The sequence below is a fragment of the Halobaculum sp. MBLA0147 genome, from assembly GCF_041361345.1.
Taxonomy (GTDB): Archaea; Halobacteriota; Halobacteria; order Halobacteriales; family Haloferacaceae; genus JAHENP01.
In genome coordinates this window covers 1,437,169-1,898,541 of the sequence record NZ_JBGKAD010000001.1, presented here as the reverse complement: position 1 = coordinate 1,898,541, position 461,373 = coordinate 1,437,169, and the positions used below count along the sequence as shown (strand labels likewise).

Here is a 461,373-nt window from a genome sequence, read left to right as displayed (position 1 = left end):
TCTCGGGAACAGCCCCGACGACCGCAGTCAGTTGTCGAACCGCGCCTGGACGAACGGCTGAACGTCGTCGATGTCGCCGAGCCGGGAGTCCGACATGAGCACGGCCTCCGTCTCCTCGATCGGGACCGACAGCGAGATCTCCTTCGTGCGACCGTACCGCCCCTTGCTGACGACGACCGCGTTGACGATCCCGAGCATGTCCAACTCGGAGATCAGGTCCGTGACGCGCCGTTGGGTGAGTACGTCCGCGTCGATCTCCTCGCAGAGTCGCTTGTAGATGTTGAACACTTCGCCGGTGTTGATCGCCTCGACGCCGTTCTTCTCCAGCAAGGTGATCGAGAACAGGACGATCTTCGACTGTGTCGGGAGTGTGCGGACCACCTCCACGACGCGGTCGAGTTCGATCTTGTCCTGTGCCTGCCGGACGTGTGACTCCTCGACGCGGTTCGCCTGACTCCGCTCGGCGAGTTCACCCGCCGTCCGGAGCAGGTCCAGCGCGCGGCGGGCGTCACCGTGTTCCTGCGCCGCGAAGGCCGCACACAGCGGGATCACGTCCTCCGTGAGCGCGTCCGGCTCGAAGGCGACCTCCGCACGCGCCTGGAGGATGTCTCGCAGTTGGTTGGCGTCGTACGGCGGGAAGACGATCTCCTCCTCGCCGAGACTCGACTTGACGCGGGGGTCGAGGAAGTCGGTGAACTTCAGGTCGTTCGAGATGCCCATGATCGAGATCCGGGCGTTCTCCAGCTCCGAGTTCATCCGCGAGAGGTTGTACAGCGTGTCGTCGCCCGACTTCTCGACGAGTTTGTCCACCTCGTCGAGCATGATCACCACGACGCGTTCGTGGTGGTCGACGGCGTCGAAGAACGCCGAGTACACCCGGTCCGTCGGCCACCCGGTCATCGGCACCTCCTCCAACTCCTCGCGCTCCTCGGTCAACGACTCGACCCGGTCGTCCAACGCCGACAGGTCGGCGTACTCGGTCCCGGCGAGTGCGCTCTCGTCGTCGACCGCACGCGAGCGCAGCGTCCGGAGGTCCTCGAGTCGGTCGTCGATCACCGTCCGGTTCTTCTCGATGAACTTGTTGGCGAGCTGTGCGAGGACGCGGTACTGCGTGTCGGTCACCTCGCAGTTGATGTACTCGACCTCGCAGGGAACGTCGTACCGCTGGCTCGTCGACTCCAACTCCTGGGAGACGAACTTCGCGCTCGCCGTCTTCCCCGTCCCGGTCTTCCCGTAGATCAGGATGTTCGACGGCGTGTCCCCACGGAGCGCGGAGACGAGGATCGTCGCCATCTGGTTGATCTGGTCATTCCGGTGTGGGAGGTTCTGTGGCGTGTAGGAGGGCCGCAGCACCTCCTTGTTCTCGAAGATGGGTTCACCCGAGAGGAGGTCGTCGAACAGCCCCGTGTTGTCGCCGTCGTCGTCCCCGAGCACCTCGTCGACGTCGAGGTCGACCGCCGTGTCCGAACGCGACCGAGACGTGGACGTGAGATCCGTGTCGGTCGTGATCGGGTCCGTGTCCGTCGCGGTCGTGTCGGTGTCGGTCGCGACTGGATCGGTGTCCGTCACGGTCTCGTCTCCGTCGTCTCCGAGGGACCGCGTGTCGGTCACCGGCGAGCCTTCCGTCGGCGAGTCGGGAGCCGACGAGTCGGTGGTCTCGGGAGTACCGCCCATCTCACCCCCGTCGTCGGCCGTACTGCGGACGAGTTCGTCGACGGAGTCGATCCGGTCGTCCGACTGCGACTGCTCTCCGTCGGCCGGATCGCGGTCTATGGTCCCGTCGGCCGAGTGGTCTTCTGGGGTCCCGTCGATCGAGTCGTCTTCTGGGGTCCCGTCGGCCGAGTGGTCTTCTGGGGTCCCGTCGGCCGAGTGGTCTCCCCTGTCGACCGCAGTCGATCCTCGGGAGTCGTCCGGCGCTCCGGACCCGTCTGTACTCGGCCGTTCCTCCGTGGCGTCACCGTCACCGCCCGATTCTTCCTGCCGATCGTCTGCCGCTCCGTCGGTGTCGGTGTCGCCGTCGTCCGCCGAATCGTCTCGTGACATACGTCGTTGACCCCTCCGTTTCGAGTGGAGATCGCCGCTCGACGGACGAGAACACCGGATACACTACGTCAACGGTGTGTTCTCCCGACCAGCGACCCTGGCCCCGTTCCAATTGATGCAATCGAAGTAGACGAATAGGCGGGTAAAAAGCCTTTCCATCCAACGGGTCTGGTCCGGTAAATTCGGACGCACGGCGAGAGCGTGGCCGTGAACACGGAGAGACGGGGTCCCACTCCTCCGACGACTGGTCACTCGCTCCGCCGACCGGTACGTCTACGCCGTCGGGCCGAGCTCGGTGTGACACGTCTCTACTTCGGTCGAGGGGCTCGGTGTGACACGGCTCCGGTTCGGTCGGGGGACTCGGTGTGACACGGCTCCGGTTCGGTCGGGGGACTCGGTGTGACACGGCTCCGGTTCGGTCGAGGGACTCGGTACGACTCGGTCTGGTCGGAGTCCGGTCGCCGGTCGAGGGTGAGGACGTGATCACCGGGACGATCTCCCTACCGAGCGGTGTCTCTGTCGTCGAGGGTGACCCCCCCACCCCTTCGTTTCGTGTGGAACTCGGGAGAGGTGGGGGTGGGGGACCCCCTATCTACGAACCGGTGGTTTTACATCCACGGTGGATCAACCATACCCGCATGACACAGCAGGCCATTTGTTTAGCTGTCCTGTGCTGCTAGGTTGGCGTCGCCGGCCGCGGTGGTGGCCTCGTCGAGGGGGTCCTCCCCCCAACCCGTCTCACTCTCCACTAGAAACGGAGGGGTGGGGGGGTCGTCGACACACGTCGCTCTCCACACGAATGTCTCTATTTAGAACGTACTCTACGTACTCGTGGTGAGAATCAACTACCGAATATAGTAGTATATAGTAGCATATAGTGGCATATGGTAATGTACTGGTACGGGTAGCGAGGACTCTCTCCGTCGACCCTGTCCGTGGCCGTTCCGACGAGTACCGTCTCTCCTCGCTCCGTCTCGTCTCGCCCCATCTCGTCTCGTTCCGTCTCGTCTCGTTCCGTTTCGTCTGCGTCGCGGCATCCGCCACCACTCTACCGCCCACTCACCCCTGCAGTCTCTGGTGCCACTCTACCACCCACGAACTCCCCGTACACGACCGGAAACGAGGCCCTACACCCGCTACACCCCCGTCTGACGTAGTGTTTAAGTGACGGCACGGTCTCGTTCCCACAAGGCCCTCCACTGGGGAGGGGGAACGGAGGCAAGAATGGGTCTGCTCACGAATCTCAGAGACAGCATCTCACAGGTCACGGATCGGTTGTTCTCCGAGTCCGAGCCGAAACGGATCGGGATCTACGGACCGCCCAACGCCGGGAAGACGACGTTGGCGAACCGGATCGCCCGCGACTGGACTGGGGACGCGGTCGGACCGGAGAGCCACATCCCACACGAGACGCGCCGGGCGCGCCGCAAGGAGGACGTCACCATCGAGCGCAACGGGAAGACGGTCACCATCGACATCGTGGACACGCCGGGGGTCACGACGAAGGTGGACTACAAGGAGTTCCTGGACCACGACATGGCGAAAGACGACGCCGTCGAGCGATCCCGGGAGGCGACGGAGGGCGTCGCCGAGGCCATGCACTGGCTCCGAGAGGACGTCGACGGCGTCATCTACGTGCTCGACAGCACGGAGGACCCGTTCACGCAGGTCAACACGATGCTCGTCGGGATCATCGAGAGCCAGGAGCTCCCGGTGTTGATCTTCGCCAACAAGACGGACCTCGACGACTCGGAGGTCAAGCGCGTGTCGGACGCGTTCCCGCAACACGAGACGGTGCCGTTGTCGGCGCTGGAGGGTGACAACATGGACGAAGTGTACGAGAAGATCGCGGAGTACTTCGGGTGAGACAGATGGCAGAAGCGACCCCACACGACGGCGACGCAGACGGCGTCCGGATGGACCTGATCAGCGGCGCCCGGATGGACGGGCTCACGTCCATGGAGAAGATACGTCTCATCCTCGACTCGGTCCGCGACGGGGACATCGTCGTGCTCGAAGAGGGGTTGACACCCGACGAGGAGTCGCGACTGATCGAGGTGACGATGACGGAGATCAGCCCGGACGACTTCTCCGGGATCGAGATCGAGACGTACCCCCGGCCGAGCTCCTCGTCGAGCGGTCTCATCGGCCGGCTCACGGGTGCCGACGACGGCGGGAACAAGCTCACCGTCATCGGCCCGGCGAACCAGATCGAGACACTCGAGAAAGACGAGGACTTCATCAGTACACTCGTCTCTCGGAAGTAGATGCCACACCAGTGCACCAACTGCGGACGCACGTTCCCCGACGGCTCGAAGGAGATGCTCTCGGGGTGTCCGGAGTGTGGCGGCAAGAAGTTCCAGTTCGACCCCGCGAGTCGCGAGGCCGCCGAGGAGAGCGGTGTCTCGGAGCGTCGACAGGGAGGTGACGCGTCCGAGACACGTGACCCGTCTCCACGTGAAACGAGGGGACGAGAGACGAGTCCGGAACCCGACGACCCACTCGACCGGAGTTGGCCGGGTGAGTCGGCGGAGTCGGAGAAGCCGGAGGAGCCCGAAGAGCCGACCGGATTCGACTACGGCCAGACCGTCGACGCGGAGACTGACGAGGGGGTGACACCGGCCGACGACGCAGCCCGGGGAGCGACACGGGGAGAGCCACCCGAAGAGCAGTCGCCGACCGACGAGACGCCTCGCGAGCGATCACCGTCCGACGCGACGCCGCACGAACGGACGACGCCGGACGACCAACCGACGGTCGAAGAGTACGCCACTCGAGACGAGGGTGTCTCGGAGGCGGACGCCGACGCCGGACCCGAATCCGATCCCGACACGACGACCGACCGGCCTGGGGCACGCAGCGGGACGGACCCGCACGCGGACGTCGAGACGGAGACGGACGAGGAGGACGCTGCGCAGGCCGACGCCCGTTCGGAGGTCGTCTCCGGCTCCGAACTACCCCAGTACGGCTCCGCCGACCCGTCGGTCGACCCCGAGGCCGCCTCGACGACGACCGCGAGCGAGCGCACGGAACGCGGCACGCCCGAGGACCACACGGAACGCGGCACGTCCGAGGACGGCCCCGAGCACGCCGACACACGGTCGACGGGCGCGGAAGAGACGGCGGACCCGGACGCGATCGCACAGGACCCGAGCTACGAGCGGCTCCGCGAGGAACTCAACGAGCAGTTCGAGTCGATCCGGATCGTCCGCCCGGGTGAGTACGAGTTGAACCTGATGGAACTGTACGACCGCGAGGAGTTCATCATCTCGCTGCGTGAGGACGGACGGTACGTCATCGAGATGCCCGACGCCTGGGACTCCCCGGACGAGTGACTTCACCCCGGACGGCCCGTCGTCTGGAGTGACCGGAGACGGCTGGCCGGCCTTGCCGGTCCACCCGAACCACTGCCCTCTCTCTTCGCGTTCCACTCGAACCGGACCCGTTTCTCCGTCCGTTCCACCCGAACCGGACCCGTTCCTCTGTCCGTTCCACCCGAACCGGACCCGTTCCTCTGTCCGTTCCACTCGAACCGGACCCGTCACCGACACACACCGAGCGGTCGTCTGCCTCTCACTCCCCGCGACCACCTCCCAGAACCACACCACGACACCACTCTCCGCGACGACACCGCGACCCCACCGTTTCGATTCGAAAAGTCATTGACGACCGATCCGGTACACGGTGCCGTATGTCGTCGTCCCTCGCCGACAGGTTGCGTGGCGCGCTCCTCTGGTTCCCGGTGGCGCTCTCGAAGGTCGGGATCGTCGACCGCGAGAAGGGAAAGGAGGCGTTCGACCTCGCCGCACCGGCGATGGTCACCGGGGGAATGCGGACGCTACTGCGCGTCGCCGACTTCTTCATGGTCTCGGTGTACGCGGGCGGCGCGGCCGTCGCCGCACTCGAGTTGGGATTCCAGTACTACTTCGTCCCGTTCGGCCTCGCGTTGGCGCTCACCTCCGGGACGATCAGCGTCGTCTCCCGACTGAAGGGTGCCGACGACCACCGGGAGGCGAACTTCGCGATCAAACAGTCGCTGTGGCTCGCACTGGCGGTGTCCGTCCCCATCACGCTGTTCTCCTACTACTTCGCCGAGGAGATGATCGCAGTGTTGACGAACGACGCACGGACCATCGCACTCGGCGGAGAGTACCTCCGCGTGGTGATGTACTCCGTCGCGTTCCGGTTCTGGTCGATGATCGCGGCGCGGGCACTCGCCGGGAGCGGCGACACCCGAACGCCGATGTACGTCCGACTGCTCACGCTCCCGACCAACGTCGGTCTGAACGCCGCTCTGATCTTCGGACTCGGGCCGTTCCCGGAACTGGGCGTCGCCGGTGCCGCTTGGGGGACGACGGCGGCGAACACACTCGCCGGAGGCCTGTTCGCGGCCGCGCTGTTGTCGGGGCGGTACGACGTGCGACTCCGTCTCCGTGGCAAACAGTGGGACTGGAGCACCGCCGCGGAGTTGGTCCGGGTGAGTCTCCCCCTCGCCGGGACGCGGCTGTCGCGGACGTTCGGGCGGTTCCCGTTCCTGTTCGTGTTGGGTGTGCTCGGGACGGACGTGGTGGCGGCGTACGCCATCGGCCGCCGGGTGATGCTGCTCGCGTTGATGCCCGCGTGGGGGTACTCGACGGCCGCGTCGACGCTCGTCGGGCAGGCCATCGGTGCGGGCGACGAGGCGGAGGCGGACGACTACGGGTGGCAGACGCTCCGGATCGCGCTGGCGACACAGCTCCTGCTCGCGGCCGTGATCGTCGCGCTCGCCCGCCCGCTCGCGGCGGCGTTCGACGCCTCGAACGTCGCGCTGACGGCCGACTTTATCCGTCTCTTCGGCCCAGGTGTCGCCGCGTTCTCCGTCTCGCGGACGATGCGCGGGAGTCTCCGCGGTGCGGGCGACACGCGGTGGCCGTTCTACGGCGCCCTGCTGTCGACGTACGTGATCCGGCTGCCGATCGCGTTCCTCGCGCTCCCGGCGGCGTACGGCGTCACACTGTTCGCCGGCCCCGTCGGGAGTCTCCTCGGCGTGGGGGAACTGTCGTTCGCACTCCCCGGGATGGGACTCGGACTCACGGCGGTGTTCGTGGCGATCCTCGGAGACATGTACGGCCGCGCGGCGGTGAACCTGTTCCGCTACTGGAGTGACGCCTGGAAGCGAGTCGCCCGCGAGTCCGGCGTCGGCGCGAGCGCGGACTGACTCCGAGGCCCGTCGAGGGAGTCTTCTCGACCCGTCGGAGACGACGACTCGCCCGACAACGGCCAGATTGATACGCTCGCCCGCGTTACCGGGTGTACGATGGACGGGCCGACGTGGACGGAACGGTACGCCCCGGCGTTGGACGAGGTGCCACAGGCGAGTGTCCGCGAGCGACTCGAACGGGCCCTCGACGAACCGATGAACCTCGTCGTCCAGGGGCCGCCGGGTGTCGGGAAGACGGCTGCCGTGCGCGCGCTCGCACGCGAGACACACGACGACCCGGACAACGACCTCGTGGAACTCAACGTCGCGGACTTCTTCGACCGCACCAAGAAGGAGATCCGCGAGGACCCGCGGTTCCGGCCGTTCCTCGCCGGCCGCTCCCAGATGGCGAAACGCGACATGATCAACCACGTTCTGAAGGAGTCGGCCGCGAACGCGCCGGTGTCCGGCGAGTTCAAGACCGTCGTGTTGGACAACGCGGAGGCGATCCGCGAGGACTTTCAGCAGGCGCTCCGGCGGGTGATGGAACGGTTCCACCGCACGACGCAGTTCGTGATCGTCACGCGCCAGCCCTCAAAGCTGATCCCGCCGATCCGGTCGCGGTGTTTCCCCGTGCCGGTTCGCGCGCCGACGACCGACGAGATCATCGACGTGCTCGCGGGGATCTGCGAGGCCGAGGACGTGCCGACGGAACCCGAGGGACTCGAGTTCGTCGCGAGTGCGGCCGACGGGGACCTCCGAGAGGCGGTGTTGTCGGCACAGGCGACGGCGTCCGACCACGACGAGATCACGATGCAGGCCGCCTACGAGACGCTCGACGACGTGGGCGTCGACGACGAACTGCGGAGTGTGGTCTCGGACGCACGGGTCGGCGACGTGGGCGACGCCCGCGGGACGCTCGACGACCTGCTGTACGAACAGGGGTTCGACGGGGACACGCTCCTGCGGGAACTGCTCCGGGTGGCCCGGAGTAGCTCCGAGATCGGGAGTCACGACGTGACGCGCCTCCACGCGCTGGCCGGGGAGGTGGACCTGACGATGGTCGACGGCACGGACGACCGACTCCACCTCACCCACCTGCTCACTTCGTGGGCCGCCGGCCGGCGGTCCCTCGACCAACGGCTCGCGTCCGCGTCCGCCTGAGCGGTCCGGGCCCACACCGGGCACACCACCCTCTCGGTTCACACGCACGCCCCATCACGTCTACACCACCCGTCACCTCCACACGAACACCCTTTCGTCCCTACACCCATGGACACGACACTCACCACGCGGTTCGCACCCGCACTCCGGCGGTGGGCACTCCCGCTCGTCGGCGGTAGTCTCGCGTCGCTCGTCCTCCTCCCGCCGGCGACACCGCTGTTCGTCGGCCTCACGCTGTTCGTCGTCTGGTTCTTCCGCGATCCGGAGCGAGAGCCACCCGAGGAGGGTGTGCTCGCTCCGGCGGACGGCCACGTCTCCGTGATCCGGACGGACGGCGACCGGGTTCGCGTCGGCGTGTTCATGAGCCCGCTGGACGTACACGTCACGCGTGCGCCCACGCGCGGAACGGTCGAGCGACTCGACCACCGGCCCGGCGCACACCGGCCGGCGTTCTCGAAGGAGTCCGAGCGCAACGAGCGCGTCGAGTTCCGGATCGACGACGTGGACGGAGCCCTGATCGCCGGGTGGTTCGCGCGACGGATCAGTCCGTACGTCTCCGCGGGCCAGACGGTCGACCGCGGCGAACGGATCGGCCACATCGCGTTCGGGTCGCGCGCGGACGTGGTGCTCCCCGAGCGGTTCGACCGCGACGACGTACGTGTCGAGACGGGTGCGGCCGTGCGCGCGGGCGAGACGGTGCTCGCGTACACCGACGAAGACCGGGCCTCCGGTACGGAGGAGGTCCCGAACCACACGGACGAGGACTGATCCGACTGCACCGGTGACGACCGGTCTGGACCGCACACGACCAGTCCGGATTACACACGACCGCCCTCGACGGCACGGACGACCAACTGGACCGCACACGACCAGTCTGGATTGTACACGACCGGTCTGGACTGTACAGACGATCAGACCGACTCCCCGAGGACGGCGTTCCGTGCGGTGTGTCGATCACAGTCGGCGCGTGTGTGGCGCGAGTGGAACGAGCGCCTCGCACGCGAGGGACGAACGAGCGCAGCGAGTGAGGCGGCTGGGGAGGGTGAGGAGTGGTGCGGTGTGGTGCCGTCTGGGGCCCGCTTCACTGCCCGATCACGCCTGGTCGTCGTCGGCTCCGAGCGCTCTCGCCGGCACGCTCTGCTCGTCGGGCTCGGTGTCGAGGAGGTGGACGTGTCTCACCAGCGAGCGGTGGACGCGGCGCTCGAACACGCGTTCGACGTGCCACCCGGCCTCGCGCGCGGCGTCGGTCCACCGGCGGTCCGCGACGAGGACGCACCGCGGCGCGACGCGGCGGAACTCCCCGAGTGCCTCCCGGAGCAACTCGTCGAGCTCGTGGCCCGCGATCTTCGACTGCCGCCCGTACGGCGCGTCGACGACGACCCCGTCGACCGCACCGTCCGCGACCGGGAGCCGCGTCGCGTCTCCACGGACCACGTCGTAGCCGCCGTCGAGGTACGCCTCGAGGTTCTCGCGACTCCCGCGGACCATCTTCGACTGTGCGTCGACACCTACGACGCGACTCCCGGCGAGTCCCGCCTCGACGAGGAGTCCACCAGTCCCACACATCGGGTCGAGGACGGTCCGACCTGGGCCCGCTCCGGCGAGGTTCGCGTACGCACGTGCGTCGAGCGGATCCATACTCCCGGGCTGGAAGAACGGCCTGTCCGTCGGTTTCCGACTCCCGTAATCGCGGTTCGACTCGACCGCGAGCCACCCGAGGAGACAGGTGTCACCGGCGAACAACACCCGGAACTCGTGGTCGGGATCGTCGAGGTCGACCTCGAACCCGCGGTCGACGAGGACACCACCGACCGCGCGCTCCGCCTCGGTCGTCGAGACGCCCGCGGTCGCACGCACGTCTCTGGCTCGAACGGCGACGGATCCGGTCCGGTCACCGAGACTCGCGGTCGTCGCGGCCGCGCGCGCGCCCTCGACGCTCGCGTCCGTCTCCGCGAGGAGTCGACTCGCGGCGCGCGTGTACGCCACCCGTTCGAGCCGTTCCCGGTCGACCGACCGCGCGGTCGCGAGCCCCGGCGCGACTCGCTCGACGCCACCCGCCGCAGTCGACGCCTCTCGTGCCGCGAACGCGTCCTCCTCGCCGACCAGTTCCAACGCGTACACACTCGGAGTCCGTCCGACCGCGGCTTCAACCCCTCGCTCGTCCCCTCGAACGGCCGAGCCAGCAGTCCCCTGCCTCCGCCGCTCTCGGGTGTTCCACACCCGTCCGGACGCTAGACGAGCGACCATCGCGCGCTCGACACCCGAGAGTATATAAGTAACCGCAAGAGGGCGACGGCTTTCCCCCGGTATCTTTATGCCGCAGTGTGTGTTGGAATCACACGGAGGCGAGAACCATGGTACGTGACGACGGCAAGCGGAACTTCGCCCTGCGCGAGGGGGACGGTGACGAACAGAGTGTCTTCTCGGGTAACACACCGCGTCAGGCCGCGTTGAAGGCCGCTCGCCGGCTCGATCCGGCGGGGTCCGAAGACGCTGCAGACGAGACGGAGCTCAGGCTCCGCGAGAAGGGAACCGACAAGGTACACATATACGACGGGTGGGCCTGGGAAGAGACTGCCCCAGACAACAAACCCGACTGGATGCCCGACGAGATCACCGAGGCGAACGTCTCGAAGAAGGGTATCGAGCACCTCGACGAGTGAGGTCGGTCGCGATCGCGTTCTTTGACTCCCAGCCGCCGAGCGACAGCTTTGTCCCGAACGGCCCGTTGTCTCCCTGTGCGCGGTCTCACCCGGCGTGACCACACGTACGCGCGTGGGACGACCAGCCGGTCTCCAACCGCGCGACACTCTCGAGGACTGCGACGTGGCGGCGTGCCGATGGTTCCTGCTCTCGAGCGATCGGTGTCTCTCCCCTCTCCTCCGTAGTCGACCGGGCACCACCCCGTCTGCACCCGAAATAACCCTCTATACGACACGATCCTTCACCGGTCGAGTGGCGTGAAACCGCTTGACGTGGCGGGGTCGAAACAACGAGCTTATACATTCCCCTGCCTTCGGTTGGAATGCGAAGGTCGCGCCGGGACGTGCGGTACTCCCCCGGCGACGACGCGTTCCCGCTCGCGTTCGACGGGGTTAAACCCCGTCGGGCACTCAGGTGGGAATGCGAAGCAAATCCGTCCGACGGCGTCGGGGTCTCCCCCGACGCTCCGGACGCCACCCGAGGTTCGAAGGGCTTAAGCCCAAACGTCTCCTCGGTTGGGATACGCACGAGCCGCCGACCCCTCACGGGCTCGGTGGTCGGATCGAACGAAGTCCGAAGGGTTCAAGTCCCTTCCCGGACATGGTTCAGATCCGGAAGAGATGAGGATTCCGCCCCTGCGGTCCGCCGCAAGACGGTATCTGATGTGAGCTTCGACAGTTCGGTGCCACCCGATCGGTGTCACCGAACGGACCGATAGCGATTCCGCCACCCGCCTCCACACGGAGGCACATTCCGGTTGATCCTGCCGGAGGCCATTGCTATCGGGGTCCGATTTAGCCATGCTAGTTGTGCGGGTTCAGACCCGCAGCAAATAGCTCCGTAACACGTGGCCAAACTACCCTACGGAGAGGAATAACCTCGGGAAACTGAGGCTAACACCTCATACGGCTTCGGCGCTGGAACGCCTGAAGCCAGAAACGCTCCGGCGCCGTAGGATGTGGCTGCGGCCGATTAGGTAGACGGTGGGGTAACGGCCCACCGTGCCGATAATCGGTACGGGTTGTGAGAGCAAGAGCCCGGAGACGGAATCTGAGACAAGATTCCGGGCCCTACGGGGCGCAGCAGGCGCGAAACCTTTACACTGCACGACAGTGCGATAAGGGGACCCCGAGTGCGAGGGCATACAGCCCTCGCTTTTCTGAACGGTAAGGACGTTCAGGAACAAGTGCTGGGCAAGACCGGTGCCAGCCGCCGCGGTAATACCGGCAGCACGAGTGATGGCCGATCTTATTGGGCCTAAAGCGTCCGTAGCCGGCCGAGCAAGTTCGTCGGGAAATCCACCAGCTCAACTGGTGGGCGTCCGGCGAAAACTGTTCGGCTTGGGGCCGGAAGACCCAAGGGGTACGTCCGGGGTAGGAGTGAAATCCCGTAATCTCGGACGGACCGCCGATGGCGAAAGCACCTTGGGAAGACGGACCCGACGGTGAGGGACGAAAGCTGGGGTCTCGAACCGGATTAGATACCCGGGTAGTCCCAGCCGTAAACGATGCCTGCTAGGTGTGGCACTGGCTACGAGCCAGTGCTGTGCCGTAGGGAAGCCGTGAAGCAGGCCGCCTGGGAAGTACGTCTGCAAGGATGAAACTTAAAGGAATTGGCGGGGGAGCACTACAACCGGAGGAGCCTGCGGTTTAATTGGACTCAACGCCGGACATCTCACCAGCTCCGACAGTGGGAATGAAGACCAGTGTGATGAGCTTGTCAGACCCACTGAGAGGAGGTGCATGGCCGCCGTCAGCTCGTACCGTGAGGCGTCCTGTTAAGTCAGGCAACGAGCGAGACCCGCGTCCCTAATTGCCAGCAGTACCCTTGTGGTAGCTGGGTACATTAGGGAGACTGCCGCCGCTAAGGCGGAGGAAGGAACGGGCAACGGTAGGTCAGTATGCCCCGAATGAGCTGGGCTACACGCGGGCTACAATGGCCGGGACAATGGGTTCCGACACCGAGAGGTGGAGGTAATCTCCCAAACCCGGTCGTAGTTCGGATTGCGGGCTGAAACCCGCCCGCATGAAGCTGGATTCGGTAGTAATCGCGTGTCAGAAGCGCGCGGTGAACACGTCCCTGCTCCTTGCACACACCGCCCGTCAAAGCACCCGAGTGAGGTCCGGATGAGGCCGTCTTACGACGGTCGAATCTGGGCTTCGCAAGGGGGCTTAAGTCGTAACAAGGTAGCCGTAGGGGAATCTGCGGCTGGATCACCTCCTACTGATCGGGACCAGGGCGACGCCCTGGCCCACCTCGTTCGGTCCGTTCGACGACGCCGATCGGGCACCTACGAACTGTCGAAGCTCGCCATCCCGCAGGGGATGGGCCCATAGCTCAGTGGTAGAGTGCCTCCTTTGCAAGGAGGATGCCCTGGGTTCGAATCCCAGTGGGTCCACTCAGTGGGTGTTCGGGACGAACCGTGCCCCTTATACGGGGCAAGGCAGTACCCGGATATCCAGACAAGACCGATGCACCACTCCGTGCGAACGTGAGTGGGAAGGGTTGAACTCGCGCCCAGTAAAGTGCTGGGGCGTGTGATGAAACCGTGTGTACGTGCAATCCAGACGTCAACTGGGCCCGTTTTTACGGGCTACAGTGTCATCATTGCTGGCTACTGTGCCAGCTGGTGGATGGCTCGGCTCGGATGCCGACGAAGGACGTGCCAAGCTGCGATAAGCTCCAGGGAGCCGCACGGAGGCGAAGAACTGGAGATTTCCTAATGGGAATCCCCACAGCAATTGCCACGCGCAATGGGGAACGCCCCGGATTGAAACATCTTAGTAGGGGCAGGAAGAGAACGCAAACCGCGATGTCGTTACTAACCGCGAGTGAACGCGACGCAGCCCAAACCGAAGCCCTCACGGGCAATGTGGTGTTCGGGCTGGTATCAAGTGGATTCGATCTGTGAGAAGTCTCCTGGAACGGAGCGCGACACAGGGTGACAGCCCCGTATCACAGACCGGCTCTACGGACCAGTTCCCAGAGTAGCGGGGGTTGGATCTCCCTCGTGAACGTCCCAGGCATCGACTGGGAAGGCTAAACACTCTCCGAGACCGATAGCGAACAAGTAGCGCGAGCGAACGCTGAAAAGCACCCCGAGAAGGGAGGTGCAATAGGGCCTGAAATCAGTTGGCGATGGAGCGACGGGGCACGAAAGGTCCCGGAAAGAACGAACCACCTGCGAGGGTGCTGTAGGGATTCTGGGAAGCCGGTGTTCCGTCGTACGTTTTGAAAAACGAACCAGGGAGTGTACTCGTTTGGCGAGCCTAACTCGATCATCGAGGAAGGCGCAGGGAAACCGATACGGCCGCAGCGTTGCCAGGGCCACCGTGTTCAAGCGCGGGGAGTCGAACGGGTACTACCCGAAACCAGGTGATCTATGCGCGGACAGGGTGAAGCGCACCGAAAGGTGCGTGGAGGCCCGTTAGGGTTGGTGTCCTACAATACCCTCCCGTGATCTGCGTATAGGGGTGAAAGGCCCATCGAACCTGGAAACAGCTGGTTCCGACCGAAACATGTCGAAGCATGACCTCCGCCGAGGTAGTCCGTGCGGTAGAGCTACCGATTGGAAGCGCCTCCTCCGAGAGGAGTAGGCCTTCCTGTCGAACTCCGAACGTACGGACGCCGTGGACGTGGGGAGTCCGGTGTCCTGGGGTAAGCCTGGGCACCGTGAGGGGAACAACCCAGAGCTGGGTTAAGGACCCAAAGTGTGGACTAAGTGCGATTGAAGGTTGTCTCGAGCCATAGACAGCCGGGAGGTGAGCTTAGAAGCAGCTACCCTCTAAGAAAAGCGTAACAGCTTACCGGCCGAGGTTTGAGGCGCCCAAAATGATCGGGGCTCAAGTCCACCTCCGAGACCCAGCGGCGCGGGTAACACCGCGGTCCTGTAGGTCGGCGTTCTGTTCGGGTGGAAGCACGGGCGAGAGCTCGCGTGGACCGTACAGAAACGAAAATCCTGGTCACAGTAGCAGCGAAACTCGGGTGCGAACCCCGAGGGTCTGAAGAGCAAGGGTTCCTCGGCACTGTTGATCAGCCGAGGGTTAGCCGGTCCTAAGTCACGCCGTAATTCGAACGTGACAACTGGACAACTGGTTAATATTCCAGTGCCATCACGCAGTGAAACCCGACGCTTTGGGGTCGGTCGAGCCGGGTTGTCGCCCGGTCGAATCGTCAAAATCCGTGGAAGCCGTAACGGCACGAAGCGGACGAACGGCGAGATCGCGAAAGTCGGCTCAACCTAGAGCCCGTGAAAAGGGGAGCGTGGTGCCCGTACCGAGATCCGACACAGGTGCTCTGGCGGCGAAAGCCAAGACCTTCGGGACCAATCGGCGTTAGGGAATTCGGCAACTTAGTCCCGTACGTTCGCAATAAGGGATGCCTGCCCTCCACGGGGCAGGTCGCAGTGACTCGGACGCTCCGACTGTCTAGTAACAACACAGGTGACCGCAAATCCGCAAGGACTCGTACGGTCACTGAATCCTGCCCAGTGCGGGTATCTGAACACCTCGTACAAGAGGACGAAGGACCCGTCAACGGCGGGGGTAACTATGACCCTCTTAAGGTAGCGTAGTACCTTGCCGCTTCAGTAGCGGCTTGCATGAATGGATCAACGAGAGCGTCGCTGTCCCAACGCTGAGCCCGGTGAACTGTACGTTCCAGTGCGGAGTCTGGAGACCCCCAAGGGGAAGCGAAGACCCTATAGAGCTTTACTGCAGGCTGTCGCTGGGACATGGTCGCTGATGTGCAGGGTAGGTAGGAGACGTTACACAGGTACGTGCGCCAGCACGCCACCGAGTCACACATGAAACACTACCCGTCAGTGACTGTGACCCTCACTCCGGGAGGAGGACACCGGTAGCCGGGCAGTTTGACTGGGGCGGTACGCGCTTGAAAAGATATCGAGCGCGCCCCAAGATCACCTCACGCGGGTCGGGAACCCGCGGAAGAGCGCAAGAGCAAAAGGTGGTCTGACAGTGTTCTTCCCAACGAGGAACGCTGACGCGAAAGCGTGGTCTAGCGAACGGACCAGGCCTCTCAATGGGGCCGGTTTACGACAGAAAAGCTACCTTAGGGATAACAGAGTCGTCACAGGCAAGAGCACATATCGACCCTGTGGCTTGCTACCTCGATGTCGGTTCCCTCCATCCTGCCCGTGCAGAAGCGGGCAAGGGTGAGGTTGTTCGCCTATTAAAGGAGGTCGTGAGCTGGGTTTAGACCGTCGTAAGACAGGTCGGCTGCTATCTATTGGGGGTGTGAGGCACCTGACGGGAACGCTCGTATAGTACGAGAGGAACTACGAGCGGTCGCCACTGGTGTACCGGTTGTCCGGAAGGGCAGATGCCGGGAAGCTACGCGACACGGGGTAAGAGCTGAACGCATCTAAGCTCGAAACCCACCTGGAAAAGAGGTGCCGTAGAGACCACTCGTAGAAGACGAGTTCGATAGACTCGGGGTGTACGCGTCAAGGCAACGAGACGTTCAGCCCGCGAGCACTAACAGGTCGAGCCACACTCATGCACTGTACCCGTGAGAACGGGCCCAGGCGGTTTCTGGATTGCACGTACGCACGGTTTCCAACCGACGTTGGCACACATCGGATCGTTCCCGATGGTCGGCCTTCGGGCGGCCACAGCGGTGGGGCGACACCCGTACCCATTCCGAACACGGAAGTTAAGCCCACCAGCGTTCCGGCGAGTACTGGAGTACGAGAGTCTCTGGGAAATCCGGTTCGCCGCCTACCACTCATACAGAGCCCGGCAGAGGACACCTCCTCTGCCGGGCTTTTTGCGTGTGTAGCGGTCGTCGTGGACCGCTACGTTTAATCCACTCCCACGATCACTAGCAGACGCGCCACGGTGGCAGAGTTCGGTCAGACGCGACGGCCTGCAGAGCCGTTCTACGCCGGTTCAAATCCGGCCCGTGGCTTCTCTCGATCGACGACCCGCACAGCGCCGGGTCCAGAAGGCTCATCTCGTGACGTGCCCACCGACGAGTGTGACGAGTCGAATTCGAGCGGCGGACTACCACGAGCTGGCGAAACCGGGGAGTGTCGATCTCCACGACGAGGAGGAGCGGGTAGCGTTCACCCGTGTGCAGCCAGAAGACGACGAGCAGTACGAGTCGACGGTGTACGTGGCCGACCTTGACGACGGAGACACCCGGCGGTTCACGCTGGCGGAGGGGCGCGACGCCGAGCCACGGTGGTCACCGTCCGGCGACCGACTGGCGTTCACGTCGACGCGCGGGGCAGACGACGACAGACAACAGTTGTGGGTCCTCCCGAGTGATGGTGGCGAGGCGCGACAGGTGACCGAGGTGGTCGGTGGCGTCTCGTCGATCGCGTGGAGTCCGGATGGCACGCGAATCGCGTTCTGTCAGCGCGTCCACGAGGACGATCGCGCGGCCGAGAGAGACATCTCGGTCCCGGACGAGTACGACCCGGAGGAACCGGACCCACGAGTGATCGACCGGACGGTGTACCGGTCAGCGGAGCGGTACTTCGACGGCGCGTACACACAGGTGTACACCGTCGAAATCGAGACGGGTGACGTGACACGTGTCACCGAGGAACCGCACGAGCACGCGGCACCAGCGTGGGGCGACGGGACGACGCTGTACTTCACTGCGGAGAAGGTAGGCGTGGACCCCGACGACAGCGACGAGTACGACATCGTCGCGTACGACACCGACACGGAGGAGACGACAGACGTGTACCGGGGCGCCGGCTGGGGAGCGGCGCTCGCGGTGACGACGGACCACCGGATCGCACACCTGTACACCGAGCCGGGGCGGGCGTCCATCGAACAGACGGAGTTGCACGTGTACGACCGGGAGACGGCCACCTGCCACGAGGTGACGGCGGACCTCGATCGGACGCTCGGCTACGAGGCGGCGCCACAGTGGGGTCCCGACGAGGAGCGGGTGTACTTCACCACGCCCGACGAGGGGGCGACGAGTCTGTGGAGTGCGCCGGGTGACGCCAGCGAGGAACCGGAGCGAGAGTACCGCGGCGGTGCGGTGTCGGCGGCCTCGGTGGGCGAGGACGCGGTGGCGCTCGCGCGCAGCGAGTGGGACCACCCGGGAGACGTGTTCGTCGTCGCGGACGGCGAGGAGCGGCGGCTGACGGAGATGAACGAGGCGTACCTTGAGACCGTCGACGTGCAGGAACCGGAGTCGATCACGATCACCTCCGAGCAGGGGGAGGTGGACGGGTGGGTCCTGACACCGCCGGCGTTCGACGAGACGGAGACGTACCCGTTGGCGGTCGAGATCCACGGTGGGCCACACGCGATGTGGACCACGTCGGGAACGATGTGGCACGAGTTCCAGACGCTCGCGGCGCGGGGGTACGTCGTCTTCTGGTCGAACCCGCGTGGCTCGACCGGGTACGGGGAGGCGTACTCGCAGGCGATCGAGCGGAACTGGGGTGAGGTGACGGCGACGGACGTGATGGCCGGCGTCGAGGCGGTCGCGGAGCGGTCGTACGTCGACGAGTCGAGCGTGTTCCTCACGGGCGGCTCCTTCGGCGGGTACATGACCTCGTGGCTGGTGGGCCAGACGGATCGGTTCACGGCGGCCGTCTCCCAGCGCGGGGTGTACGACCTGACGGGGTTCTACGGGTCGACGGACGGCGCGTACAAGCTGGTTGAGGGGGACTACGACACGACGCCGTGGGAGGAGCCGGCGTTCCTGTGGGAGCAGTCGCCGGTGGCGCACGCGGACGCGGTGGACACGCCGACGTTGGTGGTCCACTCGGACGACGACTACCGGACGCCGGCGAACACGGCGGAGTTATTCCACCGGATCCTCCGGAAACACGGCGTGGACACGCGGTTGGTGCGGTACCCGCGCGAGGGCCACGAGCTGTCGCGGTCGGGCGAGCCGGCCCACGTCGTCGACCGGATCGAGCGGATCGTCCGGTGGTTCGACGGCTACTCGCCGTACCACGACGGCGAGCGCGCGCTGGACCGGCCGGACGAGGACGGACTGAGCGCGGGCGAGGACGAAGAGGAGGGAGAAGAGGACGACGGGCAGGGTGAGGGAGAGTAGGGCGGCGAAGCGCAGTGTTCCCGAGCGGGCGGTGCGACACCGGGTCGCCGAGCCGTGTGGTCGTGGCCCCGCGTGGGGCCTCGTCCTCCCCAACCGCCGCCGGGTCGCGCGACCGCGCGCGACCCGCCGGCCCTCGCGCGGCTCGCGGCTCGCTTCGCTCGCCGCTCGCAGTCGAGACGCTCGTTTCACTCGCGTCTCGCGCGCGCCGACGGCTCTCGTCTCCCTGGGGACCGCGACGGGGTGCGTGGTGTGCCGTCGCGACTCCGGAGGGGCCGCGTCGTCCGCGCAGGCGCGACGTGCGGAGCCGTCCGCGCGGGCGCGACGCGCAGAACCGACACGCTCGTGACGCGCGAGCGACGACCGAGACGCGAGGAGGAGACAGTGACCGACTGCACGTACTGCGGCTGTGACGTGACGAGACACGATCCGGTGTACGTCGCCGAGGGTGATCCCGAGGCGGCGACCGATGCGTACTGCAACTACGGCTGTCTCGCGGCGCACGTCGAGGAGGCCGGACTCGCGGTCGACACCGCCTGCCGGTTCGACCCGGACGGTGCGTGAGCGGCGGCGGTGTCGCGGTCGCCCGTCGAGTCCGCGTCCGACCGCGGCGGGACGCAGGTCAGTCGACGATGATGTCCTCGTCGCCGTCGATGGTGACGCCCTCGGTCGGCTTCATCTCCGTCTCGTAGCGTTCGATCCAGTCGGCGAAACACGACGGACAGCGGCGCTGTTCGTCGACGGTGGAGCCGTCGACGGACAGCCGCACGGTCCGTGCGAGCGCGTCCTCGACGGCGTCCCCACAGTCGTCGCAGGCGTCGGGCATACCTCGGCGTCACGGGGCCAGCGGCTTAGTGGTTCGCCCAGGGTCTCCGGCTGCCGCCGCCCGACGTTGCCGGCGAGAGCCTCCTCACCGACACGCGCCGCCGCCGAGTGGCGACACTGTGGCCGATATGCCACGCCGCCGGGTGGCGACACTGGAACCGACTCACACGCACCCCCGGACAGTTACGGTCTCCGGGGGCGAACCCCCCGGTGTGCGCCCAGGAGAGCGACACGACGAGCCGGGTGCGTCGTCGCTGCGGACCGTCGGGGTCCTCGGCGGGATGAGTCCGGCGTCGACGAGCCACTACTACGACGGGATCGTCGAGGGAGTCACCGAGGCCCGTGGCGGCCACACGAGCGCGCCGGTGATCGTGTACAGCGTGAACTTCGCCGAGGTGAAAGACCTGATCGACGCGGACCGGTGGGAGGCGGCCGGGGAGCTGCTGGCGAGTCGCGCCCAGCGACTCCAGGCGGCCGGCGCGGAGGTCGTGGTGCTGGCGACGAACACGATGCACCGGGTGGCCGACACGATCGCCTCGGGGCTCGCGGTGCCGTTCGTCCACATCGTCGACCCGACGGCGGCCGCGATCCACGAGGCGGGCCTCGACACGGTCGCCGTCCTCGGGACGGAGACGACGATGGCCGGTGAGTTCTACCACGAGCGGTTCGCCGCCCACGGGGTCGAGACGGTCGTCCCAGACGAGAGCGCCCGTGAGACGGTCGACCGCGTGATCTTCGAGGAGCTGGTCCACGGCGAGGTGCGCGAGGCCTCTCGACACAGACTCCTCGCGATCGTCGCGGACCTCCAGGAGGCGGGCGCGGAGGGGGTCGTCCTCGGCTGTACGGAACTGGCGATGCTGCTCGACCACGACGACACCGACCTGCCGGTGGTCGACACCACCAGCCGGCACGTCTCGCGTGCGGTCCAGTTGTGTCTCGGCGAGGCCCCACTGCCGGGGGAGTGATCGGTGTCGTACTCGGGAGTGTGCTCGGCGCCACTACCGAGATCGGATCGGTGTCGCGGGCCGCCGCGGACCGCCAAGCATACCTCCGGGAACGGGCTACGTCGGGCGAGAACCGATGTCCAACCGCGACGAGTACTACAACCGTGCGAAACAGGAGGGGTACCGTGCCCGCTCGGCGTACAAGCTCAAGCAGATCGACGCCGCCGAGGACGTACTCGGTCGCGGCGACACCGTGGTCGACCTGGGAGCCGCGCCCGGCGGGTGGCTCCAGGTCGCCAGCGAGGCGGTCGGTGACGCCGGACGTGTCGTCGGCGTCGACCGCCAGCAGATCGAGCCGCTGGACGCGGCCACCGTCGAGACGATCCGGGGCGACATGACGGACGAACGCACCCGCGACCGGCTCCGGGCCGCTCTCGGCGTCCCCGGCGCGGCACCGAACGACCGCCGAACCACGTCCAGTCTCGGTTCGTCGAGCGAACTCCGCGCGAGCGACGAGATCGAGACCGGAGCGGCAGCGGCGAGCGCCGCAGACGACGGGGAGGACGCAGTGGGGACGGGAGACGCCGATGCGGCCGACCGCGACGACGCGGACGCGACGGGGGCCACCGCCTCGGGTGGGGCGGACGGCCCGCGTGCACGCCCCGCGGACGTGGTCGTCTCCGACATGGCGCCGAACATGACCGGCGAGTACGCGCTGGACCACGCGCGGTCGATCCACCTGGCGCGACAGGCGTTCGAGACGGCGCTGACGGTGCTCGGGACGGGCGGCGACTTCGTGGTGAAGGTGTTCGACGGCCGCGACCTGACGGACTTCCAGGCGGAACTCGCGGAGTCGTTCGAGTACGTCCGCTCGCTGGACCCGGACGCCTCTCGGCAGGAGTCCTCCGAGCGGTTCCTGATCGGGAAGCAACGACTCGACGCGCCGGTGGAGACGGGCGAGCGCCGCGAGGTCGAGGTCACCGACACCGGCGAGGAGGGTGACGGAATCGCCGTCGTCGACGGCTACACCCTGTTCGTCCCCGACGCCGAACCGGGCGAGACGGTCGCCGTCGAGGTGACGGACGTGAAGGCGAACTTCGGGTTCGCGGAACGGCTGGAGTAGTTGGTCTCGCCTCGGCCACCCGGCGCAGACGGCCACACAGCGCCCGTGCAGAAGCCTTACCCACGCTCACCGCCAACTTCGACGTATGACGGACGACGAGCCGAGGGACCACGAGTTCTCCTCGGGACAGGGGTTCGACGAGGAGTACGACGCGTTCACACTCGAACCGGAGGCACTGCAGGGTGACCCGTCGTCGGTGGACCCGGTGGACACGCGGGTGATCACCGACGCACTCGACCAGCGGAACGTCGCCGCCGACCAGGTCGATGTCGAGGAGCTGATCGACGTGGGGCTGTCGTACATGCAGATCAACCGCTTCGAGGAGGCGACGGGCACCTTCGAGCGGGCCGCCCAGTTCGCCGAGGACGACTCCCTGGCGGAACAGGAGGCGTGGACGAACAAGGGGGCGGCCCACGCCGAGTTGGAGGAGTACGACGAGGCCATCGGCGCCTACCGCGAGGCACTGCGGATCGACGAGGAGTCGGAACACGCCGCGACGGCACTGACGAACCTCGCGTACGCGCTGTGGGAGTTCGGCGAGACGGAGGAGGCGTTGGAGAAGGCCGAACGCGCCGTCGAGATCGACCCGCGCTTCCCGCAGGCGTGGTACAATCGTGGGTTCTTCCTGCTGGAGCGCGGGCTCGCGGAGGAGGCGGTCAACGCCTTCGACAACGCGATCCGACTCGGCTTCCGGAACGCCGACGTGCTCGACGAGAAGGCACGCGCCCTCGAGGAGGCGGGTGACCACGAGCAGGCGGAGGAGGTGGCCCAGCAGGCCGAGGACCTCCGCGAGCAGGCCGAACAGGAGATGGTCGAGGAGTACGGGGACCGCTAGATGACCGTCGTGGTCACGGTCCGCGAGACGGCGGAGGGGACACTCGTCGCGGCCGCGGACGCGGACTGTCTCGGCGAGACGTACGAGGACGGCGCGGTGTCGCTCACCGTCGAGGCGTCCTTCTACGACGGCGAGGACGCCGAGCGCGTCCCCGCGGAGACGGCCGTCGAGCGACTCGCGGACGCGGACACCGCGAACCTCGTCGGCGAGGACTGCGTCACGGCGGCGCTGGAGGCCGGCCTCGTCGACGAGGGCGGCGTCCTCGAGGTCGACGGCACGCTCCACGCCCAAGTCGTTTGGATGTGACACCCGGGGCGGCGCCGACACCCGGGGCCACCTCGACTCGCGTCTTCCGTGCCGTCGACAGCCGGGGCCACCTCGACTCGCGTCTTCCGTGCCGCCGACCCACGGACGGCGCCGACTTGCGAACACGAAGTCGGAGCGGGCACAACTTTCACTCCGGTCTGGACACGCTTTTACCGGCGTCGCCCCTGCACACGAGTCGTGTGACGGCGACCGCCCCGCGAGGGGTCGTCGCCCCAGACGCACGAGGGAACCGGGACCGCCAGTGACGACACTACGAACACAAGTACAGTTGTATCTACCAAACCACACCGGAATCCCACCGCTTATACTGGTGGCACCGGTAACGAGACTCCGTTCGATTTCACCATGACAAGCGACACGCCGACGACCGAGACAGCCCCCGCACACGGGGAACACGGGGAGGACTGACAGTATGAGCCAGCCGGACGTGACCGCGGAGGAGTTGGAACTGCCGATCAAACGAACCGACGGGGACACACTCGAGGAGCGGCTGACGAGCAACGCCTACGACAACATCCTGCCGGCGCGGTACCTGCGGAAGGACGCCGACGGCAACGTCACCGAGGCACAGGAGGAGCTGTTCGAGCGCGTCGCACACAACATCGCGCTCGCGGAGGCCGTCTACGAGGCCGAGCGGCGCGACACCGAGGTGACGGTGACGCCCGACCAGGTGAAGCCGGACCACCCGCGACGCGACGAACTCGCCGAGGAGGTGTTCGGCGCGGGGACGACCGTGGAAGACGACGCCGAGACGACGCTGACGGAGGCGAACGTCAACAAGTTCGCCTACGAGACGGTCGTGCCGGAGCTGCCGGGCGAGATCGCCCAGCACGTCCAGGAGACGGCCGCGGAGTTCCGCGAGCTGATGGAGCGGCTCGCCTTCATGCCGAACAGTCCGACGCTGATGAACGCCGGCGACGAACTCCAGCAGTTGTCGGCGTGTTTCGTCGACAGCCCGGCCGACGACATCGACGACATTCATCAAACGGCAAAAGAGGCCGCTCAGGTCTTTCAGAGTGGGGGTGGGATGGGGTATGCATTTTGGAAATTAAGGCCGTACGGCGACTCCGTCGGCTCGACCGGCGGCATCGCCTCCGGGCCGATCACGTTCATGCGGACGTTCGACCAGATGTGTGAGACGATCGCGCAGGGTGGCGCCCGACGCGGCGCCCAGATGGGCGTGATGCGCGTCTCGCACCCGGACGTGATCCAGTTCGTCCACGCGAAGAACAAGGACGTGTCCCTGGCCCGCTCGCTGCGGCTCAACGACCCGGACGACTTCACGCACACCTCCTTCGCGGACGCACTGGAGGAGGCCCGCGAGCTGATCGACGACGACGGGAAGGTGCCGGAACACCTCCGGAACGCCGTCGAGGGGCACCTCTCGAACTTCAACATCTCCGTGGGGATCACGGACGACTTCATGGAGGCGGTGAAGAACGACGAGGAGTTCACCTTCACCAACCCGCGGACGGAGGAGCCCCACGTCGCCACCCACGAGACGAAGGAACTGTACGAGATGTTCGGCCTCGGCGAGCACGTCGCGGTCGGCGAGGAACTGTCGGTGCCGGCGACGGAGATCTGGGACCACATCGTCGAGGGCGCCCACGAGAACGGGGAGCCGGGCGTCGTCTACCTCGAACGGATCAACGACCTCCACTCGTTCGACGTCGAGGAGCACCCGGACCACCGGATCCTCGCGACGAACCCGTGTGGCGAGCAGCCGCTCGAAGAGTACGAGGCCTGTAACCTCGGGCACATCAACCTCTCGACGCTGGCGGCCCGGGACGCGCCGGACTGGCGCGTCTGGAGCGACGAACACGAGTTCGACACGCTGGAGGAGGGTGTCGAGCGGTTCCTCGCGGAGGCCGTCGACTTCGAGGAGTTCGACCACCGGATCGCGACCGGGACGCGGTTCCTGGAGAACGTCGTCACGATGTCGGACTTCCCGGTCGACGAGATCGCGGACACGGTCTCCTCGATGCGGAAGATCGGGCTGGGCATCATGGGGCTGGCCCAGTTGTACATCCAACTCGGCGTGAAGTACGGCGACGACGTGGCCAACGAGATCGCCGAGCAGTTGATGACCCACATCAACCACGAGTCGAAGACGGCGAGCCACGAACTGGCCGAGGAACGCGGCTCCTTCGACGAGTGGGACGACTCGAAGTACGCCGACCCGACGGCGTACCGCGAGTGGTTCGAGCACCACACCGGCGAGGACGCCGACGAGTGGGCAGACGGCTACCCGATCCGCAACCACAACACGACGACCATCGCACCGACCGGCACCACCAGTATGGTAGGGAATACCACGGGTGGTTGTGAGCCGATCTACAACGTCGCCTACTACAAGAACGTCTCCGACGACGTGCAGGGCGACGAGATGCTCGTCGAGTTCGACGACTACTTCCTCCGGACGCTGGAGGCCAACGACATCGACGTTGCGGCCGTCAAGGAGGAGGCCCAAGAGCAGATGGCGACCAACGAGTTCGACGGCGTCGACGGGTTGGAGACGGTGCCGGACGCCATCGGCGAGTTGTTCGTCGTCACCGGCGACCTCGACGCCAAGGACCACGCGGGTGTCCAGGTCGCGTGTCAGGCCGGCGTCGACTCGGCGATCAGCAAGTGCCTCGAAGAAGGGACGCTCGTTCAGACAGACTCGGGTGTCCGTCCGATCGAGTCGTTCGCGGACGAGACTCCGGAGGCAGGGGAGTTCACCGAAGTCGAGGAAGACGTGACAATCGACGGCGTCGCCGTCGAGTCGCAGTACTACGCCGGGGAGAAGGACGCGACGCGGGTCCGTGTCGACAACGGGTCGGAACTCGTCGGAGCCACGGACTCACACAAGGTACTGACACCGGACGGGTGGACGGTACTGGGTGATCTCGAAGAAGGCGACTACGTGATCGGTCGCCACACGGAGTCACACGGGGACGGCCAGACCGAAATCAGCTTCTCGCGTCGGGGGAGTGCCGTGGCCGACGGCGGTGCGACGGTCGCCGCCGGTGGCGTAGACCCGTCGGTGTACGAGAAGGAGGTCACACTCCCGTCGAAGATGTCACCGGCCCTCGCGCGGTTCCTCGGAATGTACGCCGCCGACGGAAGCGCCATCGACGAGCGCTACGCCGTCGAGATCAGTACGTCCTCGGAGCGCGTTCGGGAGGAGGCACGCGACCTGTTCGAGGAACTGTTCGGTCGTGAGCCGTCCGTCGAGGCGGACACCCGTGGTGGCGAGAGCCGCGACACGGTGTACGGTGTCCGGCTGAACTCCAAACCCGTCTGGGAGTTCGTGACGACACTGTGCGGGTCCGGGTCCTACGAGAAGGACGTTCCCCGCTCGGTGTTGCGTGGAAGTCCCGAGGAGAAGCTCGCGTTCGTCAACGGGGTGACGCTGGACGGATACGTCTCGTCGCAGTCACTCGTCGTGTACGGCGGGATGTCGAGAGACCTCGCCGACGGCGTCGCGTCACTCGTCCGAAGCTTCGGCGTCCCGAAAGTGTACGTGGGTCGCAAGTGGGTCGCCGAGTCGGAGGCGTACGCATATCAGGTTCACCTCACGAACGAGGCACAGGAACTGGTGACACCAATCGAGCCACACAAGCAGGTGAGTCGGTTCGATCAGCGGTATCGCGTGTACGTTCCCGAGGATCGTGTCGACAAAACTGACTACGATTCGCGCTCACAGGCGTACTACGCGGCCCGGAGCGTCGAGTATCGGGAACAGAACTACATGTTCGACACGACGGCCGAGAAACTCGGGATCGACGACGCACCACCACTGCACGAGGTGACCGAGGTCGAAGACGCCGGGACCCGGGAGATGTACGACATCGAACTTGCAGGTCCCCACGAGTACGTCGTCGGTGGCGTCGTGTCACACAACACCGTCAACGCCCCGAACGACTCCACACTCGAGGACGCCCGCGAGGTCTTCGAGTACATCTACGACCACGGCGGGAAGGGTGTCACCTACTACCGCGACGGCACCCGTTCGAAGCAGGTGCTCACCACGCGGGCGGACAACACGGAGTTCGCCGACGAGACGGAGGCCGCCGAGACGATCGTCGCCCAGATCGACGAGGTGTTCGGCGGCGTGGAGGCGTTCCTCGACAACGAGGACGTGCAGGCCGCCGTCGACGCGGAGATCGACGAACTGTTGGCCGCGACGGAGCGCCCGCAGGTCGACTACACGGAGAAGCGGCCGCGGCCGGACTCGCTGACGGGTGTCACCCAGCTCATCGAGACCGGCTACGGGAAGATGTACGTCACCATCAACGAGGACCCCCAGACCGGCGAGCCGTTCGAGCTGTTCGCCAACATCGGCCACTCTGGCGGGTTCACCAACTCCTTCACGGAGTCGCTGGCGAAGGTGATCTCGACGGCACTGCGGTCGGGCGTCGCCCCCGAGGAGATCGTCGACGAACTCCAGGGCACCCGGTCGCCGAAGGTCGCCTGGGACAAAGGCGAACAGATCCAGTCGATCCCGGACGCCATCGGCACGGCGATGCGCCGCTACCTCGAGGGCGAGATCGACCGCGCGCACCCCGAACAGCAGAACCTCGACGAGATCGAGGACGCGACGCCGTCGGAGACGGCCGCCGACGCCGCGGCCGACCCGCCGGCCGAGCCGACGCCGGAGTCCGACGGCGGCGTCGCCGCCACGGAGGCGACGAGCGACGCGGTCGAGGATCTCATCGCCAACGGCGAGTCGCCGGAGTGCCCGGAGTGTGGCAGCATGACGCTGTACTACTCCGAGGGCTGCAAAACCTGCGAGAGTTGTGGGTGGAGCGAGTGCTGAGTGGCGTCTGAGGGGCTGAGACGCCCGATTCGATCTCGGATCGACTCTTCTATCCTCTCCGAACTCTCCACCTCCTCCGTCTCACACTCTCCGCCTCACACTCCTCGCGACAGTGAGGTCCACAGCGGTGACGACGGCGACGACGCCGGTGTGCCACGTTCTCGGGAGGACCGACAGAGGAAAGCCCACACGGCCGGTAGCGTGGTGTATGAGCGATCTCGACGCCGACGTGCAGACGGCCGACGAGTACGGCGGGGAGGGGCCGCCGGTCGAGGAGAAGCCCTACAAGATCATCTTCGAGGCGAACGCCTGTTTCGGCGCGGGCAAGTGCGCGGAGGTCTCCGACACCTGGGAGATGGACATCACGACGGGGATGGCGAAGCCGGACACCTACTACATCGACGAGGAGGACCTGGAGCACAACGTCCGCGCGGCGGAGGTGTGTCCCGCGAAGAAGGGTGACGGCTGTATCCACGTCGTCGACCGCCGGACGGACGAGGAACTCGCCCCGGACCCACACGGCGACGGCACACTGAGCGTCGACTGGTGAGCACCGACCTTTTTCACTCCTCGGGTGGCCGCCGACGGCGGCCACCCGAGGAAAAAAGCTCGATCAAAAAGGGCCGCGAGCGCGCCTCCGGCGCGCTCGCGGTCGGTGTGCTGGCGGGTGACCGCAACCGCTCCCCGCAACCGCACCGCCCGCGACCGCTCTGAATTCCGGTCGTCTGCCCGCCTCGGGAGGGACCGTCTCGCTCCACCCGCCACACATCCGCGGTGGCACCCGGGTACGGACGCGAGCGAGGCCCGTCGGGCCGAGCGAGCGTGTTTTTGGTCGAGCTTTTTTCCTCGGGTGGCGCGCCTCGCGCGCCACCCGAGGAGTGAAAAAGGTCGTAGTGCGAGGGAAGGGATTCGAACCCTCGAACCTCTACAGGAGCGGATCTTAAGTCCGCCGCTTTTGGCCAAGCTCAGCCACCCTCGCGCACTCCGAGTGTCGAACGGTCGCGGGCTTGTCGGTTTCGGTCCCCCACTCGTCGTCGGCGGGTGACTCTCTCTGTCGACTCGTCGGCTCACTCGCCGCCGGCAGGTGCCCTTTTGTGGCGGGCCGCCCCACGAGCCGGTGTGAAGTCCACCGACGGCACGCAGGCGGCGAAGCGAGCGGCGGGCGAACAGGCGGCGGCGACGGTCGCCGACGGCGACACCGTCGGGCTGGGCACCGGCTCCACCGCGGCGGCGGCGATCCGGGCGCTGGGCGACCGGGTCGCGGAGGGGCTCGACGTGACGGCCGTCGTCACCTCCCACCAGTCGCGAGCAGTCGCCCGCGAGGCCGGCGTCCCGCTCGCGTCGTTGGCGGAGACCGACCGCCTCGACGTGGCGATCGACGGCGCGGACGAGGTTGCCGTGCCGGCGCCCGACCGCGTCGCGAACGTCGCCGCGCACCCGGACGTGTCACTCGACGCCAGTCCCCCGCTGGTGAAGGGTGGTGGCGCGGCCCACGCCCGCGAGAAGGTGGTCGCGGCGGCGGCCGACCGCTACCTCGTCGTCGTCGACGACACGAAACTCGCGACCCGGCTCTCGCACCCGGTGCCGGTCGAACTGCTCCCCGACGCGGAGGCGTCCGCGACGCGACACCTCCGCGACGCGGGCGGCGACCCGACGCTGCGGACCGCCGAGCGCAAGGACGGCCCCGTCGTCACCGACAACGGGAACCTGGTGGTCGACTGCGCGTTCGGGGAGATCGACTCACCCGAGGGGCTCGCGACCACGCTCGCCCGCGTCCCGGGTGTCGTCGAACACGGACTGTTCGTCGGGCAGGCCGACGCGCTCGTTGTCGGGACCGCCGAGGACGGCGCCGCACTGCGTCCCGTCGAGTGAGTCCACGGCAGCCGTGACGACGGCGCCGCCGCTGGCGCGTGTCGAGAACGGAGGACGGTCGCTCCGCAGGTCTCTCGTCTACAGGTCGCGCGGCTGGACCGTCTTCCGGTCGTTCTCCTCGGCACGCCGTGCGGCGTCGTCGAGGATCTCCGCGACCTCCTCGTCGAGCGCGCCGTAGAAGTCCGACGCGACGTTCTTCTCGTCCAGGTACTCCTTGACGGCTGCCTTGATAATGTGGTCTGCCATGCAGTCGCGTCTACCGCGTGAGCACTTGTAAACGTTCTCAAATTCTGGCGGCGCGGCGCCTCTCACGGTAGTTTAGCGACCGGAAAGTGTTGTTAACAGTCCACATACACGTTCGTCACAGTTCGTCGTCGGCGGGGGATCACGGCCGACCGCGAAACGGGTGGTCGTCGGGTGGGTGATCGCGGGCTGGACCGACGAGTACGTCACGCTGGCGCCCGTCGGTGGGCGTATGCGCGAGACGCTGGAGGCGGTGCTGGCGGGGGAGTTGACGCCGGCGGAGGCGGAGACGCGACTCCGCGGGTACACGACGATCACGGACGGGGACCGAGAGGCGCGGTTCGACGCGGCCAGAGAGACGCGACGGGGCGTCCCCGAGGGGATCCTCGCGGAGGGGAAGACGCCCGCGGAGGTCGTCGCCGTCACCGAGGAGGCGCTGTCGACGAGTGGCCGTGCGCTGGTGACGCGTGCCGACGCGGAGACGGCCGCCCGTGTCGAGAGTGCCGTCGCGGAGTCGCACCCGGAGGCGACCGTCCGCCGCGACGACCGGGCGGAGACGGTGGTCGCACACGCCCCCGACTTCGACCCCCCGGACGTACCGGCGACGGTCGCGGTCGTCTCGGCGGGGCTGGCGGACGCCCGTGCGGCCGGCGAGGCGGCGACGGTGGTCCGCGAGGCCGGTCCGAGCGTCGAGCGGTACGACGACGTGGGCGTCGCGAACCTCGATCGGACGCTGGACGTGGTGCCCGCGCTCCGCGAGGCGGACGCGGTGGTCGTCGCCGCCGGTCGCGAGGGGGCGCTCCCGACGGTGATCGCGGGCCGCCTCGACACCCCCGTCATCGGGCTGCCAGTGGCGGCCGGCTACGGCGCCGGCGGCGAGGGCCACGCGGCACTGCTCGGCTTACTCCAGTCGTGTACCGTCCTCTCGGTGGTGAACGTCGACGCCGGCTTCGTCGCCGGCACGCAGGCCGCGCTGATCGCACGCCAGGTCGCGTCGGCACGGACGGAGGAGCGCGACGACCCGACACACACAGAGACGACCGACGACTGATCGGTCTTCGGACGGCACCGTCGTCGGGGTGGGCGAGGAGGACTGGATCGGCGCAACACCGACCGAGACGGTCGACACCGGCGTCGGGTGTGAACGTCTACCGAGGGTATTAGTGCACTCGTCCCGTACGGAACGACGCCGGTGACGGTGGACGCCGGTCGACGCATGCCACGCTGTGATCACTGTGAATCGCACGTGTCCGACCGCTTCGCGCGGGTGTTCAGCGACGGACGGGGTCGGTTGAACGCCTGCCCGTCGTGTTCGGCCAACGCGGGGATCGCGGAAGTGGCACGGACGCGTGCTCGCTCGGACGACTGAATCGCCGACAGACACGGCCACGAGGCCGACGACGCACAGACACGGCCACGGGGCCGACGACGCACAGACACGGCCACCGGTCAATCGGACCCAGACACGACCGCGGGGTCGACCAGACCGCACGGTCGGCGGCGGGCGCCGCTCCCACGCTCGCGTCCGACCGTGTTTTCTCGCCGCGACCACTGCCTCCAGCCGTGAGCGACCACTACGTCTACGTCCTCTCGTGTGCGGACGACTCGCTGTACACCGGTTACACGACGGACGTGCCCCGCCGCGTGGCCGAACACGACGCCGGCGAGGGTGCCAAGTACACTCGCGGCCGGACACCCGTCGAGGTGGTCCACGTCGAACGGTTCGACTCCCAGTCGGCCGCGATGGCTCGCGAGTACGCGATCAAACAGCTCGCCGCAGACGAGAAACGCCGGCTCGTCCGCGACGACGACGCCGGGCTCGACCCCGACGCCTTCCGCCCCGAGCGATGAGGCAGTGTGCCAACGGCTCGAACGGACCCGACACGCTCTTGCCGAGGGCGACTGAAAGAGCACTTAAATGATCGGCAGACAGTTCCTCCGGGAGAACCCGGAGACGGTCCGCGAGGCGCTGGCGCGACGCGGGGACGACGAGGTGGACCTCGACCACGTGCTCGCCGTCGACGAGGAGTGGCGCGAGTTGAAGGCGGAGGGTGACGACCTCCGCCACGAGCGCAACGAGGTGTCGAGCGAGATCGGCCAACTGAAAGCCGAGGGTGACGACGAGGCCGCCGAGGCGGCGATCGAACGCTCGCAGGAACTGAAAGAGCGACTCCAGACCGTCGAGGATCGCGCGGACGAGTTGGAGGCGGAACTGGAAGATGTCCTCCTGCGACTCCCGCAGGTGCCGGACGAGGCGGTGCCGGACGGCGACGACGAGGCGGACAACGTCGAACGCCGTCGCGAGGGGTTCGACGACCTCCGCGAGGTGCCCGAGGACGTGGTGCCCCACTACGACCTCGGGGAGGAGCTCGACGTGCTCGACTTCCAGCGCGGCGCGAAGGTGACCGGCGGCGGGTTCTACTTCACGAAGGGAGAAGGTGCCCGCCTGGAACACGCGCTGGTGCAGTTCATGTTGGACGTGCACCGCGAACAGGGGTACACGGACCTGTTCCCGCCGATCCCGGTGAACAGCCGGTCGATGCGCGGGACGGGGCAGTTGCCGAAGTTCAACGAGGACGCCTACCGCGTCGGCGGCGGGGAACACGAGGTGTACGACGACGACGACCTCTGGCTGTGTCCGACCGCGGAGGTGCCGGTGACGAACATGTACGCCGACGAGATCCTGCTGGACGACGACCTCCCGGTCAAACACCAGGCGTACACGCCGAACTTCCGGCGCGAGGCGGGCGAACACGGCACGGAGACCCGCGGGATCGTCCGCGTCCACCAGTTCAACAAGGTGGAGTTGGTGAACTTCACCCGGCCGGAGGACAGCGACGAGCGGCTCTGGGAGCTGTTGGACGAGGCCGAGGAGGTGCTCCGTCGCCTGGCGTTGCCGTACCGCGTGCTCGACATCTGCACCGGCGACCTCGGGGACAAGGCCGCTCGCCAACTCGACCTGGAGGTGTGGGCGCCCGCGGACGACACGGAGGAGGGGCCGGACCGCGGCGGGCGGTGGCTGGAGGTGTCGTCGGTGTCGAACTTCCGCGACTACCAGGCGCGCCGCGCCGGGTTGCGCTACCGCCCGGAGCGTCACGAGTCGGCGGAGTACCTCCACACGCTGAACGGGTCGGGACTCGCCGTCCCGCGCGTGCTCGTGGCGATCATGGAGTACTACCAGAACGACGACGGGACGATCACCGTCCCCGAGGTGTTGCGCCCGTACCTCGGCGGCCTCGAACGGATCACCGGCTCAGAGAAGATCGGCGAGGCGGCCATCGGGGCCGGCGAGCGGGAGTAGCTACGAGTTGCCGGCGAGTTCCGTTCTGATCGCGGTGAGTCGCTCCCCGATCTCCGTCTCGATCTCCTCTAGTTCCTCGTCGATCTCGTTGGCCGTCTTCTTGATCGACGTGGTCTTTGACCTGATCGTGCTGAACTGCCCGATCTTGTCTTCGACCTGTCCGATGTTCGCCTGAATGACCTCGAGATCGGTCCCGGAGTCGGCACTAGCGTAGTTCTGCACGGCGCGTGTCTTCGCCCAGTTGAACGCAATTCTGAGGAACCCTGGTTCGACTTCGTCCTCCTCTTCGTCCTCGCTCAGTGTGACGACCAGACGGTCGGTCTCGAACTCGTGGAAGTAGCCGACCTTGTTCGGCACGTACTCTTCACACTCGAAGACGATGATCCCGTAGTCTGCGTCTCGGTTCTCGATCGCGCGGCCGAGTTCCTCCTGGATGTCCGGCTGAGTGTATCCCTTGTCGCTTTTCGCTTCGACGACGATCCGCTGGTCGGTCTCGTCGAGCGTGAGGACGAAGTCCCCGACCTTCTCGTTCGCTATCTCGCCGGTCGTCTCTCCCGTGTACTCGAGACTGTGGCTCGTTCCGTAGACGAGATCCGACAGTAGCTCCTCAACGGTGTCTTCGAAGTCGTCTCCCTTGAGCCGTGTCCGGCCACGAATCTCCTCTCGGGTCTCCTCCTCGGTGGTTACCTCCTCGATCTTATCACGGAGTTGACTGATGTCTTCGCGGAGTTGGCTCCGAAGTCGCTGGATAGGCGTTCCGTCCGTGTCAGGATCGAGTGCCGCCTGAATCCGTTCGCCGTCCTCTCCCAACTCGTCGTCTAGTCGGTCGACGAAGACGCCGTCTTCTCCGAACGCGTCGTCCAGTCGGCTCCGGAGCGTCCCGTCTTCGCCGAGGTGTTTCTCGAACACCGCCGGCACCTCACCGTCCGTCCCGAACTTCTCTTCGACCTCCTCCTCGACGCGTTCGATCTCGGCTTCGAAGTCCGACCGCATCTGTTCGAACTTCCGTTCGACGTACTCCTCCTCGCCGGTCGTGGCGGCGAGTCCCGCCGTCTCGACGCCGAGTCTGAGCACTCGTTCGAGTTCTTCGGCGCGGTCGCCGTCGTCGAACTCCGCGAAGTGTGACGCGACGCTGGCGTCCTCCAGTTCGAAGCCGTCGATCGACAGTGTCTCGTCGTCGGCGTCGATCTCCGGGGTAGTCTGTGTCGACATCTCAAGCGCTAGCCCGAAGAGAGCGATATTGAATGCTGTGGGGAGAACAGACAATAACAACCGAAACGAACACTCCTCCCACCACACCGCTCGCTGTAACCGCCACTCGGGACGCGCCGTTTTTCACCGCCCACCCCCGACGGTCGGTGTGGAGTTACACGTCCGGTACGAGGGGGACGACGACCCCGAGAAGTGTACGGCCCGGAAGCTCTCGCGTCACGACCAGGTGACGCTCCACCGCACGGACCGCGAGACGCCGTACGGTGTCGTCCTCAACCCGCACGCCGAACGGGCGTTGTCGCCCGCCGACGCACCCGACACGGGCGCCACGTCCGCGACGACGGACGACCACGAGGGCGCCGCCGACGCCAGTGGCGACGCGGGCACGCTCGTCGCGCTGGACTGCTCGTGGGAGTCGGCCGGAGAGGCACGCTTCTCGTTGCCTGGCGAGCACCGCGCGTTGCCGTACCTCGTCGCCGCGAACCCGGTGAACTTCGGCAACCCGTTCCAGTTGACGACCGTGGAGGCGCTGGCGGCCGGGCTGTGGATCCTCGGCGACCGCGACGGGGCCGAGGAGCTGCTCGCGACGTTCACGTGGGGGGAGACGTTCGCGGAACTCAACGAGGAACCGCTCACCCGGTACGCGAACTGCACGGACTCCGCGGAGGTCGTCACCGTCCAGCAGGCGTACCTGGACCGCGGCGAGTGAGTCGCTCCGGTCACCCTCTCGCCCGCCGCCCGCCGACGAGGAGCGCCACGACCAGCGCGATCACTGCCGTGATCGGCCCCACACCCGGAATCGGGGTCTCCGTCCGGGTGTCGCGTGGGTCCGGTCCGACCGTCTCGCTCGCGGACGGTGTGGCCGGCTGCGAGGTGATCCCCGTCGCTGTGCCAGTCGGCGTGTCGTTCTCGGCCGCAGTCGGTGGTGTCTCCGTCGCGGTCTCCCGTGCGACAGTCACGTCGCCCGTCGACACCGTCTCGGGACCGAACGGGGGCAGGGAGGTGTTCGGCGTCGCGAGTCCGCTCGTCGTACTCGCCACCCAGTCGCCGAACACCGTCACGTTCCGTTCGGTCGTCCCGTTCACGTAGCGCGGAGCGGCCGATCCGCCGACAGTGACCGGTCGGTCCCGGAACGGCCCGTCGAAGCGGAGGTCGTCGTCCGTGTCGCGGTGGGCGACGACGAACAGGTACCGGGGCGAACTGTCGGGGGGTAATTCGACTACGTCGTCGGTGGTCGACAGGACGCCGACGAGTTCGTACGTCCGCGTCGTCGGATCGACCGCGTACACCCCGATGGATCGGCCGTACCGGTCGATCTGTGTGTACGAGACGGTCACGTTGCGGTCGGGTCGCTCGTGACCGAACACGTCTATGTTCCACCAGACCGACGGTACGTCGCCGACTGCCACCGTCGTCTGGCGACCGGCGACGTGGACGACGTACGCGTTCGGCCGCGACACACCACTCACGCCGACCGCCGCGGTGACACACCCAGTCGCCGAGGTCTCTCCGGGACGGACCGTGACCGTCTCGACGCGGTCGACGCCGGAGTCGACGCGCGAGGAGAGGGTCACGTTCACGCGGGAGCCGGGGAGAAGGTTCACACGCCCCTGGACCGTCGCGACCACATCGGTTCGTCTTCCCAGTGATCCTCCGTGCTCGACCCGCACGTCGTCGAGGCGGACCCCTCTACTCGTGAACCGGAACGGCGCGTCGAACCGCTCGCGGTCGGTCGCGTCCGTGTCGAGCCACCCGCTCGCACCGAGCGACGCCGTCTGCGACCCCACGTCGTAGCCCGCGAGTCGCTCGGTGTCCAACAGGAGCGTGACGACGCCCGTCCGGTGGTCGACGACCGCACGGAGACTGTCCTGCCGGGCGCTCTCTGTCGGGTCGATGCCGCCACAGGGGCCAGACAGCCGGAACGTCGCCGGAGTCGCGCGGTCGCGCCACTCGTGGAGCGCGAGGACTCGCTCCGTGACGTTGGCTCCGGACTGGGCCGCGACGACGCCGAGCAGACTCGGCGCCTCGAAGCGGACGAGGAGCGTCTCGCCCCTGGTGACGTAGAAGAGCCGATCGCCACGCGCGTAGTCGTCGGGTGCCGAGCGGTTCGACACGAGGCCGCGTGCACTCGCGGCGCGCAGTTCCGTGGCGTTCGCGCCGAACAGTCGCGGCACGCCGCGGCGGAGCGTGACGTTCTCGACGGCCGCTGGCGTCACCGTCAGCCGGTTGGAGTCTACGCGCTCGCCGTCGCTGCGGACCACCACGGTGTAGTTCCCGGCGTCGAACGCGCCGGAGCCGTTCCCACCGACGACGACGAGTCGGTCCCTGCCGGCGACTGCGTAGGCGTCGGCGCGGACGCCCGTCCCCGTACCGTCGGACGCGGTCCCATCACCCGTCTCGCCGTCCCCGTCGTCGGTCTCGTCCGGTTCGATCCCGCCACCGGCGAGGTACGTGTTCACGACGAGTCGCACTCGTCCGTCGCCGTCGTCGACGACGCGCGAGCGGGCGGTGTAGTTCTCCCCGACCACCGAGACGGTCGCGTTCGCGCCCGCCGGCACGGACAGCGGCACGACCGCCAAGTCGCCGCGAGGGACGGTCGTGTCGCGCCTCTCGTCGGGGATCGGCGGGCCGTCGGTGTTCGCTCGCTCGCTCCGCTCGTCGGTAGTGGTGGAGACGTTCCCCGTGTCGTCTCCGTGTGGTCGGATCGGACACGATCGTGCGCTCGCCGCGGATCGTCTGTGCGTGGCGACGGACTCCGTGCTCGTCGCCGAGTCGCCGTCGGGCGCGGCGGCCGGTCTGGGAGTCGTGTCGACGCCACCCGCCGGGGCGTCAGGTGTGGCGTCCGTCACGCGCTGGTCGGCTGGCGGCGTGCCGAGTGCCGTCGCCGGCGCGACGACGGCGGCGAGCGTCGCAAGGAGGGCGAGCGAGAGGGCTCGCGTGGGGTGACTGGGGGCCACGTCTGGACCCGTCTACTCCGAGCCAATGTGTCTTGTGGGCTCTCGCGGTGTCTCTCCGACGGCAGTGACGATCTCGACACGCGAGACACGAGGCGTGTGAGACACTGGCCGTGGCTTTAGGACCGGAGACGTGTCGAGTCGCGAGTGTGCGACCCACACGACCCTACGCCGACGGCGCGGAGGTGGCCGATGCCGGGGACGAGTAGCGACTCGCCGGTCAGGACGGCCGTCGGTCTCGCCGTCTTCGCCGTCGCGGTGCTCGGCAGCGTCGTCCTCGGCTGGGGCTACGGCGACTTCGACGACCCGGTCGCGGTCGTGATCGGCGTCGCGGTCGTCGCCGGACTGCTCTACCGACAGTCCGGCTAACCGGCGTCACGGGTGTCGCAGTCGTCGTAGTCGTCACGGGCGTCGCAGTCGTCACGGGCGTCGCGGTCGTCGGCGCCCCCGTGCTCGTCGAGACGCGTGCTCAGTCCGCACCGACGGGACGCTCGCGGCCGTCACGCCGCCGGACCGCACCGACCGCGGCGTACACCAGCGGCGTGTCGACCGCCGCGATCAGCAGCTTCAGGACGTACTGGCCGACGATCAGCGACCCGATCACCGACAACGGCAGCGCGCGGCCGACGCCGACGGCGGGCGCGAGGAGGAACGCGACGACGGTGAACAGCACCGTGTCCAGCAGTTGACTCGTCGCCGTCGAGCCGACGTTGCGGAGCCACAGCGCGTCGCCGCCGGTCGCCGCCCGGATGCGGTGGAAGACGAGCACGTCCCAGTTCTGGCTGACGAGGTAGGCGACGAGCGAGCCGGCGACGACGTTCGTCGACAGCCCGAGGACGGTCGCGAACGCCCCGGGGTCGACGGAGCCGCGCGCCGCCGGGAGTTGGATCGTCGCCCACACGAGCGCCAGCAGCACGAAGTTCGCCCCGAAGGCGACGTTGACGACGCGCCGGGTGTACGTCTCGCCGTACAGTTCCGAGAGACAGTCCGAGGCGAAGAACGTCACCGCGTACGCCAACGTTCCGCCGGGGGCGCTGACGACGCCGAGCACCGGCAGTGTCACCGCGAGCAGCTTCGCGGAGATCACCTGCGAGGTCACCAACGCCGTCACGAACAGCGTCGCGAGCACCGTCGCCGCGACCGGCACGTCGAGGCGACGCGGTTCGCTCGGCTCCTCACGCGTCACCGTCGCCCTCCCCGGCGGGCTCGTGTTCGGCTGTCTCCGTCGTGTCGTCGTCACGCCCGGCGACGCGGTCTCTCGCGTCCGTCGCGGCGTGGGTGGTGGTGGTCGTCTTCCGGTCCTCCAGTCGGCCGTGTCGGGCGTCGATCTCGTCGAGCACGTCCAGCGTCTTCCGGATCGAGGCGCGCACCGCGTCGCTCCGGTTGACGAACTTCCCGTCCTCGCCGACGTGCTCGTCGAGGTCCTCCAGCAACTCGCCCGGGATCTCGACGCTGATCTTCGTCACGTTCGCCTCTGTTCGCGCGAGGGTGAAACGTCCTCGGGTCGCGGTGTGGGTCTGGGAGAGTACTTACGTCGGTGTGGGGCGGACAGGGAACCGAGACGTTCCAAACGAGTCGAGGTGTGTGTCGACTCGTCCACCACCGAACCGGAGGAGAGTGACGAGATGACGGACGAGAACACTCGATCCGACGACGAATCGGAAGGCGAGACCGAACCCGTTCCGAACGAACGCGAGTCGCCGAGTTTCGGACGCGACCGCGAGGAGCGACTGCGTCAGATCGACGCGTGGGCGGAGTACGTCCGCACCCACCCGGACGACGTGTGGGGGCCACAGGTCAACGCGGTGATCGAGTCACAACTCGAACACGCCCGTGCCAACCAGTTCGACCGCCCCGATCTGGCACACATGCGCGATCCGGCCGAAGAAGACAACGACATCCGTCGTCCACCCATCGCCCGCGACGACGAGTCTCCGCCTCCCGACGACGAGCCCTCGTCCGACGACGCCGGCGACGACGACCCGAGCGACGCGACCAGTGACGAGTGACCGGCCGACGGACAGAGTGGACGAGACCGTTCTCGGAGTGTGACAGATCCCGAGAGTCGACCCGCCGTCACCCCTCTACGACGGGGTCGTCGTCGTCGCCGGCGAACGTCGGCTCCGCGAGGTTCCGACGGCCGCCGAGAGTGACGAAGAACAACACGAGGAGGCCGACCCCGTACATCGCCATCAGTGGCACCGTCACGAGCATCATCGTGATGATGTCGGCGGGGGTGAACAGCGCGGCGACGACCATCAGCCCGACCGTCACCTCGCGCCACCGTTTGCGCATCGCCTGATACGAGACGCCCGCGGAGTTCAACAACAGCATCGCCACGGGCACGTCGACGAGGATGCCGATCCCGAACGTCGTGAACACGATCAGCCAGAAGAAGTTGCTGATCCGGTAGCTCACGACCATGTTCGCGGACAACACGTCGGCGACGAGCCACGAGATGATCGCCGGCGCGATCGTCGTGTACCCCAACACGAACCCGCCGACGAGCCCGACGAGGAGGGCGGCGACCCACCCGAAGATCACCTGTCTGCGGCCACGGACGAACCCGCGATCGCGCAACGCCGGCCAGGCGTAGTAGGCCGCCACCGGCAGCGCCGCCGCGACGCCGATCAACGTCGAGAACTTCACCTCGAAGATCAGCGCCTCGACCGGGTGGAGCACGATCACGCCGAAGTTCTCCGCACCCGGTCCCACGACCTCGGTCGGGAGCCGGTCGACGAAGTTCTGCCGGAGGTCGCCGATCCCGCCGGAGTAGAGCCACGCGAACGTCCCGACCATCACCAGTCCGAACACGGCGACGATCCGGAACAGCCCACCACGCATCGAGTCGAGGACGAACGCCAGATCGTCGTAGTAGCCGCCGATGTCGTCCTCGTCCTGCTCGCCGTCGGTCAGGTCCGAGAGGAACGCACCGCCGGCGCGACTCACCCGGTCGCCGGTGTCGTCGGCCACGCCCGGGAGGTCGCCCGCGTCGGGTGCGTCCGGCGCCGCCTCGCCGGACGCGACCGCCGCACGCGCCTCGTCTGCCCTGTCGAGCAACACCCGCGCACGTTCCCGGTCGGTCTCGGCGAGTTCGTCCGCGAGGTAGTTGACACGCCGCTCCGAGAGCGCGGCGAACGTCGCCGTCGGGGCGCGTTCCAACTCCGCGCGCGAGAGTGCGGTCACGTCGACCGCCGTCGGGTCGGTACCGGCGAGGTACGCCGCCGTCAGCGCGATCACGCCGCCGAACAGCCCGGCGACGACGAGTCCCGTCGCCGCGAAGGCCGCGAGGGTGGCCGTCGCCGACAGCCCCAGCAGGGCGGGCACGTCCGGTCGCGCGAGACCGACGACCGCCAACACCTCGCTCGACAGTTCGGGGCGTTCGACGAGGGCGTAGCCGACGCCGAACACCGCGACGGCGACGCCCAAGAGCACGTTCCACAGCGCACGGAGTCGCGAGCCCCAGTCGACGAACCCGGCACCGCGTCGGATCGCCCCCAGCGTCCCCACGTCGGCCGCGAACAGGTCGCGTGCGGGACCGCTCGTCGCCGCGGCACCTCCGCCCGTGCTCCCGCCGCCCGCGGCCGATCCAGTCGACCCAGTCCCGTCGCCCCCCGACGCCGTCCCCTCGGCCGACTCGTCGTCGGCCGCCGTCGCGGCGTCGTGGCGGTCGAGGATCGCCCGCGCCTTCGGTTTCGCGCCGGCCTCGATGGCGCGCTCGGCGGCTGCCAGCGCCGCCTCCTCGGAGAGGTCCGCGAACGCCTCCTCCGGGGCGGCTCTGACGCCCGCCTCGTCGAGTTCGTCGAGGTCGATGGCGGTCGGGTCGCCGAACGCCTGGCTCCCGGCGGCGTCGTCCAACTCGGCGTACAGCGCCGCCGCCAGCGCGACCACCGCGCCGGCCAGCGCGACGCCCCCGGTGACGGCGGCGAGTGGCACGCCGACGAACACCGGCAGTTGTGCGCTCGTGAGGTCGGTGCTCGCGAGGACACCGTTGACGGCACTCGCGCCGCCCTGTGCGAAGAAGAGGTACGTCGCGCCGCCGCCGAGGACCGCCGCGGCGGCGATCCGGTTCCACGCGCCGCGTGCGGTCGCCGGGACACTGACGGACTCGCCGCCGCGCCTGGCGGTGACGACGACCTTGGCGAGGTACAGCGAGGCACCGTAGAGGAAGATCAGCGGCAGCGCCCACATGATCTGGGTGAACGGGTCCGGGGGAGAGAAGAACGCGCCGAAGACGAAGATGAGCGCGACGGCGTGGCGCCACTTCTCGCGGAACGTCTCGTAGGGGACGATCTCGGCGTACGACAGCGCCGTGACGAGCAACGGCATCTGAGCGGCGAAGCCGAACGAGAAGGTGAGCAGCGCGATGAACTGCGCCCACTTCACGATGGAGTAGGTGGGCTGGATCCCCGCCGACAGCGCGTTGTTGGCGAGGAACGCGAACATGAACGGGAAGAACACGCTGTAGCCGTACACCACGCCGACGACGAACAGGCCCGCCGCCAGCAGGACGATCCCGGCGAGTTTCCACCGCGAGACCGGGGCGTCGGGCCACCACCCGCGGAGTCGGAGTGCCTCCCGCGAGAAGTACAACAGCGGCGGGACGGCGACGACGATCCCGACGACGAGGCCGATCTTCGCCTGGAGTAAGATCACGTCGAACGGAGTCTGGGCGATGATCTCGACTTCGCCCTCCGTCTGTGCGTCGAGTCGCGCCTTCGTGACGGCCTTGAGGAAGTCCCAGACGTACAGACGGAGTGCGTAGAACGTCCCCATGAACCCGACGACGAAGACGACGAACACCTTCTGGAGATCCTTCTGGGCCGACCGCAGCATCGCCCCGAGGGTCTCGCGACCCTGGGCGATAGAGGCCCGGGTGTCCTCGTCGAGGGCGCTGGACATACGCGAAGGGAGCCGAGTGGCGATTATCAACCTTCTGCTCCGCGGAACCGTCTCGGCCCACGTGGCCACCCGTGACTCGTTTCGGTCCCGACCGATCGGAAAAGGCCTATAATGCACCGGGGGTGTAACTCGCAGTATGACCGACGGCTCGGACGGGGACGACACCCGGCCGCACGGGGACGCGGCCACACCCGAGTCGAGTGCCGACGCCGGTGAGACGAGCGGTGCCGCCGAGGAGACGGACGGCGGCACCGACGAGGGGCCGAGCGGTGCTGCCGCCGAGACGGACAGCGCCGCGACCGACGCCGGTGACCCCGCCGAGACCGACGACTCTCGCGACGTAACCGGCGACGAGACGGACGGAGCAGACGAGAGCGGCGAGACGGTGACCGGTGACACGGACGAGGGAGACGGGACGGACGGAGCAGACGAGACCGCCGTGGACGACGACGAGACGGACGCAGGTGACGGAGGCGGAACCGGAGACGCGGGTGACGCGGACGGCGGGAGCCTGAAGCGGGTCGCCGACGACGAGTGGGACGGCAGCGACGCACGCGGCGGCCCCAGCGTCGACGACCACACGACGGTCGGTGGGCGCCGCGACTACGACCGGCCGGGACGTGACGAGGCGGTCGACACCGACGGGTCGGCCGCGAGCGACGACTCGGCCGGGACGGACGACACCGCGATCGAGGCCGACACCGCAGCCCCCGCCGCGAGCGACACCGACACCACGGACGACACCGCAGCCGACGCCGACGCGACGGGAGCGAGTGACCCGGAGCCGGGTCAGGCGGAGGCGGACGGCGGCGACGCGCCGCTGGCGGAGGAGGCGCTGACCGACACTCGGGCCGGCGACGGGCCGGTCGCGAACCCGGAACACGTCCCTACCGAGACGATCGACGAGGCCGACGAGGGGCTGTTCGGCGAGGGACCGGAGTCGGACGAGGAGATGCCGCTGACCGAACACATCGAGGAGATGATGCGCCGGCTCGGCTACGTGTTCGCGGTCGCCGGCACGGTGATCCTCGCGGTGCTCGTGATCGGCAACTACGTCCCGGCGGTGCCCGACGCCGAGGCGATCATCACCTTCCTGTGGGACACACACGTCGACTTCGACAACTACCGGCCGTACGTCTACGGCCCGCTGGAACTGCTCTTGACGAAGCTGAAGGTCGCGGGCCTGGCGGGGCTCGTCGTCGCCCTCCCGGTCTTCGTCTACCAGACGTACCGGTTCATGCGGCCGGGCTTGTACCCCCACGAGCGGCGGTACTACCTCGCGGCGGTGCCGACCAGTCTCGTGTTGGCGCTGGTCGGGGTCGCGTTCGCACACTTCGTCGTGCTCCCGGCGATCTTCCAGTACTTCATCAGCTACACGGAGGCCAGCGCGAGCCTCGCGTTCGGGCTGCGAGAGACGTTCAACCTGATCCTGCTGTTGATGGGGTACATGGCGATCGTCTTCCAGATCCCGCTGTTCATCCAGCTCGCGATCATGATGGGTGTCGTCACCCGCGAGTGGCTCGAACAGCGCCGGCTGCTGTTCTGGGGGTCGTTCCTCGGGCTCTCCTTCGTCGTCTCGCCGGACCCGACCGGGATGTCCCCGATCATCGTCGCCGCGACGATGGTCGTGTTGTTCGAGGGGACACTCGCGCTGTTGCGGTGGACCGGGAACTGAGGGAGCCGACCGCGGACTCGCCACACTCGCGGGCGCTCTAGACTGCTCGCGGTGGGGCGACTACGAAGCGCCCGACGCCGCTCTCGTCACACCACCGAATCCACCGCGTTTATCCGCGCCAGCCGCCAACGCCGACCGTGAGCGAGTCGCGCGAGTCACGGGAGTTCTGTCCGGAGTGTGGGGAGACGGTGCCGCCGCGGTCGGAGCCGCTGCCCGGGCAGCCACGCGACCGCGACCGCCTGCTGTGTGACGACTGTTACTTCGAGCGGTTCGACCTCGTCGACGCACCCGAGCGGGTCGAGGTCCGGGTCTGTGCCCAGTGTGGCGCGGTCCACCGCGGCAACGCCTGGGTGGACGTGGGCGCTCGCGACTACACCGACGTGGCGATCGAGGAGGTCACCCAGGCGTTGGGAGTCCACCTCGACGCCCGCGAGGTGTCGTGGGGTGTCGACCCCGAACAGGTCGACGAGACGACGATCCGGATGCACTGTTCGTTCTCGGGGATCGTCCGCGGGTCCGCGATCGAGACGGAGACGACCGTCCCGGTGAAGATCTCGCGGGAGACCTGCGAGCGGTGTGGCCGGATCGCCGGGGGGTCGTACGCCGCGACGGTGCAGGTGCGGGCCCACGACCGGCGCCCCTCCCAGACGGAACGCGACGAGGCGGTCGCGATCGCCCGCGAGGTCGTCGCCGAGCGGGAGGACGCGGGCGACCGCGAGGCGTTCCTGACGGAGGTGAACCGCACCGACGACGGGCCGGACGTGAAGCTCTCGACGACGAAACTCGGCGGCCGGATCGCGGACCGGATCGTCCGCGAACTCGGCGGGAGTGTCTCCGAGTCCGCGACGCTGGTGACCGAAGACGGCGACGGCAACGAGGTGTACCGCGTCACCTACTCCGTCAGGCTCCCACGGCACCGCCCGGGCGACGTGATCGACCCCGAGCCCGTCGGGTTGACCGCCGTCGAGGGTGACGGCCCGGTGCTCGTTCGCACCGTCGCCGACACGGTCACCGGCGTCCGGTTGACCGACGGCCGGCAGTTCCGCACCGACGCGGACCTCGCGGAGGCGACACGGTTGGGCCACGTCGACGACGCCGAGGCGGTGACGCTGGTGACCGTCGAGGACGACAACGCCGTGCAGGTGCTCGACCCCGAGACGTTCGAGGCCCGGTCCGTCCCGAACCCGGACTTCTTCGACGCCGACGACGTCGTCGAGGGCGAGACCGTGCCGGCGGTGAAGTTCGACGGCGAGGTGTACCTGCTGCCGCAAACAGATGTCGACGAAGTGTAGGCTACCGACTATCTATGCACGGTATGAGGCAAATTTATACCTCTTAGGGAAACAGTAGTCTGGTATGACGGTAGGCATCGCAGCAATTTCCGCACATAGAACAGACGACCCTGAGGTGGTTGTGTCGTCTGATCGTATGGTCACGACGCGACAGCAGTCGGCAATTGAGCACGAACATCCAGAGACGAAGCTGAACGAGATTGGAGGCTTCCTGGAATCGACGCATTTAGTCGGCGTGGTAGCTGGTGGTGTTGAGCTAGGGGAACAGTATTTGAAGCTGGTGAATCAAGTACTCAAACTGTTTGTACAGGATAAAGACGAAGAGCCATGGGTACGAACTGCTGCAGAGATCGCGGCGAGAGAGTACAGACAGCTCGTGCAAGACAAGATTGAGACTCACGCTCTCAAACCCTACGGACTCTCGCTCGATGATCTCAGTCGACAGCACCAGTTCAAAGACAACTTTTTAGAAGACATTCTTGCAGAGTCTGACCAAATACGCCGCCAAATAAACCGTAATCTCAACCTCTTGATCGGCGGTGTCGGTCCAGATGGAGTCGGTGTGTACCAGATCAATGGTGGAGACCATAGCCCGCAGAATGATCTCGGCTACGCAACAATTGGAAGTGGATCACAGCCTGCCGAATCTGAGTTTATCAAACAGGATTACGCAAAGGACAATTCGATATCCGATACGTTCGCTACAGTTGCTGCTGCTCACCACCAAGCTTCAAAAGCCAGTGGTGTTGGCGGGGAACTTGACGCTATGATTGTTTCGTCTAACGGTGTGAGAGAAGTCGATAGCGAAACCATTGAACAGCTAATGGATAGGCAGCAGGAGATCGCAGACGAACAGGAGAGGGTGAGGGAAAACATTCTAAATGATGACCCCGTAGACTGGGGTGAACAATGAGTTTGGACAGATTCCGGGACGAACGCACTGGTGGATCGTTCGGACGGCCGACAGTCCCGCGACTGTCCGATGAGCAACGGGACGAACTGTTGTCGGAACTGACTGGGTCCACGGAGCCAGACCCGGCACAGGGGACCCAGGATGTTGGTGAGGCCGAAACGCCTGAGTTCACACAACTCATAGTCACTGACACAGGCGACGAGTAACTACCCCCACACGTCCGACAGCGGGTGGTCAGCCAACTCGTCGTCCTCGTCGTCCGCCCCCGCCCTACCATCCGACCCGTCTCGGTCGCGACCGCCCGACGAACTACCACCCGCCGAGCCACCACCTCCCGATCCACCACTCGCCGTCGACCCGCCGCCACCCGCCCCCGTCGCACCCGCACTGCCGGCCCCGTCCACGTCCAGTCCACCACGCGGCACCCGCCCGGCGGCGGGTGTCGCAGACACACCCGACAGCGCGGCGTCGGGGTCGAACGCGGGCAGCGACGGTTCCGAGAGCCGGTCGATCTGGTCCTGGAACCACGGGGGCATGTCCGTCGCGGCGCGGTCGAACAACTCCAGCAGCGAGGCGTCCGCGAGGTACGTCGCGCCGTAGTCGTCGGGCGCACGCACTACCCGTCCACAGGCTTGGATCACCGTCCGGAGGGCCGTGCGGTAGTACCACCCCCACTGGTCGTCCTTGAGCCGCCGGGCGACCGTCGAGTCGCTCGTGTTGCGGTACGGCGCCTTACACAACACCTGCCACCGACAGCGGTCCCCCTTCAGGTCCAGCGCCTCCTCCATCTTGACGGAGACGAACACCTCCGGCTCGTCGGCGGCCTGCCACTGCGCCAGTTGCTCGTCGCGGTCGTGGCGGCCGTGAGTCCGTACCCGCGGTCCGACCCCGGCGTCGGCGAACCGACTCGCGAGTCGCCGGGCGATGTCGTACGAGTGGGCGTGGATCAACCCCTTCTCGTCCGGGTGGTGAGCCATCAGCCGGACACACAGCCGGGCGATCTCCGGGGCCGTCTCGTCCCGGTGGTCGTAGGTCATCTTCCCACAGGTGGTGTCGAACAACGGGCGGTTCTCGACCGGGAACGTGTGCCCCACCTCGACGAGCGCCACGTCCGCGGGGTCAAGGCCGACGCCGCGACAGAAGGACCGTTTGTCGAGGATCGTCGCCGACAGCAGCGCGAACTTGTTCCCGCGGTCCCAGACGGTGTGTCGGAGGTACCGCGCGGGGTCCAACGGCGTGATCGAGATTGCGCCACCCGCGCCGTCGGGCTGGTCGACGACCCACGTCGTCGGCGACTCCGGATCGCGGGCGTCTCTGACGAACCACGCGAGCTCCGACTTCCGTTCCGCGAGCCGGTCGCGACGGGCCGCCTCCTGCGGGGAGAGTTCCTGCTGTGTGCGGAGCTCCTCGACGGCTCGCTCGCAGACCCCGGCCAGCGACTCCGCGAACCGGACGGTGCGCTCGACGGTGTCGTCGGCGTCGGTCACGTCCGGGACGCGCACGTCGTCCCAGACCGGGACGGTTCGAGGCGAGATGTCGATCGTGGCGTACATCTCCGCCCACTCCGCGAGGCCGTGAGCCTCGTCGATCACGACCACGTCGCGTTTGCGGAACACGTCCGAGCCGGCGGTGCGCATGAAGTACGCCAGCGTCGTCGCCGCGATGGCCCGGTTCGACGCCACCGCCCGCGCGGCGTAGTACGGACACCGGTGTTGCACCGAACAGTCGTACCCCCGCTCGCGGGCACACGGCGCGCGGTCGACCGGTGTCGTCTCCTCGCCCGGCAGGATACAGGTGTAGTTGGACTTCCCGCGGATCACCTGGAGGTGCTCGAGCAACTCGTCTTCCGCCACGTCGTCGAGCTGTGACACCTGCGGCGTGGTGTAGTACGCCCCCGTCGCCTGTGCGGGCTCGGCCTCCTCGACGGTGCGGGCCGCGCCGGCGACGGCCCGCGCGAGCAGCGACTTCCCGCTGCCGGTCGGCGCCCGCACGAGCACCACGTCGTTGCCCGCCGCGAACGCGTCGCGGATGTCCCGCAGCGCCTGCCGCTGGTTGCCGCGGTGGCTGGGTGCGGGGAACGACTCGGGGATCCGTGCGGGCTCCACTGGTGTCGGTGAGACGGAGGCCCGCGGTCGTAAGCGTGTCGTCGCCCGTTCGTCGCGGTGCACCACGACTTCCCGGCAGTAAGCGTGTCGTCGCCCGTTCGTCGCGGTGCACCACCGACTCTCGGCCGTTCGCGTTCTGTCGCCTACTCGTCGACGAGCGCCTCCACCAGCGACGCCTCGGAGTAGCTCTGGAGCGGCCGCGTCGTGTCCCGCTCGCGGGCGACGACGAACGTGGAGTTCGTCCGGTCGACGTGGTCGAGTCGTTCGAAGTCGGAGATCAGCCGCTCGACGTCGTCGCTGTCCGGCAAGCGTGCGATCACGACGAAGTCCGTCTCCCCCATCGTGAAGAACACCTGCGTCACCCCCTCCACTTCGGCGATCTCCTCGCCCATCGCCGCGTGCCCGTCGTCGTAGCTCGTCAACACCTCCAACACGACCGTCACACCCAGTCCGAGTGCGTCCAGATCCAGGTCGTACAGATCGTTGTCGATCACGCCCTCCTCGCGGAGGTTGTTCAGCCGGTAGTGGATCGTCGACACCGGAATGCCGGTGTGCTCGCTCACGCGCTCGATGCTCCCCGTCTCGAGATCCGAGACCGCCTTCAGGATCTTCACGTCTCGTTCGTCCACACTCCCACGATGGACTCGATCCTTGTAGTTCGTTCCAACTCTAGCGGCTCGGCTCGGTACGACTCGGAGTCGCTCCGACTCGGCGACGATCCGCTCGGAGGGTTGCAGGTTAGAGGGATACCTTACGAACTGGCTCACTACTCGAATCTGATTCGAAGATGTGCCGAAAGTCACAGAGTTCCGTGGAAGCGTCGGTGCTGGTTCCGTTCGCGGTGTTGGCGCTCGCGTGGGGTGGGAGTTTCGTGGGGATCGAGATCGCGGTCGCACACGCGCCGCCGCTGTTGCTCGCCGGGCTGCGGTACGCCGTGGCGGCGGCGGTCGTGGTGCCGTACGCACTCGCGACCGAGTCACGACTGGTGCCGCGGTCGTGGGACGACCTCGGCGCGGCCGGTGCGGCGGCCGCGTTCACGATCGCCGGCTACCAGGCGTTCCTCTTCGTCGGGAGCCAGTACGTCCCGGGGAGTGTCGCGGCGGTCGTCGTCTCCACGTCGCCGGTCGTGACCGCGCTGCTGGCGGGCGTCCTGCTCCACGAGTCGAGCGACGCGGCCGACGGCGTCGGGTTCGTGCTCGGGTTGGCGGGTGTCGTCCTCGTCGCGCGACCGGATCCGGGTGCGCTCGGCGGGACGGCGGTCGGCGTCGGGCTGGTGTTCCTCGGGGCGGTGTCGTTCGCGCTCGGTGCGGTCGGGACGCGCTCGTTCGACCCGACGCTGCCGACGACGGCGATCCAGGCGTGGGCGACCGTCGGCGGCGCAGCGGCGCTGCTCGTCGGCTCCGTGCTCCGTGGGGAGTCCCCGCCGGCGCCGTCGACGGTCCCGCTGGAGGCGCTGGTCGCGTTCGCCTACGTGGCACTCGTCGCCGGCGCGGGCGGGTACCTGTTGTACTTCCGTCTGCTGGCGACCGTGGGGGCGACGGAGACGACGCTGATCTCGTACGCCGAGCCGGTGGTGGCGGCCGCCGTCGCGTTCCTCGTGCTCGGGCAGCCGATCACGGCACCGACGCTCGTCGGGTTCGGCGTCGTCGCCGTCGGGTTCGGGGTGGTGGAACGTGACCGACTGCGGCGTGCCGTCGACCGCCGACTCGCCGCCCGAATCGTCGGCCGTGCCGACCACTGACCGCGTGTTGCTGTCGCCGGGGGTCTGTCGTAGTCGTGGTGGTGGTCGCAGTCGCCGCGTGGTGATCGCCGTCGTCGAGTGGCTCGGACCCGATCGGAATTCTCTCGCCGCTGGAGAACCGCTACCCCTAACCGACGGCCGACGTAACCGGAGGCGATGACCGAGCAGTCAGCGGTGGACCGCGACCTCTACGAGCGGACGAAGGCACTCCTCGAGCCGGGCGAGATCGAACTGGTCGGCTGTATCGTCCACACCGACCTGGGCGGCGACGAGGACCTCGAGATGCAGGACCTCGTGGTCGAGATCAACGAGGTGATCGCCGAGGCCGCCGACGCCGGCGAGACGTACATCGAGGCGGGTAACGACGACACGGACTTCTCCTCGAACCAGTACCAGGGGCTCACCGTCGCCGACGAGGCGTTCGTCTGGGAGTCACAACACCTCCTCCGCGACGGCACGTTCGACCTGGTGTTCTACTACGAGGCCGACACCGACCAGACGGCGGTCGTCGACGGGGTCGAGTCACTCGGTCCGGACGTGACGCCCGTCCCCGACCCGGACGTGGAAGACCGGCTCGACGGCGACGAGTCGGCGTAGTCGGTCGGCACGTCCCTCGCTGTCCTGCCGCTCGCGACCGACGAGGCGTCGGCGTGACTCGTGTGCGTCCGCCGCGTCGTGGGACGGAGTCGCACGACGGGAGCGGGGAGAGCGCGACGCTTATGTCCGTCACGCACCGTGAACGAGTATGAACACGGCCGAGTCCGACGTGACGCTCTCGACGCTCGACCGGGCGATCGTCAACGCGTTCCAAGGGGGGTTCCCGGTCGTCGCCGACCCGTGGGAACCGGCCGCGGCGGCGCTGCGCGACCGCGGCGTCGACACGACCGCCGAAGAGCTGCTGGCGGCGGTCCGCGAGTTGGACGAGGCGGGTGTGCTCTCCCGGTTCGGCGCGCTGGTGAACGCCGAGGAGATCGGCGGCACGGCGACGCTCGTCGCCACCCACGCCCCCGAAGAGTCGTTCGAGGAGCACGTCGAGCTGATCAACGACCACCGCGAGGTGGCCCACAACTACGAGCGAGAACACCCGCACCTCAACGTCTGGTTCGTCCTCTCGGTGGCTGACGAGGAACGCGTCCCGGAGGTGCTCGCCGATATCGAGGCCGAGACGGGCCAGGAGACGTACAACATGCCCAAGCAGGAGGAGTTCCACGTCGGGGCGAAGTTCCTGCTCGACGGGCCGATTCCAGACGGGGACTTGGACTGTTCGGACGTCGGTCCCGCGGTGGAGCCGACGGACGCCCAGTCGTTGACACCGCGCGAGCGGGACCTCGTCGTCGAGGTGCAGGGTGGGCTGCCGATCACCGAGACGCCGTACGCGGACGTGGCGGACGCGATCGACCAGCCGACGGCGTGGGTCGTCGAGACGATCGAGCGGTTCGAGCGCGAGGGGAAGGTGCGCCGCGTGGGCGTGATCCCGAACCACTACGCGCTGGGGTACTCCGAGAACGGGATGACCGTCTGGGACGTACCCGACGACCGGCTCGCAGAAGTCGGACCGGCGGTCGCCGAGTTGGAGTTCGTCACCCACTGTTACCACCGGCCGCGCCACGAGGGTGTGTGGCCGTACAACTTCTTCGCGATGACACACGGCCGCGACGAGGCCGAGAGCCGGCGGCGGATCGAGCAGGTCCGCGACGTGATGGCCGACCACTGGGACGTGGGCGAGGACGACTGGGACACGCTGTTCTCGACACAGATCCTCAAGAAGACGGGGATCAGACTCGACGAACGCGCCGACGCCCACACCGACGAGTCGGGTGACGCCCGCCCCGACACGGCGCGTGACGAGGCGGACGAGGCGGGCGACGACACGGCCGACGAGGCGGACACGGCCGCGTCGGCTGACGACGACGCGACGGGCGCGGACGACGACGCGACGGGTGCGGACGACGACGACGAGACGAGTGAGCGCGACGACCACGCCGCGGAGACGACGAACTGAGAGCCGTGATCCCACTGCTCCACGACTTCGACGGCGAGCGCGTGCTGATCGTCGGCGGCGGTGCCGTCGGGGCACGGAAGGCCCGCACCTTCGCCCGCGAGGCGGAGACGGTCGTCGTCAGCCCCGCGTTCGCGGACGACGACTTCGCCGGCGCGAACCTGATCCGGGCGGCACCCGACCCCGATGACCTCGCGGCGTGGGTCGACCGCGTCGACCCGGCGCTGGTCGTCGCGGCGACGGACGACGAGACGGTCAACGAAGCCGCCGAGACAGCCGCTCGCGAGCACGGCGCCCTGGTGAACCGCGCGGACCACTCGGGAGAACGCGACCCCGGCAGCGTCGTCGTTCCGGCGACGATCCGCGACGACCCGGTGGTGGTGGCGCTGGCGACCGGCGGCACCGCCCCGGCGCTGTCGCGGTACCTCCGCGAGCGGCTCGACGACGAGATCGCGGGTGCTGGGGAGATGGCGACGGTACTGGGGACGGTTCGCGAGGAGCTGAAAGCCGACGAACCGGACCCAGAGACGCGGAGACGTGCGATTACCAGGATCTTGGAATCCCCGGACGTTTGGAAGGCTTTACGTACGGAACCCGCGAAGGCTCGCGGCGAGGCGAGACGGATCGTGGAGGAGGTCACAGGATGAACACCTCGGGAGTGATCGGCGGCGTCAGCGTCGCCCACGGTCGCGCGACCGTCGACCAGATCGAGGCGGCCGGGGCGGACACGGCCGCCGAGACGGTCGCACGACTGTCGCGAGCACCGGGTGTCGAGGAGGCGTTCGCGCTCTCGACGTGTAACCGCTCGGAGGCGTACGTCGCCGGTGAGGACGCCGCGGCGCTGCGGACGGCGCTGTCGGGGTTCGCCCCGACGGTGCCGGACGGCGCGATCCGGCGGTTGGACCACGAGGAGAGCATCCGCCACCTGATGCGCGTCGCCAGCGGGCTGGAGTCGCTCGTCGTCGGCGAGGACCAGATCATCGGCCAGGTGCGCGACGCCGCCGACGAGGCCCGAGAGGCCGGAGCGATGGGCGACCGGCTGGACGACGTGGTGACGAAGGCGATCCACGTCGGCGAGCGCGCACGGACGGAGACGGCGATCAACGAGGGGACGGTGTCGCTCGGGTCGGCGGCCGTCGAGTTGGCCGACGAGGCGGTCGGCGTCGCCGGCGAGACGGCGTTGGTCGTCGGGGCCGGCGAGATGGGGACGCTCGTCGCGCGGTCGCTGGCGGCCACGGCCGTCGACGAGGTGCTCGTCGCCAACCGGACGCTGTCGACGGCCGAACACGTCGCCGCCGAACTCGACGCGTCGGCGGAGGCGCTGCCGTTGTCGGCGACCGGGCGAGCCCTGGAACGAGCCGAGATCGTCGTGACAGCGACGAACGCGGACGACCACGTCCTCGAGGCGGCGGACTTCTCTCACCGCGACGTGGCGCTGTGTATCGACCTCGCGCAGCCACGCGACGTGGCGCCGGCCGCGGAGACGACCGTCGACCTCCGCGACATCGACGACCTGGAGGCGGTGACCGCGGCGGCGCGCGACCGGCGGCAGTCGGAGGTCCGCGAGGTGGAGGCACTGATCGACGAGGAGTTCGACCGCCTGCTCGACCGGTTCAAGCGCGACCGTGCGGACGACGCCGTCTCGGCGATGTACGAGGCCGCCGAGCGGACGAAACGCCGCGAGTTGGACGAGGCGCTGACGAAACTCGAGGCGCAAGGCGAGTTGACGGACGAGCAGCGCGAGACGGTCGCGTCGTTGGCCGACGCCCTCGTCGGGCAGTTGCTGGCGGCCCCGACGAAGAGTCTCCGCGAGGCGGCTGCCGAGGACGACTGGAACACGATCCACACCGCGATGCAGTTGTTCGACCCCGAGTTCGACGAGATATCGCCCGAGGACGTGCCCGCCGGACCGCCGGACGGGGTCCCGGCCGACGCCGAGATGCCCGACGACCTCCCGTTCGGGCCCGACGGAGACTGACGCGGTGACGGCGACTCGACTACGTCGTCACGAACTCTCTCCAGACGTAGTCCCCTCCAGCCGACGGCTCACTCGCCGCCGGGCAGCGGGGCGGTGGAACCGGACCGGCGGATGTAGTCGGCGCCGATCCCGGCGAGGCCGGAGTCGGTGGCGGCGGCGTACGCCTTCGCGGCGTCGAGGTAGCGGTCGGTGATCGCGACGACGCGTTCGACGGCGGCCGCCTCGTCGTCGGCCAACAGGTACTCGGCGGTGACGGGGGTGAGTTGTCCCTCCGCGGCGTCGGCGTGGTAGTCGTCCACGTCGTCGAGCCAGATCTGTGCGCCGACGATGGCGAAGACGATCGACCGCTCGAAGGCGGGCTCGATCTCGATCCCGGCCGCGCGGTACATCTCGATCATCCCGTGGTAGATGACGCCGACGCGTCCGTACTGGGTGCGTAGGTACGGGAACTCCAACTCCGTCTCGTCGAACAACTCCGGCGGGTCCTCGAACGTCGCGTCGCGGTACTCCTCGGCGACGGCGGTCAGCGCTGCCTCGTCGCCGGCCTCGGCTCGCTCCATCAACTCGCGGAAGTACGGGTCTCGGTTCTGGTGAGCCTCAGAGCGCGCGACCGCCTCGTCGTACCGCTCGCGGACGGCGTCGGGGAACTGCTCGAACAACTCCTCGACGCGGCGTTCCAGTGTCGTCTGTGCGACCTCGGCGACGCGGGCGCGCTCGGCGTCGTCGACCGCGAAGCCGACATCGAAGTCGCCGTACTCCTCGTCGTTGATGGCGTCGCGCATGTCCCCGTCCAGGAGTGCGACGACGACGAGGCGTGTCACCTCGCGGATCGTCGACAGCCGCTCGCGGGCGTCGACCAACGCCGCGCGGGTGACGCCGTCGTCGCCGCGGAGTCCGCGGAGGAGCCCGAGCGGGCCGAAGTCGAGACGGCCGGTGAGTGGATGGAGTCGCGGCGTCGTCTCCGCGCGCACCCGACCGAACAGGTGGCTGAGCGTGAGCTCCGCGGGGAGCGTGAGCTTGGTGTCGTAGGCGAACGCCACGTCCGCGCGGGGCACCTCGAACGCCTCGGCGAGGGCGGCCTCGACTGGGTCGAACGCCTCCTGCAACACGCGGTCGAGGAACGTGTCGACGTGGCGTTTCAACTCCAGCGAGTCGACCGCCAGGTCGCCGGTGTCGGCGTAGTAGCCGAGCACCGCCCGGACGGCAGTCGGCAGCGGCTCCGTCGCCGCGGCGCTGCCGGCGACGCGCCGCCGGAGGCGTGGCGATCCCTCGGTGGTCGGTCGTCGTGTCGCGTCCGACATTGTCGGTGGTGGGCCGATCGGCCCGTCTCGCCGTGATTTCCGCCACTCGCGTATTGAGTCTTGTCGTTGGATGGCGGGCGGTGTTCAGATAAGCTGGCTGTTGCGGGTGGCGCGCGAGAAACACGCGAGGGTCTCGCGAACGGAGTGAGTGAGACCTCGTCAGAGCGTGCTCTGACGTAGGAGGAGCGAGCGGAGCATGCGAGGCGCGGCGGAGCCGCGCCTCGCTGTAACTGTGGCGAGACCGAAGGTCTCGCTACGTGCCGGGCGGTTGCACCGCCCGGCACCGGCGGAGCCGGGCACAAGTGACGAGGCTGGGGAGGGTGAGGCGCTGTGCAGGACGGATCCGGGTGGGACTGGAGCGGGGCTTCTCGAGTAGTAGCCTCGTCCCGCTACTCACCCTTATCCGAACACCGCCGATTCGACGACCATACGATCGATCAGTGCGAGACACCACACGGTGAGGCTGACGATGGGATCTGGACTCTCACTCAAGATTCCAGAAGCGGACCGAACGGTGGAGACTGGGAGACGGTTCTACCAGTTCCACGTGGAGCGGTCACAGTACCACGACTCGCTCGACGACTACACACCGTACCGAAACTTCGTGCGCACCTTGGGCGAGTCGGACCTGTTCTTGATCTATCACGGCATCAACAACGACATCGTCGCCGCCGCACCCCCCGGGTTACGGGAGATGCTCGACGAGCACACCGAGAACGGCCACCGATTCACCGACCGCGAGGGGATGGAAGCGCTCTCGGCGTGGCTCGAAGACGCTCGTGCGTCGCTGGCCGCCGCCGACGAGTTGGACGAGGGTCTCGACAAGACCGTCTCCGTGTGTCGGCACATGATCGAGTTCGCACTGGAACACGACTACGACGTGGCCTACAGCTTCTGAGCCGTGACCGATTCGACCGACCCTCGCGTGCGAACGAAGCCGTCGACCCACTCGCTGTTTCGCCACGAAACTGACCCGTTCTCCGTGTCGTTCCGCCGTGAACTGTCGACACGGGCCGACGCGACCGCTCCGGGCCGCATAAGTACGCGGCCCGAGTCGGTGCGTGTATGTCTCTCCGCCGGTCACTGTACACGGCCGTCGAGGCCGCCGGGGTCGTCGGCCGACAGTTGTTCGGCGACGCGACGAATCCGGTGCCGGCCGACTGGACACACGTCACGAAGGTCGACCCCGAACCGGACAAGCGGCTGCCACTCCTCTTCCCAGCCTACCTCGCGGCGACGGACGCCGTCAGCGTCGGCGGTTCGCGCGGCGTCACCGCGGCCGACACCGCCGCGACGTTCGCGGCGCTCGACCCCGCCGACACACCGGCGATCCTCGAACCCAGCGCCGCCGAGCACATCACCCCCGAGACGCGCTCGGCGGCGCGACTGCTCGCGCTCCCCGAGGTGTTGAACGGCTCCGACGAGTCGCTCGTCGGGACCCTCGGCGAGGGTGTCGCCGGCCTCCACGACGAGATAGTCCCCGGCGTGCTCCGCGATGCGGTGCCGTCGTGGGCGCGACGACTCGCACCCGCGCGGCTCCGACGGTGGGCGGCGTCGACCGTCGGCGACCCGCTGGCGGACGTGCTCGTCTCGTGGCTGGTGACGCGTGCGGTCTCGGAGGCGTACGTCGTCCAGAACCCCGACAGTGCGGCGGCACGCGAGGCGAACGTCGCGCCCGAGGACGTGCTCTCTCCGGCGGCCGCCCGCGAGCGGGCGCTGGCGGCGGAACACCGCCTCGGCAGCGAGATCGTCTACCTGGAGTACTCCGGGACGTTCGGCGACGAGGCGGCGACGGAGACGCTCGCGGCACTCCAGGAGGCGACACAGTGGGCTCGCGTGTGGTACGGCGGGGGCGTGCGGTCGGCGGCGGCCGCCGACGCGGTGTTGTCGGCCGGCGCCGACGCCGTCGTCGTCGGCGACGCGTTCCACGACGTGGCCGACGAGGAGGCGGAGTTGGTCGCGCGCTACCTCGCCGACCGCGGGGTGACGACGCCCGCGAACCTCTCGGCGGCCGACGCCGAGCCGGCGACGATCGCGGCGTGGCTCGACGACGCGGTCGATCTCGCAGAGACGGCGGCGGCGGGGTACCTCTCGACGCAGCCGACGGTCGACGACCACGTGGGGCTCGCCCGGCGGTACCTCACCGCGACGGTCGCGACCTGGCTCTGGCTGGCGAGCGACCGGGCGGCGGCCGACGCCGACGACCGGACCGACGGGGTCCAGCCCCCGTGGACGACCGGCGCGTACGACGGCGTGTTCGCCGCGGGCGGCGAGGCGTTCGCCGAGACGCTCCGGACGGCGGTCGCGACCGCCGCCGACCACGAGGCATCGTCCGGTGACGAGACGACGGACGAGTCGGCGGAGCCGGCGTCGATCGCTCGCGTCGCCGCGGACCCGACGGAGCGAGCGACGGCACTGGCCGCCTCGCTCGGGGTCACGGCCGCTCGGTCTCCGTTCCCCGCCGAGCGATCCGACGACGAGGCAGTGCCGCCGCGACAGTGAGCGGCCGCTCGACGGCGGGGCGGCAGCTCACGGCGAGTTAGCGAGAGTCGGTGCTCGGGTGACGGAGTACGACCGGGTGCAGTGGTGGCTCGACGCTCGGGTGACGGAGTGGGACCGGACGCGGCGACGACTCGGCCGGCGTCAGGCGACGCGTGCGAGCCAGGCGTCCGGGTCGTCGAGTTCCTCGTCGGTCGGGAGGTGTTCGGCACGCTCCCACACCAGCGAGGCGGTCTCGATCCCGCGCGCCTCGGCGACCGCCGCGAAGAACGCCGCGCCGCGCTCGTACTGGCGCCGTTTCATCCCGAGCCCCAACACCCGCCGCAACAGGCGCGTCAGCGGGTCGCCGCCGCCGCGCCGCTCGTCGAGTTTCCGTCGCAGGTCGGCGTACTCCGCGTCGAACGCCTCGTCCATCAGCAGCTCCGCGTACCCCTCGACAGCCGTCATCGCGGTGTTCAACTCCGCGAACGCCTCGCGTTCGAAGGCGCCCTCCGCGAGGGCGGCGACGCCGCGTTCCATCCGCGTCTCCAGGTACTCCGAGAGCCACGGCGCGGCGCCGAACTCGGCCGCGTGGGCCACCTCGTGGAACGCGATCCAGCGCCTGAACCGCGGGTACTCCACGTCCAACTCCGCGGCCACCCGGCGGACGTTCGGACGGACGAAGTACAGCCCGTGGTCGTCGTCGTCGGCCATCAGCAGTGGGTCGTACTGGCCGAGGACGTTGCGCGCGAGGAACGCGAGCGTCACCGCCATCGTCCCGGTGTTCACCGACCGGGCGACGCCGGGGAGGAACCCGCCGGTCTGGTCGTCGAGCGGCGCCATCAGCCGGGCGAACGTCTCGACGTTGGCGTCGATCCAGTGGTGGCGGTTCTGGACCTCGATCCGGTCCGGCAGCGGGAACGCGACCCCGCTGGTCTCGCGCAGCCCGGTGCGAGCGGCACGCACGTCCTCCGCGAACGCGGCCCGCTCCGCCTCCGAGAGGGTGAACGCCCCGGCGTCGGTCGCTCCCTTCGCCGCCTCCGCGACCCCGTCCCAGTCGACGACGCCGCTCTCGGCGCCGGCGGCGTCCGCGACCGCCCGTACACTCCGGGCCAGATCCGTGCTCATAGCTACGCTGGGGCGTGAACGGTGATACGTCTTGTGCGCGGTCTCGCGAGTGGACGAGGCGTGTCTGCGCCCTCGTGGGTGTGCGGCGGGAGCGTCGTGGGTATCGCGGACGGTGCGACGGTATCTTCGACCGTCGCGGGTGCGGGACACTCCGGGACGTTTAATACCGACACACGGCGCGTGTGAAGCATGGACCGAGTGGACGTCGCGGTCGTCGGCGGTGGGCCGGCCGGCTCGTCGGCCGCCTACGAGGCCGCACGCCGTGGGGCCGACGCCCTGGTGTTGGAGAAGGGGGTCCCGCGGGCGGATCGGACGGAACTCGGCCCGGACTCGACGGACGCCGCGGGCATCCTCGACTACTGGGTCGACATCATGGGGATCCACCCCGACGAGTTCCCCGACGGGGTGGTGGAGACGACGCTGGACCGGGCGGAGTTCGTCGGCCCGACGGAGTCGGTGACGATGTACGGCACCGGGATCGAGTCGTCGTACGACCACTTCGGGTACACGATGCACCGCGCCCGGTTCGACGACTTCCTCCGGAGTCGCGCCGAGGACGCCGGCGCACGCTACCGGACGGGCGCGTCGGTGAAGGCGGTCGACACGGACCTCTCGGCCGGGGACGGGCCCCGCCACGTGCTCCACGTCGGCGGCGGCGAGGAGGTCGGCGCGGAGTCCCTGATCCTCGCGGACGGGCCACAACGCACCGTCACGAACGGCGTGTTGGACGCGTACCTCCCCGACGGCGAGTCCGCCAGCGAACGCCTCGCCTCCACGCGCACGAACCACATCGCCTACCAGGAGTACCGACGCTTCCCCGAGGAGGCCTACGAGGACGTGGCCGGCGCGATCCGGTTCTGGTGGGGCGTGATGCCCGGGCACACCGCGTACCCGTGGGTGTTCCCGAACCGCGACCGCGTCTGTCGCGTCGGGTTGACGATGCCGATCGGGCTGGATCTGGACACGGTGGAGGACCGCGAGGCGTACGCCCTGTTGGAGTCGGACGACGAGCGCGTCCCCAGCGGCGGGGAGTACGTCAGGCGACTGCTCGAACGGGAGTACGGCGACGAGTACGACGTGGAGTCCGACTTCCCCGTCGTCGAGGACGCCGGGAAGTCCGGCGGGACGGAGACGTACCCGATCTCCTCGACGCGACCCATCGAGTCACCGGTCGAGGCGGGCGTCGCCGTCGCCGGCGGCGCGATGGGGTCGACCTCGGCGTTCCACGAGGGCGGCGACCACACCGCCGTCCGTACCGGCGCGATCGCCGGAGAACTGGCCGCCGAGGGGGAGCTGACGGCGTACAACGACCGCTGGCAGGCGGCCATCGGCGAGGAGGTGCGCCGCAGCGTGACGATGGCGGAGATGGTCCGCGACTACGGGCCAGACGACTGGGACCGCGACTTCCGGACGGCCCAGAAGATGCTCGCCGACGGCGGCGAGGACGGCTACGACCTCTTCGAACGGAAACTCACCGGCGGACTGAGCGCCGCCAAGCTGTTCTTGGGGTACAAGTACCGCAAGTGGACGCTCCGCGACGGCGCCTACGTCCAACTGCGCGAAGACGAGTACGTGTACTAGCCGGGCGCTCCCAGTCTCTCGTCCGGCACGTGACGTGATTTCGGTACACGACGAGACCGCCGTGTGTGACGCGGTCGCCTCACACGGACGAACAGATCGGCCGTCTACGGCTCCAGCGCCGTCGTCCTCGACCGAGTGAGACAGATTTTTGTATCTCTATATACCACTATTGGGTCCTATGCAGTCGGTAGTGGCACAGAGCACGACGCTCGTCGACGCACCGCTGTCGGTGCCGGCGGTGCGGTTGGTGTTGGCGGCGGCGTTGGGGTTGTTCCTCGGGTTGGAGCGGGAGTGGTCGCGCCGGTCGGCGGGGATCAGGACGTTCTCGTTGGTCGCGCTGGTCGGGGCGGTGTTCACGCTGGTCGCGACGGAGACCGCGGTCGGGAACGTGCTCGTCGCGGTCGGCGCCGGCTTCGTCGTCGTCCAGGGGGTGTTGCTCGCCGTCCGAGGGTTGATCCCCTCTGCCGACCGCGACTCGCTGTCGCTGACGACCGGGGCGTCGCTGCTGGTCGCCTACGGCGTGGGCGTGCTCGTCGCCGCCGAGTACACGCTGGAGGGGGTCACCGTCGCGGTCGTCTCCTCGGGACTGCTCCTGTTGAAGCGGGAGCTCCACTCGTTCGCGGGGGAACTCTCGCGGGCGGAGTTGCGCTCGACGACGGAGTTCGCGGTCCTCGCGTTCGTCGTCTACCCGTTGCTGCCCGCGGGTCGCCAGACGGTGTACGGCGTCCCCATCGAGCCGCGCGTGGCGTGGCTGATGGTCGTCACCGTCGCCGGGATCGGCGGGCTGAACTACGTGTTGATCCAGCGGTACGACGGCCGCGGTGTGGCGGTGACGGGGTTCCTCGGCGGGTTGGTCTCTTCGACGGCCGTCGTCGGGACGATGTTGGACCACGTCCGAGACCGCGAGGCGTTGACGCCGGTCGCGGTGGCGGGCGTGCTGTTGGCCGACGCCGCGATGGCGCTGCGGAACCTCGGCGTCGTGCTCGCGTTCACCGTCGCCGCCGAGCGCCCACCGTTGGTCGGCGCGGTGCTCCCGTTGGGGGCGCTCGTCCTCGGAGCCGCCGCGGTGGCGCTGTGGACCGCGGACTGGAGCGAACCGCTGTCCGTCGAACTCTCCTCGCCGTTCTCCATCCGGAACGCGGTCGCGTTCGGCGGCGCGTTCCTGGTGGTCCTCGCCGCGACCGAACTCGCACGGACGCTGTTCGGGACGGCGGGACTGTACGCCTCGGCGGCACTGTCCGGGCTGGTCACCTCCGCCGGTGCGACCACGTCGGTGGTCCTCCTCTACCGCAGTGGTGCGGTCGCCGGCGAGACGGCCGTCACCGCCGTGTTGCTCGCGACCGGCGCGAGTGTCGTCGTGAAGGCGGGGCTCGCGACCGCCGGTCCGAGTCGATTCTCCCGGGGTGTCGCCGTCTACAGCGTGGCGACGCTGTTCGTCGCCGCCGTCGGCGCGGTCGCCGCGGTGGTGTGACCGGGGACGGCTCGCGTCGTCGCGACGACCGGCCGTCGGCTCCTCGCGTCGCCCGCTCGTCGCGGAGCCGCCGCCGGCGTCGGGGTGGCCGGCAACACTCGCACGAGCCGAAAGCGCTCTCACCGGATTTATCCCGAGGGCTGTCCTTCCGGTGGTATGGACCGACACCGTGCCGAACCACGGGTTACGGAGATGCCCGGCGAGCGGGCTCGCGAGTGGGCGGCGTACCACCGCGAGCGCGCCGCGACGAGCACCTACGTCTACGACTTCGTCTGGGACATCACCGACGAGGCCGAGGGGCCGTTCGTCACGGACGTGGACGGCAACGTCCTCCTGGACTTCACCTCCCACGTCGCCGCCGCGCCGCTCGGGTACAACAACCCGAAGATCACGGAGCCGATGAGCGAGTTCGACCTGCCGGACCCCTCGAAGATCGCCGGGCAGGACTTCTACCTCTCGGACGGCTCGACCCCCGGCGACTCCGAGCTGCCCGGCCCGACGGACCTGATGGCGGAGTTGACCGACACGACCGAGCAGTACGGCCTCGACACCGTCTTCCTCTCGAACTCCGGCGCCGAGGCGGTCGAGAACGCGATCAAGATCTGCTACGACGACACGGACGGCGGCCGGTACGGCGTGACGTTCCACGGCGCCTTCCACGGCCGGACACTCGGCGCACTGTCGTTGAACCGCTCGAAGTCGGTGTACCGCCGCGAGTTCCCGGAGATCTCGGGGATCCACGACGCGCCGTTCTGTGACGACCGGACGTGTACGCCGGAGACGTGTTCCTGCGGCTTCTTCACCGACGGCGGCGACACCTCGGTGTTGCGAGAGGCGCTCGACCCGAAGACCGGGTGGGTCGACCCCGACGAGGTGTCGTACGTGATCGTCGAGCCGATCCAGGGCGAGGGTGGCTACCGCTTCCCCTCGGACGCGTTCGTCGACGAACTCGCGGCGTTGACCGAGGACCACGACATCAACCTCGTCGCCGACGAGATCCAGTCCGGTGTGGGCCGGACGGGCGAGATGTGGGCCTCGAACCACTACCCGTACGAGCCGGACGTGATCACCTCCGCGAAGGCGCTGCGCGTCGGCGCGACCATCGCCAGCGAGGACACGTTCCCGGACGAGCGACTCCGGCTCTCCTCGACGTGGGGGGCCGGCGACGTGGTGTCGGCGATGCAGGGCGTGTTCACGCTCCGCGCGATCCACGAGTACGACCTGCTGGACAACGCCGTCGCTCGCGGCCGCCAGTTCCAGGAGACGCTGCGCGACGCCGACCCGGACGGCGTGACCGACGTGCGTGGGAAGGGACTGATGTTGGCGGTCGACTTCGAGAGTGCGGACCTCCGGAACCGCGTGAACGAGACCGCGATGCGTCGTGGGCTGCTCACGCTGTCGTGCGGGTCGACGGTGATCCGCGTGTTGCCGCCGCTGGACGTGACCGAACGCGAGATCGACATCGGCGCGCGGATGCTGATCGACGCGATCGACGACGAGACGTGAGTCGACCTGCTCACCGAGTCGGCTACGTCTAGCTGCGTTGACAGGCTCGTCGCGACTCGAAACGTTTTCTTTCGATCTTCTCCGACCGGGTTCCGTGTTGTTGGTCGTGACGTACTCGACGGCGGCACGGACGACACTCAGGAACGTCTGTCGGAGCCACGAGGAGACGGTCCGCAGGCGGCTGGGACGAGCGGCACTGTTCCGCGAGACGGCCTTCGCGGGCTTTCTCGCCTGTCGACTCCGCGCGAAACACGGCGACGCCGTCCAGGTCGAGCGCACGGAGCCGTTCAACGAGTTCCGCGCGCTCCGGCCGGCGGTTCGAGAGGCCGCGACGGCCTACGAGGCGCGCGAGGAGCCGAGCACACCCTACGACGCGTTCGCGGCCGGGACCGACCACCCGTCGCAGGCGGCGATGCGGGAGGAAGAGCTGTGAGCCGCTGCAGTGGCGATCCGCTGCCGTCGGGGCCTGGCGACGGCGGACGGGCGGACGACGGACGCCCCGACGCCGGACGAGGGACCGGGGAACGGACGGACGACGGACGGGGTGACGACCGGACCGGGACCGTTCGGCGCGTCGCGGCGGACCCGGCGGCGTTACGGCGACGACTCCCGCGGGACGCGACGTGGCGCTCCGATCCGGCGTTCGACGCCGAGACGGCGTTCGCGACGGTGACTCCCGACCCGCCGTCGGTCGTACGACTGTTGGCCGTCGCCGCGCGGACGCGAGGCGTGACGACACCGGCCGACGAGTCGCTGCGTGCGGTCGTCGGAGCGGAGCGTGACGAGGTCGCCGAGACACGGAGTGGTGGGGTGCCCGGAACTGCGAGCGACGAGGGTACCGAGACGCCGACGGCGGACTCGTCGGGACTCCGTGCCGCACGGGAGGCCGTGGCGGAGGCGGCCGCGACCGTCGACGAGCGGCGCGAGCGCGTCGCGAAGTTGCGCGGGCGACTCAAGGCGTGTCGCGAGGTGGACGGGAACACGGAGGCGGTCGGTGACGACCTCGAGGCCGCGATGCGGTCGTTGACCGAGGCCGAGACGGCACACCTCGCGGCGAGAGAACGTCTCGCCGCCGCACGGCGCCGGGCTCGCGAGACGCGCGACGCCTACGAGCGGTCGCTGTCGCGGCACGACGCTCGACGCAACCGCGCCCGCGAGGCGCGTCGCACGCTGGCCGCCAGCGTCGTCCCCCTCGTCGGCGAGGCGCTGGAGCGTGTGACCACACGCACCGGTCGTGGCCCCGCACGACTCGCGGGCGGACTCGACTCGACGACCGAGCACGCGTGTGGCGACGGCGCTGGTGTGGACACCGTGGACGCCACAGACATCGCGGACGCCACAGACGCCGTGGACGCCACAGACGCCGTGGACACCACAGACGCCGTGGACGCCGTCGCCGCGACGACCGCGCCTCGGAGTGCGGTGCCGTCCGTCGAGGGGGACCCCGTCGCGGTCCACCTCGCCGCGTTGGCCGTCGCCACCGTCGAGGAACCGCTGTTGGTGCTCGTCGACGACCTCGATCCGGCGGCGGTCGCCGACCTCGTCGACACGACTGTGGTCGTTCCAGAGCGGTGACGACGAGACGACGGTGACACGACGCAGTGGAGACCGCCCGCGACCGGCGGGACAGCCCGTCGACGGCACGGACGCTTATACCAGATCGGGTGACCACACTCCCAGTGACCGACCAGCGACGCGACACACTCGGCGGGGAGCGTACCGACGAGGAGACGGCGGCCGACGGGATCGGAGACGGTCGAGCCCCGCGGACCGCGAGCGGCACACGCAGCGACGAGTGCCACGAACTCCCCGGGCCCGGTGGTGCCGGTGAACGCGACCAGTCCGACGAACGCGAGCCGAGGGTCTCTCTCGAGACGGACGCGACCGTCCGCGACGGGGTCGCACTCGTCACCTGTCGGCTCGCGAACGAGACGAACGTGCCACGCGGTGTCCGGATCGTCGACCGGCTCGACGGTCCGACACTCCCGCCACGACGGGACGGCGTCCCAGAACACGGGTGGGACGACGACACGTACACCACGGTCGTCGGTCCGGGCGAGACGGTCGCCGTCGGGTACGCCTGTCCGGTGGGAGAGCGACCACTCGCCGACCCACCCGCAACGGTCGCGGCCGTCGGCGACCCCGAGGTCGTCGCACCCGACACCGGCGTCGACGCGACCGTCGCCGCCGCGAGACGCTCGCTCGACGGGTGGCAGCCGCCACGGGACGCGGTACCGACACCGGCGCAGTCCGTCGACGACGGCGACCAGACGGCCGGCGCGGCCGATCCGAGTGCGACGGCCGAGGGAACTGCGGGGATCGCTCCGGACGCGGTGACTGCAGAGACCGAGGCGAGCAGCTCGGGTGCGGCGGGTCGTCCGGAGCCGACCGCGACGGAGCCGTTCGCGGACGGCGTCCTCCCCGCTGGCGTGGCGGAGTACCTCGACGTGGCGGCGGACAGGGTCGCCCGTGCGGAGGGGACCGGCGACTCGGTCCCCGAGACGACGGCCGCACTCTGGGACACCCACCACACCCCGGTGACGTTGGAACAGGCGGTCGCGCGTGACGCCGCGGCACTCCGCCGACTCGCCGAGCGCGCCGAGGCACTCGCGACGCGGGCGGCCGCCGCAGACGTGCCGGTCGACACCCTCCGGAGAGTGGCGTGAGTCGCCTCGCCCCGGCTCCCGAGACTCTCCTCGGACCGGCCGCCGTGACGCGTCCCGGGTCGACTGTCGCGACGCGTCCCGAATCGACCGTCGTCGCACGCTCCGCGTTGACACTCGGCGGTGGACGGTGATTCTCGCCGTCTGCGGTGGTAACGGGGGGGTCGGCGTCTCGACGCTCGCGTACGAGGTGGCGGGTGCACTCGACGCCGTCGTGGTCGACGCGGACCTCGCCGTCGCCGACCTTCCCGTCGGCCGCGGGCCGGATCTCCACGACGTGTTGGCCGGACGCGCGGCGCCGCTGGAGGCGATCCGTGGCGGCCCGGTGGCGGTGCTCCAGTGCGGGCGCTCGCTGGCCGGTGCTCGCGGCGTCGACACGGGGCGGCTCGCGGACGCGATCCGAGCCGTCGCGAGCCACCACGACGCCGTCCTCGACTGTCCGACGGGCGTCGGGAGCGACACCGGGGTGCCGCTCGCGGTCGCGGACGCCTGCGTGGTCGTCGTCGCCACTCGTCGGTGGGCGGTGCCCGGAGCCGTCCGCGTCCGCGCACTCGCCGACGAGGTCGACACGCCGGTGGTCGCGGCCGCACTGTGTGGCGCCCGTGGTCGCGACGGATCGGTCCCGACGGGTGACGCGGAGCCGTCGACCGGCGACGGGGACGCCCCGGGGTCTGGTGCGCCCGCCGGAGGGCCCTCCGCCGGCGTCGGGCCAGCGACCGTCCGCGAGTTGTTGGGCGTCCCAGTCGTGCGGGTGCCGAGCACCCCGACGCTGTCCGACTCACTGCGGGGCGGCGAGCCAGTCACCGACCGCCGGCCGGAGAGTACGGCGGCGGAGGCAGTCGCGTCGCTCGCGGGCCGCGTCGAGCGCACACGGCACGCTCACGAGGCGGTCGACGAGCGAGTCCCGACACACTGGACCACCGCGAACGAGTAGCTGTCAGTCGAGTTCGGAGTAGGTGTTCCTGATCGTCACCGGCGTCACGTCGGCCACGTCGGCTGCCTCGCGCTGTGTACAGTGGGCGCCCACGTCTGCTGCGGCGGCGTAGACGCACGCTGCCGCGACACCGCCGGGGTTGCGCCCCGTGACGAGGTTCTCGTCGCGAGCCGCGTCGACGTACTCTCTCGCGCGGCGCTCGACGGCCGTCTCCAAGTCCAACTCGGAGACGAACCGTGGCACGTACTCTGCGGGGTCGACGGGGCCGACGGGGAGTCCCAACTCGCGGTTCATCGCGTCGAAGGCGGCGACCAGCTCGTCGCGGTCCGCCTTCGCCGTCGCGACCAACTCCGACCGCGTGCGTGCGACCCCCGCGACGCGACAGGCGGCGTAGACGACGGCGGCGGCGAACCCCTCCAGCGACCGTCCGCGCAACAGGTCCGCCTCCTGCGCCTGCTCGAACAACGAACAGGCGTGGTCGCGGACGCGCTCGCCCAGCGACTCCGCGGAGGTGATCCGTCTGATCTCCGTGAACGCGTACACCTGGTTGCGTTCTCGTTTCGTCGAGATGCGTGCTCGCGTGTGCTGGCGGCGCATCCGTGCCCACTGGCGTCGTTTGCGCCCCGTCGTCCGACTGTGACCGATCTCCGTCGAGAGTCCCCTGTCGTGGCGCGACCGCGTGAGTGGCGCGCCGGTCCGACGCGGGTCCGTGTCGTCGTCGGAGAAACTCCGCCACTCCGGGCCGTGGTCGATGCGGTCCGCGCGCACCACCAGCCCACACTCGCTACACACCGTCTCGTCGCCCGCTGCGGTCAGTCGTGCGTCACACTCCGGACAGGCCTCTGTGGCCGTGCTCATACGCGAGACTCGCGCCCGATCGTACACTTAAACTGGGGTCGCGAGCGGCCGTCTGGTGGCCGACGCGCGGCCGGAACGTACCGGTTACCGGTACGTGGTTCCGTCCGACCGGGACGTTCACGAGAGTTTACACGAATCTTAAATCGGGTAGCGCGTCACCACGCGTATGCCACTGTCGGAGATCGCTGCTGGAATCGAGACCGTCACCGAACAGGAGGACCACGGCGTCGCGGCCGTCGACGCGACGGACGGGCGGCTGTCGGATCGGCTGGCGACGGCCGCCGAGGCGTTGCCGTGTTCGGCGGCGACGGCGGCGACCGTCGTGGAGTCGTACGACGGCGGTGCGAGTGTGGCCGAGGCGGCCGAGGCGGCCGGGATCGCCTCGATAACGGCCGCGAAGCTGCTGTACCGATCCGGCGTCGCGGCGGTCACACCGTCCGATCCGTCGGGGTACGAGGCCGTCCAGCAGTGGCTGGCCGGTGACCTCGGTCGCGACGACGCGCTCGCGTTGACCGACTGGGACGAGGAGACGTTCGCGCTCGCCGCCTATACGGAGACACACGACCCCGTCCCGGAACTGGTCGAGGCGGTCGCCGCGGCACGGACACCAGAGGGGAACGAGAGTGTCAGGAAACGCGACCGGCTCGCCGACGCCGTGAGTGCGCCGGACGACCTCCGGTGACCCCGACCCGTCGGGCCACTTCGGGTTTTGTGATCGAGCGGACTCGTCACTCTCCGCGACCGCCGACTGCCGAGAGGCGCCGTCGCACTCCGTCGAGTGCCCCGTCGGTGTCGACGGTGACGCCGGTGTCGACGTCGAGCAGTGTCTCGACGGCGGCGACGGTGGCGGCGGCGGACTCGTCGTCACCCAGTGCGGCCGGCGTCGCAGTCGGTGGCCGCCCGGTGTCGGGGAGTGTCGCGTCTGCCGCCGCTAGTCCGTCACCCGTCGTCGCGTCTGCGTCCCGTTCGGTCCCGGTCGCCGCGACCGCGTCCGTGGCGGTGTCGAGGTCCGCCAGTCGGTCTCGGAGCCGGCGGAGCCCGTCGGCGCCGCGGTCGGTGCCGGGCGCGACGGCGACGACTCGGTCCACCGCCTCGACCGCCGCGACGTGTTGGTTGGCCGCGACCGGTGGAACGGAGAGCAGGACGTGGTCGGCTCGCTCGCGCAGGTCCGCACAGACTGCGCCGAGCCGCCGGGCCGCGTCGGTCGTTTTCGCGCGGACGAGTCGCTCGAACGGCGCGCGAGCTGGCACTGCCACGACCGAGCCCGGTACGTCCCACTCGTCGGCCGAGTCCGTGGCGTCGACCGGCCGACCGCCGTCGATGTCGGCCGACCGGCCTCCGTCGGAGTCGTCTCCCGCGAGTTCGGGCGTCGTGTCCGCCCGTCTGTCGCCGCCACCGGACGACAGTGGTCCGGCGAGTTCGTACGTCGCCGCCGCGGTGTCGGTGCCGTCGGCACACACCGCCGTCAGGTCCGTGTCGATCCGCCCAGTGACGTACCGCGCTAGCGGTTGTGTCGCGTAGTTCGTGTCCACGACGACTACACGGCGTCCGTCACGTGCCAGTGTCGCCGCCGTCTCGATCGCCACTCGTGTCGTCTCTGTGCCGCCGGTCGCCCCGACGAACGCGACGAGTGCTGTCACGAGACGGCGTGGTCACCCGATCGTACCTAAGGGTTCGGCCGGGACGACGAGTGGTGGTCGGCCAGTCGGCCGCCCGGATGCACGGGGCGACGCGCCGGACGGTTCTCGCCGCCTCGCGACCCACTCACCGCACCCGTAGTTTTAGGTTGGAGACCGCCGTACGTCTCTTCGATGGAGGTCCGCGACGCCGTCGAGACGGACGCCGAGGCCATCGCCGCCATCGCCGACGCGCCGGCGGAGGCGATGCGGCGGACGGTCCACGACCGGACGGTCCGCGTCGCGGCCGGCGACGAGACCGCGACGGACCCCAACGCAGACACCGATCACGAACACGACTCCGACCTGTTGGGGTTCGTGAGCTTCGACGTCCGCGACGACACCGTTCACGTCACCCAACTCGGTGGCACCGTCGAGGCGTGTGAACGACTCCTCTCCGAGCCGATGCGGTTCGCGGCCGGCGAGGGGATGGGTGTCGAGCTCCTCGTCGTCGACGGCGACGACGCCGTCCGCGAGGCCGTCGAGGCTGCCGGCTTCGACCGCGTCGGCACCGGGCCGCGGTTCGACGGCGCCGAGACCACGAAGTACCGCGTCGACTCCCCGTGAGGCGTCGCCCGTCCTCTCGGTGTTCACCGTGAGGTGCCGCCTGTCGCCCGTCGACTCCCAGTGAGCCGCCGCTCGTCGACGCGGGACCCGTCGCGCGGTGACGACGTGTGGCTCACCTTTATACGTGCGTGCCACCGACTGGCGTACGATGCCGGACGTGTACGCCATCTCCTCCGCCAAAGGCGGGGTGGGGAAGACGACGACAGCCGCCAACCTCGCGGCGACGCTGGCGGCGGCCGGACACAGCGTGGTGGCGGTGGACGGCGACATCGGCACGCCGAACCTGGGGCCAGCGTTGGGCGTCGAGCCGGGGCCCGACGACCCGACGGTCCACGACGTGCTCGCTGGAGAGGCGGCGCTGCCGGAGGCGGCCTACGAGGGGCCGCACGGGGTGTACGTCGTCCCGGGCGCCGACGACCTGGAGTCGTTCCGTCGGGCCGATCCCTCTCGGCTCGCGGACGTGCTCGCGAACGTCTCTGGAATCGACTACGTGATCGTCGACACCAGCGCCGGGCTCACCCACGAGAGTGCGCTCCCGCTGTCGCTCGCGGACGGGGTGCTCCTCGTGACGACGCCGGACCGCGACGCGCTGGCGGCGACGCGGAAGTCCCTGCGACTCACGCGGCAACTCGGCGGAACCGTCGCCGGAGTCACGCTCAACCGTGCCACCGAGGAGACGACGGACCCCGAGGTGGACGCGCCGATCCTCGGACGGATTCCCGAGTCGCGGGCGCTGGCGACCGGGAGCGCCGCCGGGGAGCCGATCACGGCCCACGACCCGCGTGGCGACGTGGCGCTGGCGTTCCGACGACTCGCCTCGCGGCTCGCCGTCGAACGCGTCCCGCCGCCGCCGGGCGTCGAGGACGTGCCCGCCGGCGAGACCGGGAGCGGCGCGACGGCCGAGCGGACCGAGTCGGGGCAGTCGCGTAGCGCCGGTGGCGGGGGTGCGTCGACCCAGACAGACACGACCGGTCGGACGCAGGCGGACACCGCGGACCCGAGTCGGACGGCGGGGGCCGACCCGAACCCGACAGGCGGGACCGATCCGACTCCGACGGACGCGACGGACGGCGGCCCCGGACGCGGCGACGTGCCGCGCGGTGCTCCGGGTGGCGTCGCCGGTGGGTCCGAGGCGTCGTCTGGCCGGCCGGACGACACACGAGCCGATCACTCGGAGCCGAACACCGGGGCGTCGCCGGACCGAGGTGAAGCGAACACCGGGGCGTCGTCGGATCGAGGTGAAGCGAACACTGGGGCGTCGCCGAACCGACAGGAACCGGGCACGATTGTGTCGCCGGATCGGCGGGAGCCAGACGCCGGTACGACACCGGACCGCACGGAGTCGGACACCGGAGCGGCACCGGACCGCTCGGAGCCGCGTGCCGACGAGCAGTACGACGACGACGCGGTGATCATCGAGGAGGACGAGGACAGCCCCGAGGAGGACCCGGCGGCCGCCGAGGCCCGGACGGTGCTCGGCGAGACGGTGCCCGAAGACGCCATCTCCCGCGAGGAGACGGAGCGTGGCAACGCCGTCGAGTACGAGATCGACCGCGACGCGATCCCGTTCTCCGAGGACGAGGCCGACGACGACGACGAGGACGACGGCGGTGGGTTCCTCGGACGGCTGTTCCGCTCGTGAGTCGCGCGGCGCTCCACTGCCTCGACCCACCCGAGTCTCGAATCGGGACCTTCTTTTACGCGGGTCGACCCTGCCCGGACATGAGCGACGCAGAGAACGGTTCGGTGCCGCTGTGGTGGATCCTCGTCTTCCTGCTGTTGGCCCTCGGCGGTGGCGCCTACGTCGTCACCGCGGTCGGCGGATCGCTCGTCTCCCCGGCGGGTGCCCTGCTCCCGCCGCTGGTCTGAGGCAGTCGGTTCTCGTCCGCGTCGTGGCCGCTCACATCGACTCGGGAGCGGCGACGCCGAGCACGTCCAACGCGTTCGCGACGGTCGTCCGTGCCGCCAGCACCAGCGCGAGCCGCGCCGCGGCACGGTCCTCGTCTGCCGACAACACGGGACACTCGCGGTAGAACGCGTTGAACGTCTCCGCGAACCGCCGGACGTAGGAGGCGACGCGGTGGGGTTCCAACTCGTCCGCCGCCTCCTCGATCACCGCCGGGAGGCGCGCGATCTCGCGGACCAGCGCGCGCTCCTCGGGTGTGTCCAACAGGTCCGGGTCCGGCGTCGTCGCCGGCTCGACGCCGGCCGCACGCGCCTCGTCGGCGATGCCACAACACCGCGCGTGGACGTACTGGACGTACGGCGCCGACTGCGCCTCGAAGTCGAGCGCGCGGTCCCACTCGAAGGTGATCGTCTTCGTCGGCTGTTTCGCGACCACGTCGAACCGCACCGCGCCGACGCCGACCTGCTCGGCGATCCGCTCGACGTCCGTCTCGTCCAACTCGTCGTCGCGCTGTCGGTCGTCGAGTCGCCGCTCGACCTCCGCGCGAGCCCGGTCGACCGCCTCGTCCAAGAGGTCGTCGAGGTCGACGCCGGTCCCCTCACGGGTGCTCATCCCCTCGCCGCCCGGGAGGTTCACCCACGAGTAGAACACCTGCTCCAGCCGGTCGGTGTCGTTGCCGAGCAGTTCGAGTGTCGTGTCGAGCTGCCGGAAAGTGAGTTCGTGATCCTCGCCGATGACGGTGACGGCGCGGTCGAACTCGTCGAACTTCCACTCGTGGTGGGCCACGTCGCGGGTGGTGTACAGCGAGGTGTCGTTCTCCCGGAGGAACACGAAGTTCTTGTCGATCCCGTGCTCGTGCAGGTCCAACTGCCAGGCGTCCTCCTCGTACACCGCCTCCTCTAACGCCTGGAGACGCTCGACCACGTCGTCGACGGAGCCGTCGCGCATGAACCGCGTCTCCTTGACGAACTCGTCGAACGACACCGGGAGGCGGTCGAGTGTCTCGCGCATCCCGCCCAACACGGTGTCGACGACCGCGGTCACGCGCTCGTAGGTCGCCTCGTCGCCGGCCTCCAGCCCCTCCATGATCGCCTCGATCTCCGCCTCGGCGGCCTCCCGCTCGGCCGCCGTCGACGCCCACGAGTCGTCGTCGGGGTCGAGGTAGGCGTTGCCGGCGCGGTAGTACCGCACCAGGTCGTAGTCGTCGCCGTCCCGCTCCGGCTCCGGGAGGTCGCCCTCGTCGAACGTCTCGTAGGCCCACGTGAACACGGCCATCTGGCGACCGGCGTCGTTGACGTAGTAGTGGCGCGCCACGTCGTAGCCGGCGTACGAGAGCGTGTTCGCGACCGCGTCGCCGACGATGGGGTTGCGGGCACGCCCGACGTGGATCGGACCGGTCGGGTTCGCGGAGGTGTGTTCGACGACGACGGACTCGCCGCGGTCCGGCAGCGTCCCGAACGTCTCGTCGGTCGCGGCCGCGTCGACGGTGTCGGTGAGGTACGTCCCGTCCGTGTAGAAGTTGAGGTACGGCCCCTGCGTGTCGACGCGGGCGAGGTAGGTGACCGGCTCGGGGTCGATCGCCTCGGCGAGTTCGGCGGCGACCTGCGGCGGTGGGGCACCGGCCTCGGCGGCGAGCCGGAAGGCGACACTCGAGGCGAGCGTGGCGTCTACGTCGTCCGGCGGCTCCTCGATCCCCAGGTCGTCGGTGGGGTAGCCGGCGTCGGCCAGCGCCGTCTCCAGCGCGTCGGCGACGGCCGCCCGGAACTGTCTGAACATGTGCCCCGGTTCGGTGAGGCCCGTAATGTCGGTTCCGGACGCGAGTGACGTCGTGTCACCCCAGCGAGATTCGTCACGTCGGGAACACCCGCGGCGGTGATTCGTCACGTCGGGAACCCCCGCGGCGGTGATTCGTCACGTCGGAAACCCTCGCGGCGGTGGGACCAGTACCCCGTGACACGCACACGGGTCGCCGCCGTCCCGCGATCGAATCCCCCACGCTTTTCCCCGCGCCAGCCCCGTACGCGTGTATGTACCGGGCGGGACGGGGGCAGCCGCACGACGGGGGGCGGGAGGCGTGACCCTCCCGTATCTCCTCTTTCACGTCCTGTTCGTGCTCCCGCCGTTGGCGCTGTTGTTCGCCCGGCGGCCCTCGCTCCCGCCCAGACGACGGCTCCTCTCGGGGGTCGGGCTCGGCCTGATGGCGACGGTCGCGTTCCTCTACACGACTCCGTGGGACAACTACCTCATCGAGTTGGGGGTGTGGTGGTACGGCGACGGCGTCGTCACGGCCCGGGTGTGGGCGGCGCCGGTCGGGGAGTACCTCTTCTTCGTGCTCCAGACCGTGCTGACGGGGACGTGGCTCTACCACGTCGACTTCGACCCGACGCCGGTGCCGGGCGACTTCGCGGCGACACCTCGCGTCGTGGGGGCGCTGGCGTGGCTCTCGTTGGCCGGCGCCGGGGCGGTGATGCTGCTCGTGCTCGGGCAGCGGTGGACGTACCTCGGTGCGATCCTCGTGTGGGCCGCACCCATCGTCGCGCTCCAGTGGGCCGTCGGCGGCACCTACCTCCTCCGGGCGTGGCGGCCGTGGGTCGTCGGCGTCGGCGTCCCGACGCTGTACCTGTGGGGGATCGACCGCCTCGCCATCGGCCTCGGGGTGTGGACTATCTCCGCGGAGTTCTCGACGGGCCTGAAACTGCTCGGACTCCCGATCGAGGAGGCGGTCTTCTTCCTCGTGACGAACCTGCTGGTGGTGTACGGCCTCGTCCTCTTCGAGTGGGTGATGGAACGATGGCTGTGAACACCGACGGGGCAGTGGTAGTATGCCAGTGAGTGTCGACCGGGTGGTGAGAAGATGGCCGTAGGCGTCCCACGACCCGCCGCTCTCGAGGGTGCGCTGCGGCGGTGGGGGATCCGCGCCTCGTGGCTCGCGTTGCTCGTCGTGTTGCCGTTCGCGCCGGTGGCCTCGCAGGTGCCGCCGGCGGTGCGGTACGCGCCGTTCGTCGCCAGCGTCGTCGTCTTCGGGTTCCCACACGGCGCCTTAGACCACCTCGTCTTCGACCGGATGGACCGCCTGTCGTTGCCGCGGTCGCTGGCGCTCGTGGGCATCGCGTACGCCGTTCTCGGCGGGCTGTACACCGGCTGGTGGTTCCTCGCGCCCGTCTCGGCGTTCGCGTTCTTCATCCTCCTCACGCTGGCCCACTGGGGGCAGGGCGACCTGTACGCGCTGTTGGCGTTCGCGGAGGCGGAACACCTCCCGACGCGCGCCGAGCGGGCGCTGACCGTCGTCGTCCGCGGCGGGTTACCGATGCTGGTCCCGCTCGTGTCACACCCGACGGAGTACCGGCGCGTCGCCGCCGCGCTCGTCGGACTGTTCGCCCCCGCGGACGCCGTGTTGGCGGGGCTGTTCACCACGACCGTCCAGTGGGGTGTCGGCGTCGGCTTCGCGCTGGTGACGCTGACGGCGCTGACGCTGGGGCGGTACCGCGTCCGACTCGGTGCCGACCGGCGGGCCTGGCGCGTCGACGCCGGCGAGACGCTCCTGTTGTGGGTGTACTTCCTCGCCGTCCCGCCCGTGGTCGGGATCGGTCTCTACTTCTGTTTCTGGCACGCGACGCGGCACCTCGCCCGTCTGGCGCTGATCGACGGCGCGGAGGGTGGCGCCCGCGAGCGATTGGCGAGTGGGGACCTCGGCGGCGCACTCCGGCGTGTGGCACGCGACGCGACGCCGATGACCCTCGGCGGGTTGGTGATCGTCGCCGGCTTGTACCTCGCCGTCCCGCGGCAGGCGACCGGGTTCGAGGGGTTGCTGGCGCTGTACCTCGTCGGCATCGCCGTCCTGACGCTGCCCCACGTCGCCGTCGTGACGTGGATGGACGTGCGGCAGGGTGTGTGGTGACTGCTCTGCGCGACCGTCGAGTGCCCGGCGAGTGAGATTTGTATCTCGTGAGCAAGTTCTCGTTCGACCACTGTGCTTGGTGTGCCGTGGTTGCGTCGCGTTCCCACGCGACCGGAGCCGGCGGTAACACTTAGCACGATGGTCCGAGACCGTGCGAGCATGAGTCGGGACTCAGAGTCGCACCTGCTGGAGTGGGCGGAGCTGTTGGATGCGTCCGTTCCGAAATCTGTACACAGCAGGACCCGCCGAGTACGGCGCCGCCGAGGGAAGAGCGTGACACGGGTCGAGATCGAAGGAGAGGGAGGGTGATACAGTTGGTCGGTTCTGATATTTCCTCTTAGAAATATCAAGAATACTTTCAAAACCACTTTGATCCGTCTTCTACCGACTAGTCTCTGGTGTCAAAAGTGGCGGAGGAACACGGGTTAGATCCTATCGATGTCGGACAGCTTGTCGAGTCAGTCAACAGTAACCGGCAACACGTGTTTCTGCTCGGTGCGGGTGCGTCACGCCCCGAGCCTGCAGGCGTCCCGACCACGAGCGAGTTGATCGACGAGTGGAAACAGCAGTGCTACGAGCGAGCTGACCCCGACATCGACAGTGTCGATCGTTGGGCGACAGGCGTCGAGGAACGGGACATGGATCCCGAGCAATCCGAGTACGGATTCTGGTTCGAAGAGTTCAGACCGAGCCGTGGTGGGAGGCGAAACTACATTCGAGACCTCGTCGAAGACGCCCAACCGACCGCCGGTCACGTCATCCTCGCGTCGATGATGAGTGACGACGACGGACGCAGGAACATCGTCCCAGTGACGTTGACGACGAACTTCGACGACCTGTTGTTCGACTCGTTCTACCTGTATCTCGAGAAGACGCCACAGCTCATCAACCACGGGGCAGTCGCACCGGCGTTCAGACTGACGCGAAGTGACCCTGCCGTGGTGAAACTCCACGGCGACTACCTGTACGACAATCTCCAGAATCTCAAGACCGAGACTGCTGATCTTGAGAAGGGGATGGAGCGGCTGTTGCAAGACACGATCAGAGAGTGTGGACTCGTCGTCGTCGGGTACAGTGGTCGAGACGAGTCGATCATGAGTGCGTTGCGGCAGGCAGACGAGTACTCGGACTACGAGATATTCTGGTGTGTCCACAGTCCCGACGACGAGACAGATCCAGTGGACCAACTACCGGAGGAGGTACGAGAACTGTTGGCCGAGACGCGCTCACACGTCGTCCCGATCGACGGGTTCGTCCCACTGATGTTCGAGTTCGCCACCAGAATCGACGATATAGAGATCCCACTCCGAGAAGAGATGGAGGAACGGACAAACGACCGCGTCGACAACCTCATTGACGAGATCGCCCGACAGACGGCGGACCGATTCTCTCCGTCCGGGGGTCAGTCCGAGGATCCGACCAGAGTCGCTCGTTCGGTGATTCAGGACCCGACGCGAGAGGAGATAGCGGACTTCGTCGGGAAACTGTGTGCCTGTCTGATCGAAGACTGGATCGAAGAGCTAGATCCGACCGAGTTCCCAGAGTACCTCCTCGCGGACACGACCGCCGGAGCCAGAGACGATCAGGAAGGAATCGCCATCCGCATGGTACAGGACATGATCTCCCACTACAATCTACTAGACCTCGCAGACAACGTGCCAGACAAGACGGTCCGAAAGAACTTCAAGTCGGCACTGGAGCGAATCCTCGCTCTGGACCCCGAGACTGACGATATCGACGAGTACATCGACGACGTACAGTCTACAGACGAGTGGTCGTCGTGGGACCACGAACACACGGATCGAGATACGACCGAGGAAGACGAGGACGACGCAGAGGACGATCGCGACGAGGAAGACGAGGACGACGCAGAGGACGATCACGACGAGGAAGACGAGGACGGCGTAGATCAGTGAGTGACGGCGTGTGGGCGATACGTCTGGTGAATTGACGAGCCCGAGCCCATCTCACTAGCTACAAACTGTCGTTGGTACAGACTGGCACTACACAGAATCCTTACAAAAATCATATTCCCGGTACGACACAGTATCGAACTGATGCCGGAGATAGGACTCGGGGAACGGATGGACGAGCTTCTCAACAACCTTCCGGTGTCCGAGCAGAAGAAACGAGAACTCAGGTCCGACATCCAGGCCGATCTAGAGGAGCCGGTTCGACTCATCGGTGCTGGCCAGACGGGTGTCGGGAAGTCGACACTCCTTCGGTCGATCTTCGCGGTCAGAGACGAGGACATTCCCGAGGAGATCACTACGGACGCGACGCGAGCCGAGACGGAGCGATTTCGATCGTTCCAAATCGAGAACGAGGACGGGTTCAAGATCGAGTTCACCGACGGTCCGGGACTCGGTGAGTCGATGCAGAAAGACGAGGAGTTGATCCCCGAGTGGATCGAACAGGTACGACAACACGACCTGTTGTACTGGGTGATCGACGCATCGAGTCGTGACATCCGTCACATCCAGGAGAACATGAAACGAATCCTCGACGAGACCGGGTACCGTGACCGGATCGTCGTGGTTCTCAACAAGGTCGATCAGATCGAACTCGAACGGAGCGAGCGTGAGGACGATATACAGGGTTGGAACGAGACGTACAACGTCCCGACGGACGAACTGGAACGGCAGATCGAGCGTCGTACGGACGACATCGTCGACAAGCTCACTCGGGTCGGTGTCCCAGAAGACCAGATCGTCGCGTGTTCGGCACTCAAGCGGTGGAATCACGGAAAGGTACTCGACACTATCATCCAGAACCTCCCCCCAGAGAAACAGATCAAAGCCTCGGCGAACCGCGACGTCGCAGACATCAGAGAACTCGTCTCCGACGAGGTTCTCGAAGAGATCGAGTGACAATCCACCACACGGAGGTTTCCCAACATGTCCGACGCCAAGAAAATGAAACGGAAGTTGAAGAGTGAGATAGACGACATGGACAAGAAGGAGTTGGAACGGATCGAGAACGACAAGAGTCGCCTACGAAAGTGGGCGAAGCGAGTTCTCAGTGCCGCGTGGAGCACGATCAAAAGCGCCATCGGCGGATGGATCTCTTCGCTGTTCCTGTAGCTCACTCCACTTCCACCGTCCGCGGCGAACCTTTACCCACGAACCCGACCAAGAGTCGTCGATGGCAGAGGCCGCCGACACGGACCCCGACCAGCAGTACGTCGCCCACCCACTCCTGACGCCGCAGGTGGTCGAGGATCGCCGCTACCAGGGACTGCTGGCGGACGCCGCCGCCGACGCACACACGCTGGTCTGTCTCCCGACCGGGCTCGGGAAGACGACGGTGTCGCTGCGCGTCACCGCGCGGCGGCTCCACGAGGTCGGCGGGAAGGCGCTGTTCCTCGCCCCGACCAAACCGCTCGTCCAACAGCACGCGGACTTCTACCGCGAGGCGCTGGAGGTGCCCGACGAGGAGATCGTCGTGTTCACCGGCGAGGTGGCACCAGAGGACCGCGCGGCGGTGTGGGACGACGCCCGGATCGTGATCGCGACGCCGCAGGTGATCGAGAACGACCTGATCGGCAACCGGATCTCGCTGGCCCCCGTCTCGCACCTCACCTTCGACGAGTGTCACCGCGCAACCGGCGACTACGCGTACGTCTACATCGCAGAGCGGTACCACGCGGACGCCGCCGAGCCGCTGGTGACGGCGATGTCCGCCTCCCCCGGCGGCGACGAGGAGGAGATCCGGATCGTCTGCGAGAACCTCGGCGTCGACGAGGTGGAGGTGATGACGGAGGGGGACGCCGACGTGGCGGAGTACACCCACGAGACGGACGTGGAGTGGGAGGAGATCGAACTCCCCGAGGAGGTGATCCAGATCCGCGACACCCTCAACGAGGTCATCAGAGATCGCCTCCAGAAGCTGAAGTCGCTCGGCGTCGCCGACACCACCCAGCCGGACGTGTCCCAGAAAGCGCTCAACGAGATGCGCCGACAGCTCCAGGGGATGATGGACGCGGGGCAGTCGGACGCGTACAAGGGGATGTCCACCCACGCGGAGGTGATGAAACTCCGGCGTGCCGTGGAGTTGGTCGAAACCCAGAGCGTGGAGGCGCTGGACCGGTACTTCGAGCGCCAGCGGGAGGCGGCCCGGTCGTCGGGGGCGTCGAAGGCGAGCCAGCGGATGGTGTCGGACCCGAAGGTCCGTGAGGCGATGCGGCTGACGGACGCGTTCGACGACCTCCACCCGAAGTTCAGGCGGACGCGGGTGTTGCTCGCCCAGACGCTCGGCATCGGCGGCGGCGAGCGCGTGATCGTGTTCACGGAGTCGCGCGACACCGCGGAGGCGCTGACGGAGTTCCTCGGGGAGTCGTTCGAGGCGCGACGGTTCGTCGGGCAGGGCGACAAGGACGGCTCCGACGGGATGACACAGACACAACAACAGGAGACGTTGGACCAGTTCCGTGCCGGCGAGTTCGAGGTGCTCGTCTCCACGAGCGTCGCCGAGGAGGGGTTGGACGTGCCGGAGGTGGATCTCGTCTTGTTCTTCGAGCCGGTACCGACGGCGATCCGCTCGATCCAGCGGAAGGGCCGGACCGGCCGTCAGGAGGAGGGGCGCGTCGTCGTGTTGATGGCCGAGGACACCCGCGACGAGGCGTACTTCTGGATCTCCCGCCGGAAGGAGAAGAAGATGGAGGCGGAACTCCGCTCGCTGAAGAGCGTCGCCGACGAGATGTCCGAGGAGTTGAGCGGCCAGTCCGCACTCGACCAGTTCGACGACGAGGCGGATTCGGACGAGGCCGATGGAGAGTCGACGAGTCCGGACGCGGCGGGAGACACGAGAGCAGGAGACGCGACGGCGGCCGGCTCCGACGAGACGGGCTCGGCAGACGAGACGACGGCGGGACAGCCGGGGCTGTCGGACTTCGACGCCGAGACGGAGCGCGACGACTCGTCCGCTGGCGACCCGGAGACCGTGGACGCAGATGCGACGGCAGACGGAGACGCAGCAGCGAGGACGGACACCCCCACGGACCCGGACACGACCACAGACGGCGCGGACACCGACACTACCGCGGAGGAAGACGCCGGCGCGGAGGAAGACGCCGGCGCGGAGGAAGACGCCGGCGCGGAGGAAGACGCCGGTGCGGACGCAGACGACGCTGTGGGAGACGCCGACTCGGCACTCGCCACGCTGGACACGGACGAGGCGACGGTCGCGACGGCGGGCGAGCACACCGACACGACGGAGATTGTGATCGACCAGCGGGAACTCGACACCACCATCGCGCGGGACCTCTCGACGCGGGAGGGCGTCACGACGCGGCTGGAGACGCTGGCGGTGGGTGACTACGTGCTCTCGGATCGTGTCGCGGTCGAGCGGAAGTCAGTCGCGGACTTCCTCGACACGCTGCTCGGCGGGGACCGCTCGCTGTTCGAGCAGGTGGGCGACCTCGCACGGGCGTACGCGCGACCGGTCGTGATCGTCGAGGGAGGAGACCTGTACGGGGAGCGGAACGTCGACCCGAACGCGATCCGTGGCGCGCTGGCGTCGCTGTCGGTCGACTTCGGCGCGTCGATCCTCCGCACCGAGGACACCGACGGCACCCGCGACATGCTGGCGGCGATCGCCGAGCGCGAACAGGGGGACAACGACCGCGAGGTGTCGGCCCACGGCGAGAAGGCCGACAAGACGCTCGCCGAACAACAGGAGTACGTCGTCAGTTCAATCGCCGACGTGGGGCCGGTGACGGCGCGGGCGCTCCTGACGGAGTTCGGTACCGTCGAGGCGGTGATGACTGCTCGCGAAGACGACCTACTCGAGGTGGACGGCGTCGGCGAGGTGACCGCCGACCGCATCCGCGAGGTGATCGGCAGCGAGTACGTCGGGGAGTAGACGCCACGAACCGGTCTGTGACCACCGGACGAGCGAGTGGTCGCCGTCGCGGATACCCTTTTCCCGCTGCCGACCCTCGCGACTGGTATGTCCGAGACACTGACGGACGAGGAGATCGCGGATCGACTGCCGGCCGAGTGGACGCGCGACGGCGACGAGATCGCCCGCACCTACGAGTTCGACTCGTACCTCGCGGGCGTCGGCTTCGCGGCCGGCGCGGGTGGGCTCGCCGAGGAGGCGTTCCACCACCCGACGATCACCGTCGAGTACGGCGAAGTGACCGTCGAACTCACCACGCACGACGCCGGTGGCATCACCGAGAAGGATCTCGACCTCGCCGAACGACTCGACGAACTCGCAGACTGAGTCGGTCGCCGCCGACGCTCCCCGTGACGGCGACGAGAGTGAGAACGGCGGACCGGGGACCTACCGTCGCGCCGCGGCGGCGGCGACGGTGTCGCGTGCGTCGTCGAGATCGGCGAGGACGCCCGTCGCCGTCGACAAGACCGGGTGGGCGACGTCGAGGTCACCGTAGAGGTAGTCGAACCAGTGCGGGTACTCTCGCTCGTGGCTCTGGATCGTCTCCTGCCGGTCGGCGAGGAGGCGTTCGACGTTCGACTCGTGCCACTCGATCCGTTCGGTCGCCGCGACGAGGTCGACGAACCCACCGTCGGTCGCGTCCTCCCGGACCGCGTCGACGGCGTCGGCCGCGGGGGCGAGCGTCTCGCGTGCACGGTCGAGCGCCGTCTCCTCGGTGTCGAGTTTCGAGAGGAGCTCCGTCCGTCGACGCTCGGCCTCCTCGGCGCTGCGAACGAGCGCGGTCTGGAGCGCCGGCGTGAGGTGGCCGCCGCCGACGACCGTGCCGGCGATTCCCTCGGTGAACTCGGCGGCCATGCTCTGTCCGAGCGTCTCGTCGTACTCCGAGGCGTGGTGTGGGGTGCTCATCACCGTCTCGTCGTAGGCACGTCTGACGGCGACGAGTCCGTCTTCGTCGACACCCCTACTGGCGGTCGCGACGGCGCCACCGCCGGTCGGGGGCCCCACGTCCGGCGTCGCCGGGGTGTTTGTCTCCAGTCGGCTCACGCGCCGACGGAACTGTTCGAACGCGTCACGCTCCGCGGTCGCACGGCGGTGCTCGACGGCGACGGCCTCGCGGGCGTCCCGCAAGCCGACGAGCGCCGCGCCAGCGAGGAGGAGGGCGACGACTGTCACGAGGAGTACGGCCAGCGCGGTGAGTAGTTCCGGGTGTCCACAGTCCGCGACGCGACAGACTGACTCGACTCCGTCTGCGAGCCCGCGCGTCGACATCCGTCCCGCACCGCCTGGTACTCCGGCCTGTTCGACCATCCGTGCTACCCTTTCTCGCTCCACCCCACAAGACCCTTGTCCCGGTGTCGAGTGTGTGAAATGTTACCACGGAGACACGTCGGCCCGTCGGTCGGCCGTGGCGGTCCTCCACCGACGCGACGAGTGTGGCCGTGTTCGAGTGTCGCTGGCGACGCCGTCGTGCTCGGACGTCGCTGGCGACGCAGTCGTGCTCGGACGTCGCTGGCGACGCAGTCGCGTTCGTCTTCGGCTACGGGCGACGGCTCCGGACGTGGTCCGGTTGCATCTCGCCGAGCCACTGCAGGACGAACCACAGACAGCCGGTTCCGACGAGCGCCCCGGCGACGACGGCGACGGCCAGCTGGACGGGTGTCGCGTCGGCTTGGAGCGCGACGAGTCCGCCGGAGGCGGCGACGGTCGCGACGAACCCGATCTTCAGCCGGGTCCGTCCGGCGTCGCGCTCCTCGAGACTGTCGGTCGGGCCCACCATCTCACTCCTCCGCCGTCGGCCCGGGCACGGAGACGTGGAGTCCGAGGAACTTCCACTCGGCCTCGTCGTCGTCGCGGTCCGTCCCCTTCGGCCCGTCGCCGCCGCCGTCTTCGGTCTCGTCGACGCGGGTGAGTGTCCCGCTCCAGCGCGTGTCGTAGGCGTGGTCCTCGTAGCCGGTCGTGTCGTACCACTCCAGTCGCACCGCGTCGGAGACGGCGGCGTGGTCCCCGCGGTCGACGACACGTAGATCTCGACTCTCGACCGTCCAGTCGCGCGTCCGGGCGGTCTGGTCCGAGAGCCCGTCGGCCAGGTCCGCGTACCCCACCAACTGCTCGCCGATCCCGAACTTCACCACGTCCGGCGACTCCACGAAGAACGACGCCAGCGGCTCCCCCGACCGCAACGCCTCGTAGTACGCCTCCACGGTCTCCTCGGGTGTCATACCCTCCCGTTCTCGGTCGGTGTTTGTAACCTGTGCCCTTTCTCCCCGCGCCGGAACACCGGCTCTCGGAGACGGTCGTCGATCGCTGCGTCCGCCGCCGGACGCCCCCGTGTCGAAAGGCGAAAGCACGCGGGCCGCGTGGCACACACGTGAGCTACTCGGTCACCTACTACTGTCCGCGGTGTGGGGCACTGGTCGACCTCCAGCGCGAGGGGTACCTCGACGACAAGTCCGTCACCCCGTACCCGCTGGAGGGGTGGACGTACGCCGAGGCCGGCGAGTCGTTCGACGAGACCGACGGCGTCCGGTTCGTCTGCGGCGAGCCCGCGGACGACCTCTCGTGGCGACACCCTCCGGACACCGAGGCGGCGGGTGACGTTGCCGCCGCCTCCGGGTCGGAGTCGGCCGGCACCGAGTCGACGGGGGACGCCGCCGATCCCGAGCCGGAGCCGGTCGGCTGCGGCGAGGCGTTCTACCTCTCGTTCCTCCGGTTCGCGGACGGTGAGGAACTGGACCCGCGCGGTCCGACGGAACCGGAACACGTCGAACTCGCGGAGGGACGCGGCCCAGAGTCTCCGTCCGGGCCGAGCGGTCCGAGCGGGTCGACCGACACCGACGACTCCGGCGGCGGGTTCTACTGAGAGACCGGTGCTCCCGCCCCGATCCACTCGTCGGTGCCCCACGCCCGACGGTGGAATTATATTCCTCACGCGCCAACCGGGTGCCAGTGAGTATCGAACTCGAACGGCGGACAGACGCGCCGGGGGACGCGTCCCACGAGGGGGCCGCCTGGGCGCTCAAAGAACGCATCCGACGCGAGGAGGGGGTACTCAAACAGCGACGCGGGTTCTTCTCGGACGCCTACCGGCGCTCGGAGACGCACCTCCTGTTCGAACACGGTCCCGACGGTCGCCGACGGACGGACGGGACGACGGACGGGGACCTCGTGGGGTTCGTCTCCGCTCGCCGCGACGGCTACATCCTGTTTCTCGCCGTGAGTCCGGACGCCCGCGGCCGCGGCTACGGGAAACGACTCGTCGCTCGAATCGCCGACGAACACCGGACGGTGACGTGTCACGCGCGGGCGACGAACCGCGCGGCACTGGAGTTCTACGAGGCGATCGGCTTCGACGTGGAACGCCGGATCGACGGCTACTACGAGGACGGCGGCGACGCCTACTACCTCAAACTCGGCGAAGACGGCGGCCTCACCGACCGGCTGTCGAGTCTCCTGCGGTAGCTCCGTCGACCGCGGTCGAGGGACGCCACCGAATCCACGAGCGGTCGAGGCACGCCACCGATTCCACGAGCGGTCGAGGCACGCCACCGATTCCACGAGCGGTCGAGGCACGCGACAGAGTCCCGAGAGCGGTAGCCGTATCCCGTTGGCGACCGAACCACGGGTGCGCGCCTTCAGTCCCCGTCCGAGTAGACCCACACGGGTGCGATGACGGTACGGCGAACCCGGGCGCGCGACACGACGGCCTCTCGCCGGCCACGACGGCGAGCGCCCGGCACGAGGGTTAGCCGGCCGACCAGGGCACGCTGCCGGGAGTGACGCCGGTCGTTAGTGTTCCGGGCGACACGACACCCCACCAGCCGTGGCCGTGGCGGTTCGACCGGCACGACTCCTCGCGAGCGACGCGTCTCGACCGCGGCGAGTGACGCGTCTCGACCCCCATCACGCGGACCGTCGTCGTATCACCGACTCGATACGAAACGGTCGTGAAACGGTAGCCGTCCCGCCACTCTCGTCTCCCGATCACCGAACGACTCCGACGACCGTTTCACGAGCGAAATCACCAGACGGCGGCGGACTGTTTCACACTGTTTCGAACCGTTCGACACCCCGGTCGTCGTTCCACACGCCGCCGAGAGGTGGGTTTCGAGTCGAACCGAGACCGGTCTCGACGAGGGTCACGACGGGGGTGTCGCCGTCGTCGCGAGCGACGCGGCGTTTCGACGCGTTTCACGCGGTGGCGGGTGGAACGGTCGCCCGGGTCGATCGAACGAGTCGGAACGATCGACGGCCACACACCCGCCACACGAAACGGCTACACCCGTTTATGTGGGAGTCTCCCCACCGAGTGAACGCCATGTCAGGTACGTCGAAGCGCCCGTCGAACGACGGACGCACGTCCGTAGAGTCGCCAACGCCGACGGTCGTCCTGGAGCTCCGCGAGGGGGAACTCGCGGACGCCGCCGAGACGACGCCGACCCTGGGGGAACGACCCGTCGTCGTCGTCGGCTTCGCCCGTGGAGACGCGGAGCTGGCCGAGCGGCTGGCGCGAGATCGCGACGTGTGGTACGTCGACGCCGCGCGCTCCGGCGGGACGGCGACGGTCTCGGGAGCGACCGTCGTCGGTGCCGCGTCGCCCACGGACCACACGGGCGTCGGCGTGGCGCTGGCGTCGTGTTGTGAGTCGGCCGCGACGACGGGCGACCCCGTCTGTCTCGTCCCCTCGCTCACGGCGCTGCTCCAGTACGTCGACGCGCGTCGTGGCTACCGGCTCTGTGACGCCGTGGCCGCGCGGGTCGCCCGGGCGGGCGGGGAGACTCGCCTGTGGCTCGACCCGGCGGCCCACGACACACAGACGGTGGCGACGTTCCAGACGCTGGCGGACGCGGTCGACGACCGCACCGCACGCGACACCACGACGGAGCGGGGCGGCGACGGGCACGCGTAGCGGTCCCGCCCCCGCCACCGGCGTCCACCCGCGTCCCTGACGTGGCCGGTCCCCGGTCTCGAACGCACGGACTGTCGGCCCTCCACGGTCCAGTCGTCCGGACCGGCGCGGACCCGGAGCGATTCTCCCGACCCCTCGCCGAGAGTCACCACCCAGCGGTGTCGCCGTCACGACCCGAGTCCGGGTCGCCGTCACAACCCGGCGGTGCCGACGACGGCACCCACCCGGCGGTGCCGACGACGACACCGTACCCCTACCCGTTCCTCGACGCTCGACCCACGACGCCACGTCCTCCGAGTCGCGTCCCACGGTCTGCGAGTCGCGTCTCACGGTCTGCGAGTCGCGTCGCCGACGACTCGCGCGTGCGAACTGTTTAACTGCGAGAACGGGAAGAGAGTACACACGTCGATGGACAGGTCGACACGGCGCGTGACGACGGCACTCGTCGTCGCCGTCGTCTGTCTCGGACTCCTCGCGGCCGGTACGGTGCCGGCGGTGACGGGGGAGTCTCCGGACGGGCGGGCGACGACGGCACTCGACGGTCGGGTCGCGGACCCGATCGAGATCACGACGAGCGGCGTCCTCGCCGAGGACGTGTTGACGACTCGCGAGTCGGTCGCGTACCTCTGGGCGGACGACCGCGTCCGCGTCCGTGTCGAACTCTCGACGGCGGCCGGCGAGGGTGACGGCCACTACGACGTCTGTGTCGGTGCCGGGCCAGCGGACGGCGACGCGACCGCCGAGGAGTTCGCGTGTCGTTCGGTCGTGTTGTCGGCCAACACCACGCAGTCGTACACCTTCGCGTTCGACGAGTGGCCGGGCGACCGCGGGCGCCAGAGTCTCGGCGTCGTCGTCTCCGCGGACACACTCAGCGGCGAGGTGGAGGCGCGGGCCAGCCACCCGGTTCGCGTGCTCGTCCGCGAGGGCGACCTCGACGGCGACGGCCTGGACAACGAGCGCGAACTCGACGGCGGGACGGACATCGACAGCGCGGACACCGACACCGACGGCCTCGCGGACGGACTGGAGGTGCGGACCTACGAGACGGACCCGACGGCGGCGGACACGGACGGTGACGGCCTCTCCGACGGGGCCGAAGTGTACACCCACCGGACGGACCCGACGGCGGCGGACACGGACGGGGACGGTCTCTCCGACGCCGCGGAAGTGACGGAGCACGGGACGGACCCGACGGTGGCGGACACGGACGGTGACGGGCTCTCGGACGCGGCGGAGGTGACGGACCACGGGACGGACCCGACGGTCGCGGACACCGACGAGGACGGGTTGGACGACGCGGCGGAGGTGACGAACTACGGGATGGACCCGACGGCCGCGGACACGGACGACGACGGGTTGGACGACACCGCCGAGGTGCTCACCTACGAGACGGACCCGACAGTCGCGGACACGGACGGTGACGGTCTCGCGGACGGCCGCGAGGTGAAGACGCTGCGGACGGACCCGACGGCGGCGGACACGGACGGGGACGGGCTCGCCGACGGGACGGAACTGTCGACCGGGACCGACCCGCTGGTGGCGGACACTGACGGCGACGGGCTCCGCGACGGCCGCGAGGTGAACGACTTCGACACGGACCCGCTCGACCCGGACACGGACGGCGACGGGATCGGCGACGCACAGTCCGTCCAGCGTGCTCCCGTCTCTCCGCCGGTGTTGGCCGGCCTGTTGATCCTCGCGCTGCTGGGGACCGTGCTCGTGATCACTCGCGACCGGTGGCTGTCCGAACTACTGGGTGGCCCGGACGACCGCGAGGGCGGTCCGGCCGGTACGGTCGACGGTGACGACGGCGATCCGGACGACGGAGCGCCCCCCGCGGTACGGTTCGGCGACGACCCGCTGGGTGCCGTGCGGAGCCGCCTCCGTCGGTCGCCGGCGGTCGCGCGGCTCCGCGCACTGCTCGACGGGCCGGCGACGACCGGCGAGCGCACGACCGGATCGGCGGTTCGGGACCCGACCGACGAGCGCGCCGCCGGACCGGCGGTCCAGGACTCGACCGGCGGAGGCGGCAGGACCACGGCGAGTGCGGCCGACGCCACGCGCGGTGACGACGGCGCGGCGCGTGGTGCCGACGACACGGCCGGCGCGTCTGCGACGGCGGGAGAGTCGTCGCTCACCGAGACGGTGTGGGCCGCCGCGGTCGAGGCTCGTCGGCGGGCGCGTGCCGCGGGTGCGGCGTTGGCCGGCGAGTCCGTGTCTCCGCAGCGAGAGGGGTCTCCCGACACGGCGTCCCCGGACACGACACCGGCGACGAGAGCCGAGCGGGCGGACGACGAGTCCGACGACACCGGTGTCCCGTTCGATCCCGCGAGTGACCCGACACCGGCGGAGGGATCGGCGCCCACCGCTCCGACGGAGCGCTCGACCACTGCGACCGACCCGCCGACGACGGACGCGGACGGCCGTACACGACCGAGCGGCGTCGGCGACGAGACCCAGCCGGAGCGAGCGCAGGGTGCCACGGTGGTCGACGGCGTGACGGCCGGTCGCGACGGCCACCCGCCGGACGGAGACGTGGCGGCCGCCGACGAGACGGCGGACCCGACGGCGTTGGACACGGAGACGATGCCGAACGAACGAGTCGTCGAAGTCGTACTCGCGGCCAACGACGGCCGGATGCGGCAGTCGGCGCTGGTCGACGAGACCGGCTGGTCGAAGGCGACGGTGAGTCGCGTCCTCAAGCGGATGGACGAGGACGGCGCGGTGACGAAGATCAGCGTCGGCCGCGGGAACGTCGTCGCGCTCCCCGGCTCGGAGCCGGAGGGTGCCGCCTCGCCGTTCGACGACGAGTGAGGATCGGGCTACTCTGCCGGTGCGCCCTCGTACTCGACGGTCGGGACTTCGACGCGGTCGAGGACACCGGCGAGCACGTCCCCCTTCGCGACCTCGTTGACCTTCGCGTCCGGCGTGAGCACCAGCCGGTGTGCGAGGACGGGTTGTGCCACGCGCTTCACGTCGTCCGGCGTGACGAACTCGCGGCCGGCCAACACGGCGGCGGCTCGCGTCGCCTCCAACAGTCGTTGTGTCCCACGTGGCGAGACGCCGACCTCCACCCGCCGGTCGGTGCGGGTCGCGTGGGTGATCCGCGCCATGTACTCCAGCAGGTCGTCGTCGACGCGGACGTCCTCGGGAGCGGTACGCACGTCCCCGACCGTGTCGGGGTCCAGCACCGTCGCGACGCTCGGGTCGCGGTCGGTGCGGCCGACGCGGCGTCGCAACAACTCGACCTCGCCGGCCTCGTCCGGGTAGCCCATCGCGGTCTTGACGACGAACCGGTCGAGTTGCGCCTCCGGCAGCGGGAAGTTCCCCTCCTGTTCGACCGGGTTCTGGGTGGCGATCATGAAGAACGGCGACGGGAGGTCGTACGTCTCGCCGTCGACGGTGACCTGTTCTTCCTCCATCGCCTCCAGTAACGCCGCCTGCGTCTTCGGCGGCGCGCGGTTGATCTCGTCGGCCAACACCACGTTCGCGAAGATGGGGCCCTCCGAGAACTCGAACTCGCCGTCGCCCTCGTTGTACACGTTCGTCCCCGTCACGTCCGACGGGAGCAGGTCCGGCGTGAACTGGACCCGCGAGAACGACAGCCCCAGCGCCGTCGCGAACGAGCGGGCCGTGAGCGTCTTCCCGGTCCCGGGCACGTCCTCGATCAGCACGTGGCCCCGAGAGAGGAGTCCCAACAGTACGTTCTCGAAGAAGGTGTCTTCGGCGACGATCGACTCCGAGAGGGTGGAGAGCACGTCCGCGCAGGCACCACTCGCGTCGGTCACGTCCATGGACCACCCTCCGGGAGGCCACCACTTCAACCGTGGGGGTTCGTCTCACCCCTCGGACGGCGACGCGGAGACGAGCCGCCGGCGTCGTCGACCGTCTGGAACCGAAACGGACTAAAACGCAGACGGGGTAGTTGTGACCGAGCCGAGGTAGCCTAGCCCGGCCAAGGCGGTTGATTCGAGATCAACTGTCCGTTCAGGACACAGGAGTTCAAATCTCCTCCTCGGCGCTCCTCTCGACGACGACTCGACCAGCGGCGGTGCCGCTTCGACCGACTCTCTCCGGCTCCACCGGCGACGCTCTGCCCGACCCCTGTCGACAGACTGACACGGTTCCACACGACCCCTCCGTTTCGGGTGGAACGGACCCGTCGACAGAGGCCGATCACATCGTCGCGAGACGGCAACGGGACGGTGTTCTCACTCTCGACAGGTCTCTCACCGGGTCTCACGTCGGCGCCGACGAGGGACGGTGGTCCGCCGAGCCTCACGAGCGGTCTCACCCGTCGTAGTTGCCGAGCGTGTCGACGGGTGCGTCCGTGTCGCGGAGGCGACGGCGGCGCTTGTCGTAGGCGCCGTCGAGGTCCAGGAGTTGGCGGCGCCGCGAGACGAGGTAGCCGTCGACTTCGCTGCGGTCCTGCGGGTGGGCGGCCCGGATCCACACCGGCCGACTCCCCTCCGAGAGCCCCTCGGCCCACGCCTCGGCGCTGCGCCGGTCGGGGAACGTCCGTCGCGGCCCCTCGCGGTTGACCAACCGGCCGACGGCACCGTTGGCCTTCCGGGCGGACGGCTTCACCTCAACGACGTACTCGCGCTCGCCGCTCACGACACCGACGTAGTGCCCACCCGTACAAAAACGTGAACAGACGGAAACGTGAACAGCCGCGGGCGCGAACTCGTCGCCGTGACGGACGAGGACACACGAGCACGCGTGACCGCCCTCACCGAACGACTCGTGGCGACGCCGAGTCACGAGGACCCGACGGCCGCCGGCGACGTACTCGTCGAGTGGCTCGAGACGGAGACGGACGCCCGGGTCGAGCGCGACGCTCACGGTAACGTGGTCGCGCGCCGTGGGCCGCGCGACGCCGCGGCGTCGCTGGCGCTCGTCGGCCACCACGACGTGGTGCCACCCGCGCCCGGACAGACACGGGAGGGGGCGGCGGACACCGAGTACGTCGTCGAGCGACGCGACGGCCGACTGTACGGGCGCGGGACGGCGGACATGAAGGGGAGTCTCGCGGCGGCGCTCCTCGCGTTCGCGGACGCGGAGCGGGCGACGCTGCGACGCGCCGGTCTCGAACTCCACGTCGTCTCCTTCGTCGGGGAGGAGCAGGGTGGCGTCGGCTGTCGGGCGGCCATCGACGACGGCTACGCGCCCGACTACGCGGTCGTCGGCGAGGGGTCGACCGGCTACTCCGCGCCGGGCGTGACGGACGTGGCGGTCGCGCACAAGGGACGGCGCGGGAGTACGATCACGGCGCGGGGGACGGCGGCCCACGCCAGCGAACCCGCGGCAGGCGAGAACGCCATCTACCGGGCGAGTGACGCCGTGGACGTGGTCCGAGAGCTGTCCGCGCCGACGGCGACCGTCCAGGGCGAGTCGCTGTCGGGGAGCGTCGCCGTCACGGAGATCGACGGCGGCGAGGCCTGGAACGTGATCCCGGAGACGTGTACCGTGACCGTCGACGAGCGCACCGTCCCCGGCGAGCGAGCTCCGCTGGAGCGCGTCGAGCGACTCGACGGCGTCTCGTTGACGGTCGACCAGGATCTCCCGCCGATGGCCTGTGACGACGCGGCGTTCGCCGACGCGGTGTTGGCGGCCGCACGGGCGGTCCAGTCGGACGCGTCGGGGGTCACACGAGACGCAGGCCAGTCGGACGCGTCGGACGACCCACACGACGCGGTCCAGTCGGACGCGCCGGACGACGACCGGTCCGTCCCCCAGCACGTCGTGAAGCCGCACGCGACGGACGCCGGGTGGCTGGCGCAGGCGGGGACGACCTGCGTGGTGTGTGGCGCCTCGGAACCGGGCGAGGCCCACACGGACACGGAGAGCGTGTCGCTGGACGTGCTGACACGGTGTGTCGATCTGTACGGTGAGGCGGTCGCCCGCGTCGCGGCGGTCGTCGGCGACGACGAGGCCGCGTGAGGTGCGGTGCGGGTGCGCCGTCCGTCACGGGCGGTCCGCAGCCCGACGAGATTCGGGGCGACTCTCGGTCGGGCGCGACGCCCGGTTCAGTACGTCTTGGCGAAGTAGGCGGTCCGCTCGGCGGACTCGCCACACACCGCACACTCCCCGTCCTCGTCGTCGCCGTCGGGGTGGTACGGGTCCTCGTCGGCGAACGGCACCATCGCGATCTCGGCGGCGATCTGGTCTTTGATCTCGTCTTCACAGGCCTCCTCGCCACACCACGGCGCCTCCACGTAGCCGCCGTGCTGGCCGATGGTGCCGAGGATCTCGTCGCGACCCTCGGCCTCGCGGATCTCCCCGTCGAGCGTCTCCTCGGCGGCGGCGTACAGCTTCCCGAACACCGTGTCCAGTTCCGCCTGGACGGCCTCGCCGAGGTTCTCGCGTGCGAGGGTGGTCTGCTCGCCGTCCGGGCGGTGGACGGCCGTCACCTCGTCGTCGGCGACCTCGTTGGGGCCAATCTCCAACCTGACGGGGACGCCCTTCAACTCCCACTCGTTGTACTTGAAACCGGGGTTGCGGGTGTCGCGGTCGTCCAACTCGACGCGGACGCCGGCGTCTTCGAGGTCCTCGGCGACCTCCTCGGCGTACGCCAGCACCTCCTCGCGCGTGTCCGCCTGCCAGATAGGGACGATCACGACCTGCTCGGGGGCGACGGTCGGTGGGAGCACGAGCCCCTGGTCGTCCGAGTGGGTCATGATCAGGGCGCCGAGCGCGCGCCACGAGAGTCCCCACGAGGTGGTGTGGGCGACCTTCTCCTCCTCGTCCTCGTCGGCGTAGGTGATGTCGAACGCCTCCGCGAAGGAGGTGCCGAGGTAGTGGGAGGTGCCACCCTGGACGCTCTTGCCGTCGGGCATCAGCGCCTCGACGGTGGTGGTCGTGTCCGCGCCGGGGAACTTGTCGTGTTCGGGCTTCTGCCCGCGCAACACCGGGATGGCGAGTACGTCCTCGTAGATGGACTCGTACTGGTCGAGCCGCGTCATCGTCTCCGCCCAGGCGTCGGCCTCCGTCTCGTGGGCGGTGTGGCCCTCCTGCCAGAGGAACTCCTTCGTCCGGAAGAACGGCTTCGTCTCCGTGGCCTCCCAGCGCACGACGGAACACCACTGGTTGACCCGCATCGGGAGGTCGCGGTGGCTCCGGATCCACTGCGAGAGGTACGGGTTGATGATCGACTCGCTGGTGGGACGGACCGCGAGTCGCTCCTCCAACTCCTCGGTGCCGGCGGTCTCGACCCACGCCACCTCGGGGTCGAACCCCTCGACGATCTCCTTCTCGCGCTCGAGGTAGCTCTCGGGGATGAACAGCGGGAAGTAGGCGTTCTGGACGCCGGTGTCCTTGAACATCCCGTCGAGGTACCCCTGGAGCCGCTCCCAGAGTTCGTACGCTCGGGGTCGCGTGACGATGAACCCGGACATCCCGTCCGGCCCGTAGCTGGCGAGTTCCGCCTTCTGGACGACCTCGGCGTACCAGTCGCCGGTCGCGTACTCCTTGCTCTCGGTGATCCCGAGTTCCTGTCCCTCCCCGTCGTCGGACTGTTCGGTGTCGCTCATGGGTCGTGGGTCGTGGGGCGCGGGCTTAAACGCCGTGTGTCGACGGAGTCGGCGACGCAGCCACTCGAAACCGCCGGTTCCTCGTGAGTGTGTCTCGTGGTGACGAGTCACGACCAGCGCACGCGCGGTGCGACACGATCCCGGACGAACGGGACCGTCGCGTCCGGTAGGCTCTCGGCCCACCGGACGGCGACGATCTCCTCGTCGTCGGTCGTCGCGGCGTCGACGGACGGGCCGACGCCGTCGTACGCGCCGACGAACGACACCGTGAGGAGACTGTAGCGTCGTTCGGGGTCGGTGCGGTCGACCACGCGCTTGCGCCGTGCGAACGCCACGTCGACGAGGGAACACGCGAGGCCGGTCTCCTCGCGCACCTCGCGGCGCGCCGTCTCGGCGAGCGTCTCGCCGGGCTCGTGGCCGCCGCCGGGCGTCCCCCACCGGTCGGAGGCGTCGGCGTGTCGGATCAGCAGGACGCGTCCGTCGTCGTCTTCCACCCACGCGCCGGCGTCGCCGAGGAACCCGTCGCGGACGCGTGCCAGTCCGCTCGCGAAGTAGTCCGGGTCGTTCTCGACGGTGTCCACGGCGACGGGGAACGCTCCGAAGCGGTCGCGGAGTCGTGCGAGGGCGTTCTCGACGGCGGCACGCGAGGCTGCGGCGGGGGGCTGGCGGGACGAGTCTGTCACGTCCTCACCCGCGTCCGGGTCGTCACCGCTGGTCACTGTCCCCGCTCTTCCCGGTCCACCGGCGCAACACCACCAGGCCGACGAGTAAGACGACGATCATCCCGACGGCGATCCCGACGGAGCCGTCCGTGGTGACGTTCGTCGTCCCCGTCTGGAGCAGTCCGAACACACTCCGAGTGACCCGAGCACCCACAAAGTCCTTCGGGGGACCGGCACCCGATCCGGGCGCGCGGCCCGCTCCGACCGGGTTCACATACCGGCGGTCGCTCGCGACCGCACCCGGCGTGGGGTCCGACCGGCGACCGCCGAACCCCTCCGTTTCGGGTGGAGTTTGCAACCAGAACCGGCCGAAAGTCGCCTCGTGCGACGCGAGCGATCCGTCCGGACACCCAGTTCAGCCCGACGAGCGACCGCCACCGTCGCCGGCCGTCTCGGCGGCCGCGTTCGACGCACCGGTGGCACCGGCGCCGGCTCCGCTCGCGGCCGCCCCGGTGTCGTCGGGAGCGTCCCCGCCGGCCGCCGGCAGCGACAGCGTGACGACTGCGCCGCGGGGGTCGTTCTCGCCGAAGGAGAGACTCCCGCCCGCCGCGGTGATCGCCCACTGTGTCGTCCACAGGCCGAGTCCGCTGCCGTGTTCGAGCGGGTCCTCCTCGCCGCGTTCGACCACCGCGCGCTCGTGGTCCGGGATGCCGGGGCCGTTGTCCGCGACGGCGACCTCGACGCCGTCGCCCGTCGCGTCGACGGAGACGACGACGAGCGGGTCGTCGGCGTCGTTGTGTGCCGCGGCGTTCTCGACGACGTTACGCAGCGCCACCGCCACGGTGTCGCGACTCGCGTCCACCGTCACGTCGTCCGGGACGGCCGTCGAGACGGACACCTCGGGGTACGTCTCGCGCACCTCCTCGACCACGGCGGCCACGAGCGGGGCGAGGTCGGCCGTCGCGTCCGCCGGTGCCTCCACGATCTGGTCGAGCTCCCGTGCTCGCTCGGCGGCTCCGACCAACTCGCGAGTCGTGTCGACGATCCGGTCGGCACACTGCTCGGGGTCGCCGCCGTCGCCGATGAGCCGCGCGTTGCCGATGATCTTCGTCGCGTCGTTGCGGAGGTTGTGTCTGAGAATGCGGTTGAACACGTCGAGCCGTTGCTCGCGAGTCTGGCGGCGCGTCACGTCGCGCAACACCAGGGCGTACCCGCGCTCCGCGTCGGTGCGGTCTCGGACGGTCGAGCGCGTCACCGCGAACGTCCGTCGACCGTCGGTCGTCGGGAGCGTCACCGTCGCGCCGTCGGTCAGCGCCGCCGGGCGACAGTCGACGACGGACACCAGCGGCCCGCCGGTGACGGTCGCCTCGTCGACGCCGAACGTCTCCCGTGCGACCGCGTTCATCCGCAGGACGTGTCCCTCGTCGTCGACGACGAGCACGGCGTCGTCCATCGAGTCCAAGACCACGTCCGGCCCGACAGTGCCGGCCATCGGCGACGACTCGAACAGCGACAGCGGGCCGACGGCGACCGCCGCCGCGAGCGCCCCGACGGTGTACCCGCCCGCGACGCCGGCGACACCCACGCCGAGACTCGTCGCCGCCGTCACCGTCGGGACGAACAGGTTCGCGACCCACGGCCAGACGCCGACGAAGGCGATCACCGGCGCGAGACGTGCGTCGAGGTGGTCGTACCGGAGGACGCTCCGCCCGACCAGCCCGACCGCGACGAGCATCACCGCCGTCGTGTAGTAGGTCCCCGCCTCGTACAGCGTCCCGGCGAGTCCCACTACCGCCGGTGGGAGTCCGGTGAGTGCGGGAATCGGTGCCGTCGTCCCCGGACTCATCGCGGGGGTCCCGAGGACGACCACGGTGCCGCCGACGGCACCGGCGACGGCCGGGGCGAGTGCGGCCAGCCGTCGCGTCCGGTCGCCGACGCCGACGATGCCGTAGTAGTCGAACGCGAACAGCGCCAACGCCAGCGGGATGGCGAGACCGGTGTACAGCCACACGAGTTTGTACGGCGTCCCGGTGTGAGCCGTCGCCGCCGCACACAGCGCCGTGACCGCCAGACTCACGAGGAGGACGGCGTAGGAACTCGCCGCCGGTCGGTCGCGCCGCCGGAACGTCCGCAGCGCCAGCCACCCCAGCGCCACGCCCGCACCCGCGGCGACCGCTCGTCCGAGTGCCAACAGTTCCACCACGTGGCGCACCTGTGGAACGAACCGACAAAAGGGTTCTCCGGGAAGCGACCCGACTCTCACCCAACTTCGCTGTGCCGCCGCGCCGCCACGCCACTGCGTCGCCGCGCTGCACCGCTGTGCCACGCCGTCGCCACGCCGCCGCGACCGATCTGGTTACGGCCCGACTACAGCGGGGAGTCGTCGTCCTCGTCGCCGAACTCGGCGATGGCGTCGTGGACGTTCTCGACCCACTCGTCCAAGGCGTCGTGGAGCAGCTCTTTCGCCTCCGGCAGCGGCGTGGCGGTGTACTGGTAGACGTAGCCGCCGGGGTCGAGGAGCCGTCGCTCGCGTCGGGTCAGTCCCTTCTCCAACAGCGTCGTCAGCGAGCGGTTGACGTTCGAGCGGTCGCGGTCGAGCTCCTCGGCCAGCTCCTCGACGGTGCTGCCGGGGTTCTCGAGCAAGACGAGGTACGTCCGACTCTCGTGTTCCTGGATGCCGAAGACGCACGCCATCACGTGCTGGAAGCTCGGGTCCTGCGTCTGCACCAGGTCCTCCATCTCCGGTGTGTCGGCCATCACACGCCACTACGTGACACTGTGTCCTAAACCCCCTCCTTGCGGTCGTGCTCGCGGGTGGACTCGCGGTGTCGTCGGCTCGATTCGCGTCGCTGCCCGCGTTCTCCCGGTTCAGTCGTCGGCGTCGGCCGTGTCGGCGTCGTCTCCCGCGGTCCGACCGTACCCCATCTTCTCGATGCAGGCGCGCATCTCGTCGGGGTCGTCGTGTTTGTGGAGCCGCGTCGGGGTGTCACAGTAGAACGTCTCCCCGTCGTGGCGCAGCGTCATCTCGCGTTCGGCTCCGAAGAGGTCGGCGCGGACGACGATCCGCCGTCCCTCCCCGAGCGCGTCGAGAATCTCCTCCGTCGTGAGTTCGCCAGCCTCGATCCGGAGTGGGTCCATCGTCACGCCGTCCACACTGCGGACACTAAAACCACCCGAGCGACCGCGCGAGTCGGACACGGGCGTGGTGGCGAACGGACTCAGTATTGCCACCACCTCTGCGTCAGTGACATCGACTCAGATCAGCAATCGCAACGCCCCACGTGTGACGACTCCGACGACGAGCGAGTACACGAAGTTCGTGATCGTCCCGGTCAGGTAGTACGACGAGTCGTTCCCATCCATGTCTTCGACACGGACGAACGACTTTCCGGCGAAGATCACGCCGAGTGCAGTGTACCCACCGACGAGTGTGAGGGTGACGACGAGAACGTTCTCCACCTTCCCGATCACTCTGCCCGTGTCGACACGTCGTTGGGTCGCTTCCGAGTCGTCACCACCTTCGCTACTGTCGGCTCTCGGGGTCTCTGGATCGACCCCGGCCAACCCGAGTGCGGCGTTGACCACCACACCACTCGTCACGAGCAAGACGATCAGCGCGACAGAGACGATCAGAACCGCTGCGACCGGGGCGGTGACGACACTCTCGAACAACAACGACGGAGGCATCGGTACGGCTGCTGCCAAGAATAGTCAAATTTCTGTCGAACTGGTGGCAGCCAGCGAGGACAACTCCTCGGAGAGCGTACGTTCGACCGCATCGACCGTCTTGACCGACTCGTCGGTGAGGTGTCCGTTGATGGCCTGTCGAGAGACGCCGAGTTCCGACGCTGCCGCTGCCTGACTACCGTGCGTCTCGACCGCGCGGAGCACCTCGACGCGTCGTTCGGTCCACGTGCTCCGGACGTAGTCGAGCAAGTTCACCGTCGCCGACAGTGACGCTGCCCGTCTCGGGAGCCCGACGAGCGAGAACGTCTCTCCCGCCGCCTCGACGCGGTCGAGTTCGTCGGCGGCGTCGGCGAACCCGGCCCCACGCATCTCGGTCACGTCGCCGGCGCCGACCCGTTCCACGTCACCACGGACGACGACGAGACGGATTCGTTCCGGGTGAACGCCCAGCGAGATCTGTCGTTGGACGCCGACGACGTTCTCCACGGAGCCGAGCACGCCCGCGATCTCGTCGATCCCCTTGATGCGTCTCGGCGCCTCGATCACGTCCTCCTCGTACTCGTCGGCAACCCGCCGAAGTGTGCCCGTGAGCCTCGTCTCGAACGCATCTCTGTCGGCTATCTCTCGGGAGTCGATCACGTCGCCGAGCAGGATCCAGGCAGTCTCCGTCATCGTGAGCGTGTCAACAGAATACACTTTATATCCGGGCTGTAAACCACTTTGGGTTGACAGACGACACGGCCTAGAGACAGATTGTTGCGCGTCGCGCCCCGACACGGAGCCGTGAACGTCACAGCCATCGACCACGTGAACCTCCGGATTCCGGCGGACGGCGTCGACGACGCGCTCGCGTTCTACCGCGACGGGTTGGACCTCGAGATCGAGGGGTTGGACCGCTACCGCGACGACGAGAAGCCGTTCTTCGACGTGCGACTCGCGCCGGCACACGTGATCCACCTCTGGCCCACCTCGGAGTTCGACCGCCCCGAGGCGACCAACTACGACCACGTGGCGCTGCTCGTCGACGCCGGGATCGACGAGATCGTCGCGACGCTCGAAGAGAACGACCTCGCGGTCGAGAGCCGACTCGACGAGCCGCTCGGCGCGACCGGCACCGCCGACGCGGTGTACCTCCGGGACCCGTTCGGCTACCGCGTCGAGTTGAAGGCCGGCGCGACGGCGTGACGGTGAGAGCCGGCGTGACGGCGTCCGGGGGTCGTCCCTCGCGTTCTCGCCGGTGCCACAACCGCCCGCTCGGGTCGTCGTCGACTCCGAGCGGTCGCCCGCTCAGTTCGTCGTCGACTCCGAGCGGTCGGCGGTGCCGTCACCGTCGGTGCTGTCGGTCGGCGGTTCGACACCCTCGGCGGCCTCGGCCACGTCGACGTCCTTCTGGGTGTCGACGTGCCAGCGGTCGACGGTCTCGTCGAACTCGGCCAACCGGTCCGAGACGGCGGCCTTGAGGTCGTCGTCGTTGACGTTCACCTCGAAGACGAACACCGGCCCGTCCTCGTCGCCGCGGGTCGTCTTCTGGACGTTCGCGGAGACGAGCGCGTTGTCGAAGTAGTAGGGGGCCAACTGCGTCATCACGCGCCGGTAGACGGTGTCCTCGACGGACCGGACCGCCCGCCGGCCGGCCGAGTCGGCGGCACGCACCACGTGGTCGATGGAGTCTTGCCACCGTTCGAGCGCGCCGCGGTCGTCCCCGGCGGCCACCTGCTCGTACGACTCCGAGAGCTTCTCGCCCGCGGTCCGGAGGTCGTCCGACGGCTCCTCGCCGGCCTTCTCGCCCTCACCCTCGGCGACGCTGGCCTGCTCGGCGGTCTTCTGTTCGACGTCCTCGCCGAGTCGCTCGTGTGCCTTCGGCCGCCACTCGTCCCACTCTTCGAAGGCCGCGGCGTAGTCGGTCTCCGCCTCGTCCCACTCCCCGTCGGTGACACCGACCTCTCTGAGCGCGTGGGTGATCCGCTCGCCGTGTTCCACCACGTCGCCCCAGTCGCCACGAACCTCGAAGCCGGAGATGCTCTCTTCCATCGCGTCGTACCGTGTGCGTGGCGCCCGACGGGTAAACCCCTTCGGGCCGGGGGCTGCGGTCCGGCGGCTACTCGTGGCTCGACTGCCCGGCGAGACGACAGACTCCCGGGCTCGTCACGAGACGAACGGAGTTCGGGATCGTCGGGCGAACGAGGCTCGGGATCGTCACCGCACGAACAGCCCCCATCCGACTCACCGAACGAACAGGCTCTCGACCCACGCACGCACGTCGCCGGTCGTGTCGCCGTCGGCAGACGGTTCGCGGACGACCCGTCCTCGTGTCTCCGTGTGGTCGTCGGTTCGTGTCTCGGTCGCCGCGTCTCCGCTCACCCGTTCCATGTGGATCGGTAACACGGGTCAGTATCTAACGGTTTCGGTCGTACCGGTCCCGTGTAGCCCGTCGGCGGTGGAGGGCGGTCGGTAGCGAGTACGTTCCGAACGGACGATCCCGTTGGATTCGCTTTGGCCGTCTGTAGGATCACACGAGAGCGAACCACAAAGAGTTCCACACCGTCGTGAGTTGAGAGAAATGTGAGTCTCACAAGAGACACACTCCTGTTCGGGTTGGCGGTGCTCGTCATCGGGATGAACAACACCCCGGAAGGAAACGGACTACTGGTCCTCGTCGGCGGTCTCACGGCAGTATTCGGCTACCTTGGTTCACTGATCCAGACGGTCCGTGCCGTTCGAGATGGATAGGTCAGTTACCCACGACTGAAGTCGTGGGCTTCCTCCTTGAGTTTGTGAAGTCCCTGCAGGTCACCGACGACACAGCCCCTCCGCATCGAGTCGTCGACGAGATCTCCGTTCACCGACACACCCTTCGCTGGAACGTTCTGGCACCCCACGACGACCACCGAGCCCGCGAACGGGCGGTCGACGAGCGACGACAGGTGATCGTGACGTGATCGTGTGAGAGCCAGATCGAGCCAACGATCATCGGCCCGTGGTGTACGGAGAGGAGAGATGCACTCGACCGTCCGGGGACGACACCTCGCGTAGCCGCGGACGGTTCCCGGTACACGGACTCGCCGCCGCCTCGCCTCGTCGCACCGTCTCGCGACGCAACAAGACTTACCTCACCGGCGACACCCCACTCCGGCAGAGCCCTCCATGTCCACGCCTCCACCGGATCGGCGGAGCGACGGCGATCCGACCGACGACGGCGACCGCGACACCACCCGAGACGCCGGTGACACCACCCGAGCCACCGGCGACGACACCGCCGGGTCCGCCGCCGCGCCCACCGCCGAGTCCGCCGACGCGGCCACCACCGAGGCCGCCGACGCGCCAGCACTCGAGATCGACGGGCTGACACAGCGGTACGGCGACCTGGCCGCGGTCGAGGACCTCTCGATCACGGTCGAGCGTGGGGAGGTGTACGGGTTCCTCGGCCCGAACGGGGCGGGGAAGTCGACGACGATCAACGCCGCGCTCCAGTTCGTCTCCCCGACGGCCGGCGACGTGCGCGTCCTCGGACTCGACCCGGCGACAGAACCGGTCGCGGTCCGCCGGCGCGTCGGCCTCCTCCTGGAGGGGTTCGGCGCGTACCCGCGGCTCACCGGGCGCGAACACGTCGAACACGCCACCGAGACGAAGGACGCCGCCGACGACCCCGACGAACTGCTGGCCCGCGTCGGGTTACGGGACGCCGCCGACCGCCCGGCGGGCGACTACTCGAAGGGGATGCGCCAGCGGATGGCGTTGGCGGTGGCACTCGTCGGCGACCCCGAGTTGCTCGTGTTCGACGAACCCTCCACCGGACTCGACCCGAACGGCGCCCGGACGCTCCGGGAGATCGTCCGCGAGGAGGCGCGCGACGGGACGGCCGTCTTCTTCTCGTCGCACATCCTCGACCAGGTGGAGGCCGTCGCGGACCGCGTCGGCATCCTCGCCGACGGGGAGTTGATCGCGGAGGGGAGTCTCGCCGACCTCCGCGAGCGGTTCGACACCGGGACGGAGCTCACCGTCACCGTCACGGGGACGCCCGACGCGTTGTTGCGACGACTCCGCCGACAGGAGGGCGTCGCCGCGGTCCGTGCGCGCGACGACCGGATTCGCGTGCGGTGTCGCGGCGACGGGGAGACGAAACTCGCCGTGTTGGAGACGGTCGCGGACGCGGGCGTCTACCGCGACTTCACCGTGGATCGCGCCTCGCTCGACGACGTGTTCTCGCGGTACACTGCCGAGGGTGGTCCAGTGACGGCGGACGGGACCGACGACGCCGTCTCGTCGGCGGGCGATCCCGTCTCGTCAGCCAGGGCAGACGGTGACGACGAGACGGCGGCGCAGCGAAAACCGGCCGCAGACGGGGGTGATCGCGCGTGACGTGGCGGACCGTGATGGAGCGCGACCTCACGAGCGTCTACCGGTCGCGGATCGGCGCGGGCGCGGCGGCGGTGATGGCGCTGGCGACGGTCGTCGGCGTCGGCCTGCTCGCGCTGTCGAACGAGGCGGCGATCCTCGGCGGCGTCGTCGGCGTGTTCACGCTCGTGACGCTGGCGGCGCTCGTCGTCACCGGCCGCCCGCGAGCCGTCGCGGGACTGACGGTGACGTTCACGCTGGCGGCGACCGGGTTCGTGTTGCTCGCCCCGACCGGCAGTCCGCTGCGCGACCAGTACACCCCGGAGGTGTCTGGGGCGGTGACGGCCCTCGGCGGAGCGCTGTCGTTCCTCGTCCCCGTCGTCGCACTGTTGGCGAGTTACGGCGCGTTCGTCCGCGAGCGAGAGACGGGGAGTGTGCGGTTCCTGCTCGGACTCCCGAACTCGCGCGACGACGCCTACCTCGGGAAATTACTGAGTCGGACGCTGGTCGTCCTCCTCCCGCTGTTGGGTGGGCTGTTGTTGGCCGCCGTGCTGGTACCGGCGTTCTTCGAGGGCGGCGGGGTCGTCGCCGCGCTCGGGATCGCGGTCGTGTCGGTGCCGTACGTCGTGTTGTTCGTCGGGATCGGGTTGGCCGCCTCGGCGTACGCAGAGACGACCGCTCGTGCGGTCGCGGTCAGCGTCACGGCGTTCCTCGTCTTGCGCGTCGGCTGGACCGCGGTCCGGTTCCTCGCCGTCGCGCTCCTCGACAACCCGTACCCGAAGCCGACGTGGTTCTACTGGACGGGCCGTCTCAACCCGATCAACGCCTACGTGAGACTCACCGCCGGCTTCGGCGGCGCGCTCGAGTACCACCCGCTGTTGGCGCGCCCCGACGAGGGTGTCTCGACGGTCGCCACTTCGCCGGGGTTCGCGGCCGCGGTGTTACTCGCGTGGGCCTGCGTGGTCCCCGTCGTCGGGCTCGTCCTGTTCCGCTCGCGCGATCTGCTGTGAACGTGGGGCTCGGGGTCGGCCGTCGCCGCCGTTCCGCCGCTCTCCCGACGCCACCGTGGTGTCGCCGGTCGACAGCCGACAGTGCCAACACCGGCGCGCCCGAACCCGACGGTATGAGTCACGACCGCACGACGACCGGGTTCAAGGAGACTACCCGGGTCGCGGACGCGCTCGCGACGCTGCGCGAGCACGTCGACCCCCACGGCCGGACCGAGCGGGTGCCGCTCGCGGCCGCCGACGGCCGGACGCTCGCCGCGCCGGTCGCCGCGGACCGGCCCGTCCCCCACGAGGATCGCGCCGCGATGGACGGCTACGCGGTGCGGGCCGCCGACACCTTCGGCGCGAACGTCCGGTCTCCGGCGACGCTCCGTGTCGTCACACGACCGGGAGAGACGCCCGACGACACCACCGGACCCACAGTCCGTTCGGGGGAGGCTCGCCGCGTCGACACCGGCGAGCCGCTGCCCGCGGGTGCCGACGCCGTCGTCCGTGTCGAGCGCGTCTCGCGACGCGACTCCGCCCCGACCGCGGACGACGCGACAGAACTCGCGGTCGAGACGGCGGTGACGACGGGTGCGAACGTCGCCAGCGCTGGGGAGGACGTGACCGCCGACCAGCCGCTGTACGACGCCGGCCACCGGCTCCGCCCGGCGGACCTCGGCCTCCTCCGTGCCACCGGGGTCTCGCGTGTCCCGGTCGCAGAGCGCCCCGCGGTGGCCGTCATCCCCACCGGCGAGGAGCTCGTCGCCGAGGACCCGGGCTCGGGGGAGACCGTCGAGACGAACGGCCACACCCTCGCGCAGTTCGTCGCCCGCTGGGGTGGCGTGGCGACCCGCCGCGACCCCGTCCCCGACGACCCCGAACGACTGCGGGCGGCGCTCGCGGCGGCGACGGACGCCGACGCCGTCGTCACCACCGGCGGCTCCGCCGTCGGCGAGCGCGACCTGGTACCCGAGGCGATCGCCGAGGTGGGCGAGGTGTCGGTCCACGGCCTCGCGCTGGAGCCGGGCCACCCGGCCGCGTTGGGTGTCGTCGACGACACGCCGGTGGTGTCGCTGCCGGGCTACCCGGTCGCCTGTCTCGTCGTCGCGACGCAGTTCCTGCGACCGACGGTCGGGCGCCTCGCCGGCGGCAGCGTCGCGCGGTTCCCGATACGACGCGCGACGCTCACTCGGAAGGTCGCCTCCGAGCCCGGCACGCGGACGTTCGCACGTGTCCGGCTCCAGACGGCGGACGGGGCGGAGCGCGACGGGACATCCAGTTCCGGCTCGTCGACGGGCGACTGGACGCCGACGGACTCGACGCCGGCAGACGACAACTGCTCGGCGGAGCCGGTGCGGGCGGCCGGCGCGGGGGTGCTCTCGTCGGTCGCGCTCGCGGACGGCTGGGTGGTGGTGCCGGAGTCCCGAGAGGGGTTCCCGGCCGGCACGACGGTGGACGTACAACTGTGGAGCGGGCCGGACGCGGCGACGGCGGTCGCAGGGGGTGCGTCGGCGTGAGCGACCGCCGCGAGTTCCGCGACCTCGCGGAGCCGGAGACGCTACGGGAGACGATCGCCTCGCTGGACCTCTCGGGGACACCCGAGCGTGTCCCGTTGGCCGAGGCGCGCGGTCGCGTCCTCGCCGAGCGTGTCGACGCCGACCGCGACGTGCCCGGCTTCGACCGCGCGTCGATGGACGGCTACGCGGTGCGAGCCGCCGACACCTTCGGCGCGGACGAGGCCGCCCCGGCCGTGCTCCGACAGGTCGGGACCGTTCACGCCGGCAGCGAACCCGACGCGACCGTCGAGTCGGGCACCTGTGTCGAGGTGTCGACCGGGGCGGTGCTCCCGCCCGGCGCCGACGCCGTCGTGATCGTCGAGGAGACGGACGAAGTTCCCGCCCACCGGCTGCCGGACGAGGGCGGTGCCGACGCGCACGGTGCGTCCGGTGGCGACGACGAGGCGTCCAGTGGTGACGGGGGAGTGGCCGGTGACGACGAGGCGTCCAGTGGTGACGAGGGAGTGGCCGGTGACGGCGAGGCGTCCAGTGGTGACGAGGGAGTGGCCGGTGACGACGAGGCGTCCGGTGACGGGACGGCCGTCGCGGTTCGCAGCGCCGTCGCACCCGGCGAGAACGTGATGTTCGCCGGTGCGGACGTGGCGGCCGGCGCCCGCGCGCTCGGCCCGGGAACGGAGCTCACCCCGCGCGAGATCGGGCTCCTGTCCGCGCTCGGGGTCGACGAGGTGCCCGTCCGTGGTCAGCCCACGGTCGGCATCGTCTCGACCGGTGACGAACTCGTCCGGCCGGGGGAGCCGCTCGACGACGCGCGCGGGGAGATCTACGACGTGAACAGCTACACGATCGCTGCCGGCGTCGCGGAGGCGGGGGGCGAGCCGCGACTGTACCCGCACGCGGGCGACGACTACGAGGAGATGGAGCGACTCCTGATCGAGGCCAGCGAGGAGTGTGATCTGGTGTTGTCCTCCGGGTCCACCTCCGCGAGCGCCGTGGACGTGATCTACCGCGTGATCGAGGACCGCGGGGAGCTCCTCTTGCACGGCGTCGCGGTCAAACCCGGGAAACCGACGCTCGTCGGCCGGATCGGTGACGGCGCGTACGTCGGCCTCCCGGGGTACCCGGTGTCGGCACTGACGATCTTCCGGACGTTCGTCGCGCCGGCGATCCGCGAGGCCGCGGGGCTCCCGGCGCCGGCGACGGCGACGGTGACGGGCGAGATGGCCGTCGAGGAGCGGTACGAGGGTGGGCGTCGCCGGCTCGTCCCGGTCGGGCTCGTGACCGACGGGGACGGGGAGACGCTCGTCTACCCGGTCGACAAGGGGTCGGGGGCGACGACGAGTCTCGTCGACGCCGACGGCGTCGTGCCGGTGGATCCCGACACGGCCTTCCTCGCGGCCGGGGAGACCGTCGAGGTGGAACTGTTCTCGCCGAGCGTCCGTCCACCGACGCTGTTCGGCGTCGGCGAAGACGACCCGGCGCTGTCGCGACTGCTCGACCGACTCGACCGCCCGCGGTACCTCCCCGAGGGGAGCCGTCGCGGCCTCCGCGAACTCCGCGCGGGCGTCCCGGACGTCGCGGTGACGGCCGGGCCACTCGACCGGGAGCCACCTGGCGTCGAACTCGGCGGCTGGCGCCGCGAGTGGGGGTTGATCGTCCCGCCGGGCAACCCGGCCGACGTGACGGGCGTCGCGGACCTCGTCGACCGCGAGTTACGCTTCGTCAACCGGGACGGCGACTCCGGCCTGCGGACGAGTTTCGGGAACGCGGTCGCGGACCTGGCCGACGAGCGCGACACCGTCCGCCGCGCGCTCGTCGCGTCCATCGACGGCTTCGACCGCGCCGTCCGCGCTCACGAGTCGCCCGCCCGTCGAGTGCTGGCCGGCGACGCCGACGTCGGGCTGGGGTTGCGCGCCACCGCCGACCGCCTCGACGCCGGGTTCGTCTCCGTCGGCACCCAGCGGGTCCGGCTGTGGGCTGCCACGGACCGCCAGTCGAAGCCCGGTGTCGACCGGCTGCGCGCGGTGCTGGCCGACAGTGACGCGATCCTCGCGGCCCTCCCCGGCTACGGACTCGACGCGACCTGAGTCGGGTGGCGACGAGCGGAGCCGTCTCCGAAACCCTCTCCGCCGTCCGCCCCACACCGCGGGGCGTGCGCCGTCTCGCGCGGTTCCTCGTCGGACTCGGCGTCGGGCTCGCGGCGCTGGTGGTCACCGTCCAGTTCGTCGGCGTCGCGGACGTGGTGGCGCGTGCCCGCCGCCTCGCCGCGTGGGCGCTCGTCGCCGTCGTCGCGCTCGTCGTCTCCGAGGCGCTCGTCGACGGGCTCGGCGTGTGGGCCTCCACCCAGCCGCTCGGGTCGGGGCTCGACGGCCGCGACAGCCTCCGGTTCGCGCTCGCCGGCGACTTCTTCGACACCGTCAGTCCGGCCGGCCCGGTGAGTTCCGAACCCATCGTCGCGCGGTTCCTCTCCGTGGCGACGGGGACCGGCTACGCTGACGCCCTGGGCGTGCGCTCGACGGCGAAGTACGTCAAGTCCGGCTCGCAGTTGGCGGTCTCGGCTGCACTCGGCGTACTGGTGGTCGCGACTGGGAGCGTCCCGACGGGGACCGGGACGACTACCGCAGCGGACGCGACGGCGAGCGGGACGAACACTGCGACGGCGACCGCCCCGAGCGGCCCCTCGGCGGCCGTCATCGTGGGCACGCTCGTCGCCGCCACGGTCGGACTCATCCTCGTCGGGATCGCGGCGGTTCGGGCGCGTGGCGCGCTGTCACGACTGGTCGTCGCCGTTCTGACACCCGTCGTCCGTCGACTCTCCGGACTCTGGCGGGCGGAGCCGTACGGGCGCGCGGCGGTCGTCGCGGCGGTCGACCGGTTCTGGGGACGCGCACTGGTGTTCGGCGAGCGGCCGCGGCTGCTGGGCACCATCGCGGTCGCGGGCGTCGCCGAACAGCTGCTCACGGCGGGGGCGCTGTGGGTCGCTCTCGCCGGTACCGGCAGCACGGCCGCGTACGTCCCGCTCGTGGCGTTGGTGCCGCTCCCGCAGGTCGCCAGCGTCGTCCCGATCCCGGGCAGCGTGGGCGCGTACGACCTGTTGCTCGTCGGCGCGATCGTCGCCGTCGTCGCCGTCCCGGCGAGTGCGGCCACCGCCGCCGTGCTCGTCGTCCGGACGACCGCGCTCCCGGTCGCGTTCGTCGTCGGTGGCGTCGCCGCCGCCACGCTCCGGGGCTGGACGCCGCGTAGCGCGGACGGGTGACTCTCACCTCACGCCGCCGTCCGCGGGTCGTCCGCGAGAACGTTGGCGTTCGCTGACTCCCGAGGGTGCCGCCTTCCCCGTGACGCCGCCGCTACCACTCCTCGTCGAGGAACGCCTCCAGTCGCGCGGTCGCGGTCTTCAACTGGTCGAGGCCGGTGGCGTACGACACTCGCAGCCGCCCCTCGCCGCCGGCACCGAACACGTCGCCGGGGACGACCGCGACGCCGGCCTCCTCGAGCAGCGCCTCCGCGAACGCCTCGCCGTCCCCGCCCGGTGCCGCCGGGAACGCGTAGAACGCCCCCTTCGGTCGCGGACAGTCGATCCCCAACTCCGCGAACCGGGACAGCAGGTACTCCCGGCGGCGGTCGTACGCCGCCCGCATCTCCGCCACCGCGTCGTCACACGAGCGCAGTGCCTCGACGGCCGCCGCCTGGGCCGTCGTCGGGGCGGACAGCATCGTGTACTGGTGGATGCGGTTCGCGGCCCGCACCGCCTCGGGTGGGCCGAGGAGGTAGCCGAGTCGCATCCCCGTCATCGCGTACGTCTTCGAGAACCCGCCGAACACGACGGTCCGCTCGCGCATCCCCGGCAGCGTCGCGATGGAGGTGTGCTCGCCGTCGTACCGCAACCCGGCGTAGATCTCGTCGGCCAACACGAGGAGGTCGTGCTCGCGGGCGAACGCCGCCACGCCGCGGAGTTGTTCCTCGCTCGCCGCCGCGCCCGTCGGGTTGTTCGGGTCACAGTACAACAGGACGTCCGCCTCTTCGGCGCCGGCGGCCGCCAGCGCCGTCCGCGTCGGCGCGTAGTCGTCGGCGGGGTCCGTCGGCACGTCGAGCACCTCCCCGCCCGCGAACGTCACCGTCGGGACGTAGGAGACGTACGTCGGCTGGACGACCGCGACCGTGTCGCCGGGGTCGACGAACGCGCGACACGCGAGGTCGATCCCCTCGCTCGCGCCGGCGGTCACCAACACCTCCTCGGCGGGGTCGTACGAGAGGTCGTACGCCCGCTCGACGTGGTCGGCGATGGCCCGCCGGAGGTCCGTGCGGCCGCGGTTGGCGGTGTAGGCCGTCCGCCCACGTTCCAGTGCGGTCACGGCCGCCTCGCGAGCGGCCCACGGCGCCGAGAAGTCCGGTTCGCCGACGCCGAGCGAGATCACGTCGTCGCGCTCCTCCGCGAGCTCGAAGAAGCGTCTGATCCCGGAGGGTGGTACGCGCTCGACGCGTTCGGCGGGATCGACGGTCATGGCGTGACGGAGCGGCGGTCGTCGTCGTCACCGTCGCCGAACAGGATCCCCGCCTCGGCGTAGGTGTCCATCACGTAGTGGGTGACCGTGTTCGTCACCGCCGGGAGGCGTGCGACGCGCTCGCCGACGAACGACGACACCTCGCTCATCGAGTCCCCCTCGACCTCGACGAGCAGGTCGTAGTCGCCGCTGACGAGACGCAACGCCTCCACCTCGGGGAACCGCGCGATCCGTTCGGCCACGTCGCCGTACCCCGTCTCGCGGTCCAACTCCACGTCCAACTCGACGGCCGCACGCACTCGCTCTGCGTCGGCGGCGTCCCAGTCGACGACCGCCCGGTAACCGCGGATCACGTCCGCGGCCTCCAACTCCTCGATCACCGTCTCGACGGTCGCCTCGTCGAGCCCGGTCTGTCTGGCGAGGTCCGCGACGCTCGTCCGGGCGTTCTCACGGAGGATCGACAACACCGTCGCCGTCTCCGCGGCGGTCGCCGTGGCCGCCGCCGTCGCCTCTCCCGGCGTCTCACTCTCGTCTCCCGATTCGTCAGCCGCCTCGCGGCCGGCTCCCACCCCCTCGTCGGCGGCACGCTCCTCGTCGGTCATGTGATTGACTCACACTGTCGGCGGCGGGGAGGAAACGCTGTCGGTCGTCGTGGCGACGGCGTCGCCGTCGAGGGGGACGGTCACGAGGTCAGGCGTCGCTGTCGGCGCAGATCTCGACGAAGTTCTCGAGGATGCGGAGGCCGGTCTCGCCGCTCTTCTCCGGGTGGAACTGCGTGCCGAACACGTTGCCGGCGTCGTTCGCGACGATGGAGGCGAACGGCTCGCCGTCGTAGTCGGTGGTCGTCACGACGGCGCCGTCGTCGTCCGGCACGGCGTAGTAGGAGTGGACGAAGTAGGCGTACTCCCCGTCGACACCCTCGACGAGCGGGTGCTCCCGTTCCACGTCGAGTTCGTTCCACCCCATCTGCGGGATCGGCTCGGCCTCGCGGAAGCGGACGTTCCGCCCCGGGATCAGGTCGAGTCCCTCGGCGTCACCCTGGCCCTCGCGTTCGGCCTCCTCGCTGGTGGACAACAGCATCTGCATCCCGAGACAGATCCCGAACAGCGGGCGGCCGGCGGCGGCGTACTCCGCGAGCGCCTCGCGGTACGGCCCGGCGTTGTCCATCCCCTCGCGGAACGCGCCCACGCCGGGGAGCACCACGCCGTCGGCGTCGTGGATCGCGGCCGGGTCCTCCGAGACGGTCACGTCCGCGCCGGCCCGCTCCAACCCGCGGGTGACGCTCCTGAGGTTCCCGAGCCCGTAGTCCACCACGACGACCGCCACGTCACTGTCGCTCATCGCCTCGTCGTTGCCACCCCGCCGGTAAGTAGCCGCCGCTCTCGGTTACACTGCCGTGTGGGACACTGCGACGGGAGCGCTCCCCGACAGGCCACCCGACGGCACTCGACGCCACACAGCCAGCGCCGACGCAGCTCAGGCGAACCGCTCGCGCAGTTCCGCGTCGAGGTCCGCCAGTGTCATGTCCTCCATCGCCAGCAGGACGAGCAGGTGGTAGACGATGTCGGCGCTCTCGTGGCGGATCTCAGCCTCGTCGCCGTCCTTCGCCGCCAGGACGAGTTCCGTCGTCTCCTCCCCGAGCTTCTCCAACACCGCGTTCGCGCCCTTCTCGTGGGTGAACAACGACGCCGTGTACGAGTCCTCTGGCAACTCGCGTTTGCGGTCCTCGATCGTGGCGAACAGCTCCGCCAGCGTCTCGTCGGTCGCCGTGTCGGTGTCTGTATCCGTGTCGGTGTCCGGGTCCGAGTCGGCCGTCTCGCTCGCGTCGGTCACGTCGACACCTCCGGGCTCGCGTCCGTGTCCGCCGCGTCGGCACCCTCGTCCCCGTCGTCAGACGACGCACCCTCGCCGTCGGCGCGTTCCTCGGCGAAGAAGGCGAGGTCGTGGATCCGGTGGTCGCCGGTCAACTCGGGGTGGAAGGAGGTCGCGAGCACGGGACCCTGCCGGACCGCGACGGCGTCGCCGTCCCACCGCGCCAGGACAGTCACGTCCTCGCCCACCTCGTCGATCACGGGGGCGCGGATGAACACGGCGTGGAACGGTTCGTCGAGCCCGGCGACCGGGAGCGGTGCCTCGAAGGAGTCCGCCTGCCGCCCGAACGCGTTGCGGTCGACGGTCACGTCGAGCACGTCCAACTCCGTCACGCGGTCGTCCTTTGGGTCCGTCGAGGCGACGATCAGCCCCGCACACGTCGCCAGTACGGGCTTGCCGGCGGCGACGTGGGCACGGATCTCCTCGTCGATCCCCTCGTCGGCGAGCAGTCGCGAGATGGTCGTCGACTCCCCACCCGGGAGGAGGAGCGCGTCACAGTCCGGGACGACCCCGGCCTCGCGCACCTCGACCACCTCCGCCTCGATACCGTGGGACGCGGCGGCGTCCCGGATCGCCGTCGCGTGCTCGGACACGTCGCCCTGCACGGCGATGACGCCAGCTCTCATACCGAACGCTGGGCGGCGCGCGGGCGAAAACCTTCCGACGAGTGCCGTCCGTGCCGGTGTCGGTCGGGCGTGATCCACGTCGACGTCGGTGACGCGCCGCAGAGTGGCGCGTTGCGGTGGCTCGTCGGACGCGACCCGAACGGCGAGGAGGAGACGGCCACGGCTCGTCGGACGCGATCCGGACGGCCACGAGGAGCCTCAGACCGTGGCCTGGAGGATGATGATCAGGATGCCGAAGAGGATGCCGACGGCGACGACCGTCCGCGGGTCGAGTTTGATCGCGTTCCGGTCTTCGGCGTCGAAGTACCGGACGAGACCGGCACTGGACATCAGGCCGCCGCTGTTCTGGCCGCTGCTCATACCCTCTGGTTGACCGGATCGGTGCGTAAGCCTTTCGGAGTCGCCGTCGCGTGTCGCGGCGCTCGGCGCGTCTCGGTGGTCACGAGCCGCTCGCGAGCCGCTCGTCCGGGCGGTCGTGCGCCCCCGTGTCCGCTTGAGTAACGCTTATCGGCGGTCCAGCGGTAAGGACTGGGTATGGCTGTCCGACTCAAGGACTTCTACGCGGACTGGTGTGGCCCGTGCAAGACGCAAGACCCGATCCTCGAGGAACTCGAGGAGGACTACCCGGACGTGAGCTTCGAGAAGGTCGACGTCGAAGAGGAGCAGGACGTCGCCAACCAGTACTCCGTCCGCTCGCTGCCGACGCTGATCGTCGAGAACGACGACGGCGTCGTCGAACGGTTCGTCGGCGTCACACAGCGCGAGGACCTCGAAGAGGCGCTGTCGAACGCCGGCGCCTGACCCCGAGATCCCGCTGGTCACACGGCGTCGCCCGGAACTCGGCCTCGGCGGTGTCGCCCGTCGCTGCGCGTGTGTCTCGCAAGCGTTAACAGCCGGTAGCCCGCTGTGTCGGGTATGGCGAAGTTCGAGGCCGCAGAACAGCGGACGTTGGACCGACAGATCTGTATGCGGTGTAACGCACGCAACTCCCCGCGTGCGACGAGTTGCCGGAAGTGCGGGTACAAGAACCTGCGCCCGAAGGCCAAAGAGACCCGCGCGGCCTGATCTCGTCGGTCCCTTCTCGGCACACAGTCACCGACGAGCGGTGCGTCTCGCCGCGGCGCCGTCGTCTGACCGCGATGCTGTCGTCTCGCCGCGGCGCCGTCGTCTGACCGCGATGCTGTCGTCTCGCCGCGGCGCCGTCGTCTGACCGCGATGCTGTCGTCTCGCCGCGGCGCCGTCGTCTGACCGCGATGCTGTCGTCTCGCCGCGGCGCCGTCGTCTCGCCGTGACGGTGCCGCGTTGTGACCCCACCGCACCGCCGCTGCCCGTCGTCGCCACCGCGTCGCCCTACTCGTCGGGGTACTTCGGTTCGCGTCGGTCGGCGCGTTCCAGTGCGCGCTCGATCACGTCGCGGACGCTCTCCGCGCTCTTCGTCGCGTCGAACGGGTCGCCGTGCCCGGCGTACATCGTCGTCACCGACGCCGGCAGCCGGTCGAGGAGTGTCCGGAGGCTCTCGATCAGCGTCTCGCGCGACTGCCCGGCCATGTCCGTCCGGCCGAAGGAGCCGTCGTCGAAGGCGCCGTCCTCGTAGACGACCACGTCACCCGAGAACAGCGCCGTCTCCCCGACCAGACTCACGTGGTCGGCGGCGTGGCCGGGCGTGTGGACCACCTCCGCCGTCTCCGGGCCGACGGCGATCTCGTCGCCGTCGGCCAACGCGACGGCACGCCGCGGGTGGTCGCCGAAGGCGTACAGCTCCGCGTCGAACTCGTCGAGAACCGCGTCCAACTCGCCGACGTGGTCCCCGTGCTGGTGGGTCAAGACGACGCGGTCGAGCGTGTCGACGTGGTCGGCGATCACGTCCGTGACCCCGGGCATCGTGCCGGCGTCGATCAGCGTCGTCGGCTCGCCCGGCAACAGGTACGCGTTACAGGTGAACTCCGTCGCATCGGCGGTGACGGTGTGGACCTCCATGTCCCAATCGTGGTGCGCCGCCGCCGAGAGTGTACCGACCGCGGCGAGTGGATCGAGGGGAGGCCACGGCGAGTGCGCCGGTGGGTGACCGGGAGAGGAGCCACCACGTGGACGCGTCGGAGGGAGACCGCACGGACGATTTAACCCCTCGCGCGTCGACCGTGTGGGTATGGACGACATCGAGGAGACGGAACTCGCGGACGGCCACGTCGTCGACGACGCCAGCGACGTGGCCGAACCGGACGAGATCGACCGCGACGTGGACAGCCTCGACGAGCCAGTCCGGGAGCTGATCGACCGCATCCTCGAGGAAGGCGGCGACACCCTCCGACTCGTCGCCCGCTACGACCGGGGCGACTACGAGGTCGTGTACGCCCGCGACGACGTGACCGAGGGGTTCTCCGAGCCGGAACTGACCACGCGCGTCGAGACGTTCGTCATGCAGGGGATGGGCGAGCCGGAACGCGAGGGAACGCTGTACGACTTCGGGGAGTTGGACGCAACCGTCCGCTGGTACGACGAGGCCGTCGTCGCCCACGTTCCCGTCTCCGAGTGGACCGGACTCGTCTTCACCTTCGACCGGACGACGGAGTCGCTGGCCGCACTCGCGAGTCAGTTCTTCTGAGTGCGGCGGCTGGCGCGGCGTTGACCTGTGCCCGAAGCCGCACGTCTCGGCCGGCGTGTCGACCGAACCAACACAGGACTCGTGAAGCGAGAGGCGAGATCCGGGGGTGTACACGACTCTGGTCCGTTCACGAGATCACCCGTCGACGCACGACGTCTCAGACGCTCGATTGTTTTGACAACACTGCGCAGACGCCGACCTCGAGTAGTTCCGTCGACTGCGTTTGTGTCGAATCACACGGTCCGAATATCACGGCTGTGCCTCCGTCAACTAATAGTACCTCGACTGTGATCCGTAAGCACGTGGGGGGTACATGCGAGTCGAACGGTGTCGCGAGGGGTGTTTCGCCAGTGGTCGCTGTGGTACTACTCGTCGCGGTCACGGTCGTGATCGCGGGCACCGTTGGGGCGTTCGTGTTCGTTCTCGGTGACACGTCCGAACCGCCGCCGACGGTGTCGTTGACATCCGAGCAGACCGAGGCGTTCGTCGTCGCGACCGGTGGGTTGAACCGGTCGTTCACGGCGGTGACGATTACGCACAGAGGCGGCGACAGTATCCGACACGACCGACTCGAGGTACTCGTCAACGGTGAACCAGCGTACGGCGTCAACGCTAGCGACGACCCCTGTGCCGCTGCCGGACCGAACGGGTGGGTCACGGGGGCGAACTGCGCGCGGACACTCTGGAACGACTCCGAGACGGTCACAGCCGGTGACTCGATCACGGTCGTGCACAAGAACTCCTCGGCCACGGCGGACGGAGTCGGCTACACCGCACCGGATCAAGACGTGTTCCCAAGCGTTCCCGACGACGTGGACGGCTCACTGTACGTCCAGAACCGTGATCCGTTCTTCGCAGGTGTCGACGGTACGGCGATTCAGTTGACGACCGGTGACACGATCAAAGTAGTCTGGACTCGCGAGTCAGACGACGGCGGCGTCGTCTTACTCGAGTACACCGTGACGTGATCAGAACGGCGTCCACGCCTGCGGCCCGAAGTCGGCGCCGCGGACGCGCACCTCCGGCCGCTCGCCCTCGTCGCGGACCTCCACGAGCGCGTCGAACACCTGCGTGAGGGTGTCGAGCACCTCGCTACTCCCCGTGTTCGTGTCGAGGGTGTACGCGCCGACGCCGTCGACCACCCGGAGGCGGCCGGTGACGACGTAGAGGAACCGGTACACCTGTTTCAGACTCGCGTACATCAACAGCGTCGACAGCGAGTGGACCGCCAGCCGCGGGTCCCGTACCGCGTCGGCGTGCCACCCCGAGAACAGCCGCGTCAGCTCGATCCCGATCCCGGTGAGGTCCGCCGGCGAGGAGACGTAGGCAACGTCCGGCTCCGTCTCGCGTTCGCCGAAACTCGTACTCTGTGCGACGCAGTCGACGACCGAGAGGTCCCAGTCGCTCGTGTCCCCGACGACCGCCTCCACCCACGACCGCACCCGCTGGGCGCGCGCCTTCGTCGTCACCAGACAGCCCGTCCGCGAGGCGGAGCCACCGAGCAACTGGAAGGCGAGCCGTCGCTTCCCGGTCATCGCCGGCCCGGCGACGAGGACACTCGTGCCGGGCGCGACCGCCGTCGGGTCCAGCGGCGAGGGCGTCGTGTCCGTCCGTCGCGGCGACTCGACGGCTCCCGGGTCCGGCGCGTCGTCTGTCACACCCTGTCGTTCGGGCGGGGAGGGTTTAGCTTGTCCGTCCGCGTGCCGAGAGTGGTCGGTCGCCATCGAGTGCCGACAGTCGTCGGTCGTCACCACTCGCTCCCAGTCGCTAGTGGCTCCCACTCGTCGCCAGCGACCAGTCGTCGCCAGCGACCAGTCGTCGCCGGAACCGACGCACCCTTCGGCGCGGGGTGTCTCGCACGGCTCGTGACCAGCGTCCTCCTGACGAACGACGACGGCGTAGAGTCGCCGGGACTGGCGGCGCTGTACGAGGAACTCCGAGCGGTCGCGGACGTGACCGTCGTCGCGCCCGCCGAGGATCACAGCGGCGTCGGCCGCGCCCGCTCGCGCAGCGTCGCCGTCGACGACCACGAGTGGGGGTACGTCGTCGACGGGACACCCGCGGACTGTGTCGCCTACGGCGTCGACGGTCTCGACACGGCGTTCGACCTCGTGGTCTCCGGCTGCAACCTCGGCCCGAACTGCGGCGCGTACGTGATGGGCCACTCCGGCACCGTCGGCGCGGTCGTCGAGGGGGCGTTCCTCGGGGTACCCGGCGTCGCCGTCTCAGGGTACCACCGCGAGGAGTTGTTCCCGCCGGAGGGGTTCACCTACCACGTCCCGGCGACGGCGACTCGTCGACTGGTCGAGCACGGCACCGACCGCGGCGTCTTCGACCACGTCGACTACCTGAGCGTGAACGTCCCCGTCGAGACGGAGGCGACGTACCGGGTCACCCGACCGCTCGCGGACTACGCCGTGGCGGCCGAGTCGACGGCCACGGAGGCGGGAAGTGACGGCGGTGAGGCTGCCGACGCCTCCGCGGCCGACGACGGGGGTGACGCCGCGGCTAGTGACGAGAGTGACCGGCAGGACGCGTCCGCTCCGGCCGACGACGTGCGACTCGCGAACGACTACTGGGCGGTCGTCTCGCGCGAGGAGCGGTTCCCGACGCCCGCCGACACGGAGGCCAACTACCCCCCGTGGTCCGACCGCGCCGCGGTCGTGGACGGCGAGATCGCCGTCTCTCCGCTCCACACGCCACAGCGACCCGCGCAGGTGTCGGTCGTCGACGAGTTGGTGGCCGTCTGCAACGACGCGCGCTGAGGACACTGCTGCGAGTCGGGTAGCAGACACGTCGTGATCCGTGTGCACGTTCTCGGCACGTACGACACACCCGTCGGAACGTTTTGTACCAGAACGCCGCACGTCACGCGTGGACTCTCTGTTCGCACGTCTCCGTGGTGTCACGGACCGCATCTGCGAGACACGACACGACGGCCGCGCACGATGGCGGAAAGCATATTGCCTCCGCGTCTCGTATCTTCGACCGAAGACAGAACCGTCGAACGAAGGCGCCGAAACTCACCACACACAGATGGAAGCCAAACAGTTCCTGCCGCTGGCGCTGTTGTACACCGCCGGCGGAGAGATCCGCGGCAAGACGCGGTTCCAGAAACTCGCGTTCCTGAGCGAGCGGGAACTGGATCGGTGGGACGTCGACGCGTACGACTTCGTCGCGTACGACTACGGCCCGTTCAGCAAGTCACTGCTTGAGGAGACGGAGTCCCTCGAAGCGGAGGGCCTCGTCGAGATCACGCGCCGGAAGACGTTCGGCGGGAAAGAGCGGTACGACTACCGGCTCACCCAACGCGGTCACGAGACGTACGAGGACAACAGACCGAACGAGGAGTGGGACGAGTCGAACGAACCGGAAGACGTGTCGGACGGGACGGACCGGTTCCGGTGTATCGAGCACGTCGCAGACCGCGTCACCGGCGACTTCGCCGAGATGCCGGTGTCGAACCTCATCGACCACGTATACGACGAGTACCCGAAGTACGCGGAGAACAGCGTCTTCTACTGATCACTGTCGTCGTCGCTGGAGTCGTCACCGAGCACACCGACTCGTCTGACAGCGGTTGACCCTCTCTCCCACTGTCTCACGAGCCAGTTGGCCTCCCGTCCGATCTCTTCGGGGCGCATCCGTTCGAAGTGAACACGAGCGACATCGTCGTAGTGGTGGTAGGTCATCCCGAGCGATTCGTCGTCTCCACCTCGCACGACACGGACGGCACCAGAGAGGAGCAGGTCGTAGTCTTCCGAGGGAGATCCGACTCGGTACAGTCGTCCACTGATCTCGACACCGTCGTTCGTGACGACCGTCACGCGGTCTCCGAGTGCGGTCTGTCTGACGGCCGTCTCCCACGGTTGCTCTAAGTCCTCTTGCGACTTCTCGCGGTCGTTGTAGCGAACGTGGACGACGGTCCCGAGTCCGTACCCCAACACGTACCCGACGACTGACTGGCTCGCGATCACGGCGAGCAGTGTCAGCGCCGGAGTCGACCCGACCGTCCGTGCAGTGATCGTCCGACTAGCCCGGTACCCCAGGGGGTCGAACACGAGCCAGTTCGACCCGCCGGTCCAGAGTGTCTCGACCGACCTCAAGACTGTCTGCGGAATCCCGAACCGGTACGCGAGCAGGAACACGCCGAGCGTGACGCTGCCGCCGACGACGGCTCGGAGGATCTTGTCGAGCCGGGAGACGGTGTCCAACTGGACGGTCGACCAGAGGTAGCCGACCAGCGAGGCGTACCCCGGAACGAGGAGAAAGACGAGGTACAGGGCATTCAGTGCGAACGGGGTCCCACTCGACATCGTTCCGGAGCAGGATACTAGGACGAATCACTGTTTCGATACCAACAGCAGTCGATCACCCGGAAACTCCTCGACGACACCCCGTATCGGAGGTGAGACTGTGTCCAGGTCGAGGAGGTGAGACTACGCTTCTGACGCCGGCCCACGGTACGTCTCGACCACCTCTAACGAGTCGTCGACGACCAACTCGACCGCCTCGTCGTCGACGACGTAGCGCACGACGGCCCGCAGCGGCTCCGTCTGGACGATCCACGCCCGCGTCGGGTCGAGGGTGAACACGTCGACGAGCGACGCCTCACGCACGTCCCGCCCGTGATCGTAGTACAGTGATCCGACGAGCGGGTGGTCCAACAGCGACACGCCGAGTCCGGCCTGGAGCGCCTCCCCACATCGCTCGCACGTGAACTCGGCGTGTGGGACACTCGGGGTCGGTGCCGTCTCGGGTCGCTCCTCGTGGTCCGTGTCGTCCGCGCCGTCGGTCGGCGTGTACGGCACGCTCGTCGCCGCGAGTGACCGGTCGGCCTCGTCTGCTCGCCGCTGGGCGTCTCGCGGACGTGTCACCACCTCGTCCTCGTCGTACGTCTCCACGTGGACCGTCGTCGTGGTCGGGCCGTGACAGAACGGACAGAACCCGCGTCGCGCCGTCTGGAGCGTCGCGTCGGCGTGGTCGATCGCCACCTGCGGGACGCTCTCGGCCTCGTAGTCCGCGAACACCCCGCCCGGGACGGGCATCTGTGCGAACGGCTCCGGCGACTCGCCGTCCGCCACTCCGTCTGGGGCCTCGTCGTCCGGCGTCTCGCCGTCTGGGGCCTCGTCGCTCGCAACGTCCCCGTTCCGCGTCTCGCCGTCTCCCTCCTCCGTCCCACACGCCGTACAGTACAGTCGGAACCAGTCGCCGTCGTACTCGAAGGTCGCCTCCGCGCCACACTCGGGACACGACTCGCCGGCCGGACGTGGGCCGACGGTACGGTCGTCGGTGTACGTCCCCGCCAGCAGGGAACCGACGGTGTAGAGCCCGGCCATCCGGAGTTCGTAGGTGCCCGCCTCGGTCTGGCGGACGAACGTGTCACACAACTTCCCGAGGTGGTAGTTGAACTGTCCGGAGTCGCGCATCCCGACGGCGTGGCGCAACTCCGAGAACGTCGCCTCGTGGCCGTCGGCGTCCCACAGCGCCCGCAAGACGGCGACGCGATTCGGGTCCGACAGCGCCGCGAACGCCGCCGCGTACTCGTCCGGGTCGTCGCCGTCGTCGACGTCCGAGTCGCTCATCACACACACCTCCGAGTGGGACCGACAAAAGTGGTTCCGCCCGGTCCCGCTCTCCGTCACTCCGGATCGGCGTCGAGAGTCTCGCATCCGGTCACTCCGAGTCGGCACCGGCGGTCCCGCTCTCCGTCACTCCGGATCGGCGTCGAGAGTCTCGCACCCGGTCACTCCGAGTCGGCACCGGCGGTCCCGCTCTCCGTCACTCCGGATCGGCGTCGCGGGTCCCGGTCCCCGTCACTCCAGGTCGACGCCGACGGCCTCGCGTACGGAGTCGAACCCGTCGCGCTCCAGCAACTCCACCAGGCCGCGGTTGATGTCGCGGGCCACCGTCGGCCCCTCGAAGACGAGCGCGGTGTACAACTGGACGACGCTGGCACCGGCGCGGATCTTCGCGTACGCCCCCGCGGCGTCGCGCACGCCGCCGACGCCGATCACCGGCACGTCGACGCGCTCGGCGACGAACCGGACCAACTCCGTCGCGCGGTCCTCGATCGGCCGTCCGGACAGGCCCCCGCGCTCGGCGGCGTCCAGGTCCGACAACGACGACGGCCGGTCGGTCGTGGTGTTCGTCACGACCACGCCGTCGAGGTCCAACTCCCGGACGACCGCCAGCGCGTCCTCCGTCGCGTCCGTCGAGAGGTCCGGCGAGAGTTTCACCAACAGCGGGTCGGCACCCGCCTCCCGGAGTTCTTCGAGGATCGCGGTCAGACTGTCGCGGTGCTGGAGCGACCGCAGTCCCGGCGTGTTCGGACTGGAGACGTTGACGACGGTGTAGTCGACGTGCGTGCCGACGCGCTCGTAGGTGTAGCGGTAGTCCGCGGGTGCCTCCGACAGCGGCGTCGTCTTCGACTTCCCGACGTTCAACCCGACCGGCACGTCCGGCGCGGGCTCGGCGGCGAGTCGCCGGCCGACGGCGTCGGCGCCCTCGTTGTTGAACCCCATCCGGTTGACGACCGCCTCGTCGTCCGGGAGCCGGAACATCCGCGGCCGCCGGTTCCCCGACTGGCGCTCGGCGGTGACGCCGCCGATCTCGACGTGGCCGAACCCCAGTGCCGCGAGGAACCGCGGCACGTGGGCGTTCTTGTCGAACCCCGCCGCGACGCCGACCGGCGTCGGGAACTCGAGGTCCCACAACTCCGTCCGGAGCCGCGGGTCCCGCACGGACAGCCGCGACGCGAGCGCCGACTGGACGGGTGTGTCCTGGACCGCTCGCATCAGACGGTGGGTGAGTCCGTGGGCCGTCTCCGGCGGCAACGCGAACGCCGCCGGCTTCACCACGTCGTAGAGGGTCACCGTCGACCACCCCGGGAACGGCCACGCTGGCGGGCCTGCGGCGGCTCCGGTGTCGTGGCGTCTTCTGGCGCTGGAGTCGCGTCCGACGGCGGGGAGTGGTCGCGCGTCACGTGCCTCAGAAGTCGTGTTCGACGTCCTCGGGGTCGGCCTTCTGGATGATGATCTTCCCGTCGCGGACGCGGACGAACACCTCGTCGCCGATGTCCATCCCGGCGACGGCGAGCTCGTCCTCGTGGATGTTGACGTGTACGTTGTGGTACTCCCCGTCTTCGTCCTTGGCCCCACTCGGGCTGAGCGTCTTCTTCCGGACCATCGACCTGAGTTGCCTTGATGTTCGCCGTACGAGATACAAAAGTGTTGGTTTACGACCTCTCGCGCCGCCCGGCGCGTCTCCCGTCCTCCCGCCACACGGACGTGCCTCCCGCCACACACCACACGGACACGACGGACCGTTCCGGTGGTGGTCGGCCACGAGGCATAGAAACGGTTTTCCGCAAAACCTGCCACCGGATCCGTATGCGAGTCCACGTCGGAGAGGGTGCGACCACGGAGGAGGCGTCCGCCATCGCCTCGGCGCTGGCGGAACACCTCGCGGTCGACGTCGAGGTCGTCGCGGGCGACGGCGAGGAGCCGACGGCGACGGCGACCGCGCCCGAACCTGACTACCCCGTCGACGACGGGGAACGTCCCGGTGAGCGCGAGCAGCGACTCCGCGAGGAGATCGCCGACATCCTCCAGGGTGGCCCCCAGAAGTACAAGGACCGACTCCCCGACCAGGGGAAACTGTTCGTCCGCGACCGACTCAACCTCTGGTTCGGCGACGCGGACGGCGACCCGGGCGACGCGCTCACCTTCGAGGACGGCCGGTTCGCCAACTTCGACGAGTGGCACCCCGACTCCCCGGACGGGGACGACTACGACGAGAGCGACCGGATCCCCGCGGACGGACTGATCACCGGCGCGGCGGAGTTCGAGGGCCGCGACATGCACGTCATGGCCAACGACTTCACCGTCAAGGCGGGGTCGATGGCCGCGAAGGGAGTCGAGAAGTTCCTCCGGATGCAACAGCGCGCGTTGAAGAACGGCAAACCCGTCCTCTACCTGATGGACTCCTCGGGCGGCCGGATCGACCAGCAGACGGGCTTCTTCGCCAACCGCGAGGGGATCGGGAAGTACTACTACAACCACTCGATGCTGTCGGGGCGCGTCCCGCAGATCTGTGTGTTGTACGGGCCGTGTATCGCCGGGGCGGCGTACACCCCGGTGTTCGCGGACTTCACCATCATGGTCGAGGGGATGTCCGCGATGGCGATCGCCTCCCCGCGGATGGTCCAGATGGTCACCGGCGAGGAGATCGAGATGGACGAGTTGGGTGGGCCGGCGGTCCACGCGAAGTACTCCGGCAGCGCGGACCTCGTCGCCGACGACGAGGAACACGCCCGCGAACTCGTCGCGCAGTTGGTGTCGTACCTCCCGGACGTGGCCGGCGAGGACCCGCCACGCGCCGACCCGACGCCGCCCGCACTCGACCCGCGTGGGACGGACGCGGTGATCCCCGACGAGCCGAACCGCGCGTACGACGTGACGGATCTGCTCGACCGCGTCGTCGACGCCGACTCGGTCTTCGAGTTGAAACCGGAGTACGGCAAGGAGATCGTCACGGCCTTCGCGCGGATCGACGGCCGGCCGGTCGGGATCGTCGCCAACCAGCCCGCCCAGCGGTCGGGGGCGATCTTCCCGGACGCCGCCGAGAAGGCCGCGGAGTTCGTCTGGACGTGTGACGCCTACGAGATCCCGCTGTTGTACCTCTGTGACACGCCGGGGTTCATGGCCGGCTCCTCCGTCGAGAAGGACGCCATCCTGGAGAAGGGGAAGAAGTTCATCTACGCCACCTCCTCGGCGACGGTGCCCCAACAGACCGTCGTCGTCCGGAAGGCGTACGGCGCGGGGATCTACGCGATGGGTGGCCCGGCCTACGAGCCGGAGTCGGTGATCGGACTCCCGTCGGGCGAGATCGGGATCATGGGCCCGGAGGCGGCGATCAACGCCGTCTACGCGAACGAACTCGCCGACATCGACGACGAGGAGGCCCGCGCCGAGCGCGAACAGGAGCTCCGCGAGGAGTACCGCCGCGACATCGACATCCACCGGATGGCCAGCGAGGTCGTGATCGACGAGGTGGTCGAACCCTCGCGACTCCGCGAGGAACTGGTCAACCGCTTCGACTTCTACGCCGACATCGAGAAGAGCGTGCCGGACAAGAAGCACGGGACGATCCTGTAGCGCTCTCCAACGGACCGATTTCCGTCGACGCAGATCACGAGTCTCGCCCGCCTACGGGAAGGTCGTCGATCCACAGTCCTTCGAGTTCGAGCGCGTGTGGATCTAGCGACCCGTCGGCGACCGTCTCGTCGGTGATACAGCCCTCCAGGCGGTCGATCCGACCGTCGTCCGTTGCCATGTGTGTACGTGGGCCGTCTTCGGGTACAAATACTCGCCAGGCACGACTGGAAGTCGACCGCGGTGACGGGACGCCCGAGCAGAGTCCAGCAACGCGGCCTGTCGGCGATCACGACGACGCTCGTACTGCGTCGGCGAACACGACGAGGGCCAGCGCGAGCAGGCCCACGTCGCGGGCGATCACGTCCCCGAACCGGCCGGTGGTGACCCACACGACACAGAGGTACGCGATCGTCGCGAGCAGCGACACCCACGCGACCGTCGCGGCGACCGCGGTGTAGCGGTCCGCGAGTAGGAGCGCCGCGAACCCCAGTTCCAGCCACCCGTTGACCAACATGAACGTGACTGGCGAGACGACGAGCCACGGCGCGAGCCAGTCGGTGACGTACACCGCCCAGTCGGCGGGCTGGAGCAGTTTGTGGACGCCGGCGGCGACGAGCATCGCCGCCAACCCCCACCGCGCGAGCGTCGCCGTCGCCGGGAGGCGAGCGGCCAGCGCCGCCGCCACGCGCGTCGCGAGGGTGGTGCCGTGAACCCACAGACGGGCGGCGGTTCCGGACTCCCTACCGTCGCTGCGACGGGACACGGGCGTCTCTCGAACGCGTCGGGTGAAAAACGGCGGCGGTCCCAGCCCACTCGTCTCAGGGCGAACTGCAGAGACACCCACCACAGGTGTCGTAACAGCTCTCGGGACAGTCGTCACAGTCGTAGACGGTGCACTCGATTTCGTCACAGGCTGCACGGGCCGGCCCGTCGCGGTCGCGGAACTCCGCGACGGGCACCACTTCACGGTCGCCGGCTTCGGTCTCGTAGACGACGTGAGAGTAGTCGCCGTCGGACGCGGCCGCCAAGCCGGCCCCGCCGACCGCCAGTGCGCCGAACTGTCCGGTACGTCGGAGGAGTGTTCTCCGTCGCATACGACCTTCGAGGCACGGAAACGACTTGTAGTAGAGGAAAAATTCTGTTCACTTGTGATAATGTAACTGACAGGTTGACGACGGGGACGGGAGGGCAGCACCGGTCCGGGGGGCGCCCCCGGTGGTGTCCCCGCCACTCCTCATCGTGCTCGGGACGAGAGTCGTGGTCCCGACCGCCACCGACCCGACTCGACCACGACCACCCGGACGACACCCGACTCAGTCCGCGTCCGCGGCGGGCCGCTTCAACGAGAGGACGGTCCGCTCGAACTCGCACACCAACACGTCGCCGTCGTCGGTCACCTCGTCGGGATCGACGGCGTCGCGGGCGGCGTCATCGCCGACCGCCCCGGTCTCCGGGTCGGCGTCGGCGACGACGAACGCCTCGACGCGCATCGTGACCACGCCGCGCTCGCCGTCGCTGGTCTCCCGCTTGTCCGTCACCGTCGAACGGGCGTAGATCGTGTCGCCGTGGAACACCGGGTTCGGGTGGGTCACGTCGTCGTACGAGAGGTTGGCGACGATGGTGCCGTCCGTCGTGTCCGGGATCGAGAGCCCGACGGCGGTACTCATCGTGAGCAACCCGTTGACCAGACGCTCCCCGAACTGGGTGTCGGCGGCGAAGTCGGCGTCCAGGTGCAGCGGCTGCTGGTTCATCGTCGTGTCACAGAACACCTGGTTGTCCCGCTCGCTGATCGTCCGCCGCTTCTCGTGGGTGATCGTCTCTCCGACCGTGAACTCCTCGTAGTACTTGCCGGTCACACGCGAGCCGTCGGCGACGACCGCCGAGAGTCTTCCGGGTCGCCGCTCGGTAGTGTTCAGACACGGGTGACCCGTCGGGTGAGACTCGCACTCGGGGACCCCCGACCACATGGTTGAAGCCGTCACCGGCACACACCCCGGGTGTGCCCAGACGTAGTCTCCTGTTCTCGCCCGGCGACCAGCCCGACCTGGTCCGCAAGGCCCCGCGTGCGGACCCGGACGTGATCGCGATCGACCTCGAGGACGCCGTCGCACCCGACGCCCGCCCGGCGGCCCGCGAGGCGGTCGCCGCCGTCCTGACGGACCCCGAGTTCGACCCGGACGCGGAGGTGTGCGTCAGACTCGGCGGGACACCCGAGGCTCGCGACGCCGACCTCGCGGCGCTGGCAGACGCCGACGCGGTGCCGGACTCCGTGATGGTACCGAAGGTGGCCGACGCCGAGACGGTCGCGGAGACGGCCGACCTGCTGTCGATCCACGGCTTCGACTGTCCGGTGCTCGCACTGTTGGAGACCGCACGCGGCGTCGTGAACGCCGTCTCCGTCGCCGACGAGCCGGCGACGGACGCGCTGGTGTTCGGCGCGGAGGATCTGGCGGCCGACGTGGGCGCGACCCGCACGGACGCGGGGACGGAGGTGCTGTACGCCCGCCAGCGCGTGGTGACCGCCGCCGCCGCGGCGGGAATCGACGCCGTCGACACCCTCTACACGGACTTCTCCGACGAGGCGGGACTCCGCGAGGACACCCGGACGGCCGTCGAGTTCGGCTACGACGGGAAGATGGCGATCCACCCGTCGCAGGTCGGGCCGATCAACGAGGCGTTCACCCCCGACGACGACCGGATCGCGTGGGCCGAACGGGTGTTGGCGGCCCGCGACCGCGCCGCCGCCGAGGGACGCGGCGTCTTCGAGGTCGACGGCGAGATGATCGACGCACCCCTGATCGCACAGGCCGAACGCGTCCGCGACCGCGCACTCGCCGCCGGACGAGCGTTCGAGCCGGGAGAGTAGGTCCCGACGTACCAGTGGAGTAGTCCGCGACGTACCACCGGAGCAGCCCCCGACGGACCGCCGGAGTAGTCCGCGAGTGCCGACGGAGTAGTCCCCGACGTACCACACTGTTGACACACCTGCCGACCCGTCGGACCCAGACGACTACTCGATTCCGAGTCCACGATTCGGCGGTCTCCGGCGCCGAGCGGGGCGGTCTCCCACGAGACAGGTACACGAGGGGAAGGCAACTAAGGGCGTAATAGGACTGGGTATGCTATTGATTCGACACGCTTACGGGGGGTGGTCACTCTCCGTGAGGTATGTCCGACGAGGCGAACCCGTTCGAGAGTCTCCAAGAGCAGATCGACGACGCGGCGCGTCACCTCGACGTGGCCGACGACGTGCTCGCGCGGCTGAAACACCCCGAGCGCGTACTGGAGACGAACCTCTCGGTGGAACTCGACGACGGCACCATCGAGGTGTTCGAGGCGTTCCGCTCGCAGTTCAACGGCGACCGCGGGCCGTACAAGGGCGGGATCCGCTACCACCCGGGCGTCACGCGCGACGAGGTGAAGGCGCTGTCCGGCTGGATGGTGTACAAGTGTGCCATCGCGAACGTCCCCTACGGCGGTGGGAAGGGTGGCATCGTCGTCGACCCGTCGGAGTACTCCGAGAGCGAACTCGAACGGCTCACGCGGTCGTTCGGGAAGGAACTCCGCCCGCTGATCGGGGTCGACCGCGACGTGCCCGCGCCGGACGTGAACACGGGCCAGCGGGAGATGAACTGGATCAAAGACACCTACGAGACGCTGGAGAACACGACCGCGCCGGGCGTCATCACCGGCAAGGCACCGGACAACGGCGGGAGTGCCGGTCGCGTCGAGGCGACCGGCCGCTCGACGATGTTCGCCAGCCGCGAGATCTTCGAGTACCTCGACCGCGACCTCGCGGACGCGACGGTCGCCGTGCAGGGGTACGGCAACGCCGGCTGGATCGCCGCGAAGTTGATCGAACGGCAGGGCGGCACCGTCGTCGCCGTCTCCGACTCCAGCGGCGCGATCCACGACCCCGACGGACTCGACGCGGTCGCCGTCAAGGAGTTCAAACGCGAGACCGGGTCCGTCAGCGGCTACGAGGGTGCCGCCGAGGAGCTGACCAACGAGGACCTGCTGACGCTGGACGTGGACCTGCTGGTGCCGGCGGCTCTCGAGAACGCCATCGACGGTGACCTCGCGACGGACGTGCAGGCGGACGTGATCGTCGAGGCCGCCAACGGGCCGCTGACCCCCGAGGCCGACGACGTGCTCGCGGAGTCCGACACCTACGTCGTCCCGGACATCCTCGCGAACGCGGGCGGTGTCACCGTCTCGTACTTCGAGTGGGTCCAGAACCGCCAGCGCTTCTACTGGACCGAGGAGAAGGTCAACGAGGAACTGGAACGGCACATCACGGACGGCTTCGACGACATGATCGACGCCTTCGAGGACACCGACGCGCCGAACCTCCGGACCGCGGCGTACGTCGTCGCGATCCAGCGCGTCGTCGACGCCTACGAGAACTCCGGCAACTGGCCCTGAGTCGTCACTCGGAGCGACCGACCCCACGAGCGGGACGTCTCGACTTCTCGCGGCTCCGCGAACAACGCGACATTTATTGCAGTTCTCACTCTTCCGGACGGTATGTCTCGAACTGGTCGCACCGGGGGCGACCCACGGACGGACGGCGGGACCACCGCCGAGTTGAGCGCGGTCGAGCGGTTCTTCGTCGACCTGGGACTCGAACGACTCTACCCGGTCGCGGTCCAGCGGCGGATGGTCCGACAGGTGGTCGTCACGTACCTCGCGGCCGGGGGACTCGTCGCGGCGGTCGTGCTCGGTGTCGTCTACCCGCCGGGGACGGCCGGGTTCGTCCCCGCGCTGGTCGCCGGGACGGCCGTCTTCGCGGTGTTGTTCGCGACGCTCGTCGTCGTCGCGCTCACACTCATCGGCGCCTCGAACCAACTCACCGCACGGGTCCACCGACTCGCAGACGGCGACTTCGACGTGACGTTCGACGAGGGACGGCGCGACGAACTCGGCTCGCTGGCGGACGCACTCGACGGCTTGCGCGACGACCTCCAGGCACGGATCGAGGCCGCCGAGGACGCCGAGCGCGAGGCGGAGGCGGCCCGCGAGGAGGCGGAGCGGCTGGCGGCGGAGATGCGGACCGTCGCCGACGAGTTCGGAGAGACGTTGGACGACGCGGCGGCCGGCGACCTGACCGTTCGCCTCGACGCCGACACCGACCACGAGGCGCTGGCGCGGCTCGCCGACGAGACCAACGAGACGCTCGCCCGGCTGGAACGGACCGTCGGCGAGGTGCGGGCGTTCGCGGAGGAGGTGGAGACGACGGCCGACACCTTCGAGACGGAGACGGACCACCTCGCGAGCGACAACGAGCGGACGGTCGTGGCGGTCACCCAGATCAGCGAGGCGGCCGACGAACAGGAGGAGCGACTCGCGCAGGTGAGCGACGAGGTGAGTTCGCTGTCGGCGACGGTCGAGGAGGTCGCCGCCTCGGCGGGCGAGATCGCCGACCGGACGGCGACGGCGGCCGACCGCGGCGAGGCGGCCGCCGAGGCGGCCGGCGAGGCGATCGACGAGATGGACGCGATCCGCGCGGAGATGGACGCGACCGCGGCCGAGGTGGAGCGGCTCCAGACCACCGTCGGCGAGATCGGCGAGTTGGTCGAACTGATCGAGGACGTGGCCGACCAGACGAACATGTTGGCGCTGAACGCGAACGTCGAGGCGGCCCGAGCCGGCGGGGACGGCGGCGTCGACGACGGTGCGGCCGACGGGTTCGCGGTCGTCGCCGACGAGGTCAAGAGTCTCGCGGAGGAGGCGAGCGACGCGACCGAGGAGATCGCCGCCACGGTCGCCGACACGCGGGCGGCGACGGAGGCGACGGCGGCGGCCATCGAGCGGACGGACGACCACGTCGACGAGGGTGTCGCGACGGTCGAGACGGTGGTCGGGCGCCTCGACGAGGTGGTCGCGACGGTCGAGGAGGTCCGTGCGAGTGTCGACTCCGTCGACGACGCGACGGACGATCAGGCGGCGACGGCCGAGGAGGTCGCCAGCGTCGCCGAGAGCGTCGCCACGCTCGCCCGCGAGACGGCCAGCGACGCGGACGACGCCGTCGCGGCCGGCGAGGCGCAGGCCGACCGGGTCGCCCGTCTCGCCGACCGCACCGCCGACCTGACGGACGCCGTCGACGGGCTCGAAGACCGGCTCGACGCGTTCGAGTTGTCCGAGCACGCCACGACGGGGGGCACGCAGGGCGGTGGTCCCCCAGCGCCGACGGCCGACGACTGACTGCTCTCGGATCGGGGACGAGGTGACTCGTCGTCGTGTCTGGCGTTCTCGCCGACTCCGAACTCGGGTTCACCGTCCTCGCCCAGACCACTCTCGACGCTCGCCGTCCGCGGGCGTCGCCCACACGACTCTTCACACTCGCCGGCCGACGACGAGTGTGCGCGCCTACCGCGTGGCGTACGACGGCCGGCCGTTCCACGGGTTCCAGCGCCAGCCGGACGTGCCGACGGTGTCGGACGCGATCCTCGACGCACTCGTCTCGCTGGAGTTGCTGGCGTCGCCCGACGACCCTCACTCGACAGCCGCGAGCGACGAGTCCGACGCGCCGCCGGCGGCCGAGACCGCCGACGCGCCGTCGGCGTCGTCCGCCTCCCGCCCGACGCCGTCGGGGTACGCGGCGGCTGGACGGACGGACGCGGGCGTGTCGGCGGTCGCACAGACCGTCGCTTTCGACGCGCCCGACTGGCTCGCTCCCCGCCCGCTGAACGCCCACCTCCCCGACGCGGTCCACGTCTGGGCGGCCGCCGACGTACCCGACGACTTTCACGCCACACACGACGCGACGCGACGGCGCTACCGCTACCACCTCGTCGGGCCACACGGCTCGCTCGACCCGACGGCGGAGCGGCCCACCGGCGAGACGACACCCGAGTCGGGACTGTCACTCGACCGAGCACGGGCCGCCGCCGAGGCGGTGTCGGGCACCCACGACTTCGCCGATCTCACGCCCGACGAGACGGGGACGGAACGGACGCTGTCGTGTTCCGTCGACCCGGTCGGCGGGATCTCGCGGGCAGACGCGGTGACCAGTGGAGACACGGCGACGCGAGGGAGTGACACGACCGGCGGCGAGGCGGGTGCGGTCGACGGACTCGTGCTCCGGGTCGCGGCCGACGGGTTCCCCCGGCAACTCGTGCGGCGACTGGCGACCGTCGTCCGCGGCGTCGCGACCGGGGAGACGACGCTCGACCGCGTCCGACGACTGCTCGACCCGGAGCCGGTGGCGACCCACGAGGGTGTCCCACCCGCGCCGCCCGAGCCGCTCGTGTTGACCGGCGTGGACTACCCGGACGTGGCGTTCGAGCGCGACGACTACGCCGTCGCCGACGCTCGGGCAGCCTTCGAGACGCGTCGCCGCCGGAGTCGTGCCGTCGCCCACGTCGCGGAGACGGTGCTCGACGGCCTCTGACGACGGTGTCGCGTCTCCCGTACTGGGTCTCGCGTCTCCACTCACACCGACCGCTCGGTCGGGTACGCCGCCGGCACGTCGAACCCCCCGCCCAGCCAGTCGCCGGCGACGAGCGTCTCGAAGACCGCCCGCGTCGCGGGCCGCTCGTGGCGCAGCGTCGCACCGTACGTGATCGGCGCCCCCCGAACCACCTGCCCGTCTGGGAGTTCGTACGTGTACTGGCGGTACTCGGCGGCGTGACGCGGTGTCGAGAGGTCGACGGTCGCCGGGAGCGTCCGGAACGGCTGGTCGTGGTCGACGGCCATGTTGCGGTAGGCGACGACCGCGTCGAGTGAGCCGGTCGCGAGCGTCGCGAGCAACTCCGTCTCGGGGACCACCTGCTCGGGCGCGAGCAGCGACGGGTAGTCGCGCCCCCACCGGTCGCGGGCGAGTCGCAGCGCGAACAGCGTGCGGTAGCCGAGTGGGTCGGCGTCCGGGTCCGTCCGGCCCAGTCGTGCATCGGCGGAAAACAGCGGGTCGAACGGCACGTCGGCCTCGGCGACGCGCGCCCCGACACTCGTGTCGGGCGCGTACGCGACGACCAGCGCGTTCGTCGCGAAGGCAGTGTACCGCGTCGCGAGCCCGTCGAACAGCCGCGGATCGGCCAGCGCCAACACGTCCGGGTCGCGCAGCCCCTCCGCCACCATGCGTGCACAGGCCGCCGAGCCGCGCGTCTCCACGCTGAGCTGCCGGTCCGTCCGTTCGCGGAGGCGCGTGTCGAGCGCGTACTGGAGGCTCCCGGCCGCGAGCACCGACACCACCGCGTCGCCGCCCCCGACGCAGCCGGCGAGGGTCGTCCCGGCGCCGACGCCGAGACCGGTGCCGAGTCGTCGGAGTGCCCGGCGTCTGGTGGTCGTATGCTCGGTGGTGTTCGCCGTTCCTCCCGCTGTGTCCGCCATCCGTCCGGCGTACCGGCCGCCGCGGCATAACGGCACCGCCGGCAGTGTCTCGCGGCGAGACCCGCTACCCGAACGACCAAGTGAGCGACCGCCCGACGGACGGGGCATGGACGAGATCGACCTGACTGCGGTACACGACCTCCGACCGGTGACGGAGGTGTCACTCTCGCCGAGCGGCGACCGCGTCGCGGTCGTCGTCGAGGAGTCCGACCCCGAGGCCGACGAGACGCGGACCGCACTGTACGTCGCTCCGACCGACGGCTCGCGCGACCCGCACCGTCTCTCGCGTGCGTCGAGCGCCGCGAGCCCGACGTGGGGGCCGGACGGTGACCGCCTGGCGTTCCTCGCGGCACGCGACGACGACCTCGGTCACGAGTGGGGCAACGGCGACGGTGGCGACGGTGACGACGGCGACCGCGGTGACGCCGACGCTGCCGGTGACGACGAGATCGACGCCGCCGGTGACGCCGACGCCGGCGACGAGACCGACGACGGCGACGAGCGGATCGGCGAGGGACCGCGCCCGCAGGTGTGGGTGTACGACCTCGCGCTCGGGGGCGACGCCAGACGGGTGACGGCGTTCCCGGAGGGTGTCTCCGGGTTCGACTTGGCCCCGGACGGGGAACGACTCGTCGCGGCCGCCCGCGATCCGACGGCGACGGACCGCGAGTACCTCCGCCAGCGTCGCGAGGACGACGGGCCGATCGAGGTGACACGACTCCAGCACAAGGCCGACGGCGTCGGGTGGCTCGACGACGTGACGACGTACCTGTTCGTCTGCTCGCTCGACGACGAGTTCGACCCGACGCGACTCGACGACGCCTACGGCGCCGGCGCGGTCGAACCGCTGGCGGGCCTCCAGCCCGCGTGGGGGCCGACCGACCGAATCGCGTTCTGTCGCAACGCCGCCGCGTGGCCGGACGACTCCGGCGCGTACGACGTGTTCACGATCGCCCCGGACGGCACCGACGCCCGCCGTCTCACCGACGGCGCGCGGGCGTTCGCCCAGCCGACGTGGTCACCCGACGGCGACACGCTCGCCGTCGTCGGACGCGACCACGAGAACTGGTACCGTCCGGCCGAGGTGTTCCACCTGACGGACGACCCCACCCACGCGGTCGGCGACGGCCCCGAGGACACGAGCGTTGCGCCCGGCGACGGCCCCGAGGACACGGGCGTCGCGCCCGGTGACGGCGACTACGAGTCGCTGTCGGCGGCCCTCGACCGCACGGTGGCGCGGGAGGGGACGCTGGCGTGGCTCGACGACGAGACGGTGGTCGTGCCGATCGCCGACGAGGCGTGGACGCGACTCGCGGTCCTCCCGGTCGACGGGGAACCGCGACGCGCGTACGACCGGCAGGGGCGCCACCGCGAGATCGAGGCGTTCGACCTCACCGGCGACACGGTCGCGCTGGGACTGGCACGCCCCGACGCCCCGCCGGAGGTGTACGCGTTGGACGCCGGGGAGTTGCGCCCCGACGAGACCGGCGGGCCGCTCGCGCGTGTCACCGCGTTCAACGAGGACTGGGCGACGGATCGCCCGCTGCCGGACGCCGAGGTCCGGCGCTACGAGAACAGCGACGGCGAGGAGATCGAGGCCGTGACGTACTACCCGGCAGACTACGACCCGGAGACGGACGACCCGCGGCCGACGGTGGTCGCCATCCACGGCGGGCCGATGAGCTACGACGCGCCGACGTTCCGTTTCGACGTGGCCTACTGGACGAGCCACGGCTACGTCGTCGCGAAGCCGAACTACCGCGGCTCCACCTCCTACGGCCGCGCGTTCGCGGAGCAGTTGGCGGGCACCCGCGGCGAGTTGGAGACGGACGACGTGGTGTCGCTGACGGACGAGTTGGTCGCCGACGGCGTCGCCGACCCGGATCGGCTGTTCTGTACCGGCTTCTCGTACGGCGGGATCACGACGGCCCACGTCGTCACCCGCACGGACCAGTTCGCGGCGGCCGCGCCGGAACACGGGATCTACGACTTCTACGGCAACTTCGGCACGGACGACAACCACAACTGGCACGACTGGGAGTTCGGCGTCCCGTGGGAGAACCCGGAGACGTACCGCGAGATCTCCTCGCTGTCGCGGGTCGGCGCGGTCGACACCCCACTGCTGATCACCGCCGGCGAGGAGGACTGGCGGTGTCCGCCCACGCAGGCCGAACAGCTCTACGTCAGCGTCCGCAAGCAGGGTGTCGACGCGAAGCTGGTGATCTACACCGGCGAGAACCACGACGTCGACGACCCGAGTCGGACCACCAGACGCATCGAGGAACTCCACGACTGGTTCCGCGCGCACGACCCCGCCGTCGAGACGGACGACGCGGACGAGACGGCGTGACGGGGTGGAAGTCGGGAGCGGCGACGCGACGTGGCGATCGTCGGACGACCCGACGACTCGTCTCTCGTCCAGGGCGCCGTCCGGCCACCGTCTCACGGTGTGAGACACACGCCGACGATTGAACACACCCTCCGAACCGAGTGACGGTATGAACCTCCTGACGGATCCGGACGCGTTCTTCGCCGACCAGGCACGCGAGACGGACTGGCTCTCGCCGGTGTTGTTGTTGCTGGCGACGACGGTCGTCGGCGCGCTCACGGTGTGGGTGACCATCCAGCAGTTCTTCTCGGGGCTCGGCGGCGCCGGAGCGGTGTTCGCACTCGCGTTCGGGATCGGTGCGGCCGCACTCAGTCCGGTGGTCGTCTGGCTGGTGATCTCGGTCTGGCTGTACGCCGTCACGGCGGTCTTCGACGGCGAGGGGTCGTTCTGGGAGACGCTCCGGCTCGCCGGGTGGGCGTTCCTCCCCGCACTGGTCTCGTCCGTGATCGGGCTGGGTGCCACCTACGTCGCGCTCGGCTCGATCGCGCCGCCGGCGTCGATCCAGCAGTTCGGAGCGGCACAGGCGCGCCTCCAGTCGCACGAACTCGTCCGGCTGTCGAGCGCCGCCGGTGTCGGGTTCACGCTGTGGCAGGGTGTCCTGTTGACGTACGCGACTCGCCACGCCCGCGACGTGACGACGAAGGAGGCGGCGATCGCCGCCAGCGTGCCCATCCTCGTCTCCGTCGGGCTCACCGTGAGTAGCCTGGTGTAGTGGGTCGGAGGTGAGCAGTCTGTCGTCGTGTTCACCGCCGTAGATTTGACACGCTGAACGAACACACGTCGAAACGTGAGAACCGAGGAGATTGAGTTCGAGGTGGTCGGACGAGGCGGGAACCGCCTGTGGCTCCGTGTTCTCCACGGCCCCGACGAGGGGATGCGCCGCTCCGTCCCAGTTCGAGATGTCGACCACGAGCCGGGAGTGATCGCCACACTCGACGAACTAACCGACGGTGACTGCTTCTCTGCGGTACTAGAGAGTGAGGGTGTCGACTACCCGGATTGGCGTGTCTCCGACCTCGATCCGATTCCCTCACTGGACGACAAGTCGCGTGGCGCGCTCGGGAACTAGTCGTTCCTCTCGGCGTCCGACTCGTCGTCTCTCCCCGACTTTCACCTGCCTCCACCCACGTCCCACCACCCACACCCGTCGTGACACTTAACCACACACCTGCCGTCGGTCGATACGTGACAGTCGCCCGCGACGCGAGTGGTCCGGTCGCCGCCCTCAGTGCGTTCGCCTCGCAGGTCCACCCGGTCTTCATGCTCCCGCCGCTGGCGGCGTCGCTGTTCGGCGCGGTGTTGGCGGCCGACGCGGTGCCGGCACTCGACGGCTCGTTCGCGCCGCTGGCGGCGGGCGTCCACGCGCTGGCGATCTTCTGTGCGGTGTACACGGCCCACGTGAAGGACGGCTACGTCGACTTCTACGTGCGCGGGGAGGACGACGCCCACCCGATGAGTCGCCGCGGCTGTCTCGCCGGCCTCGTCGGCGCAGGGGTCGGCTTCGCGGCGGCGACGCTGGGCGTGGTCCTGCTGGCGGGGCCGCTCGCGGCGGTGCTCACGCTGCCGACCTGGGTGATCGGCTACCTCCACGCGCCGCAACTGGACACGAACCCCATCACGGCGACCGCCGGCTACCCGGTCGGGATCGCGCTGGCGATCTGTGGGGGCTACGCGACGCAGGCCGGCGCGCTCGCACCGGCACCGCTGGCGTTCGCGGGCGTGTTCCTCGCGGTGTTGACCGGCGTGAAGGTGATCGACGACGCGACGGACTACGAGTACGACCGATCGATCGACAAGCGAACCGTCGCGGTGGTCCTCGGTCGGCGGCGGGCGCGGCGCTTGGCGTACTGGCTGATGGGCGGCGGGCTGTTCGCCGTCGTGGCGTTCACCGTCGACGGGCTGTTCCCGCCGTCGGCACCCGTCGGTGTGGTCGCGTTCGCCGCGGTGGCGGTGCTGGCGGCAGACCGCGACGCCGCGACGGCGACGATGTTGCTCGTCCGCGGGGCGTACCTCCTGTTGGCGGGGCTGGTCGTCGCCGTGTTCTTCCGCCCGCTCGCCGGGGTGCCGCTGCCGGACGTGACCGTCCTCGGGCCGTACACCTACCTCGCGACGGAGGTCGTCTTCGGGAGTCTGGCGGTGTGGCTGCTCGTGCGGGCTCGCGCGCTCCGCCGTGCGCTGGTGACCGTCGCCGTCGTCTACCCGCTGGCGTACGTCTGGGACTGGTACACCCTCGAAGTCGGCGTGTTCGCGATCACGATGCGAACCGGCGTGGAACTCCTCGGGATTCCGCTGGAAGAACACCTCTTCATGTTCGTCGTCCCCGCGCTCGTGCTCGGCGTCCACGAGACCGTCCACGGGCGCGTCGCCCCGCCTGCCGACGCCGGCGAAGAGCCGACACCCGCCGACGACTGATCGTCGGCCCCCGGACGGCCGTCACTCACCCTCTCCACTCGGTCTCTCACCGACCACTCACACACGCACCTCGATGTGAACCGCTACACCACTCTCGAAACGTCACCCCCGCGCCGTACTGCGGTTAGTGGGCGACAGGTTCTTATACCTACGACTGTTACCTCTGGTTAGCGAAAGATGACTCAGAGACACAGACAGACTGGCGACGGGCGGCTCGTGCGGCAGTACGACTACCCGGACCGGTCGGTGTTCGCGGTGGACGTGACGGGTGGTGAGGACGGCGTCGGGTCGGTGTCGGTCGACACGGTCGACGGCACGGCCATCGTCGTCGTCGAGACGGCGGCGGACAGCGAGACGTTCGAGTTCGAGGTGCCCGGGGAGGTGACGGAGACGACGGCGAACAACGGTGTCGTCACCGTGGAGGTGGCCCGATGAAGCTCACCGTCAAGCCGCTGAAGCAGAAGGACGCCGGCCGTCGGCTGGCGGCGGTCGACCGCGCGGCGGCCGAGGAACTCGACCTCTCGGCGGGGGACTACGTCACCGTCGAGGGTGACGAGACCGCCATCGCGCGGGTGTGGCCCGGCTACCCAGAAGACGACGGGACGGGTGTCGTCCGGATCGACGGCCAACTCCGGAAGGAAGCCGACACCGGCATCGACGACACCGTGGCGGTCGAACCCGCCGACGTGTCCCCCGCAGAGCGGATCACGGTCGCGCTCCCCCAGCAGTTCGGGGTGCGCGGCGACATCGGCTCGCTCATCCGGAGTAAACTCTCCGGGCGGCCGGTGACGACTGGCCAGACGCTCCCGTTCTCGTTCGGCCTCGGCATGATGGGCGGCAACTCGCAGGCGGTGCCGCTGAAGGTCGCCTCCACCTCCCCGTCGGGGACGGTCGTCATCACCGACTCGACGGAGGTGCAGATCAGCGAACAACCCGCCGAGCAGATCGCCGAGGAGACGGCGACTGGCGGCGCCGAGACCCCCGACGTGACCTACGAGGACATCGGTGGGCTCGACGAGGAGCTAGAACAGGTCCGGGAGATGATCGAGCTGCCGATGCGGCACCCGGAGCTGTTCAACCGGCTCGGCATCGAGCCGCCGAAGGGCGTGTTGCTCCACGGCCCGCCGGGGACCGGGAAGACGATGATCGCGAAGGCCGTCGCCAACGAGATCGACGCGCACTTCGAGACGCTGTCGGGCCCCGAGATCATGTCGAAGTACTACGGGGAATCCGAGGAGCAACTCCGCGAGGTGTTCGAGGAGGCCCAGGAGAACGCCCCCGCGATCATCTTCATGGACGAGTTGGACTCCATCGCGCCCAAACGCGAGGAGACCTCGGGTGACGTGGAGCGGCGCGTCGTCGCGCAACTCCTGTCGCTGATGGACGGACTCGAAGAGCGCGGCGAGGTCGTCGTGATCGGCGCGACGAACCGCGTCGACGCCATCGACCCCGCACTCCGGCGTGGCGGGCGCTTCGACCGCGAGATCGAGGTCGGCGTCCCGGACCGCGAGGGCCGCAAGGAGATCATGCAGGTCCACACGCGGAACATGCCGCTCTCCGAGGAGATCGACCTGGACGCCTACGCCGACAACACCCACGGGTTCGTGGGTGCGGACCTGGAGTCGTTGGCGAAGGAGGCCGGGATGAACGCCCTGCGGCGCATCCGGCCGGAGATCGACCTCGAAGACGACGAGATCGACGCCGAGATCCTCGAACGGATCGAGGTGACCGACGACGACCTCAAGGAGGCGATGCGCGGCATCGAGCCGTCCGCGCTCCGCGAGGTGTTCGTCGAGGTGCCCGACGTGACCTGGGACCAGGTCGGTGGATTAGAAGACACCCAGCGGCGGCTGACGGAGACGATCCAGTGGCCGTTGGAGTACGGCGAGGTGTTCGACGCGATGGACATGGACGCCGCGAAGGGGGTCCTGCTGTACGGCCCGCCCGGCACCGGGAAGACGCTGCTGGCGAAGGCGGTCGCCAACGAGGCCGACTCAAACTTCATCTCGGTGAAGGGGCCGGAGCTGCTCGACAAGTACGTCGGGGAGTCCGAGAAGGGGGTCCGCGAGATCTTCTCGAAGGCTCGGGAGAACGCCCCGACGGTGGTGTTCTTCGACGAGATCGACGCCATCGCGACCGAGCGCGGCCAGAACACCGGCGACTCGGGCGTCTCCGAGCGCGTCGTCTCCCAGCTGTTGACGGAGCTCGACGGGCTGGAGTCGCTGGAGGACGTGGTGGTCGTCGCCACCACGAACCGGCCGGACCTGATCGACGACGCGCTGTTGCGTCCGGGTCGGCTGGACAGACACGTCCACGTGCCGGTGCCCGACGAGGCGGCGCGCCGGAAGATCTTCGAGGTGCACACCCGCGAGAAGCCGCTCGCCGACGGGATCGACCTCGACGAGTTGGCGGCCCGCACGGAGGGGTACGTCGGCGCCGACGTGGAGGCGGTGTGCCGCGAGGCGTCGATGAGCGCCTCCCGGGAGTTCATCACCTCCATGCAGGAGGCGACGGACCCCGAGGACTTCGAGCGCAGTCTCGGCAACGTCCGGATCACGCAGGCGCACTTCGACGAGGCGTTGGAGGAGGTCCAGCCCTCCGTCACCGAGGAGACCCGCGAGCGCTACGAGGAGATCGAGTCCCGGTTCCAGCGCAACGAGCCCAGAGACGACCCGACGGACGCCCGCGCCGCCTTCCAGTGAGGCGGTCGACGGACCCGACACGAACGTCGTCTCGGCAGGAGATGGACTCCTCGGTTCGCCACGCCTGTCGACCGGCTGACACACGGGCGCGTCGGACGCCACTCTCTCCCCGTGACTCGTTGTCTCTCGACCGGGTGCCCGGGCGACGACACCCCCAGACGCGGCCCAGACCCGGCGGTTCGGACGCCGTCCCGGTGGCCCCGTAGCGTAACCTACAACAGGTGTCTCGTCGCAGGGGGTGTCGTGGTAGCGAGACGCACGGTCCTCGTGGGTGTGCTGGCGGTGCTCGCGGTGGTGGCGTTGGGACTCGCCGCGGCGGCGCTGGAGACGACGGTCTCGGAGTCGAGTCCGGGTGGCAGCGGCGTCGGCGACCGGACGGACGTGGTGGGCGGCGGGGACCTGGCGTCCGGTGGGCTCGAACTCACCGAGGAGTCCGGACGGACGGTCGTCAGACCGCCGTGTCTGGTCGTCGTCGAGGACCTGGGCCCACGGCTGCTCGCACTCGGTGCCGCCGTCTACGTGCTGTTCCTGTGGCGTGACGGGTCGCACGGCCTGGCCGGACTGGCTGCGCTCGGGGCGGTGCTCCCGCTCGCGCTGCTCGTCGCCGGGCTCACACAGTGTACGACCGGTGACGTGCAGTTCAGCTTCGGGTTCACCGGTGCCACACCGGAGGGACTCGTCTCCGGTGGGGGTGCGACCGGGATCGCCGGCGGCGAGACGGCGGTGACGACACCGACGCTCGGGCTCGGTCTCCTCCTGGCCGTCGCGGTCCTCGCCAGCGTCGTCCTCCTGTTCGTCGCCACGGGCGACGACGAGCGGCCCGACGCCGCGTCGGCGGCCGACCCGGACGCCGAACCCGACGGGCCGGACTCGTTGGCCGCCGCGGCCGGTGTGGCGGCGGACCGGCTCGAGGACGACGCGGCCGTCGACAATACGGTGTACCGGGCGTGGCACGAGATGACGGCTCACCTCGACGTCGACGACCCGCACACCACCACGCCGGCGGAGTTCGCGACGGCCGCCACCGAGGCGGGCGTCCCACGCGAGGACGTGACCGCGCTCACGGAGTTGTTCGAGGAGGTGCGGTACGGGGACCGGGACGTGACACCCGAGCGACGGCGGCGTGCCGTCGCGGCGCTGCGACGCGTGGAGGCGACCGACGCGCCCGACGACCGGGTTCCCGACGCAGCGAGCGTCGAGACGACGGAAGAGTCCACTCCGACAGAGCGGGAGACGGACATCTCCGAGGACTGAAGCCGGTCCCTGCCCGTAGCCGCTCACTGGGGTAGCGACCTCACCGTCCGCTCCGTGTGACCGGCCACACCGACGGTGCCGGAGCTGTGACGGTGCCGCGAGCGTGTCGACGCGGTGACACACCCGCCGACGACCGCCGCGGTCAGACGCGGCGACGTTCGCCACTCCCGTGTGACTCGGGGAGTGTCGGGTGGTCGAGGGGGCGGAGTCCCCGACTGCGACGGTCTCCGTTCGCGGACACGTCGAAAGGTCTAAGCGGAGTTTCCTGCTAACCCGTGTCGTGGTAGACAGACGCACTGCCGCCACCGCCCTCCTCGCGGTCGCCGCCGTCCTGGCGTTGGGTGTCTCGGCGGCGACGCTGACATCGACGACGAGCACCGACACGGCGAGCGGGTTCGGTGTCGGGCCCAGCGGCGACCAGGCCGGCACGGGTCCCTCCGAGTCCTCGAGTGCAGGGGCGAGCGAGGACGGCGCCGAGAGTCCGTCGTTCTGGCTGTGTATCCCCCTGTTGAACACGCTCCCGGCACGGATCGCCGTCGCCGGACTCATCGGTGGCGTCCTGTTGTTGTTCTACCGAGAGACCGGCTCCCTGTTCCTGTCGACGATCACCGTCGCGTCGATCTCGGCTCCGTTCCTGTTCTTCTACTTCACGTTGACTCGCTGCAGCGGGCCGACGGAACTCGATCTCGCCGCCGGCACACAGCAGAACGCCTCCGGGTTCCTGCCGGAGGGTGGCGGTGCGGCGGGCGCCGCCGGGAGCGGGACGAGTGCCTCGACGCCGACGGTCCTCCTCGCCGTCCTGTTGCTGTTGGCGGCCGCCGGTGCGGTCGGACTCCTGTTGTACTCGACGAGTGACGACGTGGTGGCTGCGGACGACGACGAGTCCGACCAACTCTCGGAGACCCGCGCCGCCGCGGTCGGCTCGGTCGCCGGCGAGGCGGCGGATCGACTCGAAGACGACGCGGACGTCGAGAACGAGGTGTACCGTGCGTGGCGCGAGATGACGACACACCTCGACGTCCCACGCCCACGCTCCTCGACCCCGGCGGAGTTCGCCGCGGCGGCCGTCGACGCGGGGATGGCTCGCGAGGACGTGACCGCGCTCACCGAGGTGTTCGAGGAGGTGCGGTACGGCGACCGGGACGTGACCACCGACCGCGAGCGGCGTGCGGTCGAGGCACTGCGGAACCTCGAGGCGACGTACGCCGACGAGTCGGGGGCCCCCGAGGACGGAGCCGACGGTACCAGTGATCGAGACGGCCGCACCGACGGAGGTGACCGACGGTGAGACGATCTGCGATCGTGGGCGTCGTGTCGGTCGCGGTCGGATTCGTGGCTCTGTTCTCGCGCGGACTCGCGGGACTGTTCGACCTCTCGTACCTGTTCGTCACCGTCGTCGGCGTCGTGGCGATCGTGTTGGGGTTGAACGCGATCACGGAGGCACGCGAGGGCTCACGGGAGGCTGCGGACGTGCCGGACGTGGAGCTGCGGTACGAACTCCCGACACCCGGCGAGGACGTGGACGGCCTGTTGGCGGACGCGGAGGGATTCTCGCGGGCCAGTGTGACGCGGCGGCGCAACTTCCACGAGCGACTGCGAGCGGCGACGCTGGAGACACTGGTCGCCCGCGGGGAGTACCCGACGACGACGGCGGCGGAACGGGCCGTCGACGCCGGAACGTGGACGGACGATCCGGTCGCGGCGTGGTTCGTCGGCGAGACGCCGGAGCCGCCGTGGGCGGTCCGCGCCCGCGGCGTGCTCGGTTCGAACTCGAAGTTCTCGTTCGCGACGCGGCGGACGGTCGCCGCACTCCGGCGCGTCCAGACTGGCGGCGAGGACGCCGAGGCGGTGGCGACGGCGAGCGAGCGGGGAATCGCAGACCGGCTCGAACGCCGGCTCGCGACACAGATCGGCCGTCTCGCCGAACGCCTCCCGAGTACCGGCGGTGCCGGCCCGACGGACCGGCCCGACGGCGCGCTCGCGGGGCAGTCGGGCCGGATCGCCCGTGCCGACGAGTCGACGGCCGACTCGTCGGGAGCCGCGGGGGACGCGGCCGACGGACCGGCGCGACGAGCGGACCCCGGACCCACCGACGGTGGTGGTCGGTCTCGGCGGCCCGGAGCGTCGCGCGACGGTGACGGGACTGCCGAGGGGGCGCCGGCGGGCGGTGCGGGTCGTGTGGCCGACGCCGGGGCGACGGGGAGCGACGCGGTGTGGCCCCCCTCGGAGGTGGACGAGTGAGCGACCCCGACGGTGTCGCGGCCGACGCGTCGCGTCCCGACGACGAGCGAGCAGTGCGCGAGACGGCCGACGAGACGGCGACTCGACAGACGGAGGAGAGCGTGTCGACGACACACGAGACGGACGAACGGACCGAAGAGACGAGTGGAACCGAGCCGGGAGACGAGACGAGTGGAACCGAGCCGGGAGACGAGACGAGTGGAACCGAGCCGGGAGACGAGACGAGCGGAACCGAGCCGGGAGACGAGACGAGCGGAACCGAGCCCACGGCGGAGACGGGTGCCACGCCCGACACCAGACCGGGTGTCGTCGAGCCGGCGGTGACACCGGGGACGGGTGGCGACACCGGCCCCGGCGACGGCGGCGACGGACCGGTCGACACCGAGGGGAAGGGTGTGGACTCGGACGGCGTCGGTGAGGACGGAGCGACCCCCGACGACACCGAGACGGACGACCGGACTCCAGCGACCGAGCCGGGAGCGGAGACGACGGACGCGAGCACCGCGACGAGCGCGGACACGCGCGTCGAGGAGGTACTGGAGACGGGACGGTGGACCGGCATCGCGGCGGCGGCGCTGTTCCCGGTCGGTGCGGGACTGGTACTCCGACAGCCGGGACTGCTGTTGGCCGGGATCGTCGGCGTCGCCGTCGCGGCGTACGCACGCGGCAACCGCGACCCGGCAGTCGACGTGCGTGTCGAGCGGACGGTGTCGCCACCGGACCCGGACCCCGGCGACGACGTGACCGTCACCGTGCGCGTCCACAACGACGGCGGGTTCCTCGCCGACCTCCGCGTGATCGACGGGGTGCCGCCGGCGCTGGCCGTCGAGGGGTCGGCACGACTCGGGACCGCTCTCCGCTCCGGTCGGACGGCGGCCTTCGAGTACACCGTGACTGCGGTGCGGGGCGAACACGACTGGGAGCCGGTGACGGTCGTCGCTCGCAACGCCAGTGGTTCGCGGGAGACGACGGCTCGCGTCGACACGCCGACGACGCTGCGGTGTCACCCGGACCTGGCGGCGAGTACGTCGCTCCCGCTGCGTGGGTTGACGACACAGTTCAGCGGGCGCGTGCCGACGGACGTGGGCGGCAGCGGGCTGGAGTTCCACGCGACACGCGAGTACCGCCACGGTGACCCGGTGCGGCGGATCAACTGGGCGCGTCTCGCCCGGACGGGGGAGTTGTCCACGCTGGAGTTCCGCGAGGAGCGTGCCGCCACGGTCGTGTTACTCGTCGACGCGCGGGTCCAGGCGTACCAGGCGCCCGGCCCGGAAGAATCGAACGCCGTCGAGCGGGCCGTGGAGGCGGCGACCGTCTCCTTCTCGGCGCTGTCGGACACCGGCGACCGCGTCGGTGTCGCGGCGATGAGTCCCGACGAGTGTTGGCTCCCGCCGGGGACCGGCGCGGACCACGAGGCTGCCGCTCGCGAGCTGTTCACCAGCCACCCGGCGCTGTCGGCGACCCCCTCGGAGGACCGGTTCCTCCCGACGGCGTGGCTCACGCGGTTCCGGCGTCGCATCCCGGCGGACGCACAGGTGGTGTTCTTCTCGCCGGTGCTCGACGACTTCGCGGTGACCGTCGGGCGGCGACTCGACGCCTACGGTCACGCGGTGACGGTGGTGAGTCCCGACCCGACGACCGAGGAGAGTGCCGGGCGACAGTTCGCCCGTGTCGAACGCGCGAACCGTCTCTCGGAGTTGCGTGGTGCCGGACTGCGCGTGGTCGACTGGGGGGCGGAGACGGCGCTGGAACCGGAACTGGAACGCAGCGCACGGCGGTGGTCGCGGTGAACGTCGACCACTCGCCGCCGGTCGCGGGCGTCGCGGCGACCGCCGCCGCCGGCACGCTCGCGACGGTGGCGCTGGTCGTGGCGTCGCCGGCCGGCGCGGGCGTCGCCGCACTCGGCACGCTCCTCGCGCTCGCCGGCCTCCTCCGGCCGAGTCGACGGACTGTCGGGTGGGGTGCCGTGCTCGCCGGTGCGGGCGTGGTCGTCGGCGGCGCGACCGGTGGGACGCCGCTCCCGCTGTTGCTCGGTGCCGTCGGCGCGGTCGCCCTCTGGGACTTCGGCGAGCACGCACTGGGACTGGGCGAACAGCTCTCCGGGGACACGGACGCGACGCGCAACGTCGCCGTCCACGCGCTCGCGACCCTCGGCGTCGGGGTCGCCGTCTCGACGGTCGGGTTCGGCGTCTACACCGGCGCGACCGGCGGGCAACCCGTCGTCGCCGTCTTCTTCCTCGTCGCTGGGGCCGTCGGCGTCGCGGCCGCGCTGCGGTGACGGCGGCGGCTCGCGACGGACACCGCCGGGCGCCTCCTACGATGGCGGGGCCGACCCGCCACACCACCTGCGACTGCCGTCACCGACCCGTTTTTCACGCTCGCGCGGCAGGTGCGGGTATGGATCGACCGTCCGCAGCGGACCTCGACGCGGACGACCTCGGCTTCCGGCACACCCCGGAGACCGACCAGTCGTTCGAGAACGCACTGGCGAAGGCCCGGGACGGCGTGCGCCTCGACGTCGACGACGCGACGGAACTGCTGACGACCGGCACGGACACCGCGGGGATCGACCGCGAGCGGATGGAGGCGGTGCTCACGGCCGCCGACCACCGCCGGCGCGAGGTGGTCGGCGACGCCGTGACGTTCGTCGCCAACCTCAACAACAACGTCACCACCGCCTGCAACACCGGCTGTCTGTTCTGCAACTTCAAGGACACCGCCAGCAACTTCGAACGCGACAGCGACGTGTCTCACCCGGGGTTCACGAAGACGCCGGCCGAGTCCCGCGAGATCGTCCGAGACGCCGTCGCGATGGGCGTGTACGAAGTGTGCTCCGTCTCGGGCCTCCACCCGGCGTTCGCGCTCGACGCGGACCACCACGAGATCCTCCGGAGCTACGACCACCCCGCCCGCGAGGTGAACTACAAGCCGCCGGACCGGTACGAGACGGACCCGGGGACGTACGTCGAACAGATCGACGCGATGTCCGTCGACGGGGTTCACGTCCACTCGATGACGCCCGAAGAGGCGTACCACGCCCGCCGCGGCACGGACTGGTCGTACCGCGAGGTGTACGACCGCCTCGCCGACGCGGGCCTCGACTCCGCGCCCGGCACCGCCGCGGAGATCCTCGTCGACGAGGTGCGCGACGTGATCTGTCCGGGGAAGATCGACACCGACGGGTGGCTCGACGCGATGGAAGCCGCCGTCGAGGCGGGCCTGGACGTGACGGCGACGATCATGTACGGTCACGTCGACAACGAGCGTCACCGTGCGCTCCACCTGGAGCGGGTCCGAGACCTCCAGGATCGCACCGGCGGGATCACGGAGTTCGTCCCGCTGTCGTTCGTCCACGAACGGACGCCGCTGTACGAGCAGGGGGTCGTGACCGGTGGCGCGAGCGACGCCGAGGACAAACTGCTGATCGCCGTCTCGCGGCTGTTCCTGGACAACGTCGAGAACGTCCAGACCTCCTGGGTGAAGTACGGCGACGAGAAGGCGCTGGAGACGCTCGCCTGCGGCGCGAACGACTTCATGGGGACGATCCTCTCGGAGGAGATCACGAAGCGAGCGGGCGGCGACTACGGGGAGTTCCGGTCGTTCGACGACTACGTCGAGTTGATCACCAGCGTCGGCCGGCGCCCGGTGGAGCGCTCGACGGACTACCGCCAACGGCGCGAGATCGACCCCGACGACGGTCCACACGGCCCGCGACTCGGCCCGCGTGCCGACGGGACGCCGCTCGTGGCCGACGCCGACGCGACCGGCGAGGAGTCGTCGGCGACGGCGGACGACTGAGTGCGCCGACGAGGAGCCACCCGCGACCGCAGACGACCGACCCGTTCGCACGTGCAGCGACCGACCGTCCGACCCGTCGTGAGCGGACAGAACTGTCCGTTCGGTCGGGACTGAACACCGAAACCGGACACGTATCCGGCGACGGCGCACAGAACTGTCCACTCGCGTGTGTGGGGTGGTGCCCACCCGTGCGCTTTTTGCCGAGAGTCGGTAAGACCGTGATGTATGGGATTCGGCAGCTACGACGAGTCCGAACAGGAGAACCAGGAACTCGATTCGGACATCGCCGACGAGGACACGGTCGACGCGGGTGCGGCCGCACACGAGGGGGACGTCGAGTTCGAGATCGGGGCGTCGAACGACGAACTCCTGGACAAGCTCCAGGACATCAAAGACGAGTAGCCACGAGCGGTGCGATCCGGGACGCGGGCGGCGGGAATCGCCGTCTCGGACGGGGAGACGACGGCGACCGTCTGTGGTGCGGTCGTACGCGCCGACCGCGTCCTCGACGGACTTGCCTTCGGTGAGTGTACCGTCGGCGGCACCGACGCGACCGCGACCGTCGCGTCGTTGTCCGTCGTCGCCGATAGACCGGACGTCCAGTACGTCCTGTGTGCCGGGCTCGCTCCGGCGTGGTTCAACCTGCTGGATCTCCACCGACTCCACGAGCGTGCCGACTGTCCCGTCCTGTCGGTGTCCTTCGAGGCGAGTCCGGGGCTCGACCCCGCGCTCCGCGAGCAGTTCGACGGGGACGCGCTCGCCGAGCGACGCGCGATCTACGAGCGCCAACCTCCGCGGCGGCGCGTCGTCCTCGACGCCGACGCGGCGGAGACCGGCACGGGCGAGGGCTCCGCAGACGCCGCCGACGCGGTCTGGGTGCGCGCCGTCGGGTGTGACCACGAGACGGCCGCCGCGGTCGTCCGAGCGTACACGCCCGCGGGGAGCGGACGGCCGGAACCGCTGCGGGTGGCGCGGCTCGCGGCGCGTGCCGGTCGTACGTACGGCGGCGACGACGAGTGAGTGAGTGATGGGTCCGGTGCGAGCACGTGACGGAGTGACCGAGCGACTCGGTGACGTGGCGTGCCCGCCGCCCTCGCGAGGCGAGGTGTCTTTGGTGGCGGCGTCCCAGGGGGTCGTATGGAACTGGACGAGGGGCTGTGCGTGACCGACTGCGAGCGGTGTCCGCGACTCGTCGACTCCCGGTCGCGGATCGTGAACGGCGTCGGGCCGGCGGACGCCGAGATCGTCTTCGTCGGGGAGGCGCCGGGCGCAGACGAGGACGAGGGCGGCGAGCCGTTCGTCGGCCGCTCGGGGACGGTGTTGGACGACGCCTTACGCGACGCCGGACTCGCGCGGGCGGACGTACGGATCACGAACAGCGTCCGGTGTCGCCCGCCGGAGAACCGCGACCCACACGTCGACGAGCGCGAGAACTGCCGCGGCTACCTCGCCGCCGAACTGGCGGCGATCGACCCCGAGATCGTCGTCGCCCTGGGGAAGGTGCCCGCCGAGAACCTCCTGGAGCGGTCCGTAGCGGTCACCGACGAGGCCGGCGAGGTGTACGACGCGCGCCTCGGCGAGACGAGTCACCGCGTACTCGTCTGTGTCCACCCGGCCGCGACGCTGTACGACCGCAGCCAGCAGGACACCTTCGAGTCGACGATCCAGCAGGCGGCGACGCTCGCGGGCGAGGGTGACGGCGACGGGAGTGGGCAGGCGCGACTCGGCGAGTGGTGAGTCGGTGCGTCACGGCGGACGCGAGCCACTCAATCGTCCGATGATGTCGCCGTGTTCACGACGTCGAGTCCGTCGACGGTCCCGAAGTCGCTCGTGTCGTCGGTGACCACGGGTTCGTCGACGACCAGTGCAGTCGCGGCGACGACGGAGTCGGCGAACCCGAGTGCAGGCTTCGCCTCACTGGCGACGTGTTCACCCTCCGTCATCCGAGACCGAGTGCCGTTCGAGACGTTCCTCGACGGCCTCGGCTCCCGCCGCCTCCGAAGCCTCGATGGCCTCCCGGTGGGCGTCTGCCTCCGCCGGATCGAGTGTGTCGGCGAGGTCGAGGAGCGACCACCCGTCGATGAGCCGGTCGATGGCCTCCGAGAACGTCTCGTCGTCCCGCTTGTAGGCCTCGATCCGCCGGTAGAGGTCCTCGTCGATCCGAACGGACTTCGTCGCCATGTGTACACGTCCTTCCACAACCCGATTCAGTGTTACGGGACCGAGGGTGACGGCCGTCACCCGTCCCGCCGGACGCTCGCCGGCAGCCGTTCGAAGTGGCCCGCCTCGCGTGCCTCCGCGAGCAGCGTCTCGACGGTCGCCCGCTTCGCCGACTGGTACGACTCGAACTCGTCGTGTTCGTCGGCGGCCGACCGCTTGACGCGCTCGTACCGTCGGCGTGCGTCCGCGTCCGCTCGGAGGTACTCGCGGACGGCGAGCTGCTGGCGCACGGCGTCGTCGGCGACCGTGTGGAGTCGCAGGAACTCGCCCGCCGGCGGATCGCGCCGGTAGACGACCACCACGTCGTCGGCGTCGGTCCGCTCCCACTCGTCGCCGCCGGCGACGAGTGCGTCACCCGCCGCCCGCACCGCGTCGACGTCCTCGTACACGCCCAACACGTCGAGTTCCGGCTTCCCCGCCAGGTCGGGGATCGCCGTACTCCCGATGTGGAACACGTCCAGCGGGTCCGTGTGTGTCTCCACGTACTCGCGTGCCCGCTCGAACCGCTCCGTCCAGACTGGGTCGTCCGCTAGATCCACGCACCCACGTTCGGACGGACTCTGTTGAGCGTTTCGGCGGTCGCCGCTCCCGCCAGCGACTCGTTCCCGACTCGCGCTCGACCCGTGACCGAGGAGCGCCCGACTCGCCCCCACTCGGCTCCACGCGACGGCGCGTCCACCGTCCACGTTCCTGTCGGCGTCGAAACACAAACGCGCTCTCGCTGTCGCTTAAGCCGTTCCGGCGGCTCCCTCGACGTATGCTGTTGGTCGGAACCGACGACGGCGTCTACGCCGTCCGGGAGGCGAGCGGCTCGCGTACCGCCCGCGTTCGCAAGCGGCTCGGAGTCGGGCGCGTCCACCGACTCCGGCGGTTCGACGGTGTCGAGGGCGTCTTCGCGGCCACGTCGAGTGGCCTGTACCACGGCGGCGACGGCGACGAGTGGACGGCGCTGTCCGTCCCGCGAGAGCAGGTGTACGCGGTCGGCTGTGACCCGGCCACCGGGCGACTGTTCGCGGGGACGCGACCGGCACACGTCTACGTCGCGGACGCGGTCGCCGCCGACGGCACGGTCGCCGACACCCCGGCGTGGACGGAAATCACGGCGATCCAAGAACTGCCGTCGCGCGACGAGTGGCGCCTCCCGCGACACGACGACCTCGCACAGATCCGCGATGTCGTGTACGACGGGGACCGCCTGGCCGTCGGCGTCGAGGTCGGCGGCGTCGTGGTCGGCGAGGACGGCTCGTACCGGTCGACGGAGGGTGTCTACGACGACGTCCACGAGTTGTCCGTCACCGGACCGGGTGCGTACGTCGCCGCCACCGGCTCGGGACTGTACCGCACCGACGACGCCGGCGAGACGTGGGACCGACTCGACGAGGACGTCCCGCAGCGGTACTTCCGGCGGGTCCACGCGGTCGGCGACACCGTGTACGCCGCCGGGGCGCTGGCGAACTCCTCGACGTGGAACGACCCGGACGCGGACCCGGCGCTGTACGCCGTCGACGGCGACGGGCTGCGACACGTTCCGCTGCCCCGCGACGACGAGACGGTGACCGGGATGACGACGGTCGACGGCTCGCTCGTCGCGGTGACACACCTCGGAGGCGTCTTCCACCGTCGCGGCGACGGGTGGCGAGAACTCCCCGCCGTCCCGGTCGTCGAGGGTCGTGTCGCCGGTCGGTACACGCCCGTGACGCCCGCCTGAGTCGCCCCCGGCCGGCGGGGTTCGACCCCCGCCGCCCCGCTCCGTCGGGTGGATTCCACTTCCACCGTCCGTACGGCTCGGTACTTTGAGGCTCCGGCCGTACCGATCGGACGATGATCACGGACGCCCGCGTCCTCCGGGAGGGGTTCGTCCCGAACGACGTGGTCCACCGCGACCACGAGGTCAACTCGTTGTCGCGGGTGCTCCGCCCGATCACGGACGGGGAGCCGACGGAACCCGCACTCGTCACCGGCCCGTCGGGGACCGGAAAGACGACGATCACGAAGTTCGTCGTCTCGCGCCTCCGCGAGACGGTCCGCGACGTGGCGGCGGTCCACCTCAACTGCTGGCAGTCGTACAGCCGGTTCAAGGCCACCTACGAGATCCTCGGCGCGCTCGGCGAGAGCGTCGACGTCCGGCGGCGCTCGACCCCCCACGACGAACTACTCGACCGACTCGCCGCCTACGACGGCCCGCCGGTGATCGTCACGCTCGACGAGGCCGACCAACTCGAAGACTCCCGGCTCGTGTACGACCTCTACCGTCTCCCGACGTTCTCGATCGTCCTCGTCACGAACGACGAGGCGGAACTGCTCGCCGGGCTCGACGAACGCGTCCGGTCGCGGCTCCACACCGCCGAGACGGTCCACGTCGACGCCTACCACACCGCGGAGTTGGTCGACATCCTCGCGGCGCGCGTCGAACACGGGCTGGTCAGAGACGCCGTCACCGACGCGCACCTCCACAGGATGGCCGACGCCGGCGGGGGCGACGCCCGTGTCGCGCTGTCGATCCTCCGGAGTGCCGCCCGCCGCGCCGACCGGGCGGGTGTCGACCGCCTCGCGGACGACCACGTCGAGGCGGCGATCCCCGAGGGGCACCGCGACGTGCGGACGAAGAACCTGAACGCGCTCCGTCCACAGCAACGCACGGTGTACGAGATCCTCGTCGAGGCGGGCGAACTCGCCCCGAAGGAGCTGTACGACCGCTACCGCGAGCGGGTCGAGGACCCACGGACCAAGCGGACGGTGCGCTCGTGGCTCCAGAAGCTCACTCACTACGACCTCGTGGCCGCCAGCGGCGAGGGGCCGAGTCGGACGTACGCGGCCGTCCCCGCTCACTCGACCACGGAGTGAGGAGGGCCACGGCAGGTGTGTCTCCGGTCGCCGTTTGGACCCCCGAGACTCGGCGCCGTCGTCTCCGGAGACGACCCGGAGAACCCCCGTTTCCGGAAACGACCCGGAAACCCACCGCGCGTCCGAGACGCGGCGGCTCGTCGGGGTCACACCCGACGGCCGGTCCTACGCGGAAAGCCGGCGACGGCCCGGTCGCGGTTATGTGCCCGCCGCCGAGACGGTTGCGTGTGCAGATACAGACCGACGGCACCCGTTCCGAGACGGGTGCTGCGAGCCGACGCACCGACCGCCCGCCGGTGGCGACCCGTGGTGACTCGCGGCGCCTCGGCCCGAGTCCCGAAACCCTGCTCGGGAGTCACGCCGACGACCGACGCACCGCCGACGCCTCGCCGGTCGTCGGCGACCTCGACGCGGAGCCACCGACGGCCGAACTGCCCGAGTTGGACGCCGAGATCTACCGGCTCGATCCGGACGCGGAGACGCCACGCGAGCGACGGCGGGACGTCCTCACCGCGCTCGACACCCTCGCGGTGGACACGGCGCTGGACGAGGGTGGTGACGTGGTCTGGATCGACGCACAAGGGTACGCGACCACGCAGACGCTGGTGCGGGTCGCACCGACGGACCGCGTGTTGGATCGCGTCCACGTCGCCCGTGCGTTCACCGCTCACCAACACCACACGCTCGTCGCCCAGCTCGCACGCTGGGTCGACGACGGCGCGACGAGTCCGTTCGGTGGTCCGGCGACGGAGCGTCTGGCGGTCGTCGTCGCCCCCGCACTCGACGCGCTCTACCGGGCCAGCGACCGCCCCGAGGCGGCGTGTCGCCGACTGTTCGTCCGGGCGGTCGCGCTCCTCCGTCGCGTGGTCCGGGCGCTCGACGTGCCGGTCCTCACCACACGGGCGCGGCCGACGACGTTCTCCGAGCCGCTGGCGGCCGCGAGCACGCGGATCGGCGTCGAGCGGACGCCGTTCGGGCCGCGGTTCCACGGGGACGAGGTGGCGTTCGAGACGCTGGCGTACCCGGGTGCGGACGGGACCGTCCAGACGACGCTCGCCTTCTGGCGGGAACTGCTCCGGGCCCGCCACGCGACGGTGACGGAGAGTGACCCGACACGTGCGTCGCCGGGGTCGCCGGCGTCCCCGAGGACACCGACGCCGGGAGCGGGGTGGTGATCGTGGGCCGGACTAACCCCACCTACCGCGATCTCCTGCAGGCGTTGGAACACCGTTGGGGCCCGTACCGGCGCGCACTCCGTCGGGGCGACCAGGAGCGGTTCGACCGCCTGTTCCGGTACGGCCGCGACCACGCCGACGCCGCGAGCCACCTCAACCACGAGTCGCCGGTCGTCCCACTCCTCGTCGGGATCTGTCTCGCACAGGAACAACGGATCGACGAACTGGAGACTCGTCTCACCCAGCCGGTCGAGCGCGGCGAGACGACGGACGAGGAAGAGACACAGACGACCCTCGACGACGCGCCAGCGGACGCACCAGACGACGCACCAGACGAGGCTCCAGCCGACACACCCACCGACGGACCCGAGTGAGGATGCCGTACGCCATCGACGTCCTCGACGGCGACCCCGTCGCGTGGTCGCTGACCGGGACACCCACCGACCCGGGCTGGGCTGCGACCGTCCACGAGTCGTACCGGCCGGCACTGTTCGTCGTGACACGCCACGGGATGACCGCCGCGGATCCCGACCCGGAGCGGTGTCGGACGGCACTCGCCGACCTGCGCGAGACGCTGGCCGACCACCCGGCGGTCGTCGACCAGCGCGTCGAGACGCGTCGCCCGGGGTACCGCTTCGCCGAGCAGCCGACGCTCCGTGTCGCCGTCGACCGGATGCGTCGCGTGCGACGCGTCGCGACGTTCGTCGAGGATCGGGGACCGCCCGGACGGGTTCCTTACCGCGCGTTCGACGTGGACCTCTCGCCCGGGTTCCGGTTCTGTCTGGACCGGGACCGCTCGCCCGTCCCCGACCGCCTCCCGACGGTCTACGAGCTCCGACTGCCGTCCGGCGCGATGGCCGACGAGGACCTCTCGCGGCTCCGTCTCGGCACCACCACGACGACCGGCCCGGACGCGGTCGCCGAGGCCCCCGACACCCTGACGACGCCAGCGGAGACGGCACGAGCGGCACTGGAGACGCTCGCGGCTCGCCTCGACACGCTCGACCCGGACGTGCTCGTCGTGAACCGCGCGGCGGTCGTCCCGCTGGTGGCCGACAGCGCCGAGCGGCTCGGCGTCGACCTCGGACTGCCGCGGGTCCCGACCGGGCTCGACCGCGAGGTAGTCCCCACCTACCGGCAACTCGCCGAGCGATCGACGTTCGAGTCGTACGGGCAGCGCCACCACAGTCCGGCGCGGTACGATGTCCCCGGGCGCGTCCTCCTCGACCGGTCGAACACGTTCTTCCTCGACGAGACGAACCTCGCGGGCTGTCTCGACCTCGTCGCACGGTCGCGCAAGCCGCTCCAGGAACTCGGGTGGGCGAGCATCGGCAACGTGCTCACCGCGATCCAGATCCGCGAGGCGCGAGCCCGCGACGTACTCGTCCAGTGGCACGCGTGGCGCCCGGAACGGTTCAAGACCGCACGCCAACTCCACGCCGGCGACCGCGGCGGGACGACGCTCGCCCCCGCAGTGGGGCTCCACGAGACGGTCCACGAGTTGGACTTCGCGTCGCTGTACCCGAACGTGATCTGCCGACACAACCTCTCGCCGGAGACGGTCCGGTGTCGGTGTCACGACCGCGCCGACGTGCCCGAGCTCGGCTACTCGGTGTGTGACCGCGACGGCGTCCTCCCGGACGTGTTGGAACCGATCGTCGACGACCGCGCGGCGGCGAAGCGACGCCTCCGTGAGGACGATCTCTCGGCGACCGAGCGCGACCGCCTCGCCGGACGGTCGCGTGCGCTCAAGTGGATCCTGGTGTCGTGTTTCGGGTACCAGGGGTTCTCGAACGCGAAGTTCGGCCGGATCGAGGTCCACGAGGCGATCAACGCCTACGCTCGCGACATCCTCCTCACCGCGAAGGAGACGCTGGAGGCGGCCGGCTGGCGCGTCCTCCACGGGATCGTCGACTCCCTGTGGGTGACACCCCGCGAGGGGGCCACGCAGGAGCCGCTCGACGCCGTCGCCGCACGGGTGTCGGCCGACGTGGGGGTCGACCTCGAGTACGAGAGCGCCTTCGACTGGGTCGCGTTCTGTACTCGCCGGGACGGCGACGCCGGCGCACTGACGCGGTACGTCGGCCGCCGGGCGGATCCCGGGCCGGACGAGGATCGATACAAGACACGCGGGATCGAGGCCAGACAGCGCTCGACACCCTCGTGGGTCGCCGACGTACAACGGGATCTGATCGAGACGCTCGACGAGACGCGCGACGCCGACGCGGTGGTCGGGTGTCTCGCCGAGCACCTCCGCAGCCTCGCGGCGGGCGACGTGTCGGCACGGGCCCTGCTCGTCCGCCAGCGCGTGACGAAGACGGCCGACGCGTACGACCACCGGACGCGGGCGGTCGCCGCACTCCGCCGGGCCGAGCGTCTCGGGCGCTCGGTTCACCCGGGGCAGGACGTGCAGTACCTCGTCGTCGACGACGACGCCGCGACGAGCGACCGGGTGCGTCTGCGGCCGGAGGTCGAGCCGGGGACGCGGTACGACGCGGCGTTCTACCGGCGACTGGCGCTGCGTGCGACCGCGAGCGTCCTCTCGCCGCTCGGGTGGGACCTCGGCGACGTCGAGACGGCCGTCGCCACCGGGCGGAACGACTCGCTGGTGCGGTTCTGAGGTGCGTCCGTGTCGGTGCGAGAATCTGTGTGAGGTGGGCGTGCGGTTCGGGAACGAACTCGGCGACGTAACTACCGTGGTCGTCTTCGGGAGGAAGGACAGAGCCGGTGGAGGGATTTGAACCCTCGGCCTATTCCTTACGAAGGAATCGCTCTACCAGCTGAGCTACACCGGCGCGTCACCACGACGTACCGCCGTATCGGAGTTAAGGATTCCGGATGCGTGGCGTCGTGGAACGCGTTCACACGCTCACCGCGACGACTACGGGACGCGACGGCGAACAATTTTGTGAGTGTGTGCCGACCCCCCTACTATGTCCACCGTCTCCGACAGGGGACCACTGGTCGCGTGGGGGGTCGCGGGTGTCCCGCTCGTCGTGACCTTGGTCCAGACGCTGATGGCGTTGTTCGGCTACACCTCCGAGTCGGCGGGGGTCGAACCGGTCGCCGATCCACTGTTGTCCGTCCCGGTGTTGTTCGAGGCGGCGGTGGTGTTCAAGTCGAGCTCCGGCGTCGTGATGGCGCTGTTCCTGTTGATCGTCGCCGCGTGGGCCGCACAGGGCGCGGGGATGTACCTCTTCGAACACCGCGAGGCGACGTACGGTGCCGTCGGACTGGGGGCGGTGTTGTTCGCGGCGTTGTTCTTCGGCGTGTACGCGCCGTTGTACTCGGCCGACGTCCCGGCAGTCCAACTGGTCGGGTTCACGCTCGTCCCCGTCCTCGCCGCGGGGGCGATGGTGTACGCGGCCTACGACTACCCGTGGGAACGGGTCGTCGAACAGGAGGCCAACGCCGACCTCGCGACCGTCGAGGCCGACTTGGAGGAGACCGAACGGACGTTCGACACGGAGTTCGACCGTCGGTTCCCGGCGTCGGCGCTCGACACGCTCGCGGACGTGGCACCCGACGCCGTCCGAGACCTCCGCGGTGAGCGCTCCGACTTCGAGTCGGAGGCGACGGAGCTGCACGACCGGATCGAGACGTGTCGGTCGCTGTCCGACTCCGAGGAGCGGTACCGACGCGTCGCGGAGGTGGAGACGGCGGTCGACCGTCTCGACGCGTCCCGCCGGCTCGACCGTGCCGAGCGGACGTTCCGTGACCGCCTCGCCGACCGCCTCGCGGACCGGTACGACGACCCGACGGTCACGTCGACGTTCGGTGGCGTCTACCGACTGGAGAACCTCCCGACGGAGCACAGAGAGTTCGACCTACCGGGCGTCGACGGGCCGGTCCACGTGAACCACCTCGGCGAGACGCTGACGGACGCGGCCCGTGGCGACACCGAGGTGGGGACACTCGCGGAGGCGGTCGCGGCGGCCGGCGAGGCGTTCGACCGTCTGGAGTCGTACCTCGACCGGCGGGAACAGCCGGTCGCGACGGCCGTCGCGGACGCCACCGACCACCTCGCGACCGCCGAGTCGCGGATCGAGGACGACCGACTGCGGTTCGCGGACCGACTCCGCGAGGTGGTCGTCGACGGACAGACGGAGGCCGCGACCGGCTCGCGTGAACTCCGTCGCCGGATCGAGGAGGTGAAGCGCACGCTCCACGACTGCCAGTTCGACGCGGCCCGACGCGACGCCGAGGAGATCGTCGAGGCGGCAGACACCCTCGCGGTCGCGGTCGAGTTCGCGACCACGCTGTCGTCGACCCTCGACGACGGCGGGAGTCTGGCGGTGCCGGCGGAACTGTCGACGGACCTCGTCGAGACGGTGGCGACGGCGGCCGAGCGGGCGACCGGCGACGTGCGAGTCTCCGTGGCGGAGGGACGCGTCGAGGTGACGCGGCTGGACGAGCCGGACACCGACGCGGACACCGACGCGGCGGCGGGAGACGACACCGCGGACGACACGACCACCGGGACCGGCGGCGACCAGGTGGAGTCGGCGGTGCCGACGGACGAGGTGGTCGACGAGGTGTTGTACGTCCTGCGAGAACTGGAGACGGCCGCGGACGACGACGACGTGTTACAGTACAACCTGGCGGACCTCCCGGAGGTGGTAGCGGTGCCGGACGTGCTCGTGAACGTCCGCCGGTTCGTCAGACGACAGTCCGACCTGTTCGCGCGGGTCGACCTCCAGAGCCCGGAGCCACCGGGGTGGCTGGAACTGACCGCGGCCGACGACACGACCGTCGCGGCCGCCGTCGACACCGCGACCGAGCGGTTCCGCGACCAGTACACCTAACGACGGACGGCCGGTGTGCCCGGCGGCGACACTTCTCCCCCGGTGGTGCGAGGAGGCGGGAAAGATACAGGTACCACAAGCCAGACGTTGAGTACGACAGCCGATGCCACAACAGTGTAAGATCTGTCTGACGGGAGCCTCGGAGTGGAGTACCGACCGCCTGGAGGACCACATCCTCACCGAGCACGGCGACCAGGAGGCGTCGGTCTCGGCGATGTACGACGACCGGTTCGACCACCTGTTCGACGGCGACGCGACGAGCCGCGAGCCGGAGCCCCCGGACGACGGGGACCACGCCGACCCGACGCCGACCGCCAGCGGCGGGACCGGCTCCTCGATGATCGGCGAGAAGTGGTTCATGATCGGGGTGGGTGGCGCGGGGAACAACATCCTCGACGCGGTGTTGTTGCGCCGCGACACGCTCGCGTCGAGCGACGAGTCGCGTGCCCGGATCTGGAACGGTGGGCTGGCGGGGTACGGACTGCTCAACACGAACATCGCGGAGTTGGAGGAGACGTACTACGCGACGGAACTGAAAGACTACTCGCGCAACGACCTGCTGTCGAACGCGATCATCGGGCTCGGGGTCCACGACTACGCCGGGATGGGGTACCGGTGGGACAACGGCGAGGAGGTGGCGGCGGCGGACTTCGCCGACGAGAAAGACCCGTTCAGGGAGCGGTGGGACATGACGAAGCCGGACGTGCGGGACGCACAGGCGGTGATGATGATCCACAGCGTCACCAAGGGGACGGGCTGTGGCTCGACGCCGGTGATCGCGGAGAAGATCCGCAACGAGGTGTTGACCGGCGACTACATCGTCGACAAGCCGCTGTTGAGTTCCGTCGTCATCCCCTCACAGGGGTCGAACCAGTCGGAACTCGGCGGGCGTGCGAAGGTGAACGGCGTGGTCGGCCTCGCCCGGATCGCGCAGTCGGTCGACGCCATCGTGCCGTTCAACAACCGGCTGTTGGAGGAGGCGAGCGCCGACATCACGCCCCGGATCAGCGGCCTCTCGCGGTACACGACCGAGCGGTTCGCACAGTTGAACAAGCCGCTCGTCGCCTTCCTCGAGGCGTTCACGATGTCGTCGACGCCGGGGTTGATCGACAGAGACGCGACGAAGTCGATCAAGGGCGACGTGTTCGACGTGGCGGACGGCTTCAAACTCGTCGAGGACAAGTACCCGCGGAGCATGGACGACGACCGCCGCCCCGCGGTCGTGTTGGCGCCGGCGCTGGGACGGCTCCGCCTCGACGACATCACGGAGTCGAAGCTGGAACTGCTCGCACAACAGACGATCAACCAGAACCGGTTGGCGGACTTCGACCCGTCGACGGCGTGGGGTGGGAACTTCATCGTCTACGGGCCCCCCGAGAAGATGGCCGACGTGTCCACGCACGTCGACGACGGGACGCTCCACGACATCCTCCGTCGGCCGTCGCTGTTGGACGCCGACGCCGTCCAGGGTGTCGGCAGCGTCGACATCCAGGTGTACCAGATCGTCACGCCACACGTCGACGACCTCCACATGTGGGGGACGCTGTGGAACCCGGAGATGCCGTCGCTGGCGAACATGTACGACCACGCCGAGCGGCTCCAGATGGAGGGGAACAACCGGCGGGCCGAGCAGGTCGAGGCCGTCTGGGACGACGTGGAGGCGCTGTTCGAGTGTCTGGGGCGCGACGGACTGTCGTGAGATGACCGCCGACGACACTGTCGAGGCGCTCGCACGCCTCGTCGGGACGGAGCCCGACCCGTCGGCGGTCCGTGCGGAACTCGAGGCGGTGAAGGCCGGAATCGTCCGCGCCACCAGTCAGATCGACGGCGGCGAGACGCCGCCCCCCGACGCCGACCTGGGCGAGCGCGTCGACTACCTCGCCGCCGCGGCGGAGACCGACCGACTCGTCGTGACCGACGACGGCGACGCCGCCAGCGAGGCGAGTCGCTCCGTTGGCGGTGGGTCGGCGGGCGGACGATCCGACACGGGAGCGGGACGAGCCGGCGACGCGGACGCCGCCGAACCGGACCGGGGAGCCACCTCGGCGGACGCGGCCGAGGGGTCGGACGCGGTCGCGACGGCCGCCAGACGAGTCGCGGAGCGGCGCGACGGACTCTCGCGAGACGCGACACGACTGCTCGACGCGCTGGACGGCGGCTCCCGGGAGACGGTCGAGGCGGCGCTCGCGGACGCCGTCGACGCGTTCGACGCCGCCGGCGCGGTCGCCTCGCTGGACGCGAGTCGCGAGAGCGCGCGTCGGGCCGTCGCGGGGGCGACGACGGAGGCCGAGGCGCTCGGCGACACGCCGGCCGCGACGGCGGTCCGCGACCGGCTCGCGGAACTCCAGTCGCTTGCCGAGCGCGTCGACGAGACGAACCGCCCGCTCGCGTACGCCGTCCAGACGGAGGCGACGTTCTACCGCGAGACGCTGATCGACGCGCTCGCGGCGACGGAGGGCGACGAGGTAGCGGCGGACGACGCGTACACGCGAGACGACGCCGACGACGGCCCGGCGGACACCGCGGCAGACGCGACTCCCGACACCGCTGCAGACGCGACTCCCGACACCGCGGCAGACGCGACTCCCGACACCGCGGCAGACGCGACTCCCGACACCGCGGCCGAGCGGGCCACCGAGGAGGCGACCGGCCAGCCGACGGCCGACGAGACGACGGCCGACGAGACGTGGAGCGACGGGACGGACGGGGCGGCGGCGGACGCCGACACGCCCGTCTCCGAGCGGGTGACGGACGTGGCCGAGCGGCGGCGGGAGATCACGGAGCTGTACGTCAACCGGCGCGAGGACCACAACCACTCGATCCCGCTGTTGTTCCTGCGGACGGCGGACACGCTCCGGGAGCGGGCCGAGACGGCGATGACAGACGGCGACGCGACCCGCGCGGCCGCCACCGCCGAGGCGGCCGCGGAACTGCTCGACACCGTCGAGTCGCTGTACGAGCGCAACGAGTACAGCGTGATGCTCCGACGACTCCGCGGGTGACTCACCTCGGGGTCGTGCCCCGGAGTACTCGGCCCGTTCCGTCCGTAGACTGCCGGCTCGGTCGAGGCGGCGAGTGGGTCGAGGCTCGACCGACGCCGTGCGTCGGGTGGACACCACCGCGCCGCTCGCGAGCACTCGGCCGGTCGTTGACGAGCGACGCCTCGGAGACTGTCGCGGGTCGCGTCGACGGCTGCTCGTTGGGCGTCGTGCCCTCTCGCGGTTTCCCGACACGTCTCGGCGAAAGGATACGGTAGAACTAAGAGGATTTTGCCCCGGGTACCAAGTTGTAACAGATGGCGTACCTCTTCGTCGGCGCGGGACAGGCGGGGTGTGCTCTCGTCGACAGTGTCTTCGAGGTGGATCGTGTGTCGACACTCGCGACGCCGGTCGCGGTGAACTCGACGATCCGGGACCTCCAGAATCTCTCGAACGTGGGCCAAGAGTCGTGGATCGGCATCTCACAGCGCGAGGGGCTCGTCCCGGGCGACGAGGCGGGGTTCGAGGAGAAGGTGTCCGGCGGCTTCGGACGCGACCCGAAGGTGGCCGACGAGACGGCCTCGGACCTCGTCGGGCCGTTGGCGTCGGCGTTCGCAGAACAGTTCGGCGAGGGGACACCCTCGTTCGCGTTCGTGTTCGCGGGGCTCGGCGGCGGGACCGGCTGTGGGATCGCGCCACACGTCGCCGAGGCGGTGACGGAGTTCGCGGGGGAGACGACGGACGTGATCGGCGTGGCGGTGTTGCCCAACACCAGCGGCGACATCACGCGGCAGAACGCCGACGACGAGGAGACGGTGTCGGCGGGGCGGCAGGCGTCGAACGCCGTCTACGGACTCGACAGACTCGAAGCGGTAGTCGACGGGATCCTGTTGGTCGACAACCAGCGACTCGCCTACGAGGAGGCGGCCGAGGGGCGGTTCGACGACTTCAACGAGTACGTCGCGGCGGGGATCAGGGACCTCGTGTCCGGCCCGGTGTTGGAACGGATCGACCCGGGGACCTACGAGGACTTCCAGCCGCAGACGATCGACCTCCAGGACGTGGTGACCTCGTTGTCGGTGCCGGACGGCACGGGGTACGCGGCGATGGGGCGGTCGGTCGTCCAGACGAAGTCGTTGCCGGGCTACCTCGTCCCGTTCCTCGGCCTCGGGCGACAGTCGGTCGACGGCGACACGCTGGCGCAGTTGGCGATCTCCAAGCGGTCGGTCGCGGACCTCTCGCCCGGCCTCGCCAAGCGAGCGATCGGGCAGATCCGCGCGCCGGCCCCGTACGTCAGCGGCGACGACTACCGGATCGAGATCTCGCTCGTCAGGAGTCGCCTCGACTCGTACTGTCCGGAGGTGAACCTCGGGATGATGCTCACGGAACGCAACCTGGCGTCGTTCACGACGCTGTTGACGTTCGAACGCGAGGACGTGGACCGGATCGAACAACTGGAGTCACAGGCCGCTCGCTACGGCCCCTCGACGACAGTATGACCGGTGGAGTCGACACGTCTACCGACGAGGGGACGCGCGACACCGCTCGCTCGCGAGGGGCGTCCGGCGGCGTCGGACGCCTGCTCGTCGCCGGCGTCGCCGCACTGGCGCTGACGCTGGCCGTCGCGACCGGCGGCGCGGCCGGCGCGACGGCAGATGGAGTAGGGGCGACGGCAGATGGAGTGGAGGTGACGGCAGATGGAGTGGAGGTGACGACGGGCGGAGCTGGCGGCGGCCTCCCGGCGGTCGCACAGAGTGACGCGAACGAGACGGCGGCCCCCAACCAGACGACGACGCCGGCCGCGCCGGACGAGACGGCGACGCCGAACGTCTCGGTCGCGGCGACGGAGGCGAGCGACGCCCTCACAGACGCGCAGCCGGCCGTCCAGTTCGCGTCGAACCCCGTACCGGCGGTGGCGCTCGGCGGCGGTGTCGGCCTCGGGATCGGGGTCCTCGTCGGGGTCGCGGTCGCCCTGTACGGAGGTGGTCGCGAGTGACGACGGCGGGTCGCGGAGCGGTGTTCGTCTGCGTCCTCGCCTGTCTGCTGGCCGTCGGTCCGGCGGTGGCGACACCGGCTGTCGCTTCGGCAGCGGCGACACCGGCAGTCGACGGTCACGGCGCCGTGCCGACGGCGAGTGGTGTCGGCGCAGCCGACGGGACGGTCACGGCAGTGACGACAGCCGACGGCGACGTGGCGACGGTCGACGGGACGGCGACTGCGACGACCCCACCGGCGGCACAGTGTGAGCGGACGAGCCGGGACGGGGGCGGGACGGCGCAGGTGTTCCTGCAGACCGGCGAGCGACTCTCACAGACGGAGCCGACACGGCTCCACACGGGGACGCGACTCACCGTCTACCTCTGTGTCGACGGGGAACCGCTGTCGCGAGCCGGCGGTGACGCCTGGGATCTCTCCGGTGGCGCCGCCTACCAGATCGCGGACCGGACCGAGACGGCGGTGACGCTGGAACTCGTCGGCGCGGGCCAGACGGTCGACGTCGCGACGCAGATCGACAGACGCGAACCGACGGCACCGACGATCCGGGTGGTCGGCCTCGAGACGGCCGTCTACAACGAGACGGCCACGGACGGGCGTGTCCACCTCCGGTTCGCCGCCGCCGCCGACAGACGGGCGTTCGAACGGGCCGAGTCGAACTTCACGGCGGCACACGACGCGTGGGAGCGGACCCTCCGACGGGTCCCGACGAACGGAACTGCGGTCGACGTCACGGGGGAGACACAGACAGTGACGACACTCACGGACCGGTACGAGACGGTGGAACGGCGCGCGAACGGACTCCAGCAGACGGCCGTCGCGGCCAGCGCGACGGGCAACGACTCGGCGGCCGCGACGGTGGTGGCGGACGCGAGCGCGACCGCCGACACGGCACGTGCGGAGACGCGCCGTCGACTACTGGCGTACGCGGCGGCGGTCCGCGAGCGCCGCGCGAGTGCCGCCCAGACGCTCAGACTCCTGACCGTCGGGAGTCTCGGCGGGGGTGTCCTCGTCGGCGGGCTCGCGGCGGGACTGGTCGTCCGCCGGAAACTGGACAACGCCGCCTACGACAGCGGGTTCGACAGTGACGCCGGCGCGTCCGTCACCCGCGAACTGCTCGCGGGCGGGCTGTTGGTCGTCGTCGGCCTGGCGGTCGGACTCGGACTCGGCGGCCTCGACTTCCTGGAGGTGCTCGTCGGATGGTGAACCGCACGCGGAAGGTGGGACTGGTGTTGCTCGGTGTCGTCGTGACGGCAGCTCTCGGGACCGGCGTGTTGCTGTTCACGGGATCGTCCGTCGGTGCCGGAATCGTCGTCGTCGGCGTCCCCGTCCTGTTGGCGACCGGAGTCGCGGGGTACGTCAGGTTCGTCGTCAACCGCGGCTCGGTGGGGGCGACGGAGTTCCAGGCGGACCGCGCACGTAACGTCGCGACGGAGTTCCGGGAGGAACTGACGGCACTCGGACAACTCCAGCGTCGGTACCCCGGCTGGGACGCGAGCGAGGTCGAGACACGAGCCCGGCAGGTGGCCGACGACTTCGAGAGCGCCGGTGTGCGGGTCGACGTAGACGCGGCGACGTTCACCGTCGCGGACCCGGACAACCCGCGAACCTTCGACGAGTTGGAGCGGTCGGTCGCCGGCTTCGCGACCGCCAGAGACGAGTCGTTCACCGCGTACGCCGAGACGGAACTCGAACGGACCCGGGCGGCGGTGCGTCGACTCGACCCGGACGTGTTGTCGAGCGACGAGGTCGACACGGTGTCGCCCTCGGCGCTGCCGGACGACGGGACCGACGCCGAGGGGGCGGCGGAGACACTGGACCGCGCTCGCGACCGCGCCGCGGAGACGGTCCAGACCGCGGTCGACCGGATCGAGTCGACGACCGCCGAGTACGACGCCGACCCGACGACGATCAGAGAGCGGCTGCGCGAGGCCGAGCGGCTGGCCGACGAGGGGGACGTGCCCGGCGCGGTCGAGGAGATCCAGCGGGCGACGGACACGGTGGAGTCGGCGACGGAAGACGAGTTCGGCGAGACGCGCACCGCCGTGACGGCACTGATCGAGACGGTTCGCGACTCCGTGGTCGACGACTACGTCGACCGGGAACACGTCGACGCCGTCGACGACGTGGCGGCGGACGTGGAGTCGATCGGGTCGGCGATGGAGACGGCCCGACTCGACGAGGCGCGCACGGAACTCCGCGAGCGGTGTCGCACGATGGTCAGACAGCTCCACGAGGACTTGGACCGCCACGTGGACACCATCGCCGCCGCCGACGTGCCCGTCGGGTTCTACTCGGTGCCGCCCGCCGCCGGCACCGACCACGTGGGACAGCTCCGCGAGGCGGAGGATCTGGAGGCGTTCCGACAGACGTGGGTCGCTGCCGTCGGCGAACTGACGGAGGCCGTCGCGGAGGCCGAGCAGAAGGCGAGCGTCGCCGACTCCTACGAGATGGTCGCCGACGAGATCGCCGGCGCGCTCCAGACGAACGGGCGGGTGACCGGCGACGACGTGCCGGTCCGACAGCCGGCACAGTTCATGGAGCTGTACGCGGAGACGAACGACGAGGTGACGTACGACGCCGCCGGGCCGACGCTGACGGTGCCCGGCGGCGGCCAGACGTACACGGTGTCGGTGACGGCGACGTTGTCGGACCACGACGGCTCCCAGCAGACGTTCACCGTCGCCTTGGACGACGGCGACGACCGGCGTGTCGACCGAACGGAGGCGCCGGTCGCGACCTCGACGACGTTCGAGTCGGTGTCGTACGGGGAGTACGACCTCGAGGTGTCCGTCGACGACGACGCGTACCTGCCGGTGTCGCGCTCGTTGTCGGTGAGCGAGGACACCACACTCGACGTGGAGTTGGAGCGGCAGTCGGTGATCGACCGGGTCTGTGACGACCGGGCGGCCGTCGAGGCGCAACTCGACACCGTCGCCGACACGCTGGCCGAGCGGTACGACGAGGCGAACCACCTCTCGCCGGAGATGGACATCCCCGTCGCCGACGCGTACGTGCCGTGTCTGTTGGCCGTCTGGGCGGAGTCGGCGAACTGCGACGTGCGGATCGACGACGGACGGGTGCTCGTGTACGACCACGAGGCGGTGACTCAAGAGGTCGTCTTCGCCGTCCGCGAGACGGTCGTCGAGGGCGGCGACGCGCTGTCGTACGACGCACTCCGGAGTCGGTACCTCGCGGTGCCGGTCTCCGACGAGTTGATCCGGCAGGTGATCCGCGACTCGGAGTTGGACGCCGCCGCCGGCCCACGGGAGGTGACGCCGGCGTGACCCGGTGCACGCTCGCCGCCACGGGCGAGTTCCGCGACGCCCTCGGGGACGGGGCGTCGCACGACGGTGTGGCGAGGACAACACTCACCACGGTCGGTACCGTTGGGGGTGACGAGTGATGTCACGAGGAGACACGTACACGCGGTGGGGCGTCGTCGCGTCCGGCGAGGGGGGCAACCGTGTCGCGGCGGAACTGCTGGGCCGCAGCGAGAACCCCGGCATCGCCGACCGGGTCGCGCTGTTGAACACCAACCGCGCCGACGTGCGGAACACGGTCGAACAGAGCGACGTGGACGGCGACCTCGACGAACACGTCACCATCTTCGGCGACAAGCGTGGGGTCGGCAACGAGTTCCTCGAGGGGGAACGCCAGACCGAGGCGCACATCGAACAGATCGCCAGCAACGTCGAGGAGAACATGATCAACGGCGACGCGCTGTTGTACCTCACCACGGTCGGCGGCGGCACCGGCAACGGGTCGGTGCCGTACCTCGTCCGCGAGTTCGAGGCGGGCGAGACGATCGACCCGACGAACTACGGGCCGTGGATCGACGACGCCGTCCACATCGCCCTGGGGATCTGGCCGTACTACAACGAGCCCGCCCAGCGACAGTTCAACGCGATGTGTGGGCTCTCTCGGCTGTTGTTGACCCGCGACGGGCGCCAGAACGCCGACATGGTGTTGTTGGTGAGCAACTCTCACGTCGACGACAGCGGCGACGGGCGACGGGGGACGTACGACCGCGTCAACGAGCGGATCGTGGAGGCGATGGACCTGATGATCGGCGCGGGCCGGGAGGCGCAGGCGGTGATCGACGTGGAGGACTACGTCGCACAGCCGTCCGCGATCGGCGCGTACCACTTCACGCCGGCCGTCGCCACGGAGTTGAACGGGCAGATGTTGGAGTACGAGTTGATGTTCGACAAGGCCGCGGACAACGCCTTCGTCCCGATGGACGTCTCCTCGGCGCGTGCCGCCTTCGCAATCGTGCGTGTCCCCGATCGGATGCTCGAACGCGGCGACGTGACCGGTGCCCAGATCGAGCGGGCGTTCAACGACTGGAAACGCGACAACGGGATCGGCGGCGCGGTCGGGATGACGACCGTCACGGAGACGGAACGTCGCGGCAACGACGTGGACGTACTCCTGTTGCTGGGTGGGTTCGACCTGAACCCGCTGTTGGACCACGCGCGCGACGACTTCGAGATGCACAAACAGAACCTCGCGACGACCAGACAGTTCGGCGACGCCGACGCCGGGATCTCGCAGCGGCACCTCGAAGACATCGAGCGAAACCTCGAGGAGTACGTCGAGGCCAACGCGAGGTGACCACACGTGGTGTCTCTCACCCGGACGGTGCGGACGCTCGCCGTCGCCGTGATCTGTCTCCTCGTCCTCACCGCGGTCGTCTCGCAGGCGAACGTCGTCGCCGCGGGAGCCGCCGTCACCGGAACGGCGACCGGGGAGGACACCGGAGCCGTGGCGACCGCGTCGGTCGCCACTCTCGACCCCCCGTCGATCCGCCAGCGGGGTGACGGCGCGCTCGTCGTCACGCTCTCGAACGCGAGCCACGACACCGGCTCGCGGGTCCAGGTCGCGGTCGACGGCGGTGACGGTGAGCCGGTCTCGTACAACGTGTCCGGAGCGTCGGCGGGAGACAACACGACCCGGTACGTGGTCACTGCCGCCGACCTCCCGGAGTTCGACGCGACACAGGCCGAGGTGACGGTCACACAGGGCGACACCCCGCTCGCGACCGAGACACTGTCGCTGCGGTACGTCCGTGCCGTCGGCGCTCGACTGAGTTCGACCGGTGGGGTCGTCGTGAACACGACGGAGACGGCCGGACTCGGCGGCGGTCCGGTCACCCTGTCGCTGACGGCGAGCGGACAGACCGTGACCGCCGACGCTCGCGTCGTGAACGGCACGCTCCGCGTCGCGCCGGGTGCGGTGCGGTCGTTCTACTACCCGCCCCGGAACGCGACCGTCGAGGCCGCCGACGCGACGATCCTCGACACCTCGGGGGCCCTGACCGCCTCGTTCGGCCGCCTCGCCGGGACGGTGTCGGCGACGGCAGACGGGGGGACGCTGACTGTGTCGAGTCCGGCCGTCGTCCCCGGGACGGAGTACGACGTGATCGTCACGACGGCCGACGGACGCTACGAGAACGTGCTCGTCGCGGGTGGTTCGAACGGCTCGGGACGCGTGACGGTCTCCTCGTCGACGCTGGCGGCGGCGACGTCGGCGACGGTGACGCTGCGACACGCACCCTCGAACGCGACGGTGATCGACGCGGCGACGGTCGCGCCCAACGCCGTCGCGACGGCGAGCGTCGCCGCGGTCGACCGCGCCAACGGGACGACGACACTCGACGTGAGTGGCGTCACGCCGCTGTCCGGGAGCGTGACGAGCGTCACCGTCGTCGGTGCCGACGAGTCGGCGACCGTCTCGACCCCGACGCTGACGGGTGACACGCTCCGACTCGACGGGCTGGTGTTGGAGACGGGCGCCGCGTACGACGTGGTCGTCGAGCGGGCCGACGCCCCGTCGATCACGCTCGCCGTGGGGAGCGGCGACCGCGGTGCCGTGACGGTCCCGTCGACCGGCGGCACCGCCGGACTCGGAGAGGCGGGTGGCGTCTCGCCGCTGATGTTGGGTGTCGGTGCGGCCGGCCTGACACTCGTCGTCGGCAGTGTCGCCTTCGTGTACGTGTTCGGACGGCGAGACGCCGAGACCCCGGGTCGGAGACAGTACTCTCTCGCGGTCGCGGTCCGGGACGCCGAGGGGCGGACACCGGACCGTTCGGTGACGGTGACGGCACGACGACGCCCGGACGTGACCGGCGACGGCGGACTCGGTGACGGTGCCACCGGTGGTGGCGGACTGGCCGACGACGAGGGACTCGGCGGCGGTGGCCGCTCGCCCGGTGGCCAACGCGGCGCGTCTGGCGGCCAGTCGAGTGATCCCGGGAGCGGTCGACAGTCGAGCGGTGTCGGTGTCGGTCGGCAGTCGAGCGGTGCTGGAACCGACCGACGGTCGAGCGGTGCCGGGACGACGGCGGGACCGACGCCCAGCGGCGGCGGAGAGACGACACAGTTCCAGCTGCTCGGCGGGGAGGGGGAGATCGAACTCCCGGAGGGGCAGTGGGAACTCGACGTGGGTCCCGAGACGGACGGCGGTCCGCGGACCGTGTGGGACGGCGTCGAGGAGCCGGTCGTGTTCCGGTTGTCCCCGCTGCCCGCGACGACGACGGTCGTCGACGAGACGGGCCGTGCGGTCGCCGACGCCGAGGTGACACTCGAGGCACCGGCGGAGGCTCGGACGCGGGACACGGGACACGACGGCCGGGTCGAACTCGGAGAGGTGTCGCAGCTCGCGACCGACCTGACACTCCGGGTCACCCACGACTCCTACGAGACGTACGAGACGCGACTCGACAGTGTCCGTGACCTCGCCGACGAGGTGACACTGACGGCGGCCCGCGGCGACCTCGTCGTCACCGCACCGGTCGACGGCGCCCACACGGCCGGCGTCCACGTCGAGGCGACGCCCGTGACCCCGGACGCCGTGCCGGGTCGCGAGACGGTCGCGGCCGAGACCGGCGACGACGGGGAGGTGCGGTTCGACGACCTCGTCGTCGGCGAGTACGAGGTGACGGTGTCGGTCGACGGCGCGGAGTACGAGGGGTCGACGACGACGGTCTCCGTCCGGCCGGACGAACGGACGACGGCGACGGCCGGCGTCTCGTTCACCTACCGGCTCTCCGCGAGCCAGCGCGAGCGGATCGACGACCTGGCCGGGAGTCCACGCGAGATGCTCCCGCCACAGCGGATCGACGGCGGCGTCCACTACTACTACGGGACGGTCTTCGAGTCACTCGCGGCCGTGATCGAGGCGGTAGAGGAGTCCGGGGCTCGCTTCGTCGGCACGGGACTCTCGCCGGACGCGGTCGTGACGGAACTGCTCGACGTCGGCGAGGCGACCGTCGACGCCGTCGGTGTCGCGCTCAACAGCAAGCACAACGTCGACCTGTTCAGCGCGTGTGCCGACATGGACGCCGTCAGGCGGTCGTGGGCGGACGACGCCGACGGCGGGTTCGCGTTGGAGACACTGTTCGCCGCCGCGGAACGGACGCCGCGAGCGCTCAACACGGAGTTGCGCGAGCGCCTCGACGAGGCCGAGGCGCTCGTCGCCGAGCGTCAGAGCGAGGTCACCGTCGTCTCGCCGGTGAAAGAGCCCCTCGAGGAGGTGCGCTCGTTCGCCGACGACGAACTCACACCGGTCCCCGACCACGAACGACAACTCGCCCTCTCCGTCGTCCTCGACGGCTACCTGGACGCCCTCGAGGCGACGTTCGACGACGACGCCCTCCGCGACAGACTGGACAGAACAGTGTACTGACGGAGACACCGAGACACGATGCGCACGGGGACCACACCACGGACGACCGACGGGGCGAATCGGGGCACGACCGACGACGACGGGGGTACTGCGGTCGGCAGCGACGGGCGTACGGCGCCCGGCTCGGGTCGGCGAGCGGCGCCCGGCTCGGATCGGCGAGCGGCGCCCGGCTCGGGTCGGCGGGCGACGACTCGGCGGGCACTGCTCGCGGTGGTGGTGGCGGCACTCGCCGTCTCGGCCGTCGCCGTCCCGGCGAGTGCTCGACTCGCCGCGCCGACCACGGACCGGGTGACGCCGACCACGGACGGTGTGACGACGGTTGCCGACGCCGTAACGAGGGCGGGCGACGGTGCGACGAGGGCCGTCGACACCCACCCGGCCGCGGTGGCCGACAACGAGTCGACGCCGGAGACGGCCGACGGCTACCTCGACGCGTTCCGCTCGCTGTCGGGCGAGCCGGCGCTGTCGGAGTACGCCGAACTCGACGTGTTGCGGAGCCGTGCCGTCGCGGCACTCCAGGTCGGCACGTTCGGCGACCGCGAGCGGCGTCAGATGCGGTACACGCTCGCGACGATGCGGTCGTTCGTGTCGGCCTACGAGGCCGCGCAGGCGGGCGACCGGCGGCGGAGTCTCCGGCTCGCAGACGAGACCGGCGACGCGGTGACCGCGCTACGCGACGCCGGTGCGACGGAGTACGCCACGTTGGCACGACTCGCACTCGAACGGTTCTACGAACGACAGGGCGACAGCCTGCGCGCCAGAGCCCGCAACACCACGCGGACACCCGAGAAGATCCAGCTGTTCGAGGGGGCGGTGCAGGCGTACCGCGACGGGAACGCGACCGGACGACTGTCGAGTACCTCGACGAACCTCGAACGGATCGCGGCGGAGTACCGCAGAGACAACCGCAGCCTGAACGCGTCGTTGGCGGCGGTCGCGTCGTTCCGTGCGTCGTGTGACGGCCGGTGTGACGGCGCCGTCACGGTCGCCGAGAGCTTCGGAGTCGGGACGTTCTCCCAGTACGTCGCGGCCAGACGTGCGGTCGCCGACGCGACTCGCGCTCGTCGGCTGGCGGCGGAACACGGCCTCTCGGGACGCGTCACTCGTGCCGAGGAACAGCTCGCGTGGGCACGGACGGCGTTGCGGTCGGCGACGCTCGCGGCCGCCGGGCTCCTCTTCGGGTACGCGCTGGCGCTCGGTCTCGTCGCGGCGCTGGTCGTCTACCGACTGACTGCGTGGGACGCCGACGTGGCAGCCGCGAACGTGGGGTCGATTCTGCCCCGCGAGCCACTGGAGGTGGAGAAGTGACCCGGCACACCGCGGCACGGATCGCGGTCGTCCTCGGGGTCTGTCTCCTGCTCGTCACGGGGGCAGCCGGGACGGTGACGGCGCTCGAACGGACGACGGTGGCGGTCGACACCGCCGTCGAAGACGAGTCGACCGAGACACTGGCGTTCACCTTCACCGCCGACAGCGACGCGACCGTCTCCGCGCCCGACGAGATCACTCGCGACGGCGGCGCAGTGACGTTCGCGTTCGACAGCTGGGAGGCGACCGACGGGAGCGACGACGGGACGAGTCGCGAGTGGTCCGTCACGTCCGGCACCGAGTACCGCGTGACCTACGAGGTGACGGCGACGGACGACGCGGGCGAGCAGACGTACGACGCGGACGTGGAGATCACCGACGAGGCCGGCGGCGTCGTTCACTCCGAGCGGTTGGAGGGAGACGTCGACATCCTCGAGCCCTCGTTCGGTTCCGCGCCGTCGCCGGACACGACGGTGGAACTCGCCGCCGGCCGGGACAGTGACGAGACGGCGACCGTCACCGCGACGGTCGAGAACGACGGCGACGGGACGATGGTGGTGTCGGACGCCTCCTTCTCCGGACTCCCGGACGGGATCGAGCCGGCCGGTGACCCGCTCGGGGGTGCCGGGGAGATCGCCCCTGGCAGGGCCGGTTCGGTCGAACTGCGCGTGTCCGTCGGTCCGGACGTCTCGGAGGGGAGCTACGACTTCCAGGCGACCGTCGAGGACAGCCTCGGCAACACGCAGACGTTCCCGGTGACCGTGACGGTCGACGAACTCCGGCCGGAGATCACCGCCGTCGACGGGGACACGACGGTCGAGATCGACCGTGTCGGCGAGGGTGACTCGGAGACGGCTGGTGTGTCGCTGGCAGTGACGAACGGTGGTGACGGCGACCTCTTCTTGGAGGACGTGTCCTTCACCACGCCGGACGGCGTCACGGCAGCGCCAACCGATGTCCCCGACAGAATCGAGGCTGGGACGACCGGACAGGTCGGGTACGACCTCTCCGTAGACCGGACGACCTCGACGCGCTCGATCACCGTCTCGGGGACGCTCACGAACTCGCTCGGGGAGTCGCGCCAGTTCTCGACGGAGGTCGACGTCGACGTGTTGTTCCCGGAGTTGGGTGACCCGACACGCCCGAGTGAGCGAGTCGTGTTCGACAGTCCGGACGACTCTTCGTTGACGGTGGCGGTCGGTCCGAGACAACCCAACACCGGGAACGGGAACATGCGACTGGCGTCGGTGTCGGTCGACGGACTCCCGGATGGGTTCTCCGTCGAGGACACCGGGGTCGAGCGGGGTGTGATCGAACCCGGCTCGTCCGGACGGACCGCAGTCGAACTGGCCGTGGCCGACAGCGTCGACGAGGGGACGTACGACGTAGACGGGACGATCACGGACTCACTCGGGAACACGCGCCCGTTCACCGCCGAGGTGACCGTCGTGCGGCCGCCGATCGTCGGCTTCGACGAGACACCGGTCGACCTGGGGAACGTGTTGGTCGGGAGCGAGCAGTCGGTCACCGTCGGGGTCCGCGAACTCGGCGGTGCGTCGCGGATCGACGACCTCTCCGCGACCGTCCGTCCGCTCACCGCCAACGGGTCGCTACGTGTCGAGCCGCTCAGAACGCTCCGCGTCGCTCCCGGCGGTCGTTCGGAGGCGCCGTTCACGGTGGCGGTGGCCGGTGACGCACCACAACACGAGCGACTCGAGTGGGAACTGTCGGTCGAACCGGAGGATCAGAACGCCCAGCGCCGGACAGTTCCGGTCACGGCCCGAGTGATCTACCCACCGGAGTTGACCGACGTGCGGACCGGACAGACGACCTTCGAGTTCGACAGACCACGACCGACGGACGACTACACGCAGACGCGGACGGTGTCGTTCGCCAACGCCGGCGACTTGGAGATGGACGTTCGGGACGTGTCCGCGAGTGTCAGTGGGACCGCCACGGTGGACGCGACGGTGACGGACGTGCCGGCGACGGTCGAGGGGCTGTCGAACGGTTCGGCGACGGTCGAGGTCGTCGCGCCGCCGGAGACGGCCGAGGGTGAGTACACGCTCACGGTCACCGTCCGGACGGCGGAGGGTGGCACGGAGACGATCACTCGTCCGGTCACGGTCGACCACCGGCGCGAGCTCGCCGTGGAGACGACGACGGTGTCGTACGGCGAGGTGACGATCACCGACGAGCGGACCCGGACGCTCGACGTCGGGGAACGACTCGGCTACGAGGACCTCACCGGCTTCTCCATCGAGCGCGTCTCCGGTCCCGACCGGTACCTGACGCTGACGAGTCGGCCGGACAGCCCCGTCACGGCGGGCGAGTCGGAACCCGCCGTGTTCACGCTCCAGTTCGACACGAGTGCCCAGCCGTACCGCGAGTACGAGTGGGCGTACCGGATCTCCGGCGACCGCGTGGAGAGCCGGACGGTCACCGTCACGGCTCGCGCACGCCCGTTCTCGTTCGACAGTCTCCGCGAGAACCTCTCGGCGGCTGCCGACGAGGGTGCGTGGCGCGAGCCGCTGGCCGGCGGAGTGACGACGACGCTCGACGAGTTGGAGGGGCGACTGCGGAACAACGAGTCGGTGAGCAGCGACGCACTCCCGACGACGCTGTCGGTCGCACGCGCGACGCTGCTGTACGTCGACGCCGTCGAGCGGGCACAGGCGGCGCAGGCCGACGGCGACTACGCGACCGCTCAGCGGTTCGTCGTCCGTGCGGCGGTCGCTCGCAACCAACTCGTCCGCGCGGCGAGTGACCTCTCGTCGTCGGTCGGGGAGCCACTCGAGCGCACGACACGGGTGGCCAACGAGACGCTGGCGACGGTCGTCGCCGACCAGCGTTCCCACTACGTCGGACGGCTCGACGAGTCGAGTCCGTTCGACCGGCGTGCGAACGCCCGCCGGGCGCTGGCGCGGCTCGACGCCATCGACGGGGCCGAACGCGCCGCCGCACGCAACCGGTCGGCCTCGCAGACGGCGACCGAACGGTACCTCGGACTCGTGACGAACGCCTCGCGCGACCGCGCGGCGGCCGAGGCGGCCTGGCAGTCCGTCCGAGACAACGCGACGGTCGTCGTCGCGGGACAGCCGCTGGTGTTGAACCCGACCCGGTTCACCGCGGTGACCGACCGCCTCGAACGGATCGACGGACTGTACGCGACGGCGGTGTCCGACTACCGAACGGCCGGTGCCGCGAGCGAGGCCGACACCGTCGCCGACAGACGCGGGACGGTGGCCGGTCGGGCACAGCTGCTCCGGTACGGGCTGTACGGCTCTGCCGGCGTGTACGGACTCGTCACGCTCGCCGTCGTCGTCGGGCTCGGGAGACGGGTGATCAGCTACTACGAGGACACCCGCGAGGCGACGCTCGGGGACTTCCTCCTCGAACCCGCCGAGGCCTGAGTTCTCACTCGCCTCGCCCCCCGGTCCCGGTGTCGACACTCCGCCGCCGCGACTCGACGCCTCCGTGTACCCGGTCCGTCCCGTCCGACGGGGTCGCCACCGTTCGGTTCGTCGTTCGGCCGAACGCCGGCGACCGAGTCTCGGGACCCGGACGGAGTTCTTCGAGAACGGAGATCCGAGTGGCGTCCCCGGCGACGCGGGTCGTCGGTCGTCTAGAGCGACTCGAACACCAGATCGGGGACGGTCGGGAGCACGCGCTCGCGCCGTCGCGGCGTGAACACGGTCTCGTCGTCGTCGACCGTCGGGTCGGTCAACTCGAACGCCGCCAGTCGCTCGTCGCTCTCGGTGTCGACGACGTGGACGACCACCGTGTCGTCCGCGGGATCGAAGCCGTCGACCGAGACGGGTACCTCGTAGTCGTCGCCGGGCTCGACACGGCCGAGTTCCTCGCGACCGACGACCGTGCCGTCGCTCGCGACCTCGAAGCCGACGTCTTCGACGGGGCTGTCACCCTCGTTGTCCAGCGTGACGTAGAGGTACCGCCCGACGCTGGCGGCCGCCGTCACGTCGACGGGTGTCGTCTCTCCGCGGTCCGGCCGCACGCCCAACGACAGCGTCTCGAGTTCGCGGCGCTCGCCGTCGACCTCGCAGGTGACGGTCGCCGGCACCGGCTCCGTCGGCGGGTCGGGGACCGTCGTCGTCTCGCGGACGACCTCGCCGGGGGTGAACCCGGCGTCGAACGTGACCGTCGCGTCCGGCAGCGTCACGCCGGTCAGCCGACCGCCGGTCTCCGCGTCCGGGCGGACCGCCACACAGAGTCGGCCGTCGCCGTCGAGCCAGACGTACGGGGTCACGGGTGGTGTCGCGACCGACACCGGGTGGTCCGACGCGACCGCCTCGCCGCCGTCCGTCTCGGCGACCGCCGACGGCAACGCCCCGTCGGCGAACGCGACGACACCGCGATCCAAGATCGGCACCGACGTGTCGGTCTCGCGTGTCACCCGTCCCGTCCGCTCGCCCTCGTCGGCTGTCACCGCGATGTCGACCGGGTCCGCCGGGTCCTCGGCCAACCCGACGGCGAGTCGCTCGCGGAACCGGTGACCGGCCGACGGTTCCGACGCCGACACGGTCCTGTCGATCACCGGCTCGGGAACCGTCGGCGTCCTCGCCGGCGGTGCGTCCGGCTCGTCGTCCCCGGCGTCGATCACGATCCCACCGGACCGATCCGCCTCCTCCGGTGGGTCGTGGTCGCTCCGATCGGCCCCCGCCGGATCGGCTCCGGCCGCCTCGCCCGCTCGCGGTTCCGTCTCGGTTCTCCGCGACTCTGTCTCACCCGCGCGTGAGTCACGACGACCGGGTGAGCCCGCTCCCCCTCGACTCCCGCCGTGTGCGGGTGTGTCGCCGCCGTGTCGATCTGCCGGTGGGTCGGCGTGTCGGTCTGCCGGTGGGTCGGCGTGTCGGTCTGCCGGTGGGTCGGCGTGCCGGTCTGCCGACCGCTCCGACCGTCCACCGCCCGTCCCCGCTCGATCTCGACGGGGCTCCGTCCGACCGGCACCGGCCTCCGTCCGAGTGGTGTCGGCGCCGGTTCGCCGAGGGTCCGAGTCCGCTCGGCCGCCGCCCGGCTCCGTCCGACCGCCGCCGGTCGCAGACCGCCCGCCACCCGCGGCTCCCCCGCCACGCTCGTCGCCGGGGTGGCCGTCTCTCCGCTCGTCGTGGCCGGCCCGTCCACCACGCTCGCCGCCGTGTGACGACGCACCTCGCCCACCGCGGCCGGATCGCTCGGCGCGCTCGCCGCCGGTGGCACGTGCCACCGCGTCGACGACTCCCGGATCACACGTCGTCTGCTGGGTCGCGGTGTCGCTCTCGACGGTCACCCGGCGTCGGCCGGCGGCGACGGACGGTAGCGTCCACACGACGGTGCCGTCGGCTGGAATCTCCACCTCGCGTGCGACGGTGTCGTCCGGCGTCGGGACACCCCCGACGACCAGTTCCGTCCGGACGGGACAGTCGACCGTCGCCGTCGCACGGACCGTGAGGTAGCCGTCGCCGTCCGTCTCGAGCGCGAGCGACACCGGTCGCGCCGGCACGTCGAGATCGAGTCTCGTGTCCGGGAACGGCGCCAGTGCCACGGTCGGGTCGGTGACGGGCGGCGCGAACGTCGCCTCGACGCTCCGCTCGCCACCCGGCTGGACCGCGCCGCCGTCGACGCCGCCGACCTGCCACGCCTCGACGGGCGTCTCCGTCTCGTTGCGGAGGCGAACCTCGACCCGAACCTGTCCGTCGACGAGTGCGACGGCGGTTCCGGTCACCGTCGGCGTGCGGTCGGGGTCGACCGTCTCGACCGTCGTCTCGGCGACGCGCTCGTCGTCGACGACGAGTCCCAGCGAGACGGTGTCGTCGGCCACCTCGGCGACGCCGACGGTCACCCGCTGTCGTGCGCCCGGCTCCAACGCCAACGAGAACGGCTCCGCACCGACGGTCACGCCCGTCCCGGTCACCGCGACGGTCCGGTCGACGGTCGCGTCGCCCCCGTTCTCGACGACCACCGACACCGTGTCGGCCGTCTCCGGAACCGGCGCGTCGGGCACCGAGAGGCGCAGTTCCTCGGCCGGATCCTCGACGGCGTGCGACACCGTCGCCGTCCCGTCTGCGACGCGACAGGCGACCGTCCCGTCGACGGAGACGACGTGACTCCCCGTGTGTGGGACGGACTCGACCGTCTCGCCGCCACCGTCGGGTGCGATCGCCACCACTCGCTCGCCGTCGCGGACCCACAGGTGGCCGTCGCCGGCGTCCGCGATCCAGTCGACGTCCCCGTCGCGCTCCCAGCGACACTCCCCGTCGGCGTACCCCGCCACCGAACCGTCTCGCAGCGCCACGACGACCGTCTCGTCGACGATCCCCACGTCCGCGACCGCACCGTCGAGACTCACTGCCCCCTCGCCCCACGCCTCCCCGTCCTCGTCCGTGACGAACAACGAACTCCACCGCCCGACCGCCCGGAGTCCGTCGTAGACGGCGACGTGTGGGTCCCGTGGCAACTCCGCACCCGGAACCGGGTCGCGTCCGACGGTCGTCCCGCTGTCGCCACGCACCCGGACGAACGCCTCGTCTGCCGTCCGGACGAGGACGGTCCCACCGACGGGGTCCGCGGCGAGGCCGACCGGCTCGTCGATCTCCGCCGCCGTCCACAGTCGCGTCCCGTTCGTCCCGAACGCAGTCACCGCCCCGTCCGCGAGCGTGTACACCTGCCCGCCGACCGCCACGTCCGCGACCGCGTCGGCACGCTGGAGCGTGAAGTGTCCCTCGCCGTCGACGAGCACCACGTCGCCGTCGCGGCCGGCCACGGCGACGGTGTCCGTCCCGGCGGCGGCCGCCGCGGGCGCCGCCTGCTCGAAGGAGTCGACCTGCGCGAGGACCGGCCGGTCACCCGCCACCGTCCCCCTCCTCGCCCGTCCCGCCGGGTGCGCCGGGGAGCATCCCGAACTTCCGTGCCTGGTCTTCCACGTACGTCTTCATCTGCGGGAACCCCTCCAACTCCTGGGCCTGTTTGGTCACGCTGGAGACGTACTGTCTGACGGTCTTCGGATCCGTCTCCGAGAGTTTCTCCAGCAGGTACTCCGTGTCCGGTTGGATCGGCTCGCGGTCGTCTAGGGCGACGCTCTCGACGAGTTCCCGCTGGAGGTCACTCCCCAACACGCGGTCGGCGATCTCCGCCGGGGTGTAGCCGACGGACTCCTCGCCGAGTCGCGTACAGTCCACGTCGTCGCGCTCGGCGATCTTCCCCAGCGAGGTCTCCCACACCTCCGCCATCACCTCCGGCCCGGGCTGTGGGATGAACTGCTGGATCGGGAACCGCCGGGTGGCCGCCGGGTCGATGGAGAACGGCATGTTGGTCGCGCCGATCACGAGCAGGTTGTCCTCCACGTCGTTCATCTGCTGGAGGAAGGCGTTCGTCAGCGCCCGCTCGTGGCGCTGGAGGTTGTCGTCCGACCGGTCCGGGATCAGCGTCTCCACCTCGTCGAAGAACAACACCGCGAACCCGCCGCTCGCGAGTTCGTGGGCCTGGTCGAAGGCGGCCTCGACGTTCTTCTCCGACTCGCCGGCATACTTCGACACCACGTCGCTCCCCCGCACCTCGAGGAACACCACGTCGCCGTACTCCGCCTCGATGTCCGTGTTGTGTTTGGCCTCGTAGGCGATCGCCTCCGAGATCAGCGTCTTCCCACACCCGGGCGGACCGTACAGCATCATCCCGCCGCTCCGGTCCGCGAACGACTCCCCGTACTCGTCGACGACGGTCTCGCTCACCGACCGGTCGAACAACGACAGCATCATCTGGGCCGTCCGCTTGACCTCCTCGAGGCCGGCCACGTCCTCCTCGAACGTCTTCTGTGGCTCCGTCGGCTGGACGTTGATCGAGGCGTCCTCCTCCTCGTCTGCACCGCCGCGGCCGCCACCACCACCGCCGCCGGCACCGCCTCCCGGACCACTACCACCCGGACCGGGCGCCGTGTCGGCGCTCGTCGCGTCCGGCGCGGCGGGTTCGGTGGCGTCGGTGTCGAACTCGAAGGTGGTGTCGTCGTCGACCCGGACGGTCACGCGGTCCGGCTCCACGTCGGCGACGACGAAGTCGACGGTCCCCTTCCCGTAGTCGTACGTCTCCTCGATCGGGTGGAGCAGGGCTCCACGGTCCTTGAGGATCGCCGCCAGTTGCTCGGGGTCGACACCCATCGGGTTGATCGTCACCGTGTCGGCCGTCGGCACCTCCAGCGGAGAGGCGTCGGCCTCCACGTAGAAGGGGTCGTCGCGGTCGATCTCCGGGAACAGCGCCGCGGCTCGCTCGTTGATCCAGATGTCGCTGCTGTCGCTCCCGCTGAACAGGTCCTTCTCCGCGTCGACCGCGAACGTCACGGTGAAGCCCTTGTGCTCGACGTGGGCCATGTCCGTGTCCACCCCCGGCGGGAGTCGCTTCTTCGCGACGGTGACGTGTGAGGTCGGCTGGTCGCTCGTTACGATCGGTTCGAAGCTCACTCGGCTCATCTCTGTGTCTCCTGGTTCTCTCGACGCCGCTCCGGGTCACGACCACCCGGTCGAGTGGCGGTACCGCGTGTCACACCCGTCCGCGACGGCGTCGGCACGGCGTCGGGCGTCGGTCGGCTCACTGCCACGCGTGACTCCCCTCGGCTCCCGCCGCCAGGACGCGTTGCAGGAACGATTCGATCTCCTCGAACTCCGCCGCCGCCAGCGCGTCCGGCGGGTCGAGCCACAACGCGACGGCCGGGAGTCTGTCGAGGACCGACGCCAACTCCGTCAACATCCGCGACAGGTCGGCGAACGCCTCGGTGACACGGCCGGCGTCCGTCGCGTCGAGTCGCTGTCGACACCGGCGACAGTCCCGTTCGAGCGCCCGGAGTCGCTCGGCCAACCACGGGTACAGGACGTACCAGTTCGCCGCCCGCGGCCACGTCTTCCCCAACGGCACGGCGTGTCCGTCCCCGTCCGGCGCGAGTCGCTCCGCCTCGACCACCGCAGTCTCGTCCGGAGCGGTCGTCTCGGTCTCGTCCGGCGAGACGCTCCCGGGGTCGTCGCCGGCGCCCGGGCCACCGTCGGTACGGAGTCCGTCGTCCAGCCGCTCGTCCAGCCGCGCGTCGAGCGCGTTCGCGACTCGCTCGTCGGCGGCCGCGGGCGGCGTCTCGGGCAACGACGGGACGTGATCGACGGCCGCGAGCGTCTCCGTGAGCGCGACGAGCCGCTCACACACCGTGTGTGCGGTCTCCCACGGTCCGCTCGCCGCCGGCCGCCCCCCGTCCAGCAGCTCCGCGAGGGCGCGGTCGACGGCCGCCAGGTCGCTCAACAGCGAGTCGGTCTCCATACGCTACGACTGTTGTGTGAGTGGTTGGTCGGCGATCGACTCGGCCTGCTCGGTCACCTCGTCGAGTTCGTCGTCGGTGCCCAGGTTCTCGAAGAACTCGTCGTCGGACTCCTCCTCCATCTTCTCTTCGGGCTCCATCACCCCGCTGATCGACGAGAGCAGTCCGGCGTACTGTTCGGACAACTCGACGAGATCTTCGGGGAAGATCGCCTCGCCGAGCGCGAGTTCGCGGAACGACTCGCGCTTCTCGACCATCACACCCCGCATCGCCTCGAACTTCTCCATCACCGTCCCGAGTTCCTCGGCGCGGTTGCCCGCCTCGCCGATCTCCGTGTTCTTCGTCTCCTCCAAGTTCTCGTAGAAGTGGTACTGCTCGCGGAGCTGTTTGAACCGCTCGCGGTCCTCGCCGGACAACTCGGACGGCGACCGACTCCCGACGAGGTTCTGCATCTTCTGTTCGAGTTCCCGTTGTCGCTGGACCGGGTCGACGTTCCCGCCGCGCTTCTCCGTCTCGCGTTCGCGGTTCTCGAACCGCTCTTTGGCCTCCTCGACGCGGTCGTGGGCGTAGTCGATCCGGTCGATGCAGGTGTCGAACATCGCCGCCCAGTTGTTGTACATCCGCGGGTAGTCGCTCTCGGCGATCTGGTCGAGCGGCTTCAACACCGTCACCTGCCCGGCGTCGTCGACCTCGACGACGTTCTCTCTGTCGAGGAACTCCAACACGGCCGTCGCCTGCCACTCCGTGGAGGCGTCGATCTCGGACTCGTCGGCGTCGAGCAACGCGCCGACCGCCTGGTCGCGGTCGATCACCGCCTGCCCGTCTTCGTCGATCTCCAACGCCTCGCCGAGGTCGTAGTCCATCAACTCCGAGACCAACTCCTCCCAGTTGCCGATCTCCTCCTCGTCGCGGCGCTCGACGATGCTGGCGTCGAACCTGACCGCCTCGTTGTTCGCGCTCTGTGGGATCGCGGTGACGATACCGTCCTCCTCGGTGAACTCGCTGAACTCTCTCATGATGCCTCACTCGCGAAGTCGTCTCTGATCAGTTCGTCGGCGCGCTCCGTGATCCGCTCGCGCAGGTACTCGTTGGCCGCCGTCGTGCTCGCGAGCCGCAGGTCCTCGATCTCCGGCCGGACGGAGTCGAGGAGACTCGACGGCGTCTGTGCGGTCGTCTCGTTCAACACCGGGCGGACGACCTCGTCGGCGTGTGACTCGACGGTCTCGTCGGCCGGGTCGACGTGGACGGCCAGTCCGCGCGTGTCGTCGCGTTCGATCTCGGGGTTGTCCGTCCCGTCGAACCGCTCGCGGACCCCACGCAACACGTCCCGCTCCGAGAGGTCGCCGCGACTCGACCGGACCGCCGACAACACGTTCGAGCGACGCTCGATCTCCTCGGTCAACAGCGAGTCGTACTCGGAGACCGGCATCACGTACCCCGCGCTCTGGAAGGCGTCGACCACGTCGTCGGCGATCTCGCCGGCCAGCCACCGGGTGTACTCCTCGATGGCCGCCGGGACGAGGTACTCCCCGTCGAGGTCGACGACGTACCCCTCCGTCTGGAGGTAGCCGATCACGTCCGACACCGCGGAGACGGAGATCGCGTCCTCCAGTTCTCCGTGGGAGATCTTCCCGTCGAGACTCTCGTGGACGAGTTTGTCCTCCAAGTCCTCGCCGCCCCCGGCGACGTGGTCCTTCAGCTTCGGGCCCACCGTGTAGTAGCTCCGGTTCCCGGCGACGATCCGCATCACCAACCCGCGTTGGCCCGACCGGAGTTCCTCGGCGAAGAACTCCGCGTCGTCCAACGCGAGGTCGAAGTGCTGGCGGAGGTCCTCCGTCGTGACGACGATCTGGTTGCGGAACAGTTCCTGCAGTTCCTCGGCGACGCCCATGTCGATCCCGCGACCGAACGGATCGACGTAGAAGACACCGTTCCTGATCCGTTCGATCGAACTGGTCTCCTCGCTCGCGACCGTCGAGAGCGTCTCCTCGATGTCGGACTTCGACAGCGAGTCCGCGTGGACGAGACTCTTGTCGCTCGACTCGTACTCGCTCTCGATCCGCTCGCGGTCGCGGTCGACGTAGACGAAGCCGAACTCGTCTTGTGCGACCGACCGACACGCGTCCGCCAGCGCGTCTCGGTCTACTGGTCGTATTGGCATCGTCCGTGTGCACGGAACTGTTCGCCGTAAACCTTTGCCCGGCGCGGGTGTCGGCTCGTGGGACCGCTCCCACGAGTCTCGCGCGTCACCCGTCGACTCCGACCCGTCTCGCCGTCGTCACTCGTCACCCAGCAGCGACGGGTTGGAGGCGACGACGGACTCGTTGTTCGCGACCCACCGCAACAGGAGGAACGCGAACAGGTACTTCGCGAGGATGTCCAGCCCGGAGTAGCCCCACGAGGTGAGCCCGACGCCCAACACCGCGAGCCCCTCGGAGCCGAGTGCCCACAGGATCGGGTAGCCGAACCACAGGACGACGGTGAGGTTCCGGAGCCCGTCGAAGATCTCGCTGGTGCCGGCACGCGCCGCGTCGTCGGACCACTCCACCAGGATCACGTACACCACCACGAGGAAGAACGCGGTGCTGATCCCGAAGAACACCCAGCGGACGAGCAGGGAACTCGTGATCAGCGCCGCGGCGAGCCCGGTCACACACATCCCCACGTCCATCGTGATCGCGGTGAACAGCTTCGTGAAGTCCGTCCCGGCGACGAGCCCGAGCGCGGCGAGGATGGCCGGCGTGGAGAACGTCCACGTCAGGTACCGGCCCCACGGCGAGAGGATCTCACCCTGTCCCGCGAGCGGGTGGCCCGCCGGCATCTCCAGGAAGCCGACGGTGAGCCCCGACACCAGACTGGCGTACGACGAGATGGACACCAGCGGGACGAGCAGCGCCGCCACCCAGATCAGTTTCGCCCGCGACTCCGTCAGGTCGCGACCCATGTAGACGAACAGGAGGATCGAGAGCCCCGCGAGTGCGACGTTCACCCACAGCGACGAACTGAGCAGGAGGCTCTCCCTGATCGCGTCGACTGTGTCCGCCTGCGTCTGTAGTGGAACGGTACCTCGCGCCGCCGTGTCGAGTACGTTCGCTAGCATCATGGTCGTGTCACGGATCGCTACCGGTGACGATCCGGTATCGGTAGTAAAACACGCACCGACGTATCAAGAGTATACCGGTGTTCTCCAGACGGTTACCGGGGTCACCCGCGCGGACGCCCGTCGCCACGTCCACGCGCTGTGACACACTGTGTCACCCCACCGCCACGCGCTGGGACGACTGTCGCCGTCACGAGCCGGCGGCTCACAGCGGAGCGAGGCGGAAGCCCACCGCTTCAGGGGTGGGTAGCTGACTCTCCTGGAGTCGCACGTGGGGAAGGCTCGCTCACCGCCGCAGTCGCACGTCGAGACAGACGTTCAGTTCGTGTGGCGCGTACGAGCGGACGACGTGTTCCGTCTCGACGGAGACGGTGTAGTCGGCCTCGCTCGCGGCGACCGCCTCGCGAATCGCCCGTTCGCCCGGGCCGAACGGGTCGTCCTCGTGTTGGATGTCGTAGTAGTGGAGTACACAGTCGTCGCCCGCCAGCGCCACCGCGGTGTCGAGGAACTCGTCGGCGGAGTGTGGGAGGTTCGCCACCAGTCGGTCCGCCCAGTCGCAGTAGCCCGCCCGCACCGCCGGCCGCGGGTCCTCCGGGAGGCCGTCGGCCACGTCGCGTACGTCCGCCTGGATCGCCGTCACGCGGTCCGCGACGCCGTTGCGCTCGGCGTTGGTCTCGAGGTACGGGACGGCGGCGGGGTTCGCGTCGACGGCGACCACCTCGGCACCGCGGGTCGCCATCGGCACCGCGAACGGGCCGACACCCGCGAACATGTCGAGTGCGCGCTCGCCGTCGGTCACCTGCTCGATCACGCGGTGGCGTTCCGTCGCCAGTCGCGGCGAGAAGTACACCTCGGTCGGGTCGAGGCGGAACGCGTGGCCGTACTCGCGGTGGACCGTCTCCGTCTCCGTGCCGGCGAGCACCTCCCACTCGCGGACGCGGTACTCCCCGTTGACCTTCGAGGCGCGGTTCAACACGGTCTCGCAGGGCACGTCCGAGGTCGTGATCGCGTCGGCGACGGTCCGGGCGCGCTCGGGATCGTCCTCGTCGATCACGACCACGTCGCCGAGTCGCTCGTAGGTGGGGTCCCAGCCGAGCACGTCCGCGGGTGTCGTCTGGCGGTCTCGCTCGCCGGTCGCGCGGTCGACCACGTCGTCCGACGACGGGACGGCCGCGGCGTCGGTGACCGGGACGTAGATCTCCCCGTCGACCACCTCGATCTGGCGGTCCCCGTCCAACAGCCCCGCGTCGGCGAGCCGCTCGCGGGTCGCCTCCCCCTCCTCGCGTGCGACGCGGACACACGGGGCGGTGAACGTGTCGCTGTCCGTCGCCGTGTCGTCGTCGGCTGCCGCCGACTCGCCACCTCTCTCGGCGTCGGCCTCCGTCGTCTGCTCGGCCCGATCCTCTGTCACACACCTCACTCGGCGGCCGGCGGGCAAGGGCGTGTCGGATCTGCCGACGACGTGTCGAACGGCGCGTGTCGGATCTGTCACCGGAGACTACCGCTCCGATCCCGTTGAATCCCCGCCGCGTGGTGCGGAGCGAGTGCCGGGATTTTTCCACACGGAATCCGTGACCCGATTCGAATGGCACACGGTGCGGTCGACGAACGAGACGACGCCATCAGCCTGTTGTGCGTGAGCGGCTGGTCGGGTGCGGCCGCGGAGCTGACCGGCCGGCTCGTCGCCGCTCGCGACCGGTTCGAACGGACGTTCGAACGAGACCCGTACGTCGCTCTGGAGACCGTCGGCGACGCGGAGATCGACTGTGTCGTCGCGAGCTACACGCTGAGTGATCTCGACGGGCTCTCGCTGCTCGCGTCCGTCCGTGCGGAACACCCGGATCTCCCCTTCGTCCTCGTCGCGGCCGACGGCTCGGAGGCGGTCGCGGCGCGTGCGGTGTCGATGGACGTGACGGAGTACGTCCGCGTCGACAGGACGGGGACGGACGCGACGGACCTCGCGGACCGGATCGCGACGGCGGTGTCCGAGCGGCGGACGGACCCGGGGCAGTTCTCCGGCCCCGGCAACCCGCTCACGGCGGTGTTCGAGGAGTTCCCGGAGCCGACGTTCGCCTACGAGTTCGACGAGACGCGTGGCGCGGCGGTGATCCGGGCGGCCAACGACGCCTTCGTCGAGGTGTTCGGCTACGACCGCGAGCGGGCCGTCGACAGCGAGGTCGACGAGTTGATCGTCCCGCCCGACCGGCAGACGGAGGCGGACGCCGTCGACGAGCAGGTCCGCGCGGGCGAGCGCGTCGACGCCACGCTCGAACGGCAGGCCGCATCCGGGCTCCGCGTGTTCCGGTTCCGCAACATCCCGCTGGCGGAGGCCGACCCCGTCGACGGGTTCGCGGTGTACGCCGACGTGACCGAACGCCAGCGACGCCAACGCGAGGCCGCCGAGCGCCGCCACCAGTTGGAGCGGCAGAACGACCAACTCGAACAGCTGATCTCCGTCATCTCCCACGACCTCCGGAGTCCGCTGAACGTCGCAGCCGGCCGCGTCGACATGGCACGCCGCGAGCGGTCGGGCGAGACGGAGAGTCTCGACACCGCCGCCGAGGCGATCGAACGGATGGACACCATCGTCGAGGACGCGCTCTCGCTGGCCCGCACCGGCCGCACCGTCACGGAGACGGAGTCGGTCACTCTCGCCTCGCTCGTCGACGCCTGCTGGGGCGTGATCGACGGCCCCGACGCGACGCTGGAGTCGGCGGTCGACGGCCTCCGCGTGGAGTGTGACCGCGGGCGGCTCCGCCACCTCTTCGAGAACCTGTTCCGCAACGCCGTCGAGCACGGCGACGGGGAGACGACGGTCCACGTCGGCACCGTCACGGACGCCGAGGGGGAGCCGGTCGGCTTCTTCGTCGCCGACGACGGGCCGGGAATTCCCCCCGAGGACCGCGAGGCCGTCTTCGAGCCGAGTTACACCACCTCCGAGTCCGGGACGGGACTCGGGCTGTCGATCGTCGCCGGCGTCGTCGACGCCCACGACTGGTCGATCTCCGTCGCCGAGAGTGCGGCCGGCGGCGCCCGCTTCGAGGTGACGGACCTCGACGTGGTCGACGACTGACGGGTGGGGTCCCGACTCTGGGAACGAGGTGCCTCGCCGGGAGTCGTCGGCCTCCGATCAGTCGTCGTCGGTCTCCGGTCGGGTCTCGCCGGTTCCACTCGGGTCCGACTCGTCCTCGGTGACGGCGGTCACGCGTGGCGAGCCGGTGGTCGGGTCGTGGCTGAGTTCCGTCGGGACGCCGAAGGCCGTCTGGAGCGCGTCACTCGCCAGCACCGTCTCCGGCGTGCCGGCGGCCTGGACCGCGCCGTCGGCCAGCAACACGAGCCGGTCGCAGTACCGCGCGGCGAGGTCGAGGTCGTGGATCGCCGCGAGTACACCCTTCCGCCCGGTGTCGTCACGCTTCGAGCCGGTGTCGTCGCGCTCCGGACCAGTGTCGTCACGCTCCGAGCCGGTGTCGTCGCGCTCCGGGCCGGTGTCGTCACGCTCCGGACCGCCGTCGACGGCGTCGCGGACGAGTTCGAACGTCCGCACCTGGTGGTTGATGTCGAGGTTCGCCGTCGGCTCGTCCAACAGGAGCGCGGGCGTCGACTGCGCCAGCGCCCGTGCCAGGAGGACGCGCTGGCGCTCGCCCCCGGAGAGACTCGTCACGGAACGGTCCGCGAACTCGGCGACGGCGGCCCGCTCCATCGCCCGCTCGACCGCCGCGCGGTCGTCGGCCGTCGTCCGCCCGAACCGGGAGACGTACGGCGTCCGGCCCATCTCCACGACGTCCGCGACGGAGAACTCGAAGGAGAGCCGCGTCTCCTGTGGCACCGTCGCGACTCGTCGGGCGACCGCACGACGACTCCGATCCGCGAGCGGGACGCCGTCCACCCGGACGGTGCCGCGATCCGGCGTCAGTGTCCCGTTGAGCACCCGGAGCAGAGTCGTTTTCCCCGCGCCGTTCGGTCCGACGAGACCGACCAACTCGCCACGTGCGACCGACAGCGAGACGCCCGTCAACACGGCCTCGCCGCCCAACTCGACGTGGACGTCCGCCGCGGCGACGACCGGCGACGTTGTGTCGTCCGACTCGTGATCCGTCTCGGGGTCGGTCGCAACCCCGTCCGACCGACTCACAGGTCGTACACCTCCCTGGTCCGCAGGAGGTACAGGAAGAACGGCGCACCTGCGGCGGCGGTGACGATCCCGACGGGGAGTTCCACCGCCCCGGAACGAGCGAGCGTGTCGGCCGCGACGAGGAACGTGCCGCCGGCCAGCGCGCTCGTCGGGAGGAGCACGCGGTGGTCCGGCCCGACGAGGAGGCGGACGCCGTGGGGGACGATCAGCCCGACGAAGCCGATCACACCTGAGACGGCGACCGCCGCGCCGGTCAACACCGACGACACCGCCAACAGCGCCCGCTTGGAGTGTTCGACCCGGACACCCAGCGCGCCGGCGTCCGCCTCGCCGAGCAACATCGCGTTCAGGTCGCGAGTGTACGCCCCCAAGACGACGACGAGCGGGGGGATCACCGCCGCCGCGACTACCACCTCGTCCCAGGAGGCGTTCTGGAGGTGGCCCATCAGCCAGTAGACGACCCGCCGCATCGAGTCGCCCGAGAAGAGGATCACGAACGAGACCACCGCACTCGCCAGCGTCTGGACGGCGATGCCGACGAGCAACAGCGTCGCCGTCGGCGTCCGCCCGTCCCGCGTCGCGATCAGGTACACCGCGAACCCGGCGACGAGTCCACCGAGGAACGCCGCCCCCTGGAGCCCGAGGCCGAACGGCACCGCGAACGGGAGGACGATGGCCGTCACCGCCCCGACCGCCGCCCCGGAGGAGACGCCGACGACGGAGGGGTCCGCCATCGGGTTCCGGAAGAACCCCTGCATGACGGTGCCGGCCGCCGACAGCGCGACGCCGACGAGTGCCGCCAGCAGGATCCGCGGGAGGCGGACGCTCCGGACGATGACGGCGTGCGTCTCCGGGACGACGAACGAGAACGGGTGGTGGAGCCGCACGCGCACCTCCGGGACCACTAGGAGACCGCCACTGCCGCCGCCGACCGTCTCGACCCCGACCGGGACGACGACCGCGTTCAACAACACCGCGACCACCTCGCGAGCGGGGATTGACACCGGTCCGATCCCGGCGCTCACGGTGACGGCCACGACCAACGCGGCGGCCAACAGCAGCGAGTACACCGCCGTCCGACGCCACACTCTCTGCACTGCTACAAACCTACTTGATTTAGACAATCCTTTATTGTCTTCGGTCCACCGACACGACGTGAGCGACACACGGACACGACGGACGCGACGGACACGACGACTGCGGCGACTGGCGACGGTGCTCGCGACCGTCGCCCTGCTGGCGCTCGCGCCGGTCGCGGGCGTCGCGGCGGCCGACGCGACGGGTGGACAGACGACCGACCAGACGAGCGCGGACCACGGGAGTCTCGCGGCGGTCCAGGAGACGGACTGTACGTTCCCGGTGACGCGGACGGACGCGACCGGGACCGAGGTGACCCTCGAAGAGCGCCCCGAGCGGGTGACGACGCTCCAGCCGAGCGCCGCCCAGACGATGTGGGAGATCGGCGGGAAGTCACAGGTGGTCGGCGTCTCGAAGAACGCCGACTACCTCGCGGGCGCCGACGAGCGGACGAACATCTCGACCGGCGGCTTCGGCGGTGCCAGCGTCGAGAAGGTCGTCGGTACCCAGCCGGATCTCGTGTTGGCGCCGAACCTCGTGCGCAACGAGACCGTGCGGGCGCTGCGTGACGCCGGCCTGACGGTGTTCAAACTCTCCTTCGCGGGGACCATCGACGACGTGGCTCGGAAGACGACGCTGATCGGGCGGCTCACCGGCAACTGTGCCGGCGCGGCGGAGGCGAACGCCTGGATGACCGCGAACGTCGAGGCGGCCGGCGAGGCGACCGCCGACGTCGAGCGTCCGACGGTGTTGTACCCGCTGCCGGGACAGTTCGTCGTCGGCCAGGGGACGTTCATCACGGAGATGCTCGTCGCCGCGGGCGGCGAGAACGTCTTCGCGGGCGAGATCGCGGGGTACAAGGAGGTCAACAGCGAGACGATCCTCGCCGCACAGCCGGACGTGGTCGTCTTCACCGACTCGTCGTCGTACCTCGCGGCGAGCGAGCCGTTCTCGCAGCTGGAGGCCGTCCAGGCGGAACGGACGGTGCAGGTGAACACGAACTGGATGAACCAGCCCGCGCCGCGATCGGTGGTGTACGCGGTGCGGAACCTGACGCGCGGGTTCCACCCGGACGCCGCCGCGTCGGCGACGTTCCCGACTCGCGAGGAGGCCGTCGCGGCGATGGCGACGCCGACACCGACGGAGACGGCGACGTCGACCGCGGTGAACGACGACCCGACACCCGAACCGACCGACGACACGGCGACGACGACCGAGACCACACAGAACGACACGGAGACGGCGACGACCGCGCCCGGACTCGGTGCGGTCGTGGCGGTGCTGTCGGTCACGGTCGCGGCACTGCTCGCCCGTCGGCGACGGTGAGCGCAGATCGATAGCGGGAGACGCGAACTCGCGGTCGCGGTGCGATCTCTCTTCGACGATCTCGCCCTCACTGCGGCGAGACCGACGGGGATCCACTGCGGCGAGACCGACGGGGATCCACTGCGGCGAGACCGATGGTAATCCACTTACCCCTGGCCCCACCGAGTGACGGGTATGGTCGAGAACGTCCTGTGGCCCGCCTACTTCGACGCGGAGTTGACCCGCGCGGAGGGGCGCCGCCTCCCCGCGGACCAGGCGGTCCCGGCACCCACCGTCGACGAGATCGCACAGGCCGTCCAGCAGGTGGGGTACGACGCCACCGTCGAGCGGGGGAAGGCGTACTCTCGCGAGTACGAGCCACGCGGTCGCGTCCTCGCGAAGGGGACGACGGACACGACGAAGAACGATCTCGTCCGTGCCGTCGGCGCCTACGTCGCCGTCGTCCGCGGGGAGTGACCGTGCGACGCGTCGGCTCCGTCGTCCGGACGGCACAACGCCTCGCCGTGGTCCGGCTGCCGGACGACGAGACGGACCGCCCCGACCCGCCGGATGTGGGGACCCGCGTCGTCGACGAGTCGCTGGACGGCGTCGGCGAGGTGGTCGACGTGTTCGGGCCGGTCGACCGCCCCTACGTCGCGGTGACGCCCGACGACGGGGTCGCGCTCCCGCCGCTGGTCGGCGAACGACTGTACGCGCGGTGACGCAGTCTCGGTCTCGACCCTCTCTTCGACGCGGTCGCGTGTCGTGGCTCGCCGCCGTGACACGACTCCCGGCGCCGTGACACGACTCCCGGCGTCGACTCAGTACCGTCGGTCGGCCAGCCGAGCGACCGCGACACCGGAGGCGAGGAGGCCGACGGCGGCGACGGCGACGACCAGCGCGCGACCCGTCGCGCCCGCCTCGAACGCGCGGACGGCGAACGGTGCCAGTCCGGCCGCCGCGCCGACGTGGAGTGCGACGACCAGTCGCGGGAGTGTGAACGGACCGGGGAGGTCGTCGTCGCTCGACTCGCCGACACCGGCGATGGCGGCGTCCAGTTCCGGGTCGAGGTGCTCGGAGAGATCGTCGTCGGTGGACACGCCCGTGTGTCGTCGCTCCGGCCACAAAACCGTCCCGGGACTCGTCGCTATCTGCCGTCGGGGCCCTCGTCTCGATCACTCCCATCTCCGTCCGCCGTCCCCGTCTGCCGTCTCCGGTTGCCGTCGTCACCGGTGTGCCACGAGTCGGTCGGTCTCCTGCACTGTGTTTCAGTAGTCTTCCGGACAAAAACGTAGTTCAGATTACACTTTACTCGGTGGCGACCCTCCACTCGTGTGTATGCGACGCCCACCACGCCCCGGTTCGACACGGACGGACGACGGACGACCACCGACAGACACTCGGGGACGACTCCGTGGGAGTCTCGCCCTCCTCGCACTGCTCGGACTCGCCGTCGCGGTCGCCAGCGCGCCCGCTGTCACCGCGCTCGTGCTCGTGACGGGGCTGGCGGTGACGGCCGTCGGCCGTCGCCTCCGCGACCGCGGTCGGTTCCGCCCCGCGCCGCGGCGCGTCTGTATCCCCGGCACCGACACCTGCGTGACGTTGTAGCGTCTCGATGTCCGTCCCGCTGGCGTGCTCCTCTCACGGTGCTCTCGGTCTCCGTGCCGTCGGACTCCGGCGAACCGTGTCCCACTCGACCACTGCAGTCGCAGTGTCGTCGCTCTCGACCGTCGAGACACGCACGGCGCGAGCGGCTCACTCCTCGAACCGATCGAGGTAGACGCCGACGGCACCCATCGCGAGGACGAACAGCGCGAACAGGCCGACGAAGATCGTGCCGCCCGGTTCCTGCAAGACGACGCCACCGGGCTCACTCGGCGTCGGGTCCGTCGTGTACTCCAACCCGACGAAGATGAGGAGTACGACGAACGCCGCCGACGTGCCGAGCGAGACGGCGATCTTCCGACGCATCCCCGCGTCGATGTCCATGCACCTCGGTTCCGCGGGCCGCCGCAAAAGCGCTTCGAAGCGGTCGTGTCGCCGTCTACCGGACACCCGTCTACCGGCCACCGGTTGTCGACCACCGCCCCCAGCCGCCGACGCCGGGGCGGCTGCGATCGCCGCGCCCGCCGTCTCGCCCGCCTACAACACGTCGGCGGCCTCCTCGACGGACATCGTCCCCTGCTGGACGGCCGTGAGGATCCCCTCGACACCCTCCGTTGGATCGTCCGGCTCGTCGACGCCGTCGGCACCGAGACTCGCCTGTTCGGAGTGGCCGGCCAGTGCGGCCACGTCCTCCCCGTCCGACAGCGCTCTCTCCTTCTTGACGCGCTTGTTGCCGCTGTCGGTCGTGTGGAGATCCGCCGGGTGGAAGAACGCCCAGTCTTCCCGGTCGAACCGGGCGCCGATGCGGGCCTTCGCGCCGAAGTTCTGTGCGAAGTAGATCAGCGCCTCCACCTCCTCGGCGTCGAGGTAGATCGGGTCGCCGCCGGAGGCCTTCGCCTCCACGGCGTAGAACCGCTCCCCGTCGCCCGCGAGCACGTCCGGGAGCTCGCGGTCCGTCGCGGAGCCACTCGCCGGTGCCCGCATCACCGCGAACCCCGCCTCGTCGAGACGGTTGACCAACTCCCGCTCGCGACGGTCGCCCTTGGGGTTGCCTGGCATCTGTCTCGTCGCTCGGAGTGTCACGCAGTTAAACGACCCGGGTGGCGTCGCCCGACGCCGCGGCGACTCGGTCGGGACACGCACGGGGTCCGTTCGGCCGTGTCGAGCGTGTCGTGCCGTCAGGGGGTCGTGCTCGGCGTCGACGCGCCGGTCTCGTCGTAGATGACCGTCACCAGGCCTCCGTTCTTCTCCATCTGGACGGTGATGCGGTCGATCTCGTCGCCGTCCGTGGGGAGCCTGACGAACACGTGCTTGATCCCCCTCGCTTGGGAAGGCATCGTCCCGACGCGCTCACCGCGGATGGCGATCTCGGGTGTACCGACGCCACGGATCGACTCGATCTGGGGCTTCAGCCCGTAACCGTAGTCGCGCTGGAAGATCACGAGTGTCTCGGTGCCGAAGTCGGTCTCGACGACGAAGTCGTTCCCCTCGAACGCGTCTACGACCTCTGGATCACTGTTCGTCAAGACTCGCTGCCACTCGGCTTCCGAACGAATCGGCCGGACACTGGCCGCGATGTCGCTTCCGGAGCCTCTCTCCTGCACACCCGAGAGCAGTCCCCAACTGAGCAGGGTGGGGCGCGTCTGAAACGGCAGTTCGACATCGTACTGGGTCTGGTTCAGCGCGGGCGTGGGAGTCGGTGTGTCCGGGTCGTCGGTCGGTGTGTCTGTGGCCGTAGGTGTCTCGGTTGCCGTGGGCGTGGGCTGTGCCGTTCGCGTGAGCGTCTCCGAGCCGCTCGCCTCCGGCGGGGTGGGCGTCTTCGCGCCCGATCCGGTCGCACCGGCTCCGAGACACCCAGTGAGGCTCACGGCGGACGCCAACGCCGCGGCGACTGTTCTCCGGGTGGTCTCCGGTCGGTCGGTCGTGTCGTCTGTCATGTGTTCACGTGCTCGGTGTGCTCGGTGTGGACGAACAGGCGCAGTCGTACACGAGGATCGAGCCGGTGCCGTACCCCGAGATCCAGGCGGTGATCCGTTCGATCTCGTCACCGCCCGTCGGGAGCCTGACGAACAGGTACTCGAAGTCGGTCTCTCGGTCTGCTGCCGCGTCGACACGTCGGCCATCGATCACGATCTCGGGAGAGCCGACACCGTCCACTGACCTGAGTCGGAGCCTCACTCCCGTTCGGTCCCGTTGGATGACGACGATGGTCTCGGTGTCGAAGTCGGTCTCGGCGACGAACTCGTACCCCTCGAACGCGTCCGCGACCGCTTGGGTGCCGTCCGTCCGGACTCGCTGCCACTCGGCGGCCGAACGGATCGGGGCGACGCCCGCCGCGACCCCGTACTCGCCTCCGAGGAGCGGTCCACTACTGGTATCGACTCCACTCCTCCGAGCCGGCATCCCGACGTCGTACTGGGTCTGGTTCAACGCGGGCGTGAGTGTCGGTGTGTCCGGGTCGTCGGTCGGTGTGTCCGTGGCGGTGGGTGTCTCGGTCGCCGTCGCGGTCGGTGGTGCCGTTCGTGTGGACGTCTCGGAGGGGCTCTGCGTGGCCGTCGCCGGTCGGGTGGCGGTCGACTCGCCGTCGCCGAACCCGAGACAGCCGCCGAGACCGACACCTGACGCCACCGTCGCGAGGACGGCTCGTCGACTGCAACGGGGACCACCTGAACCTGTTCCGCTAGGCATACAGTTGAATGCGAACCCAATCAAATAAGTACTTTTTGTCTGTGTAGCTCCGTGAGAGGCCCCTACACGAGGGTGGGTGTGTAGAGAGCGCCGCCGAGTTTCGACGTGTCACTCGGGTACACTGGGTGTGTGTTCATGTCGTGATAGCGACTCAGGCGGTTGTAGTGACTGTCTGCAGGATTCGACGAAACGTCCAACCCGCCTGCTGCTCCGACGACCGGCGCGGCCATCGACGTTCCTCCCAGCCCACCGCCGTCGGGCGCACTGAAGTCACCACACGAGTAGATGTCTGGACAGAACTTCGCGTCTCCACCGTAATCGTGACACCAGGGACAGTACGCCCGACTGGCTGCGTCGGAGTAGTAACTCACAGTGCAGTACTGTGACTTTTCGTCGCGTCCGAACCCGTCGTTACTCGCACCGTTGTAGGCACCGACTCCGACGGTGAAGTACGACCCGGCAGGGTAGTCGACGTTGGTGTCGTTGTTTTGAGTCCCACTGGCGACGGCCATGGTGTAGCCAGCAGTAGCGTACGACTCTAGTTCTGCACACACGGAACTCGGGCAGTACGAGACGTTACCGGTGACGACGAGTGAACAGACGCCTGCCGCGATGTCGTTCTTCAGCGCGTAGTCGACCGCGTTCGAGAAGTCACTCGCTTGCGGGTCGTCCGTGCCGTCGGCAGATGTATCCCAAATGCGAATCGGTACCATATGATCGTTACGTTGAGCAAACGGTTTCAACATGTATGCAGCCGTGTTGAGTACGTCCGATCCGTGGTCTGCGTGCGTGAGATCGTCAGAGACTCGCCACCCGCCTGCGCCGCTGAAGTCCTTCGCGAGGTCGGTGTCGATCCCCACCTCCTGTGCCCAATTCTTTCCGTAGGCGGTCGCTACTCCGTCCGGTTCGTATCCGGCGACGAACCCACCCACTTTCACGTCGAGCAACTGTGAGACGGACTCGAAGTCGCTGTGGGCGCTCGTCCGGAGGTCGTCGGCCGTGGGCGTCGACGACGTCGTGACCGTCGCACTCGTCTCCCGAGTCGCACCGTTCACGCCCGCGATCTCCGGGTCGTGTCCGACTTCTAGCACGAACGGGAGATCGACCAGTTCCGAGAGGTCCTCGACCGCCACGTTCGACACCGCGACCGCCGTCGAGGCGACGGACATCGTCGCCCCGACGTCGCCGTACTCGCCGAGCCGTCGTACCTCGGCTGGTGTCGGTTGCCACCCGAAGAGACGCCGACCGAACTGGCCCGAGGTGCGGACCCGTGCACGTCGACCGGTCGTCTGTACGGTCACGTCGACCGTTCCGTCGTCCGTCGACGCTGCTGCGCGCTGGAGCGCCGGGGTGATGAGCGCCTCCGTACGACCAGTGCGCTCGTAGGTTCTGACGCGCTCCCGCGCCGACCCCATGTCGAGCAGGTGATTGAGGTACGCCGGGTCTCGGAACGACGATCCACGAGTTCCACTCTCACCGTACCTGTTCGGCCGGCCCTTCTCCGTCGGCTGTGCCCGAGCAGACCGACTCCCGAGCACAGTGAGCGAACCGACCCCGAGCAGTGATCCGACGATACGCCGTCTGCTGGTTTCTCGATCCGACATGCGTGAAAACCACCTGAGAGCCACAACTTATACATTTTGAAATAGAAATATCCACCGAGATCTGTGGACGATGAATACAAAAGACGAACCACAGAAAACTCACTTGATCGAGGGTCTATCTGTATTTATGTAGTTGTTCGGGCGTCTATCCGATCACCCCGGACCGTTGCCTGCTCCACCCGACGACCGTCGACCGTGCGTGACCGTCGACGTGCTACCACCAACTAATACAACCAACTATTAGTCCGTCCGGCACGGACCACGCCGACGACACGATGTCACGGAGCGACGACGCGTCGAGACGACTCGCTCGGATCGCACGGCACTGGCCCAGAACCAACGCCGCTGGAGGTGTGGTGTGATCGCACCCACGACCGCACTCGCGACCGCCGCGCTCGTGTTGGGCGCGCTCGCGGCGCTGGGTGTCTACTACTCCAGAGAGGTCGACTCCGTCGAGGACTACCTGCTCGCACGTGGGTCGGCCGACGGCCCGCGCACGACGGCGACGCTGGTCGCCTCGGTGATGGGGGTGTGGATCCTCCTGTCGCCCGCCGAGGCCGGAGCGGTGTTCGGCGGTCTCTCGGCAGTGTTGGGGTACGCCGTCGGCGAGGCGCTGCCGATGCTGGCGTACGCCCGTCTCGGCCCACGGATCCGCGAGTTGGTGCCGGCGGGCCACTCGCTGACGGAGTACGCCCTGGCGCGGTACGGCCCCGCGATGTACGTGTTCGTGCTCGTCGTGAGCGTCTTCTACATGTTCGTCTTCCTCGCGGCGGAGCTGACCGGGATCGCCTCCGCGATGTCGTTCGTCGCGGGCGTCCCACGCTGGCAGACGGCCGTGCTCGTCGGCGGCGTCGTGCTCGCGTACACCGCCTACGGCGGACTGCGCGCCAGCATCGTCACCGACACGGTCCAGACGGTGTTGCTCGTCCCGCTGGTCCTCCTGACGGGTGTCGGAGCCGTCGCCGCGTTGGGTGGGCCGACGGCGGTCCACAGCCACGTCGTCGCTGCCGACCCGACGCTGTTGGACCCGACGTTCCTCACGGGGTTGCGGTTCGGCGTGTGGGTCGCCGTCGCCATCCTCGGCGCGGAGTTGGTCAACCAGAGTTGGTGGCAGCGGGTGTACGCCGCCAGCGACCCCGCGACGCTGCGACGCGGGTTCCACATCGCCGCGGTCGTCAACTTCCTGCTCGTGCTCGTCGCCGGGCTGTTCGGCGTGCTCGCTCGCGGCTACGTCGACCTGACGCTCGATCCCGCCGCCGCAGGGTACGACGGCAGCGTCGCGTTCTTCGTCTTGTTGCAGGAGGCGTTCCCCGACCTGCTCGTGTTCGCGGTCGCGTTGCTGGCACTGCTGTTGGTCTCCAGCAGCGCCGACACGCTGTTCAACGCGTTGGCGAGCCTCGTCACCGCCGACTTACCGCGGGTGCTCTCGGACCCGGACGACCGCACGCTCACCGTCGCGGCGCGACTCCTCACCGTCGTCGTCGCCGTCGCCGCAGTGTCCGTCAGCCTCCGCGCCCGGAGTGTCCTCCAACTGTTCCTGCTCGCGGACCTGTTCGGCGTCGCGACGATGGTCCCGCTGCTGTCTGGCCTCTACCTCGAACGCGTCCGCGGCGGTGGGGCACTCGCCGGTGGTGTCGCCGGGCTCGCCGTCGGGGTCGCGTGGTTCCCGAACGCTCTCGTCCGCGGCACGCTGACCGCCGTGCCCGGACTCGCGGGACTCCTCCCGACGCCGGACTTCCTCGTCGCGTTCCTCGGCGCACTCGCCGTCTCGACGGCCGTCACCGCGGCCGGCGTCCCCTTCGCCGACCGCTTCGACCTCGACCGACTCGACCGCGACGTCCGCCGACTGGGCGCGAACGACGCGACCGGTGACGGGGAACTCGCGACCGACGGTGGTGACCACCAGACAGACGGCGGTGAACTCTAAGCCGACGAGAGCGCCGCGGATCCCGGACAGGGAGAGGGCTGCGTGACCCGCTCCGTCGACGATCAATCGGTGTTACCACCGAGTGAAAACACTCTTGTCGATCGCCGGGCTCCGGTGGCTCGTGAGCAACGAACGATCGGGGATCGGCGCCGCGGTGTCGCCGGGGCGGTGGCGTGGCTACCTGTCGGCGATGGGCCCGTCGTGGGTCGCGGGCGCGGTCGCGGCCGGGCCGGCGACGATGGCGAGTCTCGTGACCGCGGGGGCGACGTTCGGCTACGACCTGCTGTGGGTCGTCATCTGCTCGGCGCTGTTCGGCAGTCTCGCACAGTACCTCGCCGTCCGGGTCGGACTGGCGACGGAACGGGGGATCGTGAGCGCCGTCCGGACACACCTCGGCCGGCGGTGGGCGTGGCTGCTCGTCGTCGACACGGTGCTCGCAGCGGGGTTGGCACAGCTCGTCATCACGAAGGGGCTCGCGGACGTGTCGGCGGCCGTGACGGGCGTCGACGGCCGTGCCTGGGGTGTCGTCTGGGCGGTCGTCCTCGCGGTCGGGCTGGCCGGACGCGGCTACCGGTTCGTCGAGACCGTCGCGAAGCTGCTCGTCGCGGCGGTCGTCGTCGCCTTCCTCGCGTCGCTGGCCGTCGTGCCGGTCGACCCGGTCGCTGCCGCCGGTGGAGTCGTCCCGTCGCTCCCGGGCGGTGTCGACGGCGCGCTCGTCGCCGCGGGCATCCTCGGCGGGGCGGTCCACGTGACGCTCGTGACGATGCACACGTACACGATCCGTGCTCGCGGCTGGACCACTCGCGACGCCGGACTGGCGACGTTCGACGTGGGCGCCTCGATGCTCGTCGCCTTCGGCGTGTACAGTCTCGCCGTCTTTCTCGTCGCCGCGAGCGTCTTCGCCGGTGCCGACGTGGCGCCGAGCGAACTGACGGCGCTGTCGGCCTCGCAGGCGCTCGGGCCGCTCGTCGGCGCGAGTGCGGAGTGGCTGTTCCTGCTCGGGCTGTTGGGCGCGGCGCTGTCGACGCTGGGTGGGAACACCGTCGCCCCGCCGTTCGTCCTCGCGGACGCGCTCGGCTGGGACACCGACGTGTCCGACGATCGCTACCGGGCGTTGCTAGCCGGGTTCGCGCTCCTCTCCGCGCTGGGGCCGTTCGTCGGCGGCGCGTTCTTCCCGCTGTTGGTGCTCGTCCTCGCCTTCGGGCTCGTCGGCACACCGTTCGCGCTGGTCGTCGTCCTCGCCGTCCTCCACGCCGACGGGGTCCCGACCGACCCGTCCCGGTCCCTCACCGCCGGTGGGGTCGTGCTCGTCCTCGTGACCGCGGTCCTCGCCGGGAACTTCGCCCGTGGACACGTCACGCCCTTCCCCCCGACGGAGCCGTTGTCCGTCGCCGTGACGCTGTTCGCGGTCGGGCTCGGACTCGCGACGCTCGGACTGGTCGGCGACCGCCTGCGGCGACGGGTCGTCGACGCGTGACCGATCCCTCGTCGTCGTCCTCGGGACGGGCGTCGCAGTCGTCGTCCGGGTCGGTGTCGCCGTCCGCGGCGGAGACGGCGACACCACCGCCGACGGAGACGGCGTCACCGCCACCGACGGGGCGGACGCTGCTCGTCGGTCCCTCGAACGTCGGGAAGACCCACCACACGGCCGCCGCGCTGGCGGCGTGGGTGCGACGGCACGGCCCCGAGGGTGTCGTCGTCCTCGAGTTCGCACCCGCGGTCGTCCGCGACGGGCGGCTGCTCGGCGGCCGACTCGACCGCTTCCACGAGCCGTCCGCGTCCGCCTGGCGGGGGACGCTGGCGGCACACGCCCCGCGCGCCGACGCCGACGACGACGCGGCGGCGCTCGCGCTGGCACGGGACAACGCGACGCGGGCGGCGACGCTGCTCGACGCGGCGCCGACGGACCCGCGTGCGGTGTTCGTCAACGACGCGACGATCCCGTTCCAGAGCGACCGGGTCGCCGTCGACCGCCTCCGCGACTACTGTGTCGACGCCGACTGCGTCGTCGCCAACGCCTTCGAGAGCGACGAACTCGGCACGGACGACCCCGTCTCGACACACGAACGAGCGGCGCTGCGGGCGCTGGGAACCTGGGCCGACCGTGTCGTCCGGCTTCCCGACGAGCGGCCACCGTGGGAGCGGTGACTGCCAGACGGGCAGCCGCCGTGGGAGCCGTGGCTGTCGGAGTATCGAACACGGAGAGTGTGTGACGAGAGAGAGACCGGTGAGTCGAGTTTCGAGAGCAGAACGGAGAGCGAGTCGTCGGTCGTGCGTCTACGGCCGAGCGACCCGCGGGTGTGTGGTGTCGCGTGCTGCGGGGTGTGTGGTGTCGCGTGCTGCGTCGCGTCTGTGGTCGTTCTGCTCGGTGGGCTAGAACGAGACCGGCGTGGGCCCCTCCTCGCCGACGGCGGGGGCGTCGCGGTCACTGTAGCCGCGACGCCCGACCGCACCGGCCGGGAGCCCGCACAGGAGCGCCGCACGCAGGTCCTCGTAGGTGGCGTACTCCTCGCCGCCGGCTCGCTCCAACACGTCCGTCACCGTGTCGCTCCCGTCGGCGAGCTCCACCGTCACGTCCCCGTGTTCGGCTAGAATGTCGTCGCGGGTGATCGGGAACTCGTGCGTCCGGAGCTCGGCTGCCGTGTCTTCGATTCGCATCACCCGTAGTCAGCACTCCGCTATCCTTAACGATTGTCCATAAAGGACGTTGGACACGTGGAACACCTTCGACTGGTGGGTATATCGGACCGTGTCCTTGTACACGTAATAGGTCGAGGGCCGCGACGTGCCCTCGCCTCGATCACTCCTCGTCGACGGCGTGCGGGTCGTCGATCCGGCGCGAGACGTAGACGACGCCCGCGAGTGGGACGCCGAGGACGACCGCCATCGTCACGCCGCCGAAGACGGCGAACCCGACCGCGGTCGCTGGCAAGGGGACGACTCCGAACAGCTCCGGCCGCGAGAGGCCGTCGACGAACGTCGCCACGAGGACGCCGGCGGTCGCGCCGACGCCGACCAAGAGCACGTACAACACGACCACGAGTCGCCGTCCCGCGAACCCCTGCTCGTCGGTACCTGCTGTCACTCCCCAGCGTACGGGCGCCGGCCGATTAGGGGCTTCGCTCTCCCCCGGCGAGCCGACGGGTCTTAGGCGTCCGAGCCCGGAAGACGACTATGGACGAGACGGACATCCTCGGGCTCGTGTTGGGTGGGATCGCCTTCCTCATGTTCGCCACCGGGCTCGTACTGGTCTTCCAGTAGGCCACGGCGTCGCGTCGCCACTCGTCGGCGTCGTGCGTCGCGAGAACTGCAGGTCGTGTCGAGTCGAGGGTGCAGCGCGGTGCCGGGCCCGGGAGTCGTCAGTCGTCGGACTCGGGCTCGCCGCCGTCCGGCAGCACCGTCTCGCCGTCCTCCTCGTCGCCGCCGTCCGCGATGGCGGTCTTCAGCTTCTGGTCGAACCAGTCCCACTCGGCCGTGTTCAGGTCACGGTCCGCGAGGTTCCACGGGTCGCCGCTCTCGACCGTCGGCCCCTCCAGCCAGGAGACGACGAAGTTGTACACCCACAGGAACCCACCGATCAGCAGCAACACGGCGCCGAAGGTGGCGATCTGGTGGAGCGTGATGAACTGTGGCAGGTAGCTGGCGTACCGGCGCGGCATCCCGCCGTACCCCAACAGCACCATCGCGAAGAACGTCACGTTGGTGCCGACCATCCACAGCCAGAAGTGGACCTTCGCCAGCGACTCCTGGTACCACCGACCGGTGTACAGCGGGAACCAGTAGTACAGCCCCGCCATACCGGCGAACGTGATCGCACCCATCACGATGTAGTGGAAGTGACCCACGACGTAGTAGGTGTCGTGGAGCACCAGGTCGACCGGGATGGAGGCGAGGAACACGCCCGTCACGCCGCCGATGACGAAGTTGGAGACGAAGCCGATACAGAACAGCATCGGCGCCGTCAGGCGCAGTTTCCCGTTCCACATCGTCGTGATCCAGTTGAACGTCTTCACCGCACTCGGGATCGCGATGGCCAACGAGACGGCCATGAACGAGGCCCGCAGCCGCGGGTCGATCCCCGTCGTGAACATGTGGTGGGCCCACACGCCGAAGGAGAGCACGCCGATCGCGAGCGTGGAGTAGACGACGAACTTGAATCCGAACAGCTTCCGGCCGGAGAACCGCGGGAGCACGTAGCTCACGATCCCCATCGGCGGGAGCACGAGGATGTACACCTCGGGGTGGCCGAAGAACCAGAACAGGTGCTGCCAGAGGATCGGGTCACCGCCACCGACGGCGAAGAACGTCGTCCCGAAGTTCCGGTCGAGCAGCAGCATGATCAGGGCGCTGCCGAGCAGCGGGAACGCGAACAGGATCAGTCCGGACTGGGTGAGGATCGTCCACGAGAAGATGTCGAGGTTCGCCCACGTCACCTTCCCGTCGCGCTCCGTGACGATGGTCGCGATGAAGTTGATCGCCCCCATCGTCGCCGAGACCCCCGAGAGGTGCAGCCCCAACAGCATCAGGTCGACGCCGACGTTCCCCTGCGTGCCGACGCCGCCGCCGGCCGACAGCGGCGTGTACATCGTCCAGGCCGTCTGTGCCGGGATGATCCCGTCGACCGGGAAGAAGCCGGCCCAGATCAGCAGGGCGGCGGGCGGGAGCAGCCAGAACGCGATGGCGTTGATCCGCGGGAACGCCATGTCGTCGGCGCCGATCATCAGCGGCACCAGGTAGTTCGCGAACGCCGCGATGATCGGCGTCCCGAAGAGGAACAGCATCGTGATGCCGTGACTGGTCAACAGCGAGTTGTAGAACGTCGCCGAGCCGAGCACGTCGACCTCCGGCGTGATCAACTCGACGCGCATCGCCATCACCATCAGGCCGCCGACGACGAAGGCGATCACGGCGTACAACCCGTACAGCATCCCGATGTCCTTGTGGTCGACGGTGGTGAGCCAGCGGATGAGCCCCGCGGGCTTCTCCTCGTCGACGTACCGCTCGGCGGTGTCGCCGAGACCGGCGGCGCCCGACCCCATCGGCGTGTAGGAGTACCAGTTCTCCACACGCGTGAGGAAGCCGGCGACGGCGAGGAGGAACACCCCCATCAACACCGTCAGGACTAGTTGCGAAGTGACCTGCATGTGCGTCTCTGAGGCACCCACGCACAAGAATGATTCGAGTCCTGTCCGGTGGATTACCAATGTCGTAGCGCCCGTCGCCCGGCGTTCCCCGACGCCGTCGGCGACCCCCAGTACCACCGGTAGTCGACGGTCCCGACCGCGTCGGCACTGCCGGCAGTCGTCCGTCAGTCGTCGTCCGTCTCCGCCGCCTCGGTGTCGTCTGCCTCCGTGTCTGTCTCGTCTGCCTCCGCCGCCTCGGTGTCGTCTGCCGTCGTCTCCGCCGTCTCCGCGTCGTCCACGTCCGCCTCGGTGTCGGTGTCCGTCTCCTCGTCCGCCTCGGTCGTCTCCTCGTCGGCCGGCGCTTCGAGTTCACCCTCGGCGGTCTGCTCCGCCTCGAGCTCGTCCTCGTGGCCGTGTTTCGGCTCGGCGTCGGGCAGTGTCGCCTGCCCCTGGTGGTACACCTCGGCGCGCTTCTCGTCGCCGGCGATCGCCTTCCCGGAGACGTACGTCAACACGGCGAGCGCGACGAACGGGGCGAGCAACAGCAACAACTGGATCGCCCGGCCGAGACTGTCGCCCTGGAAGGGGTCGAACAGCGCGAAGGCACCGACGAAGAACGCGATGATCACGAGCGGGATCACGTTGACCAGGAGGTCCAACAGCGTGTCCCTGTCGAACGTGGCTACCATGCGCGGCGATTGCTCGTGACGGGTTAATACCTTGTCCCTTCGCCGCCAGCCCTCGAACCTCGCTGCGCGCCACCTACACCGCCGCGTCGCGCTTCGAGAACGACACGACCTTGCCGACGACCGCGCCGACCACGAGGAGAATCCCGGCGGCACCGACGGCCTGTCCGCGGACGACCAAGCCGAGGCTGCCGAAGAAGAACCACGCACCCACGCCGAGACAGGCGACGCCCGACACGGCGACCGCCGGCCACGGGGTCGCCGCGTACCCGGACTCCGCGACCATCCCCGCGACGCTGCCACAGAACAGCAACAGCCCGGCGACGGCCACCGGGAACAACCCGAAGAGGATGCCGAGCTCCGAGACCGGCAACCCCATCGCGACGAACAACGGCCACGGGCTCGCCGTCCGGTACTGCTCGCTCAACCCCGGACTCTCACTCATACACGCCGTTACGGACGGCCACACGCCTAAGCGCGTCGGTCTCGTCGGTGATCGACACGCGTGGGGAATACGACGCGTGTCGGTGGGTATCGGCGCCGCTGAGGGTCGACGGTGGACGGCACGACACACCGACAGATCACTCGGGTGCTCCGTGGTTGTCGACGTACCGTTCGAGCCACACCTGCCAGCGGTCGCCGTCGGTGACGTACACGACTGCCTGTTCTGGTGTCTCGATGGCGATCTCGTCGTGTTTCCGTCGGTCGTGCCCCTCGGGAAGGTAGTACCTGTCGACGTGCGTGAATCCGTGTGCAGTGTCGATCCGCGCGATGTCGACGTTCTCCCCGCTGCCGGGTCTCACGTAGAGGTTCACTGCGAAGTCGTCGGGGTTCGGTTCACCCTGTGGGTCTCGCCGAACAGCCATCAGCACTTCGTAGCCGAGATGTGTACCTAGCGTGGGGTTCTGTGTACTTCGTCTCTCTGCCGCTTCGATGGTCTCGTCTAGTGGTGACGTGTCTCCGTCTGTCATCTCCCAGTTTGGTCGGAGGTGCGTTCGTGATCGAGAGCGACTGCTCCGGTTTCCTCGGCTCTATCGAGATCCCGCGAGGATAAATGCGGTGAGAAAACTGTCGACGGATAGTAGTGTGTCGTGAACACCAGACAGCGAGGTGGTCGCCAGTCTTATATATTGATACCACGCACAACGTTGTACGAGAAGAAACATGAGCGAACCAGTCGACCACGAGCCATCCGAGAGCGGCCGGTCCGTCCCGACACCAGACGAGTCCAGTACCGACAGGACGCTGCTACGAACCGAGTACGCGCGACTCCTCTCCGCCGAGGGGTACGGCGACGTTCGCGTCCTCTCCCACGAGGCAGCCGAGCGCGTGTTCACCGAGCGCCGGCGAGAACTCCTCCGGGTTCTCGACGAGTTCGACGTGTCTTCACAGCGCGAACTAGCGCGTCTGGTAGATCGAGATCCGGGTGCCGTACAGCGAGACCTCCAGACACTGATCGAGTTCGACCTCGTGTCGCTCGCCGACGACGGGCGTGCCAACCGGCCGGTGCTCGCGTACGACACCGTCGTCGTCGAACCACTCGTCGCACCCGACACCGTCGTCCCCGAGGCGTCATTCACACCCGACGACGAGCCGTAATCCAGACACCCGCCCGACACACCGGACCGGGAACGCTTTGCCGACCCCGGCGCAAGAGCCGCTCGTGCCCGAGTTCGGTCAGTTCTTCGAGCGGCTCCGCGAGCGGATCGAGCGCCACGACACCGTCGTCTCCGTCGGTCTCGACGCCGACCCGGACAAGCTCCCCGCGCACCTGTCGGACCACGACCTGCCGCGGTGGGCGTTCAACCGCCGGATCATCGACGAGACCCACGAGTACGCGGCCTGCTACAAGCCCAACGTCGCCTTCTACGAGGACGCCGACGGCTGGCGTGCGCTCAGGGAGACCATCGCCTACGCCCACGGCAAGGACGTGCCGGTGTTGTTGGACGCCAAGCGGGGCGACATCGGCAACACGGCGCGTCAGTACGCGACGCTGTTGGACGAGGCCGACGCGATCACCCTGAACCCGTACCTCGGCCGTGACTCCCTGGAGCCGTTCCTCTCGCGGGCCGACAAGGGTGTGTTCGTGCTCTGCCGCACCTCGAACCCCGGCGGAGCGGACCTCCAGACGCTGGCGCTCGACTCGGGCGAGCCGCTCTACCGCCGTGTCGCGGCGCTGGCGGAGCTGTGGAACGACCGCGACAACGTGGGACTGGTCGTCGGCGCGACCGCGCCCGAGGAGCTCGAGGAACTCCGCGAGGCAGTCCCGGAACTCCCCTTCCTCGTCCCCGGTGTCGGCGCACAGGGCGGGGACGCGGAGGCGGCCGTCGAACACGGGTTGGCCGACGGTGTCGGACTGGTGAACTCCTCGCGCGGGATCATCTTCGCCGACGAGACCGGTGGCGAGCAGTTCCACAAGGCCGCCGGCCGCGCCGCACGCCGACTCCGCGACCGACTGAACGACCACCGCGAGTAGTCACCGCTCGACCGACCCGGCGGTTATTCACGCCCGGAACTGGGGCGAGTCCCCGCCGCCGGCACAGGTGCGACACAGCCCCGTCCGGTCGTCGTAGTGATCTGGACACACCGCCGAGCCGCAGGCGTCGCAGGCGTACCGGGCGGTGGCCGCCTCGCACTCTTGACAGAGTCCCGCGACACTCATACCCACGCGTTCGGACGCACGCCGCTTCAGCGTGCCGGCCGTCCGCGGGTCGCCCGGTACGACGGATTTAGGCGGGTGTGGGCCCCACACGGGGTGTGGACCGAGACACGCTCGTCTTGGGGATCGCCGCCGTGTTCGCCGGGACGTTCGTCACGATGAGCGTCTTGGCCCTGACGTACTCGTGGTTCCTGCTGTTCGTCGCGGTCCCGTTCGGTATCGCCGCGTACTTCCTCTGGTACCAGGTCTCGGGGGACCTCGAGGAGCGGTTCCGTGGCCGACGGGCGGACCCGGCGGCGGCGGAGCGGCGGCGCGCGGCCGCGGCCCGCAAGAGCGCCGCCGAGGGGGCGACGGGTGGAGAGTCGCGGTTCGCGGAGGAGGCCCGCCGTGCGGCCCGCGAGGCCCGCCGCCGTCGTGCCGAGGGCGCCGGCGTCGCGGGAGAGGGTCGCGTCGGCGGTCGTGGTCGCGGTCGGGGACCGGGCCAGAGTCGCGGTCCCGGCGGTGCGGCGGGGCGACGCGGCGGTGGACCGGGTGGTCGCGGTCCCGGGACGATCGGCTCGCAGGGGATGCCACCGGCGGAGGCGTACGACGCCCTCGACGTGGAACGGGGCGCCTCGCAGGAACGGATCAAGGAGGCGTACCGCGAACGGGTGAAGGAGGTCCACCCGGACAGCGGTGGCGACGAGGAGGCGTTCAAACGGGTCAACGAGGCCTACGAGACGCTGAAGACGGAGTAGTCGTCCCCGTCGCCACGTTCCCCAGGTGACCCTCCCGGTGTGACGTTCGGCCGAGGGGTGACACCCGACGACCCACGCCCCCGGACTCCAGACCACTCCCCACCACTCCGGAGAGATCGGGTGTGTGGACGGGGTGTAGACCGTGAAAAGACTCATGTCTGCCCGTGACCCACGGAGACACATGTCCGCGGACCGGGCCCCGCTGCAGCGGGCCATCCAGCGCGGCGAGGAGGAGGGTGGCAACGTCGAGTTCAAGACGAAGCTCACGCGGGACGTCCACCTGGGCGAGGGCCGGATGGAGAGTCTCGTGGCGCAACTCCGCCACCGGGTGTTGTCCGGCGACGGGGAGGCGCTGTACGTCGTCGGCGTCACCGACGAGGGTGGGATCGCCGGGATCGCCCCCGACGAGTTCTCCGAGACGATGGACGTGCTCTCGCTGCTCGCCGAGGAGGCGGACGCACACATCGAAGACGTCGAGACGTGGAGCGGCGGCGACGGATCCGCCGACGAGGAGGGGCTCGTCGGGCTCGTCGAGATCCGCGAGGGGGCGATGCTCGACACGGACGACGAACACATCGTCGTCGGCACCGCCGGCCACGTCGACCACGGGAAGTCGACGCTCGTCGGCTCGCTGGTGACGGGGCAGGCCGACGACGGCGAGGGTGGCACCCGGTCGTTCCTCGACGTGCAACCCCACGAGATGGAGCGGGGGCTGTCGGCGGACCTCTCGTACGGCGTCTACGGCTTCGACGACGACGGGCCGATCCGGATGGACAACCCACACCGCAAGTCCGACCGGGCGCGGGTGGTCCGGGAGGCGGACCGGCTCGTCTCGTTCGTCGACACCGTGGGCCACGAGCCGTGGCTGCGGACGACGATCCGCGGACTCGTCGGCCAGAAGCTCGACTACGGGCTGTTGACGGTCGCGGCCGACGACGGGCCGACGAAGACCACCCGCGAACACCTCGGGATCCTACTGGCGACGGACCTCCCGACCGTCGTCGCGATCACGAAGGTGGACGTGGTCGACGGCGAGCGGGTCGAGGCCGTCGAGCGCGAGGTCGAGGGGATGTTGCGCGACGTGGGGAAGACACCGCTGCGGGTGGACCGCCACGGTGTCGCCACGGCCGTCGAGGAGATCGGCGACGGCGTCGTGCCGATCCTGCGGACCTCTGCGGTCTCCGAGCGCGGGCTCGGCGAACTCGACCAGCTGTTCGAGGCGTTGCCCAAGCGATCCGACGACACGGACGGTCGGTTCCGGATGTACGTCGACCGGACGTACGACGTGAAGGGTGTCGGCGCGGTCGCCTCGGGGACGATCCGCTCCGGGACGGTGGAGACGGGGGACGAACTCTTGCTCGGGCCGTTGCCGGACGGCTCCTTCGAGCCGGTGGAGGTGCGGTCCATCGAGATGCACTACCACCGGGTCGACGAGGCGAAGGCGGGTCGGATCGTCGGCATCGCCCTGAAGGGGGTCGACGAGGCCGACATCCACCGCGGGATGGCGCTGGTCCCACGGGACGCCGACCCGACGCCGGTCCGCGAGTTCGAGGCGGAGGTGGTCGTGTTGAACCACCCGACGAGCATCCGCGACGGCTACGAGCCGGTCGTCCACCTGGAGACGGTGAGCGAGGCGGTCGTGTTCCACCCCGAGGGTGGTCAGCTCCTCCCGGGCGACAACGGGAACGCGACTGTCGAGTTCAAGTTCCACCCGTACCTCGTCGAGGAGGGCCAGCGGTTCGTCTTCCGCGAGGGCCAGTCGAAGGGGGTCGGGACCGTCACCGGCGTCGAGCGCACCGACCCGCCGGAGTGATCGGTCGCTCTCCTCTGTAACCGCCGCGTCCGCCCCGTGGCTACCGCTCGACGCAGACCGCAGTCACCGCTCGACGCGAACCGCACGCGCACCGGCCGCGAGCGCACTCGCCGTGTCGGTCTCGGCGTCGCCGACGTGGACCGCCCGCGTCGGGTCACAGTCCAGGGCCGCCAGCGCTCGCTCGACGGGCTCCGGACTCGGTTTCGCCGGACAGTCGTGGCTCGCGAACACGACCGTCGCGATCCGCTCGTCGATGCCGACCGCCGACAGTTTCTCTCGTTGTGCGTCCGGCGGGCCGTTCGTCACGACCGCCGTGGGCACCCCTCGCTCGGCGAGCGTGTCGACCAGTTCCCGTGCGCCGGGACACCACGCGACGTTCCCGTGGTCACGCTCGTCGGCGAACGCCGCCGCCACCTCCCGACCCAGCGCCGGGTCGTGGCCGCGGTCCGCGGCGAGTGCCGCGAAACACGCCCGCCGGAGTTCGGCCATCGAGTCGGTCCGGTCCGCGAACTCGGCGAAGCGGTCGTAGTACGCGTCGACGGGGAACAGCGGCGCGACGCCGACCCGCTCGAACGCCCGGTCCAGCACCGCGCCCGGCGACCGCCGGTAGTCGACGAGTGTCCCGTCGAGGTCGAGCGTCACCGCCGCGACGGACGCCGTCGACGAGTCACTCCCGTCACCCTCGCCGGACTCGGTCGTCGCCTCGTGGTCGTCTCCCGCGTCCGCCCAGTCGAGCACCGCCGCGACGAGATCCTCCTCCGTCGGATCGACCCGTCTGACTCGGGACTCGTCACGCGGTGTCGGGTCGTCGTTCGGCGGCGCCCCCGCGTCACCAGACGCCGACGTGGCGTCGTTCGGCGGTGCCACGCTCACTCCTCCGTGGCGTCGGCTGTCGCGAGCACTTCGTCGAGCGCGGCTGTCCCGCGGTAGCCCGCGGTCCCCTCGCCTTCGACCCCCTCGCCTCCGACTCGCTCGGCCAGCTCGAGCGCGACGAACCAGTCGAACAGTCTGGTGACGCGCTCGCGCCACACCGTCTCCCAGTCGTCCGTCCGGGTACGCTCCCAGCGGGGGACCAGCGGCTCCACGGCGGCGAAGCCGTCGGCGACGCCGAACGACTCGTCCGCCGCGGCGAGCGCCGTGCCGAGTTCCGTCGCCCCGAGTACGCCCCCGAACAGGCGCTCCCGCAGTCCGGCGGCGTCGGCCGACTCCCGCGTCCGCCGGAACCCCTCGTCGGTCTCGACCGCGAGGTCGATCCCCCGCAGGAAGGTGAGCCACGTGCGGGACACGTCCCGCGACTCGTACCCGAGCCGGCGCTGGAGTCGGGCACAGCAGTCGTCCTCCGTGCCGGGGACGAGCGGGACGGCCGCCTGCACGTCCGCCACGTAGTCGGCGGTCGCGTCCGGCGCGGCACTCGCGAGTGTGCCGTCGGCGGCCGTCTCTCGGTCTCCGTCCCCGACGCCGTCGTCACCGGCGGCTGGCGTCTCGCCGTCCCCGCCTGCGACGGCGTCGTCACCCGACTCGGTCCGCGTCCCCGCCCGCACCGCGACCGGGGTCCCGACGAGCGACGGGACGTGTTTCACCCGCACGACGGCTCACGCCTCCGGGAGGTCCCACGACTCCGCGAGCAGCTCCTCGTGGGTCTCGCCGAGCACGTACGTCGGGCCGTCGATCACGTCGACGGTGACCTGTGCCGGCGCGAACACCGCCTCGTCCACGTCGTAGAAGTCGTAGTCCGCGTCCGCGAAGATCTCGACGAACGGCGTCCCGTACTCCGCGGCGGCGACGCTGGGCACCTGTTCGAACAGCTCGGGGTCGTCCTGGTCGACGGTGAGGTGGACCTCGCCGCCGTACGCCAGGGCGTCGTTGGTCCGGCCCATCGCCTCGTCCTCGTCGTACGAGACCGGCGCGACCGGCGCGGAGCCGGCGACCGACCGGATCGACCGCGGCTCGTACCCCAACTCGAACAGGCGGAACACCGCCAGTTCCGCGGCGCGTGCCGCGGTGGTCACGCTCCCGGCGACGGAGCCGGTGGCACACGTCGGGAGGAACACCGCCTCCGTGTTGACGTTCGCCGTCTCCGCGACGTGTTCCGCGACGGCGTCGCCCGGCAACTCGGCGCTCTCGACGCTCAACACGGTCAGGTCGAACTCGTCGAAGTAGTCGACGGCGGCGAACTCCGCCTCCTCGCCGACCAGCGCGCGTGCCGGGCCGGAGCCGAGCCCCTCGAAGCCGTCGACGGCCACCTCCCAGCCGGCCTTCTGTGAACACAGCGTCGCAACGGCCGGGTGGTCGGTCGCGAGTTCGACGTGTGGGCGCGTGCCACCGCACACGTCGTCCATCCGAGTCTGGATCGTCGCTAGCCCGGCCGTCTGGATCTCCGCGAGCAGCAGTCCTGCCTCCAGTCCACCGCGGGCGTCCACGCCGAAGTCGAGGACGGTCGCCCCAGAGTCGAGTTCGTACGGCGTGACGCCCAACTCGTCGGCGAAGTCCAGCGCCTCGTCGACGAGTTCGACCGCCATCCGGTTGACACTCTCCATACGCGACCGTTCGGCGGCTCCGGTGAAAGGGTTTGTCGAGTCGGGGCGCTCGTGTCGTCGTGGGGAGGGTGGCCGGGTCGGCCTCGGGTGCGCGGTCCCGTCGTTGCCCGCCCGGTGAGAACGTCGGCGCGTCCCGAAAGACACTTGCCGGTTTTCGCGGAAGCAACACGGGCATGACGAACCTCTGGGAGGATCTCGAGACGGGACCGGACGCGCCCGAGGAGATCTACGCCGTCGTAGAGTGTCTCAAGGGCGAGCGCAACAAGTACGAGTACGACAAGGACGTGCCCGGCGTCGTCTTGGACCGGGTGCTCCACTCGAACGTCCACTACCCCTCGGACTACGGGTTCATCCCACAGTCGTACTACGACGACGAGGACCCCTTCGACGTGCTCGTGCTCGTCGAAGACCAGACGTTCCCCGGTTGCGTGATCGAGGCGCGCCCGGTCGCCCTGATGAAGATGGACGACGACGGCGAACAGGACGACAAGGTGATCGCCGTCCCCTCGGAAGACCCGCGTTACGATCACATCGAGGACTTGGACGACGTGCCACAGCAGGAACTCGACGAGATCGAGGAGTTCTTCGAGACCTACAAGAACCTCGAAGAGGGCAAAGAGGTCGAGACGCAGGGGTTCGAGGACCGCGAGGCCGCCCTCGACGCCATCGAACACGCCCAGGAGCTGTACGAGGAACACTTCGGGTGACGCGCGCCGCGTGATCGCCGGCGCTCGCGGGTGATCGGTTCACCCCGTGATCGCGCGACTCGCGACGTTCTCGACACCACACCGCGGAGCCGTCGGCTCGTCGTCTCTGGCTCCGTTCCCACTAGTCTGGTCCCGTCGACACCACCTCGACTCTCACTCGGCGACACCACCTCGACTCCCGCCCGCCGACACCGACCACTCCCGTCGCATTCGTGGGAGGCATCCGCACCCGCCGAGAGATTCGTTATGCCTATGGGTAATCTCTTGAGGAGTGACGGCGTACGTGGTGGTGAGATGGCAACCAGCGACCGAGAGGCCGCCCGCGTCGGTCTCGACCACCCGACCGTCGTCCCGACGAACTTCGAGCCGCCGAGCGACGCCGACACTGCCGACGGTGTCGACGACGCCGCGGACGCCGACGACCCTCGCGAGTGAGGCGTCGCGTCCGGTACGACGCCGGTCGAGGCGTCGCCGTTCGTCCGACGGCGTGTGAGACGCCGCCGCTCGTCCGGCGTCGAGACGGCGAGTCGCGGCCGACACCGACGCGCCGCGTCGACGAGCCGAAACGATATACCGGCGGGCGACAAAGACGTGTGCAATGGCCGAGTGTGACGAGTGCGGCGAGTACGAGAACTTGCCGTACCAGTGTCACCGGTGCGGACAGACGTTCTGTGCGGAACACAGACTCCCGGAGAACCACGACTGTCCGGGACTGAACGAGGAGTGGAACGACCCGGAGGGGGTGTTCGACTCGGAGTTCGACGACTCCGTCCGGAGCGGTCGGTCGGCGGGTGCCACTGGCGGCGGGCTCGTCGACTCGGTGAAGACCTCCGTCGGCGGCGCGACGGAGACCGGCGGACTGTTGGGGTACTTCCGTGGGAACGCCACCTACACGTTCCTCGGGGTGATGTGGATCACGTTCGCGATCCAACTGCTGCTCCGGGGCGTCGCGCCCGGCCTGGAAGACGAGTTGTTCGTCCTGACGACGGTCCACCCGGAGTACGTCTGGACGTGGGTCACCTCCGTCTTCGCCCACGGCGGGTTCACACACATCGCGTTCAACAGTATCGCGCTGTACTTCTTCGGGCCGGTGGTCGAGCGGCGCCTCGGCACCAAGCGGTTCGTCGCCCTGTTCCTGATCGCGGGCGTCTTCGCCGGTCTGGCACAGGTCGGGACGACCCTGCTCACCACGCCGGGTGCGGTGACGGGCGTCGTCGGCGCCTCCGGCGCGATCATGGCCGTGATGGGGCTGCTCACGGTGTTGCAGCCGAAGCTGACGGTGTACATCTACTTCGTGATCCCGGCGCCGTTGTGGCTGCTCACGTTCGGGTTCGCGGGGTTCTCGGTGATCGCCGGCTTCTCCAGTTTCGGCGGGGCGAGTCAGGTCGCGCACCTCGCGCACCTCGCGGGGCTCGCGGTCGGGCTGGCGTACGGCACCCGCGTGAAGGGTGAGCGGAGTGCGCCACAGGAGCTCCGGCTCGGCGGCGGACCGGGCGGCCCCGGCGGCCCGGGTGGACCGGGACGCGGTCGGTTCTGACCCGTGGTCGCGCCAGTCCACTCGCGGTTCCTGCCGGATCCGGACGCGGATCGGGAGACGATGGAGCGACTCCAGCGCGACATCGCGGAGTGGGCGACGTTCGAAGACGCGTTCGCGTTCGACGCCGACGCCGTCGGCCCGGGTGGTGGCGCGGACGCGCCGCTCGTCGCGGGTGTCGACCAGGCGTTCCGCGACGACCGGGCGATCTCGGCGGTCGTCGTCTCGCGCGGCGGCGAGGTGATCGAGCGGACGCACGCGGTGACGCCGGTGTCGATCCCGTACGTGCCGGGACTGCTCGCGTTCCGCGAGGGAGGACCGATCCTGGAGGCGCTGGCGACGCTGGAGACGGAGCCGGACCTGTACCTGTTCGACGGGAGCGGTCGGATCCACTACCGGCAGGCGGGGCTGGCGACACACGTCGGGGTGCTCGTGGACGCGCCGGCGGTCGGCGTGGCGAAGAGTCTGCTCTGCGGGACGCCGGCGGCGTCGCCCGACGGCCGTCCCGAAGGGTGGCGGACGCCGATCACGGCCGACGAGGAAGTAGAGGCAGACGCGGGGACGACACTCGGGTACGCGGTGCAGACGCGGCAGTACGACTCGGAGCCGATCGTGAACCCGTTGTACGTCAGTCCGGGCCACCGGGTGAGTGCCGCCACGAGTGCGACGCTGGTCGAGCGACTGTGCGAGAGGTACAAACTCCCCGAGCCGACGCGGCGGGCGGACGCTCACGCCGACACAGTTCGCGAGCGGTTGGCAGCCGACGAGGAGGGCGACGACTCGACGTAGACCTTCGGTGCGGTGCAGGGCGGTGGCGGAGCGGTGCGGTAGCGGTGTGGTGGCGGTGCGGTGGCGGAGCGGTGCGGCGGCGGAGCGGTGCGGTGGTGGCGGTGCGGTGGCGGAGCGGTGCGGCGGCGGAGCGGTGCGGTGGCGGAGCGGTGCGGCGGCGGAGCGGTGGCGGTTGTGGAGCGGTGCGGATGCGGTGGCGGAGCGGTGTGGTGGCGGTACCGCAATCCACCGCGAGCGCGCCGCCAGGCGCGCTCGCGGCCCTTTTTGATCGAGCTTTTTTCCTCGGGTGGCCGCCGCAGGCGGCCACCCCGAGGAGTGAAAAAGGTCGGTCGCAAGCTATAGAAGCCTCCACCCGATAGTCTCCCGTAATGGCTTTTGAGGACCTGCTCGAGGACCCGGTGATCCAGAAGTACCTCCACGAACTCGTGGGGCCGACTGGGATGCCGGTGGCGGCGGCACCGCCGGACGGCGAGGTGACAGACGAGGAACTGGCCGAGGAGTTGGGGCTGGAGTTGAACGACGTGCGGCGGGCGTTGTTCATCCTCTACGAGAACGACCTGGCGGCGTACCGGCGGGTCCGCGACGAGGACTCCGGGTGGCTCACGTACCTGTGGACGTTCAAGTACGAGAACATTCCCGAGAACCTCCAGGAGGAACTCGGGCGACTGCTGGAGGGGCTCGAAGAGCGGCGCGACTACGAGCGCGACCACCAGTTCTACCTCTGTGAGGTGGACTCGATCCGGTTCGAGTTCGAGGAGGCGATGGAGTTCGGCTTCGAGTGTCCGGAGTGTGGCTCCCCGTTGGAGTCGATGGAGAACTCGCGGCTGTTGGAGTCGGTGGAGGACCGGATCGACGAACTACGTGACGAACTCGGCGTCGACCGCGAGACCGAGGACCGAGCCGAGGCGTAGCGATGGTCGTTCTCGCGACGAAGTGTTACGTGGCCGGCGAGGCGCGCGAGCGTGCCCTCGACGGGATGGGATCGTTGGTGGCGAACGCACTCGAGGAGTTGGCCGTCGAGTACGACGTGGGTGTGCGGGGCGACGAGTTCGTCGCCGTCACGCTCACCGGCGAGGACGCGCCGGTCGCGCGCAACCTGTTGCGTGAGGAGTGGGGGACGGTGACCGACCACTTCGACGACGGGGAGACGTACACCGGCACGCTCGACGCGTGGGACGAGGACGCGTTGTACCTCGACGCCGGCGAGGAGATCGCCGTCGACACGGACGGACTCGGACTGGGTGTCGGGACCGCCGACCAGATCCGCGACCGGTTCGGACTGGTCCAACACCTCCCGTTAGAGTTCGTCTACGACGCGGACGGGGACCACGAGCTGGCCGAGACGGCGCGCGACCGGCTGTACGAGTGGACGCGCGGTGACGGGCGACTCAACGTCAACAGCGCGACGCGGGCGGAGGTGCGGGCGACGGTGAACCGCGCCGGTCACGCTCGCGACATCGTGACCGTCGAGCGCCTCGGTCTGTTGGAGCAGAGCGTGCTCTGTGAGCCGGCGACGGACCCGCCGGGACTCTTGGCCGCCGTCGGCGAACACCTCCCCGCGGAACTGAAGTGTGTCGTCCCCCAATAACGGTCGACTCCCCGCACGATGATCGGAACACGACGAACGCGCGCCGCCGTCGCGCTCGGATTACTGTTGCTGTTGTCGGGGTGTACCGGGTTCCTCGGCGGCGAGGTTCGCGACGAGCAGTTGGACCAGACGCCCCCGGGTGGGAGCTACGCGTGGAACACGAGCGCCGACGTGCACGTGACGATCCACGAGAACACCACCTTCGAGGGGGTGTACCGCGCCGAGGGCGAGCGGATCGAACTGTTCCGCCGGGACGGGTTCGGCGGCCGGAACCCGCTGTCGGCCCGGGCGATCCGCTACCAGTACCCGAACGGGACGGTGATTTCGGGGACGACACTCGCCGAGCGCGGCGAGGTGCGTCGGACCCGCGAGGCGGTGATCGTCTCCTTCCCGGAGGGGAACGTCTCCGGCGACAAGGTGGCGTTCACGGCCGGGAGTTCGCCCAAACGATTCGCGCTACCGGTGTTCGTCGAGGGTGACTACGAGGTCCTCCTCCCACCGGGCCGGCGCGCCTCGCTGCCGGTGTTCGGCCGCGTGTCGCCGGCCGGTGACCTCTCGGCGCCGGACGCCGACGACCGCGTCCACGTCCAGATCGACGAGGTGACACGCGACTCCGTGATCGTCCAGTTCTACCTCCCGCGAGACGTGCAGATCCTCGCCGGACTGCTGGGCGTCGCGCTCCTCGTCGGCGGCGGCGGCGTCGCCTACTACCTCCGGCAGATCCGCGAACTCAGGACGCGTCGCGAGGAGATGGGGCTCGACGTGGACACCGAGGACGACGACTTCGGCCGTGACCCGCCGCCCGGGATGGGCTGACGGACGACCGGTGCCGTCACCGGCGGCACCCGACGACGGGTGTCTGGAGTAGCGTATCGCCTCGGAGTGGTGTGCCGCTTCGGAGTGACCTGCCGCCTCCCGCTGCCGCGGTCAGGCGGCGACGACCTCGGCGTCGTTCGAGACGACGCGGACGATCACGTCGGTCGCACTCTCGAACGTCTCGGTCACGTCGACGTCACCCACCTGGACGGTGATCTCGAAGGGACCACTCGCCGGGAGCTCCGGCGCCTCGCGCTGTTCGCCGCTCGCGAGCGTGAGGTCGTACTGGAACTGCACGCCGTCGTTGGTACGACACTGGACGCGACAGGTGACACTCGCCTGGTCCTCGTTCGAGAGAGCGATGATCCGGTTGCCACCGCCGCCGTCCAGGACGCCGACCGCCGCCAGGAGACTCCCGACGAGCCCCTCCAGCGTGGCGACGAGCGTGTCCGCGCCGACTGTCTGTGTGACGAGGTACCCACCACCGAGCAGCACCAGCACCCCGACGATGCCGGCCGCGACCTGGACGAGTGGGAGCCCACTCCCGCCAGGTGCCTCGGGCTGGTAGGCGGGCGTGTTGTCGCCGAAGTCGACCGGCGGCGTACTCAGCGGATCACCGCAGTCGACGGCCCCGATACAGTCGCCGTCGGTCGGGACGCCGCCGTTCCAGTAGTTACCGGTCGCGTTCCCGGCCGGATCGGCGTTCGTCGCGTCGATCACGGGGTCGTCGTTGTTGCCGAAGACGGAGGCGCCGACCGTCCAGTTCCCGCTGGCGTTCCCCGCGTAGATCGCGGTGCCACTCCAGTTGGCCGGGATCGTCGTGCCGGCGGTCGTGTTCCGGACGTCGGCGTTCCGGACACGCCAGTTCCCGCTCGCGAAGCGTGCGTTGATCCCGACACCACGCGTGTTCCGGACCGTCGCACGGGTGACACTCCAGTTCCCGCTGGACTTGAACGCACCCACGGCGACGCCGGTCGTGTTGGTCACCGTGAGTTGTGAGACGCTCCAGTCGCCCGTCGACGCCGCGGCGTACACGCCGACGTTGTCGGCACCCTCGATCGCGACGTCCTGTAGCGACCAGGCGCCGCTGGAGCCGCGTGCGTCTACGCCGATCCGGTAGTCGACGAGTGTGAACCCGCGGATCGTCGGCGCGGCGCCCTCGGTGATCGTGATCCCGGTCGTCACGCCGTCGCCCCCGCCGTACAACAGCGCGCCGTCGGGCGCGACGAGCGTGATACTCCGGTTGACGACGACCGCCTCCGTGTAGTTCCCCTTCAGTACGCGGACCGTCGTCCCCGGCTGTGCGGCCGCGACGGCGGCGGAGATCGTCCGGTAGTCCGCCCCGCCGTCGTCGTCGACCACCACCACCGACGCGTCGCCGGCGGTCTCCGTGCTCGCGCTCGTCGCGGTCTCCGTGCCGGTCTCCTGTGCGAACACCGGCGCGGTGGCCGCGAGCCCGAGGAGGAGAACCGCGAGGACGACCGCGAACCGACTCGGTCCATCGGAGTCGCGTGACGGCATCTGTCCGGACGCTCGCGCCTCCGACACATAAATCTGATCGGGTCGCTACCGATTCTGATTCTCTCGGGGGACCTTCGCCGGATGGTCGACGGAGTCGGGTGGTTCGCGGCCGACTGCGGCGAGTGGACGCTACGCGATGGTCGGGAGTGGATCGCAGTGCGACCGGAGGAGTTAGTCCGGTGGCCGCCAGACTGGCGACGATGTCGCTCGTCAACCCGCAGCGCGTCCGCCGAGTGAGTCGTGTCGGTGTCGTGGTCGTCGCGCTCCTCCTCGCGGTCGCGTCACTCTGGCCACGACCGCCCGGGACGGGTCCGGGAATCCCCGTCGTGACGGACAAACACCTCCACTTCGCCGGCTACACCGCCCTCGGCGCGGTCGCCGTGTGGGCCGTCGGGCGCGAGCCCCGTCGGATCGCGCTCGCGGTGGCGCTGGCGGCCGGCTACGGGCTGGCGCTCGAAGTCGGGCAACTCCCACTCGCGACGCGATCGTTCTCGCTGCTCGACCAACTCGCGAACACGGCCGGCGCGCTCGTCGGCGGGACGACCGCGTGGCTGACACGACGGCGACTCGTGGGCCGACGGGAGGCGGCGCGCCGCGAGGGGTCTGTCGACTGAGAACGTTCACCCGCTAGACGATCTCCGAGACGTGTATGAGACGGTACTCGTCTTTTTCGTGACGCCCGATGCCGAGGAGTTCCAGACTCTCACTCTCGGCTTCCGTGGCACTGTAGTCGTCGAACCGCTCGACGATGTCCCGTGTCTCGGTGTCCGTATCGAGACGCTCGACGACTCGTTCTCCCCGATCAGTCAGCGACACGTCGTTTCGGCGATTCCCTCTGAACGTCAACTCCGTCTGCTCGTCGAGTAACCCACGGTCCTTGAGACGGTCGAACGCCTCCATCAGGTCCCTACTGAACGGACCGTGGTCGTAGATCACGAAGTCGTCGAACGCGCCGACACGCTCCGTCGAGCGGAGACCGTCGTTGTCGCGGTCGTAGAACTCCCCGAAGAAGCCGAGTTTCATCAGCTTCGTCCGACCGCGAACCGGCCCCGAAGACCCCGCCACCAGCCGGAGGAGCTGTGACTCCGTCTGGTCGAGATCTTCGAGGGAGCTACTGTGCGTGTCGGCTTCGGTCATACCTGTTGATAGCCCTTCGCAGGATAAGAATCCGGTGGTGCCATTCACAACTCACGGACGAGATTCTCCGTCGTTTCCAGTGGGCCGAACTGGCCGCCACTTTCGAGTGGTGCTGGGATAGTCCGGACGTACATCCAATCCTCGTTCCACTTCGGTTCCCTCTCGATCAGACTCTGGTACCCCCGGACCAGCTTCTGTGCGCGCCACGCCGGTGTCTCACAGATGAGTGGGAAGTAGATGACCAAGACCGAGGGAGTCGACTTCTCACTCTCGTGCCAGTCCTTCGCTGTGAACTGTGTGACGTAGTCGGAGACGTTCCCGCTGCTCACAGTTCGTTTGACCTCCAGCTTCGCCGTCTCGACACCGTTCTTCGAGACGACGATATCGGGCTCCGAAGCAGTGTTTTGACTCTCTGTCTCACACGAGACGCCAGTGATGTTGTCGGTCAAGTGTTGTGCGACGAACGGTAGGGTCAGATTGTCGCCCTCAAACAATACGTTCTGAACGTACTCTTCGTCTGTGTCGTGGTTACTCTGCTTTCGACGCTGACGCAGTCCCTCGGGGAGCAGTTCTCGCATCAGATCCTGCCCTCTCTGTGATATCTCTTCGCGTCTCTCGTCCGGTAATTGTCCTTGCTGCCAGATTTGATTGGTACTCAGACAACTGAACGCGAACAGTTGTTCTCTGTTCTCGGATAGTCGCCGAAACTGACGCCACCAGTAACCCGACACGACTTTAGTCAGCATCTAACAGCCAGTCGTAATATGATCTTCGCATGCCGGGTACTGTACGAAGGCTGTCGGAGTGGGATTAACGACTGATATCTCTCACCGTCTCGAAAGAACGGAGAACCGAACGGCGCGTCGGTTCAGATGACGCGGTTCTGGAGGTAGTCCAGGTGCTTCGCGTTGTAGACGATCTTCACTTCGTCGGCGGTCGGCGACCCGATACAGGTCAGCCGGACGTTCTTCTCCTGGACCTCCTCGTCCGAGAGGATCTGCTGCATGTCCATGTCGATGTCACCCTCCTTGACGATGGCCGCGCAGTTGGCACAGGCGCCGGCGCGACACGAGAACGGCCAGTCGTAGCCTTGGGCCTCGGCGGCCTCGAGGATGTACTCGCCCTGGTTCACTTCGAGAGAGCCGTAGTCCTCGTCGCCGAGGTCGGCGTCTCCGGCCTTCTCGAACAGGTCGTCGTCGTCCATCGACCAGCCGTGGTCGTCTAGCACTTCGTAGTTGAGGTACTCGACAGTGGGCATCGACTCTCGATTGGGTTCCCGTACAATTAGATGTTGCTATCCCACGACACCGAACCCCCGTCCACGGACGCGAGAGCGTGTTACACCGGCACACGACTACGTCGGTACGCAACGCGGTCACTCCGACTGCCGCCGCCACCACGCGTCGCCGTCGCCACGGCTGCCGAGGGCCGATCTCCGGTGTCCGACCACCTCGGAACGTCTTCCGCCACCTCACAGCGGGACGAACCGGAACAGCGCGTACGAGGCGGCGAACGACAGCGACGGCGTGAGGATCCAGAAGAAGATCACGCGCCCGGTCGTCCCGGGGTCGAACAGGTCGTCGGCGAGCAGGTCCTCGTCCGTCTCTCCCAACTCCGGGACGCCGTCCGTCGTCGCGGCGCCGCCGTCACCCTGCGCCTGCCCGTCTGCGGTCGGCGTCGACTCTGCCTCGGCCGCGAGCGCGTCGACGGACACGTCGGGGGCGTCACCGCGGACGGCGTCGCCGAGGGTGGCGGTCCGCGTCGCACGCCCCCACCCGAGGCCGACGATACTCATGGTCGCGGAGACGGCCAGCGACGCCGGCACGTCGATCCACGAGAGGAACGTGATGAGACTCGCCGAGACGACCTCGACGATCAGCGCCGCCAGGATCGGCAGGTCGGTCAGGTCGTTCCCGACGGTGTCCAGCGTCCGCCGGGCGATGGTGAACGCGCCGAGTCCGATGGCGCCACTCGCCAACAGGATCCCGGCGTCGACGGAGACGTTCGCCGCCGGGGAGCCGACCAGCGGCCCGACGGCGTTGGCCGCGTTCGACGCCCCCGCGGAGAACGCCATGTAGCAGGCGACGACCACCACCGCGACGGTGCCGACGAACTCGCGGCGCGTCGTCCCCTCGGCCAGCGACACGGAGAGCCCGTCGCGTTCCAGCACCGCACCCGGCGAACGGTCGATCCGGAAGCTGGCGTCGAGGTACGGGTAGAGGTACCGGCCGACGACGGCACAGATCCAGAACGCCAACACGGGCGAGACGAGCCACCAGCCGACGATGCGCGCCATCTCCGGCTCCTGGAGCGTCCCGGTGGCGACGCCCAGTCCCGCGATGGCGCCGACGGCCGTCATCGACGTGGATGCCGGGACACCGAAGGTGTTCGACACCAGCAGCGCCAACCCGACGAACAGCAGGATGATCACGCTGACCAGCAGCGTGAACTCCGAGGAGGGGACGATCTCGCCGCCGAGCGTCTGGATCACGCCGCGACCGGCGGTCGCGGCTCCCAACAACACGAACACGGTCATCAACGCGGCAGCGGGGAGCTTCGCGAGCAACCCGCTCCCGACCGCCGGGCCGAACGCGACCCCCGTCGAGGAGCCGCCGATGTTGAACCCGACGAACACCGCGACCGCGACCCCGAGGACCAACAGCAGACTGACCACACCGACGCCTGACGTGCCGTCGGTGATAAGTGTCACCGTTCTGCCGTCGTGTGGTGTTGCGGGATCGTGTCGTGGTGACTCCGGTGTCGCGTGACGATGTCGGTCGCGTCGATCGCGCCCGCGCGTCGGAACCGTTTCCTACGTGCTCGTCCGAGTCGCTGGCGTGAACCGACGCCGACTGCGGGGCATCGTCGTCCACGGGCTCGTCTGGCCGCTGGTGACACTCGCGGTCGTCGCCGGCGGCGCGACCCTCGTGGGCGCCTCGCCGGGACTCGCCGTCCTGACGCTCTCGATGGGCGCGGCAGCCGGCAGTGCCGGCCTGCTCCTCTCGCAGACCCGCGAGATGGAGCCCGACGACGACCCGGTGGGTGGCGCGACCGGCCGCGACGAGCGGACAGCGGTCGGGCTCCGCTCGGCGCTGTCCGGCGGGACGGACCCCGACGGGCGAAGCGGTGTTCCCCGCGGTCGCGTGGTCGTCACCCGGTACGCGAGTGGGCTGTTCGTCGTCTCCGCGCTCGCGGTCCTCTACCTCGGCGGCCTGTTCGGCTGAGTGGCCGAGGCTTCGGCCGCGGCGCCACGAACTGTCTGGGCGGCTCGTATCGTCGGAGATACACCTATCCGGCCGACGAGCCACCGGCTCGCGGGTCGCGAGAAAGTGTGAGAACGTGAGGTCGTCGCGTGCGACGGTGGTCGAGCTACGGTGCGGTCGGGGTGTGGTGGTGTGGCGTGACTCTGGCCGGCGTCACATCGCGCCGCCCATGCCACCCATACCGCCCATGCCGCCCATGCCGCCGCCCATGCCACCGGCACCGCCGGGGCCGCCCGCGGCGTCGTCGTCGTCGTCCGTGCCGCCGCCCTTCAGGTCGCCCGCGGCGATCACGTCGTCGATGCGGAGGATCATCGTCGCGGCCTCCGTCGCGCTCTCGATGGCCTGCGTCTTCACGCGCAGCGGCTCCACGACGCCGTCCTCGTCCATCTCGACGACCTCGCCCGTGTAGGCGTCGAGGCCGGCACCGAACTCGCCGCCGTCGTGACGGGCACGCAGGTCGACCAGCGAGTCGATCGGGTCCAGTCCGGCGTTCTCGGCCAGCGTGCGCGGGATGACCTCCAGCGCGTCGGCGAACGCCTCGACGGCCAGCTGCTCGCGCCCGCCGACGGAGTCGGCGAAGTCACGCAACTGCAGGGCCAGTTCCGTCTCCGGGGCACCGCCGCCCGGGACGACCTTCCCGTCCTCGAGCGTGGTGCGCACGACGCCCAGCGAGTCCTCGACGGCGCGCTCGACCTCGTCGACGACGTGCTCGGTGCCACCGCGCAACACCAGCGTCACCGACTTCGCGTCCTCGACTTCCTCGACGAAGATCCGCTCGTCGCCACCGATGTCCTTCTGGGCGACGGAGCCGGCGAAGCCGAGGTCGTCCTCGGTCAGGTCGTCGAGGTTCGAGACGATCTGTGCGTCCGTGGCGCGAGCCAGCGGGCGCAGGTCCGTGTTCTTCGTCCGGCGGACGGCCAGCACGCCCTCCTGTGCGAGGTAGTGCTGGGCCATGTCGTCGATACCGTCACCGACGAACACGACGTCCGCGCCGGCGTCGACGATCTGGTCGACCATCTCGCGGAGCTGTTCCTCCTCCTGGTCGAGGAACTGCTGGAGCTGGTCCGGGTCCGTGACGTTGACCTCGGCGTCGATCTCCGTCTCCTTGACCTCGAGGGCCCCGTCGAACAGCGCGACGTTGGCGTCCTCGACGGCGTACGGCATGTTGTCGTCGACGCGCTCCTTGTCGACGATGACGCCCTCGACGAGCTCCGAGTTGCCGATCGAGCCGCCGACGACCGTCTCGACGGAGACGTCGTCCGTGTCGATGCCCTCCTCGTCGCGGACGGCGAGGACGGCGTCGACGACGAGCGCGGCCAGCGTGTCGCGGGCGGACTCCGCGCCCTTGCCGGTCATCGCCGTCGCGGCGATCTGCTCGAGGGTGTCGCGGTCCTCCGCGGACACGTCGATGGCGGCGTCGGTGACGATCTCCTTGGCCTTCTCGGCGGCCTGTCGGTACCCCTGTGCGATCGTCGTCGCGTGGACGTCCGAGTCGAGGAGGTCCTCGGCCTGTTCGAGGAGTTCACCGGCCACGACGACCGCACTGGTCGTCCCGTCGCCGACCTCGTCCTCCTGCGTCTCGGAGACCTCGACGATCATGTTGGCCGCGGGGTGGTCGATGTCCATCTCCTTGAGGATGGTGACGCCGTCGTTCGTGACGACCACGTCGCCCGCGTCGGAGACGAGCATCTTGTCCATCCCCTTCGGTCCGAGTGTCGTCCGGACGGACTCGGCGACGGCCTTCCCTGCGGTGATGTTCATCGACTGTGCGTCCTTCCCGGAGGTCCGCTGGCTGTCCTCCGAGAGTACGATCATCGGCTGGTTACCCATTCGCTGAGACATGTACTCTCTGATTGTCCACACTTCTATAAATACCTTACGACACTGGCACGAGAACGGTCGCCTGTGGCCGTTCTGGGTGTTGTGAAGATGTCTCACACTGGGATTTTTATACTACTTCTCGCCCGACGAGCCGGGTGCCGGGTGGGTTCGGACCCGCCGCCGTCAGAAGTCGGTCACACGGGCCTGGATACGGCCGTCGTCGACCGCGCGGTCGTCGCCCGTCTCGGTCGGTCCGTCGACGGTGTCGGTCACCGCCGCGAGGTCCACCTCGTCGGACCGGTCGGCGAACGCGACCTCGGTGAGCGACAGCGACTCGCCCTGTCGTGCCTTCCGGCGGACTGTCTCGGCCGTCAGTCCGTGGAACGTCACGTCCAGCGAGACGGTCGCGGACCGCTCGTCGTCGGCGACTGCGAGGTTGATCCCCTCCGCGAGCACCGTCTCGAACGGGAGGTCCGTCTCCTCGAGTCCGTCGTACAGGAACGCGACCGTCGCGACGAGCGCGTCGAACGCCGCCGGCCCGGCGGCGTCGAGTCGGTCCCCGAACACCAACTCCCGGTCGCGGTCCGAGAGGTGTTCGACCAACACCGGGAAGTCCAACAGTGCGTCGTGGACGCGGTCCCGGATCCGTGCTCTCGTGTTCCGTTCCACCTGCGTACTCGACGGCTCCGTCTCTCCACGTAGGTACGCGCGGTCGGCCGCCGTGAGGACACCGCGATCGCGGTCGTCGCCGTCTCCGCCTTTGCTGCCAGACATAATCCAAAAACGATTACGATCGTCATACTATTTGTATATTTGTAACCTGATACGGGTTACCTACCACTCGCGTTACGAAAACCCTCTTGCCGTGGACGACCCTGTGGTCTGGTATGAGCGAGTCGGAGTCGAGCGGTGACGGCGGCGTGCAGCACACGGCGACGGACGGGACGGCGACCGGCGGCGACACGGCGGTGAACGGGGCGATGTCCGGTGGGGACACGACGACAGACGGCGACGAGCACAGGCGCCCGCCGGTCACGGCGACGCTCCCGGTCGCGCGGCTCGAACGGGCGTTGGCCGCGGTCGAGGCGGTCGCCGAGGAGTGTCTGTTCCACTTCGAGCCGGGTGCGTTGCGGGTGGAGGCGACGGACCCGGCGCAGGTGGCGCTGGCGACGGTGACCGTCGACGCCGCCGCGTTCGACCGCTACGAGGCGGACGGGACGACCGTCGGGGTCGACGCCGGCCGACTCTCGGAGTTGGTCGGCGTCGCGGCCGGCGACGACCCGGTGACGCTCGCCGTCGACCCGGCGACGTGGCACCTCGACGTGCGCCTGCCGGAGCTGTCGTACGGCGTCGCTGCGCTCGACCCCGACAGCGTTCTCTCGCCGCCGGACCGCGAGGAGTTGGCGTTCCCCTACACCGCGGACTGTACACTCCCCGTCGCGGAGATCGAGCGGTTCGTCGGGGCGGTCGACCTCGTCGCGGACTACGCCACGCTCGCGGTCGACCCCACGGAGCCGGCGTTCCTCGTGCGCGCGGACGGAGACACGGACGAGGTGTCCGTCCGACTGGCCGAGGAGGATCTCCCGGCGCTGTCGCCCGGCTCCGCCGAGTCGCTGTTCTCGCTGGTGTACTTGGACGAGGTGACGCGTGCGATCCCCGGCGGGACCGACGTGGCGCTCCGACTGGGTGAAGACTGTCCGGTCAGGTTCGAGTACGGGTTCGCGGACGGAGACGGGACGGTCGAGACGTTGGTGTCACCGCGGATCCAGCGGTAGGCGAGACTACGGCGAGCCGTCCTCGGGACTCGGCGGCGAGAGGTCCGGCGTGCCGTGGATCTCGTTGTGTTTCCGTTCCAAGAAGGAGTACACCGCGCCGTGTGGCGCGCCGTCCAGGATCATCCCGGCGGCGCGCCGGACGGCCTGGACCTCCTCCGGCTGGCCGATCACGCCCAGTGTCGAGCCCTTGATGACGACCTCGGCGCCGGACAGCTCCTCCATCAGTTCGCGTGTCCGGCCGTCCTCGCCGATCAGTCGGCCCTTCTGGCGGCGGAGGTCGTTCTTGTTGCGGGTCTTCTCCGCGAGGTCGATCAGGTCGAAGCGTCGCAGGTCGTGGTCCAACAGTGTCAGCGCGGCGTCCGGGGTGAACCCGCGGCCGATGGCGCGGATCACGTCCGGGGCGACCATCCCGGCGACGGGGTCGCCGACCGTCTCGATGCCGACCGAACCGGTCTCGGAGTCGATGTCGAGTCGCACCTCGGCTCGCTGTTCGATCCGTCGCATCGTCTCACCTCCCTCGCCGATGAGAACGCCCACGCGGTCGTCGGGAACCTTCACGTGTTGCATAACTCCGCGTACCTGTCGGACGGAGTTAAGCGTTCTCTCCACACGTTCGCGGTCGCGTCGCGTGGTCTGGTCCGTAATCCGCCACACGATCACGGTCACGCGGTGGCTCTGGATCGGCGACCGGCGACGGCTCCGAGGCGACGGGCCCGACTCCGAACTGAAGGGTTTAAGCCCGCTCCGGCGGCACGCGAGAGTATGTCGCAGGCTACGAAGATCGTCGCGGGTGTCGTCGGTGGTGCGGCCGTCCTCGCGATCGCGCTCGTCCTCGTCATCGCGTTCCCCTGACCGACGGTCGCTCCTCGCTCCGCACCGGGGACCACTCGTGTTCCCCCGTCGGGCCACTCGTGTCCCGCCCACCGGGGCTGCTCGTGTCCCGCCCACCGGGGCCGCTCGTGAGCGGAGCCGGTGGTCGGTCCTCGGCCGTCACCGCCGGTGAAGCGGTGCGTTTTCGCCGTCTCGTCTCCTAGCACGTCCGTGTTCGAACGTCGCTCACTCTCGGAGCCGCTGGCCGCCGTCCGCGACGCGTACGCGCCGGACGCGCTCGTCCTCGACACGGACGCCGACTTCGAGACACTCCCGCCGGAGACCGCAGAGGAACTCGGGCTGCTCGTCGACTCGCTGGACCCGGTCGCGTACCCGACCGACTGGCTCCCGCCGAACGCACCAGAGCCGCTGCGGCGCTACGCGGGGACGGACTTCACCGTCGGCTTGCCTGGCGACGGAACGGTCGTGTGGACGCGCCAGACGGACCCGCCGACGGTGTTGGTCAAACACCGCGCCGATGGGACGCCGGACGCGTTCCTCTCGTTCCTGCTCGCGGAGGCGTTCGTCGAACTCGGCGTCGGCGCTCCCGAGAGTTTCCTCCCCTTCTTCGGCGAGTCGTACGCGAAGTTGGCGGCCGCGACGCCGGTCGGGCCGGCCGACACCTACCAGCTCGCCGCGGCGCTGTGTGACGCCTGGGTCGGGCTGTACACCCGCGAGGTGTTCCGGTCGTGGGGAACGGGTGAACGCGCGGGTGACCGCACGGCACAGACTGTACTCGCCGATCTCGTCGACCCCGGTCCGGCGGCGGCGGTGTCGGACGCCGGTGCCGGCGCGTCCGCGACGCCGACGCTGGCGGCACTGGACCGGGTCGTCGGAGACGCGCCTCCCGACGACCGCGACGGCCCGACGAGCGGCGAACCCGAGGGTACGGCCGGCGAATCGCCGACGTTCGGGCCGTACCCGGAGCTGTACGACGCCTGGCGCGACGCGGGCGAGCGGCTGTCCGGTCGGCTCGGCGACCTGTCGAGCGAGGTGGCACACGGACGGACGACGTTCCCGGCCGCGACGGAGTACGCCTGCTCGGCGGTGAAACACGACCTGTCACTGCCGGCGCCGTTCGGCGCGCTCGCGACCGCCGCCTACCGCGAACACGCCGCGCCGTTCGCCGTCGAGTGGGCGAAGAAGACCTACGAGCGACTCGAAGAGGAGGCGTAGCTGGACGCACGACCGTCGCGGTGGGTCGCGACGAGTCGCGTCGTCGTGTCCCGGCCGTCACTCGTCGTCAAGGTCCGCCGTCACTCGGCGTCGAGGTCCGCCGTCACTCGGCGTCGAGGTCCGCCGTCACTCGGCGTCGAGGTCCGCCGTCACTCGGCGTCGAGGTCCGCCGTCACTCGCCACCGAGGTCGACCGTCACGTCGCCGTCCTCGGAGAGGTCGATCACGCCGTCGAACTGGGCGCGGAAGCGGTCGAGGGTCTCGGCGTCGTGGACCTCCTTCGAGAGGTGGAACAGGCCGACGGCGTCGTACTGATCGAGTAAGGCGAGCATCGCGCCGGCGGCGTCGTACACGCGGTCGTCGTCGGCGTAGTAGGCCATCTCCGTCAGCGAGTCGACGCTGAGGCGTCGTTTCCCCTCGTGGTCGGCGAGGAACGTCTCGACCTGTTCGACGACGCCGTCGAGGTCGTCGGGCGCGGAGACGTAGTGGAGGTGGTCGCTCCCGCGACGGGAGTAGCCGCGGTCGACGGAGATGGTGTCGAGGATGTCGGCTGTCGACTCGTCGACCTCGTAGTGTTCCAACTTCTGTTCGACCTCGCGTGCGGTGGTGCGCGTGGAGACGACGAGGAAGTGGTCCGTGTCCGTCCGCAGGAAGTCCGTGTCGATGCGGTCCGTCTCTCCGATGCTCGGGTGGAGCAGGAGGATACCGGTGCCACCGGGTACTGTCGTCTCCGTGTCGCCGACCGCGAGGCGGTAGTCCATACGGTGCGGTGGGGGCGACGCCGACTTGAATGTGCGGGCAGCGGTTCGACGCGGGGGTGTCCGCCGCGGCGACCGGCGTGGCGACGCCGATCGTCCCCGTCTGCCGCGTCGGGCGCGGGCGGCGCGCTGCCTCGGGCACAAGACCGAAATCGGTGGCTCCCGACACACGACCGTGCCACTGGAGACGACGGTCGCGGTGAGGTACCGCGACTTGGACCCGATGGGTCACGTGAACAACGCGGTGTACGCCACGCTGTTCGAGGAGGCGCGCAACGCGTTCTTCCGGGAGGTCGTCGGGACGGAACTGGCGGAGACGGACGCCGTGTTGGCGAGTCTCTCCGTCGAGTTCCACGCGCCCGTCGACGGGACCGACCCGGTCCCGGTCGCCGTCTGGGTGCCGACGCTCGGAGAGACGAGCTGTACGTTCGGCTACGAGGTCCGTACCGCCGACGGCGACCGGGCCGCGACGGGGGAGACGGTACTGGTGACGCTCGACGACGACGGCGAGCCCGTGCCGCTCCCCGACGCGCTCCGGGAGGCCGCGGCCGCCTACGACGACCCCCCGACACCCACGGAGCGATGACGACCGACACCCCCGACACTGCCAGTTCGACGACCGGAGACGACGACACTCCCGACACACCGACCGTCGCGGTCTTCGGGAGTGTCAACCTCGATCGGACGCGGCGCGTCCCAGACGACGAGGTGGCCGCCCTCGACGCGGACCCGGCGGTGCCGCCGCGGGGGACGACCGCTCCCGCCGAGTCGCCGCCGGACGACTTCGACGCCGACGCGATCCGACTCGGTGGGAAGGGCGCCAACCAGGCGGTCGCGGCGGCGCGTGCCGGTGCCGCGACGACACTCGTCGGTGCGGTCGGATCGGACGCGACGGATCACGCCGTCCGCGAGACGCTCGTAGACGAGGGTGTCGAGACGGCGCTGGCGACCCGCGAGACGGAGACCGGCGCCGCGTTCGTCTGGGTGACGCCGGACGGCGACAACCGGATTCTGGTCCGTCCCGGGGCCAACGACACACTCGACGCGAGCGACGCCGAGCGTGCACTGGCCGCCGCCCGCGAGGCGGACGTGGTGCTCCTCCAGAACGAGGTGCCGGTCGCCGCCGCCGAGGCGCTGTTGGACGCGCTCCCGTCGCGCTCGGCGGGCGGCGAGGCTGCCGACACCACCGACACCGCCGCCGGACAGCGGCCACTCGTCGTCGTCGATCCGGCACCGGCACCGGGTGCGGTGCCGCTCGTCGACCACCCACGTGTCGACGTGTTCGTCCCCAACGAGACGGAGTTCGCGGGGCTGTGTGGGCCGCTCGCGGCGGCACGCGAGCGCGGCGCGGTCGTCGTCCGTACCGACGGTCCCGACGGCGCGACGGTGTTCGCGGGCGACGACGCGGCAACCGACGACGAGGTGGCAACCGATCCGCTCGCGACTCCCTCGTTCCGCGTGTCGGCCCCGTCCGCGCCGGTGGTCGACACGACCGGGGCTGGCGACGCCTTCGCGGGGTACTTCGCCGCGACGCTGGCCGCCGCCGAGACGAGGACCGTCGCCGACACCACGACCGCCCGCGGCCGAATCGGGACGGCGACGCTCCGTGCGGCCGTCGAACGGGGTGTTCGTGCTGGCACGCTGTCGTGTGCCGAGGCAGGGGCGATGACCGCACCGCGTGCCGCCGACGTGGACGACGCCCCGGACGGCGACGCCCGAGGCGACGGGACTCACCGCGACGCCACCGACGAGTCACCCTGACTCGACCCGGAGGCCGTGTCCGACCGCTTACCACCCTCCGGTCCCGACGCCACCCCGTGATCCACGCGTGACAGACGAGGGTACCGGAGCGACGAGTCCGGAAGACAAGGACGCGCTGCGAGAGACCGTCTGGGACCACCTGGAGACGAGTGGCGAGGCGCGCTTCCCGTTCCCGCCACACGGCCGGATCCCGAACTTCGCGGGTGCCGACGCCGCCGCGGACCGACTCGCCGAGACGACGGCGTGGGAGACCGCGACGACGGTGAAGGCGAACCCGGACGCGCCACAGCTCCCGGTCCGGCGAGCGGCACTGCGCGCCGGGAAGACCGTGTTCGTGGCCGTCCCGCGGCTCCGCGAGCCGGAGCCGTTCCTCCGCCTCGATCCGGACGCGATCCCGTCCGAGGAGGTCGACGACGCGACCACCGTCTCGGGGATCTCCGAGTACGGCGAGCCGGTCGCGCCCGAGGCCGTCCCACACGTGGACCTGATCGTCTCCGGCAGCGTCCTCGTCACGCCCGCGGGCGGCCGGATCGGCAAGGGTGAGGGGTACAGCGACCTCGAGTTCGCCGTTCTCCGCGCGTTCGACGCCGTCGACGAGACGACGACCGTCGCGACGACGGTCCACGAGTCGCAGGTCCGCCCCGCGGACGCGACGCTGTTCGACGCTCACGACGTGCCGGTCGACGTGGTCTGCACACCCGAGCGGACGCTGACACCGGGCGAGCAAGAGCGGTCGCTGTGCCGTCCCGAGGGGATCGACTGGGCCGCCGTCGACGACGAGCGACTGGACGAGATTCCGGTGTTGGCGCGGCTCGCGGACGAGCGTGGCGAGGGGTGACGAGTCGAGTTCGTCCCGACGGGGCGGAGTTTATACCGGGAGACGACGAACTGCCGAGTGAGAGCCGTGAACTTGACTCGTGTCGAGGTTGCCGACTTCAAGGGAGTCTCCTCGCTGTCGTTCGACCCCGGCCAGGTGACCGTCCTGACCGGACGGAACAACTCCGGGAAGACCTCGCTGCTGGAGGCCGTCGAACTCGCCGTCGACCCGACGCGGATCGAACAGTACGGTGACCGCGTCGAGTCGGTGGTCGCGGCGGGCGCGGACACCGCCGAGATCACGCTGGAGTACGAAGACGACGGGGAGCGTGGACGGCGGGAGGTGGAACTGTGGGTACCAGAGAAGGTGAACGAGGGAACGCTCGTCTCAGAGCTACTGGCGCGACAGGAGCTGCGGGAGTACAGTCACACGGTGGCTTCGAATGCCGTCACACCTGAATCAGAATCAACTGAAGACGCAGTCCTTGCGATCATGAGTGTGGTGGAGTCGAACGTTGAGTCGGAACTCAGAGCGCGATGGTCCGAGGAGGTCTCGTCGCAGCTAGTTAGACTCAGTATCAACGAGGAGTCGTACACCTTTGTCTACGTCGACCAGACTCCACGAGAATTCGTCACAGAAGTCACGACTGCGGTCACATCTTCCCTCTCGGCTGACATAGCTGCCGAGACTGGCATCAACCAGGGTGCCCTTCCGGAGGAATTCGATGACAGCATGGGACAGTTTGTCGAGGGTTCTCTCCACCGCATGCTCAGTGGTGGTCACTTGTTCACCGACGACCCGGAACCGATCGGCACCGTCGACCTCCGCGACGACCTCGCGCTCACCGCCGCCGACGTCGATCTCGCCGAGAACGGCGCCGCGGTCAGACTGTCGGACATCGAAGACTACCTGATCGAGAACGATCTCGTCGACGACCTCGACACCCTCTCGCTCGACCAGGTGGTGTACGAGGAGGACGGCGAGAAGTACCAGGTCCCCTACGAGTTCACCGGCGAGGGATTCAAGACGCTGCTCGGGCTCCTGTGGGAACTCTGGGGAGACGACACGCCGGACGTGTTGCTGTTGGAGGAACCGGAGAATCACATGCACCCTGGGTACATCCGTCAGTTCGTCTACTGGGTCGTCGGTGTCGTCCAGGACACGGAGACGCAGGTGTTCCTGACGACACACGATCTCGACTTCGTCCGGTCGTTCTTCGACTTCGTGGACGATCCACGCGAGGCGTTTCTCACCGAGGAGTTCCGACTGTTGAAGCTGGACCCGGAGGTTCCGGAGACGTACGACTACGACGCTGCACGCGAGACGGCGCTGGATCTCCAGATCGACCTCCGAGGGATCTGATGCGCGAGCGAGTGATCCTCTCGGAGGGGCGACGAGACACGGAGTTCCTCGAGGCACTCTTCGCGACACACGACCGCGAGTTCGACACAGCCAGACTCGACATCGAGAACGAGCCACCCGACAGAGTCGTCGACCGGGAGACCAACCGGATCGCGCGGTTCGACGCCGAGTGGAACGACACCGACGTACTGCTGAAGTCCGAGGGCGGTGTCCAGAACCTGCTGGCCGGGGTTCCGCGACTCCTCTTGGACCTGCGACGGCGGCGTCTCGCACTCGACGTACTCGTCGACCTCGACGGCCGCGACTTCGGGTGGTTCGCGGGGCAACTCGACGAGTAACTGACGGACATCGGTGGGAGACCGATGTGCGTCCGACCGGTCTCCGAGGTACGACGGCACCACTACCTCGTCCGACGACGGTACGAGTTCGTCGTCGCCGAGACGCCGCAGTCCGAGTTCGGTGTCGTCGCGTTCAGAGACTCGCTCGAGACCGTCGCCGGAATCGACAAAGACGCAGACGACCGCGACGAGATGGACCGGAAGGCCAGGCAACTCGCCACCGACCGACGGATCAGAGAGCCGGTGCTCGCGACACTGCTGTAGTCGATGGTGATCGGCAGGAGACGGACTCTGCCCCCGGGACCCGAGCACCTTTGCCGGCGGCGTCCGACGAGTCGGTATGGAGATCAGGGCGGCACGGCGGGCGGACGCCGAGCGGATCGCGACGGTCGCCAGACAGACGTGGCACGCCGCCTACGGGGAGTTCCTCTCGACGGACGCGATCGACGCGACCGTCGACGAGTGGTACGATCCGGCGTCGCTCCGCTCGGCGGTCGCCCGCGAAGACGACGCCTTCTTCGTCGCCGTCGCCGACGAGATCGTCGGGTTCCTGCAGGCCGGCTACCGAGAGTCCGTGGGCAACGTCGTCGTCACGCGACTGTACGCCTTGCCGGACTACTGGGGCGAGGGTGTCGGCTCGGCGCTGTTGGAACGGGCCGCCGAGCGGTTCGTCGACGCGGGCTACGAGCGCGTCTCGGCGGTCGTCCTCGCCGACAACGAGGTCGGCCGTGCCTTCTACGACGCCCGGACGTTCGAGGTCGTGGACCGCCAGACGACCACCTTCGGCGGCGAGGAACACGACGAGGTGATCGTCGCCGCCGACCTCGACGCACTCACGGACGCGAGTGACACGGGTGACGCGGCCGACACGAGTGACACGACCGACGCCGCCAGAGCGGACGGGACGGACGCGTCCGACGAGGCGTGAGACGCCGCGACCGTCCGAGACGACTCCGACGGGCGACGGGAGTCGACCGGGACCGACGCGTTCTCGTGTCGTCGCCACCCACGGCTCGGTGTGCACTTCCCCGAGTTCGAGGTGATCCCGGCGGTGGACGTGAAGGACGGCGAGACGGTGCAACTCGTCGGCGGTGACCCAGACACCGGCACCGCCTACGGCGACCCGGTGGAGGTGGCCGAGCGGTGGCTGGCGGCCGGCGCCGAGACGCTCCACCTCGTCGACCTCGACGGCGCGTTCGCCGGCGAGCGCGTCAACGACACCGCGCTCGGGCGGATCGTCGACGCCGTCGGCGACGAGGTGTCGCTCCAGGTCGGCGGCGGCATCCGGACGGTCGCGGACGCCGTCGACCTGCTGGACGCGGGGGTCGATCGCGTGATCCTCGGCACCGCGGCGGTCGAGACGCCCGAGATCGTCGGCGAGATCGACGAGCGGCGCCCGGAGACGGTGACGGTGAGTCTCGACGCGAGAGACGACGAGGTGGTCGTCTCGGGCTGGACGGAGGGGACCGGACTCGACCCCGCCGCGGCGGCGGCCCGCTACGAGGAGCGCGGTGCCGGTGCGATCCTGTTCACCGACGTGGACGTGGAGGGGCAACTCGCCGGCGTGAACACCGACGCGGTCCGGGCGGTCGCGGAGGCGGTCGACATCCCGGTGGTCGCCTCCGGCGGCGTCGCGACCGTCGACGACGTGGTCGCGTTGCGCGACGCCGGTGCCGCTGCGGTCGTCGTCGGCACCGCGCTGTACGAGGAGCAGTTCACCTTGGCGGCGGCGCGGGAAGCTCTCACGGACTCGGCGTGAGGTGACCGAACTCCACTCCGCCGGGAGCCGTGTGACACCGCCGGAGACCGAGGGCCGTCGTCCAGAGCCAGTAGCACAACCACCATGTAGCCCCCGCCCACACGCTCACACATGACAGACGACAGCGATGAGGAGACGCCGCCGCCACGTAGCGCGACCGTCACGCGCCAGACGGCGGAGACGGAGATCACCGTCGAGCTCACCGTCGACGGCGACGGCGACGCCGACGTGTCCACCGGCGTCGGCTTCTTCGACCACATGCTCGAATCCTTCGCCAAACACGGGCTGTTCGACCTCCGGGTCGAGTGCGACGGCGACCTGGAGATCGACGACCACCACACCGTCGAAGACGTGGCGATCACACTCGGCGACGCCCTCGCCGAAGCGCTGGGCGACAAGCGCGGCGTCCGGCGGTTCGCGGACCGTCGGGTGCCGCTGGACGAGGCGGTCGCGAGCGTCGTCGTCGACCTCTCGGGACGCCCGCACGTCGAGTTCCGCGGCGAGTTCTCACAGGACGCCGTCGGGGAGTTCACCAGCGACATGGCGCGGCACTTCGCGCGGTCGCTGGCGACGAACGCCGGGATCACGCTCCACGCCGAGATCGAACGCGGTCGGAACGCCCACCACGAGGTCGAGGCGCTGTTCAAGGCGCTCGCCCGGACGCTGGACGACGCGACGCGACGGGACCCGCACCGCTCCGACACCCCGAGCACGAAGGGCGAACTGTAGACTGCAGACGCCACCGCACACGCGACCGGCTTCGGCAACCGCCGCCGCACACGCGACCGGGGAACACACGCGACCGGGAAAGTTCATACCGCGGCGTGGTCTCGACCCCGACGTGTTCAGACGTCTGCGCGAGACCGGACCGGGACTGCTGGTGCCGCTGGCCTGGACGTTCGCCGCGACGGCCCACGAGGGCCTCGTCGCGACGCGGACGGTCCTGATCGCACACGTCGTGATGTGCGTGTTGCTGGCCGCCTTCGCGGTGACCTCGTGGCGCGACATGCGCGAGGGCGTCCTCCACGCGTGGCTGTGGGTGATCGTCGTCGGGTTCGGTGTCACGCTCCTCGGAGCGGTCTCCTTCCTCGCGAGCGAGGCGTTCGCGGCCGACACGCTGGCCGCGATGCGGGCGACGACCGTCGCCGGCTGGATGGCGCTCCCGGCGGTCGCACTGGCGTACACCGGCCACGAGACACCCACCGGCGAGCGCGGGTGGGTGTACACCGCCGGCGGCGTCTGTTCCGCGCTCGGGCTGGTCGTCTACCTCGGCGGCCCCGTCGTCGCCCCCGCGTCCGCGGCGCGACTCCTCGGCCTCGGACTCGCCGGGCTCGGGCAGACCGCCGGAATCCTCCTCGCCGTCGCGGAGAGCTGATCCTCACCGTTCACGCCGCCACTACGTCCGGACTCTCACCACCCGAGTAGTCGGGCGACGAGGCCGGCGAGGATCGCGAGCCCGCCGAGGACGAACGTTCCGGGAACTGGGAGCACGAACAGTGCGACGCCGCCGAGGATCACCAGTGTGGAGTTGCGCACGGACTCTCTCGGGTCGCGACGGGGGTAGTCGTACCGGCCGGCGACGACGTTCGACCGCACGTCGGGGTGGGTGTCAATCCGCGCTGGTCACTCGGCGTCGCCGTCGTCGGCTCGCGCGTAGCGGAGCGCCCACGCGACGAGTACGGCCTGCAACGGGAGACGACCCCACAGTGCCGCCTCGGAGGGCTCGCCGACCGGTCTGGGGAGGTCGAGGCCGGGGTCGCCGGCGGCCATGTAGACGTTCGCCGGGAAGACGGCCGCCAGCAGGAGTGCGATCCCGACCGCCGCGGCGCGTCTGGTCCGCGGGTGGAGCACGCCGAGGCCGAACGCGACCTCGGCGGCGCCGGAGACGTACACCAACGTCCGCGGCTGCGGGAGCTGTGGCGGGACGATCCGCTCGAACGCCCGCGGCACGAGGAAGTGCGCCACGCCGGCCACGAGGTAGACGCTCGCCATCGCGACGAGCGACAGCCGGTCGACGGTGCCGAGATCCTCCGCGTCGAGTGGGAGTCGCATCGTCTCGCCGGTCGGGACCCGTCGGCAAGAGGATGACTGTCTGCGGTGGAGTGTCGGTTGCGGACGGTTCGCGTCGCTCGCGGTTTCGAAGTATGCCGCCTCCCCGATTTGAACTGAGGAAGACGTTCCTGCTCGCTTCGCTGCGCGGGCTGCGACTTCCGAGCTCGAATCGGCTCGGCGTCGTTTTCTCGACGGTTCGCGTGGCTCACCGTCTCGAAACATGCCGCCTCCCCGATTTGAACGGGGGACAGCTCGATCTTCAGTCGAGTGCTCTCCCAGTCTGAGCTAAGGCGGCGCAGTCGGGTAGTCGTGGCACCGAGTGAAGAGGATTACGAAACCGAGCCGGGGGTCAGTTCGCCCGCCGGCGCGTCGTCGACCGCTCGCTCGTCTGGTCCGACTGGACGATCGTCACGACGGTCACCCACCCGCCGGCCTGGTCGACCGCCAGCGCCTCGCTCGCGGACAGGTCCACGTCGCGGGTCGTCCGTGTGGTCTCGCCGGCCGCCAACGCCCCGACCTCCTCGGTCCCGGTGTAGATCCGGTCGCTCTCGGCCGTCGAGTTGCCGGCGTACAGCCGCGTCTCGACGACGACACCCGTCGCCGTCTCGTCGCCGTCGTTGGTCACCGACGAGGTGACCGTCCGACAGGTCCGCCCGCACTCCGTGATCTCCTCGACCACGAACGCGAACTGTGCCGGGGTCGCGGTCGGTGTACTCCCACCGGCCGCCGTCTCGGTCCCGTCGCCACCGCTCGCGGTCGCGGTCCGCGTGTCTGGTGCCGCCGTCGCGGTCGCCGTCCCGCCGTCACTCGCCGGCGTCGGCGTGCCGTCGGACGTCGACCCGTCGTCGTCCGCCGTCGCCGTCTCGCCGCCGGTCTCGGTGCCGACGGCGCTGCCGTCCTCGATGCCGGCGAGTTCGTTCCCGCCGACGGCGTCGTCGACGGTCTCGAACGGCTGCACGTCGAACGCCACGACGAGCCCGCCGGCGACGACGCCGAGCAGTACCCCCAGCGACAGCACGACCGCGTACTCGCGTCGTTTCACTACCGAACCCCCCTCTGTCGACGTGACACGCCCCACCGTTCACGACTGGCGAGTATAGTTCTGGTGGGGAACGCGGCGGTGGTCGGCGGCACCTCGCCGGTGGTCGGCGCGGACGCGACGGGGACCCGACGACCGCCGCGCCCCAGGAGCCGTCGGTCACGCCCCGTCGACGACGGTCACCCGTTCGTCGGGGCGGCCGCCGTCGGCCACCGCGGCGACCGCGCTCGCGACGGTCGCGAACAGGTCCTCGCGCGCCTCGACGGAGTACCAGCCCGCGTGGGGCGTGACGAGCACGTCCTCGCGCCCGACCAGCGGCGAGTCGACCGGCGGCTCCGTCGGCAACACGTCCAGCCCCGCCGCGGCGACGGCCCCGTCCGCGAGCGCGTCGGCCAACGCCGCGTCGTCGATCACGGCCCCGCGGCCGACGTTCACGACGACGGCGTCCTCGGGGAGTCGTTCCAGCGCCGCCGCGTCGACGAGCGCGCGCGTCTCCGGCGTCAACGGCGCGAACACCGCCAGCAGGTCCGCTCGCTCGGTCACCGTCTCGAAGTCGACGTGCTCGGCGCCGTAGTCGGCGACCGTCTCCGCGTCGACGTACGGGTCCGACACGACCGTCTCCCCGACGAGTCCGTCCGCCATCGCGACCGCCTCGCGGGCGATCCGTCCGAAGCCGACACAGCCGAGCGTCGCCTCGCTCAGTCGCCGCGGTGCCGGGGTGTCCTCCCACCCCCACGCGCCGTCGCGGACCGCACGGTCGAACCGCCCGAGCCGTCGCGCCGCCGCCGTCAGCAGGGCGACGGCGTGGCTCGCCACCTCCTCGGTGCAGTAGTCCGGCGCGTTGGTCACCGTCACGCCCGCGTCACTCGCCGCGTCGAGGTCGATCGTGTCGACGCCGACGCCAGCCCGACTCACGAGCGACGGCTCCGTCTCCGCGACCACCTCGGCGGTCACCGGCGTCTGTGCCCCCGCGACCAACGCGTCGGCGTCTGTCTCCCGACAGGCGTCGATCACCGCTTCCGGCGTCTCCGCCACCCCGGTCTCGACGGCGACTGGACCGTCCGCAGCCGCCTCGATCGCCGGCGCGATCCCGTCCAACATCGCCATGTCGTCGCTGACGAACACTCGGAACACACGAGACGCTCCGTCCGCGAGGTGTCTAAACGTTTACTCGATTCTCGGTACGTAGGAGACGAGTCCTCGGGGAAAGCTCTCGACGGGGTGCGCGAGGGGGCCGACGGACCCCGACAGTCAAAAGGGGAGGAGTCCGCGGAGGCGGGCGACGATGGAGGCACCGGCGCGGTCGCGGTACGCCTCGAACACCGGGTGGAGCAGTTCGAGCAGTTCCTGTTCGGACTCGAAGCGGTCCCGCGGGAGTTCGTCGATCGCCGCCCGGAGCCGCAGGGTGTTGCCGGCGGCGTCGTAGGGGATCGCCGGCTCGTCGAGCGCGGCGACGAGCTCCTCCGTCGTCGCCGGGAACGACACGTCTGCCTCGTCGAGTCGTGCGTCCAACGCCGCGATGCCGAACGCGATCGCCTCCGGCTCGTCGTCCCCGCCCTGCGGTGGTCTGACAGCCATCGTGAACCGGTACGGCCGGCGTGAGGAAAAGCGGTGCGGGACGCGACGGTCCCGAGCGGCCGACGGCCGCACGGGAAACGACCACCGGCGAGCGACGGGACAGAGCGTGGGACGTGGCCACCCCGACCGCGGCGTTTATCGGCGCGCCAGCGCCACGGGCGTGTGTGACAGACTACACCACCGTCTCGATCCCGAAGGACCTCGCGGACCGGGTCGACGAGACTATCGAGGGGACGAGTTTCTCCTCGACGAGCGACCTCGTGCGGTTCCTCCTCCGGAGTATCGTCATCCAACACCAGCAGTCCGAGGAGACGCTCACGGAGTCCGACTTCGACGAGATCACCGACCAACTCCGCGATCTGGGGTACCTGGAGTAGCGTCCGGGGTCTCCCCGTTCACTCGACGGTGAGTGCCGTGGTGACACCGCTCACAGATTCGCGAGCGTCTCGGCGACGCGGTCCCAGTGGCCGCCCTTCCAGAAGTGCCGCCCGCAGTCGACGCAGCGCCACACGTCCGTCCGCTCGTCGGGGACGTACGCCGGCCGGTCGGCCGACGGCTCGACTCGCTCGACGGTCCCGTTGCAGTCTCCACACCGTGCCGGCCGTGCCGCCAACGTCACCTCGTACCCCGCCGCCTGCACCTCTCGGAGTTGGTCCTCGACCTCCCGCGTCTCCAGGAGAATCGGCTCCGGCGGTCCGTCGGTGGTGGTCGCCGTCGCGTCGCCGTCCGTCGACTCTCCCCGAGACACCGCCTCCCGACGGGGCTCGTCGCTCGCCACACCACGACGTGTCCGTGCCGCCAGATCCACGTCTCGTGTGAGCAGTCGCCGGCCCTCACTCGCGGCGATCTCGCGGAGTCTGTCGTCGGCCTCCACCCCGCGGTCCAGCGCGTACGCCGCGTCGTACCCGCACATCCGCAGGTACGTCGCCAGCTTTCCGAGCATCGCGTCACAGAGGAACCGCTCCGCGCGATCCGTCTCCCTCACGCTGTCACCCCAGCGAGTCTTCCCGGCACGGCGTCACCCCAGGAACGCCTCCAGCCGTTCTGTCTCCCAGGTGTTCACCACGTCCGCGGGTTCGGCCCACCCGCGTCGCGCGGTGTGGATCCCGTACCGGACGTTGTCGAACTCGCCCGGCGAGTGGGCGTCCGTGTTCACCGCGACCGGCGCACCCGCCTCGACGGCCGCGCGGACGGCCTCCCCGTGGAGGTCTATTCGCGCGGGGTTCGCGTTCACCTCCAGCGCCGTGTCGGCGGCCGCAGCGGCGTCGGCGAGCCGCTGGAAGTCCACCTCCAACCCGGCGCGCTCGTTGATGAGCCGCCCGGTCGGGTGGCCCAACACGTCGACTTCCGGGTGCTCGACCGCCCGGATCAGGCGGTCGGTCGCCTCCCCCTGCCCGAGCGCGGCGTGGGGCGACGCGACGACGAGGTCCAACTCCGCCAGCAGGTCCTCGTCCGTCGTCACGTCGCCGTCGGCGTCGACGTTCGCCTCGACCCCGTGGTACACGTCGATCTCGGCGTCCGCCCGGACCGACTCGACGGCGGCCACCTGTTCGCGGATCTGCTCGTCGGTCAGCCCGGTGTCGCCGAACACGCCCGGTCCGGCGGCGTGGTCCGTCACGCAGTGGAACGCGTAGCCGCGCTCCGTGGCCGCCGCGACCATCTCCGCGACCGTGTTCCCCCCGTCCGACCAGTCCGTGTGCGTGTGGAGGTCGCCGCGCACGTCGTCGGCGGTCACCAGTTCGGGGAGGGCGTCGGCGTCGGCGGCCTCGATCTCCCCGGTCCCCTCTCTGATCTCCGGCGGGAACGCCGGGAGATCCAGCGTCTCGTACACGTCCGCCTCCGTCCGGCCGGCGACGCGCTCGCCGACGCGCTGGTCTGCGTCGGGGTCGTCGACGTCGGACACGTCGAAGACGCCGTACTCGTTGAGTTTCAACTCGCGGTCGATGGCGCGGTTCCGGAGCGCGACGTTGTGATCGAGCGACCCGGTGAAGTACTGGAGTGCGGCCCCGAACTCCGCGGGGACGACGGTCCGTACGTCGACGCGGACCCCGTCGGCGCGCACGCTCGCCTTCTGGGCGCCCGCCTCGATCACGTCGTCGGCCGCGGACCACTCGGTGAACCGCTCGACGACCGCCTCGCCGGCCGTCGTCGCGACCAACACGTCCACGTCGCCGACCGTGTCGCGCCACCGGCGGATCGACCCCGCGGTCGCCGCCCGTTCGACCGCCTCGCTCTCTCGGAGGTACGCCAACAGGTCGTCCGCAAGCGGTCGCGCCGCGCCGAGCCGCGTCCGCTCGGCCGCCTCGCGGGCGAACTGGACGTTCTCCAGGATGTTCTGTTCCGTCTTCGCGCCGAACCCCGTCACCGTCTGGATCTCGCCCGCCTCCGCGGCGCGTTCGAGGTCGTCGAGGTCCTCGACGCCGAGTGCGTCGTACAGCGAGCCGACGGTCTTCGGTCCGACCCCCTCGACGCGGGTCAGCGCCGCGATGTCGACCGGCAACTTCGCCCGCAACTCCGCCAACTCCTCGATCTCGCCCGTCTCGACGTACTCGACGATCTTCGACGCGATGGCGTCGCCGACGCGGTCGATCTCCGCGACGGCGTCCTCGCCGTCGGCCGCCAGATCCTCGACGGCACCGGGGTACTCCCGGACGTTCTCGGCCGCGCGACGGTAGGCGCTGGGTTTGTACTCCACGCCGGTCGCCTCCAGTCGGTCGGCGAACTCTTCGAGCAGTGTCGCGATCTCGTCGTTGCGCATCTGTGGTCTGTGTCCGTGTGGCGTCTGCGTCCGTGGTGGTCGTGTGGTGGTCGTGTCGTGTCCGCGTTCGTGGTAGTCGTGTCGCGTCCACGTCCGTGGTCATCGCGTAGTTGTCGGGTGCAGTCCGTGTCCCGGCCCCGACGCTCGTCACCTCACCGCGAGCCGCGCCGACTCCCACGCCCGCCGTGACTGTCGCCGTCGTCTCTGCCCAGCGCCTTCCGGAGGAAGTTCATCCAGCGCTGGCGATCGGCTGTCTCCTGTTTGCGCGCCTCGGCCTCGAGGTCGACCGGGCGGAGCTGTTCGAGCGCGTTCAGCGCGCGGTCGATCCCGACGATCCCCTCGACCAACTCCTCGCCCTCCGCGAAGGACACCTCGTTCTCCTCGATCAACTCCAGCCGCTCGCGTCGTTCCCGCCGGAGGTTGCGCTTGGCCCGCTCGACGCGGTCGCGTTCCCCGGCCGGGATCGTGTCCCGACGCTTGATCTCGAAGACGAACTCCTGGAGGTCGATCTCCTCGCCTTGCACCTCGACGCCGTCCGGGAGTGTCCGCCCGACGGTCGCGGAGTCGCGCTCGACACGTTCCAGGAGTTGTTTGCGTTCGAACTCCCTCACGGAGCGTCGTTGGGTCTACGCCGTCTTTGCTCTTCGGGGTCGTCTGGCGGTCGTGTGTGGAGACGGCCGCGTCGTCGTGTCGACGGAGTGATCAGTCGACAGCGTGGCGCCGGACGACGCCACGCACGAGACTCGTGAACAGGAACAGTGCACTCCCGATCCCACTCACGATCAGGAGTGTCCCGATCCAGACCGGCGGGTCGCCACCACCCGTGGCGACCGTCGAGAGCACCTCGACGAGGACGAGTAGTGCGCCGACCTGTACGACTGTCTCTCGGAGCCGCTCGATCTCGGAGGGCACACGTCCGGAGAGTCGAGCCGGCGTGGTAGCTGTTCCGGAGGCCGATCCGACGCGACGGGCGGCGGCTGCGCCGTGGACGGTCGCCTGCCGCGGCGAGCGGTGGCTGTGTCGTCGACGGTCACCCGCCACGTCCTCCGGCGAGACTCGCGGCCAACGTGAGCGCCGCGCCGGCACCGGCGAACAGCAGGACGGCCAGCGCGGCCCCGACGGCCACGCGGGCGGCGACGAGACCGACGAGACACTGGACCAGCACGATCACCGCCCCGACGCGGATCACCGTCGCGTACAGGTCTTCGTCCGTCGGTCCCACCTCTCGACTCTGCGCTGCTCTCGTGGCTCCGCCGTCGCCGTCTGACACACTTCCGGGGTCGTCCCGGACCGAGGAGTGTCTTCGGGGAGCGCGACGTGACTGCCCAGTCTCGACACCACGCAGACGGGAGAACGTTCAAGCCGTCACCCGTTCCGGGTAGTACCGTGCCACCGAGTCGACAGACGGCGTTGGCGGCGACGCTGCTCGCGTTGAGTGCGGTGACCGCCGTCGTGCTCGCGGACGTGCTCGCGACGGTCGTGCTCGCCGTGACGCTGGGGTACGTCCTGTTGCCAGTTCGCAACGAGGCCGTCGCGCGCGGTGCACCGCGGCGGGTGGCGGCGGGTGTCGCGACGGCACTGGCGTCGCTGATCGTCGTCGGCTTCGTCGCGCCCGTCGCGTTCGTCCTGTACGAGCGCCGTGCCGCGGCGGTCGCGCTCTTCGAGTCGCTGCCGGACGTGTTGCCGGTCACCGTCGGCGAGGTGACCTACGAGATCCCCGTCGAACCGCTGATCGCACTGGCCCGCGAGACGCTCACCGGCGTCGCCATCGAAGTCGCGGCGGTCGCGCCGGTGATCGCGCTGAAGGCAACCGTGCTCGTGTTGCTGTTGTACGGCCTGCTCTACCGCCCGGACGCACTCCGGACCGCGGCGGTCCGCGCGGTCCCACGGGCGTACCACGAGCCGCTGTTCGCGCTCCACCGACGCGCCGGCGAGACGCTACGGGCGATCTACGTCCTCCAGGCGGCGACGGCCGTCGGCACCTTCCTCCTCGGGACGGGGACGTTCTGGGCGCTGGGGTACGACTCCCCGGTGGTGTTGGGCGTCCTCTCGGCGGTGCTCCAGTTCGTGCCGATCCTCGGCCCCAGCGTCGTCGTCGTGGTGTTGGCCGGGCTGGAGGTGCTCGCCGGGGACCTCACCGGCGCGATCCTCGTCACCGTGTTCGGACTCGTGATCGTCGGGTTCCTCCCGGACGCCGTGATCCGGACGCGACTGGCGGAGTACACGACGGAACTGCCCGTCTCGTTGTACTTCGTCGGCTTCGTCGGCGGGGTGCTCACCGTCGGCGCCGTCGGGTTCGTGCTCGGCCCGCTCGTCGTCGCCTTACTCGTCGAGACGGTACTGTTGTTGTCCGACGGCGTCGAGCGCGCCCAACGACGGCTCGACGACACGCCGGACGGAGAGCGGTCGGCCGGCCGGGGGTCGGCGGCCGGCGGGGCGGTCGGCGAGGAGTCGGTGGCCAGTGGGACGGCCGTCGAAGAGTCGGCCCCTGGAGCGACGGTCCCACCCGATCCGGCCGACGAGGACCCGCCCCGTGGGAGCACGTCGCCGGCGACTGGCACGGGGGGACACACCGCCGGCGACGACGGAGACGGTTCAGAGTCGTGACTCCGGGTCGGGGACGGCTCGGCGTGGTGACTCCGGGTCGGGGACACTCGAAAGAACGGGTAGTCGTGACGCTCGTGGCGATCAGTCGCCGCTACCGGTCTCGATGGGGGCGCGCACGAGGTTGCCCCACTCCGTCCAGGAGCCGTCGTAGTTGACGGTCTGATCGGCGCCGACGAGCTCGTGCAGCGCGAACCAGGCGACCGAGGAGCGCTCGCCGATCCGGCAGTAGGCGACGATCTCGTCGTCACCCTCCGCGAGCACGTCCTCGTACAGCTCTTCGAGCTCTTCCTTCGTCTTGAACGTCCCGTCGTCGTTGGTGACGGAGGCCCACGAGATGTTGCGAGCGCCCGGGATGTGACCGCCGCGCTGGGCGGTCTCCTGGAGGCCCGGCGGCGCGAGGATCTCGCCGGAGAACTCCTCGGGCGAGCGTACGTCGACGAGTGGCGTGCCGGCGTCGATGGCGTCCTCCACGTCGCCGCGGTACGCACGGATCGACTCGTCCGGCTCGTCGGCCTCGTACTCCGTCTCCGGGAACGACGGCACCTCGTCGGTCAGCTCGTAGTCGTTCTCGACCCAGTACTCGCGGCCGCCGTCGAGCAGGCGCACGTCGTCGTGGCCGTAGTACTTGTACTGCCAGTAGGTGTAGGCCGCGAACCAGTTCGAGTTGTCCCCGTACAGCACGACCGTCGAGTCGTCGGAGATACCGTGTTCCGCGTTCAGCGCCTCGAAGTCGTCCTTCGAGAGCACGTCTCGCTGCGTCTGGTCCTGGAGGTCGGTCTCCCAGTTGAACCCGATGGCGCCGGGGGCGTGGCCCTCGTCGTACGCCTCCGTGTCCACGTCGACCTCGACCAGGCGGTGTGCGGGGTCGTCGGACTGGAACTCGTCCAGTCGCGCCTCGACCCAGTCCGCGCTCACGAGTACGTCTGTAGCGTAATCTGACATCGCACTCGACGGTACGACTGCCGTCGGCATAAAGACCCCTCACGACGGCCGTATCGGCCGTCCGTCCCACGTACCGACAAATATTACTGGTTCCGTGTCCCCCCGTCCCAGTGGACAGACGGAGGTTCCGGAGGCGCGCCGGAGATGTGTCGCGGCTCCCGCGAACTACCAGCAACATTTGTCGCTTCGACGGACGCGCCTCCGGCGTCTCGGTCGCCGGTCGGTCGCCGTGGACCGCGACCGGTTCTTCACCCGTGTCTACCCGACGGCCGTCCCCGCCCCGTCGGACTCGCCGCAGTCGTGGTACGTATGTGGACCGCGTGGCAACTGGTGGTATGGACGTGTTTCTCGACCACGAGACGGTCGCGGACCGACTCGGGGACGACGACTTCCGCGTCGTCGACGTGCGCGACGCCTGGGAGTTCGACGGGATCGGACACCTCCCCGAGGCGGTGTCGATCCCGTTCGACGAGTTCCGGAGCGGTGACGGCGAGGCAGACGACGCGACCGACGGGACCGACGAAGCGGCGGACGGCACGACCGACACGGACGACGCGGACGACGGCGACCGCACCGACGACACGGCCGACGTGGGCATGCTCCCGGGCGTCGCGGCGTGGCAGGACCGACTCTCGACTGCCGGGATCGAGACGGACGACACCGTCGTCGCGTACGACGACACCCACGGGGTGTTCGCGGCGCGGTTCGTCGTGACGGCGTTGCTGTACGGTCACGACCCGGACCGACTGTTCGTGCTCGACGGCGACTACAGCGCCTGGAGTCGCGACCGCGCGGTCGCACGCGAGACGCCGACACCGACGCCGACGACGTACGACGCCCGCTCGCCGGAGACGGTCGCAGACACACCGTTGGTCGACTTCGAGACGGTCCAGGCGGCGCTGGACGACGACACACTCCTCGTCGACACGCGCGAGGCGTGGGAGTACGAGGAGGGCCACCTCCCCGGTGCCGTACAGTTGGACTGGCTCGAACTGGTCGACACGGACGGGACGCGGGGGCTCCACCCGCGCGAGCGACTGCGGACGATCCTCTCCGAGCGCGGGATCGACCCGGAGCGGCGGATCGTGCTCTACTGTAACACCGCGCGCCGGATCAGCCACACCTACCTCGTCTTGCGGCACCTCTCGTTCGAGCACGTGGGCTTCTACGAGGGGAGCCTCACGGAGTGGGAGCGACGCGGCGGCCGCGTCGTCACCGCGGAGTGACGGCCGTTCTCGACCGACGCGCGGTCCGCCTCACGTCGACGACGCGACGACGCCGTCGGCTCCGTCACGCCACCGGTTCCACCCGGTGGCATCTAGAACCCAGTAGACGACTTCTTCTACTTACGACTTTGTCGGCACTTTCTCTCCACAGTAGACGAACACAAGACGGAGTCCGAACGCTGTCGGGCGGTTTCGTCGTCCCCCGGTGGCGTCGTTGCCAGCGGCTGGGAACGGGGGATCGGGGCCGAGACGGCCGTAAAGAGTCGGACAGTTTTATTATCCAGTCGTCCCTGTCTTGTCTCACCCGGTGACGGCCGGGTGACCCGCCACGGTGAGCGGGTGTGTGGAGCGACGGACCGCAGCGCGTGACCGGGGATCGCGTAGAGTCCGTCGGCAGAGTCGCCTCCCCGACCGTGGGAGGCCGTGTGCTAGCTGCGCGGTTCGTCGGCGTCCTCCGGGACGCCACTTCGAGACACGACACGGAGTGACGACGCCGTGTAGCGTCGACTCGGAGTACCGCAGGCGACCCCTCCCGTCGCGTCAGACGTGGTCGTCGAGGAAGGCAGCGATCCGCTCGAACTCCTCGATCAGGTTCGCGCGGCTGGTGGTGTGGTGGCCCTCGTCCTCGAAGATCAGCGACTCCACCGGCACGCCCTGTTCGCGGGCGGTCTCGACGACCTGCTCGGCCTCGCCGACCGGCACGCGCGGGTCGTTCGCGCCGTGTTGGACGAACAGCGGACACGACACGCGGTCCATCTGGTGGAGCGGGCTGATCTCGCGCAGGAGCTCCCGGTCCGTCTCGAGACTGCCGTACTCCGCCTCGCGGTGGCCGCGCCGCCACTCGCCGGTGTTCTCGAGGAACGTCTCGAAGTCCGCGATGCCGACGAACTCGACGGCCGCGGCCCACAACTCGGGGTACTCCGTGATCGCGGCGAGTACCATGAACCCGCCGTACGAGCGGCCGTACGCGACGATCCGGTCGTCGTCGACGGCCGACCGGTCGTGGAGCCAGTCGACCGCCCGCTCGACGTCGCGGACGGAGTCCATCCGCCTCTCGACGTCGTCGAGCGCGGCGTACGCACGACCGTACCCCGAGGAGCCACGGACGTTCGGTTCCAAGACGGCGTACCCGCGGTTCAGGAAGAACTGTTTCGTCGGGTAGAACCACGGCTGGCGCTGGTGTTCCGGCCCGCCGTGGATGTCGACGATCGCCGGCACCGACGCGTCGGGGTCGTCCGGATCGACGCCGGCCGGCAGCGTCCAGTAGGCGGGGATCTCCCGGTCGTCGAACGTCTCGTAGTGGATCGTCTCGGGCGTCCGGAACGAGGACTGTGGGACCCCGCAGGTCCCGACCGGCGTCCACTCCGTGAGTTCGCTCGCCTCGCCGTCTCCGAACGCGAACGTCCACACGCCGTACGGCTCGTCCGGGGCGGTGTGGACGACCGCGACACGCTCGCCGTCGGGTCCGAACGTCGGCTCCCCGACGACACCGCCGGGGTCGGGAACTGGGACCGGCTCGAACTCCCCGCCGAGGTCGTCGACGGCACCGCTCGCGTCGCTCGCTACATCGCCGCCTCCGCCTCGATCGACACGACCGCCGTGGAGCGCCGTGTACCCGCCCTCGTTGCGGGTGTAGACGAGTCGGCCGGTGTCGCGGTGGAACGCGAACGCGTCGACCGACCACGTGTCGGTCTTGGGGCCGCCGGGGGTCTCGCCGTCGTCCGTCTCGCCCTGGATACGTTCACGAGTGTCGCCGTCGTCGCCGGCGACGGGGGTCAACTCCCCGGTGTCGAGGTCGAAGCGGCCGACGTACGACGTGTCGCGGCCCTCGTCGGTGACACAGTACAGTCCGGCGGCGCCGTCGAACTGCGGGTGACTGTACGTCGCCGGGTCGTCGCCGCCGAAGCCCTGCGTCGTCCCGTCCGCGCGGTCGAGGATCGACAGCGTCACGTCGGTACTGGAGTGGGGTTCCAGCAGCGCCAGTCGCTCGCCGTCGGGGCCGACGGCACCGACGTGGAGCCACCCGCCGGGACCCTCGAACTCGACGACCGGCTCGGCGTCGGGGTCGGTCACGTCGAGACTGTACACGTCGAACCGCCCCGGGTCCGCGCGGTTCGCGACGAAGAAGATCTCCGTCCCGTCGGGGTGCCAGCCGCCCCAGACGTGTTTGTGTTCGGGGGCGTCGGTGAGCCGTCGCTCGACACCCGTCTTCAGGTCCAGGTGGTACAGCTGGTCGCGTTCGTCGCTGCCGGCGTCCATCGCGTACACGACCGCCTCGTCCGTCGGCGAGGCGGCGACCGTCGAGACGCGCTCGTCGGTGGCGGTCAGGCGGTCGGGCCACCCGCCGGGTTCGTCGACGGTCCACACCTGCGGCGTCCCGGTGGTGTCCGCGAGGAACAGGAGTCGCCCCGCGGGAGTGATCGTCGGCGTCGACACCTCGTCGATCGCCAAGTACCGTGCCACGTCGTAGTGGCCGCTCGTCGTCGGACTCGTGTCTGTCACACCACTGCCCGGTGGCCGCCGCACAAAGAGTGTTGGCTCCCCGGCGATCCGTCGTCTCGTCTCCGCGTCCGCTCCCGAACCGAGCGATCTGGTCGGTCTCCTGCGGTGTCTGGGCGGGTGTGGGTGCGGTGGTGGTGATCGACGCACGAATCGCAAGACGGGGCGAGGATTCGGAGCAGATGACACTCACTACGGAGTGGTGATACGGCTCGCTCCGACGGGTGGTCTCCCGTGTCGGTCGCGGGACTCACTCGTCCGCCCGTCCGCCACCGCTCCGCACGGCCTTCGCGCCTCCCCGACCGCCTGCGCGGCTCGCGGGTCGCTTCGCTCCCCGCTCGCTCCGCTCACGCCTCGCAACTCACGGGTCGCTCGCTCCCCGCTCGACTGCTCGGCCCTCGCACGCGCTCGCGACCGCGACTCGTCGCTCACTCCGTTCGCGGCGCCCCCCGGTCGCTCGCCACGCGCGCTACCGCCGTCGATCTCCTCTCTCGTCTCCCCAGTGGGCCGTGTGAGAGCCTCTCGAACTTCGTATCGGGCGCGACGGCCCCGACGAGATGTGGCGACAGCGAACCACCAGACGGCGGCGGGAGACGGAGAACGAGTCCGTGGCTCAGGCCACTCCCCGGTCGTCGTCCGCGTCCGCCGCCGCGACCCGTCGGAGCACGGCCGCGGTGGTCCGGATGCCGTTCTCGAAGCAGGCCAGGTCGAGGTGTTCGTTCGGCGAGTGGTTCCCCTGGTCGTGGTTCGCGTACGGCACCACGAGCAACGGTGTCTCCGCGAGCGCGTCCGCGGTGCGGAAGAACGCCGCCGGCAGCGAGCCGCCCATCACGGGCAGTTCCACCGGCTCCTCGCCCCAGACCGCACGCAGCGCGTCCACGACCGGCGTCGCCAGCGGCGTGTCCACCGGCGTCTGCATCGGCGGGAACGCCGTCCCGCGCTCGACGGTCACCTCGGGGCGGTGTGCGTCGACGTGTGCCTCGATCGCCTCGAACACCCGCTCCGGCTCCTGTCCCGGGACGAGTCGGCAGTCGCACTTCGCCGTCGCGGCCCGCGGGATCACGGTCTTGCTCCCCTCACCCTGGTAGCCGGCCTCGAGCCCGTTGACGGTGAACGTCGGCTCCGCGAGCAGTCGCTCGTAGTAGCCCGTGTCGCCGACGAACCGCGAGACGCCCAGCTCCTCGCGTAGTGCCGCCTCGTCGACGGGGATCTGCTCGATCAGCTCGCGTTCGGCATCGCCGACGGCGATCCCCTCGTGGAACCCGTCGATCGTCGGCCGTCCGTCCGCGACCATCGTCCCCAGCAACTCCACGAGTTCCGTCGCCGCGTTCGGCACCGGGCCGCCGAAGTTCCCGGAGTGGAGATCCGTCGCCGCCGTCTCGTGGTGGAGTTCGAACGTGACGATCCCGCGGTTCCCGTACAACAGCGTCGGCCGCCCGCTGCGGTGTTGGGGCCCGTCGGCGACGTACACGAGGTCCGCGTCCGCAATCTCGGTCGGCGCGCCCGCAGTCTCGCCGGTCCCGGCGTCGTCGTCGAGGTACTCGCGCAAGCCGACGCTCCCGGACTCCTCGCCGCCCTCGATCAGGAGTCGCACGTCCACCTCGGGGAGTGCGTCGGCACGCGAGAGCGCGTCCACGGCGAACGCGTGACAGGTGAACTGCCCCTTGTTGTCCCCGGCGCCGCGGGCGTAGATCGCCCCGTCGCGGACGGTCGGCTCGAACGCCGGCGTCTCCCACGCCGCGGGGTCGTCGGCCGGCTGCACGTCGTAGTGGCCGTAACACACCACCGTCGGGCGCTCGGCCGCCCCCTCGTCGCCCCCGGTCGCCGCCGTCGCGGGTCGTTCGGCGTACACCAGCGGGTACCGGCTCGTCTCGATCCGGCGCGCGTCGAATCCGAACCGCTCGCAGAAGTCGACCACGGCGTCTGCACCCGCGTCCATCCCCTCGCCGCGTGTCGAGATCGTCGGCCGCGCCAGCAGGTCGAACAGCGCCTCGCGGTAGTCGTCGAGTCGGTCCGCGACGACGCCGTCCACGTCTGTCTCTGTCACACGACGCCCGTGGCTCCGCGTGGGCTTGCCTCTTCGGGCCCCGGCGACCCAGTCCGTGACGGGGGTACCGCTCCCCGTGGAGCCACCTCGACGGCTCGGCAGTCACTCCCCGCGGAGTCGCCCGAGCAGGTCCGCCAACCGTTCGACGGACGACCCGGTCAACAGTCGGACGAGACGGTCGCTGCGCTCGTACGTCTGCCGGAGCTGTCTGACCCGCTCGCGGTCGCGGGCGGCCACCTCGCCGTCGGTGTCTTCGAGCGTCTCCTCGGCCTCCGTCAACGCGCGCTGCATCGTGTTGATCTCGCGTTGGACCTCGCGCCGGAGGAACTCCTGGAGGACGGTCCAGAAGTCGCGTTCGGCCTCGTAGAACGCCTTCTTCCCCTCGCCCGGCACCGACCGGCGGTAGACCAGGTGGAGTCGCTCCATGTCCTTCAGTGTCGTCGAGACGGTCGACTTCGCGTACCCGCTCGCCTCGACGAGGGCGTCCAGCGACGCCGGGCCGTCGGCGAAGTACAACAACCCGTACAGCCGCCCGTAGCTGCGACTCAACCCGTAGATCTCCGCACTCTGCTCGATCGCCTGGATCACCCGCTCGCGCGCCTCGCCGGCGGGTCCGTCCGGGGTCAACTCCTCGGCGGTCTCGGTGTCGCTCACACCCCGCGGTCTTGGGCGAAAGGACTAAATCGCTTCGTTCGGAATATTCGCTTGATGCCGAACATATCGAACACGGACGGTACGAGTGGTGTCGACCCGCCAGACGGGACGGTGACCGATCAGCCGTTCACCGATGGGGGTGTGGCTGCCTCCGCAACGAGAGACGGGACCGGCGAACCGGACGACGCCGAGCGCGGTGTGTGGGGAGACGACGCGGTCGCGTCCGACGACGCCGGACCGGTGTTCCGTGCGAGCGGGATCGAGAAGTCGTACGGCTCGCGGCTGCCGCTCGTCGGCGAACCGGTCTCGGTGTTGGCGGGCGCGGACCTGACGCTGTGGCCCGGCGAGATCGTCGGGATCGTCGGCGCGAACGGCTCCGGGAAGTCGACACTGTTGCAGATTCTGGTCGGGACGCTCGAACCGGACGCGGGGCAGGTCGCCACTGCCGGTCGCGTCGGCTGGTGTCCACAGGAGTCGCTGTTGTACGACCGGCTCACCGTCGCGGAGACGTTCCGACTGTTCGGCGAGGCGTACGGGATGGACGCCGATCGGGTGCGCGAGCGACGCGACACGCTCGCGGAGCGACTCGACTTCGAGCGGTTCCTCGACTACCGCGTCGCGGCGCTGTCGGGCGGCAACCGGCGGAAAGTGAACCTCGCCGTCGCCGTGTTACACGATCCGGACGTGCTGTTGCTCGACGAGCCGTACACCGGCTTCGACTGGGAGACGTACCTCGCCTTCTGGGAGCTCACCGAGGACCTCGTCGCCGACGGCACCGCGGTCGCGATCGTCTCGCACCTCGTCAGCGAACGCGAGCGGTTCGACCGCGTGTTGGAACTGCGCGACGGGGAGCTCCACGAGCGCGACGACCCCGGACGACAGCCACGCACGGCCGCACACGACACCGCCGACGACGGGAGTCCCGGACACGACGACGCAGCCGCGCCGGTGGATCGACCCGAAACGGGCACTGCCGAGCCACCGGACCGCACGACCACGGACACACGGACGACGACACGAGGTGACGAGTCGTGACGAGCGGGTCCCCAGAGGCGGCACCACTCGTCGCCGGCCTCCGGCGCCTGTGGGTCGTCACCGCCGTCGAACTCCGGGCGCTGGCGCGGCGACGGGCGGTCGTCGCCGGTGCCGTCGTCCTCCCGCCGGTCGTCGTCTGGGTGTACGGCGTCGCACTCGCGAGCTTCCCCGGACTCCCGGGACTGTCCGCAGATCCGGCGACGCTCGGTCGCGTCACCGGCGCACTGTTCGCGGCGGCGTTCCTCGCCGGGCTGGTCGGGCTGTTCGAGACCGTCGCGGCTCGCAGCGGTGACGAGCGCGCCGCCGTCGCCGGCCTCCCACGCTCGGTGACGGTCGTCGCACGCGTCGCGACCGTCGGCTGTGCGGCCGCCGTCGCGTCGATCAGCGCGCTGGCGACGCTGGCGGTCGGCGTCGACGTGGCCGCACCGCTCGTCGCCGCCGCGGTCCTGCTGCTCGCGGCGTCCGTCTACGGCCTCCTCGGGGTCGTCGTCGCCACGCTCCGTCCGACCGAACTCGAAGGGTCGCTCGTGTTGGTGTTCCTCGCGGACCTCGACAACGCCCTCTCGTCGGGACTGTTCCCGATCGACGCGTCGCTGTCCGTCCCGTGGCTCGGCACGGTCGGCGTGACGGACCTGCTCCCGCTGGCGCACGCCAACGCGCTGTTCACCGCCGCGGTCCTCGACGGCTCTCTGCCCGACGGCCACCTGCTCCCCGCGCTCGCGTGGCCCGCGGCCCTCCTCCCGGTCGCGCTGGTCGCGTACAGTCGCGCGACCGGCGGGCTCTCGGCAGCTAGCCACACCGACGCGGCCGTCGCCGAGATCGATCGGGGGTGGTCGTCGTGATCGCGACGCTCCCGGCGACCCACCTCCACGGCGTCGCCACGCACGCCGTCTCTCCGGCGGTGGTCGTACTCCTCGTCGTGACTGCGGTCACGACGGCCGTCGGCCTCCTCCTCGCACACCGCGTCGGCCGGCTCGATCCAGAACGGAGGTGGGCGACGTGACCCGGCGGTCACACACCACCGACGCCGACGCGTCCGCCGAGGCCGACGGTGGCGTCGTGGCGACCCGAGGAGCGCGGCGTGGTCCGATCCGTCGACTGCGTCGCGTCGCGACGGCGACGTGGTACGGACTCGTCGACCTGCGGCGGACGCCGACGCTGCTGGCACTGCTGGTCGTCGCCCCCGCGTACGTCGTCGGGCTGTTCGGCGTCGTGGCTCCGACGGGTCCGGCACGGCTCCACCTCGGTGGCGACACCGTCCAGACCACACTGGAGACGGCGTTCCCGGCGTTCACGACCCCGATGACCGCGGCGCTCGTCGCCGGTGTGGCCGGGTTGTTCGTCGTCCGGTCGGCGGCGGCCGCGGACGCGCGACTCGTCGCGGCCGGCTACACGGCCACGGAGGTGGTTGCGGCGCGTCTGGGACCGCTGGGACTGCTCGCGGTGTGTGCCGCGGTCGTCCCGGTCGCGGTCTCGTTGGCGACCGTCGAGCCAGTGTCGCTCCCGGTGTTCCTGCTCGGGACGGTGCTCGCCGCGCTGACGTACGCCGCCGTCGGTGTCCTCGTCGGCGCGACGGTCGGGCGCCTCGCGGGCGTCTACGTCGTCTTGTTCGGCACGATGATCGACCTGTTCGTCTTCCAGAACCCGCTGGCGACCGACCCGCCGGCACTCGCGGCCCTCCTCCCCGGTCACGCCCCGCTGGCGATCGCCCTCGCGGGCTGTTTCGACCGTCCCGTCGCCGTCGAGACCGCCCTCCACGCGGCGGCGACGTGTCTGCTCGCGACGACCGCCGCCCTCCTCGCGCTCGTCCGCGAGGCGGACACGAGGTAGCCCCGAGCCGGTTCTGTATCGCAAACAGTGGTTTACGAGGTCGATCGTGGCGCGACAGACTGGACCGAGTGACCCGCGTGTCGCCAGAGTCGACTCCGTTCGCGCCGGATCTCCCCGCTCGACCGGTCGGACGGCGACCCAGATGGGTCTGGCCAGCTCGGCACCGCCCGTCGTCCGTCCGGGCGTCGAACGTGGACGGCGAGGTGAGTCGCCGGGTGCGAGCGACACAGCCATCTCGTCCGTGTGGAGTGGTCGTCCGGATTCACTCGGGACTCGTGCTCGCGCGGGTCGGTGGTGGCCCGACCACGTCGACGGGCGGACCGGGCGGTCCGTGTCGGGTCGGCCGGACCGAGGACGGACCGCGGTGAGACACGAGGTCAGCCGGGGTGTCCGACGAGCGAATCGGGGATCACCTCGCCGAGGCGGCTCCGAATCGGAGGGGCGGCCGGTCGGCCGTCGCCTGCCGCGTGGTGACTCGTCTCTCTTCCTCGGGGCCGTCGACCGTCCACCCACGCGTGATCGTCGAACGATCCCGATCTCCGGTCGTCGTTCGGAGGGGTGAGTCGGTGACGTGGTCTCCCGTCGTCTCGGCGGTGCCTACCGGAGGCTCGTCGACGTGGAGTGCGCCGTCGAGGTCGGACACTCCAGTCCAAACCTCTAGACTCTCACTGGGGGTGCGCCGACCACTCTCGGTACCCGACCCGCGGGCCCGCCGTGTCACTCGTCGGTCGCCGTCCGCCCGGCGCGAGTGGCTGCCCCCGGGGCTCACTACCGCTGCACACGGTGCCGACGCCGTCCACGCCGATCGCCGCCCGGCACTGCGCCGTCTGTGGGGTCGTAGACGAGCGTAAATGGAAGAGTGCTATATCGAACCGGCTGGGTGCGTCTCTCGTCGTCCCGACGAACCACCCGACGCGGCACAAGACACACCGGCGGCGGGTGTGTACCGACGGGCGATGAGTCTCGTCTTCGGGCTGGACATCGTCGCCCTGTTCGCCCTCCTGTTGGCGCTCGCGGGCGTCGTCGGGAGTCTGATCCCGTTCGCGCCGGGGGCAGTGTTCTCGTTGGCGGGGGTCGGACTGTACTGGTGGTCGACCGGCTACACCGACCCGGGGCCGCTCGTGCTCGCGGGACTGGTGACGCTGGGCGTGGTGACGCTGCTCGTCGACTGGTTCGGCGGCGCGATCGCGGCGGAGGCCGGCGGTGCCTCGACACGGACGACGATTCTCGCCGCCGTCGCGGGCGTGGCGCTGCTGTTCGTGGCGGGCCCCGTCGGCGTCTTGGTGGGCGTCGCCGGCACGGTGTTCCTCGCGGAGTACCTCGGCGGCGCGGACCGGGAGGCGAGCCTCCGGACCGCACTCGTCACGACGGCCGGGATGCTCGCCTCGAACGTGGTCCAGGCGCTGCTGACGGGCTGTATCCTGCTCGGACTGGCGCTGACGGTGTTCCTGTGAGTCGGTGGGTGGATCAGTCCAGTTCCAACCCCATCATCACCTCGTCGACGTACTCGTCGTCGATCCGGTAGTGGTCCGTCCGGCGCGCCTCCTCGTGCCAGCCGTGGTCTTCGAGGAACGCGACGGCGCGCTCGTTGGTCGCCGGGACGCTGTTGTACACCTTCTCGTACCCCTGGTCGCGGCTCCACTCGACGCCCCGCGACAGCAGCGCGCTCCCGATGCCGTGGCCGCGGTACCCCGAGAGCACCCCGACCGTCAGCTCCGCGGTGTGCGAGAGCTTGTCCAACTCCGGCGCGGAGACGTGGACCCACCCGACCACGTCGTCGTCGACGCAGGCGACGAAGAACACGCGCGACTCCACGTCGTTGTGGCGGAGCAGTACCTCCTCGTGGTCGAGCATGTCCGCGACGCTCTCGGCGACGACGTAGTCCTCGTCCATCGCGGTCCGCATCAGCCCGACGAGTCCCGTGATGTCCGCCTGTCGCGCGCCGCGGACGGTGAAGGTGACCTCGTCGCTCTCGTGTGTCTCCTCGTCGGCCCGCGTGTACCCCACGCGGAGCCGCCCGTCCTCGGTCTCCGCGAGTACCCCATCGCGTTTGAGGACGTTCACGTGGTGGCCGAACTCCGCCGGGTCCATCCGGAGGGCCGCCCGTGCGTCACGCTCGCGGACGACGCCGTTGCTCTCGACGTACTCGTAGATGTCCTTGCGCCCACGGTGATCGAACTCGCGCTTCGGGGAGAGTTCCATGCTAACGTGTGACAATCGCAGATACTTAACGATTGTTGGTGATACAGTTCGGCAGTCGTCGACTGCGTCCGTCGGGGTGGGGGCGAGGGCGCCAGTCGGCCGAGAGAACCGCAAGACTGGGAAGAGAGACGGAAGCGGACAGAGCGGCTGGTAATGTGAGATCGAACGACGGCTCGGCGAATCGGAGACCTGTGTGGAGTAGTTCGCCGACTCCCCTCGGACGACTCCGTGGGCCGCTCGCGGCGACCGGCGTCGGCTACTCGGAGACACCAGACGGAGCGGCCGAGCGCGCCGGCGTCGCCGAGACCGCACGACTGCGTGACGAATCGGAGCGGGTAGGGTCCGAGTCCGAAGAGCACGGCGACCCCGGCGTCCGACGAGACGACCGATCCGGAATCCGTCGTCTTTTGTACAACGGGCTACGACCACTGGGTAATGAAGCGACGAACCTACCTCGGTGCGGTCGGTGCGGGTGCCGCGGCGCTGGTGTCGGGGTGTCAGGCGGAGCCGGTCGCGACGGAGTCGGAGACGGCGTCCGGATCTGGGAGCGGCGAGACGGAGACAACCGGCGCGACGACGGGGACGGCGACGGAGACGGCCGACACGCTGGTCGTCGCCACCTACCCGCCGTTCGTGAACGCGCCGAGTTCGAGTCCGGGCGCGTGGCTCAAACGCCGGTTCGAGGAGCGGTTCGACGCGACGCTGATCTACCAGACGCCCGAGAACGAGCTGAACTACTACCTGGAACGCGCGATCCAGGGGGTCGACTTCGAGACGGACGTGTACGTCGGACTCGACACGGAGATGCTGTTGCGCGTCGACCGGAAGCGTGGCTCCGGGCAGTTCACCGAGCCGCTGTTCCGGAGCGCCGACGGGATCGGCCGCCGCGACACGGTGCAGTCGGACCTGGAGTTCGACCCGGACGGGCGTGCGGTGCCGTTCTCCTCTGGGTACATCTGTCTCGTCTGGGACGCGACGGCCGAGGACGGCACGTTCACGGCGCCGGAGACGTTCGAGGAACTCGCGACTTCGGGGACCGCCGCACAACTGCTCGCACAGAACCCGACCTCCTCGTCGACCGGGAAGGCGTTCATGCTCCACACCGTCGACCGGTTCGGCGCCGACGGGTTCCTCGACTACTGGGACCGTCTCCGGGAGGACGGCGTCACCGTGCTGGGCAACTGGTCGGACAGCTACGCCGCCTACGGCGAGGGTGAGGCGGCGATGGTGGTGTCGTACTCCACCGACCAGGTGTACGCCAACCGCTACGACCAGAACATGGACCGCCACCAGCTGCGGTTCCTGAACGACCAGGGGTACGCGAACCCCGAGGGGGCCGCGGTGTTCCGCCAGACGGACAGCCCACAGTTGGCCGAGCAGTTCGTCGACTTCCTGCTCGAACCGGAGATCCAGGCCGGGATCGCCAAGCGGAACGTCACGTTCCCCGCGATCCCCGACGCGCCGCTGTCGGACACCTACGACGAGTACGCCGTCGCACCGCCGGAGGCGGTGACGTTCTCGTACAGCGAGTTGAAGGGGAAGGTCGGCGAATGGACGGACCAGTGGTCGAGACGCTTCGCGAACGGCTGAGGCGGTACCGTCGACGAGCGGCCGCCGCGGCGCGACGAGTTCCCGGTCTCCGGACGACGGGCGGGGACACCCGGACGGCGGGCGACAACCCCCGGACGACGAGCGACGCTGCCTCGGACGCGACCCAGTCGCTCGCCGGGCGTGTCGAACGGTTCACACTCCCCGCACTCGCGGCCCTCACCGCCGCCTTACTCGTCGTCGTCTTCTACTACCCGGTCGCGACGGTGTTCGTCGAGGCGGTCACCGTCGACGGTCGGCCGTCGCTCGCGCCGCTGGTCGGCGTCGCGACGGACCCGTTCTACCTCGGCTGGCTGGGCGACCTCTTCGCCGATCCCGTCGGCACACTCGCCGACGTGTTCGGCGAGCCGGGCGAGACCCTCGCCGCGGTGGTCGCCGACCCGGTCGGGGCGCTGCTGGCGCTCGGCTCACTCGGGCGGTTCGGGTTCACGGCGTGGCAGGCGGCGCTGTCGACGGTCGCGAGCGTGCTGCTCGGCCTGCCGGGTGCGTGGGTGCTCGCGCGCTTCGAGTTCCGCGGGCGGGAGACGATCCGGTCGCTGACGATCGTCCCGTTCATCCTCCCGTCGATGCTCGTCGTCGTCGGCTTCTACGCGGCGTTCGGCGCCAACGGCACCCTGAACACGGTGTTGGCGGTTCTCGGACTCGCCCGCCTCGACCTCCTCCCGTCGCTGCCGGCCATCGTGCTCGCACACGCCTTCTACAACGCGCCGTTGGTGACACGTGTCGTCGCGAGTGCGTGGGAGAACGTCGACGCCGGTGCCGTCGAGACGGCGCGGTCGCTGGGTGCCTCCCGACGGCGGGCGTTCCGCGACGTGGTCGCGCCGCAGCTGCTCCCGGCGGTGTTGATGGGCGCGACGCTGACGTTCGTCTTCACGTTCGCCTCCTTCCCGATCGTGCTCGCGTTGGGCGGCGCGCGGCTGGCGACCGTCGAGGTGGTGTTGTACTCCGCGATCCGCCAGTTGGAGTACGGGGAGGCGGCGGCGCTAGCCGCACTGGAGTCGGGGATCTCGCTGGCACTGACGGCTGCGTACCTCCGGTACGAGCGGCGCCAGCGGACGGAACGACGCGGCGGGCGCCCGCTCTCGCGGCGGCGACTGCTCCCGGACGGGTGGCGCTCGGCGGCCGCGTGGACTCGCACGCGACTGCTCTCGCGGGCGGCGGTCGCGGGGTACACCGCGATCGTCGCGGTCGTCTTCCTCGGGCCGGTCGCGAGCGTCCTGTACGAGAGTGTCGTCGTCGACGGGCAGTTCACGCTCCGCGCGTACCGGTTCCTGCTCGACCGCCAGACGACGGGGGCGTCGTTCCAGGTGAAGCCGTGGCCGGCGGTGCGGAACTCGTTGGTCTTCGCCGCGACGACGCTCGTGATCGCGCTCCCGACCGGCGTGGCGATGGCGGTGGTGACGACCCGCTCGTACCGCGGGTCGACGCTCGTCGACGCGGTGACGATGGCGCCGCTGGCGGTGTCGGGTGTCGTCGTCGGACTCGGACTCCTCCGCGGGCTGGTGTTCGGCGTGACGGCGTTCGGCTACCGGCTCTCGGCCGCGGGCCCGGTCGCCGTCGCGGCGGCCCACGCGGTCGCGGCGTACCCGTTCGTCGTCCGGAACGTCGCCCCGGCGCTCGGGGGACTGGACGGGCGACTCGTCGAGTCGGCACGCAGTCTCGGGGCGAGTCGCGTCCGCGCGCTCGTCGACGTGGAACTCCCGTTGGTGTGGCCGGGGGTGCTCGCCGGTGCGGCGTTCGCCCTGGCGGTCAGCGTCGGCGAGTTCGACGCGACGGTCGTCCTCGCGGAGGGGAGCGGGGCGTACACGATGCCGATCGCCGTCGAGCGGTACGTCGGTCGCCGACTCGGTCCGGCGACCGCGATGGGAACGGTGTTGTTGCTGGTCACCGCAGTGTCGTTCGTGCTGGTCGACCGCACGGGAGGTGACGGCTGGTGACCGACGACGCCGCGACCGTGTCGTTCGACGCCGTCCGGAAGGAGTACGGCGACACGGTGGCGCTCGACGGGGTGGACCTCGCGGTCGAGCCCGGGGAGTTCTTCACGCTCGTCGGCCCCTCGGGGTGTGGGAAGACGACGACCCTGCGGACGCTCGCGGGGTTCGAGTCGCCGACGAGCGGGACGGTCCGCATCGACGGCACGGACGTGACCGGCGTCCCACCCGAGGAGCGCGACATCGGCGTCGTGTTCCAGAACTACGCGCTGTTCCCGCACATGACCGTCGGCGAGAACGTCGGCTACGGGCTCCGGTTCGCCGCGCCGCCGGGCGACGTGTCGCGCGACGAACGGGTCCGAGAGTTGCTCGCGCTGGTCGACTTGGAGGGGTTCGCCGACAGGGAGCCGGACACCCTCTCCGGCGGCCAGCGACAACGGGTGGCGTTGGCGCGGGCGCTGGCACCCGGCCCGCGGCTGCTGTTGCTCGACGAGCCGATGTCGGCGCTGGACGCGCGACTGCGCGAGCGCCTGCGGACGACCGTCCGCGGGATCCAACGCGAGTTGGGGATCACGACGGTGTACGTCACTCACGACCAGGCGGAGGCGCTGGCGATCTCCGACCGCGTCGCGGTCGTCAACGACGGCGGCGTCGAACAGGTCGGGACGCCACGCGCGGTGTACCGCCGTCCGGCGACGCGGTTCGTCGCCGAGTTCGTCGGCGACAACAACGTCTTCACCGGGGAGGTCGTCGCCACCGGCGCGCACGCCGACGAGCGGGTGAACGACGTGAGGGCGACCGACGAGCGGGTGAGCGACGAGCGGGACGGAGACCCGACGACCGACACACTGGCCGCCGCCACCGACGCCACGGCGGCGACCGTCGCGGTCGGTGAGCGACGACTGACGGTGGCCGTCCCCGGAGACGACCCGGTCCGCGTCGGCGACCGGCTGACGCTGTGTGTCCGTCCTGGTGCGCTGGCCCGCGACGCGACGACGAACCGACTCCAGACGACGGTCGCGGAGGCGGAGTTCCTCGGCGAGACCACCCGTGTCCGGTGCGACTGGAACGACCGGACACTGACCCTCAGACTCGCCGACCCGCCGGCGGTCGGCGAGCGGGTGACCGTCGGCTTCGCTCCCGCGGCGGCACACGTCGTCGCAGTCGGACGACCTGGGTGAGCGGCCTCGGACCGGGCTGTGCCGTCGGGGACGGTCCCGACCGACGTGTGGGTACGGCCCCGCCCGGAGGGACGGCGTGACTTACTGCCCGCCCGAGCAGCCGTGCGCCCCGACCGTCTCTACCGCCGGCGGAGTTAGACGACCGGTGTTGTATTTATTTGTAAATAGCAGTAGGAAAATGTACGATATGAGTTACTTTGATTGTGTCGGGATTGGTACTACACCGGTAAGACAATCTAAGTGATCTCGCTCCGTGGTGCCTCTGTGCCGACGTTCGAACCACTGGACGACGGGGTAGAGGTTCGGGGGAGTGCGATCCTGTCGATCGTCAACGGCGTGCCGGACGCGTTCACCGGGCAGGCGAGAGAGCTGCTGGCCGAGAACGGGATCGAGGACCCACAGCCGGACGAGTGGTACTCGCAGGCGGCGTACCTCGACGCCTACCGGGCGGTCGCCGACCGGGTCGGGGAACGGACACTGGAGCAGATCGGCCGGTCGACGCCGGAGAACGCCGAGTGGCCTCCCGGTGTCGACACGCCGCTCGCGGCGCTGGAGTCCGTCGACGACGCCTACCAGATGAACCACCGCGGCGGGGAGATCGGCTCGTACGAGGTCGTCGACGGCGACGACGGCCGCGCGACGGTCCGGTGTCGCAACCCGTACCCGTGTGTCTACGACCAGGGGCTACTGCAGGGGACCGTCGAGGTGTTCTCCGACGACTACGCGTCGATCGACGAGACGAGCGACCGCTGCCGCGAGGACGGCGCCGACGCCTGTACGTACGAAGTCACCTGGTGAGACGCCGCGTACGGCCGTCGCCCCGGCGTGTCCACGTCGTCGTCGCTCAGTCCGTCTCGGACAGCCGTCGCAGCCGTGTCTGTGGCGGGACGACCCACTCGGTGCCGTCGTCGGTCACGCGGACCATCTCCTCTTGGCCGACGTACCCCCACTCCGTGTCGACACCCAACTCCATCGTGTACATCTCGCCGGCACGCACCTCGCCGCGCGGGGCGTCGCCGTACCGCTCCCACTCGGGGCCCAACAGCGTCCCGCCGTCGTGGGCGACGCGGCCCACCTGGTGGCCGAAGGCGTGTTGGAACGCCGGGTGGCCCCGATCCGTCAGCGCCGCGCGCGCGGCGGCGTCCACCTCGTGGCCGACCACGCCGGGTTCCAGTACTTCGTGTCCCGCGTCGATCGCCGCCCGCACGTCGCGGAACACCGCCCGCAACTCCGCGGACGGCTCGCCGCGGACCCACAGCCGCTGGATGTCGGCGGCGTAGCCGTCGCGGCGCACGCCGAAGTCGACGTGGAGCAACTCTCCCTCCGGGAGCGTGTGCTCGCCGGGGAGGGTGTGCCCCACCTCGCTGTCGCCGCCGAGGTGGACCGTCGGACAGTAGTCGCGGGCCCACGCAGTCCCCAAGCCGCGGTCGTCGAGCAACTCGTGGAGTGTCGCTGCGAACGCCGCCTCGGTGGTCGCCGGGCCCCACGTGCTCGCCGCCGTCTGGAGCAACTCCTCGGTGGTCTCGGCGGCACGACGCACCCGCTGGCGTTCCGTCTCCGACTTCAACCCCCGGACGCGCCGGACGATCGGCCCGGCGGAGACGAACTCTCTGTCGGGGAGCAGCGACTCCAGCCGGCGGAACAGCCCGTGTGTGAGCCCGTCGGCGGTGTCGTCGTCCGCGTCGTAGTTGAGCGCGAGTGTCTGTGGCCCGTCGCCGCTCGTCCCGATCTCGTCGAGTGTCGTCCGCAGCGGCTCGGCGATGGACTCGTCGTACGCGCGTACCTCGTGGACCCCCAACTCCTCGGCGTTGGGTGCGTCGTGGCGGCCGAGGACGACCGTCGAGTCCTCGGGGCCGATCACGACCGCCGTCGGCCACACCACGTCGAACCCGAGGACGTACGGCAGCGCCGGCTCCGGGACGGCGTCCGTCTCTCGACAGAACGTCACCCAGGCGTCGACGCCGTCCGTCTCTGCCACCGCACGGCGCGACTGCGCCACCTTCTCCGCGACCAACTCCGTGTCCAGTCCGTTCACGTCGAGTCGTCACGACCGACCCGCCAATGAACGTGTGGGTGAACTCCACCGGGCCCACTCGCCCGTACTCGACGTGCCGCGGTCACTCGGGTACGAGGGTGGCGCTCACTCCGGTACGTCCGCGGTCGACTCGCGGATCTCGGCGACGGCGTCGGGCACGTCCGTCGGCGTCGCGACGTGGGTGGCGTGCCACCCGGCGGTCCGAGCGCCGGCCACGTCGGCGTCGCGGTCGTCGCCGACCATCCAGCGGTCGGCCGCCGGGAGCCGCTCGGCGGCGAGGTCGAACGGTGCGGTACGTGGCTTGTGGGCGCCCGCCTCCTCGCTGACGACGACGGCGTCGACGTACTCGTCCAACTCGTGGTGCGCGAGCTTCGACCGCTGCCACGTCGTCACCCCGTTCGTCAGCACGCCGACACCGACGTCGTCGCTCGCCTGCAACCCGGCGAGTGTCTCGACCGTCGCCCGCGGGACGTGTGTCTCGGCACACTCAGCCTCGTGGAGCGCGTCGACGAACGCCGCCGGGTCGGCGCCGGCCTCGGCGGCGTCGATCCCCGCCCGCGCCGCCTGCCGGTACGGCTCGTCGGCGAGCTCCTCCAGCAACGTCATGAACTGCTCGTCGTACGCCTGGACGAACGTCGTCCGTTCCTCGCCGTCGAGACCGACCGTCTCGCAGGCGCGTTCCAGCACGACGCCGTAGCTGTCGAAGTCGAGCAACGTCCCGTCGAGGTCGAACCAGATTGCCGTGTCGAACATCCTGTCTGATCGCGTCGCGTGGTGCGGCCACCGGCGACCCGCGTGTCGTCACGCCGGTGACGGGCCGTCACCCGGTCGCGCCGCCGCCCGGACTCAGTCGCTCTGAATCCGCGGCGCGAGCATGAACGTGACGTGTCCGAGCCCCTCGGCGAAGTCGTAGTGCATCTTCACCGGGAAGTCGTCCCCGAGTTCGACGCGGACCTCCGCGTCGTTCGGGATCGCCTTGTTCATGTCCTTGAGGTAGTCCAGCGAGAACAGCGAGTCCGCCGCGCCGGCCTGCAGCTCGATCAGGTCCTCGCGACCGAGCACGAAGTCGACGTCGTCGGTGTCACCCTCTGCCTCGATGACGAACGTCTCCTCCGTCTCGTCGACCCGCAGTCGGATGTAGTCGCTCACCATGTCGGCGGCGGTGATCCCACGGTCGATCTGGGCACCCTCCGGGACGATCTCCGCCGGCAGGTCCAGGTCCGGGATGTCCGGCTCCTCGCGGATCGAGTCCGGGTCGATCAGCGCCAGCGTGTACGACAGCCCGTCGATCTGGATGTGGAGCTTGCGGGTCTCCTCGTCCAACTCCATGTTGATCAGATCGCCGCTGTCGGCCATCGAGGCGATGTCCTCCAAGCGACTGAGGTTGACGCCGATGACGCCGCCGTCCGCCTCGTACGACTCGAAGGCGGCCGCCTCCAGCGAGAGATCCACCATCCCGACGTTGGCCGGGTCGACGGCCCGGATCACGAGTTCGTCCTCGTTCAACCGGATCTTGCACTCGTCGACCAACACGCTCACCGAGTCGAGCGCGTCCCGGAGGGTCGACGCGCTCACGATCGCCGTGAACATATGGAGTCACCTACGGTCGGTCCCGGTGAAAATACCGTCGATTCGACCGGCAGTGTGCCGTCACGGCCGCCCGCTTCACCCCACGCCGGCAGGTGATACAGGTGTTCCAACCCACAAAATCATTACCCGTGGCACACGTACACTGATCCGTGACGAACACCCCCGACAGCCCCGGCGACGACACGGTGGTAGCGGACGCGGCGTCCACCGACGAGTCGGCGCCCGGCGAGGCGACTGCAGCCAGTGACGAGGCGGCGGCGCCCGGCGAGGCGACTGCAGCCAGTGACGAGACGGCGGCGACCGGTGACGGCGCGGCGGTGAACGACGGGGTCGCGACAGACGGTGGCGTGGGAGACCCCCTGGAGCCGTCGTTCGAGTACCCGGAGGAGACGTACCTCCGAGACGGCGAGACCGTGCGGATCGTCTGTACGGACGGTGTCTTGGACGGGAAACCCCGGATCGACGGCCACCGCGTCGCGGTCCACTACGTCTACGCGAAACACGAACGCGGCCGGACGGTCGCACAACTCCGCGACGGGATCTACTCCGAGCTGACGCGCGCCGAGATCGAGTCGGCGCTGGAGTACGCCGAGGACCACCCGGACGTGCTCCAGGACGTGGCGCGGATCGAGGAGGCCGAGTGGCGACGGATCGGCGCAGAGTCGGCCGACGAGACGTAGATCTCACAACCCCGAACAGATTTATACTGTACCGACGGCAACCCGACACACGATGGAGTCGTCTCGCACCAAGGCGTCCACGGCTCGTGATCACGAACTCCCGGAGTCGGTGAGCGCCGACGACGTCGGACGGATCCAGTTGACGTTCTACGACGACCGAGTCGCGGACGACGACGCGTTCGATCAGCCGTCCGACTCCGATCGGTCGTAGATCTCGACGTTCGACGCTACACGCTGGAGTTCGTCCTCACCGTACCGCTCTTCGACACCGGCCACGGTCTCTTCGACTGGAGCCAGGTACCGCGTCTCGCTGTTCTCGACGATCGGTCGAACGACGAGCAGGTCGTCCGCAGAGTGAAAGAACGTCTCGAAGCTCGGGTTCCCCCCGCCCCACGACCCGTGTCTCTCGACGCTCTCGAGTGGAATCCCGACCACCGGGTGTGGCAACCCTTCGGCACTCGCCACCTGTGCTCCAACGAGTCCGTTGTGGTGGATACAGTGCCGCAGTCCGATCAGACGCGGGACGGCGTGTCTGATCGGACGTGCCTCTGACAATCGTACGCCACACTGGTCTCGAATCGTCGCGAGAACTTCCCCCAGCATGTGGAGCAAACTGGTAAACTGGTACAGCGACCACTCGAAGTCGTTCAGATCTCGCCAGATCTCTCGCTTCCCGGCGTACGGCGTGTCGTACGACTCGGCACAGGCACGTGCCTTCCCGACCACCTCGATCCGTCTCTCCGTGAGCTGGGTGCGGACCGTCTCGACTTCGACGAGTTTCCTCGCAGCGAACCCCACGTCGGACATCGTGGACAGACTGCCCCCACGATACGGTATAAGCATCCGGCGTCGGCTACGGCGGTTCCGTCGGAGACGCTCGGCTACACGGTCACCGTCTCGCCCAACTCCGGGGCCGAGGCGGTGTAGCCGTCCTCGCGGAGCGTGTCGGCGAACGCGACACAGTCGTCGCCGTGGTTGACGAGGACGGTCGCGTCGCGGTAGGCGTCGAGGAACGACCTGATCCCGGCCTCGTCGGCGTGTGCCGAGAAGTCGAACTGATCGACGCGGGCGCTGACCCGGAGCATCCGGCCGTCGATCTCCGCACTCCCGGTCTCCAACAGTTCCCGACCGGGTGTCCCGGCGACCTGGTAGCCCGTGAGTGCGATCTGGTTCGTCGGGTTCGCGCGGACCGCCGGCACGTACGTCATCGCCGGCCCGCCCGAGAGCATCCCGCTGGTGGTGACGACCGCGACGGGTTGGTCGGCGATCCGTCGCCGCTGCCCGTCGCGGCCGGTCACCTCGCGTGCGTGCCCCGCTGCCCGGTCGAGTGCGTCCGGGTCCCGGACGTACTCCGGGTGTCGCCGGAGCATCGCCGTCACCTCCACGCCCATCCCGTCGACGTAACACGGCACGTCTGCGCTCGCACAGACGAGCAACATCTCCTGTGTCCGCCCGATGGCGAACGCCGGGACGATCACCGTCCCGCCCTCCCAGATCGTCGTCTGCACGCGGTCGAGGAACCGCTCCTCGACGTGTTCCCGGGGGTCGTGCGAGACGCCGGCGTAGGTGCTCTCGCACACCACCACGTCGGCGTCCGGGCGTGCCGTCGTCCCGGCGACGAGTCGCTGGTCGTCCGTGTGGAAGTCGCCGGTGTACAGCAGTCGGGTGTCGCCGTCGTCGACGAGGACGTGTGCGCTCCCGGGGATGTGGCCGGCGTCGAAGAACGTCACCTCGTACCCCGCCGCGGTGAACGACTCGCGGTAGCCGTGTTCGACGGACACCTCGCCGAGTCGGCGGACGGACTCCTCGCCGAACGGACACTGCGGACTGTTGCCGTGGAGTTTCAGCGTGTCGCGTGCGAGTCGGCGCGTGAGCTGCCGTGTCGGCGGCGTCCAGTGGATCGGCGGCCGGTCGGTCCCCGAGAGCAGCGCCGGAACGGCACCGACGTGGTCGAGGTGACCGTGTGAGACGACCACCGCGTCTGGGTCTACCTGCCGGGCGCTGGCGACGGGGTACGAGGGCGGCGTGTCCGCCTTCATTCCGTAGTCGAGGAGGAGCGTGTCGTCGACCAGGAGGGCACTCCGCCCGACCTCGCGTGCCCCGCCCAGGAACCGAATCTCCATCGTGGACCGGTACGGTCGCCGTCGGTTTCACCGCGTCGGTCCGTCGACTGCGTCCGGTGACGGCTGCTGCGGCGGCCGCCGGCTCCCTCCCCGTGGCGACCCCCGAATCCAAAGACCCGAGTACGTTCGGTCCCGTGTGTCGCGTGTGAGCAGCGAGACGTACGTCTGTCCGGAGTGCACGACCCCCGTCGAGCGGGACTACCGCGTGAAGTACCTCGTCCGGACTTGTGACGAGTGTGGGACGAACGGCCGGTTCCTCAACGAGTCGCTGACCGACGTGGTCGAGGGCATCCCCGAGGAGCAACGCCCGGACGACTGGGCGGACACGCCGCTCGACGAGCGCGTCCGGTACGCACTCGAAGAGGGCCTGATCGACTGGGCCGACCTCGACCCCTGATCGACTGGGCCGACCTCGACCCCTGATCGACTGGGCCGATCTCGACCCCTGAGCGCCCGGTCCCGGTCGACACCTACGGGGCACTCTCCCCACGCTTGTTCTCTCGGCGGTCGCTCACTCGACGGTCGTTCTCCCCGGTCCGGCGACGCCGGTCGACCGCGCGCTCGTCGCCCGAGCCGTCCGACCACCGATGTACTCGCGGGCTCGGGCGTGATCCCGGTCACCTCTGCGGGTGTACGACCGACACGACGAGACGCACTCAGATCGAAGCGTAAACTGTCTAACTGCCTCCGAACTGTTCGTAAAGAGTCGGTCGTCGTGGAGAACCGGCCGTAAAATCACGTGAGTCGGTGGAAAGACACCCGAATCTCCGGCAACGAACGACCCCTTATACGGGGGTGCCAGTCCAGGGATCGGGTGGAGCGATCCACCGTGTCTACCTCCGACACCCCGACGACGTTGGTCCGCACCGCGACGCGAGCACTGCCCTCCCTCGGGGCGGCGACGAGCGAGCGCGTCCCGACACTCGACCGCACCACGCTGGCGGCACCCGTGCGCGCCGTCGCCTTCTGGACGGCGGCGTTGGTGCCGTTGGTGTACCTCCCGCTGTTGGCCAGCGGGTTGACCGCCCAGCAGATCCCGACGCTGCTGGGGCTGATGACGCTCAACGCGGTCTCGCTCGTCGTCGGACACGGTCACTGACACGCGGGACGCTCCCCGCCCTCCACCGGTCCCCGCGACGCGAGCCCTCCACCCGACCCCGCCGCGGTCCCCCTCCACGCCCGACACCCGACCCCACCCGACGCCCGGACTCCCGATCCGGGCCCCGACACCCGACCTCACCCGACGAATCCGACACGGCACACGACCCCGCGCCGTCACCCTCCACACAGACGCCCTCTGCACCGTCGATCCCGACGGAGACGACCCAGTTCTCGACGACACTCTCCCAGCCCGGTGACACTCGTGTCACCTGCTTGTGTCCCGGTCCCGCGGGTTGCTAAGTGCGTCCCGCTCGTAGGAGTGATGTGACGAACACGGACTCCGACACCGCGGACGAGGCCCAGACGGGAGCCGAGCGATCGACCGACACTGACGGCCCGCCGGTCTCGGCGTCGCCGCCGGACACGACCGTTCAGACGACCGGGACGGACCACGTGACACTCGTCGGCTCGAACGCGGACGACACGGTCGCGTTCTACCGCGACGTGCTCGGGATGCGACTCGTGCTCCGACAGCCGAACCTCGACCGGCCGGAGGTGACCCACCTCTTCTTCGACAGCGGCGACGGCCGACTGGTGACGTTCTTCGTCGACGAGTCGCGCGACTCCGAGCCGGCGGATCAGGAGCCGGGCGTCGGCGCCGTCCACCACCTCGCCTTCCGGATCGACCACGAGCGGCTCGACGCCGTCCGCGAGCGACTCGCAGACGGCGGGTACGGCTACAGCGAGTACGACCGCGGTGCGTTCCACGCGCTGTACACGACGGACCACAACGGGCTCACGATCGAGTTGGTCGTCGACAAGTACGCCATCCCGGACGACCGCCGCGCCGAGGTGCTCGCACACGCCCAGTCGGAACGCGTCGCCGCCGACGACGACTTCGTCGACGACGACCACGTCGAGGCCGCTCTCGACGCCCTCGACCTCCCGGTCGAACGTCGCGACGTGCCCGACGCGCCGGCCGGGCGAGGCTACACGGAGTGACACGTAGCGAGCGAACGTTCGCCCGTCTCACTACCGTGAGGGGGCGTCTCACCGCGGCGCGGATCGCCCGCGGTCGGCGACCTGCGCGGCGAGTCCCGCGACGGCCATCGCCGCCTCGCGGGGGTCCAACTCGCGATCGACGGACCGGGTGTCGAAGCCGACCCAGCCGTCGGCGTCGGGCCCGTAGCTGAACTCTCCCGGCACGTCGAGTTCCCACAGGAGTTGGAGCCGATCGAGCTCCGGCGGCACCGAGACGAACCCGTAGAACACGTCTCCGATCCGCCCGAGTTCGCAGGCGTACCCCTCGTGTTCGAACGCGCTCACGAGCGCCGCGTCGTGGCCCCGTGCCGACACGCGGTCGACGGGATCGGCCGTCTCGCCGCCGCCGCGCCGTCTCGTCCGGTCCGACTCCGTCGCCGGTGCGGTGTCTCTATCCTCTCGCTGTGCGCGGCCGGTGTCACCACCAGGCTGTGCGCGTCCATCGTCACCACCAGGCTGTGCGCGGCTGGCGTCGCCATCACCCTCGACGGGCCGCTCCGACCGATCGGTCGTCGACTCGGGTGTCGCTGACTCGCGAGACGGAGCGTCGGATCGCCCGCGTTCCGCTTCCCTCTGCTGCCGGTCGTCGTCTCGTCGCCGGGGCTCGGACGCACCCTCCCGTCGCTCGTCGTTCGACTCCGCTCCCGAGTCGGGTGGCCGTTCGCGGCTCTCTCGTCGGGAGTCGCTCGACCTGCCACCGGTGTCGGCAGCACGCGCCGCGTCGAGCGCCTCGGAGAGGCGCTCGTCCAACTGGCCGTCGTCGTCTCGCCCCGTCCGCTGCTCTCTGCCGACTGGCTCCGACTGTCTCCCACCGCTCGCCGCCTGCCGGTCGTCACCTCTGTCCGGTCGTCGCTCGCCAGCCCCGCCTGTCCGCCCGTCACCGTCGCCACTCGCACGTCCGTCACCGTCGCCACTCGCACGTCCGTCACTGTCGCCACTTGCTCGCCCGTCACCGTCGCCACTACCGCGCCGGGCGCCGGCGCCGACCTCGTCTGCGCGTCCGAGGTCGTAGGTCCGTTCCTCCCTCGTCCCCCCACTGCCCGGGTCGACGGGTGACCGTTCTCCGCCCGTCCGCGACGGTCCCTCGGCCGGTCGGTCGCGCCGTCGGTCTCGCCGCTCGCGCCGACGTGCGTCCTCCGCGTGTCTGTCGGCTCCCCGCTCTCGTCTGTCGCCGTCGCTCGTCGTTCGTCGCCGCCGTTCGTCGGACTCTCGCCGCTGGCCGTCCGAATCTCGTCGCCGCTGCTCGTCTGATTCTCGCCGTCGCTCGTCCGCGTCTCGTCGCTGCTCGTCCGCGTCTCGTCGCCGTTCTGCGTCCGAGTCTCGCCCTCGCTCGCCACTGGACTCTCGTCGTGACCCGTCACCCTCGTCGCTCTCGCGTCGCTCGCGGTCGGTCACGGACGACCCCCCCAGCGTGTTCCACGGCGATCCGACGGAGCGCGTGTCACGGGCTCCTCTACGGCGTCCGGTGGTAAAACGGTCCGGTCCGTCGTCGCGCGTCGTCGGGTCGTCCCGGTCGATACCGGGCTCCGTCGGGTCGTCGTAGTCGCCGCCACCTCACTCAACGTACCCGAGGTCTTGGAGCCGTTCGCGCGCCTCGTCGTCCATCTGGTCCAGCGAGTCGTCGGACACGTCCGCGTCGTCCGGTTCGGTCCAGGCGCCGCCGACCGCCTCCTCGAAGGCCGCGAGCCGCGACTCCGTCTCTTCGATCACCGGATCGTCGCCGTCGGCGAGGTTCTCCGTCTCGTCCGGGTCCTCGTCGAGTCGGAACGCCTCGTCGTCGATCCGCGTGATCCGGACGTACTTGCCGGCCGTCCCACGGGCGGCACGCATCCGCGAGTAGAACCGCGAGTCCTCGGGTAAGGCGACGCCGGCCGCGCTCGCCTTCTCCTCCAACTGCTTCAACTCGACCACGGGCCGGGAGTACTCAACGAACCCGTGTTCGCCGTCGACGGCCGCCGCCTGGCCCGGATCCGGCTCCGTCGCGTCCGCGAACGCCCGGTAGTCGTCGGCCAACAGCGACCGAGTGCGGTCCAGCGGGACGCTGTCCTCGTCGGGCGCCACCGGTACCCCCGCGGTCACGTCGAGGGTGTCCAACACCGTGTGGTACAGGTCCAGCAACTCGACGGTGTCCTCGCGGCGGTCCCCGTCGATCTCCGGGTGTTTCACCAGCAGCGGGACGTTCACGAGCTGGTCGTACAGACAGAACTCGTGACCGTACAGCCCGTGTTCCCCGTGGAGTTCGCCGTGGTCCGCACAGACGACGACCGCCGTGTCGTCCCAGCGGTCCGTCTCGCGGAGCCAGTCGAACAGCCGCGTCAACTGGGCGTCGATGTGGGCGATCTCCGCGTCGTACAGCCCCTCGATCGCCTCCCACTCGTCGACGTCGATGTCGCGTGCGCCGGCGTTGAACTCCTTGGAGTTCTGACACACCTCCGTCGAGTCGACGCCGGGTGCGAACTCCTCGGCGTACTCGTCCGGCGGGTGGTACGGGAGGTGTGCGTCCATCAGGTTGACGAACGCGAACCAGTCGTCCCCGCTCGCCTCGGCGTCGTCGACGAACGACTGCGTCCGGTCGATCACCGCCGGCGTCTTCGAGTCCGACCCCTCGCCGGAGGCGAAGTACTCGTGGGCGACGTTCCCCAGCGAGACGAGTTTGTCGGCGACGGTCCGCAGCGTCTCGTTGTCGTTCATCGTCTTCCAAGCCTTCGCCAGCGGCCCCGACAGCAGGTCGCCGGGCATCACCTGGAAGAAGTTGTCCTGATCGTCGAACCCGTCCGTGAGGTGGGTGTACGGCGTGATCCAGGCGTTCGAGGAGTAACACGCCGTCGCGTACCCCTCGCGGGAGAGCGACTCCGCGAGCGTCGTCGCCCCCTCCAGGTAGGGGTTCTCCTGGTCGGCGCCGTGGTGGCTGGGGTACATCCCGGTGAACAGCGAGGCGTGAACCGGGAGCGTCCACGGCGCGGGTGCGACCGCCTCCTCGAAGACGGTCACGTCCGACTCGGCCGCGAAGGCGTCGAGTCCCGGGGTCGTGTCCGGCTCGTAGCCGTACGGCCCCAGGCGGTCCTTCCGGACCGTGTCGAGGACGACGAACAAGACGTTGTCTGGCGAAGCCCGACTCATAGAGATGCAAGGCGGATACCCACCCGTTCAGGGGTGGGAGGAAGCCGACACGGGCTTCCACTTGCTGTGTTTACCGCGCTATACTGGCTTCCGTGTGATTTTAGTGTCATTCGTGTGTACATTCGGTTACACTCCGAGGTGGCCAAACTGGACGCTTCGGAGGGGCTGTCGTAGGCCAGCCCCGAACAGCGGGACGCCGACCACACCGCTCCGCCCGCCAATTCGGTGGCGCGACGTGTGTGAGTCCACGCTGAATTAAAGCGACGCGACACGCCAGCGCTCCTCACCGGATAAAGCCTGGTGAGAGTACGCCCGAGAGAACCACACAGTTCGCTCTGGCAGAACCGGCGTGGTGCAGTCCGCCACGGTCTGTCGCAGGTCGGTGGTTGGAAACCCATCATGGGGGAAATGCCACGGCCTTCAGGCCGTGGTAGCTTACACCCGTAACGCGGACCGCGCGCGAGGAAACCTCTTCTGGTTCTCGCCGTCGCCGTCGCCGCTCGGTGAACTCTCCCCGTCGGCGCGGCTACTCCCAGGGGTGTCCGCCGGCCCGGTCGGGCCACAGCGCGTACCAGTACTCCTTGTCCGACTCCACGTCCAACTCGCCGTCGAGGACCGACTCCAGCTTGAACTCGAGTTGCCCGTCGCGGTCGCCGTTCCGCGGCGCGAACGGGTAGTACGCACCTCGGCGGAAGGAGTAGATCCAGTAGGCTCGGTCCCCGTCCGGTCGCTCGAACCCGAAGACGGCCGCCAGCAGCCGGGAGCCGTAGCCGCGTTCGACGAAGGTGTCGGCCGCGAAGTGGATCGACGTGACCAGGTCCTCCTCGTCGTCGTCCTCGAGCACCACCCACTCGTAGCCGTGACTGTCGCTGTGGAACGCGAAGCTCGTCCCGGTCTCCTCCTCGCCGGCGTGGAGCAGGTCCGCCACCTCGTCGACGGTGTCCGAGAAGTCCGTCGAGTCCACCCCGGAGAAACACAGCGCCGCCTCCCCGACGGACTCGAAGTCGAGGTCCGCGTACATCGTCACGTACGCCGTACTCATCCCGAACAGGTCCTCGGGGTCGGCCGCTCTCGTCGCGTCCGCCTCCGCCTTGATCCCCAAGGCGGCCTTCACGCCGTCGAACAGTCCCATACACGACGGTGGGAGGCGAGCGGTGAAAAACCGCGGGGGAGTGTCACCCCGACAGCTCCGGCACCCACCGCGTCGACTCGACGTCGGGCCCGTAGTTCACGCCGATCTCGAGGTCCGATCGCTCGAGGTCGGCGTCGATCGTCGCCACGTTCCAGAGTGGTCCCGTCTCCCTCGCGTCGAGCTCGTAGCCGACCTCCGGTAGGAACTGGTCGAGGTGACCGACGCGTTCGAGCTTCACCGCTCGAACTCGATCGTAGTAATCACCCGTGCCTATCCTGGGCCGGAACTGGTAGTCGTCGGTGACACACCCGGGGAGGATCAGCGTCACACCGGAGTCGAACCACCACGTGCGCTCGTCGGCGGTGTCGTTGGTGATCTCACCCTCGACGATCACCAACTGCTCGCCGTCGGCGGTCCGCTGTGTCCCCGGTTCGTCTTCCAGTCGGTACGTCTGTGTGAACTCCAGCGACTGGATCGTCACGGCCCAGCCGTCGAACCGAACGGTCGTTCCGAACGGGACCCGCCGTCCCCCGTCACCGGGACACAGCGGTGTCGCCGTCGGGTCGTCGGTCTCCGGCTCGGCGTCGGTCGGCGTGGACGAGTCCGTGTCCGTCGGCGTGTCGCTCGGCGTCGGTGACTCGGTGGCGGTCGGCGTGGGGCTCGGCCGCTCGCTCGCCGTCGGCGTGGGTGACCCGTCGTCCCCGCCGAACACACTCAGACACCCCGAGAGCGACACTCCGACTGCGGCCGCGAGAACCGATCTCCGTCGCACACCCCCGGCCTCGGTCTCGTCTGTAGTGTGTTTTGTGCTCTCGATCACGTGTGAACCCACCACTCTTTCCAACACGAGCACACCAGACGCGACGCGCCCCGCGACCCACTCTTTTTAGTACCACCCAGCGTCACCTGCGAGTATGCGAGTCGTCATCGCCGGCTACGGTCGCGTCGGATCGCGCACTGCACGCGTCCTCGACGAGGAGGGCCACGACGTGACACTGGTAGAGAACGTGCCGGAGAAGGCCGAGACAGCCCGCGAACGCGGGTTCACCGTCGTCGAGGGCGACGCCTCGAACCCGAGTGTCCTGGAGGAGGCGGGCATCGAGGACGCCGACGCGGTCGCCGGACTCACGGGGAACCCGACGACGAACTTCGAGATCTGTTCGCTCGGGAAGGAGTACGGCTGCCGGACCGTGATGCGGCTCTCGGAGGACGTACCCGACGAGATCTACGACGAGTACGAGGCCTCCGTCGACGAGGTGATCTACCCCGAACGGCTCGGTGCCGCGGGGGCGAAGACCGCACTGCTCGGGGGGAACTTCAACGCCATCGGCGAGTTGACGGAGGACCTCCAGTTGACCACCGTCACCGTGACCGAGGACGCCCCCGTCGTCGGTCGCCGCGTCAACGACCTCTCCGTCGACGGCGCGCGGATCTACGCTCACGGCCGCGAGCGCGAGTCGCTCACCATCCCGCTGCCAGGCACCGAGATCGAGGCCGGCGACCGCCTCGCCATCGTCGTCGAGGGCGCACAGATCGGCGACGTGCGCGACGCGCTGTTGGGTGCGTAGGGGTACGACTTCTCGTCGTCTCGCCGTCGGTGTCCACCGACAGACACCGTCCGGCACCCTCGCGAACGGTCCCGTTCGCCCGGCTCGACTACATCGTCTACGGCCTCCTTCGTCCGTGCTCTCCGAGATGCCGTCGTGAGGTTCGTCCGTCGAACTCGGTACACGAGGGTACGACAGTACACCCGTACAGTGTCCCATCACTGACGGGTGTCGCGACGACGCCGGCAGAACGCCGTCGCTGTCGTCCCACAGTGTGCACCGTGTACGATGTCGTCGACCAGAGATCGAGACAGCACACCAGTACACTCTTACGACCGCACGACCGACTCGAACGTGTGCCAATCGCTATCGAAGAGTTCGAAGCCGTCTCCGAGCAGACGACTCGACCCACGAGCGAGGTGATCGTCGAGTTCCTCTACCGGAACCGTGACGCCGCCTTCACCCGTGGGGAGATCGCCGAGGCGATCGGTAGAGAACCGAACACAGTCGGGACGAACCTCACTCGGTTGAAGGATCGCGGTCTCGTCCGACACAGGGGAGACTACTGGGCGATCACGTCGGACCACGACCGACTCGTCCGCGACAGTCGATTCGCCGACTCCCTCTCTCGTCTCGCCGAGACACACGACGCGACCGTCGAGAGTGAGTCGGACGCCGAGGCGTGGAGCGAGGCACAACCGGACCGGGCCCACCCGAGTGAGCCGCCAGACGACGCGAACTGATGTCGACAGACCGTCGGTACGAGGCTGGCGACGTGGTGTGGACTGCCGATCCGTTCAAGACCGGTGACGGACTCGAACGGCTGTTCCTCGTCGTGAGCAGACGAACCCACCCGTTCGACGAGGAGCAGTTCGTCGGGGCGACGGTCACGACGACGGACCACGGGGTCGCACACCCGCTCCGCGACGAGTACTGGGAGTACGGTGGCACCCCGAGACAGTCGTACGTCCTCCCGCTCTCGTTACACACACCTCGCCTGTCGAACGTACGTGCCCCGGCGGGGTACGACGCCATCGAAGACCCGTGGCAGGGACGAGTGACCGAGGCGTTCCTCACGAACGTGATCGACGAGATCGTCTGGACGCTCCGGCGTCCTCGACGCCCCGTCGGGTGATTCCCCCGATCTTCGTGCGTGTCGAGCGTGGGTGGTGATCACACGGTGGACGCGGACCACACCCGTCCCCGTCGATCCACCACCGATCACGATCACACCGGTCTCCGAGGAGTGGTCCGGGTCGCCTGTGCCCGCGTACGACCGCTTTGCGCCACCCGTCGACACGTCGTCTCACGGTGACGGGAGTCGTCGATCGCTCCTCCGCCGGTAGAGTGACAGCGCCGAGACACGCGGCGACTCGGTCCGACCCCCGTGGCCGACGACACTCACCAGCCGTTCTCGATATCCTCCCGTAACGCCCTCAGAATCTCGTCGGTCGTCTCCGAGACGATCTCGGCGACGGCGGCGGGGTCGCCGTTCGTCGGGTCGCCCAACCCACCCTGCTCGGTCACGTCGTCGAAGTAGCGGTACGTCCGCGTCTGCGGGAACGAGCGGGTGTCCTGTGGCTCCGTCTCTGTCTCGCGGACCAGCTCCGGCCGGAACAACTCGACGACACTCGTCTCGTGGTCGCCGGCGTGGCCCCACTCGTCGCCGAACTCCTCCTCCAACGCGTCGCGGGCGAAGTCCGTCCAGTGGAGCAGGTGTGTCGTCACGTCGTGGTCGCGGCCGAGACGGTCGACGGCCATCGACAGCGGCTCGCGGTTGCCGCCGTGGCAGTTGAGCAGGAGGAGTCGGTCGACGCCGTGGTCGGCCAGCGACGCGCCGATCTCGATCACCGCGTCGCGGTAGGTGTCTTGCGACAGCGTCACCGTCCCCGGGAACGCCATGTGGTGTTCGGAGTAGCCGTACGAGAACACCGAGAGCCGGACGAACGCGAGGTCGTGGGCGGCGGCCGCCTCGCACAACTCCGCGGAGAGGTGGTCCGCACGGAGCGAGTCGACGGACACCGGGAGGTGTCTCGCGTGTTGTTCGACGCTCCCGGTCGGGAGGACTGCCGCGTCTGCCGTGAGCAGTGCGTCGCCGGCCTCCGGCCACGTCATCCCGTAGAGGTCGTCGTCCGTCTCCGGTCGCTCCCCCGTCGTCCCGACGTGGTCGCGGAAGTCGGCGGCGGTGTCGTCGGGGTCGCTCGTCGCGTCGCCGTCCGTACCGGTCGTCGGATCGTCCGTACCGGTCGTCTCGTCGTCCGTACCGGCCGTCGGATCGTCCGTACCGGTCGTCGAATCGTCGTCCGTGCCGGTCGTCTCGTCGTCTGTGTCGGTCACGCCCGGACGAGCGACCGGCACCGTGTAAGAACTACGGGTACCGGAGCGGTCGGTGTCCGCGTGCCAGTCTCGCGGCGGGGCAGGCGCCCTACCGCGTCTCCATCTCCTTCTCCAACTCCTGGAGTCGCTCGACGCGCTTCTCCGTCGACGGGTGGGTGGCGAACACCTTCCCGATCACGCCCTTCCGGATCGGGATGACGAAGAACGCGTTCATCTCCGACTGCCCCCGGAGGTCGTCGTCGGGCACCTTGTCCATCCGGCCGTCGATGGTGACCAACGCGGACGCGAGCGCGCCGGGCTTCCCGGTGATCGCCGCGCCGCCGCGGTCGGCCGCGAACTCGCGGTACCGCGACAGCGCCCGGATCAGCAGGAACGAGAGGATCCACACGACGAACGAGGCGACGATGGCGACGATCGCACCCCCTCCACCCTGTCGTTCGTCGCCCCCGGCGAACAGCCACCCCCAGCGGACGACCAGGAACGCGATCGTCGAGAGGAACGACGCGATCGTCATGATCGCCACGTCGCGGTTCTTCACGTGGGCGAGTTCGTGCGCGAGCACACCCTCCAGCTCTTCGTCGTCCAGCGTGCGGAGCAGCCCCTGCGTGACACAGACGGTCGCGTTCGACTTCGACCGCCCGGCCGCGAACGCGTTCGGGACGCGCGTGTCCGCCACGGCGACCGTCGGCTTCGGCAGGTCCGCCTGCTGGCTCAGCCGGGTGAGTTTCCGGTGGAGCTCCGGGTACTCCTGTTCGGACACCTCGTGGGCGCCCATCGAGTACAGCGCGAGCCGGTCGCTGAAGAACAACTGTGCGGCCATGAACAGCCCCATGCCGAGCACGATCCCGAACAGGTTGACGCCGTACAGCGTCAGTGCCCCGAGGAACCCGGCGTACAGGGCGGCGAGTAACACGACGACCACGACCATCCGCGTGCGGAGGCCCCAGTCGGTCTCCCAGTCCATACGAGAGTAGAGGTGGGCGAGCAGTTAAACGGTGTCGCACGCTCTCGGAGACGGCGACCGTGACGGGACACGCCACACGACCGGGGCAAAACGTTACCCGGGCGGGGTCCGACGATCGAGATATGTCGTCCGAGGAGACGAGCGACCCCGTCGAACGGTCCAGCGACGCGCGCGACGACGTGGATCTCTACGAGATCGCGACGTGGGAGGAACGGAGCCGACTCGACGGGTTCGCCGTGGCGGTCTACCGCCTCCTCTCGGCGAGCGCGCGGTGGATCGTGATCCTCGGCGGATCGCTGTTGCTGCTCGGGATCGGCGGGTTCTCGGCGGTGACGGACCCGGCCGTCGGCGTCCTCACGGCGCTGTCGGCGCTGCCGGCGTTCGGACTGGCCGTGTACGTCTACCGCTCGGACGTGAGCCGCGAACCGGCGACACTGTTGTTCGGGACGTTCCTGTTGAGCGTGATCACCGCCACGTTCGCGGCCGTCCTCAACGGCGCGACACAGGGACTGTTCACACAGTTCGGGTTCCTCGGGCTCGTCGCGTTCTTCTTCCTGTTCGTCGGGCCGGTCGAGGAGACGGTGAAGCTGTTGGCGGTACGGCTGTACGCCTACCGCGACGAGCGGTTCGACGCTGTCCTCGACGGCGCGGTGTACGGCGCCGCAGCCGGGCTCGGGTTCGCGTTCATCGAGAACGCGCTGTACATCGAGCGGGGGCTGATGGGGTCGGAACTCGGGACGGGACTGGCCGTGTTCGGCGCCGGCGCACAGATCACCGCCACGCGGGCGCTCGCCGGCCCCGGACACGTGATCTACTCGGCGTTCGCGGGCTACTACCTCGGGCTGGCGAAGTTCAACCCCGACCACCGCGGACCCATCGTCGTCAAGGGGTTGTTGATCGCGGCGGTGATCCACGCGATCTACAACAGCACCGTCGGCATCGGCTCGACGGCCTTCGAGGTGCTCGGCCTCCCGCCGCTGGTCGCGAGCTTCGCGTACATCCTCCTGTACGACGGCCTGTTCGGTGCGCTGTTGCTCCGGAAACTCGGCCGGTACCGTCGGGCGTACCGATCCGTCGACGCCGACCGGCCGGCACGCGACGGCGACCCCGTGGCGGCTCCGACCGGGCCGAGCACCGTCGACGAGGGCGTCCCGGTGGACTACGACGCACAGTCCGACGACACCGCCGAAGCGAGTCCGAACGCGGAGTCGTCTGTCGACGGTGGACCGTCCCCGGACGCGGGACCGACGACGGACGGAACGGAGCGTCGCGACGACGGTCACGACACGCACCCCGGCACGCCGACCACGTCTCACCAGTCCGACCACCCGACGGTCCCGGACGGCGAGGGGTCGGACGCGGCGGAAGACGGCGACGGGAGTGACACGTCGTGACTGCCCTGCACCACAGAGAATCAGACGTGATAACCGAACCACCTCGACGACACGGCACTTCGCCGCCGTCCGCCCGCAGGCGGTCTATTATCGGGTCCGATAACCGACGGGGAGGTATTAAGTGGAGCGACGGAGAGAGTGTTCGGTAATGAGTCTCCTCACTGTACTGCCGGAGGCGGGGAGCGCGGTTCCGTGGGGTGAGGCGTGGCTCCTGGCCTCGCTGGGACTCCTCGGGAGCAGCCTGCTCGACCGCTTCCGCGAGGAAGACGAGGCCGCCGACGGCGGTGGCGGGTCCCTGCTCGACGACGACGACGGGGGTGGCGGTGGCCTCGGTGGCGGTGGCGGCGGTGGCGGTGGCTTGGGCGGCGATGACGGCGGGGGCGGCGGCGGTGGTGCCCTCGGCGGGATGGACGACGGCGGCGACGGTGGTGGTGACGACCTCGGCGACCTCGGCGGGATGGGGGGCGACTTCGAGGACGATCCCTTCGCCGAGGACGAGGACGACCAGACGGCCGAGTTGGCCAACCGCGTCGACGAACTCGAGAACGAGGTCGCGAACCTCTCCTCGACGGTCAACACGGTCCGGTCGGAGAACGAGGAGATCTCCGAGCAGGTCGAGGACATCGCCGAGGACGTCCGGAACCTGCTGGACATCTACGAGATGGTCACCCGCGGGATCAACCCGTTCGTCGACGAAGGGGGCGGCGGCGGGATGGGTGGCGGCGAGATGGGTGACGGCTCCTCGTTCGGACTGTTCGACGACGACGACGAGGAGGGGTCCGACGACGGGCTCGACGACGACGTGGCCGACGCCGACGCCGAGGGGTTCTTCGACGAGGACCTCGCGGAGGAGGACCCGGTCGAGGAGCCCGAAGACGAGTTCGCGATGGACGACGAGGACGAGACGGACGACGAGGACGAGGCGGACGCGGCGTTCGAGGACGACCTCGACGGCGAGTTCGACGATCTCGACGACGAGGACGACGCGTTCGACGAGTTCGGGGAATCGGACGACGAAGACGACACAGAGGAGGACGACACCATGGCGAGCGACTCAAACGGCAAGAGCTTCAGCGAACTGAAAGACGAGTACGAGTCCGGTGACGCAGAGTGGGCCGAGGAGGGCGAGGAGCCCGAGGAGGAGGCCGACGACGGACTCGACGAGATGGACGAGGCACCGATGGACGACGACTTGGGGATTCCCGAAGACGACGGGGACGACCCGCTCGGCGGGATGGACGAGATGGACGACGGGCCCGGCGAGGAGTTCGGCGCCGACGACGGGTTCGAGTCCGCCGCGGAGCCGGAACCGGCGACCGAGCCGGCCGACACCGCTCGCCAGACCGACCCGACGCAGGCGCAGGGTGGCGACGAGAGCTTCGAGTTCGTCGACGGCCAGAACCTCTCGGGGGACCGCGAGAAGCCGTACCTCCGCCAGTTGCCCGGCGACTACGTCGGGGACCTGGTCGTGATGGAGTGGCTGGAGTACCTCGTCGAGGAAGGCGACACCACCGACGCCGTCCGCGCGATCAACTACTACGAGCGCGTCGAGTGGCTCTCGCCGGAGGTGGCAGAGCAGTTGAAGTCGTTCCTCTCCGGGTTCGGGGAGATCGACCGCAACCTCATCGACCGTCCGGGCACCGCGAAGCTGGACCTCCAGCACCACACCCAGAGTCTGAAGTACATCATGCAGCTCACGAACGCGACCGCGGAGTCGGTCGTGCTCGACCGGTGGCCTCAGCTCTCGGAGGGTCGCCATGGGAATCAGCCATAGCGCCTCCGCGGCCGTGATCTTCCTCGGCGTGTTCGTCGCCGCCGGCTCGCTGTACCCGGCCGTGGCGAACGGGACCGAGCGGGTGACGGACGCACAGCAGGCCGCTCGTGACAACGCCCTCGCCGAGAAGAACACCGAGATCAACGTCACGCGAGCGGTGTACTACACCGGCAAGAGGGTTGAAGTGAACGTGACGAACACCGGGACGACGACACTGGATCTCGAGGCGGTGAACCTGCTGGTGGACGGCGAAGCGACGAACCCCACCGGGACGATCGACGGCGTCGAGCGAGAGACGTGGCTCCCGGGTGAGACGGCGAACTTCAGTGTGGACTTCGCCAACGAGAAAGACCGTGTCGTCGTCGTCGTCGACTACGGCGTCAGCGGCGCGAAACCGGTACGGGTGGTGACGTAACGATGGCCGGTGCCTCCGTCTCCGAGATGATCCTGTTCATCGCGGCACTGGTCGTGGCGGCCTCCGTCGCGGGGACGCTCACCACCCAGGTCGACCGCGTGAGCGACTCGCTGTCGGCGCGGTCGCTGGACGTGTCCAACGAGGTGCGGGCGGACGTGGCGATCATCTCCGACGCCGGCTCGCCGGGGACTGTGTACGACTCCGGGACCGGTAACGTGACGCTGCTCGTCCGCAACACGGGGTCGTCGGACCTCCCGGCGAGTAGCGACGCCGTCGAGGTGTTGGTCAACGGGACCTACGTCACCGACTTCACCGTGACCGTCGAGTCGGGTGGCCCCGGCTGGACGCGCGGCGGCGTCGTCAGCTTGGAGATCGACCAGCCGTTGGCGGCCGACACCGCCCACAGGATCAAGATCGTCGTCCGCGGTGACGAGGAACTGTTCGAGTTCAGGACCCAACCATGAGTAGCAGAAACGCACAGTCGAACCTGTTGTCGATCGGGATGCCGGACAGAGACCAGCTCAACAAGGAGCTGGGTGGCGGCATCCCCCGCGGGAGTATCGTCCTGATGGAGGGTGACTACGGTGCCGGGAAGTCGGCGATCACCCAGCGGATGAGCTACGGACTCGTCCAGGAGGGTGCACAGGTGACCTTGCTGTCGACGGAGCTGACCGTCTCGGGGTTCATCGACCAGATGCACTCGCTGGACTACGACGTGACGAAGCCGCTGTTGGAGGAGGACCTGTTGTTCCTCGCGGCGGACTTCGACACCGGCGGGGCCTTCTCCGACGACGACGGCGACCGGATGGAACTGCTCAAGCGGCTGATGGACGCCGAGGTGATGTGGGACTCGGACGTGATCTTCATCGACACGTTCGACTCCATCCTCCGGAACGACCCGACCTTCGAGGCGCTGGTCCGGCAGAACGAGGAGCGACAGGCTGCCCTGGAGATCATCTCGTTCTACCGCGACCTGATCTCGCAGGGCAAGACGGTCGTGTTGACGGTCGACCCCTCGGCGGTCGGCGAGGAGGCGATCGGGCCGTTCCGATCGATCGCCGACGTGTTCTTGGAGCTGCAGATGGTAGAGGTCGGCAACGACGTGCGCCGGAGTATCTCGGTGAAGCGGTTCGCCGGGATGGGGAGCCAGGTGGGGGACAACATCGGGTTCTCCGTCCGCTCCGGCACGGGAATCGTCATCGAGTCGCGGACGGTGGCGTGAGACCCGTGCGCGTCCACACCCGTCGCTCGGCGAGCACGCGCCCGGCCACGACGGCCGGCGTACCGTCGTCGTGTGGTGGGACGTGCCACGGACCGACCGTCGCGGGAGCGGACACGGCGACGGTCCGACGAGGCGACACGGAGACGCTCAGACGAGCGGACACGGCAACGAGGTGACACGACATGACCGAGCAAGGCAACGCGAACCCGTCGAGCCAACTCCAAGAGCTCGCGATGCGTCGCCCGCACCTCCGGGAGCACCTCCAGAAGTTCAAACAGATCACCGGAGAGTACCCGATGTTCGTCGAGGAGCCGGACGACGAACACGAGGTCCGGCGACCGAACCTGTTGTACCCGGTCGGTGGTCCGATCTTCGTCCACGTGTACGGCGACTACGGACAGGACACCACCTACTACGCCATCGAGCCGACACTGTCGGGTGGCGAGGAGGAGGTGCTGGAGGGGGTCAAAGACGAACTGCTGCGGAAGTCCGGCCACGCGCCGGCACCCGAAGACGAGGGTGAGTACGACGACCTGATCGAGGAGTTGCTGGAGGAGGTGACGGTCATCGAGGACGAGTCGGCGGGCGTCGGCGCCCTCGACCGAGTCCGCAACTGGGGCCAGATGGCGGTGTCCCGACAGATGTACGAGAACATCCGCTACCGGCTCAACCGCGACATCGTCGGGTTCGGCCCACTCGAACCGATCATGCGGGACCCGGCCAACGAGGACATCCACGTGATCGGCCCCAGTGAGTGTCACGTGGACCACGCCGTCTTCGGGATGTTGGAGACGACCGTGGACTTCGGGACGCCCGAGGAGTTCGACAACTGGCTCCGGAACATGGGCGAGCGGATGGGGGATCCGGTGTCCGACTCGAACCCCATCGTCGACAGTACGCTACCGGACGGGTCGCGTATCAACATCATCTACTCCGACGACGTGTCGCTGAAGGGGTCGTCGCTCACCATCCGCCAGAGCGAGGACACGCCGCTGTCGATCAACCAGATCACGAAGTGGGGGACGCTGTCGCCGAAGCTGGCGGCGTACCTCTGGCTGTGTCTGGAGAACGAGCAGACGGTGTTCGTCGTCGGGGAGACGGCCTCGGGGAAGACGACGACGCTGAACTCCTCGCTGTCGTTCATCCCGCGGGACTCGAAGATCTACACCGCGGAGGACACCGCGGAGGTCGTCCCGCCACACAGCACCTGGCAGCAGTTGCTCACCCGCGAGGACGGCGGCGAGGAGGAGGGGTCGGACGTGGACATGTTCGATCTGGTCGCGGCGGCGCTGCGGTCGCGCCCGGACTACATCATCGTGGGGGAGGTGCGTGGTGCCGAGGGGCGGATGGCGTTCCAGGCCGCCCAGACGGGGCACCCGGTGATGCTCACCTTCCACGCGTCGGACATCGTCTCGATGATCCAGCGGTTCACCTCCGACCCGATCAACGTCCCGGAGACGTTCATGGGGATCGCGGACGTGGCGCTGTTCCAGAACCGTGTCAAGCAGGGGGACGACGTGTTGCGCCGGGTGACGAGCGTCCAGGAGATCGAGGGGTACTCCGACGAGATGGACGGGGTCGTCACCCGGCAGGTGTTCGACTGGGACCCAGTGGAAGACGAGATCGTGTTCCGCGGGATGAACAACTCCTACGTGCTCGAAGAGCAGATCGCGACGCTTCTGGGGTACGCCGACACCCGCGACATCTACGACGACTTGGAGTTCCGGGCGGAGCTGATGGAACGGATGATCCAAGAGGGGATCTTGGAGTACCACGAGGTCAACGAGACCATCGAGGCGTTCCAGCGCGACGGGGTCGAGGGGCTCCCCTTCGACATGCACCGGTCGACGAGGTGACGCGCGTGTCCGACTGGAGGTGTCGTGACGTGATCGAGATCGGGGCACACACGCGACGGCGCTCGGAGGCGACGAGGAGTCGTGCGTGTGTCACGCGGGAGGTGGGCACGTGAGCACCGAGGTCGGGGAGGTGGACGGCGAGGACACCTTCCTGCCGAACTCCGTCGGCGACTTGGTCGAGGAGATCTCGGACGCGTACGACCAACTCGACATCTCGCGGCGGAAGTACGTCGGCTACGTGTTGGTGCCCGCAGGTGTCTTCTTCCTCGCGACGATCCTCGTCGCCGTGTTCGTGGACCTGGCGATGATGATCCGTGGTCCGGTCGTCGGGCTGGGTGGGTTGGTGTTCGGGACGGCTGCCATCTACCCGAAGCTGTACCTCAACAGTCGGAAGGTATCCATCGAGAACAAACTCCACCTCGTGATGACCCACATGACCGTCCTGTCGACGACGAACATCGACCGGATGGAGATCTTCCGCACGCTCGCCGAAGAGGAGGAGTACGACGCCGCGGCCGACGAGTTGGCACAGGTCGTCCACCTCGTCGACACCTGGAACCAGTCGTTGGACGACGCGCTCCGACGGCGCGCCCAGGAGGTCCCCTCGGACAACTTCGCGGACTTCTTCGACCGGCTGGGGTACACGATGGGTGCCGGCCAGGAGCTCGGCGAGTTCCTCCTGTCGGAGCAGGACAGCGTCATTCAAAACTACATCACGGTGTACGAGGGGGCGCTCGACAACCTCGACGTGATGAAGGACCTGTACATGTCGATGATCCTGTCGATGACGTTCGCGTTGGTGTTCGCCATCGTCCTGCCGATCCTCACCGGCAACAACCCGACGCTGACCGTCTCGGCGGTGATCGTCCTGTTCATGCTGATCCAGTTGGGGTTCTACATCGCCATCCGGGCGATGGCGCCGTACGACCCCGTCTGGTTCCACAGCGAGGAGGGTGCCCCGAACGACCCGGTGTTGTACGGGAGCTTCGCGGCTGGCGTCCTGGCGACGTTCGCCACCATCGCGTTCGTGGGGATGGGTGTCTTCGACATGGGGCCGGGGATCCGTGGGATCCTCTTCTTCATGGACGACATCCCGCTGCCGATGTACATCGCGGTGCCGATCACCCCGATGGCGATCACCGGGATCGTCGTCCGGATGGAGGAGAGTCGGATCAAGGACCGCGACTCGCAGTTCCCCTCGTTCATCCGTGCGCTGGGGGCCGCCGAGAGCGCCAAGCAGTCCACGACCGGCGACGTGTTGGAGACGCTCCACCGCAAGGACTTCGGCTCGCTCACCCCGGCCATCGTCCGGCTCTACCGCCGGCTGAACATCCGGATCGACCCGGAGATGGCGTGGTACCGCTTCGCCTCCGACACGCGGTCGTACCTCGTCCAGAAGTTCTCCGGGATGTACCTCCAGGGACGCGCGATGGGTGGCGACCCCAAGCAGTTGGGTGAGTTGATCTCGAACAACATGACCACGGTGTGTCAGCTCCGCCAGCAGCGCGATCAGGCGACGGTGACACTCGTCGGCCTGTTGTACGGGATCACGGCCGCCTCCTCGTTCGCGTTCTTCATCGGGCTCCAGGTCGTCAACATCCTCGCGGACTTCTCCGAGGAGTTGAACATCACCAGCGTCGGCAGCGTCGGCCAGATCATCTACGCGGGTGTGTACAACATCCCGCTGATCGAGTTCCTCCTGCTGCTCGTCATCCTGTTCAACGCCCTGCTGTCGTCGGTGATGATCCGCACCATCGACGGCGGGAACAAGGCCAACGCCTACCTCCACTTCGTGCTCCTCACCTGGCTCGGGGCACTCACCGCGATGGGGACGAAGGAGATCGTGACGGCGGTTCTGTCGATATAAACCGACCTTTTTCACTCCTCGGGGTGGCCGCCTGCGGCGGCCACCCGAGGAAAAAAGCTCGACCAAAAAGGGCCGCGAGCGCGCCCCGGGGCGCGCTCGCGGTCGGTGTGCTGGCGGTGGCCGCACCGCACCGCCTCCGCGACCGCACCGCTCCCGCCTCCGCGACCGCACCGCTCGTGGGTGATCTCCCACACCAGTCGCCGCCCGCCCGAGTGCACGCCTGCCTGCCCGCGCGCAGTCGTCTGTCCGCCTACACCACCACGGCCGGCCACCGACGCCACCCGGCGACCCACCGCCACCACTCGACACACCGCCGCCGGCTCTCGGAACTGCGAACTGGGGAGTTAACGTTAAATCCTGACAGTCACCAGTACTCACTAGCGGCGACGGCCCGTCGTTCCCCACGGTCGCCGTCGTCCGTGTCGCGGTCGTGGCCGGACTCACACGCTCCGGCCCTCCCCCGAACACGAGACGACTACCGTGGGGCGGCGCGCTCTCTCCCGACTCACAACTCCTCGTCGGCCAACTCTTCGTCCGCGACGATCTGGTACGGCTCGTCACCCCGTCTGATCCCGTCGAGCAACCGGAACGCCTGGTCCGGTGCGAGGAAGTGTGTCGTCACCGCCCGCCCGAGGTCGGTCGGTTCGAGCCCGTCGATGAACCCCCACTCCAGCAGCTTCCCGACCGCGTGTTTCGTCGGCACGTCGCCGATCATCCGGTCGTTGAGTCGCTTGGCCCGTTCTCCGGCGACGGTGACGTTCGCCAGCGTCTCCTCGGCGGCGGCCGGCCCGTCGTACACCGTCGTCACGTCCTCCATCTCTCCCTTCAGGAGCTTGAACGACACCTCGTCTTCCGTCATCTCCATCGAGTTGTGGTACGTACAGTCCGGCTCGACGAGGACGTACACCTTCCCCTCGTCGTGGTAGTCCGGCCGCCCGGCCCGGCCGAGCATCTGCTCGAACTCCTGGACGGAGAGCCACTCGATCCCCATCGCCAGCGAGTCGAAGATCACCTGCGAGGCCGGGAAGTCCACCCCGGCGGCCAACGCCGCCGTGGTGACGACCGCCGCCAGATCCTGGTCGCCGAACTGCCGCTCGACCCGTTTCCGTTCTCCGTAGTCGAGTCCCGCGTGGTACGGCGCGGAGTCGTAGTCCAGTTTGCGACTGATCTCGTGACAGCGCCGTCTGGAGTTGGTGAACACGATGGTCTGGCCGCGGTACCCCTTCGAAGACTTCGCGTCGAACTCCCGACTCACCAGTCGGTTCTCGATTTGGACCTTCTCGCGGGCGTCCGCGAAGGTGACGTGCCGTTCGATCGGCACCGGACGCTCCTCGAACTCGACGAGACGGGCCTGGAGCCGCTGGGCCAACCACTCCGGGTTCCCAACGGTCGCCGAGAGATACACCCACTGCGCGCCGGTGCCACGGCTCTCACAGTAGTGTTTCAGCCGCGAGATCATCCCGTCGAGGCGGTGGCCCCGTTCACCCTCCTTCAGGGTGTGGATCTCGTCGATCACGACGGTGCCCACGTCGCCCATGTCCTTGCCGGTCCGCAGCGCGTGGTCGATCCCCTCGTAGGTGCCGACGATCACGTCCGCGCTCGGGTCGAACCGCTCGCCGGAGTCGTTGATCCGCGAGGCACCCACCCGGAGGGTCACGTCCACCACGTCGCCGTACTCCTCCTCGAAGTCCTCGTGTTTCTGGTTGGCCAGCGCCACCAGCGGGACGAGGAACAACAGCTTCCCCTTCCCGTTCAACGCCCGGTTCACCCCCGCGAGTTCGCCGACGAGCGTCTTCCCGGTCGCCGTCGCGGAGACGACGAGCTGGTCGTCGCCGTCCAACAGGCCGTTGCGCACCGACAGCGACTGCACCGGGAGCAGTTCCTCGAACCGCCCGGTGAGTCGGTCGGCCAACGCCGGGTGCAGATCGAGATCGGCGGTGGCGACGGGGTCGACCTCGTCGACCGTCGCCGAGATCGTGTCGAACTTCGTCAACTCGGGGTCGAGGTTCCCCTGCAGGAGGTTGGTGATCCGTTCGAGGTCGCCCGTCTCGTACAGCAACTCCTCTAAGCGGTCGGCGGCGGCGCTGGTGAACTCACCCTTGTAGGCGAGTTCCCGGTCGAGTTCCTCCTTCGCGCAGTCGCGACAGATGTAGTCGCGGTCGGCTTTCACCGCGGTGTCGGCGGTGATCGGGGAGTACCGCCCCGCGTTGGCACAGTACCGGCAGGTCCGCACCTGGACCGCCTCCAGTTGGTAGGCGTCGAGTGTCGCCTGCAGCCGGTCGCGGGCGCCGGCGCCGGTCTGCTCGGAGATGCGGATGCGGTCGGCGGCGCGGACCAACTCGACGAACTGGTCGGGCTGGCGGGGTTCCTCGCCGGAGCCGCGCTTCACGCGGAACTTCCGCGGGCGCGGGCCGGCGTCCGTCTCCTTGAGTTCGAGGACGCCACGGAGCCGCCGGTCGCCGTCCGACTGGACGACCACCAGGAAGTCGTCGTCGCGCTCGTGGAGGAACACCGTCCCGACCGCTGGGAGTTGTTCGGACACGTGTCGTCGTCTCCGGTACGCGCAGCGGCCACTTGATACGTTCGGGTCGCGAGCGGTGTGGTGCCTCCGACCGTCGTCTCCACGACGGCGACCGGACGGTACACCCAGTGAGCGACGAAAGTGTGAAGACTGGTGCTGGCCAACTGGCGTCCGTATGGGTACCGGAACTGGGGAGACGGTGTCCGTCCTCGTCGTCGACGACGAGCGGGACGTGGCAGAGACGTACGCCGGGCACCTGTCGACGGACGAGACGTTCGAGCCGACGGTCGCCGCCGGAGGCCAGGAGGCGGTCGCGGCGGTCGACGAGGACGTGGACGTGGTGTTGTTGGACCGGCGGATGCCGGGGTTCTCGGGCGACGACGTGTTGCGACACGTCCGTGACGCCGGCTACGACTGTGCCGTCGGGATGGTGACGGCCGTCTCGCCCGACGAGGACGTGGTGTCGCTGCCGTTCGACACCTACCTCGTGAAGCCGGTCCACCACGAGGAGCTGCTGGAGGTGACACACACCCTCGCCCGGCTCCGGACGTACGAGGACGCCGTCCGCGAGGAGTTCACGCTCGCCCGGAAGTGCGCGCTGTTGTCGGAACACCTCTCGCCCTCGGAGTTGGCCGACTCGGAGGCGTACGACCGACTCCGCGAGCGGTACGAGGCCGTCGCCGACGAGACGGACGCCGCCTTGGACGAGATGGACGTCGGCGACATCCGGCGGACACTCGGCCGGATCTGACCGCGACCCGCCACACGCGTCGACGACGGGTGCCGCTCGTGGTTCGCTCGCGGACTACTCCTCGACGAGTTCGATGGTGTCGTCTCCGTTCGGGACCGCACAGAGGAACGCGCCGGGCTCGTCGCTCTCGTTGCGGTACCAGTGGACGACACCCGCGGGGATCAGGAGTGCGTCACCGGCCGTCACGGTGTGTTCCGTGTCGTCGATCCCGACCGTGTACTCGCCAGAGAGCACGTACTGTTCGTGTTCGACGGCGTTGGTGTGGCGCGGTACCTCGGCGCCCGGGTCGAGGACGAACCGTCGGAGCGCGAAGTGTGGGGCGCCGTCCGACTCGTCGAGCAACACACCCTTCGACAGCCCCGCCGCCGCGTCGACGGCCTCGTAGGTCACGTCGTCGCCGTCGACGACGACCGGGGTCGGCGGTGTGGTCGACCTCCCACCCGCCGTCGTCTCTGCTCCCCCCGTCTCCGCAGTCGTCTCTGCTGCCCCCGTCTCCGTAGCCGTCTCTGCTCCCCCCGTCTCCGCAGTCGTCTCTGCTCTCCCCGTCTCCGCAGTCGTCTCGGCTCCACCCGTCTCCGTAGCCGTCTCGGCTCCACCCGTCTCCGTAGCCGTCTCGGCTCCACCCGTCTCTGCGGGCCCCGTCTCGCCGGTCGTGTCCGTGCCGTCGTTCGTGTCTGCGGTGTCTCCCATACCCGTCGATGGGTCGGGCGACCGTTTCAAGCCCTGGGTCGGTGGGAGCGCTCACACGACAGCCGAGGACCCGACTCACCACACGAGTTTATCCCCCGCCGGGACGGAGTTCGAGGTATGCGTGGCATCCGTGTCGGCCGCGTCGCCGGGATCCCGATCCAGTTGAACTGGACGTTCCTGGTGATCCTGCCGGTGTTCGCCTGGCTGATCGGCCAGCAGGTGGGCGCGCTCGTCGCCCCGCTCAACGACCTGTTCGGGCTGTCGATCGCGACGGGGACACTCGACGGCGGCCTCCGTCCACTCGTGCTCGGCGCCGTCGCCGCCGTCGGGCTGTTCGTCTCCGTGCTGTGTCACGAGTTCGGCCACTCGTTGACGGCCCGCCGGTACGGCTACGGGATCGAGTCGATCACGCTGTGGCTGTTCGGCGGCGTCGCGCAGTTCGAGGAGAACCCGGACGACTGGCGCGCGGAGTTGGTGATCGCCGTCGCCGGCCCGGCAGTGAGCGTCCTGCTCGGCGTCGGCTTCGGGGCAGTCGTCCTGGCGGTCCCGTCGCCGGCTCCGGTCGCGTTCGTCCTCGCGTACCTCGCGGCGACGAACGTGGTGCTCGCGGCGTTCAACATGCTGCCCGGCTTCCCGATGGACGGCGGTCGGGTGTTGCGCGCCCTGCTGGCCAGCAGCTACTCGTACCCGAAGGCGACGAAGATCGCCGCCGACGTGGGGAAGGTGTTCGCGGTCGGACTCGGCCTGCTCGGACTACTCGGCCGCGACTGGCTGATCGTCGGACTGGCGTTGTTCGTCTACGTCGCCGCCTCCGGAGAGGCCCAACAGACCGCGATCCAGGCCGCACTCCAGGACGTGCGTGTCGGGGACGTGATGACGCCCGCACCGGCGGTGAAGACGGTCTCCCCCGACACCTCCGTCGCGGCGCTGCTCGACAAGATGGTCCGAGAGCGTCACACCGGCTACCCCGTGATCGACGGCGGCCACCTCGTCGGGATGGTGACACTGGAGGACACCGAGCGCGTCCGCGAGGTCGAACAGAGCGCCTACACGGTGAGCGACGTGATGGCGACGGAGGTCGCGAGCGTGCGGCCAGACACGGACGCGATGGACGCGCTCCAGGCGATGCAACGACGTGGTGTCGGCCGACTGGTCGTCGTCGACGAGCACGGGGACCTGACCGGCCTCGTCTCGCGGACGGACCTGATGACCGCGTTCGACATCATCCGTCGCGGCGGTCGCGTCGGCGGGGTCGGCGAGCGACCGACACCGCCCGGGAGACGGTAGTCGGTGCGCGGCCGACACCGCCCGGTAGGTGGTAGTCGAGACGCGACACGCCGGACGACGAGCGTCGGCACACCCACGACTGACCGAGTCGCGTCGAGAGGAGGTCCGGGTGCGAGAATTGAACCCGCGTCTCAGCCCCCACAAGGCTGAAGGATACCACTACCCCAACCCGGACACACTCACCGGTACAGCCGTTCCGGACAAGTACGTTACGACTCCCGACGAGGGCGAGACGGACTCACACGACGGGCGTCCACCCAGTGTCGCGGCGTCGTCTCGACGGCGACGATCGGCCACGTGGCGGACGCATCGCCAGCTTTTCGACGGCTGCCCGAGTCTGTCGATCGAATGGGGGACGAGCGGGGTACACGAGACGACGAGCGATCCGTGCGGGGAGCGGACCCGCGCGAGCGACCGGACGCGGACGGCCCGTCCGACTCTAGTGACAGACACGCGACCGCGATCGACGACCACGGGCACGCGGGTCGGATCGGGTCCGGCACTCGCGGGACGGACGACGGGGTCTGCCTCGACCCGCCAGTCGCCGTGACGCTGTTGTACGGCGTGACGCTCGTCGGGCTGACGGCGTACCACCACCTGGTCCGCGAGACGGTCGCCATCGACCAGTTGTCGGGTCCGCTCGCGGCGTTCGCACTCGACGGGACGCTGGCACTCGGCGTCGTCGGCGTCGGCGTCTGGCTCGCGCGGTCGGCGTTCGACACGACGGACCGCGGCACGGTGACGCTGTTCGGCGTCGGCGGCAGTCTGGCGTTCGGGCTGGCGGTGACCGGGACGATCCTGATCCGGCTCGCCGAGGGACGCGTCGTCTCGGAGCCGACGTTCCTGCTGGCGACGACGCTCGGCGCGGGCTACCTCGCGGGCGCCGTCGGCGGCGTGTACCGAGCGCGTGCCAGACGCGAGGCTCGCGAGGTGGCGCGCGTCCGGGACGCCTTGGCGTTCGTCAACGGGATGTTACGCCACGACGTGCGCAACGACGCGAACGTGATCGCCGGCTACGCCGAGCGTGTCGGCGAGCCGGAGACGGCGGCGACGCTGAAGGAACGGGCCCAGACCGTCGTCGACCGGACGGAGCAGGCCCGTGCAGTCGTGGAGGCGGTCGCGGGCGACGCCGAGCAGACGCCGGTCGACCCGGCCGAACTGCTCCGACCGGCGGTCGACTCCGCACGCCGCTCGTTCGGTGGGCTCACCGTCGAGACGGCGCTCACGGAGGGGTTGTCCGTGCGAGCCAACGAGTCACTGCGGCCGGTGGTCGACAACCTGCTGGAGAACGCCGTCGAACACCACGACCGCGACGATCCGGTCGTCCGCGTCGGGCTCGAGTGCGTCGACGACGTGGCACGGATCACCGTCGCCGACGACGGCCCCGGGCTCGGCCCCACAGCGGACCGCACGCTGTTCGACCACGACGAACCGGGGACGGCGGCGGGACTCAACGTCGTCGACACGATCGTCGACGGACTCGGCGGCGAGGTGTGGGCGCACGACCGGGAGGGTGTCCCGCAGTTCGACGCGGAGCGGGCGAGTGACGGTGGCGCCGTGTTCGTCGTCGACCTCCCGCTGGTCGAGGCGGCCGGCGCAGACGCACAGACCGCCGACACGGACGGTCCGTCGACGGCGGACGACACCGAGGACGCGGACGTGTTCGGCGGGTCGGCCGCCTGAGTGCGACGAGGGTCCGATCACCCGAGATCGGCCGCGAGCCTCGCGACGGCCCCCGTGGCCGCCCGAGCGACGACACCGTCGCGTTCTTGTACCGAACGAGCCTATCGAGTCCCACCAGTGGCGATCACGGACAAGATCTACCTGAAGAACCACCGACAGATCGCCTCTCAACTCGACACGAACGTGCCGAAGGGTGCGTTCAAGGGGGCGACGCTGGATCTGGTGTTCACCGGCGACGGGCTCGCGGAGGTCGACGAGTCCACCCGCGACCGGCTGCTCGAGTTCGCCGAGGACTTCCTCGACTGCGACTGTCAGGACAACCCCTACTGCGGCCACCCGGAGCGGAAGTTCGTCCAGTACCTCCTGGAGTTGCGCGCACAGGGGTTCGGTCCGGACGCCATCGTCGACGTGATGGGCGACGACTACATGCTGTACGCCTACTCCGGGGACGTACTCTCCTTTCTCGACTCGGCGGTCCGCACGCTGGAGGCCGTCGAGTCGCTCGCGGAAGTGGAGGGTGACGACGAGATGGCCCGGAAGGCCCGCGAGGCACGCGACGCGCTCACCGGCTGAGTCCTCGGCCGTCGTCGACCACGCGGGTGAGACGGTACGGCGTCCCGCGACTCGCAGTGCGACTACTCGCGCCCGACGCGGTAACGCTCGTCCGTCTCGATCTCGAAGCCGTCGTCGAGTGACTCCTCGTCGCCGCCGTCGCCGTCCAACTCCTCCAAGAACACCACGTCCTCGTCGTCCTCGTCGTCGAGTCTGTCGTGGAGGTGCGTGACGTACTGGCGGTACTCCTCCAGTTGCTCGCGGAGGTGGTCGGCCTCCAACTCCAGCCGTTCGTGTTCGCGGACGAACCCCTTCGGGACGGTGACGCGCGGCGGGAACGTCGGCTCGTCGTCCTCGGCCGCCGACTCGTCGACCGCGTGGTCTGGCACCACCTCCACCTGGCCGTCGTGTGCCACCAGCGCGTCGACGTAGTCGCGGAACAGCGCCGACAGCGACAGGTCGCGCTCGTCGGCGATCTCCTGGAGTGACTCGAACGCCTCCTGGCTCACCCGGAAGGAGATCGTCTTGTCCTTCTTGCCCATTTGGCACACGTTGTGGTCGCTCGCTACTTCAACGTTCGTCAGACGACTATCGGCGGTGATAGCGCCGTTCGGGGGTCACCTCACGGCGTCGGCTCGGGTTCCGTCTCGTCGGCGGCGTCGGTGTCGCCGCCGAGTTCGTCCCCCTCGTCGAGCGACTCCAGGGCGGCGACGGTCGCCTCCCGGTAGCGTTCCGTCGGGAGATCGTATCGCTCGCGAGCCATCCGCCCGTACTCGTTGGCCTCGTCGTCGTACGCCTCGATCCGGTCGAGGGTCCGCTCGGCGGTCTCGACCACCCAGCGGTCGCGTGCGGCCGCGGACACCTCGGAGATGGACTCCGGACGGACGGAGACGTTGATCGTCCCGTCGTCCGCCTCGAACGTCCGGGGCTTGCCGACGACCGCGACGTACGCCGGCGGCTCCAGGTCCCGTAGCGCCGAGGCCGCCTCGGGCTGGTACTGGCCGGCGTACACGAAGAACGTCCCCGTGGGGTCGACGATGCGACCACGCCAGTACTCGCTGTCGTCGCCGAGATCCTCCGTCTCGGTGAGCGTCCCCACGAAGAACACGCGGTTGGCCCGCTCCCCCGTCGGGAGCAGCAGGTACAGCGGCGCGCGCTCGTCCTCGGACTCTTTGAACGTGTGACTCCCGTCGTTGTACTCGGTCGCGAAGACGCGGCGGGCGACTTCGCGGGATGGAACACTGCTCATGTCAGATCGACCTCGCTCGGATCAGCGTCTGTTCGGCGTCCGGTGCCTCGCTCAGCTCGGTGAACTCGTCGGCCAGCACGTACCGGCCGAACTCCGGGCCTCGCACCCGGTAGTAGCGACCGGTGATGGTGGTCGCGATCTCCTCCTCGACGACGGTGGTGTCGAGTGCGTCCTGGGCCATCTGTTTGGCCTCCGCGAGGTCGATCCCCGCGAGCCGCTCCGTCGCCTCCTCGTCGAAGATCACCTCCTGGACGGTGTCGCCGTCGTCCAACACCGCCTTGACGCGGAGGTCGAACTCCCCGTCGACCTGGCCGTGTTCGGAACACCGGCCGTTCTGGAGGGTCCGCGTACACCCCTCCTCGGGACACCGCTTGATCAGCCCCGAGCCGGACTGGAGGTCGACGAGCGCGCCCTCGATCTCGACGGCGTCCTCGCCGATCTCGACGGGCTCGTCGAGCTCCGTGATCGTCGTCGTCCGGTTGAGCTTCACCGAGTAGTCGCCCTCGTACTCGTCGGTGACGACGTTGCCGAGCGCGTAGCTGGCACCCTCCTCCAGTTCCGGGAGGTCGCTCGTCGCGAACGCGACGAACTTGATCGTCCCCGACTCGTCGCCGAGCAGGCCGACCTGTGCGATGGACTCGTGGCGTGGCTCCCAGAGGTCCGCCACCTGGACCTCCAGGTCCACCCACTCCTCGTCCGCCTCGATGTCGCCGACGAGCGTCTCCTCGCTCCCGCCGGGTGCGAGGTCGTCGCGCTCGAGTCCCGCCTCGTCAAGGTAGGAACTCGTGACACTGCGACGCGCCTCCTCGACGGGGACGCTGTACTCGTCGACGAGCGTCTCCAGTCGTTCGTGTACCTCGTCGGGACCGACGTCTATGTGGTCCGAGAACTGCGCACTGATCTCTTCCGCGTGGGTTCGCAAGTCTGCCATGGTTCTCCTGCCTCCTGGTGTTTCGAGTGGGAGGCGTACGGTGGTTGGTTCCCGATGGTATTTAAGATGGCGGTGGCACGCGGAGTGGAAGTGGAAACCCGGGGACGACGCGGGGACGCGGCCGGATGCGGCCGGTTCCGGGCCCGACGCTGCGGTCGTCGCACTGCTCCGACGCGACCGGTCTCGACAGTGACGTGGTGTCGCCGCGAAGGTGGTGGCGGGCGTCGCCCGAGGCACACGACTTTTGTCGAGGCGGGGCGCAGTAGGCTGACGTGACACGACGAGAGCCGGCGACGCCGGTGGGTGTCGTCCGGGTGTCGCCGGTTCCGGGGGAGACAGCGTGAGACCCGACGACGAGCGCTACTTCGAACGGATCGAGGACGAACTGGACGAGGCCTTCGCCCGCGCGACCGCCGCGAAGGAGCGCGGCCGCGACCCGGAGACGGAGATCGAGATCCCGGTCGCCCGCGACATGGCCGACAGAGTCGAGAACATCCTCGGCATCGACGGCGTCGCCGAGCGCGTCCGCGAACTGGAGGGCGAGATGTCCCGCGAGGAGGCGGCGCTCGAACTCGTCACGGACTTCGTCGAGGGGACCGTCGGCGACTTCGACTCTCGTGCCGGGAAGGTCGAGGGGGCCGTCCGGACGGCGGTCGCGCTCCTGACGGAGGGTGTCGTCGCGGCCCCCATCGAGGGGATCGACCGCGTGGAGATCCTCGAGAACGACGACGGGACGGAGTTCGTCAACGTCTACTACGCCGGGCCGATCCGCTCGGCGGGCGGGACCGCACAGGCGCTGTCCGTGTTGGTCGCCGACTACGCCCGCTCGCTGTTGGACGTCGAAGAGTTCCGGCCGCGCGACGACGAGGTCGAGCGCTACGCCGAGGAGATCGACCTCTACGACTCCGAGACGGGCCTCCAGTACACCCCGAAGGCGAAGGAGACGAAGTTCATCACGGAACACACCCCGATCATGCTCGACGGGGAGGCGACCTCCGACGGGGAGGTCGACGGCTTCCGCGACCTGGAACGGATCGACACGAACGCCGCCCGCGGCGGGATGTGTCTCGTGCTCGCGGAGGGGATCGCGCTGAAGGCCCCGAAGATCCAGCGGTACACCCGCCAACTCGACGAGGTGGAGTGGCCGTGGCTCCAGGACCTGATCGACGGGACGTACGACGACCACGCCGACGAGGACGACGGCGGGGAGGAGGACGCGGACGGAGAGGACGGGGACGACACCACCGACGAAGCGGACGAGACGGACGCCGAGGGAACCGAGAGCGGCGACACGGACGCCGAGGGGTCGGGCGACGGAGACGACGGCGACGAGAGCGACGGCGGAGCGGCCGACACACCGCCGCGTGCGGAGCCGAGCGAGAAGTTCCTGCGGGACCTGATCGCGGGCCGCCCGGTGTTCGGTCACCCGTCGGAGTCCGGGGGGTTCAGACTCCGGTACGGTCGGGCGCGCAACCACGGGTTCGCCACCGCCGGGGTCCACCCGGCGACGATGCACCTCGTCGACGACTTCCTCGCGACCGGGACACAGATCAAGACCGAACGCCCCGGGAAGGCGGCGGGCGTCGTCCCCGTCGACTCCATCGAGGGGCCGACCGTCCGACTGGCGAACGGGGACGTGCGTCGGATCGACGACCCACAGGAGGCACTCGACGTGCGCAACGGCGTCGAGGAGATCCTCGACCTGGGCGAGTACCTCGTCAACTACGGGGAGTTCGTCGAGAACAACCACCCGCTCGCCCCGGCCTCCTACACCGTCGAGTGGTGGGTCCAGGAGTTCGCCGACGCGGGCGCGGACGTGCAGGCGCTGCGCGACGACCCGACGGTCTCCGTTGACGAGCCGACGCCCGACGAGGCGCTGTCGTGGGCGACCGACTACGACGCGCCGTTGCACCCGGCGTACACCTACCTCTGGCACGACGTGTCCGTCGCCGACGTGGACGCGCTCGCCGCGGCCGTCGCCGACGGGGAGGTGACCGGCGACGTGCTCGTCTTCGAGCGGACGGAGACGACACGGCGCGTGCTCGAACGCCTCCTCGTCGAACACACCCAGACGCCGGACGCGCTGCGCGTGCCGGGGTTCCGCCCACTCCTGCGACAACTGGGCGTCTCCGACGGACTCGCCCGCGAGTGGACGCTGGCCGACCTCTCCGAGTCGGCCCGCGAGTACGACGGCGGCGACAACGCGATCCGTGCGGTGAACGAGATCGCGCCGTTCCGCGTGCGCGAGCGGGCGCCGACGCGGATCGGTAACCGGATGGGCCGCCCGGAGAAGTCGGAGTCGCGCGAACTGTCGCCGGCGGTCCACACGCTGTTCCCCATCGGCGAGGCCGGTGGGAGTCAACGGTCGGTCGGCGAGGCGGCGCGCACCCGCACCGACGCCGGCCGCGGCGTGATCGAGGCGCGGGTCGGCGAGCGCGCCTGTCCCGACTGTGGCACCCACACCTACCGGGTCGCCTGTCCGGACTGTGGCGCGCACACGGAGCCGTACTACGAGTGTCGGGAGTGTGGCACCGTCCACGAACCCGACGAGTCGGGGCGGGTCGTCTGCGACCGGTGTGACCGCGAGGTCGAGAGCCCCGACCAGTTCACCATCGATCTCAACGAGCGTCTCGCGGCGGCGCTCGACGAGATCGGCGAACGCGAGGGGAGCTACGAGATCCTCAAGGGAGTCAAGGGGCTCTCCTCGGCGGACAAGACGCCGGAACCGCTCGCGAAGGGTGTGCTCCGCGCGAAACACGGCGTCTCGGCGTTCAAGGACGGCACCGTCCGGTACGACATGACGGACCTGCCGGTGACGGCCGTCCGACCGGAGGAGTTGGACGTGACGGCCGACCACTTCCGACAGTTGGGGTACGAGACGGACGTCGACGGTGAACCGCTGCGCCACGACGACCAACTGGTGGAGCTGAAGGTCCAGGACGTGGTGCTCTCGGAGGGTGCCGCCCAGCACATGATGCGGACTGCCGACTTCGTCGACGACCTCCTGGAGCGGTTCTACGACCTGGAGCCGTTCTACGAGGTGAACGAACGCGACGACCTCGTCGGCGAACTCGTCTTCGGGATGGCCCCCCACACGAGCGCCGCCGTCGTCGGCCGCGTCGTCGGGTTCACCTCGGCCGCCGTGGGGTACGCGCACCCGTACTTCCACGCGGCCAAGCGGCGAAATTGCGATGGTGATGAGGATTGTGTTATGCTTCTCATGGATGGACTACTGAATTTCTCGAAGACGTACCTGCCGGACCAGCGAGGGGGAAGTGTCGCCGAGGATTCCCGGCTCGTGGCGGTCGGGCCAGACGGAGATGTCGAGTTCACTACGTTCGACGAGTTCTGGGACCGACTCAACAGCCCTGTCGAACGCGACGGCAAGTTCCGAAAGAAGACGTGCCGCAGTGAGGGGTGGCGAACGTACGCATTCGACGACTCACACCGCGCCTCGCTGCGTCCGATAGAGAAGGCAATCCGTTACGAGGCAGCAGACGACACGTCCCTCGTCCGTATCGAGACGCAATTCGGCCGCTCGCTCGAAGTCACAGAGCATCACAGCCTGTTCCGGTACGACGGTGAGATTGAGGAGGTCGCTGGCGAGGAACTGTCTGAGGGAGATCTGATCCTCGCGCCGGAATCGCTGGATATCGGGACGGAGTCGAAGACACTCGACTTACTCGACCGTCTCGGTGACCCCTACGTGTTCATCGACGACGACGTTGAGGAGTACTTAGAACACGTCTGGAACGACGCAGAGTGGGGAAGTGACACGCGCGAGGCGTTCGACGGTGGTCTCGCCTACCGGCTCTCGAAGCGCAAGGTCCACGCTGACACGCTCGACGACATTACCGACGAGTCGGGAACCACTCTACCCGAGGACCTCACCGTCGGGATCAAGGGTTCCTCCGACGGAATCGACCGCCACGTTGAGGTGGACGAAGAGTTTGCGTGGTTGCTCGGGCTGTTCGCGGCCGAGGGATCCACATCGAGCGTTCAACCGACCATCAACAATGCAGACGAGGAAGTGATTGAGCGGGCACGGGCAATCACCGAACGAACGCTCGGTCACGACCCGAACGTGAGTTGGTCGAACGACGCGTACAGGCTAGGCCTCCCGACGGTGTTCAGAGAGCTCCTGTACAGTCTCGGTTTCGTCGACGCAGACAGCTACGACTCTTCTGAGAAGGTGGTTCCACAGTGTATCCGTACAGCTCCAGACCGAGTTGCGCTCGCGTTCCTCCGCGGATTCAAAACCGGTGACGGGAGCGAGACGAGCGACGACAACCACACGACCGTCGCGTTCCACACGACGAGCGAGCAACTGAAAGACGGGATCGTCTTTCTACTTCACCGACTCGGTATCGTCGCCAACATTTCCTACCGGGAACGGGATGACCCTCGTCAGCCGATCTACAATATCAATGTCTCTGGCGGGCGCGACGACAACCCGCTCCGTCGCATTCTCGATGGCGAGGAACCGTACCGTCCGAAGAGTCTCACAGTTACGATTCCCGACGCACTACGCGAGATCAGAGAGTCGGGTCTCGACGGAGTGAAGCAGGCGATCCCGAAGTACCTCAAGCGTCGAGAGAACGTCTCGCTGGAGAAACTCGACGAGATGGTGGCGGATGTCGAGACACTCGTCGCTCAACGAGCCAACGAAGAGACGGCAAATCGAGTTAGGAAGCTTCTCGACGAGATCCGACCTCTCGTCGACGGCGATCTCGCGTACCTCAGAGTCGAGAACGTCGAACGCTCCGACTACGAGGGGTACCTGTACGATCTCCAGGTCGGCGGGGACCCGGTTTTCACCGCAAACTGGCTGTACGCCCACAACTCGATGGACGCACCCTTGGTGATGTCCTCGCGGATCGACCCGACGGAGATCGACGACGAGGCGCACAACATGGACGTCGTGGATCGGTACCCGCGCGAGTTCTACGAGGCGACGCGCGAGCAGGCGGACCCGGAGGCGGTCGACGTGCAGATCGCCGAGGAGACGCTGGGGACGGACGACCAGTACCACGGGTTCGACCACACTCACGACACGACGGACATCCACATGGGGCCGGCGCTGTCGGCGTACAAGACGCTCGGCTCGATGATGGACAAGATGGACGCGCAACTGAACCTCTCGCGGACGCTGCGGGCCGTCGACGAGACGGACGTGGCCGAACGGGTCATCGAGTACCACTTCCTCCCGGACCTGATCGGCAACCTCCGGGCGTTCTCCAGCCAGGAGACGCGGTGTCTCGACTGCGGCGAGAAGTACCGCCGGATGCCGCTGACCGGCGACTGCCGGGAGTGTGGCGGCGACATGACCCTCACCGTCCACCGCGGGTCGGTGAACAAGTACATGGACACCGCCCGCGAGGTCGCCGAGGAGTTCGGCTGTCGCGAGTACACGAAACAACGACTGGAGATCCTCGACCGCTCGTTGGAGTCCATCTTCGAGAACGACCACAACAAGCCGACGAGCATCGAGGACTTCATGTAAACGACCTTCTTCGGCACCGACCTTTTTCACTCCTCGGGGTGGCCGCCTGCGGCGGCCACCCGAGGAAAAAAGCTCGATCAAAAAGGGCCGCGAGCGCGCCCCGCGGGGCGCGCTCGCGGTCGGTGTGCTGGCGGTGACCGCGCCGCGCCGCCACCGCAACCGCCCCGCCTCCGCAACCGCACCGCTCCGTGACCACGCCGCTCCGTCCCACTCCGTCCCGCAACCGCAACCGCACCGCTCCGCGACCACGCCGATCCGTCCCGCTCCGCCCTGCCTCCGCGACCACGCCGCTCCGCACCACGCCGCACCGGCCGACCACCGCTCCGACAGTCTCTGCCCACGAGCGTCGCGCTCCACCCGAAACGGATCCCTGACCGCTGCCGCCCACACACGTCGACTGCCCTCCACGACGCTGCGGCTCTCTCCGCCCGATCCACACCTTCATGTCCGGTGACGGTGTTCACTCGCGTGTGAGTACCGACACCTTCGACGCGATCCGAGAGAGTGGCGTCGTCGCCGTCTTGCGGGGCGTCGACCCGGAGACACTGGTCGAGATCGGCGAGGCACTACTCGCGGGTGGCGTGACGGCCCTCGAAGTCACCGCCGACAACCCCGGCGCGGCCGAGATGGTCGCCACGCTGTCGGACGAGTTGGGCGAGGAGGCCACCGTCGGCGCGGGCACCGTCATCGACGGCGACACCGCCGGGCGGATGCTCGCCGCCGGCGCGGAGTTCGTGGTCTCCCCGTCCTCGCACGACGACGTGATCGACACCTGCAACCGCCACGGTGCGCTCGTCGCACCGGGTGTGATGACCCCCACCGAGGCCGTCGACGCCTACGAGCAGGGGGCCGATCTGGTGAAGGTGTTCCCCGCGAAGACCGTCGGCCCGGACCACGTCGCCGCGATGAAGGGCCCGCTCTCGCAGATCCCGATGCTCCCGACTGGCGGCGTGACCCCCGACAACGCCGGCGACTTCCTCGAGGCCGGCGCGGTCGCGGTGGGTGCCGGCTCCGCGCTCGTCCCCGACACCGCCGTCGAGGCCGAAGACTACGCCGAGATCACCCGCCGCGCCGAACGGTTCCGCGAGGCCGTCGCCGCCGCTCTCGACGCGGAGTGAAGGGCCTCCGACGAGGAGGACCACGGGAGTCGCGCTCGACAGCCGACGGCGACGTTTTGTACGCCGCGACCGAACGACGCGTGTGCAACTTCCCATCGACCCGACACAGGTCGCGGCGGCAGACTACGGCGAGAAGCGGGCGACGCTGGCGATGGCTCACGAGCCGGCGGTCGAACACGTCCGCGAGGCGTTCCTCGACGCGGGGTTCGGGATCGCGACCGAGTTCTCGCCCTCGAAGATGCTGGCCGAGAAGATCGACGCCGACCGGGACCCCTACTACGTCCTCGGGGCGTGCAACCCGGAGATGGCCGACCGCGCGCTCGACGCCACCGACGAGCAGATCGGCGGCCTGTTCCCCTGTAACGTGATCGTCCGCGAGGTCGAGCCCGATCGCCAGGAGGTGTACCACGTCTCGATCATGCGGATCGCGCGCCTGCTCGGGCTGGACACCGACACCGAGGCGATGGACGCGATCGTCGACGAGACCGGCGAGTTGGTCGCCGAGGCGTACGCGAACCTCGACGCGGAGTAGTGGCTGTCGGCCCGCTCGTGGATCACTCCCGGCCGAGCAGTTCTCCCTCACTCCGTGTCGCGGTTCGTCACCGACGCGGTGGGGTCGACGGCCTCCGTCTCGTCGTCGTCCGCCGACTCGCGCACCTCGCGCTGGAGGGCGGCCACCTCGCGTTCCAGTTGCGAGAGCCGCTGTTCGTGGTCGTTGCGTCCGGCGACGAACCGGTAGACGACGACGAAGATTCCCAGCGGGACGAGGATCACGACACCCAACAACAACAGGATCACCAGTACTTCCGGCCCACCCGGCAGTTGTCCGACGACGCGCTCGGCCGCGAACGGTGCCATACCCGTACCGTCGCCCGCCCGGGGTTAATCGGTTCTGGCTCGGCGCACACGAGAGCGGGGCGACCGCCGTCGGACGACTCACTCGTCGTGTGACGACGACTGGTCAACTCAGTCCGTCCGGGCGTCGAACGCCGACAGCGTCGACTGGAGGCCGGCGACCATCGTCGACTTCTGTCGCAACGCGGTCAGCGGCACCGGGAGTCGGTCTGCGACGCGCCGGACCGCCTCGGCGAGCGTCTCCGCCTCTCCGACGCGCCCCTCGAAGGCGTGCCGTACCGACTCGCGGACCTGCCAGACGCCCGCCGGCCCCCAGTAGTCCGGCGAGACGTACCGCACGACCAGCGCCTTCCCCGACCGGCCCCGTTCCGCGAGGTGTTCCAGGACGCCGAGTCGCGCCGCGTGGTACGCACCGGCCGTCTCCTCCGGGTAGCTGGTCCGGCCCTCCCGCCCCTCGCGGTCGCTGGCGTACCAGGCCTCCTCGTTGTCGGGGTTCCAGATGCTCCCCGGCGCCTTCGCCTCGACGAGTTCGTACTCCCACGAGCCGGGTGCCAGCAGGACGAAGAACTCGTTGCCGAGGTAGCTGTCGTGGTACACCTCCACCGTGTCGACGGACGTGTTCGTGCGGATCGACCCCCGCAGGAACTGCCCGACGGTGTCGTCGACGGCGGTGATCGACCACCGCGTCGGGACGAGGCGGCGCTCGTCGGCCCGCCCGAGTGCGCCCGCCGAGAGGATCGTGTTGATCTCGTACACGTCGAACCCGCGGTTGTAGAGGTAGTTGATCGCCCCCTCGGCGCGCCAGTCGTCGTCCTCCAGCGTCTTCTCGACGGCCGGCGGGACGTGTGGGTTCTCGCCGAGTCGCGCGTCGGCCGCGGCCGCCCGTGGGCCGGTCGGCGTCGAGATGTCGTCGCGTCCCGGATCGAAGTCCACGTCGGGGCCGTCCGCGAGTGCCACCTCCACGTCCACCGGCCGGTCCGCGATGGCGACCTCGCGTTGGGTGCCCAGGAAGCCGTTCCACGCGTCGTGGACGTTCGGGAGCCCGTCGTCGTCTCGGCGAGTCGACGTGTCGGCCGCCCGCGCCGCCTCGTGGACGTTCCGCTCGACGGACTGGTTCGCGTTCAACAGACTCGTCCGTCGTTCGAACACGTCCGAGATCGAGACCCCCTCCTCGTACCACGCGCCGGAGGTCTCGTAGCGGGCGGCGTCCCCCTCGCGCCCGACCGGCGAGAGGATGCCCGTCGAGACGTTCGGGTAGTTCGCGGTACCGACGAAGATCGCCGGCGAGACGGAGCCGAAACTGCTGCCCCCGTCCGTCGCCTCCGCGAACCGGTGTTCGAACGACTCCAGGTGGTCGAGCAGTTCGTACGACTTCTCCTCGGCGAGGCGACGACGCTCGGCGTCGTCGTCGACCTCGTACTCGAGGAAGTCGTCGAGTCGCATCGGAGTCACGTAGCGGCCGGGCGGGCATGAACGTTCTGTGCGCCAGTGCGGCTCTCCTGTCGGTAGGCACTTCGGGTGCTCTCGTCGTGACGCAGTGCTCCGGCGAGCGCGGCACTGCCCGTCGGCGTGGTCTCACACGGTGCCACCACCGGGGTCCCATCTCGGCCCGTGCATCTCGAATATCCGAGAAGCCACAAGATAGATAGAGACGCAGCGACTACGACGAGACGTGACAGCGGATCACGACACCGGAGACGACACCGAGGATCGGGACGGCGAGCGTGGCTTCGCCTCGTGGACGGCGGACACGACGGCCCGAGAACGCATCAGAGCGGTCGCGACGACGCTCTCGGAGCCGCGGTCCGTCGAGTGGATCCGCGACCAGGCGGACGTGGGGTCGTGGGAGACGGTGGCGGACGAACTGTCGACGCTGGCGGAGTTCGGGCGTGTCGCGACCGTCGAGGGTGACGACGGGCACACGAAGTACGCGCCGAACTACCAGCGGCGGTACTTCGACGAACTCGCCGCGTTGATCAACGATCACACCCGTCGGGAGCTCCGGGATCAGGTCGCCGAGATCCAATCGCAGGTCGACGAGTGGCGGACGGAGTTCGACGTCGAGAGCCGCGAGGAACTGGAGTCCACGCTCACCGACGCGGCGCAGTCCGGTGAAGAGACGCGTCGTCGCAACGCGGTGCTCCGGCGGTGGGAGCGACTGGCGGACGACAGGCGACTCCTCCGCCATGCACTCGAACTGTACGACGACGCCCGGTCACTCCACCCGGACGCGAGCGAGCAGACGGACGTTCCGGAACGACTCTCTCAGTGATGCTGTTCCTCGCGAATCGCGCGAACCTCGACAGGCGACGACTGCTGCGGCGGATCTTCGACACGTTCGACACCCGCGCGACGACGGCGGAGTCGCCGGTCGAGCGCGTGTGGTACCACCCGTCTGCTGGGACTCGTCGGGAGGTCCGGGTGCGAGTCGACCCCGACCGGTTCCTCGACACCACGTGGCCCGTCGACCGGGCACAGTTGCAGGTCTCGTTCGACTTTCCGGCGGCGTACGACCACGAATTCTACAGTATCCAGTGGGTCGAACCCGAGCGGAACCTGATGGCAGGCTGGCACCAAGACGAGACACACCCGGAACTGGGTCCGTGCCACTTCCAACTCGACCACGGCGGTCGGACGGTCGATCGACTCGCGGCGACCCACCTCGACAGCCACCCGTTGAACGTCCTCGACCGGCGGACGGACCGACTGGTCGACGTACTCGACGCGCTGCGCTGGACCGACGGAGAGCCCGCTGTGCCGGCGTCTGTCGTCGAGTGACCGCCTCGTCCCTGCAGTGTACGAGGACTCCGCGAGTGATCGGTCGTCACTGCAGGTGGGCGACGCGACGGCCGCACGGCTCGACCGTGTCGAGAGGGGGAGAGATAGGGCGCGTGATCCGGGGGGATCACGGCGGGGTTCGGGGCAGTCTCCACCCAGCGCGGTGCAGGGGCAACGGCACCGCGTCGGGCGATTCGACGTAGCGCCGAGAGGGTATTGAAGACACCGGACGTTCAAACGCGCGTTACAGTCACTCGTCGGCCGTCGCGTCGTCGAGCGCGTGCCACGACAGCTTCGGGTCGCGGGCGGCCGACACCTGGTCGATCCGGCTCGCGGCCGTCTGCGTCGGTGCCGCGGCGAGCGTCTCCTCGTCGTCCGTGACCGCCCGGTTGAACGCCGCCGCGAGGTCGTCCAACTCGGCGCGGCTCTCGACCTCCGTCGGCTCCGTCAACATCGCCTCCGGGACGAACTCCGGCCACTTCGTCGTCGGCGGGTGGACGCCGTAGTCGAGCATCCCCTTCGCCACGTCCGCGGCGTCGCGGTCGCCCGCCGTCGCCGCGAACTCGTGGTGGAACGGCTCGTAGGGGACCTCCAGGTCCAACTGCTCGGCGAGGTAGTTGGCGTTCAGCGTCGCCTTCGCGCTGGCGTCGCGCAGCCCCTCGTCACCCAGCCGGGCGATGTAGGCGTACGCCTTCGCCAACACGAGCCAGTTGCCGTCGAACCCGTGGACCTTCCCGATGGACTCCGGTGGGTCGTACCGCTCGTAGGTCAGGTCCTCGCGGTCCGCGCCGTCCGCGACGACCTCGCCGTCCTCGTCTCGGGCGCGGACGTGCGGTCGCGGGAGGAAGTCGGCCAGATCCGAGACGACGCCGACCGGGCCCGCGCCGGGGCCGCCGCCGCCGTGGGGCGTCGCGAACGTCTTGTGGACGTTGTAGTGCATGATGTCGAACCCCATGTCGCCCGGCCGCCCACGACCCAAGAGAGCGTTGAGGTTCGCGCCGTCGTAGTAGAGCAGGCCGCCGGCGTCGTGGACCAACTCCGCGATGTCCGCGATGTCGCGCTCGAACAGCCCGACCGTGTTCGGGTTCGTGAGCATCAGGGCGGCGGTCTCCTCGGAGACGGCCGCCTCCAGCGCCTCGAAGTCGACGCGGCCGTCCTCGCCCGACGGGAGTTCCACGACCTCGTAGCCCGCCATCGCGGCGGTCGCGAAGTTCGTCCCGTGGGCCGAGGCGGGGACGATCACCTCGCTCTTGTCGTTGTCGTGGTGGTCGTGGTACGCCTTCGCGACGGTGATCCCGGTGAACTCTCCGGCGGCGCCGGCCGGCGGCTGGAGCGTCACCGCGTCCATGCCGCCGATCTCCGCGAGGTACCGCTGGAGGTCGTACCGGAGCTTCAGGTTCCCCTGGACGGTCTCGTCCGGGCGGTCCGGGTGGACGGCCGCGTTCTCGTCGGCCGCCACCTCCTCGGTGAACTTGGGGTTGTACTTCATCGTACACGAGCCGAGCGGGTACGACCCCGACTCGACCCCCCAGTTCATCTGCGAGAGCCGCGTGTAGTGACGCGCCAACTCCGGCTCCGACAGCGACGGCAACTCCAGAGAGTCGCGCGTCAAGTCGTCGGGGAGTGCCGATCCCTCGCCGGGCTTGACCTCGGTCGTGTCCTTCTCCGACAGCAGGGGTTGGTACCGCTCGTCGTCGCCGTAGCGTGCCTGATCGTACCTCATGTGGCCACCTCCCGGACCGCCGCGACGAAGTCGTCGACGGCGTGTTCGTTCGTCTCCGTCACGCAGACCTGCAGTCGTGTGTCGTCGAGCGTGTGGACGGCGAACCCACGGTCTCGCAGCGCCGCCGCGGCGGTCTCGGCGTCCGCGACCGCCGCCTCTCCGACGCTCACGGGGAACTCGCGGAAGTGGTGGCGGTCGTGGACCGGCGCGGTCACGCCGTCGATCTCGTCGAGTCGCGCCGCGAGGTCACTCGCCCGCCGGACCGACGACTCCGCCAACTCGGCGAGGCCGTCGGCACCCAGCGACGCGACGTGCATCGCCGTCCGCAGCGCCACCCACGCCTGATTCGTACAGATGTTCGAGGTGGCACGCTCCTTGCGGATGTGCTGTTCGCGGGTCTGGAGTGTCAGTGTGAACGCCCGCCGGTCGCTCTCGTCGGTGCTCGCGCCGACGAGCCGTCCCGGCACCTGCCGGAGGAACTCCTCCTTACAGGCGAACAGTCCGGTGCCCATCCCGTCGGCCGTCGGCAGCCCCAGCGAGGCCGCCTCGCCGACGACCACGTCCGCACCGACCGCGGCGGGTTCTTCCAGCAGGCCGAGCGCGACCACGTCGCTGCCGTAGGTGAACAGCGCGTCGGCGTCGTCGGCCACCTCGCCGACCGTCTCCAGTGCGGGCTCGATCGCGCCCGTCGCCGTCGGCGTCTCGGCGTACACGAGTACGGTGTCCTCGGTCGCCGCGCGGGCGAGTGCGTCGGTGTCGACGGTGCCGTCCGCGTACGGGTACGTCTCGACGGTCAGGTCCGAGCCGTCGACGTAGTTCTCCAACACCGCCCGCTTCCCGTCACGCAACTGCTCGGGCACCAACACTTCCGTCCCGGAGACGGAGCGGAGTCGTTCGGCCAGCAGCGCCGCCTCGCCCAGCGCCGTCGCGCCGTCGTACATCGAGGCGTTGGCGACGCCGAGGCCGGTCAACTCCACCAGCATCGACTGGTACTCGAACAGTGCCTGCAGGAACCCCTGCGTGATCTCCGGCTGGTACTGGGTGTAACTCGTGAGGAACTCCGACCGCAGCGAGAGGTTGTCCACCAGCGACGGGACGTAGTGGTCGTAGTGGCCCCGTCCGAGGAACTCCACGAGGTCGTCGTTGTCCGCGAACGTCTCGCCCAACTCGGTGACGACCTCGCGCTCCGAGCGCTGCTCGATCCCCAACTCCCCCTCGAAGGCGACATCGTCGGGGATGTCGAACAGCTCGGCCTCGGTCTCGACGCCGAGTTCCTCGAGCATCGCCCGCGTCTCGGCGGGGGTGTGCGGTGCGAACGGCGTCCCGTCTCGGCGGCCGTCACTGCTCACGCGCCCCACCTCCGAACGGCGGCGTCGCGGTCGTCGAGAACGAGTCTCCGCGTCGGCGTGTGTGCATATTCGTCCAAGCGGCCGCTCGATAATGAGTGGTTCGTTACCGGCCGCTGACGGACCCACGGCGCTCGGATTGACTCGTCTGTGAGTTTCCGACTGCACGAGACGCTACACCGGAACTTCGGTCTCGGTATGCACGAACACGTACAGACGAACGTGTGCGGTGCCGGGGAACGCCCACGGACGCGGGTGGCTCTCCGAGCGGACCCGACGGCGTCGTCGTGTCTCGTCACGCACTCTGTCTCACCTACTCGTCACACACTCCATCCCACCCACCTCGCTTATGCCGTCTCGGCGCGAACGTCGGACGAATGACGCCCGCGCTCCCGACGGTCAGGTCACGGCTCGCCGCGCTGTGGGAGCGGGTGAGCACCGTCCGCGAGCGGCCGGGGGCGGCCCGCGAGCGACTCGCCGCGGGACTGGAACGGGCCGTCGTCGGCGACCACACCACCGTCGAGGTGGCGGCGACGTTCGCGCTCGGGACGGTCGTCGTCGCCTTGCCCACGGCCGGCGGCGCGATCCCCCTGTTCGCGGCCGTGGCGTACCTCTCCGAGCGCGCGAGCAAACTCGCCCTGGCGGCGACACTGGCCGTGTTCAACCCCCCGGTGAAGTGGGCGATCTACGGGGGGAGCTACTGGATCGGCGAGCGCCTGCTCGGCCCGGTGCCGGGGGCGCGGCCGACACCCGAGACGCTGCGCTCGCTCGACCCGGCGCTGGGGACGGACGTGCTCGTCCGCCAACTGCTCGGCAACGTCGTCCTGGCGGTCGCCCTCGCGGTCGTCGGCTACGTCGTCGTCTACGCCGCCGTCGACTGGTACCGACGGCGACGCGTCGAGGGGTAGGGACGGCAGTTCTCGGCCGTCACGAGAGAGCGGCGGTCGTCAGTCGTCGCCTGGCGAGGTGGCCTCGGCGGTCGCCGTAGCGGGGAGTCGCGTCGGCGATCAGTCGTCGCCGAAGGAGGTGGTGTCGTCGACGCCGTCGATCTCGCGTTCGAGCGCGCCGCGTTCCCAGGTTCGGGTCGCGTCGCCGTTCACCTCGGCCTGGAGTTTCTCCTCCAAGAGGTTGATCGCGACGCTGTTGGCGCCCTCCGGGATGACGAGGTCGGCGGCCTTCTTCGTCGGCTCGATGAACTGCTCGTGCATCGGTTTCACCGTCGAGAGGTACTGGTCGATCACACCTTCCAGATCTCGGCCGCGCTCGATCACGTCACGTTCGATCCGCCGGAGGATGCGTACGTCCGCGTCCGTCTCGACGTACAGACGCAGGTCCAGCATCTCGTTGATCTCGTCGTCGTACAGCGAGAGGATCCCCTCGAGGATGATCACCTCCGTCGGCTCGACGGTCTCGCGCTCGTCCTTGCGGTTGTGGATCTCGAAGTCGTACTGTGGCATCTCGACGGGCTGCCCGGCGAGCAACTGCTCCAACTGCTCGCGCAACAGGTCCCACTCGAAGGCGTCCGGGTGGTCGTAGTTGACCTGCTCGCGCTCCGCGAGGTCCATGTGCGAGAGATCCTCGTAGTAGTTGTCGATCGGGATGCGGGTGACGGACTCGCCGACACTCTCGGCGATCAGTCGCGACACCGTCGTCTTCCCCGCGCCCGTGCCCCCTGCGATCCCCACGACGAACGACGGGTACGAACTCATCGTCTGCACGTGGCTGAGACACCGAACGGTTTGAGGACACCGCTTCGTCCCCTCCGTGTGGACCCACGACAGGAGTCCCCGCCGTCCGGCTCACACGGGTCGGCGAGGTCTCCTGCGGGCTCGCGAGACGGCTCCCACGACGGAGAGTCTCCTCTCGGAGACGGCCGCGACGGCCTACGACCTCGGACGCCCGAGACGACACCCACCGAGCGGCCGCGAGACGCCGTCCGGACGGCGACGAGCCCCGCTCGGGTGGCCGGTCGGCCCCGCTGGCTCCCCGGGAGAGGCCGCGGGATCGACGGACGGCGGCGGGACGGACCCCACCCACCCGTGCCGGGGTGTTTAAGACGTGTGAGTATGTTACGTACGAGTGAGACACACATGGGCGTGACAGAATCGTACGATCGGGGTCGGGAGGTCGTCGAGGCGAACCCACTCGCACTGGTCTTCGGGTTCCTCGTCGTCCTCTTGTTCGTGAACCTCGGCACCCGACTCCTCTCGGGATCGGTCCAGGTCTCCGAGGTGGCCGTCCTGGTGAAGGACGGCCTGATGCGGGGGCTGGTGATCGGCCTCGCCGGGATCGGCCTCTCGATGACGTACAGTATCCTCAACTTCGCGAACTTCGCACACGGCGACTACATCACTGCGGGTGCCTTCTCCGGGTGGGCGACCACCTACCTCGTCGCGGGCGGCTTCGGCTCCTCGGCCAACGTCGGGTCGTTGCTGTTGGTCGGCGCCGGTGGCTCCGTCTTCGGGGGCGCACTCGGGATCAGTGCCACCCAGACGCCGCTGGCGGTCGTCGCCGGGATGCTCGTCGCCGGTGTCGGGACGATCGCACTCTCGCTGGTGGTCGACCGCCTCGTGTTCGAGCCGGTGCGTGACCGCTCGGGGATCACGCTGTTGATCACGAGCATCGGCGTCGCGTTCGCGCTCCGGTACGGCATCCAGTTCGTGTTCGGCCCGGCCAAGCGCGGGACGACGGCGGCCGGCGCCGTGCCGACCGCGTCGATCCCGTTCGTCGACGGGACGCTGCGCGTCACCGCACACGACGCCGCGTTGACGCTGGTCGGTGGTGGACTGATGCTCGGCGTCCACCTGCTGCTCCAGCGGACCAGACTCGGGAAGGCGATGCGTGCGATGGCCGACAACGAGGACCTCGCCCGCATCACCGGCATCCCGACCGAACGGGTCGTCCGGTTCACCTGGATCATCGGCGGCGGACTGACGGGCGTCGCCGGCTACATGTTCGTGCTCTGGAAGGGGACGCTCGGCTGGTTCGACGGGTGGATCCTGCTGTTGCTCATCTTCGCGGCGGTGATCCTCGGCGGGATCGGCTCGATCTACGGCGCCATCGTCGGCGGCCTCGTCATCGGGTTGACGGCGTCGCTGTCGGTGCTGTGGATTCCCTCGAGCTTCTCGCGGGCCGCCGCCTTCCTCGTGATGATCCTCATCCTGATCGTCAAACCGACGGGGCTGTTCTCCGGGAGGTCGACGGCATGACGAGCGACGCGTCCGACGGCGTCGCGACCGACGGTGGGACCGCGGCCGACGAGCAGAGCCCGCTCGCGGCGGTGTGGGAGGAGGATCTCGTGAAGATCGGCGTCTTGCTCGCCGGGATCTACCTCGCGTACCTGCTCGTCGGGGTCCTGCTCGACTACGGCGTCCGGGGGCAGTTGAACTCCGTCGCGACGTTGACGTTCTACGTCGCGCTGTTCGCGCTGCTCTCGCTGGCGCTGAACCTCCACTGGGGGTACACGGGGCTGTTCAACATCGGCATCGTCGGCTTCATGGCGGTCGGGATCTACGTGATGGCGGTCGTCTCGAAGGCACCGGCGACGGAGGCCGCCGCGGGCAGCGTCGGCGGGCTCGGGCTCCCGCTGTGGGTCGGGGTGATCGCCGGCACGGTCGCCGCCGGGCTGCTCGGGTTGGTCGTCGCGCTCCCGGCGTTGCGTCTCCGGGCGGACTACCTCGCCATCGTCACGGTGGCGACCAGCGAGATGGTGCGGTTCACGTTCCTCTCGGGCACCTTCGAGCGGTTCGAGGTCGGGGACCTCGTGATCGGGTTCGGCGGCGGCTCCGGCCTCCTCTTGGACTTCGGTAGCCCGGTGGAGGCGCTGTTCGACGCGTTGTTCCTGTCGGCGGTCCACGACGCGTTCGTCGGGCTCGTCGGCGCGGTCATCGAGAACAACCCCCGGCCGGTTGCGAACAGTCTGTTGTACGGTGGGCTGTTGCTCGTCGCCGTCGCGGTCTACTACCTAGTGTTGACGCGGCTCGGCAACTCCCCGTTCGGCCGGGTGCTGAAGGCGATCCGCGAGGACGAGGACGCGGCGAACGCGCTCGGGAAGGACACGAACGCGTTCAAGACGAAGGCGTTCGTCGTCGGCTGTGCGCTGATGGGGTTGGGTGGGATCCTCTGGTACATGACCAGCGGGGCGATCACGCCCAACACCTACCGGCCGCGGCTGACGTTCTTCATCTGGATCGCGCTGATCATCGGTGGGGCCGGTTCGAACACCGGCAGCGTGATGGGTGGGGCGCTGTTCGCCGCCGTGTTGTTCCAGGGGCCGCGGTTCCTCCAGAGTGTCGTCGCGAACTTCGTCGAGGTGGAGGCGCCGTCCAGCTTCGGCCAGGCGCTGGCGCCCATCTCCGCGAGCGGGGACCTGGTGCCGCTGGGGTTCTACGTGCTCGACAGTGTCCGCCAGCTCCAGTTGATCGTGATGGGGCTCGTGTTGATCTTCCTGATGCACCGGCGCCCGGAGGGACTGCTCGGCCACCGGAAAGAGCCGGCGGCCGGCGTCCGACTCGACCGCCGCGGCGGAGACAGTGCCTACACCGACGGGGGTGAGACGGATGAGTGACGACGTGGACGTGACCGCCGAGACGGCCGCGAACGAGCCGACGAGCGCCGGGCGTGCAGACGCCGAGTCGACGAGCGCCGGGCGTGCAGACACCGGAGCGGCCACGGACGGCGAGACGGCGGTGGACGAGCCGTCGACGACCGGCGGCGAGTCGACGACCGCCGACGACGGGTCGGCGACTGCGGGATCGGAGGCGGCGGAGTCGACGGAGAGTCGTGGTGCCGGCGCACCCGGCGGGACGGCGGCGACGTCGGACGACCTCGTCGGCGGGGAGGCGGCACCGGACGCCGACGACGTGCCGCTGCGTGTCGACGGGCTCCGCAAGGAGTTCGGCGGGATCACGGCGGTCGACGACGCCACGTTCCAGGTGGAGGCCGGGACGCTCACGGGGTTGATCGGTCCGAACGGCGCCGGCAAGTCGACGACGTTCAACTGTATCACCGGCGTCCACGAGCCGACCGCGGGGACGGTCACCTTCCGCGGGGAGGACATCACCGGCTTGGCGCCCCACACCGTCGCCCAGCGCGGGCTGGTGCGGACGTTCCAGATCGCCCGCGAGTTCTCCGAGATGACCGTGTTGGAGAACCTGATGCTCGCGCCGGGCGGGCAACGCGGGGAGTCGCTGTGGCGCAGCGTGTTGCCGTTCGTCCGGGACTCCGTCGTCGACCAGGAGTCGGAGGTGTTGGAACGCTGCTGGGAGACGCTGGAGTTCTTCGAGATCGACCACCTCGCTCACGAGTACGCGGGGAACCTCTCGGGCGGGCAACGGAAGCTGTTGGAGCTGTCGCGGGCGCTGTTGACGGACCCGGACGTGATGCTGTTGGACGAGCCGTTCGCGGGCGTGAACCCATCGCTGGAGGAGCGACTGTTGGAACACGTCCACGACCTCCGCGAGCAGGGGTACACGTTCCTCATCGTGGAACACGACATGGACCTGATCATGGAGAACTGTGAACACGTGATCGTGATGCACCAGGGATCGGTGCTGACGGAGGGGAGTCCCGAGGCCGTGAAGTCGAACGAGGACGTGATCGAGGCGTACCTCGGAGGTGACGTGTGAGCGAGACCACCGCGCCGGACGACGCCGCAGAGGCGACGGACGCCGCCGACGCCGGGGACGCGGCGACGACCGACGATCCGTCGGGCACGGGTGGCGCGCCGAGCGGAGCCGACGGGACGAGTAGCGAGCACGCGGGTGCGGCCACGCAGATCGACACGTGGGAGGACGCCCTGTTGCAGGTGCGCTCGCTCGACGCCGGCTACGGCGACCTCCAGATCCTCTCGGACGTCGACATGGACGTTCGCGACGGGGAGTACGTCACCATCGTCGGCCCGAACGGCGCCGGCAAGTCGACGGTGATGAAGTCCGTCTTCGGGTTGACGAGTCACATGGGTGGCACCGTCACCTTCGACGGGACGGACATCACCGGGATGAACCCCGAGGAGATCATCTACGAGGGACTCGGCTACGTTCCGCAGAACGACAACGTGTTCGGCGCGTTGACCGTCCGCGAGAACCTCGAGATGGGTGCGTACATCCTCGACGAGACGCCACAGGACGCGTTGGACGAGGTGTTCGCCCGCTTCCCCATCCTGGAGGAACGGCAAGACCAGAAGGCGGGGACGATGAGCGGGGGTCAACAGCAGATGCTCGCGATGGGGCGGGCGCTGATGTTGTCCCCGGAGATGCTCCTCCTCGACGAGCCGTCCGCCGGGCTGGCGCCGGACCTGGTCGAGGAGATGTTCGACAAGGTCGACGAGATCAACGACACCGGGACGGCGATCCTGATGGTCGAGCAGAACGCCAAGGAGGCGCTCCGGCGGTGTGACCGCGGCTACGTGCTCGTGAGCGGGGAGAACCGCTACGAGGACGACGGCGACGCGCTGCTGGCCGACGAGACGGTCCGGCAGGACTTCCTCGGCGGGTGACACCGCGCCGCGGGAACCGGTGGCGACTCCGTCGCGCGGTCTCTCCCGTTCCGTGTCTCGGTGACGATCACCAGGTCTCGACACGGCCCTCACACACGTCCTCGCGACACCCCTCGCAGTCGGGGTTCCCGGCCTCGAAACAGTCGGGACGGCCCGCCTCGTCGACGGGGACCGCGCGCCGCTCGACGTGGCGCCGGCAGACGATCCGTGCGGCGCCGTCCCCGTCGTCCGGCAGGTCGAACGTCGCGGGCGGGACCCGTTCGGCGTCCTCCGGCGGCGGGTCGGCGCCTGCACCGCCGTCTCTCCCGTCGCTGCCCTCGCCGCCGTCGTCGCCGTCGCCGCCGGCGCCGTCGCCGTCTCGCCCCTCGCGGTACGCCCGGACGCTCTCGGCGTACTGTCGCCCGGCTTTCCGGGCCTGCTGGCGGACGGCGCGACGTAGGCGGTCTCCCAGTGGCACGGGCACACTTCGGTGTCCACGAGTGTAGGCGCTTCGCCACCCGCGGCCGCCGTCCGGTGTGGCATCACAATTTCGATGGTCCGACCGCGTCGAGGTGGTTGACGGTCGCCGTCGGACACGCGCTTCGACACGCTTAGGCGCGGCAGGCGGCGACCGTCCGGTATGAGCGAGGAGCCGGTCGTCCGCGCCGCGGGGGTGCGGAAGACCTACGGCGACACGGTGGCACTCGACGGCGTCTCCGTCGAGGTGGCCGCGGGCGAGGTGTTCGGCCTGGTCGGCCCCAACGGCGCCGGGAAGACGACACTCGTCCGGGCGCTGACGGGGACGACGCGCGTCGAGGGGACGGTGTCGGTGTTCGGCACGCCGCCGGCCGAGAGCGACCGCTCGCGGATCGGCCTGCTCCCACAGGAGTTCGCCCCCGCGGGGCGACTCACGGTCCGCGAGCTGCTCGCCTACTACGCCGGCCTGTACGACGAGTCGCGCGCCGTCGCGGACGTGCTCGCCGACGTGGGGCTGACGGACGCCGCCGACACCTGGTACGAGGACCTCTCCGGGGGCCAGAAGCGCCGCGCATGTGTCGGTGCGGCCCTGGTCAACGACCCGGACCTGCTGTTCTTGGACGAGCCGACGACCGGGATCGACCCGGCGGGCCGTCGCGCCGTCTGGGGGTTGGTGGAGTCGCTCGCAGACGCCGGCACCGCCGTCGTGTTGACGAGCCACTCGATGACGGAGATCGAACGACTCAGCGACCGCGTCGGACTGCTCCGGGAGGGGCGACTCGTCGCCGTCGGCCCGCCGGCGGAGTTGGTGGCCGACCACGCCGGGCCGCCGCGACTCGTGATCGGCGTCCGTGACCGCGAGGAGACCGACCTCACTCCCGGTGCAGACACCGACCGCGCTCCCGGCGACGACGCGCCCGACGCCGTCGCGACCGACACGGCCGCGTCCGACACGACTGCGACCGACACGGCACCGACCGACCCGGCCGCGGAGGCACTCCGGGCGGCCGACTTCGCGGTCGCCGTCGGCGACGGCGAGGTCGCCGTCGAGGGTGTCGGTCCGGACGAGATTGCGGCGATCGTGGACACGCTCGAGGCGGCGAGTGTCGACTACGAGTCGCTGACGTGGGCCGAACCGGGGTTGGAGGACGCCTACCTCCGGCTCACCGGCGAGACGTTCGCGGGACTGTCCCGTCCCGGCGCGAGCGCGGTCGCCGCGACGGGTGTCGACGCTGCCGAGGGTGACCCCGCCGCCAACGACACGTCAGACGAGCGTGGCGACGTGGCGGGTGGCGGTGACGACGCGGCCGAGGAGGTGGACGCGTGACCCGCGTCGGACGGGTGCGTGCGGAGGCGACGGCTGCAGCGCGGTCCTTCCTCCGGCGGAAGACCGCCGTGTTCTTCACCTTCTTCTTCCCGGTGATCCTCGTCGTCGTCTTCGGGGCACTGGTCCGGACCCAGCCCGGCGGTGGCGGGCTGTTCGCCGCGCCGGCGTCGTACTACGTCCCGGGCTACCTCGCGACGGTGGTGTTGTTCACGCCGCTGTCGCGGGTCGGCTCCGAGATCGCGCGCCACCGCGACGACCACCGCTTCGAGAAGCTCGCGACGACGCCGCTGTCCCGCGGGGAGTGGCTCGCCGCACACACCCTCGTCAACCTCGGCGTCATCGGCGCCGCCAGCCTGCTGATCCTCCTGCTGGTGGTGTCGCTGACGGGCGCCGGGGTCCCGCTGACCGTCGAGACGCTGTTGCTCGTCCCGTTCGTCGCGCTCGCCGTCGTGCTGTTCTGTGGATTCGGCGCGATCCTCGGCCGCGTGGCGGACTCTCAAGACGGCGTGATCGCGGCCTCGAACACCATCGCCCTGCCGTTGTTGTTCCTCTCGGACACGTTCCTCACACCGTCGCTGTTGCCCGACTGGTTCGGCACCGTGGAGTACCTCTCGCCGCTGACGTACTTCGCTCGCGGCGTGCGGACGCTGACGTTCGACCCCGCGGGGACGACGCTGTCGACACCGCCGCTGGGGACCGTCGGGAACCTCGCGGTGCTCGCGGCGCTGGCCGTCGTCTTCTTCGCCGTCGGTGCCGTCGCCGTCCCGCGGACGGAGTGACGTGATCCACTCGACTCCGTCGGCGCCCACAGGTTTATCGCCGCGTACGGCGGACGGAGAGACGAGATGCGAACGCGCGGCGCGACACGAGTGGCGGTCGTGGTCCCCGTCTGCTGGCTCCTCGTCGGCGTCGCCGGTGCCCACCAGTTCGTCGCCTTCCAGTCGCCACCGGCACCCACGACGAGCGGCGACGCCGTCGCCGTGGACGCGAACCTCCACCGTGTCGACGCCGCGACGCTGCGTGTCGCCGGTCCCGAGGCGTTCGAACTCGTCGTCCGGTTCGCCGACGACGAGGACGGGCGCGTCCGGCTCCGCCTCGACACCGCCGCCGTCGCGGACGGACGCGACACTCCGCCGGTCACGGCCGAGAGCGGGCGCGTCACCGGTGTCGAGACGACGGCGGCGCCGGACGGCCCGCTCCCGCCCGGCGAGTACGACCTCTCGCTGTCGATCCCACGTGGCGTCGGCGACCGGGTGACCCTGGCGGTCCGCGCGGCGCCCACCGACGCGGGGACGACGACCGAGGCGCGGTCGAGGACCGAGTCGGGCGACGCGACCGCCGGAGCGGCGCGAGCCGACACGAGTTCCGCGACGGAGGCGGGCGTGTCGCCCCCGCTGGTGCTCCTCGCGCTGCTGGCACCGGGGGCGGTGGTCGCAGCCCTCGCCGTCGCGAGCCGCGTCGTCGGGGAGTGAGGACACCACCGCCCCGACAGCCGAGCGTCGCCGCCCGCCCGGCTGCCGTCCACCCGTTCCCGGCGGAACCGCCCACAACCCGCCGTAGCGGACCGGAACACGGAGACGAGTGAACGATCGACCCGAACGGTTAACCTCCCGACGACACTCTCTCCGTCCATGTACGACGAGGACGACCTCGCGTCGATCCGCGAGTCCCGCGAGGAGTGGGAGACGGAGACGCGCGACCCGGTGTTGGACCGCCACGGCGAACGGAAAGACCGGTTCGCGACCGTCTCGAACCTCGAAGTCGACCGCCTGTACGGCCCCGAGGACGTGGCCGACGTCGACTTCGAGGAGGACATCGGGTTCCCCGGCGAGGAGCCGTACACGCGCGGCCCGTACCCGACGATGTACCGCGGCCGGACGTGGACGATGCGACAGTTCGCCGGGTTCGGTACCGCAGAGGAGACCAACGAGCGGTTCCACTACCTCACCGACAACGGCCAGACGGGGCTCTCGACGGCGTTCGACATGCCGACGCTGATGGGGAAAGACTCCGACGACCCGCTCGCGGACGGGGAAGTCGGCAAGGAGGGCGTCGCCGTCGACACGCTGCGTGACATGGAGATCCTCTTCGACGGGATCGACTTGGACGAGGTGTCGACCTCCTTCACGATCAACCCGAGTGCGCCGGTGATCTACGCGATGTACATCGCCCTCGCCGACCAGCAGGGGGTCGACCGCGACCAGCTCCGCGGCACCATGCAAAACGACATGCTCAAGGAGTTCATCGCGCAGAAGGAGTGGGTGATCCCCCCGGAGCCGTCGCTGGACATCGTCACGGACACCGTCGAGTTCGCGGTCGAGGAGACGCCGAAGCTGTACCCCATCTCCATCTCCGGGTACCACATCCGCGAGGCCGGCTCGACGGCGATCCAGGAACTCGCCTTCACACTGGCGGACGGGTTCGCGTACGTCGAGGACGCGCTCGACCGCGGGCTCGACGTCGACGAGTTCGCGCCACAGCTGTCCTTCTTCTTCAACTCGCACAACTCCATCTTCGAGGAGGTGGCGAAGTTCCGGGCGGCACGACGGATCTACCAGCGCGTGATGGGCGAGTGGTACGACGCCGAGAAGCCGGAGTCCAAGCGGCTGAAGTTCCACACCCAGACAGCGGGGCAGTCGCTGACGGCCCAACAGCCGCTGAACAACATCGTCCGGGTGACGATCCAGGCGTTGGCGGGCGTGCTGGGCGGTACCCAGAGTCTCCACACGAACTCCTTCGACGAGGCGCTGGCGCTCCCCTCGGAGAAGGCCGTCCGCGTCGCGTTGCGTACCCAGCAGATCATCGCCGAAGAGTCCGGCGCGGCCGACTCCGTCGACCCGCTGGCGGGCTCGTTCATGGTGGAGAGCCTCACCGACGAGGTCGAGGAGAAGGCGATGGCGTACATCGAGGAGATCAAGGAGATGGGCGACGGCTCCGTCCGCGACGGCGTGTTGACCGGGATCAACGAGGGGTACTTCCACCGCGAGATCCAGGAGTCCAGCTACGAGTACCAGGAGCGTGTCGACGCGGGCGAGGAGGTCGTCGTCGGCGTCAACCAGTACGAGATCGAGGAGGACACGGAGCCGGACCTGCTGTCCGTCGACGAGGAGGTCCAAGACCGGCAACTGGAGCGGCTCGAATCCGTCAAAGAGGAGCGCGACGACGAGGAGGTGCGGGCGGCACTGGCGGCGTTGGACGACGCCCTGGACACCGACGAGAACGTGATGCCGTACATCGTCGACGCGGTGAAGGCGTACGCGACGATGGGCGAGATCATGGACGTGTTCGAGCGGCAGTACGGCTCCTACCGGGAGACGGTCGGACTGGCATCGTGAGCGCTCACTCGGTCATCTCCGCGACTACGGCCGGGAACCCGGCGAGTCCGTCCACGCGGTAGTCCGGTTCTCGAAACGGCTCCACGCCGTCCCGTTCGACCCACACGGACCGCATCCCGACGGTCTCGGCCATCAGCAGGTCCTCGTCGTACTCGTCGCTGATCATCGCGACCGGTCGGTCAGTGTCGGCCTCCGAGAGACACGCGACGTAGCCGCGCGGGTGTGGCTTCGCTCGCTGGATCGCGGAGGAGACGACCAGCTCGTCGAACCACTCGCGCACGCCGTGGTCGGTCAACACCGTCTCTACCCACGGCTGGACCGCGTTCCCGAACAGGAGCAGGGTGTGATCGGCGGCGAGGTCACGGAGGACGTCGGCGTGTACGTCCGGTAGCTCTGGGTCGAGCCACCGCTCGTCGAGGTACTCCCGGCACGCGGCGGGCGAGGCACCCGTCACCGTCTCGAGGAGATCGAGGTACTCCGCGGTACTCTGGAGGAAGCCACGCTGGTACGCGAAGTACGGCAGCGCGACGCGGCGCATCTCCGTCTCGGGGTCGACGCCGAGTATCTGCGCGGCCTGCTCGTGGGGGTCGTCGTGGTGGACGACGACACCGCCGTAGTCGACGACGAGGTGCACGACCGACCGGGACGACCGGCGGACGCTTCAACCCACCGTCGGCCCGATTCAGAGTCGTTCGACGTTCACGGCCTTGTCGTCGAGGTACACGTCACTCGACCCCTTCTCCATCCGGAGCCCGTGGTAGCGGACGCCGTGGGCCGTGAGCCAGCCGACGGTCTCGTCGGCGACGCGCCACGGGCGGGCGGTCCAGACGATGATCGTGTGGCCCCGCGAGTACAGTTCGTCCACCACGTCGAGGACGTGTTCGTCCGGCTCCGCGCCGAGTCCGTCCTCCCACCACGGGTCGCCCTCGCCGGTGGTGAGGGTGCGGTCCACGTCGACGGCGATGCGTGCGGGGTCGCGGTCGGCGCGCGCCTCGACGGCGTCGGCCACCGCGGCCGGGTCGGCGTCGTCCGGCAGATCGCCGAGTCGTAGCGAGTCGTCGCTCACGGTCGTCACTGGGACGAGCCGCGAATGAGCGTTCCGGTCGCGTGTGGACGTGGCTCGTGGCTCACCCGTCGACGCGCTCGACGCCGTCGCAGACGACGCGAGCCCCGCCGGTGGGACTGTCGGCGACGCGCACCACCCAGCCGTGAGCGTCCGCGACCGTCGCGACGATGGCGAGCCCCAGCCCGGTCCCGTCGCGAGCGGTCGTGTACCCCGGTTCGAACACGGTCGCGCGCAACTCCTCGGGGACTCCCGGCCCGTCGTCGTCGACGGCGAGCCCGCCGTCGACCCACCGGACCGTCACCGTCACCGACGGGTCGACGCTCGACACCTCGTCCTCGTCGCGCTCGCTCGCTCCAGTCTCGCGATCGCCGGCGTCGCCGTCGCTCGACGCCTCCTCGGTCGTCGACCGTGCCGCACCCGTCTCCGTCCCGTGCTCGACGGCGTTGCGGAACAGGTTCTCGAAGAGGCCGACGAGCCGCGACTCGTCGGCGACGACGACGGCGTCCGTCTCGACGACGAGGCGCGCACGGTCGGTCCGGACCGTCTCCCAGGCGGTCGCGGCCGCCGCGCGGACGGACACACGCTCCGTCTCGACGGCCGCCTCGCCGACTCTGGCGAGCGTGAGGTGGTCGTCGATCAACGTCTCCATCCGGTCGACGGCGGTGCGACACCGGTCGACGGTCGCCGAGTCCGCGTCCTCGTCCGCCGCGAGGTCGTCCAACGACCCGGAGAGGACGTTCAACGAGTTCCGCAGGTCGTGGGCCATCCCCGCGGCGGTCGCGACGGCACGGTCTCGCTCCTCGTCCGCGCTCCCCGTCGCGTCGTCTCCGCTCGCGTCGCCGCTCGACTCGCCGTCGTTGCCCGCACCCTCCTCGTCGTGGTCACGATCTACCGCTCCCGACGCCGCGAGGCGGCGCCCGGAGTCGGCACTGTGCTCCCCCAGCACCGGTCGGCCGGGGCTCCCGCCCCGTCCGACCGGCGAGTAGTTACGGTCCGACACACACTCGTTACGCGACGCCCCGTTAAGTGTCTTCTACAGGTCGAGCAGGGCGAGTGCCTCGGGGCCTGTCCCCGAGGTACTTCACGGGTCTACACTCGTGTGCCACTTGCGGAACCCGCCCACGGGCGCGCCACTCCCGCCACTGACGTTCCTGCGACGATCCGTCACCGGCGTTCCGATCGCTCGCCACGACCCTCGCAGGTGTCGGACCGCTACGTTCAACTCGCCGGGAGCGGAACCGACGGGTGTGCCGTACGCGACTGCCGGAGACTGTCGGATCTACTACGAGACGGACGGACGGGGGAGCGTCGACGGGACCGAGACGGTCGTCTTCCTCGGGGACCTCGGGTTCGGGCCGTGGCAGTGGGCCTGGCAGGCGGGGTCGCTCGCGGGGCCGTTCGAGACGGTCGTCCCGACCACCCGCGGCTGTGGCCGCTCGGACGCCCCGGCGGGGCCGTACGACGTGACGGATCTCGTCGGCGACCTGGAGGCGGTGTTGGCGGACGTGGGCGTCCGCTCGGCACACCTCGTCGGCGCGGGACTCGGTGGGCTCGTCGCCGTCCACGCCGCACGCCGACTGGCGCGCCCGGAGAAACTCGTGTTGCTCGGGACGCCCCCGGCGGGGACGGAGTACGACACCGAAGCACTGGCGGCCGATCCGGCCGACGAGGCGGCGCTGCGGGCGACGACGGAGACGGCGCTGTCGGCGTCGTTCCGCGAGGCTCGGCCCGAGGCCGTCGACCGGATCGTCGGGTGGCGCGGCGACGAGGACGCGACGCCGGACGCACGGACCGCGCAGGCGGCGGCGCTGCGCGAGGCGGACGCGACGGACTGGCTGTACGAGGTGACGAACGACGCCCTGGTGGTCCACGGGCGTGCAGACGAGATCTGTCCGCCAGCGGCGGGCGAGGCGTTGGCGCGTGACCTCCCCGGCGGGGAGTTCGTCGGGATCGACGACGCCGGCCACCTCGTCGGGATCGAGGCAGCCCGCCCGGTGAACGACCGTCTCCACGCGTTCCTCGGCGAGTGAGTGGCCGTCCCCAGTTTCGATGCGGTGTGCCACAAACTACTTTCTCTCGCGGCTACACGTACCCAACGTGACGGCGCGACGAGACGGATCGGGCGTGGGCGACGGCTCACCGTCGGCGGAGTCGTCGGGATCGCACTCGGAGGTGCCGACGGAGTCGGACGGCGAGGCTCCGGAGACCCTTCCGAGTGACGAGAACCCGAGTACGGAGCCGTTCGACGGCGGGACTCCGGCTCCGTCGACCGGTGATCGGAGCCGGTACACGCTCCGGACGGCGACGATGCTGGCACTCCAGGCGGTGCTGACGGCGGTCGTCGTCTCGGCGACCGTCGACGCCGCTCGGCTCCCGGGGTTCGTCCCCGACCCGCTGGCGGGACTCTCGGCCGGCGCGGTGACGCCGACCGTCCCGCCGTTCGTCTACACGTACGCCACGCTCGGCGCGCTGGGGTACACGTTCACCCGCGTGGTGAACGTCGGTCCGACGGCCGAGCGGCTCACCGACTGGACGATCCGCGTCCTCGCCGCGCTCCCGCTGGCCGCCGGCACGTACCTGTTCGCGGCGCTGCTGCTCCCGGAGAGCGTCACCGGCGAGGGGAGCGAGGCGAGTCGCCGACTCCTCGCCGGACTCGCATTCCTCACGGGTCTCTTCGTCGACCTCGCGTACCGCCGACTGAGCCAACTCGCACGACGACTCGTCGGCGACACTGGTGGTGAGAGTGGCGGGGCGTCTGCCGACGGGAGCGGCGGATCGAGACCCGACGAGATCGGGACGTCGAGTTTCGGTGGGACTCACGAGTCGACGTCCGACGGGAGTCGCGACTCGGGTGTCGACGACACCCGCGACTCGACCACCGGTGAGGCCGACGACTCGACCACCGGTGAGGCCGACGACTCGACCACCGGTGAGGCCGACGACTCGACCACCGGTGAGGCCGACGACTCGACTACCGGTGATGCCGACGACCGATCCGGTGATGCCGACGACCGATCCGGTGATGCCGACGACCGATCCGGTGATGCCGACGACCGATCCGGTGATGCCGACGACTCGACTACCGGTGATGCCGACGACCGATCCGGTGATTCGACGGGGTCCCGTCCCGTCGACGCCGACTCGTGAGCCACGACACGACGGCACTCGCTCGTGGGTCACCGCGCGACGACCACCGCCGTCGCGGCGCGCAAGACACTTCCACGCGAGTCGCCGAGTGGTGGGTACCGTGACCGACCTGCGATTCGCCCTGTTGCACGCGGCCCACGACGACGACAACACGTCGCGGAACTTCCGCCGGGAGTTCGACGCGACGCTCGTCGAGTTCGACGCGAACGCCGCCGAGTTGCCGCCGCCCGTCGACCCCGACACCGCCGCGACCCCCGGTGCCGGCGAGTTCGACGCCGCCGTGATCACCGGCTCGCGCTCGTCGGTGTACTGGGACGAGGCGTGGATCGCGGAGTTGCTCGACTGGGTGGAGGACGCCGCCGACGCCGGGCTCCCGATCCTGGGCGTCTGTTACGGCCACCAGGTGCTCGCGGAGGCACTCGGCGGGCGCGTCGCGGGGATGGACGACTTCGAGATCGGCTACAACGAGGTCCGGCACGACGGCGACACCCTGTTCGACGGCATCGACGAGTCGTTCACCGTCTTCACGACCCACGGCGACACGGTCGTCGAACTGCCGGACGACGCCGTCGAACTGGCGTGCAACGAGTACGGCGTCCACGCCTTCCGTCGGGGACGCTGTTGGGGCGTCCAGTTCCACCCAGAGTACGACCGCGAGACGGCCCGCGAGGTGACCGAAGGGAAACGCGACCGCCTCGCCGACGAGCGCGTCGACGCCGTCTTGACGGGGATCACCGAGGAGCACTACGCGGCCGCCTGCGAGGCGAAGCGACTGTTCGACAACTTCGAGCGGGCGGTCCGCGACCCACAGCGAGTCGAGGCGTCACCACGAGCCCGGTCTCCGTGAGTCACCGGCGGTCGACGCCTTCCCTCTCTGTCTCTCTCGCAGTCCGAGCGTCTCACTCGCCGTCTGGCTCCCAGTCGCCGTCCGCGAGCGTCTGCTGGACGGCCTCCTCGCCGACGGCGGCGGCGAGCCGTTCGAACCCCCGTCTGTCCGTCCGGTCGTCGGCGTTGGCGACCAGCCGCGAGACGATGAACTCCGGCGTCGACTTCCCGAGACTGCCGAACCGCGGCTGGTAGTCCACCCGCAGGTCCAGGTCGTCGGTCAACCCCTCGGCGAAGATGCCGTCGATTCGGGCGGCGTCCGGTAGCGGCGAGAGGTCTTCCGCGAGGTGAGTGACGTACACGCCGACCGCACCGCGGTCGACGGTCAACTCGACGAGTCCGTTCAGGAGGTCCGCGGCCCGTCCGGGTTCCGTGATCGCCTCGAACTCGTCGACGAGCATCAGCGTCCGGCCGTCGCCGGACAACGGCGGAACGATTGACCGCAGTGTCGACTCCAACACCCCGGCGTTGAACGAGGCGTGGCGCCGGTGGAAGACGACGCTGTCGAAGTCGCCGACGGTCGCCGCGTCGGCCGGCACCGGTAGCCCCATCGCCGCCAGCAGCGTCACCTGACACAGCGTCTCCAGCAGCGTCGTCTTCCCACCGGAGTTCGCGCCCGTCAACACCGTCACGCGGTCGCCAGCGGGGAGACTCGTCCGTCCCGACTCCAACTCGCCGGCGGCGAGGTCGTGGTCGCCGACCGCGTACGTGATCGGCTGTACCTCTCCCTGGAGCGTGAGGTTGCGCGCGGCCACGACGGCGACCCCGTCGCCGCCGAGCCGCGGCCGGATCAACTCGTGTGCGGCGGCGAACCGCGCCAGCGACAGTCGGAACGCGATGTCGTCGACCGCCCCGACGGCCGTCTCCACGTCTGTGTCGGCACCGTCGACGGCGCTACGTAACTCCTCGCGCACCGTCGCGGCGCGGTCGGTCACCCGCCCCTCGAGGTCGTCGACGAGCCCGCGCAGCGTCTCGCCGACGAAGTCCGCGGCGTCTCTGGCCTCGTCGGGGGCGACGGCACGCACCTCCGCGCTCCCGACGCCGGTCTCCGTCGCCACGTACTCCACCGCGGCCGACTGGAACGCGTCGGCGTCGCGTGCTCCGCGTTCGCGGACGCTCTCGACCACGTCGAGTGCGGAGTCGGCCAACTCCGCGGCAGCGTCGCGCCGCTCTCGGAGTCGATCCAGCCGGTCGTCTGCCCCCGTCGCCACCTCGTCGCCGTCGAGGTACCGGAGGGCGTCGGCCGCCTCCCGGAGTGCCGTCTCGTCGACGCCGCCGAGTGCGTCGAAGGTGTCGCCGGTCAACCCGGCCGCACGGAGGTCGAGCACGGCCTCGACGGCGGCCCGGTCGGTGCCGCCGGCCTCGTCGTACTCGTCGAAGGCTGCGACGACCGCCTCGCGGCTCGACTCGCCGAGTCGCTCCCAGGCGTCGCGAGCGGCCGCGACCTCGTCGAGCCGCGTCTCCCGGGCCGCGCGATCGGGCAGCGGGGTGAGCACGCGAATCCGGTCGGCGGCGTGACGCGTCACGGCGTACTCTGCCGCGAGGTCCAACAGGTCGTCGTAGACGCTGCGAGCGTCGCGCGTCGCGAGGGCGTCCATCGCCCCCTCGCCGGTCGCACGCCGCAGGATTCGGGTCGCACGCCCCGGCGTGACCCCGGCGTCCGTGAGCGCGCGCACGTCCGCCGACTCGATGGCCGCAACCGCCGCCTCCTCGCCGAGCGACTCCCGAAGCGTGTCGGCCGTCTTCGGACCGACACCCCAGTACCCCTCCAGTGACATAGCGGGTGCGTGGAGGCGTCTCGACTTGTCGGTGGCGGTCTCTGGTCGGGGCGTTGTTGGGGGAGCCTGTCTGTCACGGACGGCCAGTCACCGGTGACGTCCGGCTCGTCACTTCTCGTCGTCGACTCGTCTCTCGAGCCGCTCGGTATCCTCGTCGGGCTCTGTGTCACCATCGCCGACGTGCCTCTCGTCGAGACCAGGCTCGTCGACTGAAATACGGGCAATCTCGCTCTCGGCGAGGTACACGCGTGCTCCAGAGGGTTCCTTCGACTCGCCGTCTTCTCCGACTACTCTCGGCTCTCGTAGCACCAACTCACGTGGATCGTGATCCCAGGCAGCGAGTTCACCGACGATGACATCCCCACTGTTGGTTTTGACTCTCACGTTTCGGCTGGTGCCTATCTCTACGGACCCAAGTAGTGTACGCCAGATCTTGTTTGACGCTGCTGGAACCTTCGAGATGAAAGCACCCCTCCGCCCGAAAACGAACGCACCTCCGCAGACGAACGTGAGCAGTAAGAGGTAGTTGAACAGCAGTCCCAGTGGTGTCTCGACTCGATCGGCCAGTTCTGCCCACCCGGGTGGAGTCGCAAGCGGAACCCCAGACGAGGTTACCCCGAACGACAGCCAGTGGATCAGGTAGAGGATCACCAGCCCGACGAGACTCACGGTGACACTGACGACCACAGTCTCGAACCGATCGATTTCGGCGTATCGATCTCTCTTGTTCACCTGCTGGAGATAGAGCTTCGTCCCAGCGAATCCCGGAAGTATCAACAGCAGCATCGTTACCAGCTTGAAACTCTGGATCCCACCCAACACCATCGTCGCCAACCGCTAGCGACCGCTCGTCGGAACTACCTTACGAAACACGGGTTCCAACTGCAGCGACACCGACAACGAAAACTGCTCAACTCGACTCCGTCGTCACACGACCACTCTCGTCGACTGTCTCCTCGTCGGACCCCTCCCCGTCGGACACGCCACCTTCGGAGGGAGTTCGCTCGGCCTCGTCGCCGTCACCGTCGTCGACTGCCGCCGCCAGCGCTCCGCCCAACTCCAGGACTGCCTCGGCGTGGTCGTCGCGGGCCGCACGCAACGACATCGGCGTCACCCCCAGCTCGCGGTACGTGTCGAGTGCGTCGTCGGCCACCACGTCACGCTCGGTGAACTCTCGGGCGATCCCCAACAGGAGCCCGTGGACGTGGAGGAGTTCGTTCTTCCGCATGGAACGTGAGACACGTCGGGCAGGCTCTTGAAACCCACAGAATCCACAAGCTTCACTACCGCTCGCTTCGGCGCCTTCCCGACTCCGTCGCCGATCTCACGCCACCTCGCCGGCCAACACCTTCGCGGCGACCAACACCGGGTCCCACACGGGCGAGAACGGCGGTGCGTACGCGAGATCCGTCCGTTCGAGTTCGGCGACGGTCAGGCCACCTTCGAGTGCCGTCGCGACCGTGTCGATCCGCACCGCGGCGCGGTCCGCGCCGACGACGCTGCCGCCGAGGAGCCGCCCGCTCACGCGGTCCGCACACAGCGTCACGGTCGTGTCCGCCGCCCCGGGGTAGTACCCCGACCGGGAGTTCGCGGTCACCGTCTCGCTCACGGGGTCGAACCCCGCCTCGCGGGCCGCCTCGTGGTCGAGGAGACCAGTCCGACCACACTCTACCTCGAACGCCTTCACCGCGGCCGTTCCGGCGACGCCGCCGGTCGGCGTCGGGTCGCCACCGACCGTCGCGCCGACCGCTCGGCCGGCCCGGTTCGCCGTCAGCCCCAGCGGGACCCACGTCCGCTCGCCGGTGACGACGTGCTCCGCGACCGCACAGTCTCCCGCGGCGTACACGTCCGGCACGCTCGTCCGCCCGTAATCGTCGACGGCGACCGCACCCGCCGCCGCCGTCTCGATCCCCGCGTCGGCCGCGATCTCGGCGTTCGGCTGGACGCCGACACCCACGACCGCCAGATCGACCGGCGTCTCCCCGTCCGTGTGTGCGACGCTCGTGAGGGCACTGTCGTCTCCCTCGTCACCGACCAGCGCCCGAACTTCGCAGTCGAGGTGGAGTTGTACCCCTTGCTCGCGGAGTTCCGTCGCGACGGCCTCGCTCACCGCCTCGCCGAACGGAGGCAGCACCGCCGGCCCACGCTGGAACAGGTGGACGTCGAGCCCCCACGCCGCCAACGCCTCGCAGGTCTCGATCCCGACGTAGCCGCCGCCGACGACGGCCGCCGTCGCCGGCTGCTCGCGCTCGGCGTACGCCTGGACGTACGCGGTGTCCGTGTACCCGTTTCCGACCGTCTCCGGGTCGATCGCGCCCGGTGGTTCGAGGAACGCCCGCAGCGCGGCCGCCGAGTCCATGTGGTGGAGCGTGAACACCCCGTCGCGGTCGACGCCGTCGATCGGTGCGATCGCCCGCGCGCCGGTGGCGACGAGGAGGTCCCCGTACGACTGCTCGAACGGCTCTCCGTCGACCGGGTCGACGGTGACGGTTCGCCGTGCCGTGTCGATCGCCGTCACCTCGTGTTCCCGTCTGAGGTCGATCCCGCGCTCCGTCACCTCGTCGGGGGAGAGCGTGGTGAGCGACAGCAGGTCGTCGACCTCGCCTTTGACGTAGTAGGGCATCCCGCAGTGGGCGTACGACACCCACCGGCCCTTCTCGAAGACGAGCACGTCTCTGTCCGGGTCCGTGCGCTTACACTTGCTGGCGGCACTGAGACCGGCGGCGTCCCCGCCGATCACGACGAAGGGGTCCGACACGGCTCTGGCGACGCACAGCGAGGAGATAAGTGTCGGGTGGGTCGTGCGTGTGCGGTGCGGGAGTGGTGGGGTAGGTGTCCCGTCGGGTCGGTGCGACCCCCGACTCGATCAGATCCACCCGTCTGGCACGTGTTCGACGATCAGTCCGTGGTCGTCGTACGCGTCGGCGACGGCTCGGACGGCGTCGACGACCGTTCCCACCTCGGGAGCGGCCTCCTGTGCGTAGTGTATCCGACCACACCGTGTGTCGATGCGGAAGAAGTCGTCGTCACTGGTGAACACGACGAGTCCGTTCTCGACGGCGTCCGCCGCGATGTCCGCGTCGGCGGCACGCGGGTCGAGTCGCTCCCGAACCGTCGCGACCGCGAAGTCGGACGCCGAACGGAACCCGGAGACGTACCGTCGCGCGACGTTCTGGTCGCACAGGAGTCGGAGTTCACTCCGGGGCACGGCTTCGATCCCGGATCGCCGACACGGCCTCCTCGCGCGACGCCTCGATCGCCGCCATCTCGTCCGAGTGCGTGTCGTAGTACTCGAGTGCCGCGTCGATCTCGTCGTCGTCGAGGTCGAACTCCACGGCGAGCTCCTCACGCGACCACCCGGCGTCACGCCGGAGTGTGCCGACCTGGTAGACGCCGATTCGTGTCCCCTCGATCCGAGGTTTCCCACCCAGTACCTCCTCCGTCGCGACGATCGGGATGGTGACGCTCATACGGACACCTTGTACCGTCTTCGGTGAAAAGGGCTCGTACGACTGTCGTCGTGAAGCGTTCGTACGACTCCCGTCGCCGGGTGTTCTCCGACGGTTCACTCGCACTTCGGTACTCTCCGATGCCTACTCGAACGCCGCGAACCCGGTCAGATCCTCGCCGAGGATCAGCGTGTGGATGTCGTGGGTCCCCTCGTAGGTGTACACCGTCTCGAGGTTCGCCATGTGTCGCATCGGGGAGTAGTCGGCGGTGATCCCGTTACCGCCGAGCATCTCGCGGGCCACCTTCGCCTGCTCGCGGGCCATCCGGACGTTGTTGCGCTTGGCCATCGACACCTGCTGGGGGCGCAACTCGCCGCGTTCCTTGAGGTCCGCCAGCCGGTACGCCAACAGCTGCGCGAGGGTGATCTGCGTCGCCATCTCCGCCAGCTTGTCCTGTTGGAGCTGGAACCGGGCGATCGGCCCGCCGAACTGTTCGCGGTCCGTCGCGTACTCGCGGGCTGTCTCGAAACAGTCCCGCGCGGCGCCGACGGCCCCCCAGGCGATCCCGAACCGCGCCTGCGTGAGACACGACAGCGGCCCCTTCATCCCCTCGACGCCCGGGAGGACGTTCTCCTCGGGGACCCGCACGTCGTCGAGGTCGATCTCGCCGGTGACCGACGCCCGCATCGACAGCTTGTCGTCGATCTCGTTGGTGGTCACGCCCGCGCGGTCCGTCTCGACGAGGAACCCGCGCACCGGCGCGTCCTCGGCCGAGGTCACCCGCGCCCACACGACCGCCACGTCCGCGATTGGGGAGTTCGTGATCCACGTCTTCGCGCCGTTCAACACGAAGCCGTCGGCGTCTCGTTCCGCCGTCGTCTCCATCCCCGCGGGGTTCGAGCCGTGGTCCGGCTCCGTCAACCCGAAACAGCCCACCGCCTCGCCGGCTCCCAACTGCGGGAGCCACTCCTCCTTCTGGGCCTCGCTGCCGAAGGCGTGGATCGGGTACATGACGAGTGCGCCCTGGACGGACGCCATCGAGCGCAGCCCGGAGTCACACGCCTCCAACTCCTGCATCAACACGCCGTAGGCGCGCTCGGAGACGTTCGGCGAGCCGTACCCCTCGAGGTTCGGCGCGTAGAATCCCATCTCACCCATCTCGGGGATCAGCTCCGTCGGGAACGTCCCCTCCTGGTAGTGGGTCGCGATCTCCGGTCGGACCTCCTCGCGGACGAACTCCCGGGCCGAGTCGCGGATCAGCCGCTCCTCCTCGGTCAGATCCGCCTCCAGGCCCACGTAGTCGAGCATACCGCGTGGTCGGGAGCGGGTGGGCAAATGCCTGTCGCAAACGTTGCCAGTTCTCCGCTGGGGGGGTGGCTGTGTCAGAAACGGAAGAATTTAATCTCCAAAATAGTCAATGTTAGTTATGTCGTTCACGGAGAAGCCAGCGCGAGTCGGCGTCCCCGTGCTCGTCGGTGTCGTTCTCGTGAGCACCCTGCTCGCCGCGCTCGCCGTCACCGGAAACGTCGGCCCGAGGAGAATCTCTGTTGTGACGTCACTGCTGTTGATCGTGGTGACGGCGACGTACGCGTACCTCACGTACGGACTCCTGCTCGAATCACGGGAGAGCCGCCGACGGGAGTCGGCACCGGTGCTGACCGTCGTCACCGAGGAGTACGGTGTCGTTCCAGAGCTACTGAATGTCGGTAACGGTCCCGCACGAGAGGTGGAAGTGACGTTACACGCGGTGAGAGCGAGTGGCGAGACGGAGACGACGCGGCTCTCGATCCGGAACCTCGGGATCGACCAGTCGTACCCGATCCTCGAGGACCCGTTCGGGAAGTTGACCGACGAGGAGGCGACGGCCTCCGACGAGTTCACCGAACTGCGTGTCACCGGGACGCTCCGTGATGCCTTCGACGACGAGGTGTCGGTCGATCTCCGGTACGAACTGTCCGAGATTGGACCCGCACCGGACATCGCACGCGGGCCGACGGCGTCGGCACTGGAGGACATCGCGGTCGAGCTCGGGCGGCTCAGGGAGTCACGAGAGTAGTCCGCTTCAGTTCGACCGCGACTCTCCGCGTGCCTCCTGTACCGCGGCGTCCATCTCTAGGATGCACTCGCTCACACGGCTCTCTGGATCGAACCGGTACCGCGAGCGGTCTCCGCGGCCGGCATCTGCGGCGACACCGAGTTCCACGAGTAGGTCGAGGTGGTCGTGGACCACGTCCCGACTCACGCCCGCGAAGTCGGCGAGTTCGGACTTGTTGAAGCTGTCTGGGTGTCCGTCGATCAGGGCATCGATCAACAGTTGTGCGTGATCGTTCTTCGTGAGATACAGCCAGCCGCTCGGCTCCTCCAACCGCCGTCGTTTCATCTCTCTGCCCTGCCACCGGTTCTGGGTTGTCTCGGACATCGTGGATCACATCCGTTCCAGCGAGGACCACACCGTACTCACTGGTCTCGATTTACTAAACGAGTCCCACTCGGCATAAGTGTTGTCGTTGTGTGCAGACAGATATGTCGATCTAGACAGACACAACGCTGCCGACGGACACCACGGTAACGATCTGTGGGTCGCTGGTACGGAAGATGTTATACCAGAGAGGATCACACTAGACGACAGTGCAGAATCCCAAGTGCCACGTGGTCGGGGTCGTGCTCCGACTCGCCGGTGCCGGGGGCGGTCGCGTCTCCACACGGACCGTCGAGGATCGGTACCCGAAGAACGTCGCCGGGACGAGCGCGGCCAACGCCGTGAGTCGGGCCTGTGCGGACCTCGACTTCCTCGATCGCAACGGCCGGGGGATCTGTATCCCCAGCGGGTACGGTGCCGACGTGACGCGGTTCCTCAGAAACGAGTGCCAGGGCAAGTACGCCGTCCTGAAGCGACACCTGTAGCGCGTAGTGTGACGGCCGCGGAGTGAGAGAGGGGATTCGATCCGACAGCGTCCGTCTACTGCTCGTTCATCGCCTCGCTGGCGATGTTCCGCCCGCGGGGTTTGAGGTTCACCTCGCGGCGTGTCCGGACCTCCTCTAAGACGTTCACCTCGATGAGGCGTTCGAAGATCTCCTCGACCCGTTCGACGTCCATGTCGAGGAACTGCGGCACGTCGAACGAGGAGACGCCGGAGTACAGCGCCATCAACACCTCGCGTTCCGACTCGGAGAGTTCGACCGCGCCGCTGGTGCGCTCCTGGTTCTGGCCGAGGTACGACTTGAGCACCGCCATCCGCCACCCCTCGCCGGAGAGGTACGTCTGGACGCTGCCACCCTCGTCGTTGGTGTGTTCCGCCTCGATCACCTGCCGCTTCTCGTCGAAGACGGTGCGTTCGGCGGTGTCGAGCGTCCCGATGTCGTCCAACTCCAGGCGGACGAAGTCACCCGACTCCAAGGCGACGGAGACCCCGTCGGCCTCCACCTTCAGGCGGGCCTTCTCCCACTCGCTGTCCTGGACGACACCACCCGCGACCGCCGGGTGGCGGGCGTAGATGACGCGTCTGTCCAGGAACGCCTGGTAGACGTTCGTCTGGAACTCCTCGTGGTTCTGCGTGGCCACCAACAGGACGTCTTCGCCCAGCCGGAAGCTGACGTAGTTCGACACCCGCCTGACCTCCTGGGTCACGTCGTGGCGGCCGCCGATCTTCGAGACGTCCGACAGCGGGATCGTCCGCTTGCCGTCGTTGCCGACGAGCACGAGCCGTCGGTTCGAGAGGACGATCCGGCCCGGCGTCCACGAGACGTCGTTGAGTGGCCGGCCGTCCTTGACGGCCTGGGCGAACCTGCCCTTGGTGTCCGCGAGCATGTACTCCTCTTGATCGTCTTGTGCTGCCATTATCGAATCCCTCCGAGCTTCGAGAGTGCCGAGAAGGCGCGTTTGCGCACCTCCGGCTCCACGTCTTCGTCGGTCATCCTGTCCAGTGTCTCCTGTGCACGGTCGCCGCCGACCTCCCCGAGGGCGTACGCCGCCCGCGCTCGCGCGCCGCTGGGTTCGTCGGCGTCCTCCAGGAGGTCGATCAGCGACGACTCCACGTACAACCCGCCGAGTTCCGTCACGCTCGTCGAGGCGAACTGAGCGGTCATCCGGTCGTCGTCCGACAGGGTCTCGACCAGCGCGTCGACGACTCGCGTCGGCGGCTCCTCGGCGTCGGTCACCCGCCCGAGGAACCAGACGGCGTTGCGACGCTGGCCAGCCTCGGTGGCCTCCTCCAACACCTCCAACAGCGGGTCGACGACGGTCTCGTCGTCGACTGCCTCCAGCTCTTCGACGATCGCCTCTCGGACCGTGTGACTCTGGTCGCGCGGGGCCGTCGACAACAGTTCGATGATCGAGAACACCGCCGCGTACCGGACTGCCTCGTGGTCGTCGTTCAACGCCGCCACCAGGTCCGGCACCGGCTCCGCACTGCCGGCGTTGCCGAGCGCACTCGCCGCGACGCGCCGGATCGCCTCGTTGTCGTCGTCGAGCATCTCCGTCAGGGCTGCCAGCGCCCGTCCGGTCGCGATACTCCCCAGCGCGTCGGCGGCCGCCGAGCGGACGCGCTCGAACTCGTCGTCGAGCCGCTCGATCAGGGCGTCGACCGCCTGCGGGTGGCCGATCCGCCCCAGCGCGTAACACACCCGCTCGCGGACCCGCGGGTCATCGTCGTCGAGTCGCTTCCGCAGCGGCGCGACGCCGTCTTGATCGCCGATCCGACCCAACGCGCTGGCGGCGGCCATCCGACACTCCGGGCGGTCGGCGCTCAACGCGTCCGCGAACGCCCGGATCGCCGTCCAGTCCGTGTCGCCGGGCTCGATGTCCGCGTCCAGCGCCGAGTCGCGGGCGATCAGCTGTTCGAGCGCCTCCTGTCCGAGGTCGCTGAGTGCGTCGACCGCCATCGCCCGCACCTCGGCGTCGTCGTCGGTCAACGCCAGGTCCGCCAGCGTCTCCGTCACCTGCGTGTCGTCGACGTCGCCAACGTCGCCGAGCATCTCCGCGGCGCGGCGCCGGACGGCGGCACTGTCGCTGGACTTGGCGCGGTCGGACAGTTCCTCCGTCTGGTTGTCTCTGGCGAGTTGGTACAGTGACATCAGTCACCTCCGCCGACGTACCGGTAGATACGGCTCCGCTTCGCGACCGGTTCGAACGCGTCGCGACACTCGGGGGGCACGCTCTCGGTCTTCCCCAACACGAGGTAGCCGCCGTCGCGCAACGCCGCCTGCAGCGTCTCGAACAGCGGCGTCTTGTACTCCGCGTCGATGTAGATCAGCAGGTTCCGACACAACAGGAGGTCCTTCTGGCCGGCCGGCTCGTCGCGGATCAGGTCGTGGGTGTCGAACGACACCTGCTCGCGGATCCGGTCGCGCACACGGAAGGTGTTCCCGTCCTGTTCGACGTACGGCTCGTAGCTGTCGAGGGGGCCGAGTTCGTCCTCGATGTCCGTCGTCCGGGTGGTCTCGTAGACGCCCGCACGGGCCGCCGCGATGGCGTCCTCGCTGATGTCGACCGCCGAGACGTTCAGCCGGCGCGCCGTGATCTCGTCGTCGTCCTCCGCGACCATCTGCAGCGAGTACGGCTCGCGGCCGTCCGCACACGGCGCGCTCCACGCCTCGACCCGGCGGTTGTCGGCCGTCAGGTCTCGCAACACGGGGACGAGGTGGTCCCACATGTCGGGGTCCCGGAAGAAGCCGGTGACGTTGATCGTCAGGGCGTCGAGCAACTCCTCGCGCTCCGACTCGTCGGACCGGAGGATCTGCAGGTACTCCGCGTGGTCGTCGGCGTCGCGCCGTTGCATCCGCGCGGAGATTCGCCGTCCGAGGTACGCCTCGTTGTAGTAGCCGGGCTCGAACGGCACCTCGTCCTCGATGTGCCGGATGACGCGGTCGAAGTCGTCGTCACCCGAACGCGTGCCGCTCATGCGCGGTCACCCCGACACACCGCTCGACCCCCCGTCACACCACACATCGTGTGCGTGTAAGTGAGGCCTCCCGCTTGTGTGTGTCGCCTCCGTCCGGCTCGTGCGGGTGTGTGTCGCCTTCGTTCGACCCGTGCGGGCGTCTCTCGCCCGATCCAGCCGGTTCTCGACCCGGACCACGTGGACGCCCCGTCGGTCCGCGTCGGTCTCGACCCGGACCGAACGGACACACCGTCGGTCTGTGCGGCCGACGCCGGTTCGCGCACGGTACGCTCGGGGGGCATCAGTACGACTCCCCCAGCGTCTCCACGTCGAGGATGGTCACGACGTCCCCATCGCCGAGCACGGCGGTGCCGGAGAGTCCGGGGATGCCGCTGAGGATGCCTTCCAGCGGCTTGACGACGACCTCTTCTTGGTGGAGCACCTCGTCACAGTGGAGCGCAACCGGCCGCTTCTCCTCGCGGATCCTGACCAACATCCCGTCGTCGCCCTCGTCGCCGAGTTCGAACCCGTCGTCGCCGGCTCCGGCGTCGGTTCCCGCCGTCCCGTCGCCGCTCTCGGGTCCGTCGCCACCGGCCGTCCCGCCGCCGAGCGCCGACAGCTCCGTGTCGTCCGTCGGCGGCCCGGCGTCCGGGTCGCCGCCGTCGGCCGCCGCGGGCGTCGGCGAAGCCGTGCCGGCGTCCGCCTGCAACACCTCGCCGAGACGGATCACCGGGTAGATGTCGCCGTCGTGCCGGACGACCTCGTCGCCGTTGACCACGTCCACGTCGCCCGCTCGCGACACCTCGGCGATGTTCTTGATCGGGACGCCGTACTCCGTCCCGTTCACCTCGACGAACATCACGCGGACGATGGCCACCGTCACCGGCAGCCGGATCTCGAAGCGGCTCCCCTCGCCCGGCGTCGACTCCAGCGAGACGGAGCCGTCGAGTTCCTTCACCGTCGTCCGCACCACGTCCATCCCGACCCCGCGGCCGGAGACGTCCGTCACCTCCTCGTTCGTCGAGAAGCCGGGGTGGAAGATCAACTCGCGGGCCTCGCTGTCCGCCATCGCCTCCACCTCGGCCTCCGTCTTCACGCCCTCGTCGACGGCCTTCTCGCGGAGTGCGTCGGCGTCGATCCCCGCGCCGTCGTCTTCGACGACGATGTTGACGTGGTCCCGCTCGCGGGTGGCCGTGAGTTCGATCGTCCCCGTCTCCGGTTTGCCCGCCGCGACCCGTTCCTCGGGTGGTTCGATCCCGTGGTCGACCGCGTTCCGGAGGATGTGGACCAGCGGGTCGCGGATCTCCGTCAGGATCGTCCGGTCGAGTTCGATGTCCCGGCCCTCGATCTCGAAGTCGACCTGTTTGTCCTGGTCGCGAGCGAGGTCCCGCACCAGCCGCGGGAACGTGTCCACCACGGACGACAGCGGGATCAGCCGCATGTCCATCACCGTGTTCTGGAGGTTCGACGAGATCTTGTCGAGTTCGTCGAGGTTCTCCGAGTCGATCCCCGCCTCCTCCATCTCGCGGCGGAGTTTGATCCGGCTCGTCACCAACTGCTCGACGAGTCCGTAGAGGTCGTCGAGCTGTTCCACGTCGACGCGGATCGAGGAGATGCTGTCGGAGGAACTGGACGTACTCGACGTGCTCGATCCCCCGCTCGACGAGCCAGAACTGCCGCTCGACGTGTCCGCGTCGGACTCGTCGCCGTCGTCGCTCTCTGCCCCCGTCTCGTCGGACGCGGTGTCGGTCGACTCGTCGCCGTCCTCGGTCGCGTCCGTGCCGGTGTCGTCGGCCGGTGACGGCTCCAACACGGCGACTGCCAACTCCTCGATCTGACTGACGGCCTCCAACCCCGCCTGGACGGTCTCGGCGTCCTCGTCGCGGAGGTAGATGTCGAAGGTGTCGTCGAACTCCCCGTCTTCGACGGCGTCTCTGTCGAGGCGCGTCTCCATCGCCGGGAACGCCTCCTCGACGCCCTCCAGGACGAACATCGCGTCGACGCCCGGCATGTCCGTGTCACCGACACCGACGCTGGCGAGGTAGACGCCCTCGTCGTCGGCCGGCTCCAGCCCGTGGTCGTGGTCCCCCTCCGCCACGGTCACGTCGACGCCGTCCGCCTCCGCGTCCGACTCGTCGTCACCCGCGTCGGCGGTCGCGCCGTCTGCGTCGCCCGCGGCCGTGGCGTCCGCGTCGGCTGCCTCGTCCGCGTCGGCTCCCCCTGCGGCGTCGGTTCCCGCGTCGCCAGACGACCCGCCGGAGCCACCGCCGTCGCCGAGTTCCGCCTCGCCCTCCGCGATGGCCCGGAGGCGGTCCTCCAGCCCGTCGGGTTCGGAGGTGGTGTCCCCGGTCTCGTCGATCTCCCCGAGCATCGCGTCGAGGATGTCGACGGCCTCGAACAGCAGGTCCATCAACTCCGTCGTGACCTCGATCTCCCCGTCGCGGACCTCGTCGAGGAGGTCCTCCATCGCGTGGGCCAACTCGGAGAACTGCTCGAACCCCATCGCGGCGGCGTTCCCCTTCAGGGTGTGTGCCGTCCGGAAGATGAGGTCCATCGCCTCCGGGTCGTCCGGATCTGCCTCCAGATCCAACAGTGCGTTGTTCAGATCGGTGATCCCCTCCTCGCTCTCTCGTACGAAGGTCTTGTGTGCGTCAGACATCGGCCAGTCCCCCGACGACGCCCGCAGCGACGTCGTCTAACGGCAGTATCTCGTCCACACAGCCGGTGGCGGCGGCCCGCTTGGGCATCCCGTACACCACCGACGTGTCTTCGTCCTGTGCGATCACTCGTGCGCCGGCTCGCTTGAGCGCCTTCACGCCCTCGGCGCCGTCGTCGCCCATCCCGGTGAGTACGACCCCGACGATCGGGTCGTCGATCACCTCGGCGGCCGACTCGAAGGTGACGTTCACCGACGGCTGGACACCCTGGCCGCGATCCTCGTCGACCGTCTTCACGCGGAGCCGCCCACGGCGGTAACTCGACACCTCCAGGTGTTCCCCGCCGGCCGCGACGAGCACCTCGCCGCGGCCGATCCGGTCGCCGTCGGACGCCTCGCGGACGTCCAACTCCGTCCCCTGGTCGAGCCGGTCGGCGAAGCGCCCGGTGAACGCCGCCGGCATGTGTTGGACGACCACCACGCGGATGTCGGCGTCGGCCGGGAGCGACCCGACGACGCGTTCGACCGCGTCCGGGCCGCCGGTCGAGGAGCCGATCAGGACGGTCGTGTTCGGCTCGACGGTCACCTCGTCGTGGGTCGTGGGCTCCGGCTCCGCGTCGGCCTCCTCGGACTCGTCGGCGGCCGGGCCGCGGTCCGACACGTCGGCGTCGGCCACGGAGTCGACCAACTCGACGAGCTGGTCTTCGAGGCCGGTGACGCCGGCCGACACCTCGCCGCCGGGCTTGGCGATGAAGTCGACGGCCCCGGCGTCCAGCGCCGCGAACGTCTCGTCGGCGCCGTCCTCGGTGTACGCCGACAGCATGAGGATGGGCGTGGGCACCTCCCGCATGATCCGCCGGGTGGCCTCGATTCCGTCGACGTTGGGCATGTTCACGTCCATCGTGACCACGTCCGGGCGGAGCTCTTTCACGACGGCGACGGCCTCCTCGCCGTCCTCGGCCTCGCCGACGACGTCGACGCCGCCGGACTCCAAGGTGTCCGAGATCAACCCACGCATGAACCGGGAGTCGTCGACGACGACCACCTCTGGAGACCGACGGCGTGTCACGGCTGCTCACCCCCACGCCGCGGTGGTCGCCCCCCGTCGTCCACCCCGGACGAGGGTCGACCACCACCGGGTGACGGTGGGGTCTGGCGTCTCATGCTCACGCCTACCGGGATGCGTCTATTCAACGCTCCGATCCGATTTTCACCCCCGATAACTCGGGGGACACTGTTAACTCCGGCGGGGAAGACGAGTCGACACATGGCGACGCGACAACGCGGAGAGAGCGACGGGGGGGACAGCGACACGACACAGGTGTTGGAGTTCGGACTCGGAGAGGAGACGTACTGTCTGGACATCGCCTACATCGACGAGATCGTCGACGCGGGCGACCTCACGGCGATCCCGAACTCCCCGCGGCACGTCGAGGGCGTGATGGACCTGCGTGGCCAGACGACGACGATCATCGACCCGAAGACACTGCTGGGCGTCGAGGGCCACACCGAGAGTGAACGGATCGTCGTGTTCGACCCCGACGCCGTCGAAGACGGCGGCACCGTCGGGTGGACGGTCGACGAGGTGTACCAGGTCCGCGACGTCGCGCCCGACCAGATCGACGACGCGACGACGGCCGACGAGGACGCCGTCAAGGGGATCGTGAAAGACGACGGCCGGTTCGTCGTCTGGGTCGAACCGATCACGGAGTAGCCGGCAGTTCTCGCCGTGGGTCGCCGCGCCTCTCGACGCTCTCTCGGCACTCGCCCTCGCTGCGGCCCCCACCGTCTCGCGACGCTCTCTCGACACTCGCCACCGCGGAGCTCCTGCCGGACCGGCCGACACGTCTCGTTCGGGTTCTCGGCCGCCTCACCCCGTGGACACGGAGCGTCGGCTCCACCCGCGGCTGCCGCCCGCGCCACCAGTCTCGATACTCGCCACGACGAGCCGACACCCGGTGTGCGTTCCCCGAGTATCAGTCTTGATTTCTCGGAGAGAACGCTTATGCTCGGCCCCCGCGTCGTCTCCGGTGATGACCGCAGTCGGAACCGTCCGGGCCGGCGTGTCGTGGGAGACGCGTGGACCCGAACCGAGGGTGTGGCGGGTGTGTCACGCGACGGAGGGGTCGTGACCGGCGCGACGCGTCGCCGACGGTCCTCCAGGTCGCGCCGTCGACCGACCGGTTCGCGTTCGACCCCGTCTGCCACCCCAGAACGGGGACCGAGAGATGTGGGCAAAGGTCTTGAGTGTCCGTAATCTAATTTCACGTATGTTGGGAGACTCACCAGTGTCGGTCGACGACCTCCGGTCGGGCCAGAGTCTCCTCGTCGCCGGGCCGCCGATGACCGGCAAGTACCAGTTGCTGTTCCAGTTGCTCGGTGCGGCCGCCGACCGGGGGATCGTCGTCACCACTGGTGATCCGGCCGAAGACGTGCGTCGGGAGTTCGTCGCCGCCGCGGGGTGTGACCCGGAGGACGTGGCGGTGATCGACTGTGTGAGCAAACAGCGCGGCGCAGACGTGACCGACGACGACGTGACGCGGTACGTCTCCTCGCCGAAGAACGTCACCGAGATCGGGATGAAGTTCACCGACGTGTTCGAGCGGTTCCGCGAGTACGACGACCAGGTCGGCGTCGGCCTCCACTCGCTGTCGGAACTGCTGGTGTACCTCGACCCCGAAGACGTGTACAAGTTCACCCGCGTGCTCACCACGCAGGCCAAGAGCGAAGGGTGGATCACCGTCGCCACCATCGGTTCGACGATGCACGACGAGCAGACCTTGCACACGATGTACGAGCCGTTCGACACGGTGATCGACACCCGCGAACACGAGGGGCAGCGGCAACTCCGCGTCCGCGACGGCCGCCAGCCCGCCTCGCAGTGGTCCGACTTCTGAGTCGTCGCCGCCTCACACCACTCGCTCCGCTTCACACCACACCCGCTCGTCGTCACCGCAGTCTCACACCACCCGCTCGTTGTCCCCGTCGTCGCCGCGGACCCAGCGGCCGACCTCCGTCCCGCAGTCGTCACAGGTCGTCACGACCGCCTCCGGGTCGTCGTCTGGCCGGCCGATGCTGACGGGTGCGTCCTCGCCGCACTCGGGACACGGAGCGGTCTTCGGCTGGTCGCCGTACGACAGCGGCGCGCCCAGCGCCAGCGCCCGGACGCGTTCGCCCTCGCCGTCCTCGTCGGTGCGGTTCCAGCCACGCTGTCGTTCGCCGGGGCCGAAGCGGATCGCCTCGTTCGGCCCGACGGTGACGGTCCCCGACTCCGTCTCCCAGGTCGCGGTCCCCGACAGGACGACGAACACCTCCTCTTGAACCGAGTGCTCGTGGTACGCGAACGCGAAGCTGTCGCCCGGCGCGAGTTCGTAGTAGTTGATCGCGAGGTCCTCACACCCGAGTTCGTCCGTGAGTCTGCGCATCACCGCGGCCGGCTGGACGGCGTTGTCCACCTCGTCGACGGCGACGTGTTCCATACCTGCCCGAGCGAGTGCCACCGACAAGTAGTCGTGGGTCGGGGAACGGGGCGGCGACCGATCCGACGCACCCTTGTCCGTGGCCCCGTCACACACGGGGCGTGACGGACGACGCCAGCGCGCCGCAGCCGCCGACCGAGGCGGGTGTCGAGCGGCCGACCGAGGCAGGTGTCGGGCAGACGGACGAGGACGTCGAGTCGACGACCCGTACCGCGACGGCCGTGGTCCCGGCGCACGTGACCGCCTTCTTCGCCCCGCACCGGACGGACGAGCCGGCGACCAGCGGTGCGACCGGCGCGGGGCTCGCGCTGGCCGACGGAATCGAGACGACCGTCGAACCGCTCGCAGAGGACTCCGGCGCCGCCGAGGCCTCCGGAACTGCCGACGGAGGCGGTGGCGGAGGTGGAGGTGATACCGACGACGAGGACGACCACGATGACTCTCCGACGACGCCGCACGTCGTGACACTCGACGGCGAGCGGGCGACGATCGAGGCGGTCGAGCACACGTTGGCGACGCTGGGCGTCCCCCGTTCGCGGATCCGGGTGCGATCGGCGGTGCCGGTCGCGTCGGGGTTCGGCGTCTCCGGCGGGGCGGCGCTGGGTGCCGCCGTCGCCGCGGCGCGCGTCTACGACCTGCCGCGGACGGTCGACGAGCTGGTCGCCGTCGCCCACGCCGCGGAGGTGCGCGCCGGCACGGGCCTCGGCGACGTAGTCGGCGCCGCACACGGCGGCGTCCCGCTGCGACTCGCCCCCGGCGACCCCGACCACGGACGGGTCGACGGACTCCCGGCGCGCCCGCGAGTGGAGTACGTCAGCTTCGGCGACCGCTCGACGGCGGCGGTGTTGGCCGACGACACGACGGCGGTCACCGCGGCGGGCGAGCGGGCCCTCGACCGCGTCCGCGAGACGCCGCGTCTCCAGACGGTGTTGTCCGCCGCGCGGACGTTCGCCCGTGAGGCGGACCTGCTGGTGCCGGCGGTCGCGGAGGCGGTCGAAGCCGTCCGTGCGACGGGTGGCGAGGCGACGATGGCGATGCTCGGCGAGACCGTCGTCGCCACCGGCACCGGACTCTCGGACGCCGGCTACGACCCGACGGTGACCCGCGTCGACCCGACCGGCGTGCGACTCCGACGGCGCTAACACGCTGCCACCGGAACCGGAGCGTATGAGCGACGAGACGACACACGAGGAGGGCCCGGATCACGAGGACGCGACACACGAGGCGTCGGAGGACCACGACGACGTACCAGACCACGACGACGTACCGGACGACCACCCGCGGGCGCAGTCACTCCAGACGCGCCACCGGATCGAGGCGGGCGTCGAGAAGGGGATCACCTCCAAACAGGGACTGATCGCGGAGGGACGCGGTGAGGCGTTCGACTACCTGTTGGGCGAGGAGACCATCGACAGCGCCGACGAGGCGGCGCGTGCGGCCGCAGCACACCTCCTGTTGGCGGACCACCCGGTCGTGTCGGTCAACGGCAACGTCGCCGCCCTGGCGCCCGAGGCGGTCGTCGAGTTGGCGGCGGCGGCCGACGCCGACGTGGAGGTGAACCTCTTCAACCGGACCCGCGAGCGGATGGAGCGGATCGCCGACCACCTCCGCGAACACGGCGCAGCGGAGGTGAAGGGACTCGACGCAGACGCTCGGATCCCCGGCCTCTCACACGAGCGGGGGAAGGTCGACGCGGACGGGATCGCGGCCGCGGACGTGGTCGTCGTGCCGCTGGAGGACGGCGACCGCGCGGCCGCGCTCGGCGACGTGGGGAAGACGGAGATCGTGATCGACCTCAACCCGCTGTCGCGGTCCGCGCAGGCCGCGACCGTCCCAATCGTCGACAACGTGTGCCGTGCCGTGCCGAACGTCACGAGCTACGTCGAGTCGCTGGCGGACGCCGACGAGGCGGACCTCCGCGACATCGTGGCGTCGTTCGACGCCGAGGCGGCACTGGCGGACGCCGAGGCGGCGATCCGGCAGGGCGAGTTGTCGTAGGAGTCTGTCGTCGGAGGTAGTCCGCTCCGTCTGTGTTCAGAAGTGGTCTGCGCCGTCGGTGGAGTACTGGAGGTCGCCGCCCCGGCCGCCCTCGACGGTGGACTCGCCGACCTCGCCGGTCGAGGGGACCTTGACGACCACGTCGTCGACGTCGTCGAAGTCCATGATCAGGTCGCGTTTGATGTTCTGTGCGGTGATGTCGGAGATCCCGCAACCGGAACAGGTGCCGCCGAGTTCGACGACGACCTGGCCGGCCTCGGGGTCGGCCTCGCGGACGACGCTCGTCCCGCCGTGCATCTGGATGATGGGCATCTGCCCCACCATCCAGTCTTCGACCCGCTCCGCGAGTGTCCGGTCGTCGTCGTCGGTCATCACTCGCTCTTGCGGGGCGACGGGTTGAAAGCTTGCGGTTGCCCCGAACCACCCACCGACCGTACCGAAGTGTGTCACGGTTCCGCACGGAGCGTGTGTCGGACGGTCACACGAGGTCCCGCCCGTGGTCGGTCGTCCACTCACCGCTCGCGGTCCGCCTCGTCCCCGTCGCCACCGGCTCGGTGTCGTCGCCAGGCGCCGAGACCGAGTCCACCGAGTCCCAACCCGGCGAGTGCCGTCGCCAGACCGAACCCGGGCCCCTCCGTCGTCGTCTCGGTGTCGCTGTCTGCCCCGCCGTCACCCGCCGTACCGCCGCCGTCCTCGGAGCCGCCACCCGTCGAGGGTGTCGCCCCCGTCGTCGGCGACGACTGGACGGTCGGCGTCGACACGGGGGTCGGCGTCCCGGTAGGAGAAGCGGTGGTCGTTCCCTCGTCGGACGCGGTCTCGGTCGGTGTCGCGGTCTCGGTCGGCGTCGCCGTCAGCGCGGCTGGGTCGCCGCCGGTGCCGTCCGTCGTCGGGAACACCCACAGTCCGGCGTCGTCGGCCACACCACGTTCGGCGACGCCCATACTCGCCGCGACGAACGACTCGCCGGGGACGGCGACTCGTGCGGTCCAGAACCGCGCGGCGGCTGGGTCGACCCACCACGACCGCTCGACCGGCGCGGCGGGGTCGGACACGTCGTGACGCTTCACCCCGCCGCCGTACCACGAGGAGTACAGGGTGCCCTCTCGGAACTCGAAGTTGTGCGAGGTGGTCCACGGCCCGCGGAACGTCTCGTCGCGTGCCCGCGGCGGGTCGATCGTCGCCAGTTCGCGCGGCGCGGTGGGGTCGGACACGTCGTACAGCGTGATCCCACCCGGACCACCTCTCGTCCCGTCGTCCGTCTCGACGGCCCACGCCTCCACGCCGACGCCCAACAGATCGTTCGTCTCGTCAGTCGCGACGTAGTGGTGGTTCCCCGGCGTCGTGGTGTACTCTCCCCGCTTCGGGTCGACGAGCGTCGTGAGCGACACCCCCGGGATCGTCCCACGGTGTGTCGGGTCACTCGGGTCCGACACGTCGAGCAGGTACGTGCCGGCGTCCCAGTGAGCCAGGGCGGCGAGGCCGTCGCGGACCCACACGTCGTGGAGCGTCCGGAAGAACGGCTCCACGCCCGACCAGCGGTCGTCGTGTGCCACGAGCGACCAGCGCGCCACCTCGCGCGGCTCGTCGCCGGTCGTGTCGACGACCACCAGCGGGTTCCGCGTCGTCCCGTCCACCGTCTCCGCGCCGTTCCCCGTGAGGTACAGTGTCCCGTCGACGAACGCGCAGTTGTGGATCGGGAACGACGTCGGGTGGAAGCCGGCGAACGCCGGATCGGCGGGATCGGACACGTCCGCGAGGTAGACGCCACGCCGTGCCGTCGCGTCGCCGCCGTTGGCCGGCCCGACGACCGCCAGCGTCTCCCCGGACAGTTTCACGTCGTACACCTGTCGCAGCGGCCCCGGTCCCTCGTCGGCCAACAACTCGCGCCGCTCGGCGAGCAGTCGCGGTCGCGCCGGCTCCGAGATGTCGACCGTCGCGAACCCGTCCGTCACCGCGAGGTACGCCGTCTGCCCGTCCGGCGAGACGACCGCCTCCTTCGTCCCGGGCACGCGGAGCCGTCCGCGTGGTGTGACCGTCGCCGCACTCGCCGTCGCCCGGCCACTCCCCCGTCCGTCGGCCGTCTCGACGACTCTCTGCTCGTCGGTGGTCGCAGCGCTGGCGGCACCGAACGCGGAGAGGCTCGTCGCGAGGAACCCAGCACGGAGCGCGTCGCGCCGTCGCATACCCGTCGTCGGACGGGGAGCGGCAAGTAGGCGTCGGTGTGTCTCACGGTCGCAAACAGCGTGACGAGTACGAACCGTTCGCGTCTCGCGGTCGTCCCCCGATCACGCGGCGAGGATCGTTCGCGTCTCGCCGCCGGCCGCTCGACTCACGCGGAGAGCCGCGAGCGGTCGCCGGTGCCGTCGGTGAGCGCGGCGGCGAGTGCGCCCTTCACGACCACGTCGTCGCCCAGCGTCGTGAGTGTCACGTCGGGAACGTTCGTCATCACGCGCTCGGGGAGCCGCTCGCGGATCGGCTCCAACACCGTCTCGGGGTTCTCTAGCGCCACCGCGCCGCCAACGAAGACGACCAGCGGCGCGTACGCGTGGACGAGATCCGCCACGCCGATCACGTTCCAGCGTTGGACCCGCTCGACCGTCAGCGTCGCCAGCGGGTCCGTCCCGGCGGCCGCGAACACCTCCGGCGCGCCGAACGACTCGTCGTCGACCGGCATGTCCGTCGGCACGTCCTCCGTCTCGTGGAGGTGGCGTGCGTACCGCGGGACGTTCTGGCCCGAACAGTACGCCTCCCAGTGGCCCTCGCGGCCACAGCCACACGTCATCGCCCCCTCGTGATCGACGACGACGTGACCCACCTCCCCGGCGTTGCCGTCCCAGCCGGTGAGGACGTTGCCGTCGACACAGACGCCGGCACCGATCCCGGTCGAGATCGTGAGGTACACCATGTCGTCGGGGTTGCGGTCGCTGTAGAAGCGTTCGCCGATCACACCCGCGTTCGTGTCGTTGTGCAACGACACCCGGTCAGTGTCGAGCAACTCCGAGAGCGGCCCGGTCAACGGGACGCGGTCGATCCGGTCCGGCAGGTTCGCGGGGTCCTCGACCGCACCCGCCGCCAGGTCCAGCGGCCCGACGGAGCCGACGCCCGCGGCGACGACCTCCTCGGGCGCGACGCCGGCGTCGGCACAGGCGCGCCGGGTCACGTCCAACACTGCCTCCGTCACTGCGATCCCCGTCGGTCCGGTCGGCGTCGCGTCGCGCGCGATCCCGACGATCTCGCCGGTCTCGTCGCCGACGACTGCCCGGACGTTCGTCGCCCCGAGATCGACCCCCACGTACGAGGCCATCACCGGAGTGTCTCCGCCGCGCCACTTAATCGGGAGGTTTCGCCCGAGAGTGTGTGGTGTGGTGGCGTCTCGATACACCTGTGTCGATGTGTTCGGATAGACTGCATGAGTTGAATGGGGCCGTCACCCGGGAAGCCCCGATCCGCTCGCGGTCGCTCGGCGACATATCGCGCCTCTCGGCACCGTTCGGCGCGATAGAGGTCGCCGAGACGACTGAACTGAACGCGAGCGGATCTACGGGAGAGCGAATCTCTCCCGAGGAAACGGCGGCGGAGCCGCCGTGACCGCCCCTTCCGGTCCCACCCGGAACCGCCTCGCACAGCACCTCTCCCTCCCCAGCCTCGTCGCTCGCTCCGCTCGCTCCTCCCTCGCGCGTTCCTCGCGCGCCACTCCCAAACGGCCAATCCATTCGAACGTTGCTGCTCCCGTCGCAACGGGTCGGCATCGACTCCACCCCGCCGAAGTCGACGGCGTCTGGCCGTTCGCCCGCACTGCGCCCGAAAGCTTTCGTACACTCACACGCAACCCCCTCGCGATGTACCTGGTCCTCCCGGTCGACCTCGACGACGACCTCGGCCGCAAGACGGGGATGGAGACGCCCGTCGTCGGCCGCGCGGCCGTCGAGGAGGCGGCGGTCCGTCTCGCGACGGCGGACCCGGAGGACTCCGACGTGAACGTGTTGTTCCAGGCGGTCAAGGCGTACGACGAGTTACGCGAGAGCGTCGACGAGGAGGTGGAGGTGGCGGTCGTCACGGGCGTCGACGGCTCGGACGTGGCGGCCAACCGCCGCGTCGGCGAGGAGGTCGACACCGTCCTGGCGTCGCTGACGACCGGCGAGGACGTCCGCTCCGTCGTCGTCACCGACGGCGCCCAAGACGAGTCCGTCTTCCCGGTGATCCGGTCACGGGTCCCCATCGACGGCACGCGCCGTGTCGTCGTCCGGCAGGCACAGGACCTGGAGTCGATCTACTACACGATGAAGCAGGTGCTGGACGACCCGGAGACCCGGGGGACGATCCTCGTCCCGCTGGGGATCGTCCTGTTGATCTACCCGGCCGCCGTCGGCGCCTCGCTGTTGAACGTCCCCGGCGCGGCGCTGCTCGGCGTGCTCTCCGGGCTGACGGGGCTGTACTCGCTGTTCCACGGCCTCGGGTTAGAGGAGACGGTCGACGCCGCGGCCGACCGCCTCCGGCAGGGGCTGTACGCCGGGCGCGTGACCATCGTCACCTACGCCGTCGCCGTGGCGCTGATCCTCGTCGGGGTCGTCCAGGGTGTCGAACAGGTTCGCAGCGTCCGGGCGGCCCTCGCGACCCCGACGGCGACGGAAGCCGTCGCGACGTTCCTCTACACCGGCGTCCGCTGGTTCGCGGTGGCGGGCGTCACCACGTCGCTGGGGCAGGTGACCGACGAGTACCTCGCCGGGCGGTTCCGGTGGCAGTACGTCAACGCGCCGTTCTACGTGGTCGCCATCGCTATCGTCGTCCACGGGCTGTCGGGCTACTTCGTCCCCGGCGTCGCCGGGCTCGTCCCGCTCCCGGTCCAGCGACTCGCGGTGACGCTGGCGGCGGGAACGATCCTCGGCGTCCTCTCGACGCTCACCTTCGCCGTCGCCGAGTCGCGGTACGGCGTCGATCCCGACCCGACGTGACTCCCACCGCGTGTCGGGGCTGCCGCCACGGACTCACTCGTGGTCGCCGCGGTCGTCCGGCTCCCCGCCGTCCGGGCGCTCCCCGGCTTCGACCTCGATCACGTCGTCCAGCGCCTCGTCGATCGTCTCCTCGGAGACGCGGGTGGTGACTCGGAATCCCACCAGTGCCAGGACGATCCCGGCGACGATGAACAGCGCGAGCCGTTGGGTCGCAGACATCGTCACGTCGAGGATCGTCAGGTGCGCACGGCCGGCGCGGCGTTCGAGGAACCAGCCGGCGAACCCGCGGACGACGAGCCCGAGCGCGGCGACGCCGAACGGGAGGTTGAGGTACGGCGACCGCACCGCCTCGTCGCGGATCAGCTCGTCGAGCAGCCGGCCCAGCGAGGCGGTCAACGCCGCGGCCGCCAGCCACGGCACCGCGGTGTAGACGAACTGCATCGTCGCGACCAGCAGGTCCCCCGTCCCGCTGCCGGTCGTCTCGAAGGCCCCCAGCGACGCGCCGACGACCGCCAGCCCGGCCGCGACGACGTAGGTGACCACCGACACCTGCCCGGAGTACAGCGCCTCGCGGGCGCGTTCCGGCGCGGTCTCGACGAACTCGTCGACACCGAGTCCGTAGTACAACAGCGCCGCGCCCAACAGCGAGGTGAGTCCCGCGACCGCGATGGCGGGCGAGAACTGCACCAGCAGGACGGGGAGGAGGATCAGGCCGATCCCGAGCGGCACCAACACCGTCTCGCGGAGTTCCTCGTCGCCGGTGAACTGCTTGAGGAGGTAGTAGGTGGACTCGATGTCGCGCGCCTGCCGGACGACGACGCGGTCGACGGAGTCGACGGGGAGCCGCGACTCGACGATGGGCACCGCGCGCTCGTCGGCCGCCGAGTCGACGACGACGACCGCGCCGTCCACGTCGTAGCGGTCGAGCACGGAGTCGAGGCCGCCCGCCAGCGCGCGGTCGCGGCCCACGCCGGACTCGCCGGTGCCCGAGACGACCGCGACGACCGTCTCCTCGCCGCCGTCTTCGAGGTCGCGGGCGACCCGCAGCGACTCGAGGATGGAGTTGACGATCGCGTCTTCGGGGTCGGCCAACCCGACCTCCGTCACGAGCGAGCGGACGGCGTCCCAGCCGACCACCGGCGTCCGGACCCCCGACTTGCGACCGATGTCGTCGGCGCGGTCCACACACAGGACCAACGTCGTCACGGTCGTCCGGTCGTGTTCCCCCGACAAAAAGCCTGACATACCCGGGCGGACGGCGCCCGGCGTCTCCACCGACACGCGGCGACCGGTCGCGACTCACTCACCGTCACGCGCCCACCGGTCGCGACTCACTCACCGTCACGCGCCCACCGGTCGCGACTCACTCACTGTCACGCACCCACCGGTCGCGACTCGTCCCCGTCACGCGGCGCCCAACCGCGACTCACGCCTCGTCGCGTGGCGACAACACGAGGTGGTGGCCGTCGGGGTCGTACAACTCGACGGAGCCGTCCGGGCGCTCGAACGGGTGGACGGACGGGTGGTCGCCGAACGCGCGCTCGGCGGCCGCGGCGGGATCGGTGACCCGGAGCCCGACGTCGACGTGGACGCCGCCGCGGGCGTCTGCCAAGCCGAGTTGTGGCTCCCACAGCTCCAGGTCGACGGGGCGGTCGGCGTCTGCGGGGCCGCGGAGCCGAACCCGTCGCCGCCGCTCGCTGCGGTCGATCGGCTCGAACCCCAACTCGCGGTACCGCTCCTCGGCGTCGTGTCGCGAGGCGACCTCCAAGACGACCTCGAACACGCCCGTCAGCCCCTGGCCCGTGTCGGCGAACCCGCCGACCTCGGGACAGTGGCCGTCCGGGTCGAACGGGTACACGGAGGTGGTGTCCCCGAAGGTGACCGTCTCGGCGTCGGGGAACTCGGCGCGCCACCGCGCCTCCTCGCGTGGCGGCGTCTCGAACGCGAAGTGGACGTGGAGCCCACCACGCGGGACGCCGTCCGGACGCCGCAAGACGAGGTGCGTCCCGCCAACGTCGAACGTCGTCTCGCGGGCCGTCCGGTCGACCGGCACGAGTCCGAACCGGTCGGTGTAGAACGCGGTCGCACGGTCGAGATCCGCCGTCTCCAGGGCGAGGTGCGCGAGTGCCGGGGAGCTTCGCTCTGCGCTCGACTCCTCCGTCTCGCCAGTGTCGTCTGCGCCACTCGCCGCTCCGTCGGTGTCGCCGATGTCGCCCGCCTGATCTGCCGCCGCGTCGTCGGCGCCCGTCTCCTCGTCGGCGTCTGTCGCCGGACTGTCACTGGTCACGCCCCGTGGGTTCGACGGCGGGGCACCTGACGTTGCCGCTCGTGGCCGCGAGATGGAGCGGGCGTAGCCGAGTGCGAACCGTCCAGCGACGAGGGGGTCAGAGGCGTCCGGCGACGCCCCGTCAGGATCGGCCCGTGCCGCCCTCGCGGTCGAGACTGATCTGGGTCGCCTCGACCATCCGCTCGTCGGCGAGCAGCTCCGCGAGAACGTCGTCGGGGACCGGATCGTCGAGGTTGTAGACGGTCAGTGCCTCGCCGCCACGGGTCTGGCGGGCGTTGAACATCCCGGCGATGTTCACGTCCGCCCCCCCGAGCACGCTCCCGACGAAGCCGATCACGCCCGGCTCGTCGCGGTTGCGGGCCACCAGCGCCTGGCCGTACGGCCGCGCGTCGACGCGGAACCCGTCGATCCGGACGATCCGTGGGTCGTCGTCGGCGAACAGCGTCCCGCAGACGCTCAACTCCTCGTCGCCGTCCCGCACCGTCACGGTGACGAGACTCTGGAAGTCCGCGGCCTGCCGCGTCTTGCTCTCCGTCACCTCGACGCCGCGGTCCTCGGCGATCCGCGGGGCGTTCACGGCGTTGACCTCGTACTCCAGCGAGCCGAACACCCCACGCAGCGCGGAGGCGGTGACGAGTTCCACGTCCTGGTCGGCGATCTCGCCCTGGTAGTGGACCTCCACCTCGCCGATCCGGTCGTCGAGCAACTGCACCGCGATCCGTCCGGCGGTGTCGGCGATGTCGACGTACGGCCGCACCGCCGGGAACGACGCCTCGTCGAGCGACGGGGCGTTCAGGGCGTTCTCCACTGGCTCGTCGCGGAACGCCGCCACCACCTGCTCGGCGGTGTCGACGGCGACGTTCTCCTGAGCGGCGCGGGTGCTCGCTCCCAGGTGTGGCGTGACGACGATCTCGTCGACGGCCAACAGCGGGGAGTCCGGCGCGACCGGCTCGTCGGCGAACACGTCGACGGCGGCCCCGCGCAGCGGCCCCTCGTCGACCGCTCGTGCGAGCGCCGGCTCGTCGACGATCCCGCCGCGGGCGCAGTTGACGAGGAACCCGTCGCCCAGCGCCTCGAGTTCCGCCGCGCCGATCATCCCCTCCGTCTCCGGCAACAGCGGGGTGTGGATCGTCGCCACGTCGGCCCGTTCGAGACAGGTCTCGAGGTCGTCGACCAACTCGGCGCCGAACTGCGCCGCCCGCTCGGCGTTGATGTACGGGTCGTGGACGACCAACTCCATCCCGAGTGCGTCGAGTCGCTTCGCGACCTCCTGGCCGACACGACCGAGCCCGACGATCCCCAGCGTCGCGCCGTCCAACTCCGTCCCGAGGTACTCCGACTTCGCCCAGTCGCCCTCGCGGAGCCGAGCGTGTGCCTGCGGGATCGACCGCGCGGCGGCGAACGTCATCGCGACGGTGTGTTCGGCTGCGGCGCGGACGTTCCCCTCGGGTGCGTTGGCGACGATCACGCCGTGGCGCGTCGCCGCGTCCACGTCGATGTTGTCGACGCCGATCCCGGCGCGCCCGACGATCACCAACTCCTCGGCGGCCTCGAACACCGCCTCGGACACCTCCGTCCCCGAGCGGACGATCATCGCGTGGACGTCTTCGACCGCCGCCAGCAGCGCGTCCCCCTCCGCGTCGTAGTCGGTCGCGACCGTGTGCCCCGCCTCGCGCAACAGTTCGAGGCCGGCGTCGTCGACCGGGTCCGTGACGAGTACCTGCATCTACCCGAGGCTGGCGTGGCGCGCGTGTAAGCCTTTCCGCGGTGGGGATTCCTGCGCCGACCACGACTCGTGGCTTCCAGAGAGTCTCTCTGTGCCGTCACCCGTCACGCGGTCGTCCGTAGACCGGACCGCCCGACCGCACGTATCGCGAGGTCGAGAGGGATAATATCCCGACAACAAGAATTATCTCTTGGCGGCACCCACGTTCGAGCGTGACACAGCCAGCGGACGGGCCACCGCCGTTCGACGCTGCGTTCGACGGCGAGGACGCGGAACGGCGGGTGTACGGGACGATCCTGCGGACCAGGACGCCGACGACGGCGACGACGGTCGCGGACGACGCGGCGTGTGACCCGAAGACGGCTCGGAAGTACCTCGACTGGTTCGTCGACCTCGGCGTCGCCACGCGCCACGAGGGGCGGCCGACGACGTACGAGCGCAACGACGACTACTTCGCGTGGCGACGAGTCGACGAACTCGCGACCGACCACTCCGTCGCGGAGTTGCGCGAACGCGTCGTCGCTCTCAGCGACCGGATCGAGACGTTCCGCGAGCGGTACGAGGCGGACGCGCCGAGCGAGGTCGACGCCGTCCGCGCCAGCGAGACGGTCGCGTCGCCAGACGACGCCGACCCGCTGGCGACGGTGTACGACGACCTCACGGCGTGGCGAACCGCCGTTGAGGAGCGCGACCTGTACGAGCGCGCTCGTCGACAGGCGAGTCGGTCACACGGGGAGGCGACGGGCGACTGATGCCCCCGACCGACGCGGAGGCACCACCCGTCGACCGGCCGGTCTTGGAGTACGTCCGCGACACGCTCCGGCAGACGCGGCAGTTCGAGAGTGCACGACTCGTCGACGACGGGAACCTCGCGCTCCGGGCGACGCTCGCGACGACGTACTACCCGGCGGCGACGACGGCGACACTCACCGTCCGGTGGTTCACCAACGACGACTTCGGCGTCCACTACCGCGAGGAGCGTCCCGACGGCGACTGGGAGTGTCGGTGGGACCGCCACCCGAACACGCACAACGACCGCGACCACTACCACCCGCCGCCAGACGCCGCTACGCCGGGCGTCGACGAGTCGCGGCCGACCGACTACCGCGACGTGGTGGGACTGGTGCTCGACCGAATCGAACGCCGGATCGAGTCGCTGTGGGAGGGATGACGCACCGGAGGCGGGTGCCGCTCGTCGAGACACCGTGACGAGGTCCGGTCGTCGACGGGCCGCCGTGAGGTGCTGGCCGTCGACACACCGTGACGGCGGTCGCTCGTCGTCTACGCGCCCGACCAGTACAGTTGAATCCTCGGAGCCCGGAGAGAGACTCGTGACACTGATCGCGTTCGACTTCGACGGGACGCTGTCGGACTCGGAGATGACCGTCTCGCTCGGCGAGCGGGCGGGCGTCGCCGACGAGATGCGGTCGATCACCGAGCGAGCGATGGCCGACGAGATCGACTACGCGGAGAGTCTCCGAGAGCGCGCGGGACTGCTCGCGGGGCTGCCCGACGACGAGGCGGCCGCGGCGTTCGACGGCGTGCGCCTACGCCCCGACGCCGGCGCGCTCCTCCGGCGACTCGACGCCGCGGGTCACCACGTGGCGATCCTCACGGGCGGGTTCGAGCGGGGCGTCGCCCGCGCGCTGGCTCACGCCGACGCCAGCGAGGCGGTCGACACCGTCGTCGCGAACGCACTCCCGGTCGCGGACGGCGCGCTCACCGGCGAGGTGACGGGGCCGCTGATCGAGGGGACGAAAGACGACGCGCTGGCGGTGTTGGCGGCGGCGGTCGACGAGGCGGTGGCGACGGCCGTCGCGGTCGGCGACGGGGCGAACGATCTCCCGATGCTCGCGGCCGCGGGGCTCGCGGTCGGGTACGAGCCGAAGGCCGCCGTCGAACCGACGTGTGACGAGACCGTCGCGTCGATGACAGAACTGGCGACGCTGTTCGAACGCGAGGGACTACTGGACTGACGGACCGCACTGTGCGGCCGAAAACGGCGACCGCGTCCCGATCCACCGCTCCTCTCAGAATGGCTCGATCAGCCACTCCAGCCGCGCCTGCGCGTCGCCGTCGGTCAGCGGGCGGTGTGGCGACCGGACGTGTCCGGCGGACACACCTCGCTGGCGCATCGCGTACTTCAGCCCGGCGACGCCGTACGCGGCGGTCACGGCGTGGTTCAACTCCACGAGGTCGGCGGCTCGCTCGCGGGCGGCCGTCGGGTCGTCGGCGACCGTCTCGTACACCTCCGCGGCGGCGGCCGGCGCGACGTTCGCCAGCGCGAGCACGCCGCCGTCGGCACCGGCGTCCAGTGCCGGCCCGAGCACGCTCCCGCTGCCGACGAGCAACTGGAAGTCGGCGTCTGCGGTCCGACGCCGCGTCCGCGTGAACGCGCCGAGGTCGCCGCTGGAGTCTTTCATCCCGGCGACGTTCGGGTGTGTCGCGAGGTCACCGACCGTCTCCGGGGTCAATCGGACGCCGGTGTACTTCGGGACGGAGTAGAGGTACACTGGCAGCGGACTCTCGTCCGCTACCGACCGGTAGTACTCGCGCAACGCGGCCTGGTCGTGCTCGTAGTAGAACGGCGTCACCACCAGTGCGGCGTCGGCACCCGCCTCGGCGGCGCGTGTCGTCGCCGCCAGCGTCTCGCGTCGCCCCGGGTGGCCGGTGCCGGCCAACACGGGCAGGTCGGTCTCCTCGACGACGACCTCGATCACCCGCGTCCGTTCGTCGGCGGTCAGCAGTTCCGCCTCCCCGTTCGAGCCACACGGGACGAGGAAGTCCACGCCGTGGTCCTCGACCCACCGCACCACCTCCCGGAGCTTCGTCTCGTCTACGTCGCCCGACTCGTCGAACGGTGTCACCAGCGGCGGTCCGATCCCGTGCACGACCACCGACACACGCGGCGGCGACATGAGTGTTAGCCTCACACCGCGTGGTGGGGGTCGGCCCTCTCGGCGTTCGTCGGGTGCGGTGGGGTCGGGCGTCTCGCAGGCCGTCGACGTGTGGTCTCTCGTCTGTCGTCCGTCCGACGCCCGGCGTGCGTCTGACGGAGAATTAAGTCGTCTCCCGCACGGCGACCGTGTGGGCGCGCCCCCGGTCTGCCCCCCGGCGGACCACGGAGGCACACCCCTCGCTGCACTCGCAGTTCCCCCTCCGCGGACGCGCCCGGCACACCCGACACCCACCCTCTCGCGGACCCGACCCACCCGACCACTCGACACACGACGCCGTCGTCGTTCTGCCGTTCACACGTCACTTGCCGCACCGACACCCGAAAGCGACGCCAGAACGGAGACACTGGAGTCGCAACACCGGAGCGGCGACGGCAGGCAACGACAGATCGGAGAGATCGACAACGCAGCCGGTAGAGTTACGACGTACGTGGGAACTGAGACAAGTGTGAACAAATAGCAGCAGGAATAATTGCTCTCGTTTGGTACACATCCGATATTACTTGTACCCCGGGTGCGTAGGTGTTGTATGACAGAGAGTACAGACGAGGCGGGACTCGTGGCGTTCCACGAGCGGTTCGTGGAGACGGTGCTGAACGAGCAGGCGTTCGACAGGCTCGACGAGTTCGTCGCCGAGGACGTGCGCGTCCAGACGAACAACGGGATGAGCGAGGGGATCGAGGCCTACCGACAGAGCACGCTGGGGCTGTTGGGGGCGTTCACCGACTTCGAGGCGATCGTCCTCGACACGTTCGTCGACGGGAACACGCTGATCTCGCGGACGCGGTTCACCGGCGTCCAGACGGGTGCGTTCATGGGGATTCCGGCCGGCGACACGGAGGTCTCCTGGGAGAGTGTCACGATCGCTCGCGTCTCGCGGGGGAAGATCGTCGAGACGTTCGCGCTCCACGACCAGATCTCGCTGTTGAGCCAGCTCGGCGCGATGGACCTGCCGGCGGTGTGACTCGCGGCGAGGCTCGCGTCGCCCACGCACTCGGGTCGACACGTCGACAGCGGTGTCTCACACTCGCTCAGTTCGACACGTCGACGCCCTAGAGGGTACTCGCCTCCCCGTCTCTGAGAGCGACCGCCTCGCTCGACTCCCCGTTCGCGGACGACTCCTCGTTCGCCGCGGGTGCCACGAGTGTCCGCGCGACGCGTCGGCCGGCCGGCGTGAGGACGTACCGCTCCTCGGCACGCTCGACGAGCGTGCCGCGGAGCCGGCCGAGGTGGTAGTTGAACCGCCCGGAGTCGGCGACACCGACGCGGTGTCGCAGCGTCGAGAACCGCAGCCCGGACGCGCCGTCGTCCTCGTCCGTCTCCCCGCCGGTCGCGTCGGCCGCCGCGAGTGCCGCGACGATGTCGACGCGCGTCTCGTCGCTCAACAGCGCGAACACCGTCTCGTCGGCAGCCGCCGCAGTCGCGTCGACGTGTTCGGTGGTCGTCGTCGCGTCGCCGTGTTCGGTGGTCGTCGTCGCGTCGCCGTGTTCGGCGGTCTTCGTCGCCGTGTCGTCGTACTCGGAGGCTCCCGTCCCACCGCCGTGGCTCCGCTCCGTCTCAGTCACCGAACCGCACCTCCACGATCTCGACCTCGGTGACGGTCGGGTGGCCGTCCTCGGTCGCCCACGACAGCTCCGGCACGACGGGGTACTCCTCCTCGCCGGCCGCCAGCGAGAGCGTCGCGGTGCCGCCGCCGGCCAACTCCTCGGCGATGGCGCGGCGCGCGCCGCGGTCGAAGCGGTTGCGGTCGGCCGCCGCCCGGCTCGTCCGCACCGCGACCACGTCGACGGCCATCCCGTCGGCCCCGGTCTCGATGGTCACGCGCAAGGGCACCGTGTTGTGCGGCTCGTCCGCGAGCGTCGGGAACGCCAACACGGCGTCTTCCGCGTTCGCCAGCGTCTCCATCTCCTCGTCGAGTCCACCGGTACCGCCCGCCGTCCCGGCCGTTCCGGCGGTGCCGGCGGTCGGGTCGCCGGGGGTCGACGGGCCGGCCGGGTCGACGCCGCCCGGCGGGTCCGGCTCGTACCCCGGCGTCGGGTCGCGGTCGCCCGGCCCACCCACGTCGACGCCGAACGCGCTGCCGAGCGACTGTTCGACGCGCCGTGTCACCTGTCGCTCGATCCGGTCGCCCAGGTCCTCGACCCCACCCTCCCGGTCGCGCAACCCCCGGTGGAGCACCTCCTCCCACGAGAGGTCCAACTCTCGCTTGCGTGCTCGCATCCGCTCGAACACCTCGTCGTCGTCCACGGAGACGCGGATCTCTCGTGCCATGTGAGTCCGTTTTCGCACTGGTACTTCAATCTGGTGGCTCTAGCTCACACAAGACTCACATCGATGTGAGCTACCGGCCCTCGGCCCTGTTTCGGCCCGGTCACAGGGACGAGGTTCGTGGACTCCCCGGTCGCGGTGGGCTCCCCGGGACCGACACTATCCGTCGGCTGGACGCGAACAGACTCACCGCCTCGGTGAACGAAAGACGAGTAGGGAGAGACGGAGAGGAGGAGAAACCTGGAGAGAGACGAGTAGGGAGAGAGATGGAGAAGAGGAGAAACCTAGAGAGACGGAGACGGAGAGCGCCGGTCGGCTACTCGATCTGGTCTTGCCAGTCGCGGATCGTGTCGACGCCGACGCCGTCGACTTCCTCGGCCAGCGTCTCGGGGTCGGCGTCGGCCAACTCGCCCACGTCGTCGATCCCCGCCGCCTCCAGTTTCTCGGCGGTCGCCTCGCCGATCCCGTCGAGTGTCTCCAACTCCGAGCCGGCCTGTCGAGCCTGGTACTCCCGGTAGTTACAGATCGGACACCCCAGCGCCCACGGCTCGTCGTCGTCCTCGTCGTGGATCTCGAGGTGCGGGAGAGCGTGATCCGCGCAGGTCTCCTCTGTCACGACCACCTCGCCGCGGCGCGGCAGCGGCAGCGAGTACTCACAGTCCGGGTAGCGCGTACAGCCGACGAGACGGTTGCCCGACCGGAGCTGTTTGATCGCCAACTCCCCGCCGTCCGCGTCGCCGCAGTCGGGACACACCCCGATCACCACGTCCTCGCTCTCGTCGGCCGCCTCGGCCTTGCAGGCCGGACAGCCGTGGACGAACGTCTTGCGGCCCGCGAGCATCTTCACGTGGGCGAGGCCGTGCTCCTCGCACTCCTCCTCGAGCAGGATCGGCCGCCCGGTCGACGGCAGCGGGAGCGTGAACTCACAGTCCGGGTAGCCGTCACAGCCGACGAAGTACGAGCCGCCCCGCGCCTGTCGCACCAGCAGGTCGTGGTCGCTCTCCGGACACGGGCCGAGTCGCTTGTCTGCCTTCAGCGACTCCCGCAGGTGGTCGCCCACCTCGTCGCGGGAGTCGGTCAACGCCTCGAACACCTGGTCGAGCATCTCGCGCGACTCGCCGGCTACGTCCTCGTAGTCGACATCGCCGCGGGCGATCGCCTCCATGTCCGCCTCCAGTTGGGCGGTCATCTCCTCGGTGACGATCTGCTCGGCGAACTCCTCGGCGGCGTCGACGACCGCCTCCGCGAGTCGCGTCGGGCGGGGTGGGTCGGACTCCACGTACCCCCGGTCGTACAGCTTCTCGATGACGTTGTGTCGGGTGGACTTCGTCCCCACGCCGAGTTCCTTCATCTTCTCGATCAGCCGCGACTGGCCGTACCGGCGAGGTGGCTGGGTCTGCTTCGCCTCCGACCGGCTGTCGGTGACGACCAACTCCTCGCCCTCCGAGACGTCCGGCACCAGCGTCTCGCTGGCAGACAGGTACGGGTACACGTCGTGGTAGCCCGCCTCGACGAGCCGCTTCCCGTTCGCCTTCAGCGACAACGGCGCCTCGCTCGCGGCGGCCGCGACGCCGCCGTCGGCCTGTGCGGTCCCCTCCTCGCCGGCGGCGACCCCGTCCGCGACGGCGTCGACCTCGCTCACGACGCGGAGGTGTTCCCACTCCGCCGGCTCGGCACACGTCGCCAGGAACCGCCGGACCACCAACTCGTACACCTCCCACTCGTCTTCCGAGAGGTCGCTCCGGTTCGGGACCTCCGCAGTCGGGTGGATCGGCGGGTGGTCGGTCGTCTCCTCGTCACCCTCCGTCGGGGTGATCTCCTCGCGCTCCAACAGCGACGCGGCGTCGTCCGCGAACGGCTCCACCTCCGTGAACGTCTCTATCAACTCTCGCTCGTCCAAGTCCTCGGGGTAGACGGTGTTGTCCGTCCGCGGGTAGGTGACGTAGCCGGCGGTGTACAGCTCCTCGGCGAGACTCATCGCCCGCTGTGCGGAGTAGCCGAGCGACCCCGCGGCGGAGATGTACGCGGTGGTGTCGAACGGGGCCGGTGGGTCGTCCGTCCGCGACCGCCGCCGCACCGAGGTGACCGGCGCGGTCTCGGCGGCCGCCAGTCGCGCCGCGACGGCCTCGGCGGTCGCCTCGTCCCAGACGCGTTCGGCCTCGGTACCGTCGTCGGCCTCGTAAAAGTACTGCGCCTCGAAAGTCGCGGCGTCCGTCTCCGTCTCGGCGGCCGCTGGCGACTGGAGATCCGCGAACAGTTCCCAGTAGTCCTCGGGGTCGAAGGCGCGGATCTCCCGTTCGCGGTCGACGAGTAGCTTCAGCGTCGGCCCCTGGACGCGGCCGACGGAGACGAAGTCGTCGCCCAACTGGCCCGCCGACAGCGAGAGGAAGCGGGTGAGCGCGGCGCCCCACACGAGGTCGATCTCCTGGCGGGCCTCGCCCGCGGCGGCCAACTCGAAGTCGATCTCGTCGGGGTTCGCGAACGCCTCGTTCACCTCTCGAGCCGTGATCGAGGAGAACCGGACGCGGTCGACCGGCACCTCCGGGGCGGCCTCGCGGACGATCTCGTAGGCCTCCTTCCCGATGAGTTCCCCCTCGCGGTCGTAGTCGGTCGCGACGATCACGCGGTCGGCCTCCGCCGCGAGCGACCGCAGCGCGGCGACGATCCCCTCCTTCGTGGGCTCCTTCTGGACGGGCGCGTCGATCAACTCGACGGGTTCCACGTCGCGCCAGTCGCTGTACTCCGGCGGGAAGTCGAGCCCGACGACGTGGCCCGACAGCCCGATACAGCGGGTCGCGCCCCAGCGGTAGACGTTCGTCCCCGCACGACGCTCGGTGTCGAACGACCCCTCGCTGCGGATCTCCGCGAGCCGCCGCGCGGCGTTGTCCTTCTCGGTGACGATCAGTTCCATCGACTGGGGGAGAGTACGCCCACCACCGGGCAAAAGGTTTCGCGTGGAGCGGCGCGACGCCGTCGGCGCGCCCGTCGTCTCCACGACTCGCTCGTCCTGGCGACTCACTCGCCGCCGCCGCCCCGCGTCGGGTCCACGCGCCGGAACCGCCACCGGCCGACGACGAGTGTCGTCCGGTCGCCCGACGTGTCGAACACCGCACGTTCCGGTGTCGTCTCCCCGCCGCCGACGCGGAAGACGTGTCGCCCGGCGCGTACCGCGTCGATCGTCTCCGTCTCGTCGGACTCACTCTCACCAGCGTTCTGCCCGTCGTCGTCGCCGTCCGTGACGGCGACGAGCGGCCAGACCCTCGTCCGGAGCGGTCCCTCGACGCCCAGCCGGAGCGTCTCGCCTTCGGTGTCGACGCGAGCCCGCCAGACGCCGTCGCCGGCAGTGTACGTGCCACGGAGTCGGTCGTGTCGCCGCCGACGAGCGAGCGCCGGTGCCCCCGCCGTCGGCGGGTGACCCAGCCGGCAGGCGACGACCCCGGCACCCAACTCCCCGACGCCGTACTCCGGGACGGCGTTCGCGGCGACGGCGACACCCACGCCGGCGTCCGGCACGACCCCGAGGTAGCCGCCGGAGACCGCCACGTCGCCGCCGCGCCCGTACAGCGTCCGCCCCGCGACCGTCCGCCGTTCCCACCCGATCGCCTCCAACGCCGCCGGGTCGACCACCTCTCGTCCGGCGACGCTCCCTTCACCCAGTACGAGTCGCGCGATTGCCGCGAGGTGGCGGACGGACGCGAGCAGCCCCGTCGCGGGGCGGAGCGTCTCGGCCGCCGGCAGCGACGCCGCCGTCGGCTCGCCGTCCTCCAGCAGGTACTGGGTCATGTGATCGTCGTCCATCGCGAAGGCGGTGTCGTCGAACGTCGCCCGCTCGAGACCCAGCGGCGCCAGCACGTGCTCGTCGACGTAGTCCGCGTACGACCGGCCGGTGCAGGTCTCGACGACCCGTCCGAGCAACACGTACCCCGCCGTCGAGTGCGCGACGCGTTCGCCCGGCGACGCGAGTGGCTCGCCGTCCCACGCCGCCGCGAGGTGGGCGCGCACGTCGTCCCACGTCGCCAGCGGCCGCGTGTCGCCGCCCAGCCGGAGGTGCCGCGCGAGCAGCGCCGCCCGCAGCCCGCTCGCCGGCAGCCCGGCGGTGTGGCCCAGCAGGTGCCGGAGTGTGATCGGTTCGGGCGAGTCCGAGTCGACTGTTCCACCCACGTTGGACGCGTCCGAGTCGGCAACCGTCCCGCTCGTCGGGAGCGGCACGTCGACGTGATCCGTGACGGGGTCGTCGAGCGAACAGAGGCCGGCGGCGACGAGTTGGCCGACGGCGACGGCCGTCAGCGGCTCCGTCGCGGCACCGACGCCGAACAGCGTGTCCGGCGTCACCGGGCGGTTGCCGGCCCGATCTCGCGCGCCGTAGCCAGCCGCCCACGTCGCCGGGTCGTCCGCGTCGAGCGACGCGAACCCGTCGTCGGCCTCCACCACCGCGACGGCGACACCGGGGACGGCGTCGCGCCGTTGTCGCTCGCGCAGGAACTCGGCGATCGCTCGCTGTGTCTCCTCGTCCACGACGCACACGTGTCGTGCCGGCGGTTTGAATCGTCGGGTGTCTCTCGGTGACGAGTGATCGACGACACCGGTGTTCTGCCTCGCCGTCCCGAACGCGTCGTCGTCACTCCTCGCCGCTCCCGGTCCCGTGCGCGGGGTCGCCGTCGGCGTCGACGACGCGCTTCCCGGTCGCCTCGGGGACGACGGTGCGGTCGGCGTCGGTCCACTCGCGGTCCAACTCGCGCCCCTCGAACAGGCGGTCGAGGAACACCGCCAGTCCGGCCACCTCGGAGTGGGGTTGGTTCGTGACGGCGACGTTGAACGCCGCCTCGTCGTAGAACTCGAAGGGGACCTTCTCGCCGCCGACGACGACGAGCAGCGGCTCCTCGGCGTGGGCCTCCCGCACCTCCTGCTCGACCTCCTGGACCGGGAGCCCGTACATCGTGAGGTGGGCGACGGTGCCCTCCCAGTTGCGGGCGATGCTGGGGCCGACGGTCCGCGACTCGACGGTGAACGGCCCGCCGAAGCGGTCGGTGATGTCGCGGACGGTGTCGGCCGCGTTGCCGGCGTTGTCCGGGAGGATCACCCGGTCGGCACCCAGCGCCCGGGCGGTCAACCCGACGTGGGTCGTCATCCGGTCGTCCCGACCCGGCCGGTGGCCGTACCGGACGACACAGACCTCGTTGTCCTCGTGCACGGCCGCCACGAGGCGACACGCGCGGGTGGGTGTTTCGCTTCGGTCGCCAGAGTGGCCGTCTCGTCTCGACCGCCGCAGTGGGCGTGTGGCGACGACGTAGTCGACGAGTGGAGAGACGAGAGAGCGCAGCCGACGCGACGAGTTGGAAAGGGAGAGAGATCAGAGACGGCGATCCAGTTCCCTGCAGAACTCCCGGAAGTTGTTCGCGCCGCAGTCCTCGGCGATGGAGCGCAGAGTGCCCTCTCGCACGGGGTCGTGTGCCAGCGGTACCGTCGTCCGTCGAACCTCACCAGTCTCGGGATGTTCGTACCGGAGGGTCAAGTGGTCTCCACTCCGGCTCACGGGCTCGAAGTTCCAGGCGTTCACGAGGACCGTGGCCACTTCCCGTCCCGAGAACTGCGTTCGCATCTACCGACGGGCTCCCCTTCGCCGCACTAATCAGTTTCGGTACGATAGCTATTACTAGAACAGATAAAGATCTAGTCAGAACGGGGTACCGTCTTCACTGTTCGTGACACTCTCGTCTACGAAATCCTCTCGTGTCGCCTCCTCGACGGTGCTAGACGACCTGGTGTGTGCTTCGATGGCCTCCGCGAGGTTCCGGAGCGCACTCGGTCTGTCCTCGCCGCCGCTGGCGACGCCGGTCTGTGTGTCGTGTGCGGAGACCCCGTCGGACTCCGCCCGCAGTACGACCAGGTCGCGATCCAACAGCCACGCCGTGTGCCGCTCGTTCACTCGAACCTCCTCCAGCGCCCCCGTCTCGGCGAGTGACTCCAGGCGACGTCTCGCCTGCTCGTTCGAGAGGTCGAACCGTTCGGCGACTTCGCCGGTCCCGTAGAACGGTCGATCGGCGGTCTCGAAGAAGAACAGGATGTCCTCGTCGGACACCGACTGTGCGAACCGGCCGTCGGTTCCACGTCTCTCGGGCATGGTCGCCCGTACGCACCGGAGACGCAAAAGCCGTGTGGTAACAACTTCACGGGAGAGACGGCTCCGAACGCTCGCTCACGGGTAGTACAGGGCCGCGTCGACCCGGCCGACTCGACTCAGTACGGCCAGTCGCCGGTGATCTTCATCCCCTCGGCTTGGCCGGCGGCCTCGAGGTCGGCGGCGATCTCGGACTCGGGCCGGGGCTCGACGGTCGTCTCGGCGTCCGTCAGTTCGACGACGAGCGCGGTCAGGAGGATCGCCTGCTCGCGGAGGTTCCGGGGCTCCAGTTTGTCGAGCGTGTCGGCGAAGGTGTGACCGTACCCGCGGCCGCGTCCCTCCGTCTTCCCGGCGACCATGTACCCCGGAACCCCGTGGCGGACGAACGGCCAGTGGTCGCTGTGGGGGACCAACTCGGGGACCACCTCGATCGGGTGGTCGAACCGCTCGGCCACCCGTTCTGCTGCCGCCCCGAGTCCGTCGAAGCCGTGGGTCGTCAGTTCGAGCGTGCGGCCGTACACGTTCGAGTCGACGTTGACGATCGCGCGGATGGCGTCGTGGTCGGCGCGCTCGCTCTCGACGGTCGAGCCGACGAGTCCGACCTCCTCGGCCCCGTAGGCGACGAACCGGACGCGGGTGTCCAGTTCGGCCTCGCGACGCGCGAGAGCGTTCGCGATCTCGACGATCGTCGCCGTGCCGGCGCCGTTGTCCATCGCCCCCTCGGCGATGTCGTGGGCGTCGGCGTGGGAGGTGACCAGTACCTCCTCGTCGGTGTCCGGGCCGAGCTCCGCGACGGCGTTCCCGCTGGTCGTCTCCGGGGTCTCGCAGTCGACGGCGACGGTGACCGACTCGCCGGTCGCGCGTCGTGCCAGTCGCGTGCCGACCTCCTTCGAGACGCCGACGGCGGGGATCTCGCCGATGGGCGCGTCGGCGGTGCCGACCGACCCCGTCGGTGGGAGACACCCCTCGACGTGGTTCCGGAAGACGAACGCCGCCGCGCCCGCCTCGACGGCGTGGTAGTACTTCTCGCGGCGGTGGACGAACCGCTCGTACCAGTCCGGGACGGTCGTCGACACGAGCGCGACCTTCCCGTCGAGGTCCGCCTCCTCGAAGTCCGAGGGAAGTCCCGCACCCACGTCGACCAACTCGCCGGTCGCCGACGCGGACGGGGAGCGCGGTAGCGCTATACACTCCCGCTCGCCGGCGGGCGTCTCGACGGTCGCGTCGCCGCGGACCCACCCTTGCAGGTCGAACTCCTCGATCCGGACGTCCCGACAGCCCGCCTCGGTGAAGGCGTCTCGGGTCGCTTCGAGCGCCTCGCGCTCGCCGGCCTGGCCGGCCATCCGGTTGCCGACGTCGACCAGGGTCTCCAGGTGCTCCCAGCCCGCGTCACTCGTGAACGTCTCGCCGATCCACAACGGTGTGTCCGTCATACGCCCGGAGAGTGTGGGCGCACCGAAGAGCGTTCGGGCACGGGCAGACGGCGACGGGTGTCGGCACGAGTGCCGTGTGTCACTACGGCGCGTCGTGACCGAACGATCTGGTCTCCGGCCGCCGGAGTCACGTCTCCGGTGGCCGTCCGAGTACCGCACAGAGGTCGTCGACGAGTCGCTCGACGAACTGGTTGCGGACCCTCCCCTGGACGCCGACTACGTCTTCGCCGTCTCTCAGCGTCGTCACGGTCCACGGGAGGACGTGACTCTCCCGATTCGGGTCACCGGCGACCCACGCACCGCTCGGGATTCGAACGGCCGACGCGTGGTGTGAACTGGTCGTACACGCGACAGCCAGCGAGTCCCGGCTCGGGTACGGGAGTCGTGCGGACGCGACGACCACCCACGGCCGTGGGTTGGTTCCCGATCGGAACGGGTCGCGTCCCCAGACGACCTCGCCACGGCTGGTGACGTGCCGGTCGGGTCCCGTCACGGGTCCGTCGGCGACTCGTCGGTCGACGTGTCGCCCGGTTCGGTCGTCTCCCCGGTCGCTCCGGTTCGTCCGGAGCTCGTCGAGTCCGTGTCCGACGACGACGCGAACGCCGGGACCGGATCGACGGCGGCCTCCATCCACCGTTCGATCTCGTCTGGGGCGAACCCACCGTCTCGGTCGTCGGCACGACCGGCCGCGAGCCGTCCGGCGGCCGCTCTCGCGTGTTCGTCGTCGGCGACCGACCAGAACTCGCCCCGGTGTGCGAGTCGGCCGTCTCTGCGGAGGCGGTCGAGTGCGTCCGCGACCGCGGCCGCGTCGTCGTCGAGCGCCGTGACGATCTCGTCTCGACGGAACGCACTGTCTGCGTGCGCCAACAGGAACCGGTACACGCGGCCGGCGACACGCTCGTCCCGGTCGTCACCCGTCCACTCGGTCGCCGTGTCGTCGTCGAGTGTCCGGAACTCGTCTCGTGTGATCGGCACGACCGTGTATCGGTCGGAATCGTACTTGAAGCTAGCTCCGAGGCGAACTCGCGACCGGGAACGTACGGCGGAGACGGGGCGTCAGATCCGACGACCGCGTCAGTAACTCACTTCGACGAACTCGTAGGCGTACACCCAGTTGAGCAGGACGTACGTCACGACGCCCAACGTCAGCGACACCAGCCACGAGCCGGCGGCGATCCGGCCGATCTTCCGGTGGGGTGTCTCCGTCCGGAGTTCCTCGACGGAGTGAGTCGCGGCCAGCGTGATCGCGTACAGGACGACCGGCACCGACACCACCGACAGGAGGATGTGGATCGCCAGCATCGCGAGGTAGACGGCTTCGACGGTGCCGGCGAACGCGCCGAGGAACATCCCCGACTCGATGACGATCCGCTTCTCGCCGGGGCCACCGCCAACCTTCAGGAGGTACATGACGAGGAAGACGAGGATCAACCCGAAGGAGGTGCCCATCGCTGCGGCGTGTCTGCGGACCTCGCCACGACGGATCCAGTACCACCCGAGCGCGATCGTCACGGTCGTCACGGTGTTGACGACCGCGATGGCGTGGCTCAGGAGGTTCACCTGTCCACGGGTCAGGTCGGGGAAGATCGGGAACACCCCGGCGAAGGTCCCGATCACCGCCGCGTAGCCGATCACGGACACCACCGCGACCGTCGCCCGCGGGTACTCCCGGACCCGCGCGAGCGGGCCGCTCGCGTCTGCGGTTGCCATACTCTGCGGTTGAGGCTGGACAGGCTTGCGTCTTCGGATGTCGCTCGGTGTCGTCGTAGTGAAACGGGTGGGCGCCCGACGGTCGGTGCCGGAGGTCTCATACCCCGTCTGGCGGGATCATCGTCCCCCATTCCCGACACGGCTCTATCGTGCCTCCCGCTACTTAATCGTTGTCGATGTTGACTACTACCTCACACAATGTTCGGTCCACATCAGACACCACAGCAACTCCAGAACGTCGCTGTCGGCCGAGTACCGTGCACATCTCCTGGTCCTGGCAAAAGACCTACACGCGACTCGGACGTACCAGACTCCGTGACGACCGACGGGAGTGACGAGACGTGACCGGGCCGATCGCCCTCGCCGCCGACCTGCTCGCGACCTGGTGGGAGCTGTGGCTGGTGGTCGTCGTCGGCCTCCTCGCGGCGGCGCTCGCGCCGGCCGTGATCGCGGCGACGAGCGCGACGCGGCGGCCGACGCCGACCGAGCGGGACCACCTCGTCGCGGCCGGCGTCCCGCCCGAGCGCGTGCGTGTCGTCGCGGCCGGCGACGCGGCGGCCGCGTTCGCGGCCGGAATCTCCCCGCGGTTCGGCCGCGTGTTCCTCACGACCGGGCTGTGCGAGACGCTGGCTCCCGAGTCCGTCGCGGCGGTCGCACGCCACGAGTACGGCCACCTCCGCCGGCGGCACGTCCCGCTCCGGCTCGCCGTGCCGGTCGTCTTCGCCGTGTCGTGGGTCGCTGCGGCGCGGCTCGCGCCGGGAACGGGATTCCTCGTCGGGCTGGCGCTGCTCGTCCCGACCGTCGCCGTCTCCGTCGCGCTGGCCCGCTGGACGGAACACGACGCCGACCGGTTCGCGGCACGAGTGACCGGTGGGGAGCGACTCGCGGCCGCACTCGCGACGCTGTCGGCCGACGGTCACCTCGCGGACGGCGGTCGGTTCTCCTGGCACCCGGCGCTGGCCGACCGGATCGCGAGACTCGATGCCGACGCCGACGGCCGACACGAGTTCGAGTCGCGACACGCGGGCGACGACTGACTACCGAGGTCAGTCCTCGACCCTCTGGGATCATCCCTCGATTCGCCGAGATCTCTTCTCGACTCTCCGGGATCACGCCTCGATTCGGCGAGGTCACTCCGGGATCACGCCGGTCGTCTGCGCGACACGTTCGACCGCGGCCGGACTCATCCCGTCGCCGAGGATGGTGTACCGGTCGCGGATCTCGTGGGCCGTCGCCAGCGCCTCCAGAATCACGTCCGGCTCGATTCCCAACTCCGCCGCGGTCGTCGGCGCGCCGATCTGGTCGAGCGCGTCGCGGATCAGGCGCCAGCCGCCGTCCTCGCCGGTGTGGAGGTACTCGATCATGATCGACCCGACGCCGACCTGGTGGCCGTGCAGTGCCGGGTCGGGTGCGATCCGATCGAGTTGGTGCGAGAACAGGTGTTCCGCGCCGGAGGCGGGCCGCGAGGAGCCGGCGATGGACATCGCGACGCCCGAGGAGACGAGCGCCTTCGAGACGAGCCACGCGGACTCCACGAGCCCCTCCTTGATCGAGTCGGCGTTGCCGACGAGCATCTCGGCGGTCATCTCCGAGAGCGCGCCGGCGTACTCGCTGTAGTGAGCGCCCTTCAGTCGACTGGCGAGCCGCCAGTCCTTCACCGCGGTGTAGTTCGAGATGATGTCCGCACAGCCGGCGGTGGTGAGCCGCCACGGCGCGCGTGCCATGATCTCCGTGTCGGCGACGACCGCCAGCGGCGGGTCCGCCGCGACGGAGTGACGGGTGTCTCCCTCCGGGATGGACGACCGGCCGGAGACGATCCCGTCGTGGCTGGCGGCCGTCGGGACGGAGACGAAGCCACGCCCCACCTCGTCGGCTGCCATCTTCGCCACGTCGATCACCTTCCCGCCGCCCAGTGCGACGAGGTACGCGGCGTCCGTCTCGTGGGCCGCCTCGGTGACGCGCTCGATGGAGTCGTACCCGGCGTGGTCGATGGTGACACTCGCCACGTCGTCGAACTGCGATCGCACCCGCTCGCCGGCGAGCTCCTCGGGCGTCGGACTGGTGACGACCAGGGCGGTGCCGACCAGCCCCAGCTCTCCGACCGCCGCGCCGACCTCGTCGAGCATCCCGTGGCCGACGAGCACGTTGCGCGGCAACTGGATCCACCGCGACTTGTCTGTCATACCCGCGTCTCCGTCGGCACCGTTGAAATGGTTTCGTGTCTCCGTGACACGAGTCCGTACCGCTCGCGGCCGTCTCGGCGGCCGAACGGGCTCAGTTCGACCGGACTTCGCTCTCGTCGATCTCCATCGCCGTCACCTCGTCTTCGAGCCACTCGCGGAACCAGCGGACGCGCTTGAGTCGCCGGTGGGCGACCGCCTCGCCGGTCTCGGACTCGACGCGGGAGGCGTGTCGTTTCCCGCGCTGGTAGACCCGTTCGACCATCGTCGCGGCGTCCATGTGCGTCCGGGACTCGTAGCCCATCCGCAACAGCATCAGTGCCGTCCCGTTCGCGCCGATCTTGTCGAGCAGGTCCGCCTCGATCAGACACTGTTTCTCCAGCGAGAGGTCCGTCACCGGGCCCTGGTAGGAGTGGTCTGCGACGGCGTCGACCACCTCGTCGACGAACGACGGGGCGTACTCGCCGCGCGACTCGAGGAACTCGCGGGCGACCCGAGCGCCCTCCTCGGCGTGGACGTCCTGGTCGGCCTCCAGTTTGGCCACGTCGTGGAACAGCGCGGCGACGCGGACCACGTCCACGTCGGCCCCCTCCTCGCGGGCGATGTGTTCGCCGATGTCGACGACGTTACGGATGTGGTTGAAGCGGTACTCGGCGGAGTGCCACGGGTACCAGCGCATCCGGCCGCCGTCTTCCTCGCTCTCGACGGAGGCGACGAGGTACTCGCGGACGAACCGCTCCATCTCGGCGAACGCCGACGGCTCGACGCCCGTCTCTCTCACCTCGACGCCCACGGGCGACACCTCCAGACGACACGAATCGAAGAGACGTAGTCGGTTCTCATTACTCGACTCTGATGCGGGTTGCGTCCTTAATGGCTTCGCACGACCCCGCAGCGCCGCCCAGACGCCCCGTGGCGGCTCACCGTGTCCGCGTCGACGGGTCGCGTGGGGCGTCACTCGGCCGTCGTGTCTCCCAGACACCCGTCGACAGAACGGATTTGTGGGTGGCCCGACTCTCTCCGCTCGTGACAGAGCAACTGTACCTCGCGGACAGTGGGGTCGGCCGCTTCCGGGCGACCGTCGAGCGAGCACTCGACGACCGCGTCGTGTTGGACGCCACACACTTCTACCCGACCGGCGGGGGGCAGCCGAACGACACCGGCACGCTCCTGGTCGACGGCGAGCGACTCCCCGTCACCGACGTGACGAAGAAGGACACGATCTACCACACCGTCGACGGGGACCCGCCGGCCGCCGGGACGCGGGTCGTCGGGACCCTCGACTGGGGGCGGCGGTACGCCCACTCGCGGTACCACACGGCTCAGCACCTCCTCTCCGCGGTTCTCCTGACCGAGTTCGACGCGCCGACCGTCGGCAACCAACTGTACGCCGACCGCGCGCGACTCGACTGCGAGTACGAGCGGTTCTCCGAGACGGAACTGGCGGACGTGGAGGCGGAGCTGAACGCCCTGGTCGACGACGGACTCGGTGTCCGCGACTACACGATGGACCGGGAGACCGCGGAGGGGGAGCTGGACACCCAGCGGACGCGGATCGACCTGCTGCCGGACTCCATCGAGGAACTGCGGATCGTCGAGATCGGCGACCCCGACGATCCGTTCGACCGGACCGCTTGTGCCGGCACCCACGTCGCCGATACCGCCGCGCTCGGGGAGGTGACTGTCACCGGACGGACGACACAGGGGTCAGACACCGAGCGGGTGACGTTCGAACTCGCCGACGTGACGCCGCCAGAACCGGTCGACGTGACGGGGGAGGGAGCAGACGACGAGGCGGCTGACGCCGAGCGAGCGGACGGCGAGACGACGGACCCCGAGGGGACGGACGGCGAGGGCGACGCGTGAACGTCGTCGACGTGTTGCCGCGGGACGCGATCCCGCCGGTGTACGACCCCGCGTTCGAGCCGGTCGACGCGTACCCGTACGCCCCCGACGACGACGTGGTGGTCGTTGAGATCGACGGCGCGGTACGCGGTTACCCGATCCGGTACTTGACCTACCACGAGATCGTCGACGACGAACTCGCGGGCGTCCCGATCGCGGTGACGTGGTGTCCGCTGTGCGGGAGCGTCCTCGTCTTCGACCGCCGGGTCGACGACCGGACGCTCACCTTCGGTGTCTCGGGGAAACTCGCCGACGACACGCTGGTGATGTACGACCACGAGACCGGCAGCGAGTGGAAGCAGTCGCTCTCGCGTGCCATCGCCGGCGAGTTGGCGGGGACGGAGCTGACCGTCCTCCCCGCGGCGGTGACCACGTACGAGCGGTTCCGCGAGACGCACCCGGACGCCGCGGTGTTGGCGGCACCCGGCGGTGCCAGCGAGACGGCGAGCGACGACGACGAACCGGCAGCCATCGACTACGTCGAGGAGAGTTTCGCGGACTACTTCGAGAGCGACGGGTTCGGTCTCGGCGGTCGTCGCCCGGACGCGGAGTCGCGATCGTTCCCGCTCGACTGGCTCGATCCCAAGACGGTCGTCTGCGGACTCGAACACGACGGCGACGCCGTCGGCGTCCCGCGGCCCGTCGCCGAGGCGGCCGGCGGCGTGGTGACGGTGACCGTCGGCGGCACCGACGTGGTGGTGTTCGCCACCCCGGACGGCCTCCACGCGTTCCACGACCCCGGTTTCGACTGGACGCCGGTCGACGACGGTGGTGTCGACCGCGAGTCCGGCGTCGAGCGGGACGCCCACGGCGAGGGTGTCGCCACTGCCGGCGGCACTGGCGCCGCCACGCGTGCGCCGGTTCGGTTCAGTGCGGACGGGAGTGTCTGGGACGGCGCCACCGGTCGCGCGGTCGGCGACGACGGTCGCGCGCCGCTCGAACGGTTCCCAGCGATCCGGCTGTTCGCCTACGGCTGGGTGGACAACCACGGGACAGAGGCGTTCTACCGGGACTGACGACCGCTCTCGGTACGGTGGAGGCGCCGCTCTCCGGCGACGACCCGCACCGTCGCTCGGCCGCTCGCCCGGCCGAACTCAGTCGGCGATCACGAGCACCTCCGTGTTCTGTCGTCTGTCCGCGAACCCGCCCGCAGCCGGGGGCTTGATGTCCACCGTTAGCGTCCCCTCCGCCTGGTTCGGGCCGAGTGTGGGAGTGACCTGGACGGTCGCGTTGCCGTCTGGCCCACTCTCGGCTGTCGCGGGCCCGGACAGCGACGCGGTGTCGCCAGAGACGACGACCGTCGCGTCCGCGACCGGGTCCCCGTCGGCGCCGATCACCCGCACCGTCAGCGACTGCTCGCCCGGCGTCGTCACCTCCGGTGTCGGGCGGGCGTCCAACTCCGTCGTCTGGAGGCCACCGATCCCGTTGACCATACTCAACATCACGCTCAGACTCGCCACCCCGACGACGAGCGCGATGACGAGTCTGACCGGTAACCCCTCGATGGCTCGCTCGTCGCTCCGGAACCGCGAGAGCGGCCCGTCGCCTCTCTCCGTGCCGAACCCTCCCGACCCGCCGTCTCCCATCTCACTCGCGCCCTCGCGGCTGCCGGTCGCCGTCGCCGTACACTCCCCCGCTGTCGAACCCGTCGCGTCGTTCTCGGTCACGTGGTGGGTGGTCCCGGTATCCGGTTTCAACCTTCACACGAGGGTTCTTGTGTGGTACCGGAACCAGACACCACGTGACGACACTCGGACGACGCGAGGGTGGAACGGGGGCGTCGGCGGCGACACTCGCACTCGGCCGCCACAGAGCACGCGACGGGTCGGGGGCGGGCGCGGTGGCGCTGGACACGGACGGGCCACACGCGGCGGTCGTCGTGGGTAAACGCGGCAGCGGGAAGTCGCACACCCTCGGCGTCCTCGCCGAAGGGCTCGCGGCCGCACCGGGTGTGACGCCCGTCGTCCTCGACACGATGGGGGAGTTCGCCGGACTGGCGAGCGCGCCGCGCGTCGGCGACGGGGACGCGAGTAGTGCCGATGGAGACGCGAGTGGCGCCGACGGGGATGCGATCACGGTCGTCCGACGCCCGCGCGTCCGTGCGGTCGACCTCCCGGCACGGGCGTGGCCCTCGCTGGTCGGTCTCAACCCGACGACGCCCGCCGGCGGGCTCGTCTGGCACGCCGTCGCGACGACCGACTCGCTCGCCGCCGCACGCCAGACACTCGCGAGTGCGGACGACTCGTCTGTGGACGACTCGGCCGTGGGAGACTCGCCAGTCGACGACCTGGCTGTCGACCCGGGGACGCGTCGGGTCGCGACGAACCACCTCCGGCGGGCGGCGGCGTGGGACGTGTTCGACCCCGAGGGACTCCGCCCCCGAGCACTGTTGACCGACGGCACACCGACCGTGCTCGACTGTGCCGCGTTACCGGACCCGGCGACGGACGCGGTGTGTCGTGTCGTCGCGCGGGGCTGTTACGAACACTGCCTCGCCGACGAGACGGCCGTCCTCCCGTGGCTGTTGATCGACGAGGCGCACGTCCGGTTCGACGGCGTCGCGGGGCCGGCACTCGACCGACTGTTCACCCGTGGACGCTCGCCCGGCGTCTCCGTCGTCTGTGCGACCCAGCGGCCCGCGGCACTCCCGGGAACGGCGGTGTCACAGTCGGACTTACTTGTCGCCCACCGACTCACGAGTCGCGCGGACGTGACCGCACTGACGGAGACGCGGCCGAGCTACCTCGACGGAAGTCTCCACGAGCGGCTCCCGGACCGCCGCGGCGTCGCGCTCGTCGTCGACGACACCACGGAGGTGGCCCACACCGTCCGCGTCCGCGAGCGCCGAACACCACACGACGGTGGATCGCCCCGCGCGAGCGACCGCGTCGCGGATCGTCCCGACACCGACGACGGGTCCGACTCGATCGACGGATCCGACACCCACCGCGACTCGCTCCCGCGCGACAGTCTCCGGTCTGCGCCGCGTCCCAAGCCGTCGCGGCGTTCCGAAACCCACGAGTGAGCTCGTCCCGCACCGCGGTCCGTGGACGACTCACTCGTCGGTCTCGGTCTCGTCGCACTCGGCGGTGCCCTCGGTGCGGCGACGCGGTACGCCGTCGCGCTGGTCGTCGCGACGCCGGGTGGGACACTCGTCGCGAACGTCGCCGGGAGTCTCCTCCTCGGGGTGCTCGCGGCGCGGCGACTCCCCGATCGACTCCAGTCGTTCGCCGCGACCGGGTTCTGCTCGTCGTTCACCACGTACAGCACGTTCACCGTCGAGACGCTGTCGCTGTCGGCGCCTGCGGCCGTCGGGTACGTCCTCGCGACGTACGCGCTCGGCCTCGCCGGCGCGATGGTCGGTGTCACACTCGGGAGGCGAGCGTGACGTTCGTCGGTGTTCTCGACGGCGTGGCGGCACCGGTGGGCGACGGCGTCGCCGAGCCGGCGGTGGTGCTCGCGGCGGCGACCACACCCCCATCGCTCGGGACACTGGCACTGGTCGCACTCGGCGGTGCGGCGGGGGCGACGGCGCGCGCACTCGTCGGTCGCCGCCTCGACGGGCGTCGCGCGACCGTGGCGGTGAACGTCGTCGGGAGTTGGCTGCTCGGCGTCGTCGCCGGCCTGGTCGCGACCGGCGGGCTCCCGTCGTCGGCCGCGGCGCTCGTCGGCACTGGGTTCTGTGGTGCCTTCACGACGTTCTCCTCGCTGGCTGTCGAGACGCGGTCGCTGCTCGCGGACCGTGAGTGGCGCACGGCACTCCGCTTCGGCGGCGGGACGCTGCTCGCGGCACTGCTGGGTGCGGCCGTCGGCGGGTGGCTGGTCGGATAGCCTGGCTGTCGGTGTGTTCGTCCGCGGTGGGCCGCGAGGCGATTCGGTGGGTCGCGACCCCTCCGTGGGCCGCCCCCCGTCCGTGGCCTGCGTTCACACCCCGAATCCGGCGGTCGCGTCGCCCGTCGGTAGCCTTATCGAACGCCCGACCCACCACTCGGGTATGGCGTACACGCTCGACCACGTGATGATGCGGGTCGAAGACGACGAGGAGGCGATCGACTGGTACACCACCCACCTCGACTACGAGGTGAAGGGTGAGATGGACGGCGGCGACTTCACGAACTACTTCCTGGGGCCCGAGGAGATGCACGAGGAGGGTGCCATCCTCGAGTTGACGTACAACCACGGGGACCACACCTACGAGCTGGGCGACGCGTGGGGCCACATCGCCGTCCGCGTCGAGGACGTCGAGGAGGCGTACTACGAGCTGATGGACGAGGGTGTCGAAGACTACCGCCCGCCCGAGGAGAACCCCGGGTACGCGTTCGTGAAGGACCCGGACGGCCACGAGATCGAGATCGTCGAGCGCGACCACGGCGCGCGGTGGTCGCTCGACCACACGATGATCCGCGTCGAGGACGCCACGGAGGCGCTGGGCTACTGGACGCGCACCTTCGAGTACGAACACACCGGCCGCTGGGAGGCCGACACCTTCGCGAATTACTTCGCGAAGCCGGAAGGCGCCGCCGACGAGGCGATGGCCGTCGAGTTGACGTACAACTACGACGGCCGCGAGTACACGATGGGTGACGCGTGGGGCCACCTCGCCGTCCGCGTCGACGACCTCGAAGACGACTGGGCGACCGTGATGACTCGCGAGAGCGAGGACTACCGCGACCCCGAGTCCTGTGGGTTCAGCTACGCGTTCACGAAGGACCAGGACGGCCACGAGGTCGAACTGATCGAGCGGTAGACCGAGGACTCGTCGCGGGTTCTCATCGATTCGTGCGGTGCGTCCGATCCGACCGACCGGTGGGTCTCCTTCTCGTCCGCGAATCGGTCACTCGGCCTCGGGTTCCACGTCGCGGAGCGTCTCGCTCGTCGACGGCCCAGGTCGGCGGACGATCACCACATCGTAGGCGGCGTCCGCGGCGACGCCGGAGCCGACGCTGGCGATCGAGCGGGTGAGTCGGCCGGCCGAGTCGCTCCCGACGAACACCATCGAGGTGTCCTCGCTCGCGGCGACACGGCGGAGGCGCGTCGAGATGGTCCCAGAGGGCGCGTTACGGTCGACGCGCTCGAACCGCGTCGCAGCGTGTGGCGCGATTTCCCGAATCTGCTCGCGGAGTCGCTCGTGGATCGTCTCGCGGTCGAACGGCTCGTCCGCGGCGAGCCAGCCGCGCTCGCGAGCGTACCGGGCGTTGTGCTCGGGGACGACCGTCACGGCGAGGACGCGCTCCTCGAGGAGGTCGCCGAAGGCGGCGGCGCGGGCGAGTGCGGTGTCGGCGAGCTCCAAGGCGTCGTAGGGGACGAGGAGTGTCATCGAACAATGTACGTGGGGGTGGTATCTGTACGTTGCTCTCGGGGTGTCGTGGTACCGCCTCGTGCGTCGACACGGTGTATGCCTCGACACGCACTTCCACGTCGGGACACACTCGACAGCCGATGGACGTTGCGCCGCGACACTGTGTCGAGTGTGGTGCTGGACTGGAGAGTCGCGTGATCGAGGGTCGCGAACGGCCGTACTGTCCGAAGTGTGATGCGCCACGCTACCGGAATCCACGACCCTGTGCCGGGATTTTGGTCGTCGACGACGACGCGGTGCTACTGGTCCAGCGAACGGTGCCGCCAGCGGTTGGGAGTTGGAGTGTCCCGGCAGGGTACCTCGAGTACGACGAGCCGGCACCGGCCGCCGCGTGTCGTGAACTCGCCGAGGAGACCGGACTCACCGTCGCGACAGACGCGCTGTCGCTGTTGACGACTCACCACGTGACACATCCAGACGGGCGAACGGTACTGGTCGTGATCTACACCGCCCCGTGGTCGGCGACGAGTGGGACCGTCGAGGCGGGATCGGACGCTGCTGCGGCACGGTTCTGGAACCCGGCCCGTCTCGACCGTGCCGACGCGTCAGTCGAACCCGGCTACGCGCCGATCCTCGAAGCCGCAGTCGCGAACGAGGTGTGAGACGCGACGCCGACCGGCGTCGTCCGTGTGGAGCCGATCCAGTCGGCGGACGGGTCGGTCACGACACAGCGAGTTCCCTACTCTCCCGGTTTCACTACTCCGTGTACTGCTCGCAGACGCGCTCGATCCCGGTCTCGAGGTCGATCTCCGGCTCCCAGCCGGTCGCGGACTCCAGCTTGGAGTAGTCGGCCATCGTGTCGTGGACGTACACCTCCAGCGGGTTCTCGACGAACGTCGGGGCCACGTCGGTGCCGAGCGTCTCGTTGATCAACTCGACGACCTCGCGGAAGGAGTGTTGTTCACCCGTCCCGACGTTGTAGATCCCCCGGAGTTCGTGCTCGGCCGCGAGGACGGTCGCCCAGACGATGTCGTCGACGTGCGTGAAGTCGCGTGTCTGACGCTCGTCGCCGTACAGTTCCGGCTGCTCGCCGTTCGCGATGTCCTCGGCGAACTGTGCGGTCACGTTGGCGTACTCGCCTTTGTGGCCCTCGCTGCCGCCATACCCCTGATAGACGGAGAAGTACCGGAGTCCGGCGAGGGTCATCCCGTGGTAGTTGTGGAAGTACTCCGCGTACCGCTCGCGAGCCAGTTTCGACGCCTCGTACCCCGTGTTGGCCGCCACCGGCATCGTCTCGGCGGACGGCTCCGTCCGGTCGCCGTAGATCGAGGAAGTGGTGGCGTACACGACCGTCTCACAGCCGTCTTGCCGGGCCTGCTCGACCGTGTTGACGAACCCCTCGACGTTGACCCGCGCGCCGCGTGCCGGGTCGTCCTCGTGCATCGTCAGCGAGGACAACGCCGCGAGGTGAAAGAGGACGTCGACGTCCGTCGGGAGATCGTCGTCGGTGACGCTCGCCTCGACGAAGGTCACGTCGTCACGGAGGTTCTCTGGTGTGCCGAGGTACCCGTCATCGACGACCGTCACGTCGTTGTCGACGGCGAGACTGTTCGCGAGGTTCGATCCGATGAAACCGGCACCGCCGGTGACGAGGACACGTTTATTTCCATACCGTGTGGTGGTTGCGCCGCTGCATTGTAAGCTCCGATGTGTATCGCCACGCGTGTAGAAACAGTGCTTGTCGCTCCCTACGTCTCCGTCTCGTCGCCTGTGGGCTCTTCACGCGCTCGTGTCAACGCTGCCTGCATACAGGTGGCGAGATGTTGTTGCACCTTTGCCAGGTGTGTGATCGTCTGTGCGTACCCGCCCGCGTCAAGCGTCGCCAGGGCTCGTTGTAACTCCCTGCGTGCACGCTGGCGTGCATTTCGCTCCTTTTTATCACCTCGTGGTCGCTCCGGTGTGTCTGACTCCATCTATAGACGCCTCCGTGGCTGGTGTCGGCGCTGTTCAAACATCTGTACGAGCTCTCGAAGGGTGGCAGCGTCAGCTGTCCCCTGCCGACGCGGTTGTGCGCGCTGACGCTGGCACTGGCACCGACACACGTCGTGATGTGACGGCGTGTCTGGCTGTCTGTGTCCTTTGATGCCCTGTTCGGAGTTCTGTTGCGATTCATTCTCTCTTGCTGGCGGTGCTCTCGTGACTGGATCACAGTCGACGCTGTCGTCACGACCGCGATGCCAATTTTCATCAATTGGTGGTTCCCAGCCAGCAACTCGGTTGAGAGCTCGATCCACAGAGTCGCTACTCAACCCAACAGCCTCCAACACATCGTCTGTGTCGACTGACGCCTCACTGAGTCGTCGCAACATTTCATCACGGCCCAGTAGGAACGCGGTGTACGATTCATCTGGAAGCGTTCCCTTGGCTGGTGACTCAACGTCAGCCGGTAGTCCATACGTTCCCTCTTGTGAGCGGGACAATACACCATGAGCCCACAGGTACCGAACACGATTCCGAACGTACGTGCCTGTGGCTCCGGTTGTGTCAATGAGTTTACCGACACTACTCGGCCCGTGTTGCTTGCACACGCCAATGATGTCCTGATCTACGTTCGTCAGGTCCTGATCGTAGTTGTCCGGGTCGATATCGGCGATTCCGCCATCGGCCACCCCAGACCGGTGGTGCTGGTGATGACAGGACTTACACAGCGTAATGAGGTTCTCAGGTACTGTCTTTCCACCCTCTTCTTCCGGGATCTTGTGGTGAACGTGGAGCGACGCTTCGTCTTTGGTTGTTGCACACAGTACACAGCCCCCGTCTCGGTCTCGGATCTCTTGGGCTAGACCCTCGGGAACACTACCCATCGGTTCCCTCCACGACACGACTGCTTAGTGGCCGCGTCATCGGGTTTTCGATTGTTCGAGGCATCGCGTCTCAACGGGTGCGAGCAAATGTAATAAGCACCAATTGCAACATGTTCCCACAACCTATCAATCGTCTGCCACAGAGAAAGCGAAACTAGGATTGAGGTGCTGATTACAGAGAATCTTGTCCACAGACTCGGACAGTCTCCAGTCTACTAGTGCTCTGGTGCCCTCCCGCAGCATGCATGTCAGATGAAGTGACCCTTGAAGACCTGATCGCGGAGTCGCAGGACTGTAGCAGTGTCGCCGATATCTCTATTGATTCCGTCAAAACACGCTCAATCGGGCATCGTGGTGGCTCACATCGCACCACGATTCCCGCAAACGTGGTCCATGAATGCGAGTTCGACAGTGACAGTGATGCTGTATGGGCATTTGACCGCGACCTTAGCCTTGTGATCCTCCTTCCGGAGGCAGCAATTTCAAACCAGAGTCAGAATCTGTTCTGAGGTGTTGGTACCGTCCTCGGTCTCACTGTACCACATTCATATCTCCCGCTTCCGTTGAGCACTACTCTTCCACAGACACACAGACGCTTTCTATAGGCCCCATACAGCTTCTAATGGGTTTTGAGTGGGTTTGTGTCCTGGCACAGACGCCACACAGCTCCGTGGTAATACGGGGGGAGGGGAGGCATTTGATGTCTTTGTGGCGGTCAGACGGACCGTCTGTGAGCATACGTGTCGTTGCGAGTAGGGTGCGACAGTACGCCAGTGAGATGTGATCCACACTGGGCCAAAGGGGCTTGAGTGGCACTACGTGTCTCGGGTGTGTGTATCTGCTTGTTGATTGACGCTACCGAATGCGACCCGTTGGACCCCCACGTGGCTGATCGCTGGGTCCAGCAATTGAACAGACTATCACAATTGTACACTCCAGCTACCAGTGGACACACAGACGTCTCGCACTATCTACACACAGATTTCCAACAGACACCCCTACATCTGATCACATCCCTCTGTCACGCTTGCCTGTCCACGAGTGCCCACGAGGCCCACCTCGACGACCGCGCGTGCCTACGACATCCTGTATTCACATACGCGCCGCCACGCGCGCTCACGCAGTCCACCCCGTCACCACTTGCCAGCACACTATGCTCACGTCGATAAGATTGAGCCGTGGGCCTCACACCCACCACACATCACCCACCAGTCCATTATCCCCGGGCTCTATTGTCGTATGTGCTCTAACTAAGATCAGCTACCTGACGGCAAGCACGTCGCTTCGCGGCTTTGAGCGCGTCTGAGGGTTTGTGGAACAGTTCGCTGTCTCCTGGCTGTCTGCGACTTATGCTGTGAGCAGAGCTCCAATTCGTACCGGACACTCCAGTGAACCGTGTTCAACTGGCGGTCCATCAGAGACACTTGGATCTGGTAGAAGGCACCAGTTGGTTCACACGACCGTTCTATCTAGAACGGTATTATCATTCATGACACAATTTTTATCAGTCTCTCAGCATGTCCCTCTACCATCGACTAAAGTGGCATAATCTATTACAAAATACACTATATGTTAGTCAGTTTGGGTATCCAAGCCAGCATCCATGTTTAAATACCAATTATCATATCTGGTTTGCTCCGGCTGCTAAAATAGATTCCAACAAACTAAGCTATCGACAAAGCATATTACCGATGCCCCCCTCCGCCTGACTGCGGAAAACATGTCAGAGAACAACGATCACATGATCCGCATCACTCCCCGAAGTGGGAGTGAGTTGAGCGATGCGGCAGACGAAGCGCTTCGTGAAGTCACCCGGGAGTTCGTCAAGACGGTCTCCACCCCGGTCCGGTCACATCCTGGTCTCATCGGGTGGGGCATCGCGCTCGCGGTCACCGGCAGCCTCATCCTCGGGGCATTCACACTTGCCGGTGGAGTGGCCCTGGCGGCCACACTCGGGTCGGGATCGGTCCCGGTGCTTACGCCGTGGGCGAATGCCGCCAGTGAGGCACTGTTGTCAGCAAGTGTCGGGTTGGCAGCGGTCGTCGTGACACCGACTGTGGTGTTCGCGGTCGTGGATCGGTACCGTGCGCAGTCGACTGCACAGAGTGGCCTCACCGTCCACCGTGTTGCCCAGGACGGACAGTTCGAGCTGTACGTTGATGTCCCGGGTCGAAAACGCGAGCAGTTCGCGGCGACGCTCGAGGACACGATCGGTGCCACACACACCATCGAGTGCACGGACCCACCAGCGGTCCTCACCACGGCCACCCGTGTCGAAGCCGTCGAGGCAACGGTATCTGAGGATGACCCGACTGGACGATACCTGCCACCGTATGCATCGGATGGACCGGAGACGCCTGACCGGCTGTTCGATTCGATGCTCCAGGAGGGCAGTTCACACACGCCGATGGTGGTGACGATGTCACTCCACCACGACCCCGTTGCCAACAGTGAACTGGCCATCGTCCGGGAGGCCTGTGTTGCGGACAATCCTGAGCCACTCCGGGTCCTGCTGGGGTATGCCGGCAAGGCGCTCTCGTTTGTCCCGTTGCGGTGGGGGAGGAGTCACTTCCCGGCACAGTACGACCGCTATCAGGAACCGATGGAGCCGGATTTCTTCCAGGTTCGGACGGTGGTGTGGACGCCGGTCGCGTCGGATCTCACCATCATGGACGAGACCGTGGCGACTGAACCACTCAACGTGTTGTTCGGCACGCCACGGGCGAGTGTCACCCTCTCGTCGACGCGGTACGGCCCAGCCGACACGCGGCGTCTCCTCCAGGGTGTCACGCCCACGGAGTCGTGGTTCCGCGCGGGGTATCCCGGGTTGTCAGCCGAGAAGTACCCGACTGTGTCAGCGGAAAAGCTGACGACGCTGCTGGTCTCCTCGGATGTCCCCAGCCGGCGGAGTGAGCGGCAGAGTTCACACGTGGATCGCACGCCGGCGCCTGACAGCGCCACCACCCTGGCTGACCAACGGAGTTCGGGGTGGGACACTGACCAAGCGCCCGGTGACGACGACGACGACTAGCTTCACAACCGCCTTCCGCGCCCGCTGTCATCACACGTGGCGCGGGTGGCGTTTCCCCTATTTCAATCATTCATACGTATACACCATGATAGCAGACATCCTGTACGGCACTGACCGTGCCACTGGCGATCCGCTTGGAATCGATCCCGACCACCTGCCGGTCCACGCCCTGATCAGCGGCAAAACCGGCAGCGGGAAGTCCGTCCTCTTACAGCAGTTGCTGACGAGTGGCCACGTCGCGGGCGACCACACCCAGATCGTCATCGACGGGAAAGGCGACGGCTTCCCGGAGACGCTCGCACGGTGTCTGTATGCCGTCGACGGGGACCTCTCGGACGTGGTGTACCTGCCAGTCGGGGAGGTCGTGCCCGCGATGGGGTTGTTCGATGTTCGGCCGGCACTTGAGGCCGGGCTAGACCGTGCATTGGCTGTCGAACGCCGGATCGATCAGTATCTGCAGGTGTTGCGGTTGTTGGAGCCGAACTTCGATGATGCGATCCGGGCCGAGGACGTGATCCGGCGGTTGGTCGCGGCCGCGTTCGACACTGAGCACGGTAGTGATGCCTTTCCCCACCGCCAGCTGTTGGCCGCAATTCAGCGGGTGCGGATGGACGGGACGAGCCCGCCGGTCAGTTCGCCACGGCTCGAGGATCTGCTCCGGCAGTTGACGGCTGGTGATCAACAACTCGTGGACCGCATTATGCAGGGGGCGGCCACGCGTGTCGAGAAGGTGGCGGGTGATCCGGTCTTGGCGACGCTTGCTGATGTCGTGCCGGACCCCGCCGGTGGTGAGGCTGCGCGGACGTGGGCCCCGCCGGCGTTTCGGTTCGGTGAGTGGCTCGGTGAGGACGTGACGATCATCATCGATGTGGGGGCGCTCGGCGTGAGCCAGCAACGTGCGGTGACGCATCTGTTGGTAGCGCAGTTGTGGTTCGCGTTGCAGCGGCGCCAGCAGACATTGCCCGCCGGCGCGACGCCGGCGGACGTGCTCGTGGCGATTGATGAGTTCGCGACGCTGGGGTTGACGCCGCTCATGCAGCGGTATCTCGCCGAAGGGCGTGGGATGGGTGTGTCGGTATGGGCGGCGATGCAGTATCCCCGGCAGGCAGCGGACGCGCCAGCGGCCGGGACCGAGCCACTGTACGGAGAGTTACTCGCTGAGACCGCGTTGAAGCTGTGTGGGCGGGTTGACGCTGATGAGGGGTTGGCGGATGCGTTGGCCACGGTCCATGATTCGCCGGCTGAGGTGGCGAGGATGTTGCGTGGGTTATCAGATGGGGAGTGGTTGTATCAGCCGCCACCGACGTTTCAGGGGGATGTGCCCACGCTGGAGTTGATCGAGTCCCCGCCGTTGCCGCCGGGGCATCCCGAGCGGGGTGATGGTCTTGGGGCGGGGTTCGACGAGGCATTTAGCCAGCGGGTCGCCGCGTGTCGTGACGCCTACTGTGTGCCGCTTGGCGAAGAGCGTGATGAGAGTGAAGCGGATGAGGAGTCGGAGTCCGCGCCAACGAGTCCACAGACGACGACGCTGCCCTTCTGTGATGCGTTACCGCGTGGGGTGTCGTATGACGGGGAGCGACACGCGGTTGCGTGTGGTGAGTGTGGGCGGTTGTACGCGCCCTCGTTTGCGGGGTTGCGGCGAGCGGTGGGGTGTCACGGTGAGTGGGCGGCGGTGAATCGCGAGCGGGTGCCGCCCGTTGCGGCCGCCGTGAAGTGTACGCCCGAGGAGATTGCGGAGGCGCCGGTCTCGGGCACGCAACTGCGATTAGTACAGGTGGTGTTGAACGCGATGGAACAGCGATATACCCGGGCGGAGTTCGATCTCGTCTTCGACAGTATGCGGGTGGTGCGAGACGCCGTGGGGGCGAGTACTGACGATGTGGCAGCGTGTGTCGAGGCTGGGCTGTTGAAAGAGGATGATGATTTCCGCCGGACGATGTACACGGTGACCCCCGAGGGGAAGGACATGGTGAATGATCTTGCGCGTGAGGGTGTGACGTTCGGGCCGGATGCGGGTGATCTCAACGAGACCGCCTCGCATGCGGCCTTGGTCGAGGCGTTACGGCGGTACGTGGCGCGTGAGTATGTTGGGGACTCGGAGTCGCCGGTGGTCGAAGCGCGGTCGTATTATGCGCCCGATGGTGTTGATGGGCGCCTTGACGTGGCTGGGATTGACGATGCTGGGGCGGTGGTTGTTGGTGGGGAGGCCGAACGGGCGACGCATGATACCGGGCGGGCGGCGCCCGCCGATTACGATCAGTTTGTTGAGTTGGAGGTGTCAGAGGCGTTGTGGGTGGCCTCCTCGCGCGCTGCTGCGCACGATGCGATCTTGGGGCCGTTGTCAGATCCGACTGATGGGGCGCCACGATTGGACGCGTCGTACGCGACGACGACGCCGTTGAGTGATATTTCACTGGATGCGCCTGGCGCGACGGGAGTGTTCACGATGTCGCAGTTACAGGACGTGTTGGCCACGCCGCAGGTGACGGACCACTAGCGCGCCCGGGGTTTGTACGCGCAGGTGTGGGTGAGTCGACGCGATTGGTCGGCTCGCTCGCTTATGATCGGATTTGGTTCCTGCCGTTGGTTCGGTGTATTGGCTTGTCGAGTACTGGGTGTATCGGGGTGGTGGCCGTGACGCTGTTGGATCGGCCGGCGATCCAGCGGGACTTGCTGGCCGTGGTGTGTGCCTGCCAGCGGGTGTCACAGCGTCCGAGTGGTGTGGATGTGATCGAACGGCTCGGTGAGTGTCGCGGTGGCGCGGTGAGTGACTCGACGGTGTACGAGCACCTCGGGCGGTTGGAGACTGCGGGGTATCTTGAGGACTATCCGCGTGGGAATGTGACCCGGTATCAGCTGTCGCCGCTTGGCCGGCAGGCGATTCAGGCACATCTGCAAGAGTTGTCGCTGTTGTGTCGGTGATCGAGTGGTGTGGATTTCTTTTCGTGAAGAGCCCACAGGAGGGTGATTGGGTGTGTCTCGATATGTTGAATAGGTGCGTGGGTAGAGCATAGTGCATGCGCACGTGGCCCCGCGTGGTGGTGACACTGTGTGTGGTTGGAATTGTGTTAGCCAGTGGGGTGCATTATGCTCAGACGTATGATGAGGAGTGGCCGTATCCCACGAAAGATGCGCTTGCGAGTGAGTACGATGCGTATGTCGGCGAGACTGTGTTCCTGTTTGGGCAGGTTGTGAGTGTCGATGCAGATAGCGAAACGCTGCAACTCGTCGTTGATACTGATCGCGGTCCGTTACGGCTCACGGCAACGGATGTGCGTGCCTCTGTCGAGCCTGGTGGTGTTGTGCAGGTGCTTGGAACAGTTGCATCTGATCGGTCAGTTATCGTCGATCGGGTTGTTGTGGTGAACCGCAGCGGCGGTGCCGCGTTATATAAGTACGGTGTCTCGGTGCTTGGGGCGGCACTCGTTCTCGGGTTGTTTTTCAATTCGTGGCAGGTCAGGACACAACCGCTTCGACTGGAGGCTCGCGATGGCTGATCTGTTGACCCACGTGCTCGTTCCATACGTGGTACTGACTGTCGGTGGATGGTATTGGTCGGTGCCACGACGGTGGGTTCCAGTGGCGATGGGTGGGGCGGCGATTCCTGATCTTATGAAGTTGGACCTGGTGCTTGATGAGGTTGTGATCCAATCTATGCTCGGTGTTCCGTTTGAGTATGATCCGATCGCGTCTGTCGCTGGTGTCGCAGTGATTGCTGGTGGGTTCACTGTCTGGTTCGAGCGGTCGGTGTGGCAGGAAGTGTACGCGTTGCTGGTATTCGGTGGCTGTACGTCGTTGGTCCTCGATGGGCTTCGCGTGTTCGTCGACGGAGCCTCCGGCTTCTGGCTGTATCCGGTGTGGATTCGACCACTCACGCCGAATCTCTACGTGAGTTCTGACCCACGTGTCACAGCAATCATTGGTATCGTTGTCGGCGTAGTATGGCTCCTTGACACTCGGTACGTGGAGTGATCGACGTTTTATTTCGCTCTTCTAACCAACCTGTGGATCATCTGTGTAGCGGTTTCGATCACACAATCGTACCGCTCGTCTCACCGCAGTATCTCCCAGAGATCGACCAATACCTGAAACACCTGTCGCAGAACGATTTTGATGTCCGTCTCGAACGACTGTGTCTTGACGTACTTTACGTCGTATCGGAGCTTATCGGCGGGTTCGTGACCGGTTGCGTCGTTGATCTGTGCCAACCCGGTTAGTCCTGGCTTGACGAACCACCGCTTGTGCCAGTCCTTGACACCATCCTGAATGTCGGCGTCGAGTGCCGGCCGCTCAGGACGGGGCCCAACGACACTCATATTTCCAATCAAAATAGACCATAACTGTGGTGCTTCGTCGAGGTGAGTTCGACGGAGAACGCGGCCGACACGAGTGACCCGTGGATCACAACTCCCAGTGTCTCCTTCACTCAGTTTTGCACCCGTCTCTGCCTCCGCGTTCTCGATCATACTCCGGAATTTATAAATAGTAAACACATCCCCAAAGTTGGCTGTACGCTCCTGTCTGTACAGGATGGTTCCGCCGTCCTCAAGTTTGATCGCGAGAGCAATCACAACCAGTAGGGGTGACAGTACGGTCAGCGCGACTGTGGAAAACGCAATATCGAACCCACGTTTAACCAGCCGATCTTGCCAATCCCACGGCTCCACCACGACACTGACTAGCGGTCCACGCTCCATCTCGTCTGTCAACAGTGTGTCTGCGTGTGCCTCGTGAACCATCGCGTCGATACCGTGTTGGTGGCACACCTCGATTGTCCCGAAGAACTCCTTTCTATCCGACTGTTTGAATGCAAGTACTGCGGTATCGATATCATACTCGGTCAGCACCTCGGGGAATTGTGCAATTCCCCCGATACATCCCTTTCCCCCGATGGTGCCTCCGTCCGTGATCGCGTCAAGTTGCTCTCGATCCCACCTCGTCGATAACTTCTGTCTGACAGTCGGCGGCGCGACGTACCCGACTACTGTGAAGTCTGCTACGCCGATGACGGTCTGGATCAGGTTTGGGTCGTCCCCAATCACCACCGCACGCGTCGTCTCGCGAGGCCGGCGTCTGACGAGCATGAGCAACGTCGGGAGCGTGACGAGTAGCATCAGTGCTGCCACGATGAGCGTGAGTCGGGGCAGTCGATAGGTGTAGTCGAAGTATCCGACGGTCGCGAGAATGGTAATCGCGAACACCGTCCGGTAGGCCGCGAGACTCGCAGTGTCGAGAATCCGCCGTGGCTGTGGCTTGTACAGCGGTGTGAAGACGACGCCAACGACTGCGACCGCGATGGCAGTTTCTACGAACAGTTCGGACTGACTATGTGGTCTCACCGGAAGCGTCGACAGCACCGGTATGTTCGTGGCGAGCTGTTGCACCGGGGTGGACCGGGCCGTGACGACAATGACCGCCGTCACGACGAGCGTTCCCAACAGGGTCACGAGCCGGTACCACCGCTGGCTACTCATCGGTGTACATCGGGTCCGTTCGGTACTTAACCACTTCGTAGTGTGATCCTGTTGCAGGACGGTATCGTGAGACGGTTCGGTCGGTCATACCCCTTTTTGAACGTGAATCTTGGTCACTACTCGACAGTCACACGGGCTCCACTCTGAACGGCACGTTCGGAGACAAGTACGTCAGTCCCCCGTACCCGGTACGTTCCTGGATATGGTACGATGATACTGAACTCACCAGACGGCTTGACTCTCGTCTGTTGTGTGTACGTCGTAGTATACGAACCGACAGTCACCTCAGTCTTGACAGTGACCGTCTCGTTGGCTGGTCCCGTCCCGTGAAGTCGTGCACCTTGCACGAGCGAAAAGACCTTGTAACGCCCGTCTCCAGTGATTTGTACCAACCGATAGTGTTGTAATCCCGGTGCACTGTCGGTCATACTCCCATCAGACCTGTACAGTCGTGTTCCAAGCGTCGAGTCGTTTCCGACGGTGGCGTCTGTCAAGACGACGTACCCTGCCCGGTCTTTGAGACGTTGGTACCATCGTTCGCCGTTCGTCCCGAACACGAAATCGCCATAGGTAGCTCGTGCAAACCTGAAGGAGGCTGACTCCCCGTTCACGTGGTAGTTGTAAAACCGATTGTCTCCCCACCGACTGAGGACGTAGCTGTCAGGGTAATCGAGGGTTCGGTCCTCAGCGTCACCCGCCATCCACGACGCAGCCTCGTACTGTGCGTCCGTGTACGTCAGTTGGCTCGTCTTGACCGGGATTTGGACGAAGCTTAGACTTCCTACGAGGAGCAACAGCAGTGTGAGTGACTTGAGTGTGGCTTGATCCGGCACGGTGAGGGAGCGGACGGCCTCTGGTGCGCTTCCAGTCAGCACCGGTGGTGACTCAATGATGTCTACCCACGCCGCGAGTGACACGAACCCGACACCTGCGAAGACGGCGATGAAAGGTGCCATCTCTCCGATGAATCGAATTTGTACCGCTGCGAGGAGAACGAACGACCACGTGTACACGACTAGCGGCGCCCAGACCGGACGGTCCAACATACGGTATGTGCTGGTCACGAGGTATGGAACGGCCAGAACGAACACGAATCCAAACAGGAGGAGCCATCCGAGTGACTCACCGAACAGTCCCCCCGCCTCTGCGGGGGAGTTCGTTTGGAGCAGTCGAGTCTCGGCGTCCACTACCAGTCGATTCAAACGGTCGGGGTAGCGTCTGGCGAGGAGACCCACCGCACCACCTGTACCGAGAAGCTCCACGAGGATCGGAACTCCGACGTGAAGACCAAGCCGGTGACACAGCTCGGCGACGACGGAGACACCGACTGTTCCCACCACCAACAACGCCGGTACGGCGGCGACCAGTGTCGTATGCCACCCGAACGACGTGTGGACGGTCCAGGTGAGAACGGCACCCATTGCAATCCCAGCGAGGAGGGGGAGATGCGTGTTCAGTGGTGAGCGTCCAGTGTCCACGCCGAGTAGTCCGTCGATGGCCACGTACGCCCCGAGTGGAACCACAAGTAGCGGCCCTGCTTCCCACGCGAGTATTTGTCCAGCAATCCCCACAGCCATCCCTATGCTGCCGAGTACCGCTCGTATCGGATCGGATGCGTCGTGGCGAGTCGTCTCGGCGACGAGGACAGTGGCAGCTAGCACTGTGGTCACCAGCCATACGTAGTCGAACGCGTGGTGGTCTGCGAAGCCGAGGCTCGTCCGGAAGGCGTGCCCCGGAGTGAGCGCGAACAACAAGAGGGCTGCGAGTGCTACTCGTTTATCATTCGTTACCGTCGTCACGAGGGTGTACGTCAACAGTCCGGTGACGACGGCCACGACGACTGGATAACACGCGAGCACGATACCTGTCGCCGTCTCGGTCCCTCCAGCAGTGTCCGCTGCGAAACTGAGAACCGCGACGAAGAGCGGCTCCGCGTTCGTGACTTGATCGGGCAGTGCCGTAGCGGTGAACTGATCGGAAGCGATTATCCTCTCTACCCAGAATCTGTAGTAATAGGGATCGTTTCCTGATAGTGTGATTTCTTCCCCATGAAATATTTTGGGGTATGAGATCAGCCGAAGAAGTGCAACGAACAGGAGGGCACCGGCGACTGCGATGGTGCTCTCTCGATCCAGCGAGTAGGATCGACGGGTCAGCCAACGGCTCTCAGTGTCGCCGGACGCATCCTGACTTTTGTCTGGGCGGACGAGTGCCGATCGGACGGCGTCGGGGTCGGCGACACGGTAACCGTGTTCGTGTTCTTCGACGACTCCACGAGACACGAGCTCTCCGAATGCGCCCGAATCCACTTCGATGTCATCGAACGTCCACGGGGGGTCTGTATCGAGTACTGCACGTAGAGCAGGCTCCAAGTCGGGACGCTCGTCGAGCAGATCCGCTACATCACGGCCGTCCACAGTACTGAGTGTTGTGAGATAGGGATTAAATGCTTCGGGAACGACGATAGTCGACACTGTCGTCGGATGACTGAGACACTGGACCGAACATCGGACAAGGTAATTACAAAAAATGTAAAATATATCCGAAGTAGGGGCCTGCAGTCGCTGACCACCGTTTCACAATATTTTTAAAGCCATCGCCGCGTCCGAGGAATGAGGGAGTGCCTGTGGAACTCATAGACGAAGATGGCAACTTGTTCGGCCGCGTGAACGTGGTTGACGCGTTGGTAGTGCTGGCTGTTCTCGTCGCTGCGGCCGCCGGCGCGGCACTGGTTGGATCCGGTGACGAATCCGATCCGACACTCGGGGCCGTGAACGCCACGCTCGACTTGGGTGTTCAACCGCAGTTCGTCGTTGAGGCGATTGAAGACGGAGACGTGTACAGCCCCACGGGCACGGCCGAGCTACGGATCACGGACGTGTACACGACTCCGACGAGCCGTGGTACACGAGTAGTCACGCGAGTCTCGCTTACGGGCGAACGCGCGGGTGACACGATCAGATACGACGGTGTCCCCCCACGCCTCGGCCGGACTCTCGACGTGATCACCGGTGAGTACGAAGTGAGCGGTGAGATCCGTGCTCTCGGCGGCGGTCGGCAACTCACGACGAGTTCAACTACGGTCCTCGTTCGAGATGTCCTCTCGGTGAAAAAGGCGACGGAAATTGATCAAGGCGACCGAATTGTCGTCGCGGGCCGACGTGTAGCGGTCGTGGAGAACGTCACCATCCAACCGACGACGACTCCGACAAACCGACTCGTCTATGCGACACTGAATCTCTCGACACTCGCGCGAAACGGCGTGGATCGATTCGGCGGTCGACAGATCCGCCCTGGTCAGACGTTCCGTCTGGCGGCCCCCGACTTCACACTCGATGGCCGCATCGAGGCGATCAACCAGAACCCGCGCGTCGGCACTGAGTCGGTTGTTCTCCGTACGACTCTCCCAGCTAAACGAGCCAGACAGATCGCTCCCGGTGACACGGTCACCGTCGCCGATGAGACCATCGCGACGGTTGACACCCACCGTGTCTATCTGACTGATGAGCCCGACCGGCGGGTCGTTTTCCTATCGGTCAACCTCACTGCTGTCCGTCGAGCAGGTACGCTCCGATTCGGGTCGACACCGATTCAACGAGGCCAGCAACTAACGCTCGACACTGGCGAATACACGATCACGGGGACCATTGACGACATCGGCGGGGGACTTGCTGCAGGCCGAACGAAAGTCCTCGTCACGGATACAGTCGACCCGGAGACGGCCGATCGACTCTCCGTCGGAGATAGTGTTCGTGTCGGTAATGACGTGACGGCTACCGTCACGAACGTCAGCGCGTATGGAACGAGTAACCCAGACCGCAAGCGGATCGCAGTCGGTCTCTCACTACGGACTGTCTCGTACGGTGAAGCACCGAGGTTTAGAAACAAATTTGTAAAAGAAGGAAATGAATTGGCGATTCGAACAGACGCTTACGAATTCACCGGCAAAATAGAGCGTGTCGGGACGACGAACCGACGGGGGACTCCGGCGACACGGACGGCCACTCTCAGACTCAACGAGGTTCGTGCGGACATCGCACAGTCGATACAGTCGGGGATGGTAGAACGCACTGGTGGGGAAGTGTTGGCCCGGCTCACCGATGTCCAGCGAACCCCATCAACGATCTTGATCCGTGGAGATGACGGTGAACTTGGCGTCTTCGATCACCCGACACTGCGGGACGTGCGGATGAACGTCAGCCTCGAAGTACAGGAGACCGTCGACGGCGTCCGATTCAAAGGAGAACCGGTCCGACAGGGAGAGTTGATTACCCTGGACCTCGGGACAATCACGATTGAGGCGACGGTCGTGTCGATCGGCGGGTGACCCCGTTTGTCAGCCTCTTGTCTCTTTTCTCAGAGTGTGGTACCGACCGTCGAAGCAGTCGTTCCGGAAGGATCACACTACTACAATATTCTTCCTTTATACTTTCTACAAATAAACCATCCGTGTCGATGGAGATCACACGTCCCCGGTCGCCGTCACTCAGAATCACTGGCTCCGATCTGTTCGTTTTCTTTGGAGTTTCGATCATGTCCGTTCGTAGCGTTCACTATTGCCTCGTCGTCGATCGGCTCTGGTGGCTCCAGTACGCCAAGTACCAGTTCCCCGACACGCGTCTCTCCAAACCTCTTGATCTGGGAACCGGCGCTGTAGACGATACTTTGGAGACGTGAACGCTCCCAGTGTGGACGAATACGCTCGTTGAGTTCGTCTATCACACGAAGCAACGGTCCGACGATGTACGTCTCCCTGAGGTCTATCACGATTACCGCCGAATCTAGATTTACATTCAACCAGCGGTAGAGCAACGACCCACGAACCAAGCGTGGCAGTGTCCGTATCACCGTGACAAATCGTGACGACGACAAGACAGACTCTGGAGCCGTTCCTCCGAGGATCACGGCCAGTCGTGACACAGATCGCTCGTTTGACTCCGATTCGATGTCGCCACGGTCGTGCGTCATCGATCTACAGATGCGTAGGAGAGGGAGCATTATCAATCACCTGGCTCCAGACGATCACCCAACTGAGGCGAGGCTGAGACCTCACCCGGACTCAGAGTCGTGGAAACGGTGGCTCCTCCAGGGCGCAGTCGTCGAACGCTTGGATCGGCGACGATTCACACAGACGTACCACCGTTGCTCACGGCGAACGACACCGATCGGAGTGCCGGTGACCCGGTTCTGAGCGTTCCACACGTCGGTGGTGTGGTACTTGATGAGGAACCCGTTTAGTTACACGACGGCGGTGACACAACTCTTCGGACGCTCACCGACGTCTCTACAACCTGGCCCTCTGATCTCGTTGGTGACCAATCGGCGGTCGTATTCGACTCGTTCGGTCGACTGTGAAGGACAATGCCGATGTAGTCTACGCCAGTTGAGGCAACGGTGTTACTCCTGCCGTGGTACGTGCGAGCGCGGAATTGAAACTAACATCTCTCGCAGTCTGAGATGTGAAGGTTCGATGCCGTCTCGTCGTTCTCGGACTAGCCGTCGCCTGTTCCGTCGCGATGGGGATCCACTACGACGCTATGTTCGAAGATCGCTGGCCGTATCCCACCGACAACGAACTGGCAAAGAACTACGACGCACACGTCGGTAAAGAGACGTTCCTGTTCGGGACGGTCACCTCAGTGGGCGACCGAGTGGTGCACGTCCAAGTCGATGCCCGGGGCGAGACGTACACGGTCCGTGTCCGATCGTTCGACGCAGCTGTCCGCCCCGGGGGAACCGTTCAGGTTCTCGGTGTCGTACGTCCTGATAGGGTGCTCGCCGCAGACCGGGTCGTCGTGGTCGAGTCCTCGAGGGAATCGCGGCTGTACAAGTTCGGCGTGTCAATCCTCGGTGCTGGCCTCGTCCTGGTCACGGTGTTCAGATACTGGCAGATCGACACGGCAGGGCTCACCCTGGAGGCGAAAGATGGCTGATTTGCTGACACACGTGCTCGTCCCGTACGTCCTGTTGGCCGCCGCGTGATGGCGTGTAGAGGTTCCACGTCGCTGGATTCCTATCGCGATGGGGGGTGCTGCGATTCCAGATCTGGTGAAAATCAGACTCGTGGTAGCCGACTCCGTCGTTCGGGAGTCGCTGGGAGTTCCGTTCAGCTACGCGTCGATCGGCTCTCTTGGGGGCGTCATCTGTATCGCCGTCGGAATTACCGTTCTGTTCGACCGAGAGGTGTGGCGGTAGGTGTATCCACTGCTTATTTTCGGCGGGCTCACTTCGCTCGTCGTAGACGGGTTCAGAGTGTTCGCCGACGAAGCAGCGGGATTCTGGTTGTTCCCCGTGTGGATTCGACCGTCAACCCCAGGTCTGTACGTGAGTGCCGACCCTCGGGTACTCGCCGTCACCCTGTCTACTGCCGCCATCGTCACACTGGTACAGTATCGAAGCAAGTGAACAAGTAACACGACACGACGCCAGATCGCCTCTGTCGACAGTGACTACGACTGTGATGAACCTACTCCGAGGAACTCGAGTATGGACTTCGCACGTTCGTCCCAGGTGTACTCCGTGGCCGTGTCACGTGCAGACGACGCGATTTCCTCGCGCAACTCCTCGGAGCGGACGAGATCGTTGATTCGAACGGCGAGCTCGTGTGAGTCGCCGGGTTCGGCGAGGAGTGCATTCTCCCCGTCGGTCAACACTTCTTTAAGTACCGATCTGCTCGTCGCGACGATCGGGCGCCCGGCTGCCATGTACTCGAACAGCTTCAACGGCGATATGAAATCGCGTGACTCGTTCGTGTACGGGGCGACCAGAACATCTGCCGCAAGTTGATACGAGGGAATTGAAGCGGGTTGAACGAATCCCGTGAATACTACGTTCTCCGGTACGTCGAACGACGATTGCACGCGTTCGATGTCTGATTCGTGCCCCCCGACTACATAGACCAGTCCGTCGACGCTTGATGCCGCTCGGACGAGGACATTGACCCCCTTGCCAGGGTACAAGTGACCGGTGTACATCACGATTGTTCGATCTATCGGCAGGTTGAGTTCTTCGCGTGCCGCTCGCTTTGGTTTCCCCTCGTACGGGTCGATATCGACGCCGTCAGGTGCGACGAACGTGTTCTCTGGTGAAATACCGAAGGTGTCGATCCCGTACGACTCCAGAGCGTGTGTGATCGGAATGACGGCATCAATGGACGGGTAAAATCTACGCTTCATTCTCGCAGAGATAATGTCGTGGTGTTCGAAGGCGAGGATTGGACGCTTGTGTTCCGGGATCAGGCGGAGCAGTTCGTTGAACACAAACGCTCCGTAGTAGTCACGACAGTACACGATGTCCGATGGTTCCATCGCGCCAGTCAGCAACTTCGAAAAGAGTGTACCGGCCAGTGAGACTGATGTCGAGAGTAGCTCCGCATAAGGGACCGAGTTGAGGAATCCTTCGACCGTTGGAACATCTTCGATCTCGAACCTGGTCTCGAGTCCGTAGTAGTCTGCGATGTCGTCCCAACAGACACTTCGACCGTGGGCTGGATGAACGAAGCAGACCTGTTGACCCTGGCGGGCGAACGCAGCACACATCCGCATCTGTTGAATAGAGTGTGCCATTTTCCCAGTAATCTCTGAACTAGAGACGTAGTAGAGCACTCTAGTTCGAGCGACCTACTCTGTGGTGATCAATATTCCGATCTCACAGTTCTGTCCGATCTGGGCTCCCGATTCGATCAGGGGCGCGGTCACAGTCCCCGGACATCGATAGATTTTCTACCTGTGGAGGACCGCACCCGTCTATGAGAGTTGAGGTTACTGGTGGTGTGGAATTCCCCAGCGGCCCCTCAGGAGACGTCCCTTCGAGGGGACACGACGTGATGGTGGTCGACTGCTTCGAGTCGCTCTCCGCTCTCGGCATCGAGACGTACAGTGTGGGAGGAAGTCGGGAGGCGACACGAGGGCCCAACGGAGACTACGGACCAGTTCGTGGGGACGGCCAGGAGGCCGACGTAGCCACGGCGGTCGTCAACCCGACAGATGGCGCGGACGTAGACACACCGGAGACGGAAGCGTCACTCGGGTACGTACACCCTCACACGGTCACAGGAGACGGGTCTGCGTTCGTCGGTCGATACAGCCATGACCGTGACCGGTACGAGACGCCCGTCGTGGAGAACTGAGATGCGTATCTTACGAGTGGCGCAGAATCTGTATCCGGAGGTCCCGGGTGGTGGGACGTATCACGCTCACGCTCTGAGTCGAGACCAAGCCGAGATGGGTCACGACGTGACCGTGTTGACTGTCTCCGACGACGAGACACTCCCACGGCGTGAAGAGCGTGCAGGATACACGGTCGTCCGACAGCCACAGACGGCAGAAGTCATCGGCAATCAGATCTCCTTCGGTGCACTCGACTACCTGCTCAGAGGGCCGGAGTTCGACGTAGTCCACGCACACTCACACCTGTACTTCCTGACGAACGTCGCTTGTCTCGATCGGGTTCTCGCAGACACGCCACTGGCACTCACCAACCACGGACTCTACTCACAGACGGCACCAGAGTGGTTGTTCGACCTGTACCTGCGAACACTAGGCCGTCTCTCCTTCGAGGCCGCAGATGTCGTCTTCTGTTATACGGAGACCGACAGACGACGTGTTCAGTCACTCGGGGTCGAATCTCGTATCGAGGTGGTGTCGAACGGAATCGACACGACTCGCTTCAGACCGGACGGGCCGTCGAGTGAGCACATCAACCACGACGGCCCGGTGATCCTCTTCGTCGGCCGTCTCGTAGACGGAAAGAATCCGAGAGACATTTTAAGAGCCTTCGCGCGGCTCAAGGAGGCGGTCCCCGACGTTGCACTGTACCTTTGTGGGGACGGACCACTGAGAGAGACGCTCGATAAAAAGGCGGCGTCCTTGGGAGTCGCAGACGATGTCACCTTCCTCGGACAGATTCCGTACGAAGAGATGCCCAGCGTCTACCGCAGTAGTGACGTTCTCGTGTTGTCGAGCAGAGCAGAAGGACTTCCGCGGGTCGTACTCGAGGCGATCAGTAGCGGAGTGCCCGTGGTCAGCAACGAACTCCAACAGGTCGAGAGTGTCGTTTCCGGGAACGGGGACACCGTCGACACGACCGATCCTGCGGCGTTCGCGGACGCCGTCCGAGACTGGATCGAGCCCGAACGGTCGGTTCACGGTCTCGACGACTCCTACAGGTGGCGACGAACTGTCGAGGAGACGACGGCGGTGCTGGAGTCGCTGTGTCGTGCCGGCGAGCAGTAGCCGACCGAGGCGGTATCACTTCGTCACTACGAGGTCCTCAAGGACGAGGCAGTCTAACCCCATCGAGAAGAAGTCACGGATTGCTTCGCGTGGCTGAGCCACGATAGGTTCGCCGCTATCGTTGAACGAGGTGTTAAGTAGGACAGGTACCCCCGTGAGATCCTCAAATGCCGAGAGGAGACGGTGGTATCTGGGGTTCTGGTCTTCACGAACTGTCTGCGGGCGTGCGGTGTTATCTTCCGGATGTAAGACAGCTGGAATATTAGACGCTTCGTTGTACTTTACTTCGAATGTCTGTATCATGAACGGAGCCTTCGTAGCGTTTTTAAAATAGTCTGATGCGGCCGATTCTTTCAACGACGGCGCAAACGGACGCCACTCCTCACGGTGTTTCACGTATTTGTTGACCCGATCACGTGATTTCTCCTCCCGTGGATCTGCGAGAATGCTCCGGTTACCGAGTGCACGAGGTCCCATCTCGAGTGATCCCTGGAACCATCCGACGAGTTCTCCATCGGCGACCCGCCTTGCAACGTGCTGATATAAATTGTCCGGCTCACTGTATTCGAGTTTGTTCTGCTCAAGAACGGCTCTGATCTCTTCGGTTGAGAACGACGGGCCCATATACACCGTGTCGAGAGGTGATGTCTCCGTCAAGCCGAAGGGTTCGAGTGCCCCGCCGACGGCGACTCCAGCGTCTCCTGCGACTGGTTGAATGAACACAGAATCGACGCAATCCAACTCTCGTATGTGTTTGTTCATTTTACAATTGAGGGCGACACCACCAGCTAGGCCCAACGCGTCAGCATCAACCTCGTCCATCCAACGTCGGACGAGGTTCTCCATCACGTTTTCCAAACAGGTCTGTGCCACCGCTGCGATATCTTTGTGATGCTGCTCAATCGGGTCACCATATGAACGCCGAGACTCCCCAAACCACGATTCCAGTCGCGCAACGTAGTCTTCCATGCGTGCACCCTCTATCAGCGGCATCACGTCGTAGTCAGCGGTGAAGTCTAGCCGCTGTCGCAACGGGTCCGAGAATTTGGGGCGTGACTCTCCGTAGGGAGCCAGTCCCATCACCTTCCCTTCACCATTGTTCGCCCTAAACCCGAGATACTCGGTGATAGCCCCAAAGAACGAACCGAGTGAGTTCGGCCACTCGAACGTTTTTTTTCGGTGGACCTCTCCGTCGCCCACTTCCCAGACCACCGTTGCGTCAACCTCTCCACGTAGGTCTGCAGTGACGACAAGATCCAGATCGACCGGAGATGGATACGCTGCCGAGATAGCGTGACAGCGGTGGTGGTTGAGAAACCTGATCGGTGGGACATCACTGTCGATCTGTGCGAAGTTGTCCTGCAGTACATCCTCCAACCGGAATCGGTTCCGAACCGTCACCTCGGTAGCCTGCTCCGCCCGTTGGAGCTTCTTTAGTATCGATAACTCAGACTGCCAGAGGGCAGTTATATTTTTTTATACGACTGGACTTGATGTCTCGGATCGTACGGGGCGATTATTTCGTCGACATCAGACAGGTCCTTCCCAGTGGTTGCCAGACAATCCTCGATCGCGGCTTTCGGAAACTGCAATGATCCGTGCTTCTGTCGGCTAAATCGCTCGTCCTCGACACCATAGAGGATTTCTCCATCCTCTGCGAGAACTACGCTACAGTCGTGACCGAAGAGGTTCGTCCGGCCAACTTTCAGCGAGAGAGTGACTACCATCGGTATATACCCATTTCCAACTAACGGTTTAATGGTTGCTGATTGCTCGTTAGGTAGCACCGGTGCGGATAGGATTCATCGAGTGCAGCAGCTCAGGTTCGACTGTCGATGGCCGAAACCGACACACTGACTTTCCCAGTTGACAACCGACTCGGTGTGACAACAGCACTCGTCACTGGTGTCGGAGGGTTCGTCGGCGTGAACCTCGCCGACAGTCTGCTCGACGACGGGATCGAAGTGAGGGGGATCGACAACTTCGCGACCGGGAGGAGACGGAACCTCCGACCGTTACGTGACAGTAGTAACTTCAGCTTCACCGAGGGGAGCATCGGCGACAGTGACCTCCTCGGAGAGCTGATGAACGGAGTAGACTACGTCTTTCACCAAGCCGCGGTCCCGTCGGTCCCCCGGAGTATCGAGGACCCCATGACGACCACGGACGCGAACTGTACGGGGACTGCGACGGTCCTCGACGCCGCCCGAGCGGCGGATGTTGACACCGTCGTCGTCGCGTCGTCGTCGTCGGTGTACGGCTCGACGGAGACTCTTCCGAAAGTCGAGACGATGACTCCCAGCCCCGAGTCGCCGTACGCGCTGTCGAAGTACTACACGGAGCGACTGGCGTTACAGTTCGACGAGTTGTACGATCTCGACACGGTGGCACTCCGGTACTTCAACATCTTCGGCCCGCGTCAGGACCCGAACGGGGAGTACGCGGCGGTGATTCCGAAGTTCGTCGACCTGATGTTGAGTGGTGACGCTCCGGTCGTGTACGGAGACGGTGAACAGTCACGGGACTTCACGTACATCGACAACGCTGTCGAGGCGAATCGCCTCGCCGCGACGAGCGATGTCTCTGGTGAAGCATTCAACGTCGGTTGTGGTGGACGGGTGACGATCAACGAACTCGTCGACGCACTGAACAACATCCTCGGGACCGACATCGAGCCGGAGTACGACGATCTCCGTCCGGGAGACGTGAAGCACTCACACGCAGATATCTCCAAGGCGAGAGAGCACCTCGGATACGAGCCTGTCGTCGAGTTCACCGACGGGCTCGAACGGACAGTCTCCTACTACCGCGGGTGAGTGCGGTCACGCTGTGTCACAGCCCCGGTCCCCGCTACGTGTCACGACCGACTCTCCGTCTGTCCCGCCAAGTCTCGGTACAACTGTGAGTGAGACTCGACGAGTCGGTCCAGCGAGAACTGTGCCCCAGCGACTTGGCTCGCCTTTCGCCCGAGTCTCTCACGCCGGCTCGGGTCGGACAGGAGTTCGTCGATCGCCGTCGCAAGTTCGTCCGGGGACTCCGCCTCGACTAGGACACCCGTCTCCCCGTCGTCGACGAGTTCGGTGGTTCCGGGGACTCGGGTCCCGACAGTCGGAACTCCCGCCGCCATCGCCTCGATGACCGCACCCGGCATCCCCTCGTAGTGAGAGGGAAACGCGAACACGTCGAACGTAGCCAGCAGCTCCGGCACGTCGGATCGGCGTCCAGTGAACGTGACCGAGTCACGACAGTCGTAGTCTCGTGTCAACGATTCGAGTGCCTGTCGCTCCGGGCCGTCTCCCACGACGACGAGGTGTGCGTCCGGGTTCGCGCGGAGGACTGTCGGCCACGCCGCGAGTAGGTCCCTGTGACCTTTGACCGGGACGAGTCGTCCCACCGTCCCGACGACAGTCGCGTCGGGTGGAATACCGAGAGACGACCGCAACCCGGAGGGTTCCGCTGCGTCCCAGAACAGTGAGACCTCACGGGCGTTCGGAATCGTGCTGACGTGTGTGGGTGGCGTTCCTCGTCGGACGGCGAGAGACGCACACGCCTCCGAGTTGGCGACGACGTGGTCACAGAGTCCAGTCGTGAGACGGTCGAGGAACGACCGTATCCACGGCCGGTCGGTCGGGGCCGAGAAGACACCAGAGACGACCGCCGTCTGTGGAGAGGTGACCCTCGACAACCGTGCGAGGAGATTGTCGAAGAACAGGAACGAATGGAGCACGTCGGGAGACTCTCGGCGGACGACCCGGAGGAACTCGACGACGGCCCCGAGGTCGAACTTCCCCGAGGCGTCGAGCGACCTGTGTGTCACAGCCGGCGAGAGTTCAGGTGCGAGGGTGTCGTCGGGGAGGATCGTCCAGACAGTGACGTCGAACTCCTCGTGATCAAGCCCGTTCGCCAGGTCGACGAGGTTCTTGTTCGCTCCACCAGTCTGTAACGACCCGATGAGCAACCACAGCCGGATTTTTTTCGACTCGCTCATCTGTTCCGCCTATTGTGCTCCTTGATGATCGACATACTACAACTTGAGCGCCGCCTCGGAGAGTCAGCTACTGGAGTCGGCGGCCGGTCTTGTCTCGGCCTGAGGTGAGGTTCGGAGGGATTTATGACTTCGGTATTTCGGCTGTGTCTCGGTCGAAAAGTCCGTCTCGGAGGCGACGGCCGGTCGTCGGCCACCGGCTGTGGCTGTGGTGCCGGTGTTCCCTGACTCGGGCTGACGGGTACGGGCCCCATCACGGTGTACCGTCGAAATCCAAACATTGAAATCTGGCCGCGAACCTGGAAATCTCAATGCGGTCGCCAAACGTTCTCCTCGTTGTCGTTGACTCACTCCGCGCGGATGCGATCCGTAGTGACGACACCGAGACTCCGACACTCGACAGTGTTGCCGAGGAAAGTGTTCGGTTCGACCAGTGTATCACACAGGGGGTCAGCACGGCACCGGCGATGACGGCGATGTTGACCGGACGGTACCCGCTGGACTACGGAGGGCACTGGTTCCTCGAAGCCAACCAGCCGACGTTCGCGTCACAGTTTCAGTCGGCGGGATACACGACTGCGGCGGTCCACTCTAACCCGTACGTCTCGAGTCAACGAAACTTCGACCGAGGCTTCGACCACTTCGAGCAGGACGTGGTCGCGTTCGAACCTGACAAGAAGCTCGAACGACTTCCCGAGAAGTTCGACCGACTCGTGAGTCGGCTCCACCGTATCGCGTCGAAGACACCGTACACACCTGCTCCGACGGTTAACGAGCGAATTCTCTCTCTCGTCGAAGACTTGGACGACTCGTGGTTTCTCTGGGCACAGTACATGGATGTCCACGGCCCGTACCTCGGTGGTGAACGGACGTACCGGAAGAAGATCCCTGCCGAACTGTTGTGGCGGAAAGCCGCCGTCACGTCGCCAGACGAGGTGACAGAACAGGAGCGACGGCGGCTCGAACGAGACTACTACGGTGACATCGAGTACTTCGACCGTCACCTCAGAGAACTACTCGACGGACTTGGGCGTCGTGGTGAACTCGAGGATACACTCGTGATTGTGACAGCGGATCACGGTGACGAGTTCCACGAGCACGGACTGTTCGGCCACGGCAACCTCCCGTACCGAGAGTTGACACACGTACCGTTGTTCATGCGATTCCCATACGACTCAGATGTGCCGACCGTGACTGTCGAGGAACTGGTTCGGTCGGTCGATATCCTGCCGACGGTTCTCGACCACATCAATGCCCAACTGGACCCGACGATGCGAGAACGGTGCGAGGGCCAATCATTGCTTCCGACGACGCGTGGTGAGACAGTAGATATTCAGTACTCTGTAACTGAAAAGCGGGTGCGTGACGAGGACGCGCTCCGAATCGGGTTCCGTGAACCTGGCTGGAGCTTCCTCTACGACGGCAAAAACGAGGAGACCAAGTTGTTCGATTTGGACAAGGACCCGAACGAACAGAGAGATGTCGCCACGGAACACCCGTCTGTCCTCGAGAGGTTCGAGTCCAGGTTACGAGTCCGGATAGAACACATCGAAGAGACTTCCGACAACGTCGAGACTCCGGATGTCTCGACGGACGCCGGTGTTGAAGAACGATTGAAAGCTCTCGGATACCGGTGAGACTACAGGTGGACGCATCGGCAGTCTGTCGTCTCCGAGAGTTCGCACACTGGTCCTCGACAGGGACCGAGTGCCACAACGATACGAAGTACTTATACTGAGCACCACTGTACGAGAGTATCACAGTGTCGATACCAGTGTGTATCGGACTTCCGTGTCGGAGGGCGAGTTGACGTGACACGCAACCGAAAACCCAAACTGTGCCTGATCTCACTCGCTGCGTACCACTACTTCAACCCAGACGCCGAGGTTCAAGGCGGCGGCGCTCAACGACAGTTGTACCTCTTGTCTCAGGAGCTGCAGTCCTCGTTCGACGTGCACTTCGTCGTCGGAGACTACGGCCAACCAGCTACGGAGGTCAGAGACGGTGTGACACTACACCGGAGCTACACGCCGATGCCCGACGACGACAGTGTGGTAGGTCAGGCGAAACGTGCTGCCGTTCTGTTCGACACCGTTCGTCGAGCAGATGCCGATTTTTATTTTTTCCGCGGATTTCCACATAAAGCGGCCGTATTGAACGTTTGCTTCGAGCTTCTCGGGGTGCCGTGGTTGTACAGCCTTTCGAGTGACAAGAACGTCGGTCGTGATCTGGAAGGGCTGTCGATGCCGTTCTCACGGTTGTTCGACCGCGCCGTAGACAACGCGGGGGCAGTCGTCTCACAGACGGCGTACCAATCGGAAGCAGTTTCGACAAAGTTGGGAGTGACGTCCGTCGTGGTCCCGAACGGGTATCCGCCGGCAGAGACGGTGCGATCACGTGACGAACGCGAGTTCGTCCTCTGGGTCGGGAACGTCGACGAGGAAGTGAAACGGCCCCACCTCTTTCTGGACCTTGCCGAGCAGTGTCCCGACACCGAGTTCGTTATGATCGGTCCCGAGTCGACCGATCCCGAGTACCACCGGTACATCATAGACCGGGCCGAGGGTCTCGACAACGTCGATTACACCGGTGCGGTGGACTCCTCGAAGATACACACCTACTTCAGACGAGCGACTGCACTCGTCAACACGTCACCGAAAGAAGGGTTCCCGAACACGTTCCTGGAGGCGTGGCGCTGTGCGACGCCTGTAGTAGGGCTGGATGTCGACCCGGGTCGATTCGTAGATTTTCCTGGTCCGTCGGGTTACGCGGACGGAGACACGGCGGAACTCGTCGAAATCGTTCGCAGGCTGTCGACAGACGAATCGTACTGGACAGAACTGAGTACTCCGGCGAAAGAGTACTTCAGAGCGAACTTCACCATCGACCAGGTTGCGAGACAGTACGAGAATATAATCATGGACGCTCTTGACGGGTGATCGTCCGCTTTGCTGGGCTCGGTTCGTCGTGGCTTGCTATTCGTAGAAGAAAAACGATACGCGTGGGTCCCGGGTCCGATGCGAGGGTATTAGTAGTTCCACGCCTGCGTAGCCGTTGATGATGCCTGTTGAGTTGGACGTTCTCCTTGTCCCACTGATCGTTCTTTCTGCCGTCAGCTACCTGTTGCTGGCACCGTACATCGGCAAGCGTACTGCCCTCCTCGTAGTGACCCTCAAGTTTGTACCGTCGGCAGTGTATTTTAGCCTACCGAAAAAGAACAACTTCGGGCTCGGTGACGGGATCAGCTACTATCAGGACTCGTTGGCGCTGGTCGGGGATGCGTACGGACGGTCCGAACTGATGTACCCACCGAGTGGCGTCGACATACTCGTCTCGGAACTGGACACACAGCACGTGCTCTACTACTGGTGGAACATCGTCTCTGTCGACATTCTTGGTACTTCGTACCATGCTCCGATACTGGCCAATATCTTTTTATCTGTCGTCGGTGGCGTGGCATTCTACCACTTCTTGATCGAGTCAGGCCACGGGAGCAGTTACTCGCGATACGGTACCGTGTTCTTTCTGCTCCACTGGGATGTCCTCGCGTGGACGAGTTTCACGAACACGAAGGGGACTATGGTGATGCTCCTCTCTCTGACAATCCTACTATATTTAATTAAAATTAAAAGAATAGGAAAAAACAAAGCGAGCATATACTATGCGGTCATGATTGCCGCTAGTGTGGCGACTCTCTACTGGCTTCGTTTCTACGTTCCAGTTCTAATAACTGCTGCAGCCGTACTGTGGGCACTCTTCGACAGTAGGCAAGCGCTGCTCACCAGTGGACTGTTGATAGCACCGGCGATGTACGTGTTCAACCAGTGGAGTCACGCTCTGGACCGGTTCGTGTTCGAATCGATACTGTTCGGACTGATCAGATTCACTCTGACACCCCAGCCGTGGTCTATCGCTCCCAACTACTGGTTTCTCCAACTCCCGGCGGTACTCCACTGGTTGTTCCTGATTCCAGCCCTGTACGGTGCTGGAAGACTGTTCATCCGACGAAAAACCGCTCGAATACTCTTGTCGTATCTACTGGTGGTGGTGGTGTTCTACTCACTACTCCCCGACCTCTGGGGCGTGCGACACCGGTACCAGACAGTGTTCGTCTGGGCGTGGATACAGTTCCACTTCCTCTGGACGGTGGGGTCGATGGTCAGTCTCACCTTCGACGAGGATCGTTTCGGAACTAACCCCCAATCCTCCCACGTTCCACACAGAGAAGAGACAACTTCGGACGGGTGAACGGTCACTCGTCCAACGTGACGACCAGACAGAAGTGACACCGTAGGAAGTGAGAGACGACGTAATTACTGGTTAGTGGGGCGAACACACCCGTACTCGCTGCCGGTGTCCAGGTCAGCCGTCGGCGTTCGAACCCGACATCCTCCAACAGTTCGAGCCAGAGAGACGGTGGCTGGTGCTTCTCCCATTCGATGTGACCCGCGAGTGGATGGTCGAGTCCCAAGAACTGGTAGAAGTGTGTTCGGTCGGCGTCGGCGATGAGGGCACTCCCGTCGTGGGTGAGGATCCGGCGAAGTTTCTGGAAAAGCTCTCGGTACGTCTCTTTGGCCTGTCGACTATCGTGTAGCCGTTGGGTGGCTGCCTCGTCGAGGTGGTTGACGACGTTGTGCATGAACACGAAGTCGAACGACTCCCGGGCCTCGAACTCTTGGAACGTGGACGAGTCGACCTGCAACCGGTCACAGTGCTCCGACAAGGCAGTCAGTGTCGAACGCACGTTCTGTTCCGTGGCCCCCGCCGCTTCGGGCTCCAGTGCGAGGACATCCGCACCTCGTGAAGCCATGTACAGCGCGTGTCTCCCGTCACCTGCACCGACCTCCAAGACGCGTTTCCCAGCGAGATCGATTCCGTCGAACAGATGCGAGAGATACGTCTCGAGACCCGACCGCTCGTCGACCGGCAGAGTGAAATCTGGATAGAGATCGTGTGTCTCGACCACCGAGTAGTAGTCCATAGCCATTCGGTTGTCGTGTCCTACTTCAATCTTCCTGCACCGGGGAAGATCCCACGTTGGGCTGTCCGCTGCGGTATCGTCGCCGACTCCGTGGAGACACACGAAACGACGGACGCCGGGGCAGAGAACGTCACGACTCTTCGGTCAGTCGCTCCCGCAAGCACCGCTCGTACTGGTCGACGACAGTTTGCCAGCAGAACCGCTCGACGAGTTCGAAGCTCGCGCGACTGGCACGGCGCATTCGGCGGACGTCGTCGAGGAAGTACTCGATCCCGGCGGCGACAGACGACGGCGTCGGATCACACAGATATCCGTTCCCCTCGTGTGTGACGACTTCAGATGTCCCGCCGACATCCGTCGCGACGATCGGTTTCCCCAGGGCGACTGCATCGAGTGCCGATGCAGGGATCGACTCACTGTACGACGGGAGACAGAACACGTCACAGCTGAAGAGGTAGTCAAGATACGTCTCTCGGTCAACGTAACCGACGAACTCCACGTGGTCGCGGACGCCACGCCGCGCGAGGTACTGCCGCATCTGGTGGTCTTGCGGCACGTCACGAAGCACGTAGACCGTCAGGGAGTCTCTGTCGTCTGCGAGCCTGTCGATGGCTTGCACGAGGAGGTCCCACCCTTTGACGTTCCGAGCACCACCGATGTAACAGACAGTCGGCTCCGTGATGTCGACGACCTCTCGTCGGTCGTAGACGATAGCGGGGTCGACACCGTTGGGGATGACTGTCCGCTCAACGGAGACGCCTCGGCGGTCGAGTAACTGTCCGAAGTAGTTGCACGTTAGTATCACGTGATCGACCGTCGCGACTTCTTTAGTGTTCACGTTCCGTCGGACAGCCGACAACAGTCGGCTGCGGAGCCCCGAGCGTGACTCCCGATCCAACAGGCTACTGCTCTCGGGCCGTTCGTCCACGTCGAACCCCATCGCACCGTGCATCACGAAAATCTCCGAGAGGTTCGTGTGCTCCGGGCGGAGGAACAGCGTTCCCGGAAGGTTGTAGACCAGAGCGTCGATTTCCTCGTTTCGACAGGTTTCACCGATTATCGACTGGGCCGCCGCGTATCCCTGGTCGAGACCGAGGTACGACCGGTAAGAGTGGTACGGGATGTCACCAATATCGACGACACGTAGACTGTCGATCTCTCGGAACTCGTCGGCGACAACCGTGTTCGCGAACAGCGTCAGGTCGGATCGTCTCGAACTCAGTCTGTCGAGAACGTTGTAGACGACAGTCTCCGCGCCACCGAACTCGCCGCTGACGATGACGAACCCGACTGTGTGGCTCATCGATCTTCCCTCTCACGTGGGTGCGTACTCGCCGGTCGAATACCGTCGTCGGTCGGAGTCACAGGTATCCCAACTGCTCCAGTTGAGACTCGACATCGTCTAGATGCGGATCCGTATACTCCCAGTCGGTCGGTTCCGAGGCGGGTTGGATGGTCTTCCGCTCGTCGAAGTCGGCGATGAACCACGGAACCTTGACTAGTTCGTCGACGTAGACCCCCTCGGGATGTTCGAAGCAGCGTGCCGGGATGGGTCGCATTCGCTCGCCGAGCAGTTCCCCGTGATCTGCTGTGATGACCGTTTTCCCGTGGAGCTCCTTGAGGAGCTTCTGAACCTCCGTGGCGACGTACTCGAAACTCTCGATATAGGCGTCTGCGATGGTCTCGGCCGAGTAGCCCGCTTGTGCCAACTCCCGGGGGTCAGAGGAGACGAGGGCGAACCGCTCGTCTCCGTTCCGATCGAAGTACGGGTCGTGGGGCTGGAGGTAGTGGACTATCAGCCGTTTGTTCGGGTGCTCCTGTGTGTACGCTCTCGCCGCGTCCGTCACGGTCGTTGGATGTGAGACCGCACCGTCGAAGGCATCACGGGAACACAACTGAAAATCGTACAGGTGAGAGTCGAGTTGCTCGAACAGACGACCGTACCACCCGTTGTCTGACAGGTACGCAGTGTCGAGCCGTCGTTCCTCCCGGAAGTTCGCTCTGATGAACTCCTTGGTCGTGCTGCCGCGGGAGATTCGTGACTCTAACCTCCCTTCGAACGGGTGGTGAGCGGAGAAGACGTCGAACCGACAGGCGTCCAGAATGACGAGGTTGTCCCAGTCTTCCTCGAAGATGTGTGTCCCAGCCGCGTTGTAGTCGACACCGGCGTGCCAGTGGTTGATGCGTTTGTTCAGTTCTGCTATCTTTGACGTGTGGCTGAAATTCATGATCGAAACACACGAGATGGCCATCGGGCTACGCGTCGCCGTCTTGTGTGCCCACCTGAGTCGGAGTCCGGGAAAAATGTATTCATCTCTCTACCTGGAGAGACGAACGAGCAACACTTTCCACACGGCGACACGCCAGCACACGGCTACGTCAGTCAGTCTGACGCCACCGTCGGTACCACAGTTCGAAGATCAGGAGTCGGAACAGCTTCTGGCGCGGTGAGTCGTCGGTCAAGTACGAGTCGAGTGTGTTCTGATCGAAGATGCCGTCCTCCGCGGCCCGAGACGCTTCGAGGGCGTCGATGTTCTCGCTAAAGAAGTCCATCGATTCGAGTGGTGCCCCAAACCCAGACTTCGGTCGGTCGACGACCCTGTCCGGGAGGATCTCACGCGAGACGGACCGGAGGAGTCGCTTCTTCTCGCCCCGATTGTAGTGGTAGCTCCCGTCGAGTGACAGGGCGTATTCGGCCACCTCCCGGTCGAGCAACGGAACGCGTGCTTCGACGGAGTTCGCCATGCTCGCGCGATCAACCTTCGTGAGGATACTGGGCAGGAAGGTCCGCATGTCGAAACACTGTGCCCCTTTGATAGTCGACCACTCGACTTCGTATCGCTCAACTGCCGTCGTGTCGGTGTCTCGCCCGAATCGACCGTCCAGGAGCGTGGTCAATTCGTCGGAGGAGAAGGTCGCACCCTTCGCCGAAACGTACTGGTCGAGACCACTCTTGCTGGCCAGAGAGGCGCGCCACTTGAGCGACTGGACGAGCGAAATCCCGACATCACTGGAGAGCGAATCCAGTCCCTCGGTCACGAGAGAGAAGATCGGAGAGAGTCGGTTGAACCGCTTGTACCGTGCGTACCGGTCGTACCAGTTGTACCCGGCGAACAGTTCGTCACCGCCGTCCCCAGACAACACTACCTTGAAGTGGTCACTGACGCTCTCCATGAGCAGAAACGTCGGGAATATAGACGTATCGGCGAGTGGTTCGTCGAAGTGGTAGAACACCTCATCGAGGAGCGACTCGAGTGCATCCGAGTCCAGAACGTCTCGAGTCTGATCGACACCCAACAACGAGGCGACCTCTCTGGCCGCATTGAGCTCGTCGTCCCCGCCGTCGAACCCCATTGAGAACGCGGACAGACCCGAAGCCTCGTCGACCGCGAGTGCCGCTATCGTGCTCGAATCGACACCACCACTGAGGAGTACACTCAGGGGAACATCACTCACGAGGTGATGATCTACCGAGTCGTTGAGGATCCGTTGAAGTTCGGAGACCGCCTCTGGGTACGGTGGTGATCGCTCGTCGAGGTAGTCCGTCGGGGACCAGTAGGACTCGGTCTCGACCGTGTGGCCGTCGTACCGGAGGTACTCCCCCGGTACGAGTTTCGACATGTTCTCCCATATCGTCAGCGGTGCCGGGACGTACCCGTACTTCAGGTAGCTCTGGACGCCCTGTGTTGAGAGCGTTCGATCGATCGACGAGTCGGCGAGGATACCTTTTAATTCCGAGGAGAACACGAATCGATCCTCGCCATCGTAGAAGTACAGTGGCTTGATACCGAATGGATCACGAGCTGCGAAGAGAGAACCCTCGGACTCGTCCCAGATGGCGAAGGCGAACATCCCTCGGAGTCGGTTGAGCACTGCTTCACCCCACTCCTCGTAACCGTGGAGGATGACTTCCGAGTCCGTCTCACTGGAGAAGACGTGTCCGGCGTCGACGAGTTCCGAGCGAAGCGACTGGTAGTTGTAGATTTCACCGTTGAACAAGAGATACAAAGACTCGTCTTCGTTCGCCATCGGTTGCATCCCGTCGTCACTCAGATCGATGATCGCGAGACGGCGAAACCCGAGTGCGACTCGTTCGTCCGCGCTAGTGTAGAGGCCAGACCCGTCGGGACCTCTATGTGAAAGTTCATCACGCATACGACAGAAGGTGGATAGATCGACCGGCTCGGAAGATATCTCTCCGATGATGCCACACATGCACCGACACAAAAAGGGCGCTGGTTCTATACCTTTTGATAGGGTGAGGACACTGGACGTGAGAGGGAACACCCCGGTGAGCATCCGATCCGTGACTCCGATAAGCATATACGTCAGTTCGACACAATACCGCCAAATGGCAGTTGACTCTCTCGTCAAAGAGATCAAGGATATTCTCGGTCCCGTTCTCCAGTCGAAAGCGACTGAACGGTACCTGTCGGAGGTCTACTACGGTCTTCGGCCGCTGGACCCTTCGATTCGGCGGGAGATAGAACGTATCGATTTCCCGGAGATCGACAACTCACAGACCGAACACGTCGCTCTGTTCCCAGACTTTGCCCCAGAGAACCACCGGACCGTATTCAAAGCTGTGCTGGCTCACGCACTCTACCAGAACGGGATCGGGTCAATCTTTCTTTTCGGAGACAAGGCACTCCCGATATGCGGCAAAAAAAACAGTGAGGCGGACTGTGTGGAGTGCGTCAAGAAGTCGGACAAGTTGGCAGACGTTTTCGGGATACAGCACCACGGTGTCGGAGAACTCGCCGAGAGCGGATCGGAGGTCCCGGAAGAAGTCAGCGACAGACTGTCGCGGTACGCGGAGGGGTCTGTCAAGGGGAAACTCAGGATCGCCGAGACGGACGAGGACGACCCCTACCACCGGCGACTCCTCGAACAGTACCAGAGAGCTGGAGAGATCGCGTGGCAGGCCGCACAGGGGGCAAACCGACGCTTCGGCTACGACTACGCGGTCATAAACATGGGCCCGGGTCTCCCGGCGAGAGGGTCCTTCGAGTACCTGGACGCACACGACAAGAACATCCTCGGTGTCGCCGATCCAGTCTTCGGGTGGGGAAACGGCTTCCTGTTCAACAAAGGCGACCGCCCGCTCGTGAGTTATATGTCCGAAGAGGGCTGGGAAGAGGTCGAAGCCAGAGACTTGGATGACGACCAACTAGAGGAACTAGACTCGTTCATGGCCGAACGATTCGAGTCTGCGACCTATCAGCAGTACGCCAGACGCGGGACCGACATCGCCACACAACTCGGTCTCGACACACGGGAGCACAACGTCTACGTGCTGTTTACACACATCCTGTGGGACGCTGCGGTGGCGAAGCGTGTCTCCAGAGTGTTCGAAGATCACAACGAGTGGGTGTTCGAGACGATCGACGCGTTCGAGGACCGCGACGATCAGCTGATCGTCAAGACACACCCGGCAGAGAAAGTCCGCGGCACCAACCAAGGTGTCGGGAGCCTCATCGACGCCAGGTACGATTCACTGCCGTCGAGTGTGACGGTGTTACCGCCAGAGACGGAGATCAACACGTACGATTTGATCGACTTCACGGACGTCACACTGGCGATGACATCGACTGCGGGTCTAGAAAGTGCGTACAAGGGGAACCCCGTCATCGCAGTCGGGGACGCCCACTACACCGGCAAGGGGTTCACACACGATGCGAGTACGAGAGAGGAGTACTTCGACCTCCTCACGACGGACCCGGCGACACTCGACTTGTCGGAGGCGGCTCGTCTACGAGCGTTGAAGTACACGTACAACTTCTTCATCGACCGACCGGTTCACTTCGAGAGTCTCCACCCGCAGGGACTCACCGAAGCGGAGGAGGACCGATTCCTGACGATCGAATCCTACGACGAGATTCGAGACGACACACAGTTACAGAACCTCGCAGAGAGTTTCAAGTCGTACGACAACAAGCTCTACTACGGGATGAGAGAGGAGTGATTACAGTGCAACCGTCCCGACACTCGTGTCTCGGTACAGGTTCCCAACGAGGACTCACTGCGGAGTAGCGCGGCCACAGGACAAAACGATGATAGACAAAGCCGACCTAAGTGTCTCGTACGAAGGCGAGCGACGACAGAACAGCACGGTCGACGGCGAGTACGCTGTCGTCGGGACACCGTATCACGCGACCGAAGAGCAGCTGATCGACCGGTACCGCGACTCTCGAGAGGACTTTCTGGCCTCAGAGCGGACCCAGTCGTGTGGGAACTACCTCCTGATCGATGCGTCCGGTGACCGAGTCACGGTGGTCACGTCGACGGCATATTCGGGTGGGCACTTAGTTGACTGCGGTGAGGAACTACACATCACCGACACGCTGTCGGAGGCAGTATCGAAGGTTCCCCCGGCGGAACTGTCGGTCGACCTGAACCGATACCGGTCGTACGTCGCCAGACATCTGGAGGAACGACCGCCACTGTCGACCGTCTTCGAGCAAGTGAGCCGGATTCCGCCCGGCGTCGTGGTGACGGGGAATGGGCACGGGTGGGAGATGCAGACGTACATCTCCGGTGAGGGGTCCCCCGAGAGCTTCGAGGAGGCGAAGGGGATGCTCCTCGACGCGCTCGCAGACCGTGAGGTGATACTGTGTCTCTCGGGCGGTGCCGACAGTACGGCGTTAGGATGCTTCCTGAACGAATCGGAGATCTCGTTCAGAGCGGTGACGTTCGACTTCGGCCCCGGATACGACCCTGCGCCCGTGGCCGGTCGGAGGATGGCCGAGCAGCTGGGGTTCGATCACGATGTCGTGGACTCTCCGAGGCCGCTGGACGAGGGATCAGCCGAGCGGATAGAGGAATTGATGTCACAGGACATCGTCCCGCCGTACTCCCCGACGTACTACGTCTCGGAGTCGTACGCGGACGAGGAGGAGGTGTTCATCTACGGTCAGAACGCCGACAACCTGTCGATGTTGAAGATGCGGAATCAGAGGACCTATCAGAGTCTCTCGGAGCAGTCGGTGAGCCAGATGTTCGGCTCTCTCGCGCGTTTCGGGGTGAACCTCCCGTTCACCCGCAACTACACCGAGAACGAGTTGTTCCGTCGGTTGTACCTGCTTCTCGCCCCGCGGCTGTACCGACTCGGCCGGAGAGTACGCGGAGACGACTTCCCAGAAAAAAAGTACAACCCGCGGAACTACCACTACAGTGAGAAGTACAGCACCGACCCGGACGAGGCTGGAATCTTCACTGGACTACTGACGTCCGGGCGGCCGAACTACGTCGGCTCGGAGCTGCGGTTCAACTCAGACGTAGTGTCCGAGGCGACGATCACGGAACTTGACTCGTCGTTCGATATCGATTTCATACGGGAAGAAATCGAACGGTTCCTCCGGATTGATGCGGGGACAAACACGTACGAGACGATTAGGAGACTGATGTATATCATGAATGGGCAAAACACGTTGGCCCACCTGTCGAAGTTCCCGGCGTCTACGGGTAGTCCTGTCGAGGCACCGTTCTCTTGGGGGCCGTCCGTGTCCTACTTCCTGTCCAACGAGAACAGGATGGACAGAGCGAGACACCCGAAGAAGGAAATATACGACGAGACTCGGTCCGCACTCAATCAACCGTACCACGAGTCTATCGGATCTCTTCCGGACAGGTCGTGGTCGGAGTCGAAGCGGTCGACACTTCTGAAGCGCAACGAACGACTGGTTGACCCGTCGAGGTCGGTCCTGCTCAACGAACTCGGAGTCGACAGCCGGTCGATTGAGAAGTTGTACCGGGAGGTGTTCGAGGCTGCCGACTCGCCGGTCTTCACGTCCTATCCAGACGTGTATATGCCGATCCGAGTGCTCAATATCGAGCTCGTTCTGTCACGTGCGTACCTGGATATCTGAACCGACTGTACCACGTTCAGAGCGCGACTGGAGTTCGCTGTACCCCGACTAGGGGGCCGGAGGGCGATTCGACCCCACCGACCGTGTCCTCGAGTCCCAGATCTTACCACACGGTGAACCGGACCACATTACGGCTCTGACCTATGTCGATCGTCACCGTGTCGAGTCACAAGACTCAATCGCAAGGAACGTGGCCACAGTAATTCGCGTAACCCAGAGAACCGCAGAGTGAGAGTGGTATCTGCTTATCCGCTGTTGTGGAACCGCACTGAGACGAGAGTCTGATTAGTGTCGAGGTGGCTGATACGTGTTTGGTGGCATTCAGACGAAGACTGGAGGATGAGGCGCGCGTCTTCGAAGTGTCTGTTCCCGAGAGCGTACGTCTCGGAGTGTTCGTCGATCCGCAGGAAGCACGACGCTCGTCTCCAAATTCGGTGTCCTACGTGGGTATCCACGGACAGTGGGCCGTTCAGTGTTGTGTCGTGTAGAGTTCGGCGTACGGCCCGTCTCTCGACATCAGCGTCTCGTGGGGTCCCGATTCGGTTATCTGCCCGTCCTCCATCGTGTAGATGCAATCCGCGTTCCTGACGGTCGACAGCCGATGAGCAATGGTGAGTATGGCGGCGTCTCGATCCATCGACTCGATTGCCGACTGAACCTCCTGCTCGATCCCCGTGTCGAGGTCGCTCGTCGCCTCGTCGAGTACGATCAGGTCGGTGTCCTTCAGCAGTGCCCGTGCGAGTGCGACACGCTGTCGCTGTCCGCCCGAGAGCCTGACCCCGTCGTCGCCGAGGTTGGTCTCGTAACCGTTCTGGAGGTCGTCGAGGAACTGTGTCACCCGTGCAATCTCACAGACCCGTTCGACCTCCTCCCGCGTCGCGTCACGGTCGCCGATCGTGATGTTACGTTCGAGAGTGTCGTTGAAGATGTACGGGTCCTGTCTGACGACTGCGATGTTCGACCGCCACTCTGCGATGTCGAACTGCTCGATCGGCGTCCCGTTCGCCCGAATCGTTCCGGTGTCGGGAGCGTACAGCCTTGCGAGCAACGACACGAGTGTCGACTTCCCGGCACCAGACGTGCCGACGAACGCGACGAAGTCGCCTCGTTCGAAACTGAAGGAGACTCCGTCGAGGACGTTCTCTTCGCGGTACGCAAACGAGATGTCCTCGAACTCCACACGTTCGATGTCGTCCGGGACGGGCTCTTCCCCGGTCTGTGGTTCCGCACGCTCTTCGAGTGTATCGGTCGAACGTTGTGTTCGGACGAGGTGTGGCAGATCCCCGTTGATCTGGTACAGCAGGCTGTTCATCGAGCTCAGTCGTGGACCCAACCGGAAGATCGCGAACAGGAACACGCCGAGCGCGCCGAGAGAGAGATCGAAGAAGGTCAGGGCGACGTAGATCAGTACGAACACGGAGATGGCCGTCAAGAACTGATAGAAGTTCTGTATCGCGGCTTGGTTCCTGAAGTGCTTCGTCATTCCGGCGGCGAACCTGTCCAGGGCGTCGTTGAACCTGTCGGCTATCTCGCTCTCCATCCCGAACAGCTTCACGTCACGGATTCCCTGTACGCCTGCCTGAGCGTTCGTCTGTATCTGCTCGTTGGTCTCGGCGACCTGATCGCCAATCTCATACCCGTCGGCAACGAGATTCCGAAACACGAGCGTTATCACGGCGAAGACGCCGCCGGCACCGAGCGTCAACACCGGAGCCATGTAGAGGGCGACGGCGAAGTACATCGTCGTGAGGAACCCCTGTTCGACGAACCGGACGATACGACGAAGCGCGCGACTGGCATGGTGCGCCTCCGTGACGATCATGTTGAGAACGTCATCGGAGCCACGCCTGTCGAAGTATCCGACCTGAGCCGACAGTGACCCTTCGAACGCGCGTCGTTGGAGGTGGCGGTGGTAGTAAACCTGTATCGCACCCCGAAGCCACCGGACGAGGAAGCTCATTAAGTATCGCACGGTGAGGATCAGGGCGACACCGGCGACCAGATACCCGAGGGTGAGCGGTACACCGAGTGCCGTGTAAACGTCTGCGAAGACACCGAGGACTCCTGTCGTCTGTGACAGATCTTTCGAACCCCTCGCCAGTTCGACGATCGGGAAAATGAACCCGATACCGATACCCTCTAGTAACGCCGCGACAACACTTGCAGCGATAGTCCCGGCGACGACCTTAGGCTGGTACTGTACGGCTCGCCAGAGAGCCGACATCTTGTCTCGACGAGTGACGTCATCGTTCATATGTATCTAGGTACGTGTGATTTTCACCGGACGACGACCGGTTAGCCTCGGGCGGACGGGAGCCACGTTCGTCTCCCACTGCCGGGTACCCCAGAACACACACCAGAGTCGTGTGTGCTCAAGAGGCGAACTGGTTCGACTAGAGACTCTCCGTGCCGACAACAGCACGTGTAATACTGGGTGTCGTACTGGAATACTTTACTCTTACGAACTCTGTTGCCGGGAGATTCGTCCGGAGTCGAGGTCTGTCGGAACACCGAGACAGACTCGACCGGTGTCGCAGCGCCGCCCCGTCCGTCGGACACGGTTCCCCAGTGCTCGGCAGAGCCACCACGCCAGTCAACATCCAGTAGGCTACCGGCTGATTCGAACTGCCGGTGCCGACAGTCGTGGGCGAGTTAGAAAAACAATACACTAAATTCTCGTGGACCATTCGACTGCGGCATGGAGCAGCAAACGCGTGTCGGCATCGTCGGGTTAGGGTATGTGGGCCTCCCGCTGGCACTCACGATGCAGAGTGCGGGGTACGACGTGGTCGGTCTCGACATTGACGCAGACAAGATCGAGACGCTTCACAGCGGTGAGTCGACGGTGAGCGATGTCACCGACGACCGTGTTGCCGAAGCTGTCCGTAATGGTCTGACACTCACCACAGACTACGAGGACCTCGCCGATGTCGATGGCGTGTCAATCTGTGTTCCGACGCCGCTGCGGAAGACCGATGCCCCAGATCTGTCGTTCGTCGTCGATGCCGTCGAACGACTCGCTACTGTCGTCCCCGAGGGTTGTACGATCATCCTCGAGAGCACAGTGTATCCGGGTGCGACGAAGGAGGTCGTCAGCGACATCTTCGAAGACACCGGAATGTCCGTCGGAGAGGACGTCTATCTTGCTTTCTCTCCCGAGCGTATCGACCCTGGTAACGACGTGTTCAGCCCGACAGACATCCCGAAGGTACTCGGTGGAGTTACCCCGGAGTGTGGCACCCGGGCAGAGGCACTGTACAGTCCCGTCTTCGAGGAAATCGTGCGCGTGGGGTCTGCGACGGAAGCAGAGTTCGTAAAGCTGCTGGAAAATACGTTCCGTGCAGTCAACATTGGTTTGATAAACGAACTCGCACAGATCGCACACCAACTTGACGTTGACATCTGGGACACTATTGAGGCCGCAAAGACCAAACCTTTCGGTTTCATGCCGTTCTATCCAGGCCCCGGCCTCGGTGGTCACTGCATACCAGTTGATCCACTGTATCTCTCTTGGAAGGCAGATCAACAGGGCATCGACACCCGCTTCATCTCGTTAGCCGACACGGTCAACCGAGAGATGCCCGACCACGTAGTCCGGCGGGTCGTCAAGTTACTCAACGAGCGGGGTGTCTCCCTCTCGAACTCGGATGTGTTCATAGTCGGGGTTTCATATAAAAAAGACGTGTCCGACGTTCGTGAGTCTCCTGCAATCGATATCATCGCGGAACTTGAGGACTGGGACGCGAACATCCAATACCACGATCCACACGTTCCGGAGGTCAATATCGGCGAGCAGACGTTCACTTCTGTCCCACCCACGCCAGGCCGAGTGAGTGAGGCCGACTGTGTGTTACTCCTCACGGACCACACCGCAGTCGACATCGACGCCATCGTCGATGCAGCGACACTCGTCTTCGACACTCGAAATGCCACGAAGGGAGCACACGCGTCACACGTCGTTCGTCTGTGAGAGGCTCGGAATTGGAGCGTTCTCTTCATTGGTGCCCCCGGTGTGAAAGGTGAGCGGTTTCGATCACGTGCCGACGTTCGCAGAGGTCCTCACCCGATCGCTCTCTCGTCGAGATGATGTGAGCAACGTGTACGCGGAGAGTTCGTCGGTTGAGTCCCCACCAGATGAGACGTGAACGATCTCAGCGGGTGGGCGAGCTACTCGACGAGCGGGCAACCCTCGAACCTCAGTGGAGACGGTCCTTACCGCCGAAGCGCCAGCGACTAGATCGCTCTAGTCGACTACTCAAAGCCCAACGACTTTCGACAGTTCCTCGACGATCGGAACTGCGTTCGGTTCCGGCCCGAACACGACCAGACTCACACAGACGAGGTACGTCGTCACGAGACCGAAGGCACTACCGGTGAGAATTGCAATCGCAATCGTCCCGCGTCGCGACCGACGGAATGATACTCCGGCAGTGAAGAGTGTCAACGCGACGGCCAAGCCAAAGGCGACCGACGCGTACAGTTGGACTGCTTCACCTGGGACGGTCACGAGTTGGGGGACGAGAATTGTAGACACCGCCGTGAAGACAGCTACCGAGACGAGATACGAGTGCCACAGGTGACGAGGGTACTCTTTCAACAGACTTCGACCGAGTGGCAGCCGGACGACCGCGTAGAGTCCAACCGCGTACAGTGGGTGTAGATACCGCACGGTGAGGCTCGTATGAATGGGAAGCGATGGGAGTGCAAGCAGGAGGAGTAACCCAGAGTAGACCACTGCAGCCATGTCAGCCGGAAAGTACGGCGAGTGACGCCACCGTCGGAGGTCCGTCCGGCCTGTCCGAGTCCCGTGGGATACGATGCCCACGAGTAGACCCAGTGCCGGCATCGACTCTGTCAGGGAGAGATTCACCGGTCGATGCTTCCCGACCGGAACCGATTCCATGAATCCACGACGACCGAACAGCTTCCAGAGTCTGTCCCCATCGTAGACGATCGATAGGGAAGAACCGATCCGTCCTACGACGATCTCAGCGAGGGATCCGACCATCGAGAGCACCTTTTCACCGAGCTCTACTGTCGTCAGGACTAGACGGTAAACGAGTGAAGTAACACCGAGCAGTACCGATCGGAACCTCTCGACGATACCAGTTCCGGGCGAAGAGGGGTCTTCCCCACCGGGGGGACCCGGTGTGCCACCTTCGGACTCTCCGTCCCCTGGTGTGCCACCTTTGGGCGTCCCGTTACCCGGTTCGCCACCTGTACCGGGTTCTGGTGGTGCTTCCAACCCCTCCCCTTTATACCCCTCCAACAGTCTCGGAGGCTGGAGTGGATTGCCGGAGATGAGGGTGTTGGTCAGAAAGAACGGCACCAACGAGAGGCAGAGCCCGGTGGCCGAGAAGGCAATATCCTTCGGCCGGAGTGACCCTGGTGTGGTGAGATCGGCGATCCCGACGCTGATCAGAAGGATGAATCCCTCTGGGGCGTGTATCCAGGTCATTGCACCCACCGTCGCGTACGCACACATCTTGTAGACATGTCGTCTGTGATCGTTCTCCACCACTCCAGAACGGTAGAGAGTAAACATCGCTAAAAGGAGAAACAACGCCGAGAACGTGTGTCGCTTCGGGATCGTACTGAAGAAGCCGATGGGTGTCCCGATAGTTCCGAGTAGTCCAACCATCGCGGCGGTACGGTCACCCAGCTCTCGACGGAACAATTTGTACAGTACAACACCAATAAAACCTGCCGCGATCATCGTAGTGAGCTGGAGCGAGATGTAACTCGTCAGACGCTCCGATACCGGAGTCGCGACAGCAACGTTCGCGACCAGCACCCCTATCGTGAGGATCCCAACTTTCGGCGCACTACCAACCCCCGTGTATCGAGCAGCAACAATGAGGGTTGCGTACAGTAGCAGTGCCCACATCCCGAGGAGAACGGCGTGAAGTTCGAACACCAACGAGAGTCCAGAGAGTAGCAAGTACACCGGAAGAGTCAGGAAAACTTGGCCGTAGTTGCGTCCCACCAGTCGTGTCTCTGTCCGCGAAATTCCCGGCTGTGCGCCAGACTCCGGGCCGAGGACGAAGTCTGTGAGGAACACAGTCCCGTCGGAGACAGCTAGTAACGTGTTGGAGACGGCGTAAGAGTCGTTTATCGACACGCTTAGTCGGAGGACGAGGGTGAAGAACAGAACAGAGGTGAGGAATACCAAGAGGCCGAGGTCGTCCGAGAACAAGGCGGACTTCAGCCTCCGAATCGACCGCTCTACGTCGTCTTCGTCGGTGGTCCCACCGCGGAGCCATCCGGTGGTGAGACTGTCTGTCACCTTCGCTATCACGAGGCGGAACATCAGCCGACTACCTCCATGCGGATGTTTCGCTCTGCGATGAGTGTCGTCGCGCCGTCCGACCGGAGCCGGACCGTTATACTTGCCCCGTACACGTCGTCGGTGACCCGATCCGGGTGAAGCTCCACCAGTGGTTGGTACCGCACCAGCCTGTCCGTCGGCGTCGAGACGCTCACGTTTCGTTTCCAAGTCAGCACGTATCTGTTCAATTTGGGGATGCCAATCTGTACGACGAGTACACCCTCACCGCTCAGGTCGGATAGACGTATCTGTATCTCACTCAAGTGGTACGTTTCCGCGCCGAAACTACTCCGTTGTATCTGCATATCGCCGCTGATCGTCGCGTCACTCGCCTGAAGCGGTTGCGACGGCGAACCTGTCAGTCGCCCAGAAATCTCCCCCACGACGGGGGCAGCGGCCGTGACCGTGAGGACACAGAGAACGACCAAGAGAGTCGACCACGATACTGTCTGGGAACCGTCGGCCATGAGCACCACTTGCCTGCAGGTGTAAATGAAGTCTTCGGAGGGTGTAGTCACCACCTGATCGGATAGAGACGTAGACAGGCGGGTCGGATCGGAGAGATCGACTGTTATTTTGTTGTCACAACAGAATCGTCGTGTATTCAGCTATCGTCTGCGAGCAGGTTGTTCACGGAGTCGTTGTTCTCCGAGCACTGCAAGTCGTCCGGTAGCCACTCACCAGCCGTGGGGTCGGGCCGGTGGCGGCACTGTCCGGGGAGACCGCGGACCGTTCGCCGTCGAGACGGCCACACCGGAACACTGTATTCCGGAGAATGTGGGGAGTTATATACCTCCGGACTGACCAACTGATAACCGTGCCAGAGGACATCCCGTTGTTCGAGATAGCGTGGGACGAGAAAGACGTAAAGAACGCTGTGGATTCGATCACGCGTGGTGGGTACTGGGCGAAAGGACCGTACGTCTCCGAGTTCGAAGACGAGATCGAGGAGTACCTCGGAACGGAACACGCCGTCACGGTCAACTCTGGAACGAGTGCCCTCGTCGTCGCGCTCCGTAGCCTCGGCGTCGGTGACGGAGACGAGGTCGTCGTCCCGTCTTTCACTTTTATAGCTACTGCAAATTCAGTGAAAATAACTGGGGCAGAACCTGTATTCGCCGATGTCGATCCAGAGACGTTCGCACTCGATCCAGAGGCCGTGGAGGCACAGATCACCGAAGACACCGCCGCCGTCCTCACCGTCCATCCCTACGGCCGTGCAGGGGATCTAGAGGGACTCCTTCGTGTGACGGATCGACACGATGTTCCACTCGTCGAGGACGCCGCCGAGACGTTCGGTGCCACCCACGAGGGAGAGTACCTCGGGACGTTCGGAGACGTCGCCGCACTCAGTTTCTGTCAGAACAAGGTCATCACGACCGGAGAAGGCGGTGCCGTGATCACCGACGACGACGACATCGCCGCCGAAGCCGAACTGTTCAGGTCCCACGGACGGGCCAGCGGCGAGTACTTCCAGTCGGCTGGAACAGGACAGTATTCGAGCCTGGGCTCGAATCTTCGGATGTCTGATCTCGTCGCCAGCATCGGATGTGCACAGATAGACAAGGTAGAGGATCTGATCGAGCGACGTCGCGATGTCGCGATGCGGTTGAACGACGGATTCGAGGACATCGAAGGTGTCACTCCGCATCCACAACCGGAGAACGGTCGCCACGTCTACCAGTTGTACACCGTCCAGTTCGACGAGTGGGTAGACAGAGAGTATGTCGTGAAGGTGCTTGACGACCACGGGATCAGTTCGAAAGTGTACTGGGACCCACCTGTCCACGCCACAGACTACTACCGAGGTGAAGAATGTCCTTCGGGGGACCTGTCGACGACCGAAATCGTCGCCTCGACCGTCCTGTCTCTCCCGATGCACCCGAATCTCTCCGTGGAGAGTACCGATCGGATCGTAGATGCAGTCGGGACGGCACTCGAAAACGAAAAGCGATAAGTTGGTATCCTCACTACAGAACGTCAATGGACAACATCACGCTGTCGGATGTCTGTGTTCGGCCGGACACCAGCCTCCGGGAGTCAATGCAGACGATCGACAAGTCGGGGCTCGGCATCGTGTTTATCACCGACGCAGACGGTGAACTTCGCGGGACGGCGACCGACGGCGACATCCGCCGAGGGATTCTATCTGGACAGAGTCTCTCAACGGCCGTATCGGAGGTAGCCACCGCAGATCCAATAGCCATCCAAGCAGACTGGGACGATACCGACCTGTCCGAGAAGGTCTCTATACAACAGATTGAACAGAAGACAGACGAATTTGGGACGCTGACTGTCCCTGTCCTTGACGGTGACGAGGTTGTCGACATCACGTTCCTTGACGAGAACGCTTCACGGATCGACAGTTCGGCCAGCGGAATGAACCAGACCAGTGTCGACACCGTACTCGTGATCGGCGGTGCGGGTTACATTGGCTCTGTCCTGTGTGAGAAACTCCTCTCACAGGGGTACAACGTCAGGGTGCTCGACAACCTGTTGTACGAGGATACGGGGATAGAGCAGTTCTTTGGGGACGATCGATTCACGTTCATCGAAGGCGACATGCGGTCTATCGAGGACCTGGTGGACGCTATGAACGGCGCAGACGCTGCTGTACACCTCGGCGCGCTGGTCGGTGATCCTGCCTCCAGCATCGATCCACAGGAGACACTTGAGGTCAACTACCACGCGACCGCACTGGCGGCTCGGATCGCGAAGTACCACCAGATCAACCGGTTTCTCTTCGCCTCCACCTGCAGCGTGTACGGGCAGGCAGACGACCCGGAGACGCTCCTGACGGAGGAGTCACCGCTGAACCCGGTCTCGCTGTACGCGAAGTCGAAGATTCAGTCGGAACGCGCGCTCACGGAGTTGTCCGACGAGAACTTCTCGCCGACGATCCTCCGTATGGCGACCGTCTACGGCCTCTCCCCACGGATGCGGTTCGATCTCGTTGTCAACATCCTCTCTGCGAAGGCACAGACCGAGGGGACCATCCCGATCTTCGGTGGGAAGCAGTACCGACCGAACGTCCACGTCGCAGACGCCGCACAGGCGTACATCGACTGTATCGAGGCCCCGATAGAGGATGTCTCCGGCGAGGTGTTCAACGTCGGATCGAACGAACAGAACTACCAGATTGAGGAGATCGGGTACATCATCTCCGAGCGGTACCCAGACGCCGAGATCGACTTCGACAGAGAGCAGGAGGACGAACGGAGCTACCAGGTCGACTTCTCGAAGATCGAACGCGTCCTAGGGTACGAGACGGAGCACACGATCGGCGAGAGCAGCGAGGCGATCGGCGAAGCGATCGCCGACGACCGGTTCGACGACTACACGAGTGATCGATACAGCAACTATCGGACGCTCGAAGACACGATCTAGGACAGAATGAGTACGTCTGTCCTGGGACTGATCCCGGCGCGTGGCGGGTCCAAGCGTGTCCCCCGGAAGAACGTACGGGAGGTCGGTGGGAAACCGCTTGTCGCGCGGACGGTCGAGCAGGCGGCCGAGGCGGAGACCGTCGACGAGGCCATCGTCTCGACCGACGACGAGGAGATCGAGCGTGTCGCCGAGGCCAGTGGTGGATCAGTCCCGTTCCGCCGACCGGCCGAGTTGGCGACCGACGAGAGTGCCGCGAGTGACGTGGTCACGCACGCACTCGACTGGGCGGCAGACGCCGGCAAGTCATTCGACGTCGTGGCTCTGTTGCAGGTGACGACACCACTGAGGGACACGGAGGACATCGACGGGACGGTTCGGTCGTTACTAGACGCCGACGCGGAGAGTGCAGTCAGTGTCTCCGCGTACCACACGCCGCCACAGTGGGCCGTGACCATCGGTGAGGACGGACGCGTCTCGGAGCAGTTCGACCCACCGTCGTTGTTCGACGCGGAGACCGACCGGAGTCAGGAACTGACGGAGCTTTACCACCCGAACGGAGCCGTGTTCGCCGCGACCGTCGAGGCGTGGCGCGAGCACGAGTCGTTCTATACGCCTGACACGGTGGCCTACGAGATGCCGCCGGAACGGTCGTTCGACATCGACGAACCGTGGGAGCTGTCGTTGGTCCGAGAGTTGCTGTGATCGCGGGTGACGATCACCGGACGAGGGACCGACAGAGGTATGTCTCCGAGAGACGGGAGAGCGGTCATATGGTCGGGATCTACTGTGCGGGTGGTCACTCGAAGACTGTGATCGAGGCGCTCGCTCGGAGCGGCGAGCCAGTGGACATGGTCGTCGACGACGACGAGAGCGTCCTCGGGACGACACACCGCGGACACGAGGTGCGTCGCCCGGAGGACGACGTGCTGGAGGATCACGACTGGATCGTCGCGAACGGCGTCGGCAGCGTCCGTGCCCTGATCGCCGACCAGATAACGACGACCGGTGGAGAGTGTCGGAGTTTCGTCGACCGAGACGCAGTGGTGGACGTCGAGACGGACACGCTGTCTCACGTGTACGTCTCGGCTGGGTGTTACGTCTGTGCGGAGGTGACGCTCGGCGCGAACGTACTCCTAGACGGGGGCGTTTACGTCGGACACGAGACCACGGTCGGGCCGAACGTGACGCTCGCGCCGAACACGACCCTCGGCGGCGACGTCGAGATCGGGGCGAACAGTTTCGTTGGACTCGGATCGACGGTCAGACCGGACGTCTCTATCGGATCGGATGTCGTCGTCGGTGCCGGCGCGACGGTCGTCGACGACGTGCCGTCGAACACCGTCGTCGTCGGAACGCCCGCGGAGAAGGTGAGGGACATCGAGGAAGTCACCTCGGGAGAGCTCTGACACAGCCGGGGTGGTGACACAGATCGGTCCCGCCTCCCGGCGTCGCGTGTCACCGCGTGTCTCGTTCGACGAACCGCTTCGTCGACAACTCCTCGTCGAGGTCGACGGCAGCGAGCGCTTCGGCGATCCTGTCTCCCGCCCCTCCCCGGTCGTACGGGTTGTCACAGTCGACGGCCCGCTCTCGGACGTCGCCTCCCTCGAGACACTGCTCGACGGCCCGAGCGATCTGGGACCGGTCGTGCGGGACGGAGAGGACGTTGTCGGCTCGCTGCCGGCCGTCTTGGCGTGGCCCGACATCGACGACCGGGAGATCGAGCGACGGAGCCTCGATGATTCCGCTCGAAGAGTTCCCGACGAGGACATCGGCTGCGTCCAGCAGTCCGAGGTACTCTCCGCGAGGCAAGCTCTTGAAATCTCGGACTTCGTCTTGGAAGGAGTCGAGGGCCTCGATCATCCCTGCAGAGCCGCTGTCCGAGTTCGGATATATCACGACGACCGACGCGTCACGGTCGCAGACGGCCTTGAGTGTCGCTCGCATCTGGTCGGCCGCTCGCTCGCTCTGTGTCGTGACCGGATGTTGGACGACGACAATAAGCGGGGCGTCGTCGTTGAGTCCGTGTTTCGAGCGGACGGTCTCGCCAGACTCGTACTCGTCGGCCAGTATCGCGTCTAGCCCGGGTGCCCCGACCGTCGTGATCCGCCACGACTCTTCGCCGAGCTGTTCGATCCGATCCGCACTCCGATCCGAGGCTGGGAAGTGGACATGTGCGAACTTGGTGATCGCGTGTCTGATGCTGTCGTCGATGGTCGCACCGTGCATCGAGTCCCCACCGTGGATGTGTGCGACTGGGACGTTCATGTGCGCCGAGGCCACCGCGCCGGCCAGTGCCTCGTCGCGGTCGCCGAGGACCAGCGTCACGTCCGTGTCCAGAGACGCGAGTGCCTCGGCAGTCCCGTTGATTCCCAGTCCGAGTGACTTCGCCATGCCGCGTCCGGTGTCGCTGTTCAGGAGGGTCTCGACGGTTCTGTCGACGGTGAACCCGTCCGCTTCGATCTCGTCGACCGTGTGTCCGTACGTCTCCGACAGGTGCATTCCGGTGGCGACAGTGGTCAGTTCGAGGGACGGGTGCCGTCGGATCGCCTCCATCGGCGAGGATAGGAGTCCGTACTCAGCTCTCGTCCCGGTGACAACGGTGATACGTCTACTCATCTGTCTGCTCCCGTCGGTCGACGTCGAGCGACGGGAGGCCCGAGAGGTCGATGTCTCCCTCGACGACGTCGGCGGTCACCGGTGCCTCTCGCTCGACTCTCTCCGTGACCGTTCGTCCGACGACACGGTCGAGTGCCCCGGGCGGGAGGCCGTCGGCAGGACGGACCACCGTCAGGTCCGCCCGCGACAGCGACTCGCCGGGGGAGAGTTCGCGGCTGGTGTGGAGGCTCTTCCGGACGCGTGTCCGGGTGGTCCACTCGCCGGCCGTGGGCCGTTTGACACTGCTCCCACGGGCGAGCGCGCTGGCCCGAGCGAACCGGACCGACTCGCGTAGTTCGTCTGGTTCGAGCGAGGCCTCGTGGTCGGGACCGGGAAGGCGTCTACCCAGTGTGAAGTGCTTCTCGACGATACAGGCACCCGCGGCCACAGCCATCGCTGGCGTCTCGACGGCGGTGGTGTGATCTGAGTGTCCGACAGGAACGGAGAACTGCTCGGCCATCCGTTCCATCGCCCGCAGGTTCACGTCCTCCACCGCGGTGGGGTACTCGCTGGTGCAGTGAAGCAGCGCGAGCGGCACGTCCGGGTTCGCCTCCCGGATCACCTCGACCGCTCGCTCGACTTCCGGCATCGTGCTCATCCCGGTGCTGACGATCATCGGCCGTCCGGCCACCGCGATCTGTTCGAGCATCGGGTGGTTGTTCAGGTCACCCGACCCGATCTTGATAGCCGGGCGGTCCAGTTCGTCCAAGAGCCGGACACTCTCCCCGTCGCACGGCGTCGAGAGCAGCGTTACCGAGCACTCCTCGGCGTGGTCGAGCAGTTCCTCGTGTTCTGCTCTGTCCAGTTCGTACTTCTGGAGCATCTCGTACTGTGACTCGTCGGTGTGCTGCTTCTGATACTCGGCTTTCGGGGCCGACTCGACCACGAGGTCGTCCGCAGAGAACGTCTGCAACTTGACCGCGTCCGCCCCGGCGTCGGCAGCCGCGTCGATCAACTTCTTTGCGATTTCGATGTCCCCATTGTGGTTAACACCGGCCTCAGCAATGTAGTACACACCTTCCTCGACACCGATCGGTGTCCCGTCGATCCTCATGGAGGGCATCTACCCTTCGAGGTAATTAAACACGTGCGCTTCGGTGCCACAGGTCGTATGATGTACGATTGGCCACAACAGACGCGGTACTTACGTTACTGATATATTTACACCTGATATAATTAGAAAAGTCCCACATCGACACCATTTCGCAGGTGTTCCGACAACGCCTCGTCGTTGGTGCCGACTGTCGTCTACTCAACCGTCACACTCTTCGCCAGATTCCGTGGCTTGTCGATCGACCGACTCAGGCGGTTCGCCATGTGGTAGGCGACCAACTGCAGTTGCACGTTCGCCAACACCGGCACGACGCGGTTGTGTGTCTCGGGAATCTCCAGCACGTGGTCGACGTACCGGCCCACCTCGGAGACTCCGTCCGTCACCGCGACGACCGGCGCCCCACGCGCCTGCACCTCTTTGACGTTCCCGATGGTCCTGCGTGCCCGCTCGTCGTCGCCGGTGACGACCGCGAAGACGGGCGTCTCCTCGGTCACCAACGCGAGTGTGCCGTGTTTCAACTCGCCGGCGGCGAACCCCTCGGCGTGCTCGTAGGTGATCTCCTTGAACTTCAACGCCCCCTCCAGCGCGACCGGGTAGTGAAGCCCCCGCCCGACGAAGAAGAACGACTCCTCCCCGAGGTAGTCGTCGACCACTTCCATGGCGGTGCTCTGGTCCAACACCGCCTGCAGGTCCCCGGGCACGTCCCGCAGCGCCGGGAGAAGTTCCCGTGTCCCGGCGTCTTGCCCCGCCAAGTGCTCCACGAGGAGGTTCAGCGTCACCAACTGCGAGGTGAACGTCTTCGTCGCCGCCACACCGATCTCCGGACCGGCGCGGATGTACAACGCGTCGTCACACTCGCGGGCGGCCGTCGAGCCAACGACGTTCGTCACGGCCAGCGTCTGTGCGCCGCGATCCCGCGCCTCTCGCAGCGCCGAGAGGGTGTCGGCGGTCTCGCCGCTCTGGGTCACACCGATCACCAGCGTGTCCGCGGACACGGGTGCCGGCGACGTGGCGTACTCGCTCGAGAGGTAGGAGTCCGCTGGGACACCCGCCCGCCGCAACAGCTCCGCACCGTACAAGCCGGCGTGATAGGAGGTGCCCGCGGCGACGAACTGCACACGATCCGGCGTCGCGAGTCCCGCCATCTCCTCCAACGTGACCCGCCCCGCCAGCGCGTCCGTCCGGCCGCTGAGACTCTGCCGGAGCGCGGTCGGCTGCTCGTGGATCTCCTTGAGCATGAAGTGGTCGTACCCACCTTTCCCGGTCTGTTCGGCTTCCCACTCGACGGTCCGGACGCGCTTCTCGACGGGCTCGCCGTCCGCGTCCGTCACGCGGTAGCCGTCCGCCGAGACGACCGCGAACTCCCCGTCGTCCAAGTACACCACGTCGCGGGTGTGTTCGAGGAACGCCGGCACGTCACTCGCCAGGTAGTAGGCCCCGTCGCCGACGCCCAACACGAGCGGTGAGTCGTTGCGCGCCGCGAACAGGCGGTCCTCGCCGGCGACCGTCGCGACGATGGCGTAACTCCCCTCCAGTCGCTCGACGGCCGCACGCACCGCCCGTTCTGGATCGAGCTCCTCGTCGAGTCCCGCGGCGATCAGCTTCGGGACGACTTCCGTGTCCGTGTCGCTCTCGAAGGTGACCCCCTGCTCGCCGAGTTCGTCGCGCAGCGCCTGGTAGTTCTCGACGATCCCGTTGTGAACGACCGCGACGCGCCCCTCGCCGTCCGTGTGGGGGTGTGCGTTCACGTCGGCCGGCGGCCCGTGTGTACTCCAGCGGGTGTGTCCGATGCCAACGACACCCGACGGCCGATCGCTCCGCTCGGCGAGCAGCTCGCGCAGCACCTCCAGTTTCCCCTCCTTCTTGACGATCTCGACGGTGTCGTCGGTCAACGCGACGCCCGCCGAGTCGTACCCGCGGTACTCCAGCGTCTCCAGTCCGTCCAAGACGACGGACAGCGTGTCGTCGCCGCGCCCGGCGACGCCGATGATCCCACACATCACTGAGTCACCTCCGTTCGTGCCGCGACGTTCGTCCGGACGGTACTCCCCGCGGCGACCCGTGCCTCGGGACCGATCAAGACCCCGTCACAGACGGTCGCGCCGCCGCCGACCGTCGCGCGGTCCGCGAGGACGGCACCCAACTGGCGCCCCTCGTACACCGTCGTCCCGATCCGGACGTCGGCTGGCCCGCCGGGAACGGTGACGCCGGCACCGATCTCGACGTCGGTCCCGGTGACGGTGTCGACGAGCGTCGCCGCCTCGCCGACGCGCGTGTCGTCGTCGATCACGGAGCCACGCACCGTCGCGTTCGCGGCGACCGTCGCGTTGCGCCCGACCGCCGTGTCGGGCCCGACCACCGCGCCCGCCTCGACGACCGCGTCCGGCCCGACGACGACCGGCGGCCGCACGACGGCGTCGTCGTGGAGCATCGCGCTCCCGTCGACGTGTGCCCCGTCGACGCGTCGTCGGACGTCACGCGGGACGCCCGTCTGTTCGCCACTCGCCACCCGCAACAGGTCCCACGGGTACGTCACCGCGACACGAGGACTCTCGACCCGGACGCCACGGACGTTCCCGGTCCGCTCGACCAGTTCGACGACCGTGTCGGTGAGCGCCCGTTCTCCGTCGGTCTGCGGGGTGTTTTGAATCTCGGAGAACACCGACGGCCCGAACGCGTACACGCCGGCGTTGAACAACCGGTACTCCCCGGATTCGGGTCGCTCATCGATTGTCGTCACCAGATCGTCGTCGAGTTCGACGCCGGCGTACTCGCGTGGCTCGTCGCTCTCGACGACGGCCAGCGTCGCCACGCTCTCGCGGTCGTGGGCGTCGATCACGCGTTCCGCCATCGTCGACGGAATCACCTCGTCGCCGTTCACGACGAGGAAGTCGTCGTCGACCGCGCCGGCGGCCTGCAACAGTGCGTGACCGCTCCCGAGTTGTGTCTCTTGAGTGTGGTACGTGAGCGTCCGGTCGCGGTACGTCGGGCCGAAGTAGTTCCGGACGCGGTCACGCCGGTAGCCGACGACGACGTGGATGTCGTCGACGCCGGCGTCGATCAACCCGTCGAAGACGTGCTGGAGGATCGGTTGCGTCGCCGCCGGCAACATCGGCTTGGGTCTGAACTCGGTCAGTGGCCGGAGGCGGTTTCCCTCGCCGGCTGCGAGGACAATCGCGGATTCAATATTCACATTTTCGTCGTCGTCCGCGACAACAGTTATGACTTGTCCTGCCACATGGCCGATGTTTGTAAGATGATACGTCGTGTGATCGAGGGTTGAACCGTCCAACGTGTGGTGGCGTAGCCCCACCATGTGGTTGTCACGAAAGCATTGTTCACATCCAACTAGAAAACGCCGAGACGATCGACCCAGATGTGAGTTGCCCGACCGCTAAGCGAACTTCACCTGAACCCACGGTGATAGCTCTTTGACGAGGAAGTTGTTCACACAGCGGTCGAAAATGTCGACATGGGTTTATTTTCGCGGCTGTGATCAACGGTCCTTGGGACGTTGGACAACTCGGACAAGACGAGAGAAGTGACCCACAAGAGTACACCGATCGTGTAGGGGGTTACTCGTGACATCAGCTCCGAGGAACTCAAGGCGGCGCTCATCCCGGATCGAGATGTCGCAGTGTTGACTGACACGTCCGGGCTGCTGCATTGACCGATGTCAAGACCCTCGCCAATCGCCACGCCGATAGACCCAGTGTCCGTACGGATGACGCTCACCCAGAACGGCACCACTGTTCTTGATTCCTACGGGGAACTCGACGGAAACCGACAGACTTTGGCTCTGGGTCGGTGACGCGTGAGCCATGGAGATAGCTGTCACCGGCGGTGCTGGATTCATCGGTGGCCACCTCGCCGAGACATTCGTACGGAACGGTCACGACGTGACGGTACTCGACAATTTCCGACCGTATTACGACCGTGGGATCAAAGAACACAATGTCGAGTCGGCTCGGGCCGCCGCGGCGGACGGTGACGGATCATACGAACTCGTTCGCGGAGACGTTCGCGACAGCGCGACGGTCCAGAGCGTCGTTGAGGGAACGCGTGTCGTCTTCCACCAAGCCGCACAGGCCGGTGTCAGAACGAGTGTCGAGGAACCGGTCGAGGTGACAGACATCAACGTCGTCGGCACACTCGAAATACTAGAGGCCGCACGCGACACCGATACGGAACGAGTGGTGATCGCCGGCTCCTCGTCCGTGTACGGGAAGCCGGAGTACCTCCCGTACGACGAGGAGCACCCGACCGAACCGGTGAGTCCGTACGGTGTTTCGAAACTCTCGACGGATCACTACGCACGTGTGTACCACGAACTGTTCGACCTCTCGACGGTCGTGTTGCGGTACTTCACCGTCTACGGGCCACGAATGCGCCCGAACATGGCCATCTCGAACTTCGTCTCTCGGTGTACGAACGGCGAACCGCCGGTCGTGTACGGTGACGGGACACAGACGCGCGACCTGACGTACATCGGTGACATCGTCGACGTGAACCAGACGCTGTTGTCGACGAACGCAGCAGACGGCGAAATCGTCAACGTCGGGAGCACCGACAACATCGAGATCGTCGAACTTGCACGAGAGATTCGTGACCAGATCGACCCCAATCTTGAGTTGACGTTCGACGAACGCCACGAGGCAGACGCCGAGCATACACACGCCGATACCAGCAAAGCCGCAGAACTATTAGACTACGAACCATCGTACACGATCAGACAGGGGATTGCAGAGTTCGTCGACTGGTACGAGCAGAACCGCGACTGGTACGAGCCGCTCGTGCAAAACTCCTGACGATCATGGTTCGTGGACGGAGTTGAACTCGGTGAGGCTACTACCGTGGAGACATGTATAGCCCTGTCTACGGTGGTGTTCGGTCCTCCGTTGTTGCGAAACACCGCCAGCACACTCGACGGTGATCGTGACACCCAGCCGACTGTTCGAGCCACTGTATCTCTCGGTACCAGTCTATTACCGCTCTACCACACCCGCCGTCGTCACGTGCTCGCGGTCTCACATGTGCCAGAGATCCGGCTGTCGTCGAACGTCGTCGCCCGGGCGGCAACTCGTCGACTCACCGGCGATCACGCCTGTGCGCTGTCCAACATCGCCGACACCTCCTCGCGGAGTCGACTGGCGGCAGTCTCCTCGCGTGCCTCGGCCGTCACCCGGATCAGCGGCTGGGTCCCACTGTCGCGGATCAGGAACCACCCGGACTCGCGGGCGACGCGAATCCCGTCGAGTGTCGTCACGTCCTCGTCGGGATACCGCTCGCTCGCCAGTTCGGCGACACGCTCCATCACCGCCGTCTTCCGGTCCGTCTCGACGTTCTCGCGGTGAATCGGGTACGAGGCGACGCCGTCCGCCAGCGCCGACAACGACCCCTCGCGGGCGACGAGTTCGACCACGTGACAGGCCGCGAGCGGCCCGTCGGGACACAGCGTCTCGTCGGGCCAGATCCACGCCCCTGACGGCTCGCCGCCGAAGACGACGCCGTCCTCGCTCGCCGCCTCTGCGACGAACACGTCCCCGACGGCCGTCCGCGTCACGTGCACGTCGTGTTCGGCGAGCGTGTCGTCGACGGCGAGACTCGTGTCGACCGGGACGGCGACGGTGTCGCCCGGCGCTGCGGCCTCGCGGGCCAGGATGGCCAACAGCGCGTCGCCGCTCACGAACCCGCCCGTCTCGTCGACGACCATCGTCCGGTCGGCGTCCCCGTCGTGGGCGATCCCGACCGTCGCCGGGGAGTTCGCGACGGTCGTCTGCAACAGCGCACAGTTCTCGGCCGTCGGCTCGCTCGGACGGCCGGGAAACCGCCCGTCGGGCTGTCCGTTCAGCGTCTGGACCGAGCACCCGAGCCGGTCCAACGCCACCGCGGTAACACCGCCAGCACCGTTGCCCACATCGACGACCACCGTCTCGTCGAGCGGCGTGGCGACACTCGGCTCTCCACCACTCAACGCCGTCTCCGAGCCGCTGGTCGCCCCGCGCACCGCTGCGACAAGCGCGTCCCGGTGTCGTTCGGTCGCGTCCTCGTCACGCCGCCGGTCACCAAACGCGTCCCAGTCGGCGAACTCCCACGCCTCGTTCTCGACACACGCCGTGATCTCGCCGCGGCGGCGCTCGTCGAACGCCTGCCCCGAGGGGGTCCACAGTTTGAGGCCGTTGTCCGGCGCGGGGTTGTGTGAGGCCGTGACGGAGACACCCGCGTCGGCGTCCAACTCGGCGACGCTCCGTGCGACCGTCGGTGTCGCCGCCAGTCCCAACTCGACCACGTCGCCGCCACACTCTCGGACCCCACTGGCGAGTGCGTCGACGAGCACGGCACCGGTCTCGCGCGGGTCGCGCCCGACGACGACGTGATCGTAGCCACACGACGGCAGCGCGCGACCGACCGCGAGTGCCGTCTCGGCCGTGATCTCCTCGCCGATGGGGCCGCGGACGCCGCTAGTTCCGAACATCGTTCGACGGATCACCACGACCACGGAAAACCCCTCCGACGGTCTGCGCCTCTCCCGACGTGTAGAAGACGGTCCGGCGACCCGTGTGATCGATCCGTCTGTCATGGTCGTCGGAACCACGTTCCCCGGCGGCACAGGGGACCCCATCGCCTCACTCACGGCACTCGGACGGTTGATCGCTGCTCCGGTTGATCAGGTTCGAGTCCTGACTCTGCCGTTATCGGTGGGGAATACTGAGCAGGCCAGATCGATCACCATCGATCTGAGAGGGTGACCCACGTCAATACAAGGGATTGCGGTGCCGGTTCCGACCGCAGTCACCCTCGTAGCTGTTCCCACTGCGACCGTGGCTACTCCGTTTGGCTCTCTTCAGCGAGAGATCGCCGTCGACACGACGAACGGGCCACAACAGATGAACGCTGACTGACTCATCGGCTTGGTACCGCTGACGGTGAGTAATTTTGGTGGCAGAACATACCACGCCCATTGTGGTCCGAGCCGAACAACTGTGTGGCTTCGGGACGGGCGCTCGTACGACGCGTTCGACTACCGTTGGACACCAGCCGAGGTTCGCGACGACGAACCACCCCCCGACACAGTAATGATGTGGTACAACTCTCGATACGATGGTGCTGGACGATACGCTATCGTTATATGATAGAGTACTCAATCCAGGTCCGTGCAAGCAGTCGTCCTCGCCGCTGGCGAAGGCACACGCCTCCGTCCCCTCACCGAAGACAAGCCGAAGGCGCTCGTTGAAGTCGACGGTAAACCGATTCTGTCGCACTGTTTCGACCAACTCGCAGAGCTCGGTGCCGACGAGTTCGTCGTCGTCGTCGGGTACCTCAAGCAACGGATCATCGACCACTACGACGACGAGTACGACGGTGTACCGATCACCTATACACACCAACGAGAGCAGAACGGCCTCGCCCACGCACTGTTGACCGCCGAGGAACACGTCGACGACGACTTCCTGTTGATGCTCGGCGACAACGTCTTTCAGGCGAATTTGGGAGACGTAGTTCGCCGACAGCGAGAACAGCGTCCCGACGCGGCGTTCCTCGTCGAAGAAGTCCCCTACGAGGAGGCAAGTCGATACGGCGTGTGTGACACCAACGAGTACGGTGAGATTACCAACGTGGTCGAGAAACCGTCCGACCCTCCGTCGAACCTCGTGATGACGGGTTTTTATGCGTTCTCTCCGGCGATCTTCCACGCTTGCCACTTGGTCCAACCGTCCGACCGAGGCGAGTACGAACTGAGCGACGCAGTCGACCTCCTGATCGAGAGTGGCCGGACAATCGACGCCATCCGGATGGACGGCTGGCGCGTCGACGTTGGCTACCCCGACGACCGTGACAGGGCAGAAGAACGCCTCCAAGAGTAGCGAGTCTTGCAACGGACGACACCACACAACACACAGCCACACATGGACGTGAGCATCGTCGGGAGCGGATACGTCGGGACGACGGTCGCAGCCTGCCTCGCCGACTACGGCCACGAGGTAGTGAACGTCGACGTCGACGAGTCGGTCGTCGAACGGATCAACGCAGGAGAGACCCCGGTTGGCGAGCCGGGCGTCGAGGACCTTCTCGCGGAGTACGCGGGTGCGGGGATCACAGCGACCACGGAGTACCACCGGATTCGTGAGACGGACGTGACGCTGCTCGCGTTACCGACACCGTCCAACGACGACGGAAGCATCGACACATCCTACGTCGAAGCTGCCGCGGAGGCAGTCGGGGACGTACTGGCCGACACCGAAGGCGACCACACACTGGCGGTCAAGAGTACGGTGATCCCGGGGACGACGGACCGTCGTATCGCACCCACCGTCCGCGAGCGGGCGGGTGACACGACGGTTCACGTGGCCGCGAACCCTGAGTTCCTGCGGATGGGATCAGCTGTCGAGGACTTCCGACACCCAGACAAGATCGTCATCGGTGGCGACAGGGCAGCCATCGAGACATTGACGACGTTGTACGGCCCGATTCGCGAGGCGACGAGCGCGTCCGCACACCTCGTCACGACTGGTCTCAGGGAAGCCGAGATGATCAAGTATGCCAACAACGCCTTCTTGGCGAGTAAGGTGAGCTTGATCAACGACATCGGGAACATCTGCAAGGAGTTCGGTGTCGACGCTTACGAGATCGCCGACGCGCTCGGACTCGATCACCGAATCTCCGAGCAGTTCCTCAGGAGTGGGCTCGGGTGGGGCGGTTCGTGTTTCCCGAAAGACACTGCCGCACTGATCGCCGCCGCACGAAGTCGCGACTACCACCCGGCAGTTCTTGAGGCAGCCGTCGACGTGAACGACCGCCAACCAGACCGTCTGCTACAGCGTCTTGACGAGCACGTGGACGTGACCAACGAGCGTGTGGCGGTGCTCGGTCTCTCGTTCAAGCCTGGCACGGACGACACGCGTGGCTCGCGAGCGGTGCCAGTGATCGACGGTCTCCAAGCACGCGGTGCCGATATCGTTGCGTACGACCCTGTAGCGGTCAAGACGATGCGTAGCCGCCGCCCGGACGTGACGTACACTGACAGTCCCGGAGAGGCGCTCGACGGTGCAGTCGCAGCGCTGATCGTCACAGACTGGGACGAGTTCGACTGTATCGGCGACGACTACGAACGGATGGACCAGCCAGTTGTGATCGACGGTCGCCGGGTCGATGTTCCCGACTGGGTGACGTACGACGGATTGACTTGGTGACTTCACGTCATACCATCACACCACTGGTGGGTTCCACTGTCCGGCACTCGACCGTTGCAGTCGCGGGTGCTGTGTGAGACAGGGACAACTGAATTACACAGTACACCGACGTGATACGGCCGTGTGGCTACGGGACTCAGTCCGGCTGTCGGGGTTCAGATCGCCGTCTAGGCTTGCTACCGTAAGGACCATCAACCCGGGCCTTTGGAGTTGGTCGTTGACGACTCCTCTCCGTTCGCCGTCACTAGTCACTCACATCTTCACTCGGGACGGCCAGCCTCGAACATCGCTCACCAACTCGTCACACGACTAGAACCGTCCCACCGACCACCGCCAACCCCCCGAGTCCGACACACACCGCCCAGAAGGCGACCCGCTCGACTATCCGCAGCAAGGCGTCGATGGTCAAGTAGCCGACGAGCCCCGCGACGACGAGCGCCGCGACCGCGGGCCCGACCGTGACCGCCAGTCCGGTGTCGAGGAACGCCAACACGCCGGCACCCAGCGCGGCCGGGATCGACAACACGAACGACAACTCGAACGAGCGCGACTCCTCGTAGCCGCGCAACAACAGCAACCCGGTGGTCGTGCCGGACCGCGAGACGCCCGGGAGGATCGCGAGTCCCTGCCCGGCACCGACCACCACCGCGTCGACCAGTGTGGGTGTCGTCTTCGTCTCCGTCGCGCGCTCGTCGGAGAGTCGCTGGAACGCGCCCGTTGCGACCAACAAGACTCCGACGACGACGACGAAGACGCCCCCGCCAGTCTCCGAGACGAACCCGACGAGCGTCTCGTAGGCGGTGATCCCGACGATACCCGATGCCAGCGTCGCGACCGCAAAGAACGTCAGTGTGCGGTGTATCTCCTCGTCTGCGGCACTCGTGCCGGGCGTGCCCTCCGCGCCGGCCGACGTGCTCGCACCCTCGCCCGCCACACCCGTGCCGGCACCGTTGAGCGACGCCTGTGCACCTCCACTGTTCGAAGACCCCACACGGTGGCCGTCGCGCCACGGCCGCCACCGCGGCAGCGCCCGCAGTAGTTCGCCGAGTCGCGTCCGGTAGTACACCGCCGCCGACCCGGCGGTGCCGACATGGAGGAACAGCGCGAACGCGACCGCCTCCTCGGGTGACCGGCCGAGCAGCGACAGTGCCAGCGCGACGTTCCCCTCACTGGAGATCGGCAGCCACTCGAAGATCCCCTGGACGACGCCGACGACCACCGCGACGAGGAGTGCCCGATCCATCAGTCGTCTGACCGAGGGAGACGGCCACACTTGAACCTGTACGACTCGCGACGCGTGTCGCCGGTGTGGTCGACCGCCGTGGGTCGCACACTGACGCCGACTACACCCGATACCGAGTCACAACGACTTTGCTCGCGTCCGTCGTCGCCGGAGACGTGCAAACGGTACTCCTCGCAGCCGGACAAGGGACGCGGATGCGACCGCTCACGGACCGCCGCCCGAAGCCGATGCTCCCAGTCGCCGGCGAGCCGCTGGCGGCACACACCGCCCGCGCCGCCGTCGCGGCCGGCGCGACACGCCTGGTGCTCGTCGTCGGGTACGAGGCCGCGGCCGTCCGCGAACACTTCGGCGACGAGTTCGCCGGCGTGCCCGTCACGTACGCCGTGCAAGACCGGCAGCGTGGCACCGCCGACGCCGTCCGCGCCGCGGCCGCCCACTTGGACGACGAGCCGTTCGTCGTGCTCAACGGGGACGCGTTGTACGACCACGCGTCGTTGACGACGTTGTACGACGCCGGCCCGGCGGTCGGCTCGTTCCGCGTCGAGAACCCCTCGGCGTACGGCGTGCTCCACCTCGCGGACGACGCCATCGCGGACGACGCCACGGAGGCGTCCGCCGACGCGGTTGACGCCGACACCGAGACGACCGTCGACACCGCCGACGAGACGACGGTCGGGGCGGACGACGAGACGGCGGTCGAGGAACTCCCCCGAGTCACGGGCGTGACGGAGAAGCCGGCGGACCCGCCGTCGAACTTGGTCAACACCGGTGCGTACGTGTTCCCGGCGGCCGCACACGAGTGGCTCGACGTCTCGGAGAGTGAGCGCGGGGAGGCGGAACTCACGGACGTGCTCGCACGCGCCTGCGAGATGACGACGGTCCGAGCGGTGTCGTTCGAGCGGTGGCTCGACGTGGGTCGCCCGTGGGAGCTGTTGGCCGCCAACGAGTGGCGACTCGGCGACCTCGACCGGCGGATCGACGGCGAAGTCCACGCGGACGCGGAGCTCCGTGGTGACGTGGTCGTCGAGGCGGGCGCCCACGTCGACAGTGGCGTCGTGATCGAGGGCCCGGCGCTGATCCAGTCGGGTGCAGAGGTCGGCCCGAACGCCTACGTCCGCGGGGCGACGCTGCTCGGCCCCGACACGAAGGTGGGTCACGCCGTCGAGGTGAAGAACAGCGTCCTGATGGGCGGTGCGACCGTCGGGCACCTCTCGTACGTCGGGGACAGTGTCCTCGGCCGCGACGTGAACTTCGGTGCCGGCACCACGGTCGCGAACCTGCGCCACGACGACGCGGCCGTCGAGACCGTCGTGAAGGGCGAACGCGTCTCGACCGGGCGCCGGAAGTACGGCGTGGTGTGTGGCGACGGCGTGAAGACGGGGATCCAGACGAGTCTCAACGCTGGCGTCGTGTTGGACACCGACGAGACGACGATTCCGGGTGAACGAGTCCTGACCGGCGAGTGACCGGCCCGGACCGACGAGCCACGACGGTCACCCGACCGCGTCGGCGTAGACGGCCCGGAGTGTGAGCCGCAACTCGGCACTGATCGCAAGGAGTCCCCCGAGGTAGACGACCGCGCCGACGGCGACGGCGGCCGCCAGTCCGAGCACGGACCCGATCGGCACCAGTTCTCGGACGACGACGAGGACGGCGGCCATCGTCACGCCCGCGACGAGTTGTTTCACCAGCGGCCGGGGGAACACTTCGATGTCCGGGACGAGCGACCGGACGGAGTGTGCGAACGCGACCGCACGGCAGGCCTCCGCGAGGACAGTTGCGATCACGACGCCGATCCCACCGACGACGTACACCGCAGCGACACCCAACACGACGTTCCCGACGAGTGTCACGGTGCTGACTCGCGCCTCGAGGTCCGGTCTGTCGAGCCCGTTGAGTGCGTGCTGGTAGATCACGACTTGCGAGTGGAGGAGATTGTACAACGCGAGTCCGACGAGGAACGCTCCCGTCCCGTCGAAGGCACCGCCGAACACCGTCCGCATGAGTGCGTCCGGGAGCGCGAGTGCGCCGAAGAACACCGGGACGGCGAACAGACTGGCGTACGAGACGCCGTTGGTCACGTCGGCTCGTGCCTCGCCACCCTTCGAGAGTTGGTTCGAGAGCTTCGGTGCCAGACCGGACGCGACCACGTTCGCGAGGAACACACCCGGCATCGCGAGACTGAACGCCGCCTTGTAGTACCCGGAGACGGCTTGGCCCAGCACGACGTTCAAGAGGAGAATGTCGAACTGGTCGTACGCCTTCCCGACGAGGGTCCCGACGGCACTGTGACGTGCGAACGACCACACCGAACGGAGCGTCGCGACCGACGGGACAGACAGACCCGGTCGAGCGAACCACAGTCCGACCGGGATCACGGCCACCGTCGCGGCCGCGAGTCCGTACCCGAGTCCCGCCGCTCCGACCCCGGCGAGTACAAGTCCGATCTGTGCGGGCAGCGTGAGCAGCGAGCGGAGCGTGTCGTTCCACGTCTGGACCCCGATGACGCCCTCCGCACCCAGCAGTTTCTGGACGAGCGTGAACCCACTGAGCGCGGCCAGTAAGACGACGAAGACGACCCACGCGTTCTGGAACCCGGCGACGTCCCGGAGACGACTCCGGAGCAGGAACGCGGCGACGGACAGTGTCGCGACGACCACGGCGGCGGCGAGAACACCCGCACCGACGACCTCCGATCGTACCGCGTCAACCTCGGTGCTCCGTTTCTCGACCGCCTGTGCGACGCCGCGGACCGGTCGATCGGCGACGAGGACGACGGCGAGCAACGAGTAGAACCCACCGAACCCGTCCGCACCGAGCGCCCGGGCGAAGACGACGGCTCCGACGAAGCCGAACACCGCCTGCGTGATCTTGCCGGAGAAGGCCTTCACACTCTCCAGCCCGAGGCTCATCTCGCTCGCGTCGCCCATTATTCGACGTAGCCGAGCTGTCGGAGCTGCTCTTCGGGGAGGTCGAGTTCCGACTCCGTCGCCGTTCGGTCGGAGACGTGTGCTTCGACCCATGCCTTGACGTCGTGCACGTCGTCGGGGCGACTCTCGAGCGTACTCGCGGAGAAGGATCGCCACGAGTGTGTCCCGTGTGGATTCTGTCCGTCCGTCCACGTCGTCTCCATCCCGTGGTCACTGAGGAGGAGCAACTCGTCGTCGTCGGCCATCTCTCTACGGAGTGCGTCCACCTTCCGTGCACACCACTCGTAGGCACGCCGCATGTTCTCGCGGTCGTCCGAGTACGCGTGACCGAGCGCGTCGAGGACGTGTACGTGAGAGGCGACCAACGCGAGGTCGTGATCGAGCATCTCCGTCACCCACCCGAACTGTTCGGCGGCGATCCCACGGACACGCCGCTCGTACACTTCTCGGGGCATGTTGTCGTCGCCGTTCCGGATGCCCTCCTCGATCACGTCCCAGATGCGGTGGAGTTCCTCGTTACGGTGGACGCCGGGCCAGTTGTGGACCACTCGCCCCGGGGCGTCGAAGAACGTCGGGTCGTCGACCGTCGCCATCTCCCAACTCGCACCGGTCACGTCTTCGACGATGTCGCCGAGTCTGTTACGGGTACTCATCTGTGTGTCGAACTTGTTGATCATCCGCGACCCGAGTTCGACGAGTGGGTTGCTCCACTCACTCTCGCCGCCACCCGTGATCCCGTGGTCCCGCGGGTGGAGTCCGGTCGCGACGGTCGGCCACACTTCTCCGGTATGTGGGCGGTCGTCGAACATGTGCGCGACCGACTCCATATGTCCGTGTGTCGAGAGTTCGAACGAGCCGTCACCGAACTCTGCGGCGAGTTCGGTGTCGAGCGCGTCCAGCGCGAGGACGACGAGTGTCATGTCGCGACTCTAACCGAGGAGTCCTCTTAGTGTCACTGGTCGGCACGTCGAGCAGCGACTCCAACGGACCCGGACGGGTCGCTCTCGCCGCGTCGCTCCCCGGCGGACGGGTACGTCGGCGCTCGACGGTCACTCGGCCGAGCGACAGTAACGCGTATGTACGTGACTGTCGTTCGGAGCGGTGTGAAGCCGAACGTCCTCCTCGTCGTCCTCGACAGTGTCCGGGCCGGGAACACCAGCCTCCACGGACACGAACACGAGACGACCCCGTTCTTGGAGTCGTTCGCGGAGACGGCGACCGTCTACGAACAGGCACGGTCTCCCGGAACGTGGAGTCTCCCGAGCCACGCGAGCATGTTCACGGGGTACGACGTGGTCGAACACGAGGTCACCCGTGCGAAACACGCGCTGGAACCCGGCCACACGATCTTCGAACGACTCCGTGACGACCACGAGTACCGGACCGGGGTGTTCTCCGAGAACACCTGGATCACGGACATGGCGGTCGGACTGAAGGACGCCTTCGACACCGTGGAGGGCGCTCGGAACCTGCCGTACCCGGACGCGATCGACCCGAGTAACTTCGTCCTCTCCGAGGGGCAAGGACAGTACGCGGCGTACCTGCGGCGCTGTCTCGCCGACGACCACCCGATCCAGTCGCTGGCGAACGGGGTCGTGACCAAGCTCGCCTGGGACTACCCTCAGTACCTCCCGGACGCCTTGAGCGCCAGTACCCCGGCGTCCGTCTACGCCGACCTCTTCTTGGATTGGACCGCCGAGACTGACGCCCCGTGGGCCGCCTGTGTCAATTTCATGGACGGCCACCTCCCGTACGAACCGGACCCGGAACACGATCAGTGGGGCGGCGAGACCCTGCGCGAGTTACAAGACGAGATGGGGGACCAAGTCTGGGAGTTCAACGGCGGTCGACGACCGTGGTGGCAACGACGAGCACTCGAGGGACTATACGACGGGACGATCCACCAGATGGACACCCAACTCCGCCGCGTGATCGAGACGCTCGCGGACCGTGGGGAGTTGGACGACACACTGGTCGTGGTCACTGCCGACCACGGCGAGGGGTTCGGCGAACCGAGTCGCGTCCGCCCCGGGGCACGCGTCGCCGCGCACGGCGCTGGGATCCACGAGGCACTGTTGCACGTCCCCCTCGTCGTCCGCCCGCCCGGTGGCACCGACGGCGATCGAGTCGAATCTGCCGCCACGCTCACGCGGTTCCCGACGGCCGTCGAGCGACTCCTCGCGGACGAGTGGACGCGCGACGTGTTCTGTCCGGATGGACTGGTGGTCGCATCCTCGCACGGACTCGAAGAGCCGATGGAAGAGCGCGCCAGTAGGTACTGTGGTGACCTGTGGCGGTTCAACGGGGACGCACGCGCCGTCTACAGCGACGACGGTGACGCCGTGCGGAAGGACGTGACGTGGCGGTCGGAGGCGGCGACCGTCCGGTGTTGGGACGCCAAGACGGGACGGCGGGTCGAGGAGACGGACGCCGCCGAGCGGGTGGGGTCCGTCTTCGACGAGCGCGAGTCGCTCGGTGTCCGCACCGGCGACGGCGGAGGCCCAGTCGACGAGGCGACTCAGCGGCGTCTCGAGGACTTAGGGTACGCATGAGTGGTGTCGTCGCGACCCTCGGACGGCGGTTCCCGACGGAACGACGGTGGCTGGCGGTCGCGACGGTCGTCGCCGTCACCCACCTCGCCGGGACACTCCTCCCGCTCGCTCCGTCCTCGCCACTGGGACCTCTCGGCACACAGTCGATCACACTCGTCGTCGTCCCGGCGGTCGCACTCCTGACCGGGACGGTCGCGATCACCGCCGTTCCCGGAGGTATCCTGGCGACTGCGCTGGCAGCCGGTGGTCCGAGTCTCGCGACCGTGCCGACACTCGTCGCCGGGACCGTCGCCGCGTGGACGACGACCGCGACGGCGACTCGATGTCTCCGTCGCACACGGGGACACCGTCGCGGCACCGGACGCACAGTCGGCGGCACCGGACGCACAGTCGGCGGACGCACCGTCGGCGGCAGGTGGTGTCTCGCTCGTCGCCGCCGGGTGGTTCACCCTCGGTGTCCTCGGTAGTGTCGGCTACCGAACGTTCCTCGAACGACTCCCGGACGGGGTGTTCACTCGGCGCGGTCTCGACGTACTGTTGCAGTTACGTCGTCCGGAACTGTGGGGTGTCGGTGCGTGGCGGCTCCAAGCGTTACTCGGTGTCGCCAGCTTGATACTACTCACGACCGTGGTACTCGACACTACCGGGAGGAGACGATGAAAGAGACGACACGACGTGGTGCACTGCTCGTCGGTGCCGCAGGGGTGGCGGGAGGCCTGACACGGCTGTCGGGTCGTCGTTCGGGGACCGCCGACCGAACCGTCGCCCGTCTGCAGACCGTCGCCACGGCCGTGCTCCCACCGGACGCAGGCCACCGTGCCGTCGCAGAGACGACCATCTCGCGGCTCTCCCCAGACCGGTTCGACCGTCTCCGGTCGTTGTGTCGTCGACTCGACCGCCGTGCGCGCGTCGAGACCGGCCGGCCGTTGTCGTCGCTGTCTGGATCGGACTGTCGCGATCTGCTCGCACACCTCGGCGTGTTCAGGGTCCAGTCGCGTGCGGACGGTACGCTCGTCGAGCGGTACCGACACCACCTGACGAACGCACTGATGTACACGTACCTCGTGACACCGGCGGGAACCGCCCCGCTCGGTATCGACAACCCGGTCGGCTACCCCGGTGGGTTCGAGTCGTACAGACGCTTCGCAGACGAGTGGGACGAGACGGAGGTGCGTGCGGATGACGAGTGACACCGACTGAACCCCGTCCGAACGTGTCGACGTCTGTGTGATCGGTGGTGGCCCGGCCGGCGGTCTCGTCGCCCACCGACTCGCGGAGGCGGGTCGAGAGGTGGTCCTACTGGAGGCGGGACCCCGATTCGACTTCGACTCCCGGCTCGAGCGGATGGAACGTGCGATCCGCCCCGACGTGGACCGGAGTGTCTGGGACATGGGCGGTGAGCGAGACGCGTACTCCTCCTCCGGGGCGGTCGACTACGAACTGAACACACACCGAGTGAAGGGTGTCGGTGGCTCGACACTGAAGTGGGGCGGTTGGACACCACGGTTCCACGAGAAGGACTTCCAGATGGAGTCGGAGTACGGACTGGGGTCGGACTGGCCGATCGACTACGCCGATCTCAGACCCTGGTACGCGGCGGCCGAGTCCGCCATCGGGGTCGCGGGCGCGGTCGACAACCCGTTCGCCCCGCCACGCGAGGAGCCGTACCCGATGCCGGCGTTCCCGCCGGGACCGATCGACGCGTCGTACGAGGCAGCGTGTGCGGAGTTGGACATCACGCTACACTCGGCACCACAGGCGCGCAACTCCGAGGCGTACGACGGCCGCAGCGCGTGTGTCGGGTACAGCACGTGTAACCCCGTGTGCCCCTCCGGTGCGAAGTACAGTGGCGACGTTCACGTCCGTCGGGCGGAGGCGGCCGGCGCACGAGTGATCGACCGTGCGCCGGTCCAACGGATCGAACACGACCGATCTGGCGACCGCGTCGAGCACGTCGTCTACGACACACCCGACGCGACCGGTCTCGAACAGTCGGCTCGCCGGTTCGTCCTCGCAGCCGGTGGTGTCGAGACACCACGACTCCTGTTGTTGTCCCGGTCGGAACAGTACCCCGACGGACTCGCGAACTCGAGCGGTGCCGTCGGACGGTACTTCATGGAACATCCTGTCGTTTCTGCACGCGGGACTATCGATAGACCGGAGGGACAAGAACCCATCTGGTGGTGGTCACGAGAGAGCCATCAATTTATGACCACGAAAATACTCAGCCAGGGAGCATAAAACTAGAATTCAAACAGAATCCCGTTGTGTCTCCAAGCGAGGCAATTCGGGGGTTTGAAAGCTCTCTTACTGACGAGATGGTCGATCCAATCAATGGTGATAGGTCACTACGAACTCAAATGCCAGAATCTGTGGTGAAGTCTGGCGACCAGTGGCAGGCCTCTATCGCTGGTGTTATAGAAATTCTGCCAAAAATCAAACAGAGTCACTCTGGATACGGACAGTACAGATAACCACGGGAACCCCGTTCCAGATATACAATTTGAGGTCGGCGAGCACGCAACTTCCACGATGAAAAAAGCACACAACATACAGAAAAAACACTCAAAGAAATGGGGGCAAAAGACATAACTACATCCGATATATCGAGTCCGGGTTACGCGGCACATCACATGGGTACCACACGGATGGGTACGGATCCCCAGACCAGTGTAGTAAATCCAAGGTGTCGGACTCACGATCTTGAAAATCTCTATATTTCTTCCTCTAGCGTATTTGTGACTGGTGGTGCAATGAACCCCACGCTGACAATCGCCGCGCTTTCTATCCGACTGGCCAATCAAATAAAAAAGATCTCGAAACACACTGATCCGCTGACGGCGTGCTGTGGGATTGGAAACAAATGTTTGACATTCTTATGCCCCGAGAACTCATTGCTGTCCGATGAAGGCTCACCGCATCGGAAATATACTCTTCGCAGTAGCACTTCTCTCTATCTGTGTTGCCGGAGTAGCAAACGTGCATCAAGTGAATAGTGCAGAAAGCAGCGCAGACCCATACCAGCGGTTTGCGGCCGCTACGTCAGGCGAGACGCAAGTTGCTGATGCTCGACCCAATGCAACCGTTTTCACTGCGTACGGGGATGGTGAGGGTCACCTTGTTGCTATCCATGCGAACGGAACGCTCTGGCGATATGCAAACGAGTTCGACGAGTACTACGATGTCGACCCCTTACCCGAAAGTGATGATGTCATAGTTGCTGCGATGAACCAGCTTTCAAGTCGTGAGTGCCCGGCAGACTCACCGTGTACACGGGAAGTTATATTGAGATACAACCTATCTACGGGAGAAAGCACTGAGGTGTACAGCCGATACAGGCCTGGAAAACGTAATAATGAGTGGCATGACGTTGACCGGCTCTCTAAGGAAAAAATATTGTAGCTGATATGGCGAAAGAGAGTGTTTTATTGTTAACACTTCTTCGGGTATAATAGAGTGGTCTTGGGACCCTCAGTCGTACTACAATATCAGTACTGGGGGATCAAACGTATTCAGCGCTAGCTCATATCCTGACGATTGGACCCATCTCAATGATGTGACAGTCCTTCAAGACGGTCGTATCATGATAAGTATGCGTAACCATGATGAAGTAATATTTGTCAACAAGACCTCTGGGGTTGAACATGACTGGACGTTAGGTGATAACAATGAGTTCGAATGGCTCTATGAGCAGCATCAACCAGACTATATTCCAGCCGCTAGGGGTGGCCCGGCAGTTGTTATCGCTGATTCACAAAACGATCGTATAGTCGAGTACCAGCGTGATAGTGGTGAGTGGCGTCAGACTTGGTCATGGAGCGATGAACAACTTGCCTGGCCACGGGATGCTGATCGGCTCCCGAACGGGCACACTCTCATAGCAGACACCCATGGTGCCCGAGTATTCGAACTAGACCGAAATGGCTCCATCGTGTGGTCTGTCGGACCAGTACCAGAGGTTTACGATGTAGAGCGATTCGGCACCGGTGATGAATCCGCTGGTGGACACAGTGCTCTCGCGGAAAATCTCTCCGGGACAGATGCTGGGTATGTAACTGCCACACCTTTCCAGCCGACATCGCAAATCAGCATCATTCGAAATGCGCTTCGCTACGCAACCCCTTGGTGGTTCGGCGTTGTCGACGGTATTCTACTATGTATCGCTGTTGTAGCAGTCCTTTCTGGGGTGGGAATCCGATCTGACTACACAAAAGTTATAAGAAAAAAATTACATAGAATTTTTTACAGATAGTATCTTACTAGGTGCTGAGAATCCAAACACTACCGTTCACCGACGGTGAGTCTCGAAAGAACTTATACCACGAGTGGAAACACTTCGACCGTGAGACGACGAGCCCTCCGGGGTGTCTTCGCTCTAGTCGTACTGCTCTCGGTCGTTCAACTGAGCGTCGCGGCGACGACATCTCCGACGGTTAAGGATCGGTACGAGAACGCTGGCACCCAAGCTGTCGCCCCGACTGCCAACGGCACGACAGTCATCACTACGTCCCCACGGAAGGGAACCGACGCCTCTCTGATCGCGCTGGGACCAGACGGTCGTGTCGAATACTACGAGGAACGGTACAGACAGTACTTCGATGTCGACCCTGTCGGGAATACGTCTTCGACAGTTGAGTTCGTCGCGAAAGACACCTCGGTGACGTGTCCGACTGGGACGGAGCCGTGTGCCGACGCAGTCTTTGTCCGCGTGAACATCTCGACTGGTGAACGAGAGGTGTTCGAACGGTTCCAGGCCCAACTGCGAGCTGACTGGCACGACTTCGACAGAATTGACGAACAGACGGTCCTGATCGCTGACATCAACAATGAGATCAGAATCTACAACACACGACGCGACGTGACAACATGGGCGTACAACTTCCGTGCCGACTTCAAACGGGAAGATGGCGGCTCGTTCCCCAAAGATTGGACGCATCTGAACGATGTCGAGTGGCTCGGCAACGGAACGATCATAGCAAGTCCTCGGAATCTTGATCAAGTCGTATTCATACACAAGCAGCGGGGGCTGTTAGAGTCACGGACTTTGGGGAGCGATGGGAACTACTCTCGGCTATTCGAGCAACACAATCCCGACTTCATCCCCGCGGAGCGTGGTGGACCCGCGGTCGTCGTCGCCGACTCAGAGAACAATCGTGTCGTAGAGTACGAGCGGAGGGACGATGGCTGGGTCCGGACGTGGTCGTGGAGCGACGCCCGGATGAGCTGGCCCCGAGACGCCGACCGGCTTCCGAACGGACATACGTTGGTCACGGACTCGAACGGTGGTCGGATTCTCGAACTAAACCGCGATGGGGAGATTGTCTGGTCCGTTCCGGTCGACACACCGTACGAGGCCGAACGGTTGGGAACCGGTGACGAGAGCAGCGGCGGTATGGCTGCGAGTCGCGCAGGACTGGCTGGGACGAACAGTCGTGTCGTCGACGAGAGTTCCGACGCTGACAGTTCGTCTGCTCCTCTGGCATCGCGTGTCGTGATCGCAATAAAGAGCTTCCTCCCGTCGCTCGTGGTCAATGGTCTGTTATTCGTCCTCCCAGGGTGGATGGGTTCCATCGAACTTCTCGTCCTCGCACTGCTCTCCGGTATACTCTCACTGTGGGCAGGCACCGAGGCGTACTGGCGGGGGTACAGGTTCCGAAGCCCGATCTCTCGGACGTGAGGTGGCGTCTGGCGGTGATCTGACTGGGGGTGTCTCCGTCTTGATCTTGTCGTCAAGAGTACAATTCCGACAGTTGCTCACTCGGCGTGTACTTCGAACACGAATATGCCGCCCCGTCTGTGAACTACACTGTACTTCGAGGAATTCTGGAGCGACTCTGCGACGGACCGGTGATCTTCCTGCACGTAGACGTAGTCCGGGGTGGTGGTGAGCTGTTCGGTCACCGACTCAACACACGCCACTCCCGTACACTGCAGTAGCTGTGACCGGAGTTCGGACTGTCGACGAAACGCCGACGGACCCTTCCACTCGGACCCCATCGGCGTGACGAGTACCGTCCTGTTCGTGAACCACGGTAGCCACTCTGCCCCGTCACCTACTACGAGGACGGTCGCTCCGACCGGGGTGTTCTCACCTACCCACTCCATCGCCGTTCTGTCGTCGTTGGAGATTTTCTCGACGTTGTTCTCGGCGACGAGAAACCCGACTCCACCGAGAACACTGTACGTGGCGACGAGTGTGACTACAAGAACCGGGACAAGCCGGTCAACTCGCTCTCCCGACTGGAGGGGGAGGCGACGGAGCCACTCGGTGAGGTCGGCGTGTCGTTCCAGCGAGGGAACTAGGCCATTGACGATGAACCAGGCAGCCGAAATTCCGGTGATGACGTGGAGAAAACGCGGGTTCCCCACCAGCACCCCGATCGAGAGGAACCAGAGGACGAGAAAGAGCCGTCTCCGAACCGCTAGCCACATTAGTCCGAGGATTCCGACACCCTGTGACAGTGCGATGACCGGCACGTTGGGGTTGTAGAAGTAACTGATCGCGAAGCCAACGAGGTCGGGGCCGATCCCACCCCGCACACGACTAGTACGGAGGAAGATCTCGACGCCGTGATTTGACACGACCGTCCCGAGCCACGGGAGCGCGACCACCAGCCCGACGCCGACGACACCACTACCGAGTGCGAATCCGCGAATTGATCGGCTGTAGACCGCCCACAACAACAGATACGAGATGCTGTAGAAAGTGGCGTACACTGGATGACTCATCACTGTGAGGCCGAACAATACTCCCCCGAGAACGATCTGTCGGGGATTTCCCGCTTCGAACAGTCGAATCCCGATCAGGATTCCGACGAGTGAGAAGACGAATCCGGGGCCTCTAGTCACACCCGTCGCGACAACGAGTGGGCGGTACACCTCTGGAGAGGTGAGGATCAGCACGCTCGCGAGTGTAGCGACACGAGTAGACCCCGTTATCTCGGTGACGAGCTTGTACAACGCCGGAACACTCAGGAGATAGAACACGGACGGAAGGACCCAATACAGCGTCGCAACGTCGACCTGAAGCCACAGCCCCCCTGCCAACAACACGAGTCCGACTGGTGGGTACGCGAACGGGACTCCATCGACCGTGTACCCGTCTATCGACCGTACGTATCCCGGGCCGTGATCCAGCAGTGCCGTCGCCATATCGAGGTACAGTCCTCCGTAGTGGCCCGGGAAGTCGAAACTCACGACGTACACGGAGAGGACGACAATTGCCGAGATGACTCCTGGGAGGAGGCCCCATCGATCCGTACCCGTTCCGGTGTCCATTTCGACCCACTTCTTCGACGCAGTTCAGATAACCTCTTCGAACTGAACAGAGAGCTACGTAGACGCGGACTCTAGGACGTTCTCACCACGTTGCCTCCCGTCGTCACTGTGTTGTTGAGCGGTGACCACTGATGAGCTGATTCCGTAGATATATAACAAGTTCTGCTGATAAAGTGGACGATGACCGATTCTACTCGGTACGTATACTCACTATCTGGCGAACCAAGATTCATCGTGCAAAACGCAGTCAGGTCGATCAACTCTCTGTTGAATACTACGGACACGGAGCCGAAGAACATCGTGACGTTCGTCACTCCACCCGGGACAAAAAACGCCGTACGTGTGCTGGAGGACCTCGGCGTCGATGTCCGCGAGGTCGATCCCGTCTTCCCGGGCGGGTTCCGAACACACGTCGGCGACGGACACGCCGAGTACGCCGAGAAGTGGCGACTGACCGAGGTGACCGCCGACACGGTCGTGTTCCTCGACTGTGACACCGTCGTCGCCAGAGACCTCTCCGAGGTCGTCGACGGATCGTTCGATCTGAAGGCGCGTCCTCTGTCTGCGACCGACCCCGACCGGTTCGAGGCGCTGTTCGAACGAGACGGCCGGACACCGCGGTCGTGGTACCCGAACACGGGGTTCCTGGTGTTCCGAGACGGCTACCACAGACGTGTCGCGGACGACTGGCGACGGTACATCGAGGACGATCTCCACTACTACTCCGAGGGGTACACGAAAGAACAGTTCGCGCTCGCGCTGGCGTCGAGCGAGGCGACCGTCGAGAAGATGACACGGCGTGAACACGTCATGGAGTGGCGCGACGAGCTGGTCGCCGACGGGTACGTCTACCACCTCGCCAACGGCGACGTGGCCGTCGGCCAGGAGCTCCTCAACGCCGTCGACGGCCACCTCCCGGCAGTGGTTCGCAACGCCGTCGGCCGGCAGTTCCCGTGGTTGTACGATCGTATCGGTTACGGCGACACGTGACGGTCTCGCGCTTCAGCGACCGGGGACGACGCCGCCGAGCTTCCGAGTGAGGAGTCTGACCGCGACGGGTCCGAACTGCACCGGGTGTCGCCGTGTGAGGTACCACGTCCACTCAAGGTGTTCCGTCGTGGTCATTCCCTCGCCCGTGTCCTCGTCGTAGTGGGGGACGGTGTCGCGGTCGAGCCGCCACACGGTCCCGCCGGCTCGCTCGACACGGATGGCGAAGTCCGTGTCTCCACCGTGGTGACGCCGCTCGTCGAAGCCACCGACACGCTCCCACAGTGATCGGTGGAAGATCATGAGTCGGCCGATGACCCACCGTGCAGGCGGGAAGTCGGCCAGGCCAGCCAACGTCGTTCGGTCACCCTCCCGGAGGACACGACGAACCGTCTCGGTCGGGAACTCGATGTCGTCGTCCGCGATCACGATCCAGTCGTTCGTAGCGTGTTCGACGCCGGCGTTACGTGCTACGTTGAGGCCGTCGTCACGGCGGACGAGGAGTTCCGCCTCCTCGGGTACGGTCTCGGGCGTGGTCAACTCCGACCTAGCTGTCGGGACGACGACGCTCACGTCTTCGAGTGTGTTGTCGGACATAGTTCCCGGTCGTCGCGTCTCGGTCGCGACACCGTCGTCACGTCTCGGCCCGTGGTACTTGTGACTGTCCGTCGGGGTGGTCGTGGTGGCCACTCGACGTACCGTCTCCCCCCGACGGAAATCGCTCGTCGTCGACACACGCCACTCAGACGTACCCGAGACTCTCTAGTTTCGATTCGACACCGCTCGTCGGTGTCGTCTCGGCCTCGGTGGTCGTCGGTTCGTACTCCTCCGTGTCGGTCGCCGACACCTCGACCCACGGGACTCTCCGGAGTGTCGGTACCGGAACGCCACAGGGGTGTGCGTACACACCCCACTCGCCGAACGCCTCCCCGTGGTCGGCGGTGATCGCGACCGTGTCCGCGTTGACGTTCGACAAGAGGAGTTCCACGTCGTCCAACACGTACCGTAGGTTCGCTCGGTACGACTGCCAGACACGCTCGGCGTCGATCCGACCGCGTCGGAGTCGGTCGAGTGGGGAGTGCCACGTCTCGTCGAACGCCTGCAGCGAGATCCCGTCTCCCACCGGGTCGGGCGGCGACGGGAAGTGTGGCTGCATGTAGTGGACGACGAGTCGGTCCGGGGCGTCGGCACGCATCGTCTCGATCACACGATCAGTTAGCGGGCGTGGCGGAATCGTGCCGAGTTCCTCGTCCCACGCCGTCTGCCAGAGGTCGTCGACACGTCGGAGTCGCGAGTGGTCCAGTTGGCGGTCGCTGAAGGGGTTGCCGGTCACGTAGACCGTCTCGGCGACGGTCTCGGCGTGGGCTTCGTCGTGAAACGTCGCGTCGAGCCACTCGGGTGAGCAACTCGCCGGCGACCGGTGCGTGTCGACCGGTCCGAGCCAGTCGTACTCGTCGGCGACCGACCGGAGTACGTCGACGCGACAGCCGTCGAGGACGACCAGCAGATCCCAATCACGCGTGTACACGGAGGCCCCGTCCGGTGTGAGTGGTGTCACACGCCGCAGTCCACCCAGGTACAGCTCGTAGAGACTCTCCCGGACACCCGAGAGCCCGTCGTCTGCGACACGAGTGGTCGTCTCCCGAACCCAATCTCCCAGCGTCACACACGTGGGAGAGGCGGGTCACCGTATAAACTGCCCGGCTCTCGCTCGACCGGACACCGAACGACGACCGAGGACACCGTGTCGACACCCACCGTTGTTCTCACACGACGAGTCGCTCGACCGACACGACGAGATGATGTGGTGAGAGTTCACGTACCGTGGGTGACAGACGGTCTCGTGTCGGACCTCCGCCGAGAGAGCCCCCCTCAATATCACAAAGCACTTATAACAGACGTACGCAGTTTGTCATACCCCTACCCATGGCACCAGTGCAACGTGCCGGTCGCGCGAGTCGGGGCAGTCGGCTCGCACGACGGACGCGCACGGGTCGCCGATCAGCAACCCGAAGCTAACCATGACAGACACAAACGAAAAAGTCCGCGCGCTGTTCCTCTCAGCGCTGATGGTATTCAGCGTCTTCGCTGGTACCGTCGCGTTCTCCGGAGCAGCAGCGGCAGCGAACACAAACGCCACAGTCGAAGGCGCCATCGAGTTCGGTGCAGATGGCTCCTCCGGCGACGGCGACATCGAAATCGCGTTCAACCAGAGTAATTCGATCAGTAACTCCGACATCGGTACAGACCTGAACGTCACCCTCAACGGCAACAACGTCAACGACGACTACACGGTCAAGACGTCGGGTGCACGTACGGTCCTGGAGTACGACGACGACAACGGGACCATCACGCCGGGTGACACGCTGGAGATCGAGTACTTCGGCGAGACCACCGAGGTCACCACCACGGCGAACACCCTCGTCGCCGACGGCTCCTCTAGTGCGCGTGTCAACGCGTACGAGGGCGCCGTCGTCGCCGTCGACTTCAGTGGCGTCTCCGGCGCCAGCACGGACTTCGCGTACGAGCGGTACTACGACGGGGAGTTCCAGTTCGGTGGCTCCACGGGGGCGAACAGCTTCCTCGTGACCCTTGACACCGAGGGCCAGCCGACCGCCGAGATTCACGAGTTCCGCGACTCGACGGGCGTGAACACGCTCGGTAACCTGTCGCTGCGCTCGCTGGGCCTGTCGGCGTCCCTCGATTCGACCGAAGTCGTCCGCGGTGAGGACGAGATCACGGTCGACGTGTCCGCGAACCAGGGCAACCGCCCAGTCACGCTGACCGTCGAGGACCCGAACGGTGACGAGTTCGACTCGACCACCCAGGACCTGAACAACAACGGACAGACGACGTTCACCGTGCCCGTCAGCGCGTCCGACGACACGGGGAACTACTCGATCACGGTGACCGACGACAACACCGGCGTCGAAGCGACGACCGGCGACGCAGTCGTCGTCGAACAGCCGGACAGTAGCGCCTCCTTCGAGGAGTCCGTCACTGTCCCGCGTGGTGACATCGTCGAGTTCACCGTCAACCTCGAGAACACGGACACCGCACGTGTCCAGGTCGGTAGTGACAGCAAGGGGTACAACGTGTCCCTGCGCGTCAACGACGGCACGGACGACGACGAGTCCGTCACGATCCGCTGGAACACCTACAACAGCGCGAACAGCACGAGTGCAGACGGGAACCTGGAAGCCTTCTCCGTCGTGACGGAGAACACGGACACCCAGGACAACATCAACTTCACGGCCTCGTCCGTGGACAACGATGTCGACAACGTCATCGCACCGACGAACTACCAGCTCCGTGTCTTCCCGGGTGAGGACGCGGACAACCCGAGTGCGTTCTCCTCGGTGACTGTCACCGAGCGCTCGCTCGGCAGCATCCAGATGTGGACCGCGCCGAAGACGGTCACGCCGTCCGACCTGACCTCGGACGCGATCTACACGAGCATCGACGACGGTGCGATCACGCAGGATCAGTCGATCGCCGCCAACGACCTGCTCGTCCACCAGATCCGTGACACCACGGGTCTCGAGGGTCTCATCGACCTCCAGAACGGTTCGTCGACGAACGCGAAGTTCCTCGACGCAGTCGGTGACGAGCTCGCCCTGACCATCGAGCAGGACAGCCCGGCGCCGAACGACGATCCGTTGTCGATCACGCCGACCCCGAACAACGCGTACGTTGTCGGTGACACCGCCAACGACACATACTTCATCATCGTCGACACCGGCGCTCTGCAGAACAGTGAAGTCAACAACGGCGACGTCTCCGACGTCGTCAACGCTGGTGACTTCACGACGACGCTGACGGTCGACGCGTCGAACGTCTCTGCCGGCTACTTCGACGGCACGGACGCCGAGTTCGACGAGTCGATCAACCAGAGCTTCGAGGTCGTCAGTACGGACGTCGAGATCACGCAGGCGAACGCCAGCCAGTCCGAGACGGGCACGGTCGTTGCCGAGACGAACGTGGCACCCGGCTCGACGTTCCGCGTCGAGGTCTCCTCGGTTGAGGAGACGACGGACGGGTTCATCGAGTCCAAGGAGGTCACCGTCCAGCGTGACGGTACGGTCTCCGCCGAGTTCGCTATCTTCGCCGATCGGACGGTCGGTGAGGAGTACAACATCGTCTTCGAGCCGTCTGCGGGCGGCGAGCCGTCGGCGAGTGCGACCGGCTTCCTCCAGGAGGCCGACGCGACGCCGACCGCGACGCCCACCACGATGGGCAACATGACCTCCACGGAGACGGAGACGGACACGCCGGAGCCGACGGACACGGAGACGGACACGCCGGAGCCGACGGACACGGAGACGGACACGCCGGAGCCGACGGACACGGAGACGGACACGCCGGAGCCGACGGAGACGGACGAGCCGACGGAGACGGAGGAGTCCACGGAGACTGAGGAGACGACGACCAGCACGGGCACGCCCGGCTTCACGGCCGTCGTCGGCGTGGTCGCGCTGCTCGGCGCCGCCCTCGTCGCACTCCGCCGTCGCAACTGACGACCACG

At 68.0% G+C, this 461,373-nt stretch carries 422 protein-coding genes, 7 tRNA genes, 3 rRNA genes and 5 pseudogenes; 244 read left to right on the top strand and 193 right to left on the bottom strand.

What is annotated here, in order from left to right; translation table 11 throughout:
* Nucleotides 1-27: 27 nt before the first annotated feature.
* Nucleotides 28-1,674: a Cdc6/Cdc18 family protein gene (locus tag RYH80_RS09020; protein WP_489753331.1), complete on the bottom strand. Its 1,647-nt coding sequence runs from the start codon at nt 1,672-1,674 to the stop codon at nt 28-30.
* A gap of 1,593 nt (nt 1,675-3,267) precedes the next feature.
* Between RYH80_RS09020 and RYH80_RS09015 the strand changes: the two genes are divergently transcribed.
* The 6 genes from RYH80_RS09015 to RYH80_RS08990 all read left to right on the top strand — a co-directional run bounded on the left by RYH80_RS09015 (nt 3,268) and on the right by RYH80_RS08990 (nt 9,154).
* Nucleotides 3,268-3,909 carry an Era-like GTP-binding protein gene (locus RYH80_RS09015; RefSeq protein WP_370903525.1) on the top strand — a complete coding sequence of 214 codons (642 nt, stop codon included), beginning with the start codon at nt 3,268-3,270 and terminating at the stop codon, nt 3,907-3,909.
* 5 nt (nt 3,910-3,914) lie between these two features.
* A complete protein-coding gene (locus RYH80_RS09010; RefSeq protein ID WP_370903524.1) occupies nt 3,915-4,310 on the top strand; it encodes a DUF2073 domain-containing protein in 396 nt (131 codons plus the stop codon).
* On the top strand, nt 4,311-5,378 hold the full coding sequence (locus RYH80_RS09005; protein ID WP_370903523.1) for an OapC/ArvC family zinc-ribbon domain-containing protein: 1,068 nt from the start codon (nt 4,311-4,313) through the stop codon (nt 5,376-5,378). It begins immediately after the preceding gene.
* A 356-nt stretch (nt 5,379-5,734) separates the two neighbouring features.
* Nucleotides 5,735-7,240 (top strand): MATE family efflux transporter, encoded by a 1,506-nt coding sequence (locus RYH80_RS09000; RefSeq protein ID WP_370903522.1) that lies wholly within the window; start codon nt 5,735-5,737, stop codon nt 7,238-7,240.
* A gap of 99 nt (nt 7,241-7,339) precedes the next feature.
* Complete coding sequence (locus RYH80_RS08995) at nt 7,340-8,386, top strand: AAA family ATPase (RefSeq protein ID WP_370903521.1); 1,047 nt, start codon at nt 7,340-7,342, stop codon at nt 8,384-8,386.
* Between the two features lie 108 nt (nt 8,387-8,494).
* Complete coding sequence (locus tag RYH80_RS08990; protein ID WP_370903520.1) at nt 8,495-9,154, top strand: protein sorting system archaetidylserine decarboxylase; 660 nt, start codon at nt 8,495-8,497, stop codon at nt 9,152-9,154.
* A 324-nt stretch (nt 9,155-9,478) separates the two neighbouring features.
* On the opposite strand, the gene RYH80_RS08985 is transcribed toward RYH80_RS08990, so the two are convergent.
* Nucleotides 9,479-10,507, bottom strand: a complete 1,029-nt coding sequence (locus RYH80_RS08985; protein ID WP_370903519.1) for a methyltransferase domain-containing protein — start codon at nt 10,505-10,507, stop codon at nt 9,479-9,481.
* Between the two features lie 233 nt (nt 10,508-10,740).
* Here RYH80_RS08985 and RYH80_RS08980 point away from each other — a divergent pair, with 233 nt between their 5' ends.
* The 8 genes from RYH80_RS08980 to RYH80_RS08945 all read left to right on the top strand — a co-directional run bounded on the left by RYH80_RS08980 (nt 10,741) and on the right by RYH80_RS08945 (nt 19,702).
* Nucleotides 10,741-11,049, top strand: coding sequence for a non-histone chromosomal MC1 family protein (locus tag RYH80_RS08980; RefSeq protein WP_370903518.1), 309 nt, complete (start codon nt 10,741-10,743; stop codon nt 11,047-11,049).
* Between the two features lie 790 nt (nt 11,050-11,839).
* Nucleotides 11,840-13,311: ribosomal RNA gene (locus RYH80_RS08975) — 16S ribosomal RNA — on the top strand.
* 104 nt (nt 13,312-13,415) lie between these two features.
* Nucleotides 13,416-13,487 (top strand) — tRNA-Ala (locus RYH80_RS08970).
* A gap of 207 nt (nt 13,488-13,694) precedes the next feature.
* Nucleotides 13,695-16,606 (top strand): 23S ribosomal RNA (locus RYH80_RS08965).
* Between the two features lie 104 nt (nt 16,607-16,710).
* Nucleotides 16,711-16,832: ribosomal RNA gene (rrf, locus tag RYH80_RS08960) — 5S ribosomal RNA — on the top strand.
* Together the 16S, 23S and 5S rRNA genes with 2 tRNA genes alongside form the textbook arrangement of a ribosomal RNA operon.
* 109 nt (nt 16,833-16,941) lie before the next feature.
* Nucleotides 16,942-17,017, top strand: a tRNA-Cys gene (locus tag RYH80_RS08955).
* 69 nt (nt 17,018-17,086) lie between these two features.
* Nucleotides 17,087-19,141, top strand: a complete 2,055-nt coding sequence (locus tag RYH80_RS08950) for a S9 family peptidase (RefSeq protein WP_370903517.1) — start codon at nt 17,087-17,089, stop codon at nt 19,139-19,141.
* Between the two features lie 381 nt (nt 19,142-19,522).
* Nucleotides 19,523-19,702, top strand: a complete 180-nt coding sequence (locus RYH80_RS08945; protein WP_370903516.1) for a hypothetical protein — start codon at nt 19,523-19,525, stop codon at nt 19,700-19,702.
* Between the two features lie 58 nt (nt 19,703-19,760).
* Here RYH80_RS08945 and RYH80_RS08940 read toward each other — a convergent pair whose 3' ends face one another.
* Complete coding sequence (locus RYH80_RS08940) at nt 19,761-19,964, bottom strand: DUF7569 family protein (RefSeq protein WP_370903515.1); 204 nt, start codon at nt 19,962-19,964, stop codon at nt 19,761-19,763.
* Between the two features lie 211 nt (nt 19,965-20,175).
* Between RYH80_RS08940 and RYH80_RS08935 the strand changes: the two genes are divergently transcribed.
* The 6 genes and pseudogenes from RYH80_RS08935 (at nt 20,176) to RYH80_RS08910 (ending at nt 28,543) form a co-directional block, all read left to right on the top strand.
* A complete protein-coding gene (locus tag RYH80_RS08935) occupies nt 20,176-20,928 on the top strand; it encodes an aspartate/glutamate racemase family protein (protein WP_370903514.1) in 753 nt (250 codons plus the stop codon).
* A gap of 115 nt (nt 20,929-21,043) precedes the next feature.
* Nucleotides 21,044-22,030, top strand: a complete 987-nt coding sequence (locus RYH80_RS08930; protein ID WP_370903513.1) for a 23S rRNA (uridine(2552)-2'-O)-methyltransferase — start codon at nt 21,044-21,046, stop codon at nt 22,028-22,030.
* A gap of 85 nt (nt 22,031-22,115) precedes the next feature.
* Nucleotides 22,116-22,865: a tetratricopeptide repeat protein gene (locus RYH80_RS08925; RefSeq protein ID WP_370903512.1), complete on the top strand. Its 750-nt coding sequence runs from the start codon at nt 22,116-22,118 to the stop codon at nt 22,863-22,865.
* Complete coding sequence (locus RYH80_RS08920) at nt 22,866-23,171, top strand: DUF424 domain-containing protein (protein WP_370903511.1); 306 nt, start codon at nt 22,866-22,868, stop codon at nt 23,169-23,171.
* Between the two features lie 433 nt (nt 23,172-23,604).
* Nucleotides 23,605-27,757, top strand: a pseudogene (locus RYH80_RS08915) (adenosylcobalamin-dependent ribonucleoside-diphosphate reductase); the annotation flags it as partial.
* A 444-nt stretch (nt 27,758-28,201) separates the two neighbouring features.
* Nucleotides 28,202-28,543 (top strand): ferredoxin, encoded by a 342-nt coding sequence (locus tag RYH80_RS08910; protein ID WP_370903509.1) that lies wholly within the window; start codon nt 28,202-28,204, stop codon nt 28,541-28,543.
* A 344-nt stretch (nt 28,544-28,887) separates the two neighbouring features.
* On the opposite strand, the gene RYH80_RS08905 is transcribed toward RYH80_RS08910, so the two are convergent.
* Nucleotides 28,888-28,972 (bottom strand) — tRNA-Leu (locus RYH80_RS08905).
* 140 nt (nt 28,973-29,112) lie between these two features.
* On the opposite strand from RYH80_RS08905, the gene rpiA reads away from it, so the two are divergent.
* Nucleotides 29,113-29,865, top strand: coding sequence for a ribose-5-phosphate isomerase RpiA (gene rpiA / locus RYH80_RS08900; RefSeq protein WP_370903507.1), 753 nt, complete (start codon nt 29,113-29,115; stop codon nt 29,863-29,865).
* 78 nt (nt 29,866-29,943) lie between these two features.
* Here rpiA and RYH80_RS08895 read toward each other — a convergent pair whose 3' ends face one another.
* Nucleotides 29,944-30,111, bottom strand: coding sequence for a DUF1931 domain-containing protein (locus RYH80_RS08895; RefSeq protein ID WP_370903506.1), 168 nt, complete (start codon nt 30,109-30,111; stop codon nt 29,944-29,946).
* A gap of 229 nt (nt 30,112-30,340) precedes the next feature.
* On the opposite strand from RYH80_RS08895, the gene larB reads away from it, so the two are divergent.
* The 4 genes from larB to serS all read left to right on the top strand — a co-directional run bounded on the left by larB (nt 30,341) and on the right by serS (nt 33,409).
* Nucleotides 30,341-31,159 (top strand): nickel pincer cofactor biosynthesis protein LarB, encoded by an 819-nt coding sequence (gene larB, locus RYH80_RS08890; protein ID WP_370904692.1) that lies wholly within the window; start codon nt 30,341-30,343, stop codon nt 31,157-31,159.
* Between the two features lie 165 nt (nt 31,160-31,324).
* A complete protein-coding gene (locus RYH80_RS20155; protein ID WP_489753324.1) occupies nt 31,325-31,477 on the top strand; it encodes a DUF7563 family protein in 153 nt (50 codons plus the stop codon).
* A gap of 194 nt (nt 31,478-31,671) precedes the next feature.
* Entirely contained in the window at nt 31,672-31,959 is a 288-nt protein-coding gene (locus RYH80_RS08885; protein ID WP_370903505.1) for a GIY-YIG nuclease family protein, read from the top strand.
* Nucleotides 31,960-32,026: 67 nt separating this feature from the next.
* On the top strand, nt 32,027-33,409 hold the full coding sequence (gene serS, locus RYH80_RS08880) for a serine--tRNA ligase (protein WP_370903504.1): 1,383 nt from the start codon (nt 32,027-32,029) through the stop codon (nt 33,407-33,409).
* Here serS and RYH80_RS08875 read toward each other — a convergent pair whose 3' ends face one another.
* A complete protein-coding gene (locus RYH80_RS08875; RefSeq protein WP_370903503.1) occupies nt 33,410-34,621 on the bottom strand; it encodes a restriction endonuclease in 1,212 nt (403 codons plus the stop codon).
* A gap of 148 nt (nt 34,622-34,769) precedes the next feature.
* Here RYH80_RS08875 and RYH80_RS08870 point away from each other — a divergent pair, with 148 nt between their 5' ends.
* Nucleotides 34,770-35,330, top strand: a complete 561-nt coding sequence (locus tag RYH80_RS08870) for a DUF367 family protein (RefSeq protein WP_370903502.1) — start codon at nt 34,770-34,772, stop codon at nt 35,328-35,330.
* A gap of 10 nt (nt 35,331-35,340) precedes the next feature.
* On the opposite strand, the gene RYH80_RS08865 is transcribed toward RYH80_RS08870, so the two are convergent.
* On the bottom strand, nt 35,341-37,578 hold the full coding sequence (locus RYH80_RS08865) for a hypothetical protein (RefSeq protein ID WP_370903501.1): 2,238 nt from the start codon (nt 37,576-37,578) through the stop codon (nt 35,341-35,343).
* A gap of 189 nt (nt 37,579-37,767) precedes the next feature.
* Between RYH80_RS08865 and RYH80_RS08860 the strand changes: the two genes are divergently transcribed.
* The gene (locus RYH80_RS08860; RefSeq protein WP_370903499.1) at nt 37,768-37,944 is read left to right on the top strand and encodes a multidrug transporter; all 177 of its coding nucleotides are present in this window, start codon (nt 37,768-37,770) and stop codon (nt 37,942-37,944) included.
* Nucleotides 37,945-38,044: 100 nt separating this feature from the next.
* Here RYH80_RS08860 and RYH80_RS08855 read toward each other — a convergent pair whose 3' ends face one another.
* On the bottom strand, nt 38,045-38,761 hold the full coding sequence (locus RYH80_RS08855) for a queuosine precursor transporter (RefSeq protein WP_370903498.1): 717 nt from the start codon (nt 38,759-38,761) through the stop codon (nt 38,045-38,047).
* Entirely contained in the window at nt 38,751-39,041 is a 291-nt protein-coding gene (locus RYH80_RS08850; RefSeq protein ID WP_370903497.1) for a ribbon-helix-helix domain-containing protein, read from the bottom strand. Before RYH80_RS08850 ends, RYH80_RS08855 begins: the two co-directional genes overlap by 11 nt.
* Before the next feature lie 159 nt (nt 39,042-39,200).
* On the opposite strand from RYH80_RS08850, the gene RYH80_RS08845 reads away from it, so the two are divergent.
* On the top strand, nt 39,201-39,584 hold the full coding sequence (locus RYH80_RS08845; protein WP_370903496.1) for a DUF8150 family protein: 384 nt from the start codon (nt 39,201-39,203) through the stop codon (nt 39,582-39,584).
* Between the two features lie 67 nt (nt 39,585-39,651).
* Here the strand turns inward: RYH80_RS08845 and tatC (RYH80_RS08840) are convergent, their stop codons facing one another.
* Nucleotides 39,652-42,477: a twin-arginine translocase subunit TatC gene (gene tatC, locus RYH80_RS08840; RefSeq protein ID WP_370903495.1), complete on the bottom strand. Its 2,826-nt coding sequence runs from the start codon at nt 42,475-42,477 to the stop codon at nt 39,652-39,654.
* 136 nt (nt 42,478-42,613) lie between these two features.
* Between tatC (RYH80_RS08840) and tatC (RYH80_RS08835) the strand changes: the two genes are divergently transcribed.
* The 3 genes from tatC (RYH80_RS08835) to RYH80_RS08825 all read left to right on the top strand — a co-directional run bounded on the left by tatC (RYH80_RS08835) (nt 42,614) and on the right by RYH80_RS08825 (nt 46,357).
* Nucleotides 42,614-44,152, top strand: coding sequence for a twin-arginine translocase subunit TatC (gene tatC, locus RYH80_RS08835; protein WP_370903494.1), 1,539 nt, complete (start codon nt 42,614-42,616; stop codon nt 44,150-44,152).
* A gap of 137 nt (nt 44,153-44,289) precedes the next feature.
* Entirely contained in the window at nt 44,290-45,444 is a 1,155-nt protein-coding gene (locus tag RYH80_RS08830; protein ID WP_370903493.1) for a 60S ribosomal export protein NMD3, read from the top strand.
* 64 nt (nt 45,445-45,508) lie between these two features.
* Nucleotides 45,509-46,357 carry a hypothetical protein gene (locus tag RYH80_RS08825; RefSeq protein WP_370903492.1) on the top strand — a complete coding sequence of 283 codons (849 nt, stop codon included), beginning with the start codon at nt 45,509-45,511 and terminating at the stop codon, nt 46,355-46,357.
* Nucleotides 46,358-46,563: 206 nt separating this feature from the next.
* Here RYH80_RS08825 and RYH80_RS08820 read toward each other — a convergent pair whose 3' ends face one another.
* Together RYH80_RS08820 and RYH80_RS08815 are read right to left on the bottom strand one after the other, a co-directional pair.
* Nucleotides 46,564-48,462: a helicase C-terminal domain-containing protein gene (locus RYH80_RS08820; RefSeq protein ID WP_370903491.1), complete on the bottom strand. Its 1,899-nt coding sequence runs from the start codon at nt 48,460-48,462 to the stop codon at nt 46,564-46,566.
* A gap of 143 nt (nt 48,463-48,605) precedes the next feature.
* Nucleotides 48,606-49,091 carry an Lrp/AsnC family transcriptional regulator gene (locus RYH80_RS08815; RefSeq protein ID WP_370903490.1) on the bottom strand — a complete coding sequence of 162 codons (486 nt, stop codon included), beginning with the start codon at nt 49,089-49,091 and terminating at the stop codon, nt 48,606-48,608.
* 194 nt (nt 49,092-49,285) lie between these two features.
* Here RYH80_RS08815 and RYH80_RS08810 point away from each other — a divergent pair, with 194 nt between their 5' ends.
* From RYH80_RS08810 to hemA, 5 genes and pseudogenes are all read left to right on the top strand, one after another.
* Nucleotides 49,286-50,203 carry a DMT family transporter gene (locus RYH80_RS08810; RefSeq protein WP_370903489.1) on the top strand — a complete coding sequence of 306 codons (918 nt, stop codon included), beginning with the start codon at nt 49,286-49,288 and terminating at the stop codon, nt 50,201-50,203.
* A gap of 156 nt (nt 50,204-50,359) precedes the next feature.
* Nucleotides 50,360-50,800, top strand: a complete 441-nt coding sequence (locus tag RYH80_RS08805) for a DUF5778 family protein (RefSeq protein WP_370903488.1) — start codon at nt 50,360-50,362, stop codon at nt 50,798-50,800.
* Between the two features lie 148 nt (nt 50,801-50,948).
* Nucleotides 50,949-52,013 (top strand): annotated as a pseudogene (gene ahbB / locus RYH80_RS08800) (siroheme decarboxylase subunit beta); the annotation flags it as partial.
* 197 nt (nt 52,014-52,210) lie between these two features.
* Entirely contained in the window at nt 52,211-52,849 is a 639-nt protein-coding gene (locus RYH80_RS08795) for a precorrin-2 dehydrogenase/sirohydrochlorin ferrochelatase family protein (RefSeq protein ID WP_370903487.1), read from the top strand.
* A complete protein-coding gene (gene hemA / locus RYH80_RS08790; protein WP_370903486.1) occupies nt 52,846-54,180 on the top strand; it encodes a glutamyl-tRNA reductase in 1,335 nt (444 codons plus the stop codon). Before RYH80_RS08795 ends, hemA begins: the two co-directional genes overlap by 4 nt.
* Before the next feature lie 68 nt (nt 54,181-54,248).
* Here hemA and RYH80_RS08785 read toward each other — a convergent pair whose 3' ends face one another.
* Complete coding sequence (locus tag RYH80_RS08785; RefSeq protein WP_370903485.1) at nt 54,249-55,481, bottom strand: hypothetical protein; 1,233 nt, start codon at nt 55,479-55,481, stop codon at nt 54,249-54,251.
* A 469-nt stretch (nt 55,482-55,950) separates the two neighbouring features.
* On the opposite strand from RYH80_RS08785, the gene RYH80_RS08780 reads away from it, so the two are divergent.
* On the top strand, nt 55,951-56,379 hold the full coding sequence (locus tag RYH80_RS08780; RefSeq protein ID WP_370903483.1) for a hypothetical protein: 429 nt from the start codon (nt 55,951-55,953) through the stop codon (nt 56,377-56,379).
* 167 nt (nt 56,380-56,546) lie between these two features.
* Complete coding sequence (locus tag RYH80_RS08775; RefSeq protein ID WP_370903482.1) at nt 56,547-57,983, top strand: geranylgeranylglyceryl/heptaprenylglyceryl phosphate synthase; 1,437 nt, start codon at nt 56,547-56,549, stop codon at nt 57,981-57,983.
* A 141-nt stretch (nt 57,984-58,124) separates the two neighbouring features.
* On the opposite strand, the gene RYH80_RS08770 is transcribed toward RYH80_RS08775, so the two are convergent.
* Nucleotides 58,125-59,087 carry a zinc-dependent metalloprotease gene (locus tag RYH80_RS08770; protein WP_370903481.1) on the bottom strand — a complete coding sequence of 321 codons (963 nt, stop codon included), beginning with the start codon at nt 59,085-59,087 and terminating at the stop codon, nt 58,125-58,127.
* A 189-nt stretch (nt 59,088-59,276) separates the two neighbouring features.
* Between RYH80_RS08770 and RYH80_RS08765 the strand changes: the two genes are divergently transcribed.
* From RYH80_RS08765 to RYH80_RS08735, 7 genes are all read left to right on the top strand, one after another.
* On the top strand, nt 59,277-60,668 hold the full coding sequence (locus RYH80_RS08765) for an NAD(P)/FAD-dependent oxidoreductase (protein WP_370903480.1): 1,392 nt from the start codon (nt 59,277-59,279) through the stop codon (nt 60,666-60,668).
* Nucleotides 60,669-60,846: 178 nt separating this feature from the next.
* Nucleotides 60,847-62,139: an MgtC/SapB family protein gene (locus RYH80_RS08760; RefSeq protein ID WP_370903479.1), complete on the top strand. Its 1,293-nt coding sequence runs from the start codon at nt 60,847-60,849 to the stop codon at nt 62,137-62,139.
* A 156-nt stretch (nt 62,140-62,295) separates the two neighbouring features.
* Complete coding sequence (locus RYH80_RS08755) at nt 62,296-63,645, top strand: aminotransferase class III-fold pyridoxal phosphate-dependent enzyme (RefSeq protein ID WP_370903478.1); 1,350 nt, start codon at nt 62,296-62,298, stop codon at nt 63,643-63,645.
* Nucleotides 63,646-63,739: 94 nt separating this feature from the next.
* The gene (locus RYH80_RS08750; RefSeq protein ID WP_370903477.1) at nt 63,740-64,078 is read left to right on the top strand and encodes a DUF7855 family protein; all 339 of its coding nucleotides are present in this window, start codon (nt 63,740-63,742) and stop codon (nt 64,076-64,078) included.
* On the top strand, nt 64,075-65,220 hold the full coding sequence (locus RYH80_RS08745; RefSeq protein WP_370903476.1) for a DUF7856 family protein: 1,146 nt from the start codon (nt 64,075-64,077) through the stop codon (nt 65,218-65,220). Before RYH80_RS08750 ends, RYH80_RS08745 begins: the two co-directional genes overlap by 4 nt.
* A gap of 104 nt (nt 65,221-65,324) precedes the next feature.
* Nucleotides 65,325-66,311: a DUF7857 domain-containing protein gene (locus tag RYH80_RS08740; RefSeq protein ID WP_370903475.1), complete on the top strand. Its 987-nt coding sequence runs from the start codon at nt 65,325-65,327 to the stop codon at nt 66,309-66,311.
* A 127-nt stretch (nt 66,312-66,438) separates the two neighbouring features.
* A complete protein-coding gene (locus RYH80_RS08735; RefSeq protein WP_370903474.1) occupies nt 66,439-67,242 on the top strand; it encodes a MinD/ParA family ATP-binding protein in 804 nt (267 codons plus the stop codon).
* A gap of 3 nt (nt 67,243-67,245) precedes the next feature.
* On the opposite strand, the gene RYH80_RS08730 is transcribed toward RYH80_RS08735, so the two are convergent.
* Nucleotides 67,246-68,100 (bottom strand): transcription initiation factor IIB, encoded by an 855-nt coding sequence (locus RYH80_RS08730; RefSeq protein ID WP_370903473.1) that lies wholly within the window; start codon nt 68,098-68,100, stop codon nt 67,246-67,248.
* 166 nt (nt 68,101-68,266) lie between these two features.
* Here RYH80_RS08730 and RYH80_RS08725 point away from each other — a divergent pair, with 166 nt between their 5' ends.
* Nucleotides 68,267-68,782: a DUF7858 family protein gene (locus RYH80_RS08725; RefSeq protein ID WP_370903472.1), complete on the top strand. Its 516-nt coding sequence runs from the start codon at nt 68,267-68,269 to the stop codon at nt 68,780-68,782.
* 46 nt (nt 68,783-68,828) lie between these two features.
* Here RYH80_RS08725 and RYH80_RS08720 read toward each other — a convergent pair whose 3' ends face one another.
* Nucleotides 68,829-69,740 (bottom strand): ParA family protein, encoded by a 912-nt coding sequence (locus RYH80_RS08720; protein ID WP_370903471.1) that lies wholly within the window; start codon nt 69,738-69,740, stop codon nt 68,829-68,831.
* A 171-nt stretch (nt 69,741-69,911) separates the two neighbouring features.
* Here RYH80_RS08720 and RYH80_RS08715 point away from each other — a divergent pair, with 171 nt between their 5' ends.
* The 3 genes from RYH80_RS08715 to RYH80_RS08705 all read left to right on the top strand — a co-directional run bounded on the left by RYH80_RS08715 (nt 69,912) and on the right by RYH80_RS08705 (nt 72,212).
* Nucleotides 69,912-70,343, top strand: a complete 432-nt coding sequence (locus RYH80_RS08715) for a hypothetical protein (protein ID WP_370903470.1) — start codon at nt 69,912-69,914, stop codon at nt 70,341-70,343.
* Between the two features lie 148 nt (nt 70,344-70,491).
* Nucleotides 70,492-71,985 carry a P-loop NTPase gene (locus tag RYH80_RS08710; protein WP_370903469.1) on the top strand — a complete coding sequence of 498 codons (1,494 nt, stop codon included), beginning with the start codon at nt 70,492-70,494 and terminating at the stop codon, nt 71,983-71,985.
* Nucleotides 71,986-72,065: 80 nt separating this feature from the next.
* Entirely contained in the window at nt 72,066-72,212 is a 147-nt protein-coding gene (locus RYH80_RS08705) for a hypothetical protein (protein WP_370903468.1), read from the top strand.
* 31 nt (nt 72,213-72,243) lie between these two features.
* Here the strand turns inward: RYH80_RS08705 and argS are convergent, their stop codons facing one another.
* Complete coding sequence (argS, locus tag RYH80_RS08700) at nt 72,244-74,025, bottom strand: arginine--tRNA ligase (RefSeq protein WP_370903467.1); 1,782 nt, start codon at nt 74,023-74,025, stop codon at nt 72,244-72,246.
* 298 nt (nt 74,026-74,323) lie between these two features.
* Here argS and RYH80_RS08695 point away from each other — a divergent pair, with 298 nt between their 5' ends.
* From RYH80_RS08695 to RYH80_RS08665, 7 genes are all read left to right on the top strand, one after another.
* Nucleotides 74,324-75,049 (top strand): lycopene cyclase domain-containing protein, encoded by a 726-nt coding sequence (locus RYH80_RS08695; RefSeq protein WP_370903466.1) that lies wholly within the window; start codon nt 74,324-74,326, stop codon nt 75,047-75,049.
* Between the two features lie 54 nt (nt 75,050-75,103).
* The gene (locus RYH80_RS08690; protein ID WP_370903465.1) at nt 75,104-76,147 is read left to right on the top strand and encodes a Brp/Blh family beta-carotene 15,15'-dioxygenase; all 1,044 of its coding nucleotides are present in this window, start codon (nt 75,104-75,106) and stop codon (nt 76,145-76,147) included.
* Nucleotides 76,148-76,629: 482 nt separating this feature from the next.
* Complete coding sequence (locus RYH80_RS08685; RefSeq protein WP_370903464.1) at nt 76,630-78,063, top strand: SIR2 family protein; 1,434 nt, start codon at nt 76,630-76,632, stop codon at nt 78,061-78,063.
* Between the two features lie 141 nt (nt 78,064-78,204).
* The gene (locus RYH80_RS08680) at nt 78,205-79,017 is read left to right on the top strand and encodes a GTPase family protein (RefSeq protein ID WP_370903463.1); all 813 of its coding nucleotides are present in this window, start codon (nt 78,205-78,207) and stop codon (nt 79,015-79,017) included.
* A 27-nt stretch (nt 79,018-79,044) separates the two neighbouring features.
* Nucleotides 79,045-79,230 (top strand): hypothetical protein, encoded by a 186-nt coding sequence (locus RYH80_RS08675; protein WP_370903462.1) that lies wholly within the window; start codon nt 79,045-79,047, stop codon nt 79,228-79,230.
* Nucleotides 79,231-79,291: 61 nt separating this feature from the next.
* Nucleotides 79,292-82,009 (top strand): DEAD/DEAH box helicase, encoded by a 2,718-nt coding sequence (locus RYH80_RS08670; protein ID WP_370903461.1) that lies wholly within the window; start codon nt 79,292-79,294, stop codon nt 82,007-82,009.
* 87 nt (nt 82,010-82,096) lie between these two features.
* Nucleotides 82,097-82,375, top strand: a complete 279-nt coding sequence (locus tag RYH80_RS08665) for a 4a-hydroxytetrahydrobiopterin dehydratase (protein ID WP_370903460.1) — start codon at nt 82,097-82,099, stop codon at nt 82,373-82,375.
* Nucleotides 82,376-82,435: 60 nt separating this feature from the next.
* Here RYH80_RS08665 and RYH80_RS08660 read toward each other — a convergent pair whose 3' ends face one another.
* From RYH80_RS08660 to RYH80_RS08650, 3 genes are all read right to left on the bottom strand, one after another.
* The gene (locus RYH80_RS08660) at nt 82,436-83,356 is read right to left on the bottom strand and encodes a DUF7260 family protein (protein WP_370903459.1); all 921 of its coding nucleotides are present in this window, start codon (nt 83,354-83,356) and stop codon (nt 82,436-82,438) included.
* Between the two features lie 229 nt (nt 83,357-83,585).
* Nucleotides 83,586-83,825: a DUF8527 family protein gene (locus RYH80_RS08655; RefSeq protein WP_370903458.1), complete on the bottom strand. Its 240-nt coding sequence runs from the start codon at nt 83,823-83,825 to the stop codon at nt 83,586-83,588.
* Between the two features lies 1 nt (nt 83,826).
* Nucleotides 83,827-84,267: a nuclear transport factor 2 family protein gene (locus tag RYH80_RS08650; protein ID WP_370903457.1), complete on the bottom strand. Its 441-nt coding sequence runs from the start codon at nt 84,265-84,267 to the stop codon at nt 83,827-83,829.
* A gap of 149 nt (nt 84,268-84,416) precedes the next feature.
* Between RYH80_RS08650 and RYH80_RS08645 the strand changes: the two genes are divergently transcribed.
* The 4 genes from RYH80_RS08645 (at nt 84,417) to RYH80_RS08630 (ending at nt 89,768) form a co-directional block, all read left to right on the top strand.
* Nucleotides 84,417-84,908 (top strand): DUF7969 family protein, encoded by a 492-nt coding sequence (locus RYH80_RS08645; protein ID WP_370903456.1) that lies wholly within the window; start codon nt 84,417-84,419, stop codon nt 84,906-84,908.
* Nucleotides 84,909-84,994: 86 nt separating this feature from the next.
* Nucleotides 84,995-85,507 (top strand): GNAT family N-acetyltransferase, encoded by a 513-nt coding sequence (locus tag RYH80_RS08640; protein ID WP_370903455.1) that lies wholly within the window; start codon nt 84,995-84,997, stop codon nt 85,505-85,507.
* Between the two features lie 856 nt (nt 85,508-86,363).
* Entirely contained in the window at nt 86,364-86,954 is a 591-nt protein-coding gene (locus RYH80_RS08635; RefSeq protein WP_370903454.1) for a DUF7504 family protein, read from the top strand.
* Nucleotides 86,955-87,362: 408 nt separating this feature from the next.
* Nucleotides 87,363-89,768: a helix-turn-helix transcriptional regulator gene (locus RYH80_RS08630; protein ID WP_370903453.1), complete on the top strand. Its 2,406-nt coding sequence runs from the start codon at nt 87,363-87,365 to the stop codon at nt 89,766-89,768.
* Nucleotides 89,769-89,776: 8 nt separating this feature from the next.
* Here the strand turns inward: RYH80_RS08630 and RYH80_RS08625 are convergent, their stop codons facing one another.
* Entirely contained in the window at nt 89,777-90,748 is a 972-nt protein-coding gene (locus RYH80_RS08625) for an AAA family ATPase (protein WP_370903452.1), read from the bottom strand.
* 141 nt (nt 90,749-90,889) lie between these two features.
* On the opposite strand from RYH80_RS08625, the gene RYH80_RS08620 reads away from it, so the two are divergent.
* A tRNA-Ser gene (locus RYH80_RS08620) sits at nt 90,890-90,975 on the top strand.
* 269 nt (nt 90,976-91,244) lie between these two features.
* Here the strand turns inward: RYH80_RS08620 and RYH80_RS08615 are convergent.
* Nucleotides 91,245-91,571: a DUF8081 domain-containing protein gene (locus RYH80_RS08615; RefSeq protein WP_370903451.1), complete on the bottom strand. Its 327-nt coding sequence runs from the start codon at nt 91,569-91,571 to the stop codon at nt 91,245-91,247.
* Between the two features lie 78 nt (nt 91,572-91,649).
* On the opposite strand from RYH80_RS08615, the gene RYH80_RS08610 reads away from it, so the two are divergent.
* Entirely contained in the window at nt 91,650-92,897 is a 1,248-nt protein-coding gene (locus tag RYH80_RS08610) for a M20 family metallopeptidase (protein ID WP_370903450.1), read from the top strand.
* An 86-nt stretch (nt 92,898-92,983) separates the two neighbouring features.
* Here the strand turns inward: RYH80_RS08610 and proS are convergent, their stop codons facing one another.
* The 8 genes from proS to RYH80_RS08570 form a co-directional block, all read right to left on the bottom strand.
* Complete coding sequence (proS, locus tag RYH80_RS08605; protein ID WP_370903448.1) at nt 92,984-94,486, bottom strand: proline--tRNA ligase; 1,503 nt, start codon at nt 94,484-94,486, stop codon at nt 92,984-92,986.
* Nucleotides 94,487-94,593: 107 nt separating this feature from the next.
* Entirely contained in the window at nt 94,594-95,205 is a 612-nt protein-coding gene (locus RYH80_RS08600; protein ID WP_370903447.1) for an NUDIX hydrolase, read from the bottom strand.
* Nucleotides 95,192-95,338, bottom strand: a complete 147-nt coding sequence (locus tag RYH80_RS08595; RefSeq protein WP_370903446.1) for a hypothetical protein — start codon at nt 95,336-95,338, stop codon at nt 95,192-95,194. The genes RYH80_RS08600 and RYH80_RS08595 overlap by 14 nt, the downstream gene beginning before the upstream one ends.
* Nucleotides 95,339-95,563: 225 nt before the next feature.
* On the bottom strand, nt 95,564-97,351 hold the full coding sequence (locus RYH80_RS08590) for an ATP-binding protein (RefSeq protein WP_370903445.1): 1,788 nt from the start codon (nt 97,349-97,351) through the stop codon (nt 95,564-95,566).
* 164 nt (nt 97,352-97,515) lie between these two features.
* Nucleotides 97,516-97,905, bottom strand: coding sequence for a helix-turn-helix domain-containing protein (locus RYH80_RS08585; RefSeq protein WP_370903444.1), 390 nt, complete (start codon nt 97,903-97,905; stop codon nt 97,516-97,518).
* A 111-nt stretch (nt 97,906-98,016) separates the two neighbouring features.
* A complete protein-coding gene (locus RYH80_RS08580; RefSeq protein ID WP_370903443.1) occupies nt 98,017-98,286 on the bottom strand; it encodes a DUF8001 family protein in 270 nt (89 codons plus the stop codon).
* Nucleotides 98,287-98,403: 117 nt separating this feature from the next.
* Entirely contained in the window at nt 98,404-98,835 is a 432-nt protein-coding gene (locus RYH80_RS08575) for a hypothetical protein (protein WP_370903442.1), read from the bottom strand.
* 24 nt (nt 98,836-98,859) lie between these two features.
* Entirely contained in the window at nt 98,860-99,507 is a 648-nt protein-coding gene (locus RYH80_RS08570; protein WP_370903441.1) for a SatD family protein, read from the bottom strand.
* Between the two features lie 111 nt (nt 99,508-99,618).
* Here RYH80_RS08570 and RYH80_RS08565 point away from each other — a divergent pair, with 111 nt between their 5' ends.
* Nucleotides 99,619-100,020 (top strand): VOC family protein, encoded by a 402-nt coding sequence (locus RYH80_RS08565; RefSeq protein WP_370903440.1) that lies wholly within the window; start codon nt 99,619-99,621, stop codon nt 100,018-100,020.
* A 102-nt stretch (nt 100,021-100,122) separates the two neighbouring features.
* On the opposite strand, the gene RYH80_RS08560 is transcribed toward RYH80_RS08565, so the two are convergent.
* Together RYH80_RS08560 and RYH80_RS08555 are read right to left on the bottom strand one after the other, a co-directional pair.
* Complete coding sequence (locus RYH80_RS08560; protein WP_370903439.1) at nt 100,123-100,866, bottom strand: DUF5828 family protein; 744 nt, start codon at nt 100,864-100,866, stop codon at nt 100,123-100,125.
* Between the two features lie 192 nt (nt 100,867-101,058).
* Nucleotides 101,059-101,205, bottom strand: a complete 147-nt coding sequence (locus RYH80_RS08555; RefSeq protein ID WP_370903438.1) for a hypothetical protein — start codon at nt 101,203-101,205, stop codon at nt 101,059-101,061.
* A gap of 192 nt (nt 101,206-101,397) precedes the next feature.
* Here RYH80_RS08555 and RYH80_RS08550 point away from each other — a divergent pair, with 192 nt between their 5' ends.
* From RYH80_RS08550 to RYH80_RS08520, 7 genes are all read left to right on the top strand, one after another.
* Complete coding sequence (locus RYH80_RS08550; protein ID WP_370903437.1) at nt 101,398-101,565, top strand: hypothetical protein; 168 nt, start codon at nt 101,398-101,400, stop codon at nt 101,563-101,565.
* A gap of 23 nt (nt 101,566-101,588) precedes the next feature.
* Entirely contained in the window at nt 101,589-101,774 is a 186-nt protein-coding gene (locus RYH80_RS08545; protein ID WP_370903436.1) for a hypothetical protein, read from the top strand.
* Nucleotides 101,775-101,979: 205 nt separating this feature from the next.
* Nucleotides 101,980-103,194, top strand: a complete 1,215-nt coding sequence (locus tag RYH80_RS08540) for an ABC transporter ATP-binding protein (protein WP_370903435.1) — start codon at nt 101,980-101,982, stop codon at nt 103,192-103,194.
* The gene (locus RYH80_RS08535) at nt 103,191-104,180 is read left to right on the top strand and encodes an ABC transporter permease subunit (RefSeq protein ID WP_370903434.1); all 990 of its coding nucleotides are present in this window, start codon (nt 103,191-103,193) and stop codon (nt 104,178-104,180) included. Before RYH80_RS08540 ends, RYH80_RS08535 begins: the two co-directional genes overlap by 4 nt.
* A 113-nt stretch (nt 104,181-104,293) precedes the next feature.
* Nucleotides 104,294-105,679 carry a molybdopterin molybdotransferase MoeA gene (locus RYH80_RS08530; RefSeq protein WP_370903433.1) on the top strand — a complete coding sequence of 462 codons (1,386 nt, stop codon included), beginning with the start codon at nt 104,294-104,296 and terminating at the stop codon, nt 105,677-105,679.
* Nucleotides 105,676-107,763 (top strand): molybdopterin biosynthesis protein, encoded by a 2,088-nt coding sequence (locus tag RYH80_RS08525; RefSeq protein WP_370903432.1) that lies wholly within the window; start codon nt 105,676-105,678, stop codon nt 107,761-107,763. Before RYH80_RS08530 ends, RYH80_RS08525 begins: the two co-directional genes overlap by 4 nt.
* 65 nt (nt 107,764-107,828) lie before the next feature.
* Entirely contained in the window at nt 107,829-108,932 is a 1,104-nt protein-coding gene (locus RYH80_RS08520) for a lysylphosphatidylglycerol synthase domain-containing protein (RefSeq protein WP_370903431.1), read from the top strand.
* 91 nt (nt 108,933-109,023) lie between these two features.
* On the opposite strand, the gene RYH80_RS08515 is transcribed toward RYH80_RS08520, so the two are convergent.
* The 6 genes from RYH80_RS08515 to RYH80_RS08490 all read right to left on the bottom strand — a co-directional run bounded on the left by RYH80_RS08515 (nt 109,024) and on the right by RYH80_RS08490 (nt 113,036).
* Entirely contained in the window at nt 109,024-110,178 is a 1,155-nt protein-coding gene (locus RYH80_RS08515) for a pyridoxal phosphate-dependent aminotransferase (protein ID WP_370903430.1), read from the bottom strand.
* Nucleotides 110,175-110,780: an Lrp/AsnC family transcriptional regulator gene (locus RYH80_RS08510; RefSeq protein ID WP_370903429.1), complete on the bottom strand. Its 606-nt coding sequence runs from the start codon at nt 110,778-110,780 to the stop codon at nt 110,175-110,177. Before RYH80_RS08510 ends, RYH80_RS08515 begins: the two co-directional genes overlap by 4 nt.
* A gap of 88 nt (nt 110,781-110,868) precedes the next feature.
* A complete protein-coding gene (hisH, locus tag RYH80_RS08505; protein WP_370903428.1) occupies nt 110,869-111,519 on the bottom strand; it encodes an imidazole glycerol phosphate synthase subunit HisH in 651 nt (216 codons plus the stop codon).
* 135 nt (nt 111,520-111,654) lie between these two features.
* Complete coding sequence (gene hisE, locus RYH80_RS08500; RefSeq protein ID WP_370904691.1) at nt 111,655-111,930, bottom strand: phosphoribosyl-ATP diphosphatase; 276 nt, start codon at nt 111,928-111,930, stop codon at nt 111,655-111,657.
* A gap of 77 nt (nt 111,931-112,007) precedes the next feature.
* Nucleotides 112,008-112,676: a pyridoxal 5'-phosphate synthase glutaminase subunit PdxT gene (gene pdxT, locus RYH80_RS08495; protein WP_370903427.1), complete on the bottom strand. Its 669-nt coding sequence runs from the start codon at nt 112,674-112,676 to the stop codon at nt 112,008-112,010.
* A 198-nt stretch (nt 112,677-112,874) separates the two neighbouring features.
* The gene (locus RYH80_RS08490) at nt 112,875-113,036 is read right to left on the bottom strand and encodes a preprotein translocase subunit Sec61beta (RefSeq protein WP_370903426.1); all 162 of its coding nucleotides are present in this window, start codon (nt 113,034-113,036) and stop codon (nt 112,875-112,877) included.
* A gap of 174 nt (nt 113,037-113,210) precedes the next feature.
* On the opposite strand from RYH80_RS08490, the gene RYH80_RS08485 reads away from it, so the two are divergent.
* Nucleotides 113,211-113,477: a thioredoxin family protein gene (locus RYH80_RS08485; protein WP_370903425.1), complete on the top strand. Its 267-nt coding sequence runs from the start codon at nt 113,211-113,213 to the stop codon at nt 113,475-113,477.
* Between the two features lie 114 nt (nt 113,478-113,591).
* A complete protein-coding gene (locus RYH80_RS08480) occupies nt 113,592-113,741 on the top strand; it encodes a 50S ribosomal protein L40e (protein ID WP_370903424.1) in 150 nt (49 codons plus the stop codon).
* A gap of 285 nt (nt 113,742-114,026) precedes the next feature.
* Here RYH80_RS08480 and RYH80_RS08475 read toward each other — a convergent pair whose 3' ends face one another.
* A complete protein-coding gene (locus RYH80_RS08475) occupies nt 114,027-114,653 on the bottom strand; it encodes an MBL fold metallo-hydrolase (RefSeq protein ID WP_370903422.1) in 627 nt (208 codons plus the stop codon).
* Between the two features lie 169 nt (nt 114,654-114,822).
* Between RYH80_RS08475 and RYH80_RS08470 the strand changes: the two genes are divergently transcribed.
* Together RYH80_RS08470 and RYH80_RS08465 are read left to right on the top strand one after the other, a co-directional pair.
* Nucleotides 114,823-115,278, top strand: coding sequence for a DUF7522 family protein (locus tag RYH80_RS08470; protein ID WP_370903421.1), 456 nt, complete (start codon nt 114,823-114,825; stop codon nt 115,276-115,278).
* Nucleotides 115,206-116,246: a type IV pilin domain-containing protein gene (locus RYH80_RS08465; protein WP_370903420.1), complete on the top strand. Its 1,041-nt coding sequence runs from the start codon at nt 115,206-115,208 to the stop codon at nt 116,244-116,246. Before RYH80_RS08470 ends, RYH80_RS08465 begins: the two co-directional genes overlap by 73 nt.
* Here the strand turns inward: RYH80_RS08465 and RYH80_RS08460 are convergent, their stop codons facing one another.
* Nucleotides 116,247-116,936, bottom strand: coding sequence for an RAD55 family ATPase (locus RYH80_RS08460; RefSeq protein ID WP_370903419.1), 690 nt, complete (start codon nt 116,934-116,936; stop codon nt 116,247-116,249).
* Between the two features lie 207 nt (nt 116,937-117,143).
* Here RYH80_RS08460 and surE point away from each other — a divergent pair, with 207 nt between their 5' ends.
* Together surE and RYH80_RS08450 are read left to right on the top strand one after the other, a co-directional pair.
* A complete protein-coding gene (gene surE / locus RYH80_RS08455; protein ID WP_370903418.1) occupies nt 117,144-118,043 on the top strand; it encodes a 5'/3'-nucleotidase SurE in 900 nt (299 codons plus the stop codon).
* A gap of 271 nt (nt 118,044-118,314) precedes the next feature.
* Nucleotides 118,315-118,803 carry a hypothetical protein gene (locus RYH80_RS08450; RefSeq protein WP_370903417.1) on the top strand — a complete coding sequence of 163 codons (489 nt, stop codon included), beginning with the start codon at nt 118,315-118,317 and terminating at the stop codon, nt 118,801-118,803.
* Here RYH80_RS08450 and RYH80_RS08445 read toward each other — a convergent pair.
* The 4 genes from RYH80_RS08445 to RYH80_RS08430 form a co-directional block, all read right to left on the bottom strand.
* Entirely contained in the window at nt 118,797-119,594 is a 798-nt protein-coding gene (locus RYH80_RS08445; protein WP_370903416.1) for a hypothetical protein, read from the bottom strand. The two genes, RYH80_RS08450 and RYH80_RS08445, sit on opposite strands and share 7 nt — an antisense overlap.
* A gap of 123 nt (nt 119,595-119,717) precedes the next feature.
* Complete coding sequence (locus tag RYH80_RS08440) at nt 119,718-120,863, bottom strand: ArsR/SmtB family transcription factor (protein ID WP_370903415.1); 1,146 nt, start codon at nt 120,861-120,863, stop codon at nt 119,718-119,720.
* Nucleotides 120,864-121,094: 231 nt separating this feature from the next.
* Nucleotides 121,095-122,153: a quinone-dependent dihydroorotate dehydrogenase gene (locus tag RYH80_RS08435; protein WP_370903414.1), complete on the bottom strand. Its 1,059-nt coding sequence runs from the start codon at nt 122,151-122,153 to the stop codon at nt 121,095-121,097.
* 115 nt (nt 122,154-122,268) lie between these two features.
* A complete protein-coding gene (locus RYH80_RS08430; protein WP_370903413.1) occupies nt 122,269-122,466 on the bottom strand; it encodes a hypothetical protein in 198 nt (65 codons plus the stop codon).
* A 203-nt stretch (nt 122,467-122,669) separates the two neighbouring features.
* Here RYH80_RS08430 and RYH80_RS08425 point away from each other — a divergent pair, with 203 nt between their 5' ends.
* On the top strand, nt 122,670-124,436 hold the full coding sequence (locus RYH80_RS08425; RefSeq protein WP_370903411.1) for an acyl-CoA carboxylase subunit beta: 1,767 nt from the start codon (nt 122,670-122,672) through the stop codon (nt 124,434-124,436).
* A 34-nt stretch (nt 124,437-124,470) separates the two neighbouring features.
* On the opposite strand, the gene RYH80_RS08420 is transcribed toward RYH80_RS08425, so the two are convergent.
* The 4 genes from RYH80_RS08420 to RYH80_RS08405 form a co-directional block, all read right to left on the bottom strand.
* Nucleotides 124,471-124,614 carry a hypothetical protein gene (locus RYH80_RS08420; RefSeq protein WP_370903410.1) on the bottom strand — a complete coding sequence of 48 codons (144 nt, stop codon included), beginning with the start codon at nt 124,612-124,614 and terminating at the stop codon, nt 124,471-124,473.
* A gap of 108 nt (nt 124,615-124,722) precedes the next feature.
* Nucleotides 124,723-125,154, bottom strand: coding sequence for a DoxX family membrane protein (locus tag RYH80_RS08415; protein WP_370904690.1), 432 nt, complete (start codon nt 125,152-125,154; stop codon nt 124,723-124,725).
* 100 nt (nt 125,155-125,254) lie between these two features.
* Nucleotides 125,255-125,530: a hypothetical protein gene (locus RYH80_RS08410; protein WP_370903408.1), complete on the bottom strand. Its 276-nt coding sequence runs from the start codon at nt 125,528-125,530 to the stop codon at nt 125,255-125,257.
* Nucleotides 125,531-125,749: 219 nt separating this feature from the next.
* The gene (locus tag RYH80_RS08405; protein ID WP_370903407.1) at nt 125,750-126,292 is read right to left on the bottom strand and encodes a MaoC family dehydratase; all 543 of its coding nucleotides are present in this window, start codon (nt 126,290-126,292) and stop codon (nt 125,750-125,752) included.
* 143 nt (nt 126,293-126,435) lie between these two features.
* On the opposite strand from RYH80_RS08405, the gene RYH80_RS08400 reads away from it, so the two are divergent.
* The 4 genes from RYH80_RS08400 to RYH80_RS08385 all read left to right on the top strand — a co-directional run bounded on the left by RYH80_RS08400 (nt 126,436) and on the right by RYH80_RS08385 (nt 131,829).
* Nucleotides 126,436-127,302, top strand: a complete 867-nt coding sequence (locus RYH80_RS08400) for an HpcH/HpaI aldolase/citrate lyase family protein (RefSeq protein WP_370903406.1) — start codon at nt 126,436-126,438, stop codon at nt 127,300-127,302.
* A gap of 302 nt (nt 127,303-127,604) precedes the next feature.
* Nucleotides 127,605-128,861, top strand: coding sequence for a Glu/Leu/Phe/Val family dehydrogenase (locus RYH80_RS08395; RefSeq protein WP_370903405.1), 1,257 nt, complete (start codon nt 127,605-127,607; stop codon nt 128,859-128,861).
* A gap of 102 nt (nt 128,862-128,963) precedes the next feature.
* Nucleotides 128,964-130,640 carry a methyl-accepting chemotaxis protein gene (locus tag RYH80_RS08390; RefSeq protein WP_370903404.1) on the top strand — a complete coding sequence of 559 codons (1,677 nt, stop codon included), beginning with the start codon at nt 128,964-128,966 and terminating at the stop codon, nt 130,638-130,640.
* 157 nt (nt 130,641-130,797) lie between these two features.
* Nucleotides 130,798-131,829: a tRNA pseudouridine synthase A gene (locus RYH80_RS08385; protein WP_370903403.1), complete on the top strand. Its 1,032-nt coding sequence runs from the start codon at nt 130,798-130,800 to the stop codon at nt 131,827-131,829.
* 41 nt (nt 131,830-131,870) lie between these two features.
* Here the strand turns inward: RYH80_RS08385 and RYH80_RS08380 are convergent, their stop codons facing one another.
* Complete coding sequence (locus RYH80_RS08380; RefSeq protein WP_370903402.1) at nt 131,871-132,767, bottom strand: substrate-binding domain-containing protein; 897 nt, start codon at nt 132,765-132,767, stop codon at nt 131,871-131,873.
* Between the two features lie 106 nt (nt 132,768-132,873).
* On the opposite strand from RYH80_RS08380, the gene RYH80_RS08375 reads away from it, so the two are divergent.
* From RYH80_RS08375 to RYH80_RS08305, 15 genes are all read left to right on the top strand, one after another.
* Nucleotides 132,874-135,117 (top strand): prolyl oligopeptidase family serine peptidase, encoded by a 2,244-nt coding sequence (locus RYH80_RS08375; protein ID WP_370903401.1) that lies wholly within the window; start codon nt 132,874-132,876, stop codon nt 135,115-135,117.
* A 148-nt stretch (nt 135,118-135,265) separates the two neighbouring features.
* Nucleotides 135,266-135,868 carry a Yip1 family protein gene (locus RYH80_RS08370; RefSeq protein WP_370903400.1) on the top strand — a complete coding sequence of 201 codons (603 nt, stop codon included), beginning with the start codon at nt 135,266-135,268 and terminating at the stop codon, nt 135,866-135,868.
* 75 nt (nt 135,869-135,943) lie between these two features.
* On the top strand, nt 135,944-136,225 hold the full coding sequence (locus RYH80_RS08365) for a hypothetical protein (RefSeq protein WP_370903399.1): 282 nt from the start codon (nt 135,944-135,946) through the stop codon (nt 136,223-136,225).
* 116 nt (nt 136,226-136,341) lie between these two features.
* Complete coding sequence (locus RYH80_RS08360) at nt 136,342-137,568, top strand: UbiA family prenyltransferase (RefSeq protein WP_370903398.1); 1,227 nt, start codon at nt 136,342-136,344, stop codon at nt 137,566-137,568.
* A gap of 177 nt (nt 137,569-137,745) precedes the next feature.
* Nucleotides 137,746-138,003, top strand: coding sequence for a DUF7127 family protein (locus RYH80_RS08355; protein WP_370903397.1), 258 nt, complete (start codon nt 137,746-137,748; stop codon nt 138,001-138,003).
* Nucleotides 138,000-140,270 carry a CDC48 family AAA ATPase gene (locus RYH80_RS08350; RefSeq protein WP_370903396.1) on the top strand — a complete coding sequence of 757 codons (2,271 nt, stop codon included), beginning with the start codon at nt 138,000-138,002 and terminating at the stop codon, nt 140,268-140,270. The genes RYH80_RS08355 and RYH80_RS08350 overlap by 4 nt, the downstream gene beginning before the upstream one ends.
* Before the next feature lie 243 nt (nt 140,271-140,513).
* Entirely contained in the window at nt 140,514-141,524 is a 1,011-nt protein-coding gene (locus RYH80_RS08345; RefSeq protein ID WP_370903395.1) for a DUF4129 domain-containing protein, read from the top strand.
* A gap of 280 nt (nt 141,525-141,804) precedes the next feature.
* Nucleotides 141,805-142,812 (top strand): DUF4129 domain-containing protein, encoded by a 1,008-nt coding sequence (locus RYH80_RS08340; RefSeq protein ID WP_370903394.1) that lies wholly within the window; start codon nt 141,805-141,807, stop codon nt 142,810-142,812.
* On the top strand, nt 142,809-143,765 hold the full coding sequence (locus tag RYH80_RS08335) for a DUF7269 family protein (protein WP_370903393.1): 957 nt from the start codon (nt 142,809-142,811) through the stop codon (nt 143,763-143,765). The genes RYH80_RS08340 and RYH80_RS08335 overlap by 4 nt, the downstream gene beginning before the upstream one ends.
* Complete coding sequence (locus RYH80_RS08330) at nt 143,762-145,555, top strand: DUF58 domain-containing protein (RefSeq protein WP_370903392.1); 1,794 nt, start codon at nt 143,762-143,764, stop codon at nt 145,553-145,555. The genes RYH80_RS08335 and RYH80_RS08330 overlap by 4 nt, the downstream gene beginning before the upstream one ends.
* Entirely contained in the window at nt 145,552-146,043 is a 492-nt protein-coding gene (locus RYH80_RS08325) for a DUF7519 family protein (RefSeq protein ID WP_370903391.1), read from the top strand. Before RYH80_RS08330 ends, RYH80_RS08325 begins: the two co-directional genes overlap by 4 nt.
* 119 nt (nt 146,044-146,162) lie before the next feature.
* Complete coding sequence (gene cofH, locus RYH80_RS08320; protein ID WP_370903390.1) at nt 146,163-147,563, top strand: 7,8-didemethyl-8-hydroxy-5-deazariboflavin synthase subunit CofH; 1,401 nt, start codon at nt 146,163-146,165, stop codon at nt 147,561-147,563.
* A gap of 225 nt (nt 147,564-147,788) precedes the next feature.
* Nucleotides 147,789-147,965, top strand: coding sequence for a DUF5786 family protein (locus RYH80_RS08315; protein ID WP_370903389.1), 177 nt, complete (start codon nt 147,789-147,791; stop codon nt 147,963-147,965).
* A gap of 9 nt (nt 147,966-147,974) precedes the next feature.
* On the top strand, nt 147,975-148,583 hold the full coding sequence (locus RYH80_RS08310) for an endonuclease dU (RefSeq protein ID WP_370903387.1): 609 nt from the start codon (nt 147,975-147,977) through the stop codon (nt 148,581-148,583).
* A gap of 117 nt (nt 148,584-148,700) precedes the next feature.
* Complete coding sequence (locus RYH80_RS08305) at nt 148,701-149,300, top strand: uracil-DNA glycosylase (RefSeq protein WP_370903386.1); 600 nt, start codon at nt 148,701-148,703, stop codon at nt 149,298-149,300.
* Nucleotides 149,301-149,329: 29 nt separating this feature from the next.
* Here the strand turns inward: RYH80_RS08305 and RYH80_RS08300 are convergent, their stop codons facing one another.
* The 3 genes from RYH80_RS08300 to RYH80_RS08290 are packed head-to-tail and all read right to left on the bottom strand — an operon-like array spanning nt 149,330 to nt 150,322.
* On the bottom strand, nt 149,330-149,506 hold the full coding sequence (locus tag RYH80_RS08300) for a type II toxin-antitoxin system VapC family toxin (RefSeq protein ID WP_370903385.1): 177 nt from the start codon (nt 149,504-149,506) through the stop codon (nt 149,330-149,332).
* Nucleotides 149,493-149,744, bottom strand: coding sequence for a DUF7557 family protein (locus RYH80_RS08295; RefSeq protein ID WP_370903384.1), 252 nt, complete (start codon nt 149,742-149,744; stop codon nt 149,493-149,495). Before RYH80_RS08295 ends, RYH80_RS08300 begins: the two co-directional genes overlap by 14 nt.
* Nucleotides 149,745-149,800: 56 nt before the next feature.
* Nucleotides 149,801-150,322 carry a GrpB family protein gene (locus RYH80_RS08290; RefSeq protein ID WP_370903383.1) on the bottom strand — a complete coding sequence of 174 codons (522 nt, stop codon included), beginning with the start codon at nt 150,320-150,322 and terminating at the stop codon, nt 149,801-149,803.
* 218 nt (nt 150,323-150,540) lie between these two features.
* Between RYH80_RS08290 and RYH80_RS08285 the strand changes: the two genes are divergently transcribed.
* From RYH80_RS08285 to RYH80_RS08265, 5 genes are all read left to right on the top strand, one after another.
* Nucleotides 150,541-151,491 carry a beta propeller repeat protein gene (locus RYH80_RS08285; protein WP_370903382.1) on the top strand — a complete coding sequence of 317 codons (951 nt, stop codon included), beginning with the start codon at nt 150,541-150,543 and terminating at the stop codon, nt 151,489-151,491.
* A 113-nt stretch (nt 151,492-151,604) separates the two neighbouring features.
* Nucleotides 151,605-152,627, top strand: coding sequence for a Cdc6/Cdc18 family protein (locus RYH80_RS08280; protein ID WP_370903381.1), 1,023 nt, complete (start codon nt 151,605-151,607; stop codon nt 152,625-152,627).
* A 227-nt stretch (nt 152,628-152,854) separates the two neighbouring features.
* A complete protein-coding gene (locus tag RYH80_RS08275; RefSeq protein WP_370903380.1) occupies nt 152,855-153,802 on the top strand; it encodes a P-loop NTPase family protein in 948 nt (315 codons plus the stop codon).
* Nucleotides 153,803-153,804: 2 nt separating this feature from the next.
* Nucleotides 153,805-154,176 (top strand): DUF8156 family protein, encoded by a 372-nt coding sequence (locus RYH80_RS08270; RefSeq protein WP_370903379.1) that lies wholly within the window; start codon nt 153,805-153,807, stop codon nt 154,174-154,176.
* A gap of 2 nt (nt 154,177-154,178) precedes the next feature.
* The gene (locus RYH80_RS08265) at nt 154,179-156,422 is read left to right on the top strand and encodes a type B DNA-directed DNA polymerase (RefSeq protein ID WP_370903378.1); all 2,244 of its coding nucleotides are present in this window, start codon (nt 154,179-154,181) and stop codon (nt 156,420-156,422) included.
* A gap of 102 nt (nt 156,423-156,524) precedes the next feature.
* Here the strand turns inward: RYH80_RS08265 and RYH80_RS08260 are convergent.
* A tRNA-Thr gene (locus tag RYH80_RS08260) sits at nt 156,525-156,597 on the bottom strand.
* A gap of 138 nt (nt 156,598-156,735) precedes the next feature.
* On the opposite strand from RYH80_RS08260, the gene RYH80_RS08255 reads away from it, so the two are divergent.
* The 11 genes from RYH80_RS08255 (at nt 156,736) to RYH80_RS08205 (ending at nt 175,990) form a co-directional block, all read left to right on the top strand.
* A complete protein-coding gene (locus tag RYH80_RS08255; RefSeq protein WP_370903377.1) occupies nt 156,736-158,607 on the top strand; it encodes a hypothetical protein in 1,872 nt (623 codons plus the stop codon).
* A 103-nt stretch (nt 158,608-158,710) separates the two neighbouring features.
* On the top strand, nt 158,711-160,306 hold the full coding sequence (locus tag RYH80_RS08250; RefSeq protein WP_370903376.1) for a cell division protein FtsZ: 1,596 nt from the start codon (nt 158,711-158,713) through the stop codon (nt 160,304-160,306).
* Nucleotide 160,307: 1 nt separating this feature from the next.
* Nucleotides 160,308-161,609, top strand: coding sequence for a hypothetical protein (locus tag RYH80_RS08245; RefSeq protein ID WP_370903375.1), 1,302 nt, complete (start codon nt 160,308-160,310; stop codon nt 161,607-161,609).
* 293 nt (nt 161,610-161,902) lie between these two features.
* Nucleotides 161,903-163,084, top strand: a complete 1,182-nt coding sequence (locus tag RYH80_RS08240; protein WP_370903374.1) for an FtsZ/tubulin family protein — start codon at nt 161,903-161,905, stop codon at nt 163,082-163,084.
* The gene (locus RYH80_RS08235) at nt 163,081-163,581 is read left to right on the top strand and encodes a hypothetical protein (RefSeq protein ID WP_370903373.1); all 501 of its coding nucleotides are present in this window, start codon (nt 163,081-163,083) and stop codon (nt 163,579-163,581) included. The genes RYH80_RS08240 and RYH80_RS08235 overlap by 4 nt, the downstream gene beginning before the upstream one ends.
* Nucleotides 163,578-164,786, top strand: a complete 1,209-nt coding sequence (locus RYH80_RS08230) for a hypothetical protein (protein WP_370903372.1) — start codon at nt 163,578-163,580, stop codon at nt 164,784-164,786. Before RYH80_RS08235 ends, RYH80_RS08230 begins: the two co-directional genes overlap by 4 nt.
* Nucleotides 164,780-166,867, top strand: coding sequence for a hypothetical protein (locus RYH80_RS08225; RefSeq protein WP_370903371.1), 2,088 nt, complete (start codon nt 164,780-164,782; stop codon nt 166,865-166,867). Before RYH80_RS08230 ends, RYH80_RS08225 begins: the two co-directional genes overlap by 7 nt.
* Before the next feature lie 118 nt (nt 166,868-166,985).
* Nucleotides 166,986-168,197, top strand: a complete 1,212-nt coding sequence (locus tag RYH80_RS08220) for an FtsZ/tubulin family protein (protein WP_370903370.1) — start codon at nt 166,986-166,988, stop codon at nt 168,195-168,197.
* A 6-nt stretch (nt 168,198-168,203) separates the two neighbouring features.
* Complete coding sequence (locus RYH80_RS08215; RefSeq protein ID WP_370903369.1) at nt 168,204-171,269, top strand: hypothetical protein; 3,066 nt, start codon at nt 168,204-168,206, stop codon at nt 171,267-171,269.
* Between the two features lie 18 nt (nt 171,270-171,287).
* Nucleotides 171,288-172,577 (top strand): hypothetical protein, encoded by a 1,290-nt coding sequence (locus RYH80_RS08210; protein ID WP_370903368.1) that lies wholly within the window; start codon nt 171,288-171,290, stop codon nt 172,575-172,577.
* Nucleotides 172,574-175,990, top strand: coding sequence for a COG1361 family protein (locus RYH80_RS08205; protein ID WP_370903367.1), 3,417 nt, complete (start codon nt 172,574-172,576; stop codon nt 175,988-175,990). The genes RYH80_RS08210 and RYH80_RS08205 overlap by 4 nt, the downstream gene beginning before the upstream one ends.
* Nucleotides 175,991-176,202: 212 nt before the next feature.
* Here RYH80_RS08205 and RYH80_RS08200 read toward each other — a convergent pair whose 3' ends face one another.
* From RYH80_RS08200 to RYH80_RS08170, 7 genes are all read right to left on the bottom strand, one after another.
* Nucleotides 176,203-179,427, bottom strand: coding sequence for a hypothetical protein (locus RYH80_RS08200; protein ID WP_370903366.1), 3,225 nt, complete (start codon nt 179,425-179,427; stop codon nt 176,203-176,205).
* Nucleotides 179,417-181,033 (bottom strand): ATP-binding protein, encoded by a 1,617-nt coding sequence (locus RYH80_RS08195; RefSeq protein ID WP_370903365.1) that lies wholly within the window; start codon nt 181,031-181,033, stop codon nt 179,417-179,419. Before RYH80_RS08195 ends, RYH80_RS08200 begins: the two co-directional genes overlap by 11 nt.
* Before the next feature lie 118 nt (nt 181,034-181,151).
* Entirely contained in the window at nt 181,152-181,865 is a 714-nt protein-coding gene (locus tag RYH80_RS08190; protein WP_370903364.1) for a hypothetical protein, read from the bottom strand.
* A 3-nt stretch (nt 181,866-181,868) separates the two neighbouring features.
* On the bottom strand, nt 181,869-182,879 hold the full coding sequence (locus RYH80_RS08185; RefSeq protein ID WP_370903363.1) for a hypothetical protein: 1,011 nt from the start codon (nt 182,877-182,879) through the stop codon (nt 181,869-181,871).
* Complete coding sequence (locus RYH80_RS08180) at nt 182,876-184,024, bottom strand: hypothetical protein (RefSeq protein WP_370903362.1); 1,149 nt, start codon at nt 184,022-184,024, stop codon at nt 182,876-182,878. Before RYH80_RS08180 ends, RYH80_RS08185 begins: the two co-directional genes overlap by 4 nt.
* Nucleotides 184,025-184,141: 117 nt before the next feature.
* Nucleotides 184,142-184,963, bottom strand: a complete 822-nt coding sequence (locus RYH80_RS08175) for a bacteriorhodopsin (protein ID WP_370904689.1) — start codon at nt 184,961-184,963, stop codon at nt 184,142-184,144.
* Nucleotides 184,964-185,249: 286 nt separating this feature from the next.
* A complete protein-coding gene (locus RYH80_RS08170; RefSeq protein WP_370903361.1) occupies nt 185,250-186,374 on the bottom strand; it encodes a class I SAM-dependent methyltransferase in 1,125 nt (374 codons plus the stop codon).
* Nucleotides 186,375-186,548: 174 nt separating this feature from the next.
* On the opposite strand from RYH80_RS08170, the gene RYH80_RS08165 reads away from it, so the two are divergent.
* Entirely contained in the window at nt 186,549-188,036 is a 1,488-nt protein-coding gene (locus tag RYH80_RS08165; RefSeq protein WP_370903360.1) for a hybrid sensor histidine kinase/response regulator, read from the top strand.
* Nucleotides 188,037-188,093: 57 nt separating this feature from the next.
* Here RYH80_RS08165 and RYH80_RS08160 read toward each other — a convergent pair whose 3' ends face one another.
* Nucleotides 188,094-189,095, bottom strand: a complete 1,002-nt coding sequence (locus RYH80_RS08160; protein WP_370903359.1) for an ABC transporter ATP-binding protein — start codon at nt 189,093-189,095, stop codon at nt 188,094-188,096.
* Nucleotides 189,092-190,192 carry a vitamin B12 ABC transporter permease BtuC gene (gene btuC, locus RYH80_RS08155; protein ID WP_370903358.1) on the bottom strand — a complete coding sequence of 367 codons (1,101 nt, stop codon included), beginning with the start codon at nt 190,190-190,192 and terminating at the stop codon, nt 189,092-189,094. Before btuC ends, RYH80_RS08160 begins: the two co-directional genes overlap by 4 nt.
* Nucleotides 190,193-190,250: 58 nt before the next feature.
* Here btuC and RYH80_RS08150 point away from each other — a divergent pair, with 58 nt between their 5' ends.
* The 3 genes from RYH80_RS08150 to RYH80_RS08140 all read left to right on the top strand — a co-directional run bounded on the left by RYH80_RS08150 (nt 190,251) and on the right by RYH80_RS08140 (nt 192,199).
* Nucleotides 190,251-191,498, top strand: a complete 1,248-nt coding sequence (locus RYH80_RS08150; RefSeq protein ID WP_370903356.1) for a PGF-CTERM-anchored ABC transporter substrate-binding protein — start codon at nt 190,251-190,253, stop codon at nt 191,496-191,498.
* A 174-nt stretch (nt 191,499-191,672) separates the two neighbouring features.
* Complete coding sequence (gene srp19 / locus RYH80_RS08145; RefSeq protein ID WP_370903355.1) at nt 191,673-191,954, top strand: signal recognition particle subunit SRP19; 282 nt, start codon at nt 191,673-191,675, stop codon at nt 191,952-191,954.
* A gap of 2 nt (nt 191,955-191,956) precedes the next feature.
* On the top strand, nt 191,957-192,199 hold the full coding sequence (locus RYH80_RS08140; protein ID WP_370903354.1) for an H/ACA ribonucleoprotein complex subunit GAR1: 243 nt from the start codon (nt 191,957-191,959) through the stop codon (nt 192,197-192,199).
* A gap of 99 nt (nt 192,200-192,298) precedes the next feature.
* Here the strand turns inward: RYH80_RS08140 and RYH80_RS08135 are convergent, their stop codons facing one another.
* Nucleotides 192,299-192,577, bottom strand: coding sequence for a hypothetical protein (locus tag RYH80_RS08135; protein WP_370903353.1), 279 nt, complete (start codon nt 192,575-192,577; stop codon nt 192,299-192,301).
* A 238-nt stretch (nt 192,578-192,815) separates the two neighbouring features.
* On the opposite strand from RYH80_RS08135, the gene RYH80_RS08130 reads away from it, so the two are divergent.
* Nucleotides 192,816-193,085 (top strand): hypothetical protein, encoded by a 270-nt coding sequence (locus RYH80_RS08130; RefSeq protein WP_370903352.1) that lies wholly within the window; start codon nt 192,816-192,818, stop codon nt 193,083-193,085.
* 147 nt (nt 193,086-193,232) lie between these two features.
* Here RYH80_RS08130 and RYH80_RS08125 read toward each other — a convergent pair whose 3' ends face one another.
* From RYH80_RS08125 to RYH80_RS08105, 5 genes are all read right to left on the bottom strand, one after another.
* Complete coding sequence (locus RYH80_RS08125; protein ID WP_370903351.1) at nt 193,233-193,466, bottom strand: DUF7472 family protein; 234 nt, start codon at nt 193,464-193,466, stop codon at nt 193,233-193,235.
* 153 nt (nt 193,467-193,619) lie between these two features.
* Nucleotides 193,620-194,141, bottom strand: coding sequence for a Holliday junction resolvase Hjc (gene hjc, locus RYH80_RS08120; protein ID WP_370903350.1), 522 nt, complete (start codon nt 194,139-194,141; stop codon nt 193,620-193,622).
* Between the two features lie 119 nt (nt 194,142-194,260).
* Complete coding sequence (locus tag RYH80_RS08115) at nt 194,261-195,019, bottom strand: hypothetical protein (RefSeq protein ID WP_370903349.1); 759 nt, start codon at nt 195,017-195,019, stop codon at nt 194,261-194,263.
* 4 nt (nt 195,020-195,023) lie between these two features.
* Nucleotides 195,024-195,770 (bottom strand): hypothetical protein, encoded by a 747-nt coding sequence (locus RYH80_RS08110; protein ID WP_370903348.1) that lies wholly within the window; start codon nt 195,768-195,770, stop codon nt 195,024-195,026.
* 62 nt (nt 195,771-195,832) lie between these two features.
* The gene (locus RYH80_RS08105) at nt 195,833-197,374 is read right to left on the bottom strand and encodes a S8 family serine peptidase (protein ID WP_370903347.1); all 1,542 of its coding nucleotides are present in this window, start codon (nt 197,372-197,374) and stop codon (nt 195,833-195,835) included.
* 358 nt (nt 197,375-197,732) lie between these two features.
* Here RYH80_RS08105 and RYH80_RS08100 point away from each other — a divergent pair, with 358 nt between their 5' ends.
* The 3 genes from RYH80_RS08100 (at nt 197,733) to RYH80_RS08090 (ending at nt 201,449) form a co-directional block, all read left to right on the top strand.
* Nucleotides 197,733-199,301 (top strand): sodium:solute symporter family transporter, encoded by a 1,569-nt coding sequence (locus RYH80_RS08100; protein ID WP_370903346.1) that lies wholly within the window; start codon nt 197,733-197,735, stop codon nt 199,299-199,301.
* Between the two features lie 190 nt (nt 199,302-199,491).
* On the top strand, nt 199,492-200,778 hold the full coding sequence (locus RYH80_RS08095) for a divalent metal cation transporter (RefSeq protein WP_370904688.1): 1,287 nt from the start codon (nt 199,492-199,494) through the stop codon (nt 200,776-200,778).
* A 128-nt stretch (nt 200,779-200,906) separates the two neighbouring features.
* Nucleotides 200,907-201,449: a hypothetical protein gene (locus tag RYH80_RS08090; RefSeq protein ID WP_370904687.1), complete on the top strand. Its 543-nt coding sequence runs from the start codon at nt 200,907-200,909 to the stop codon at nt 201,447-201,449.
* A gap of 225 nt (nt 201,450-201,674) precedes the next feature.
* Here the strand turns inward: RYH80_RS08090 and RYH80_RS08085 are convergent, their stop codons facing one another.
* The 6 genes from RYH80_RS08085 to RYH80_RS08060 form a co-directional block, all read right to left on the bottom strand.
* Nucleotides 201,675-201,959 (bottom strand): DUF5789 family protein, encoded by a 285-nt coding sequence (locus RYH80_RS08085; protein ID WP_370903345.1) that lies wholly within the window; start codon nt 201,957-201,959, stop codon nt 201,675-201,677.
* Between the two features lie 142 nt (nt 201,960-202,101).
* Nucleotides 202,102-202,386 carry a DUF7520 family protein gene (locus RYH80_RS08080; RefSeq protein ID WP_370903344.1) on the bottom strand — a complete coding sequence of 95 codons (285 nt, stop codon included), beginning with the start codon at nt 202,384-202,386 and terminating at the stop codon, nt 202,102-202,104.
* Nucleotides 202,387-202,660: 274 nt separating this feature from the next.
* Complete coding sequence (locus RYH80_RS08075) at nt 202,661-204,409, bottom strand: cbb3-type cytochrome c oxidase subunit I (protein WP_370904686.1); 1,749 nt, start codon at nt 204,407-204,409, stop codon at nt 202,661-202,663.
* A gap of 200 nt (nt 204,410-204,609) precedes the next feature.
* Nucleotides 204,610-205,113: a DUF6684 family protein gene (locus tag RYH80_RS08070; RefSeq protein ID WP_370903343.1), complete on the bottom strand. Its 504-nt coding sequence runs from the start codon at nt 205,111-205,113 to the stop codon at nt 204,610-204,612.
* Nucleotides 205,114-205,186: 73 nt separating this feature from the next.
* Nucleotides 205,187-205,555 carry a DUF7541 family protein gene (locus RYH80_RS08065; protein WP_370903342.1) on the bottom strand — a complete coding sequence of 123 codons (369 nt, stop codon included), beginning with the start codon at nt 205,553-205,555 and terminating at the stop codon, nt 205,187-205,189.
* Nucleotides 205,556-205,691: 136 nt separating this feature from the next.
* Nucleotides 205,692-205,976, bottom strand: a complete 285-nt coding sequence (locus RYH80_RS08060) for a DUF7718 family protein (RefSeq protein ID WP_370903341.1) — start codon at nt 205,974-205,976, stop codon at nt 205,692-205,694.
* A gap of 298 nt (nt 205,977-206,274) precedes the next feature.
* On the opposite strand from RYH80_RS08060, the gene RYH80_RS08055 reads away from it, so the two are divergent.
* Nucleotides 206,275-206,709: an HVO_A0114 family putative DNA-binding protein gene (locus RYH80_RS08055; RefSeq protein WP_370903340.1), complete on the top strand. Its 435-nt coding sequence runs from the start codon at nt 206,275-206,277 to the stop codon at nt 206,707-206,709.
* A gap of 64 nt (nt 206,710-206,773) precedes the next feature.
* Nucleotides 206,774-207,586 carry an orotidine-5'-phosphate decarboxylase gene (gene pyrF, locus RYH80_RS08050; protein ID WP_370903339.1) on the top strand — a complete coding sequence of 271 codons (813 nt, stop codon included), beginning with the start codon at nt 206,774-206,776 and terminating at the stop codon, nt 207,584-207,586.
* Nucleotides 207,587-207,613: 27 nt separating this feature from the next.
* Here the strand turns inward: pyrF and RYH80_RS08045 are convergent, their stop codons facing one another.
* A complete protein-coding gene (locus tag RYH80_RS08045) occupies nt 207,614-207,772 on the bottom strand; it encodes a hypothetical protein (protein WP_370903338.1) in 159 nt (52 codons plus the stop codon).
* A 95-nt stretch (nt 207,773-207,867) separates the two neighbouring features.
* Between RYH80_RS08045 and RYH80_RS08040 the strand changes: the two genes are divergently transcribed.
* Nucleotides 207,868-208,506, top strand: coding sequence for a J domain-containing protein (locus RYH80_RS08040; RefSeq protein WP_370903337.1), 639 nt, complete (start codon nt 207,868-207,870; stop codon nt 208,504-208,506).
* Between the two features lie 181 nt (nt 208,507-208,687).
* The gene (locus tag RYH80_RS08035; RefSeq protein ID WP_370903336.1) at nt 208,688-210,319 is read left to right on the top strand and encodes a GTPBP1 family GTP-binding protein; all 1,632 of its coding nucleotides are present in this window, start codon (nt 208,688-208,690) and stop codon (nt 210,317-210,319) included.
* 63 nt (nt 210,320-210,382) lie between these two features.
* Here the strand turns inward: RYH80_RS08035 and RYH80_RS08030 are convergent, their stop codons facing one another.
* The 3 genes from RYH80_RS08030 to mch are packed head-to-tail and all read right to left on the bottom strand — an operon-like array spanning nt 210,383 to nt 212,856.
* Complete coding sequence (locus RYH80_RS08030; protein WP_370903335.1) at nt 210,383-211,186, bottom strand: HAD family hydrolase; 804 nt, start codon at nt 211,184-211,186, stop codon at nt 210,383-210,385.
* A 2-nt stretch (nt 211,187-211,188) separates the two neighbouring features.
* On the bottom strand, nt 211,189-211,905 hold the full coding sequence (locus tag RYH80_RS08025; protein ID WP_370903334.1) for a double winged helix-containing putative transcriptional regulator: 717 nt from the start codon (nt 211,903-211,905) through the stop codon (nt 211,189-211,191).
* 6 nt (nt 211,906-211,911) lie between these two features.
* Nucleotides 211,912-212,856, bottom strand: coding sequence for a methenyltetrahydromethanopterin cyclohydrolase (mch, locus tag RYH80_RS08020; RefSeq protein ID WP_370903333.1), 945 nt, complete (start codon nt 212,854-212,856; stop codon nt 211,912-211,914).
* A gap of 173 nt (nt 212,857-213,029) precedes the next feature.
* Between mch and RYH80_RS08015 the strand changes: the two genes are divergently transcribed.
* The 7 genes from RYH80_RS08015 (at nt 213,030) to RYH80_RS07985 (ending at nt 218,290) form a co-directional block, all read left to right on the top strand.
* Entirely contained in the window at nt 213,030-213,563 is a 534-nt protein-coding gene (locus tag RYH80_RS08015; protein ID WP_370903332.1) for an inorganic diphosphatase, read from the top strand.
* Nucleotides 213,564-213,857: 294 nt separating this feature from the next.
* Nucleotides 213,858-213,998 carry a hypothetical protein gene (locus tag RYH80_RS08010; RefSeq protein WP_370903331.1) on the top strand — a complete coding sequence of 47 codons (141 nt, stop codon included), beginning with the start codon at nt 213,858-213,860 and terminating at the stop codon, nt 213,996-213,998.
* A 163-nt stretch (nt 213,999-214,161) separates the two neighbouring features.
* Complete coding sequence (locus tag RYH80_RS08005) at nt 214,162-215,100, top strand: rhomboid family intramembrane serine protease (protein ID WP_370903330.1); 939 nt, start codon at nt 214,162-214,164, stop codon at nt 215,098-215,100.
* Nucleotides 215,101-215,160: 60 nt separating this feature from the next.
* Nucleotides 215,161-215,886 carry an endonuclease V gene (locus RYH80_RS08000; protein WP_370904685.1) on the top strand — a complete coding sequence of 242 codons (726 nt, stop codon included), beginning with the start codon at nt 215,161-215,163 and terminating at the stop codon, nt 215,884-215,886.
* A gap of 368 nt (nt 215,887-216,254) precedes the next feature.
* On the top strand, nt 216,255-216,797 hold the full coding sequence (locus tag RYH80_RS07995; RefSeq protein WP_370903329.1) for a transcription factor: 543 nt from the start codon (nt 216,255-216,257) through the stop codon (nt 216,795-216,797).
* 2 nt (nt 216,798-216,799) lie between these two features.
* A complete protein-coding gene (locus RYH80_RS07990; protein WP_370903328.1) occupies nt 216,800-217,474 on the top strand; it encodes a DUF2110 family protein in 675 nt (224 codons plus the stop codon).
* A gap of 18 nt (nt 217,475-217,492) precedes the next feature.
* Complete coding sequence (locus RYH80_RS07985) at nt 217,493-218,290, top strand: DUF5803 family protein (RefSeq protein WP_370903326.1); 798 nt, start codon at nt 217,493-217,495, stop codon at nt 218,288-218,290.
* A 111-nt stretch (nt 218,291-218,401) separates the two neighbouring features.
* Here RYH80_RS07985 and RYH80_RS07980 read toward each other — a convergent pair whose 3' ends face one another.
* Nucleotides 218,402-219,811, bottom strand: coding sequence for a right-handed parallel beta-helix repeat-containing protein (locus RYH80_RS07980; protein WP_370903325.1), 1,410 nt, complete (start codon nt 219,809-219,811; stop codon nt 218,402-218,404).
* 179 nt (nt 219,812-219,990) lie between these two features.
* Between RYH80_RS07980 and RYH80_RS07975 the strand changes: the two genes are divergently transcribed.
* Nucleotides 219,991-220,425: a VanZ family protein gene (locus tag RYH80_RS07975; protein WP_370903324.1), complete on the top strand. Its 435-nt coding sequence runs from the start codon at nt 219,991-219,993 to the stop codon at nt 220,423-220,425.
* 13 nt (nt 220,426-220,438) lie between these two features.
* On the opposite strand, the gene RYH80_RS07970 is transcribed toward RYH80_RS07975, so the two are convergent.
* The 4 genes from RYH80_RS07970 to RYH80_RS07955 all read right to left on the bottom strand — a co-directional run bounded on the left by RYH80_RS07970 (nt 220,439) and on the right by RYH80_RS07955 (nt 223,622).
* Nucleotides 220,439-220,948: a hypothetical protein gene (locus tag RYH80_RS07970; RefSeq protein ID WP_370903323.1), complete on the bottom strand. Its 510-nt coding sequence runs from the start codon at nt 220,946-220,948 to the stop codon at nt 220,439-220,441.
* Between the two features lie 44 nt (nt 220,949-220,992).
* Entirely contained in the window at nt 220,993-221,694 is a 702-nt protein-coding gene (locus RYH80_RS07965; protein WP_370903322.1) for a hypothetical protein, read from the bottom strand.
* A 122-nt stretch (nt 221,695-221,816) separates the two neighbouring features.
* On the bottom strand, nt 221,817-222,206 hold the full coding sequence (fer, locus tag RYH80_RS07960; RefSeq protein ID WP_370903321.1) for a ferredoxin Fer: 390 nt from the start codon (nt 222,204-222,206) through the stop codon (nt 221,817-221,819).
* Nucleotides 222,207-222,419: 213 nt separating this feature from the next.
* Nucleotides 222,420-223,622: an inorganic phosphate transporter gene (locus tag RYH80_RS07955; protein WP_370903320.1), complete on the bottom strand. Its 1,203-nt coding sequence runs from the start codon at nt 223,620-223,622 to the stop codon at nt 222,420-222,422.
* A gap of 163 nt (nt 223,623-223,785) precedes the next feature.
* Here RYH80_RS07955 and RYH80_RS07950 point away from each other — a divergent pair, with 163 nt between their 5' ends.
* Nucleotides 223,786-224,172 (top strand): hypothetical protein, encoded by a 387-nt coding sequence (locus RYH80_RS07950; protein WP_370903319.1) that lies wholly within the window; start codon nt 223,786-223,788, stop codon nt 224,170-224,172.
* Nucleotides 224,173-224,364: 192 nt separating this feature from the next.
* On the opposite strand, the gene thsA is transcribed toward RYH80_RS07950, so the two are convergent.
* Both thsA and RYH80_RS07940 read right to left on the bottom strand, forming a co-directional pair.
* Nucleotides 224,365-226,026 (bottom strand): thermosome subunit alpha, encoded by a 1,662-nt coding sequence (gene thsA / locus RYH80_RS07945; protein ID WP_370903318.1) that lies wholly within the window; start codon nt 226,024-226,026, stop codon nt 224,365-224,367.
* Nucleotides 226,027-226,215: 189 nt separating this feature from the next.
* On the bottom strand, nt 226,216-226,806 hold the full coding sequence (locus tag RYH80_RS07940) for a DUF8102 family protein (RefSeq protein ID WP_370903317.1): 591 nt from the start codon (nt 226,804-226,806) through the stop codon (nt 226,216-226,218).
* A 113-nt stretch (nt 226,807-226,919) separates the two neighbouring features.
* On the opposite strand from RYH80_RS07940, the gene RYH80_RS07935 reads away from it, so the two are divergent.
* Entirely contained in the window at nt 226,920-227,807 is an 888-nt protein-coding gene (locus tag RYH80_RS07935) for a DNA polymerase (protein WP_370903316.1), read from the top strand.
* 6 nt (nt 227,808-227,813) lie between these two features.
* Here the strand turns inward: RYH80_RS07935 and RYH80_RS07930 are convergent, their stop codons facing one another.
* Nucleotides 227,814-228,374: a KH domain-containing protein gene (locus RYH80_RS07930; RefSeq protein ID WP_370903315.1), complete on the bottom strand. Its 561-nt coding sequence runs from the start codon at nt 228,372-228,374 to the stop codon at nt 227,814-227,816.
* 474 nt (nt 228,375-228,848) lie between these two features.
* On the opposite strand from RYH80_RS07930, the gene RYH80_RS07925 reads away from it, so the two are divergent.
* The gene (locus RYH80_RS07925; protein WP_370903314.1) at nt 228,849-229,853 is read left to right on the top strand and encodes a DUF7089 family protein; all 1,005 of its coding nucleotides are present in this window, start codon (nt 228,849-228,851) and stop codon (nt 229,851-229,853) included.
* Between the two features lie 172 nt (nt 229,854-230,025).
* Here the strand turns inward: RYH80_RS07925 and RYH80_RS07920 are convergent, their stop codons facing one another.
* Nucleotides 230,026-230,613 carry a DUF7090 family protein gene (locus RYH80_RS07920; protein WP_370903313.1) on the bottom strand — a complete coding sequence of 196 codons (588 nt, stop codon included), beginning with the start codon at nt 230,611-230,613 and terminating at the stop codon, nt 230,026-230,028.
* A 172-nt stretch (nt 230,614-230,785) separates the two neighbouring features.
* Between RYH80_RS07920 and RYH80_RS07915 the strand changes: the two genes are divergently transcribed.
* The 10 genes from RYH80_RS07915 (at nt 230,786) to RYH80_RS07870 (ending at nt 238,022) form a co-directional block, all read left to right on the top strand.
* Nucleotides 230,786-231,196 (top strand): acyl-CoA thioesterase, encoded by a 411-nt coding sequence (locus RYH80_RS07915; protein WP_370903311.1) that lies wholly within the window; start codon nt 230,786-230,788, stop codon nt 231,194-231,196.
* Entirely contained in the window at nt 231,193-232,371 is a 1,179-nt protein-coding gene (locus RYH80_RS07910; RefSeq protein ID WP_370903310.1) for a PfkB family carbohydrate kinase, read from the top strand. The genes RYH80_RS07915 and RYH80_RS07910 overlap by 4 nt, the downstream gene beginning before the upstream one ends.
* 67 nt (nt 232,372-232,438) lie before the next feature.
* A complete protein-coding gene (locus tag RYH80_RS07905) occupies nt 232,439-233,209 on the top strand; it encodes a 5-formyltetrahydrofolate cyclo-ligase (protein WP_370903309.1) in 771 nt (256 codons plus the stop codon).
* A 66-nt stretch (nt 233,210-233,275) separates the two neighbouring features.
* The gene (locus RYH80_RS07900) at nt 233,276-234,550 is read left to right on the top strand and encodes an AAA family ATPase (RefSeq protein WP_370903308.1); all 1,275 of its coding nucleotides are present in this window, start codon (nt 233,276-233,278) and stop codon (nt 234,548-234,550) included.
* Nucleotides 234,550-234,888, top strand: coding sequence for a hypothetical protein (locus tag RYH80_RS07895; protein ID WP_370903307.1), 339 nt, complete (start codon nt 234,550-234,552; stop codon nt 234,886-234,888). The genes RYH80_RS07900 and RYH80_RS07895 overlap by 1 nt, the downstream gene beginning before the upstream one ends.
* Nucleotides 234,889-234,912: 24 nt before the next feature.
* Nucleotides 234,913-235,152, top strand: coding sequence for a hypothetical protein (locus RYH80_RS07890; protein ID WP_370903306.1), 240 nt, complete (start codon nt 234,913-234,915; stop codon nt 235,150-235,152).
* A gap of 76 nt (nt 235,153-235,228) precedes the next feature.
* On the top strand, nt 235,229-235,816 hold the full coding sequence (locus RYH80_RS07885) for a GNAT family N-acetyltransferase (RefSeq protein WP_370903305.1): 588 nt from the start codon (nt 235,229-235,231) through the stop codon (nt 235,814-235,816).
* Nucleotides 235,817-235,906: 90 nt separating this feature from the next.
* Nucleotides 235,907-236,647 (top strand): 1-(5-phosphoribosyl)-5-[(5-phosphoribosylamino)methylideneamino]imidazole-4-carboxamide isomerase, encoded by a 741-nt coding sequence (gene hisA, locus RYH80_RS07880; RefSeq protein ID WP_370903304.1) that lies wholly within the window; start codon nt 235,907-235,909, stop codon nt 236,645-236,647.
* Between the two features lie 111 nt (nt 236,648-236,758).
* Nucleotides 236,759-237,376, top strand: coding sequence for an imidazoleglycerol-phosphate dehydratase HisB (hisB, locus tag RYH80_RS07875; protein ID WP_370903302.1), 618 nt, complete (start codon nt 236,759-236,761; stop codon nt 237,374-237,376).
* A gap of 112 nt (nt 237,377-237,488) precedes the next feature.
* Nucleotides 237,489-238,022 carry a hypothetical protein gene (locus tag RYH80_RS07870; RefSeq protein ID WP_370903301.1) on the top strand — a complete coding sequence of 178 codons (534 nt, stop codon included), beginning with the start codon at nt 237,489-237,491 and terminating at the stop codon, nt 238,020-238,022.
* A gap of 35 nt (nt 238,023-238,057) precedes the next feature.
* Here the strand turns inward: RYH80_RS07870 and RYH80_RS07865 are convergent, their stop codons facing one another.
* From RYH80_RS07865 to RYH80_RS07840, 6 genes are all read right to left on the bottom strand, one after another.
* Nucleotides 238,058-238,243 (bottom strand): hypothetical protein, encoded by a 186-nt coding sequence (locus tag RYH80_RS07865; protein WP_370903300.1) that lies wholly within the window; start codon nt 238,241-238,243, stop codon nt 238,058-238,060.
* A gap of 27 nt (nt 238,244-238,270) precedes the next feature.
* Nucleotides 238,271-238,699, bottom strand: a complete 429-nt coding sequence (locus RYH80_RS07860; protein ID WP_370903299.1) for a DoxX family protein — start codon at nt 238,697-238,699, stop codon at nt 238,271-238,273.
* A 221-nt stretch (nt 238,700-238,920) separates the two neighbouring features.
* Nucleotides 238,921-238,994, bottom strand: a tRNA-Phe gene (locus RYH80_RS07855).
* 54 nt (nt 238,995-239,048) lie between these two features.
* Nucleotides 239,049-239,741 (bottom strand): hypothetical protein, encoded by a 693-nt coding sequence (locus RYH80_RS07850; protein ID WP_370903298.1) that lies wholly within the window; start codon nt 239,739-239,741, stop codon nt 239,049-239,051.
* Nucleotides 239,742-239,897: 156 nt separating this feature from the next.
* Entirely contained in the window at nt 239,898-240,872 is a 975-nt protein-coding gene (locus RYH80_RS07845; protein WP_370903297.1) for an NAD(P)-dependent oxidoreductase, read from the bottom strand.
* 117 nt (nt 240,873-240,989) lie between these two features.
* Nucleotides 240,990-241,316 (bottom strand): hypothetical protein, encoded by a 327-nt coding sequence (locus RYH80_RS07840; RefSeq protein WP_370903296.1) that lies wholly within the window; start codon nt 241,314-241,316, stop codon nt 240,990-240,992.
* Nucleotides 241,317-241,480: 164 nt separating this feature from the next.
* On the opposite strand from RYH80_RS07840, the gene RYH80_RS07835 reads away from it, so the two are divergent.
* Entirely contained in the window at nt 241,481-241,693 is a 213-nt protein-coding gene (locus tag RYH80_RS07835; protein ID WP_370903295.1) for a ribbon-helix-helix domain-containing protein, read from the top strand.
* Between the two features lie 50 nt (nt 241,694-241,743).
* Here RYH80_RS07835 and RYH80_RS07830 read toward each other — a convergent pair whose 3' ends face one another.
* From RYH80_RS07830 to RYH80_RS07810, 5 genes are all read right to left on the bottom strand, one after another.
* Nucleotides 241,744-242,301 carry a Mut7-C RNAse domain-containing protein gene (locus tag RYH80_RS07830; protein WP_370903294.1) on the bottom strand — a complete coding sequence of 186 codons (558 nt, stop codon included), beginning with the start codon at nt 242,299-242,301 and terminating at the stop codon, nt 241,744-241,746.
* Nucleotides 242,302-242,334: 33 nt separating this feature from the next.
* The gene (polX, locus tag RYH80_RS07825) at nt 242,335-244,074 is read right to left on the bottom strand and encodes a DNA polymerase/3'-5' exonuclease PolX (RefSeq protein ID WP_370903293.1); all 1,740 of its coding nucleotides are present in this window, start codon (nt 244,072-244,074) and stop codon (nt 242,335-242,337) included.
* A 152-nt stretch (nt 244,075-244,226) separates the two neighbouring features.
* On the bottom strand, nt 244,227-244,685 hold the full coding sequence (locus RYH80_RS07820) for a DUF5788 family protein (RefSeq protein WP_370903292.1): 459 nt from the start codon (nt 244,683-244,685) through the stop codon (nt 244,227-244,229).
* 91 nt (nt 244,686-244,776) lie between these two features.
* A complete protein-coding gene (locus tag RYH80_RS07815; protein ID WP_370903291.1) occupies nt 244,777-244,986 on the bottom strand; it encodes a hypothetical protein in 210 nt (69 codons plus the stop codon).
* A 118-nt stretch (nt 244,987-245,104) separates the two neighbouring features.
* Complete coding sequence (locus RYH80_RS07810) at nt 245,105-245,344, bottom strand: hypothetical protein (RefSeq protein WP_370903290.1); 240 nt, start codon at nt 245,342-245,344, stop codon at nt 245,105-245,107.
* Nucleotides 245,345-245,460: 116 nt separating this feature from the next.
* Between RYH80_RS07810 and RYH80_RS07805 the strand changes: the two genes are divergently transcribed.
* A complete protein-coding gene (locus RYH80_RS07805) occupies nt 245,461-246,681 on the top strand; it encodes an AI-2E family transporter (protein ID WP_370903289.1) in 1,221 nt (406 codons plus the stop codon).
* Nucleotides 246,682-246,762: 81 nt separating this feature from the next.
* Here the strand turns inward: RYH80_RS07805 and RYH80_RS07800 are convergent, their stop codons facing one another.
* Nucleotides 246,763-247,623 carry a sulfurtransferase gene (locus RYH80_RS07800; RefSeq protein ID WP_370903288.1) on the bottom strand — a complete coding sequence of 287 codons (861 nt, stop codon included), beginning with the start codon at nt 247,621-247,623 and terminating at the stop codon, nt 246,763-246,765.
* Between the two features lie 335 nt (nt 247,624-247,958).
* Between RYH80_RS07800 and RYH80_RS07795 the strand changes: the two genes are divergently transcribed.
* Nucleotides 247,959-248,849, top strand: coding sequence for a sulfurtransferase (locus RYH80_RS07795; RefSeq protein ID WP_370903287.1), 891 nt, complete (start codon nt 247,959-247,961; stop codon nt 248,847-248,849).
* Between the two features lie 540 nt (nt 248,850-249,389).
* Here RYH80_RS07795 and RYH80_RS07790 read toward each other — a convergent pair.
* The 3 genes from RYH80_RS07790 to RYH80_RS07780 all read right to left on the bottom strand — a co-directional run bounded on the left by RYH80_RS07790 (nt 249,390) and on the right by RYH80_RS07780 (nt 254,049).
* On the bottom strand, nt 249,390-251,351 hold the full coding sequence (locus RYH80_RS07790; protein ID WP_370903286.1) for a prolyl oligopeptidase family serine peptidase: 1,962 nt from the start codon (nt 251,349-251,351) through the stop codon (nt 249,390-249,392).
* Between the two features lie 610 nt (nt 251,352-251,961).
* Complete coding sequence (locus RYH80_RS07785) at nt 251,962-253,395, bottom strand: M20/M25/M40 family metallo-hydrolase (protein ID WP_370903285.1); 1,434 nt, start codon at nt 253,393-253,395, stop codon at nt 251,962-251,964.
* Nucleotides 253,396-253,497: 102 nt separating this feature from the next.
* Entirely contained in the window at nt 253,498-254,049 is a 552-nt protein-coding gene (locus RYH80_RS07780) for a GbsR/MarR family transcriptional regulator (protein WP_370903284.1), read from the bottom strand.
* 54 nt (nt 254,050-254,103) lie between these two features.
* Here RYH80_RS07780 and RYH80_RS07775 point away from each other — a divergent pair, with 54 nt between their 5' ends.
* The 5 genes from RYH80_RS07775 to RYH80_RS07755 all read left to right on the top strand — a co-directional run bounded on the left by RYH80_RS07775 (nt 254,104) and on the right by RYH80_RS07755 (nt 258,368).
* Nucleotides 254,104-255,084: an ABC transporter ATP-binding protein gene (locus tag RYH80_RS07775; RefSeq protein WP_370903283.1), complete on the top strand. Its 981-nt coding sequence runs from the start codon at nt 254,104-254,106 to the stop codon at nt 255,082-255,084.
* Nucleotides 255,081-255,926 carry a hypothetical protein gene (locus tag RYH80_RS07770; protein WP_370903282.1) on the top strand — a complete coding sequence of 282 codons (846 nt, stop codon included), beginning with the start codon at nt 255,081-255,083 and terminating at the stop codon, nt 255,924-255,926. Before RYH80_RS07775 ends, RYH80_RS07770 begins: the two co-directional genes overlap by 4 nt.
* The gene (locus RYH80_RS07765) at nt 255,923-256,087 is read left to right on the top strand and encodes a hypothetical protein (protein ID WP_370903281.1); all 165 of its coding nucleotides are present in this window, start codon (nt 255,923-255,925) and stop codon (nt 256,085-256,087) included. The genes RYH80_RS07770 and RYH80_RS07765 overlap by 4 nt, the downstream gene beginning before the upstream one ends.
* Nucleotides 256,084-256,914 (top strand): hypothetical protein, encoded by an 831-nt coding sequence (locus RYH80_RS07760; protein WP_370903280.1) that lies wholly within the window; start codon nt 256,084-256,086, stop codon nt 256,912-256,914. Before RYH80_RS07765 ends, RYH80_RS07760 begins: the two co-directional genes overlap by 4 nt.
* A gap of 956 nt (nt 256,915-257,870) precedes the next feature.
* Nucleotides 257,871-258,368: a DUF456 domain-containing protein gene (locus RYH80_RS07755; RefSeq protein WP_370903279.1), complete on the top strand. Its 498-nt coding sequence runs from the start codon at nt 257,871-257,873 to the stop codon at nt 258,366-258,368.
* A gap of 13 nt (nt 258,369-258,381) precedes the next feature.
* Here RYH80_RS07755 and RYH80_RS07750 read toward each other — a convergent pair whose 3' ends face one another.
* Nucleotides 258,382-259,116 (bottom strand): GNAT family N-acetyltransferase, encoded by a 735-nt coding sequence (locus RYH80_RS07750; protein ID WP_370903278.1) that lies wholly within the window; start codon nt 259,114-259,116, stop codon nt 258,382-258,384.
* A 435-nt stretch (nt 259,117-259,551) separates the two neighbouring features.
* Here RYH80_RS07750 and RYH80_RS07745 point away from each other — a divergent pair, with 435 nt between their 5' ends.
* The 4 genes from RYH80_RS07745 to RYH80_RS07730 all read left to right on the top strand — a co-directional run bounded on the left by RYH80_RS07745 (nt 259,552) and on the right by RYH80_RS07730 (nt 264,634).
* Nucleotides 259,552-260,706: a thiamine ABC transporter substrate-binding protein gene (locus tag RYH80_RS07745; RefSeq protein WP_370903277.1), complete on the top strand. Its 1,155-nt coding sequence runs from the start codon at nt 259,552-259,554 to the stop codon at nt 260,704-260,706.
* A complete protein-coding gene (locus RYH80_RS07740; protein WP_370903276.1) occupies nt 260,667-262,661 on the top strand; it encodes an ABC transporter permease in 1,995 nt (664 codons plus the stop codon). The genes RYH80_RS07745 and RYH80_RS07740 overlap by 40 nt, the downstream gene beginning before the upstream one ends.
* Entirely contained in the window at nt 262,658-263,836 is a 1,179-nt protein-coding gene (locus RYH80_RS07735) for an ABC transporter ATP-binding protein (RefSeq protein WP_370903275.1), read from the top strand. The genes RYH80_RS07740 and RYH80_RS07735 overlap by 4 nt, the downstream gene beginning before the upstream one ends.
* 264 nt (nt 263,837-264,100) lie before the next feature.
* On the top strand, nt 264,101-264,634 hold the full coding sequence (locus tag RYH80_RS07730) for a hypothetical protein (RefSeq protein WP_370903274.1): 534 nt from the start codon (nt 264,101-264,103) through the stop codon (nt 264,632-264,634).
* A gap of 46 nt (nt 264,635-264,680) precedes the next feature.
* On the opposite strand, the gene RYH80_RS07725 is transcribed toward RYH80_RS07730, so the two are convergent.
* From RYH80_RS07725 to RYH80_RS07715, 3 genes are all read right to left on the bottom strand, one after another.
* Nucleotides 264,681-265,871 (bottom strand): M24 family metallopeptidase, encoded by a 1,191-nt coding sequence (locus RYH80_RS07725; protein ID WP_370903273.1) that lies wholly within the window; start codon nt 265,869-265,871, stop codon nt 264,681-264,683.
* Between the two features lie 105 nt (nt 265,872-265,976).
* The gene (locus tag RYH80_RS07720) at nt 265,977-266,624 is read right to left on the bottom strand and encodes an HAD family hydrolase (RefSeq protein WP_370903272.1); all 648 of its coding nucleotides are present in this window, start codon (nt 266,622-266,624) and stop codon (nt 265,977-265,979) included.
* Nucleotides 266,625-266,717: 93 nt separating this feature from the next.
* Nucleotides 266,718-267,461, bottom strand: a complete 744-nt coding sequence (locus RYH80_RS07715) for a DNA polymerase sliding clamp (RefSeq protein WP_370903271.1) — start codon at nt 267,459-267,461, stop codon at nt 266,718-266,720.
* A gap of 149 nt (nt 267,462-267,610) precedes the next feature.
* Here RYH80_RS07715 and RYH80_RS07710 point away from each other — a divergent pair, with 149 nt between their 5' ends.
* Nucleotides 267,611-268,141: a DUF433 domain-containing protein gene (locus RYH80_RS07710; RefSeq protein ID WP_370903270.1), complete on the top strand. Its 531-nt coding sequence runs from the start codon at nt 267,611-267,613 to the stop codon at nt 268,139-268,141.
* Between the two features lie 52 nt (nt 268,142-268,193).
* Nucleotides 268,194-268,352 carry a hypothetical protein gene (locus tag RYH80_RS07705; RefSeq protein WP_370903269.1) on the top strand — a complete coding sequence of 53 codons (159 nt, stop codon included), beginning with the start codon at nt 268,194-268,196 and terminating at the stop codon, nt 268,350-268,352.
* On the opposite strand, the gene RYH80_RS07700 is transcribed toward RYH80_RS07705, so the two are convergent.
* Together RYH80_RS07700 and RYH80_RS07695 are read right to left on the bottom strand one after the other, a co-directional pair.
* Entirely contained in the window at nt 268,325-268,948 is a 624-nt protein-coding gene (locus RYH80_RS07700) for a hypothetical protein (RefSeq protein WP_370903268.1), read from the bottom strand. The genes RYH80_RS07705 and RYH80_RS07700 overlap by 28 nt on opposite strands.
* 74 nt (nt 268,949-269,022) lie before the next feature.
* Nucleotides 269,023-270,264 (bottom strand): MBL fold metallo-hydrolase, encoded by a 1,242-nt coding sequence (locus RYH80_RS07695; protein WP_370903267.1) that lies wholly within the window; start codon nt 270,262-270,264, stop codon nt 269,023-269,025.
* A gap of 145 nt (nt 270,265-270,409) precedes the next feature.
* On the opposite strand from RYH80_RS07695, the gene RYH80_RS07690 reads away from it, so the two are divergent.
* The 3 genes from RYH80_RS07690 (at nt 270,410) to RYH80_RS07680 (ending at nt 272,367) form a co-directional block, all read left to right on the top strand.
* Nucleotides 270,410-270,661, top strand: a complete 252-nt coding sequence (locus RYH80_RS07690) for a hypothetical protein (RefSeq protein ID WP_370903266.1) — start codon at nt 270,410-270,412, stop codon at nt 270,659-270,661.
* Nucleotides 270,662-271,078: 417 nt separating this feature from the next.
* A complete protein-coding gene (locus RYH80_RS07685; protein WP_370903265.1) occupies nt 271,079-271,363 on the top strand; it encodes a DUF8028 family protein in 285 nt (94 codons plus the stop codon).
* Between the two features lie 326 nt (nt 271,364-271,689).
* Nucleotides 271,690-272,367, top strand: a complete 678-nt coding sequence (locus RYH80_RS07680) for a VOC family protein (protein ID WP_370903264.1) — start codon at nt 271,690-271,692, stop codon at nt 272,365-272,367.
* 48 nt (nt 272,368-272,415) lie between these two features.
* On the opposite strand, the gene RYH80_RS07675 is transcribed toward RYH80_RS07680, so the two are convergent.
* The 4 genes from RYH80_RS07675 to RYH80_RS07660 all read right to left on the bottom strand — a co-directional run bounded on the left by RYH80_RS07675 (nt 272,416) and on the right by RYH80_RS07660 (nt 277,430).
* Entirely contained in the window at nt 272,416-273,801 is a 1,386-nt protein-coding gene (locus RYH80_RS07675) for a hypothetical protein (protein WP_370903263.1), read from the bottom strand.
* 159 nt (nt 273,802-273,960) lie between these two features.
* On the bottom strand, nt 273,961-275,526 hold the full coding sequence (locus RYH80_RS07670) for a sulfatase (RefSeq protein WP_370903262.1): 1,566 nt from the start codon (nt 275,524-275,526) through the stop codon (nt 273,961-273,963).
* A 526-nt stretch (nt 275,527-276,052) separates the two neighbouring features.
* The gene (pspAB, locus tag RYH80_RS07665) at nt 276,053-276,658 is read right to left on the bottom strand and encodes a PspA-associated protein PspAB (RefSeq protein ID WP_370903261.1); all 606 of its coding nucleotides are present in this window, start codon (nt 276,656-276,658) and stop codon (nt 276,053-276,055) included.
* A 43-nt stretch (nt 276,659-276,701) separates the two neighbouring features.
* Nucleotides 276,702-277,430, bottom strand: coding sequence for a hypothetical protein (locus RYH80_RS07660; protein ID WP_370903260.1), 729 nt, complete (start codon nt 277,428-277,430; stop codon nt 276,702-276,704).
* A gap of 142 nt (nt 277,431-277,572) precedes the next feature.
* Between RYH80_RS07660 and RYH80_RS07655 the strand changes: the two genes are divergently transcribed.
* From RYH80_RS07655 to RYH80_RS07645, 3 genes are all read left to right on the top strand, one after another.
* Entirely contained in the window at nt 277,573-278,226 is a 654-nt protein-coding gene (locus tag RYH80_RS07655; RefSeq protein WP_370903259.1) for a potassium channel family protein, read from the top strand.
* Nucleotides 278,227-278,561: 335 nt separating this feature from the next.
* On the top strand, nt 278,562-278,948 hold the full coding sequence (locus RYH80_RS07650; RefSeq protein WP_370903258.1) for a hypothetical protein: 387 nt from the start codon (nt 278,562-278,564) through the stop codon (nt 278,946-278,948).
* Nucleotides 278,948-279,340, top strand: coding sequence for a hypothetical protein (locus RYH80_RS07645; protein WP_370903257.1), 393 nt, complete (start codon nt 278,948-278,950; stop codon nt 279,338-279,340). Before RYH80_RS07650 ends, RYH80_RS07645 begins: the two co-directional genes overlap by 1 nt.
* Before the next feature lie 266 nt (nt 279,341-279,606).
* Here the strand turns inward: RYH80_RS07645 and RYH80_RS07640 are convergent, their stop codons facing one another.
* Together RYH80_RS07640 and htpX are read right to left on the bottom strand one after the other, a co-directional pair.
* Nucleotides 279,607-280,320, bottom strand: coding sequence for a creatininase family protein (locus RYH80_RS07640; RefSeq protein ID WP_370904684.1), 714 nt, complete (start codon nt 280,318-280,320; stop codon nt 279,607-279,609).
* A gap of 310 nt (nt 280,321-280,630) precedes the next feature.
* Nucleotides 280,631-281,506 (bottom strand): zinc metalloprotease HtpX, encoded by an 876-nt coding sequence (gene htpX / locus RYH80_RS07635; protein ID WP_370903256.1) that lies wholly within the window; start codon nt 281,504-281,506, stop codon nt 280,631-280,633.
* A gap of 122 nt (nt 281,507-281,628) precedes the next feature.
* Between htpX and RYH80_RS07630 the strand changes: the two are divergent.
* The 7 genes and pseudogenes from RYH80_RS07630 to arlJ all read left to right on the top strand — a co-directional run.
* Nucleotides 281,629-282,600: pseudogene (locus tag RYH80_RS07630) on the top strand (PrsW family intramembrane metalloprotease); the annotation flags it as partial.
* A gap of 448 nt (nt 282,601-283,048) precedes the next feature.
* A complete protein-coding gene (locus tag RYH80_RS07625; RefSeq protein WP_370903255.1) occupies nt 283,049-284,674 on the top strand; it encodes a FlaD/FlaE family flagellar protein in 1,626 nt (541 codons plus the stop codon).
* Nucleotides 284,658-285,089 carry an archaellum stator protein ArlF gene (gene arlF, locus RYH80_RS07620; RefSeq protein WP_370903254.1) on the top strand — a complete coding sequence of 144 codons (432 nt, stop codon included), beginning with the start codon at nt 284,658-284,660 and terminating at the stop codon, nt 285,087-285,089. Before RYH80_RS07625 ends, arlF begins: the two co-directional genes overlap by 17 nt.
* 2 nt (nt 285,090-285,091) lie before the next feature.
* A complete protein-coding gene (arlG, locus tag RYH80_RS07615) occupies nt 285,092-285,553 on the top strand; it encodes an archaellum stator protein ArlG (RefSeq protein WP_370903253.1) in 462 nt (153 codons plus the stop codon).
* Nucleotides 285,550-286,311 carry an archaellum protein ArlH gene (gene arlH / locus RYH80_RS07610; RefSeq protein WP_370903252.1) on the top strand — a complete coding sequence of 254 codons (762 nt, stop codon included), beginning with the start codon at nt 285,550-285,552 and terminating at the stop codon, nt 286,309-286,311. Before arlG ends, arlH begins: the two co-directional genes overlap by 4 nt.
* A 182-nt stretch (nt 286,312-286,493) precedes the next feature.
* Entirely contained in the window at nt 286,494-288,167 is a 1,674-nt protein-coding gene (flaI, locus tag RYH80_RS07605; protein WP_370903251.1) for an archaellum flagellar ATPase motor FlaI, read from the top strand.
* A 130-nt stretch (nt 288,168-288,297) separates the two neighbouring features.
* Complete coding sequence (arlJ, locus tag RYH80_RS07600) at nt 288,298-290,034, top strand: archaellar assembly protein ArlJ/FlaJ (protein WP_370904683.1); 1,737 nt, start codon at nt 288,298-288,300, stop codon at nt 290,032-290,034.
* 505 nt (nt 290,035-290,539) lie between these two features.
* On the opposite strand, the gene RYH80_RS07595 is transcribed toward arlJ, so the two are convergent.
* The gene (locus RYH80_RS07595; protein WP_370903250.1) at nt 290,540-292,576 is read right to left on the bottom strand and encodes a DEAD/DEAH box helicase; all 2,037 of its coding nucleotides are present in this window, start codon (nt 292,574-292,576) and stop codon (nt 290,540-290,542) included.
* A gap of 154 nt (nt 292,577-292,730) precedes the next feature.
* Between RYH80_RS07595 and RYH80_RS07590 the strand changes: the two genes are divergently transcribed.
* Entirely contained in the window at nt 292,731-293,306 is a 576-nt protein-coding gene (locus RYH80_RS07590; RefSeq protein WP_370903249.1) for a response regulator, read from the top strand.
* Between the two features lie 54 nt (nt 293,307-293,360).
* On the opposite strand, the gene RYH80_RS07585 is transcribed toward RYH80_RS07590, so the two are convergent.
* The gene (locus tag RYH80_RS07585; protein WP_370904682.1) at nt 293,361-293,696 is read right to left on the bottom strand and encodes a cupin domain-containing protein; all 336 of its coding nucleotides are present in this window, start codon (nt 293,694-293,696) and stop codon (nt 293,361-293,363) included.
* A gap of 417 nt (nt 293,697-294,113) precedes the next feature.
* On the opposite strand from RYH80_RS07585, the gene RYH80_RS07580 reads away from it, so the two are divergent.
* Nucleotides 294,114-295,283 carry a CBS domain-containing protein gene (locus RYH80_RS07580; RefSeq protein ID WP_370903248.1) on the top strand — a complete coding sequence of 390 codons (1,170 nt, stop codon included), beginning with the start codon at nt 294,114-294,116 and terminating at the stop codon, nt 295,281-295,283.
* Between the two features lie 103 nt (nt 295,284-295,386).
* On the opposite strand, the gene RYH80_RS07575 is transcribed toward RYH80_RS07580, so the two are convergent.
* Nucleotides 295,387-295,457: transfer RNA gene (locus RYH80_RS07575), tRNA-His, on the bottom strand.
* A gap of 174 nt (nt 295,458-295,631) precedes the next feature.
* Between RYH80_RS07575 and RYH80_RS07570 the strand changes: the two genes are divergently transcribed.
* Both RYH80_RS07570 and RYH80_RS07565 read left to right on the top strand, forming a co-directional pair.
* A complete protein-coding gene (locus tag RYH80_RS07570; RefSeq protein WP_370903247.1) occupies nt 295,632-296,966 on the top strand; it encodes an ATP-binding protein in 1,335 nt (444 codons plus the stop codon).
* A 117-nt stretch (nt 296,967-297,083) separates the two neighbouring features.
* The gene (locus tag RYH80_RS07565; RefSeq protein ID WP_370903246.1) at nt 297,084-297,539 is read left to right on the top strand and encodes a DUF5814 domain-containing protein; all 456 of its coding nucleotides are present in this window, start codon (nt 297,084-297,086) and stop codon (nt 297,537-297,539) included.
* A 62-nt stretch (nt 297,540-297,601) separates the two neighbouring features.
* On the opposite strand, the gene RYH80_RS07560 is transcribed toward RYH80_RS07565, so the two are convergent.
* The 3 genes from RYH80_RS07560 to RYH80_RS07550 form a co-directional block, all read right to left on the bottom strand.
* Nucleotides 297,602-298,060, bottom strand: coding sequence for a DUF8146 domain-containing protein (locus RYH80_RS07560; protein WP_370903245.1), 459 nt, complete (start codon nt 298,058-298,060; stop codon nt 297,602-297,604).
* Between the two features lie 80 nt (nt 298,061-298,140).
* A complete protein-coding gene (locus RYH80_RS07555) occupies nt 298,141-298,767 on the bottom strand; it encodes an RPA family protein (protein ID WP_370903244.1) in 627 nt (208 codons plus the stop codon).
* A gap of 1 nt (nt 298,768) precedes the next feature.
* On the bottom strand, nt 298,769-299,698 hold the full coding sequence (locus tag RYH80_RS07550; RefSeq protein WP_370903243.1) for a replication factor A: 930 nt from the start codon (nt 299,696-299,698) through the stop codon (nt 298,769-298,771).
* A 340-nt stretch (nt 299,699-300,038) separates the two neighbouring features.
* On the opposite strand from RYH80_RS07550, the gene RYH80_RS07545 reads away from it, so the two are divergent.
* The 3 genes from RYH80_RS07545 to RYH80_RS07535 all read left to right on the top strand — a co-directional run bounded on the left by RYH80_RS07545 (nt 300,039) and on the right by RYH80_RS07535 (nt 306,851).
* Complete coding sequence (locus tag RYH80_RS07545; protein WP_370903242.1) at nt 300,039-305,201, top strand: DNA polymerase II large subunit; 5,163 nt, start codon at nt 300,039-300,041, stop codon at nt 305,199-305,201.
* Nucleotides 305,202-305,671: 470 nt separating this feature from the next.
* Nucleotides 305,672-306,319: a bifunctional 4-hydroxy-2-oxoglutarate aldolase/2-dehydro-3-deoxy-phosphogluconate aldolase gene (locus RYH80_RS07540; protein WP_370903241.1), complete on the top strand. Its 648-nt coding sequence runs from the start codon at nt 305,672-305,674 to the stop codon at nt 306,317-306,319.
* An 82-nt stretch (nt 306,320-306,401) separates the two neighbouring features.
* The gene (locus RYH80_RS07535) at nt 306,402-306,851 is read left to right on the top strand and encodes a DUF302 domain-containing protein (RefSeq protein ID WP_370903240.1); all 450 of its coding nucleotides are present in this window, start codon (nt 306,402-306,404) and stop codon (nt 306,849-306,851) included.
* Nucleotides 306,852-306,898: 47 nt separating this feature from the next.
* Here RYH80_RS07535 and RYH80_RS07530 read toward each other — a convergent pair whose 3' ends face one another.
* Nucleotides 306,899-307,177: a hypothetical protein gene (locus RYH80_RS07530; RefSeq protein WP_370903239.1), complete on the bottom strand. Its 279-nt coding sequence runs from the start codon at nt 307,175-307,177 to the stop codon at nt 306,899-306,901.
* A gap of 108 nt (nt 307,178-307,285) precedes the next feature.
* Nucleotides 307,286-308,617, bottom strand: coding sequence for a hypothetical protein (locus RYH80_RS07525; RefSeq protein ID WP_370903238.1), 1,332 nt, complete (start codon nt 308,615-308,617; stop codon nt 307,286-307,288).
* A 229-nt stretch (nt 308,618-308,846) separates the two neighbouring features.
* Between RYH80_RS07525 and RYH80_RS07520 the strand changes: the two genes are divergently transcribed.
* Entirely contained in the window at nt 308,847-309,446 is a 600-nt protein-coding gene (locus RYH80_RS07520) for a DUF7342 family protein (protein WP_370903237.1), read from the top strand.
* The gene (locus RYH80_RS07515) at nt 309,446-309,952 is read left to right on the top strand and encodes a hypothetical protein (protein ID WP_370903236.1); all 507 of its coding nucleotides are present in this window, start codon (nt 309,446-309,448) and stop codon (nt 309,950-309,952) included. The genes RYH80_RS07520 and RYH80_RS07515 overlap by 1 nt, the downstream gene beginning before the upstream one ends.
* A 250-nt stretch (nt 309,953-310,202) precedes the next feature.
* Here the strand turns inward: RYH80_RS07515 and gcvPB are convergent, their stop codons facing one another.
* Nucleotides 310,203-311,675: an aminomethyl-transferring glycine dehydrogenase subunit GcvPB gene (gene gcvPB / locus RYH80_RS07510; protein WP_370903235.1), complete on the bottom strand. Its 1,473-nt coding sequence runs from the start codon at nt 311,673-311,675 to the stop codon at nt 310,203-310,205.
* Entirely contained in the window at nt 311,672-313,024 is a 1,353-nt protein-coding gene (gene gcvPA / locus RYH80_RS07505; protein ID WP_370903234.1) for an aminomethyl-transferring glycine dehydrogenase subunit GcvPA, read from the bottom strand. Before gcvPA ends, gcvPB begins: the two co-directional genes overlap by 4 nt.
* A 374-nt stretch (nt 313,025-313,398) precedes the next feature.
* On the opposite strand from gcvPA, the gene RYH80_RS07500 reads away from it, so the two are divergent.
* Nucleotides 313,399-313,929 carry a DUF2062 domain-containing protein gene (locus RYH80_RS07500; RefSeq protein WP_370903233.1) on the top strand — a complete coding sequence of 177 codons (531 nt, stop codon included), beginning with the start codon at nt 313,399-313,401 and terminating at the stop codon, nt 313,927-313,929.
* Nucleotides 313,930-314,028: 99 nt separating this feature from the next.
* On the opposite strand, the gene udk is transcribed toward RYH80_RS07500, so the two are convergent.
* On the bottom strand, nt 314,029-314,730 hold the full coding sequence (gene udk / locus RYH80_RS07495) for a uridine kinase (protein WP_370904681.1): 702 nt from the start codon (nt 314,728-314,730) through the stop codon (nt 314,029-314,031).
* A 549-nt stretch (nt 314,731-315,279) separates the two neighbouring features.
* On the opposite strand from udk, the gene RYH80_RS07490 reads away from it, so the two are divergent.
* The 4 genes from RYH80_RS07490 (at nt 315,280) to RYH80_RS07475 (ending at nt 319,517) form a co-directional block, all read left to right on the top strand.
* On the top strand, nt 315,280-316,230 hold the full coding sequence (locus RYH80_RS07490) for a branched-chain amino acid ABC transporter permease (protein ID WP_370904680.1): 951 nt from the start codon (nt 315,280-315,282) through the stop codon (nt 316,228-316,230).
* Complete coding sequence (locus RYH80_RS07485; protein WP_370903232.1) at nt 316,227-317,588, top strand: branched-chain amino acid ABC transporter permease; 1,362 nt, start codon at nt 316,227-316,229, stop codon at nt 317,586-317,588. Before RYH80_RS07490 ends, RYH80_RS07485 begins: the two co-directional genes overlap by 4 nt.
* Complete coding sequence (locus tag RYH80_RS07480) at nt 317,581-318,648, top strand: ABC transporter ATP-binding protein (protein WP_370903231.1); 1,068 nt, start codon at nt 317,581-317,583, stop codon at nt 318,646-318,648. The genes RYH80_RS07485 and RYH80_RS07480 overlap by 8 nt, the downstream gene beginning before the upstream one ends.
* A gap of 149 nt (nt 318,649-318,797) precedes the next feature.
* Complete coding sequence (locus RYH80_RS07475) at nt 318,798-319,517, top strand: ABC transporter ATP-binding protein (protein ID WP_370904679.1); 720 nt, start codon at nt 318,798-318,800, stop codon at nt 319,515-319,517.
* A 67-nt stretch (nt 319,518-319,584) separates the two neighbouring features.
* Here the strand turns inward: RYH80_RS07475 and RYH80_RS07470 are convergent, their stop codons facing one another.
* A complete protein-coding gene (locus RYH80_RS07470) occupies nt 319,585-319,968 on the bottom strand; it encodes a DUF7091 family protein (RefSeq protein WP_370904678.1) in 384 nt (127 codons plus the stop codon).
* 168 nt (nt 319,969-320,136) lie between these two features.
* Here RYH80_RS07470 and RYH80_RS07465 point away from each other — a divergent pair, with 168 nt between their 5' ends.
* The 4 genes from RYH80_RS07465 to RYH80_RS07450 all read left to right on the top strand — a co-directional run bounded on the left by RYH80_RS07465 (nt 320,137) and on the right by RYH80_RS07450 (nt 324,635).
* Nucleotides 320,137-321,300, top strand: a complete 1,164-nt coding sequence (locus tag RYH80_RS07465) for an ABC transporter ATP-binding protein (protein WP_370903230.1) — start codon at nt 320,137-320,139, stop codon at nt 321,298-321,300.
* The gene (locus RYH80_RS07460; protein ID WP_370903229.1) at nt 321,297-322,079 is read left to right on the top strand and encodes an ABC transporter permease; all 783 of its coding nucleotides are present in this window, start codon (nt 321,297-321,299) and stop codon (nt 322,077-322,079) included. Before RYH80_RS07465 ends, RYH80_RS07460 begins: the two co-directional genes overlap by 4 nt.
* Nucleotides 322,080-322,145: 66 nt before the next feature.
* A complete protein-coding gene (locus tag RYH80_RS07455; protein ID WP_370903228.1) occupies nt 322,146-322,772 on the top strand; it encodes a hypothetical protein in 627 nt (208 codons plus the stop codon).
* A 159-nt stretch (nt 322,773-322,931) separates the two neighbouring features.
* Nucleotides 322,932-324,635 carry an acyl-CoA mutase large subunit family protein gene (locus tag RYH80_RS07450; protein WP_370903227.1) on the top strand — a complete coding sequence of 568 codons (1,704 nt, stop codon included), beginning with the start codon at nt 322,932-322,934 and terminating at the stop codon, nt 324,633-324,635.
* A 4-nt stretch (nt 324,636-324,639) separates the two neighbouring features.
* Here the strand turns inward: RYH80_RS07450 and RYH80_RS07445 are convergent, their stop codons facing one another.
* From RYH80_RS07445 to RYH80_RS07435, 3 genes are all read right to left on the bottom strand, one after another.
* On the bottom strand, nt 324,640-325,269 hold the full coding sequence (locus tag RYH80_RS07445; RefSeq protein WP_370903226.1) for an HAD family hydrolase: 630 nt from the start codon (nt 325,267-325,269) through the stop codon (nt 324,640-324,642).
* 48 nt (nt 325,270-325,317) lie between these two features.
* Nucleotides 325,318-325,701, bottom strand: a complete 384-nt coding sequence (locus RYH80_RS07440; protein WP_370903225.1) for a hypothetical protein — start codon at nt 325,699-325,701, stop codon at nt 325,318-325,320.
* A gap of 61 nt (nt 325,702-325,762) precedes the next feature.
* Nucleotides 325,763-326,701, bottom strand: a complete 939-nt coding sequence (locus tag RYH80_RS07435) for a sensor histidine kinase (protein ID WP_370903224.1) — start codon at nt 326,699-326,701, stop codon at nt 325,763-325,765.
* Nucleotides 326,702-326,948: 247 nt separating this feature from the next.
* Here RYH80_RS07435 and RYH80_RS07430 point away from each other — a divergent pair, with 247 nt between their 5' ends.
* The 3 genes from RYH80_RS07430 to RYH80_RS07420 all read left to right on the top strand — a co-directional run bounded on the left by RYH80_RS07430 (nt 326,949) and on the right by RYH80_RS07420 (nt 329,695).
* Nucleotides 326,949-327,731 (top strand): alpha/beta fold hydrolase, encoded by a 783-nt coding sequence (locus RYH80_RS07430; protein ID WP_370903223.1) that lies wholly within the window; start codon nt 326,949-326,951, stop codon nt 327,729-327,731.
* A gap of 67 nt (nt 327,732-327,798) precedes the next feature.
* Nucleotides 327,799-328,848, top strand: coding sequence for a hypothetical protein (locus tag RYH80_RS07425; protein WP_370903222.1), 1,050 nt, complete (start codon nt 327,799-327,801; stop codon nt 328,846-328,848).
* A gap of 100 nt (nt 328,849-328,948) precedes the next feature.
* Nucleotides 328,949-329,695, top strand: a complete 747-nt coding sequence (locus tag RYH80_RS07420; RefSeq protein WP_370903221.1) for a type 1 glutamine amidotransferase — start codon at nt 328,949-328,951, stop codon at nt 329,693-329,695.
* A 52-nt stretch (nt 329,696-329,747) separates the two neighbouring features.
* On the opposite strand, the gene RYH80_RS07415 is transcribed toward RYH80_RS07420, so the two are convergent.
* From RYH80_RS07415 to RYH80_RS07385, 7 genes are all read right to left on the bottom strand, one after another.
* Nucleotides 329,748-331,511, bottom strand: a complete 1,764-nt coding sequence (locus tag RYH80_RS07415; RefSeq protein ID WP_370903220.1) for a DNA mismatch repair protein — start codon at nt 331,509-331,511, stop codon at nt 329,748-329,750.
* A 108-nt stretch (nt 331,512-331,619) separates the two neighbouring features.
* Nucleotides 331,620-332,336: a DUF6338 family protein gene (locus RYH80_RS07410; RefSeq protein ID WP_370903219.1), complete on the bottom strand. Its 717-nt coding sequence runs from the start codon at nt 332,334-332,336 to the stop codon at nt 331,620-331,622.
* A gap of 85 nt (nt 332,337-332,421) precedes the next feature.
* Nucleotides 332,422-332,739 carry a UPF0058 family protein gene (locus RYH80_RS07405; RefSeq protein ID WP_370903218.1) on the bottom strand — a complete coding sequence of 106 codons (318 nt, stop codon included), beginning with the start codon at nt 332,737-332,739 and terminating at the stop codon, nt 332,422-332,424.
* Between the two features lie 96 nt (nt 332,740-332,835).
* Complete coding sequence (locus RYH80_RS07400) at nt 332,836-334,269, bottom strand: FAD-dependent oxidoreductase (RefSeq protein ID WP_370903217.1); 1,434 nt, start codon at nt 334,267-334,269, stop codon at nt 332,836-332,838.
* A 108-nt stretch (nt 334,270-334,377) separates the two neighbouring features.
* Nucleotides 334,378-334,719, bottom strand: coding sequence for a DUF5615 family PIN-like protein (locus RYH80_RS07395; RefSeq protein ID WP_370903216.1), 342 nt, complete (start codon nt 334,717-334,719; stop codon nt 334,378-334,380).
* Nucleotides 334,706-334,981 carry a DUF433 domain-containing protein gene (locus RYH80_RS07390; protein ID WP_370903215.1) on the bottom strand — a complete coding sequence of 92 codons (276 nt, stop codon included), beginning with the start codon at nt 334,979-334,981 and terminating at the stop codon, nt 334,706-334,708. Before RYH80_RS07390 ends, RYH80_RS07395 begins: the two co-directional genes overlap by 14 nt.
* 123 nt (nt 334,982-335,104) lie before the next feature.
* A complete protein-coding gene (locus tag RYH80_RS07385) occupies nt 335,105-336,268 on the bottom strand; it encodes an acyl-CoA dehydrogenase family protein (protein WP_370903214.1) in 1,164 nt (387 codons plus the stop codon).
* Nucleotides 336,269-336,386: 118 nt separating this feature from the next.
* On the opposite strand from RYH80_RS07385, the gene RYH80_RS07380 reads away from it, so the two are divergent.
* Nucleotides 336,387-337,016 carry a hypothetical protein gene (locus tag RYH80_RS07380; protein WP_370903213.1) on the top strand — a complete coding sequence of 210 codons (630 nt, stop codon included), beginning with the start codon at nt 336,387-336,389 and terminating at the stop codon, nt 337,014-337,016.
* A 6-nt stretch (nt 337,017-337,022) separates the two neighbouring features.
* Here RYH80_RS07380 and RYH80_RS07375 read toward each other — a convergent pair whose 3' ends face one another.
* Complete coding sequence (locus tag RYH80_RS07375; protein ID WP_370903212.1) at nt 337,023-337,379, bottom strand: hypothetical protein; 357 nt, start codon at nt 337,377-337,379, stop codon at nt 337,023-337,025.
* Between the two features lie 209 nt (nt 337,380-337,588).
* Here RYH80_RS07375 and RYH80_RS07370 point away from each other — a divergent pair, with 209 nt between their 5' ends.
* Nucleotides 337,589-337,864: a hypothetical protein gene (locus tag RYH80_RS07370; protein ID WP_370903211.1), complete on the top strand. Its 276-nt coding sequence runs from the start codon at nt 337,589-337,591 to the stop codon at nt 337,862-337,864.
* Nucleotides 337,865-337,919: 55 nt separating this feature from the next.
* Here the strand turns inward: RYH80_RS07370 and RYH80_RS07365 are convergent, their stop codons facing one another.
* From RYH80_RS07365 to cheB, 5 genes are all read right to left on the bottom strand, one after another.
* On the bottom strand, nt 337,920-338,798 hold the full coding sequence (locus RYH80_RS07365; RefSeq protein WP_370903210.1) for a CheF family chemotaxis protein: 879 nt from the start codon (nt 338,796-338,798) through the stop codon (nt 337,920-337,922).
* Nucleotides 338,798-340,033, bottom strand: a complete 1,236-nt coding sequence (locus tag RYH80_RS07360) for a HEAT repeat domain-containing protein (protein ID WP_370903209.1) — start codon at nt 340,031-340,033, stop codon at nt 338,798-338,800. Before RYH80_RS07360 ends, RYH80_RS07365 begins: the two co-directional genes overlap by 1 nt.
* Complete coding sequence (locus RYH80_RS07355) at nt 340,033-340,860, bottom strand: CheR family methyltransferase (protein WP_370903208.1); 828 nt, start codon at nt 340,858-340,860, stop codon at nt 340,033-340,035. The genes RYH80_RS07360 and RYH80_RS07355 overlap by 1 nt, the downstream gene beginning before the upstream one ends.
* Nucleotides 340,861-341,140: 280 nt before the next feature.
* Nucleotides 341,141-343,498, bottom strand: coding sequence for an ATP-binding protein (locus RYH80_RS07350; protein WP_370903207.1), 2,358 nt, complete (start codon nt 343,496-343,498; stop codon nt 341,141-341,143).
* Nucleotides 343,491-344,513 carry a chemotaxis-specific protein-glutamate methyltransferase CheB gene (gene cheB / locus RYH80_RS07345; RefSeq protein ID WP_370904677.1) on the bottom strand — a complete coding sequence of 341 codons (1,023 nt, stop codon included), beginning with the start codon at nt 344,511-344,513 and terminating at the stop codon, nt 343,491-343,493. The genes RYH80_RS07350 and cheB overlap by 8 nt, the downstream gene beginning before the upstream one ends.
* A gap of 249 nt (nt 344,514-344,762) precedes the next feature.
* Here cheB and RYH80_RS07340 point away from each other — a divergent pair, with 249 nt between their 5' ends.
* A complete protein-coding gene (locus RYH80_RS07340) occupies nt 344,763-345,209 on the top strand; it encodes a chemotaxis protein CheW (RefSeq protein ID WP_370903206.1) in 447 nt (148 codons plus the stop codon).
* Between the two features lie 556 nt (nt 345,210-345,765).
* Entirely contained in the window at nt 345,766-346,392 is a 627-nt protein-coding gene (locus RYH80_RS07335) for an RAD55 family ATPase (protein WP_370903205.1), read from the top strand.
* Between the two features lie 63 nt (nt 346,393-346,455).
* Here RYH80_RS07335 and RYH80_RS07330 read toward each other — a convergent pair whose 3' ends face one another.
* Nucleotides 346,456-346,974: a cupin domain-containing protein gene (locus tag RYH80_RS07330; protein WP_370903204.1), complete on the bottom strand. Its 519-nt coding sequence runs from the start codon at nt 346,972-346,974 to the stop codon at nt 346,456-346,458.
* Nucleotides 346,975-347,075: 101 nt separating this feature from the next.
* On the opposite strand from RYH80_RS07330, the gene RYH80_RS07325 reads away from it, so the two are divergent.
* Together RYH80_RS07325 and RYH80_RS07320 are read left to right on the top strand one after the other, a co-directional pair.
* Nucleotides 347,076-348,116 (top strand): pantoate kinase, encoded by a 1,041-nt coding sequence (locus RYH80_RS07325; RefSeq protein ID WP_489753323.1) that lies wholly within the window; start codon nt 347,076-347,078, stop codon nt 348,114-348,116.
* Nucleotides 348,117-348,141: 25 nt separating this feature from the next.
* Nucleotides 348,142-348,972, top strand: a complete 831-nt coding sequence (locus RYH80_RS07320) for a 4-phosphopantoate--beta-alanine ligase (protein ID WP_370903203.1) — start codon at nt 348,142-348,144, stop codon at nt 348,970-348,972.
* Between the two features lie 36 nt (nt 348,973-349,008).
* Here RYH80_RS07320 and RYH80_RS07315 read toward each other — a convergent pair whose 3' ends face one another.
* The 3 genes from RYH80_RS07315 to RYH80_RS07305 form a co-directional block, all read right to left on the bottom strand.
* Nucleotides 349,009-349,344 (bottom strand): NifU family protein, encoded by a 336-nt coding sequence (locus RYH80_RS07315; RefSeq protein WP_370903202.1) that lies wholly within the window; start codon nt 349,342-349,344, stop codon nt 349,009-349,011.
* 140 nt (nt 349,345-349,484) lie between these two features.
* On the bottom strand, nt 349,485-351,155 hold the full coding sequence (locus RYH80_RS07310; RefSeq protein WP_370903201.1) for an LVIVD repeat-containing protein: 1,671 nt from the start codon (nt 351,153-351,155) through the stop codon (nt 349,485-349,487).
* Nucleotides 351,156-351,301: 146 nt separating this feature from the next.
* On the bottom strand, nt 351,302-352,276 hold the full coding sequence (locus tag RYH80_RS07305; protein WP_370903200.1) for an ROK family protein: 975 nt from the start codon (nt 352,274-352,276) through the stop codon (nt 351,302-351,304).
* A 535-nt stretch (nt 352,277-352,811) separates the two neighbouring features.
* On the opposite strand from RYH80_RS07305, the gene RYH80_RS07300 reads away from it, so the two are divergent.
* Nucleotides 352,812-353,924, top strand: coding sequence for a DUF373 family protein (locus RYH80_RS07300; RefSeq protein ID WP_370903199.1), 1,113 nt, complete (start codon nt 352,812-352,814; stop codon nt 353,922-353,924).
* Between the two features lie 33 nt (nt 353,925-353,957).
* Here RYH80_RS07300 and RYH80_RS07295 read toward each other — a convergent pair whose 3' ends face one another.
* The 3 genes from RYH80_RS07295 to serA form a co-directional block, all read right to left on the bottom strand.
* Nucleotides 353,958-355,130, bottom strand: a complete 1,173-nt coding sequence (locus RYH80_RS07295) for a DUF373 family protein (RefSeq protein ID WP_370903198.1) — start codon at nt 355,128-355,130, stop codon at nt 353,958-353,960.
* 220 nt (nt 355,131-355,350) lie between these two features.
* Nucleotides 355,351-356,211, bottom strand: coding sequence for a VOC family protein (locus RYH80_RS07290; RefSeq protein ID WP_370903197.1), 861 nt, complete (start codon nt 356,209-356,211; stop codon nt 355,351-355,353).
* A 121-nt stretch (nt 356,212-356,332) separates the two neighbouring features.
* Nucleotides 356,333-357,937, bottom strand: coding sequence for a phosphoglycerate dehydrogenase (serA, locus tag RYH80_RS07285; protein WP_370903196.1), 1,605 nt, complete (start codon nt 357,935-357,937; stop codon nt 356,333-356,335).
* A gap of 212 nt (nt 357,938-358,149) precedes the next feature.
* Here serA and RYH80_RS07280 point away from each other — a divergent pair, with 212 nt between their 5' ends.
* The 3 genes from RYH80_RS07280 to RYH80_RS07270 all read left to right on the top strand — a co-directional run bounded on the left by RYH80_RS07280 (nt 358,150) and on the right by RYH80_RS07270 (nt 359,913).
* The gene (locus RYH80_RS07280) at nt 358,150-358,689 is read left to right on the top strand and encodes a DUF7342 family protein (protein WP_370903195.1); all 540 of its coding nucleotides are present in this window, start codon (nt 358,150-358,152) and stop codon (nt 358,687-358,689) included.
* Nucleotides 358,689-359,108, top strand: coding sequence for a toxin-antitoxin system TumE family protein (locus RYH80_RS07275; protein WP_370903194.1), 420 nt, complete (start codon nt 358,689-358,691; stop codon nt 359,106-359,108). The genes RYH80_RS07280 and RYH80_RS07275 overlap by 1 nt, the downstream gene beginning before the upstream one ends.
* A gap of 160 nt (nt 359,109-359,268) precedes the next feature.
* On the top strand, nt 359,269-359,913 hold the full coding sequence (locus tag RYH80_RS07270; RefSeq protein ID WP_370903193.1) for an HAD family hydrolase: 645 nt from the start codon (nt 359,269-359,271) through the stop codon (nt 359,911-359,913).
* A gap of 54 nt (nt 359,914-359,967) precedes the next feature.
* Here RYH80_RS07270 and RYH80_RS07265 read toward each other — a convergent pair whose 3' ends face one another.
* Nucleotides 359,968-360,828, bottom strand: coding sequence for a dihydrodipicolinate synthase family protein (locus tag RYH80_RS07265; protein ID WP_370903192.1), 861 nt, complete (start codon nt 360,826-360,828; stop codon nt 359,968-359,970).
* 595 nt (nt 360,829-361,423) lie between these two features.
* Here RYH80_RS07265 and RYH80_RS07260 point away from each other — a divergent pair.
* Nucleotides 361,424-361,858, top strand: coding sequence for an ester cyclase (locus tag RYH80_RS07260; protein ID WP_370903191.1), 435 nt, complete (start codon nt 361,424-361,426; stop codon nt 361,856-361,858).
* An 88-nt stretch (nt 361,859-361,946) separates the two neighbouring features.
* Here the strand turns inward: RYH80_RS07260 and RYH80_RS07255 are convergent, their stop codons facing one another.
* From RYH80_RS07255 to RYH80_RS07205, 11 genes are all read right to left on the bottom strand, one after another.
* The gene (locus tag RYH80_RS07255; RefSeq protein ID WP_370903190.1) at nt 361,947-362,459 is read right to left on the bottom strand and encodes a DUF7347 domain-containing protein; all 513 of its coding nucleotides are present in this window, start codon (nt 362,457-362,459) and stop codon (nt 361,947-361,949) included.
* On the bottom strand, nt 362,452-363,165 hold the full coding sequence (locus tag RYH80_RS07250) for a hypothetical protein (RefSeq protein ID WP_370903189.1): 714 nt from the start codon (nt 363,163-363,165) through the stop codon (nt 362,452-362,454). Before RYH80_RS07250 ends, RYH80_RS07255 begins: the two co-directional genes overlap by 8 nt.
* A 313-nt stretch (nt 363,166-363,478) precedes the next feature.
* Entirely contained in the window at nt 363,479-366,073 is a 2,595-nt protein-coding gene (locus RYH80_RS07245; RefSeq protein ID WP_370903188.1) for a DNA topoisomerase I, read from the bottom strand.
* Between the two features lie 104 nt (nt 366,074-366,177).
* Nucleotides 366,178-367,677 (bottom strand): serine hydrolase domain-containing protein, encoded by a 1,500-nt coding sequence (locus RYH80_RS07240; RefSeq protein ID WP_370903187.1) that lies wholly within the window; start codon nt 367,675-367,677, stop codon nt 366,178-366,180.
* A gap of 103 nt (nt 367,678-367,780) precedes the next feature.
* A complete protein-coding gene (locus RYH80_RS07235; protein WP_370903186.1) occupies nt 367,781-368,353 on the bottom strand; it encodes a tRNA (cytidine(56)-2'-O)-methyltransferase in 573 nt (190 codons plus the stop codon).
* Between the two features lie 159 nt (nt 368,354-368,512).
* A complete protein-coding gene (locus RYH80_RS07230; protein ID WP_370903185.1) occupies nt 368,513-368,761 on the bottom strand; it encodes a type II toxin-antitoxin system HicA family toxin in 249 nt (82 codons plus the stop codon).
* 75 nt (nt 368,762-368,836) lie between these two features.
* Complete coding sequence (locus tag RYH80_RS07225) at nt 368,837-369,283, bottom strand: type II toxin-antitoxin system HicB family antitoxin (protein ID WP_370903184.1); 447 nt, start codon at nt 369,281-369,283, stop codon at nt 368,837-368,839.
* 116 nt (nt 369,284-369,399) lie between these two features.
* Complete coding sequence (locus RYH80_RS07220) at nt 369,400-370,713, bottom strand: M28 family peptidase (RefSeq protein WP_370903182.1); 1,314 nt, start codon at nt 370,711-370,713, stop codon at nt 369,400-369,402.
* A gap of 127 nt (nt 370,714-370,840) precedes the next feature.
* On the bottom strand, nt 370,841-371,206 hold the full coding sequence (locus RYH80_RS07215) for a hypothetical protein (protein WP_370903181.1): 366 nt from the start codon (nt 371,204-371,206) through the stop codon (nt 370,841-370,843).
* Nucleotides 371,203-371,688, bottom strand: a complete 486-nt coding sequence (locus tag RYH80_RS07210; RefSeq protein WP_370903180.1) for a hypothetical protein — start codon at nt 371,686-371,688, stop codon at nt 371,203-371,205. The genes RYH80_RS07215 and RYH80_RS07210 overlap by 4 nt, the downstream gene beginning before the upstream one ends.
* A gap of 99 nt (nt 371,689-371,787) precedes the next feature.
* A complete protein-coding gene (locus tag RYH80_RS07205; RefSeq protein WP_370903179.1) occupies nt 371,788-372,423 on the bottom strand; it encodes a DUF420 domain-containing protein in 636 nt (211 codons plus the stop codon).
* 341 nt (nt 372,424-372,764) lie between these two features.
* Between RYH80_RS07205 and RYH80_RS07200 the strand changes: the two genes are divergently transcribed.
* Entirely contained in the window at nt 372,765-373,460 is a 696-nt protein-coding gene (locus RYH80_RS07200; RefSeq protein ID WP_370903178.1) for a M48 family metallopeptidase, read from the top strand.
* 93 nt (nt 373,461-373,553) lie between these two features.
* Here the strand turns inward: RYH80_RS07200 and RYH80_RS07195 are convergent, their stop codons facing one another.
* Both RYH80_RS07195 and RYH80_RS07190 read right to left on the bottom strand, forming a co-directional pair.
* Complete coding sequence (locus tag RYH80_RS07195; protein ID WP_370903177.1) at nt 373,554-374,606, bottom strand: NAD(P)-dependent glycerol-1-phosphate dehydrogenase; 1,053 nt, start codon at nt 374,604-374,606, stop codon at nt 373,554-373,556.
* A 91-nt stretch (nt 374,607-374,697) separates the two neighbouring features.
* Nucleotides 374,698-375,396 carry an HD domain-containing protein gene (locus RYH80_RS07190; RefSeq protein WP_370903176.1) on the bottom strand — a complete coding sequence of 233 codons (699 nt, stop codon included), beginning with the start codon at nt 375,394-375,396 and terminating at the stop codon, nt 374,698-374,700.
* A gap of 233 nt (nt 375,397-375,629) precedes the next feature.
* Here RYH80_RS07190 and RYH80_RS07185 point away from each other — a divergent pair, with 233 nt between their 5' ends.
* Together RYH80_RS07185 and RYH80_RS07180 are read left to right on the top strand one after the other, a co-directional pair.
* Nucleotides 375,630-376,469 carry an alanyl-tRNA editing protein gene (locus RYH80_RS07185; protein ID WP_370903175.1) on the top strand — a complete coding sequence of 280 codons (840 nt, stop codon included), beginning with the start codon at nt 375,630-375,632 and terminating at the stop codon, nt 376,467-376,469.
* Nucleotides 376,466-377,524, top strand: a complete 1,059-nt coding sequence (locus RYH80_RS07180) for a DUF3179 domain-containing (seleno)protein (RefSeq protein ID WP_370903173.1) — start codon at nt 376,466-376,468, stop codon at nt 377,522-377,524. Before RYH80_RS07185 ends, RYH80_RS07180 begins: the two co-directional genes overlap by 4 nt.
* A 78-nt stretch (nt 377,525-377,602) precedes the next feature.
* Here the strand turns inward: RYH80_RS07180 and RYH80_RS07175 are convergent, their stop codons facing one another.
* Entirely contained in the window at nt 377,603-378,094 is a 492-nt protein-coding gene (locus RYH80_RS07175) for a DUF7382 domain-containing protein (RefSeq protein WP_370904675.1), read from the bottom strand.
* Between the two features lie 155 nt (nt 378,095-378,249).
* Between RYH80_RS07175 and RYH80_RS07170 the strand changes: the two genes are divergently transcribed.
* The 4 genes from RYH80_RS07170 (at nt 378,250) to RYH80_RS07155 (ending at nt 381,255) form a co-directional block, all read left to right on the top strand.
* Nucleotides 378,250-379,533, top strand: coding sequence for an ATP-binding protein (locus RYH80_RS07170; RefSeq protein WP_370903172.1), 1,284 nt, complete (start codon nt 378,250-378,252; stop codon nt 379,531-379,533).
* 21 nt (nt 379,534-379,554) lie between these two features.
* On the top strand, nt 379,555-379,896 hold the full coding sequence (locus RYH80_RS07165; RefSeq protein WP_370903171.1) for a fluoride efflux transporter FluC: 342 nt from the start codon (nt 379,555-379,557) through the stop codon (nt 379,894-379,896).
* On the top strand, nt 379,893-380,339 hold the full coding sequence (locus RYH80_RS07160) for a fluoride efflux transporter FluC (RefSeq protein ID WP_370903170.1): 447 nt from the start codon (nt 379,893-379,895) through the stop codon (nt 380,337-380,339). The genes RYH80_RS07165 and RYH80_RS07160 overlap by 4 nt, the downstream gene beginning before the upstream one ends.
* Before the next feature lie 163 nt (nt 380,340-380,502).
* On the top strand, nt 380,503-381,255 hold the full coding sequence (locus tag RYH80_RS07155; protein ID WP_370903169.1) for a VOC family protein: 753 nt from the start codon (nt 380,503-380,505) through the stop codon (nt 381,253-381,255).
* Nucleotides 381,256-381,342: 87 nt separating this feature from the next.
* On the opposite strand, the gene RYH80_RS07150 is transcribed toward RYH80_RS07155, so the two are convergent.
* A complete protein-coding gene (locus RYH80_RS07150; protein ID WP_370903168.1) occupies nt 381,343-381,825 on the bottom strand; it encodes a universal stress protein in 483 nt (160 codons plus the stop codon).
* 122 nt (nt 381,826-381,947) lie between these two features.
* On the opposite strand from RYH80_RS07150, the gene RYH80_RS07145 reads away from it, so the two are divergent.
* The gene (locus RYH80_RS07145) at nt 381,948-382,469 is read left to right on the top strand and encodes an NUDIX hydrolase (protein ID WP_370903167.1); all 522 of its coding nucleotides are present in this window, start codon (nt 381,948-381,950) and stop codon (nt 382,467-382,469) included.
* 94 nt (nt 382,470-382,563) lie between these two features.
* On the opposite strand, the pseudogene RYH80_RS07140 reads toward RYH80_RS07145, so the two are convergent.
* From RYH80_RS07140 to RYH80_RS07130, 3 genes and pseudogenes are all read right to left on the bottom strand, one after another.
* Nucleotides 382,564-383,472, bottom strand: a pseudogene (locus RYH80_RS07140) (NAD-dependent epimerase/dehydratase family protein); the annotation flags it as partial.
* Between the two features lie 83 nt (nt 383,473-383,555).
* Nucleotides 383,556-383,780: a hypothetical protein gene (locus RYH80_RS07135; RefSeq protein WP_370903166.1), complete on the bottom strand. Its 225-nt coding sequence runs from the start codon at nt 383,778-383,780 to the stop codon at nt 383,556-383,558.
* Nucleotides 383,781-384,671, bottom strand: coding sequence for an HNH endonuclease (locus RYH80_RS07130; protein WP_370903165.1), 891 nt, complete (start codon nt 384,669-384,671; stop codon nt 383,781-383,783).
* A gap of 1,720 nt (nt 384,672-386,391) precedes the next feature.
* On the opposite strand from RYH80_RS07130, the gene RYH80_RS07125 reads away from it, so the two are divergent.
* The 5 genes from RYH80_RS07125 (at nt 386,392) to RYH80_RS07105 (ending at nt 391,674) form a co-directional block, all read left to right on the top strand.
* Nucleotides 386,392-387,702: a hypothetical protein gene (locus tag RYH80_RS07125; protein WP_370903164.1), complete on the top strand. Its 1,311-nt coding sequence runs from the start codon at nt 386,392-386,394 to the stop codon at nt 387,700-387,702.
* A gap of 85 nt (nt 387,703-387,787) precedes the next feature.
* Nucleotides 387,788-390,199: a TraM recognition domain-containing protein gene (locus RYH80_RS07120; protein ID WP_370903163.1), complete on the top strand. Its 2,412-nt coding sequence runs from the start codon at nt 387,788-387,790 to the stop codon at nt 390,197-390,199.
* 137 nt (nt 390,200-390,336) lie between these two features.
* Nucleotides 390,337-390,624, top strand: a complete 288-nt coding sequence (locus RYH80_RS07115) for a hypothetical protein (protein ID WP_370903162.1) — start codon at nt 390,337-390,339, stop codon at nt 390,622-390,624.
* Between the two features lie 113 nt (nt 390,625-390,737).
* Nucleotides 390,738-391,199: an OB-like fold-containing membrane protein gene (locus tag RYH80_RS07110; protein ID WP_370903161.1), complete on the top strand. Its 462-nt coding sequence runs from the start codon at nt 390,738-390,740 to the stop codon at nt 391,197-391,199.
* On the top strand, nt 391,192-391,674 hold the full coding sequence (locus RYH80_RS07105; protein WP_370903160.1) for a hypothetical protein: 483 nt from the start codon (nt 391,192-391,194) through the stop codon (nt 391,672-391,674). The genes RYH80_RS07110 and RYH80_RS07105 overlap by 8 nt, the downstream gene beginning before the upstream one ends.
* Nucleotides 391,675-391,754: 80 nt before the next feature.
* Here RYH80_RS07105 and RYH80_RS07100 read toward each other — a convergent pair whose 3' ends face one another.
* Both RYH80_RS07100 and RYH80_RS07095 read right to left on the bottom strand, forming a co-directional pair.
* Nucleotides 391,755-393,176, bottom strand: a complete 1,422-nt coding sequence (locus tag RYH80_RS07100; protein WP_370903158.1) for a sugar transferase — start codon at nt 393,174-393,176, stop codon at nt 391,755-391,757.
* A gap of 116 nt (nt 393,177-393,292) precedes the next feature.
* Nucleotides 393,293-395,593 (bottom strand): STT3 domain-containing protein, encoded by a 2,301-nt coding sequence (locus tag RYH80_RS07095; RefSeq protein ID WP_370903157.1) that lies wholly within the window; start codon nt 395,591-395,593, stop codon nt 393,293-393,295.
* 209 nt (nt 395,594-395,802) lie between these two features.
* On the opposite strand from RYH80_RS07095, the gene RYH80_RS07090 reads away from it, so the two are divergent.
* Nucleotides 395,803-397,503, top strand: coding sequence for a DUF4330 family protein (locus tag RYH80_RS07090; protein WP_370903156.1), 1,701 nt, complete (start codon nt 395,803-395,805; stop codon nt 397,501-397,503).
* A 155-nt stretch (nt 397,504-397,658) separates the two neighbouring features.
* On the opposite strand, the gene RYH80_RS07085 is transcribed toward RYH80_RS07090, so the two are convergent.
* Nucleotides 397,659-398,081, bottom strand: a complete 423-nt coding sequence (locus tag RYH80_RS07085; protein WP_370903155.1) for a hypothetical protein — start codon at nt 398,079-398,081, stop codon at nt 397,659-397,661.
* Nucleotides 398,082-398,635: 554 nt separating this feature from the next.
* On the opposite strand from RYH80_RS07085, the gene RYH80_RS07080 reads away from it, so the two are divergent.
* Nucleotides 398,636-399,109, top strand: coding sequence for an OB-like fold-containing membrane protein (locus tag RYH80_RS07080; RefSeq protein WP_370903154.1), 474 nt, complete (start codon nt 398,636-398,638; stop codon nt 399,107-399,109).
* Between the two features lie 516 nt (nt 399,110-399,625).
* Here RYH80_RS07080 and RYH80_RS07075 read toward each other — a convergent pair.
* On the bottom strand, nt 399,626-400,780 hold the full coding sequence (locus RYH80_RS07075) for a glycosyltransferase family 4 protein (protein ID WP_370903153.1): 1,155 nt from the start codon (nt 400,778-400,780) through the stop codon (nt 399,626-399,628).
* A 525-nt stretch (nt 400,781-401,305) separates the two neighbouring features.
* Between RYH80_RS07075 and RYH80_RS07070 the strand changes: the two genes are divergently transcribed.
* Nucleotides 401,306-402,409, top strand: a complete 1,104-nt coding sequence (locus RYH80_RS07070; protein ID WP_370903152.1) for a glycosyltransferase family 4 protein — start codon at nt 401,306-401,308, stop codon at nt 402,407-402,409.
* 15 nt (nt 402,410-402,424) lie between these two features.
* On the opposite strand, the gene RYH80_RS07065 is transcribed toward RYH80_RS07070, so the two are convergent.
* Together RYH80_RS07065 and RYH80_RS07060 are read right to left on the bottom strand one after the other, a co-directional pair.
* Complete coding sequence (locus tag RYH80_RS07065) at nt 402,425-403,810, bottom strand: carbamoyltransferase family protein (RefSeq protein WP_370903151.1); 1,386 nt, start codon at nt 403,808-403,810, stop codon at nt 402,425-402,427.
* Nucleotides 403,811-403,875: 65 nt separating this feature from the next.
* On the bottom strand, nt 403,876-404,136 hold the full coding sequence (locus RYH80_RS07060; protein ID WP_370903149.1) for a carbamoyltransferase N-terminal domain-containing protein: 261 nt from the start codon (nt 404,134-404,136) through the stop codon (nt 403,876-403,878).
* 156 nt (nt 404,137-404,292) lie between these two features.
* Here RYH80_RS07060 and RYH80_RS07055 point away from each other — a divergent pair, with 156 nt between their 5' ends.
* The gene (locus RYH80_RS07055; protein ID WP_370903148.1) at nt 404,293-405,225 is read left to right on the top strand and encodes an NAD-dependent epimerase/dehydratase family protein; all 933 of its coding nucleotides are present in this window, start codon (nt 404,293-404,295) and stop codon (nt 405,223-405,225) included.
* A 41-nt stretch (nt 405,226-405,266) separates the two neighbouring features.
* Here the strand turns inward: RYH80_RS07055 and RYH80_RS07050 are convergent, their stop codons facing one another.
* A complete protein-coding gene (locus RYH80_RS07050; RefSeq protein ID WP_370903147.1) occupies nt 405,267-406,397 on the bottom strand; it encodes a glycosyltransferase in 1,131 nt (376 codons plus the stop codon).
* A 308-nt stretch (nt 406,398-406,705) separates the two neighbouring features.
* On the opposite strand from RYH80_RS07050, the gene RYH80_RS07045 reads away from it, so the two are divergent.
* From RYH80_RS07045 to RYH80_RS07035, 3 genes are all read left to right on the top strand, one after another.
* Nucleotides 406,706-408,031 (top strand): sulfatase family protein, encoded by a 1,326-nt coding sequence (locus tag RYH80_RS07045; RefSeq protein WP_370903146.1) that lies wholly within the window; start codon nt 406,706-406,708, stop codon nt 408,029-408,031.
* A 174-nt stretch (nt 408,032-408,205) separates the two neighbouring features.
* Complete coding sequence (locus RYH80_RS07040; RefSeq protein WP_370903145.1) at nt 408,206-409,333, top strand: glycosyltransferase family 4 protein; 1,128 nt, start codon at nt 408,206-408,208, stop codon at nt 409,331-409,333.
* Nucleotides 409,334-409,451: 118 nt separating this feature from the next.
* Nucleotides 409,452-410,642, top strand: a complete 1,191-nt coding sequence (locus RYH80_RS07035; RefSeq protein ID WP_370903144.1) for a hypothetical protein — start codon at nt 409,452-409,454, stop codon at nt 410,640-410,642.
* A 4-nt stretch (nt 410,643-410,646) separates the two neighbouring features.
* On the opposite strand, the gene RYH80_RS07030 is transcribed toward RYH80_RS07035, so the two are convergent.
* The 4 genes from RYH80_RS07030 to asnB all read right to left on the bottom strand — a co-directional run bounded on the left by RYH80_RS07030 (nt 410,647) and on the right by asnB (nt 415,758).
* Nucleotides 410,647-411,375, bottom strand: a complete 729-nt coding sequence (locus RYH80_RS07030; protein WP_370903143.1) for a class I SAM-dependent methyltransferase — start codon at nt 411,373-411,375, stop codon at nt 410,647-410,649.
* Between the two features lie 130 nt (nt 411,376-411,505).
* A complete protein-coding gene (locus tag RYH80_RS07025) occupies nt 411,506-412,678 on the bottom strand; it encodes a glycosyltransferase family 4 protein (RefSeq protein WP_370903142.1) in 1,173 nt (390 codons plus the stop codon).
* A 58-nt stretch (nt 412,679-412,736) separates the two neighbouring features.
* A complete protein-coding gene (locus RYH80_RS07020; RefSeq protein ID WP_370903141.1) occupies nt 412,737-413,603 on the bottom strand; it encodes an alkaline phosphatase family protein in 867 nt (288 codons plus the stop codon).
* A gap of 151 nt (nt 413,604-413,754) precedes the next feature.
* Nucleotides 413,755-415,758 carry an asparagine synthase (glutamine-hydrolyzing) gene (gene asnB / locus RYH80_RS07015; protein ID WP_370903140.1) on the bottom strand — a complete coding sequence of 668 codons (2,004 nt, stop codon included), beginning with the start codon at nt 415,756-415,758 and terminating at the stop codon, nt 413,755-413,757.
* Here asnB and RYH80_RS07010 point away from each other — a divergent pair.
* Nucleotides 415,727-417,340 carry a capsular polysaccharide export protein, LipB/KpsS family gene (locus tag RYH80_RS07010; RefSeq protein ID WP_370903139.1) on the top strand — a complete coding sequence of 538 codons (1,614 nt, stop codon included), beginning with the start codon at nt 415,727-415,729 and terminating at the stop codon, nt 417,338-417,340. The genes asnB and RYH80_RS07010 overlap by 32 nt on opposite strands.
* A gap of 88 nt (nt 417,341-417,428) precedes the next feature.
* Complete coding sequence (locus tag RYH80_RS07005) at nt 417,429-419,243, top strand: asparagine synthase-related protein (protein WP_370903138.1); 1,815 nt, start codon at nt 417,429-417,431, stop codon at nt 419,241-419,243.
* Nucleotides 419,244-419,712: 469 nt separating this feature from the next.
* Here RYH80_RS07005 and RYH80_RS07000 read toward each other — a convergent pair whose 3' ends face one another.
* Nucleotides 419,713-421,467, bottom strand: a complete 1,755-nt coding sequence (locus tag RYH80_RS07000) for an ABC transporter ATP-binding protein (RefSeq protein WP_370903137.1) — start codon at nt 421,465-421,467, stop codon at nt 419,713-419,715.
* 474 nt (nt 421,468-421,941) lie between these two features.
* On the opposite strand from RYH80_RS07000, the gene RYH80_RS06995 reads away from it, so the two are divergent.
* The gene (locus RYH80_RS06995; RefSeq protein ID WP_370903136.1) at nt 421,942-423,213 is read left to right on the top strand and encodes a nucleotide sugar dehydrogenase; all 1,272 of its coding nucleotides are present in this window, start codon (nt 421,942-421,944) and stop codon (nt 423,211-423,213) included.
* A gap of 285 nt (nt 423,214-423,498) precedes the next feature.
* Here the strand turns inward: RYH80_RS06995 and RYH80_RS06990 are convergent, their stop codons facing one another.
* Entirely contained in the window at nt 423,499-425,553 is a 2,055-nt protein-coding gene (locus tag RYH80_RS06990) for a hypothetical protein (protein WP_370903135.1), read from the bottom strand.
* Nucleotides 425,553-426,038, bottom strand: a complete 486-nt coding sequence (locus RYH80_RS06985) for a hypothetical protein (RefSeq protein ID WP_370903134.1) — start codon at nt 426,036-426,038, stop codon at nt 425,553-425,555. The genes RYH80_RS06990 and RYH80_RS06985 overlap by 1 nt, the downstream gene beginning before the upstream one ends.
* A 350-nt stretch (nt 426,039-426,388) precedes the next feature.
* Here RYH80_RS06985 and RYH80_RS06980 point away from each other — a divergent pair, with 350 nt between their 5' ends.
* The 4 genes from RYH80_RS06980 to RYH80_RS06965 all read left to right on the top strand — a co-directional run bounded on the left by RYH80_RS06980 (nt 426,389) and on the right by RYH80_RS06965 (nt 430,364).
* Nucleotides 426,389-427,528: a DegT/DnrJ/EryC1/StrS family aminotransferase gene (locus RYH80_RS06980; protein WP_370903133.1), complete on the top strand. Its 1,140-nt coding sequence runs from the start codon at nt 426,389-426,391 to the stop codon at nt 427,526-427,528.
* Between the two features lie 26 nt (nt 427,529-427,554).
* The gene (locus RYH80_RS06975; RefSeq protein ID WP_370903132.1) at nt 427,555-428,958 is read left to right on the top strand and encodes an NAD-dependent epimerase/dehydratase family protein; all 1,404 of its coding nucleotides are present in this window, start codon (nt 427,555-427,557) and stop codon (nt 428,956-428,958) included.
* Nucleotides 428,959-428,964: 6 nt separating this feature from the next.
* Nucleotides 428,965-429,660 carry an acylneuraminate cytidylyltransferase family protein gene (locus tag RYH80_RS06970; protein WP_370903131.1) on the top strand — a complete coding sequence of 232 codons (696 nt, stop codon included), beginning with the start codon at nt 428,965-428,967 and terminating at the stop codon, nt 429,658-429,660.
* A gap of 68 nt (nt 429,661-429,728) precedes the next feature.
* On the top strand, nt 429,729-430,364 hold the full coding sequence (locus RYH80_RS06965) for a DapH/DapD/GlmU-related protein (RefSeq protein ID WP_370903130.1): 636 nt from the start codon (nt 429,729-429,731) through the stop codon (nt 430,362-430,364).
* Between the two features lie 49 nt (nt 430,365-430,413).
* Here RYH80_RS06965 and neuC read toward each other — a convergent pair whose 3' ends face one another.
* From neuC to RYH80_RS06945, 4 genes are all read right to left on the bottom strand, one after another.
* Entirely contained in the window at nt 430,414-431,574 is a 1,161-nt protein-coding gene (neuC, locus tag RYH80_RS06960; protein WP_370903128.1) for a UDP-N-acetylglucosamine 2-epimerase, read from the bottom strand.
* Nucleotides 431,567-432,667 (bottom strand): N-acetylneuraminate synthase, encoded by a 1,101-nt coding sequence (gene neuB, locus RYH80_RS06955; RefSeq protein WP_370903126.1) that lies wholly within the window; start codon nt 432,665-432,667, stop codon nt 431,567-431,569. The genes neuC and neuB overlap by 8 nt, the downstream gene beginning before the upstream one ends.
* 194 nt (nt 432,668-432,861) lie before the next feature.
* Nucleotides 432,862-434,667 (bottom strand): glutamine--fructose-6-phosphate transaminase (isomerizing), encoded by a 1,806-nt coding sequence (gene glmS / locus RYH80_RS06950; RefSeq protein ID WP_370903125.1) that lies wholly within the window; start codon nt 434,665-434,667, stop codon nt 432,862-432,864.
* A complete protein-coding gene (locus RYH80_RS06945) occupies nt 434,667-435,860 on the bottom strand; it encodes a sugar phosphate nucleotidyltransferase (RefSeq protein WP_370903124.1) in 1,194 nt (397 codons plus the stop codon). The genes glmS and RYH80_RS06945 overlap by 1 nt, the downstream gene beginning before the upstream one ends.
* A 628-nt stretch (nt 435,861-436,488) precedes the next feature.
* Here RYH80_RS06945 and RYH80_RS06940 point away from each other — a divergent pair.
* Nucleotides 436,489-437,475, top strand: coding sequence for a GDP-mannose 4,6-dehydratase (locus tag RYH80_RS06940; RefSeq protein WP_370903123.1), 987 nt, complete (start codon nt 436,489-436,491; stop codon nt 437,473-437,475).
* Nucleotides 437,476-437,765: 290 nt separating this feature from the next.
* On the opposite strand, the gene glmM is transcribed toward RYH80_RS06940, so the two are convergent.
* Nucleotides 437,766-439,142 (bottom strand): phosphoglucosamine mutase, encoded by a 1,377-nt coding sequence (glmM, locus tag RYH80_RS06935; RefSeq protein ID WP_370903122.1) that lies wholly within the window; start codon nt 439,140-439,142, stop codon nt 437,766-437,768.
* A gap of 679 nt (nt 439,143-439,821) precedes the next feature.
* Between glmM and aglF the strand changes: the two genes are divergently transcribed.
* Together aglF and aglM are read left to right on the top strand one after the other, a co-directional pair.
* Nucleotides 439,822-440,532 (top strand): UTP--glucose-1-phosphate uridylyltransferase AglF, encoded by a 711-nt coding sequence (aglF, locus tag RYH80_RS06930; protein ID WP_370903121.1) that lies wholly within the window; start codon nt 439,822-439,824, stop codon nt 440,530-440,532.
* A gap of 42 nt (nt 440,533-440,574) precedes the next feature.
* Nucleotides 440,575-441,858 (top strand): UDP-glucose 6-dehydrogenase AglM, encoded by a 1,284-nt coding sequence (gene aglM / locus RYH80_RS06925; protein WP_370904674.1) that lies wholly within the window; start codon nt 440,575-440,577, stop codon nt 441,856-441,858.
* Between the two features lie 301 nt (nt 441,859-442,159).
* Here aglM and RYH80_RS06920 read toward each other — a convergent pair whose 3' ends face one another.
* Nucleotides 442,160-443,101: an undecaprenyl-diphosphate phosphatase gene (locus RYH80_RS06920; protein WP_370903120.1), complete on the bottom strand. Its 942-nt coding sequence runs from the start codon at nt 443,099-443,101 to the stop codon at nt 442,160-442,162.
* A gap of 155 nt (nt 443,102-443,256) precedes the next feature.
* On the opposite strand from RYH80_RS06920, the gene glmU reads away from it, so the two are divergent.
* Nucleotides 443,257-444,567 (top strand): bifunctional sugar-1-phosphate nucleotidylyltransferase/acetyltransferase, encoded by a 1,311-nt coding sequence (gene glmU / locus RYH80_RS06915; protein ID WP_370903119.1) that lies wholly within the window; start codon nt 443,257-443,259, stop codon nt 444,565-444,567.
* A 27-nt stretch (nt 444,568-444,594) separates the two neighbouring features.
* On the opposite strand, the gene RYH80_RS06910 is transcribed toward glmU, so the two are convergent.
* On the bottom strand, nt 444,595-446,031 hold the full coding sequence (locus RYH80_RS06910) for a lipopolysaccharide biosynthesis protein (protein ID WP_370903118.1): 1,437 nt from the start codon (nt 446,029-446,031) through the stop codon (nt 444,595-444,597).
* On the bottom strand, nt 446,031-446,951 hold the full coding sequence (locus RYH80_RS06905; RefSeq protein ID WP_370903117.1) for an alkaline phosphatase family protein: 921 nt from the start codon (nt 446,949-446,951) through the stop codon (nt 446,031-446,033). Before RYH80_RS06905 ends, RYH80_RS06910 begins: the two co-directional genes overlap by 1 nt.
* A gap of 183 nt (nt 446,952-447,134) precedes the next feature.
* Between RYH80_RS06905 and RYH80_RS06900 the strand changes: the two genes are divergently transcribed.
* The 7 genes and pseudogenes from RYH80_RS06900 (at nt 447,135) to RYH80_RS06870 (ending at nt 454,260) form a co-directional block, all read left to right on the top strand.
* Entirely contained in the window at nt 447,135-448,583 is a 1,449-nt protein-coding gene (locus tag RYH80_RS06900) for a sulfatase-like hydrolase/transferase (RefSeq protein WP_370903116.1), read from the top strand.
* Entirely contained in the window at nt 448,580-449,050 is a 471-nt protein-coding gene (locus tag RYH80_RS06895) for a hypothetical protein (RefSeq protein ID WP_370903115.1), read from the top strand. Before RYH80_RS06900 ends, RYH80_RS06895 begins: the two co-directional genes overlap by 4 nt.
* Before the next feature lie 189 nt (nt 449,051-449,239).
* The gene (locus RYH80_RS06890; RefSeq protein ID WP_370903114.1) at nt 449,240-449,773 is read left to right on the top strand and encodes a hypothetical protein; all 534 of its coding nucleotides are present in this window, start codon (nt 449,240-449,242) and stop codon (nt 449,771-449,773) included.
* A 37-nt stretch (nt 449,774-449,810) separates the two neighbouring features.
* Nucleotides 449,811-451,393: pseudogene (locus RYH80_RS06885) on the top strand (GMC family oxidoreductase); the annotation flags it as partial.
* A 94-nt stretch (nt 451,394-451,487) separates the two neighbouring features.
* Entirely contained in the window at nt 451,488-451,985 is a 498-nt protein-coding gene (locus RYH80_RS06880) for a hypothetical protein (protein ID WP_370904743.1), read from the top strand.
* A gap of 25 nt (nt 451,986-452,010) precedes the next feature.
* Entirely contained in the window at nt 452,011-452,835 is an 825-nt protein-coding gene (locus tag RYH80_RS06875) for an arylsulfotransferase family protein (RefSeq protein WP_370904673.1), read from the top strand.
* 90 nt (nt 452,836-452,925) lie between these two features.
* Complete coding sequence (locus RYH80_RS06870) at nt 452,926-454,260, top strand: arylsulfotransferase family protein (protein WP_370903113.1); 1,335 nt, start codon at nt 452,926-452,928, stop codon at nt 454,258-454,260.
* A gap of 77 nt (nt 454,261-454,337) precedes the next feature.
* Here the strand turns inward: RYH80_RS06870 and RYH80_RS06865 are convergent, their stop codons facing one another.
* Nucleotides 454,338-455,861, bottom strand: a complete 1,524-nt coding sequence (locus RYH80_RS06865; protein ID WP_370903112.1) for an ArnT family glycosyltransferase — start codon at nt 455,859-455,861, stop codon at nt 454,338-454,340.
* 342 nt (nt 455,862-456,203) lie between these two features.
* Between RYH80_RS06865 and RYH80_RS06860 the strand changes: the two genes are divergently transcribed.
* The gene (locus tag RYH80_RS06860) at nt 456,204-456,851 is read left to right on the top strand and encodes a glycosyltransferase family protein (protein ID WP_370903111.1); all 648 of its coding nucleotides are present in this window, start codon (nt 456,204-456,206) and stop codon (nt 456,849-456,851) included.
* Between the two features lie 12 nt (nt 456,852-456,863).
* Here the strand turns inward: RYH80_RS06860 and RYH80_RS06855 are convergent, their stop codons facing one another.
* Nucleotides 456,864-457,445, bottom strand: a complete 582-nt coding sequence (locus tag RYH80_RS06855; protein ID WP_370903110.1) for a glycosyltransferase family 2 protein — start codon at nt 457,443-457,445, stop codon at nt 456,864-456,866.
* 145 nt (nt 457,446-457,590) lie between these two features.
* Nucleotides 457,591-458,514 carry an alkaline phosphatase family protein gene (locus RYH80_RS06850; protein WP_370903108.1) on the bottom strand — a complete coding sequence of 308 codons (924 nt, stop codon included), beginning with the start codon at nt 458,512-458,514 and terminating at the stop codon, nt 457,591-457,593.
* 355 nt (nt 458,515-458,869) lie between these two features.
* Between RYH80_RS06850 and RYH80_RS06845 the strand changes: the two genes are divergently transcribed.
* Nucleotides 458,870-461,365, top strand: coding sequence for a DUF7827 domain-containing protein (locus RYH80_RS06845; RefSeq protein WP_370903107.1), 2,496 nt, complete (start codon nt 458,870-458,872; stop codon nt 461,363-461,365).
* The last annotated feature ends 8 nt before the right edge of the window (nt 461,366-461,373 follow it).

What these genes read in the sequence shown, in the direction of transcription:
- udk (WP_370904681.1), bottom strand. Translation starts at nt 314,730, where the DNA reads ATGAGTTCGTACCCGTCGTTCGTCGTGGGGATCGCAGGGGGCACGGGC.
- gcvPB (WP_370903235.1), bottom strand. Translation starts at nt 311,675, where the DNA reads ATGAGGTACGATCAGGCACGCTACGGCGACGACGAGCGGTACCAACCC.
- RYH80_RS08940 (WP_370903515.1), bottom strand. Translation starts at nt 19,964, where the DNA reads ATGCCCGACGCCTGCGACGACTGTGGGGACGCCGTCGAGGACGCGCTC.
- RYH80_RS08285 (WP_370903382.1), top strand. Translation starts at nt 150,541, where the DNA reads ATGCTGTTGGTCGGAACCGACGACGGCGTCTACGCCGTCCGGGAGGCG.
- srp19 (WP_370903355.1), top strand. Translation starts at nt 191,673, where the DNA reads ATGGTCGAGAACGTCCTGTGGCCCGCCTACTTCGACGCGGAGTTGACC.
- hjc (WP_370903350.1), bottom strand. Translation starts at nt 194,141, where the DNA reads ATGCCAGGCAACCCCAAGGGCGACCGTCGCGAGCGGGAGTTGGTCAAC.
- RYH80_RS08755 (WP_370903478.1), top strand. Translation starts at nt 62,296, where the DNA reads ATGGACCGACACCGTGCCGAACCACGGGTTACGGAGATGCCCGGCGAG.
- RYH80_RS06940 (WP_370903123.1), top strand. Translation starts at nt 436,489, where the DNA reads ATGGAGATAGCTGTCACCGGCGGTGCTGGATTCATCGGTGGCCACCTC.
- RYH80_RS07300 (WP_370903199.1), top strand. Translation starts at nt 352,812, where the DNA reads ATGTACCTGGTCCTCCCGGTCGACCTCGACGACGACCTCGGCCGCAAG.
- RYH80_RS07515 (WP_370903236.1), top strand. Translation starts at nt 309,446, where the DNA reads ATGCTGTTCCTCGCGAATCGCGCGAACCTCGACAGGCGACGACTGCTG.
- RYH80_RS08175 (WP_370904689.1), bottom strand. Translation starts at nt 184,963, where the DNA reads ATGCTAGCGAACGTACTCGACACGGCGGCGCGAGGTACCGTTCCACTA.
- serA (WP_370903196.1), bottom strand. Translation starts at nt 357,937, where the DNA reads ATGCAGGTACTCGTCACGGACCCGGTCGACGACGCCGGCCTCGAACTG.
- RYH80_RS07700 (WP_370903268.1), bottom strand. Translation starts at nt 268,948, where the DNA reads ATGTCCGACGTGGGGTTCGCTGCGAGGAAACTCGTCGAAGTCGAGACG.
- cofH (WP_370903390.1), top strand. Translation starts at nt 146,163, where the DNA reads ATGGATCGACCGTCCGCAGCGGACCTCGACGCGGACGACCTCGGCTTC.
- larB (WP_370904692.1), top strand. Translation starts at nt 30,341, where the DNA reads ATGCGCGAGACGCTGGAGGCGGTGCTGGCGGGGGAGTTGACGCCGGCG.
- RYH80_RS06975 (WP_370903132.1), top strand. Translation starts at nt 427,555, where the DNA reads ATGGACAACATCACGCTGTCGGATGTCTGTGTTCGGCCGGACACCAGC.
- RYH80_RS07375 (WP_370903212.1), bottom strand. Translation starts at nt 337,379, where the DNA reads ATGTCCGAGACAACCCAGAACCGGTGGCAGGGCAGAGAGATGAAACGA.
- RYH80_RS08480 (WP_370903424.1), top strand. Translation starts at nt 113,592, where the DNA reads ATGGCGAAGTTCGAGGCCGCAGAACAGCGGACGTTGGACCGACAGATC.
- proS (WP_370903448.1), bottom strand. Translation starts at nt 94,486, where the DNA reads ATGAGCGACACCGAACAGTCCGACGACGGGGAGGGACAGGAACTCGGG.
- RYH80_RS07380 (WP_370903213.1), top strand. Translation starts at nt 336,387, where the DNA reads ATGTCGTTCACGGAGAAGCCAGCGCGAGTCGGCGTCCCCGTGCTCGTC.
- RYH80_RS08295 (WP_370903384.1), bottom strand. Translation starts at nt 149,744, where the DNA reads ATGGCGACGAAGTCCGTTCGGATCGACGAGGACCTCTACCGGCGGATC.
- RYH80_RS08560 (WP_370903439.1), bottom strand. Translation starts at nt 100,866, where the DNA reads ATGGAAGAGAGCATCTCCGGCTTCGAGGTTCGTGGCGACTGGGGCGAC.
- RYH80_RS07930 (WP_370903315.1), bottom strand. Translation starts at nt 228,374, where the DNA reads ATGCAACACGTGAAGGTTCCCGACGACCGCGTGGGCGTTCTCATCGGC.
- RYH80_RS07860 (WP_370903299.1), bottom strand. Translation starts at nt 238,699, where the DNA reads ATGCGACTCCCACTCGACGCGGAGGATCTCGGCACCGTCGACCGGCTG.
- RYH80_RS08510 (WP_370903429.1), bottom strand. Translation starts at nt 110,780, where the DNA reads ATGACCGACGAGGAGCGTGCCGCCGACGAGGGGGTGGGAGCCGGCCGC.
- RYH80_RS08715 (WP_370903470.1), top strand. Translation starts at nt 69,912, where the DNA reads ATGGAGGTCCGCGACGCCGTCGAGACGGACGCCGAGGCCATCGCCGCC.
- RYH80_RS06880 (WP_370904743.1), top strand. Translation starts at nt 451,488, where the DNA reads ATGAAGGCTCACCGCATCGGAAATATACTCTTCGCAGTAGCACTTCTC.
- RYH80_RS07125 (WP_370903164.1), top strand. Translation starts at nt 386,392, where the DNA reads ATGTCAGAGAACAACGATCACATGATCCGCATCACTCCCCGAAGTGGG.
- RYH80_RS08315 (WP_370903389.1), top strand. Translation starts at nt 147,789, where the DNA reads ATGGGATTCGGCAGCTACGACGAGTCCGAACAGGAGAACCAGGAACTC.
- RYH80_RS07965 (WP_370903322.1), bottom strand. Translation starts at nt 221,694, where the DNA reads ATGCTGACTAAAGTCGTGTCGGGTTACTGGTGGCGTCAGTTTCGGCGA.
- RYH80_RS07465 (WP_370903230.1), top strand. Translation starts at nt 320,137, where the DNA reads ATGAGCGAGGAGCCGGTCGTCCGCGCCGCGGGGGTGCGGAAGACCTAC.
- RYH80_RS07480 (WP_370903231.1), top strand. Translation starts at nt 317,581, where the DNA reads ATGAGTGACGACGTGGACGTGACCGCCGAGACGGCCGCGAACGAGCCG.
- RYH80_RS06895 (WP_370903115.1), top strand. Translation starts at nt 448,580, where the DNA reads ATGAGTGGTGTCGTCGCGACCCTCGGACGGCGGTTCCCGACGGAACGA.
- RYH80_RS08000 (WP_370904685.1), top strand. Translation starts at nt 215,161, where the DNA reads ATGGAGCGACTCCAGCGCGACATCGCGGAGTGGGCGACGTTCGAAGAC.
- RYH80_RS07350 (WP_370903207.1), bottom strand. Translation starts at nt 343,498, where the DNA reads ATGTCTGACGCACACAAGACCTTCGTACGAGAGAGCGAGGAGGGGATC.
- RYH80_RS07205 (WP_370903179.1), bottom strand. Translation starts at nt 372,423, where the DNA reads ATGGCAACCGCAGACGCGAGCGGCCCGCTCGCGCGGGTCCGGGAGTAC.
- RYH80_RS08660 (WP_370903459.1), bottom strand. Translation starts at nt 83,356, where the DNA reads ATGGTCGAACAGGCCGGAGTACCAGGCGGTGCGGGACGGATGTCGACG.
- RYH80_RS07105 (WP_370903160.1), top strand. Translation starts at nt 391,192, where the DNA reads ATGGCTGATCTGTTGACCCACGTGCTCGTTCCATACGTGGTACTGACT.
- RYH80_RS08625 (WP_370903452.1), bottom strand. Translation starts at nt 90,748, where the DNA reads ATGGACGTGACCGACGCGAGTGGTGCCTGCGCGGACGTGCTCTCCACC.
- RYH80_RS08730 (WP_370903473.1), bottom strand. Translation starts at nt 68,100, where the DNA reads ATGAGCACGGCCACAGAGGCCTGTCCGGAGTGTGACGCACGACTGACC.
- RYH80_RS07715 (WP_370903271.1), bottom strand. Translation starts at nt 267,461, where the DNA reads ATGTTCACGGCGATCGTGAGCGCGTCGACCCTCCGGGACGCGCTCGAC.
- RYH80_RS07230 (WP_370903185.1), bottom strand. Translation starts at nt 368,761, where the DNA reads ATGCGAACGCAGTTCTCGGGACGGGAAGTGGCCACGGTCCTCGTGAAC.
- RYH80_RS08245 (WP_370903375.1), top strand. Translation starts at nt 160,308, where the DNA reads ATGACCGCCGACGACACTGTCGAGGCGCTCGCACGCCTCGTCGGGACG.
- RYH80_RS08530 (WP_370903433.1), top strand. Translation starts at nt 104,294, where the DNA reads ATGAGTCACGACCGCACGACGACCGGGTTCAAGGAGACTACCCGGGTC.
- RYH80_RS06865 (WP_370903112.1), bottom strand. Translation starts at nt 455,861, where the DNA reads ATGGACACCGGAACGGGTACGGATCGATGGGGCCTCCTCCCAGGAGTC.
- RYH80_RS08470 (WP_370903421.1), top strand. Translation starts at nt 114,823, where the DNA reads ATGGACGACATCGAGGAGACGGAACTCGCGGACGGCCACGTCGTCGAC.
- RYH80_RS08220 (WP_370903370.1), top strand. Translation starts at nt 166,986, where the DNA reads ATGTCACGAGGAGACACGTACACGCGGTGGGGCGTCGTCGCGTCCGGC.
- RYH80_RS07590 (WP_370903249.1), top strand. Translation starts at nt 292,731, where the DNA reads ATGGGTACCGGAACTGGGGAGACGGTGTCCGTCCTCGTCGTCGACGAC.
- RYH80_RS08370 (WP_370903400.1), top strand. Translation starts at nt 135,266, where the DNA reads ATGAACCTCCTGACGGATCCGGACGCGTTCTTCGCCGACCAGGCACGC.
- RYH80_RS07450 (WP_370903227.1), top strand. Translation starts at nt 322,932, where the DNA reads ATGTACGACGAGGACGACCTCGCGTCGATCCGCGAGTCCCGCGAGGAG.
- RYH80_RS08825 (WP_370903492.1), top strand. Translation starts at nt 45,509, where the DNA reads ATGACGGTAGGCATCGCAGCAATTTCCGCACATAGAACAGACGACCCT.
- RYH80_RS06890 (WP_370903114.1), top strand. Translation starts at nt 449,240, where the DNA reads ATGAAAGAGACGACACGACGTGGTGCACTGCTCGTCGGTGCCGCAGGG.
- RYH80_RS08130 (WP_370903352.1), top strand. Translation starts at nt 192,816, where the DNA reads ATGCGACGCCCACCACGCCCCGGTTCGACACGGACGGACGACGGACGA.
- RYH80_RS07640 (WP_370904684.1), bottom strand. Translation starts at nt 280,320, where the DNA reads ATGACGTGGCCGGAGGCCGGCGACGCACTGCTCACGGCAGACGCGGCA.
- RYH80_RS08240 (WP_370903374.1), top strand. Translation starts at nt 161,903, where the DNA reads ATGGCGTACCTCTTCGTCGGCGCGGGACAGGCGGGGTGTGCTCTCGTC.
- RYH80_RS07145 (WP_370903167.1), top strand. Translation starts at nt 381,948, where the DNA reads ATGGACGTTGCGCCGCGACACTGTGTCGAGTGTGGTGCTGGACTGGAG.
- RYH80_RS06910 (WP_370903118.1), bottom strand. Translation starts at nt 446,031, where the DNA reads ATGGGCGACGCGAGCGAGATGAGCCTCGGGCTGGAGAGTGTGAAGGCC.
- RYH80_RS08910 (WP_370903509.1), top strand. Translation starts at nt 28,202, where the DNA reads ATGAGCGATCTCGACGCCGACGTGCAGACGGCCGACGAGTACGGCGGG.
- RYH80_RS08650 (WP_370903457.1), bottom strand. Translation starts at nt 84,267, where the DNA reads ATGACACCCGAGGAGACCGTGGAGGCGTACTACGAGGCGTTGCGGTCG.
- RYH80_RS08770 (WP_370903481.1), bottom strand. Translation starts at nt 59,087, where the DNA reads ATGAGCACGGATCTGGCCCGGAGTGTACGGGCGGTCGCGGACGCCGCC.
- RYH80_RS08395 (WP_370903405.1), top strand. Translation starts at nt 127,605, where the DNA reads ATGTCCGACGAGGCGAACCCGTTCGAGAGTCTCCAAGAGCAGATCGAC.
- RYH80_RS07010 (WP_370903139.1), top strand. Translation starts at nt 415,727, where the DNA reads ATGGCAGTTGACTCTCTCGTCAAAGAGATCAAGGATATTCTCGGTCCC.
- RYH80_RS07580 (WP_370903248.1), top strand. Translation starts at nt 294,114, where the DNA reads ATGCGTGGCATCCGTGTCGGCCGCGTCGCCGGGATCCCGATCCAGTTG.
- thsA (WP_370903318.1), bottom strand. Translation starts at nt 226,026, where the DNA reads ATGATCGTACTCTCGGAGGACAGCCAGCGGACCTCCGGGAAGGACGCA.
- RYH80_RS08305 (WP_370903386.1), top strand. Translation starts at nt 148,701, where the DNA reads ATGGAACTGGACGAGGGGCTGTGCGTGACCGACTGCGAGCGGTGTCCG.
- RYH80_RS07365 (WP_370903210.1), bottom strand. Translation starts at nt 338,798, where the DNA reads ATGGCAGCACAAGACGATCAAGAGGAGTACATGCTCGCGGACACCAAG.
- RYH80_RS07245 (WP_370903188.1), bottom strand. Translation starts at nt 366,073, where the DNA reads ATGGAACTGATCGTCACCGAGAAGGACAACGCCGCGCGGCGGCTCGCG.
- RYH80_RS07020 (WP_370903141.1), bottom strand. Translation starts at nt 413,603, where the DNA reads ATGAATTTCAGCCACACGTCAAAGATAGCAGAACTGAACAAACGCATC.
- RYH80_RS08450 (WP_370903417.1), top strand. Translation starts at nt 118,315, where the DNA reads ATGGAAGCCAAACAGTTCCTGCCGCTGGCGCTGTTGTACACCGCCGGC.
- RYH80_RS06995 (WP_370903136.1), top strand. Translation starts at nt 421,942, where the DNA reads ATGGAGCAGCAAACGCGTGTCGGCATCGTCGGGTTAGGGTATGTGGGC.
- RYH80_RS08250 (WP_370903376.1), top strand. Translation starts at nt 158,711, where the DNA reads ATGCCACAACAGTGTAAGATCTGTCTGACGGGAGCCTCGGAGTGGAGT.
- RYH80_RS08680 (WP_370903463.1), top strand. Translation starts at nt 78,205, where the DNA reads ATGCCGGAGATAGGACTCGGGGAACGGATGGACGAGCTTCTCAACAAC.
- RYH80_RS07645 (WP_370903257.1), top strand. Translation starts at nt 278,948, where the DNA reads ATGTCGACAGACCGTCGGTACGAGGCTGGCGACGTGGTGTGGACTGCC.
- RYH80_RS07030 (WP_370903143.1), bottom strand. Translation starts at nt 411,375, where the DNA reads ATGGACTACTACTCGGTGGTCGAGACACACGATCTCTATCCAGATTTC.
- RYH80_RS08110 (WP_370903348.1), bottom strand. Translation starts at nt 195,770, where the DNA reads ATGCCTAGCGGAACAGGTTCAGGTGGTCCCCGTTGCAGTCGACGAGCC.
- RYH80_RS07315 (WP_370903202.1), bottom strand. Translation starts at nt 349,344, where the DNA reads ATGACCGACGACGACGACCGGACACTCGCGGAGCGGGTCGAAGACTGG.
- hisH (WP_370903428.1), bottom strand. Translation starts at nt 111,519, where the DNA reads ATGAGCGACAGTGACGTGGCGGTCGTCGTGGTGGACTACGGGCTCGGG.
- RYH80_RS07120 (WP_370903163.1), top strand. Translation starts at nt 387,788, where the DNA reads ATGATAGCAGACATCCTGTACGGCACTGACCGTGCCACTGGCGATCCG.
- RYH80_RS09005 (WP_370903523.1), top strand. Translation starts at nt 4,311, where the DNA reads ATGCCACACCAGTGCACCAACTGCGGACGCACGTTCCCCGACGGCTCG.
- glmS (WP_370903125.1), bottom strand. Translation starts at nt 434,667, where the DNA reads ATGTGTGGGATCATCGGCGTCGCCGGGCGCGGCGACGACACGCTGTCC.
- RYH80_RS07800 (WP_370903288.1), bottom strand. Translation starts at nt 247,623, where the DNA reads ATGTCAGATTACGCTACAGACGTACTCGTGAGCGCGGACTGGGTCGAG.
- RYH80_RS08255 (WP_370903377.1), top strand. Translation starts at nt 156,736, where the DNA reads ATGTCCACCGTCTCCGACAGGGGACCACTGGTCGCGTGGGGGGTCGCG.
- RYH80_RS07970 (WP_370903323.1), bottom strand. Translation starts at nt 220,948, where the DNA reads ATGACCGAAGCCGACACGCACAGTAGCTCCCTCGAAGATCTCGACCAG.
- RYH80_RS09000 (WP_370903522.1), top strand. Translation starts at nt 5,735, where the DNA reads ATGTCGTCGTCCCTCGCCGACAGGTTGCGTGGCGCGCTCCTCTGGTTC.
- hisB (WP_370903302.1), top strand. Translation starts at nt 236,759, where the DNA reads ATGACAGACGACAGCGATGAGGAGACGCCGCCGCCACGTAGCGCGACC.
- RYH80_RS07745 (WP_370903277.1), top strand. Translation starts at nt 259,552, where the DNA reads ATGAAGCGACGAACCTACCTCGGTGCGGTCGGTGCGGGTGCCGCGGCG.
- RYH80_RS08430 (WP_370903413.1), bottom strand. Translation starts at nt 122,466, where the DNA reads ATGGTCCGGAAGAAGACGCTCAGCCCGAGTGGGGCCAAGGACGAAGAC.
- RYH80_RS07335 (WP_370903205.1), top strand. Translation starts at nt 345,766, where the DNA reads ATGTTGGGAGACTCACCAGTGTCGGTCGACGACCTCCGGTCGGGCCAG.
- RYH80_RS08445 (WP_370903416.1), bottom strand. Translation starts at nt 119,594, where the DNA reads ATGTCGAGTGGGACCCCGTTCGCACTGAATGCCCTGTACCTCGTCTTT.
- RYH80_RS08105 (WP_370903347.1), bottom strand. Translation starts at nt 197,374, where the DNA reads ATGTCGGATCGAGAAACCAGCAGACGGCGTATCGTCGGATCACTGCTC.
- RYH80_RS06990 (WP_370903135.1), bottom strand. Translation starts at nt 425,553, where the DNA reads ATGTTCCGCCTCGTGATAGCGAAGGTGACAGACAGTCTCACCACCGGA.
- RYH80_RS07360 (WP_370903209.1), bottom strand. Translation starts at nt 340,033, where the DNA reads ATGTCACTGTACCAACTCGCCAGAGACAACCAGACGGAGGAACTGTCC.
- RYH80_RS08570 (WP_370903441.1), bottom strand. Translation starts at nt 99,507, where the DNA reads ATGACGGAGACTGCCTGGATCCTGCTCGGCGACGTGATCGACTCCCGA.
- RYH80_RS07135 (WP_370903166.1), bottom strand. Translation starts at nt 383,780, where the DNA reads ATGGAGTCAGACACACCGGAGCGACCACGAGGTGATAAAAAGGAGCGA.
- RYH80_RS07025 (WP_370903142.1), bottom strand. Translation starts at nt 412,678, where the DNA reads ATGAGCCACACAGTCGGGTTCGTCATCGTCAGCGGCGAGTTCGGTGGC.
- RYH80_RS08425 (WP_370903411.1), top strand. Translation starts at nt 122,670, where the DNA reads ATGCGAGTCCACGTCGGAGAGGGTGCGACCACGGAGGAGGCGTCCGCC.
- RYH80_RS08210 (WP_370903368.1), top strand. Translation starts at nt 171,288, where the DNA reads ATGCGCACGGGGACCACACCACGGACGACCGACGGGGCGAATCGGGGC.
- RYH80_RS07195 (WP_370903177.1), bottom strand. Translation starts at nt 374,606, where the DNA reads ATGACAGACAAGTCGCGGTGGATCCAGTTGCCGCGCAACGTGCTCGTC.
- RYH80_RS07410 (WP_370903219.1), bottom strand. Translation starts at nt 332,336, where the DNA reads ATGGTGTTGGGTGGGATCCAGAGTTTCAAGCTGGTAACGATGCTGCTG.
- RYH80_RS07555 (WP_370903244.1), bottom strand. Translation starts at nt 298,767, where the DNA reads ATGAGCAGTGTTCCATCCCGCGAAGTCGCCCGCCGCGTCTTCGCGACC.
- RYH80_RS07740 (WP_370903276.1), top strand. Translation starts at nt 260,667, where the DNA reads ATGGACGGACCAGTGGTCGAGACGCTTCGCGAACGGCTGAGGCGGTAC.
- RYH80_RS07060 (WP_370903149.1), bottom strand. Translation starts at nt 404,136, where the DNA reads ATGGTAGTCACTCTCTCGCTGAAAGTTGGCCGGACGAACCTCTTCGGT.
- RYH80_RS07260 (WP_370903191.1), top strand. Translation starts at nt 361,424, where the DNA reads ATGACAGAGAGTACAGACGAGGCGGGACTCGTGGCGTTCCACGAGCGG.
- mch (WP_370903333.1), bottom strand. Translation starts at nt 212,856, where the DNA reads ATGGAGAGTGTCAACCGGATGGCGGTCGAACTCGTCGACGAGGCGCTG.
- RYH80_RS08925 (WP_370903512.1), top strand. Translation starts at nt 22,116, where the DNA reads ATGACGGACGACGAGCCGAGGGACCACGAGTTCTCCTCGGGACAGGGG.
- RYH80_RS08075 (WP_370904686.1), bottom strand. Translation starts at nt 204,409, where the DNA reads ATGGGGGTGTTCCTCCTCGCCGTCGCCGGCTTCCTCACGCGTGTGGAG.
- RYH80_RS08350 (WP_370903396.1), top strand. Translation starts at nt 138,000, where the DNA reads ATGAAGCTCACCGTCAAGCCGCTGAAGCAGAAGGACGCCGGCCGTCGG.
- RYH80_RS07005 (WP_370903138.1), top strand. Translation starts at nt 417,429, where the DNA reads ATGATAGACAAAGCCGACCTAAGTGTCTCGTACGAAGGCGAGCGACGA.
- RYH80_RS08195 (WP_370903365.1), bottom strand. Translation starts at nt 181,033, where the DNA reads ATGAGCCGAGTGAGCTTCGAACCGATCGTAACGAGCGACCAGCCGACC.
- RYH80_RS07755 (WP_370903279.1), top strand. Translation starts at nt 257,871, where the DNA reads ATGAGTCTCGTCTTCGGGCTGGACATCGTCGCCCTGTTCGCCCTCCTG.
- RYH80_RS07910 (WP_370903310.1), top strand. Translation starts at nt 231,193, where the DNA reads ATGACGACCGACACCCCCGACACTGCCAGTTCGACGACCGGAGACGAC.
- RYH80_RS08725 (WP_370903472.1), top strand. Translation starts at nt 68,267, where the DNA reads ATGCCACTGTCGGAGATCGCTGCTGGAATCGAGACCGTCACCGAACAG.
- RYH80_RS08490 (WP_370903426.1), bottom strand. Translation starts at nt 113,036, where the DNA reads ATGAGCAGCGGCCAGAACAGCGGCGGCCTGATGTCCAGTGCCGGTCTC.
- RYH80_RS06920 (WP_370903120.1), bottom strand. Translation starts at nt 443,101, where the DNA reads ATGGATCGGGCACTCCTCGTCGCGGTGGTCGTCGGCGTCGTCCAGGGG.
- RYH80_RS07355 (WP_370903208.1), bottom strand. Translation starts at nt 340,860, where the DNA reads ATGAGCGGCACGCGTTCGGGTGACGACGACTTCGACCGCGTCATCCGG.
- RYH80_RS06855 (WP_370903110.1), bottom strand. Translation starts at nt 457,445, where the DNA reads ATGTCCGACAACACACTCGAAGACGTGAGCGTCGTCGTCCCGACAGCT.
- RYH80_RS07305 (WP_370903200.1), bottom strand. Translation starts at nt 352,276, where the DNA reads ATGGCCTCGTACGTGGGGGTCGATCTCGGGGCGACGAACGTCCGGGCA.
- RYH80_RS07130 (WP_370903165.1), bottom strand. Translation starts at nt 384,671, where the DNA reads ATGGGTAGTGTTCCCGAGGGTCTAGCCCAAGAGATCCGAGACCGAGAC.
- RYH80_RS07885 (WP_370903305.1), top strand. Translation starts at nt 235,229, where the DNA reads ATGGAGATCAGGGCGGCACGGCGGGCGGACGCCGAGCGGATCGCGACG.
- RYH80_RS07795 (WP_370903287.1), top strand. Translation starts at nt 247,959, where the DNA reads ATGGACGTGTTTCTCGACCACGAGACGGTCGCGGACCGACTCGGGGAC.
- RYH80_RS08165 (WP_370903360.1), top strand. Translation starts at nt 186,549, where the DNA reads ATGGCACACGGTGCGGTCGACGAACGAGACGACGCCATCAGCCTGTTG.
- RYH80_RS08760 (WP_370903479.1), top strand. Translation starts at nt 60,847, where the DNA reads ATGCAGTCGGTAGTGGCACAGAGCACGACGCTCGTCGACGCACCGCTG.
- RYH80_RS08440 (WP_370903415.1), bottom strand. Translation starts at nt 120,863, where the DNA reads ATGAGCGACTCGGACGTCGACGACGGCGACGACCCGGACGAGTACGCG.
- pdxT (WP_370903427.1), bottom strand. Translation starts at nt 112,676, where the DNA reads ATGAGAGCTGGCGTCATCGCCGTGCAGGGCGACGTGTCCGAGCACGCG.
- RYH80_RS08995 (WP_370903521.1), top strand. Translation starts at nt 7,340, where the DNA reads ATGGACGGGCCGACGTGGACGGAACGGTACGCCCCGGCGTTGGACGAG.
- RYH80_RS07275 (WP_370903194.1), top strand. Translation starts at nt 358,689, where the DNA reads ATGCCCCCGACCGACGCGGAGGCACCACCCGTCGACCGGCCGGTCTTG.
- RYH80_RS06905 (WP_370903117.1), bottom strand. Translation starts at nt 446,951, where the DNA reads ATGACACTCGTCGTCCTCGCGCTGGACGCGCTCGACACCGAACTCGCC.
- RYH80_RS07705 (WP_370903269.1), top strand. Translation starts at nt 268,194, where the DNA reads ATGGAGTCGTCTCGCACCAAGGCGTCCACGGCTCGTGATCACGAACTC.
- RYH80_RS08780 (WP_370903483.1), top strand. Translation starts at nt 55,951, where the DNA reads ATGGGATCTGGACTCTCACTCAAGATTCCAGAAGCGGACCGAACGGTG.
- RYH80_RS08920 (WP_370903511.1), top strand. Translation starts at nt 22,866, where the DNA reads ATGACCGTCGTGGTCACGGTCCGCGAGACGGCGGAGGGGACACTCGTC.
- RYH80_RS08585 (WP_370903444.1), bottom strand. Translation starts at nt 97,905, where the DNA reads ATGGCCGACACACCGGAGATGGAGGACCTGGTGCAGACGCAGGACCCG.
- RYH80_RS07310 (WP_370903201.1), bottom strand. Translation starts at nt 351,155, where the DNA reads ATGCGACGGCGCGACGCGCTCCGTGCTGGGTTCCTCGCGACGAGCCTC.
- RYH80_RS07895 (WP_370903307.1), top strand. Translation starts at nt 234,550, where the DNA reads ATGCGCGAGCGAGTGATCCTCTCGGAGGGGCGACGAGACACGGAGTTC.
- RYH80_RS07340 (WP_370903206.1), top strand. Translation starts at nt 344,763, where the DNA reads ATGGCGACGCGACAACGCGGAGAGAGCGACGGGGGGGACAGCGACACG.
- tatC (WP_370903494.1), top strand. Translation starts at nt 42,614, where the DNA reads ATGACCGACGGCTCGGACGGGGACGACACCCGGCCGCACGGGGACGCG.
- RYH80_RS07455 (WP_370903228.1), top strand. Translation starts at nt 322,146, where the DNA reads ATGCGAACGCGCGGCGCGACACGAGTGGCGGTCGTGGTCCCCGTCTGC.
- RYH80_RS08690 (WP_370903465.1), top strand. Translation starts at nt 75,104, where the DNA reads ATGGCCGTAGGCGTCCCACGACCCGCCGCTCTCGAGGGTGCGCTGCGG.
- RYH80_RS07500 (WP_370903233.1), top strand. Translation starts at nt 313,399, where the DNA reads ATGACGCCCGCGCTCCCGACGGTCAGGTCACGGCTCGCCGCGCTGTGG.
- RYH80_RS07995 (WP_370903329.1), top strand. Translation starts at nt 216,255, where the DNA reads ATGGCTTTTGAGGACCTGCTCGAGGACCCGGTGATCCAGAAGTACCTC.
- RYH80_RS09015 (WP_370903525.1), top strand. Translation starts at nt 3,268, where the DNA reads ATGGGTCTGCTCACGAATCTCAGAGACAGCATCTCACAGGTCACGGAT.
- RYH80_RS20155 (WP_489753324.1), top strand. Translation starts at nt 31,325, where the DNA reads ATGCCACGCTGTGATCACTGTGAATCGCACGTGTCCGACCGCTTCGCG.
- arlF (WP_370903254.1), top strand. Translation starts at nt 284,658, where the DNA reads ATGGGAATCAGCCATAGCGCCTCCGCGGCCGTGATCTTCCTCGGCGTG.
- RYH80_RS08655 (WP_370903458.1), bottom strand. Translation starts at nt 83,825, where the DNA reads ATGGTGGGCCCGACCGACAGTCTCGAGGAGCGCGACGCCGGACGGACC.
- RYH80_RS08375 (WP_370903401.1), top strand. Translation starts at nt 132,874, where the DNA reads ATGGACGAGATCGACCTGACTGCGGTACACGACCTCCGACCGGTGACG.
- RYH80_RS08665 (WP_370903460.1), top strand. Translation starts at nt 82,097, where the DNA reads ATGTCCGAGACACTGACGGACGAGGAGATCGCGGATCGACTGCCGGCC.
- RYH80_RS08180 (WP_370903362.1), bottom strand. Translation starts at nt 184,024, where the DNA reads ATGCCAATACGACCAGTAGACCGAGACGCGCTGGCGGACGCGTGTCGG.
- RYH80_RS08070 (WP_370903343.1), bottom strand. Translation starts at nt 205,113, where the DNA reads ATGGTAGCCACGTTCGACAGGGACACGCTGTTGGACCTCCTGGTCAAC.
- cheB (WP_370904677.1), bottom strand. Translation starts at nt 344,513, where the DNA reads ATGCGTGGGTTGATCTCGGACACCTTGGAGTCCGGCGGCGTCGACGTC.
- arlG (WP_370903253.1), top strand. Translation starts at nt 285,092, where the DNA reads ATGGCCGGTGCCTCCGTCTCCGAGATGATCCTGTTCATCGCGGCACTG.
- RYH80_RS07985 (WP_370903326.1), top strand. Translation starts at nt 217,493, where the DNA reads ATGATCGGAACACGACGAACGCGCGCCGCCGTCGCGCTCGGATTACTG.
- RYH80_RS07525 (WP_370903238.1), bottom strand. Translation starts at nt 308,617, where the DNA reads ATGCGACTCGACGACTTCCTCGAGTACGAGGTCGACGACGACGCCGAG.
- RYH80_RS07980 (WP_370903325.1), bottom strand. Translation starts at nt 219,811, where the DNA reads ATGCCGTCACGCGACTCCGATGGACCGAGTCGGTTCGCGGTCGTCCTC.
- polX (WP_370903293.1), bottom strand. Translation starts at nt 244,074, where the DNA reads ATGCGCAACGACGAGATCGCGACACTGCTCGAAGAGTTCGCCGACCGA.
- RYH80_RS08705 (WP_370903468.1), top strand. Translation starts at nt 72,066, where the DNA reads ATGAGCGACGCAGAGAACGGTTCGGTGCCGCTGTGGTGGATCCTCGTC.
- RYH80_RS07550 (WP_370903243.1), bottom strand. Translation starts at nt 299,698, where the DNA reads ATGGCAGACTTGCGAACCCACGCGGAAGAGATCAGTGCGCAGTTCTCG.
- RYH80_RS08580 (WP_370903443.1), bottom strand. Translation starts at nt 98,286, where the DNA reads ATGGACCCACTCCGGATCGAGGCTGGCGAACTCACGACGGAGGAGATT.
- RYH80_RS07220 (WP_370903182.1), bottom strand. Translation starts at nt 370,713, where the DNA reads ATGACGGACACACCGTTGTGGATCGGCGAGACGTTCACGAGTGACGCG.
- RYH80_RS08125 (WP_370903351.1), bottom strand. Translation starts at nt 193,466, where the DNA reads ATGGACATCGACGCGGGGATGCGTCGGAAGATCGCCGTCTCGCTCGGC.
- RYH80_RS07225 (WP_370903184.1), bottom strand. Translation starts at nt 369,283, where the DNA reads ATGCCCGAGAGACGTGGAACCGACGGCCGGTTCGCACAGTCGGTGTCC.
- RYH80_RS08095 (WP_370904688.1), top strand. Translation starts at nt 199,492, where the DNA reads ATGGGCCCGTCGTGGGTCGCGGGCGCGGTCGCGGCCGGGCCGGCGACG.
- RYH80_RS08265 (WP_370903378.1), top strand. Translation starts at nt 154,179, where the DNA reads ATGCCGTACGCCATCGACGTCCTCGACGGCGACCCCGTCGCGTGGTCG.
- RYH80_RS07560 (WP_370903245.1), bottom strand. Translation starts at nt 298,060, where the DNA reads ATGGGCAAGAAGGACAAGACGATCTCCTTCCGGGTGAGCCAGGAGGCG.
- RYH80_RS08485 (WP_370903425.1), top strand. Translation starts at nt 113,211, where the DNA reads ATGGCTGTCCGACTCAAGGACTTCTACGCGGACTGGTGTGGCCCGTGC.
- neuB (WP_370903126.1), bottom strand. Translation starts at nt 432,667, where the DNA reads ATGAGGATCGACGGGACACCGATCGGTGTCGAGGAAGGTGTGTACTAC.
- RYH80_RS07045 (WP_370903146.1), top strand. Translation starts at nt 406,706, where the DNA reads ATGCGGTCGCCAAACGTTCTCCTCGTTGTCGTTGACTCACTCCGCGCG.
- RYH80_RS07570 (WP_370903247.1), top strand. Translation starts at nt 295,632, where the DNA reads ATGGGGGACGAGCGGGGTACACGAGACGACGAGCGATCCGTGCGGGGA.
- RYH80_RS06970 (WP_370903131.1), top strand. Translation starts at nt 428,965, where the DNA reads ATGAGTACGTCTGTCCTGGGACTGATCCCGGCGCGTGGCGGGTCCAAG.
- RYH80_RS08860 (WP_370903499.1), top strand. Translation starts at nt 37,768, where the DNA reads ATGCCGGGGACGAGTAGCGACTCGCCGGTCAGGACGGCCGTCGGTCTC.
- RYH80_RS07100 (WP_370903158.1), bottom strand. Translation starts at nt 393,176, where the DNA reads ATGAGTAGCCAGCGGTGGTACCGGCTCGTGACCCTGTTGGGAACGCTC.
- RYH80_RS07050 (WP_370903147.1), bottom strand. Translation starts at nt 406,397, where the DNA reads ATGAGCGAGTCGAAAAAAATCCGGCTGTGGTTGCTCATCGGGTCGTTA.
- RYH80_RS08875 (WP_370903503.1), bottom strand. Translation starts at nt 34,621, where the DNA reads ATGTCGACACAGACTACCCCGGAGATCGACGCCGACGACGAGACACTG.
- RYH80_RS08185 (WP_370903363.1), bottom strand. Translation starts at nt 182,879, where the DNA reads ATGAGAGAGTTCAGCGAGTTCACCGAGGAGGACGGTATCGTCACCGCG.
- RYH80_RS08380 (WP_370903402.1), bottom strand. Translation starts at nt 132,767, where the DNA reads ATGGCGGACACAGCGGGAGGAACGGCGAACACCACCGAGCATACGACC.
- RYH80_RS07035 (WP_370903144.1), top strand. Translation starts at nt 409,452, where the DNA reads ATGATGCCTGTTGAGTTGGACGTTCTCCTTGTCCCACTGATCGTTCTT.
- RYH80_RS07530 (WP_370903239.1), bottom strand. Translation starts at nt 307,177, where the DNA reads ATGGCACCGTTCGCGGCCGAGCGCGTCGTCGGACAACTGCCGGGTGGG.
- RYH80_RS09010 (WP_370903524.1), top strand. Translation starts at nt 3,915, where the DNA reads ATGGCAGAAGCGACCCCACACGACGGCGACGCAGACGGCGTCCGGATG.
- aglM (WP_370904674.1), top strand. Translation starts at nt 440,575, where the DNA reads ATGGACGTGAGCATCGTCGGGAGCGGATACGTCGGGACGACGGTCGCA.
- RYH80_RS08410 (WP_370903408.1), bottom strand. Translation starts at nt 125,530, where the DNA reads ATGCGACGGAGAACACTCCTCCGACGTACCGGACAGTTCGGCGCACTG.
- RYH80_RS08005 (WP_370903330.1), top strand. Translation starts at nt 214,162, where the DNA reads ATGGCCGAGTGTGACGAGTGCGGCGAGTACGAGAACTTGCCGTACCAG.
- RYH80_RS07175 (WP_370904675.1), bottom strand. Translation starts at nt 378,094, where the DNA reads ATGGGAGACGGCGGGTCGGGAGGGTTCGGCACGGAGAGAGGCGACGGG.
- RYH80_RS07670 (WP_370903262.1), bottom strand. Translation starts at nt 275,526, where the DNA reads ATGAGTCGGGCTTCGCCAGACAACGTCTTGTTCGTCGTCCTCGACACG.
- RYH80_RS07415 (WP_370903220.1), bottom strand. Translation starts at nt 331,511, where the DNA reads ATGTCACTGGAGGGGTACTGGGGTGTCGGTCCGAAGACGGCCGACACG.
- RYH80_RS08785 (WP_370903485.1), bottom strand. Translation starts at nt 55,481, where the DNA reads ATGTCGGACGCGACACGACGACCGACCACCGAGGGATCGCCACGCCTC.
- RYH80_RS08045 (WP_370903338.1), bottom strand. Translation starts at nt 207,772, where the DNA reads ATGAGTGTCGCGGGACTCTGTCAAGAGTGCGAGGCGGCCACCGCCCGG.
- RYH80_RS08775 (WP_370903482.1), top strand. Translation starts at nt 56,547, where the DNA reads ATGTCTCTCCGCCGGTCACTGTACACGGCCGTCGAGGCCGCCGGGGTC.
- RYH80_RS07000 (WP_370903137.1), bottom strand. Translation starts at nt 421,467, where the DNA reads ATGTCGGCTCTCTGGCGAGCCGTACAGTACCAGCCTAAGGTCGTCGCC.
- RYH80_RS08845 (WP_370903496.1), top strand. Translation starts at nt 39,201, where the DNA reads ATGACGGACGAGAACACTCGATCCGACGACGAATCGGAAGGCGAGACC.
- neuC (WP_370903128.1), bottom strand. Translation starts at nt 431,574, where the DNA reads ATGAGTAGACGTATCACCGTTGTCACCGGGACGAGAGCTGAGTACGGA.
- RYH80_RS07940 (WP_370903317.1), bottom strand. Translation starts at nt 226,806, where the DNA reads ATGTCTGGCAGCAAAGGCGGAGACGGCGACGACCGCGATCGCGGTGTC.
- RYH80_RS08980 (WP_370903518.1), top strand. Translation starts at nt 10,741, where the DNA reads ATGGTACGTGACGACGGCAAGCGGAACTTCGCCCTGCGCGAGGGGGAC.
- fer (WP_370903321.1), bottom strand. Translation starts at nt 222,206, where the DNA reads ATGCCCACTGTCGAGTACCTCAACTACGAAGTGCTAGACGACCACGGC.
- RYH80_RS07320 (WP_370903203.1), top strand. Translation starts at nt 348,142, where the DNA reads ATGAGCGACGAGACGACACACGAGGAGGGCCCGGATCACGAGGACGCG.
- RYH80_RS07485 (WP_370903232.1), top strand. Translation starts at nt 316,227, where the DNA reads ATGACGAGCGACGCGTCCGACGGCGTCGCGACCGACGGTGGGACCGCG.
- RYH80_RS08555 (WP_370903438.1), bottom strand. Translation starts at nt 101,205, where the DNA reads ATGGAACGGGTGAGCGGAGACGCGGCGACCGAGACACGAACCGACGAC.
- RYH80_RS06985 (WP_370903134.1), bottom strand. Translation starts at nt 426,038, where the DNA reads ATGGCCGACGGTTCCCAGACAGTATCGTGGTCGACTCTCTTGGTCGTT.
- RYH80_RS08190 (WP_370903364.1), bottom strand. Translation starts at nt 181,865, where the DNA reads ATGGAGACCGACTCGCTGTTGAGCGACCTGGCGGCCGTCGACCGCGCC.
- RYH80_RS08805 (WP_370903488.1), top strand. Translation starts at nt 50,360, where the DNA reads ATGACCGAGCAGTCAGCGGTGGACCGCGACCTCTACGAGCGGACGAAG.
- htpX (WP_370903256.1), bottom strand. Translation starts at nt 281,506, where the DNA reads ATGGACTGGGAGACCGACTGGGGCCTCCGCACGCGGATGGTCGTGGTC.
- RYH80_RS07840 (WP_370903296.1), bottom strand. Translation starts at nt 241,316, where the DNA reads ATGGCTGTCAGACCACCGCAGGGCGGGGACGACGAGCCGGAGGCGATC.
- RYH80_RS07155 (WP_370903169.1), top strand. Translation starts at nt 380,503, where the DNA reads ATGGCGTACACGCTCGACCACGTGATGATGCGGGTCGAAGACGACGAG.
- RYH80_RS07390 (WP_370903215.1), bottom strand. Translation starts at nt 334,981, where the DNA reads ATGAGCGTCACCATCCCGATCGTCGCGACGGAGGAGGTACTGGGTGGG.
- argS (WP_370903467.1), bottom strand. Translation starts at nt 74,025, where the DNA reads ATGTTCAGACAGTTCCGGGCGGCCGTCGCCGACGCGCTGGAGACGGCG.
- RYH80_RS09020 (WP_489753331.1), bottom strand. Translation starts at nt 1,674, where the DNA reads ATGGGCGGTACTCCCGAGACCACCGACTCGTCGGCTCCCGACTCGCCG.
- RYH80_RS08010 (WP_370903331.1), top strand. Translation starts at nt 213,858, where the DNA reads ATGGCAACCAGCGACCGAGAGGCCGCCCGCGTCGGTCTCGACCACCCG.
- RYH80_RS08675 (WP_370903462.1), top strand. Translation starts at nt 79,045, where the DNA reads ATGTCCGACGCCAAGAAAATGAAACGGAAGTTGAAGAGTGAGATAGAC.
- RYH80_RS07990 (WP_370903328.1), top strand. Translation starts at nt 216,800, where the DNA reads ATGGTCGTTCTCGCGACGAAGTGTTACGTGGCCGGCGAGGCGCGCGAG.
- RYH80_RS07405 (WP_370903218.1), bottom strand. Translation starts at nt 332,739, where the DNA reads ATGCGGAAGAACGAACTCCTCCACGTCCACGGGCTCCTGTTGGGGATC.
- RYH80_RS08085 (WP_370903345.1), bottom strand. Translation starts at nt 201,959, where the DNA reads ATGCGAATCGAAGACACGGCAGCCGAGCTCCGGACGCACGAGTTCCCG.
- RYH80_RS07070 (WP_370903152.1), top strand. Translation starts at nt 401,306, where the DNA reads ATGCGTATCTTACGAGTGGCGCAGAATCTGTATCCGGAGGTCCCGGGT.
- RYH80_RS08765 (WP_370903480.1), top strand. Translation starts at nt 59,277, where the DNA reads ATGGACCGAGTGGACGTCGCGGTCGTCGGCGGTGGGCCGGCCGGCTCG.
- RYH80_RS06845 (WP_370903107.1), top strand. Translation starts at nt 458,870, where the DNA reads ATGACAGACACAAACGAAAAAGTCCGCGCGCTGTTCCTCTCAGCGCTG.
- RYH80_RS07330 (WP_370903204.1), bottom strand. Translation starts at nt 346,974, where the DNA reads ATGGAACACGTCGCCGTCGACGAGGTGGACAACGCCGTCCAGCCGGCC.
- tatC (WP_370903495.1), bottom strand. Translation starts at nt 42,477, where the DNA reads ATGTCCAGCGCCCTCGACGAGGACACCCGGGCCTCTATCGCCCAGGGT.
- RYH80_RS08055 (WP_370903340.1), top strand. Translation starts at nt 206,275, where the DNA reads ATGAGCGAACCAGTCGACCACGAGCCATCCGAGAGCGGCCGGTCCGTC.
- RYH80_RS08280 (WP_370903381.1), top strand. Translation starts at nt 151,605, where the DNA reads ATGATCACGGACGCCCGCGTCCTCCGGGAGGGGTTCGTCCCGAACGAC.
- RYH80_RS08475 (WP_370903422.1), bottom strand. Translation starts at nt 114,653, where the DNA reads ATGGAGGTCCACACCGTCACCGCCGATGCGACGGAGTTCACCTGTAAC.
- RYH80_RS08895 (WP_370903506.1), bottom strand. Translation starts at nt 30,111, where the DNA reads ATGGCAGACCACATTATCAAGGCAGCCGTCAAGGAGTACCTGGACGAG.
- RYH80_RS08710 (WP_370903469.1), top strand. Translation starts at nt 70,492, where the DNA reads ATGCCGGACGTGTACGCCATCTCCTCCGCCAAAGGCGGGGTGGGGAAG.
- serS (WP_370903504.1), top strand. Translation starts at nt 32,027, where the DNA reads ATGATCGGCAGACAGTTCCTCCGGGAGAACCCGGAGACGGTCCGCGAG.
- RYH80_RS07385 (WP_370903214.1), bottom strand. Translation starts at nt 336,268, where the DNA reads ATGCTCGACTACGTGGGCCTGGAGGCGGATCTGACCGAGGAGGAGCGG.
- RYH80_RS07625 (WP_370903255.1), top strand. Translation starts at nt 283,049, where the DNA reads ATGAGTCTCCTCACTGTACTGCCGGAGGCGGGGAGCGCGGTTCCGTGG.
- RYH80_RS08630 (WP_370903453.1), top strand. Translation starts at nt 87,363, where the DNA reads ATGGACAGGTCGACACGGCGCGTGACGACGGCACTCGTCGTCGCCGTC.
- RYH80_RS08235 (WP_370903373.1), top strand. Translation starts at nt 163,081, where the DNA reads ATGACCGGTGGAGTCGACACGTCTACCGACGAGGGGACGCGCGACACC.
- RYH80_RS08540 (WP_370903435.1), top strand. Translation starts at nt 101,980, where the DNA reads ATGTCCACGCCTCCACCGGATCGGCGGAGCGACGGCGATCCGACCGAC.
- RYH80_RS07250 (WP_370903189.1), bottom strand. Translation starts at nt 363,165, where the DNA reads ATGGCACGAGAGATCCGCGTCTCCGTGGACGACGACGAGGTGTTCGAG.
- pspAB (WP_370903261.1), bottom strand. Translation starts at nt 276,658, where the DNA reads ATGGGACTGTTCGACGGCGTGAAGGCCGCCTTGGGGATCAAGGCGGAG.
- RYH80_RS08670 (WP_370903461.1), top strand. Translation starts at nt 79,292, where the DNA reads ATGGCAGAGGCCGCCGACACGGACCCCGACCAGCAGTACGTCGCCCAC.
- RYH80_RS07655 (WP_370903259.1), top strand. Translation starts at nt 277,573, where the DNA reads ATGCGAGTCGTCATCGCCGGCTACGGTCGCGTCGGATCGCGCACTGCA.
- glmM (WP_370903122.1), bottom strand. Translation starts at nt 439,142, where the DNA reads ATGTTCGGAACTAGCGGCGTCCGCGGCCCCATCGGCGAGGAGATCACG.
- RYH80_RS08575 (WP_370903442.1), bottom strand. Translation starts at nt 98,835, where the DNA reads ATGCCTCCGTCGTTGTTGTTCGAGAGTGTCGTCACCGCCCCGGTCGCA.
- RYH80_RS07695 (WP_370903267.1), bottom strand. Translation starts at nt 270,264, where the DNA reads ATGGAGATTCGGTTCCTGGGCGGGGCACGCGAGGTCGGGCGGAGTGCC.
- RYH80_RS08225 (WP_370903371.1), top strand. Translation starts at nt 164,780, where the DNA reads ATGGTGAACCGCACGCGGAAGGTGGGACTGGTGTTGCTCGGTGTCGTC.
- RYH80_RS07920 (WP_370903313.1), bottom strand. Translation starts at nt 230,613, where the DNA reads ATGGACTACCGCCTCGCGGTCGGCGACACGGAGACGACAGTACCCGGT.
- RYH80_RS08930 (WP_370903513.1), top strand. Translation starts at nt 21,044, where the DNA reads ATGTCCAACCGCGACGAGTACTACAACCGTGCGAAACAGGAGGGGTAC.
- RYH80_RS08990 (WP_370903520.1), top strand. Translation starts at nt 8,495, where the DNA reads ATGGACACGACACTCACCACGCGGTTCGCACCCGCACTCCGGCGGTGG.
- arlH (WP_370903252.1), top strand. Translation starts at nt 285,550, where the DNA reads ATGAGTAGCAGAAACGCACAGTCGAACCTGTTGTCGATCGGGATGCCG.
- RYH80_RS08515 (WP_370903430.1), bottom strand. Translation starts at nt 110,178, where the DNA reads ATGACCGTCGATCCCGCCGAACGCGTCGAGCGCGTACCACCCTCCGGG.
- RYH80_RS08065 (WP_370903342.1), bottom strand. Translation starts at nt 205,555, where the DNA reads ATGAGTGAGAGTCCGGGGTTGAGCGAGCAGTACCGGACGGCGAGCCCG.
- RYH80_RS07935 (WP_370903316.1), top strand. Translation starts at nt 226,920, where the DNA reads ATGAGCGAGTCGGAGTCGAGCGGTGACGGCGGCGTGCAGCACACGGCG.
- RYH80_RS08390 (WP_370903404.1), top strand. Translation starts at nt 128,964, where the DNA reads ATGTCTCGAACTGGTCGCACCGGGGGCGACCCACGGACGGACGGCGGG.
- RYH80_RS08300 (WP_370903385.1), bottom strand. Translation starts at nt 149,506, where the DNA reads ATGACGGAGGGTGAACACGTCGCCAGTGAGGCGAAGCCTGCACTCGGG.
- RYH80_RS07150 (WP_370903168.1), bottom strand. Translation starts at nt 381,825, where the DNA reads ATGACACTCCTCGTCCCCTACGACGCCTTGGAGCTCGCCGACACCGCA.
- RYH80_RS08060 (WP_370903341.1), bottom strand. Translation starts at nt 205,976, where the DNA reads ATGGCTGTTCGGCGAGACCCACAGGGTGAACCGAACCCCGACGACTTC.
- RYH80_RS08420 (WP_370903410.1), bottom strand. Translation starts at nt 124,614, where the DNA reads ATGGCAACGGACGACGGTCGGATCGACCGCCTGGAGGGCTGTATCACC.
- RYH80_RS08015 (WP_370903332.1), top strand. Translation starts at nt 213,030, where the DNA reads ATGACGAACCTCTGGGAGGATCTCGAGACGGGACCGGACGCGCCCGAG.
- RYH80_RS06965 (WP_370903130.1), top strand. Translation starts at nt 429,729, where the DNA reads ATGGTCGGGATCTACTGTGCGGGTGGTCACTCGAAGACTGTGATCGAG.
- RYH80_RS08355 (WP_370903397.1), top strand. Translation starts at nt 137,746, where the DNA reads ATGACTCAGAGACACAGACAGACTGGCGACGGGCGGCTCGTGCGGCAG.
- RYH80_RS07750 (WP_370903278.1), bottom strand. Translation starts at nt 259,116, where the DNA reads ATGGAACTCTCCCCGAAGCGCGAGTTCGATCACCGTGGGCGCAAGGAC.
- RYH80_RS07720 (WP_370903272.1), bottom strand. Translation starts at nt 266,624, where the DNA reads ATGTTCGACACGGCAATCTGGTTCGACCTCGACGGGACGTTGCTCGAC.
- RYH80_RS08035 (WP_370903336.1), top strand. Translation starts at nt 208,688, where the DNA reads ATGTCCGCGGACCGGGCCCCGCTGCAGCGGGCCATCCAGCGCGGCGAG.
- RYH80_RS08115 (WP_370903349.1), bottom strand. Translation starts at nt 195,019, where the DNA reads ATGACAGACGACACGACCGACCGACCGGAGACCACCCGGAGAACAGTC.
- RYH80_RS07490 (WP_370904680.1), top strand. Translation starts at nt 315,280, where the DNA reads ATGCGGGGGCTGGTGATCGGCCTCGCCGGGATCGGCCTCTCGATGACG.
- RYH80_RS07775 (WP_370903283.1), top strand. Translation starts at nt 254,104, where the DNA reads ATGCCGAACATATCGAACACGGACGGTACGAGTGGTGTCGACCCGCCA.
- RYH80_RS08635 (WP_370903454.1), top strand. Translation starts at nt 86,364, where the DNA reads ATGTCAGGTACGTCGAAGCGCCCGTCGAACGACGGACGCACGTCCGTA.
- RYH80_RS07890 (WP_370903306.1), top strand. Translation starts at nt 234,913, where the DNA reads ATGTGCGTCCGACCGGTCTCCGAGGTACGACGGCACCACTACCTCGTC.
- flaI (WP_370903251.1), top strand. Translation starts at nt 286,494, where the DNA reads ATGACCGAGCAAGGCAACGCGAACCCGTCGAGCCAACTCCAAGAGCTC.
- hemA (WP_370903486.1), top strand. Translation starts at nt 52,846, where the DNA reads ATGAACACCTCGGGAGTGATCGGCGGCGTCAGCGTCGCCCACGGTCGC.